At 32.4% G+C, this 461,373-nt stretch carries 453 protein-coding genes, 12 tRNA genes, 3 rRNA genes and 1 riboswitch (1 of these 469 cut by a window edge); of the genes, 186 read left to right on the forward strand and 282 right to left on the reverse strand.

The window, feature by feature from the left end:
* Window positions 1–268: 268 nt before the first annotated feature.
* The 5 genes from WN975_RS13735 to WN975_RS13755 form a co-directional block, all read right to left on the reverse strand.
* Entirely contained in the window at window positions 269–1,318 is a 1,050-nt protein-coding gene (locus WN975_RS13735; RefSeq protein WP_337967037.1) for a histidine kinase, read from the reverse strand.
* 125 nt (window positions 1,319–1,443) lie between these two features.
* Entirely contained in the window at window positions 1,444–2,043 is a 600-nt protein-coding gene (locus WN975_RS13740) for a porin family protein (RefSeq protein WP_337967038.1), read from the reverse strand.
* A 452-nt stretch (window positions 2,044–2,495) separates the two neighbouring features.
* Window positions 2,496–4,277 carry a cytochrome c peroxidase gene (locus WN975_RS13745; RefSeq protein ID WP_337967039.1) on the reverse strand — a complete coding sequence of 594 codons (1,782 nt, stop codon included), beginning with the start codon at window positions 4,275–4,277 and terminating at the stop codon, window positions 2,496–2,498.
* Between the two features lie 95 nt (window positions 4,278–4,372).
* On the reverse strand, window positions 4,373–5,824 hold the full coding sequence (locus tag WN975_RS13750; protein WP_337967040.1) for a hypothetical protein: 1,452 nt from the start codon (window positions 5,822–5,824) through the stop codon (window positions 4,373–4,375).
* 196 nt (window positions 5,825–6,020) lie between these two features.
* Complete coding sequence (locus WN975_RS13755; RefSeq protein ID WP_337967041.1) at window positions 6,021–6,902, reverse strand: polyphosphate kinase 2 family protein; 882 nt, start codon at window positions 6,900–6,902, stop codon at window positions 6,021–6,023.
* Between the two features lie 137 nt (window positions 6,903–7,039).
* Here WN975_RS13755 and WN975_RS13760 point away from each other — a divergent pair, with 137 nt between their 5' ends.
* From WN975_RS13760 to WN975_RS13815, 12 genes are all read left to right on the forward strand, one after another.
* Window positions 7,040–7,699, forward strand: a complete 660-nt coding sequence (locus WN975_RS13760; protein ID WP_337967042.1) for a hypothetical protein — start codon at window positions 7,040–7,042, stop codon at window positions 7,697–7,699.
* Between the two features lie 52 nt (window positions 7,700–7,751).
* Window positions 7,752–8,228, forward strand: a complete 477-nt coding sequence (locus WN975_RS13765) for a hypothetical protein (RefSeq protein ID WP_337967043.1) — start codon at window positions 7,752–7,754, stop codon at window positions 8,226–8,228.
* 11 nt (window positions 8,229–8,239) lie between these two features.
* Complete coding sequence (locus tag WN975_RS13770) at window positions 8,240–9,076, forward strand: hypothetical protein (RefSeq protein WP_337967044.1); 837 nt, start codon at window positions 8,240–8,242, stop codon at window positions 9,074–9,076.
* 24 nt (window positions 9,077–9,100) lie between these two features.
* The gene (locus tag WN975_RS13775) at window positions 9,101–9,454 is read left to right on the forward strand and encodes a hypothetical protein (protein WP_337967045.1); all 354 of its coding nucleotides are present in this window, start codon (window positions 9,101–9,103) and stop codon (window positions 9,452–9,454) included.
* A 119-nt stretch (window positions 9,455–9,573) separates the two neighbouring features.
* Window positions 9,574–9,873 carry a hypothetical protein gene (locus WN975_RS13780; RefSeq protein WP_337967046.1) on the forward strand — a complete coding sequence of 100 codons (300 nt, stop codon included), beginning with the start codon at window positions 9,574–9,576 and terminating at the stop codon, window positions 9,871–9,873.
* Window positions 9,874–10,017: 144 nt separating this feature from the next.
* On the forward strand, window positions 10,018–10,644 hold the full coding sequence (locus WN975_RS13785) for a hypothetical protein (protein ID WP_337967047.1): 627 nt from the start codon (window positions 10,018–10,020) through the stop codon (window positions 10,642–10,644).
* Window positions 10,645–10,882: 238 nt separating this feature from the next.
* Window positions 10,883–11,503 (forward strand): hypothetical protein, encoded by a 621-nt coding sequence (locus tag WN975_RS13790; RefSeq protein ID WP_337967048.1) that lies wholly within the window; start codon window positions 10,883–10,885, stop codon window positions 11,501–11,503.
* A gap of 115 nt (window positions 11,504–11,618) precedes the next feature.
* Window positions 11,619–12,119, forward strand: coding sequence for a sigma-70 family RNA polymerase sigma factor (locus tag WN975_RS13795; protein ID WP_337967049.1), 501 nt, complete (start codon window positions 11,619–11,621; stop codon window positions 12,117–12,119).
* Window positions 12,120–12,121: 2 nt separating this feature from the next.
* Window positions 12,122–13,093, forward strand: a complete 972-nt coding sequence (locus tag WN975_RS13800; protein ID WP_337967050.1) for a hypothetical protein — start codon at window positions 12,122–12,124, stop codon at window positions 13,091–13,093.
* A 35-nt stretch (window positions 13,094–13,128) separates the two neighbouring features.
* Entirely contained in the window at window positions 13,129–15,252 is a 2,124-nt protein-coding gene (locus WN975_RS13805) for a von Willebrand factor type A domain-containing protein (protein ID WP_337967051.1), read from the forward strand.
* Between the two features lie 127 nt (window positions 15,253–15,379).
* Entirely contained in the window at window positions 15,380–16,096 is a 717-nt protein-coding gene (locus WN975_RS13810; RefSeq protein ID WP_099709196.1) for a 3-ketoacyl-ACP reductase, read from the forward strand.
* Window positions 16,097–16,200: 104 nt separating this feature from the next.
* Window positions 16,201–16,710 carry a hypothetical protein gene (locus WN975_RS13815; RefSeq protein ID WP_099709197.1) on the forward strand — a complete coding sequence of 170 codons (510 nt, stop codon included), beginning with the start codon at window positions 16,201–16,203 and terminating at the stop codon, window positions 16,708–16,710.
* A 211-nt stretch (window positions 16,711–16,921) separates the two neighbouring features.
* Here the strand turns inward: WN975_RS13815 and mtaB are convergent, their stop codons facing one another.
* Window positions 16,922–18,256, reverse strand: coding sequence for a tRNA (N(6)-L-threonylcarbamoyladenosine(37)-C(2))-methylthiotransferase MtaB (gene mtaB, locus WN975_RS13820; RefSeq protein ID WP_337967052.1), 1,335 nt, complete (start codon window positions 18,254–18,256; stop codon window positions 16,922–16,924).
* Between the two features lie 491 nt (window positions 18,257–18,747).
* Here mtaB and WN975_RS13825 point away from each other — a divergent pair, with 491 nt between their 5' ends.
* On the forward strand, window positions 18,748–19,269 hold the full coding sequence (locus WN975_RS13825; RefSeq protein WP_099712692.1) for a hypothetical protein: 522 nt from the start codon (window positions 18,748–18,750) through the stop codon (window positions 19,267–19,269).
* Window positions 19,270–19,384: 115 nt separating this feature from the next.
* On the opposite strand, the gene WN975_RS13830 is transcribed toward WN975_RS13825, so the two are convergent.
* The 12 genes from WN975_RS13830 to hisS all read right to left on the reverse strand — a co-directional run bounded on the left by WN975_RS13830 (window position 19,385) and on the right by hisS (window position 30,489).
* Window positions 19,385–19,912, reverse strand: a complete 528-nt coding sequence (locus WN975_RS13830) for a GNAT family N-acetyltransferase (protein ID WP_337967053.1) — start codon at window positions 19,910–19,912, stop codon at window positions 19,385–19,387.
* Between the two features lie 11 nt (window positions 19,913–19,923).
* Complete coding sequence (locus WN975_RS13835; RefSeq protein WP_337967054.1) at window positions 19,924–20,727, reverse strand: Cof-type HAD-IIB family hydrolase; 804 nt, start codon at window positions 20,725–20,727, stop codon at window positions 19,924–19,926.
* A 74-nt stretch (window positions 20,728–20,801) separates the two neighbouring features.
* Complete coding sequence (locus WN975_RS13840; protein WP_099709201.1) at window positions 20,802–21,020, reverse strand: DUF2007 domain-containing protein; 219 nt, start codon at window positions 21,018–21,020, stop codon at window positions 20,802–20,804.
* 19 nt (window positions 21,021–21,039) lie between these two features.
* The gene (locus WN975_RS13845) at window positions 21,040–21,855 is read right to left on the reverse strand and encodes an alpha/beta fold hydrolase (protein ID WP_337967055.1); all 816 of its coding nucleotides are present in this window, start codon (window positions 21,853–21,855) and stop codon (window positions 21,040–21,042) included.
* 62 nt (window positions 21,856–21,917) lie between these two features.
* A complete protein-coding gene (locus tag WN975_RS13850) occupies window positions 21,918–22,583 on the reverse strand; it encodes a DEAD/DEAH box helicase (RefSeq protein ID WP_337967056.1) in 666 nt (221 codons plus the stop codon).
* Window positions 22,584–22,692: 109 nt separating this feature from the next.
* Window positions 22,693–23,856 carry a sigma-54 dependent transcriptional regulator gene (locus tag WN975_RS13855; protein ID WP_337967057.1) on the reverse strand — a complete coding sequence of 388 codons (1,164 nt, stop codon included), beginning with the start codon at window positions 23,854–23,856 and terminating at the stop codon, window positions 22,693–22,695.
* Between the two features lie 111 nt (window positions 23,857–23,967).
* Window positions 23,968–25,284, reverse strand: coding sequence for an ABC transporter permease (locus tag WN975_RS13860; RefSeq protein ID WP_337967058.1), 1,317 nt, complete (start codon window positions 25,282–25,284; stop codon window positions 23,968–23,970).
* Between the two features lie 97 nt (window positions 25,285–25,381).
* Window positions 25,382–26,302, reverse strand: coding sequence for an ATP-binding cassette domain-containing protein (locus WN975_RS13865; protein WP_337967059.1), 921 nt, complete (start codon window positions 26,300–26,302; stop codon window positions 25,382–25,384).
* Window positions 26,303–26,467: 165 nt separating this feature from the next.
* Window positions 26,468–27,577, reverse strand: a complete 1,110-nt coding sequence (dnaJ, locus tag WN975_RS13870) for a molecular chaperone DnaJ (RefSeq protein WP_099709207.1) — start codon at window positions 27,575–27,577, stop codon at window positions 26,468–26,470.
* A gap of 78 nt (window positions 27,578–27,655) precedes the next feature.
* Window positions 27,656–28,234: a nucleotide exchange factor GrpE gene (locus tag WN975_RS13875; protein ID WP_337967060.1), complete on the reverse strand. Its 579-nt coding sequence runs from the start codon at window positions 28,232–28,234 to the stop codon at window positions 27,656–27,658.
* Window positions 28,235–28,597: 363 nt separating this feature from the next.
* Window positions 28,598–28,668 (reverse strand) — tRNA-Trp (locus WN975_RS13880).
* A gap of 393 nt (window positions 28,669–29,061) precedes the next feature.
* Window positions 29,062–30,489, reverse strand: coding sequence for a histidine--tRNA ligase (gene hisS / locus WN975_RS13885; RefSeq protein ID WP_337967061.1), 1,428 nt, complete (start codon window positions 30,487–30,489; stop codon window positions 29,062–29,064).
* A 188-nt stretch (window positions 30,490–30,677) separates the two neighbouring features.
* Here hisS and WN975_RS13890 point away from each other — a divergent pair, with 188 nt between their 5' ends.
* On the forward strand, window positions 30,678–31,922 hold the full coding sequence (locus WN975_RS13890) for an ABC transporter permease (RefSeq protein WP_337967062.1): 1,245 nt from the start codon (window positions 30,678–30,680) through the stop codon (window positions 31,920–31,922).
* Between the two features lie 89 nt (window positions 31,923–32,011).
* Here the strand turns inward: WN975_RS13890 and prmC are convergent, their stop codons facing one another.
* Together prmC and WN975_RS13900 are read right to left on the reverse strand one after the other, a co-directional pair.
* Complete coding sequence (gene prmC, locus WN975_RS13895) at window positions 32,012–32,878, reverse strand: peptide chain release factor N(5)-glutamine methyltransferase (RefSeq protein WP_337967063.1); 867 nt, start codon at window positions 32,876–32,878, stop codon at window positions 32,012–32,014.
* Between the two features lie 86 nt (window positions 32,879–32,964).
* Window positions 32,965–33,450: a GNAT family N-acetyltransferase gene (locus WN975_RS13900; RefSeq protein WP_337967064.1), complete on the reverse strand. Its 486-nt coding sequence runs from the start codon at window positions 33,448–33,450 to the stop codon at window positions 32,965–32,967.
* A 107-nt stretch (window positions 33,451–33,557) separates the two neighbouring features.
* Between WN975_RS13900 and ribD the strand changes: the two genes are divergently transcribed.
* The 3 genes from ribD to WN975_RS13915 all read left to right on the forward strand — a co-directional run bounded on the left by ribD (window position 33,558) and on the right by WN975_RS13915 (window position 36,002).
* Window positions 33,558–34,607, forward strand: a complete 1,050-nt coding sequence (gene ribD, locus WN975_RS13905) for a bifunctional diaminohydroxyphosphoribosylaminopyrimidine deaminase/5-amino-6-(5-phosphoribosylamino)uracil reductase RibD (protein ID WP_337967065.1) — start codon at window positions 33,558–33,560, stop codon at window positions 34,605–34,607.
* On the forward strand, window positions 34,600–35,202 hold the full coding sequence (locus tag WN975_RS13910; RefSeq protein WP_337967066.1) for an HAD family phosphatase: 603 nt from the start codon (window positions 34,600–34,602) through the stop codon (window positions 35,200–35,202). The genes ribD and WN975_RS13910 overlap by 8 nt, the downstream gene beginning before the upstream one ends.
* 167 nt (window positions 35,203–35,369) lie before the next feature.
* A complete protein-coding gene (locus WN975_RS13915; RefSeq protein WP_337967067.1) occupies window positions 35,370–36,002 on the forward strand; it encodes a YigZ family protein in 633 nt (210 codons plus the stop codon).
* Between the two features lie 31 nt (window positions 36,003–36,033).
* On the opposite strand, the gene WN975_RS13920 is transcribed toward WN975_RS13915, so the two are convergent.
* Complete coding sequence (locus WN975_RS13920) at window positions 36,034–36,438, reverse strand: thioesterase family protein (protein ID WP_042565137.1); 405 nt, start codon at window positions 36,436–36,438, stop codon at window positions 36,034–36,036.
* Between the two features lie 186 nt (window positions 36,439–36,624).
* Between WN975_RS13920 and dnaA the strand changes: the two genes are divergently transcribed.
* From dnaA to scpA, 10 genes are all read left to right on the forward strand, one after another.
* Window positions 36,625–38,052, forward strand: coding sequence for a chromosomal replication initiator protein DnaA (dnaA, locus tag WN975_RS13925; protein WP_041517015.1), 1,428 nt, complete (start codon window positions 36,625–36,627; stop codon window positions 38,050–38,052).
* Between the two features lie 9 nt (window positions 38,053–38,061).
* On the forward strand, window positions 38,062–38,529 hold the full coding sequence (locus WN975_RS13930; protein ID WP_337967068.1) for a low molecular weight protein-tyrosine-phosphatase: 468 nt from the start codon (window positions 38,062–38,064) through the stop codon (window positions 38,527–38,529).
* Between the two features lie 91 nt (window positions 38,530–38,620).
* The gene (locus WN975_RS13935; protein ID WP_337967069.1) at window positions 38,621–39,334 is read left to right on the forward strand and encodes an SAM-dependent methyltransferase; all 714 of its coding nucleotides are present in this window, start codon (window positions 38,621–38,623) and stop codon (window positions 39,332–39,334) included.
* 37 nt (window positions 39,335–39,371) lie between these two features.
* The gene (locus WN975_RS13940) at window positions 39,372–39,797 is read left to right on the forward strand and encodes an energy transducer TonB (protein WP_337967070.1); all 426 of its coding nucleotides are present in this window, start codon (window positions 39,372–39,374) and stop codon (window positions 39,795–39,797) included.
* Window positions 39,798–39,860: 63 nt separating this feature from the next.
* Window positions 39,861–40,988 (forward strand): methionine aminotransferase, encoded by a 1,128-nt coding sequence (locus WN975_RS13945; RefSeq protein ID WP_337967071.1) that lies wholly within the window; start codon window positions 39,861–39,863, stop codon window positions 40,986–40,988.
* Window positions 40,989–41,066: 78 nt separating this feature from the next.
* On the forward strand, window positions 41,067–41,948 hold the full coding sequence (locus WN975_RS13950; RefSeq protein ID WP_055095442.1) for an SDR family oxidoreductase: 882 nt from the start codon (window positions 41,067–41,069) through the stop codon (window positions 41,946–41,948).
* A gap of 257 nt (window positions 41,949–42,205) precedes the next feature.
* A complete protein-coding gene (gene udk / locus WN975_RS13955; protein WP_337967072.1) occupies window positions 42,206–42,814 on the forward strand; it encodes a uridine kinase in 609 nt (202 codons plus the stop codon).
* Between the two features lie 152 nt (window positions 42,815–42,966).
* Window positions 42,967–43,302 carry a septum formation initiator family protein gene (locus WN975_RS13960; RefSeq protein ID WP_055095440.1) on the forward strand — a complete coding sequence of 112 codons (336 nt, stop codon included), beginning with the start codon at window positions 42,967–42,969 and terminating at the stop codon, window positions 43,300–43,302.
* 17 nt (window positions 43,303–43,319) lie between these two features.
* Window positions 43,320–44,684, forward strand: a complete 1,365-nt coding sequence (locus WN975_RS13965; RefSeq protein ID WP_337967073.1) for a methylmalonyl-CoA mutase subunit beta — start codon at window positions 43,320–43,322, stop codon at window positions 44,682–44,684.
* A 45-nt stretch (window positions 44,685–44,729) separates the two neighbouring features.
* Window positions 44,730–46,871, forward strand: coding sequence for a methylmalonyl-CoA mutase (gene scpA / locus WN975_RS13970; RefSeq protein WP_337967074.1), 2,142 nt, complete (start codon window positions 44,730–44,732; stop codon window positions 46,869–46,871).
* Window positions 46,872–46,925: 54 nt separating this feature from the next.
* Here scpA and WN975_RS13975 read toward each other — a convergent pair whose 3' ends face one another.
* The 4 genes from WN975_RS13975 to dapF form a co-directional block, all read right to left on the reverse strand.
* A complete protein-coding gene (locus WN975_RS13975) occupies window positions 46,926–47,573 on the reverse strand; it encodes a peptidoglycan-binding protein LysM (protein ID WP_337967075.1) in 648 nt (215 codons plus the stop codon).
* A 571-nt stretch (window positions 47,574–48,144) separates the two neighbouring features.
* Window positions 48,145–49,185, reverse strand: coding sequence for an endolytic transglycosylase MltG (gene mltG, locus WN975_RS13980; protein ID WP_337967076.1), 1,041 nt, complete (start codon window positions 49,183–49,185; stop codon window positions 48,145–48,147).
* 10 nt (window positions 49,186–49,195) lie between these two features.
* Complete coding sequence (locus tag WN975_RS13985; protein WP_099709223.1) at window positions 49,196–49,729, reverse strand: GNAT family protein; 534 nt, start codon at window positions 49,727–49,729, stop codon at window positions 49,196–49,198.
* A gap of 48 nt (window positions 49,730–49,777) precedes the next feature.
* On the reverse strand, window positions 49,778–50,560 hold the full coding sequence (gene dapF, locus WN975_RS13990; RefSeq protein ID WP_337967077.1) for a diaminopimelate epimerase: 783 nt from the start codon (window positions 50,558–50,560) through the stop codon (window positions 49,778–49,780).
* Between the two features lie 139 nt (window positions 50,561–50,699).
* Between dapF and WN975_RS13995 the strand changes: the two genes are divergently transcribed.
* Both WN975_RS13995 and WN975_RS14000 read left to right on the forward strand, forming a co-directional pair.
* Window positions 50,700–52,100 (forward strand): trypsin-like peptidase domain-containing protein, encoded by a 1,401-nt coding sequence (locus WN975_RS13995; RefSeq protein WP_337967078.1) that lies wholly within the window; start codon window positions 50,700–50,702, stop codon window positions 52,098–52,100.
* 229 nt (window positions 52,101–52,329) lie between these two features.
* Entirely contained in the window at window positions 52,330–53,778 is a 1,449-nt protein-coding gene (locus WN975_RS14000; RefSeq protein ID WP_337967079.1) for a glyceraldehyde-3-phosphate dehydrogenase, read from the forward strand.
* 63 nt (window positions 53,779–53,841) lie between these two features.
* On the opposite strand, the gene WN975_RS14005 is transcribed toward WN975_RS14000, so the two are convergent.
* A complete protein-coding gene (locus WN975_RS14005; RefSeq protein WP_041516998.1) occupies window positions 53,842–54,300 on the reverse strand; it encodes an Lrp/AsnC family transcriptional regulator in 459 nt (152 codons plus the stop codon).
* Between the two features lie 200 nt (window positions 54,301–54,500).
* Between WN975_RS14005 and ald the strand changes: the two genes are divergently transcribed.
* Window positions 54,501–55,619, forward strand: coding sequence for an alanine dehydrogenase (ald, locus tag WN975_RS14010; RefSeq protein ID WP_337967080.1), 1,119 nt, complete (start codon window positions 54,501–54,503; stop codon window positions 55,617–55,619).
* Window positions 55,620–55,754: 135 nt separating this feature from the next.
* Here ald and pafA read toward each other — a convergent pair whose 3' ends face one another.
* The 6 genes from pafA to WN975_RS14040 all read right to left on the reverse strand — a co-directional run bounded on the left by pafA (window position 55,755) and on the right by WN975_RS14040 (window position 62,991).
* Complete coding sequence (gene pafA / locus WN975_RS14015) at window positions 55,755–57,401, reverse strand: alkaline phosphatase family protein (RefSeq protein WP_337967081.1); 1,647 nt, start codon at window positions 57,399–57,401, stop codon at window positions 55,755–55,757.
* Window positions 57,402–57,725: 324 nt separating this feature from the next.
* Window positions 57,726–57,835: ribosomal RNA gene (rrf, locus tag WN975_RS14020) — 5S ribosomal RNA — on the reverse strand.
* Window positions 57,836–58,025: 190 nt separating this feature from the next.
* Window positions 58,026–60,907 (reverse strand): 23S ribosomal RNA (locus WN975_RS14025).
* Window positions 60,908–61,054: 147 nt separating this feature from the next.
* A tRNA-Ala gene (locus WN975_RS14030) sits at window positions 61,055–61,128 on the reverse strand.
* Between the two features lie 147 nt (window positions 61,129–61,275).
* A tRNA-Ile gene (locus WN975_RS14035) sits at window positions 61,276–61,349 on the reverse strand.
* Between the two features lie 128 nt (window positions 61,350–61,477).
* Window positions 61,478–62,991, reverse strand: a 16S ribosomal RNA gene (locus tag WN975_RS14040).
* Together the 16S, 23S and 5S rRNA genes with 2 tRNA genes alongside form the textbook arrangement of a ribosomal RNA operon.
* A 1,173-nt stretch (window positions 62,992–64,164) precedes the next feature.
* Here WN975_RS14040 and thrS point away from each other — a divergent pair.
* From thrS to WN975_RS14090, 10 genes are all read left to right on the forward strand, one after another.
* Complete coding sequence (gene thrS / locus WN975_RS14045; protein WP_337967082.1) at window positions 64,165–66,111, forward strand: threonine--tRNA ligase; 1,947 nt, start codon at window positions 64,165–64,167, stop codon at window positions 66,109–66,111.
* Window positions 66,112–66,133: 22 nt separating this feature from the next.
* Window positions 66,134–66,685, forward strand: coding sequence for a translation initiation factor IF-3 (infC, locus tag WN975_RS14050; protein ID WP_072974136.1), 552 nt, complete (start codon window positions 66,134–66,136; stop codon window positions 66,683–66,685).
* Window positions 66,686–66,800: 115 nt separating this feature from the next.
* On the forward strand, window positions 66,801–66,998 hold the full coding sequence (gene rpmI / locus WN975_RS14055; RefSeq protein ID WP_007810722.1) for a 50S ribosomal protein L35: 198 nt from the start codon (window positions 66,801–66,803) through the stop codon (window positions 66,996–66,998).
* A gap of 101 nt (window positions 66,999–67,099) precedes the next feature.
* On the forward strand, window positions 67,100–67,444 hold the full coding sequence (gene rplT, locus WN975_RS14060; protein ID WP_007810721.1) for a 50S ribosomal protein L20: 345 nt from the start codon (window positions 67,100–67,102) through the stop codon (window positions 67,442–67,444).
* Between the two features lie 148 nt (window positions 67,445–67,592).
* Complete coding sequence (locus WN975_RS14065) at window positions 67,593–68,165, forward strand: Crp/Fnr family transcriptional regulator (protein WP_337967083.1); 573 nt, start codon at window positions 67,593–67,595, stop codon at window positions 68,163–68,165.
* Between the two features lie 78 nt (window positions 68,166–68,243).
* Window positions 68,244–68,678, forward strand: a complete 435-nt coding sequence (locus tag WN975_RS14070) for a carboxymuconolactone decarboxylase family protein (protein ID WP_337967084.1) — start codon at window positions 68,244–68,246, stop codon at window positions 68,676–68,678.
* Window positions 68,679–68,841: 163 nt separating this feature from the next.
* Entirely contained in the window at window positions 68,842–70,566 is a 1,725-nt protein-coding gene (locus tag WN975_RS14075; RefSeq protein ID WP_337967085.1) for a tetratricopeptide repeat protein, read from the forward strand.
* A gap of 2 nt (window positions 70,567–70,568) precedes the next feature.
* The gene (locus WN975_RS14080) at window positions 70,569–72,344 is read left to right on the forward strand and encodes a tetratricopeptide repeat protein (protein ID WP_337967086.1); all 1,776 of its coding nucleotides are present in this window, start codon (window positions 70,569–70,571) and stop codon (window positions 72,342–72,344) included.
* A gap of 12 nt (window positions 72,345–72,356) precedes the next feature.
* The gene (locus WN975_RS14085; RefSeq protein WP_337967087.1) at window positions 72,357–73,025 is read left to right on the forward strand and encodes a response regulator; all 669 of its coding nucleotides are present in this window, start codon (window positions 72,357–72,359) and stop codon (window positions 73,023–73,025) included.
* A gap of 421 nt (window positions 73,026–73,446) precedes the next feature.
* A complete protein-coding gene (locus tag WN975_RS14090; protein WP_337967088.1) occupies window positions 73,447–74,250 on the forward strand; it encodes an endonuclease/exonuclease/phosphatase family protein in 804 nt (267 codons plus the stop codon).
* On the opposite strand, the gene WN975_RS14095 is transcribed toward WN975_RS14090, so the two are convergent.
* The 14 genes from WN975_RS14095 to tgt form a co-directional block, all read right to left on the reverse strand.
* Complete coding sequence (locus WN975_RS14095) at window positions 74,251–75,510, reverse strand: asparagine synthetase B (protein ID WP_337967089.1); 1,260 nt, start codon at window positions 75,508–75,510, stop codon at window positions 74,251–74,253.
* Window positions 75,511–75,853: 343 nt separating this feature from the next.
* Window positions 75,854–76,519: a response regulator transcription factor gene (locus WN975_RS14100; protein ID WP_337967090.1), complete on the reverse strand. Its 666-nt coding sequence runs from the start codon at window positions 76,517–76,519 to the stop codon at window positions 75,854–75,856.
* Window positions 76,520–76,629: 110 nt separating this feature from the next.
* Window positions 76,630–77,421 (reverse strand): histidine kinase, encoded by a 792-nt coding sequence (locus tag WN975_RS14105; protein ID WP_337967091.1) that lies wholly within the window; start codon window positions 77,419–77,421, stop codon window positions 76,630–76,632.
* Between the two features lie 175 nt (window positions 77,422–77,596).
* On the reverse strand, window positions 77,597–78,337 hold the full coding sequence (locus tag WN975_RS14110; RefSeq protein ID WP_337967092.1) for a hypothetical protein: 741 nt from the start codon (window positions 78,335–78,337) through the stop codon (window positions 77,597–77,599).
* A 132-nt stretch (window positions 78,338–78,469) separates the two neighbouring features.
* On the reverse strand, window positions 78,470–79,210 hold the full coding sequence (locus WN975_RS14115) for a hypothetical protein (RefSeq protein ID WP_337967093.1): 741 nt from the start codon (window positions 79,208–79,210) through the stop codon (window positions 78,470–78,472).
* 127 nt (window positions 79,211–79,337) lie between these two features.
* Entirely contained in the window at window positions 79,338–80,099 is a 762-nt protein-coding gene (locus WN975_RS14120; protein WP_337967094.1) for a hypothetical protein, read from the reverse strand.
* Window positions 80,100–80,226: 127 nt separating this feature from the next.
* Window positions 80,227–80,988 (reverse strand): hypothetical protein, encoded by a 762-nt coding sequence (locus WN975_RS14125; protein WP_337967095.1) that lies wholly within the window; start codon window positions 80,986–80,988, stop codon window positions 80,227–80,229.
* Between the two features lie 126 nt (window positions 80,989–81,114).
* Window positions 81,115–81,876: a hypothetical protein gene (locus WN975_RS14130; RefSeq protein ID WP_337967096.1), complete on the reverse strand. Its 762-nt coding sequence runs from the start codon at window positions 81,874–81,876 to the stop codon at window positions 81,115–81,117.
* A 652-nt stretch (window positions 81,877–82,528) separates the two neighbouring features.
* Window positions 82,529–82,912, reverse strand: coding sequence for a hypothetical protein (locus WN975_RS14135; RefSeq protein ID WP_337967097.1), 384 nt, complete (start codon window positions 82,910–82,912; stop codon window positions 82,529–82,531).
* 136 nt (window positions 82,913–83,048) lie between these two features.
* A complete protein-coding gene (dnaB, locus tag WN975_RS14140; RefSeq protein WP_337967098.1) occupies window positions 83,049–84,593 on the reverse strand; it encodes a replicative DNA helicase in 1,545 nt (514 codons plus the stop codon).
* A gap of 140 nt (window positions 84,594–84,733) precedes the next feature.
* Window positions 84,734–85,687, reverse strand: a complete 954-nt coding sequence (locus WN975_RS14145) for an acetyl-CoA carboxylase carboxyltransferase subunit alpha (RefSeq protein WP_337967099.1) — start codon at window positions 85,685–85,687, stop codon at window positions 84,734–84,736.
* Window positions 85,688–85,798: 111 nt separating this feature from the next.
* Window positions 85,799–86,686 (reverse strand): DMT family transporter, encoded by an 888-nt coding sequence (locus WN975_RS14150; protein WP_337967100.1) that lies wholly within the window; start codon window positions 86,684–86,686, stop codon window positions 85,799–85,801.
* Window positions 86,673–87,761 carry an LptF/LptG family permease gene (locus WN975_RS14155; protein WP_337967101.1) on the reverse strand — a complete coding sequence of 363 codons (1,089 nt, stop codon included), beginning with the start codon at window positions 87,759–87,761 and terminating at the stop codon, window positions 86,673–86,675. Before WN975_RS14155 ends, WN975_RS14150 begins: the two co-directional genes overlap by 14 nt.
* 88 nt (window positions 87,762–87,849) lie before the next feature.
* A complete protein-coding gene (tgt, locus tag WN975_RS14160; RefSeq protein WP_337967102.1) occupies window positions 87,850–88,980 on the reverse strand; it encodes a tRNA guanosine(34) transglycosylase Tgt in 1,131 nt (376 codons plus the stop codon).
* Between the two features lie 333 nt (window positions 88,981–89,313).
* Here tgt and WN975_RS14165 point away from each other — a divergent pair, with 333 nt between their 5' ends.
* From WN975_RS14165 to WN975_RS14180, 4 genes are all read left to right on the forward strand, one after another.
* Window positions 89,314–90,174: a polysaccharide deacetylase family protein gene (locus tag WN975_RS14165; RefSeq protein WP_337967103.1), complete on the forward strand. Its 861-nt coding sequence runs from the start codon at window positions 89,314–89,316 to the stop codon at window positions 90,172–90,174.
* Window positions 90,175–90,337: 163 nt separating this feature from the next.
* A complete protein-coding gene (locus tag WN975_RS14170; protein ID WP_337967104.1) occupies window positions 90,338–90,637 on the forward strand; it encodes a hypothetical protein in 300 nt (99 codons plus the stop codon).
* A 240-nt stretch (window positions 90,638–90,877) separates the two neighbouring features.
* Window positions 90,878–91,726, forward strand: coding sequence for a transketolase (locus WN975_RS14175; protein WP_099709254.1), 849 nt, complete (start codon window positions 90,878–90,880; stop codon window positions 91,724–91,726).
* Window positions 91,727–91,803: 77 nt separating this feature from the next.
* Entirely contained in the window at window positions 91,804–92,757 is a 954-nt protein-coding gene (locus WN975_RS14180; protein WP_337967105.1) for a transketolase C-terminal domain-containing protein, read from the forward strand.
* A 204-nt stretch (window positions 92,758–92,961) separates the two neighbouring features.
* Here WN975_RS14180 and WN975_RS14185 read toward each other — a convergent pair whose 3' ends face one another.
* Window positions 92,962–94,113, reverse strand: coding sequence for an FKBP-type peptidyl-prolyl cis-trans isomerase (locus WN975_RS14185; protein ID WP_337967106.1), 1,152 nt, complete (start codon window positions 94,111–94,113; stop codon window positions 92,962–92,964).
* A 79-nt stretch (window positions 94,114–94,192) separates the two neighbouring features.
* On the opposite strand from WN975_RS14185, the gene WN975_RS14190 reads away from it, so the two are divergent.
* Complete coding sequence (locus tag WN975_RS14190) at window positions 94,193–94,582, forward strand: S4 domain-containing protein (protein WP_099709257.1); 390 nt, start codon at window positions 94,193–94,195, stop codon at window positions 94,580–94,582.
* 116 nt (window positions 94,583–94,698) lie between these two features.
* The gene (locus tag WN975_RS14195) at window positions 94,699–95,199 is read left to right on the forward strand and encodes a phosphoribosyltransferase domain-containing protein (RefSeq protein WP_337967107.1); all 501 of its coding nucleotides are present in this window, start codon (window positions 94,699–94,701) and stop codon (window positions 95,197–95,199) included.
* Here the strand turns inward: WN975_RS14195 and WN975_RS14200 are convergent.
* Window positions 95,191–95,709 carry a shikimate kinase gene (locus tag WN975_RS14200; protein WP_337967108.1) on the reverse strand — a complete coding sequence of 173 codons (519 nt, stop codon included), beginning with the start codon at window positions 95,707–95,709 and terminating at the stop codon, window positions 95,191–95,193. The two genes, WN975_RS14195 and WN975_RS14200, sit on opposite strands and share 9 nt — an antisense overlap.
* 127 nt (window positions 95,710–95,836) lie before the next feature.
* On the opposite strand from WN975_RS14200, the gene WN975_RS14205 reads away from it, so the two are divergent.
* From WN975_RS14205 to WN975_RS14235, 7 genes are all read left to right on the forward strand, one after another.
* Window positions 95,837–95,909 (forward strand) — tRNA-Lys (locus WN975_RS14205).
* A 40-nt stretch (window positions 95,910–95,949) separates the two neighbouring features.
* Window positions 95,950–96,022 (forward strand) — tRNA-Lys (locus WN975_RS14210).
* 42 nt (window positions 96,023–96,064) lie between these two features.
* Window positions 96,065–96,147 (forward strand) — tRNA-Leu (locus tag WN975_RS14215).
* A gap of 271 nt (window positions 96,148–96,418) precedes the next feature.
* Window positions 96,419–97,360, forward strand: a complete 942-nt coding sequence (locus WN975_RS14220) for an AraC family transcriptional regulator (protein ID WP_337967109.1) — start codon at window positions 96,419–96,421, stop codon at window positions 97,358–97,360.
* Between the two features lie 660 nt (window positions 97,361–98,020).
* Window positions 98,021–98,839: a hypothetical protein gene (locus WN975_RS14225; protein WP_337967110.1), complete on the forward strand. Its 819-nt coding sequence runs from the start codon at window positions 98,021–98,023 to the stop codon at window positions 98,837–98,839.
* Between the two features lie 260 nt (window positions 98,840–99,099).
* A tRNA-Lys gene (locus WN975_RS14230) sits at window positions 99,100–99,172 on the forward strand.
* 43 nt (window positions 99,173–99,215) lie between these two features.
* Window positions 99,216–99,288 (forward strand) — tRNA-Lys (locus tag WN975_RS14235).
* Window positions 99,289–99,448: 160 nt separating this feature from the next.
* Here WN975_RS14235 and WN975_RS14240 read toward each other — a convergent pair.
* Window positions 99,449–99,997, reverse strand: a complete 549-nt coding sequence (locus WN975_RS14240) for a hypothetical protein (protein WP_337967111.1) — start codon at window positions 99,995–99,997, stop codon at window positions 99,449–99,451.
* Window positions 99,998–100,143: 146 nt separating this feature from the next.
* Between WN975_RS14240 and WN975_RS14245 the strand changes: the two genes are divergently transcribed.
* The 10 genes from WN975_RS14245 to WN975_RS14290 all read left to right on the forward strand — a co-directional run bounded on the left by WN975_RS14245 (window position 100,144) and on the right by WN975_RS14290 (window position 109,996).
* Window positions 100,144–101,049, forward strand: coding sequence for a LytTR family DNA-binding domain-containing protein (locus WN975_RS14245; protein WP_337967112.1), 906 nt, complete (start codon window positions 100,144–100,146; stop codon window positions 101,047–101,049).
* Between the two features lie 101 nt (window positions 101,050–101,150).
* A complete protein-coding gene (locus WN975_RS14250; protein ID WP_337967113.1) occupies window positions 101,151–102,305 on the forward strand; it encodes an acyltransferase in 1,155 nt (384 codons plus the stop codon).
* Window positions 102,306–102,480: 175 nt separating this feature from the next.
* Window positions 102,481–102,981, forward strand: a complete 501-nt coding sequence (locus tag WN975_RS14255; RefSeq protein WP_337967114.1) for a hypothetical protein — start codon at window positions 102,481–102,483, stop codon at window positions 102,979–102,981.
* Window positions 102,982–103,115: 134 nt separating this feature from the next.
* A complete protein-coding gene (locus WN975_RS14260; RefSeq protein ID WP_337967115.1) occupies window positions 103,116–104,075 on the forward strand; it encodes an ion channel in 960 nt (319 codons plus the stop codon).
* A gap of 75 nt (window positions 104,076–104,150) precedes the next feature.
* On the forward strand, window positions 104,151–105,050 hold the full coding sequence (locus WN975_RS14265; protein ID WP_099709271.1) for a MerR family transcriptional regulator: 900 nt from the start codon (window positions 104,151–104,153) through the stop codon (window positions 105,048–105,050).
* A 37-nt stretch (window positions 105,051–105,087) separates the two neighbouring features.
* The gene (gene crtI / locus WN975_RS14270; RefSeq protein WP_337968992.1) at window positions 105,088–106,554 is read left to right on the forward strand and encodes a phytoene desaturase family protein; all 1,467 of its coding nucleotides are present in this window, start codon (window positions 105,088–105,090) and stop codon (window positions 106,552–106,554) included.
* A gap of 3 nt (window positions 106,555–106,557) precedes the next feature.
* Window positions 106,558–107,397: a phytoene/squalene synthase family protein gene (locus tag WN975_RS14275; RefSeq protein WP_337967116.1), complete on the forward strand. Its 840-nt coding sequence runs from the start codon at window positions 106,558–106,560 to the stop codon at window positions 107,395–107,397.
* 85 nt (window positions 107,398–107,482) lie between these two features.
* On the forward strand, window positions 107,483–107,923 hold the full coding sequence (locus tag WN975_RS14280) for a sterol desaturase family protein (protein WP_337967117.1): 441 nt from the start codon (window positions 107,483–107,485) through the stop codon (window positions 107,921–107,923).
* A 154-nt stretch (window positions 107,924–108,077) separates the two neighbouring features.
* The gene (locus WN975_RS14285; RefSeq protein WP_337967118.1) at window positions 108,078–108,542 is read left to right on the forward strand and encodes an SRPBCC family protein; all 465 of its coding nucleotides are present in this window, start codon (window positions 108,078–108,080) and stop codon (window positions 108,540–108,542) included.
* Between the two features lie 158 nt (window positions 108,543–108,700).
* A complete protein-coding gene (locus WN975_RS14290) occupies window positions 108,701–109,996 on the forward strand; it encodes a deoxyribodipyrimidine photo-lyase (RefSeq protein WP_337967119.1) in 1,296 nt (431 codons plus the stop codon).
* A gap of 290 nt (window positions 109,997–110,286) precedes the next feature.
* Here WN975_RS14290 and WN975_RS14295 read toward each other — a convergent pair whose 3' ends face one another.
* Window positions 110,287–111,591: an AarF/UbiB family protein gene (locus WN975_RS14295; protein WP_337967120.1), complete on the reverse strand. Its 1,305-nt coding sequence runs from the start codon at window positions 111,589–111,591 to the stop codon at window positions 110,287–110,289.
* The gene (locus WN975_RS14300) at window positions 111,588–112,250 is read right to left on the reverse strand and encodes a TetR family transcriptional regulator C-terminal domain-containing protein (protein WP_337967121.1); all 663 of its coding nucleotides are present in this window, start codon (window positions 112,248–112,250) and stop codon (window positions 111,588–111,590) included. The genes WN975_RS14295 and WN975_RS14300 overlap by 4 nt, the downstream gene beginning before the upstream one ends.
* Before the next feature lie 96 nt (window positions 112,251–112,346).
* Here WN975_RS14300 and WN975_RS14305 point away from each other — a divergent pair, with 96 nt between their 5' ends.
* Window positions 112,347–113,258, forward strand: coding sequence for a TIGR01777 family oxidoreductase (locus WN975_RS14305; protein WP_337967122.1), 912 nt, complete (start codon window positions 112,347–112,349; stop codon window positions 113,256–113,258).
* A 3-nt stretch (window positions 113,259–113,261) separates the two neighbouring features.
* On the opposite strand, the gene WN975_RS14310 is transcribed toward WN975_RS14305, so the two are convergent.
* The 4 genes from WN975_RS14310 to rmuC form a co-directional block, all read right to left on the reverse strand.
* Window positions 113,262–113,831 (reverse strand): YceI family protein, encoded by a 570-nt coding sequence (locus tag WN975_RS14310; RefSeq protein WP_337967123.1) that lies wholly within the window; start codon window positions 113,829–113,831, stop codon window positions 113,262–113,264.
* A gap of 444 nt (window positions 113,832–114,275) precedes the next feature.
* On the reverse strand, window positions 114,276–114,671 hold the full coding sequence (locus WN975_RS14315) for a VOC family protein (RefSeq protein WP_337967124.1): 396 nt from the start codon (window positions 114,669–114,671) through the stop codon (window positions 114,276–114,278).
* Window positions 114,672–114,696: 25 nt separating this feature from the next.
* Window positions 114,697–115,245, reverse strand: coding sequence for an acyl-CoA thioesterase (locus WN975_RS14320; RefSeq protein ID WP_337968993.1), 549 nt, complete (start codon window positions 115,243–115,245; stop codon window positions 114,697–114,699).
* 124 nt (window positions 115,246–115,369) lie between these two features.
* Entirely contained in the window at window positions 115,370–116,743 is a 1,374-nt protein-coding gene (gene rmuC, locus WN975_RS14325) for a DNA recombination protein RmuC (protein ID WP_337968994.1), read from the reverse strand.
* A gap of 186 nt (window positions 116,744–116,929) precedes the next feature.
* Between rmuC and WN975_RS14330 the strand changes: the two genes are divergently transcribed.
* From WN975_RS14330 to WN975_RS14345, 4 genes are all read left to right on the forward strand, one after another.
* Window positions 116,930–117,814 (forward strand): protease complex subunit PrcB family protein, encoded by an 885-nt coding sequence (locus tag WN975_RS14330; protein WP_337967125.1) that lies wholly within the window; start codon window positions 116,930–116,932, stop codon window positions 117,812–117,814.
* A gap of 204 nt (window positions 117,815–118,018) precedes the next feature.
* Window positions 118,019–118,570: a sigma-70 family RNA polymerase sigma factor gene (locus WN975_RS14335; RefSeq protein ID WP_099709284.1), complete on the forward strand. Its 552-nt coding sequence runs from the start codon at window positions 118,019–118,021 to the stop codon at window positions 118,568–118,570.
* On the forward strand, window positions 118,567–120,324 hold the full coding sequence (locus WN975_RS14340) for a hypothetical protein (protein ID WP_337967126.1): 1,758 nt from the start codon (window positions 118,567–118,569) through the stop codon (window positions 120,322–120,324). Before WN975_RS14335 ends, WN975_RS14340 begins: the two co-directional genes overlap by 4 nt.
* A 36-nt stretch (window positions 120,325–120,360) precedes the next feature.
* Window positions 120,361–120,888, forward strand: a complete 528-nt coding sequence (locus tag WN975_RS14345; RefSeq protein WP_337967127.1) for a MepB family protein — start codon at window positions 120,361–120,363, stop codon at window positions 120,886–120,888.
* Between the two features lie 67 nt (window positions 120,889–120,955).
* On the opposite strand, the gene WN975_RS14350 is transcribed toward WN975_RS14345, so the two are convergent.
* Window positions 120,956–121,708: an SDR family oxidoreductase gene (locus WN975_RS14350; RefSeq protein ID WP_337967128.1), complete on the reverse strand. Its 753-nt coding sequence runs from the start codon at window positions 121,706–121,708 to the stop codon at window positions 120,956–120,958.
* A 160-nt stretch (window positions 121,709–121,868) separates the two neighbouring features.
* Window positions 121,869–122,240, reverse strand: coding sequence for a hypothetical protein (locus WN975_RS14355; protein WP_337967129.1), 372 nt, complete (start codon window positions 122,238–122,240; stop codon window positions 121,869–121,871).
* Window positions 122,241–122,435: 195 nt separating this feature from the next.
* Between WN975_RS14355 and WN975_RS14360 the strand changes: the two genes are divergently transcribed.
* The 3 genes from WN975_RS14360 to WN975_RS14370 all read left to right on the forward strand — a co-directional run bounded on the left by WN975_RS14360 (window position 122,436) and on the right by WN975_RS14370 (window position 123,802).
* Window positions 122,436–122,645 carry a hypothetical protein gene (locus WN975_RS14360; RefSeq protein WP_337967130.1) on the forward strand — a complete coding sequence of 70 codons (210 nt, stop codon included), beginning with the start codon at window positions 122,436–122,438 and terminating at the stop codon, window positions 122,643–122,645.
* A 61-nt stretch (window positions 122,646–122,706) separates the two neighbouring features.
* On the forward strand, window positions 122,707–123,291 hold the full coding sequence (locus tag WN975_RS14365; RefSeq protein WP_337967131.1) for a pseudouridine synthase: 585 nt from the start codon (window positions 122,707–122,709) through the stop codon (window positions 123,289–123,291).
* A 52-nt stretch (window positions 123,292–123,343) separates the two neighbouring features.
* Window positions 123,344–123,802 (forward strand): tRNA (cytidine(34)-2'-O)-methyltransferase, encoded by a 459-nt coding sequence (locus tag WN975_RS14370; RefSeq protein ID WP_337967132.1) that lies wholly within the window; start codon window positions 123,344–123,346, stop codon window positions 123,800–123,802.
* 160 nt (window positions 123,803–123,962) lie between these two features.
* Here WN975_RS14370 and WN975_RS14375 read toward each other — a convergent pair whose 3' ends face one another.
* The 3 genes from WN975_RS14375 to WN975_RS14385 form a co-directional block, all read right to left on the reverse strand.
* Window positions 123,963–124,739 (reverse strand): ABC transporter ATP-binding protein, encoded by a 777-nt coding sequence (locus WN975_RS14375; protein WP_337967133.1) that lies wholly within the window; start codon window positions 124,737–124,739, stop codon window positions 123,963–123,965.
* Window positions 124,740–124,854: 115 nt separating this feature from the next.
* The gene (locus tag WN975_RS14380; RefSeq protein WP_337967134.1) at window positions 124,855–125,883 is read right to left on the reverse strand and encodes an iron ABC transporter permease; all 1,029 of its coding nucleotides are present in this window, start codon (window positions 125,881–125,883) and stop codon (window positions 124,855–124,857) included.
* Between the two features lie 6 nt (window positions 125,884–125,889).
* Window positions 125,890–127,032, reverse strand: a complete 1,143-nt coding sequence (locus WN975_RS14385; RefSeq protein WP_337967135.1) for an ABC transporter substrate-binding protein — start codon at window positions 127,030–127,032, stop codon at window positions 125,890–125,892.
* A 178-nt stretch (window positions 127,033–127,210) separates the two neighbouring features.
* Between WN975_RS14385 and WN975_RS14390 the strand changes: the two genes are divergently transcribed.
* The 10 genes from WN975_RS14390 to WN975_RS14435 all read left to right on the forward strand — a co-directional run bounded on the left by WN975_RS14390 (window position 127,211) and on the right by WN975_RS14435 (window position 138,154).
* Window positions 127,211–127,573: a DUF5522 domain-containing protein gene (locus WN975_RS14390; RefSeq protein WP_337967136.1), complete on the forward strand. Its 363-nt coding sequence runs from the start codon at window positions 127,211–127,213 to the stop codon at window positions 127,571–127,573.
* Between the two features lie 38 nt (window positions 127,574–127,611).
* Entirely contained in the window at window positions 127,612–127,998 is a 387-nt protein-coding gene (locus tag WN975_RS14395) for a four helix bundle protein (RefSeq protein ID WP_337967137.1), read from the forward strand.
* 24 nt (window positions 127,999–128,022) lie between these two features.
* Window positions 128,023–128,529, forward strand: a complete 507-nt coding sequence (gene cobU / locus WN975_RS14400) for a bifunctional adenosylcobinamide kinase/adenosylcobinamide-phosphate guanylyltransferase (RefSeq protein ID WP_337967138.1) — start codon at window positions 128,023–128,025, stop codon at window positions 128,527–128,529.
* 120 nt (window positions 128,530–128,649) lie between these two features.
* Window positions 128,650–130,329 (forward strand): nicotinate-nucleotide--dimethylbenzimidazole phosphoribosyltransferase, encoded by a 1,680-nt coding sequence (gene cobT / locus WN975_RS14405; RefSeq protein ID WP_337967139.1) that lies wholly within the window; start codon window positions 128,650–128,652, stop codon window positions 130,327–130,329.
* Window positions 130,330–130,384: 55 nt separating this feature from the next.
* Window positions 130,385–131,176, forward strand: coding sequence for an adenosylcobinamide-GDP ribazoletransferase (locus WN975_RS14410; protein WP_337967140.1), 792 nt, complete (start codon window positions 130,385–130,387; stop codon window positions 131,174–131,176).
* Complete coding sequence (gene cobC, locus WN975_RS14415) at window positions 131,161–131,697, forward strand: alpha-ribazole phosphatase (RefSeq protein WP_337967141.1); 537 nt, start codon at window positions 131,161–131,163, stop codon at window positions 131,695–131,697. Before WN975_RS14410 ends, cobC begins: the two co-directional genes overlap by 16 nt.
* Window positions 131,698–131,764: 67 nt before the next feature.
* Window positions 131,765–131,968, forward strand: a riboswitch (cobalamin riboswitch).
* Between the two features lie 26 nt (window positions 131,969–131,994).
* Window positions 131,995–133,848: a TonB-dependent receptor gene (locus tag WN975_RS14420; protein ID WP_337967142.1), complete on the forward strand. Its 1,854-nt coding sequence runs from the start codon at window positions 131,995–131,997 to the stop codon at window positions 133,846–133,848.
* Window positions 133,849–133,852: 4 nt separating this feature from the next.
* Complete coding sequence (locus WN975_RS14425) at window positions 133,853–134,887, forward strand: hypothetical protein (protein WP_337967143.1); 1,035 nt, start codon at window positions 133,853–133,855, stop codon at window positions 134,885–134,887.
* A 654-nt stretch (window positions 134,888–135,541) separates the two neighbouring features.
* The gene (locus WN975_RS14430) at window positions 135,542–136,702 is read left to right on the forward strand and encodes a porin (protein ID WP_337967144.1); all 1,161 of its coding nucleotides are present in this window, start codon (window positions 135,542–135,544) and stop codon (window positions 136,700–136,702) included.
* Between the two features lie 21 nt (window positions 136,703–136,723).
* Entirely contained in the window at window positions 136,724–138,154 is a 1,431-nt protein-coding gene (locus WN975_RS14435; protein WP_337967145.1) for an anion permease, read from the forward strand.
* Here WN975_RS14435 and WN975_RS14440 read toward each other — a convergent pair.
* Entirely contained in the window at window positions 138,151–138,462 is a 312-nt protein-coding gene (locus WN975_RS14440; protein ID WP_337967146.1) for an N-acetyltransferase, read from the reverse strand. The genes WN975_RS14435 and WN975_RS14440 overlap by 4 nt on opposite strands.
* Window positions 138,463–138,749: 287 nt before the next feature.
* Between WN975_RS14440 and WN975_RS14445 the strand changes: the two genes are divergently transcribed.
* Window positions 138,750–139,409 carry an alpha/beta hydrolase gene (locus WN975_RS14445; RefSeq protein WP_099709308.1) on the forward strand — a complete coding sequence of 220 codons (660 nt, stop codon included), beginning with the start codon at window positions 138,750–138,752 and terminating at the stop codon, window positions 139,407–139,409.
* A 696-nt stretch (window positions 139,410–140,105) separates the two neighbouring features.
* Here WN975_RS14445 and WN975_RS14450 read toward each other — a convergent pair.
* Window positions 140,106–140,621: a DUF2892 domain-containing protein gene (locus tag WN975_RS14450; RefSeq protein ID WP_337967147.1), complete on the reverse strand. Its 516-nt coding sequence runs from the start codon at window positions 140,619–140,621 to the stop codon at window positions 140,106–140,108.
* A 167-nt stretch (window positions 140,622–140,788) separates the two neighbouring features.
* Here WN975_RS14450 and rpmH point away from each other — a divergent pair, with 167 nt between their 5' ends.
* Together rpmH and carB are read left to right on the forward strand one after the other, a co-directional pair.
* Complete coding sequence (gene rpmH / locus WN975_RS14455) at window positions 140,789–140,950, forward strand: 50S ribosomal protein L34 (protein WP_008464848.1); 162 nt, start codon at window positions 140,789–140,791, stop codon at window positions 140,948–140,950.
* A 147-nt stretch (window positions 140,951–141,097) separates the two neighbouring features.
* Window positions 141,098–143,953, forward strand: a complete 2,856-nt coding sequence (gene carB, locus WN975_RS14460) for a carbamoyl-phosphate synthase large subunit (RefSeq protein ID WP_099709310.1) — start codon at window positions 141,098–141,100, stop codon at window positions 143,951–143,953.
* 64 nt (window positions 143,954–144,017) lie between these two features.
* Here carB and WN975_RS14465 read toward each other — a convergent pair whose 3' ends face one another.
* The 6 genes from WN975_RS14465 to WN975_RS14490 form a co-directional block, all read right to left on the reverse strand.
* On the reverse strand, window positions 144,018–145,850 hold the full coding sequence (locus WN975_RS14465; RefSeq protein WP_337967148.1) for an AAA family ATPase: 1,833 nt from the start codon (window positions 145,848–145,850) through the stop codon (window positions 144,018–144,020).
* 169 nt (window positions 145,851–146,019) lie between these two features.
* Window positions 146,020–146,418 (reverse strand): inner membrane protein YiaA, encoded by a 399-nt coding sequence (yiaA, locus tag WN975_RS14470; RefSeq protein WP_337968995.1) that lies wholly within the window; start codon window positions 146,416–146,418, stop codon window positions 146,020–146,022.
* A 165-nt stretch (window positions 146,419–146,583) separates the two neighbouring features.
* Window positions 146,584–147,120: a DUF4252 domain-containing protein gene (locus WN975_RS14475; protein ID WP_337967149.1), complete on the reverse strand. Its 537-nt coding sequence runs from the start codon at window positions 147,118–147,120 to the stop codon at window positions 146,584–146,586.
* 5 nt (window positions 147,121–147,125) lie between these two features.
* Complete coding sequence (locus tag WN975_RS14480; RefSeq protein ID WP_337967150.1) at window positions 147,126–147,653, reverse strand: DUF4252 domain-containing protein; 528 nt, start codon at window positions 147,651–147,653, stop codon at window positions 147,126–147,128.
* A gap of 17 nt (window positions 147,654–147,670) precedes the next feature.
* Window positions 147,671–148,129 (reverse strand): hypothetical protein, encoded by a 459-nt coding sequence (locus WN975_RS14485; protein WP_337967151.1) that lies wholly within the window; start codon window positions 148,127–148,129, stop codon window positions 147,671–147,673.
* Window positions 148,116–148,625, reverse strand: a complete 510-nt coding sequence (locus WN975_RS14490) for a sigma-70 family RNA polymerase sigma factor (RefSeq protein WP_099709317.1) — start codon at window positions 148,623–148,625, stop codon at window positions 148,116–148,118. The genes WN975_RS14485 and WN975_RS14490 overlap by 14 nt, the downstream gene beginning before the upstream one ends.
* Before the next feature lie 245 nt (window positions 148,626–148,870).
* On the opposite strand from WN975_RS14490, the gene WN975_RS14495 reads away from it, so the two are divergent.
* The gene (locus WN975_RS14495; protein ID WP_337967152.1) at window positions 148,871–150,343 is read left to right on the forward strand and encodes a S41 family peptidase; all 1,473 of its coding nucleotides are present in this window, start codon (window positions 148,871–148,873) and stop codon (window positions 150,341–150,343) included.
* Between the two features lie 59 nt (window positions 150,344–150,402).
* On the opposite strand, the gene WN975_RS14500 is transcribed toward WN975_RS14495, so the two are convergent.
* Window positions 150,403–152,037, reverse strand: coding sequence for an ABC-F family ATP-binding cassette domain-containing protein (locus WN975_RS14500; protein ID WP_099709319.1), 1,635 nt, complete (start codon window positions 152,035–152,037; stop codon window positions 150,403–150,405).
* A gap of 243 nt (window positions 152,038–152,280) precedes the next feature.
* Here WN975_RS14500 and WN975_RS14505 point away from each other — a divergent pair, with 243 nt between their 5' ends.
* Window positions 152,281–152,724: a PepSY-like domain-containing protein gene (locus tag WN975_RS14505; protein WP_337967153.1), complete on the forward strand. Its 444-nt coding sequence runs from the start codon at window positions 152,281–152,283 to the stop codon at window positions 152,722–152,724.
* Between the two features lie 87 nt (window positions 152,725–152,811).
* On the opposite strand, the gene WN975_RS14510 is transcribed toward WN975_RS14505, so the two are convergent.
* The 5 genes from WN975_RS14510 to WN975_RS14530 all read right to left on the reverse strand — a co-directional run bounded on the left by WN975_RS14510 (window position 152,812) and on the right by WN975_RS14530 (window position 156,094).
* Window positions 152,812–153,987 (reverse strand): GlmU family protein, encoded by a 1,176-nt coding sequence (locus WN975_RS14510; protein WP_337967154.1) that lies wholly within the window; start codon window positions 153,985–153,987, stop codon window positions 152,812–152,814.
* A gap of 147 nt (window positions 153,988–154,134) precedes the next feature.
* On the reverse strand, window positions 154,135–154,659 hold the full coding sequence (locus tag WN975_RS14515; protein WP_337967155.1) for a nuclear transport factor 2 family protein: 525 nt from the start codon (window positions 154,657–154,659) through the stop codon (window positions 154,135–154,137).
* Window positions 154,660–154,663: 4 nt separating this feature from the next.
* Window positions 154,664–155,071 (reverse strand): hypothetical protein, encoded by a 408-nt coding sequence (locus WN975_RS14520; RefSeq protein WP_337967156.1) that lies wholly within the window; start codon window positions 155,069–155,071, stop codon window positions 154,664–154,666.
* Window positions 155,072–155,123: 52 nt separating this feature from the next.
* Window positions 155,124–155,696 carry a Crp/Fnr family transcriptional regulator gene (locus WN975_RS14525; protein WP_337967157.1) on the reverse strand — a complete coding sequence of 191 codons (573 nt, stop codon included), beginning with the start codon at window positions 155,694–155,696 and terminating at the stop codon, window positions 155,124–155,126.
* 143 nt (window positions 155,697–155,839) lie between these two features.
* Window positions 155,840–156,094 (reverse strand): type B 50S ribosomal protein L31, encoded by a 255-nt coding sequence (locus WN975_RS14530; protein WP_029272307.1) that lies wholly within the window; start codon window positions 156,092–156,094, stop codon window positions 155,840–155,842.
* A gap of 245 nt (window positions 156,095–156,339) precedes the next feature.
* Here WN975_RS14530 and WN975_RS14535 point away from each other — a divergent pair, with 245 nt between their 5' ends.
* From WN975_RS14535 to WN975_RS14555, 5 genes are all read left to right on the forward strand, one after another.
* The gene (locus tag WN975_RS14535) at window positions 156,340–156,873 is read left to right on the forward strand and encodes a DUF4199 domain-containing protein (protein WP_337967158.1); all 534 of its coding nucleotides are present in this window, start codon (window positions 156,340–156,342) and stop codon (window positions 156,871–156,873) included.
* Between the two features lie 19 nt (window positions 156,874–156,892).
* The gene (locus WN975_RS14540) at window positions 156,893–157,849 is read left to right on the forward strand and encodes a glycosyltransferase family 2 protein (protein WP_337967159.1); all 957 of its coding nucleotides are present in this window, start codon (window positions 156,893–156,895) and stop codon (window positions 157,847–157,849) included.
* A 133-nt stretch (window positions 157,850–157,982) separates the two neighbouring features.
* Complete coding sequence (locus WN975_RS14545; RefSeq protein WP_337968996.1) at window positions 157,983–159,710, forward strand: phospho-sugar mutase; 1,728 nt, start codon at window positions 157,983–157,985, stop codon at window positions 159,708–159,710.
* A gap of 263 nt (window positions 159,711–159,973) precedes the next feature.
* Window positions 159,974–161,803 carry an ABC transporter ATP-binding protein gene (locus WN975_RS14550; RefSeq protein ID WP_337967160.1) on the forward strand — a complete coding sequence of 610 codons (1,830 nt, stop codon included), beginning with the start codon at window positions 159,974–159,976 and terminating at the stop codon, window positions 161,801–161,803.
* Between the two features lie 141 nt (window positions 161,804–161,944).
* Entirely contained in the window at window positions 161,945–162,646 is a 702-nt protein-coding gene (locus tag WN975_RS14555) for a DUF2971 domain-containing protein (RefSeq protein ID WP_337967161.1), read from the forward strand.
* Between the two features lie 284 nt (window positions 162,647–162,930).
* Here the strand turns inward: WN975_RS14555 and WN975_RS14560 are convergent, their stop codons facing one another.
* The 4 genes from WN975_RS14560 to WN975_RS14575 are packed head-to-tail and all read right to left on the reverse strand — an operon-like array spanning window position 162,931 to window position 168,485.
* Entirely contained in the window at window positions 162,931–163,653 is a 723-nt protein-coding gene (locus tag WN975_RS14560) for a hypothetical protein (RefSeq protein ID WP_337967162.1), read from the reverse strand.
* 46 nt (window positions 163,654–163,699) lie between these two features.
* Window positions 163,700–164,332 carry a hypothetical protein gene (locus tag WN975_RS14565; RefSeq protein ID WP_337967163.1) on the reverse strand — a complete coding sequence of 211 codons (633 nt, stop codon included), beginning with the start codon at window positions 164,330–164,332 and terminating at the stop codon, window positions 163,700–163,702.
* The gene (locus WN975_RS14570) at window positions 164,329–166,791 is read right to left on the reverse strand and encodes a TonB-dependent receptor plug domain-containing protein (RefSeq protein WP_337967164.1); all 2,463 of its coding nucleotides are present in this window, start codon (window positions 166,789–166,791) and stop codon (window positions 164,329–164,331) included. Before WN975_RS14570 ends, WN975_RS14565 begins: the two co-directional genes overlap by 4 nt.
* A gap of 11 nt (window positions 166,792–166,802) precedes the next feature.
* On the reverse strand, window positions 166,803–168,485 hold the full coding sequence (locus WN975_RS14575; protein ID WP_337967165.1) for a M23 family metallopeptidase: 1,683 nt from the start codon (window positions 168,483–168,485) through the stop codon (window positions 166,803–166,805).
* 180 nt (window positions 168,486–168,665) lie between these two features.
* Between WN975_RS14575 and WN975_RS14580 the strand changes: the two genes are divergently transcribed.
* From WN975_RS14580 to rny, 3 genes are all read left to right on the forward strand, one after another.
* The gene (locus WN975_RS14580) at window positions 168,666–168,956 is read left to right on the forward strand and encodes a hypothetical protein (RefSeq protein ID WP_337967166.1); all 291 of its coding nucleotides are present in this window, start codon (window positions 168,666–168,668) and stop codon (window positions 168,954–168,956) included.
* A gap of 6 nt (window positions 168,957–168,962) precedes the next feature.
* Window positions 168,963–169,256 carry a cell division protein ZapA gene (locus tag WN975_RS14585; protein WP_056246511.1) on the forward strand — a complete coding sequence of 98 codons (294 nt, stop codon included), beginning with the start codon at window positions 168,963–168,965 and terminating at the stop codon, window positions 169,254–169,256.
* Window positions 169,257–169,463: 207 nt separating this feature from the next.
* Window positions 169,464–171,026, forward strand: coding sequence for a ribonuclease Y (gene rny, locus WN975_RS14590; RefSeq protein WP_337967167.1), 1,563 nt, complete (start codon window positions 169,464–169,466; stop codon window positions 171,024–171,026).
* Window positions 171,027–171,093: 67 nt separating this feature from the next.
* On the opposite strand, the gene WN975_RS14595 is transcribed toward rny, so the two are convergent.
* From WN975_RS14595 to WN975_RS14615, 5 genes are all read right to left on the reverse strand, one after another.
* Window positions 171,094–172,614, reverse strand: coding sequence for a PAS domain-containing protein (locus WN975_RS14595; RefSeq protein WP_337967168.1), 1,521 nt, complete (start codon window positions 172,612–172,614; stop codon window positions 171,094–171,096).
* A 144-nt stretch (window positions 172,615–172,758) separates the two neighbouring features.
* Entirely contained in the window at window positions 172,759–173,655 is an 897-nt protein-coding gene (gene xerD / locus WN975_RS14600; RefSeq protein WP_337968997.1) for a site-specific tyrosine recombinase XerD, read from the reverse strand.
* 81 nt (window positions 173,656–173,736) lie between these two features.
* Window positions 173,737–174,345 (reverse strand): porin family protein, encoded by a 609-nt coding sequence (locus WN975_RS14605; RefSeq protein ID WP_337967169.1) that lies wholly within the window; start codon window positions 174,343–174,345, stop codon window positions 173,737–173,739.
* A gap of 198 nt (window positions 174,346–174,543) precedes the next feature.
* Complete coding sequence (locus WN975_RS14610; protein ID WP_337967170.1) at window positions 174,544–175,122, reverse strand: porin family protein; 579 nt, start codon at window positions 175,120–175,122, stop codon at window positions 174,544–174,546.
* 193 nt (window positions 175,123–175,315) lie between these two features.
* Window positions 175,316–175,825, reverse strand: a complete 510-nt coding sequence (locus tag WN975_RS14615; protein ID WP_337967171.1) for a hypothetical protein — start codon at window positions 175,823–175,825, stop codon at window positions 175,316–175,318.
* 458 nt (window positions 175,826–176,283) lie between these two features.
* Here WN975_RS14615 and WN975_RS14620 point away from each other — a divergent pair, with 458 nt between their 5' ends.
* The 3 genes from WN975_RS14620 (at window position 176,284) to WN975_RS14630 (ending at window position 179,947) form a co-directional block, all read left to right on the forward strand.
* Window positions 176,284–176,844, forward strand: a complete 561-nt coding sequence (locus WN975_RS14620; RefSeq protein WP_337967172.1) for a porin family protein — start codon at window positions 176,284–176,286, stop codon at window positions 176,842–176,844.
* A 129-nt stretch (window positions 176,845–176,973) separates the two neighbouring features.
* On the forward strand, window positions 176,974–177,387 hold the full coding sequence (gene aroQ, locus WN975_RS14625) for a type II 3-dehydroquinate dehydratase (RefSeq protein ID WP_337967173.1): 414 nt from the start codon (window positions 176,974–176,976) through the stop codon (window positions 177,385–177,387).
* A gap of 70 nt (window positions 177,388–177,457) precedes the next feature.
* On the forward strand, window positions 177,458–179,947 hold the full coding sequence (locus WN975_RS14630) for a DUF5686 and carboxypeptidase regulatory-like domain-containing protein (protein WP_337967174.1): 2,490 nt from the start codon (window positions 177,458–177,460) through the stop codon (window positions 179,945–179,947).
* Window positions 179,948–180,133: 186 nt separating this feature from the next.
* Here WN975_RS14630 and WN975_RS14635 read toward each other — a convergent pair whose 3' ends face one another.
* From WN975_RS14635 to WN975_RS14650, 4 genes are all read right to left on the reverse strand, one after another.
* Window positions 180,134–181,009, reverse strand: coding sequence for a cation diffusion facilitator family transporter (locus tag WN975_RS14635; protein WP_337967175.1), 876 nt, complete (start codon window positions 181,007–181,009; stop codon window positions 180,134–180,136).
* A 13-nt stretch (window positions 181,010–181,022) separates the two neighbouring features.
* Window positions 181,023–182,336 (reverse strand): UDP-N-acetylglucosamine 1-carboxyvinyltransferase, encoded by a 1,314-nt coding sequence (murA, locus tag WN975_RS14640; RefSeq protein WP_337967176.1) that lies wholly within the window; start codon window positions 182,334–182,336, stop codon window positions 181,023–181,025.
* 105 nt (window positions 182,337–182,441) lie between these two features.
* A complete protein-coding gene (locus tag WN975_RS14645; RefSeq protein ID WP_121329060.1) occupies window positions 182,442–183,164 on the reverse strand; it encodes a DUF4290 domain-containing protein in 723 nt (240 codons plus the stop codon).
* Between the two features lie 3 nt (window positions 183,165–183,167).
* Window positions 183,168–183,464 (reverse strand): DUF493 family protein, encoded by a 297-nt coding sequence (locus tag WN975_RS14650; RefSeq protein ID WP_337967177.1) that lies wholly within the window; start codon window positions 183,462–183,464, stop codon window positions 183,168–183,170.
* A 217-nt stretch (window positions 183,465–183,681) separates the two neighbouring features.
* On the opposite strand from WN975_RS14650, the gene WN975_RS14655 reads away from it, so the two are divergent.
* From WN975_RS14655 to WN975_RS14680, 6 genes are all read left to right on the forward strand, one after another.
* The gene (locus tag WN975_RS14655) at window positions 183,682–184,599 is read left to right on the forward strand and encodes a carboxylesterase family protein (RefSeq protein ID WP_337967178.1); all 918 of its coding nucleotides are present in this window, start codon (window positions 183,682–183,684) and stop codon (window positions 184,597–184,599) included.
* A gap of 375 nt (window positions 184,600–184,974) precedes the next feature.
* Complete coding sequence (locus WN975_RS14660; RefSeq protein ID WP_337967179.1) at window positions 184,975–185,508, forward strand: ATP-binding protein; 534 nt, start codon at window positions 184,975–184,977, stop codon at window positions 185,506–185,508.
* Window positions 185,509–185,573: 65 nt separating this feature from the next.
* Complete coding sequence (locus WN975_RS14665) at window positions 185,574–187,469, forward strand: ATP-dependent DNA helicase RecQ (protein WP_337967180.1); 1,896 nt, start codon at window positions 185,574–185,576, stop codon at window positions 187,467–187,469.
* Window positions 187,469–188,416, forward strand: a complete 948-nt coding sequence (gene fmt / locus WN975_RS14670) for a methionyl-tRNA formyltransferase (RefSeq protein ID WP_337967181.1) — start codon at window positions 187,469–187,471, stop codon at window positions 188,414–188,416. The genes WN975_RS14665 and fmt overlap by 1 nt, the downstream gene beginning before the upstream one ends.
* A 180-nt stretch (window positions 188,417–188,596) precedes the next feature.
* Window positions 188,597–188,869: an HU family DNA-binding protein gene (locus WN975_RS14675; protein ID WP_017498096.1), complete on the forward strand. Its 273-nt coding sequence runs from the start codon at window positions 188,597–188,599 to the stop codon at window positions 188,867–188,869.
* A gap of 128 nt (window positions 188,870–188,997) precedes the next feature.
* Window positions 188,998–189,558 (forward strand): YqgE/AlgH family protein, encoded by a 561-nt coding sequence (locus WN975_RS14680; protein ID WP_099712704.1) that lies wholly within the window; start codon window positions 188,998–189,000, stop codon window positions 189,556–189,558.
* Here the strand turns inward: WN975_RS14680 and WN975_RS14685 are convergent.
* Both WN975_RS14685 and WN975_RS14690 read right to left on the reverse strand, forming a co-directional pair.
* Complete coding sequence (locus WN975_RS14685) at window positions 189,555–190,394, reverse strand: aminotransferase class IV (RefSeq protein WP_337967182.1); 840 nt, start codon at window positions 190,392–190,394, stop codon at window positions 189,555–189,557. The genes WN975_RS14680 and WN975_RS14685 overlap by 4 nt on opposite strands.
* A 54-nt stretch (window positions 190,395–190,448) precedes the next feature.
* Window positions 190,449–190,841: an START-like domain-containing protein gene (locus tag WN975_RS14690; protein WP_026984135.1), complete on the reverse strand. Its 393-nt coding sequence runs from the start codon at window positions 190,839–190,841 to the stop codon at window positions 190,449–190,451.
* 153 nt (window positions 190,842–190,994) lie between these two features.
* Between WN975_RS14690 and WN975_RS14695 the strand changes: the two genes are divergently transcribed.
* Window positions 190,995–191,068 (forward strand) — tRNA-Met (locus tag WN975_RS14695).
* Window positions 191,069–191,134: 66 nt separating this feature from the next.
* Complete coding sequence (locus tag WN975_RS14700) at window positions 191,135–192,346, forward strand: tyrosine-type recombinase/integrase (protein WP_337967183.1); 1,212 nt, start codon at window positions 191,135–191,137, stop codon at window positions 192,344–192,346.
* Between the two features lie 175 nt (window positions 192,347–192,521).
* Here WN975_RS14700 and WN975_RS14705 read toward each other — a convergent pair whose 3' ends face one another.
* From WN975_RS14705 to WN975_RS14865, 33 genes are all read right to left on the reverse strand, one after another.
* Window positions 192,522–192,758 carry a hypothetical protein gene (locus WN975_RS14705; RefSeq protein ID WP_337967184.1) on the reverse strand — a complete coding sequence of 79 codons (237 nt, stop codon included), beginning with the start codon at window positions 192,756–192,758 and terminating at the stop codon, window positions 192,522–192,524.
* Between the two features lie 202 nt (window positions 192,759–192,960).
* The gene (locus tag WN975_RS14710) at window positions 192,961–193,797 is read right to left on the reverse strand and encodes a hypothetical protein (protein WP_337967185.1); all 837 of its coding nucleotides are present in this window, start codon (window positions 193,795–193,797) and stop codon (window positions 192,961–192,963) included.
* Window positions 193,798–193,816: 19 nt separating this feature from the next.
* On the reverse strand, window positions 193,817–196,123 hold the full coding sequence (locus WN975_RS14715; RefSeq protein WP_337967186.1) for a hypothetical protein: 2,307 nt from the start codon (window positions 196,121–196,123) through the stop codon (window positions 193,817–193,819).
* 67 nt (window positions 196,124–196,190) lie between these two features.
* Window positions 196,191–196,469: a hypothetical protein gene (locus WN975_RS14720; protein ID WP_140503427.1), complete on the reverse strand. Its 279-nt coding sequence runs from the start codon at window positions 196,467–196,469 to the stop codon at window positions 196,191–196,193.
* Complete coding sequence (locus tag WN975_RS14725; RefSeq protein WP_337967187.1) at window positions 196,470–196,712, reverse strand: hypothetical protein; 243 nt, start codon at window positions 196,710–196,712, stop codon at window positions 196,470–196,472. It lies immediately after the preceding gene.
* A 108-nt stretch (window positions 196,713–196,820) separates the two neighbouring features.
* A complete protein-coding gene (locus tag WN975_RS14730; RefSeq protein ID WP_337967188.1) occupies window positions 196,821–197,942 on the reverse strand; it encodes a hypothetical protein in 1,122 nt (373 codons plus the stop codon).
* Between the two features lie 4 nt (window positions 197,943–197,946).
* On the reverse strand, window positions 197,947–198,423 hold the full coding sequence (locus tag WN975_RS14735) for a hypothetical protein (RefSeq protein ID WP_337967189.1): 477 nt from the start codon (window positions 198,421–198,423) through the stop codon (window positions 197,947–197,949).
* An 11-nt stretch (window positions 198,424–198,434) separates the two neighbouring features.
* The gene (locus tag WN975_RS14740) at window positions 198,435–198,989 is read right to left on the reverse strand and encodes a hypothetical protein (RefSeq protein WP_337967190.1); all 555 of its coding nucleotides are present in this window, start codon (window positions 198,987–198,989) and stop codon (window positions 198,435–198,437) included.
* A complete protein-coding gene (locus WN975_RS14745) occupies window positions 198,989–199,324 on the reverse strand; it encodes a hypothetical protein (protein WP_140503415.1) in 336 nt (111 codons plus the stop codon). The genes WN975_RS14740 and WN975_RS14745 overlap by 1 nt, the downstream gene beginning before the upstream one ends.
* Window positions 199,321–200,016: a glycoside hydrolase family 19 protein gene (locus WN975_RS14750; protein WP_337967191.1), complete on the reverse strand. Its 696-nt coding sequence runs from the start codon at window positions 200,014–200,016 to the stop codon at window positions 199,321–199,323. Before WN975_RS14750 ends, WN975_RS14745 begins: the two co-directional genes overlap by 4 nt.
* 102 nt (window positions 200,017–200,118) lie before the next feature.
* Entirely contained in the window at window positions 200,119–200,748 is a 630-nt protein-coding gene (locus WN975_RS14755; RefSeq protein WP_337967192.1) for an LPXTG cell wall anchor domain-containing protein, read from the reverse strand.
* A gap of 86 nt (window positions 200,749–200,834) precedes the next feature.
* Entirely contained in the window at window positions 200,835–201,263 is a 429-nt protein-coding gene (locus WN975_RS14760) for a hypothetical protein (RefSeq protein ID WP_337967193.1), read from the reverse strand.
* Window positions 201,263–201,742, reverse strand: a complete 480-nt coding sequence (locus WN975_RS14765; RefSeq protein WP_337967194.1) for a hypothetical protein — start codon at window positions 201,740–201,742, stop codon at window positions 201,263–201,265. Before WN975_RS14765 ends, WN975_RS14760 begins: the two co-directional genes overlap by 1 nt.
* A gap of 12 nt (window positions 201,743–201,754) precedes the next feature.
* The gene (locus WN975_RS14770; RefSeq protein WP_337967195.1) at window positions 201,755–201,958 is read right to left on the reverse strand and encodes a hypothetical protein; all 204 of its coding nucleotides are present in this window, start codon (window positions 201,956–201,958) and stop codon (window positions 201,755–201,757) included.
* The gene (locus tag WN975_RS14775; RefSeq protein WP_337967196.1) at window positions 201,946–202,710 is read right to left on the reverse strand and encodes a hypothetical protein; all 765 of its coding nucleotides are present in this window, start codon (window positions 202,708–202,710) and stop codon (window positions 201,946–201,948) included. Before WN975_RS14775 ends, WN975_RS14770 begins: the two co-directional genes overlap by 13 nt.
* The gene (locus WN975_RS14780; protein ID WP_337967197.1) at window positions 202,698–203,006 is read right to left on the reverse strand and encodes a hypothetical protein; all 309 of its coding nucleotides are present in this window, start codon (window positions 203,004–203,006) and stop codon (window positions 202,698–202,700) included. Before WN975_RS14780 ends, WN975_RS14775 begins: the two co-directional genes overlap by 13 nt.
* Before the next feature lie 11 nt (window positions 203,007–203,017).
* The gene (locus WN975_RS14785; protein WP_337967198.1) at window positions 203,018–203,383 is read right to left on the reverse strand and encodes a hypothetical protein; all 366 of its coding nucleotides are present in this window, start codon (window positions 203,381–203,383) and stop codon (window positions 203,018–203,020) included.
* A 75-nt stretch (window positions 203,384–203,458) separates the two neighbouring features.
* Window positions 203,459–204,019, reverse strand: coding sequence for a hypothetical protein (locus WN975_RS14790; protein WP_337967199.1), 561 nt, complete (start codon window positions 204,017–204,019; stop codon window positions 203,459–203,461).
* 61 nt (window positions 204,020–204,080) lie between these two features.
* Window positions 204,081–204,653, reverse strand: coding sequence for a hypothetical protein (locus WN975_RS14795; RefSeq protein ID WP_337967200.1), 573 nt, complete (start codon window positions 204,651–204,653; stop codon window positions 204,081–204,083).
* 18 nt (window positions 204,654–204,671) lie between these two features.
* The gene (locus WN975_RS14800) at window positions 204,672–205,181 is read right to left on the reverse strand and encodes a hypothetical protein (protein ID WP_337967201.1); all 510 of its coding nucleotides are present in this window, start codon (window positions 205,179–205,181) and stop codon (window positions 204,672–204,674) included.
* Window positions 205,159–205,425, reverse strand: a complete 267-nt coding sequence (locus WN975_RS14805) for a hypothetical protein (RefSeq protein ID WP_337967202.1) — start codon at window positions 205,423–205,425, stop codon at window positions 205,159–205,161. Before WN975_RS14805 ends, WN975_RS14800 begins: the two co-directional genes overlap by 23 nt.
* A 10-nt stretch (window positions 205,426–205,435) precedes the next feature.
* Window positions 205,436–206,131, reverse strand: coding sequence for a hypothetical protein (locus WN975_RS14810; RefSeq protein ID WP_337967203.1), 696 nt, complete (start codon window positions 206,129–206,131; stop codon window positions 205,436–205,438).
* A gap of 306 nt (window positions 206,132–206,437) precedes the next feature.
* Complete coding sequence (locus WN975_RS14815; protein WP_337967204.1) at window positions 206,438–207,211, reverse strand: helix-turn-helix domain-containing protein; 774 nt, start codon at window positions 207,209–207,211, stop codon at window positions 206,438–206,440.
* A 152-nt stretch (window positions 207,212–207,363) separates the two neighbouring features.
* Window positions 207,364–207,792: an IS3 family transposase gene (locus WN975_RS14820; protein WP_337967205.1), complete on the reverse strand. Its 429-nt coding sequence runs from the start codon at window positions 207,790–207,792 to the stop codon at window positions 207,364–207,366.
* An 83-nt stretch (window positions 207,793–207,875) separates the two neighbouring features.
* Window positions 207,876–209,051, reverse strand: a complete 1,176-nt coding sequence (locus tag WN975_RS14825) for an IS3 family transposase (RefSeq protein ID WP_337967206.1) — start codon at window positions 209,049–209,051, stop codon at window positions 207,876–207,878.
* A 307-nt stretch (window positions 209,052–209,358) separates the two neighbouring features.
* A complete protein-coding gene (locus tag WN975_RS14830) occupies window positions 209,359–209,604 on the reverse strand; it encodes a hypothetical protein (protein WP_337967207.1) in 246 nt (81 codons plus the stop codon).
* A gap of 5 nt (window positions 209,605–209,609) precedes the next feature.
* Entirely contained in the window at window positions 209,610–209,909 is a 300-nt protein-coding gene (locus WN975_RS14835) for a hypothetical protein (protein ID WP_337967208.1), read from the reverse strand.
* A gap of 63 nt (window positions 209,910–209,972) precedes the next feature.
* Complete coding sequence (locus WN975_RS14840; RefSeq protein ID WP_337967209.1) at window positions 209,973–210,251, reverse strand: hypothetical protein; 279 nt, start codon at window positions 210,249–210,251, stop codon at window positions 209,973–209,975.
* Window positions 210,252–210,328: 77 nt separating this feature from the next.
* Window positions 210,329–210,673: a hypothetical protein gene (locus WN975_RS14845; RefSeq protein WP_337967210.1), complete on the reverse strand. Its 345-nt coding sequence runs from the start codon at window positions 210,671–210,673 to the stop codon at window positions 210,329–210,331.
* Window positions 210,670–210,894, reverse strand: coding sequence for a hypothetical protein (locus tag WN975_RS14850; protein WP_337967211.1), 225 nt, complete (start codon window positions 210,892–210,894; stop codon window positions 210,670–210,672). The genes WN975_RS14845 and WN975_RS14850 overlap by 4 nt, the downstream gene beginning before the upstream one ends.
* Before the next feature lie 18 nt (window positions 210,895–210,912).
* Window positions 210,913–212,661 carry a hypothetical protein gene (locus WN975_RS14855; protein WP_337967212.1) on the reverse strand — a complete coding sequence of 583 codons (1,749 nt, stop codon included), beginning with the start codon at window positions 212,659–212,661 and terminating at the stop codon, window positions 210,913–210,915.
* A gap of 81 nt (window positions 212,662–212,742) precedes the next feature.
* On the reverse strand, window positions 212,743–212,949 hold the full coding sequence (locus WN975_RS14860) for a hypothetical protein (RefSeq protein WP_337967213.1): 207 nt from the start codon (window positions 212,947–212,949) through the stop codon (window positions 212,743–212,745).
* A 6-nt stretch (window positions 212,950–212,955) separates the two neighbouring features.
* A complete protein-coding gene (locus tag WN975_RS14865; RefSeq protein ID WP_337967214.1) occupies window positions 212,956–213,213 on the reverse strand; it encodes a hypothetical protein in 258 nt (85 codons plus the stop codon).
* Between the two features lie 368 nt (window positions 213,214–213,581).
* Between WN975_RS14865 and WN975_RS14870 the strand changes: the two genes are divergently transcribed.
* The 8 genes from WN975_RS14870 to WN975_RS14905 all read left to right on the forward strand — a co-directional run bounded on the left by WN975_RS14870 (window position 213,582) and on the right by WN975_RS14905 (window position 218,859).
* A complete protein-coding gene (locus WN975_RS14870) occupies window positions 213,582–213,995 on the forward strand; it encodes a hypothetical protein (RefSeq protein ID WP_337967215.1) in 414 nt (137 codons plus the stop codon).
* 134 nt (window positions 213,996–214,129) lie between these two features.
* The gene (locus WN975_RS14875) at window positions 214,130–214,396 is read left to right on the forward strand and encodes a hypothetical protein (protein WP_337967216.1); all 267 of its coding nucleotides are present in this window, start codon (window positions 214,130–214,132) and stop codon (window positions 214,394–214,396) included.
* 75 nt (window positions 214,397–214,471) lie between these two features.
* Complete coding sequence (locus WN975_RS14880) at window positions 214,472–215,062, forward strand: hypothetical protein (RefSeq protein ID WP_337967217.1); 591 nt, start codon at window positions 214,472–214,474, stop codon at window positions 215,060–215,062.
* A 3-nt stretch (window positions 215,063–215,065) separates the two neighbouring features.
* Window positions 215,066–215,221 (forward strand): hypothetical protein, encoded by a 156-nt coding sequence (locus WN975_RS14885; RefSeq protein WP_337967218.1) that lies wholly within the window; start codon window positions 215,066–215,068, stop codon window positions 215,219–215,221.
* A 670-nt stretch (window positions 215,222–215,891) separates the two neighbouring features.
* Window positions 215,892–217,163 (forward strand): AbiH family protein, encoded by a 1,272-nt coding sequence (locus WN975_RS14890; protein ID WP_337967219.1) that lies wholly within the window; start codon window positions 215,892–215,894, stop codon window positions 217,161–217,163.
* A gap of 64 nt (window positions 217,164–217,227) precedes the next feature.
* Entirely contained in the window at window positions 217,228–217,872 is a 645-nt protein-coding gene (locus WN975_RS14895) for an SMI1/KNR4 family protein (protein ID WP_337967220.1), read from the forward strand.
* Window positions 217,873–218,018: 146 nt separating this feature from the next.
* Window positions 218,019–218,276 (forward strand): hypothetical protein, encoded by a 258-nt coding sequence (locus tag WN975_RS14900; protein WP_121329013.1) that lies wholly within the window; start codon window positions 218,019–218,021, stop codon window positions 218,274–218,276.
* Window positions 218,277–218,442: 166 nt separating this feature from the next.
* Window positions 218,443–218,859 carry a helix-turn-helix transcriptional regulator gene (locus tag WN975_RS14905; RefSeq protein ID WP_337967221.1) on the forward strand — a complete coding sequence of 139 codons (417 nt, stop codon included), beginning with the start codon at window positions 218,443–218,445 and terminating at the stop codon, window positions 218,857–218,859.
* A 109-nt stretch (window positions 218,860–218,968) separates the two neighbouring features.
* On the opposite strand, the gene WN975_RS14910 is transcribed toward WN975_RS14905, so the two are convergent.
* From WN975_RS14910 to WN975_RS14920, 3 genes are all read right to left on the reverse strand, one after another.
* On the reverse strand, window positions 218,969–220,030 hold the full coding sequence (locus WN975_RS14910; RefSeq protein ID WP_337967222.1) for a hypothetical protein: 1,062 nt from the start codon (window positions 220,028–220,030) through the stop codon (window positions 218,969–218,971).
* A gap of 68 nt (window positions 220,031–220,098) precedes the next feature.
* Complete coding sequence (locus WN975_RS14915; protein ID WP_337967223.1) at window positions 220,099–221,235, reverse strand: helix-turn-helix domain-containing protein; 1,137 nt, start codon at window positions 221,233–221,235, stop codon at window positions 220,099–220,101.
* A gap of 208 nt (window positions 221,236–221,443) precedes the next feature.
* Window positions 221,444–221,683, reverse strand: a complete 240-nt coding sequence (locus WN975_RS14920) for a hypothetical protein (protein ID WP_337967224.1) — start codon at window positions 221,681–221,683, stop codon at window positions 221,444–221,446.
* Between the two features lie 578 nt (window positions 221,684–222,261).
* Here WN975_RS14920 and WN975_RS14925 point away from each other — a divergent pair.
* The 4 genes from WN975_RS14925 to WN975_RS14940 all read left to right on the forward strand — a co-directional run bounded on the left by WN975_RS14925 (window position 222,262) and on the right by WN975_RS14940 (window position 224,628).
* Window positions 222,262–222,825, forward strand: coding sequence for a hypothetical protein (locus tag WN975_RS14925; protein ID WP_337967225.1), 564 nt, complete (start codon window positions 222,262–222,264; stop codon window positions 222,823–222,825).
* A 3-nt stretch (window positions 222,826–222,828) separates the two neighbouring features.
* Window positions 222,829–223,743 carry a helix-turn-helix domain-containing protein gene (locus tag WN975_RS14930; RefSeq protein ID WP_337967226.1) on the forward strand — a complete coding sequence of 305 codons (915 nt, stop codon included), beginning with the start codon at window positions 222,829–222,831 and terminating at the stop codon, window positions 223,741–223,743.
* A 72-nt stretch (window positions 223,744–223,815) separates the two neighbouring features.
* On the forward strand, window positions 223,816–224,019 hold the full coding sequence (locus tag WN975_RS14935) for a hypothetical protein (RefSeq protein WP_337967227.1): 204 nt from the start codon (window positions 223,816–223,818) through the stop codon (window positions 224,017–224,019).
* 36 nt (window positions 224,020–224,055) lie between these two features.
* On the forward strand, window positions 224,056–224,628 hold the full coding sequence (locus tag WN975_RS14940) for a pentapeptide repeat-containing protein (protein ID WP_337967228.1): 573 nt from the start codon (window positions 224,056–224,058) through the stop codon (window positions 224,626–224,628).
* A gap of 354 nt (window positions 224,629–224,982) precedes the next feature.
* Here WN975_RS14940 and WN975_RS14945 read toward each other — a convergent pair whose 3' ends face one another.
* From WN975_RS14945 to WN975_RS14960, 4 genes are all read right to left on the reverse strand, one after another.
* Window positions 224,983–226,509: a DUF4957 domain-containing protein gene (locus WN975_RS14945; protein ID WP_337967229.1), complete on the reverse strand. Its 1,527-nt coding sequence runs from the start codon at window positions 226,507–226,509 to the stop codon at window positions 224,983–224,985.
* 68 nt (window positions 226,510–226,577) lie between these two features.
* Window positions 226,578–228,371 (reverse strand): RagB/SusD family nutrient uptake outer membrane protein, encoded by a 1,794-nt coding sequence (locus tag WN975_RS14950; protein ID WP_337967230.1) that lies wholly within the window; start codon window positions 228,369–228,371, stop codon window positions 226,578–226,580.
* A gap of 17 nt (window positions 228,372–228,388) precedes the next feature.
* Complete coding sequence (locus WN975_RS14955; protein ID WP_337967231.1) at window positions 228,389–231,622, reverse strand: TonB-dependent receptor; 3,234 nt, start codon at window positions 231,620–231,622, stop codon at window positions 228,389–228,391.
* Window positions 231,623–232,406: 784 nt separating this feature from the next.
* Window positions 232,407–233,573, reverse strand: a complete 1,167-nt coding sequence (locus tag WN975_RS14960; protein WP_337967232.1) for an MFS transporter — start codon at window positions 233,571–233,573, stop codon at window positions 232,407–232,409.
* 102 nt (window positions 233,574–233,675) lie between these two features.
* Here WN975_RS14960 and WN975_RS14965 point away from each other — a divergent pair, with 102 nt between their 5' ends.
* From WN975_RS14965 to WN975_RS14980, 4 genes are all read left to right on the forward strand, one after another.
* Window positions 233,676–234,509 carry an AraC family transcriptional regulator gene (locus WN975_RS14965; RefSeq protein WP_337967233.1) on the forward strand — a complete coding sequence of 278 codons (834 nt, stop codon included), beginning with the start codon at window positions 233,676–233,678 and terminating at the stop codon, window positions 234,507–234,509.
* 261 nt (window positions 234,510–234,770) lie between these two features.
* Window positions 234,771–235,157, forward strand: a complete 387-nt coding sequence (locus tag WN975_RS14970) for a hypothetical protein (protein WP_337967234.1) — start codon at window positions 234,771–234,773, stop codon at window positions 235,155–235,157.
* Between the two features lie 135 nt (window positions 235,158–235,292).
* Window positions 235,293–235,823: a DUF3347 domain-containing protein gene (locus WN975_RS14975; protein ID WP_337967235.1), complete on the forward strand. Its 531-nt coding sequence runs from the start codon at window positions 235,293–235,295 to the stop codon at window positions 235,821–235,823.
* A gap of 2 nt (window positions 235,824–235,825) precedes the next feature.
* Window positions 235,826–236,386, forward strand: a complete 561-nt coding sequence (locus tag WN975_RS14980) for an AraC family transcriptional regulator (protein WP_337967236.1) — start codon at window positions 235,826–235,828, stop codon at window positions 236,384–236,386.
* 36 nt (window positions 236,387–236,422) lie between these two features.
* Here WN975_RS14980 and WN975_RS14985 read toward each other — a convergent pair whose 3' ends face one another.
* Both WN975_RS14985 and WN975_RS14990 read right to left on the reverse strand, forming a co-directional pair.
* Window positions 236,423–236,704, reverse strand: coding sequence for a Txe/YoeB family addiction module toxin (locus WN975_RS14985; RefSeq protein ID WP_337967237.1), 282 nt, complete (start codon window positions 236,702–236,704; stop codon window positions 236,423–236,425).
* On the reverse strand, window positions 236,680–236,910 hold the full coding sequence (locus WN975_RS14990; RefSeq protein ID WP_337967238.1) for a hypothetical protein: 231 nt from the start codon (window positions 236,908–236,910) through the stop codon (window positions 236,680–236,682). Before WN975_RS14990 ends, WN975_RS14985 begins: the two co-directional genes overlap by 25 nt.
* Before the next feature lie 491 nt (window positions 236,911–237,401).
* Here WN975_RS14990 and WN975_RS14995 point away from each other — a divergent pair, with 491 nt between their 5' ends.
* From WN975_RS14995 to WN975_RS15010, 4 genes are all read left to right on the forward strand, one after another.
* Window positions 237,402–239,942: a heavy metal translocating P-type ATPase gene (locus WN975_RS14995; RefSeq protein ID WP_337967239.1), complete on the forward strand. Its 2,541-nt coding sequence runs from the start codon at window positions 237,402–237,404 to the stop codon at window positions 239,940–239,942.
* Between the two features lie 9 nt (window positions 239,943–239,951).
* Entirely contained in the window at window positions 239,952–242,204 is a 2,253-nt protein-coding gene (locus tag WN975_RS15000) for a multicopper oxidase domain-containing protein (protein ID WP_337967240.1), read from the forward strand.
* 133 nt (window positions 242,205–242,337) lie between these two features.
* A complete protein-coding gene (locus WN975_RS15005) occupies window positions 242,338–242,763 on the forward strand; it encodes a hypothetical protein (protein WP_337967241.1) in 426 nt (141 codons plus the stop codon).
* Window positions 242,764–243,068: 305 nt separating this feature from the next.
* Entirely contained in the window at window positions 243,069–243,227 is a 159-nt protein-coding gene (locus WN975_RS15010) for a hypothetical protein (RefSeq protein ID WP_337967242.1), read from the forward strand.
* Between the two features lie 193 nt (window positions 243,228–243,420).
* Here the strand turns inward: WN975_RS15010 and WN975_RS15015 are convergent, their stop codons facing one another.
* Window positions 243,421–243,873, reverse strand: coding sequence for a DUF4442 domain-containing protein (locus WN975_RS15015; RefSeq protein WP_099709373.1), 453 nt, complete (start codon window positions 243,871–243,873; stop codon window positions 243,421–243,423).
* Window positions 243,874–244,104: 231 nt separating this feature from the next.
* On the opposite strand from WN975_RS15015, the gene WN975_RS15020 reads away from it, so the two are divergent.
* From WN975_RS15020 to WN975_RS15040, 5 genes are all read left to right on the forward strand, one after another.
* The gene (locus WN975_RS15020; RefSeq protein WP_337967243.1) at window positions 244,105–244,584 is read left to right on the forward strand and encodes a DUF4870 domain-containing protein; all 480 of its coding nucleotides are present in this window, start codon (window positions 244,105–244,107) and stop codon (window positions 244,582–244,584) included.
* Between the two features lie 166 nt (window positions 244,585–244,750).
* Window positions 244,751–245,083, forward strand: coding sequence for a PadR family transcriptional regulator (locus WN975_RS15025; protein ID WP_121328994.1), 333 nt, complete (start codon window positions 244,751–244,753; stop codon window positions 245,081–245,083).
* A 3-nt stretch (window positions 245,084–245,086) separates the two neighbouring features.
* Window positions 245,087–246,841, forward strand: a complete 1,755-nt coding sequence (locus WN975_RS15030) for a PspC domain-containing protein (RefSeq protein WP_337967244.1) — start codon at window positions 245,087–245,089, stop codon at window positions 246,839–246,841.
* Window positions 246,842–246,844: 3 nt separating this feature from the next.
* Entirely contained in the window at window positions 246,845–247,579 is a 735-nt protein-coding gene (locus tag WN975_RS15035) for a head GIN domain-containing protein (RefSeq protein ID WP_337967245.1), read from the forward strand.
* Window positions 247,580–247,665: 86 nt separating this feature from the next.
* Window positions 247,666–248,499, forward strand: a complete 834-nt coding sequence (locus tag WN975_RS15040; RefSeq protein WP_337967246.1) for a DUF2807 domain-containing protein — start codon at window positions 247,666–247,668, stop codon at window positions 248,497–248,499.
* 162 nt (window positions 248,500–248,661) lie between these two features.
* On the opposite strand, the gene trxB is transcribed toward WN975_RS15040, so the two are convergent.
* On the reverse strand, window positions 248,662–249,609 hold the full coding sequence (trxB, locus tag WN975_RS15045) for a thioredoxin-disulfide reductase (protein WP_337967247.1): 948 nt from the start codon (window positions 249,607–249,609) through the stop codon (window positions 248,662–248,664).
* A 176-nt stretch (window positions 249,610–249,785) separates the two neighbouring features.
* On the opposite strand from trxB, the gene WN975_RS15050 reads away from it, so the two are divergent.
* Both WN975_RS15050 and WN975_RS15055 read left to right on the forward strand, forming a co-directional pair.
* Window positions 249,786–249,860: transfer RNA gene (locus WN975_RS15050), tRNA-Pro, on the forward strand.
* A gap of 875 nt (window positions 249,861–250,735) precedes the next feature.
* Window positions 250,736–251,140 carry a septal ring lytic transglycosylase RlpA family protein gene (locus WN975_RS15055; protein ID WP_337967248.1) on the forward strand — a complete coding sequence of 135 codons (405 nt, stop codon included), beginning with the start codon at window positions 250,736–250,738 and terminating at the stop codon, window positions 251,138–251,140.
* A 124-nt stretch (window positions 251,141–251,264) separates the two neighbouring features.
* On the opposite strand, the gene WN975_RS15060 is transcribed toward WN975_RS15055, so the two are convergent.
* The gene (locus tag WN975_RS15060) at window positions 251,265–253,433 is read right to left on the reverse strand and encodes a hypothetical protein (protein WP_337967249.1); all 2,169 of its coding nucleotides are present in this window, start codon (window positions 253,431–253,433) and stop codon (window positions 251,265–251,267) included.
* 296 nt (window positions 253,434–253,729) lie between these two features.
* Here WN975_RS15060 and WN975_RS15065 point away from each other — a divergent pair, with 296 nt between their 5' ends.
* The 8 genes from WN975_RS15065 (at window position 253,730) to WN975_RS15100 (ending at window position 263,015) form a co-directional block, all read left to right on the forward strand.
* The gene (locus tag WN975_RS15065; protein ID WP_337967250.1) at window positions 253,730–256,240 is read left to right on the forward strand and encodes a DUF2339 domain-containing protein; all 2,511 of its coding nucleotides are present in this window, start codon (window positions 253,730–253,732) and stop codon (window positions 256,238–256,240) included.
* Window positions 256,227–257,453 carry a hypothetical protein gene (locus WN975_RS15070; protein WP_337967251.1) on the forward strand — a complete coding sequence of 409 codons (1,227 nt, stop codon included), beginning with the start codon at window positions 256,227–256,229 and terminating at the stop codon, window positions 257,451–257,453. The genes WN975_RS15065 and WN975_RS15070 overlap by 14 nt, the downstream gene beginning before the upstream one ends.
* A 245-nt stretch (window positions 257,454–257,698) precedes the next feature.
* Entirely contained in the window at window positions 257,699–258,466 is a 768-nt protein-coding gene (locus tag WN975_RS15075) for an AAA family ATPase (protein WP_337967252.1), read from the forward strand.
* A gap of 5 nt (window positions 258,467–258,471) precedes the next feature.
* The gene (locus tag WN975_RS15080; protein ID WP_337967253.1) at window positions 258,472–259,374 is read left to right on the forward strand and encodes a ParB/RepB/Spo0J family partition protein; all 903 of its coding nucleotides are present in this window, start codon (window positions 258,472–258,474) and stop codon (window positions 259,372–259,374) included.
* On the forward strand, window positions 259,374–259,934 hold the full coding sequence (locus WN975_RS15085; protein ID WP_337967254.1) for a DUF5683 domain-containing protein: 561 nt from the start codon (window positions 259,374–259,376) through the stop codon (window positions 259,932–259,934). The genes WN975_RS15080 and WN975_RS15085 overlap by 1 nt, the downstream gene beginning before the upstream one ends.
* A gap of 40 nt (window positions 259,935–259,974) precedes the next feature.
* Entirely contained in the window at window positions 259,975–260,676 is a 702-nt protein-coding gene (dapB, locus tag WN975_RS15090; protein WP_337967255.1) for a 4-hydroxy-tetrahydrodipicolinate reductase, read from the forward strand.
* A gap of 68 nt (window positions 260,677–260,744) precedes the next feature.
* Window positions 260,745–262,301, forward strand: coding sequence for a signal peptidase I (lepB, locus tag WN975_RS15095; RefSeq protein ID WP_337967256.1), 1,557 nt, complete (start codon window positions 260,745–260,747; stop codon window positions 262,299–262,301).
* 96 nt (window positions 262,302–262,397) lie between these two features.
* Window positions 262,398–263,015, forward strand: a complete 618-nt coding sequence (locus WN975_RS15100; RefSeq protein ID WP_337967257.1) for a WbqC family protein — start codon at window positions 262,398–262,400, stop codon at window positions 263,013–263,015.
* A gap of 119 nt (window positions 263,016–263,134) precedes the next feature.
* Here the strand turns inward: WN975_RS15100 and WN975_RS15105 are convergent, their stop codons facing one another.
* A complete protein-coding gene (locus WN975_RS15105; protein WP_337967258.1) occupies window positions 263,135–264,433 on the reverse strand; it encodes a S28 family serine protease in 1,299 nt (432 codons plus the stop codon).
* A gap of 171 nt (window positions 264,434–264,604) precedes the next feature.
* Between WN975_RS15105 and WN975_RS15110 the strand changes: the two genes are divergently transcribed.
* Window positions 264,605–265,825, forward strand: a complete 1,221-nt coding sequence (locus WN975_RS15110) for a Xaa-Pro peptidase family protein (protein WP_337967259.1) — start codon at window positions 264,605–264,607, stop codon at window positions 265,823–265,825.
* A gap of 295 nt (window positions 265,826–266,120) precedes the next feature.
* On the opposite strand, the gene WN975_RS15115 is transcribed toward WN975_RS15110, so the two are convergent.
* From WN975_RS15115 to WN975_RS15135, 5 genes are all read right to left on the reverse strand, one after another.
* Window positions 266,121–269,972, reverse strand: coding sequence for a M43 family zinc metalloprotease (locus tag WN975_RS15115; RefSeq protein ID WP_337967260.1), 3,852 nt, complete (start codon window positions 269,970–269,972; stop codon window positions 266,121–266,123).
* Window positions 269,973–270,387: 415 nt separating this feature from the next.
* Window positions 270,388–272,550 carry a DPP IV N-terminal domain-containing protein gene (locus WN975_RS15120; protein WP_337967261.1) on the reverse strand — a complete coding sequence of 721 codons (2,163 nt, stop codon included), beginning with the start codon at window positions 272,548–272,550 and terminating at the stop codon, window positions 270,388–270,390.
* Window positions 272,551–272,552: 2 nt separating this feature from the next.
* Window positions 272,553–273,848 carry an aminopeptidase P family protein gene (locus WN975_RS15125; RefSeq protein WP_337967262.1) on the reverse strand — a complete coding sequence of 432 codons (1,296 nt, stop codon included), beginning with the start codon at window positions 273,846–273,848 and terminating at the stop codon, window positions 272,553–272,555.
* 3 nt (window positions 273,849–273,851) lie between these two features.
* Window positions 273,852–274,064, reverse strand: coding sequence for a hypothetical protein (locus WN975_RS15130; protein WP_337967263.1), 213 nt, complete (start codon window positions 274,062–274,064; stop codon window positions 273,852–273,854).
* Window positions 274,065–274,082: 18 nt separating this feature from the next.
* Complete coding sequence (locus WN975_RS15135) at window positions 274,083–274,997, reverse strand: dihydrodipicolinate synthase family protein (protein WP_337967264.1); 915 nt, start codon at window positions 274,995–274,997, stop codon at window positions 274,083–274,085.
* Between the two features lie 180 nt (window positions 274,998–275,177).
* Here WN975_RS15135 and WN975_RS15140 point away from each other — a divergent pair, with 180 nt between their 5' ends.
* The gene (locus WN975_RS15140; RefSeq protein ID WP_337967265.1) at window positions 275,178–276,023 is read left to right on the forward strand and encodes an AraC family transcriptional regulator; all 846 of its coding nucleotides are present in this window, start codon (window positions 275,178–275,180) and stop codon (window positions 276,021–276,023) included.
* A 143-nt stretch (window positions 276,024–276,166) separates the two neighbouring features.
* On the opposite strand, the gene WN975_RS15145 is transcribed toward WN975_RS15140, so the two are convergent.
* From WN975_RS15145 to WN975_RS15170, 6 genes are all read right to left on the reverse strand, one after another.
* Window positions 276,167–277,183 (reverse strand): endonuclease/exonuclease/phosphatase family protein, encoded by a 1,017-nt coding sequence (locus WN975_RS15145; protein WP_337968998.1) that lies wholly within the window; start codon window positions 277,181–277,183, stop codon window positions 276,167–276,169.
* 48 nt (window positions 277,184–277,231) lie between these two features.
* Window positions 277,232–278,092: a rhomboid family intramembrane serine protease gene (locus WN975_RS15150; RefSeq protein WP_337967266.1), complete on the reverse strand. Its 861-nt coding sequence runs from the start codon at window positions 278,090–278,092 to the stop codon at window positions 277,232–277,234.
* 44 nt (window positions 278,093–278,136) lie between these two features.
* Window positions 278,137–278,949 carry a rhomboid family intramembrane serine protease gene (locus WN975_RS15155; protein WP_337967267.1) on the reverse strand — a complete coding sequence of 271 codons (813 nt, stop codon included), beginning with the start codon at window positions 278,947–278,949 and terminating at the stop codon, window positions 278,137–278,139.
* Window positions 278,946–280,877 (reverse strand): DNA mismatch repair endonuclease MutL, encoded by a 1,932-nt coding sequence (gene mutL, locus WN975_RS15160; protein ID WP_337967268.1) that lies wholly within the window; start codon window positions 280,875–280,877, stop codon window positions 278,946–278,948. The genes WN975_RS15155 and mutL overlap by 4 nt, the downstream gene beginning before the upstream one ends.
* Before the next feature lie 222 nt (window positions 280,878–281,099).
* The gene (gene ribH, locus WN975_RS15165; RefSeq protein ID WP_337967269.1) at window positions 281,100–281,672 is read right to left on the reverse strand and encodes a 6,7-dimethyl-8-ribityllumazine synthase; all 573 of its coding nucleotides are present in this window, start codon (window positions 281,670–281,672) and stop codon (window positions 281,100–281,102) included.
* A gap of 81 nt (window positions 281,673–281,753) precedes the next feature.
* The gene (locus tag WN975_RS15170; RefSeq protein WP_099709406.1) at window positions 281,754–282,536 is read right to left on the reverse strand and encodes a tetratricopeptide repeat protein; all 783 of its coding nucleotides are present in this window, start codon (window positions 282,534–282,536) and stop codon (window positions 281,754–281,756) included.
* 390 nt (window positions 282,537–282,926) lie between these two features.
* Between WN975_RS15170 and WN975_RS15175 the strand changes: the two genes are divergently transcribed.
* The 5 genes from WN975_RS15175 to WN975_RS15195 all read left to right on the forward strand — a co-directional run bounded on the left by WN975_RS15175 (window position 282,927) and on the right by WN975_RS15195 (window position 288,469).
* Window positions 282,927–284,009 carry a DNA replication/repair protein RecF gene (locus tag WN975_RS15175; RefSeq protein ID WP_337967270.1) on the forward strand — a complete coding sequence of 361 codons (1,083 nt, stop codon included), beginning with the start codon at window positions 282,927–282,929 and terminating at the stop codon, window positions 284,007–284,009.
* Window positions 284,010–284,268: 259 nt separating this feature from the next.
* On the forward strand, window positions 284,269–284,967 hold the full coding sequence (locus WN975_RS15180) for a thioredoxin domain-containing protein (RefSeq protein ID WP_337967271.1): 699 nt from the start codon (window positions 284,269–284,271) through the stop codon (window positions 284,965–284,967).
* A gap of 10 nt (window positions 284,968–284,977) precedes the next feature.
* Window positions 284,978–285,655: a DUF2461 domain-containing protein gene (locus tag WN975_RS15185; protein ID WP_337967272.1), complete on the forward strand. Its 678-nt coding sequence runs from the start codon at window positions 284,978–284,980 to the stop codon at window positions 285,653–285,655.
* 153 nt (window positions 285,656–285,808) lie between these two features.
* A complete protein-coding gene (locus tag WN975_RS15190) occupies window positions 285,809–286,867 on the forward strand; it encodes a glycosyltransferase (RefSeq protein ID WP_337967273.1) in 1,059 nt (352 codons plus the stop codon).
* 45 nt (window positions 286,868–286,912) lie between these two features.
* Window positions 286,913–288,469, forward strand: coding sequence for a rhomboid family intramembrane serine protease (locus WN975_RS15195; protein WP_337967274.1), 1,557 nt, complete (start codon window positions 286,913–286,915; stop codon window positions 288,467–288,469).
* Between the two features lie 51 nt (window positions 288,470–288,520).
* Here the strand turns inward: WN975_RS15195 and WN975_RS15200 are convergent, their stop codons facing one another.
* Window positions 288,521–289,219 (reverse strand): hypothetical protein, encoded by a 699-nt coding sequence (locus tag WN975_RS15200; protein WP_337967275.1) that lies wholly within the window; start codon window positions 289,217–289,219, stop codon window positions 288,521–288,523.
* A 134-nt stretch (window positions 289,220–289,353) separates the two neighbouring features.
* On the opposite strand from WN975_RS15200, the gene hisC reads away from it, so the two are divergent.
* Window positions 289,354–290,454, forward strand: a complete 1,101-nt coding sequence (gene hisC, locus WN975_RS15205; RefSeq protein WP_337967276.1) for a histidinol-phosphate transaminase — start codon at window positions 289,354–289,356, stop codon at window positions 290,452–290,454.
* Between the two features lie 12 nt (window positions 290,455–290,466).
* On the opposite strand, the gene WN975_RS15210 is transcribed toward hisC, so the two are convergent.
* A complete protein-coding gene (locus WN975_RS15210) occupies window positions 290,467–291,297 on the reverse strand; it encodes a hypothetical protein (protein WP_337967277.1) in 831 nt (276 codons plus the stop codon).
* 244 nt (window positions 291,298–291,541) lie between these two features.
* Between WN975_RS15210 and murB the strand changes: the two genes are divergently transcribed.
* The 9 genes from murB to WN975_RS15255 all read left to right on the forward strand — a co-directional run bounded on the left by murB (window position 291,542) and on the right by WN975_RS15255 (window position 298,219).
* Window positions 291,542–292,555, forward strand: coding sequence for a UDP-N-acetylmuramate dehydrogenase (murB, locus tag WN975_RS15215; RefSeq protein WP_337967278.1), 1,014 nt, complete (start codon window positions 291,542–291,544; stop codon window positions 292,553–292,555).
* 29 nt (window positions 292,556–292,584) lie between these two features.
* On the forward strand, window positions 292,585–293,094 hold the full coding sequence (locus tag WN975_RS15220) for a hypothetical protein (protein WP_337967279.1): 510 nt from the start codon (window positions 292,585–292,587) through the stop codon (window positions 293,092–293,094).
* 4 nt (window positions 293,095–293,098) lie between these two features.
* Window positions 293,099–293,557, forward strand: a complete 459-nt coding sequence (locus WN975_RS15225; protein WP_337967280.1) for a GNAT family N-acetyltransferase — start codon at window positions 293,099–293,101, stop codon at window positions 293,555–293,557.
* A gap of 18 nt (window positions 293,558–293,575) precedes the next feature.
* Window positions 293,576–294,190: an FMN-binding negative transcriptional regulator gene (locus WN975_RS15230; RefSeq protein WP_337967281.1), complete on the forward strand. Its 615-nt coding sequence runs from the start codon at window positions 293,576–293,578 to the stop codon at window positions 294,188–294,190.
* A gap of 83 nt (window positions 294,191–294,273) precedes the next feature.
* Complete coding sequence (locus tag WN975_RS15235; protein ID WP_337967282.1) at window positions 294,274–295,380, forward strand: glycosyltransferase; 1,107 nt, start codon at window positions 294,274–294,276, stop codon at window positions 295,378–295,380.
* On the forward strand, window positions 295,371–295,922 hold the full coding sequence (locus tag WN975_RS15240; protein WP_099709419.1) for a sigma-70 family RNA polymerase sigma factor: 552 nt from the start codon (window positions 295,371–295,373) through the stop codon (window positions 295,920–295,922). Before WN975_RS15235 ends, WN975_RS15240 begins: the two co-directional genes overlap by 10 nt.
* A gap of 155 nt (window positions 295,923–296,077) precedes the next feature.
* Window positions 296,078–296,902 (forward strand): energy transducer TonB, encoded by an 825-nt coding sequence (locus WN975_RS15245; RefSeq protein WP_337967283.1) that lies wholly within the window; start codon window positions 296,078–296,080, stop codon window positions 296,900–296,902.
* A gap of 140 nt (window positions 296,903–297,042) precedes the next feature.
* On the forward strand, window positions 297,043–297,774 hold the full coding sequence (locus WN975_RS15250; protein WP_337967284.1) for a DUF4184 family protein: 732 nt from the start codon (window positions 297,043–297,045) through the stop codon (window positions 297,772–297,774).
* Between the two features lie 64 nt (window positions 297,775–297,838).
* Window positions 297,839–298,219: a PH domain-containing protein gene (locus WN975_RS15255; RefSeq protein WP_121328953.1), complete on the forward strand. Its 381-nt coding sequence runs from the start codon at window positions 297,839–297,841 to the stop codon at window positions 298,217–298,219.
* 67 nt (window positions 298,220–298,286) lie between these two features.
* Here WN975_RS15255 and WN975_RS15260 read toward each other — a convergent pair whose 3' ends face one another.
* Window positions 298,287–299,156, reverse strand: coding sequence for a M48 family metalloprotease (locus WN975_RS15260; RefSeq protein ID WP_337967285.1), 870 nt, complete (start codon window positions 299,154–299,156; stop codon window positions 298,287–298,289).
* A 330-nt stretch (window positions 299,157–299,486) separates the two neighbouring features.
* Here WN975_RS15260 and lipA point away from each other — a divergent pair, with 330 nt between their 5' ends.
* From lipA to WN975_RS15275, 3 genes are all read left to right on the forward strand, one after another.
* Window positions 299,487–300,353, forward strand: a complete 867-nt coding sequence (gene lipA / locus WN975_RS15265; RefSeq protein ID WP_095382922.1) for a lipoyl synthase — start codon at window positions 299,487–299,489, stop codon at window positions 300,351–300,353.
* 89 nt (window positions 300,354–300,442) lie between these two features.
* Window positions 300,443–301,441 carry a type I glyceraldehyde-3-phosphate dehydrogenase gene (gap, locus tag WN975_RS15270; RefSeq protein WP_337967286.1) on the forward strand — a complete coding sequence of 333 codons (999 nt, stop codon included), beginning with the start codon at window positions 300,443–300,445 and terminating at the stop codon, window positions 301,439–301,441.
* A gap of 26 nt (window positions 301,442–301,467) precedes the next feature.
* Entirely contained in the window at window positions 301,468–303,639 is a 2,172-nt protein-coding gene (locus WN975_RS15275; protein WP_337967287.1) for an ATP-binding protein, read from the forward strand.
* A gap of 24 nt (window positions 303,640–303,663) precedes the next feature.
* On the opposite strand, the gene lpxK is transcribed toward WN975_RS15275, so the two are convergent.
* Genes lpxK through WN975_RS15290 form a run of 3 tightly spaced genes read right to left on the reverse strand, consistent with a single transcriptional unit; the run spans window position 303,664 to window position 305,208 of the window.
* Window positions 303,664–304,692 (reverse strand): tetraacyldisaccharide 4'-kinase, encoded by a 1,029-nt coding sequence (lpxK, locus tag WN975_RS15280; RefSeq protein ID WP_337967288.1) that lies wholly within the window; start codon window positions 304,690–304,692, stop codon window positions 303,664–303,666.
* Between the two features lie 4 nt (window positions 304,693–304,696).
* Window positions 304,697–304,978: a Txe/YoeB family addiction module toxin gene (locus WN975_RS15285; RefSeq protein WP_337967289.1), complete on the reverse strand. Its 282-nt coding sequence runs from the start codon at window positions 304,976–304,978 to the stop codon at window positions 304,697–304,699.
* On the reverse strand, window positions 304,954–305,208 hold the full coding sequence (locus WN975_RS15290; RefSeq protein WP_337967290.1) for a hypothetical protein: 255 nt from the start codon (window positions 305,206–305,208) through the stop codon (window positions 304,954–304,956). The genes WN975_RS15285 and WN975_RS15290 overlap by 25 nt, the downstream gene beginning before the upstream one ends.
* 212 nt (window positions 305,209–305,420) lie before the next feature.
* On the opposite strand from WN975_RS15290, the gene WN975_RS15295 reads away from it, so the two are divergent.
* The 3 genes from WN975_RS15295 to WN975_RS15305 all read left to right on the forward strand — a co-directional run bounded on the left by WN975_RS15295 (window position 305,421) and on the right by WN975_RS15305 (window position 308,333).
* A complete protein-coding gene (locus tag WN975_RS15295) occupies window positions 305,421–306,515 on the forward strand; it encodes a Nif3-like dinuclear metal center hexameric protein (RefSeq protein WP_337967291.1) in 1,095 nt (364 codons plus the stop codon).
* Between the two features lie 3 nt (window positions 306,516–306,518).
* Window positions 306,519–307,298, forward strand: coding sequence for a C4-type zinc ribbon domain-containing protein (locus WN975_RS15300; RefSeq protein ID WP_099709429.1), 780 nt, complete (start codon window positions 306,519–306,521; stop codon window positions 307,296–307,298).
* A 183-nt stretch (window positions 307,299–307,481) separates the two neighbouring features.
* Window positions 307,482–308,333, forward strand: a complete 852-nt coding sequence (locus WN975_RS15305; RefSeq protein WP_337967292.1) for an alpha/beta fold hydrolase — start codon at window positions 307,482–307,484, stop codon at window positions 308,331–308,333.
* A gap of 293 nt (window positions 308,334–308,626) precedes the next feature.
* Here the strand turns inward: WN975_RS15305 and WN975_RS15310 are convergent, their stop codons facing one another.
* Complete coding sequence (locus WN975_RS15310; protein ID WP_337967293.1) at window positions 308,627–309,307, reverse strand: winged helix-turn-helix domain-containing protein; 681 nt, start codon at window positions 309,305–309,307, stop codon at window positions 308,627–308,629.
* Between the two features lie 73 nt (window positions 309,308–309,380).
* Here WN975_RS15310 and WN975_RS15315 point away from each other — a divergent pair, with 73 nt between their 5' ends.
* The 3 genes from WN975_RS15315 (at window position 309,381) to rluF (ending at window position 312,007) form a co-directional block, all read left to right on the forward strand.
* Window positions 309,381–310,535: a cytochrome P450 gene (locus WN975_RS15315; RefSeq protein ID WP_337967294.1), complete on the forward strand. Its 1,155-nt coding sequence runs from the start codon at window positions 309,381–309,383 to the stop codon at window positions 310,533–310,535.
* Between the two features lie 4 nt (window positions 310,536–310,539).
* Window positions 310,540–310,884, forward strand: a complete 345-nt coding sequence (locus tag WN975_RS15320) for an antibiotic biosynthesis monooxygenase (protein WP_337967295.1) — start codon at window positions 310,540–310,542, stop codon at window positions 310,882–310,884.
* Between the two features lie 289 nt (window positions 310,885–311,173).
* A complete protein-coding gene (rluF, locus tag WN975_RS15325; protein WP_337967296.1) occupies window positions 311,174–312,007 on the forward strand; it encodes a 23S rRNA pseudouridine(2604) synthase RluF in 834 nt (277 codons plus the stop codon).
* Window positions 312,008–312,083: 76 nt separating this feature from the next.
* Here the strand turns inward: rluF and WN975_RS15330 are convergent, their stop codons facing one another.
* From WN975_RS15330 to WN975_RS15385, 12 genes are all read right to left on the reverse strand, one after another.
* Window positions 312,084–313,010, reverse strand: a complete 927-nt coding sequence (locus tag WN975_RS15330) for a magnesium transporter CorA family protein (RefSeq protein ID WP_337967297.1) — start codon at window positions 313,008–313,010, stop codon at window positions 312,084–312,086.
* A gap of 193 nt (window positions 313,011–313,203) precedes the next feature.
* Complete coding sequence (locus WN975_RS15335) at window positions 313,204–314,595, reverse strand: DUF4173 domain-containing protein (RefSeq protein ID WP_337967298.1); 1,392 nt, start codon at window positions 314,593–314,595, stop codon at window positions 313,204–313,206.
* A 144-nt stretch (window positions 314,596–314,739) separates the two neighbouring features.
* Window positions 314,740–315,030 carry a transcriptional regulator gene (locus WN975_RS15340; RefSeq protein WP_065450961.1) on the reverse strand — a complete coding sequence of 97 codons (291 nt, stop codon included), beginning with the start codon at window positions 315,028–315,030 and terminating at the stop codon, window positions 314,740–314,742.
* Between the two features lie 8 nt (window positions 315,031–315,038).
* Window positions 315,039–315,656, reverse strand: a complete 618-nt coding sequence (locus tag WN975_RS15345; RefSeq protein WP_337967299.1) for a hypothetical protein — start codon at window positions 315,654–315,656, stop codon at window positions 315,039–315,041.
* Between the two features lie 654 nt (window positions 315,657–316,310).
* Window positions 316,311–317,195: a tetrahydrofolate dehydrogenase/cyclohydrolase catalytic domain-containing protein gene (locus WN975_RS15350; protein ID WP_056255237.1), complete on the reverse strand. Its 885-nt coding sequence runs from the start codon at window positions 317,193–317,195 to the stop codon at window positions 316,311–316,313.
* 157 nt (window positions 317,196–317,352) lie between these two features.
* A complete protein-coding gene (gene ffh, locus WN975_RS15355; RefSeq protein WP_099709438.1) occupies window positions 317,353–318,705 on the reverse strand; it encodes a signal recognition particle protein in 1,353 nt (450 codons plus the stop codon).
* Between the two features lie 276 nt (window positions 318,706–318,981).
* Window positions 318,982–320,667 carry an MBOAT family O-acyltransferase gene (locus WN975_RS15360; protein ID WP_337967300.1) on the reverse strand — a complete coding sequence of 562 codons (1,686 nt, stop codon included), beginning with the start codon at window positions 320,665–320,667 and terminating at the stop codon, window positions 318,982–318,984.
* A 1-nt stretch (window position 320,668) separates the two neighbouring features.
* Window positions 320,669–322,000: an SGNH/GDSL hydrolase family protein gene (locus WN975_RS15365; RefSeq protein ID WP_337967301.1), complete on the reverse strand. Its 1,332-nt coding sequence runs from the start codon at window positions 321,998–322,000 to the stop codon at window positions 320,669–320,671.
* 82 nt (window positions 322,001–322,082) lie between these two features.
* Entirely contained in the window at window positions 322,083–323,567 is a 1,485-nt protein-coding gene (locus WN975_RS15370) for an SGNH/GDSL hydrolase family protein (RefSeq protein WP_337967302.1), read from the reverse strand.
* Window positions 323,568–323,835: 268 nt separating this feature from the next.
* Window positions 323,836–325,443, reverse strand: a complete 1,608-nt coding sequence (locus WN975_RS15375; protein ID WP_337967303.1) for a hypothetical protein — start codon at window positions 325,441–325,443, stop codon at window positions 323,836–323,838.
* A 189-nt stretch (window positions 325,444–325,632) separates the two neighbouring features.
* Window positions 325,633–326,253 carry an HmuY family protein gene (locus WN975_RS15380; protein WP_337967304.1) on the reverse strand — a complete coding sequence of 207 codons (621 nt, stop codon included), beginning with the start codon at window positions 326,251–326,253 and terminating at the stop codon, window positions 325,633–325,635.
* 27 nt (window positions 326,254–326,280) lie between these two features.
* Window positions 326,281–328,347 (reverse strand): TonB-dependent receptor, encoded by a 2,067-nt coding sequence (locus tag WN975_RS15385; RefSeq protein WP_337967305.1) that lies wholly within the window; start codon window positions 328,345–328,347, stop codon window positions 326,281–326,283.
* 107 nt (window positions 328,348–328,454) lie between these two features.
* Between WN975_RS15385 and WN975_RS15390 the strand changes: the two genes are divergently transcribed.
* Window positions 328,455–329,357 (forward strand): hypothetical protein, encoded by a 903-nt coding sequence (locus WN975_RS15390; RefSeq protein WP_337967306.1) that lies wholly within the window; start codon window positions 328,455–328,457, stop codon window positions 329,355–329,357.
* A gap of 303 nt (window positions 329,358–329,660) precedes the next feature.
* Here WN975_RS15390 and argS read toward each other — a convergent pair whose 3' ends face one another.
* The gene (argS, locus tag WN975_RS15395; RefSeq protein WP_337967307.1) at window positions 329,661–331,439 is read right to left on the reverse strand and encodes an arginine--tRNA ligase; all 1,779 of its coding nucleotides are present in this window, start codon (window positions 331,437–331,439) and stop codon (window positions 329,661–329,663) included.
* A 326-nt stretch (window positions 331,440–331,765) separates the two neighbouring features.
* Here argS and WN975_RS15400 point away from each other — a divergent pair, with 326 nt between their 5' ends.
* Window positions 331,766–334,186: a TonB-dependent receptor gene (locus WN975_RS15400; RefSeq protein ID WP_337967308.1), complete on the forward strand. Its 2,421-nt coding sequence runs from the start codon at window positions 331,766–331,768 to the stop codon at window positions 334,184–334,186.
* Between the two features lie 88 nt (window positions 334,187–334,274).
* Here WN975_RS15400 and WN975_RS15405 read toward each other — a convergent pair whose 3' ends face one another.
* The 3 genes from WN975_RS15405 to WN975_RS15415 form a co-directional block, all read right to left on the reverse strand.
* Window positions 334,275–334,946, reverse strand: a complete 672-nt coding sequence (locus WN975_RS15405; RefSeq protein ID WP_337967309.1) for a copper homeostasis protein CutC — start codon at window positions 334,944–334,946, stop codon at window positions 334,275–334,277.
* Between the two features lie 187 nt (window positions 334,947–335,133).
* On the reverse strand, window positions 335,134–335,457 hold the full coding sequence (locus WN975_RS15410) for a GIY-YIG nuclease family protein (RefSeq protein ID WP_337967310.1): 324 nt from the start codon (window positions 335,455–335,457) through the stop codon (window positions 335,134–335,136).
* A 230-nt stretch (window positions 335,458–335,687) separates the two neighbouring features.
* Entirely contained in the window at window positions 335,688–336,695 is a 1,008-nt protein-coding gene (locus WN975_RS15415; RefSeq protein ID WP_041519914.1) for a beta-ketoacyl-ACP synthase III, read from the reverse strand.
* A 266-nt stretch (window positions 336,696–336,961) separates the two neighbouring features.
* Between WN975_RS15415 and WN975_RS15420 the strand changes: the two genes are divergently transcribed.
* A complete protein-coding gene (locus tag WN975_RS15420; protein WP_337967311.1) occupies window positions 336,962–339,373 on the forward strand; it encodes a prolyl oligopeptidase family serine peptidase in 2,412 nt (803 codons plus the stop codon).
* A gap of 180 nt (window positions 339,374–339,553) precedes the next feature.
* Here the strand turns inward: WN975_RS15420 and WN975_RS15425 are convergent, their stop codons facing one another.
* The 3 genes from WN975_RS15425 to WN975_RS15435 all read right to left on the reverse strand — a co-directional run bounded on the left by WN975_RS15425 (window position 339,554) and on the right by WN975_RS15435 (window position 341,826).
* Window positions 339,554–340,504: an ABC transporter ATP-binding protein gene (locus WN975_RS15425; protein WP_337967312.1), complete on the reverse strand. Its 951-nt coding sequence runs from the start codon at window positions 340,502–340,504 to the stop codon at window positions 339,554–339,556.
* A 105-nt stretch (window positions 340,505–340,609) separates the two neighbouring features.
* Window positions 340,610–341,305: an OmpA family protein gene (locus tag WN975_RS15430; protein WP_099709450.1), complete on the reverse strand. Its 696-nt coding sequence runs from the start codon at window positions 341,303–341,305 to the stop codon at window positions 340,610–340,612.
* Window positions 341,306–341,322: 17 nt separating this feature from the next.
* Window positions 341,323–341,826: a lipocalin family protein gene (locus tag WN975_RS15435; RefSeq protein ID WP_099712710.1), complete on the reverse strand. Its 504-nt coding sequence runs from the start codon at window positions 341,824–341,826 to the stop codon at window positions 341,323–341,325.
* Window positions 341,827–342,031: 205 nt separating this feature from the next.
* Here WN975_RS15435 and htpG point away from each other — a divergent pair, with 205 nt between their 5' ends.
* The 4 genes from htpG to WN975_RS15455 all read left to right on the forward strand — a co-directional run bounded on the left by htpG (window position 342,032) and on the right by WN975_RS15455 (window position 347,196).
* On the forward strand, window positions 342,032–343,915 hold the full coding sequence (gene htpG / locus WN975_RS15440; RefSeq protein ID WP_337967313.1) for a molecular chaperone HtpG: 1,884 nt from the start codon (window positions 342,032–342,034) through the stop codon (window positions 343,913–343,915).
* A 196-nt stretch (window positions 343,916–344,111) separates the two neighbouring features.
* Window positions 344,112–345,377, forward strand: coding sequence for a patatin-like phospholipase family protein (locus WN975_RS15445; protein WP_337967314.1), 1,266 nt, complete (start codon window positions 344,112–344,114; stop codon window positions 345,375–345,377).
* A 141-nt stretch (window positions 345,378–345,518) separates the two neighbouring features.
* A complete protein-coding gene (locus WN975_RS15450) occupies window positions 345,519–346,346 on the forward strand; it encodes a hypothetical protein (protein ID WP_337967315.1) in 828 nt (275 codons plus the stop codon).
* Between the two features lie 133 nt (window positions 346,347–346,479).
* Window positions 346,480–347,196, forward strand: a complete 717-nt coding sequence (locus WN975_RS15455) for a DUF4369 domain-containing protein (protein WP_337967316.1) — start codon at window positions 346,480–346,482, stop codon at window positions 347,194–347,196.
* A 387-nt stretch (window positions 347,197–347,583) separates the two neighbouring features.
* Here WN975_RS15455 and WN975_RS15460 read toward each other — a convergent pair whose 3' ends face one another.
* From WN975_RS15460 to idi, 8 genes are all read right to left on the reverse strand, one after another.
* Window positions 347,584–348,042: a DUF5362 family protein gene (locus tag WN975_RS15460; protein WP_337967317.1), complete on the reverse strand. Its 459-nt coding sequence runs from the start codon at window positions 348,040–348,042 to the stop codon at window positions 347,584–347,586.
* Window positions 348,043–348,429: 387 nt separating this feature from the next.
* A tRNA-Thr gene (locus WN975_RS15465) sits at window positions 348,430–348,503 on the reverse strand.
* 103 nt (window positions 348,504–348,606) lie between these two features.
* Window positions 348,607–348,680 (reverse strand) — tRNA-Thr (locus WN975_RS15470).
* A 78-nt stretch (window positions 348,681–348,758) separates the two neighbouring features.
* The gene (locus WN975_RS15475) at window positions 348,759–349,025 is read right to left on the reverse strand and encodes a hypothetical protein (RefSeq protein ID WP_026982865.1); all 267 of its coding nucleotides are present in this window, start codon (window positions 349,023–349,025) and stop codon (window positions 348,759–348,761) included.
* A 57-nt stretch (window positions 349,026–349,082) separates the two neighbouring features.
* Window positions 349,083–350,051, reverse strand: a complete 969-nt coding sequence (locus WN975_RS15480) for a mannose-6-phosphate isomerase (RefSeq protein WP_337967318.1) — start codon at window positions 350,049–350,051, stop codon at window positions 349,083–349,085.
* Window positions 350,052–350,114: 63 nt separating this feature from the next.
* Window positions 350,115–350,573, reverse strand: a complete 459-nt coding sequence (locus WN975_RS15485; RefSeq protein ID WP_099709458.1) for a peroxiredoxin — start codon at window positions 350,571–350,573, stop codon at window positions 350,115–350,117.
* Window positions 350,574–350,576: 3 nt separating this feature from the next.
* Window positions 350,577–350,987, reverse strand: a complete 411-nt coding sequence (locus tag WN975_RS15490) for a 6-carboxytetrahydropterin synthase (protein ID WP_065450939.1) — start codon at window positions 350,985–350,987, stop codon at window positions 350,577–350,579.
* Window positions 350,988–351,010: 23 nt separating this feature from the next.
* A complete protein-coding gene (idi, locus tag WN975_RS15495) occupies window positions 351,011–351,538 on the reverse strand; it encodes an isopentenyl-diphosphate Delta-isomerase (protein ID WP_099709459.1) in 528 nt (175 codons plus the stop codon).
* Window positions 351,539–351,833: 295 nt separating this feature from the next.
* Here idi and msrB point away from each other — a divergent pair, with 295 nt between their 5' ends.
* The 4 genes from msrB to WN975_RS15515 all read left to right on the forward strand — a co-directional run bounded on the left by msrB (window position 351,834) and on the right by WN975_RS15515 (window position 355,973).
* Entirely contained in the window at window positions 351,834–352,388 is a 555-nt protein-coding gene (gene msrB / locus WN975_RS15500) for a peptide-methionine (R)-S-oxide reductase MsrB (RefSeq protein WP_337967319.1), read from the forward strand.
* Window positions 352,389–352,395: 7 nt separating this feature from the next.
* A complete protein-coding gene (gene msrA / locus WN975_RS15505) occupies window positions 352,396–353,004 on the forward strand; it encodes a peptide-methionine (S)-S-oxide reductase MsrA (RefSeq protein ID WP_337967320.1) in 609 nt (202 codons plus the stop codon).
* Between the two features lie 230 nt (window positions 353,005–353,234).
* Complete coding sequence (locus WN975_RS15510) at window positions 353,235–354,650, forward strand: aminopeptidase P N-terminal domain-containing protein (protein ID WP_337967321.1); 1,416 nt, start codon at window positions 353,235–353,237, stop codon at window positions 354,648–354,650.
* 363 nt (window positions 354,651–355,013) lie between these two features.
* Complete coding sequence (locus tag WN975_RS15515) at window positions 355,014–355,973, forward strand: quinone oxidoreductase (RefSeq protein WP_337967322.1); 960 nt, start codon at window positions 355,014–355,016, stop codon at window positions 355,971–355,973.
* A 362-nt stretch (window positions 355,974–356,335) separates the two neighbouring features.
* Here WN975_RS15515 and WN975_RS15520 read toward each other — a convergent pair whose 3' ends face one another.
* Both WN975_RS15520 and WN975_RS15525 read right to left on the reverse strand, forming a co-directional pair.
* Window positions 356,336–357,430, reverse strand: coding sequence for a hypothetical protein (locus tag WN975_RS15520; protein WP_337967323.1), 1,095 nt, complete (start codon window positions 357,428–357,430; stop codon window positions 356,336–356,338).
* 6 nt (window positions 357,431–357,436) lie between these two features.
* Entirely contained in the window at window positions 357,437–358,996 is a 1,560-nt protein-coding gene (locus WN975_RS15525) for an FAD-dependent oxidoreductase (RefSeq protein ID WP_337967324.1), read from the reverse strand.
* A 428-nt stretch (window positions 358,997–359,424) separates the two neighbouring features.
* Between WN975_RS15525 and WN975_RS15530 the strand changes: the two genes are divergently transcribed.
* On the forward strand, window positions 359,425–359,664 hold the full coding sequence (locus tag WN975_RS15530) for a hypothetical protein (protein ID WP_099709466.1): 240 nt from the start codon (window positions 359,425–359,427) through the stop codon (window positions 359,662–359,664).
* A 97-nt stretch (window positions 359,665–359,761) separates the two neighbouring features.
* Here the strand turns inward: WN975_RS15530 and WN975_RS15535 are convergent, their stop codons facing one another.
* From WN975_RS15535 to recQ, 3 genes are read right to left on the reverse strand one after another with little or no spacing between them, the layout of a single operon-like run.
* Window positions 359,762–360,184 carry a hypothetical protein gene (locus tag WN975_RS15535; RefSeq protein ID WP_337967325.1) on the reverse strand — a complete coding sequence of 141 codons (423 nt, stop codon included), beginning with the start codon at window positions 360,182–360,184 and terminating at the stop codon, window positions 359,762–359,764.
* 5 nt (window positions 360,185–360,189) lie between these two features.
* The gene (locus tag WN975_RS15540; RefSeq protein ID WP_337967326.1) at window positions 360,190–360,954 is read right to left on the reverse strand and encodes a hypothetical protein; all 765 of its coding nucleotides are present in this window, start codon (window positions 360,952–360,954) and stop codon (window positions 360,190–360,192) included.
* A gap of 7 nt (window positions 360,955–360,961) precedes the next feature.
* On the reverse strand, window positions 360,962–363,157 hold the full coding sequence (recQ, locus tag WN975_RS15545) for a DNA helicase RecQ (protein ID WP_337967327.1): 2,196 nt from the start codon (window positions 363,155–363,157) through the stop codon (window positions 360,962–360,964).
* 87 nt (window positions 363,158–363,244) lie between these two features.
* Between recQ and WN975_RS15550 the strand changes: the two genes are divergently transcribed.
* From WN975_RS15550 to WN975_RS15570, 5 genes are all read left to right on the forward strand, one after another.
* The gene (locus WN975_RS15550) at window positions 363,245–364,210 is read left to right on the forward strand and encodes a KpsF/GutQ family sugar-phosphate isomerase (RefSeq protein WP_337967328.1); all 966 of its coding nucleotides are present in this window, start codon (window positions 363,245–363,247) and stop codon (window positions 364,208–364,210) included.
* The gene (tatC, locus tag WN975_RS15555; RefSeq protein ID WP_337967329.1) at window positions 364,210–365,025 is read left to right on the forward strand and encodes a twin-arginine translocase subunit TatC; all 816 of its coding nucleotides are present in this window, start codon (window positions 364,210–364,212) and stop codon (window positions 365,023–365,025) included. The genes WN975_RS15550 and tatC overlap by 1 nt, the downstream gene beginning before the upstream one ends.
* The gene (locus WN975_RS15560; protein ID WP_007803834.1) at window positions 365,018–365,371 is read left to right on the forward strand and encodes a carboxymuconolactone decarboxylase family protein; all 354 of its coding nucleotides are present in this window, start codon (window positions 365,018–365,020) and stop codon (window positions 365,369–365,371) included. Before tatC ends, WN975_RS15560 begins: the two co-directional genes overlap by 8 nt.
* 220 nt (window positions 365,372–365,591) lie before the next feature.
* Window positions 365,592–366,332, forward strand: a complete 741-nt coding sequence (gene lptB, locus WN975_RS15565; RefSeq protein ID WP_017494919.1) for an LPS export ABC transporter ATP-binding protein — start codon at window positions 365,592–365,594, stop codon at window positions 366,330–366,332.
* Between the two features lie 87 nt (window positions 366,333–366,419).
* Complete coding sequence (locus WN975_RS15570) at window positions 366,420–366,641, forward strand: DUF5808 domain-containing protein (RefSeq protein ID WP_337967330.1); 222 nt, start codon at window positions 366,420–366,422, stop codon at window positions 366,639–366,641.
* Window positions 366,642–366,706: 65 nt separating this feature from the next.
* On the opposite strand, the gene WN975_RS15575 is transcribed toward WN975_RS15570, so the two are convergent.
* Together WN975_RS15575 and WN975_RS15580 are read right to left on the reverse strand one after the other, a co-directional pair.
* Window positions 366,707–367,567: a glycoside hydrolase family 25 protein gene (locus WN975_RS15575; protein WP_337967331.1), complete on the reverse strand. Its 861-nt coding sequence runs from the start codon at window positions 367,565–367,567 to the stop codon at window positions 366,707–366,709.
* A 10-nt stretch (window positions 367,568–367,577) separates the two neighbouring features.
* Window positions 367,578–368,288: a CDP-alcohol phosphatidyltransferase family protein gene (locus tag WN975_RS15580; RefSeq protein WP_337967332.1), complete on the reverse strand. Its 711-nt coding sequence runs from the start codon at window positions 368,286–368,288 to the stop codon at window positions 367,578–367,580.
* Window positions 368,289–368,602: 314 nt separating this feature from the next.
* Here WN975_RS15580 and WN975_RS15585 point away from each other — a divergent pair, with 314 nt between their 5' ends.
* Together WN975_RS15585 and WN975_RS15590 are read left to right on the forward strand one after the other, a co-directional pair.
* On the forward strand, window positions 368,603–369,586 hold the full coding sequence (locus tag WN975_RS15585) for a PorV/PorQ family protein (RefSeq protein ID WP_337968999.1): 984 nt from the start codon (window positions 368,603–368,605) through the stop codon (window positions 369,584–369,586).
* 37 nt (window positions 369,587–369,623) lie between these two features.
* Window positions 369,624–370,760, forward strand: coding sequence for a DUF4105 domain-containing protein (locus WN975_RS15590; protein ID WP_337967333.1), 1,137 nt, complete (start codon window positions 369,624–369,626; stop codon window positions 370,758–370,760).
* Between the two features lies 1 nt (window position 370,761).
* Here the strand turns inward: WN975_RS15590 and WN975_RS15595 are convergent, their stop codons facing one another.
* From WN975_RS15595 to WN975_RS15925, 67 genes are all read right to left on the reverse strand, one after another.
* Window positions 370,762–372,156, reverse strand: a complete 1,395-nt coding sequence (locus tag WN975_RS15595; protein WP_337967334.1) for a sugar transferase — start codon at window positions 372,154–372,156, stop codon at window positions 370,762–370,764.
* 57 nt (window positions 372,157–372,213) lie between these two features.
* Window positions 372,214–373,563, reverse strand: coding sequence for an O-antigen ligase family protein (locus tag WN975_RS15600; protein WP_337967335.1), 1,350 nt, complete (start codon window positions 373,561–373,563; stop codon window positions 372,214–372,216).
* A 16-nt stretch (window positions 373,564–373,579) separates the two neighbouring features.
* Complete coding sequence (locus WN975_RS15605) at window positions 373,580–374,668, reverse strand: glycosyltransferase (protein WP_337967336.1); 1,089 nt, start codon at window positions 374,666–374,668, stop codon at window positions 373,580–373,582.
* Window positions 374,665–375,783: a glycosyltransferase gene (locus tag WN975_RS15610; RefSeq protein ID WP_337967337.1), complete on the reverse strand. Its 1,119-nt coding sequence runs from the start codon at window positions 375,781–375,783 to the stop codon at window positions 374,665–374,667. The genes WN975_RS15605 and WN975_RS15610 overlap by 4 nt, the downstream gene beginning before the upstream one ends.
* A gap of 89 nt (window positions 375,784–375,872) precedes the next feature.
* On the reverse strand, window positions 375,873–376,883 hold the full coding sequence (locus WN975_RS15615; RefSeq protein ID WP_337967338.1) for an ATPase: 1,011 nt from the start codon (window positions 376,881–376,883) through the stop codon (window positions 375,873–375,875).
* A 59-nt stretch (window positions 376,884–376,942) separates the two neighbouring features.
* Window positions 376,943–377,872, reverse strand: coding sequence for a class I SAM-dependent methyltransferase (locus tag WN975_RS15620; protein ID WP_337967339.1), 930 nt, complete (start codon window positions 377,870–377,872; stop codon window positions 376,943–376,945).
* Between the two features lie 2 nt (window positions 377,873–377,874).
* A complete protein-coding gene (locus WN975_RS15625; RefSeq protein WP_337967340.1) occupies window positions 377,875–378,858 on the reverse strand; it encodes a glycosyltransferase family 2 protein in 984 nt (327 codons plus the stop codon).
* Window positions 378,855–380,393 carry a glycosyltransferase family A protein gene (locus WN975_RS15630; protein ID WP_337967341.1) on the reverse strand — a complete coding sequence of 513 codons (1,539 nt, stop codon included), beginning with the start codon at window positions 380,391–380,393 and terminating at the stop codon, window positions 378,855–378,857. Before WN975_RS15630 ends, WN975_RS15625 begins: the two co-directional genes overlap by 4 nt.
* A gap of 3 nt (window positions 380,394–380,396) precedes the next feature.
* Complete coding sequence (locus WN975_RS15635; RefSeq protein ID WP_337967342.1) at window positions 380,397–381,551, reverse strand: glycosyltransferase family 4 protein; 1,155 nt, start codon at window positions 381,549–381,551, stop codon at window positions 380,397–380,399.
* Window positions 381,552–382,433, reverse strand: coding sequence for a hypothetical protein (locus WN975_RS15640; RefSeq protein ID WP_337967343.1), 882 nt, complete (start codon window positions 382,431–382,433; stop codon window positions 381,552–381,554).
* Window positions 382,433–383,866 (reverse strand): MBOAT family O-acyltransferase, encoded by a 1,434-nt coding sequence (locus WN975_RS15645; protein WP_337967344.1) that lies wholly within the window; start codon window positions 383,864–383,866, stop codon window positions 382,433–382,435. Before WN975_RS15645 ends, WN975_RS15640 begins: the two co-directional genes overlap by 1 nt.
* A gap of 46 nt (window positions 383,867–383,912) precedes the next feature.
* The gene (locus WN975_RS15650) at window positions 383,913–385,313 is read right to left on the reverse strand and encodes a UDP-glycosyltransferase (protein WP_337967345.1); all 1,401 of its coding nucleotides are present in this window, start codon (window positions 385,311–385,313) and stop codon (window positions 383,913–383,915) included.
* An 84-nt stretch (window positions 385,314–385,397) separates the two neighbouring features.
* Complete coding sequence (locus tag WN975_RS15655) at window positions 385,398–386,195, reverse strand: FkbM family methyltransferase (protein ID WP_337967346.1); 798 nt, start codon at window positions 386,193–386,195, stop codon at window positions 385,398–385,400.
* Between the two features lie 90 nt (window positions 386,196–386,285).
* Window positions 386,286–387,065 carry a glycosyltransferase gene (locus WN975_RS15660; RefSeq protein WP_337967347.1) on the reverse strand — a complete coding sequence of 260 codons (780 nt, stop codon included), beginning with the start codon at window positions 387,063–387,065 and terminating at the stop codon, window positions 386,286–386,288.
* On the reverse strand, window positions 387,062–388,795 hold the full coding sequence (gene asnB / locus WN975_RS15665; protein WP_337967348.1) for an asparagine synthase (glutamine-hydrolyzing): 1,734 nt from the start codon (window positions 388,793–388,795) through the stop codon (window positions 387,062–387,064). Before asnB ends, WN975_RS15660 begins: the two co-directional genes overlap by 4 nt.
* Window position 388,796: 1 nt before the next feature.
* Window positions 388,797–389,738, reverse strand: a complete 942-nt coding sequence (locus WN975_RS15670; protein ID WP_337967349.1) for a D-isomer specific 2-hydroxyacid dehydrogenase family protein — start codon at window positions 389,736–389,738, stop codon at window positions 388,797–388,799.
* A complete protein-coding gene (locus WN975_RS15675) occupies window positions 389,719–390,417 on the reverse strand; it encodes an acylneuraminate cytidylyltransferase family protein (protein ID WP_337967350.1) in 699 nt (232 codons plus the stop codon). The genes WN975_RS15670 and WN975_RS15675 overlap by 20 nt, the downstream gene beginning before the upstream one ends.
* Window positions 390,417–391,577 carry a UDP-N-acetylglucosamine 2-epimerase gene (gene neuC, locus WN975_RS15680; protein WP_337967351.1) on the reverse strand — a complete coding sequence of 387 codons (1,161 nt, stop codon included), beginning with the start codon at window positions 391,575–391,577 and terminating at the stop codon, window positions 390,417–390,419. Before neuC ends, WN975_RS15675 begins: the two co-directional genes overlap by 1 nt.
* A complete protein-coding gene (locus WN975_RS15685) occupies window positions 391,574–392,578 on the reverse strand; it encodes an N-acetylneuraminate synthase family protein (protein ID WP_337967352.1) in 1,005 nt (334 codons plus the stop codon). The genes neuC and WN975_RS15685 overlap by 4 nt, the downstream gene beginning before the upstream one ends.
* A 61-nt stretch (window positions 392,579–392,639) precedes the next feature.
* Window positions 392,640–393,731, reverse strand: coding sequence for a glycosyltransferase family 4 protein (locus tag WN975_RS15690; RefSeq protein WP_337967353.1), 1,092 nt, complete (start codon window positions 393,729–393,731; stop codon window positions 392,640–392,642).
* Window positions 393,732–393,742: 11 nt separating this feature from the next.
* Window positions 393,743–394,819 (reverse strand): glycosyltransferase family A protein, encoded by a 1,077-nt coding sequence (locus WN975_RS15695; protein ID WP_337967354.1) that lies wholly within the window; start codon window positions 394,817–394,819, stop codon window positions 393,743–393,745.
* Window positions 394,816–395,694, reverse strand: a complete 879-nt coding sequence (locus WN975_RS15700; protein WP_337967355.1) for a beta-1,6-N-acetylglucosaminyltransferase — start codon at window positions 395,692–395,694, stop codon at window positions 394,816–394,818. Before WN975_RS15700 ends, WN975_RS15695 begins: the two co-directional genes overlap by 4 nt.
* A gap of 9 nt (window positions 395,695–395,703) precedes the next feature.
* On the reverse strand, window positions 395,704–396,723 hold the full coding sequence (locus WN975_RS15705; protein WP_337967356.1) for a glycosyltransferase family A protein: 1,020 nt from the start codon (window positions 396,721–396,723) through the stop codon (window positions 395,704–395,706).
* A gap of 1 nt (window position 396,724) precedes the next feature.
* On the reverse strand, window positions 396,725–397,714 hold the full coding sequence (locus tag WN975_RS15710) for a glycosyltransferase family 2 protein (protein WP_337967357.1): 990 nt from the start codon (window positions 397,712–397,714) through the stop codon (window positions 396,725–396,727).
* 1 nt (window position 397,715) lies between these two features.
* Window positions 397,716–398,648 carry a glycosyltransferase family 2 protein gene (locus WN975_RS15715; RefSeq protein WP_337967358.1) on the reverse strand — a complete coding sequence of 311 codons (933 nt, stop codon included), beginning with the start codon at window positions 398,646–398,648 and terminating at the stop codon, window positions 397,716–397,718.
* Window positions 398,649–398,667: 19 nt separating this feature from the next.
* Window positions 398,668–399,543 (reverse strand): glycosyltransferase, encoded by an 876-nt coding sequence (locus WN975_RS15720; protein ID WP_337967359.1) that lies wholly within the window; start codon window positions 399,541–399,543, stop codon window positions 398,668–398,670.
* Between the two features lie 4 nt (window positions 399,544–399,547).
* A complete protein-coding gene (locus WN975_RS15725) occupies window positions 399,548–400,528 on the reverse strand; it encodes a glycosyltransferase family 2 protein (RefSeq protein WP_337967360.1) in 981 nt (326 codons plus the stop codon).
* Entirely contained in the window at window positions 400,528–401,370 is an 843-nt protein-coding gene (locus WN975_RS15730; protein ID WP_337967361.1) for a hypothetical protein, read from the reverse strand. The genes WN975_RS15725 and WN975_RS15730 overlap by 1 nt, the downstream gene beginning before the upstream one ends.
* Window positions 401,371–401,528: 158 nt before the next feature.
* The gene (locus tag WN975_RS15735) at window positions 401,529–402,779 is read right to left on the reverse strand and encodes a TDP-N-acetylfucosamine:lipid II N-acetylfucosaminyltransferase (protein ID WP_337967362.1); all 1,251 of its coding nucleotides are present in this window, start codon (window positions 402,777–402,779) and stop codon (window positions 401,529–401,531) included.
* Window positions 402,780–402,785: 6 nt separating this feature from the next.
* Window positions 402,786–403,433: an acetyltransferase gene (locus WN975_RS15740; RefSeq protein WP_337967363.1), complete on the reverse strand. Its 648-nt coding sequence runs from the start codon at window positions 403,431–403,433 to the stop codon at window positions 402,786–402,788.
* The gene (locus WN975_RS15745) at window positions 403,427–404,503 is read right to left on the reverse strand and encodes a DegT/DnrJ/EryC1/StrS family aminotransferase (RefSeq protein WP_337967364.1); all 1,077 of its coding nucleotides are present in this window, start codon (window positions 404,501–404,503) and stop codon (window positions 403,427–403,429) included. Before WN975_RS15745 ends, WN975_RS15740 begins: the two co-directional genes overlap by 7 nt.
* A gap of 5 nt (window positions 404,504–404,508) precedes the next feature.
* Complete coding sequence (locus tag WN975_RS15750; RefSeq protein ID WP_337967365.1) at window positions 404,509–405,780, reverse strand: ABC transporter ATP-binding protein; 1,272 nt, start codon at window positions 405,778–405,780, stop codon at window positions 404,509–404,511.
* Between the two features lie 35 nt (window positions 405,781–405,815).
* Window positions 405,816–406,682, reverse strand: coding sequence for an ABC transporter permease (locus WN975_RS15755; protein WP_337967366.1), 867 nt, complete (start codon window positions 406,680–406,682; stop codon window positions 405,816–405,818).
* A 216-nt stretch (window positions 406,683–406,898) separates the two neighbouring features.
* Complete coding sequence (locus tag WN975_RS15760) at window positions 406,899–408,866, reverse strand: nucleoside-diphosphate sugar epimerase/dehydratase (protein ID WP_337967367.1); 1,968 nt, start codon at window positions 408,864–408,866, stop codon at window positions 406,899–406,901.
* An 85-nt stretch (window positions 408,867–408,951) separates the two neighbouring features.
* Window positions 408,952–409,836 (reverse strand): glucose-1-phosphate thymidylyltransferase RfbA, encoded by an 885-nt coding sequence (rfbA, locus tag WN975_RS15765; protein WP_337967368.1) that lies wholly within the window; start codon window positions 409,834–409,836, stop codon window positions 408,952–408,954.
* A gap of 22 nt (window positions 409,837–409,858) precedes the next feature.
* Window positions 409,859–410,704 carry a dTDP-4-dehydrorhamnose reductase gene (gene rfbD / locus WN975_RS15770; protein WP_337967369.1) on the reverse strand — a complete coding sequence of 282 codons (846 nt, stop codon included), beginning with the start codon at window positions 410,702–410,704 and terminating at the stop codon, window positions 409,859–409,861.
* Window positions 410,704–411,252 carry a dTDP-4-dehydrorhamnose 3,5-epimerase gene (gene rfbC / locus WN975_RS15775; RefSeq protein WP_337967370.1) on the reverse strand — a complete coding sequence of 183 codons (549 nt, stop codon included), beginning with the start codon at window positions 411,250–411,252 and terminating at the stop codon, window positions 410,704–410,706. The genes rfbD and rfbC overlap by 1 nt, the downstream gene beginning before the upstream one ends.
* 16 nt (window positions 411,253–411,268) lie before the next feature.
* On the reverse strand, window positions 411,269–412,426 hold the full coding sequence (locus WN975_RS15780; protein ID WP_337967371.1) for a DegT/DnrJ/EryC1/StrS family aminotransferase: 1,158 nt from the start codon (window positions 412,424–412,426) through the stop codon (window positions 411,269–411,271).
* A 3-nt stretch (window positions 412,427–412,429) separates the two neighbouring features.
* Window positions 412,430–413,077: an acetyltransferase gene (locus tag WN975_RS15785; RefSeq protein WP_337967372.1), complete on the reverse strand. Its 648-nt coding sequence runs from the start codon at window positions 413,075–413,077 to the stop codon at window positions 412,430–412,432.
* Window positions 413,055–413,792 (reverse strand): SDR family oxidoreductase, encoded by a 738-nt coding sequence (locus WN975_RS15790; protein WP_337967373.1) that lies wholly within the window; start codon window positions 413,790–413,792, stop codon window positions 413,055–413,057. Before WN975_RS15790 ends, WN975_RS15785 begins: the two co-directional genes overlap by 23 nt.
* On the reverse strand, window positions 413,789–414,862 hold the full coding sequence (locus WN975_RS15795; RefSeq protein WP_337967374.1) for an SRPBCC family protein: 1,074 nt from the start codon (window positions 414,860–414,862) through the stop codon (window positions 413,789–413,791). Before WN975_RS15795 ends, WN975_RS15790 begins: the two co-directional genes overlap by 4 nt.
* Before the next feature lie 6 nt (window positions 414,863–414,868).
* Window positions 414,869–415,921 carry a ketoacyl-ACP synthase III gene (locus tag WN975_RS15800; protein ID WP_337967375.1) on the reverse strand — a complete coding sequence of 351 codons (1,053 nt, stop codon included), beginning with the start codon at window positions 415,919–415,921 and terminating at the stop codon, window positions 414,869–414,871.
* 2 nt (window positions 415,922–415,923) lie between these two features.
* The gene (locus tag WN975_RS15805) at window positions 415,924–416,154 is read right to left on the reverse strand and encodes an acyl carrier protein (RefSeq protein WP_337967376.1); all 231 of its coding nucleotides are present in this window, start codon (window positions 416,152–416,154) and stop codon (window positions 415,924–415,926) included.
* A 4-nt stretch (window positions 416,155–416,158) separates the two neighbouring features.
* On the reverse strand, window positions 416,159–417,166 hold the full coding sequence (locus WN975_RS15810; RefSeq protein WP_337967377.1) for a ketoacyl-ACP synthase III: 1,008 nt from the start codon (window positions 417,164–417,166) through the stop codon (window positions 416,159–416,161).
* Window positions 417,167–417,168: 2 nt separating this feature from the next.
* Window positions 417,169–417,771, reverse strand: coding sequence for a sugar transferase (locus WN975_RS15815; RefSeq protein WP_337967378.1), 603 nt, complete (start codon window positions 417,769–417,771; stop codon window positions 417,169–417,171).
* A complete protein-coding gene (locus tag WN975_RS15820) occupies window positions 417,764–418,915 on the reverse strand; it encodes a glycosyltransferase family 4 protein (RefSeq protein ID WP_337967379.1) in 1,152 nt (383 codons plus the stop codon). The genes WN975_RS15815 and WN975_RS15820 overlap by 8 nt, the downstream gene beginning before the upstream one ends.
* Window positions 418,916–419,032: 117 nt before the next feature.
* Window positions 419,033–420,118, reverse strand: coding sequence for a right-handed parallel beta-helix repeat-containing protein (locus WN975_RS15825; RefSeq protein WP_337967380.1), 1,086 nt, complete (start codon window positions 420,116–420,118; stop codon window positions 419,033–419,035).
* Between the two features lie 10 nt (window positions 420,119–420,128).
* Window positions 420,129–421,199 carry an EpsG family protein gene (locus WN975_RS15830; protein ID WP_337967381.1) on the reverse strand — a complete coding sequence of 357 codons (1,071 nt, stop codon included), beginning with the start codon at window positions 421,197–421,199 and terminating at the stop codon, window positions 420,129–420,131.
* Window positions 421,186–422,034, reverse strand: coding sequence for a glycosyltransferase (locus WN975_RS15835; protein ID WP_337967382.1), 849 nt, complete (start codon window positions 422,032–422,034; stop codon window positions 421,186–421,188). Before WN975_RS15835 ends, WN975_RS15830 begins: the two co-directional genes overlap by 14 nt.
* Before the next feature lie 40 nt (window positions 422,035–422,074).
* Window positions 422,075–423,103 carry a hypothetical protein gene (locus WN975_RS15840; protein WP_337967383.1) on the reverse strand — a complete coding sequence of 343 codons (1,029 nt, stop codon included), beginning with the start codon at window positions 423,101–423,103 and terminating at the stop codon, window positions 422,075–422,077.
* 7 nt (window positions 423,104–423,110) lie between these two features.
* On the reverse strand, window positions 423,111–424,187 hold the full coding sequence (locus WN975_RS15845) for a polysaccharide pyruvyl transferase family protein (RefSeq protein ID WP_337967384.1): 1,077 nt from the start codon (window positions 424,185–424,187) through the stop codon (window positions 423,111–423,113).
* An 8-nt stretch (window positions 424,188–424,195) separates the two neighbouring features.
* Window positions 424,196–425,860, reverse strand: coding sequence for an FAD-dependent oxidoreductase (locus WN975_RS15850; RefSeq protein ID WP_337967385.1), 1,665 nt, complete (start codon window positions 425,858–425,860; stop codon window positions 424,196–424,198).
* 113 nt (window positions 425,861–425,973) lie between these two features.
* Window positions 425,974–426,498: an acyltransferase gene (locus WN975_RS15855; protein WP_337967386.1), complete on the reverse strand. Its 525-nt coding sequence runs from the start codon at window positions 426,496–426,498 to the stop codon at window positions 425,974–425,976.
* Between the two features lie 38 nt (window positions 426,499–426,536).
* On the reverse strand, window positions 426,537–427,934 hold the full coding sequence (locus tag WN975_RS15860) for a polysaccharide biosynthesis C-terminal domain-containing protein (RefSeq protein ID WP_337967387.1): 1,398 nt from the start codon (window positions 427,932–427,934) through the stop codon (window positions 426,537–426,539).
* 1 nt (window position 427,935) lies between these two features.
* Window positions 427,936–429,057, reverse strand: coding sequence for a UDP-N-acetylglucosamine 2-epimerase (non-hydrolyzing) (gene wecB, locus WN975_RS15865; protein WP_337967388.1), 1,122 nt, complete (start codon window positions 429,055–429,057; stop codon window positions 427,936–427,938).
* Between the two features lie 50 nt (window positions 429,058–429,107).
* Window positions 429,108–430,184 (reverse strand): lipopolysaccharide biosynthesis protein, encoded by a 1,077-nt coding sequence (locus tag WN975_RS15870; protein ID WP_337967389.1) that lies wholly within the window; start codon window positions 430,182–430,184, stop codon window positions 429,108–429,110.
* Between the two features lie 8 nt (window positions 430,185–430,192).
* A complete protein-coding gene (locus WN975_RS15875; RefSeq protein ID WP_337967390.1) occupies window positions 430,193–432,628 on the reverse strand; it encodes an SLBB domain-containing protein in 2,436 nt (811 codons plus the stop codon).
* Between the two features lie 50 nt (window positions 432,629–432,678).
* Window positions 432,679–433,725, reverse strand: a complete 1,047-nt coding sequence (gene rfbB, locus WN975_RS15880; protein ID WP_337967391.1) for a dTDP-glucose 4,6-dehydratase — start codon at window positions 433,723–433,725, stop codon at window positions 432,679–432,681.
* A 5-nt stretch (window positions 433,726–433,730) separates the two neighbouring features.
* Window positions 433,731–434,738, reverse strand: a complete 1,008-nt coding sequence (locus tag WN975_RS15885; RefSeq protein ID WP_337967392.1) for a mannose-1-phosphate guanylyltransferase — start codon at window positions 434,736–434,738, stop codon at window positions 433,731–433,733.
* Window positions 434,739–434,770: 32 nt separating this feature from the next.
* The gene (locus tag WN975_RS15890; RefSeq protein ID WP_337967393.1) at window positions 434,771–436,054 is read right to left on the reverse strand and encodes a nucleotide sugar dehydrogenase; all 1,284 of its coding nucleotides are present in this window, start codon (window positions 436,052–436,054) and stop codon (window positions 434,771–434,773) included.
* A 300-nt stretch (window positions 436,055–436,354) separates the two neighbouring features.
* A complete protein-coding gene (locus WN975_RS15895; RefSeq protein ID WP_337967394.1) occupies window positions 436,355–436,819 on the reverse strand; it encodes a UpxY family transcription antiterminator in 465 nt (154 codons plus the stop codon).
* 86 nt (window positions 436,820–436,905) lie between these two features.
* The gene (locus WN975_RS15900; RefSeq protein WP_337967395.1) at window positions 436,906–438,297 is read right to left on the reverse strand and encodes a UDP-glucose 6-dehydrogenase; all 1,392 of its coding nucleotides are present in this window, start codon (window positions 438,295–438,297) and stop codon (window positions 436,906–436,908) included.
* Window positions 438,298–438,323: 26 nt separating this feature from the next.
* A complete protein-coding gene (locus WN975_RS15905; protein ID WP_337967396.1) occupies window positions 438,324–439,307 on the reverse strand; it encodes an SDR family oxidoreductase in 984 nt (327 codons plus the stop codon).
* 13 nt (window positions 439,308–439,320) lie between these two features.
* Window positions 439,321–441,765, reverse strand: a complete 2,445-nt coding sequence (locus tag WN975_RS15910; protein ID WP_337967397.1) for a polysaccharide biosynthesis tyrosine autokinase — start codon at window positions 441,763–441,765, stop codon at window positions 439,321–439,323.
* A gap of 15 nt (window positions 441,766–441,780) precedes the next feature.
* Window positions 441,781–442,575: a polysaccharide biosynthesis/export family protein gene (locus tag WN975_RS15915; RefSeq protein WP_337967398.1), complete on the reverse strand. Its 795-nt coding sequence runs from the start codon at window positions 442,573–442,575 to the stop codon at window positions 441,781–441,783.
* Between the two features lie 71 nt (window positions 442,576–442,646).
* On the reverse strand, window positions 442,647–443,267 hold the full coding sequence (gene recR, locus WN975_RS15920; RefSeq protein WP_337967399.1) for a recombination mediator RecR: 621 nt from the start codon (window positions 443,265–443,267) through the stop codon (window positions 442,647–442,649).
* Between the two features lie 121 nt (window positions 443,268–443,388).
* Complete coding sequence (locus WN975_RS15925; protein WP_099709530.1) at window positions 443,389–443,754, reverse strand: CoA-binding protein; 366 nt, start codon at window positions 443,752–443,754, stop codon at window positions 443,389–443,391.
* Between the two features lie 151 nt (window positions 443,755–443,905).
* Between WN975_RS15925 and WN975_RS15930 the strand changes: the two genes are divergently transcribed.
* On the forward strand, window positions 443,906–444,535 hold the full coding sequence (locus WN975_RS15930) for a MarC family NAAT transporter (protein ID WP_099709531.1): 630 nt from the start codon (window positions 443,906–443,908) through the stop codon (window positions 444,533–444,535).
* Between the two features lie 77 nt (window positions 444,536–444,612).
* On the opposite strand, the gene WN975_RS15935 is transcribed toward WN975_RS15930, so the two are convergent.
* The 28 genes from WN975_RS15935 to rplV form a co-directional block, all read right to left on the reverse strand.
* A complete protein-coding gene (locus WN975_RS15935; RefSeq protein WP_337967400.1) occupies window positions 444,613–445,548 on the reverse strand; it encodes an arginine deiminase-related protein in 936 nt (311 codons plus the stop codon).
* A gap of 86 nt (window positions 445,549–445,634) precedes the next feature.
* Complete coding sequence (locus tag WN975_RS15940; RefSeq protein ID WP_337967401.1) at window positions 445,635–446,549, reverse strand: arginine deiminase family protein; 915 nt, start codon at window positions 446,547–446,549, stop codon at window positions 445,635–445,637.
* A gap of 66 nt (window positions 446,550–446,615) precedes the next feature.
* Window positions 446,616–447,893: a citrate synthase gene (locus WN975_RS15945; protein ID WP_099709534.1), complete on the reverse strand. Its 1,278-nt coding sequence runs from the start codon at window positions 447,891–447,893 to the stop codon at window positions 446,616–446,618.
* 155 nt (window positions 447,894–448,048) lie between these two features.
* On the reverse strand, window positions 448,049–449,341 hold the full coding sequence (gene eno, locus WN975_RS15950) for a phosphopyruvate hydratase (protein WP_055093067.1): 1,293 nt from the start codon (window positions 449,339–449,341) through the stop codon (window positions 448,049–448,051).
* Between the two features lie 101 nt (window positions 449,342–449,442).
* The gene (carA, locus tag WN975_RS15955; protein WP_337967402.1) at window positions 449,443–450,561 is read right to left on the reverse strand and encodes a glutamine-hydrolyzing carbamoyl-phosphate synthase small subunit; all 1,119 of its coding nucleotides are present in this window, start codon (window positions 450,559–450,561) and stop codon (window positions 449,443–449,445) included.
* Window positions 450,562–450,817: 256 nt separating this feature from the next.
* Complete coding sequence (rplQ, locus tag WN975_RS15960) at window positions 450,818–451,306, reverse strand: 50S ribosomal protein L17 (RefSeq protein ID WP_007803683.1); 489 nt, start codon at window positions 451,304–451,306, stop codon at window positions 450,818–450,820.
* Between the two features lie 36 nt (window positions 451,307–451,342).
* On the reverse strand, window positions 451,343–452,335 hold the full coding sequence (locus WN975_RS15965) for a DNA-directed RNA polymerase subunit alpha (protein WP_026109818.1): 993 nt from the start codon (window positions 452,333–452,335) through the stop codon (window positions 451,343–451,345).
* 21 nt (window positions 452,336–452,356) lie between these two features.
* Window positions 452,357–452,962, reverse strand: coding sequence for a 30S ribosomal protein S4 (rpsD, locus tag WN975_RS15970; RefSeq protein ID WP_026982953.1), 606 nt, complete (start codon window positions 452,960–452,962; stop codon window positions 452,357–452,359).
* A 95-nt stretch (window positions 452,963–453,057) separates the two neighbouring features.
* The gene (rpsK, locus tag WN975_RS15975; RefSeq protein ID WP_007803677.1) at window positions 453,058–453,441 is read right to left on the reverse strand and encodes a 30S ribosomal protein S11; all 384 of its coding nucleotides are present in this window, start codon (window positions 453,439–453,441) and stop codon (window positions 453,058–453,060) included.
* 8 nt (window positions 453,442–453,449) lie between these two features.
* Window positions 453,450–453,824: a 30S ribosomal protein S13 gene (gene rpsM / locus WN975_RS15980; protein ID WP_007803675.1), complete on the reverse strand. Its 375-nt coding sequence runs from the start codon at window positions 453,822–453,824 to the stop codon at window positions 453,450–453,452.
* 2 nt (window positions 453,825–453,826) lie between these two features.
* Window positions 453,827–453,943 carry a type B 50S ribosomal protein L36 gene (ykgO, locus tag WN975_RS15985; protein ID WP_072945378.1) on the reverse strand — a complete coding sequence of 39 codons (117 nt, stop codon included), beginning with the start codon at window positions 453,941–453,943 and terminating at the stop codon, window positions 453,827–453,829.
* A 12-nt stretch (window positions 453,944–453,955) separates the two neighbouring features.
* Window positions 453,956–454,171 carry a translation initiation factor IF-1 gene (gene infA / locus WN975_RS15990; protein ID WP_007136545.1) on the reverse strand — a complete coding sequence of 72 codons (216 nt, stop codon included), beginning with the start codon at window positions 454,169–454,171 and terminating at the stop codon, window positions 453,956–453,958.
* A 7-nt stretch (window positions 454,172–454,178) separates the two neighbouring features.
* Complete coding sequence (secY, locus tag WN975_RS15995) at window positions 454,179–455,525, reverse strand: preprotein translocase subunit SecY (protein WP_089351921.1); 1,347 nt, start codon at window positions 455,523–455,525, stop codon at window positions 454,179–454,181.
* Window positions 455,526–455,538: 13 nt separating this feature from the next.
* Complete coding sequence (gene rplO, locus WN975_RS16000) at window positions 455,539–455,991, reverse strand: 50S ribosomal protein L15 (protein ID WP_017495009.1); 453 nt, start codon at window positions 455,989–455,991, stop codon at window positions 455,539–455,541.
* Window positions 455,992–456,002: 11 nt separating this feature from the next.
* A complete protein-coding gene (gene rpmD, locus WN975_RS16005) occupies window positions 456,003–456,185 on the reverse strand; it encodes a 50S ribosomal protein L30 (protein ID WP_017495010.1) in 183 nt (60 codons plus the stop codon).
* 12 nt (window positions 456,186–456,197) lie between these two features.
* Complete coding sequence (gene rpsE, locus WN975_RS16010; RefSeq protein WP_085950926.1) at window positions 456,198–456,722, reverse strand: 30S ribosomal protein S5; 525 nt, start codon at window positions 456,720–456,722, stop codon at window positions 456,198–456,200.
* 3 nt (window positions 456,723–456,725) lie between these two features.
* A complete protein-coding gene (gene rplR / locus WN975_RS16015; protein ID WP_042565878.1) occupies window positions 456,726–457,076 on the reverse strand; it encodes a 50S ribosomal protein L18 in 351 nt (116 codons plus the stop codon).
* A gap of 11 nt (window positions 457,077–457,087) precedes the next feature.
* Window positions 457,088–457,630, reverse strand: a complete 543-nt coding sequence (rplF, locus tag WN975_RS16020) for a 50S ribosomal protein L6 (RefSeq protein WP_089478372.1) — start codon at window positions 457,628–457,630, stop codon at window positions 457,088–457,090.
* 18 nt (window positions 457,631–457,648) lie between these two features.
* Window positions 457,649–458,047 (reverse strand): 30S ribosomal protein S8, encoded by a 399-nt coding sequence (gene rpsH, locus WN975_RS16025; protein ID WP_017495014.1) that lies wholly within the window; start codon window positions 458,045–458,047, stop codon window positions 457,649–457,651.
* A gap of 105 nt (window positions 458,048–458,152) precedes the next feature.
* Entirely contained in the window at window positions 458,153–458,422 is a 270-nt protein-coding gene (gene rpsN / locus WN975_RS16030) for a 30S ribosomal protein S14 (RefSeq protein WP_007803655.1), read from the reverse strand.
* Window positions 458,423–458,425: 3 nt separating this feature from the next.
* Window positions 458,426–458,977 (reverse strand): 50S ribosomal protein L5, encoded by a 552-nt coding sequence (gene rplE, locus WN975_RS16035; protein WP_007803652.1) that lies wholly within the window; start codon window positions 458,975–458,977, stop codon window positions 458,426–458,428.
* A gap of 2 nt (window positions 458,978–458,979) precedes the next feature.
* Window positions 458,980–459,294 carry a 50S ribosomal protein L24 gene (gene rplX, locus WN975_RS16040; protein ID WP_007803650.1) on the reverse strand — a complete coding sequence of 105 codons (315 nt, stop codon included), beginning with the start codon at window positions 459,292–459,294 and terminating at the stop codon, window positions 458,980–458,982.
* Between the two features lie 11 nt (window positions 459,295–459,305).
* Complete coding sequence (rplN, locus tag WN975_RS16045; RefSeq protein ID WP_007803649.1) at window positions 459,306–459,674, reverse strand: 50S ribosomal protein L14; 369 nt, start codon at window positions 459,672–459,674, stop codon at window positions 459,306–459,308.
* Between the two features lie 2 nt (window positions 459,675–459,676).
* Entirely contained in the window at window positions 459,677–459,937 is a 261-nt protein-coding gene (gene rpsQ, locus WN975_RS16050) for a 30S ribosomal protein S17 (protein WP_007803646.1), read from the reverse strand.
* A 17-nt stretch (window positions 459,938–459,954) separates the two neighbouring features.
* Window positions 459,955–460,146: a 50S ribosomal protein L29 gene (gene rpmC, locus WN975_RS16055; protein ID WP_007803639.1), complete on the reverse strand. Its 192-nt coding sequence runs from the start codon at window positions 460,144–460,146 to the stop codon at window positions 459,955–459,957.
* A 13-nt stretch (window positions 460,147–460,159) separates the two neighbouring features.
* A complete protein-coding gene (gene rplP, locus WN975_RS16060; protein WP_007803637.1) occupies window positions 460,160–460,585 on the reverse strand; it encodes a 50S ribosomal protein L16 in 426 nt (141 codons plus the stop codon).
* 19 nt (window positions 460,586–460,604) lie between these two features.
* On the reverse strand, window positions 460,605–461,366 hold the full coding sequence (gene rpsC, locus WN975_RS16065; protein ID WP_007803635.1) for a 30S ribosomal protein S3: 762 nt from the start codon (window positions 461,364–461,366) through the stop codon (window positions 460,605–460,607).
* 5 nt (window positions 461,367–461,371) lie between these two features.
* Window positions 461,372–461,373, reverse strand: a 2-nt sliver of a protein-coding gene (gene rplV, locus WN975_RS16070; protein ID WP_007803631.1) for a 50S ribosomal protein L22. It continues 412 nt past the right edge of the window; just 2 of its 414 coding nucleotides fall inside the window; its start codon lies off the right edge, out of view; only part of the stop codon is in view: it crosses the right edge, with 2 bases visible at window positions 461,372–461,373.

Consider the following 461,373-nt stretch of genomic DNA (forward strand, 5'->3'; position numbering starts at 1 on the left):
TCTCTTGCATCTTTCATCTTGACTCTTTCATCTTGACTCTTTCATCTTGACTCTTTCATCTTGACTCTTTCATCTTGCATCTTCTACAAAACCCTTCTAATCAGTGGCGAAATTTTACCGCAAAGTTTGCAAAGATTTGACTTTTGAAGGAATGCAAAGTTCCCTAAGCTTTAGCTTTATAACTAGATGAATAAATTCGTGCTAATTTGTGCAATTCGTGGCATAAAAAATCCTTATAATCTTTATAATCTGTGGGAAAAGTTTTTTTTTATTTTAAATCTAAAGTCACTTTTACGGTAAAATCCGAATCAGTCTTTTCTATATCTAATTGATGTTTTTCGGGATATTGAATCGACAATCTTTTCTTGACGTTTTCGAGTCCTAATCCTTGATTATTAGACGGAATCTTGTATTGTTCTGTATAAGAATTTTCGATTTTAAAAATCAATTGTTTATTGATTTGTTCGCATGATAAATGCACGTATCCTTTTTGGTTTGGAAGTCTTGATACGTGTTTAAAAGCATTTTCTATTAGCGGAACCAAAAGTAAAGGTACAATCTGAAGATGACCGTCTTCGATATTCCATTTGCTTTTTACTTCTAATTCATTTCCCCAACGCGTTTCTTCGACGGCAATCAAATCTTTTAAGTATTTAATTTCAAGATGTAACGGAACATATTCTTTATTACATTCGTACAATTGATATCTTAAAATATCCGAAAACTGAACTAATAAAACCGAAGCCAATTCGACATTGCTTTGCATCAAAATGTGAATATGATTCAAAATATTAAACATCAAATGCGGATTGATTTGATCTTGCAGGATTTTTATCTGAGCTTCTAAGTGAACTTGTTTTAATTCGGCATGATTTCTTTCGATTACATTATGTTCCTGATAAAATCGAAGTCCGCAAGCGGTGCCACAAATCAAAAGTGCCGCGGGAATACTTCCACAAAACCGAGCCCACAAAAACTCAATAGGAGCCATATTTGCTTCTTCGGGATATAATCGGTTACGTGTTTGCGAATCGGAGAAAGCGGCATAAACCACCGCCAGACAAAGTGACAAAAGCAGCACTACTGCAAAAGCCTGTACGGCAAATAATGTCATTTTGTTTTTACGTAATGCCTTTGGAAGCATCACATCACTAAGAAAATGCGCCAAAACAATGGAGCTTAATAATATTAAACCTGACTGGCGTATAGCCGAAATTATTCCATAATCGGCTATCAATTGCGCCCAAATCGTAATACCAAGTATGAACCAGAAAAAGATTAAAAATATCCAATGCCGGTTTTTATATTTTATAGTCATCAAAAAAAGAGTAAGTAAATTATGTGAATCTTTTGGTTCAAAAATAACCCTATATTTTCTAAACGAACAGCAAAGAACCAAAAAGATTCTTTGCTGTTTCTAGAAGTTAAAGGATAAAATAAAGGTTAGAAAATAAAATATCCAACGCTTACATTAAAGGAATTTGTTTTGGAATTAAAGTCTTTACTAATATTATTCAGTCCGCCTTGATAAACTAAATCTAAGGTAAATTTCCACATTTCGACTCCTGCTCCAACCTGATAACCAATATTAGATTTGTTGAATTTTGTGTATGAGTTTTTAAGCTGATTTAATGACGAAATATTTTCATCGAGAACATACGAATAAACTCCTCCTCCAAAAACTCTCACATTCAAAGTCGAAAGATCAATTACTTTATAACCTATTAATAATGGCATTTCGAGACTTCTCCATTTTGCATTTTTAGATGCTGATAATGAAGTTTTCTCAATTTTTGAAGACTTCTCGCTATACAAGATTTCGTTTTGAATATAGAATCTTTTAAAATCGAATCTTCCCATCGCTCCAACAAAATAACCCACTGCATATTTTGAGCTAAAGCCATCTGTAACCGGCAATTCAGAAAAATTAGAACCTCCTTTTATTCCCACATGAATTGGAAGCGGAGATTGTGCTGTAACTTTTGAAGAAATCAAACTCACTAAGAAAATAGTGGTTAGTAATAATAATTTGTAAATGTTCATGATAATAGTTTTTATTAATTTGATGCAAAGGAGCACAAACCTAAAACGCTATTAAAATTAGTTTGATGAACTGCATTTGGCTTTTGACCAATGGAATTATTTAAAGATTTTTTGCCACGAATTGCACGAATTTAATTTATGGGAATTCGTGGCGAAAAAAATTAACCGCAAAGGTTACAAAAGTTTTTCGCAAAGTTCACGAAGTTGTTAGCTGACGAAAGAAGACAAAGTTCACAAAGCGATATCTTGAGATTAGAAATTTGTGCAATTCGTGCAATTCGTGGCAAAAAAATTTTACCGCAAAGGTTGCAAAGGTTTTTCGCAAAGTTCGCGAAGTTGTTTGCTTATAGAAGAATACAAAGGTCACAAAGCTAAATTTAAAGATTTGCAGATTGTCTTGCATCTTTCTTCTTTCATCTATTCTCTATTCTCTATTCTCTATTCTCTATTCTCTATTCTCTATTCTCCACAAACTTCTTATCCGTCAACGTTCTCATAAAGGCTATAAGTTGCTTTTTTTCTTTATCTGTCAGTTTTAATTTGTCTTCGGGCAATGTTTGATTATCAAGAGCGAAACCTTTACCTAAACCTCCGCCTTCATTATAAAAATCTATTACTTCTTCCATCGTTTTATAAACTCCATTATGCATGTAAGGCGCTGTAAGTTCAATGTTTCTAATGGTTGGAGTTTTGAATGAATATTTGTGAATAGCTGCTCCCGTAATCACGAACTTTCCTAAATCGCCGTCGAGTTTATTGTTTTTATTTGGAACACCTAAAATCTCACTTTCAGATCTGTCAAAATTTGGCGGAACAGTTCCGTTTGTTAGTGGAATAAAATGGCAAGTTGCACATTTGGCTTTTCCGGCAAACAGATTAAATCCTGCTTTTTCATCGGCTGAAAAGGCTGCTTTGTTTTGCATATATCCGTCGAACTTGGAATCGTAATGACTCAACGAACGAATGTAAGATGCTAAAGCGTTTTTGATTGCAAATTCATTGATTTCTCCTTTCGGAAAAGCTTTCTCGAATTCCTTTACATAATCAGCTTTCTTTTGAATCGCCAAAGCAGATTTCTCCAGAGATCCATGCATTTCATTTTCGTTTTTAATTACGGCAACCGCCTGATCTTCGAGATAACTTACACGGGAATCTGCAAAAAATACACGCTGAAAAGCAATATTATTTAATGTTGGAGTATTACGCTGAATCATTGATTTTCCGTCTAATGAAACCGCTCTTTCCAAACCATCCGTAAAAGCCTTATCGGCGTGATGACAAGAAGCGCAGGAACGTGTATTGTTTCCGGATAAAATAGGATCATTGAATAACTTTTTGCCTAAAGCAATTTTTTCAGGCGTCGTTTTATAATCCGGGAAACCCGAAAAAGCTTCGGGATCAAAAGCGTCTTTATCAAATAAAGTTTCAGATGTTACCTTCAAACCTCTTTGCTCTTTCATTACCGAAATTCCCAATTCTGATTGTGTTTTATATAATCCGCGACTTAACGGATTTGCAATTTCTTTGATAAAATAAGCACGATCAAAAGCGTCGAAATTGGTGTTTGCTTTTAAATATTTTTTGCCTTTTTCTAAAACTGCAAGAACTTGTTTACTATTCGGAACTGATTTATCTTCAAGATAAACCTTATAATATTTTTCGATTGTTTCTAAAGAAACCAATGCTTCCGGAAGTGAATTTAAAACTACAGGCGAATCAAAACCGGTAATTCCTAAAGTAATAATTCTATAAACTTCTAATCGCATGGCATCAAAAACGTGCGCATCTGTCAATTCATTAGAACTTGAAACTTTTTCTAACCGAGTTAAATTGGCAGATAAAACACCTAATTCCTGAAGTAATTCTTTTTTGGTTGCTCTATTATATTTCGGAAAAACCAATTCCTCAATAACCTGAAAACCTTCGGCCTGAACGGTCACTTTATCATTTTCTTCGAACTCCGGAATTGCTGGTCCGTTGATCGATTTAGAAACTGCGGGCGAATAATACTCACTTATCATTTCGACCTTTTTATAATTTTGATGTGCCTCCAGAAATTGTCTCTGAATCTGCGCTTCGGTAGAATCTTCTTGTACCGAATATTTAAGTTTGGCGACTTTTTCGATCAATAAAGTAATATCTGACTGAAACAATTCATTTACTTCCTGATGTTTGTTTTTTTTCTGACAAGCAACAAATGTTACTAAGAACAACAAACAATATATTTTTTTCATGATTTAATACCGATTAAAAGAGGAATATTCAGAAAAACAGAAACCACTACCTCAAATTGAAGTAGTGGATTGCTGTTTTGTAAAGTTTTAAAAATTTATCTCGCTAAACCTTTAATTACTACGATTTGACTTGCTTGTTGCTCATTAGGACGATTTGTTCCTCCGTCAGGGCTTTTGTATTTCTCACCAGTCCAAGTATGTGGCTGAACGCTCAACATAAAAGTATCAGCGATACCAACTTGCTCAGAAACATCGATTAAAGCACCATATTCCCAATCTCCAAATTTTGAAGTTCCACCTACATTGTATTTTGCAGCATCAGTTGCAGTACGACGGTGGTCTAATTCTACTACAACTTTAAGATCTTTTGTAGCAATATTGTATTGATAGATGTAAGCATCGTGAGTTTCGTCACCGTATCCATTAGCATCTTCCTGAACATAAACGTAGTTTTTAGTCACACAAATGTTATCTGGATTTTGAAATTTACCAGCAATTCCAGAACGATTATCTCCGTCAAGAACAACTTCTAAAGTTCCTTTTAATGGATCAGCAGCATCAAGATTTAATCTGTAAACTCTACCGTATTTAGTTCTTGAAGCATCAGCATTTGTTCCAGTTGTATTTTGTCCTGTTACGTTAAAATACAATTCACGATCTGCATTGTCACCACCTTTACGGTAATCTAAATCTTCTACACGACCAAATTTAATAGCTTTCAAAGTATTTACAGAAGCATTGATTTGAGCACCAGTTAAAGTTTTGTGGTTTTCGATTTTTACAAAAGATACAGGATAAGTTTTACCTGTTTCCATATCTTTTTCTCTTTGATTGTCATCGTTTCTTTTTAGCATATACAAAGTACCATTAGTCAAATCACCAACAGTATTAGATAAATACATAAAAACCTGACCTCCGTAAGTTCCAGAATCGTCATCACCAATTACAACTACAGTTTTTCCTTTGTAAGCAGAAGTACGTAATGGCAAAGCATTCTCTGCACTTAAACGACCAAATCCAGCTAATTCTTTAGATACAGATGCACCACCAGCGCTTGCATAAGGATCCAAAGCGTGTGTACGAGACTCTTCTCCAGATTCTCCACAAGTTAAATAAAGTGGTCCAAAACCGTGTTCAGCTTGTGTAGCCATTGTTGCGCCACAAAGTCTCCAGGTTCCTCCACTAGAATTTAATAAATATTCTCCTTTTGTAGGTTTGAATGTTTTGTCTAATGTAATTCTTGAAACCGCAAAATTGTCTTCGTTGTTTACTAAGAAAGTAAAAGTTCCATCAGTATTTTTCAACAAACCTGAACCATCAGCAGAACCTCCAAAAACAAATTTTGGACTATCTGCAAAAACATCATCTGAACTAAAAAGAGAATAAATTTTTAAATCTTCAAAACCTGATTTTGCCTTCAACAAACTTGGCGTTACAGATTGGTCTTTTAATACAACACTAGTTGTTTCATTCTGATCTTTAGAGTCGTTATTACATGACGTAATCAACGTTCCAAGAACAATAAGGGGTAAAATAATTCTTTTCATCTCGCTTTAATGTTTAATTTTTATTTTTTTACAAAGTAACCCCTTACACTTTAACTAAAAATCACTTCGATATTATCAAAAAAACAAGACAATGGTCAAAAAGCATATTTTAACCCCAAAAAAATTAACATTAATTTAGTACTACAAAACATTCATAAAACACCATTAACATAAGCCAAAAAAAAAGAGCCTTACTTTAAGGCTCTTTCTTCAATTGTTCTTTATACATTTCGATATTGGCTTTAATCTTCTCGTCCAATTCCGGTTCCTTAATATCTGTATGCTTCTGCATTTCTTCCCAGATAATTTTGGCTACAATATATCGTGCCATTTCTTTATCATCGGCAGGAACAATATACCAAGGCGCATAATCTGTCGAAGTTTTATTTATCGCCTCTTCATAATATTCCTGATATTCTTTCCAGTGTTCGCGTTCTTTCAAATCTCCGGGCGAAAACTTCCAGTTGTGTTTCCCTTCTTCCAAACGGCGTAATAAACGTTGGCGTTGTTCCTCTTTACTTAAATGCAAATAGAATTTAAGTACAATAGTTCCGTTTTGCGAAATATGCTTTTCGAAATTATTGATTTGCTTAATTCGGTTTTCCCAAAATTTTGGCGTGATATCATCAACCGAATTAATTCCCGGCAAATTCTCCCCCAAAATATATTCCGGATGTACACGTGTTACCAGAACATTCTCGTAATGCGTACGATTAAAAATAGCAAATTTCCCTTTTTCCGGCAATGCAATATAATGTCTCCATAAATAATCGTGTTCCAGTTCCGTCGAATTTGGCGTTTTAAAACTATGCACCACAACACCACGCGGATTAAATTCCTTAAAAACTTCCCTGATTAAACTATCCTTTCCCGAAGTGTCCATTCCTTGCAGGCAAATCAAAACACTATATTTATTATGTGCATACATCACGTCTTGCAAATTGCTCAGTTTTGACTGCACTTTATCCAGTTTGGCTTCTTTTTCGTCACTATCGGCATCGATATCCAGCAAAGTCGGAATCTTTGATAACTTTATTTTATCTGTAACTTTAAAATCTTTCGGGTCTATTGATTTCATATCATTTTCATTTTTTTATATCATAAATATACTAATTTTACGAAGCATATTCCTGCTATTCATTACAATACTTTTTCAATATTATCAGGGCTAAGCATAAATTTTCAAAAGACCTTCCTCAAACCGAAGAACATATCATGATCCAAAGAATTTTCGTTTTCAGTATTTTATTCATAACATTGATTGCAAATGCACAAACCAATACGGAAATTAATATTGACAAATTAACCTCTGATTTCATTAAAGATCTTCAAAAACAAAAAATAGATACTATTTGCGTTTATGAAGATTACTGTATTGGGTGCAGAGAAATATATGACAGTAACTTACCTACAAACAAGAAATTGACTTTAGAAGATAATTATCCTGTTTATGTCTTTTGGAAAGAAAAAGGAGAAACATATCTAAATAAAATTAGTATCGATTTTGAATTTTCGAAAATGAGTATTTCTAAAAATGCTTTCTGGAATATCTACTTCACAAATGAAAAAAATATTAAAAATGAAGTTGTCAAAAATTACGAATATGAAACTACCGAAAATTCAAAAAAAGTAATACATCAAGTTACTGTTGATCATTCGGGCCATCGTAATTTTAAATTCATAATAAATGGAAGAATAGTCGAACAAAAAATCACCAGTTTTGATTTGATAAAAAAAGATGAATATTCCCCAAAATCAAACATGAATTATGATCATAACATCAAATTAAAAAGCAAACTAATTATGGACGATCTCGAAAAAATAGTTTCAGAAGCAGAAAAAAATAATACATTTAAAAAGATAAAATCAAGATAACAAAGAGTACAAAATACAACATTAATTATTCAATTAATATCTCTCACAAATAATGAATAAAACGATAATTATTCTTTTCTTTTTGTTTAGCATTCAGGCTTTTTCTCAAAATGAAGAAACTTCATTAGAAGATCAAATTTACATGCAGGTTTTCGGCAAATGTTTTACTCAATTAAAACCACTTCCAGAAACTCAAAAAAGAGCCAAATTAAATAAAATAACATTTTGCAGTTTATATCAATGTGTGCATTATATTGAATTTGTGGAATATGAGAAAAAAATTCAAGATGCAATTTTAAAAAGAGCAATAGAAATTACCACATTACTTTATAAAAATGGAACGCCAGTATATTTAGTAACCGGAATGAGTAGTTCTGACAATGCCTTGCAAAAAAACATAAACTTAAATGACGACAATAAATTAGTTTATATCAGCATTGCAGAATGTGTTTCATCTACTACATTACAGAAAATTAAGGAAACAGTAAATAATGAAACCACAAAACTTATAAAACAAAAAAATAAATAAAACCCATTTTCATGGAAAAATTCACATTAGAAATATTATTTCAAATCATCGGAATCGGTTCAGCATCAGGATTATTCTTCAATAACGATTCACTATATATTATTGGCGACAATAGCGGATATTTATATGAATACAACATGCAAAATCAACAATTAAACCAACATCCTTTAATTGATAATCCAACGCAAAATATTCCCAAAAACTTAAAACCCGATTTTGAATCGCTAACACATCACAACGATACCTTATATGTATTTGGTTCCGGTTCGACCGAAAACCGAAACAAAATGATTGAGTTTGATCTTAAAAACAAATCCGTTTTACAAAAGAACAATTTGGTCGATTTATACGGTTTAATGCAAAGTTTTGGCGAAATAAAACCGGAAGATTTTAATCTTGAAGGCGCAATTTTCGATGGAGAAAATTGGTATTTATTCAATCGCGGTAACGGAATTTCCAACAAAAACACCATTTTCACGATTCACGCTAAAAGTCTCGGTGAAGAATTTGCATTGGTTGCAACCAATTATAAACTTCCAAAAATAAAAGGAATCCGTTCCAGTTTTACCGACGCTATTTTGGTCGAAGACAAAATCTATTTCCTTTCAACCACCGAAGACACAAAATCAACCTACGACGATGGCGAAATCCTGGGAAGTTTCATTGGCCGAATCGATCTTAAAACCATGAAAATAGATTTCACTCAAAAAATAACTTCAACCAATAAATTTGAAGGTTTGACTTTCTACAAAAAATCAAATGACAAAATCGAGTTTTTACTTTGTGAAGATAATGACACTGAATTGTTAGAAACAAAGATTTTTAAATTGACTTTGCCTCTTAAATAGTTTAATAAAAGAAATCAAAATAGGATGGGAATATTATTATTCGATTTTTTAGAGTCGAAAAAATTAATTGACATAAATAAAGTTACGCAGTTAATCATTAATAAATATGATGTTGTCAATCCAAAAGAAATTCTACTTGAGACAGATAACAAAAATAAAATTATTGCTATTTTAAAAGAATTTAGTTTTAAAGAAAATGACAGCAAGAAATTTGTAACAATGTCAATGCCTATTTATAATTTGATTTTAAAAAGCATGGATTTAGAAGACTTTTCAATTGGAATAATCCCAGAAATTAGCACTTTAAGAATAAAAAATGAAGAATCAGATATAGAGTTTGAGCAGGATTTTTTTTCAATTTTAGAAAAACACATTTAAATTAGATGGAATTTTATTTTAATAATGAAAATATATTAAGCGGAACCGTTATAGATCTTAAGTGCTTCAATTGCAATTTAGAAACTTTATGCTTTAAGATAATCGGAAGTTCCCGGGCAATGAATTTTCTTGGAATAATTGGTGTTTTTGAAGTAGCAAAAAAAGAGTTATTTATTACCAAACTCACGTTGCATGAATTTCAGAATTACAATAATTTAAATGAAAATGAAATCAGCAATCGATTAAAACTTCTCATAAATAGAGAAAATTTGATTTTTTTGAAAAACCATAGTGATGAAAATAATAAAATTTTCAAAAAATGCCCTGAATGCAAAATGAAATTAGAAGAAATTAAAGAACAAAATCTAGCTGATTTTACTTTAAATGGAGGAAAAATTTATACAATTAATAGTTATTAGAAACCAAGATTTTTAAATTGAGTTTACCAATTAAATAAAACTTGTCCGTATTTTGTCATTCCGAGGAACGAGGAATGACAAAATTCTTAAAAAATATAATCGAAAACTTCATAAAAACCATTTTCTTAAATATTATTTTTAAAAATGAAACATATTTACAAAAGCATAATAATCTTCTTATTCTTTTTAAGCTTTCAAAGTTATTCTCAAACTCAGGATGCTATAATTTATTTTAAAGACGGAGATTCTATCGAAGGTCTTGCCTCTTTAAAAAACAACAAAATAAAATTCAAAATTTCTGCTGATGATAAAGCTGATACTTGGGATCATGAAAATGTGAGTAAGATTAAATTTATTGGATTTGATATTGTACAAACCTATGAATATGTTAAACTAAACGCTTCTGGTGACCCAAAATTACTTGAACTAATTGTAGAAGGTAATGTTTGTCTTTATAAAGAGGAAAAAACACAGCTTTTTACAGATCCCAATATTACAAAGAAAACTGCAATGTCAACTCATGGCACAAATAACATAAATAGTTACGCTTATAGAACAGAACAATATCGAGAGTTATTCTATGTAAAAAGAAAAAAAGCCCAATATCCAACATATATAAATTCCGGAATTCTTTCAAATTGGAAAAAAACGACAACAAGTTTTTTTGCTGACTGCGATTCTTTAGTCAAAAGAATAAAAGATAATAAATTTGGTTATAATCAAATTAATGAAATTGTAGAATTCTATAATGACATTTGCTTAGGAGAATAAATTGCTATAAATAAATTATAATAAAGTAAGATATATTCATTCCTATATATGTAGAGGCGCACAGCAGTGCGTCTCCCGCAAAGAATATACTCAACCAGAGACGCACTGCTGTGCGCCTCTACCACGAAACCCTTGTAACTTTGAATCTCTGTGGCTTTGATCCGTAAAAAATCATCATTGTCCCAACCTTTTTATCATTTTAGCTCTCTGTATAAATATAACTTTTACTTTTCTAAAAATGATTAAAATAAAATGTTTCATCTTTTTTATAGCGTTAAACGCATATGCACAAAAACGAAATGTTTCTTACACTTCTTTTTCCTCAGAAAACTCAAAAGAATATAGAATAAAATTTATAAATGACTCAGTAGTAAAATTTTCCAACATTCCTACTCACGGCAGCAGGATGATTTCATTTACAACAAAATGGTTCAAACAAGATGAACACATTTTTATTGATATAAAAGATTTAAACGAAAATGAAAAGAATGATCTAAAAAGCTATAAATTAGATTATTTAGAAAATAAAAAAATAATTCTACTCAAAAACAAAACAGAATTAATTGATGTAAAGAACGAAACTGTTTATGTTCAGCAGAAAGTTTTAAATCGAAAAAGAATTAAAAGAAAATCGATTACGATTATAAATGATAAAAAAATTATAGTCGATAGAGGAATTACTAATTATTATGGCTTAATTGAAAAAATGCCAAAAGGAAATGAAAAATTAAAACAGTTTTTAATTGAAAATGCAGAAAATAAAAAATATACAACTAAAATTTTAAGAGGTTTAAAAGCATATCAAAGTTATGGGATCTTAGGAATAAATGGAGTTTGTATAATTACAGAGAATAAATAAATCTATATTTTTTATTTTTTTTCATCGCCTTCCCAACCTTTTTATCTTTTCATCTCTCTATATAAGAAAGACAACAATTGTGATAAACGAAACGCTAATTTCTAACTGCAAAAAAATGAACCGCGATGCTCAGCGTCAGGTTTATGAGCATATGGCTCCAAAATTGTATCGCGTTTGCAAACGATACCTCAAAAAGGAAGAAGAAATAGAAGAAGCTATGGCTGACGCTTTCTATACCATATTTACAAAACTGGAACAACTAAAAGAAGTTCTGGCTTTTGAGGCTTGGGCAAGAAAAATAACTGTCAATCATTGTTTGGCAACGATCAAGAAAAATACAAATTTCAACATGTATCTTGATGATGTCAAATTACTCTCGCAACCTTTTACAGAAGAAGTTAACGCTTTGGAAGAAGAAGATTTACTCAATTTACTAAACCATATTCCGGACGGCTGTAAAACTGTTTTTAACCTTTTTGTTATAGAAGGTTTTGGACATAAAGAAATAGCTGCAATGCTAAACATTTCCGAAGGCACATCGAAATCACAATTGAATGCCGCAAAAACCAAGCTAAAGGATTTAGTAAATAAATTGTATTATCAAAAAGCAAAGTAGTCATGGACAATCAAGATAAAATATTCGATAAATTTAAAGATGCCGCACACAACGCGGAATCAAAAGATTTTCCAGGAATGGAAAAAGTCTGGTCGCGTCTGGAAGACAAACTGGACAAAAAAGAAGACAAAAAAGCGATTTCACTATGGAAAAAAATTGCAATTGCAGCTTCACTATTATTATTAATCTCTTTAGGCGCTCAGTTTCTAAAATCGGATAAAATCACAACAACTCAAACTTCTAAAGGTTTGGTAAATGAAGATCAAAAAGAAACAATTGAGAATCCTGCTTTAGAAAAAAATAAAGAAGTTGTTTCAGCAGATTCTCCATTAATTCCAAAAGCAGAAGCTGTAAAAATCTTAGAAACACCAATTAAAGCAGAACCACAAGTAGCTTTACAAGAAGTTCAAGTCCCTGTAGCTAATGCTATTACTGCAGAAGCAAGTGCTACTCCAGTTGCGGATCAAATTGCTGCGCCTGTATCTTCACAATCCGGTTATACTAATATTGAAGAAGAAACTACATCCGAGAATGCAAAAGATGTACAAAACTTTGGATATGGAAAAAGCGTACAAAGAGAATCTGCTAAAGTTGCCTATGCAGCAGAAAAACAAACTTCAATGGCTAAAAAAAGTGCGCCATTAATTCTCATAAACGGAAATCCAATGTCTCATAGTGACGATCAGAAAAGAGACAAAATGATGCAAAGGGAAATTCCCAATTTACAACCGGAAAATGTAGATTCCCTGGTAGTATTAGATCAGCCTTTGTATATTATCGATGGAATGTATTATTCAGAAAATGATTTATTTGGCACGAATCCAACAAGTCCTTATGCTCCTTTGAACAAACAGGAAATCAAAACCATAACTGTACTTCAAGATCTGGAAGCTACATCTAAATATGGCGAAAAAGGCAAAAAAGGAGTTGTAATTATTACTACTAAAACAGGAAAACCAGCCGCTAAAAACTAGCAAAAAAACATTTTTTTAATTTAAAAATTACTATCATGAAAAACGTAAAACTTATTTCATTAGCCCTTTCTATGCTTATATGTTTCGTAGTTGCAGCACAGGAAAAAACAATTACAGGAACGATTTCAGATAAAAGTGGTCAAGCACTTCCTGGCGTAAATGTTTATATTCAGAAAACAAAAAAAGTAGCTACTACGAATTTTGACGGAAAATATAGTATTCAGGCTCAAAAAGGCGACGTTTTATTGTTCAACTTTATTGGATATAAATCTCATACAGAAACTGTTGGTGACAAAAATATTATCGACGTTGTATTACAAGAACACAATCAATCGCTGCAAGAAGTTGTTGTTACAGCTTATGGTGGTTCCAAAAAAAAGAGATCAGTCCAAGCTTCTAGTGTAATGATTCAGGGCAGAGTTGCCGGAGTTGCTGTTTCATCCGGATATGTCCAATATGACTCAAATCAAAATGAAGCAATTAGAGGCACAGCGCCAATTTTAGCTAAAAATGAACCTTTGTATATTCTGGATGGAATTCCTGTTAATGCAGAACAATTTGCTAAAATTAATCCGAATGATGTTCAGGATGTTAAAGTTTTAAAAGATAAAGATGCTACAGCTGTTTATGGAAATAAAGCTTCAAATGGTGTTGTTATTTTAGAAACTAAAAGCGGAATCTATAAAAATCTTACGGAGAAAGAACTTGATGCCAAATTAAACATTCTACATCCTAATAAACCTGTTGTGACAAATCAGGAAGATTATGATGCTTTTGTAGAAAATGCATTCGAAAGCCCAAAAACTGCACCTCTTTCTACTTTTTCTATCGATGTTGACAATGCTTCTTATACTAATATCAGACGTTTTATCAATAACGGACAAGCAGTTCCTAAAGATGCTGTTCGTGTTGAAGAGATGGTAAATTTCTTTAAATACAATTATCCGCAGCCAAAAAATCAGCATCCTTTTTCGATCAATACTGAATTAAGCGATTCTCCTTGGAACACAAAAAATCAGATTCTTAGAATTGGTTTACAAGGAAAAAATATTGCTACAGAGAATTTACCGGCTTCAAATATGGTTTTCTTAATTGATGTTTCGGGTTCTATGGGAGACGACAATAAATTGCCATTATTGATACAATCCATGAAGATTCTGGTAAACGAATTAAGAGCAAAAGATAATGTTGCCATTGTTGTTTATGCCGGAGCAGCCGGAATGGTTTTGCCTCCAACTTCCGGAGATGAGAAAGAAACTATAATTGATGCTTTAGAAAACTTAGAAGCCGGTGGAAGTACTGCCGGAGGAGAAGGAATTGAACTGGCTTACAAAGTTGCTACCGAAAATTTTATTAAAGGCGGAAACAACAGAGTAATTCTGGCGACTGATGGTGATTTTAATGTTGGAAGTTCTTCAAATTCTGACATGGAGAAATTGATTGAACAAAAAAGAAAAACAGGCGTTTTCTTAACTTGTTTGGGTTATGGAATGGGAAATTATAAAGACAGTAAAATGGAAACTTTGGCCGATAAAGGAAACGGAAACTATGCTTATATCGATAATATTCAGGAAGCAAATCGTTTTTTAGGAAAAGAATTCAAAGGTTCAATGTTTGCTATTGCAAAAGATGTGAAAATCCAGATAGAATTTAATCCGAAACAAGTTCAGGCGTATCGTTTAATTGGATATGAAAACCGAAAATTGCGTCCGGAAGATTTTAAAAATGATGCCATTGACGCAGGAGAATTAGGAAGTAATCATACTGTGACGGCTTTGTACGAAATTATTCCGGCGGGAGTTGAAAGTGATTATCTAAACCAACAACCTGATGCTTTAAAATATACTAAAGTACAGGAAACAGGAAATAATTATAATAATGAACTTGCAACAATAAAATTCCGTTACAAAAAACTTGACGGCGATAAAAGTATCGAAATGGTAAATGTAATTGAAAACAAAGCGGTTGCTTTAAACAAAGCTTCGGATGATTTTAAATTTAGTACTGCTGTTGCGTGGTTTGGATTGAAATTGAGAGATTCAAAACTTATTTCGAATAAATCATCTGATGATATTTTAAAATTAGCCAAACAAGGATTATCAAAAGATTCAGAAGGTTATAAGGCTGAATTTATTCGTCTTGTTCAATCGGCGATATAGTTTTGAAAGAATAAAAAAGTTTGTTAAACTTAGATTAAGAAAACAACTGAAAGCATCGTTTTAGGAAGTAAAAACTGTATTTTTGTGTTACTAAAATGATGCTTTTTGCATTTCTAAAAAACAAATCATGACAGACTTAAAAAATAAAAATGCGCTAATTACCGGTGCTGGAAAAGGAATTGGAAAAGCTATCGCCATTGCTTTGGCAGAAGAAGGTGTAAACGTGATTTTGGTTGCAAGAACTCAGACTGACATTGATCAACTAGCAATTGAAACTTCTAAACTTGGTGTTAAATCATTGGCTTTAACGGCTGATGTTTCTGATATTAATTCTATAAATAGTGCTGTAGAAAAGGCTCTAGCCGAATTTGGACATATTGATATTTTAATCAATAATGCCGGAATTGGTACTTTTGGAAATTTTCTGGAATTAGAACCTTCTGCTTGGGAAAAAATCATTCAGGTTAACCTAATGGGAACTTACTATACAACTCGCGCCGTTATACCTAATATGATCGAAAGAAAAACAGGTGATATTATCAATATTTCTTCGACGGCAGGATTAAACGGAAATGCTTTGACGAGCGCTTACAGTGCGTCAAAATTCGCTGTTCTTGGATTAACTGATTCTTTGATGCACGAAATGAGAAAACACAATATTCGTGTTACGGCTTTAACGCCAAGTACGGTTGCAACTGATCTGGCTATCGAATTAAAATTGACGGATGGAAATCCTGAAAAAGTAATGCAATCTGAAGATGTAGCCGAATTGATCGTTGCGCAACTTAAATTGAACCGCAGAGTTTTTATAAAAAACAGCAGTATCTGGTCTACAAATCCTTAAGACTACAAATCTCATATTCAAAATATTGAGACTTTAAAAACTGACCGTCTTTGTCAAAGTTTTAAACTTTGACAAAGATTTTAAACGCCTTAAACAAACATCAAATGGAACAATATCTAAGACAATTAATTTCAATAGAATTCACGGATAAAAAAGAACTTTTTACCGGATTTCTTATTGATTATTCTGATGATTGGATTTTACTACGAAACAATCCCGAAGATTTTATTCTTGACGGTTTTGTGATTCTTAAAAACAAAAATATCGAAGCGGTTCATAGAGATCAGGATCTTGAATTTACTGAAAAAGTAATTCGTTTAAAAGGTTTAAAAACAAATGCAGAAGATATTATTCCGATTCGGGATTTGAGTTCAATTCTGAATTATGTAAATAATAAATATGGGATTTTTCAAATTTCGAAGAAATCAGCAAAATCAGCTTATTTAGGAAAACTAATTGAACTGAACGAAGAAGAACTTACAATTGATTTTCTGGATATAAGAGGTCAGTTTGGTGGAGAATTGAGTTTTAATCCACAAAAAATACGAGTTATTGAATTTGATACGGATTATATTAATTCTTTGAAACTGGTTATTCCTGAAGATCAGAAGTAAATATTTTGAAGTAATACGTTTATAACCTTTGTCAAAGTTTTGAACTTTGACAAAGGTCTTAAAAGCAGAAAAGCCCTTTTTACAAAGGGCTTTTCTGCTTTTATATTGTTAGTGTGGTTGCTTCGTTCCTCGCAATGACAAACTTAGCGGTCAAACTTTGTCGAGTTACTTGCGGAGATTTCTCGTTCCTCGAAATGACAAACTATATGTTTTAAGCTTCCGCCAATTTATTTATAAACTCTAAACGAACGCTTCCGTCTTCGTCGATTTTTGTCAAATTGATTTCTTGTAATGTATTTACCAATTCAGGATTCCAAGGCGTTTTTACTTTTACGTAATTTTCGGTAAAACCATGAATATATCCTTCTTTATTTTCACTTTCGAATAAAACGGTTCTGTTACATCCTAATTGACTTTCGTAAAAAGCACGACGTTTTTTAACGGATAATCCACGTAACATTTTACTACGTTTTGCTCTCACATTTGCCGGAACAACTCCGGACATATTTGCAGCTTCTGTATTATCTCGTTCTGAATAAGTGAAAACGTGCAAATAAGAAATATCCATTTCGTTAAGGAAATGATACGTTTCTAAAAAGTGTTCGTCTGTTTCACCAGGAAAACCAACAATTACATCAACACCAATACAAGCGTGCGGCATTACTTCGCGAATCTTATTTACTCTTTCTGTGTAAACTTCACGTAAGTAACGACGCTTCATTAATTTCAAAATATCATTACTTCCTGATTGTAACGGAATATGAAAATGCGGAACAAAAGTTCTGCTTTTAGAAACAAATTCAATTGTTTCATTCTTCAATAAATTTGGCTCGATAGATGAAATTCTCAAACGCTCGATTCCTTCCACTTTATCCAAAGCCTGAACTAAATCAAGAAATGTATGTTCGTGTTTTTTATTTCCGAATTCTCCTTTTCCGTAATCACCAATATTTACTCCTGTCAAAACAATTTCTTTGATGTTTTGCGCAGAAATTTCTTTGGCATTTTGCAATACATTTTCTAATGCATCACTTCTCGAAATTCCTCTCGCTAACGGAATCGTACAATAGGTACATTTATAATCACAACCGTCCTGAACTTTCAGGAAAGCACGAGTTCTGTCTCCAATAGAATAACTACCAACGTAGAAATCAGCTTCGGCAATTTCGCAGGAATGAACTTCACCCATGTCGTTTTTGCTCAAATCGTGAATATAGTCGGTAATTTTAAATTTTTCTGTAGCTCCAAGAACCAAATCAACACCATCAACATTTGCCAATTCCTCAGGTTTCAATTGTGCATAACAACCTACGGCAGCGACAAAAGCTTTATCATTAAGTTTCATTGCTTTTTTTACAACTTGCTTAAATTGCTTATCAGCATTCTCTGTAACTGAACAGGTATTGATGACATAAATATCAGCTACTTCTTCAAAATCAACGCGATCAAAACCTTCGTCATTGAAGTTTCTGGCAATTGTAGAAGTCTCTGAGAAATTCAATTTGCAACCAAGCGTATAAAAGGCAACTTTTTTTCTATTTTCCATGGGAATAAACTACATTTTAAGTAGTAAGATATTATATTTACATCTCTTTTGAAGAGTTTGCAAATTTACGTACAATATTCTTTAAAATAAAATCAATAATACACTATATATCAACATTTTGCAACAAACCAATATTTAGACGTCTATAAATTAAACCAAAATATTTGTGCATAAAATTTATCTGTAAAAAATTGACTTATCATTTCAATAAGAATAAAATGACAAAACATCGATTAAATGCAAATAATACCGATTAAATGCGTTTTTTTAAGAATTAAATTCAAATTTTCTTACATTTAACTTTGCTAAGTTAGTTTTTAGAAGTAATTTCACTTCTCTAAAAAAAGGTTAACTAAAATTATATTATTTAAATAATAATTTGCCCATAACAATTTTGATTTTCCCCCGTTATGTTGTTGCTTTGTTATTATAAAAAATGGGTAAGCCGAAAACCAGAAAGAGTAGGCAAAAATTATAAATTAAAACTCCATATGAAAGCATTTTTACCCACAATCTGCTTGATGTTCTTAACCTTATTTAGCTCTCAGGCGCAAACTGCTGCTCCAGCTCCTGCTAATCCATTTCCATCTATTAGCACATTGACAAATTGGGCGAGCTTAAACTCTCAATCACAATTTGATATTGCAATTCGTGCGGTTGGATTTAAATTTGAAGTAAAAGAACCTAGTGAAGGATCAACAGCTTATACTTATATTCGTAAAGTAACAGTAAACGAGGTAAATTATACTGATAGAATTGTTTACAGAATTACTAATAATAATTCGGCAAGTATCATTTCATTAGTCACAGCTTCTACAGATTTAGTAAGTTTGTACACTCCACAATTGGCTACTTTTAAAAATAACAATTGTAAAACTGAAATGTCTAAAGACAAAAATACTACTTGCAGCTGTTACGAAAGTGTGAACTTTGCAATCGATCTTTGCGATGAGCGTGTAAAACTTACAATGGGTGACGGAAATAAATATTTTGTTTCTGTAGCTAAAAAATAATATTTAATACTCAGGATTATATTTTAAGTATTAAAAACTTCGAGTTGTTTTCCAAATCTTTGTAAATCTTAAATGAGTTAAGTTTACAAAGATTTGGAACGCATTTCTTAGGATTCTATAAGTTTGGATTTTTCAATTCATACCAAACTTCCAATTCTTCTTCATATTCAAAAGAGTTTACATAACGTAAACCTAGTTTTTCCAGAATTCTTCTTGAGTTTTCGTTTCCTGCATCTGCGTAAGCATATAGTGCATCAACTTTCATTACATTAAAAGCATAATCTACAAAAGCTTTTCCGGCTTCAGTTGCATATCCTTTTCCCCAATGTTTTTCGATGAAACGATATCCAATCTCATAAAAATCTTTATGATTATTGATTTCATTTGTAATAAACTTAATTCCGGACCAACCTAAAAATTCATTGGTTTCTTTTAGAATAACAGCCCAACGACCAGTTCCGAAATCCTTATATTGCTTATGAATAAATTCGATATAAGCGCGACTTTGGTCAATATGAGTAATTGGTTTATTGCCAACATATAAATGTACGTTTGGATTAGATTCTAATTCAAAAATTCCATCAACATCAGACATCTGTATTTCCCTCAAAAGTAATCGTTCCGTTTCTATTGGCTCTTTCATCAAAAAATATTTTAGTTTAGAATATAGCGTTCTACAACCTCAGCAACTCCATTATTATTATTTGAAGCAACAATTACATCGGCTCTGTCACGCAACTCAGGCGTTACATTATCAACCCAAACTCCAAGTCCGGCATATTCAATCATGGTTAAATCATTTCCTGCGTTTCCTACGGCAATAATTTCACTTTGATGAATATTTAGCTTTTCAGCCAAAAGTTTTAAACTTGCTGCTTTATCAATACCCTTTTGTGCAGCTTCTAAGAAAAAAGGCTTTGACATTGCAATACTCAAATTTGGCATTGCCAATTTTAAATCTTTTTCTAATTCTTTTAAATAAGAAGGTTCTGCCAATAAAATACATTTTACCGCAGGCTTAGTAACTGCGTCTTTAAAACTTGGCACTTTATTATGCGGCAATCCTGTAATTTCTTTTTCGATTTCGATATACTCCGAATCGGTTTCACTTACAATTTCACCATCAATATAAGTGATAATATGAGTTTTCATTTTTATACTATAATCGTATAAATCATGAATTTGTTCCGGCGTTAGACTTTGTTCAAATATTACAATATCATCTTTTACAGTACTAATTATAGCGCCGTTAAACGAAATAATATAAGAATTATTCAAGTCTAATTCTAACTCTTTAGCATAAGCTGTCATTGCAGATGTTGGTCGGCCAGAAGCCAAAACAACATAAACACCTTTTGCCTGCGCTTCAAGAAGTACTTTTTTATTTAATTCCGAAATTTTATGATCGTCTGTCAACAAGGTATCATCCATGTCGAGCACTAACATTTTATATTGCATGTTTTTTATTTTTCAGTCTCAGTTTTCAGTCTCAGTAACTATTGAAAACTGAGACTGAAAACTGAAAACTTTATTTAGATACTCATTCTAAATTCTTCAATAACCGGATTTGCTTTTGCAAAATCTGTTTCCTGAATAAATACTTCAACTGCTAAATCAGATCCTCCATAACCGCCTAAACGTGCAGATTGAATGTTATCTTTTTTTACTGTTTCTACTCCCGCTTCTTCTAATCTTTCTTGTAAAGCAAGTGCTAAAACTTCACTTCCTGAATACACTTTCATTAATCCCATGACATTTTATTTTATATAGTTATTCTAATATTATTTTGAGTTGATTTTGAAAATCACTGTTTTCATTCATAAAACTATGTTCCTGATTTTTTAACGGATAAAAATGAACTTTATCTTTCAAAAGTTCTTTTAACCGAACTGAATTTTCATAAGGAATCAATTGATCCTGCATTCCGTGAAAAATATAAATTGGCGCTTTGACTTTAGGCAAATACTCATAAGTTTCTAAGCTGAATTTCTTCATGAAATTCGGAAAAAACGGCACTTTGGTACTTGACAATTCTGTAAAACTATAATATGGAGATTGCAAAATCAAAGCTTTTGGATTATTCTCAGACGCCAAAATAGTAGCAAGTCCTGAACCAATTGAATAACCCGCGATAATAACTTTATTTTCAGGATATCGCTTCGTTACTGTTTTGTATGCAATAGAAATATCTTTATTTAACTGCTCTTCGTTCTCAATTTCACCTTCACTTTTGCCAAAACTTCTGTAATCCAAGATAAAAATATCATATCCTAAATTGGTATAAACTTTTGCAATTTTACCCCAGGTTTCTAATGTTCCGGCATTTCCATGAAGATAAAAAACCAATCCTTTTGAATTTTCTGCTTTAAACAAAAGTCCGTTTAGGTTTGCGCCATCAAAAGACTTTATGTTCAATTCTTCAAATTTCTGTTGATAATCAAACTTATAGTCTTTCGGAAGTTTCGAACCTAAGAAAACCATTTCAACTTGATTGAAATAGACATAGGAAACAATAACAACATAAATCACAACGAAAAACGCCAAAAGAACAATCGTTAAAAATTTAAATGTCTTTATTATTTCCATAAACTAAAATTAAGTGTTCAATCGCAGTCACAGTTTTCAGAATGAGACTGAAAACTGCGACTTTATTCCTCTTCTTGAATTTCGTCTTCTTCTTCATCAAGTTCTTCTTCGCCTTCTTCATCCATATCAAATATATAAGGCTCGAGTAACATTTTGTCTGCCAAAATTTCGATACGTTCTGTCAATGTTTCAGCAAAAATAATACGTTGCGTTTTTGTGATACTATTCGAAATTCTCATGATTTTAGTTTCGTGACGTAATTTCAAAATAGGATCTGCATCGTCCAGAATAAACATTTTCAAGCGATTTACATTGTAACCCGCTGTAGTAAACATGTCGCTCAATTTATTTGGCGTTCCTATTAAAACATCGATTCCTGTCGAAATATAATTTTTATCATAATCCATGTCGCCTTTATCATGCACACCATAAATTTCAAGCTTAGAATACTTTCCGTATTTTTCGAAAAGCTGAACCATTTCCAAAACTTTAGCTTTGTCTTCTACAAAAATCAAAGCACGTGGCGATTCTTCTGTATGACCAGACAATTGCTGAATTACGTTCAACACAATCGTAGTCGATTTTCCACTTCCCGCAGGAGAAAGAATGATACAATCTGCACCACTTTTTATCGTCGAAAAAGTTTCTTGCTGCAAGATATTTGCTTCTGTTAAACCATTTTCAATTAAAGCGTCTTGTAACTTCTCGTTTATTTTTTTTAGTTTCATCTTTATTATGCTTTAAGCTTTTGGCTATAAGCCATAAGCAAAAATTATTTGTATTTTTTAAGAGCCTAAAGCTTAAAGCTTAAAGCTTAAAGCCTATTGCGCGAAGCATTTACTTGCTTGCAAACATTTTTACGTCATTTTCAGAAATTTCGCTTCCTCCTAAAATGATTAATCTTTCGACTACATTTCGAAGTTCACGGATATTTCCTGTCCAATCGTATTCTTGTAATAATTTAATGGCTTGCGCCGAAAATACTTTCACAGCATTTCCTTGTTCCGAAGCAATTTTCTCTGTAAAATGCGTAATCAAAGCCGGAATATCATCACGTCTTTCATTCAATGGCGGAACTTTAATCAAAATCACAGCCAAACGATGGTATAAATCTTCACGGAAACGACCTTCGGCAATTTCAACTTTTAAATCTTTATTGGTTGCAGCCACAACGCGAACATCAACTTTGATATCTTTTTCGGCTCCAACTCTGGTAATCATACTTTCTTGCAAAGCACGTAAAACTTTGGCTTGCGCCGAAAGACTCATATCACCAATTTCATCTAAGAAAATAGTTCCTTTGTCTGCTGCTTCAAACTTTCCGGCACGATCTTTAACCGCTGATGTAAAAGCACCTTTTACGTGACCAAACAATTCGCTTTCGATCAATTCACTCGGAATCGCAGCACAGTTTACTTCAATCATTGGGAAATTAGCACGTTCGCTTCTTTCATGTAATTGATGCGCTACTAATTCTTTTCCGGTTCCGTTTGGTCCCGTAATCAAAACTCTCGCTTCAGTTTGAGCTACTTTCTCAATCATCACTTTAATATGATTGATTGCTTCGCTCTCTCCTACCATTTCGTAGTTTTTACTAACTTTTTTCTTTAGGATTTTATTCTCAACGACAAGTTGTTTTTTGTCCAAAGCATTACGAACAGTATTCAATAAACGATTTAAATCTGGTGGTTTTGAGATATAATCAAAAGCTCCCAAACGCATGGTATGAATCGCTGTTTCCATATCGCCGTGACCAGAAATCATGACCATCGGAATTTCAGGTTTTATTTTCTTTACTTCCTCTAAAACCTCAACACCATCCATTTTTGGCATTTTGATATCGCACAAAACCAAATCGTAATCGTTGTTTTTTATTTTGTCAAGACCTGCAACTCCATCTTCCGCTTCATCTACCTGATACGTATCATTTTCTTCTGATAAAATTTTTACCAAAACTCTTCTGATCGATGCTTCGTCTTCTATAATTAGTATTTTACTCATTTCTTTTTGAGGTTCTAAGGTTCTGAGCTGCTAAGATTCTGAGTTTTTATTTTAAGTAGCTAAAGAAAATCTTAGCGACTTAGTTCCTCAGAACCTTAGCACCTTTAAAAATTAATATTTAAGCCATCTATACAATTCTTTCCAGGTTGGTTTTTTGCCGTACATTAAAATACCAATTCGGTAAATTTTTGCTGCGAACCACACAACAAGGAAAAAGGTAGCAAACAATAATGATACCGAAATCGCGATTTGCCACCACGGCACTCCAAACGGAAGTCGCATTAACATAACAATTGGCGAGGTCAACGGAATCATCGAAAACACTACAGCAATTGTTCCGTGTGGATCATTTACAACCGTAAAAAATCCGATATAAACACTTAAAATAAGTGGCATAATAATAGGCAAAAGAAACTGTTGTGAATCGGTTTGATTGTCAACTGCAGCTCCAATTGCGGCATAAAACGAACTGTACAAAAAGTATCCTCCGATGAAATAAATTACAAAACCAATTAAGATACTTGCAATTGGTAAATTCCATAATTCGCTAATATACATTTGTGCCGTTCCCGACATTTCGTGTTGTGCTGATTGCATTAATTCCGGTGAAATTCTTGCCGTTGGACCAACATTTACTCCAAAAAATGCCGACGCTGCAAACATTAATCCTAAACCAATTATCGCCCAAATCATAAATTGCAATAATCCTGCAAGCGAAGTTCCGACAATTTTACCAATCATCAACTGAAATGGTTTTACTGACGAAATAATGATTTCTATAATACGGTTTGTTTTTTCTTCGATTACGCTTCGCATTACCATATTTCCGTAAATGATAATGAACATCATAATTAAATATCCAAATGCTCCGCCAATACCAATTTTTATTTCATTTAATCCTTTTAAACTTTCTTCTCCCGAAGCTTTTACCAAATGAATATTAACCGCAGATTGTGCTTTTTGAATTGCAAGAGTATCTAGATTTGCCGCTTCTAAATTGATTTTGGTAATTTTCTCCGCAATAACATCTTGTGTTTTTTCGATAAAAACAATACTTGGACTATTATTCGAAATAAACTCAATTTTACTTTCTAAATCTTTTAAATTATTTGTTTTCGGAATAATAATTAAACCATCAAAACTTTCATTAGTAATACTGTCTTTTAATGCTTTTACATCAATATCAGACAAATTCAGATATTTAAATTCGGCCTCTTTTTTATTTTGTTTGATAAAATCATTTGCAAACAAACCCGTTTCATCATGAATTGCAATTTGTTTCGTTTCGGCTTTCATCGAACTCAAATAACCAATAAATCCGGCAATTGCCACAAACAATAACGGACTTAAAAAAGTCATGACAACAAAAGATTTATTGCGAACTTTTGCAATAAATTCTCTTTTTATAATTAATGAAATTATACTCATTTTTTAGATTAGTTAGATTTTTAGACTTCTTAGATTGTTAGATTTTTTGATTCTCAGATTTATTCTAAAAATCTAAGAAGTCTAACGATCTAAAGATCTATCCTGTTACTGTTTGAATAAAGATATCGTTTACACTTGGTATTTTTTCTACGAAATGTGTTACTTGTCCTCTTTGAGTCAATATATTCAACAACTCATTTGGCGTTGCGTCTCCAATTTGAATATCTAATTTCAAATCATCATTTAATGATTTAAAATTTGCTGGCGAAACAGTAAACTTTTGTGTGATATCATACATTAAACCTTCGACATTGCTTGTCAAAATTCCAACTTCAAAACTATTAGTTCTAAATTGACGCTTTACATCACTTAGTTTACCTTCAATTAATTTATTCGATTTATGAATTAAAGCAATATGATCACAAAGTTCTTCAACACTTTCCATTCGGTGTGTCGAAAATATAATTGTTGCTCCTTGTTCTTTTAATGCCAAAATTTCATCTTTTATGACATTTGCATTTACAGGATCAAATCCTGAGAAAGGCTCATCAAAAATTAGCAATTTAGGTTTATGCAATACACAAACTACAAACTGAATCTTTTGCGCCATTCCTTTTGATAGTTCCTGAATTTTCTTGTTCCACCAACCTTGAATTCCTAAACGATCAAACCAATATTCCAATTGTATTTTAGCTTCAGCTTTAGAAAGTCCTTTCATTTGTGCCAAATACAAACATTGTTCGCCTACTTTCATTGAAGTATACAATCCTCTTTCTTCCGGAAGATAACCAATAGTCTGCACATGTTTAGGCTGCAATTTTTCTCCGTCAAGAATTACATGACCACTATCTGGCAAAGTAATTTGATTTATAATTCGGATTAAGGAAGTTTTTCCAGCTCCATTCGGACCTAATAGTCCATAAATACTACCTTTTGGCACATTTAATGAAACTTCGTTAAGCGCTACATAATCACCGTATTTTTTTACGACTTTATGTACTTCGAGTAAGTTGCTCATGCTATTTTTAAGATTTTCTGCGTCAGTTTGACCTTTGTGGTATTGCGCCTGTAAAAGTAAATAATTCGTAGCGAAACTTTACATTATTAATGCAAAAAACCCATTCTATTTATACTAGAATGGGTTTTTAATTTTATTATTTAGACATTTTAGAAAAAGTTCTGTTTATGAAAACATATCTTTTACTTTTTCGAAAAATGATTTTTCTGATTTTTCAGGACTTGGCACAAAGTGTTCGTCCGTTAGAGCATTTTCAAAAAATTGTTTTTGCTCTTTATTTAGTGTTTTTGGAGTCCAAACATTTACGTGAACTAGTAAATCACCACTTCCGTATCCGTTGATACTTGGAATTCCTTTTCCTTTTAATCTTAAGATTTTTCCGGATTGAATACCTTCTTCTAACTTAATACGAACTTTTCCGTTTATTGCTTCGATGTCTTTAGAAACTCCTAAAACTGCTTCCGGAAAACTGATATATAAATCATAGTGAATGTTTTCACCTTCACGTTTCAAAAATTCGTGCTCTAATTCTTCGATAGCCACAATTAAATCACCAGGAATACTATTTCCCGGAGCATCGTTTCCTTTGTTAGAAACTTTCAATTGCATACCATCAACAACTCCAGCAGGAATTTTGATTGATACTGTTTCATCTTCCTGAACCATTCCTTGTGCATCTGCTTCAGAAGGTCTTTTATCTAAAATCTGACCTGAACCTCCACAAGTAGGACAAGTTGACGCAGATTGCATTCTTCCTAAAATAGTATTAGTTACACGCATTACCTGCCCTTGACCGTTACAAGTCGAACACGTTTTGTATGTTACACCTTTAGCCTGAACTTTACGTTTTACTTTTACTTTTTTCTCAACACCATTTGCAATTTCTTCCAAAGTCAATTTTACTTTGATACGAAGATTGCTTCCTTTTGCACGACGAGGACCTCCGCCTCCGCCTCCGAAACCACCAAATCCTCCACCAAAAATATCACCAAACTGGCTGAAAATGTCATCCATATTCATACCACCGTGGCCACCACCAAAACCACCTGAACCATCAAATGCCTGGTGTCCGTATTGGTCGTATTTAGCTTTTTTATTCGGATCGCTTAGTACTTCATAAGCTTCTGCCGCTAATTTAAAGTTTTCTTCTGCCTCTTTGTCGCCTGGATTTTTGTCCGGGTGATATTTCAAAGCACTTTTTCTGTAAGCTTTTTTAATTTCAGCAGCGTCAGCATTTTTTGAAATGCCTAGTATTTCGTAAAAATCTTTTTTCATAATTTAGGTTAAATTCCAAATCTTAAAATCCAAAATCCAATTCTTAAAAAATTGATATTCAGAATCTAATTTGCATTTTTAGTTTCCGATAACCACTTTAGGGAAACGAATAATTTTGTCTCCTAATTTGTATCCTTTTTCAATAACATCAACAATTTTCCCTTTTAATTTTTCAGACGGAGCTGGAATTTGAGTAATTGCCTCAGCAAAATCAGCATTAAAAGCATCACCTGCTCTTACTTCAACTTGCTCTAAACCTTTAGAAACCAAAGTGCTTTTTAATTTTTCGTGAATCAACTCAACACCTTTTTTCAAATTTTCGTCCTCTGATTTGTTGATCTCTACAGCAGCTCTGTCAAAATCATCTAAAACAGGCAACATTGCCAATAAAACCTCTTGGTTTGCTGTTTTAAACAAATCCATACGTTCTTTTGAAGTTCTTTTTTTGTAATTTTCAAATTCTGCAAATAATCTCAAAAACTTATCTTTTTCTTTTGCCAAGTCTTGAGCCAATTGCTCTTCAACACTTAATTCTTCAACAATCAATTGCTCTCCGTTGGCATTGTTCTCTAACGTTACTTCATCTAATTCCTGATCGAATTCTGTATTTTCCGTAGTCATATTACTTTTATTTTTAAAAATATTCTTAAACTTCATTTTTTATTCTTTCTGTTGGATTGCAAAAGTACTGCCAAATCTTTTAAAATGTCAAATTGTCACTTTATTAACAATGAGCCATTTAAAAACAAAAATCAGTACTTTAAAATTTAGTATAATTTTAAGACTATTACGTTATAGTTTATACTATATTTGATATCCTATTTAGAATCTAAATTATTACCTATCAAAATTGAATCTAAGGGTTAGCCTCGGCTTTATAAATAATTATTAATTCAAGTTTACCTTATATTAAAAAAAGCTTCGCCTATTTGAGACGAAGCTTTTTTTTATGCTTTTACCTTTAATCTTTGAAGGCCTTTTGTAAATACTTATAACTGTTGTTATTTTATATTTTTTTTGCACGGGCGGAGGGATTCGAACCCCCATCAACGGTTTTGGAGACCGCTATTCTACCCTTGAACTACGCCCGTAACTTAAGGCCGCAAATTAAACGCTTTTTTTTCTTTTCCACCAATTATTTCATGTAAATTTTATAAAGATTTAAGCTTATAAACGCTAATAAACCACTAACACAATCATCATCAAACCTTTGCGAACTTTGCATTTTTTAATCAGATTAAAACTTTGCGAACTTTGCGCAAAATCTTAGCGCCCTTTGCGGTTAACTTCGCCACGAATTCAGGAATTATTCATCAACAATAATCACAAAGCTTTGCGAACTCTGTCTTCTTTAATCAGCTAAAAACTTTGTGAACTTTGCGTAAATCTTTGTGTTCTTTGCGGTTAATTTCACCACGAATTCACGAATTTATTTTTTTTTTAATCTCTAAAATCTGTGGCTAAAAACTTTTCAATTAGACAACTTATACTAATAAAGCAGCTTTCAATCCTTCAAAATCAACAGAAACTTGTTCTCCTGAAACTAGATTTTTAAGCGAATATGAATTTGATGCAATTTCTTGTTCACCAGCAATTACTGCAAATGGAATTAATCTTTTATCTGCATATTGAAATTGTTTTCCAACTTTTACATTATCAGGATAAAGCTCCACTTTTATATTTTCTTTTCTTAATTTCTGAATCGCCTGTGAAGCATACAAAGCTTCAGCGTCTCCATAATTAATAAACAATGCTTTTGATGTTGCTGCAACAGTTTCCGGGAATAATTGTAATTCTTCCAGAACCAAATAAATTCGGTCTAAACCAAACGAAATTCCAACACCACTCATATTCTTCAAACCAAAAATACCAGTCAAGTCATCGTATCTTCCGCCACCGCCAATAGAACCCATTGAAACGGTTTTTGGAGCCGCTACTTCAAAAATAGCTCCCGTATAATAATTCAATCCACGAGCAAGAGTTACATCAAGATCTAATGTCGCAGTTGCCAAACCTAAAGTTGCCACATTGTCACAAATAAATTTCAATTCTTCCACCCCTTTCATTCCTTCTTCTGATTCAGCCAGTAAATCTGAAAGTTGATTTATCTTGTCTGAAAAAGTCCCTGTAAAACTAAAAAGCGGCTGAACTTTAACCAAAGCTTCTTCGGCAATACCTTTTTCGATCATTTCTTTTTTAACTCCGTCTTCGCCTATTTTATCCAGTTTATCAAGAGCAACCGTGAAATCAATCAATTTATCTGAAGCGCCAATTACTTCGGCAATTCCTGATAATATCTTTCTATTATTGATTTTAATTGTAACACCTTCTAATCCTAAAGACGTAAAAACAGTATCATATAATTGAACCAATTCTACTTCCTGCCACAATGATTTTGAACCAACAACATCAGCATCACATTGATAAAATTCTCTGTAACGTCCTCTTTGCGGTCTGTCAGCTCTCCAAACTGGTTGAATTTGGTATCTTTTAAAAGGAAATTCAATTTCATTTTGGTGCTGCACAACGTATCTCGCAAACGGAACTGTCAAATCGTAACGCAATGCTTTTTCAGAAATCTTTCCTGTAAACTTATTCAGCTCAATTCTTTGATCAAGACTAATTGTTTCAGCAGAATTAACTTGTAGTGATTCTATAGATTCAGGTAATTCAATTTTATTTTTATTGAAGAAAAAATTACCCGAGTTCAATATTTTAAAAATCAAACGATCACCTTCTTCACCATATTTCCCCATTAAAGTATCTGAATTTTCAAAAGATGGTGTTTCTATAGGCTGAAAACCAAACTTCTCAAAATTACTTTTTATGGTTTGAATAATATATTGACGTTTTGACACCTCTGCTGGCGAAAAATCTCTTGTTCCTTGTGGTATACTTGGTTTTGAAGCCATTTCTGTTTTATTTTAGATTTCTGATATTAGATTTTAGATTTGGCTTAAAGCCGAAAACTCAAAGCTTCCTGAGATTGTTTGGATTTCATTATCTCAAATCGTCTGCAAATATCTTATTTTTTAAAATAAATAATGCCTGTTCGAAAACAAACTTGTAACAAAAAACGTATTTTCGTGACAAATTGGTCATGATGCTAAAATTATTAAGAGAAAATATCCGAATTGCTTTTGGTTCTATCAAAACACAATTATTACGAACCATACTTACCGTACTAATTATTGCAATTGGGATTACTGCTTTGGTAGGAATCCTTACTGTTGTAACGGCACTTGAAAATACTGTTTCGACCAATTTTGCTTCAATGGGAGCTAATACATTCAACATCAATCAATACGAAAATACGGTTAGAAATCGCGGCGGAAATGAACGTGAAGTCATAAATCCAATTATTTCTTATCCCGAAGCTGTAGCTTTCAAAAACAAATACAAATATCCTTTTACCGAAACTTCTCTTTCGTTTACGGCAACTTCTACGGCAGAAGTTAAATATTTAGACCAAAAAACAGATCCGGAAATTACTATTCTTGGCGTTGACGAACATTATATTGGCAACTCAGGTTTGGAAACTACATCTGGACGTTCTTTTAATCAATTTGATATTGACAACAATACTTATTCCTGCGTTGTGGGTTCTGATTTTGAAAAAGGATTATTGAAAGACGTAAACCCAATTGACAAAGTGATCTCTATTCGTGGCGCTCGTTTTAAAGTAATTGGCGTTTTAAAAGAAAAAGGATCAACTTTTGGTCACAGTCAGGATTTACGTATTTTGATTCCTATACAAGTAGCGCGATCTTTATTTACGGCTCCAAACATTAATTATACAATGAGTGTAATGGTTTCTAAAAAAGAACTATTAGACGAAGCTGTTGATAATGCAACAAGTACAATGCGAAGAGTTCGCAAACTAAGTCCTGTTCGTGATAACAACTTTGGTATTGGCCGAAGCGACGATTTAATCAACAGAATCCTGGGAATTACCAAATATCTTGGTTGGGCTGCCTGGATTATTTCTATAATTACAATCTTAGGATCGTCAATTGCTTTGATGAATATTATGATTGTTTCGGTTACAGAACGTACTCGTGAAATTGGCGTTCGTAAAGCTTTGGGCGCAACCAGAATTACAATTTCTGTTCAGTTTTTTATCGAGACTTTATTAATTGGACAAATTGGAGGCTTAATCGGAATTGTATTTGGAATTTTGGTAGGTTTTGCCTTTGCAGGAATTATGAATTTTGCTTTTGTGATTCCGTGGATGGCAATTTTTGCCGCTTTTGCCACCAGTTTTATGGTTGCTATTTTTTCAGGATTATATCCTGCAATAAAAGCTTCGCAACTTGATCCTATTGAGGCTTTGCGTTACGAATAAATTTTAGTTTTCAGTTTCAACCTTAGCGTCTCCTGCAAGGTTTCCAAAACCTTGTAGGTACATATTATCCGACATACTAAAGAACAAACCTACAAGGTTTTGGAAACCTTGCAGGACATCATACGATCATTATCATAAATATCTTTTCGAAGTTCTATATTTTTAAAATCCATTTTTTCCAGTAAATCAGTCATTTCTTTTCCTAAATACTGATTGATTTCGAAATACAATTTTCCGTTTTCCAAAAAGTTCTTCTTTGCCAATTCAGCTATTTTTCGATAAAAAATCAAAGCGTCGTTATCATCTACAAAAAGTGCCAAATGTGGCTCATAATCCAGAACATTTTTTCTGATTTCTTCTTTTTCTAAATTTCGAACATATGGCGGATTTGAAACAATAACATCAAATTTACATCTCAATTCTTCTAATTCCAGAACATCCTGAAACATAAAAGTAACATCGACTTTATTGTTTATTGCATTTCTTTTGGCTGTTTCTATTGCTTTTTTGGAAACATCAAAACCATAAACTTCAGCATTTGGAAGATTTTTAGCCAATGAAATTGCTATACATCCGCTGCCGGTTCCGATATCAAGGATTTTTATTTTTTTAGATTTATTCTCAACAGCATTTTCATTGATAATCCATTCTACCAATTCTTCTGTTTCCGGACGGGGAATAAGAACATTCTCATTTACTTCGAAATCCAAACCATAAAAACTAGTTTTACCCAGCAAATACTGAATTGGAACTTCTTGTTTTAATTGTGCTAAAAATGAATCCCAAACCACAAAATCATTTTCAGAGAAAGTCAATTCGTGATTTAAAGCCAAGTCAATTTGTCGTAACTGATGTTTGTCTTCTAAAATCAAATAGAAAAAACTTTCGGCTTCGTATGCATCGTAAAAAGGCGCTAATTCTTTTATAAATTGAGTACGGTATTGTTTAATTTTCATCCCCGGTGTTTGAGTATTACTTTTCAGCAAAAGCTAATTTTCTTTTCAATTAAGTATTGTAAAACCTAGTTTATTATATTTTTATTTTACAACACTTTCAACATCCAAACCGGACAAGAACTATGCCCAGTATTGCCTAATGGTGCATCTAAATACTCAAAACCTGATTTTTTATATAATTTTTGAGCAGCGTGCATAAAAGGCATTGTCTCGATATAACATTTTTCGAAACCAAATTTTCTGGCTTCGTCTAGACATGTTTCCATCATTTTACTTCCAATTCCTAAACCTCGTGTTTCGGGCAAAAAATACATCTTTTGCAATTCACTAATTTTCGGATCTCCATTCTCTAAAGCTGCAATTCCTGCGCAACCCACAATTTCTCCTTCATTTTCAACTACAAAATAAGCCGATTTGGGCTTGTTATATTCTTCAAACATTAAATCTAAATACGGATCTTCGTAAGCTGTACCTACTTTTGGAATTTCCATTTCATCAAAAACTGATCGTATTAATTTTGCAACTGCTTGATTGTCTTCTTTTTTTATTAATCTAATAACCCAATTTTTCATATTTCTTTATTCATGCGACATATATACAAAAGTAAAATACTTTTTTGATAGTTCCTTAACTAGTCCAATAACTATATGGACTAAACAAAAATAACTACTTTTGTACCGTGAATATACATGAAAAATATATAAAACGCTGCATAGAATTGGCACAAAATGGCTTTGGAACTACATATCCAAATCCAATGGTTGGAAGTGTAATTGTTTATGAAGGCAAAATTATTGGCGAAGGCTGGCATAAAAAAGCCGGAGAACCTCATGCGGAAGTCAACGCAATTCGATCTGTAAAGGATAAATCGCTATTGAAAAAAGCTACTATTTATGTGAGTTTAGAACCATGCAGCCATTTTGGAAAAACTCCTCCTTGTTGCGATTTAATTATCGAACACAAAATTCCGAATGTAGTTGTGGGAACTGTTGATCCTAATGAAAAAGTGGCAGGAAACGGAATTAAAAAATTAATTGCTTCTGGAGCGAATGTTGTCCTTGGTGTTTTAGAAAAAGAATGCAATGAACTCAACAAACGTTTCTTTACTTTTCATCAGAAAAAAAGACCTTACATTATATTAAAGTGGGCCGAAAGTCAAGATGGCTTTTTATCTCCAGAAAAAGAAGCGAATCAGGATCGAAAACCTATTTGGATCACAAATCAATATTCGAGACAATTGGTTCATAAATGGCGCAGTGAAGAACAGGCAATATTAGTAGGAACAAAAACCGTTATTGATGACAATCCAAAGTTAAATGTTAGGGATTGGGCAGGAAATAATCCTGTGAGAGTTGTTTTGGACCAAAATAACAGGATTTCAAAAGATAGCTTTGTTTTTGATAACAGTGTAAAAACCATCATATTTACAAAATCAGAAATTAACTTTCCCTCAGAAAACACTACCTTTGAGAGAATTGATTTTAACGAAAATATGATACCGTCGATTTTGTCCGTTTTATACCAAAATCAAATTCAGTCTATAATTATAGAAGGCGGTTTACAGACTTTGCAATCTTTTATAGATCAAAATATTTGGGATGAAGCCCGCATTTTTGTTGGAAAAGCAATTTTCGAAAACGGAACAAAAGCACCGATTCTTCAGAAGAAAAATGTAACGAAAACTTACATTCAAAATGACGAATTAATAAATGTTAGAAATCATGATTGATACTATAATTTTTGACTTTGGAGACATTTTTATCAATTTAGATAAACAGGCAACTATTTCGGGATTACAGAAATTAGGAATGACGGAATGGAATTCAGAATTGGATCGTTTGAATCTTTTGTTTGAAACCGGAGATATTTCGCATGATGATTTTTTAGCAGGTTTTCAAAAAGAACTTCCAAATGCATCTATCGAAGAAATTCTTGAAGCGTGGAATGCGGTTTTGGCAGATTTCCCTTTATACCGATTAGAGTTTTTACAAATGCTTACTAAAAAATACCGCCTATTTTTATTAAGCAACACAGATTCGATTCATATTGAAACTTTCGAAAATAAAAGCGGAATCTCATTTTATAGTGATTTCTATCAATGTTTTGAAAAAGTCTATTTTTCTTTTGAAATTGGAATGCGAAAACCAAATGCGGATGTTTTTCAATATGTAATCAATAAACATGAATTATCTCCAAAACGAACTTTATTTGTAGATGATAAAAAAGAAAATACAGATGCTGCAGCTGCTTTAGGACTTCATGTCTGGAATTTGCAAGTTGGTCAGGAAGATGTTGTTGATTTATTTGATAAAAAAATATTGTAGCAGCTTAACCGCAAAGTTCGCAAAGAAATTACGCAAAGTTCGCCACGAACAGCTTTGCGAACTTTTTTAAGCTAATTACGAACACACCAAAAAATACACTTTGCGTGCTTTGCGGTAAAATTAATGCTGTGGCTAAAAAACATTAAACATAATTTAGAAATTTACTTTTGGAATATAACGATACGTACCAAACCATTGCTTTTGAATCTGAAGAAGTTCTTTTTAAAGAAAAAGGAAGCAAGTTCTTTGGCTATGCTTTTCCTATAGAAAGCGAGGATGAAGTAAAACCTATTATCGAAAATCTTAAAAAGCAACATCCGCACGCAGTACATTTTTGTTATGCTTATCAATTAGGCTCAGCTCCAAAAATTTCTTATCGTGCCAATGATGATGGTGAACCAAGCAATACAGCTGGCGCTCCTATTTATGGACAAATACAATCTTTTGGGCTAACTAACGTTCTTGTAGTTGTGGTTCGGATTTTTGGAGGCGTTAAATTAGGTGTTGGCGGTTTGATTGCTGCGTATAAAACAACTGCACAATTGACTCTTGAAATTTGTGAAATTGTCGAAAAAACAATTGATGTTCAGTTTTTAATCTCTTTTGATTATAAAAACATGAACAAAGTAATGCGAGTTATTAAAGAGAAAAAACTGGAAATCACGTTTCAGGAAATGGAAATCGATGAAGATTCCGGACTTCCAATTGGTAAAATATCGACAAAAACGCGCAAAAAAAATGCCGAATCTATATTCGACATTTTTGATTTAATGTTTGAAATCGACATTAAAATTATCTAAATTAACATTAAAACATACCTCGTTTTAACAATTACACAAGTGTTTTAAACAATTCTAAAATGTAATCTGGAGGTGCTGTTGGACGACCTGTTTTTAACGAAATAAATACTAAAATAAACACTGCAGTTGTTAATAACTCATTCGCCTCATTATAGATTGCGCAGTCGAATTCAATCTTAACAGATGATTGACTTTTGAAAGTAGTATGAATCGTTAAGAGCTCATCATAACGCGCCGATTTTTTATAATTTATTTGCATAGAAACAATTGGTAATCCAATTCCGCTTTCTTCCATACTTTTATACGAAATCCCTTTATTTCTAAGCCATTCCACTCGTCCAATCTCAAAATATGGGATATAATTTCCGTGATAAACGACTCCCATTTGGTCAGTTTCTGAGTAACGAACACGTACTTGCGTTTGATGATTTTTCATTATTTATCGATTAAAAAAATTAACTAAAAAAAGTTTACTTACAACTTTTTTTTATAAAATTAGAGGGCAAAATATTTTTTTTTACAGAAATTTGTTCACATATTTGTTATCCCGAAATACGGAATAAAATTGCTCCTTTTTTATTAGGAGAATCTTTATCAATAATAAAAAAATTTATTTGAATCTATGACTAAAACTGCTCAATCGGTATGGGAAAACTGTTTGTCTTTTATAAAGGACAATATTCAAGATCAAGCATACAAAACTTGGTTCGAACCAATCAAATCAGTTGAGCTAACCGACAACGCATTATATATTCAAGTACCAAGTAAATTTTTCTACGAATGGCTAGAAGAACATTACGTAAAATTATTGAAAGTTGCGCTTACCAAAGAACTGGGAAAAAACGCAAAGTTACTCTATAAAATTAAAATGGAGAACACTTATGGTAATAAACAACCGTTTACCGAACAGTTGCCAAGTGCCAACAGAGTGCCAATGAAACCGCAAGAGGTTGATGCTCCGTTTAAAAACTTAAATCCTGAACTTAAAAATCCGTTTGTAATTCCTGGAATTAGAAATCTAAAAATTGAATCGCAGTTAAATGCAAATTATAGTTTTGACAATTTCTTAGAAGGAGATTCAAACCGTTTGGCTCGCTCTGCAGGTATGGCTGTAGCTAATAAACCTGGAGGAACATCATTTAATCCGTTATTGATTTTTGGTGGAGTTGGTTTAGGAAAAACGCACTTAGCACATGCTATAGGTGTTGAAGTAAAAGATAAATATCCTGAAAAAACGGTTTTATATATTTCTGCCGAAATTTTCACACAACAATATATTGATTCGGTAAAAAAGAATAATCGTAATGATTTTATTCACTTTTACCAATTGATCGACGTTTTGATTATTGATGACGTTCAGTTTTTATCTGGAAAATCAGGAACTCAGGACGTATTTTTCCATATTTTCAATTATTTACATCAAAACGGAAAACAGGTAATTTTGACTTCGGACAAAGCTCCTGTTGACATGCAAGATATAGAACAACGTTTATTATCTCGTTTTAAATGGGGATTATCTGCTGAATTACATCAGCCGGATTATGAAACCAGAATTTCGATCTTAAAAAACATTTTATATCGTGATGGTGTTGAAATGCCGGAAGACATTATTGAATATGTTGCCCGTAACATTAAATCAAATGTTAGAGAACTTGAAGGCGCAATTATTTCATTAATCGCACAATCTTCTTTCAATAAAAAAGAAGTTACGATTGAATTAGCTAAAAGCGTTGTAGAGAAATTTGTTAAAAACGTTAAGAGAGAAATCTCTATCGATTATATTCAAAAAATTGTGTCTGATTATTTTCAGTTGGATATTGAAACACTTCAATCTAAAACCAGAAAGAGACATGTTGTTCAAGCGAGACAATTGGCAATGTTTTTTGCAAAGAAATTTACCAAAGCTTCTTTGGCAAACATTGGTTCACAAATTGGAGATCGTGATCACGCAACCGTATTACACGCTTGTAAAACTGTTGACAATCTAGTTTCTACAGACAAACAATTCAAGAAATTTGTCGAAGACATCAACAAAAAATTAACGCTATAAACGCGAATCATGCCAGTAAAAGTTTTAATGGTTTGTTTGGGCAATATTTGCAGATCGCCTTTAGCCGAAGGAATTTTAGCTTCAAAATTACCAAACAACATTTTTGTAGTTGATTCTGCAGGAACCGGATCCTGGCACGTAGGTCATTCACCAGACAAACGTTCTATTGCTGTTGCCACAAAAAACGGCATAAACATTCAAAATCAAAAAGGAAGACAATTTCAAACTTCAGATTTTGAAAATTTTGACTATATATATGTTATGGATAATTCTAATTATCGTGACGTAATTCATCTTGCAAAAACAGAAGAACACAAAAACAAAGTTCATCTTATTCTAAACGAATTGTTTCCAGATGAAAATGTAGATGTACCCGATCCATACTTTGGTGTTGCTAATGGTTTTGACAATGTATATCAAATGCTTGATGAAGTAACGGACATAATCGCAAAAAAACTCATCCAAAAACACTCATAATTAATTCTTTTCATTTTTTCTTTTAAGAGAATTATGAAAAGAAATTTCTATTTTTATAAAATTCGTTTTACAAACTATAAAAAAACGCCACATGAAACTTCTAGGAAAATTATATTTAATTCCAACTACAATGGGCGAAAGTGATCCAATGGACGTTTTACCGCAAACAGTAAAAAGAAGCATTGATTTTATAGATCATTACATTGTTGAAAACGAAAAAACTGCCAGAAAATCCATAAAAGCTGTTTCTCCTGAGAAAAAACAATCAGAACTTATACTTTTTACACTCAATAAACGTACAGAATCAAGTGAACATTTAGATTTCATAAAACCTTTATTAGAAGGAAAAAATGTTGGACTAATGAGCGAAGCCGGTTGTCCCGGTGTTGCTGATCCTGGTGCTGTTATCGTGAAATTGGCACATGAAAAAGGTATTCAGGTTGTTCCTTTAGTTGGACCTTCTTCTATATTATTAGCAATGATGGCTTCAGGAATGAATGGTCAAAGTTTTACCTTCAACGGATATTTACCTATTGATAAAGACGAGAAAAAATCAGCATTGAAACATTTTGAGAAATTATCTCAGGATAAAAATCAATCTCAAATTTTTATCGAAACTCCATATAGAAACAATAAATTGGTTGAAGATATTTTGCAAATCGTAAATCCTTCGACTCATCTTTGTATTGCAACTGACATTACACTTCCAACAGAATTTATTAAGACAATGCGTGTTTCTGACTGGAAAAAGTTGAAAGTTGATTTACATAATCGACCAACGATTTTCATTATTCATAAAATGTAAAAACTTAAGTCCGATCATTATTATGAAAAACTTTTTGATGCTAATTTTAATTTTTGCTGTTCAAAAAACATTTTCTCAAAAGGAAAACATAAAAATTTGCAAAACTCCAAAATCACAAACTGAAGCTATTAATAAGGATGGAAATGAAATTTATAATCCTCTAGATACAGAAATAAAACCAGAATTTCCCGGAGGACAGCAAGCACTTGATAAATTCATTGAAGAAAATTATAAAAAACCAAAAGATAAAACACTTAAAGGAAACGTATATCTGACTTTTATAATAGAAAAAGATGGTTCATTAAGCGATATTAAAGTATTAAGAGATATTGGTTCTGGAACTGGCGCTGAAGCTATTCGTATTTTAAAGACTTCTCCAAATTGGATTCCTGGAAAACAAAACAACAATGTGGTTAGAACTTTATATTCATTACCAATTTCTATAAATAATTTCTTAAAGTAATTATTCAAAAAAATAAAATTTGCCTTATATTGTACTCAAAAGTTTTCCCTAATCAAACTTAAGATGAGTAAATTACCGCACATAACCACTAGTATTTTTACGGTAATGTCTAAAATGGCAACCGAATATAATGCAATTAACCTTTCGCAAGGATTTCCAAATTTCCCCGTTGACGAAAGACTTACAGATATTATTGCAAGATTATCCAAAGAAAATGTTCACCAATATACGCCAATGGCTGGTTTTCCGCCTTTGATGAATCAAATTGCAAAATTAGTTCAAAGCTCTTATAATAGAACTATTAATCCAGAAACTGAAATTCTGGTTACTGCGGGTGCAACTCAGGGAATTTTTACTACGATTCTAGCTTTAGTTAAAACTGATGATGAAGTAATTATTCTGGATCCGAGTTACGATTCTTATGAATCTCCTGTTTTATTATGCAATGCAAAACCTGTTCGTGTTGCATTAAATGATGATTACACTCCTAATTGGGAAACCATCGAAAAAGCCTGTTCATCAAAAACCAAGATGATTATCATCAATAATCCGCATAATCCAACTGGAAAAATTTTAACCGAAGACGATTTTCTTCAACTGGATAAATTACTTTCAAAATATCCTGATATTTTGGTTTTATCTGATGAAGTTTATGAATACATCACTTTCGAAGAAAAACATATTTCGGCACACACTAAAAATTTTCTGTTAGATCGTTGTATTATGGTTTCTTCTTTTGGAAAATCATTTCATATTACCGGCTGGAAAATTGGCTATACCGTCGCACCAGAACATTTGATGAAAGAAATTAAAAAAGTACATCAGTTTTTGGTTTTTAGCGTAAATAGTATTTCTCAAGCTGCAATAAGTCAATATTTAGATATTGTTGATGTAAATTTACTTGGCAAATTCTATCAGGAAAAACGAGATTATTTCCAAAAATTGCTTCAAAATAGCCGATTTGAATTAAAACCATGCGAAGGAACTTATTTCCAGGTTGCTTCTTATGCTAATATTTCAGATGACGACGATGTGACTTTTTGCAAAAAACTAATTACGGATCATGGCGTTGCGGCAATTCCTATTTCTACCTTCTATTCTGACCATAAAGATCAAAAGTTAATACGTTTTTGCTTCGCTAAAGATAATTTCACTTTAGAATCTGCAGCAAAAAAATTAGGTAATATATAAAGTTTATTAAAATTTTATAACATTATTATGCGTGCATCCTATTTATTTATTTAATATTGTAATCAAAAGAAAAAAAATATGAGCTATACAGATAAAATGTTAAGAGATGACGCTTTAAAAGGTAAGGTCATTGTTGTTACAGGTGGAGGAAGTGGTTTAGGAAAAGCTATGACCAAATACTTCTTAGAATTAGGAGCTCAGGTAGCGATTACTTCTAGAGATTTAGAAAAGCTTAAAAATACTGCCACGGAACTTGAAACTGAAACCGGAGGAAAATGTTTACCGCTTCAATGTGATGTTCGTCATTATGAAGAAGTAGAAAACATGCTTCAGGAAGTTTTAAAAACTTTCGGAAAAGTAGATGTTCTTTTAAACAATGCTGCAGGAAATTTTATTTCTCCTACAGAACGTTTATCTGCAAATGCATTTGATACTGTTATAGATATTGTATTAAAAGGTTCTAAAAACTGTACACTGGCTTTTGGAAAACACTGGATTGACACTAAACAAACATCGGCGACGATTTTAAATATTGTTACAACTTATGCATGGACAGGATCTGCTTATGTAGTGCCAAGTGCTACTGCAAAAGCCGGAGTTCTTGCAATGACACGCAGTTTGGCGGTAGAATGGGCAAAATACGGAATTCGTTCTAATGCAATTGCTCCGGGACCATTCCCTACAAAAGGTGCATGGGACAGATTATTGCCCGGAGATCTTGCCGAAAAATTTGATATGGCAAAAAAAGTGCCTTTGAAACGTGTTGGTGATCATCAGGAATTGGCAAATTTAGCTGCTTATTTAGTTTCTGATTTTTCAGCTTATGTAAATGGTGATGTTATCACAATCGACGGTGGCGAATGGTTAAAAGGTGCCGGACAATTTAATTTACTTGAAGCTATTCCAGAAGAACTTTGGGATCAGCTTGAAATGATGATAAAAGCAAAAAAGAATAAATAATTTTACGTGCTTACTAAATTCAGAATATTTTATTATTAAAACTATACTGATTGCACTAAATCCCGAAGGTTTTACTTTCGGGATTTTTTTTATGTTTTTCGCCATATAAGTAATATAAGTTCAATGAACTAATAAATTGTTTAAATATATGTTTGCTTAAATTTACTTATATCACTTATATGGTTTAATTCGTTAATATTTTTATTCAATTCAGTTAAATTATTATTTTTGCCAAACAAATATCAAACAAAAAATATATGCTCATTATTGGACTTGCAGGAGGAACAGGAAGTGGAAAAACGACAGTCGTACACCAAATCATGAACGAATTACCAGATACTGAAGTAGGTGTAATTTCTCAGGATTCGTATTATAAGCAAACTGATAATTTATCATTTGACGAAAGAGCATTAATCAATTTCGATCACCCGCGTGCCATTGATTTTGAATTATTGGTTAAACATCTAAAAGCATTAAAAGCCGGAGAAACAATCGATCAGCCCGTATATTCTTTCATACAACACAACAGAACTGACGATACTGTATCGACACATCCTAGAAAAGTTATGATTGTTGAAGGGATTTTAATTTTGACTAATCCGGAGTTACGTGATCTTTGCGATATTAAAATTTATGTTCACGCAGATTCTGACGAAAGATTAATTCGTCGTTTAAAAAGAGATATTTCAGAACGCGGACGTGATATCGACGAGGTTTTAACCCGTTATCAAAACACTTTAAAACCTATGCACGAGCAATTTATCGAGCCGTCTAAAGCTTTTGCCGATATTATAATTCCAAACGACAAATACAATACCGTAGCAATTGATGTAGTTCGTGCCGTAATTAATCAACGAATTTCATAATTTTTATCGTAAATTTATTGCATTAAAATAAGGAGCTATTTCCCGCTATCCGTTTCAATCTTTTGTGCCGAACCCCGGCACAAAAGTATTTTCACTTCTATCGGGGCTAGAACACCAATCGAATTTATAAGAAGTAATCTGTTAAAGAGAAAATGAAACTAAAAAATCCATATAAAGACAAGCGCTGGTTCAAATTAATGAGCAACAAATACGTTTGGGTTTTACTCTTTTTCGTGGTCTGGATGTTATTTTTAGACAATTACTCTTATTTTGATCATCGTTTTCTGGACGGACAGATTAACGAATTACAAGACAATAAAAAATATTATCAGGACGAAATAAAAAAAGATCAGGAACAGATCAAGCAACTTAAAAATCCTGAACAAATAGAAAAATATGCTCGCGAAAAGTACTTTATGAAAAAAGACAGCGAAGATATTTACATCATCCAATTTGAAGGAGACACCATTCAAGATACTAAAGAATAATCAGAAAAAAGCACCCAATGGCTACTACCCTGTTCGACGATTTTAATCCGATTTCATCCAAACAATGGAAACAAAAAATTCAGTTTGAATTAGATGGCGCTGATTATAACGAAACCGTAATCTGGAACTCTCCAGAAGATATTCAGGTAAAACCTTTTTATCATATTGACGAATTTTCAAAATCAGCACCAGTAAAAACCAATGCTTCAAATTTCAAAATTTGTCAAAACATCTTTGTATACGATATCGAAAAATCGATTCAAAGAGCTATAAACACTATTGAAAGAGGTGCAGAAAGTTTACGTTTTACTATAGAAAACGAAAAAATCGATATTCAAAAATTATTAGAAACTCTTCCTTTAGAAAACAGAACCGTTTACTTTAATTTGAATTTTATTTCAATCGATTTCGTAAAATTATTAGACACCATTTCAATTCAGAAAAAAGCTGTTTTTTATTGTAATATTGATCCAATTGGTCATTTTGCAAGAGAAGGAAATTGGTTTACTACATCTGATAAAAATAATTTTGAAACGATTGAAAACATTTCAAAAGCAACCACAAATCTTTCGCTATTAAGCGTAGATTTAGGATTATATCAAAATTCAGGTGCCAATATTACGCAACAAATTGCGTACAGTTTGGCACATGCAAATGAATGTTTGAATCGTTTAACTACTATTTCAAAACCAATTGTTTTTCAAATTTCGGTTGGAACTAATTATTTCTTTGAAATTGCAAAACTTCGTGCTTTACGAATGCTTTTCAAATTAATAGCTTCAGAATATAATCCTGATATAGAATGTCATTTTTTGGTAACGCCAACCAAACGAAATAAAACAATTTACGATTACAACGTAAACATGCTTCGTACAACAACCGAATGCATGTCGGCAATTTTAGGCGGTGCAGACGCCGTTGCTAACTTACCTTATGATTCTTTGTACCATAAAGACAATGAATTTGGCGATCGAATTGCCCGAAATCAATTATTGGTTTTAAAACACGAAAGCTATTTTGATAAAGTAAATAATCCGGCTGACGGAAGTTATTATATCGAAACTTTGACTGCACAATTAGCCGAGAAAAGTTTGACTTTATTTAAAGATATTGAAGCCAGCGGCGGATTTTTGAAACTTCTGAACGATGGAACTATCAAAAAGAAGATTCAGGAAAGTGCGACTAAAGAACAAGACCTTTTTGATTCTAAAAAAGAGGTTCTGTTAGGAACAAATAAATATCCTAACAAAGACGACAAAATGAAACACGATTTAGAATTGTTTCCTTTTGTAAAAATAAAACCACGAAAAACATTAATTACACCAATAATAGAAAAAAGATTAGCCGAAAAACTGGAACAGGAACGTTTAGAATTAGAATAATCCTTTTTTAAAGTAATTAATAAACCTACTCAAAAGAGTATTTCAATGATAAGAAAAAACCTTAAACATATTAAGTTAGAAGTTAAAAGTGATAAGTCAGACGAACTTAAACATAGTTCTGAACCTACAACTCAAAACTTTTTTACAGCAGAAGGAATCGAACTAAAAGAAACTTATTCTGAAAAAGATATTGAGGATTTGGAGTTTCTCGAGTTTGGAGCAGGATTTGCACCAAACTTGCGCGGACCTTATGCTACAATGTACGTAAGACGTCCGTGGACAATTCGCCAATATGCAGGATTTTCAACCGCAGAAGAAAGTAATGCTTTCTACAGACGAAATTTAGCTGCGGGACAAAAAGGACTTTCAATTGCTTTTGATTTACCAACACATCGCGGTTATGACTCTGATCATGAAAGAGTTGTTGGTGATGTTGGAAAAGCTGGTGTTGCAATAGATTCTGTTGAAGACATGAAAGTATTGTTCGATCAGATTCCATTAGACGAAATGTCTGTTTCGATGACTATGAATGGTGCGGTTTTACCTATCATGGCATTTTATATTGTTGCAGCTGAAGAACAAGGTGTTGCAATTGGAAAACTTTCCGGAACAATCCAAAATGATATCCTGAAAGAGTTTATGGTTCGTAATACTTATATTTATCCTCCAACTCCTTCGATGAAAATCATTGCAGATATTTTTGAATTTACAAGCAAGAAAATGCCGAAATTCAATTCTATCTCGATTTCCGGATATCATATGCAGGAAGCCGGAGCAACTGCCGATATTGAATTGGCTTATACTTTGGCAGATGGTTTAGAATATATCAGAACCGGACTTTCTACAGGAATGACTATTGACGAGTTTGCTCCTCGCCTTTCTTTCTTTTGGGCAATTGGAATGAATCATTTTATGGAAATCGCTAAGATGCGCGCCGGACGAATGATTTGGGCAAAATTAGTACAGCAATTTAATCCTAAAAGTGATAAATCTTTAGCTTTAAGAACACATTGTCAAACTAGTGGCTGGAGTTTAACAGAACAAGATCCTTTTAACAATGTAGCCAGAACTTGTATTGAAGCAACTGCCGCAGCATTTGGAGGAACTCAATCTTTACATACTAATGCACTTGACGAAGCTATTGCTTTGCCAACAGACTTTTCGGCAAGAATTGCTCGTAATACTCAAATCTTTTTACAAGAAGAAACTAAAATCACCAAAACGGTTGATCCTTGGGGAGGAAGTTATTATGTGGAAAGTTTGACTAATGAAATTCTAAAAAGCACCTGGAAATTAATCGAAGAGGTTGAAGAGTTAGGCGGAATGACTAAAGCTATAGAAGCAGGAATTCCTAAATTAAGAATTGAAGAAGCGGCTGCAAGAAAACAAGCCCGAATTGATAGCGGTCAGGATATTATTGTTGGTGTAAATCAATTTAGATTAGAAAAAGAAGATCCTTTGCATATTTTGGATGTTGACAACCAAATGGTTCGTAAGCAACAAGTAGAAAGGCTTCAAGAAATCAAAGCAACGAGAGATACTGAAAAAGTAAATCAATCACTGGAAAAATTAATACTTTGTGCAAAAACCGGACAAGGAAACTTATTGGAAATTGCTATTGAAGCTGCTCGAAACAGAGCGACTTTAGGAGAAATTAGCGATGCTCTGGAAAGTATTTTTGGCAGATTCAAAGCGCAAATTAAATCCTTTAGCGGTGTGTATAGTGCAGCAATAAAAAATGACGAAAATTTTGAAAAGGCAAAACAATTAGCGGATGCCTTTGCAAAACAAGAAGGTAGACGTCCGAGAATCATGATTGCCAAAATGGGACAAGACGGACATGATCGTGGCGCCAAAGTAGTTGCCACAGGATATGCAGATGTAGGTTTTGATGTTGATATTGGTCCGCTTTTTCAAACTCCGGCAGAGGCTGCTAAACAAGCTGTAGAAAATGACGTACATATATTAGGTGTTTCATCTTTGGCCGCAGGACATAAAACATTAGTACCACAAGTTATCGAAGAACTTAAAAAACACGGACGCGAAGATATTATGGTAATTGTTGGCGGTGTAATTCCGGCACAAGATTATCAATTTCTATTTGATGCTGGTGCTGTAGCTGTTTTTGGTCCCGGAACTAAAATTAGTGAAGCGGCAATTAAAATTCTGGAAATTTTAATTGACTAATAAACATAAAAAAATCCCGAATTTATCGGGATTTTTTTTGCTTTTGTTTGATGTTTAATCGTGTATTGTAGCATTACTATCTGCTTCAATATAAGAAAGATCATAACCGCCAAAGGCTTTCAGATAACTTTTCAAAGAAGTTCCGTAAGCATCTCTAAAATGCCTGTTTCCTTTGTTTTTGAAAAAGTTTTTAACTGAACCTGCGCCTCCAAGATGAGCTGCAGCTAAAATTCCGGATTCGGTAATTGCAATACCATTTACAATTTTTCCTTCATACCTTTCAATTTCATTACGCAGAATCCATTTGTTTTTGGACAACAACGCAATAAATGCTTTTTCTTGTAAGGCCGGATCTTTTAAAAAGGCTTTCTTATTTTGAACACCAATCGATCTTAATGCTTGGGTTCCAAATTGATATTTTCCCATGTAACCAAGTGAATTTACCAATCGGTATTTTCCTTGTGATTCTTTAAAGGCAACGGCTTCTTTAAAACCTATAAGACGTTTTCCTGTAAATGGGACATTTAACTTGTGTAAAGTAGGATAATCATCCTCTTCGAGCGATGGAAATAAGTATTCAGATCCATCTGTTTTTTCTATTAAAAACCAAGGTTTGGTTTCTAGATTAAAGGGTTTAAAACCCAAACTTAAAAATGTAATAATAACGATCAAACTCGCATAAAAATACCATTTCTTTATCATAAATTGTTTTTCTTCAAAACGCTGTCACCCTCTTGAAATTTCTACGGTGCAAAGATAATAAATACAAAACAATACTGATAATCAATCATTTAAACAATTCAACAATTGCAAATATACTGTCTAATCCCTTTATTGATGCAGTTTTCGAGCGTTCGGGCAAGACTAATATTTTGCTTCAAAATCGTCAAAAAAGAAATTCTAAAAATGTCATTTTTATCATTTTTTTATCAATTTTGTTAAAATAGAAAGATAAAACCTACACTTTTTTAATGTTAATTATGAATACCAAATATTATTTTTATGTAAACTTTTAACAATTTACACGAAAAACAAAATTTACGTTTTTCAAATTTTAGGCTTTTACGAATAAGTCAAAAAGAGAATTTAGCTTCTCTTCATTCTTGATTATATTTTCTAAAAACAATCTCAAAAACGAGAAATCCACAAATCCATAATTCATTTTTAACATTCACTTCCATTCTATATTCTCGCGTCGAGATCAATGATTAAAACTCATAAAAAAAACCGAAGCTTTAAACTTCGGTTTTTTTTTATTTTTAGGATAAGAAAACTATCTTGTTACGCCTTGACTAGCTATCCAATCTGAATATTTCTTTGCATTAACATTATGTTCTGCTAACGTAGAAGCGAATTCATGATATCCAAAACGCTCAACACTAGCACAGAAATAAATATAATCGTTCTTTTCAGGATTTAAAACTGCTTCAAGAGCTGTAATATCCGGCATTGCAATTGGTCCAGGAGGAAGTCCAACATTCACGTAAGTGTTATATGGAGATTTCATAATTAAATCATTATAAAAAACTCTTTTTATAACCTGATCAAAATTGTTATCTCTAAGTTTTAAAGCATAAATAACGGTTGGATCTGCTTGTAATGGCATTTCTAAACGCAAACGATTCAAATAAACTCCTGCAATTCTAGGTCTTTCATCTTTCTTTACAGATTCTTTATGAACTATAGAAGCTAAAATTGTAGCCTGAACAGGCGTTAATCCTTGTTTTTTGGCTTTTTCGATTCTTTCTGCAGTCCAGAAATTATGGTATTCCTTGATCATTTTATCACGGAATTTCTCTGCAGAAGTATTCCAATAAATCTCATATGTATTTGGAATGAACATCGCAAAAACATTGTCTTCATTGAAACCATTTGTAGCCAGGAAAGTTGAATCTTTAAAAGCTTTCATTAATGATAAACTATCTGCTTCGATCTCTGAACCAACTCTTCCGGCAAAATTCTCTAAACGTTCCTGATTATTAAACGCTAATTTTACAGGAACATTTGAACGCATTGCACGAACCAAATCGATATTATTCATGTCTTTTTTAAGCAAGAAACGACCTGATTTTACATTTTCAGGATAGCTTCTTTTATTAGCAACCATTTCAAAATTTTCAAAATTCTTGATATAAGGTTCTAATATTTTTTTGACATCATTATAATTAGCTCCTGTTGGAACGTATACATACAATTCTTTTTCTTCGAATTTAGTATTAGCGCTGAAAATTTGACTAATTAAAACAAATCCGTAAATCATTAAGGCTGAAATTACGGCTACAGCAGTTATTGTGATTATTTTTTTTAGGCTCAAAGTGTAAATTTTAAATTTGTTTGTTAATTAATTGAAACATTGCTTCGTCTTGATAGTGGTTATTTAGCAAAATCCAATCTTTTTTAATTCCTATTTTCTCAAAGCCAAATTTAGTAAAAAGAGCTATACTTGCTACATTTCCTACAGCAATATTTGCATACAATTGATGTAAATTTAAATTATGAAAAGAATACTTGATTAAAAGTTCTAATGCCTCAGAACCTACATTTTGTCTTTTATTCTCTTCTTTTTGGATAACAATTCCAATTCCTGCCTTGTTATTTTTAGGATCAAACTCAAATAAATCAATCAATCCGATAGCTGGAAAATCTACATCCTGACAAATTGCCAAACGCAGTTGTTTAGCTTCATAAATATCCTGTTGTGCATTTTCCAGATATTGTCTAACTAAAAAACGGCTATAAGGTGTTTGTGTGTTACTAACTTCCCAAATACTTTCGTCGTTTTCCATTGCATAAACAAACTCTAAATCATTAGGTTCTAAAGCACGCAGGTAAATATTTTCTCCTTTGAGTGTAATCATTTTAGAATTTTAATTTGTCTTCGACTCCGCTCAGACTGACATCACTTATTATATTTCTATTGTTCCTTTAAAAACAAATTTTGCTGGTCCGGTCAAGAAAACATTAGTAAAATGATCTCCAATTTTATCAAAAGAAACTACAAGTTTTCCGCCTTCAACATTTAAATTAATTGAAGTTTTATCGGTTTCTCCAATCGCATTCATTGCAATTGCAACTGCTGTTGCGCCAGTTCCGCAAGCTAGAGTTTCGTCTTCTACGCCTCTTTCGTAAGTACGAAGCGAAAAAGTACTGTCGTCAACTTTCTTTACAAAATTAACATTGCTTCCTTTTTCTCCATATAATTCACCATAACGAATTGCAGCGCCATTGTCTTTTACATTATAATGTTCTAAATCTTCAACAATCTGAACATGATGTGGAGAACCTGTATTTAAAAATGTGTATGAATCTTCCTTTTGAACTTCATCAACATCGATCATCTGTAACGAAATTATAGCATCGTCTCCTACAGATGCATGATGCAAACCATCTGTTGCAATAAAGGTTGTTTTGTTCTCGATAACTCCCAATTGATTAGCGAAAGCTACAAGACATCGACCACCGTTTCCGCACATCGAACTTTGGTTTCCATCTGAATTATAATAGACCATTTTGAAGTCAGTTTCGGAGTCATTTTCTAACAAAATAAGTCCGTCAGCTCCAATACCAAAACGTCTGTCACACAGACGTTCAATTAATTTAATGTCTTCTTTTGGAAAGAAATTTGAACGGTTATCAATCATTACAAAATCGTTTCCGGTACCTTGATATTTATAAAATTCTATTTGCATTTTTTTCACATTAGTAACACAAAAGTACGAACAAATAATTAATGAAATGTTAATCAATGTTAAAGAGCGTTAAACCACTTTACAACAGCTTTTTTTTGATATATTTTTACTTAAAATAACCTAAACATAGATAGTAATTATGAAAAGATTTTCAACCTTATTTTTAGTTTCACTCCTAAGCGGTGCTACTACCCTTGGTGCTTACAAGTTATTATTTGAAAGTAACAATTCTTTTTTTGGAAGAGGAAATTCTGTTGTTACTCTTGCCCCCGATTCTTTTGGTAAAAATGTTGGTTTGGCTGCCGAAACCGTAGATTTTACAGCTGCCGCAGATAAGACAGTTCACACGGTTGTTCACGTAAAAAATGTTTCGCGAAGAACGGTTAGCAATCCTATGATGGAATTTTTCTATGGTTATGGAGGCGCGCAACAACAAGAGCAAGTTGGTACTGGATCAGGAGTCATCATTTCTGAAGACGGATATATTGTGACCAATAATCATGTAATTAAGGATGCAACAGAAATCGAAATTACATTAAACAATAAAAAATCATATCCTGCAAAACTTATTGGTACAGATTCTAAAATGGATATAGCGTTACTAAAAATTAATGCTGATGAAAAACTTCCTTATACTGCTTTTGCCAATTCTGATAATGTAAAAGTTGGCGAATGGGTTTTGGCGGTTGGTAATCCATATAATTTGACTTCGACAGTAACTGCGGGAATTGTTTCGGCGAAAGCCAGAAATTTAGATGCAAAAGGAATTCAGTCTTTTATTCAAACTGATGCTGCTGTAAACCCAGGAAATAGTGGTGGTGCTTTGGTAAACACAAGAGGTGAATTGATTGGTATTAATACTATGATTTCATCAATGACAGGTTCTTATGTTGGATATTCTTTTGCTGTTCCTTCTAACATTGCTCGAAAAATAATCGAGGATATTATGGAATTTGGTAATGTTCAAAGAGGAATTTTGGGTGTTGAAGGCGGCGAACTAAACAGTACTGCTTCAAAAGAATTAGGTATTGCAGAAACACAAGGTTTTTATATTAGTAAAGTTTCTAAAAATTCAGGTGCCGAAAAAGCGGGTCTTGCAAAAGGTGATATTATTGTAAAACTTGATGAACAAAATATTGCTACTTATGCTGATCTTTCGGGTTACATTAATACAAAACGTCCAAACGATGTTGTTAAAGTAACTTATATCAAAGACGGAAAAACGAAATCTGTTCCTGTAACATTAAGCAAAAATGAATTTTACAGTACGGAATTCAAAGGAATCGAATTAGAAAATATCGATGCTTCTGATAGAAAGAAATTCAGAATTGATTATGGCGTAAAAATCAAAAACATCAATAATGAAAATCTTATGCAATATCAAAACGAATTACAAGGCAATATTATTTTGAGTATTGACAATGTAAAAGCAACGAATATTGAAACCGTTTCTAAACTTTTAAGTAAAAAAGATGAAGGACAAAGTGTACGTCTTGAAATGATAAATAAAAACGGAGAAATTCTTAGAATTATCATTTAAAAATAGTCTTTGTTTTAAGTTAAGATTTTCAATTAATCTGAATCGAAATTTAAAAACTTTGGTTAAAAAAACTTCAAAATTAATAATTCAAAAAGCCATTCTGGAAAACAGGGTGGCTTTTTTATTTTCAAAAATAAATCACAAAATTGTTTACGAAATCGATTGAAATGGATACTTTTGCGCAAAATTAAAAAATATTTGTGTTTTTCTTTTTTCAATTTAATCAATTATGAGCAAAAAAACGTTGTACCAAAAAGAGGTATCATTACAAGTCGACCGAAGAAGAGCTGGTGTCGAATTAATCAAAATCATAAGCGATTTATGGTATGATAAATCCATAGAAATGGTTTTATTCAAAAATCAATTATTGGATAAAAATGTCAGCGATATTATTAATTTACATCAATACGCAGGCGAATTTGTAGGTAAACCAATTACTATTTTTGACTCGGTTGAAATTGCAAGAGTTGTTCTTTCGCTAGATCTTCCTCCTGCAAAATTAGACCTTGGAAAACTTACTTATGAATATCGTTTAGAAGATGAAAAATATCCGGATGCAAGATATTTTGTTTTGGATAAGCTAAAAAAAGCCAAATCATCTGAAGAAATTCAACCTAAAGATGTGGTTTTATATGGCTTTGGCAGAATTGGACGCATATTAGCAAGAGAGCTAATGTCTAAAACCGGAAAAGGAAATCAATTGCGTTTGAGAGCAATTGTTTTACGTGATAAAAATGATGCGTCTAGTTTAGAGAAACGAGCTTCTCTATTGCGATACGACTCTATTCACGGTGATTTTCAAGGATCTGTAATTGCTGACCCAAAAAATAATGCTTTGATCATTAACGGAACAACAGTTCATATCATTACAGCAAATTCTCCAGAAGAAATTGACTATACACAATACGGAATCAATGACGCTTTGGTTATTGATAATACTGGAGCTTTTACTACTGAAGAAGCTCTAAAAAGACATTTAACATCGCAAGGTGTTAGCAAGGTTTTATTGACTGCTCCCGGAAAAGGGATTCCTAATATTGTACATGGTGTAAATCATAACGAATATAATCCTGATGAAATTGATATTTTCTCAGCAGCTTCATGCACTACAAATGCTATTACACCGATTCTAAAAGCAATTGAAGATACTTTAGGTGTTGCCAAAGGACATTTAGAAACTATTCATGCTTATACAAATGACCAAAATTTGGTTGATAATATGCATAAAAAATATCGTCGTGGCAGAGCAGCGGCTTTAAATATGGTAATTACTGAAACTGGCGCCGGAAGCGCAGTTGCAAAGGCATTACCATCTTTAGAAGGAAAATTAACTTCGAATGCTATTCGCGTTCCGGTTCCAAATGGATCTTTAGTTGTCTTGAATTTAGAAGTTAAAAAAGCAACTTCAATTCCTGCAATTAACAAAATCATGAAAAAATATGCCCTTGAAGGCGAATTGGTAGAACAAATTAAATATTCACTGAATAATGAGTTAGTTTCCTCTGACATTGTTGGAACTTCTGCACCTTCAATTTATGATAGTAATGCTACAATTGTTTCTAAAGATGGAAAAAACATTGTGCTTTATATCTGGTATGATAACGAATATGGCTATAGTCATCAAGTAATTCGTTTAGCAAAGTATATTGCCAAAGTAAGACGTTATACTTACTATTAATATAAAACCAAAACCAACTATTCTTAAAACCATCAAGTTCTCTTGGTGGTTTTTTGTTTTTATTTAAATCGGTAAAACAGTCGTACTTTTAACTTCTGAAATAACAAAAACCGTATTTATAAGAGAGACTTCGGGCAAAATTGATAATTTCTTTTGATGAAAATGGTGGTAACTTTCCATGTCCGGAATTATAATCTTAAGCATGTAATCAAAATTTCCGGAAACATAATTGCACTCAACAACTTCTGGTAAATTCAAAATTGATTGATTAAATCCTTCCGAGGTATCGTAAGTCTGTTTTGTTAAGGTAACCTGACAATAAACAGTCAGATTATTACCTAATTTCTTCTTATTTAAAATCGAAACGTATTTCTCTATAACACCCTCTTTTTCAAGACGTTTTACACGATCATGAACAGGAGTTAACGATAGATTAATCTTGTTTGCGATGTCTTTTAAAGTGTAGTGCGCATTTTCCTGTAAAAGTCGTAAGATTTTTTTGTCTATTTCATCTAAAGCCATAACGAAAACGTTTTCTATGAGTAGTAAAATTTAGTCATTTTTTCTTTTTGAGGAAGTAAAACCGATCCTAAAAAGAATAATTTTCTGTAAAAGTATGAAATAAAATAATATTTTCTTATTTAATAAGCCAATATCAATAATATATTCTCTATCAGTAGATTTGTAAAACAATTTACAAAAAACTAAAAAAATATAACAAAATGATAATAGGTGTTCCAAAAGAAATTAAGAATAATGAGAATCGTGTAGCATTAACTCCAGCTGGTGTTTCTGAAATGAAAAAACATGGCCATACAGTTTATGTACAAGCAACTGCTGGTTTAGGAAGTGGATTTGCTGATGACGAATACGCAAATGCTGGTGCTGTAGTTCTTGAAACTATTGAAGAAGTATATGCTATTGCTGAGATGATTATTAAGGTAAAAGAGCCAATCGCTTCTGAATATCCATTAATCAAAAAAGATCAATTATTATTTACTTATTTTCACTTCGCTTCATCTGAGCCATTAACTCACGCAATGCTTGAGAAAGGTGCTGTATGTTTAGCATACGAAACTGTTGAAAAAACGGATCGTAGTTTACCATTATTAGTTCCAATGTCTGAAGTTGCTGGTCGTATGGCTATTCAACAAGGAGCAAAATATCTTGAAAAACCATTAAAAGGAAGAGGAATTCTTTTAGGAGGTGTTCCTGGTGTTCCACCAGCAAAAGTATTAGTACTAGGTGGAGGAATTGTAGGAACTCAAGCTGCAAAAATGGCTGCTGGTTTAGGTGCTCAAGTAACAATTATGGATTTAAGTTTGCCTCGTTTACGTCATTTAGATGATATCATGCCTGCAAACGTAAGTACAGAAATGTCTAATCACTACAATATCACAAAAGCAATTGCTACAGCTGATTTAATTGTTGGAGCAGTTTTGATTCCAGGAGCAAAAGCACCTCACTTAATCACTCGTGATATGCTTAAATTAATGCGTCCAGGAACTGTTGTTGTTGACGTAGCTGTTGATCAAGGTGGTTGTATTGAAACTTGTACTCCTACAACTCACGAAAATCCAACTTTTATTATTGATGATATCGTTCACTACTGTGTGGCTAATATGCCAGGTGCAGTACCTTATACATCTACATTAGCTTTAACAAATGCTACTTTACCATATGCAGTACAATTAGCTAATAAAGGATGGGAAAAAGCTTGTAATGAGAATGAAGAATTGAAAAAAGGATTAAATATTGCAAACGGAAAAATTCTTTACAAAGGAGTTGCTGAAGCTTGGAATCTTCCTTTTAACGAAGAATTAGTGTTAGCAAACGCATAGTGTTAACATTAAAATAAGTGCTTACTAAATAAACACTATTTAAAAGGCTTTTCTTAATTGAAAAGCCTTTTTTTAAAGCATAAAAAAGCCTGTCATATTTATGACAGGCTTTTATTTTATATGAAATAGAGAGAACTATTTTTTCTCACTTTTTTCGTTTTTTTCGTTTTTCTCATCCAAAACTTCTTGCAATACTTTTGCTTCGGTTCCATTAGGGAAAGTAACTTTAATTTTTTGAGCAATTGTTGGAGCGATCTCGGTAATAGCTTTCTTATCATATGATTCTCCCTTTTTAATATGCCAACCGTAGAAAATAGCCGGCACATGAGTATCATAACTATAAGGCGTTCCGTGAGATGTTCCTGTAGTTGAATATTCAATATCTCCAGGTTTATCGATAATTATCATATCACCATCCTGAGTTACATCGTATCCTTTTGCGACAAAATTTAAGTAATAATCATTTCCAGAATTTGCTAAAATTTCTTCCTCAGTATATACTCTTTTAACTTGAGGTTGTGTAATTAAAAACTCTTTAAAAGCTTGCTTAACTTTTACAAGCTCTAAACCTTTGTCCTTAATAATTTGTTTATTGAAAAAAATATTAAAATTTGAATAATTTAAAATCAAATCAACGCCAAATGTATTAACAGAGAAATCCTGCAAACTCTTTTTAACATCCTTTGATGGATAATTATCAACGTTATATTTGTGGTCTTTCAGATAAATTACATTTTCAGCACCAGCATGATCAGCTGTCAGGAATAGAAGATAATTCCCTTTACCAACTGTTGTATCTAAATAAGTCAAAAAGTCAGCAATAGTTTGATCCAATCTCAAATAAGTATCCTGAAGTTCCATAGAACGTGGTCCTAGTAAGTGCCCAACATAATCTGTCGAAGAGAAACTAACTGTTAAGAAATCAGTAATATTATCTTTACCTAACTCTTCTTTTTCAATAGCTTTTTTAGCAAATTCAGCTAATAAATCATTCCCAAAAGGAGTAGCTCTTAAAACACCAGCATCATTCTTCGCATACATACTTTTTAAATCATATGGAAAAACTGGAGCGGCACTTCCGTACAACTTTCCTTCATATGGATTGTTATCTGGTAAACTTTCGTTGTAAGTTGAAGCTGGTTTATACAAATCCCATCCTTTATTAATGTAAGCCATGTAATGCTTCTCATTATTAAACTCAGTAACCCATTCTGGTAATTTTTCTCCATAAAATGTACTAGAAATAAAAGAACCAGTTTTACTATACCAAAAAGCCCAATTCGCAAAATGACCTGCTGGCAAAATTGCTCCACGATCTTTAAGACTCATACCAATAACTTTTCCTTGAAAATTAGTAGCCATTCTTACTTCATCAGTAATAGTAGTACTTTGAAGATTTTTTGGAGACATTGCACCTTCTTCAACAGTTCCGTCTCCAACAGTTTTTACAGATGCATCATCAGTACAATACATTTCTTTACCAAGAGTTCTACTAAACCATTCATTACCTACAATTCCGTGAGTCGATGGAGTTGTACCTGTATAGATAGAAGCATGTCCGGGAGCAGTATAAGTTGGCATATAATTATAATGCATATTCTGAAAAGTATATCCATTATTCATCAATCTCTTAAATCCATTTGGAGAAAAATCATCCGAAAACCGATATAAATATTCCATTTTCATCTGATCAACTACAATACCTACAACCAACTTAGGGCGCTGTTGAGCACTTAAATTTGAGATAACAAACAATGTCAACAATACAATACTTTTTTTCATACTTAGATTATAATATTTACACAAAAATACTGATTCACATTTTAAAAGGCTAGCTCATGATAATTTAAAACACAAAATTGACTTTTATTTAACAAAAACTAGTTTTAAAAATTATTGCAATACTACTTATGGGGTTCCACTCCATGTCGGGCTGTGTGCTAAATCTTTTGTGATAGCGGTTTTTGTAGAAAACAAATAAATGTAGGTTATCACAAAAGGATATCGCTTCCATCCCTAAAAAAATCGAAGTATTCAGAAAGAAAAATCTCAAAAAGGTGTAATAACAAAAAAAACCCTATCCGAACTGGATAGGGTTTTTCAAAAGAAAGGCGACGACATACTCTCCCACATAACTGCAGTACCATCTGCGCAGGCGGGCTTAACTACTCTGTTCGGGATGGGAAGAGGTGAGCCCCGCCGCAATAACCACCTTAAGAAGTTATAATTGCTTTGGGCAATTTTTTTTTAATTAATAATTAGCTATGCTCCGTTCGGCTATTGCCTCGGGTGATAATTCACAATTCATAATTAAAATAATATCTTAACATACTGAGATAAAGAAAAGTACTTTTATTTACTATTTTAGAAAGTTTCTCCCCGCACCTTGCGGTGCGGGAAAAGGGTGTACATAAGCTTACGGATTATTAGTACTACTCGACTATGACATTACTGCCTTTACATCTATAGCCTATCAACGTGGTCATCTTCCACGATCCTTAAAAGAAATCTCATCTTGTGGTGGGTTTCGCGCTTATATGCTTTCAGCGCTTATCCCTTCCAAACGTAGCTACTCTGCGGTGCCCCTGGCGGGACAACAGATACACTAGAGGTTTGTCCAATTCGGTCCTCTCGTACTAGAATCAGATCCACTCAAATTTCTAACGCCCACAGTAGATAGAGACCGAACTGTCTCACGACGTTCTGAACCCAGCTCGCGTGCCACTTTAATGGGCGAACAGCCCAACCCTTGGGACCTTCTCCAGCCCCAGGATGTGACGAGCCGACATCGAGGTGCCAAACCCCCCCGTCGATATGAGCTCTTGGGGGAGATCAGCCTGTTATCCCCGGCGTACCTTTTATCCTTTGAGCGATGGCCCTTCCATGCGGAACCACCGGATCACTATGCTCTACTTTCGTACCTGATCGACCTGTATGTCTCTCAGTCAAGCTCCCTTATGCCATTGCACTCTACGCACGGTTACCAAGCGTACTGAGGGAACCTTTAGAAGCCTCCGTTACTCTTTTGGAGGCGACCACCCCAGTCAAACTACCCACCAAGCAATGTCCCCCGGTTTCCGGGGTTAGGCCTCAGATAAACAAAGGGTTGTATTTCAACAATGACTCCACAACGCCTGGCGACGCCACTTCACAGTCTCCAACCTATCCTACACATCATTTATCCAAGGTCAATACTAAGCTATAGTAAAGGTGCACAGGGTCTTTTCGTCCCACTGCGGGTAAACGGCATCTTCACCGTTACTACAATTTCACCGAGCTCATGGCTGAGACAGTGTCCAGATCGTTACACCATTCGTGCAGGTCGGAACTTACCCGACAAGGAATTTCGCTACCTTAGGACCGTTATAGTTACGGCCGCCGTTTACTGGGGCTTCAATTCAATGCTTCTCCGAAGATAACATCTCCTCTTAACCTTCCAGCACCGGGCAGGTGTCAGGCCCTATACTTCATCTTACGATTTTGCAGAGCCCTGTGTTTTTGATAAACAGTCGCCTGGACCTCTTCACTGCGGCCAGCTTGCGCTGGCGACCTTTCTCCCGAAGTTACAGGTCTATTTTGCCTAATTCCTTAGCCATGAATCTCTCGAGCACCTTAGGATTCTCTCCTCAACTACCTGTGTCGGTTTACGGTACTGGTACTAATTACCTGAAGTTTAGAGGTTTTTCTTGGAAGCCCTTAGGCGCACTATCTCTTTGTCCGAAGACTCCGAGTACTATCGTATTTCCCCAAAAGATGTGGATTTGCCTGCATCTCTTATAGGTAGGTACTTCAACGAACTATTCCGTCAGTTCGCGGCGCTTTCATCACTCCGTCACCCCATCACAGTAATTAGTAGTACGGGAATATTAACCCGTTAGCCATCGACTGTCCCTTTCGGGTTCGCCTTAGGACCAGACTAACCCACAGCTGATTAGCATAGCTGTGGAAACCTTAGTTTTTCGGTGTGCGGGTTTCTCGCCCGCATTATCGTTACTTATGCCTACATTTTCTTTTCTAACCAGTCCAGCATACCTTACGATACACCTTCAACCCTGTTAGAATGCTCCCCTACCACTTACAATTGCTTGTAAATCCATAGCTTCGGTAATACGCTTATGCCCGATTATTATCCATGCTCGTCCGCTCGACTAGTGAGCTGTTACGCACTCTTTAAATGAATGGCTGCTTCCAAGCCAACATCCTAGCTGTCTGGGCAGACAAACCTCGTTCTTTCAACTTAGCGTATATTTGGGGACCTTAGCTGATGGTCTGGGTTCTTTCCCTCTCGGACTTGGACCTTAGCACCCAAGCCCTCACTGTTATGAAACATTATATAGCATTCGGAGTTTGTCAGGAATTGGTAGGCGGTGAAGCCCCCGCATCCAATCAGTAGCTCTACCTCTATATAACTTTAAGCATAACGCTGCACCTAAATGCATTTCGGGGAGTACGAGCTATTTCCGAGTTTGATTGGCCTTTCACCCCTACCCACAGGTCATCCGAAGACTTTTCAACGTCAACCGGTTCGGTCCTCCACTGTGTGTTACCACAGCTTCAACCTGCCCATGGGTAGATCACACGGTTTCGCGTCTAACACTACTGACTAAAGCGCCCTATTCAGACTCGCTTTCGCTACGGATCCGTGGCTTAACCACTTAACCTTGCCAGCAACGTTAACTCGTAGGCTCATTATGCAAAAGGCACGCCGTCACCCCACGAAAGGGCTCCGACCGCTTGTAAGCGTATGGTTTCAGGATCTATTTCACTCCGTTATTCACGGTTCTTTTCACCTTTCCCTCACGGTACTGGTTCACTATCGGTCTCTCAGGAGTATTTAGCCTTAGCGGATGGTCCCGCCAAATTCAGACAGGGTTTCACGTGCCCCGCCCTACTCAGGATACCACTATCTATTATACTCGTTACCCATACGGGACTATCACCCTCTATGGTGTCACTTTCCAGTAACTTCCGGTTCCTTGTACATAAAATATCGTGGTCCTACAACCCCAACAATGCCGTAACATCATTGGTTTGGGCTAATCCGCGTTCGCTCGCCACTACTTACGGAATCACTTTTGTTTTCTTCTCCTCCGCCTACTTAGATGTTTCAGTTCAGCGGGTTTGCCCACCTATCGGTGTACTATGTCTTCAACATAGTGGGTTGCCCCATTCAGGTATCTACGGATCAATCGGTGTGTGCCCGTCCCCGTAGCTTTTCGCAGCTTATCACGCCTTTCATCGCCTCTGAGAGCCAAGGCATCCCCCATACGCCCTTATTTTGCTTATTGTACCAATCATAAAATCAATTATGACCGTTTTTTTTTGTCTTTTGTTACTTGTATTACTACTATAACAAAAAACGCTTTCTACTTTTTATTATTTTCTTATCTCAATATGTCAATGAACTTTTATTTACTATCTTCACAGTAAATCAGTGGAGAATAACGGAGTCGAACCGTTGACCTCCTGCGTGCAAGGCAGGCGCTCTAGCCAGCTGAGCTAATCCCCCATTTTTAAATGATGAGTTATAAATTATGAGTTATGAATGCTCATAAACGCTCAACTTCTAAAATTTCCTTTTTTTTAAGTATCTCAGTCTTTTTAACTTGTTTTTTATAACTTATAATTCATAATTTATAATTAACAATTTAAATAGTAGTCCCGGGCAGACTCGAACTGCCGACCCCTACATTATCAGTGTAGTACTCTAACCAGCTGAGCTACGAGACTCTGTTTTACTTAAAATTTATTATTTGAATTAACAGCAAGAGTAATTGAATCCTTAAATTCAGACTGCACCTTAATAGCATCTTTTTTCCTCAACGTGTTGATAAATCAACTAACATTTGAGGCTCTAGAAAGGAGGTGTTCCAGCCGCACCTTCCGGTACGGCTACCTTGTTACGACTTAGCCCTAGTTACCAGTTTTACCCTAGGCAGCTCCTTGCGGTCACCGACTTCAGGCACCCCCAGCTTCCATGGCTTGACGGGCGGTGTGTACAAGGCCCGGGAACGTATTCACCGGATCATGGCTGATATCCGATTACTAGCGATTCCAGCTTCACGGAGTCGAGTTGCAGACTCCGATCCGAACTGTGACCGGTTTTATAGATTCGCTCCTGGTCGCCCAGTGGCTGCTCTCTGTACCGGCCATTGTAGCACGTGTGTAGCCCAAGGCGTAAGGGCCGTGATGATTTGACGTCATCCCCACCTTCCTCACAGTTTGCACTGGCAGTCTTGTTAGAGTTCCCGACATGACTCGCTGGCAACTAACAACAGGGGTTGCGCTCGTTATAGGACTTAACCTGACACCTCACGGCACGAGCTGACGACAACCATGCAGCACCTTGTAATTTGTCTTGCGAAAGATCTGTTTCCAAATCGGTCAAACTACATTTAAGCCTTGGTAAGGTTCCTCGCGTATCATCGAATTAAACCACATGCTCCACCGCTTGTGCGGGCCCCCGTCAATTCCTTTGAGTTTCATTCTTGCGAACGTACTCCCCAGGTGGGATACTTATCACTTTCGCTTAGCCACTGAAATTGCTTCCAACAGCTAGTATCCATCGTTTACGGCGTGGACTACCAGGGTATCTAATCCTGTTCGCTACCCACGCTTTCGTCCATCAGCGTCAATCCATTAGTAGTAACCTGCCTTCGCAATTGGTATTCCATGTAATCTCTAAGCATTTCACCGCTACACTACATATTCTAGTTACTTCCTAATAATTCAAGTTTAACAGTATCAATGGCCGTTCCACCGTTGAGCGATGGGCTTTCACCACTGACTTATTAAACCGCCTACGGACCCTTTAAACCCAATGATTCCGGATAACGCTTGGATCCTCCGTATTACCGCGGCTGCTGGCACGGAGTTAGCCGATCCTTATTCTTACGATACCGTCAAGCTCCTTCACGAAGGAGTGTTTCTTCTCGTATAAAAGCAGTTTACAATCCATAGGACCGTCATCCTGCACGCGGCATGGCTGGATCAGGCTTGCGCCCATTGTCCAATATTCCTCACTGCTGCCTCCCGTAGGAGTCTGGTCCGTGTCTCAGTACCAGTGTGGGGGATCTCCCTCTCAGGACCCCTACCCATCGTAGCCTTGGTAAGCCGTTACCTTACCAACTAGCTAATGGGACGCATGCTCATCTTTTACCGTTGTGACTTTAATTATAAAATGATGCCATTTCATAATACTATGAGGTATTAATCCAAATTTCTCTGGGCTATCCCTCTGTAAAAGGTAGATTGCATACGCGTTACGCACCCGTGCGCCGGTCTCTAATTCCGAAGAACTATACCCCTCGACTTGCATGTGTTAAGCCTGCCGCTAGCGTTCATCCTGAGCCAGGATCAAACTCTTCATCGTATATTGTTTGCCTTAATTAATTAAAGCTAGTTATTATGCGACGCTATATCTAGTGGTTCTTTTCAAATCTTACGATTCTATTACTCTTATTCTTTTGTTTTAACATCTCTGTTAAAACGGCTGTCAATTCAATATGTCTACGAACGTGTTTCTTTCTTGTTTCGCTTGTCTCTCAAAGCGGGTGCAAAAGTAGAAAACTTATTTCTAACTGGCAAATGTTTTTTGAAGTTTTTTTTTAAGAAAATTTTCTTCTCTCTAACTTCTCAAACCTGCCAATCTTTCAATGAACTTTCCCTGTTTTGCGGGGTGCAAATGTAATATCCCTTTTCGAATCTCACAAGCTTTTTTAATCTTTTTTTGAAAATAAATTTTCAATTTCAATTCCTTTGCTTGTCAGTATTTCTGTGAACGTATATCGCTGTTGCGGGTGCAAAAGTACACTCTTTATTTACTTCTGCAAGCCTTTTTCTAAACTATTTTTGATATATTTTATAACTGGCTGGTTTCGCGTTTTTTACAAGCGGAAGTTTTTTTGAGGTTTTACCGTTTTCTTGTCTTTTTGCGGTTTTTCGGTGGTTTGCTGTTAAGATACTAAGGCGCGAAGGTTCTTTTTTCTGCGGTTTTACTCAGGTTTTATTAATCGCGCAAAGACGCTAAGGCACTAAGTTTTCTCTTTTGGAACGTATTTTTCTGTTTTATGCCTCAGCTTTTCTTTGAAATCCTCTGCCCTAGCCCCGATAGTAGTGGAAATCCTTTTGCTTTTTTCTTTAAAAAGCAAAAGATTGAAATGGATAGCGGGAAATAGCTCCAAATTCCAATAATGCTTCTTGCAAACCTTCGGTTCATTCAGAGGGATAAACTTACTCTTATATATTAGAGTATATCTTTCTCCTTAGTATATAGGTACCAAAAATAAACCCGACAGGTTTTAAAAACCTGTCGGGGCGTGGAACCATATTCTTCCTTATATATAGGAGCGTGATTTTCTACTTATGTATATATACTTGTCGCCAAAGCTTATTAAACTATATAATTACCTACTTATACAGTACGAATAAGTGCATCTGAAAATAATTATGAAATTTAGTCTTACATATTATAGTATAAACATGAATATATGTATTGTATGTATTTCTGTAATGCGTTATATTTGCATTCACAAAATTATAAACAATGATTAAGATTACTTTACCCGATGGGTCAATTAGAGAGTTTGCTTCGGGCGTAACTCCGATGGAGGTTGCTAAAAGCATTAGTGAAGGATTTGCAAGAAACGTGATTTCGGCATCTTTTAATGGTACAACAATAGAAACCGAAACTCCATTGACGACCGACGGTAGTCTTATTTTATATACTTGGAATGATGCGGAAGGCAAGAAAGCTTTTTGGCATTCAACTTCGCACGTAATGGCGCAAGCGCTTGAGGAATTGTATCCTGGAATTAAATTAACTCTTGGACCAGCAATCGCCAACGGTTTCTATTATGATGTTGATTTTGAAGATCAGAAGATTGTTGAAGCTGATTTTAAAAAGATCGAAGATCGTGTTCTTGAAATTTCAAGAGAAAAACATGAATTTAAAATGCGTCCGGTTAGTAAAGCTGACGCTTTGGCAATGTACAAAGACAACGTTTACAAGACTGAATTGATTTCGAATCTTGAAGACGGAACTATTACATTTTGTGATCACGCAACTTTTACTGATTTATGTAGAGGTGGTCATATTCCGAATACTGGAATTATCAAGGCTTTTAAAATCATGAGCGTTGCCGGTGCTTACTGGAGAGGTGATGAAAAAAATAAGCAATTAACTCGTGTTTACGGAACTTCTTTCCCTAAACAAAAAGATTTGACTGAATATCTTGAACTTCTTGAAGAAGCTAAACGTCGTGATCACCGTAAATTAGGTAAAGAACTTGAGTTGTTTGCTTTTTCTCAGAAAGTGGGTCAAGGTCTACCTTTATGGTTACCTAAAGGTGCTGCACTTAGAGATCGTTTGGAACAATTTTTAAAGAGAGCTCAAAAGAAAGCAGGGTACGAGCAAGTGGTTACTCCACATATTGGTCAAAAGGAACTTTATGTTACTTCTGGCCACTATGCAAAATATGGTGCTGATAGTTTCCAGCCGATACATACTCCTGCTGAAGGTGAAGAGTTCTTGTTGAAACCTATGAACTGCCCTCACCACTGTGAGATCTACAATGTAAGACCTTGGTCATATAAGGATTTACCTAAGCGTTATGCTGAATTTGGTACTGTATATAGATATGAGCAATCTGGTGAATTACACGGTTTGACTCGTGTTAGAGGGTTTACTCAAGATGACGCGCATATTTTTTGTACTCCGGAGCAATTAGATGAGGAATTTAAAAAAGTAATTGACCTTGTACTATATGTATTTGGCTCGTTAGGTTTTGAAAACTTTACTGCTCAAATTTCATTGAGAGATAAAGAGAACAGAGATAAATACATTGGTACTGATGAAAACTGGGAGAAAGCTGAAAATGCAATTATCAATGCTGCAGCTGACAAAGGACTGAATACTGTTGTTGAATATGGCGAAGCTGCTTTTTATGGCCCGAAGCTTGACTTTATGGTTAAGGATGCTTTAGGAAGACAATGGCAATTGGGAACTATTCAGGTGGATTACAACCTTCCTGAGCGTTTCGAATTGACTTATAAAGGTGCTGATAATGAATCACATCGCCCTGTTATGATTCACAGAGCTCCATTTGGATCTATGGAACGTTTTATCGCAATTCTACTAGAACACACTGCGGGAAATTTCCCACTTTGGCTAATGCCAGAACAAGCTATAATCTTGTCTTTGAGCGAGAAATACGAAATATATGCTAAAAAAGTTTTAGATTTGCTAGAAAATCACGAAATTCGCGCCCTAATTGACAACCGAAACGAAACTATTGGTAAGAAAATTAGAGATGCAGAAATGCAGAAAATACCGTTTATGCTTATTGTAGGTGAGGAAGAGGAGAAAAACGGGACTATTTCTATCCGTCGTCACGGGCAAGAAGGAAAAGGGAATATTACAGTTACAATTGATGAATTTGTCGCTATTGTAAACGAAGAAATAAAAAAGACATTAAAAGTTTTTACAGTTTAACTTAAATTATAAAGTCATAGCAATAAGAAGCAACAGAGGTTACCAACCTCGAGTAGAAAAAAAAGATGCACACAGAATAAACAATAATATTCGTGGTGTACAAGAAGTAAGATTAGTAGGCGAAAACATCGAACCAGGTGTATTTAAGCTTGCAGAAGCTTTACGTTTAGCAGATCAATTTGAATTGGATTTAGTTGAAATCTCGCCAAACGCTGAACCGCCGGTTTGTAAAATCATGGATTACAAGAAATTTGTTTACGAACAAAAGAAACGTGATAAGGTTTTAAAAGCTAAGTCTACGCAAGTTGTAGTAAAAGAAATTAGATTTGGTCCTCAGACTGATGAGCATGATTATGAATTTAAAAGGAAAAATGCTGAAAAATTCCTGAAAGAGGGTGCTAAATTAAAAGCGTTCGTTTTCTTTAAAGGTCGTTCTATCATCTATAAGGATCAAGGACAGATTTTATTACTACGTTTGGCAACAGATTTAGAAGAACATGGTAAAGTAGAAGCTATGCCAGTTTTGGAAGGTAAGAGAATGATTATGTTCATTGCTCCAAAGAAAAAGAAATAAGTCTTAAAGTTACAAGTCTTAAAGTCGAAAGTTACAAACTAACTTTTGACTTTTGATTTTTAAACTTTCAGACCAAAATATAAGTAAGTAAGAATAAATTAAAACACTAGGAAAAATGCCTAAAATGAAAACAAAATCTAGCGCCAAGAAACGTTTCAAAGTTACTGGTTCTGGAAAGATTAAAAGAAAGCATGCTTTTAAAAGTCACATCTTGACTAAAAAATCTAAAAAACGTAAATTAGCTTTGACACACTCAGCGCTAGTTCACTCTACAGATATGAAAAGCATCAAACAACAATTAAGAATTATCTAATAATTCTTTAGGTTAAAAAATTATTTATATAACCTTGGAGTATGGCCATTAAGTTCCTTTGATTTAATTCAGGACGCCTGCTACAAAAACACATTAAAATTATGCCAAGATCGGTAAATTCAGTTGCTAAAAGAGCAAGAAGAAAAAAAATAATGAAGCAAGCCAAAGGTTTCTTTGGTAGACGTAAAAACGTTTGGACAGTTGCTAAGAATGCAGTAGAGAAAGCAATGTGCTACGCTTACCGCGATAGAAAACAAAACAAAAGAAATTTCCGTGCTTTATGGATTCAACGTATCAACGCTGGAGCTAGATTAGAAGGAATGTCTTATTCTCAATTCATGGGGAAAGTAAAAGCTAATGGAATCGAATTGAACCGTAAAGTTCTTGCAGATTTAGCTATGAACCACCCTGAAGCTTTCAAAGCAATACTTAATAAAGTAAAATAAACGTTTTATAAACTCAATTTAGATTACTTACTTATCATAGAAAAGCCATTCGTTACGACGAATGGCTTTTTGCTTTTAGATCTATTCCTAAAACAGATATTTTTAGAAATTGAATTTAAAAAGTACATTTGTGTAAACGATTGTCTTCATGTTTACAGCTCTCTTTCAACATATAGAAAAATTCATAACATTAGAACCTTCAGAAATTGATACTCTGGAATCTTGCTTAAGTTTATCTTGTATCAAAAAGAAAGATCACGTACTGAAAGAAGGTCAGATTTGTGATACAATGTATTTTATTGCAAAAGGATGTATGCGCCAATATATCATTAATTCCAGAGGAAGTGAGCAAACACTTCAGTTTGGAATTGAAAACTGGTGGATTACAGATTATTTAAGCTATCATAATCATGTTCCTTCGCATTTTTATATTCAGGCTGTTGAGAATACCGAAGTTATCGCAATAGAAAAATCTGTTCTTGAATCTTTATTAGTTGAGATTCCGAAACTGGAACGTTATTTTAGAATTGTATCTCAAAAATCATTTGGAGCTGCACAAATGCGAATTAAGTTTTTGTTCACTATGTCGGCAGAAGAAAGATACCATCACTTTAATGATCTTAATCCGGAGTTTGTACAACGCGTTCCACAATACATGCTTGCCTCCTATCTAGATTTCTCTGCTGAATTTATGAGTAAAATTAGAGCTGGAAAGATATAAATTCATTTCTTGAAGTACTTCAAGTTTTTTAATGTAGAGATGCCAGACCTTTGTATCAAACTTTAAAAAATAATCAAAATGAAATCAAGAATCGTTATCCCAACAGTTGCTCCAGAAGCTTATCAAGCATTAATGAATTTAGAAAAATACATTTCTACTACTTCATTGACTCCTGTTCATAAAGAACTAATTAAAATTCGTGCGTCACAAATAAACGGTTGTGCTTACTGTATTAATATGCATACAATAGATGGCAGAAAACACGGAATCACGGAGCAAAAAATATACTTATTAAATGCATGGCGCGAAGCTGATGTTTATACTGAAGAAGAAAAAGCAATTTTAGCTTTAACAGAACAAGTGACTTTGATTACGAATCACGTTTCTGACGAAGTGTATCAAAATGCCGCAAATCTATTTGATGATAAATATCTTGCTGAAATTATCTTATTGATTATAACTATTAATTCATGGAATAGATTAGCAATAGCAACAGGAATGAGAGCTGCATAAACAATATAAGTAACATCCGTAAATCTACAAGAAAAACCCTCATAATGAAGGTTTTTCTTGTAGATACTACTAAACGAGTGCAAGAAACTAAAGAATTAGATAAAGTCACAAAATACCGTATTTATACCCTTTTTTAAGAACTAAAAATAGTTATTTTTGACGCATGATACCACAAAGATTGCGCACACCTTTATATATAATTTTTACTTTTCTATTTTTTTTATCTTGCCAAGAACAGAATTCTAAAATTACTCAACACAAAAACACAAAAGCTGAAGTTCAAAAAACAATTGCTATTGCCGATGGGCTATTTAATAACAATAAGTTAGATAGTGCTTTTTACTACTATAATAAGGCAAAATTCATTTGTAATCCAATAAGCAATGCTGACCATTATGTAGCTTCATTAAACCGTATGGCTGAAATTCAGCAAATTCATGCGGATTATGCAGGAAGCGAATCTACTATTACTGAAGTTCTTCCGTATTTGAAATATGCAAAAAAGACTCCTCAGATATGGAATTCTTATGTTATTCAAAGCATCAACTACTTGAATACATATGACTACAACAACGCAATATTATACAATCAAAAAGCTTTAGATCTAAAAACGGAGGAATCGCTCAAACTTGCTGCTAAAAATAATATAGCTGTTATATTAATGGAAGAAGGTAAATATAATGACGCTCTTTCAATTTTCTTGTCTTTAATATCCAATAAAGATGTAATTAATGATACCGTATTTCAAGGAAGAGCCTTAGATAATATTGGTTTTTGCTACTTCAAAACGGGTGATTCCGTAAAAGCTCTTGACTTTCTCAACAAAAGTCTACAGTTAAGAAAAAAGACAAATAACCCTTTTGACTTAGGAAAAAGTTATATGCATTTTGCAAAATTCTACGAAAAAAGCAATCCCACGTTGGCAAAGAAATATATGCTTCTTAGTTATGAAAAATTTAATTCTATAAATAATACTGACGAAAGACTGTCTTCATTAAAACTAATAATCACAAATAGTTCTGATAGAGAACTAAAGAAGTACTCGACAATCTATGTTAATCTTGTGGATAGCGTCTTTGAAATAAGGCAAAAAGCAAAAAACCAATTTGCTAAAATCAAATACGATTCCAAAAAAGAAAAAAACGAAAACTTAAAACTTAATACACATAAAGTAGAAAATGAATTACAATTAGAAAGACAAAAAAACAAAAATATTATCTCGTACATAATTATTATCTTAAGTCTAAGTCTAATTTTAGTACTCTATTTCTATTTAACTTCCAGAGGGAATCGTGAAAAAATTGAAGCAACGTACAAAAGTGAAACACGTATTGCAAAAAAATTACATGATGAACTCGCTAACGATATTTACCACACTATGGCTTTTGCGGAAAGTAAAAACCTTTCATTAGCAGAAAACAAAGAACAATTATTAAATAATCTGGATATTATATATTTAAGAACGAGAGATATTTCTAAGGAAAGTAGTCCAATTATAACTTCGGAAAAATATATACTCTATCTAAAAGAAATGATTTCCGGTTTTAATACTCCTCACATTAATTTAGTTTTAAATGGTCTCGAAAGTATTCCATGGAATGAAATTGAAAAAAATAAAAGAGTAACGATCTATAGAGTGTTACAGGAATTACTAGTAAACATGAAAAAATACAGTAATGCCAATTTGGTTGGTATTACTTTTAAAAAGACTTATAATAATGTTGTAATAACTTATACCGATAACGGAAAAGGTATCGATCTAAATAGAATAACATTTAAAAACGGACTTCATAACGTTGAAAACAGGATTCTGGCAATTAAAGGAATAATCGATATTGATTCCGCGCCAGATAAGGGATTTAAAGTTTTTATTAAATTCCCTATTTAATCATGAAAAAGCAATTAGGTTTCATTCCCAATAAAACAATCTTAAAATATCTTTTAATAATACAATTTCTATTATTAGGAGGTTCTTTGCTATTATATCAATCCTATAAAAATGAAACTCCTGTAAAACCAATAAAAAAAGATAATACTGCCGAAATAAAAAGACTGTCAGATATTGCAGATGTATATTTTGATACTAATAAAAAAGACAGTGCAATTTATGTTTTCACTAAAGCTAAAAAACTTTGTGATCCTAATAAAAATACTATCGACTATGTCTATGCTTTGTCTTGTATTGCTGAACTTCAATTACAGCAAGGAAATTATAATGCCAGTGAAGCAAATGCTACAGAAGCATTACCTTATTTAAAACATATCAAAAATCCCAGATACTCATGGATAGTATATAATTTATTAGGTATTAACTACACAGATAATTATGACAACGCCAATGCAATTATATATTTCAAAAAAGCTATAGACCTGAAAACTAGCGCATGGAGAAAATACATCGCTTTAAATAATTTAGCTGCTGTTTATATGAATCAAAAGAAATATAAAGAGGCAATGGATATTTTTAATATTCTGGCTTCACAAAAAAATATTTCAAAATATGACGCTATTAACCATAATAATTATTCTTTCGTAATAAATAATTTAGGCTTTTGTTACTATAAACTGGGAAATTCAAAAAAAGCACTAAATTGTTATTATGAAGCATTAAAGATCAGATTAAAACCAGAAACTCAGGAAGGATTGGTGACAACGTATAAATATCTTTCAATATATTTTGAAAAAACTAATCCAAATTTATCCACAGAATATGCCCGAAAAGCTTATAATCATGCGTTAAAATTAAACAATCCTACAGATAAAATTGAAGCTTTAGGATTACTCATCAAACGCAGCGAAGGAAATGAGTTAAAACAACATTCATTATCTTATTTAAAACTTGTTGATAGTGTTAGTCTTGCAAAACAAACTGCAAAAAATCAGTTTACAAATATCAAGTATACTTCTAAAAAAGACAAAGAAGAAAATCTAAAACTTAAAGCTCAGAAGGCTGAGAATAAACTTCAATTAGAAAGACAAAAAAAGCGAATTATCATTTCGTATATTATAATTGTATTTATTCTTGGACTTGTTACCTTTCTTTATTTTCATCTAAAAGAAAAAGTAAAAAAAGAAAAGGACGACGCAATCTTTAAAAGTGAACTGAGAATATCTAAAAAATTACATGATGAACTCGCCAATGATGTTTATCAAACGATGGCTTTTGCCGAAAACAGAGATTTGAAGCTAAGTGAAAACAAAGAACATCTCTTAAATAATTTAGAGAATATATACCTAAGAGCAAGAAACATATCGAAAGAGAACAGTAAAATAACAACAAATGAAGATTATGCCGCAGCATTAAAAGAAATGATTGGTGGTTTTAAAACACCTAAAATTAACATTTTACTAAATGGCTTTGATTCAATTTTATGGAGTAAAGTTGATAAAAATAAAAAAATCGTCTTATACCGGGTTTTACAAGAACTGTTTCTAAATATGAAGAAGCATAGCGAGGCGACTTTAGTGAGTATTACATTCAAAATAATAGAAAAAAACATAATCGTCACCTACAATGATAATGGGGTTGGAACCAACAAAAGTGGATTAATTTTAAAAAATGGACTACAAAATGTGGAAAACCGTATTAAAACTATAAATGGAACTATTATTTTTGACCCAGATTATGAAAAAGGCTTTAAGTTAAGTTTCACTTTACCCATTTAAACAAAATATAATATGTTCAAAAAAGTTTTAGTTGCCGAAGATTTAGATAGTATAAGTATAGCTGTTATACAAGTACTTGAAGACCTTAAAATCCCAACAATTCATCATGTGAAGTATTGTGACGATGGCTTATTAAAAGTAAAAAAAGCATTATTAGACAACGAACCATACGATTTACTTATAAGCGATTTGTCTTTTAAAACAGATCACAGAAAGACGACTCTTACTAATGGCGAAGATTTAATAAAAGCTGTAAACAGTGTTCAGCCCAAATTAAAAAAAATAATTTTCTCTATTGAAGATAAATCTTATCGAATAAAAACACTTTTTAATGATTTGGGGATTAATGCTTATGTGTCGAAAGGAAGAAATAGCATTGAAGAATTAAGAAATGCAATTGAAGGAACTTTTAGAAATGAAGAAAAAATACTTTCTTCTGATTTATCTTTTAGTTTTAACGATAAAGCTCTTATCGAAATTGAATCATATGACATTTCAATCTTACAACTTTTAGCACAAGGATATATTTTAGAGCATATCTCAAATGAATTTAAAGCTTCCTGTATTACTCCAAATGGAACAAGTAGTATTGAAAAAAGGATCAATAAACTAAAGATATATTTCAAAGCCAATAACAATGTTCATTTAATTGCTATTGCTAAAGACTTTGGTTTAGTTTAAATTTTCTTACTATTTACGGATTCACGTAAGGAAATGCTTTTTTATAGCTATAGATTTGTATTGAATCTATATAACTAACCAAATGAAACCACGATATAGAATTAATTTGGTATCTAGAATTAATACCACTAAAAATAAAATTATTATGAAAACTATGATTCTTTGTCTTTTACTATCAATGAGTTTTGCTTTCATTTCAGAAAAAACAGGATGGATCGAAGTAGATTGGAAGATTATATTTATTCCGGCCCTTCTTGTTTTACAGATTATAATTATCAGCACTGCCTTAAAGAACAGGTATAAAAAAGAATAAGACTATTTTCGATCTTTCTTTGTTCAATCTAAAAAAACTGAACAATTAGAATAAAAGAAACTATTGCCAAATTTTGAAATGCTTATATTTGATTCTTTAAAATTCTGCATGAAAAATACTCTTAGCTTTATTCTTTTATTTTTTTACTTCTTCTCTTTTTCACAAACTAAAATTCTTTCCTGGAATTTAGAAAATTTTGGTAAATCAAAATCTGAATCTGAATTAAATTTTATAGCCAATACTATAAACAACTATGATATTGTTGCAATTCAAGAAGTTGTTGCCGGTTATGGCGGCGCTCAGGCAGTTGCAAAACTTGTAGAAGCTCTAAACGAAAAAGGTGCTAAATGGGATTATCGCATTAGCGATCCAACTAGCAGCAGCAGTTACAAAAGAGAGCGTTATGCTTTTATCTGGAAAACTTCCAAAATAAAACTAAAAGGAAGTACGTGGCTAGAAAAAAAATATCACGTAGAAATTGATCGGGAACCTTATTTTGCGACTTTCGAAATTAATAAAAAATCAATAACACTGGTCAGTTTTCATGCTATTACAAAAAGTAAACAACCTGAAACAGAAATTAAATATTTTAAATTTTTACCCGCAGAATATCCAGATTTAAATTTAGTTTTTCTTGGAGATTTTAATTGTCCCCAATCTCATACTGTTTTTAATCCTTTAAAAAATATGGGATATAATTCTGCTTTACAAAATCAAAAGACCACTTTAAAACAAAAATGTTCTGCTGATAATTGTTTAGCTTCTGAATTTGATAATATATTCTACAAGTCTTTTTCTACAAAATATATTGATTCAGGTATAATTTCATTTCATAAAAAATTCATTTCCTTAAAAGAAGCCCGAAAAATATCGGATCATATTCCTATATGGTTTGAATTTTCTTTAAATTAATTATGTTTTTAGCTTTTTCTTTCTTGCAGCCGGAAACAAAACATTGTTAAGAATTAATCTGTAACCTGGAGAATTTGGATGTAAATCTAAAACTGTTGGCGGATCTCCAACCTGATGTTGAAAATCTTCGGGATCATGACCTCCAAAAAAAGTAAACATTCCTTTTCCTTTTTCGCCATGAATATATCTAGACTCACCATTTAGTTCGCAAGTTCCCATAACCAAAACATTAGATTTTATTAATGAAGAATCAAATGACGTTGTTTGTCCCATAAAACCTTTAACTAATTGGGTATGGTTCTGACATAACATACTTGGGATTGGATCCCATTTTGCCGAAAATTCCATTAGACTAAAATAATCTTTTTCGACAGGAATTCTTCTTTTTGTTGTCATATCAATATCAGAGAACTCATAAACTTCTGGTCTTCTTTCTAAAACAAAATCTTTGAAAGCAAACGAATTTGAATAATTTAACTTTGATTGGTAATTTGAATCACTTGCATCACCATCAAACATAGCTTCACAAATATCAACTCCGTCAGCGGCCAAGGCAATATCAAAACTATCTGTTGCAGAACACATGGCAAACATAAAACCGCCGCCTATTACAAAATCTCTAATTTTTTTTGCGACAGCACCTTTTTCTTGTGAGACTTTAGCATAACCTAATTTTGCTGCCAGAGCTTCGGCATCCTTTTTTTGATCGATATACCAAGGGGTATTTTTGTAAGCTGCATAAAATTTTCCGTATTGTCCTGTAAAATCTTCATGGTGCAAATGCAGCCAATCATAAAGTAATAATTGATCGCTTAAAACTTCTTCGTCGTAAATTGGTGTAAAAGGAATTTCAGCATATGTCAAAACTAATGTTACAGCATCATCCCAAGGTTGTTTTCCTTTGGGAGTATAAACTGCAATTTTAGGTGCTTTTTCGAGTATAACAGATTCCATATTTTGCGATGGACTTGATATTTCTTCTAAAATTGAAGCTTCTTCACTATCTGAAAGTATCTCAAAACTAACGCCTCGAATCTGACATTCTTTTCTAATTTCAGCAACATCAGGCAGTAGAAATGATCCTCCTCTATAATTGAGCAACCAACTTGCTTTATAATCTTTACTTAAACACCAATAGGTAATTCCGTATGCTTTTAAGTGATTCTGCTGAGTTGTCTCGTCCATTGGCAGTAAAATAAATGAAGCTTTTGCCGTCAATGATAATAGAAATATGAAAATATAAACTAAACTCTTATTCATTAGAAAATTATTTTAGTAAAGATATAAAGGAAGCGCCAAAAAACACAACAGAACTCTAGTTTTATAGCAAGTTCAAACGTTAAATACAAAATCAAAATAAATAACGGTCTGATTAAGTTGCAAAAACAGGTAAAAACACGTGAACTAGTGAAACTATTTCTTACTAAATTTGCTCTCCTGAATCATCAAACTAATCAATGAAAAAAAACCAAAACCATGGAGTTTAATGATCGTAACAACCAACCAAAGGGATTAAATGCAATGCAGAAAATTGGCTTATGTTTACTAGTACTGACAATTATTTTATATTATGTTTTATCAATACAATTTCTAGCCAGCTAGATTAAAGTGTGAGATCTGCAATTTCATTTTGAATTGCATATACTACTAAACCAGCTATGTTTCTAGATTCTGTTTTAAGTAATAAATTATTGCGATGTCCTTCGACCGTTCGCGGGCTTAAATAAAGATGCTCAGCAATTTCTGAAGTTGTTTTTTGCTGACAAATAAGTTGTAGAATTTCTATTTCGCGTGGCGAGAGAAAACTAGTTTCTAAATTACCTTTTGTATTTTTAGACGAAACTATTGTTTCTTGTATTGTTCTTAAAACATTTTCATTGTAATGAAATCCTTTTCTATGGACTTCATTAATCGTTTTAATTAAATCTTTGGGTGTTGTATTCTTTATTAGATATGCAACGGCGCCAACCTGAATCATATTGGCAATAAATGACTTTGTATCGTAACTGGTTAAAGCGACTATTTTAATTTCGGGATATAATTTTCTAATTATTTTTGTTGCTTCAACGCCATTTAGTACTGGCATTTTTAAATCCATTACGATTATATCCGGTTTTGTTTCGATCTCTTGTAATTGAGAAATAAGATCTTCGCCATTTGAGGCTTCAAAAACGATCTCGATATTATCTTCTCTTTGCAACAAAAAAGAAATCCCTTTACGGAACAAAACTTCGTCATCGACTAAAGCAATTTTAATAGCGGCACTCATTTTTTTTATTTTTGGTCGTTTGGTCTGCCGAAATTACAAAATATGAATCAAACAAATACGTAATCCCTCATTATATTATGTGAAAAACCTATTTATTATTGGATTTTAAGTTAAAAAGTGAAAATTACGGCTATTCCTTTACCTACTTCAGAATTTATTTTGATTGTTCCGTTTAAAAACGAAATACGGCTATCAATATTCTTCATGCCTAAACCTTTTTGATTTTCAATGCTTTTGCTATCAAAACCTACTCCATTATCTTCATAATTACAGGTATTAATTCCGTTTATATTTTTAAAAGCAATCCAAATTTCGGTTGCTTTTCCATGACGAAGTGAATTATTCATTAATTCTTGCAAAACTCTAAAAATGTGTAAATGACGATCAATGTCTTTCTCATCAAAATCAATTTCATTTTTATAATATGTTTTTATTGCTTTACTACTTTCAAATTCTTCGCATAATTCTTCGACACCTGCATTCAATCCGAATTTTTCAAAAACGGGCGGCAATAAATTATGGGCTATTTTTCTCGAATTTTCAAGTGCTTTGGTTGTCAATGCAATTATATTTCCGGTAATTTCTAATGTTTCAGCTTCGGTCAGATTTGGCGCAGTAAGTAAATGACTGTTTAGCGAAACAATATTAAGTTTAGAACTAATATCATCATGTAAATCCTGAGCGATTCTTTTACGCTCTTCTTCCTGAGTCACAATAATCGCATACAATTGATCTTTTTGATATTGGATTTCTAAGTTCTTATTTTCAATTTCTTTTTGGACAATTTTCTTTCTGGAGAAATAGAAAAACAAGACCAAAACAAGTCCCATCAATAAAAAGGAAACACAACTAAATATAACGGTTGCTACGATTTCGGATTCTGGAATTACTTTTGGACTCATATAAACAAGAAGCTTTATTTTTAATATTATTATTCAATCAATTAAAAAATCAAATATATTATATTTAATCTAATTCTTACTTTAAAAACATTCTATGATAAAAGAAATCTCTACCAAAAAATAAATTTTGATAGAGATTATTAATTGTGGTTAATTCTTAAAATATTCTAATTACTTAAAATGGTGGTGAAGGACGTGTTCCATCATATACATCACCAGCATCAGCGACTTTACTTGTTGAGGATATTTTCTTTATTGAATTGTTTTTATCAAGTCCTATCAAGAAAGTAGTTACTTTTCCAATAGGATTAAGCCCTAAAAACACACCAATATTTGCGGTGTTTTTATTTTTTAACATATCAACAATAATCGCACTTTCTATGCTGTAATGTTTAAAACGAGCGCCTTCATAAGACAATATTTCATCTAAATCAGAAACGGCAGACAATTTTTTCTGCCATGTATTAATGCCATCCAAAGCAACATCAGCTGAAATTAAATGCTCATTTAAAAGTGCAGTTCCTTTATTTGTTTTACTGCTTGATGTTTTTAATGCAGACAATTTATCTGTATCAGAAGCATCTTTAAGAATTTCAGAATCAACGCTTGCAAGTTCTTTTCCTGCTTTATCAACTCCAATAACTTTAATTTGCAAAGTATTATCGCTGTAACCTAATACAAACTGAACAAACTCTACATTTGGTGTTTCTACCAATTTAGACATTGCATCTGTTGGAAATAAATAAGCTGTAACTTGTTTTTGAGAAGCTGCGAATTTAGCATCCAACTTTGCGGTTTGCCAATTCTCCTGCTCCACTTTTGAAACTGCGGAACTATTCTCTTGCGAGTTCTCTTTTTGACAAGAGAACATTAAAAGTGCTATCAAGGCAGCACCTAATAAACTGGTTCTTTTCATGATTAGTAATTTTTGGTTAAACATAATAGACAATTCAGTTTGCACTGAAATATTCAAAAATAAATCTCCATCAAAACATTCTTTCCAATAGAAATTTATTAATTGTGGTTAATCTTAAAATATTCTAATTATTTAATATGGTGGTGAAGGACGTGCTCCGTCATAAACATCAGCAGCATCAGCTTCTTTACCTGTAATAGAAGAGTTTTTAATCGAATTGTTTTTATCTAAACCGATCAAAAAAGTAGTCACTTTTCCAACAGGATTAAGTCCTAAAAACAAACCAACATTTACGTTCTTTTTATTTTTAAGCATGTCTGCAACGATAGCAGCTTCTAAAGTATAATGTTTAAAACGGTCACCTTTATAAGAAAGTACTTCGTCTAAATCAGAAACTGTAGTCAATTTTTTCTGCCATGCATTAATACCATCCAACGCAGCATCAGGCGAAACTAAATGATCATTTAAAAGAGTTGTCTCTTTTATTGTTTTGCTTGTAGATACTTTTAATGAAGATAATTTATCTATATCAGAAATTTCGCTAAGGATTTTAGAATCAACGCTTGCAAGTTCTTTTCCTGCATTATCAACTCCAATAACTTTAATTTGTAAAGTATTATCACCATAACCTAAAACAAACTGAACAAATTCTACATTTGGTGTTTCTACCAATTTAGACATTGCATCTGTTGGAAACAAATAAGCTGTAACTTGTTTTTGGGAAGTTGCGAATTTGGCATCTAACTTTGCCGTTTGCCAATTTTCCTGTTCCACTTTCGAAACTGCGGAACTACTTTCTTGCGAATTCTCTTTTTGGCAAGAGAACATTAAAAGTGCTATCAAGGCAGCACCTAATAAACTGGTTCTTTTCATGATTAGTAATTTTTGGTTAAACATAATAGACAATTCAGTTTACACTGAAATATTCAAAATAAAAGTTCTATGAAATATTCATTCCAATAGCCATTTATTAATTGTGATTAATCTTAAGAAATTCTAATTATTCAGTTTCAGGAGGAGCTACAAAAGGAGGACTAGGACGTGCCCCATCATATACTTCATTAGAACTTGCTTCTTTACCTGTAAAAGAAACTTCTTTAATCGAATTGTTTTTATTTAACCCTATCAAAAAAGTAGTTACTTTCCCAACTGGATTAAGTCCTAAAAACAAACCAATATTTGCCGTGTTTTTGTTTTGCAACATATCAGCAATAATCGCAGCTTCTAAAGTATAATGTTTAAAACGAGCACCTTCATACGAAAGTACTTCGTCTAAATTAGAAACTGTACTCAATTTTTTCTGCCATGCATTAATACCATCCAAAGCAACATTAGGAAAAATTAAATGGTTGTTTAAAAGGGTCGATCCTTTGCTTGTTTTGCTAGTGGATACTTTTAATGCAGACAATTTATCGGTATCAGAAGTTTCGCTAAGGATTTTAGAATCAACGCTTGCAAATTCTTTTCCGGTTTTATCAACTCCAATAACTTTGATTTGCAATGTATTATCGCTGTAACCTAACACAAATTGAACATACTCTACATTTGGTGTTTCTACCAATTTAGACATTGCATCAGTTGGAAATAAATAAGCTGTAACTTGTTTTTGAGAAGCTGCGAATTTAGCATCCAACTTTGCAGTTTGCCAATTTTCCTGCTCCACTTTTGAAACTGCGGAACTACTTTCTTGAGAGTTCTCTTTTTGACAAGAGAACATTAAAAGTGCTATCAAAGCAACACCTAATAAACTGGTTCTTTTCATTATTAGTAATTATTGGTTAAACATAATAAACGATTCAGCTTGCACTGAAATATTCAAAATAAATCTCCATCAAAATATCCATTTCAATAGCGATTTATTAATTGTGGTTAATCTTAAGAAAATCTAATTATTCAGTTTCAGCAGGATCTCCATAAGGAGGACAAGGGCGAGAACCATCATATACATCTGAAGCACCTGCAGTTTTTCCAGCAAAAGAAGTTTTTTTAATCGAATTGTTTTTGTCTAATCCTATCAAATAGGTAGTCACTTTTCCTACTGGATTAAGTCCTAAAAATAAACCAATATTTGTTGTGTTTTTGTTTTGCAACATATCAGCAACAATAGCAGCTTCTAAAGTATAATGTTTGAAACGAGCACCTTCATAAGAAAGTATTTCGTCTAAATCAGAAACAGCAGACAACTTTTTTTGCCATGTATTAATGGCATCCAAAGCAACATCAGGTGAAATCAAATGCTCATTTAAAAGTACTGTTCCTTTGCTTGTTTTACCGCTTGATGTTTTTAATGCCGACAATTTATCTGTATCAGAAGCATCTTTAAGAATTTCAGAATCAACGCTTGCAAATTCTTTTCCGGTTTTATCAACTCCAATAACTTTAATTTGTAAAGTATTATCGCTGTAACCTAACACAAACTGAACATATTCTACATTTGGTATTTCTACCAATTTAGACATTGCATCTGTTGGAAATAAATAAGCTGTAACTTGTTTTTGAGAAGCTGCAAATTTAGCATCCAACTTTGCAGTTTGCCAATTTTCCTGCTCCACTTTTGAAACTGAGGAACTATTTTCTTGCGAGTTCTCTTTTTGACAAGAGAACATTAAAAGTGCTATCAAAGCAACACCTAATAAACTGGTTCTTTTCATTATTAGTAATTATTGGTTAAACATAATAGGCAATTCAGCATAGACTGAAATATTCAAAAAAAATCTCTATTAAAACATTCATTCCAATAGAGATTTATTAATTGTGGTAATCTTAAAAGATTCTAATTATTGATTCGCAGGTTCAGGATCTCCATAAGGAGGACAAGGTCGTGTCGCATCATATACTTCGGCGCTTGCCGTTTTACCTGTAAAAGAAGTTTTTTTAATCGAATTGTTTTTATCTAATCCTATCAAAATAGTAGTTACTTTTCCTATTGGATTAAGTCCTAAAAACAAACCAATGTTTGCACTGTTTTTGTCTTTTACCATATCAGCAACGATTGCAGCTTCCACAGTATAATATCTAAAACGTTGTCCTTCATAAGAAAGCACTTCGTCTAAATCTGACACAGTATTTAATTTTTTCTGCCAAGCATTGATTCCATCCAGAGCAACATCAGACGAAATTAAGTGATCATTTAAAAGAGCACTTCCTTTGCTTGTTTTACTGCTTGATGCTTTTAATGCAGACAATTTATCGATATCAGAAGTTTCGTTAAGAATTTTAGAATCAACACTGGCAAATTCTTTTCCGGTCTTATCAACTCCAATAACTTTGATTTGTAAAGTATTATCACTGTAACCTAAAACAAACTGTACATATTCTACATTTGGTGTTTCGACCAATTTAGACATTGCATCAGTTGGAAATAAGTATGCTGTAACTTGTTTTTGAGAAGCTGCGAATTTAGCATCCAGCTTTGCGGTTTGCCAATTCTCTTGTTCGGTTTTTGAAACCAAAGAACTATTTTCCTGCGAATTCTCTTTTTGACAAGAGAACATTAAAAGCACTGCCAAAGCAACGCCTAATAAACTTCTTTTTTTCATCAATAATGATTATTAGTTAAGTATTAATCGCTTTTTTATTAAAAAATATCACTTTCCATTCATACAGCACAAACAGCTGATAAACAACATATAGAATTGCGTTAAGCATCCATGTTATCATATTGAAATTGTCACTGAATTTTACCGTTAAATTTCCAACTAAAAATAAAATTGTACTTGCAAAGAGATACAATAAAACTCCCATGTTAATAAAATAAAATTCTTTTTTATCATCTAACATGTTGTAGAAATGAAACGTTGCGTATATAATCAGCAAAAACGAAGTGATAAAGATTTCGTATAAATTGAACTTAAAAAAAAGTTCGGTTTTTAGTCCATATTGAATCGCTAAAGTCAATAAAACTAACACAAAACCTATCTTTATTGCTTTCTTTTGAAATTCGTCCTTTACTAATTCCAGATAAAACAAGCTTAATAATATAAACTGTCCTATAAAGTAAATATGCGATAAAAAGAGGTTGTTACTGTAAAGCTGTTTAAAAATATAAGCGCTAAGTTGAACACCAATTATCACAAATAAATAAATAGTAAAAATTTTATAAGCTTTTCCATTCTTAAAAAAGCCAAATGCAAATAACAAGAAATTAATCAATAAAAGAAAATATCCCGCGTCTACAAAAAATGACCGCATTTATATATTCATCGGACTTTTTGGATCAGCTTTACCTGGAGGACTTGGTTCTGTAAAATCGTAAATTGCGATAGGAATTGCAGAAAGTACTTCTTCTTCACCGCTACCAGGAATCATATCTACATAAATACCTGTTTTAGCATCATATTTAGTTCCTACAATCATTAAAGTTTGTTGTCCTTTATCGTTAATTCCAACATATGCTCTTGCTGCATCAATTCCCTGAGCTAAAACAAGTGCTAAATTTTGTACCGGAATTAAGTAAGAATCTACTTTTACCCTACCTTCTTCTTCTTTTGGGGATTTCCAATTTTTCACCCATTCTTGTGCTGTTGCTAAAGGAATTTGAGTATCCCCTTCTTTCAATCTGTTTTCATCTGCCATAATATAAATTTGTTTTTGGTTACAAGTTAATAGACGACTGTTTTAAGCAATCGAATTGCTAAACTACAGAATTTAAACAAGAATTTTAACATTTACGTACAAAAAAAGCCTTACAATAAGGCTTTTTAATAATTTGTTAAAATGGAACATCACTATCGTCATCATCATCATTCAGATTACTTCCAAATGCTTCATTTGCCGATGGTAAATTTTTAGTTATAAACGGATTTTCGTCATGATTCATTTTAGATGGTAAATCATCATAACCACCTGAGAAATCATCAAGGTTATCAAATTTTCCAAGGTGTCCTATAAATTTCAATCGAATGTTTTCAATACCACCATTACGGTGTTTCGCGATCATAATTTCGGCCTGACCAGTAGTTGGCGATGCTTCATCATCATCCCATTCTTCAATTTTATAGTATTCAGGTCGATATAAAAACGATACAATATCAGCATCCTGCTCAATCGCCCCAGATTCACGAAGATCCGATAGCAACGGACGCTTACTGGATCCACGAGTCTCTACAGCACGCGATAACTGCGAAAGTGCAATTACCGGAACGTTTAGCTCTTTTGCCAAAGCCTTTAAGTTTCGGGAAATTGTCGAAATCTCCTGCTCACGATTTCCTCCTCCTTTATTATTTCCTCCGGCAGTCATCAACTGCAAATAATCGATGATAATAATTTTAATACCATGTTGTGACACCAAACGACGACATTTTGCTCTTAAATCGAAAATAGATAGTGACGGCGTATCATCAATAAACAAAGGCGCTTTTTCTAAGTTTTTTACTTTGGTACTCAACATTTCCCATTCGTGAGGTTCTAATTTACCCGTACGCAATTTCTCTGATGACAATCCTGTTTCTGACGAAATAAGCCTCGTGATTAACTGAACCGAAGCCATCTCCAGAGAGAATAAAGCTACTCCGTGCCCGTACTGAATAGCAATATTTCTTGCCATCGAAAGTACAAATGCTGTTTTTCCCATCGCAGGTCTTGCTGCGATAATAATTAAATCGCTGGGCTGCCATCCAGAAGTCAGTTTATCAAGATTATGAAAACCAGTTTCAACACCACTTAAACCTTCTTGTTTGGCAATTTCTTCAATCTTCTTTTTAGCCTGAAGTACTAAACTCTGAGCAGTTTCAGAACTACGTTTAATATTTCCTTGCGTTACTTCATATAATTTTGATTCGGCCTGATCCAGCAAATCAAATACGTCTGCAGTTTCATCATAAGACGCCTCAATAATTTCAGACGAAATTCGGATTAAACTTCTTTGAATGAATTTCTGAAGAATAATACGAGAGTGAAATTCGATATGCGCCGAAGAGGCAATTTTTTGCGTAAGCTGAATTAAATAAAAATCTCCACCGGCCAATTCCAGTTTTCCATTTTTCTTCAATTGGGTCGAAACGGTCAGTAAGTCGATTGGCTGTGTTTCGGTAAAAAGCTGGACGATTGCTTCAAAAATAAATTTATGTGAATCTTTATAAAAAGCATCAGCCTGTAAAATATCAATTACATCATCTACCCCTTTTTTATCAATCATCATCGCACCAAGAACTGCCTCCTCTAATTCAAGTACTTGCGGCGGTAACTTTCCTTTTTCTAAGCTGATAATTGTGGTTTTATCTACCTTTACAGGGTTTACATTTTTGAAATTTTCCATATAGCGAAAGTAACAAAATTTAAAAAAAAATTGCTATCGAGTTATAACTATTAATTGTTTATAAATAAGTGTTTTTTGTTCATAACCAAAAAAAAATCCGAAACTGTAAGGCTTCGGATTTTAATTAATCTTGTAAGAATTTACTCTTTATACTCGCCCATATTACTGTATTTGTCCATTCTTTGGGCAATTAAGTCGGCTGTTGATAAGTCTTTCAATTCATTATATCCTTTGGTAATGTATTCGGCAACTGTTTTAAAAGTAGTTTCGCGATCATAGTGCGCTCCTCCTAATGGTTCCGGAATAACATCATCAACTAATTTCTGTTTTTTCATATCAGATGAAGTCAATTTCAAAGCATCGGCAGCACGTTCTTTATACTCCCAGCTTTTCCATAAAATTGAAGAACAAGATTCTGGAGAAATTACAGAATACCAAGTATTCTCTAACATATAAACTTTATCTCCAACACCTATTCCCAAAGCTCCACCAGAAGCACCTTCTCCAACAATGATTGTAATAATTGGCACTTGCAAACGAACCATTTCAAAAATGTTTCTTGCAATAGCTTCTCCTTGTCCTCTTTCTTCGGCTTCAAGTCCTGGATATGCACCCGGAGTATCTACCAAAGTTAAAACCGGAATACCAAATTTCTCTGCCATTTTCATCAAACGCAAAGCTTTACGGTATCCTTCAGGATTTGCCATACCAAAGTTACGGTACTGACGTGTTTTTGTATTAAAACCTTTTTGCTGACCAACGATCATAAACGATTGTCCGTTTATTTTTCCAAGTCCGCCAACCATCGCTTTATCATCTTTAAAACTTCTGTCTCCGTGAAGTTCTAAAAACGTATCACCGCAAATTGCTCTGATATAATCTAAAGTATAAGGTCTATTTGGATGTCTTGACAATTGAACACGTTGCCAAGCCGTAAGGTTTTTGTATATTTCTTTCTTAGTTTCTACTAATTTCTTGTTGATTTCCTTGCAGGTTGGTGTTACATCAACATCAGATTCTTTTCCAATAATAACACACTTTTCTAACTGTTCTTCAAGTTCTTTGATTGGAAGCTCAAAATCTAAATATTCCATGGATTTTTGAATTTTGTTTGTAAATCGAACCGCAAATATAAAAATATTATATCATTGGCACAGTTAATTGTTAGTAAAGTATCAAATTGTGATTTAAAAATAAGTAAACTATTACAGTTCTTTCTTATTTTTATAATGTTTAAAAACGCCATTTAAGATAACTGTAATTACAATTATAAGGGCGCCAATATAAAATTCCGTGCTCATTTTTTCTTTTCCTCCAAGAATAAAATAAGCCAGAATAATTCCGTAAACAGGCTCTAAATTAGTCGTTAACATCACTGTATAAGGCGTTAATTTTTGCATCACTTTTACCGAAGCAGTAAATGCATAAGCCGTACAAATAGATGCCAAAACAAGTAATAGAATCCAGTTGTTTAATGACATTGTAAAAAAATCGGCATTAAATTTTCCCTGAACTAAAAAATAAATAGTTATAAAGAAAACTCCTGCACCAAACTCATAAAATGTAATAACAGACGGTTCATGATCTGAAATTAATTTCCCATTCATCAAGGTAAATAAAACCCCCAGAATAATAGCTGCCAATGCATAATAAACACCTGTAAGATATTTAATTTCAACTTGCAAAATCAAAGTAAGTCCGGCGATTATAATTAATCCAAAGAAAACTTCATAAAATAATATTTTTCTTCCGTAAAAAAGCGGTTCTAATAAAGAAGCAAAAAATGCTCCCAAAGAAAATATCGAAAGCGTAATTGAAACATTAGAAACATGAATTGCTTTAAAAAAGAATATCCAATGCAGGGCAATCAGCAAACCAACAAAAATCAGTTTAAAGAGTTCTTTTATCGGAACTTGAAAAGATTGTTTTTTATAGACAATAAAGGCTCCTAAAAAAATCATTGCAAGAAGCATTCTGAACCAAACCAAATTTTCGGCATCAATTGTAATTAAAGCGCCCAAAATGGCTGTAAAACCCCAGATAAAAACAATTAAATGTAGATTTAAATAACTTTTTAAATTATCGTTTCGCATTGCGTAGTAAGTAAACCGCCAGAATTCCAAAAACTATATTCGGGAACCAAACGGCAAATAAAGGTGAGAATGTAGATTTTTCGGCAAGAGTACCGAATATTTTATCGAAGAATACGAAAGAAAACGCAATTGCAATTCCAATAGCCAGATTCGTTCCCATACCACCACGACGTTTCATCGACGAAACTGCCACCGCAATAATAGTCAAAATAAAAGCGGAAACCGGCACACTATATTTCTTATAAAGTACAACTAAATAAGTATTAATATTTCCGGAACCTCTTTTTCTTTCTTTTTCAATAAAATCAATTAATTTTCCAAGCGGAAGCGTTTCTGCAATATAAACTACAGGAGTTAGATCTGCTAATTCAAATTTAAAAGACACCTTTTTTTCCGGTACCTTTTCAATTACATCATTCAAATCCCCTAACGTTCTTTTTGTATAATCGTACAGAATATATGTTTTAGCTTTCGGATCCCATTTAATACGACTTGCCGTAATTTTATACGTCAATTGATCTTTTTCAAAATGCTCTAACGAAAAATTAAAAGCAGTTTTAGACTCTTCGTTAAAACTATTTACAAAAATAAAATCGTTATCATTAATTTGTCTGTACACATTTGTATTATTCCCCATCATCTCTGCTTTTCCACCACCTTTTAGATACGTATATCTAAAATTATTAAAGCCTTCGCTGGCAGCAGGAACAATAAAAAATCCCATCAAAAGCACAAAAACTGATACGATAGAAGCACCAATAATGTACGGCCTTAAGAAACGTGTAAAAGAAATTCCAGAACTCAAAATTGCAATAATCTCCGTGTTATTTGCCAGTTTTGAGGTAAACCAAATTACTGATAAAAACAGAAAAATTGGGAATAATGAATTCGCAAAATAAATCGTAAAGTTGTAATAATAGATTGCGATTTCAGTAAACGGAATCTTATTTTCCAGCATTTTATTAACCTTCTCAGAGACATCAATTACAATCCCAATTGGAATAAATAATAATATCATTACCGAAAAAGTCGCTAAATATCTTTTTAAAATATACTTATCTATTATCGTCAGCATATATTTTTTTGTTTGTTTTGTTTCAGGTTTCAAGTTTCAGGTTCTGCAGCGAACTTGAAACTTAAAACCTCAAACTTGAAACTATATTTTAAAGTCTTTGACTCATATTTTTAACCATCATTTCTTTCCATGGTCTAAAATCTCCTGCTAAGATATGTTTTCTGGCTTCACGAACCAACCACATATAAAAACCAAGGTTATGAATCGTAGCAATTTGTTTTCCTAAATATTCATTAGCAGCAAATAAATGACGCAAATAAGCTTTTGTATATTCAGTATCTACAAAAGTATGTCCCATTTCGTCAATTGGAGAAAAATCAGCTTCCCACTTTTTATTCTTGATATTAATTGTTCCGTTTGCCGTAAACAACATACCATTTCTGGCATTACGAGTTGGCATAACACAATCGAACATATCAATACCTAACGCAATATTTTCCAAAATATTAATAGGAGTTCCAACACCCATTAAATATCTTGGTTTATCTTCCGGCAAAATTTCGCAAACAACCTCAGTCATTGCATACATTTCTTCAGCAGGTTCCCCTACAGACAAACCACCAATAGCGTTACCTTGTTGTCCTGAATTTGCAATATATTCAGCTGATTGTTGACGCAAATCTTTATAAGTACTTCCCTGAACAATCGGGAAAAACGTTTGCTCATATCCATATTTATAAGGCACTTTGTCCAAATGATTGATGCAACGATCCAACCAACGGTGAGTCATATGCATCGAGCGTTGTGCGTATCTGTAATCACAAGGATAAGGCGTACATTCATCAAAAGCCATGATAATATCAGCTCCAATCGTACGCTGAATTTCCATTACACTTTCTGGTGAAAAAAAGTGATATGAACCATCAATATGAGATTTAAACTTCACTCCTTCCTCCTTAATTTTTCTATTATTCGAAAGAGAATAAACCTGATAACCACCAGAATCAGTCAAAATATTACGATCCCAATTCATGAATTTATGCAATCCACCGGCTTTTTCAAGAATTTCAGTCTGCGGACGTAAATATAAATGGTATGTATTTCCCAGAATAATATCCGGATTAATATCTTGCTTTAGCTCACGTTGGTGAACACCTTTTACAGAAGCAACCGTTCCAACAGGCATAAAAATAGGCGTTTCGATTACGCCGTGATCTGTAGTAATACTTCCCGCTCTAGCTTTAGATTGCGGATCTTTTTGTAATAAATCAAACTTCATCTGTTTCTTTTTTCAGTCGGCAAAGATAAGCTAATTTCAGGGAAAATAAATTAGATAATTCGACAATGAGATAATTAGATAATGAAACACTATTACAGCCATAAAACTAAGGTTAGAATTTGAAATTTAATAATTTGGGCGTTTTCGCCGCGGCGAACGGGCTATCCGCTGCAAGTCCTCGCACTTCCTTCGTCAGGCTGTGGGCTATCCGCTTCTATCCCTAACGCAAAAAAAGACGTGACAGTTCCAAGAGAAATTTCTAAATTTGAATAAACGTTATTGTCAGGCTGAGCGAAGTCGAAGCCCGCGTGCCAATAACACAAACAAAATAAAATGAACTTAGCTCAAAAACTTGGATATCCAGAAAACACCAAACTATTAATCATTCATGCCGACGATGCCGGATTATCACATTCCGAAAATCAAGCTACAATAAAAGCGCTCCAAAACGGATCTGTAAACTCCTATAGTATAATGGTTCCGTGCGCATGGTTTTTTGAAATGGCAACATTCGCCAAAAACAATCCAAATTATGATTGCGGAATCCATCTAACGCTAACTTGTGAATGGGAAAATTATAAATTTGGACCAATTCTTCCAATTACCGAAGTTTCAAGTTTAGTCGACAAAAACGGTTATTTTTATAAAACCCGAGCAGATTTTAAAAACAACGCAAAACCATCCGAAATAAAAAAAGAACTTACAGCGCAAATCGAAAAAGCATTACAATTCGGAATCCAACCTACACATTTGGATTCGCATATGTGCAGCGTTGGCGTTACTCCAGAAATTTTAGAAATATACAAAGAACTCGGAAAAACCTATAATCTGCCAGTTTTCATAAACAAACAATTTGTAGAATCTATTAGTTTATCTGACGAAAAATATGATTTCGAAAACACACTTGTAGCCGACAATCTTCTAATTGGATATTTCAGCGATTTCGAAAAAGGAGAACTAAAAGATTCATACAAAAAAGCTTTAGAAAACACAAAACCAGGATTCAACGTCTTTTTGCTTCATCCCGCATTCGATGATTTTGAAACGCAGGGAATAACTATAAATCATCCAAATTTTGGTTCAGAATGGCGCCAGATTGATTTCGATTTTTTTACAAGTGAAGAATGTAAATTACAACTTCAGAAAAATAATATTCAATTAATAACATGGAGAGAAATTCAGGGAATTAGATAATTTGTCAATTAGAAAATGAGATAATGATTCAGAAAAACTGAAAATTGAAACTTCATAAATCACTTTTTTAGAATGTGAATACTAAAACTTTGTAAATTAAATCTATAACATTCTGAATTCGATAATTTCATAACTTTAATATCCAATTAAAAAAGTAGAAATCATGATAAATTCAGAAGACAACAATCCTATAAAAGAAGATCAAATCGAAAGAAATCTGGAAAATTTAGATTATCCGGCAAGCGAAGATATTTACAATCACGAAAACAAACAGGAAAACATTGATCTCGAAGAAATTTCAACTGACGAAACCATCATTCCTAAAGATCATGAATGGAAACAAAACAGCGATAAACTTGGAAATGATTTAGACATTCCGGGTTCTGAACTTGATGACGAGGAAGAAGAAATTGGTTCCGAAGACGAAGAAAATAACTTCTATAGTGAAGGCGACACAGAATAATCTTTTCAAAACAATTAAAAATCAAAGTCCCAATTGGGTCTTTTTTATTTTAAATAATCATCAAAAATAGAGTACAATAAAGATACTACGTTCAAATAATCAAAGTCAATATCCATTTTTTTTGGATATCCGAAAAAAAACCGCCGCAATTTAACAAATACGCCAAACTAAAGCGAAAAATCATTTGTCTCCCCGCAAAATAACGATTACTTTTGCGTCAGTTTAACTTTTACATATAAAATGAAGCCTAACACACAACAATTAAGCGATTTAACTATCCAAGTAAGAAGAGATATTCTTCGAATGGTACATGCTGTCAACTCAGGTCACCCAGGTGGTTCACTAGGTTGTACTGAATTTTTGGTAACTCTATACCAAAATATTATGGAGCGTAAAGAAGGTTTTGATATGAACGGAATTGGAGAAGATCTTTTCTTCCTTTCAAACGGACATATTTCTCCTGTATTTTATAGCGTATTAGCACGTAGTGGTTATTTCCCTGTTTCAGAACTTGCAACTTTCAGATTATTAAACTCACGTTTACAAGGACATCCAACAACTCATGAAGGATTACCTGGAGTTCGTATTGCTTCTGGTTCATTAGGACAAGGTTTATCTGTAGCTCTTGGAGCAGCTCAGGCTAAAAAATTAAATGGAGATAATCATATCATTTATAGTTTACACGGAGACGGTGAATTACAAGAAGGTCAAAACTGGGAAGCTATCATGTATGCTTCTGCAAAAAAAGTAGACAATATTATCTCGACTATTGACCTTAACGGAAAACAAATCGACGGTACAACTGACGAAGTTTTACCAATGGGAAGTATCCGTGCTAAATTTGAAGCTTTTGACTGGGACGTTCTTGAAATTAAAGAAGGTAACAATATCGATGCTATTCTTGCAGGTTTAAATGATGCAAAATCAAGAACAGGTAAAGGTAAACCAGTTTGTATTTTACTACATACTGAAATGGGTAATGGTGTAGATTTCATGATGCACACTCATGCTTGGCATGGTAAAGCACCAAACAACGACCAGTTGGCAAGTGCTTTAGCTCAAAACATCTCAACTTTAGCAGACTATTAAAAAGCGCTCAGTCTCAGTGTCAGTTTTCAACTTAGAAACTTAGCCACTTAGAACCTCAGCATCTCAAAAAATAAACAATGAAAAAATACGAAAATACAGGAAGTAAAGATACTCGTTCGGGTTTTGGAGCGGGAATGACTGAATTAGGTCAAAAAAATGAAAATGTAGTTGCACTTTGTGCTGATTTAATTGGATCATTAAAATTTGATGATTTCAAGAAAAATCACCCAGAGCGTTTTTTCCAAATTGGAATCGCAGAAGCTAACATGATTGGTATTGCTGCAGGTTTAACTATCGGAGGAAAAATTCCTTTTACAGGAACTTTCGCTAACTTTTCTACAGGAAGAGTTTATGATCAAATTCGTCAATCAGTTGCTTATTCTGATAAAAACGTAAAAATATGTGCTTCTCACGCTGGTTTAACACTTGGTGAAGATGGAGCTACACACCAAATCTTAGAAGATATTGGATTAATGAAAATGTTGCCGGGAATGACTGTAATCAACACTTGTGATTACAACCAAACTAAAGCTGCAACTTTAGCATTAGCAGATCACCATGGTCCTGCTTATTTACGTTTTGGACGTCCGGTTGTACCTAACTTCACTCCTGCTGACGAGCCTTTCGTAATTGGAAAAGCAATTTTATTAAACGAAGGATCTGATGTTACAATTGTAGCTACAGGTCACTTAGTTTGGGAAGCTCTTATTGCTGCTGAAGCATTAGAGGCAAAAGGAATTTCTGCTGAAGTAATCAACATTCATACTATTAAACCACTTGACGAAGAAGCTATTCTAAAATCATTGGCTAAAACTAAATGTGTTGTAACTGCAGAAGAACACAATATTCTTGGAGGTCTTGGAGAAAGCATTTCAAGAGTATTAGCTTTAAATACTCCAGCTCCTCAAGAGTTTGTTGCTGTAAACGATAGTTTTGGTGAATCTGGAACTCCAGAGCAATTAATGGATAAATACAAATTAAACAATCAAGCAATTGTTGAAGCTGTAGAAAGAGTTATCAAAAGAAAATAATTTTTAAGATTTTCTTACTTTATACAAAACCTCGAAAAGCGATTTTCGAGGTTTTTTTTATTACCACAACTGACCTTCTAAAGAATTAAAACCTCAACACAAAAGGAAACATCTTTAATCAAATAAAAAGCCGACTTTTTAATTTTTAGACATAAAAAAACCTCGAAAGTGATTTCGAGGTTTTTTCTATACTAAACGTAAGATTTATTTCTTTTGATAAGGATATGTTTTATCCAAATGAATTCTTACTCTTGGATTAACTTTATAATCATCATCTACAAATTTTCTTGGATTATCAATAGATTCTGCTTTATTAGGATCTGTAAGTTCACCTGTAGGTCTTCTAGGAATACCAAAAGTTTCAGACTCATTTACATTTGGTGTTGCCGGATTATCTAAAGTTGGATCCCAAGGATAAACTAAACTCGTTCCGGTAACTGGAGCACCAATTGGTTTTGTAATTTCAAATCTTGTTGAATATCCATCACCATCATCATCTAAATCCAAGTAATCAGGAATTCCATCACCATCTGTATCATAATCTTGTTTATAACTATCAGGAGGACTTGGAAATCTTGCTGTATCTCTCAAATCATAAAGATAACCATCATGATTAAGATCTTCTAAATAATCAGGAACACCGTCTCCAACTGTCAGCGCGCTACCATTTGAAACAGTAAATTCATGATCCAATCTTTGAAGATCAAATAATTTAAAACTAAACACTAAAGGAGAATAAGCCGGTATATTTGTTTGAGGGCTTCCAAAATATCCTAAACCTGATGGCAAAAACATAACACCAGCACCAAAATCTTTATAAGTCACCGTACCGTTATCAGAAGTCGTTGAAGTACCAGTTTTAAATTGTGGAAAAATTTCTCCCCAACCGTCTATAACAGGATTATTTACATAAACGTATAATTCAAAACTTCTTCCTATATCATAAGAAGTATCAAAAACAGTCCCATCTAACAAACTCCCCACATATGCCGCATTTACACGATCAGTATTACATGGCGATTTCCCTTTTCCCTCATTTAAAATTAAATAATAAACATTATAATTAACACCGCGACTGTAAACAGGCCTAGTTGTTAATAAATAATCCTTTTGGTCCTTAATAGAAATCTGCGTTCCATTAGCTGGAATTTTTTCAATAGTAATATCAAAATTAGCAGTGACTTCTTTAATATAATGGGTCTTTAAATACTTTTCAATAGAATCATTATCAGCTTTATACTGAGTACCATAATCTCTTAAAGGAACTGTCTCCGTATTATCATCATCTTTTTTAGAGCAAGAAACCAAAGAAATACCCGCAAGCAATAAAATAAAATAATATTTAAATTTATTCATTATTGTTAATTTTTTAAGTGCGCAAGATACAATATTGATTTATTTTTGTAAAGAATTTAACTTTGATTTTAGAAAAATTATGAGAATAGACAAATACTTATGGTGCGTGCGCTATTACAAGACTAGAAACATGGTAACTGAAGCGTGCAAAAAAAACCATATTACTGTAAATGGGCAGGTTGCCAAGCCTTCTAAAGAAGTTTTCCCAACGGATAAAATTACTTTTAGAAAAGACCAGATTACACAAATTATTACTGTACTCGATATTCCTGAAAGTCGTGTTGGAGCAAAACTTGTTGATATATATAGAAAAAATGAAACGCCTGCCGAAGCATATGCACATTTAGAACTATTAAAACTTTCTAAAGAGCATTATCGCAAAAGCGGAACCGGAAGACCTACCAAAAAAGACCGAAGAGATATTGACGAATATGGTAACGAAATTTTCGACGAGGACGAAACGGAATAATTTCTAATTTTTTAAATCCTAAAAAGAATATTACTCAAATTCCAAATTCCCACAACCTCAACATTGGAAATTGGAATTTGAAATCCTAAATTTGTACTTTAGCAAAAAAATAAATCATGAGCAAAAACATCATTTTAACCAATCAGGAAATCGAACACAAAATAAAACGTATTGCATACCAAATTTACGAAACGTTTGTAGACGAAGAAGAAATTGTGATCGCCGGAATCGCTTCTAATGGATCTGTTTTTGCCCAAAAAATTGCTACAGCATTAAGCAACATCTCAACACTTAAGGTATCACTTTGTGAAGTTAAAGTGGATAAACAAAATCCGCAATTACCAATACAAACATCTTTGACAGCTTCAGAGTATGAAAACAAAGGATTGGTTCTTGTTGATGATGTCTTAAATTCAGGCACAACCTTGATTTATGCTGTTCGTCATTTCTTAGACGTTCCGCTTAAGAAATTCAAAACAGCAGTGCTTGTTGATAGAAACCATAAAAAATACCCTGTAAAAGCCGATTTTAAGGGTATTTCATTATCTACATCTCTACTTGAGCATGTTCAGGTTGTTTTTGACGAGAATGGCGATGATTATGCCTTCTTAAGCTAAGATCTCTAAAATATCATCGACAGTTTCTTCGACAGTTTTATTATCGACTGTAACTTTATGTTGCGCATGATTGTAATAAAAGCTTCTGTCGAACAAATGTTTTGCGATAAACTCTTTCATTTCCTCTTCATTCATATCAGCAATTAGCGGACGCTTACTCTTGTTATGCACCAATCTATTATATAAAGTCTCTATCGAAGCCTTTAAATATACAGAAGTAACATCATCACTTTTTAATAATTCATGATTATTGGCATAACATGGCGTTCCTCCACCAAGACCAATTATACTATTTTCTGAAGATTGAAGTAATTCCAAAAACATTTTATGCTCTAATTTTCGAAAATATATCTCTCCATGTTGTTCGAAAATCTCATTTATTGATAAATTTTCTCTTTTTTCGATACATTTATCTAAATCCAGAAACGGAATATTTGTAGATTTTGAAAGATTTTGAGCGATGGTTGACTTTCCGCACCCCATATATCCTAATAATATAATCTTTTTCATTTTAATAAGAACCTATAAATTAAGGCGTTGTAAATTTTGATTAAAAAAACACAAATTTAAAACAAAATTGCTTGCAAATATCAAAAATAACTCCTTATATTTGCACCCGCATTCAAGGAAAGAATATGACTCGATAGCTCAGTTGGTAGAGCACATCACTTTTAATGATGGGGTCCTGGGTTCGAGCCCCAGTCGGGTCACAAATTTTGTGATTTAACAAATACTTTTCTTGATAGCAATGACTCGATAGCTCAGTCGGTAGAGCACATCACTTTTAATGATGGGGTCCTGGGTTCGAGCCCCAGTCGGGTCACTAAAGGTTGTTCGCCATGGCGAATGACCTTTTTTTATTTAAGGCCACGTGGAGAAACGGTAGACTTGCCATCTTGAGGGGGTGGTGCTCGTAAGGGCGTGTGGGTTCAAATCCCACCGTGGTCACAAAAAAGCAAAAAGCCTGAGAATCTATATTCTCAGGTTTTTTTTTATGATTCGAAAGTTTGATTACCATTTGTCTATTTTTAAAAGATCCCTATTTACAAGTAATTTTAGCTCGAATTCCATCATAGATTTTTAATTTACAGACATAAAATCTCGCTTTAAAAGACGACTTTAAAATAAGAGTTTCTATAATACATTCTTAACTTTGTCTTCAATATTAATTTGCACATTCAAATAATATTTAAACAAAAAGACGCTAGAGATCATAATCATGACAAAGGAAGAATCTATTAAAGAGTATTACTTTAGAATCAATAAAAGCATAGATTATATTAAAGAAAACCTTCATGAAGAACTTTCTTTAGAGAAACTAGCCGTTCTTTCTAATTTCTCAAAATTTCATTTCCATAGAATTTTTAAGTCCGTAACAGGAACAACAATCAATGAGTTTATTAAAAATGCAAAGATTGAAAGATCCCTATTTTTCTTAATGAACAATCCTTCAAAAACAATTAGTGAAATTGCCGCTGATTGTGGCTTCTTGAGTATTTCATCATTTTCAAGAAGTTTTCGTGAAGCAAAACAACTTACGCCAAGCGAATGGAGAAGACAATATAAAAATAGCAATATTGGTATAACAGATAGCAATATTGGAAAAATGCAGTCCGAAATCGAAAACTACCTTGCACTCAAATTAAATAATTTAAAAAAAATTGAAATGAGTGAAATAGTAAAACTTGATTTTGAAATCAAAAAACTGGAGGAATTTAATGTTATTTATATTCGAAATCTAAACATCCACAATCATGATAGCGAAACATTTAGCGAAATGTTTAAGCAGCTTTTTAGCTGGGCTACTCCCAGAAATTTAGTTAATTTTCCCGAAACTAAAGCATTAACCGTTTATAGAAGCAATGCTAATTTATCCGGAATGCTTCAAGCAGATGTATGCTTATCTGTTCCTGACAATATAATTGGAGAAGGGATAATTGGCAGCACCATAATAAGTGGTGGATTATATGCTGTTTTCCACAAAGAAGCGCCAATGTCTGAATGTTTTAAAACATGGAACTACATTTACGAAGTATGGTTTGAAGAAAACGGTTATCAGCCTGATAATAGAAATTTCTTTTTAAGTCATTTAAACGACCCCAAATTACATCCCGAAAAACATCACATTATAGACATTTATATACCCATAAAATTACTGTGATAATTCTAAAAAGTGTAACGCAAAAATAAAAACTAACTAAATTCAAATCGAATGAAACTGTCATTTATTATCTCATTTTCTTTTACAGATAATGGTTTGCAATTTAATTTTAAAATCAACTATTTCTAAAAAGATCATATAAGAGTATTCGAAACAAGATCTTACTGAAATATAATATAAGTCATTAAATAAAACATCATTTAAAATCCTTATATCTTCCAACAATTGATTCCAATTCTGCCCGTCAAGGTCACAATAAAAAAACAAAAAGCCTGAGAATACAGATTCTCGGGCTTTTTTTATGATTCAAAAATCCCCTTATCATTTACAAATTTTCACAAACCCCTTATTAGCTTCATTTTCAATTAAATTTATTCAATTTATAAAGAAAATACAAAGACAACGTTAAGAAAAAGTATCCGCTTACCTTTCATAGTTGCTTTTATTCACATATTCAATTTTCACATATAAAATCCGAGTATCTTTACCCTCGATTGCATAAGAATATGTAGGTGATTTACGATCTCTCCTCTTCAAAATTCTTACTTCAAGTCATAAAATTATAACAACAAAACTTAACAAATAAACATTATCCATTACTAATTCTATTCCTTTTAGGTTTTTATTAGTTTTCGCATTCAACCTTAATAGCTATAATATATGACATTGATATCCAAAGAAAAATTTTCTGAAGCTGCCGGACTTTCTAAAATTCCAATTCCTGGATTATCCTCTTATTTAATGAAAGTAATGAAAATTAACAATTTAAATGAGATGGTAAAAGAAGGAGGCAATCTTGAAGGTGCAGATTTTGCTAGTTATGCTTTAAAGAAAATTGGCGTAAATGTTCAATTTGATTCCGCCGAATTACTAAATATTCCTCGCGAAGGAGCTTTTATCGTTGTTGCAAACCATCCTTATGGAGGCATCGAATCATTAGCATTATTAAATACCATTGCAAAAATACGTCCTGATACAATGTACATGGGGAATTTTCTATTAAAGGAAATTCCAAATCTTGAAAAATGTATTATTGCCGTAAATCCATTCGAAAATGTGCAGAATTCTGCGAGTATTACAGGGTTAAAAATGACACTTAAAGTTTTATCAGAAGGTGTTCCTGTTGCAATATTTCCTGCCGGAGAAGTATCTTCTTTTAATTTTAAAACGAATAAAATCACAGATCCCGAATGGCATCCTGTGGTGGGGAAAATTATGTGCAAAGCAGACGTTCCTATTTTGCCAATATATTTTCATGGAAATAATGGTTTATTTTTCAGCATGTTAAAATCAATTCATCCGATATTACAAACTTCAAAACTGATCTCAGAACTCTTTAACAAACAAGGACATGATTTGAAAATGACTATCGGAAAACCCATTTTTTTAGACAGAGTCAAAGGGAAAGTTTCCGATCCTCAAATGTTAAAAAATCTTAGAATTAAACTCTACGCTCTCAAAAATCAGTTACACAATTAAAAAATGTAGATTAAATCTATTTGAAGCCTATAAAAAACCTTAAAAATTAAATATCTTTTCTTTTCAAACCTCTTTCAAGTTGTTTAAAACATGGAAAACTGCAAGCAAAAGATTCAGATTTTACATTATGAATGCTATCTCACATGCTTATAACCTCCATTTCAGCATATTAATTCATTATTAAATTAATCTTAAAATAAGGTATTGTTATATCAAAAATAACTCCCTATATTTGCACCCGCGTTCAAGGAAAGAATTATGACTCGATAGCTCAGTTGGTAGAGCACATCACTTTTAATGATGGGGTCCTGGGTTCGAGCCCCAGTCGGGTCACAAAATTTGTGATTAAACAAAAAACACTTTCCTTGATAGCAATGACTCGATAGCTCAGTTGGTAGAGCACATCACTTTTAATGATGGGGTCCTGGGTTCGAGCCCCAGTCGGGTCACACAAAAGGTTGTTCGTCAATGCGAATGACCTTTTTGCATTTTAAGCCCCACCCGAAGAACAATAGATTTACCAACTCACAGTAATACCCGTAATGGCATTTGGATTCAAATTCAATTATTATGGCTAAAACAAAAAATATTTTAAATACTTATTTTTTTTCATTCAACAAGATTCCACTTCTTGTTTTTAAATTCATAAACCGGCAACGGAAGTGTTTTAATACAAGTAAATACAGAACCATAATCAAGTACAGCTTTCTGATATGTTTTATTGAAAATTGGTTTACTAAAATAAATTATTCCATTCGGACAGGTTTTTAAAATCTCATTCCCACTATCCTTTTTTATAGATAACAGACTTTCTTGAGTAATAATTTTAATATTATTCTTCTTTAATGCCGTCAGATTTAAACTAAACCCTTTTGAAACATTAACTAAGCTATCGAGATTTGAACTATTCCTGGTTTTTAACTGTTTCATTACAGAACTTCGAATATCGTAGCGAGGATTTTCTAAAGTCATTAATTCGATCAATGATTCTTTTGGAATTTCCAGCAAACAATTACAATTATTATCTTTTAGTGTTTGAATAATAATTTCGTTTGCCTTTTGATTGTAAATTTCTTTAGATTCTCTTCGATCATTAACACATCCCATAAATAAAATACAGATTAAGAGTCGAAGAAGAGGATAATTGATTTTTTTCATTTACTCATTCAATTATTAGATGTTCGATTGCAATAACCAATATAAAACTATTTTTTAAACGAAAAATTACAATGGAATTATAAAAATTCAAACTTTGCTTAGAATCTTCAAATTTTCTTATTTTTAATCCCAAATAAGTTTTAATCATGAGATTTTACATCAACACAGCACATTTGACAAAAGAAATTGAATATCCCAAAAGATATCAATCTCAAAATCTAGTCAAAAGTTCAGTTACTGTATTTCTTATCATTTTAGCATTTCTTTTATTATTCAAGCCATTTGGAGTTTACGATCCGGAACTCAAAATGCATTACTTACTCATTTGTTTTTTTCATGCCGTAGCTCCGGCACTAATTCTATTTACTTATTTCGGAATATTAAACTACTCCAAAAAAGCAAAAGATCAAATTAAATGGACTTTACTCAAAGAATATATCCAAATTGGAATAATACTAATATTAATGGGCACAACAAGCTTTTTGATGCGGGATTTACTTTATAACAATCCAAACAATTGGTCATGGAATTATTTTTTTGAAGAAATTAGAAATTGTCTTGTTGCAGGCACTTTTTTCTACTTTTTTCTACGATTATCAAGTTTTTATTTCGAATCAAAAAACGGATCTCCATTTGTTCTTCAGTTTACTCCATTAGCAATTGAACCTACAAAAACAACCTTAGAATCTACAATTTTTATTAATACACATGTAAAGCAAGATGATTTCAGCTTAGATATTGATCAGTTACTTTTCGCAAAAGCGGATGGCAATTATATCGAGTTAACAAAATCAAACGAAAATAAAATTACTACAGAAGTAAAAAGAATTTCCTTAACGCAATTTGAAGCTCAAATAATAGACTACCCACATTTTTTTAGATGTCATAGAACTTATTTAGTAAACATGTTTAAGATTGAAAAAATGTCCGGAAACTCTCAAGGCTATCTATTATCGTTTCATGAAACAGATATAAAAATTCCGGTTTCCCGAAAACAAATCGACAGTTTCGACAGTCGTTACCAAGAACTTCAAAGTAAATATATTGCCTAAGCTTGTTGCTCGTCACAAAAGCTAGTTACCAGTAACAAGCCTTATTATTACTGCATTTTCCTGTTGTAGGTTTGCCATCAATAACAATAAACCAATTTATTATGTCAACCACAATTGCGAGCACAAATTCAGATTTTAATCCTTCAAACAAACTATCTTATATAGACAATATCAAAGTTCTATTAACAATCTTGGTAGTTCTTCATCACACTTTTATCGCTTACAGCACTTCTGAAGGTTGGTATTATACCGAACAAACTAGCTTTTTAGGGGCTCGAATTCCTATGACAATGTTTATAAGTATTAATCAATCCTTCTTTATGGGGTATTTTTTTATGCTTGCAGCCTACTTTACCAGTTCTTCTTACTCCAGAAAAGGAGCTTCAAAATTCACCAAAGATCGCCTTGTTAGACTAGGAATTCCTATTTTATTCAACTGCTTTATTCTTTCGCCATTCATCTCTTATCTTGTTTACTATTTCGCCAAAGAGCAACATATAAGTTATTTTAAATATTTAAACGGATACGACAGTTGGATTGATTTGGGAGTTACATGGTTTCTGGCTGCATTATTACTTTTTTCTTTAATCTATGTCGGAGTAAAAAAAGTTTTTAACATCAGCTTCAGAAAATCTTTGGCAATACCAAATTCAAGAACCATATTATTGTTTGCACTAATATTAGGAGTTATTAGCTTCTTGGTCAGAATACAATTTCCTGTCGGATGGGTTCTTAAACCAATTGGATTTCAACTTGGGCATTTCCCGCAATATATCGCCCTTTTTATTATTGGATTATTAGCAGCCAAAAACAATTGGTTTGAGCAGCTTTCTAATAAAACATGCCGACAACTTAAAATATCGGCATTAATCTGTTTATTATTTTTTCCAGTATTTCTTATTATTAAATTTAAACTAAACTGTGATTCATCCTGGTTTTCCGGCGGTTTTCATTGGCAAGCTTTACTATATGCCGTTTGGGAGCAATGGATTGGAATTTCTATACTAACAGCTTTATTAATTAAAGGAAAAAATAGCTGGAATACTTCCTCTAAACTACTTAGTAAATTATCCCGCTGTAGTTTTGCAGTTTACATTTTCCATCCATTAGTAATTGTCGGATTCACTTTATCAATAAGAAACTGGGCTGTTGATCCCGCAATAAAACTCCTTGTTGCAGCACCAATAATAGTTTTAGGAAGCTTTATACTTGGTTCAATTATCCTGCTAATCCCGGGAGTTAAGAAAATTATTTAGTCATAATATTTTCAAACTACGTTAAGAGTTTAATTTCGAATACCTTAATTTATCAAAGTCTATTTCGGCAAAAAAAATAATCGTTATTTCACAAAAGAACTTCTCTTACAAAATAAATCTTTCTTAAATTCGTTTCAGAATTAATCGACCTACTAACCTAATCCCAAATTGGTTTATGAAAAAATTATTACCCCTATTATTTATTCTTATCAGTTGCTCAACATGGGCACAATCTGCAACGGCTTATTTTGACAAAGCCATGAAAAAGGCCGAAGCCGGAAACACAAAAGGCGCAATCGCAGATTATACGAAAGCCATTGGCATGAATTCTAAATTTGTAGAAGCTTATCAAAATCGCGGTGTTGCAAAAGTAAAACTCAACGATCTAAAAGGTGCTCTTGCCGATTTTGACAAAACGATCGAATTAGACGACATGAATGCTGATGCTTTTACAGGTCGCGCCAATGTAAACTACAAATTACTAAATTTTAAAGAAACAATAGAAGATTGCACCGCTTCTCTTGGATTAAATCCAAAAGACTATATCGCTTATAACTTAAGAGGTTTAGCCTACAATAAAAGTGGAGACAAAAAGAATGCCTGCAAAGACTTCTCAAAAGCAATCGAATTAGGAAGCCAAAGCGCCATCAAAAACAAAGCTACTTTTTGTAGATAAAAACAAAATCGATTAAAGCATTACTAGAAAAGCAATCTGTAAAATATAATTTTTCAGATTGCTTTTTTGATTCCGGGAACATCTTAATTTCATATTAAAGATATCCTTACATTTGCTCTTTAAACCAAACCATAATGGCACTTCTAAAAAAAATAAACCATCGCGTCGAAGCAGATAAAAATTCAGGTTTTGGAACCAATGCCGGCAGTTACGGAGGACGATTTGTAAACAAAAACGGAACTCCAAATATCGAAAAAAGCGGAATGCATTTACTCCGCCGAATCAGTTGGTATCACACCATGATCGATATGCCAAACTGGAAATTCATGCTCATCTTGTTTACCTTTTATATCGCAATCAACTTTGTTTTTGCAATTATCTATTACGCAATCGGAATCCAGCATCTTGACGGAATTGCACAATCGCAAAGTATATTGACGCAATTTGGACAAGCTTATTTTTTTAGTGCACAAACCTTTACCACAGTTGGTTATGGACATATAAGTCCAACCGGATTTTTAACGAGTGCGCTTTCTGCTGCCGAAGCCTTAATTGGACTCTTAAGTTTTGCCATTGCAACAGGTTTATTCTTTGGAAGATTTAGCAAACCAACAGCATTTTTAAAATTTTCGCATCACGCCTTAATTTCACCTTACGGGAAAAACAAAGGATTAATGATTCGTGTTGTTCCTTTTAAAAACACCAATTTTACAGATGCTAAAGCAAAAGTTACTTTAGGATTAAGTTTTGAAGAAAACGATCAGAAAACAAATAAATTCTACAATTTAGAACTGGAACTTGATCAGATAAATGCTCTTTCATTAAGCTGGACTTTAGTGCATCCTATAACAGAAAACAGCCCTTTATACAATTTCACAGAAGAAGATTTCAAAAAAACACATGGAGAAATATTAGTTTTCATAACCACTTTTGATGATATGTTCAGTAATACCGTTGCAGCCCGAACTTCCTATACTTTTGAGGAAATAATTTATGGAGCAAAATTCGAAACCATGTACAACAGAAGCAGTGACAATACCAAAACCATTCTGCATTTAGATAAACTGAATCAATATGAGATGGTAAACCTCTAATAATCCATCATTTTAATCAAGTTTTAAAGTTTTTTTCAGATTTTATTCTATTTTTGTTTATCTAATAGTATTATAATGGTGAACAACATAAGAACGGTCTTCAGTATTAAAGATCTTGAAAACTTATCTGGAATAAAAGCACACACAATTCGCATCTGGGAGAAAAGATATAACATCTTAGAACCAATGCGAACGGACACTAATATTAGACTTTATAATTTACAAAATTTACAGAAGCTTCTAAACATTACATTACTACACGAATACGGTTATAAAATTTCTAAGATCGCTACGTATCCTGAAGAAAAGATTCCGCAACTTGTGCGCGAAATCATTTCTAAGAAAAACTCTCAAAACTACGCCATTACATCATTCAAAATGGCGATGATGAATTTTGATCAGGAATTATTCTTTAATACTTTTGATTGGTTGATTTCTGAAAAAAGCTTCAAAGAAGTTTTCAAAGATCATTTTTTGCCATTATTGAAAGAATTAGGATTATTATGGCAATCCGAAACTATTACTCCGGCAAATGAACACTTTATGAGTCATTTGATTAAACAAAAAATCTTAATCTACACAGAAAGCCTTCAAATACAAAAACCAACCAAAACTGATCGCATTTTTGTACTCTCGTTACCATTAAACGAAATCCACAAAATAGGTTTGTTATATCTACAATACGAAATCCTGTCTAAAGGCTACAAAGCCATATATTTAGGAGAAAGTATGCCAATCGAAAACTTACAGGATCTAACCCGTCATTTTGAGAATATTACTTTTGTATCTTTCATGACTGTTCAGCCAGATCGCAGCGTAATCAATCAATACGTAAAATCAATGGGACAAAAATTACTGCAACAAAACAACGAAATCTGGCTTATGGGTAACATGACAGAGTACATTGAGCAGAAAAATTTACCGGAAAGAATCCGTATTTTCGACACTATGGACGAAACAATTAGTATGTTATAATATTTTTGTTTAAAGTTTTCTTATATTTGTTAAACAAATTATGAAAACTATAGCAATAATAGGGTCCGGATTTTCAGCTTTAGCTGCTTCGTGTTACTTGGCAAAACAAGGAAACACAGTAACTATCTATGAAAAAAACGAAACAATCGGCGGACGTGCAAGGCAATTCAAAAAAGATGGTTTCACCTTTGACATGGGACCAAGTTGGTATTGGATGCCTGATGTGTTTGAACGTTTCTTTCAGGATTTCAACAAAAAAACATCTGATTATTACGAACTGATAAAACTAAATCCAGCTTATCGGGTTTATTTTGGTATAAATGATTTCATAAGTATTTGTGATAATTTAGAAACCATAAAAAACACTTTTGAAACCATAGAAATTGGAAGTGGCAAAAAACTTGAAGCCTTTATTAAACAAGCCAAAAGCAATTATGACATTGCGATCAAAGATCTTGTTTATCGTCCGGGAATTTCACCACTTGAATTAATCACACTTGAAACTACGCTAAAACTCAATCAGTTTTTTAGCACTGTAAGTAATGATATTCGAAAGAAATTCAAAAACGAAAGACTAATTCAAATTCTTGAATTTCCTGTTTTATTTCTGGGAGCCAAACCTTCTAAAACACCTTCGTTTTATAATTTCATGAATTATGCCGATTTTGGATTAGGAACATGGCATCCAAAAACCGGAATGTTTGATGTTGTCCGAGCAATCGAAAAACTAGCCTTAGAACTTGGAGTTTCGATACAAACAAATTCTCCAATTGAAAAAATAGTTGTCGAAAACAAAACCACTACCGGAATCATAATTAACGGAAAGCACATAAAAGCAGATATCGTTTTAAGCGGCGCCGATTATCATCATACCGAAACTTTATTAAACGAAGAACATCGCGTTTATTCTGAAAAATATTGGGAAAGTCGGGTTTTTGCGCCTTCTTCCCTATTATTTTTTGTTGGATTTGATAAGAAAATAGAAAACATTTCGCATCATTCCCTTTTTTTTGATGTTGATTTTAACCAACATGCAATTGACATTTATGATATTCCAAAATGGCCTGAAGCACCTTTATTTTATGCCAACTTTCCATCAAAAACAGATACATCTGCAGCGCCCGAAGGAATGGAATCTGGGTTTTTCCTAATTCCGCTTGCTCCGGGAATCAAAGATAGTGAAGCGCTTAGAGAAGAATATTTTGAAAAGATAATTGATCGTTTTGAAAAACTTACGCAGCAAAAAATTAAAAATAATATTATCTTTAAAAGATCATTTTGTAAGAACGATTTTATCACTGATTACAACGCATATAAAGGAAATGCCTACGGAATGGCTAATACATTGCTGCAAACGGCTTTTTTAAGACCAAAGCTAAAAAGCAAAAAAGTCAGGAATTTATATTTCACAGGACAATTGACAGTTCCCGGGCCGGGAGTTCCGCCTGCCTTAATATCGGGAAAACTAGTAGCTGAGTTAATTCAAAAATCTTTTAGATCTTAAAAAATGAAATCACTATTCGACACCGTTTCTTTCAAATGCAGTAAGCTAGTCACGCAAAGCTACAGCACCTCATTTTCATTGGCAGTCAAAATGTTGTCACCAAGTATTCGTGATGCGATTTACAGCATTTACGGATTTGTGCGCTTTGCCGACGAAATTGTTGATTCATTTCAGAATTATGACAAAGAAAACCTCATCAATGATTTTGAAAAAGAATATTACAAAGCCTTCGACGCAGGAATAAGTTTGAACCCAATTCTTAACTCATTTCAGCACACCGTAAAACAATATAATATTACAGACGATCTTGTTCAGGCATTTTTAAAAAGCATGAAACTCGATCTCATCAAGTCAAATTACAACACACAAACAGAATACGAAGATTATATCTATGGTTCTGCCGATGTTGTAGGTTTAATGTGCTTGAAAGTTTTCGTAAAGGGAAACAATCAAAAATACGAGCAACTTAAAAATGAGGCAATGCGATTAGGATCGGCCTTTCAGAAAGTAAATTTCCTGAGAGATCTTAAAGACGATAATTTGGTTTTAAACCGAAATTATTTTCCCGGCGTTAACCTAAATTCTTTCGATGAAAATACAAAAACAGCGATTGTCAACGAAATCGAAGAAGATTTTAAAATCGCGTATCAAGGAATCGTAAAATTACCTATCGAAGCTCAATTTGGTGTTTATACCGCTTTTATTTATTACAAAAAACTATTAAAAAAGCTCAAAAACACACCTTATTACGAAATAGGAAACTCAAGAATCAGAGTTTCAAATTACACAAAAGCAGGGCTTTTGGCACAATCTTTTGTAACTTACAAACTAAAATTAGTCTGATAATCTATAGCGTTAATCTTTTATGTTTTTAAGTTAAAATTTCGACCGTTTTAATTGCAACTTTAATATTTCAACAAATAAAAAAATGATTTCTTTTCTAATCTTTTTGAGTGTTTTTCTATTCATGGAATGTGTTACCTGGCTCACGCACAAGTACATTATGCACGGATTAATGTGGTATTTTCACGCAGATCATCACCAGCCAAAATACGAACATACTTTTGAGCGAAACGACATATTCTTTGTAATTTTTGCGACGCCAAGTATAATTCTCTTTTATTTTGGAGTTCAGGGCGGATTCAATTATTTGTTTTTCATTGCCAGCGGCATAACTTTATATGGTTTGTGCTACTTTTTAGTTCATGATGTATTGATACACCAACGTTTTAAATGGTTCAAAAACACAAAAAACAAATACCTCATTGGTTTAAGAAAAGCGCATAAAATACATCACAAGCATTTAGGAAAAGAAGATGGAGAATGTTTCGGAATGTTATTCGTTCCATTTAAATATTATAAAATGTAAAATAATTTGGGCGTTCCCCGCAGAAAAAGCGGGTCGGGTCTTCCGTTCCCGCTTTTTTTATCAGGCAAAAAAAGCCTGATAAAAAAGAGCTCCACTACAACCCCTAACGCAAACATCTCGTATATAAAAAGACCAGAAAGTAATAATTGATGCTATGAAATTATACAAAATAGAAACCGTACAACATGTAAATGCACCAATCGAAGAATGTTGGGATTTTTTTTCGAGTCCAAAAAATCTTCAAACCATAACGCTCGACAATATGAGTTTTGAAATTCAGGATTTCGACAACAAGCGCATGTATCCCGGACAAATTATTACTTATACCTTAAAACCGCTTTTGGGAATCAAAATTAATTGGGTAACCATAATTACAGTTTCAAAAGAAAATCAATATTTCATAGACGAACAACGCTTTGGACCATATGCTTTGTGGCATCACAAACATTTTTTTGAACCCACAGAAAACGGAACAAAAATGGTCGATATTGTACATTATGCATTACCGTTTGGTTATTTAGGCCGTTTCATGAACAAGTTAATTGTCGAAAGTAAACTAAAAACCATCTTTGATTACCGACATAACAAAATCGAAGAACTATTCAATTCAAAAACTTAATTACTTTAAAATACTTTTTTGCCACAGATTAAAATCTTATAAAAAAACAGCCACGAATTCACGAATTTAACGACATGGATATTGTTTTTAATTCGTGAATTCGTGGCGAAAAAATCCAAATCAAATTTCTAGAAAAACAAAAAGCAGAATACAATATAATGACAAAACAAAAAGCAAACTTTTTCTGGTTCCGACGCGATTTACGTCTCGATGATAATATTGGATTATTTAATGCGCTGCAATCCGATTTTCCCGTAATTCCGTTATTTATTTTTGATGAAGACATTCTTGATAATCTTCCTCAAAATGATGCACGAGTTAGCTTTATTTACGATTCTCTTCAGAAAATAAATGAAGAATTACACACTATCAACTCTTCGATCTTAATCAAAAAAGGAAAAACTTCAGAGGTTTGGCAATCACTTATCGAAGAATTCGATATTCAATCTATTTTCTTTAATAAAGATTACGAACCATTTGCGATTAAACGCGATATTGCTATTGAAAAATTATTACAACAAAATAATATTGAAGCCCTTTCTTTTAAAGATCATGTAATTTTTGAAGAAAAAGAAATCACAAAATCAGACGGACTTCCCTACACTGTTTACACACCTTATAAAAACAAATGGCTCGAGAAATATCATCTTGGCGGACAAGTTCATGAATATGATACTAAACCTATATTAAAAAACTTTGCCGAAAATCAATTTCCATTTCCTGATTTATCAGAAATTGGTTTTGAAAAAAGCACTATAAAAGTCCTTCCACATAATTTAACACAAATTGCCAATTACAAAGAAACCCGAGATTTTCCGGCTTTAGACAGCACATCTTATCTTTCGCCACATCTACGTTTCGGAACCGTTAGCATTCGGAAACTTGTGAATTGGGCAAATAAAAAGAACCAAACTTTTCTAAGTGAATTGATTTGGAGAGAGTTTTTTATCCAAATTCTGTTTAACTTTCCTAATTGTGTAAATCATAATTTCAAGTCAGCTTATGATGGAATTCAATGGCGCAATAACGAAGAAGATTTTAAACGCTGGTGTTCAGGAACTACAGGTTATCCAATGGTCGATGCAGGAATGCGCCAACTAAACGAAACCGGTTATATGCACAATCGCGTTCGAATGGTTGTTGCGAGTTTTTTATGTAAACACTTGTTGATTAACTGGCAATGGGGCGAAGCTTATTTTGCCGAAAAACTATTAGATTTCGAATTAGCATCAAACGTTGGAAACTGGCAATGGGCAGCAGGAACAGGTTGCGATGCGGCACCATATTTCAGAGTTTTTAATCCGGAAATTCAACAAAAGAAATTCGACGAAAAAGGAATCTACATCCGCAAATGGATTCCTGAATTTGACTTAGGATATAATGAACCAATGGTTGATCATGCTTTTGCAAGAGATCGCGCGATTTCGACTTACAAGGCAGGAATTTTGAAATAGTTTTTTTGTTTCAGGTTTCAGGTTTCAGGTTTCAGATTTCACGATTACTAAAAAACCTTTGTCAAAGTTTAAAACTTTGACAAAGGTCTATATGTAAAAAATCCGTGTAAATCTGCGTTTTCGCGATAGCGAATCAGTTTCATCCGCGTTACATAAAAGCATTATAAAAGGGATTATGTCATAAATAAATCTTATTATGAAACCTAAATCCCTAGCCCTGATAGAAGCGGTATCCTTTTTCTGGCTTCTTTAGCCAGGAAAAGATATAAGTGGATAGCAGGAAATAGCTCCTAATACTTTAAATAATTAGTCACAACAATCTTAGCTTTTAAATCAAACATTAAATTATACAAACCAAAGAAAGTTCTATTCATATAAATAAAATGCTTAGAACCACGATTTCCGTTCATTTTTTTGAGATTTGTATCATTAGAGAAACGTTCGCCTAATTTGGCAATACTATCAAAGAAAGTCTCATCGGCAAAATCGAAAGTTTCATCTTGAAAAGGTTTCGTGAAAAGTGATAACAAATCGTGAAACATCTCGGTAAAATATTCAATTTCAGAAGGAGAATCATCCGGACGAAGAATCTCTAATTCAAACAACTTTTCGTTAAATCTTGTTTTATCTGTGATGACATTTTTATTGATTAATTCAAAATACGGAACATAAAAATCTTCCGGAATTTTCTTCATACAACCAAAATCTAAAGCAATTAAATGATTTTGATCGTCTATCAAAAAGTTCCCAGGATGCGGATCAGCATGTACTTTTCTTAAAACATGAATTTGATACATATAAAAATCCCAAAGTGCCTGACCTATTTTATCGCCCACTTCCTGATCTGTATTTTTAGCCGTAAATTCTGAAAGATGAATTCCCGTCATCCAATCCATTGTAATGATTTTCTCTGACGAAAACTCCGGATAATAATTCGGGAACAATATATTATCGATTTTATTGCAAGCTTTAACCACTTCCTGACTTTGTTCAAGCTCCAGTAAATAGTTGGTTTCTTCGATAAGTTTGTCTTCAACTTCCTTAAAATACTTATCAGAATCCTTTCCCTGAAGGTTAAACATTCTGATCGCAATAGGTTTTACCAAAGCCAAATCTGACGAAATACTGTTGGCTACTCCCGGATATTGAATTTTTACGGCTAATTTTTTGCCGTCTTTAACAGCCAAATGAACCTGACCAATACTTGCTGCGTTTACAGAATTTGCATTGAATTCGTCAAATATTTCATAAGGCGTTTTTCCAAAATTGGTTTTGAAAGTTTTTAATACTAATGGTGCCGAAAGCGGCGGAACTGAAAACTGTGACAATGAAAATTTCTCCACATAAGCCTGAGGCAAAAAGTTCTTGTCCATGCTTAACATTTGAGCAACTTTTAGCGCACTTCCTTTTAAGCTTTTTAAACCGTCGTAAATATCCTCGGCATTGTTTTCATTTAGTTTATCACGCGTTAAATCGGGATTTACCATTTTCTCAGCATAATGCTTAACATAGTTTACGCCAATTTTTGCGCCTGTTTGCACTAATTTTCCAGCTCTTTCTATTTTTGATGTTGGTATATAATCTATCGTTTTCATTGTTTGCTGTATATTTTTTCTTTGAACAGGAATTTTCCAAAATCCAAAAGATGATTCATTGGCGCAACATTCATTAATTCGAATGACGCATTTACTGATTTTTCGATAAAAATATCGGTTTTCTCAAACGCTGCCGATTCATCGTCCATCCAGAATTTTATGGTCATCATCAATTGTAGCCAAGCGGATTCCTGAATAGCTTTTTCCTGAAATTTTTGAAATTTTTCTTGTTCAAGTCTATAATCGTCCGTTAGAATTTCAGAAACATATTCTTTAAATGCTTCTCGAAGTGATGTTAATTGTACTAAATTTCTAATTGGATTTTTATCAATCTTTAAAGCTTGTAAAACATAACTTCTGTTAGCTGTTAAAATCTCAAAAAAGGTAAAATAGAAGCTTAACATTTTATTCTTCATATCATATTCCTGATAATCGGCATTTTTATGTAACAAATCAATTGTATTAACCAAAAAGAGTCTGAATATCTCTTTTTCTAAACCTTCTAATGTTCCAAAAAAGGAATAAAACTCAGCTTCTGTAAAATCATTTTCTTTCGCAAAATGATAAACTGACTTTGGCTTTCGCCCATTTTCTAAAACCTCATCCATATATTTTGAAACGATATCATCCTTTGTAATTGCGTGCTTTTTAGTTGCCATTTCATTAAAATTTAGAATTTGCCTTAAAGGTAAGCAATGTTTAAGTACCTTTACTTATGCTTAAACTCGATGCACTGTTAAATATATTATAATATAATGGCAAAAAATGTTTTACTAACCGGAGGTACTGGATTTGTTGGCAAACATCTTACTGATGTACTTATCGACAATGGCTTTTTGGTTTCTATTTTAAGCCGTTCTGATCAAAAAAACACGCCTTCAATTACCTATTATAAATGGGATTTAAAGAAAAACTTTATTGATCAGAAAGCTATTCTTGAAGCAGATTATATTATCCATTTGGCAGGCGAAGGTATTGTAGAAAAAAGATGGACTTCAAAACGCAAGAAAGCCATACTTGAAAGTCGTATAAAACCAATTGATCTTATTTTTTCTATTTTAAAAGAACAAAATAAAAATCTGGATGCTTTTATTTCGGCGTCAGGAGTTGGGATTTACGGCGCTATTACAAGCCACAAAATATGTGATGAAACAACTCCTCCGGCAAATGATTTCCTGGGCGATACTTGTCAGCAATGGGAAAACACCGTTGACGAGATCGCAACTTTAAACATTAGAACCGTAAAAATCCGCACAGGAATTGTTTTGGGCAAAGATGAAGGTTTTCTTAAAAAAATAGTTCCAAGTTTTAAATCTGGTTTTGGAGCAATATTAAGCACGGGGAAACAATATTTACCCTGGATTCATATCGACGATTTATGTCAGATTTATTTAAAAGCAATTCAGGACGAGCAAATTCAAGGCGCTTATAATGCCTGCGTGACTGACGCTACAACTAATTCAAGATTCTCTAAAGTATTAGCAAAGTTGTTTGGATATACAATTTGGCTACCTAAAGTTCCTGCTTTTGTTTTAAAAATAGTTTTAGGCGAAATGAGTATTGCCGTTTTAAAAGGTCAAAGAGTTTCCTCTGAAAAAATTCAAAAAGCAGGTTTTGAATTTCAGTTTACAGATCTCGAAAAAACACTGGTAAATTGCTTGAATTAAAACTTATTTTAAAGTTAAATACATTGAATCATTAGTTCGCACCACACCAATTAATTCTGTGTTTGCGGTTTGCGAAATTTTAGTTGCTATTCTGCTTGGAATTTGAATATTAAAATCAGTTACCAAAATAGGAAAATCAGAAATTATCTGGATTCCATCGCCTACTTTTTTAATCAAAGCATTTACGATTACTTCCTTCGTTTTTCCGTGCATTATAAGTTTGCCTTTTATTTGATATTCTTTTTCAATTTCGGTAATATCCTTTAATTCAAATTTCTGAATTTTTCCTTTAAAAACAGCTTTAGGATATCTGTGGCTCTCCAAGTAATTTTCATTAAAATGTTCCTGCATCAGGTCTAATTTAAAACGAAAATCTTTGACAATAACAGTACAAATAAATGTACTTGTTTTAGGTTCCAATAGAATTGCAACCTGTCTGTTTACGGCTTTTACTTCTTCAAAAAACGGAACGGAAGCTTCAAAGTTTATAGTTCCAGTGTTTGTAAAGAATTTTTCCTGTGCAATAACGGAATAAGCAGTAAATAGCAAAATAAGAAAAGTAGTTTTTTTCATAATCGTTAATAATTAAACAATTATGTCATTCACATTTTTTCATTTTAAGAAGAGAAAAAAACTGGACTTAATACAAAAATAGAATGGCAGTACTCCGTGAAAAACAGTAATTAAATGGTTATACTTAAAGTTACGAAATTTTAAGGAATACGGTTGCTTATTTGTCCTAAATATTTGTGAATGTTTTTTAGGCGTGAAATATTGATTTTGAGATATAAAACGTGATAAAAATGTGTTGTCCCTACGGGACAAAATCGTTTCCGCATATTCTGTTTCTACCAACATTTAATTCCTACCGGAATATTTTTAAAGATTAGAGATTATCCTTTATAAGAACGAATATCTCGTAGAGATTAAATGTTGGTAAAAAACAATAACAAATACAAAATAATGTCCCGTAGGGATTACACAAATATTTCTTCAAAACAAATTCTAAAACAAATATTATCCTTGAACTTCTGTACAAATTTCAATTAAAAAACCATCTAAATCTCGCACATAAGCTACAATTTGTCCCCAAGGCTTCTGCTTTGGTTCTGTAACTAAAGTTGCTCCAACAGAAATTGACTTTTGTACCAGTTCTTCAACATTATCAGTTATAAAACCTATTTCGATAGCAAAAGGTTTATCAGCAATATTACTTTCCTGAAAACCTTCTTTTAAGTTTTCTTTTGCTAATGATTTCGAAGCAAAAGAAAGTGTTGTTTCGCCAGTGATTAATTCGCCGTAATCATTTCCAGGTGCTATAAATTTTCTCGAAAAACCAAATGCATTTTCATAAAAGACTATTGATTTCTCAACATCTTCTACATATAGAATTGTATATCCAAACTTTACCATTTCAATTTATTTTAATGAAACTATCCTAACTAATCTCTAATAACACATTGTATTTGTCTAAACTCGCTAAATCTTCGATTGAATTGACCTTGGCCATTTTTTCACGTTCATCAACTTCTTTCTTTAAATCAATGTGTATAATTGCTTTTCTAAAGCGTCTGACTTCTTCTAAATTAGATAAAATTAATCCGGGAACCTGAACGCTTTTTCCATCCTTGTCTTTGGCAACCATTGTAAAATACGAAGAGTTACAATGCTTAATCGCGCCAGTCTGAATATTTTCGGCTTCAACACGAATCCCTACAATCATAGAACTTCTTCCCACATAATTTACAGAAGCTTTCATCGTAACCAATTCACCAACTTCAATAGGTTTCAAAAAATTTACGGTATCAACCGAAGCTGTTACGCAATAATTACCACTAAATTTTGACGCCGATGCAAAGGCAATCTGATCCAGTAGTTGCAAAATATATCCTCCATGAATTTTACCGCTAAAATTGGTGTGCGAAGGCAGCATTAATTCTGAAATGCTAATTTTTGAGGAAGAAACGGGTTTAAAATCTGCGGTCATGTTTTTATTTTTGATATTACTTTTAATAGTCATTTCTATGTATTTTAAAGTACATAGAATTTTTAGTTTTTTATTCTTTTTCAATTACATCGTCAAGCGAAATCTATGCATTTGAATTTATCATTTAATTCAACAATTGATTTTCATCTGAATTTGATGCTCTTGCAATAATATTTTCCGGAAGTGCTTTCTTTGCCTTTGCTCCCATTTTCTTTAATTTTTCCACACTCGAAATCAGGTTTCCTCTACCATCAACCAATTTGCTCATAGCATTTTCGTATTCCGTTTTGGTGTCTTTTATTTTATTTCCAATTCTTAAAAGATCCGCAACAAAACCTTCGAATTTATCATATAAAGCTCCGGCTTGTCTGGCAATTTCAAAAGCATTTTCCTGTTGTTTTTGATTCGTCCACATACTATCAATCGTGCGTAAAGTCGCCAATAATGTTGTTGGCGTAACGATCACAATATTGCGATCAAATGCTTTATTATATAAGGTAGCGTCTTCATTTAAAGCGATGGCAAAAGCGGGCTCAATTGGTATAAAAAGTAAAACAAAATCAGGACTTTCTATTTGGTATAAATCATGATAATTTTTACTTCCAAGTTGTTCTACGTGTCTTTTTATGGAGTTTACATGTTCTTTTAGAAAATCAATTTTAAGAATTTCTGATTCCTCGTTGATCCATTTTTCGTACGCAACCAAAGAAACTTTAGAATCGACAATCATTTTTTTTCCGTCAGGCAAATTAATTACAACATCCGGAAGAACTCTACTTCCTTCATTATTTGTAAAACTTTGCTGAACCTCATATTCTCTGCCTTTTTCTAAACCTGACTTTTCTAAAACACGTTCCAGAACCAATTCTCCCCAATTTCCCTGCATTTTACTATCACCTTTCAATGCTTTTGTCAAGTTCAGGGTTTCTTTGCTCATTTGCGCATTCATCTCGCTTAAACCAACAATCTGCTGACGTAAAGCGGCGTGATAATCGATACTTTCTTTGTGTGTTTGTTCTACTTTTTTCTCAAAACCCTGAATTTTATCCTGCAATGGCAACAAGATATTCTTCATGTTTTCGCTATTTTGTTCTGTGAATTTTGCCGATTTTTCTTCTAGGATTTTATTGGCTAAATTTTCAAATTCTTTGGTGAATTTCTCCTGAAGTTCCGTGATTTCATTTTTTTGCTCTTTATGGCGTTCCCAAAGATTTTCGAAATCAACTTCTTTTTTTGAAAGCTGAATGGCTAAGCTGTCTTTTTCTGTTCTGATATTTTCTTTCTCAGCATTTGATAATTGAAATTGCTTCTGAAAGTTATTTCTTTCGTTCTCGAATTGTTCTTTTTGCAACTGCATTTGATTTGCGTTTGCATTTAATCGCTCTTCTAAACTTGCTTTTTCTGCTTTGGCTCCAGCCGAAAACAACAATTTTCCCAAATAAATTCCAAGGAATAATGCAACGACAAAGGCCAATAAAAGCGGAAGAAAATCAAACATAATTGAGTTTATTTTTAAAGTAAAAGTAAGCAATAATAAGTATCTGATAATTTTTAAAATTAAATTTTTACTCATTAGTACTGATTCTAAATCACTTGAACATTAAAAAAAATAAAGAAAAAAAATTCTTTTTAACGCAACCTTTTACGTACAACCTCATCTACGAATTATAACCTAATATTATAAATGATGAAAAAATTAATGCTGAGCTTATTTATAGCTTTTGGATTTAGCGCATGTTCTCTTAGTAACGATGACAAAATGAATATTGATTGCGGAACTTATGCTGATGTTACGTTTACAGGATATCCCCTTGCATGTAATTATAGCATGATAACAAACCAAACTACTCCTGCGGCACTTATTGCAAATTCACAGGAAAAAGTAGATAAGTATTTCAAAAAAAATGCAAGCTCATGTCCTAACGCAAGTGATCCTACAATAGATTTTACTAAATACTATCTAATTGGAGTTTTCTCTGGAATAAAACCTACAAGCGGTTATACTATTAAGATTACTAATATAGTTGAAAACAGCTGCCAAATGGTTGTTAGTTTTTACGAAAAGCAGCCGTTAACTGGCGAAACAACATCTCCAGCTTCAACTTATCCGGCAGATTATGCTTTGATTCCTAAAACTTCAAAAACAATCTTGTTTATTAAAGCTACTGAAAATCCGGACAATATTGTTATTGGAACTTATAAAGCACAATGTACCGGAGCAGATTGTCAAAACTTCTTTCAAATAAATGATTATAGCATTCTAAAGTTTGAAAATGTTGTTTCTGGAGGTTATGATTTTAACCAATACAGATATACTGCAAAATCTAAAAAAGGTGATTATTCAGCATTATTATCAAGCGTCCCTTCTGAAATTTTAAACAACCAAGGACAAACAAAAACATACGGCACTCCAGATTCAGCTGGTCAGGGCGGTGTATTTTTTGAACTTCGTAAAGGTTTAAAAACTACCAGAATTTATATCGACAATAACGACACAGACGATCAGGGAAGTGAAATTAAATTGTTCAAAAAATTAATTAAAGATAAAATCGCGGCTTTAAAACAATAAAATTACGAGGAAAGATTTTGGTGTTTTTGATCCGTCAAAATTAGGACAGGATTTGTTTCGAAAGCGAGACTTTCAAAACAGAAAATACTGACAATCAAAACCTAACAATCGTAAACTATAATCGAGACGCGCCCCGTACTATTATAAAAGATAGTTTTATATGCTTATAAAAACTATTTTTGCAAAACCAAATTTAACCACTTCTTGAAAGACGATTTAGAAAAATATATCAAGCTTTGCCTTAAAAATGACAGAGAAGGACAACTGAAAATTTATCAGTTGTTCTCTCCTGTTTTATATGGTATTTGCCTGAAATATATGAAAAACGAAGACGATGCCAAAGATGTATTTCAGGAAGCATTTGTAATTGTTTTTCAGAAAATTGGTCAATATAAATTCGAAGGAAGTTTTGAAGGCTGGCTAAAGCGAATTTTCATCAATAAACTGATTGAAACTTTAAACAAAAAGAAAAAGGAAAGTTTCTTTCTCGATGTTTTTGATCCCGATACAGATTTTGTCGAAGAGGAAGAATTAGAAGGAATCCCAATTGAACAAGAAAAACTGTTAGAATATATTAGGGATTTACCAGATCAATATCGAACGGTTTTTAACTTGTATGTTTTTGAAAAACTGAAACACAAAGAAATTGCCGAATTATTAAAGATCTCTGAAGGAACATCAAAATCAAATTTAAACAGAGCCAAGCACATTTTGCAGAAAAGAATTTTGAGCATAAAAAATTTTAAAATAGCATGAAAAAGCAAAACATAGAAGATATTTTTTCATCAATGGAAGACTTTTCAAGTGTTCCACCTCCGGAATTATGGGGACAAATTGAAGAAAAACTAGACAAACCTAAAAAGAAAAAGAGAGCTATTCTTTGGTGGTCGGCTGCGGCATGCTTATTACTAGGTTTGTTGCTTCCTTCTGTTTTACATTTTACTTCTGATTCTGGAATCAAAAATTTAAATACTGATTCTTCAGAAACCAATAAGGTTGTTATCGAAGAGAAAAATGTAGAGCATAAAAACAACTTGAATAATACCGCAATACCAACTGAGGAAAATAAAACCTTAAAAGATGGTGTTGAAAAAGAATCAAATACAAACGAAGGAGTTTCACCATCATCAAAAAAAGTAAACAATCAATCTGTTACTATTTATCCAAAATCAGAAACTGCAGTAGCTCAAGCTGATTCTGAAAATAAGACCATAAATAATAGTACATCTTCTAAATTAAATATTGAAAAATCAGTTACTGAAAAAAATTCTAAATCAAATATTGAGAAGAAAAATACGCGCCAAGCTGTAGCGGAACAAACATATGCAACAGGAAAAGGAGATTCTTTTAATTCTGTTTCTAAATACCAACTTCCAAATACTAAAAAAACTGCTACAGATAAGCTTCTTACTGAGAAAACATTTAATTCAGGGAAAACAAACGGATTTAATTCAAACTCAAAAAGTCAATTGTCAAATTCAATTTTTGAAGATAAAACAAGCTCAAAAAACAGCAATAATATTGCTTTTACATCTTCTAATTCAACATTGAAGAGCAATAATAATGTAACAAATACAAGTAAATCACTTCAAAATGGGACAACAACAATCGATTATTCTAAAAGAGATGTTCTTGCAAGTGCAGAATTGAGCAATTCGAAAGCGAATAATTCAAAAGCAAATAATTCGGAAAGTAAAATAGACTCTGTTCAATTGTTACAACTTCAAAATTTGGAAAAAGGTATTGCAATCGCAGAACCTGAAACCAAAAAAGACAAAAAGAACAAATCTCTTTCTAATGCCGAAAAATGGGCTGTAGAAGTTTTTGCCGGTATAGCAAATTCTGAAAACACCAAAAATGACAAAACATTAGGTTATGCAAACGATTCGAAACAAGGTAGTTCATACGGTGTAAAAACAAAATATAAAATTAATAATAAATGGGCTGTAGGTTCTGGTCTTAAGATTAATGAACTTGGTCAAAGCATTGCTGATATTTCTTATGTAGACTCAAAAAGTGTCGTTGCGTTAAGTCCGTCTGGTTTTTATAGCCCTGCCGAATCATCAGGTTCTTCCCGAATAACAAATAATTCGAGCTATATTTTTGTTTCAAACAGCACTTCAGATGCTTTAAAAATGAATGATATACAAGGTGATAATTTACAAAGCGGTAATTTAGATCAAAGTCTTAAATATATCGAAATGCCTCTGGAAGTTTCATATGCAGTATTTACTAAAAACAAAGCAAGTATCAGCTTGAATACAGGTGGTTTTGTTGGAAAACTGATTTCTAACGATGTCGCTCTTAATGGCAAGTCGATTGGTAATAATGTCAATGCAAATGATTTTGTTTATGGTTCTACTTTGAGTACTACGGTACAATATCGCATTTATAAAAAGACAAATGTTTTTGCTGAACCTGCGGTAAATTATTACCTTAATCCTCTGAATAATCAATCTTTCAACCAATTTCAATGGGGATTGAATTTTGGATTAAATGTTTCGTTCTAAAAAACAAAAACAAGTTTTAAAGCTAATCTTCTCAAAATGACAATTAAAAATCACTGGCCAAATCAAAAATCTATCTCTAAAGATTTAAATTTAGCCAAAGAAATGATCTATGATTGTTTTGATTTTAATTGTTCAGAACCCGAAGCAATAGCTGAAAGTGCAGATTATAATGGATATCAATTTTATCTAAATGAAAAACTCATTTGTTATCGGGAAGCAAAAATAACTCCAAAAAAAACAGGTCAGTTTGTGACTTTATGGAAACGTAATAAATCCGGAATAATTAAACCTTTTGATTTTGATGACGAAATAGATTTTGTAATTATCAGCACAAGAAAAGAAGATCTTTTTGGGCAATTTATTTTTCCGAAATCCATTTTATTAGAAAAAGGAATCTTCTCTACAAAAACAAAAGAAGGCAAACGAGCAACACGTGTTTATCCACCATGGAATGAAACCACGAGTCCGCAAGCACAAAAAACGCAACAATGGCAATTGCGATATTTTTATGAAATAACTCCTGAAACTGATCTTGAAACTTTTGCAAAACTGTTTCAATCTTAAATAAAAAAAACGGCAACCTGAACATTTCAGATTGCCGTTTTTCTCTTTGTATAAATTTGTATAAAATCTAAATTGCCGTATATCCACCATCGGCAATAATGTAACTTCCTGTTGTGAAAGAAGATTTTTCTGAACTTAAAAACACAACCAATTCGGCAACTTCTTCAGCTGTACCCAAACGATTCATTGGCGCTTTTGCAGCAATGGCATCCATTGTGCTTTTATTCATATGATCTTTTAGCAGAGCTGTTTCAATATATCCGGGACCAACAGCATTACAACGAATATTTTTGAGCGCATATTCTGCCGCAATATTTTTAGTCAATCCTACAACTCCATGTTTCGAAGCTGTATAAGCCGGACTATTTGGAGCTGCGACCTGACCGTGAATTGAAGCAATGTTTACAATACTTCCTCCTCCGTTTTTCTCCATTTGTTCCAGCTGATAACGACAAGCATAAAAAACGCCGCTTAAATTCAATGCAATTACACGATCCCAGGCTTCCGGCTCATATTCACCCGTTGGTTTTGCCGGACCGCCCATTCCTGCATTATTGCAGGCAATATCAAGTTGTCCGTATTTAGCAACGGCGGCCTCAACCATACGTTTATTATCGCTTGCGCTTGATGAATCTCCTTTTACAAAAAAAGCTTCTCCACCTTTATCCTTTATTATTTTTACGGTTTCTTCACCGTGTTCTACATTAATATCCGAAAGTACTACTTTTGCTCCTTCTCGAGCGTAAGCTTCTGCAACAGCACGTCCAATTCCTGAACCACCACCAGAGACAAAAGCTACTTTGTTTTCTAAAAGTGCCATTTTTAATATATTTAAAATTTGAACTACAATTTACGAAGATATTGATGGATAACCTTCTTAAAAAAAGGCTTTAAAATAATATTAACGCACTTTGCCAATCAAATGTTATTTCTAAAAAAAAGCGCTTAAATCAGCTAAAAATTTAGTATTTAAAGGAAAATTATTCATCGTCTAATTTCATATTTCCCCGATCTTCATGATTATCGGGATGTGAATTTGGATAACGATTTGGATTCACATCAGAATTTCTGTCTTTGTTCTCAACCGTTTTTTTTGCTTCTTCATCAGTCGAAACGCCACGATTTGCATTTGGATTATTCGAATCAATTTCTTTTGAAACTTCTTTAATATTTTCGTTTACATTTCTTGCACGATCTACAATTTCTTTATTTCCATCAGCATCTGTTACAATTTCTTTTTTGAGCTTTGATGCATCAGATTCTTTATCATGAGAAACATTTTTTCCTTTTAATTCTTCGCTATCTTTTTGCGTTCCGTTTATCTTTTTGGAACCTAAATTATCATTTTCCATAACATTATATTTTTTTCATTACTATATAATATTACGAATTTTACAAATAGAAAATAAGTTCTTTAACATAGCTTTGGGTTTCTAAACCTCTTTTGTTTTCAATATTAAAAGTCTAAAATTCAATTTATTGAAAGTAAAAAAATCTGGATTCTCATTCAAAATAGTAACTTTAATAAAATTCTAAAATCATCTGCAATGAACTTTTTCAAAATCAAAACAAGTTGGTCAAACGCTGAATTTATTTTAATAAAACTATGTATGGCATCGGCCTATATTTTAATTGGAAGCTATTTTCATGATTTTTTTAAAGAGTATTATACGCCATTATTCATTTTATTTGGCATAACCGCAATCTGGTTCTTTTTTACATGGCTAAAGAAAATGAAAGGTTCAAAACCGCAATAAATACCGCTGGGAATTATTTACTTTCTCAAACAAAACTATCTTTGCATTCTAAAAATACAGCATGCATCAACATTTTATTCTTTTTAAACCTTACGGCTATCTGAGTCAATTTATATATGAACTAAAAAGAAAGAAAAAGCTTTTGGGCGAATTATATGATTTTCCCGAAGGAACAATGGCGATTGGTCGTTTGGATGAAGATTCTGAAGGATTGCTTTTATTAACTACTGACGGAAAAGTAAGCGAACAAATAAGAAGCAAAAAAGTCGATAAAGAATATTATGTTCAGGTTGACGGAGTTATTACGCCAGAAGCGATTGAACAATTGCAAAATGGTGTAGAAATTGGTTTTGATGGCGGAAAATACAAAACCAAACCGTGTTCTGCTTTTATTGTTACCGAAATTCCAGATTTTGGTCCGAGAGCAAAAAAAATACGTGACGAACGACATGGACCAACTTCATGGGCGTCGATAACGGTAAATGAAGGAAAGTTTCGTCAGGTTCGAAAAATGACCGCTGCAGTTGGTTTTCCTACTTTGAGATTAGTTCGTGTTCGTATAGGAAATGTATATTTGCAAGACTTAAAAGCCGGAGAAGTTCTTGAAGTTTCCGACTTTTTTAAATTAGAAAATGAGTCAATTTGATAATTAGATAATTCTCAAATTAACGATTAACCGAATAAACAAATTAACGATAATGCTAAACGTAGTTCTTGTAGAACCTGAAATACCTAATAACACGGGAAATATTGGAAGATTATGTGTAGGTACAGAAAGTAGATTACACTTGATTCATCCTTTCGGATTTGTGATTAATGATAAAAACCTAAAACGTTCGGGATTGGATTATTGGGTACATCTTGACGTAACCGAATATCAAAACATTGAAGAATGGATTGCACAAATTCCGGATCAATCACGTGTTTTCTTAATGAGTTCTCACGCAGAGAAATCTTATCTTGAAACCGATTTTCAAGACGGAGATTGGTTGGTTTACGGCAAAGAAAGTGTTGGCTTAAGCAAAGAAGTTTTAGCGCGTTTTGAAAATCATTTAACGATTCCGATGTCAAAATTAATCAGAAGCTTTAATATCGCTAATTCTGTCGCTTTTGTGGTTGGTGAAGCAAAGAGACAAATTGGATTGAAAAAAGTTTAATCGTTTATTTGTTTAAATGTTGAGTTGAATTGTAAAGCTGATTTCTTCTAAGGTTCTTATGAAAACTAAATATCTAGCCCTGATGGGAACGGCATCCTTTTGTGGCGGGGTTCGCCACAAAAGATATAGTGTACAGCAGGATTAGCTCCTGAAAAAAGTTCTAAGTAATTACAAATTTCCCTTTTTCGGCATCAAAAATAATATGTTCGTCTTTGAATAAAGTAGCGAAACTTCCTTTTGAAATTAAGTAACAAGGTTCGTCCTGAACGACTAAGTCCGGTGTCATAATAATCATTTCGTCACTTAATTGTATCGCCAAATCAATATCATGTGTCGAGAATAAAATACACTTTTGAGTTTCTTGCGTTAGCTTTTTCAGCAATTTAAAAAGTGATACTTTATGCAATAAATCAAGATGTGTTGTAGGTTCATCCAGAATAATTAACGGCGTATCTTGTGCCAAAGCTCTTGCAATCAAAACCTTTTGCAATTGTCCGTCACTAATTTCGAAATGTCTTTTTTGAGCTAAATGTTCGATTTGAGTTAATTCTAAAGCTTCTTGAACTTTCTCGATATCGATTTGGGTCAAAGTACCAATCCAATTTGTATATGGCTGGCGTCCGAGCGCTACTAATTCAAAAACAGATAAATTACTTGGTGGCAATTTTTCGGTTAAAACCAAACTTAAATTTTGCGCTAGATCTAAAGGTTTATAATCACTTATATTTTTATCATTCAGAAAAACATTTCCCGCCAATGGATGTTGAATTCCTGTGATTGTTCTCAGCAAAGTAGATTTCCCAATTCCGTTTGCTCCAATTAAAGAAACGAGTTTTCCAGAACTTAGATTCAAATTTAAATCCTGAGCAATAATCACAGTTTCTTTCTTGGACTTATAGCCAATACTTAAATTTGAAGTTGATAAGATAGTTTTCATTTTTTTTAAGGTACTAAGATTCTGAGATACTAAGTTGCTAAGTTTTTTTCTTTAGATTAAAATGATTTAAAATCTGCGACAATCCGTTTAATCCGTATAATCTGTGGCCTATATTTTACTGAAAATTTCTTTTTCGCATTAGCAAATAAACTACAACCGGCGCGCCAATTATAGAAGTAATTGCATTGATTGGCAATGTGGTTTCTAATCCTGGTAATTGCGATGCCATATCACAAAACAGCATAATTATACCTCCGTAAAAAAATGTGCTCCAATATAATATTGCGTGATTACTGGTTTGAAAAGTCAGCTTTGCAATATGCGGAACTGCTAAACCTATAAATGCTATTGGTCCGGCAAAAGCAGTAATACTTCCGGCCAAAATACTGGTTGCAAAAATGATCGTAAGTCGGGCTTTTTTATAATTCAAACCCATACTTTTTGCATAATTTTCGCCTAAAAGTAATGCATTTAATGGCTTTATACTACTTGCACTCAAAAGTAAACCAAAACTCACACAAATTGTCAAAATAGAAATAGAAGTCCATGACAGATTTCCCAAACTTCCTAAAGACCAAAAAGTGAATTTCTGCAATTGTTCAGCCGAACTAAAATAGGTTAAAACTCCAACAATGGCACTTGTAAAACTTCCAAACATAAGTCCTACAATTAATATTGCCATTGTATTTCGTAAACGCTGCGCAACTAATAAAACCAGCAATAAAACCGAAATACTTCCTAATGTCGAAGCCAATACGATTACATATGGAGATAATAAAATTGAATTTAAAAATACTGGCAATAAACCGGCACCCAAAATTACAATTGCTACTGCCAAAATTGCTCCTGAACTCAATCCTAAAACATCTGGACCTGCGAGAGGATTTCGAAATAATGTCTGCATCAACAAACCACTTATAGACAACCCAACGCCAACCAAAACAGCCGTAATCGCTTTAGGCAAACGATAATTAATTATTATATATTCCCAGGTCGATTTACTTGCTTCGCCGCCTGTTAAACTAGTATAAACTTCCTTGAACGGAATCGTAACCGAACCCAGACTAATGTCCAGAAAAAACATAAACAGAAGTGCTAAACCAAGTACGGAAAACAGGATTATATTTCGCTTTTTATTGACCAATTGCTTTTAGTTTAATTTAGATGCAAATGTAAACTCATAACTTGGCAATAAATCAGGATGAAATATTTTGATGTAATCTTTTAATACTAAATCCGGGCGACTTGGTGCTAACTCATAGTAAACAGTTCCGCCAGTTGCTCCTACTTTCCCTTCAAAAGTATAAACGTTTTTGTTTTTAAAAGCATCAAACTGACTGTAATGCGGATTCGTTTTTCCAAATTCTTCTAAGCTTTTAAACGTTCCTGAAGCAATCCAGAAGTTAGCGCTTTTTGCTTTTACCAATATTTTTTCAAAAGACAAACCTTCACTTCCGGTTCCTTTTAAATCTGCCCATAAATAATTTGCGTGAGCATCTTTCATAAACTGAGCTACCCAACTATTTCCTTTGGCTACATACCAGATATCCTGATACATAGAACCGTATAAAACAGTTGAAGTCGCAGGTTTATCAGCAACTAATTTCTTTGCCTGATCGTAACTCAAAACAATTTTATCAAACAATTCTTTAGCTTGATCTTCTTTACCAAACAAAGCTCCGTAAAGCTTAATCCATTCTGCTTTTCCTAGTGGAGATTGTTCCATCCAATCAGCTTGAACGAAAACATTTAGCCCGCTTTTTTTCAAATTTTCTAATGTTGGATTGTTATTGTCTACGCCAAAAGTTACAATCAAATCCGGAGATAATTCGATTAATTGCTCAATGTTTAATTTCTCGTTTTCGCCTACATTTTTAACAGAACCTTTGTCAATTAATGCTCTTGTTTTTTCTGAAGAAATATAATCGGTATGCGGAAATGCAACCAGTTTATTTTCGACTTCCAACATTTCAAGAAATGGAATACTCGTAGTTGATGTTACTACAATTGATTCTAAAGGAATTTTAATTGTGCTATATTTTTGTAAACTATCCGGAACTTTTGCGTCTTTCTCTTTTAAGACATAAGTGAATTTTGCATTGGCATTTGGCCAAGGATCAGAAACCGTTACAACCGAGTATCCATCATGCTTTACGATTGAAAGTCCGGAAGCATATTCGATACTATTTTTTGCAATTTCAGGTTTTGCAATCTCCGTTGTCTCATTTTTTTTACATGCTACAAGAAGAAAAAAAGGTAAAATAAAAATAAATTTAGGAAGTAAATGTCTCATATATAGGTTCTATTGTTTTTTAATGGAATTTGGTATCGTTTTTTCCCTATTATGGCATGTAATTTGGATCTTTACAATTTCATAATTTAAGTTTTCGATAGTGACAAAGGTAAGGTAATTTCTATTTTTTTTGTTTACCTTTATTCTTACAAAACCCAAAAAATACCATCTTAATTATATGAATGCCACAAAAACAAAAGTTTGCTCGAGTTGTGATTCTTCTTTTAGTTGTGGAGATACATCAGCCGAAAACAAGTGTTGGTGTAATGACTTTCCTCCAATTTTCAATCTTTCAGAAGGAGGAGATTGCCTTTGTCCAAAATGCTTTAAAGAAGCTTGCGAAGACAAAATTGATGCGTATGTAGAAACAATGACTCCCCAAAAAGCGCTTAAAAATAAAGCGATATCTTTACCCAAACAAGAAAAACTAATCGAAGGAATTGACTATTATATTGAAAATGGCAATTACGTTTTTAAAACCTGGTTTCACTTAAAAAGAGGAACTTGCTGCGGAAACGATTGTCGTCATTGCCCTTATTAAATTGTTGATTGTAAATTGTTAATTATAAATTATTAATTGTGAAGAATAACGTTATTAAAGATAAAAGTTTTGATTTTGCTATTCGAATAGTTAAACTGTATCAATATCTGTCTATTGAGAAAAAAGAATTTATACTTTCAAAACAGCTCTTAAGATCGGGAACAAGTATTGGGGCAATGGTGCGAGAAGCAGAACATGCCGAAAGTAAAAATGACTTTATTCATAAATTTGCAATTGCTCAGAAGGAAGCTAACGAATCTGTTTATTGGCTTGAATTATTAAACGCAACTGATTACTTAAGCAAAAAAGAGTTTGAGAATATTAATAATGATGCAATTTCAATATTAAAATTAATAACCAGTATCATCAAAACTACTAAAAGTCAACTCATTTCTAAACAGCCTCTACTTAAAATTAACAACTAACAATTTACAATTAATAATTAAAAAATGATTTACTTAATTACTGGAGGCGAGCGATCAGGAAAAAGCAGTTATGCTCAAAACTTAGCATTGCAACTTTCAAACGCGCCAATATATGTGGCAACGGCCAGAAAATGGGATGCAGATTTTCAGAATCGAATTGACAGACATCAGCAAGAACGCGATGAACGCTGGACGAATATTGAGAAGGAAAAACATCTAAGCGAAATTGATTTTAGCGGAAAAGTCGCTTTGATTGATTGTGTAACACTTTGGTTGACGAACTTTTTTATCGATCATAAAAATGATGTTACTTTAAGTTTGGAAGAAGCAAAAAAAGAGTTTCTATCGATTGCTGCTCAGGAAAATGCAACTTTGATTATTGTGACAAATGAAATTGGAATGGGTGTTCATGCTGAAACTCATATTGGCAGAAAATTCACAGAATTACAAGGCTGGATGAATCAGTTTCTTGCATCAAATGCTGATGAAGTTGTGTTGATGATTTCTGGAATTCCGGTAAAAATTAAATAAAATTCCAAATTTTATCCCGAAACTTCGGGACCAAATTTCAAAGCTATACTTTACCTTTACATAATCTTAAATATTGATTTTTTAAATTGATATTGAACTTTGTAATTGATATTGAAAATTATGAGCTATTTAGATGATATCTTAAAATCCCGACGTGATACGCGACATTTTACGACGGATGAAGTTCCTGACGAAGTAATCCAAAAGGCTTTACAGGCTGGACATTGGGCGCCTTCAGTTGGGTTAACGGATGCTACAAGATATTATATTATAAAATCTACCGAAGTCAAAAATGCTGTAAAAAATCTATTTTTAGACTACAATAAAAAAGCAGAAGAACTTACCGATAATCCGGAACAAAAAGAACATTATAAATCGTTGAAACTTGAGGCAATCGAAGAAGCTCCAATTGGACTTATCATTGCTTATGATCGATCTGTTTTAAATCAGTTTACAATTGGAACCGTTGGAAGTAATGAAGCAGTGAAATTTAGCTCTGTTTGTGCGGCACAAAATATTTGGCTTTCGCTTACAGAACAAGGTTATGGAATGGGTTGGGTTTCGATTTTGAATTATTATCAGTTTAAAAAGATTCTTGATTTACCTGATAATATTGAGCCTTTGGGTTATTTCTGTATTGGAAAACCGGCAACTAATTACGATAATCAGCCGATGTTGCAACAATTGCATTGGAAACAAAAATCTGAAGCTCCGGATTGTAAAGAAATTAAAAACATCATTCAGAATCCTGTTTTAAATTTTGAATCAAAAACTCAAATTCAGGTTGAAAGCAAAAATGATTTCAGCACTCTTTTACAAGACAAAATAGATTCTAAAACGAAACCTATTGGCGCTTTGGGAACTCTGGAAACGTTAGCTTTTCAAATGGCAACGGTTTTTGAAACTTTAAATCCAAAAATAACAAACCCTAATATTGTCGTTTTTGCCGCTGATCACGGTATTGCAAATCATGGCGTAAGTGCATATCCACAAGATGTGACACGTCAAATGGTTGGTAATTTTCTGGATGGTGGCGCCGCTATAAATGTGTTTTGCAATCAGAATAACATTCAATTGTCGATTGTAGATGCCGGCGTTAATTATGATTTTCCAACAAATGCTAATCTGATTTCTGCTAAAATTGCTAAAGGAACTCAGTCCTTTTTGCATATTCCCGCAATGAGTGAAACCGAACTGCAATTGTGTTTCGAAAAAGGAAAATCAATCGTTACGAATATTGCAAAAACAGGTTCGAACTGCATTGGTTTTGGCGAAATGGGAATTGGAAATACTTCTACAGCTTCTGTTTTAATGAGTCTGTTAACTGGTTTTTCTATCGAAGAATGCGTAGGAAAAGGAACTGGTGTTGAAGACGAAAAATTACTTCAGAAGCAAGATTTACTTAAAAAAGCTATTGAAAATTATTCCGGTCAAGCCGAATTAAAACAGCAATTGGCTTATTTTGGTGGTTTCGAAATTCTTCAAATGGCAAGCGGAATGTTAACCGCATTTGAAAACAAAATGCTTATTTTGGTAGATGGTTTTATTTGTAGTGTGGCTTTTTTAATCGCTTCAAAAATAAATCCTGATATTCATAAAAATGCTATTTTCTGTCATTGTTCTGCTGAAAAAGCACATCAAAAACTATTAAGTTATTTAAATGCAAAACCTATTCTAAACCTCGATTTGCGTCTTGGCGAAGGAACGGGTTGTGCTGTTGCTTTCCCAATTTTAAAATCGGCTGAAGCTTTTTTGAATGAAATGGCAAGTTTTGAAAGTGCTGGAGTTAGTAGGAAATAGAAAAATACAATATCAATGGCAAATTTCAATGTCAATTAAAAAATCAATTTCTTAAATGAAAAAAGAACTACATATCTTCTTTACCTGTTTAATGTTTTACACCAGAATTCCATGTCCAAAAAACATTGATCATAATCCTGATTATTTGAATAAAGCAACCCGATATTTCCCTTTCATTGGTTGGATTGTAGGAAGTATTTCTTTTTTAACCTTCTATCTTTTTTCACTTTTTTTATCTGTCGAAACTGCTGTAATCTTAGCTATTATTGCTTCGATATTAACAACAGGAGCTTTTCATGAAGACGGATTTGCTGATGTTTGTGATGGTTTTGGCGGAGGCTGGACCAAAGAAAAAATCCTAATGATTATGAAAGACAGCGCTATTGGTGCTTATGGAGCAATTGGTTTAGTTTTACTTTTTCTACTGAAATTCAAATTGCTTTCAGAATCTATTTTGCTTTTCAATGGTGAAAACTCTTATCTTCTTATTTTCCTTTTATTTATTTCTGCTCACGCTTTGAGTCGTTTGGCGGCAATTTCAATTATTTTCACGCATGAATATTCTCGTGATGATGCTTCGAGCAAAAGCAAGCCTATTGCTAAAAAACATACTTGGAAAGAAATTTCAGGATCATTTTTCTTCGGATTACTTCCTTTGTTGGTTTTCTCCTATTTACAATATAAATTTCTTCTGGCTTTAATTCCGGTTTTTATAATGCGTTATTTTTTAGCCCGTTATTTCCAGAAATGGATTGATGGTTATACCGGAGATTGCCTTGGTGCAACACAACAGGTTTGTGAAGTTGTTTATTATTTAAGTATTCTATTGCTATGGAAATTTATCTAGTTCGTCACACTGAAACTGTTTGCGAAAAAGGCATTTGCTACGGACAATCTGATGTAGATTTGGCAGAACCTTTTGATTTAGTTTTCGAAAATATTCTTTCGCAATTACCTTCAGAAGCTATTATTTTTTCAAGTCCTTTAAAACGCTGTGTTATTCTGGCTGAATATATTGAGAAGAATATCAAAACTATTTCTTTTGAAAAAGAAGAACGTTTAATGGAAATGAATTTTGGCGATTGGGAATTGAAAAACTGGGATAATATTCCACAAGAAGAACTTAATCCATGGATGGAAGATTTTGTCAATATTAAGGTTTCAAACGGAGAATCTTTTATTGAATTACATCAAAGAGTTGAAAATTTTCTATCTGATCTGGTTTCAAAAAAAATAACAAATCCTATTATTATTGTAGCGCATGCCGGCGTTATACGAAGCATTTTATGTCATCAAACTTCATTGCCACTAAAAGATGCTTTCAACAACAAGGTAGAATTTGGTCAAGTAATAAAAATAGTACTTTAAATGCCATTTTGTTTAGAATTTGTTTTAAAAAGTGAAACAAATTTGAAAATTCGATAATTTTAACTTTATCTTTGCACGAAATTAAGGTTGTGTTCATTTTTAACACATTAAAAGGGAATCAAGTAAAAATTCTTGAGCTGTACCCGCAACTGTAAGCTTTGTTCTGAAAAGAATGCTTGTTGTAACTACAAAACCACTGCTCGCCCCGGCGAATGGGAAGGTAAACAACAAGACGCAAGCCAGGAGACCTGCCTTTGTAACGAATATCGAGCTCTCGGGAAAAAGAGTTTAGAAATTATGACTTTAGAAAAACGGTTTGCTTTTTGTTTATTCCTGTTGTGCCAAATTATTTCGGCGCAGAACGACTCTATTACCAAATTGAAAGAAGTTGTAGTTTCTGACGCAAATCTTAAAAAATACTCCAATTCACAATCGGTTTTAAAGCTTAATGATTCTGTCATTAATAAAAATGAGGCTTTATTGACGGATCTTTTAAACTTTAATTCTACTATTTATTTTAAAGAATACGGGCGTGGAATGCTTTCTACAGTCTCTTTTAGAGGAACTACAGCATCACAAACGGCGGTAATCTGGAACGGAATTAATATCAATTCTCAGATGAACGGAAGTACTGATTTCAATACTATTTCTGGTTCTGATTATAATTCGATAAGCGTAAAAGCTGGTGGAGGAAGTGTACTTTACGGAAGTGGAGCTGTTGGAGGAACTGTACATTTAAACAACGATTTGGCATTTTATAGTCGGTTTGAGACTAATTTAAAACTTGATTACGGAAGTTTCAATACTATTGGAATCAATTTTAAAACTAATATTTCGAATAAAAAATGGAGCGCACAAATTGGCTTTTCAAAAAACAGTTCGACAAATGATTACAAATACATCCATAAATACAACTGGAAAGGCGAACAACGCTGGAATCAAAACGGTCAGTATGATGTAATAACTATGAGCGCAAATGTTGGTTACAAATTTGATGCAAAAAATAGTTTGAAATTATACACTCAAACTTCTAATACTGACAGAAATACTTCTTTAATATCTGAAACGGAAACTAAAACCAGATATGTAAATGGTTTTAACCGAAACTTATTAGAATATGACGGTGATTATGGAAAATTTACCACTAATCTAAAAGCGGCATATATATTCGAAAACTATCAATATTATCCTGATAATGCGGTTAATTTTTTCACTTATGGAAAAACAGAAAGCTTTATCACAAAAGCAGATTTAGGTTATAAAATTTCGAAATCAACACAAATAAACGGAGTTCTGGATTACAACAGAACTAAAGGTTACGGAACTGGTTTTGGAGATCACGTTAGAGAAATTAGTTCGGCAGCTTTATTGGTAAAACAAGATATTTCGACAGATTGGAAAAATGAATTCGGAATTCGAAAAGAGTTTACAGACAATTATCAATCTCCTCTTCTATTCTCTTTAGGATCTTCGTATCAATTTAATGAATTGTACAATCTGAAATTGAATTTATCCCGAAATTTCAGAATCCCGACTTTTAATGATTTGTATTGGGAACAAGGCGGAAATCCAAATTTAAAACCTGAAAGTTCTTATCAGGCAGAAATTGGTAATGTTTTCACTTTCAAAAACATATCATTGACTCAAACCTTTTATTACATGAAAATAAAAGATTTATTGCAATGGATTCCGGGAAGCAACGGTATTTGGTCTCCACAAAATACAGATAAAGTAAATAGTTATGGTGCTGAAACATTATTAAGCTGGAAAAAACAGTTTGGTAAAAACATCTTCGCTGCAAATGCAACTTATGCTTATACGGCTTCAAAAAATGACGAAACCAAAAAGCAGCTTTTCTATGTTCCGTTAAATAAAGTTACCGGATCTGTTTCTTATTCCAGAAATAGAATTTCAGCTTATTATCAATTTATGTTTAATGGTTTTGTTTATACAACAGAAAATAATGACCCGAAAGATATAATAAATGATTATAATGTTTCGAATATCGGAATTGATTATGATTTTAAATTTCTTGACACTTTCAAACTTGGTTTTCAAGTATTAAATCTTTTTAATAAAGAGTATGAAAGTTTGGAATACAGACCTCAGCCAGGTCGCAATTTTAATATGTATTTAACCCTAAAATTTTAATATAATGAAGTTTAGTAAATTATTTTTAATAGCACTTAGCGTTTCGCTATTCGTTTCGTGCTCGAATGATGATAATGATAATGCTCCAAAGGGAGTTTATGACAATGGTTTTTTTATCTTGAATGAAGGAACTAAACAAGCTACTGTTTCATTCTCAAGTGATGATTTAACTTCTTTTACTAAAGACGTTTATTCTACTGTAAATGGAGGTGATTTACTTGGGAAATTTGCTCAAAATATATTTTTCAGTGGTGACAACGCTTATATTATTTCAGGTGGAGCTAACAATATTACTGTAGTTAACCGGTATACTTTTAAATTAATTACTAAAATCGAAACTGGGTTAAAAAATCCAAGATACGGAGTTGTAAAAGACGGTAAAGCGTATGTTACAAATGCAAATACGTATTCATACGAGAATGCAGCAACAGGAAATACAGATGATTATGTTGCCGTAATTAATCTTGCAACGAATACTTATGAGTCAAAAATCGACTTGAATTCAACTGCTAACAGAGTAGTTTTGAAAGACGGAAAACTGTACATCACAGATTCTTACAACGATAAATTATTGGTTGTTGATATTGCTACAAAAAAATTAGATACTCCTGTTCAAATTGGTCTTAACGCTGATTGTATCGAAGAAGAAAATGGAGTTCTTTACATCTTAAAAGGTGGTTATGGAAATAGCAGCGAACTTGTAAAAGTAAAAATAGCTGACAAAACATTTACTAAAATTGCTTTTCCTGAAAGCTTAGATGGTGCTGGATTTATGGATCTTGAAGACAGTAAAATTTACTACACTGTAGGAAGCGCTGTTTATAGCATAAACACTAATGCTACTGCTGCATCAACAACACCAATTTTAACTTCTGCGGCAACTTACATATACGGATTTGCAGTTAAAAACAATCGTATTTATGTTGCGCAAGGAAGCTTTTCAGCAGATGGTTCAGCTTACATTTATAATTTAACAGGTGTATTACAAAAAGAATTAGCTACCGGTATAGGAAGTAACGGTTTCTACTTTAACGATTAATATTTTTTAGAATTAGTTTTTGGATTTTTACCAAAAAAGGGCTTTCAGAAATGAAAGCCTTTTTTTATGTCTCGTCCTGAAATAAGTTGGCATAAAATCAACTTATTTTAGATTTTTTGGAATTATGCTTCTTTAAGAACGCTTTTCTTTTTAAAGTATAAAGCAATAAAAGACAGAATAAAACAAAATCAAATTTTGTAAGATAACACAAAATAAAAGTTTGGGATAAAAAGCTCCTTTCTACAAATTTAAGAATACAACTCTTATATTTTTTGTTTTAAAAAAGGGTAACAAATATAACCGAATTAAAACTTTTACAGTATTATCCACTTAAAAAACAGAATGTTACACAAATTACCGCCATTATATACAACTTTGTTGGTTTTTTTATATCTTAGTAATCGTAATTTTGAATTAACTATTTATTAATACGAATCGTGTATCTTTATTTTCTGTGATACTGTTAGTAATTTAAGAAATCTGGTTTTATTTTTTTTCAATAATTAAAGAAGTCTTTAAATCGGTTTTCTAACCATTCAAAATTTAATCTGACAATGGCAGCAAAATAACTCTGCTGCGCTAAAAGCCACAAATCGTAATTTTAAGATGAGATTAGAAATGCTAATGTTGGCCTAATTTTTTATTTATCAAGTTATGAGCAAAATTTTACTAGTAAGAATTGTTTTTATTCTCTTTATAATGCCATTTTTTGCAAATGCTCAGACACCTGCTGTTCTTGCTCCGGCACCGGAAACACCACCGGAAACTACTGTTAAATATCCACAATTTCAATTTAAAGGATTATTTCAGGCGCGCTATCTGCAAGCATTAGAAGATGCCGTTGATGTTATGGGAGTTCATCATTCTACAGGCGATGTTGTTCAAAGTACGTTTGATATTAAAAGAATGCGTGTTGGTGTAAATACAAAATTAAGTGAGGCTACAGAAGTTGTAATTTTAGTAAATCTTGCTGATTTTAAATCTGATCCAAAAGGAAAAGTTTTAGAGAATGCTTACGCCAAATACACTTTTAGTAAATATTTTGCAGTTACAGGAGGACAATTCCGACCAGCTTTTGGTATTGAAGAATTAGTTCCGGTAGATATTATCAAATCATTTGATTTCTCGAATCAATATTATGAGTTTGGAAAAAACGGTTGGACCAGTTTTCAAATTGGAGCTTCTGCAACTGGAGCTTTTGATCTTGGAAACATTCCTTTTAATTACGCTATTTCTATGTTAAACGGAAACGGAAAAGATCAGGAAATGGATAAGGATAACGGAAAACAATATTCTACACGACTGGTTTTTACATTATCAAAATTGCACAAAATTAATTTAGGACTGAATGGAGGTTCCGGAAAAGTCTTCAAGAAAAATGTTTTTGCTTTAGGCGCTGATATTACCAGCGATTTTAAATTAAATGACAAGTTTACTTTCGATTTACAAATAGAATATAAACAAGGAACCAATCATAATTTATATTATTCTTTACCGGTTGAATCACGAACTCCAAATGTCTCAGATTATCAAATGCGAGGAATTTATTTTCTGCCTAATTTGAGATATTTAGTTGATTATAAAAAACTAACTTCATTAGAATTATCTTGTCGATATGAACGATTTGATCCAAGTTATAAAATCGATTCTAATGTTAGACAAACCTACACACCAATGATCAGTCTTGAATTTGGTAAAGCTTATACCGGCCGAATCGAATTGGGCTTAGAAATCGATCGTTTTGATAAAAACATTCCTGATACGTCAATGTATAATGACAACCTGTTTATAATTCAGTTTCAGTGCAGACTATAATTTAATCTAATTCTTATTGTTATGAAAGAAGTAAAAATTCCTCAAACCTTAATTACGCTTGCTGTTGGAGTAGCAATTTGGTTTATTCCGGCGCCAGATGGTGTAGTAATTGAAGCGTGGCATTTGTTTGCCATTTTTGTCGCTACAATTTTAGGAATTATTTTGAAAGCTGCACCAATGGGAACAATGTGTATGATCGCAATTGCTCTTACCGCTTTCTCGCAAGTATTAGCGCCGGGTGAAGCTGGAAAATCAATCACGCTCGCTTTAAAAGGGTTTGGAGATAAAGTAATCTGGCTTATTGGAATCTCATTTTTCATCGCCAGAGGTTTTATAAAAACAGGTTTAGGAAACAGAATCGCTTTCTTATTTATTAGAATATTTGGAAAAAGCTCACTTGGATTGGCATATGGTTTAGGTTTAGCAGATTTAGTTTTAGCTCCAGCTGTACCAAGTAATACAGCACGAGGCGGAGGAATTATTTATCCTATTATGAAATCTATGTCAATGAGTTTTGGCTCAATGCCGGATCAGCCCGAAACACATCGAAAACTAGGTTCTTATCTTACTTTAAGCAGTTATAATGCTAATTTAATTGCTTCATCTATGTTTTTAACCGGAACAGCAAGTAATCCAATGTGTCAAAAATTTGCCCTTAATTTAGGCATAAAAATTAGTTGGATTTCCTGGGCAACAGCAGCTATAGTTCCAGGTTTGGTTGCGTTTTTTGTAATTCCACTTGTATTGTATAAAATTTATCCGCCAGAACTAAAGAAAACTGGTGATGCGCCTCAGATTGCAGCTCAGAAACTTAAAGAAATGGGACCAATAACACGTGACGAATGGATGATGTTATTGACTTTCTTCATCTTATTATTCCTTTGGATGACGGGCGATTTGTTTTCTATTGACGCAACTACAACCGCATTTATTGGTTTGGTTATATTACTTCTAACATCTGTTTTAACTTGGGATGATGTCAAAGCCGAAAAAGGTGCTTGGGATACTATCGTTTGGTTTTCGGTATTAGTAATGATGGCGAGTTCACTCAATGAACTTGGATTTATTAGTTGGTTTAGCGGTTTGATAAAAGCTGAAATTGGCGGATTAAGCTGGCAAATGGCTTTTCCTATTATTGTATTAGTATACTTTTTCAGTCATTATCTTTTTGCAAGTGCCACGGCTCACGTAGCAGCAATGTATGCAGCGTTATTAGGAGTTGGAGTTTCTCTTGGAGTTCCTGGATTACTATTGGCTTTTATGCTTGGGTTTGTGGGTTCAATTTACGGAACTTTAACGCATTATGGACACGGGCCTGCACCTGTTTTCTTCGGAAGCGGATACGTCGACCTGAAAAGCTGGTGGGTCAAAGGATTAATAACTGGATTGACAATGCTCTTGATCTATATGGTTATAGGAGGATTGTGGCTCCGATTAATTGGTGATTTTTAAATTCTGATTCCGGGAGGAAGTAATTCTTTGTATTCTGGATTCTTTTTAATAAACAATACAATTCTAGGATGAATAGGCATTAATTTAAATTTCTTCTCAATGACAATTTCCATGATGTTTTTAAGTAAAGTATCAATTATCGTTTGATTGTCAAAGCCTTCCGGAGAGTTGATCTTGGTTAAGAAAATTTTCTTTTCCTGAAAAGAATATTCAATAGAAAGTAATCCTTCAGGGACTATGGTTTCAAATTGTCTTGCAAAAGTGTTGTCTTTGATTTCCATAGTTTCAATAGGTTCCATATTAGTCATGTTTTTTTGGGGAGATTGGATTAAAAATAATAGAAAAGAACGATAAGTACATTACATAAAAATCCTGGAAAGAGATTTAAATAATGATTATTATAACTACAAAGGTAATCATTTGATTTTCAATATAAAATTATTTTTTAAAGGTGTAATATTGCCTTAACCTTTCTATGGTTGAAATTTTATTGGGTTTGATGAATAAATGTGGTGTAAGATTTGCTGTGCATATTACTAAAAAAAGTAATTTTAGCTTGAAATTAAATCTGTAACCATAATTCTTATTCTGCCAAATGAGTAAAATCCCTGTATACTTTATGCCCGGTCTGGCTGCTAGTCCGGCAATTTTTGAAAGAATCAAATTAGACGAATCTGTTTTTGAGACCTGTATGTTAGAATGGGAAATTCCACAACCAAAGGAATCTTTGTCTGATTATGCATTAAGAATATCTAAAAATATAAAACACGAAAATCCGGTTTTAATTGGAGTTTCGTTTGGAGGAATTTTGGTTCAGGAAATTGCAAAGCATATTCAGGCACGAAAAGTTATTATTATTTCAAGCGTTAGAAGTAATGCAGAATTCCCAAGAAGAATGAAAATCGGAAAAACTACTAAAGCCTACAAGCTGATTCCGATGAAGTTAATTTTGAATATCGAAAATCTTGCAAAATATTCTTTTGGTGAAAAAGTCAATAAACGTATTAAATTATACGAAAAATTCCTGGCGGTTCGCGATCTGAACTATTTACAATGGGCAGTCGAAAATGTTATTTTATGGGATCGAAATGAAATCAATCCAGATGTTATTCATATTCACGGCGATCAGGATGATGTTTTTCCTATAAAGTATATCAACAGCTGTATTGTCGTAAAAGGCGGAACTCATATTATGATTCTGAATAAATATAAATGGCTGAACGAGAATTTGCCTTCTATTATATTGGAAGAGTAATTGTTTGTTTCAGGTTTCTGCGCATAGCAAACCCGACAGGTTTTAAAAACCTGTCGGGTTTCGTTTTGTAATCTTTGCCGATTAACTCGTTTGATTTCTTATTCTTTGAAATGATAAATAAAAACGAAAATCAACTTTTGAAACCTAAAGCCCTAGCCCTGATAGAAGCGGTATCCTTTTTATCCGCTTTTTTTGCGGATGAAAAGATACAAGTGGATAGCAGGAAATAGCTCCAAATTCTAATATTAAAAATTCTAATATTTTACAGTTAGTAATCTTTGTCAAAGTTTTGAACTTTGATAAAGATAGTTACGCATAGTAAACCCGACAGGTTTTAAAAACCTGTCGGGTTTCGTTGTGTAATCTTTGTCGATTAACTCGTTTGATTTCTTATTCTTTGAAATGATAAATAAAACGAAAATCAACTTTTGAAACCTAAAGCCCTAGCCCTGATAGAAGCGGTATCCTTTTGTGGCGGGGTTCGCCATAAAAGATACAAGTGGATAGCAGGAAATAGCTCCAAATTTTTATTAAATCTTAAATTTTAAAATCCCAAATTCCAATTGTTTAGGATCTAGTAATCTTTGTCAAAGTTTAAAACTTTGACAAAGATTGGCGAGAATAAATTTAAACGTATAAAAAAAATCCCATTCGCCGCGGCGAATGGGATTTTGAAATATTGTAATTTAAAGAAGTTTAGATTTTCTTCATTTGTTCTTTCATCATTGTGATTTGCTCTTTTAGCATTCCTTGTTTGTCTAATTTTTTAGCTTCGTTTAATAAATTAGTCGCTTCAAGTTTTCTTCGGCGTGACATTGCAACTCCGGCAAGGTTTAATTTTGCTACTGCCAAATCCATATCCATAGACAATCCAAGTTCGATTGCTTTCTTAAAATATTTCTCGGCTTGGTTGATATTAGTCTGAGATACCATAATTCCGTGTAGGTAATTAAAATATCCTTGTTGTTTGCGTACTAAAGCAGCTTCGGGATTTTTGATATATGCGAGCCATTTTTTAGCGCCTTCAAAGTCTTGTTTTCTTAATTTAAGGAAAGCTAAAAGGATAAATTCGTTTTTAAAGTAAAGAAATATTGGAATTGCAGTAAGCAATAAAAGGAAAATACCATTCCCGATATTACTTTCGGTAAATTGCCAAACGCCAGCAACTACAAGAAGTCCGGCCAAAATAAGTTTAATATTTTTATGAAACATAATAGATGTATATTTGTGATTGCAAATATAGTAAAATGAATTAAAAATATTTTTATTAAAGTACTTGCCAGAAAAAAAAGTCTTTGTATATTTGCACTCGGTTTTTGAGTAACGATATTCAAAAAACAGAAAAGAGATATTAGACACCATTTTAAAGATACAAAGCAATGAGCAAAAGAACATTTCAACCATCGAAAAGAAAAAGAAGAAATAAGCACGGATTTATGGACAGAATGGCTTCTGCGAATGGAAGAAAAGTTCTAGCGCGTAGAAGAGCAAAAGGAAGACATAAATTAACTGTTTCTAGCGAGCCTAGACACAAAAAATAATGTTTGTATAAACATACATAAGGCGATTACTTTTTTAGTATCGCCTTTTTTTATACCTTGTCGGTAAAAAATTTGTAACATTCTAGTTTCTAAAGCACTGTGAATGTTTTTGAATACATATTATAATAACTACACAATACATACAAAATGCCTAAAGACACATCAATAAAATCAGTTTTAATAATAGGTTCAGGACCTATTGTTATTGGACAAGCTTGCGAATTTGATTATGCAGGATCTCAATCTGCACGTTCTATTCGTGAAGAAGGAATTGAAGTTATCTTGATAAACTCAAATCCAGCGACAATTATGACCGACCCAAGTATGGCCGATCACATTTACTTGAAACCATTAACTACAAAATCGATAATTGAAATTCTAAAGGAACATCCACAAATTGATGCTGTTTTACCTACAATGGGTGGACAAACGGCTTTGAACTTGTGTTTGGAAGCTGAAGAAAAAGGAATCTGGCAGGATTTTGGAGTAAAATTAATTGGAGTTGACGTTAACGCAATTAATATTACTGAAGACAGAGAGCAGTTTAAACAACTTCTTGAAAGAATTAATGTACCAACTGCGCCTGCAAAAACTGCTACTTCTTACTTAGAAGGAAAAGAAATTGCTCAGGAATTTGGTTTTCCATTAGTAATTCGTCCTTCGTTTACACTTGGAGGAACTGGAGCTGCAATTGTTTACAAAAAAGAAGATTTTGATGAGCTTTTAACTCGTGGTCTTGAAGCATCACCAATTCATGAAGTTTTGATCGACAAAGCTTTAATGGGATGGAAAGAATATGAGTTAGAACTTTTAAGAGATAAAAACGATAATGTTGTAATCATTTGTTCAATCGAAAACATGGATCCAATGGGAATTCATACCGGAGATTCGATTACAGTTGCACCAGCAATGACATTATCTGACACAACTTTCCAAAAATTACGTGATTATGCAATCTTAATGATGCGTAGTATCGGAAATTTTGCCGGAGGTTGTAACGTACAATTCGCAGTTTCACCAGACGAAAAAGAAGACATCGTAGCAATCGAGATTAATCCTCGTGTATCTCGTTCTTCTGCTTTAGCATCTAAAGCGACTGGTTATCCAATTGCTAAAATTGCTTCTAAACTTGCTTTAGGATACAATCTTGATGAATTACAAAATCAAATTACAAAATCTACTTCGGCTCTTTTCGAACCGACTTTAGACTATGTAATCGTAAAAATACCACGTTGGAACTTTGACAAATTCGAAGGTGCTGACAGAACTTTAGGTCTTCAAATGAAATCTGTTGGTGAAGTAATGGGAATTGGACGTTCGTTCCAGGAAGCTTTACACAAAGCAACTCAATCTCTTGAAATTAAGAGAAATGGTTTAGGTGCTGACGGAAAAGGATATAAAAACTACGAACAAATTATCGAGAAACTAACTTTTGCAAGTTGGGATCGTGTTTTTGTAATTTATGATGCAATCGCAATGGGAATTCCGTTGAGCCGTATTCATGAAATCACAAAAATCGATATGTGGTTCTTAAAACAATACGAAGAACTTTATACTTTAGAGAAAGAAATTTCGAACTATAAAGTATCAAATCTTCCTAAAGAACTTTTGCTTGAAGCGAAACAAAAAGGTTTTGCTGACAGACAAATTGCTCACATGGTAAATTGTCTTGAAAGCGAAGTACATACTTTACGTATGGATCAAAATATCAACCGTGTGTTTAAATTGGTTGATACTTGTGCGGCTGAGTTTAAAGCAAAAACACCTTACTACTACTCTACTTTTGAAGCTGAAATCGAAAAAGCAAACGGTGAGCGTTATGTAGACAATGAAAGTATTGTAACTGATAAAAAGAAAATCATCGTTCTTGGTTCTGGACCAAACAGAATTGGACAAGGAATTGAGTTTGATTATTCTTGTGTACACGGAGTTTTGGCCGCGAAAGAATGTGGTTACGAAACAATCATGATCAACTGTAACCCTGAAACGGTTTCAACTGATTTTGATACAGCTGATAAATTATATTTCGAGCCTGTTTTCTGGGAACATATATACGACATCATTCAGCACGAAAAACCAGAAGGTGTAATTGTTCAATTAGGTGGACAAACAGCTTTGAAATTAGCCGAGAAATTATCTAAATACGGAGTAAAAATCATCGGAACTAGTTTTGACGCACTTGATTTAGCGGAAGACAGAGGACGTTTCTCAGATTTATTGAGAGAATTACATATTCCTTTCCCACAATTCGGAATTGCTGAAACTGCTGACGAAGCTTCTGCTCTTGCAGATACCTTAGACTTCCCATTATTGATTCGTCCTTCTTATGTATTAGGCGGTCAGGGAATGAAAATTGTAATCAACAAAAAAGAACTTGAAGAACACGTTATCAACTTATTGAAAACGATTCCAGGAAACAAATTACTTTTAGATCATTATTTGGCCGGAGCAATCGAAGCTGAAGCTGATGCAATTTGTGACGCTGACGGAAATGTTTACATCATAGGAATTATGGAGCATATCGAACCTTGCGGAGTTCACTCTGGAGATAGTAACGCTACTTTACCTCCTTTTAACTTAGGAGAATTCGTAATGCAACAAATTAAAGATCATACTTTTAAAATCGCAAGAGCACTGAAAACAGTTGGTTTAATCAACATTCAGTTTGCTATAAAAGATGATACAGTTTATATTATCGAAGCAAATCCAAGAGCTTCAAGAACGGTACCGTTTATTGCAAAAGCTTACGGAGAGCCCTATGTAAACTACGCTACAAAAGTAATGTTAGGACATAATAAAGTAACTGACTTTGATTTTAATCCGCAATTAAAAGGATATGCGATCAAACAACCGGTTTTCTCTTTCAGCAAATTCCATAATGTTAACAAAGCATTAGGACCAGAAATGAAATCAACTGGAGAAAGTATCTTGTTTATTGATGACTTAAAAGACGATCAATTCTACGAATTGTACTCTAGAAGAAAAATGTATTTGAGTAAATAATCTCAAATCCTTTATATATAGAAAAAGCTCCAATTACTTGGAGCTTTTTCTATATATAAAGGATTTATTTTTTCAGAAAACCAGATAAAGTTTCTTCAATGTCTTTTAAATCATCAAAGGAGTTTTTAATTATCCATTCACAAAGCAATACTGAATGTTTGATTTTGTCGAAAGTTACAGTATTGTTTGTAATAGCAGAGAATAATACTTTTAGAAATTCAGCTCCATCAACATTATCTAGCCAATTGGTTTCATTTTTACCTTTGGAAATGTAAGATTGATTTATAAACTTTTTTTCCCATTTATTTTCTTCTATCCAATTATTGATCACTCCTAGAGTAATCTTAAGACTACTTATTTCTGGAATAGCATTTAAAACGTCAAAAATAGCATCAATATTTAGAAGATAATTTTCAAACATTTTTCTTTTAGTAAAAACTACTGAGTTTTTACTTTTTCTCGCTAAATCTTCTTTTTCAGTCTTAGTCAATTTTTCACTATCAAAAAAGAAACCAATTGCAGGAGGTAATAATCCTTTTCCAGTACTCAATTTTTCATAAGTTTTAAAAATCAAGTCGGCATTCTTTTTTTGATTAAAATCTCCTGTATTAATTACAGAAAGTACAACATTTCCCATTAAAGAAATTCCATTAATTTTTTCAATTATTTTTGGAAAACAAATTTCTTCAGTTTTTCCTTCTACCCATAAAATGCTATCTGCTCCAAAAACATCTGAAAGTTTTGCACCAATTTCAGCAAGATAATTTTGCTGATTATTAGTTTCTTGTAGGTCTACGGTTTCTATTTTGCTTTCCGCATTCTTATATTTAACAATGTGAATTGTTTGCGGATTTGATGCAGCAATTGTTGCAGGCGAATGTGTAGAAATAATAAATTGATGTTGCGAATGTTCTTTTAAGATTTCAATGAGTTTTTTTGCTGCTCCAGGATGAAGAAAACTATTTGGTTCGTCAATAATAATCACTTTAGGGATATCCGAAGTTAAAATCACATACAATATTGCTAAAACTTGTCCTATGCCGGTTCCACATTCTGATAATGGAACAACTAAATCACTTCTTTCTAATTCAGGATTTTCGTTCCAAACCACTATTTCTACACGATTACTTTGGTCATTAAATGGTCTAATTGATATTTGATAAATTTGTGGAAATATTTTGCGAACATACGAATTGTATCTTTCGAATCGAATTTTATCTCCTTGAAGTATATTTAAAACTTCAGGTAGATTTGATGCATCTGAATTTAAAATATTATTAATTCCAAAATTTGATTTACCTATATTTAGTCTCTCGGCTTTAAAACAATAAAATCGAGCGATTAGCTTATTGACTATGTGAATAGAAAAGTCATTCTGACTTGAAGTTTCTAGAGTGAATTTTATTTGTTTAGATATGTCATGATGAAATGCATTTGAGAAATTGCTTTTGACAGTAGATTCAAGATGAAAAGCTGATGATTTAAGTTGACCATTTTCTATTACACATAGTATTTTATTAATATCATTGTCGAAATAAGAATCAAAAAAGCGATCATTATTTAAATCAAATAAATTTATATCTCCATTTTTTAATTGGTTCATAAAAAACTGACCTCCTGGAATATTATGGTTTAAGAAAAAAATTTTTATTTCTTTTTTTGAAACAGATAGTTCGATATTTAACGTAGATTTTTGTGAAAATGTTGATTGAATTGTTTGTATAGTTTTGCTGCTTTTATGAGGATTTCCTCTAAAATCTAAACTTAAAGCCTGAAGTAAGGCTGTTTTTCCAGCATTATTTTGTCCAGTAATTATATTTATACCAGCATTTAATTCGACATCATTTGTACTATAGAAGCTTTTGTAATTTTGAAGATTAAATTTTGTTATATACATAATGTTTGTTTGTTTTTAAGATTAAAAGTAATGATTTTTAAATGTCGGAAAGACGATCAATTCCACGAACTATACTATAGAAGAAAATATATTTGAGAAAATAATCTTGAATTCTGATATAAAAAAAACTCCAAGTAATTGGAGCTTTTTTATTTTTGATCTTTTATGTTTATTCGCTTTTTTCGAATACCACATTATCTCTTGTGTTTTTTTGTACTGAAATTGCACCAAAAAGTGCCAGCAAAAAGGCAAATGCATAAAAACCTTTTTCACTTGGCAGAATAGTCGCGTTCCAAAGTCCAACAACTAATAACACAATAGATAACAGCGTTCCGAACCAACAAATCCCATAGTAGATATCAGTTACAGGAAGTTTTTCAAGTCTGTCTCTTACACTTTTTTGCAATGAAACAACAGCAAATAATCCAAACATTAAAACTGTAAAATAATATCCCTTTTCGTTTAATAACATTTCGGCTCTTGCAAGTCCAACGATAAAACCTACTGTTCCAGCTCCAAGAGCTACCCAAGATGCCGCTATAAAGGCATTCGATGTTTTTTGTACCATATTCTTTAATTTAATAGTCATGTTTTGGTTAGCAACAAATATAATTAAATAAGATTCTGATTATAATAAAACGAAATAAATATTATTACGTATAATCTTCTAAAATGTTAAACAAAAAAAGCTCCATTTTCATGGAGCTTTTTTCGAATTTAAAGTAAGAATGTATTATTTCATTAATTGCTGTAAAGGTTTCAATTGGTCCATATTAATATTTGATTGTTTTAAAACGCTCATTAAGGTCATAATATTATTAGGATTCATATTTTTTCCTAAAACGCGAACCACTGCAAAACCATTTTCTTTTCTGTTAGCAAAAATCACAAATTCTTCGATATTATCGTCAGTGCCAACATAACTTACAGATGCACCGTCTTTACCAGAACCAACTGTCATTAATTGTTGATATTTAGGATCTTTCAGAATTGCTTTAACCTTAGTTCTTTCTGTTTCAAACTGCACTTGATTTTTATCATTTGCTTTGAAAGCCAGAATATTCATTTTGTCGAAAGAATTCAAAGCTTCACTTTGTTCTGCAGATAATTTTGTTTTATCTAAATTCAAAATGCTAGGCGAAACATCGAGCGCAATAAAATCTTTATTATCACTGTTTTGCACAAAATACTTCTGCAATGAAGGTTCAGAATTACAACTTACTAAAGTTAGCAATACTAAAAGAGCTGTAGTAAAAACGTTTGCTTTCATAATTATTATTTTTTGCCTTTAGAAGCTTTTTTAAGATCAGAACCACCAGGAAGTTGCATTTTATCTGTTAGTACTGAAATTTCGTTTAAATCAAAATTACCGGTTAGAGAAAGCAAAACAGTTTCGTCATTTTTTGCGCCGTCAACAAACATAAGCAATTCTTTAATTTGCGTATCACTTGCGCCTGATTTTACCATTATACGAACATTTTTACCGCTGTCATTTACACGCATTAATTCTTCTAAACCTGCCGTTTTGATGTATTTATCTGCTGAAGCTTTCATGTCTGCTTCAACTTTTGCATTCTTGGTAGTAAACACTTTTAAGTAGTCTAATTTCTTGATCAGGTTAATATATTGTTGTGTTTCTTTGTCAGAAGCATCAACTTTAACTTTACTCATTAAATCAAACATTTTTTTGTTTACAATTACAGATGTTACGTCGTCCTGACCATCAAATTTGTCAAAAGCACCTTGTGCATAAAAAGCTTGTGTAACAAATGCGAAAACTAGTGTTATGATGAAATTTTTCATTTTTGATTGAATTTAAATTATTGTTTAAAAATTTTGTTTTTTGATTGTTCGTATTCTTTAACGTATTGTACACTTTCGATACCTACATTAACATTGTTTGACAATAATGCTAAAGCTTTTTGCGTTGCCGCAAGTGCTTCTTCAGGATTGTCATAGGTTCCTAATTCTGATTGCGCTACAACCGGATCTGCAGGTTTTTGGCTCACATAAAAAAAGGTCCCTATTCCTAGTAAAAGAACAGCTGAAGCCGCAATTGACAACCACGCCACATTTCGTTTTTTAGTTTGTAGTGGTATTTCCTGCGTCGATTTTTGTTCTCTTACCTGAGAAAAATAACCAAACATTGGTTTGTATTGCTCCAAATGCTGCGCAACATTTGATGACGAAAAGTATTCTTTTAATTCCTTTTCTTCTGCAATAGAAGTTTCTCCCTGAAAGTATTTTTCTAATATATTTTCTATTTTATCTAATTCCATAACTGTGTGTATTAACCATTGATTCTCTTATTTTTTTTCTCGCTCTCGAAAGTGCCACCCGAATAGCCGTTTCATTCATGTTGACAATTTTTGCGATTTCATCAAATTCATATTGTTCAACATCGCGTAACTGAATTAATATTTGAAGTTGTTCAGGCAACTGACTTATAATTTTCTCAACCCATTCCAGACTATCAGAATCTTCGAGCTTTTTATCTAATTGAGGTTCCCGATCCGTAAAATTGTTATGAACTATTTTAAGATTTCCCGCTCTTTTCGATTTTAGCTGATCCAGACAATAATTTTTAGTCATTGTCATCGCAACAGCTTCTATATTATTGTATGCATCCAAATTGTCTTTTTTATTCCATAATTTCACCATTACCTCCTGAGTAGCATCTTCAGCTTCCTCGGTACTGGTAAGCAATCGTTTTGCCAGACGAAAAACTTTGTCTTTAAAAGGATTTACTAATTCTATAAACACAATCTGGTTCATATACGATTATTTTGGTTTTTTGGTCACTTGTGTAATTCACCGGTTTTAAGAATAATTTGAACTATTTTAAGCTCTTTTCACTCTATAAACCGAAAGATTACCCGTTAGCTTATATAGTCAAGACGAGGCACAATTCTTTTTGTTACAGCCTAATTTATTTTTTTTCTTAAAAAAAATGAAATAAACTTATTATAGTTAAAACTAAAGATACTATTTTTACGTTAGTACTACATAGATACCACTATATGAAAACAATTTTAAAGAGTGTATTACTCTTATTCCTACTTGCATTTTCTTTGCAATCTTGTGAGGATCAAGATGATGTCGCAGCTCCAGCTGATTTGCAGATCAATAATTTTATCTGGAAAGGATTAAATCAATATTATTTATGGCAAGCAGATGTGCCTAATTTAGCTGATAATCGCTTTAGTAACCAAGAAGCTTTAAATTCATTTTTAAGAGGATATTCTACTCCTGAAAATTTATTTCAGGATTTACTAAACAAACCAATTAGCAAATTCCCAAAAGGTCAGGCAATTGATCGTTTTAGCTGGATTGTTGAAGATTATACTGTCTTAGAACAAGAACTTCAGGGAACTTCTAAAAATGATGGTGTAGATTTCAGACTTAGTTACAAACCAGGAAGCACAACAGAACTTGTAGGTTTTGTGCGCTATATCCTTCCAAATTCTAATGCATCAACCAAAGCTATAAAACGCGGCGATTTGTTCACTGGAGTAAACGGAACTCAATTAACAGCTTCAAATTATCAAGCACTTTTAGGAGCTGATAGTTATACGCTTAATCTTGCTACTTACGACGGAAACACTGTTACAACAAATGGTAAGACGGTTTCTTTAGCGAAAACAACTTTAGACGAAAATCCAATTTATATTAATAAAGTGATTGTTTCAGGAAGTCATAAAATTGGGTATTTGATGTACAACGGATTTTATGGCAATTATGATGCTCAACTAAATGCAGCTTTCGCCGAATTAAAAGCTCAGGGAATTACTGATTTTGTTTTGGATTTAAGATATAACGGAGGTGGCTCTATTCAAACAGCAACACGTTTGGCTAGTATGATTACCGGACAATTTAAAGATAAAATTTTCGCTAAAATAAAATGGAACCCTAAAGTAAATGCTTATTACGAAAGTGAAGATGCAGAATCTCTTAATGACAGATTTGTTGACAAAATGGACGGAGCTCCAATTAACAGTCTGAATTTGACCAAAATTTATGTTATTACAACTGGTGGAACTGCATCTGCAAGTGAATTAGTTATAAATGGTTTAGTACCATATATTACTGTAGTTAAAGTAGGTGAAACAACTGTAGGTAAAAACGTAGGTTCAATTACAGTTTATGATTCTCCAACTTTTGGAAAAACAAACAGAAATCCAAATCACAAATATGCTATGCAGCCTTTGGTTTTAAAAATCGTAAATGCTGCTGATTTTGGCGAATATACTGATGGTTTAAAACCAACTATTGAGCAAAAAGAACTTATTGGAAACTTAGGAACTTTAGGAGATCCATCTGAGCCATTATTGAATATTGCAATTTCAAACATTACTGGTTCAACTGCAAAAAGAACTCAGGAAGGAAACGAAAAAGCATTACAACCTTTTACAGATTCTAAAGCTATGAATGGCTTCAAAAATCAAATGTATCTCGAAAAAGCTCCCGAAGGACTTTTAAGAGCATTAAAATAAATCACATAAAAAAACCGAAGCTAATAACTTCGGTTTTTTTTATATTATAAAACTGTAATCTATTTTTCGATTTCTCTCATAGAATCCATTTTCTTGTGAGCAAGGAAACCGGCAACATCTTCAAAGTGTTCCTTCACACGTTTGTTTCCAAACTCAAAAACCTTAGTTGCTAATCCGTCAAGGAAATCACGGTCGTGAGAAACCAAGATTAAAGTTCCGTCAAAATCACGCAATGCATCTTTAATAATATCTTTAGTCTTCATATCAAGGTGATTCGAAGGCTCATCCAAAATCAATAAGTTAACAGGCTCCAATAATAATTTAATCATTGCCAAACGTGTTTTTTCTCCTCCAGAAAGCACTTTTACTTTCTTAGTAATATCATCACCCTGAAACATAAATGCTCCAAGAATATTTTTAATCTGAGTACGAATATCTCCAACTGCAATAGCATCAATAGTTTCAAAAATAGTAGCATTTTCGTCTAATAAAGAAGCTTGGTTTTGAGCAAAATATCCAATTTGAGAATTGTGACCAATTTCAACACTTCCTTCATCAATACCAATTTCTTTCATGATCGCTTTGATCATTGTCGATTTTCCTTCACCATTTTTACCTACGAAAGCAACTTTTTCTCCTCTTTCGATCACAATATTAGCGTCTTTAAAAACTACGTGATCTCCATATGCTTTAGAAAGTTCCTTTACCACAACAGGATATTGTCCTGAACGTGCTGCTGGTGGAAATTTCAATTTTAATGCAGAATTATCTACTTCATCAACCTGAACAATTACCAACTTCTCAAGCATTTTAACACGAGACTGAACTGCATCTGTTTTAGAGAAAGTTCCTTTAAAACGATCAATAAAAGCTCTGTTATCAGCAATCATTTTTTGTTGCTCATCGTATGCTTTTTGTTGGTGAATACGACGATCTTTTCTTAATTCTAAATAATGAGAATATTTTGCTTTATAATCGTAAATTCTTCCCATTGTAACTTCAATAGTACGATTTGTAATGTTATCTACAAACGCTCTATCGTGCGAGATTACCACAACAGCTTTCGCCGAATTAATCAAAAACTCTTCTAACCATTGAATACTTTCAATATCCATGTGATTCGTTGGCTCATCCAGTAAAATCAAGTCCGGTTTTTGCAATAAGATTTTTGCCAATTCAATACGCATTCTCCATCCTCCTGAAAACTCAGAAGTCTGACGTGTAAAATCTTCACGTTCGAATCCTAAACCAACAAGAATTTTCTCAACTTCAGCTTCGTAATTTACTTCTTCGATTGCATAAAATTTCTCACTCAAGTCAGAAACTCTTTCGATCAATTTCATGTAAGCATCACTTTCGTAATCTGTACGAACCGTTAATTGCTCATTGATTTCGTCGATTTCGGCTTTCATTTTAAAAATTTCACCAAAAGCTTTTGATGCTTCTTCCATTACAGTAGAACCATCTTTTGTCAACAAATGCTGAGGCAAATAAGCCACTACAGCATCTTTAGGAGTCGAAATACTTCCGGTTGAAGGCTTGCTTTGACCTGCAATTATTTTTAAAAGTGTCGATTTTCCCGCACCATTTTTACCCATAAGGGCAATTTTATCATTTTCATTTATAGCAAAAGAAACATCGCTAAATAATGTAGTTCCACCAAACTGAACCGAAATATCGTTAACTGTAATCATTACTTTCTGTGAATTTGTTTAATCGGTTAATCGTTTAGCTGTTAACCCATTTTTTTCGTGGTGCAAAGATAGATTTAATTAGATAATGTGCCAATTTGAAAATTAGATAATTTTGAAAATGTGTTAATTAGATAAAATCCTAATTAAATAATACCTAAATCGTGACGAACGAAACAGCAATTGTCTTTTCATATTTCAAAATTTTAATCTTATCTTGTATAAGAATTTAAAAATCAGGAAAATATGAGAACGAAATTAAACTTGACGATCTGTCTAATTGCAGGATTAATATTTGGACTTTCTGCAAATGCACAAAAAACCGTAATTAAAAAAGAAGCTTTACCGGCAAATGCTCAAACTTTCTTAAAGACTCACTTTGGATCAAAAAAACCGAGCTATATATTGGAAGACAAAGAAATCCTCTCTACAGAATACAAAGTTCAATTTGATAATAAAACCGAAATCGAATTTGATAAAAAAGGAAACTGGAAAGAAGTTGATGCTAAAGACAATAAAATGCCAAGTTCTATTATTCCAAAAAAAATTGCTTCTTATATAAAAGCAAATTTCCGTAAAGAAAAAATAACCAAAATAGAATTAGGATCTTCAGGATACGAAACAAAACTAACCAACGGCTTAGAATTGAAATTCAATCTAAAAGGAGATTTCATCAAGATCGACAAATAAAAAAACACAAAACCCGACATGTTCCTAAAAACTTGTCGGGTTTGCTAAATTATCTAATTTTCAAATTGACTAATTATCTAATTAAAATTAGTCTTTTCTCCATTTTTTAGTTTCCTCAAAAACATGTTCTAAGATTGCAGATTCTGTTTCATCAAAATCAATGTTTCGTCTTCCCATAACTAATCTTGCTGTTTCAAAAGCTTTTTTAGTTACATAAGTAGTAAAACCTGCCGCTCCACCCCAAGAAAAACTCGGAACAAAATTGCGAGGAAAACCACTTCCAAAAATATTCGCGCTCACTCCTACTACAGTTCCTGTATTAAACATTGTATTGATTCCGCATTTACTATGATCTCCCATCATTAAACCACAAAATTGAAGTCCGGTTTTTGCAAACCCTTCAGTCTCGTAGCTCCATAATTTCACTTCTTCATAGTTGTTTTTTAGGTTCGAATTGTTGCTGTCTGCTCCAATATTACACCATTCACCCAAAACAGAATCACCTAAAAATCCATCATGCCCTTTATTTGAATTAGCAAAAAGAACCGAATTTTTAACTTCTCCTCCAATTCTTGATCCCGGACCAACTGTAGTCGCGCCGTAAACTTTTGCATTCAGTTTTACCTGAGCATTTTCACATAAAGCAAAAGGGCCACGAATTACTGTTCCTTCCATGATTTCAGAATTCTTACCAATATATATTGGTCCGCTTGAAGCATTCAGAGTAACAAATTCTAATTTCGCTCCTTCTTCAATAAATATATTTTCGGGCGCTATAACATTTACGCTTTTCGGGATTTGTTGCGATTTTCTGCCTTCTGTCAGATAAATAAAATCTTCACGAATTGCAGCATCATTTTTAGAGAAAATATCCCATGTATGTTCAACCGTTAAAGAATCTTCGTTGTATTGAATTATCTCGTAAGAATCAAAATCGACTCCTTCCTGATTTTCATTTGTAAAAAAAGCAATTACATCATCGCCTTTAAATATCGCCTGATTTGTTGTTAGATTAGAAACCATTTCGGCAAGAGTATCATTTGGTAAATACGCTGCGTTAATCATTACGTTTTCTTCCAATTCTACCATCGGAAATTTCTCCGATAAATATTCCTCAGTAATAGTTGTTATGGTTGAACCTAAGCGCGCTTCCCATTTTTGACGAATCGTCATGATTCCAATTAAGATATCAGCAACAGGTCTTGTAAACGTAAAAGGTAATAGTGCATTCCGGACGGGACCGTCAAAAAGAATGTAATTCATAAATAAAAATATTTGGTACTTGTTAAAATCTGATTTGGTTATCAGGTTCAAAGTTACGAATATTTTATTTTGTGCAATTAAATGTCTTATGGTAACAAAAGAAAAACCGGCAAATACAATTTAAAACAGTAAGCTTAAGATCTACTTTTATTTATTTCTGCTTTTACGATCTGGCTGTTTAAAATATTTAACCAATTCTATAGAATATATTACACTTGTAATCTTCCATTTACCATCTCTTTTAATAAGATTTAAATACTTACTTCCCCAATTAGTCATTTTTCCATTAGCCCAAAAACTATAATCCATTGCTACTGAAGCAACGGTTCCGTCTTCTATAATTTTAATATTATCAAATTTGTCTTCGGTAGTTTTATAGCTAAATAAGCCTCTTAGAAAATCTTTGTAAGATCCTGAAAAATAATTACTCCCGAATTTTGCTTCTCCTTTTTCCTCAATTTCTCTAGTCCTAGTTCGGTCTTTATCAGCTGCACACCAAACTACATGATCATCATTAAACAAACTATAAAATGCAATAGAATCTTTTTCGATTACACTTTTTGAGTAGGAATCAATTATAGCCAAAATCTTTTTCTTATTCTCCATTTTTTGTTGTCCATAACAATGTATTACTGTTAAAAATACAAATGTCAAGATGTTGATTTTTTTCATTTAATTAAACTTTTGAAATTTTATTCTTAATGATTTTATACTCAATTGTAAGACCTTCATATCCATAAGCATCGGCTTTCATTTCTTCTATTGCGGCATAACTTACAGGATGAAGATTCGATATTATTGAAGCCAAAGAATTATGCAAAGCCTCTATAAACTTTGCTTTATCATCTTTTAAATTTGTGGAATCTGAAATTTTAATAGTCAGAAAGAAACTATTTTTCTTTAATTCGGCTAAAGATTTCGAATTGATGAACCAGAGATAATCTGGTATAAAAGACACTGTTACAACAGTAACTTCTGGTTTTTTATTTAGTATTTCTTTAGTGAGACTGCTAATAGTCTGTACTAACTCTTTTGCCAAAGCAGGATTTTCCTGACCGCTGACTTGTAGATTAATTGCTGGCATACTTCAAATATTAATTGATTATTGAAGTACAAAATTGAATCTAAATAAACAGTTATTTATTGATGTATGTTAAGAGTTTTATACGACTCAACGATTCTGGTTTAATCCCAAGATAAGAAGCAATATGGTATTGAGAAATCTGCTGTTCTATTCCCGGATGTGTTTTATAGAGTATTTCCAGTCTTTCGGCTGCAGAATTTTTCAGAAAAGAGGTTTCTCGTCTACATTTTCTAATAAAAAAATCATCCGAAATATATTTTGCCAACTTTAAAAATGCAAAATCCTCTTCAATTAATTGATTAAACTTTTTAAGAGTTATGTACATAATTTCAGTTTCAGCCAGAGCTTCAATGTTGCAGTTTGTTGGACTTTGAGTTAAATAACTTGTATAAGCGGTTACAAAATTATTTTCAAGATAAAAATCATTATTATATTCAACTCCATCATTTTGAACATACGATCGAAGTTTCCCTGAATTTACTATTCCAATAAATTCACAAACAGAACCTTCCTGAATTAAATGTTCTTTTTTCTTTAAAACTTTAAACTGGAGTTCATTATTAAACTTTTCAAAATGACACTTCTCTAATCCCAGTTTTTCAAAAACATCTCTAAGTGACTCCATTTGATTGTTTTTAAAATTATTTTATTCAAAGATAAAAATATCACGTAACATAGATTCGTCTAAACAACTATTATCTTTTAGACATTTTAAACCACAAAAAAAGCCTTCCGATTGGAAGGCTTTTGTATAAATAAAAACAGTTATTAGTTTTTAACGTGTTTTGCATATTTAGTTTTGAATTTATCAATACGTCCTGCAGTATCGATAAGTTTAGATTTACCAGTATAAAAAGGGTGAGATGTTCTAGAAATCTCCATTTTTACAACTGGATACTCAACTCCGTCAACTTCAATTGTTTCTTTTGTATCTGCAGTAGATTTAGTGATAAAAACTTCGTCATTTGACATGTCTTTAAATGCAACTAATCTGTAATTTTCTGGGTGAATTCCTTTTTTCATCTTTTTCTTTTATTTATTGTTCAGAGCATTTTATTTTGAAGCTTTTCCATGGTTAGAAAAAGGTGTAAACAAAGGTTACTCTTTTTTTGTTTAAAAATTTTAATTATTTTGAGTCTGCAAATTTACAATTCTTTTTTAATATACAAATCTTTAGCCCACTTTTTTTTAGTTAAATTCAAAAAGCTTTTTTTACCTCTCATTATATTGGGAATTGCTATATTTGTGGATTAATTAATTATAAATTTATGGATAAAAATATATCTCCTGCCAAGTCAGGAACCATGTTCGGGGTTTTGTTCGGTGTTATAATGGTTTTAGAATTTGTCATTATGTATGTAATTGGCATGAAATCATTAGTAAATTCTAGTGCTGGAGTAATTGTAAATATTGCAAATTATTTAGTTTTACCACTATTATTTATTTACTTAGGATGTAATCATTACAAAAAAGATATTAACAACGGTTTCATCTCTTTTTCTGAAAGTTTAAAAACCGGAGTTTCTATAACGGTCCTCGCAGCTTTGATATATGCAATCTTTAATGTGATTTTTAATTATATATTTCCTGATTTCATAAACGAAATGCTTGAAATTACGCGAGACGGAATGCTTGCTAAAAACCCTGAAATGACTGCAAAAGAGTTGGAAGTAGGACTTGGTATGGTAAAAAAATTCATGAATCCATTAATTGTTTTCCCAGTAACAATTGCCATGTATGCTTTCATTGGCTTAGTATACTCACTAATTGTCGGCGCAATCGTAAAAAATGACAAACCCTAAAGTTTATAATACAATATAAATGAATTTATCTATACTTATACCGCTTCTAAACGAAGAGGAATCACTACAAGAACTCTATTCGTGGATTATTAAAGTGATGCAATCTAATAATTACTCTTATGAAATCATTTTTGTAGATGATGGTAGTACGGATGATTCTTGGAATATTATTGAAGGTTTTTCTAAGGAAAATTCCAATGTAAAAGGGATTCGATTCATGAAGAACTTTGGAAAATCACAAGCGCTGCATGCTGGTTTTGCTAAAGCACAAGGTGATGTGATTATTACTATGGATGCCGATTTGCAGGATAGTCCGGATGAGATTCCGGGATTGTACGAAATGATTACAGCTCAGAAATTTGATTTGGTTTCTGGTTGGAAAAAGAAACGTTACGATTCTGTGGTGGCAAAAAATCTTCCTTCTAAATTATTTAATTGGGCTGCCAGAAAAACTTCGGGAGTTGAATTGAATGATTTTAATTGCGGATTAAAAGCGTACAAAAACACGGTTGTAAAAAACATAGAAGTTTCGGGTGAAATGCACCGATATATTCCGGTTTTGGCAAAAAATGCCGGTTTTAGTAAAATTGGCGAAAAAGTTGTTATTCACCAAGCTCGTAAATATGGTGAGACTAAATTTGGAATGGAGCGTTTTATAAACGGTTTTCTGGATTTAATTACAATTTGGTTTTTATCCCGATTTGGAAAAAGACCAATGCACTTATTTGGTGCAATGGGTTCGTTAATGTTTATTATCGGATTTTTATTGGCGGGTTATATTGGAGTTTCAAAATTATACCATATGTATAATGGAATGAAATATAGCTTAATAACCAGTAATCCATGGTTCTTTATTGCTTTGACAACTATGATTTTAGGAACTCAGTTATTCCTGGCAGGTTTTCTTGGTGAGATTATTTTGAGAACTAAAAGTAACGAAGCACGTTATAAAGTAGCCCGAGAGGTTAATTTTTAACGTAAAGCCCTAGCCCTGATAGAAGGGAAAATCCTTTTATATTGTTTTTTCTACAATATAAAAGATTGGAATGATAGCAGGAAATAGCTCCTAAAAATTATTATTATTTTAAAATATAAAAAATAGACGAATGATGAATATAGCACCTAATATTTTGAATGCTGTAAACGAATGGTTAACCCCTACATTTGACAACGAAACTCAAGCTGCGGTTAAGGAATTAATAACGACATCGCCTAAAGAACTTGAAGAAAGTTTTTATAAAAATCTGGAATTTGGAACTGGCGGAATGCGCGGTGTAATGGGCGTTGGAGATAATAGAATCAACAAATATACGCTTGGAAAAAACACGCAAGGTTTGTCTGATTACATGCATGAAGTTTTTCCAAATCAACCTTTAAAAGTTGTTATTGCTTACGATTGTCGTCATAACAGTAATACATTGGCAAAAGTTGTTGCTGATGTTTTCTCTGCAAACGGAATTCATGTTTATTTATTCTCGGATTTGCGTCCAACTCCTGAATTATCATTTGCTCTTAAATATTTAGGTTGTCAATGCGGAATCGTATTAACTGCTTCTCACAATCCACCTGAATATAATGGTTATAAAGTTTATTGGGAAGATGGCGGACAAATCGTTCCTCCTCAGGATGCTGCAATTATTAACGTAATTGAAAATCTGGGTTACGATAAAATTAAATTTAATGCTAACGAAAGCCTTATTCAATATATCGATACCGAAATTGACAAAGCTTTTGTGAAATCATCTATAGAAAACGCAAGTTTTAATACTCCGGCTGAAGCCAAAGACAACTTACAGATTGCTTTTACTTCATTGCACGGAACTTCGATAAAATCTATTCCTGACACTTTATCACAAGCTGGTTACAAAAATGTACATATTGTACCGGAACAAGCGATTCCTGATGGGAATTTCCCAACTGTAAAATCTCCAAATCCTGAAGAGCCGGAAGCTTTGACAATGGCTTTGGCTTTGGCCGATAAAACAAATTCGGATATTGTGGTTGGAACTGATCCTGATTGTGACCGTCTTGGTGTTGCTGTTAGAAATAATGATGGTAAAATGATTTTGCTTAACGGAAATCAAACCATGATTTTGATGACTTCTTTCTTATTGAAACAATGGAAAAAAGCGGGTAAAATCAACGGAAAACAATTTGTAGGTTCTACAATTGTTTCGACTCCAATGATGATGGAATTAGCAACAAGTTATGGCGTTGAATGCAAAGTTGGTTTGACCGGCTTTAAATGGATCGCCAAAATGATTAAAGATTTCCCGGAACTCGAATTTATTGGAGGTGGTGAAGAAAGCTTTGGTTTTATGGTTGGTGATGCCGTTAGAGATAAAGATGCCGTTGCTGCTACCTTATTAATATGCGAAGTTGCTGCTCAGGCAAAAGCTGCCGGAAGCAGTGTTTACAAAGAACTTTTACAACTTTATGTTGAAAATGGTTTCTACAAAGAACACTTGGTTTCATTGACCAAAAAAGGAATGGAAGGTTTACAGGAAATCAACCAAATGATGATTGATTTACGTGAAAATCCTCTAAAAGAAATCAGCGGACAACGCGTTATTATGGTTGAAGATTATCAATCGTCAATTGCATTGAATTTATTGACTGGTGAAGAATCTACAATGGATATTCCGAAATCAAATGTATTGATTTATTATACTGAAGATGGTTCTAAAATTTGCGCCAGACCAAGTGGAACTGAACCAAAAATCAAATTCTACATTAGTGTAAATGCAGAATTAGATTCAGTTGAAAATTTTGACGCTGCAGAAAGTTTCTTAGACGAAAAAATTCAAAATATCATTGCAGGAATGCAATTGAAATAATAAATAATGAGTAGATTGTCTAATCTATCATTTATCACATTATATAGATTAGACAAATCATATTAATACCGAAATAGCAATCAAATTATTATCTAGTAAAAAGTTAAAACAACATACAGATAAAAACCAAAACACTACATTTCAATACAATACAATTGTGCACACAGTGTGTGCAAAATTCAGCTATAAATCCAAATAGAGAATTATTGCTAGAAAAACTCGAAAGAGCCATTGCTATAGCAGAAAATAACATCCACAAATAAATGAGTACTTTCAAAAAAATAGTTCCTTTTATATATCCGTATAAAAAATACGCATTCTTAAACATTTTTTTTAATGTTTTGTACGCACTTTTTAGCACACTTTCTTTTGTTGCTTTAATACCAATGCTTCAGGTATTATTTGACCAAACAAAGGCAAGAAAAATAAAACCAGTATATCACGGAATTTTAAAACTCCAACAATATGGTGAAGATTACTTAAGCTATTACATCACCACTACAAAAGGCAATCATGATCCAGGCTACATTTTAGCTGTAATGGTAACAATTATCATTTCGATCTTTTTATTAAAAAACTTAGCAGATTATTTAGCCATGTTTTTCATCACCTTTTTACGAAATGGTGTTTTAAAAGATATGCGAAATGCATTGTATAAAAAAACTCTCGAACTTCCTTTAGCATTTTATTCTGAGAAAAGAAAAGGTGATGTTATTTCAAGAATTTCTGCGGATGTAAATGAAGTTCAAAACTCATTTTTAGCAATACTGGAACTTATTGTAAAAGAACCCTTAACTATAGTCTTTACCATAACAACAATGCTACTTATTAGCACTAAACTAACATTATTTGTTTTTATTTTTATTCCAATTTCAGGTTATATTATTTCATTAATTGGAAAACAACTTAAAAAACAATCAACGAGAGCACAAGAAGAACAAGGAACTTTTTTATCTACTATAGAAGAAACTATTGGTGGACTAAAAGTGGTAAAAGGATATAATTCTGAAAACTATTTTAATACTGTTTTTCAAAATTCAACTGAGCGTTTCTTTTATTTATCAAATAAAATAGGTAATCGCCAGAATTTAGCTTCTCCTGCCAGTGAGTTTATGGGAATTACCGTTATTGCCATTTTATTGTGGTACGGAGGACAAATGGTTTTGATTGACAAAACACTAAGCGGTCCTTCATTTATCGCTTACATGGGATTAGCTTATAATATCCTTACGCCTGCAAAAGCAATCTCTAAAGCTTCATACGGAGTAAAAAGAGGAAATGCTGCTGCTGAACGTGTTCTTGAAATTCTAGAACAGGAAAACACTATTGTTTCAAAAGAAAATGCAGTTGAAAAAACAACTTTTGATGATAAAATAAGCATTCAGAACATTAATTTTAAATACGAAGACCAAGCAGTTCTGAAAGACTTTTCTCTTGAAATTAAAAAAGGCCAAACTGTCGCTCTCGTTGGACAATCAGGAAGTGGAAAAAGTACTATCGCAAACTTATTGACACGTTTTTATGATGTGAATGACGGAACAATTTCGATTGACGGCACCAACATCAAAGACATGAATCTTCAGTCACTTCGCAGCTTAATGGGATTAGTAACTCAAGATAGCATCTTATTTAATGATACTATCAAGGCAAATATCGCTTTAGGAAAACTAGACGCTACAGACGACGAAATTATTGAAGCGCTGAAAATCGCCAATGCTTATGAATTTGTAAAAGATCTACCGAACGGTATTTATACAAATATTGGAGACAGCGGAAACAAAATTTCCGGTGGACAAAAACAACGTTTATCAATTGCTCGTGCTGTATTAAAGAATCCTCCTATTATGATTCTGGACGAAGCAACATCTGCATTAGATACTGAAAGCGAAAAATTTGTTCAGGAAGCTTTAGAGAATATGATGCAAAACAGAACATCAATCGTAATTGCTCACAGACTTTCAACAATTCAAAAAGCAGATGTAATTGTGGTAATGCAAAAAGGAAAAATTGTAGAGCAAGGAACTCACGATGAATTAATTGCGCATAACGGAACTTATAACAAACTCGTTACAATGCAATCTTTCGAATCATAACAGACTTAAATTCTGTTTAAAAATACTTACTTAAGTTATCTACAGGTTTAATAACCACAGAAAACTAAGTAAGTATTTTTTTTATAGTTTATTATAAAATCAATTTGTAATTTTATTAGAAATACTAAATCGCCTACTAAAATGTATTTCAAAAATCCAAACATAATACTTCCTGAGGATCCAGATACGGTTGTTTGGAAATACTTAGATCTCTCTAAGTTCCTGGATTTATTACTTTCTAAGAAACTTTTTATGTCGCGTTCTGATAAGTTTGAAGATCAGTATGAAGGCACTTTTAGCGAACCTACTTTTGAAGAAATTAAAAAGCTAGCCATTGATAATCCAGACTTTTTAAATTACTACAAAACACATCGCGAACAAGTTGCTATAAGCAGCTGGCATATTAATGAATATGAATCGTTTGCTATGTGGCAGATTTTTACCCAAAATAGCGAAGGATTAGCGATTCAGTCTACTATTGGAAGATTGCAAAAAGCATTGAAACCTGAGAATAATTTTGATCAATATATTGGCGAAGTTAATTACATCGACTATAAAAAAGAATATATTCCGTTTGATGATTTGTTTTTCCCTTTTCTGTTTAAGCGAAAAAGTTTTCAATACGAACGTGAAGTTCGCATTATAACCGACACTTCAAAAAGCAATATTAAACTTAATGACGGATTAAAAATCAACGTTGACATCAATCAATTAATTGAGAAAATATACATTCATCCAAAATCGGAAAACTGGTACAAAAAACTCGTAATTGACTTAGTAGATCGTCTGGGTTTTGGAATTGAAATCGAAAAATCTGATTTAGAAAGCGATATTTTGATTTAAGTCCATGTCATTTTTTGTCATTTCGACAAAGGAGAAATCACACGAGAAACTCGACAAAGATTGATTACAATATTTTAGTTTTTTTTATTTCTTCTTAGCTAATATTAATTATTTTTAAAACCGCTATCTAAACTGGACTAAAGTCCATCTCTACAATATTTGCCAAACCTTCGGTTCTCTTTTATCTATCTTAATAAAAAAAGCGATTTAAAAATTAATTTTTAAATCGCTTTTTTTATGATTCCGAAATCTTAGCGCCTCAGAACCTTAGTCCCTTAGAACCTTTAAATAGGTTTATAACTTTTCACTTCCCATTTTTTAGAAGCTAAATCTATATAATTATAATGTAAAACATCATTTTTATCGAATTGTCCGTTTTGATTGGTGTCTTCGATTGTTCTAAAGTATAAGCGGTTTTTAGATTCGATTAAACTCCAATCTACTAATTCCTGAAGATCTGTAGAAACTTTGGTGAAATTCTCTCCACTAATATCACTTAAATACAATGTTTTAATATCTCCTGTATCAATTTTACCGTCTTTATTAGTATCTGCATCTGTCAAAGTATAAACCATAACTTTATTCTGAGTTCTGTCAGCAACGGTTTTTAAATAAGTCGCCGTTAAAATCAAAACCGGTTTATCAGACAAAGGACGAATAGAATCTGAATCTACTTTTTGAAATTTCAAATTTTGCAAATAACCTGTAATCTCATATTCCCCTAAATTTGAAATCGTAAAACTCACATCATTCACACTTGAAGATCCATAACGCGCTTTTGTTCCTTTTTCAAACACGCGCAAATCTCCAACAGGATGAATCAAATAGTTCGTTCCTTCCATTTGAATAGGCAAATCAGCAACTTCTATCTGCGTAGAATCTGTTTTTGTGACAACACTTCCTTTACTGGCAGCATCATAAATTACTTTCGGTTTCTGAACTTCATCTTTACAACTCACTAATGTTCCGATGATTGCTAAGGCTATATATTTTAAGGAATTTTTCATGTATGCTAATTATATTAGAATATCAAATATAGTATTTTTGATTGTATTATTTATTTTTATTGAATTTTACTAAGGCGAAGATATTTAAAAGAACAAGACCTAAATAAGCCGAAAGTAGAATCCAATTCTTTTTATACAGAGCCAAATTATATTCCAACTGTCTTTTTCTTTCCCGTTCCAGAAAAAAATCTTTATTCGCTTCCCAATAACCGCATTTAAAAGGAACGATTTTTTTGAAATCATTTTTAAATTTAGGTTTTGGCATTATTAAAACAAAAAAATCATTGTCGTTTTGAATATACAAAGGCATTTGCTCAATTGCCAGAATATCTAAAACTCGAATATAAACTTCATATTGCATCTTATCACCTAAATGAATCTGAATACCATTTATAGCATCATTCTTCCGGTTTATTTTTCTTAAAGCAAGTTGAAGATCATTCAATTTTTCTTTCTCTAAATCTTCACTGCTATTTAGATTAAATACCTGATAGTTTCTTTTGATTTGTAAAAAAGCTTTTTCCTGAATAGAGTCTGGAAAACTAACATCTACACAACTTTCAACCGTAAAAGCATCAACTTTATAAAAATGATAAAAACAAAACACCGGAATCAAAATCAAGGAAATCATTCCAGGAACGTAAAAAATCTTCTTTCGCTTTTCACGTTTTTCTATCATAGTCTCGCATTCAATTTTATATTGAAAACTCTTGAAGTCATATAATTTGGAATCGCGTATTGATTTTTAGAATATACGTCACGAACCCAAGTATTGGTTATCGCATTTTGATTATTGAAAAGATTGAAAATCTCTAATCCAACAGATAATTCTTTGAAGTTTTTTAGCCAATTTGCTTTAGCAACTTTAGTACTGTTATCAACAAAAACTTTAGCAAAACCAATATCTACTCTACGATAATCGTTTAATCTGTTTTGATATAGATATGGATCTGAATATGCCGGAGCTCCTCCAGGTAAACCAGTATTATAAACTAAATTCAGATATAATTTTACACTTGGAATATTAGGCATATAATCCTGAAACAACATCGCAAATTTCAAACGTTGATCTGTTGGTCTTGCAATATATCCTTTATCTGCATAATTTTCTTCGGTTTTCAAATAACCAAAACTAATCCACGATTCTGTTCCCGGCACAAATTCTCCATTTAATCTAAAATCAAGACCTTGCGCATATGCTTTTGCATTATTATTGGCAATATAACGAATTCTAACATTGTCGATCGAATACACATTTACATCAGAAAGTGATTTATAATATAGTTCTGTAACCCATTTAAAAGGGCGATTCCACATTTTAAAATTATAATCATTCCCTAAAACAATATGAACTGATTCCTGAGCTTTTACATTTGGATTTACAACACCATCCAAATCCCGAAGTTCTCTATAAAAAGGCGGTTGGTGATATAATCCGCCCGAAAGCCTGAAAACCATATCCATATCCCAATCCGGTTTTATAGCAAATTGCGCACGCGGGCTAAAAACTACTTGATTTTTTCCTTCAACAGCTGCTCCGGAAACATTCCAACTCTGGAAACGAGCTCCTAAATGATACCAAATCTGACTAGAACCAAGTTCCGCTTTTTTATTATACTGCGCATAACCTGAAAATCTATTTATAGTATTATAATTTGTTGCACGAACATCCTGATAAGGCAACAATGGTCCGGTATAAGGTTGATACGGCTGATTATTTTGTGGCAAAATAACAATTGGAGGATTTATAGAAAATCCAGCAGAATCAATCATTTCCCATTCTACAATTCTATCTCTAATAGATTCTCTGGTATATTTAAGTCCAAATTCTAATTGACTGTCATTTAACCATTCTTTGAATCCTTTAATTTCGGCATTTGCAATTAAAGCGTCCAAATCATTTCGCGCGTGACTCAATTGCGAACCAATTCCTTTTGTAAAATCAACTTGAGACGCGTCTTGATCCTCGCCAACATTTCCAAGACGATATTGCGCCAGAATATCAAAATGTTCTTGTTCTGTAGTATGAAATAATGAACCAATAAGTTTTAACGTTAAAGTTGGAGAAACTTTATAAGTCGTTTTTAATGCACCAAAATAAGTGTCGTATTTATCTCTTTCCTGACCTTCATAATATACGGCAAGCGCCATTGGCTGGTCTATAGTTCCAAATTTTGTCTCGCGGGTTAAAGGCTGATACAAATACTTGTTTTCAGAAATGTTTCCTAAAAAACTAATCTGCCATTTTTGCGAAATATCATAATTGATGTTCGTTTGAATATCAGCAAAAGTTGGCGTATAATTCGTTTGTGTATCTTGACTATTAACCAACAAACTGTTATTTCTATAACGAACTCCAGTTACTGCAGACCATTTTTTATTTTTAGAAACCAAATCTACTGAAGCACTTCCTCCCAAAAAACTTGCTTCAAGTGAAGCGCCAAACTGAGTTGGTTTTCTATACGTAATATCTAAAACAGAAGATAATTTATCTCCAAATTTGGCCTGAAATCCTCCAGCCGAAAAGTCAACATTCTGAACCAAATCTGTATTGGTAAAACTCAATCCTTCTTGCTGACCAGAACGAATTAAAAACGGACGATAAACTTCGATTTCGTTTACATAAACTAAATTTTCATCATAGTTTCCGCCGCGAACTGCATATTGTGTACTCAATTCATTATTTGAATTTACTCCCGGCAATGTCTTTAGAATGTTTTCGATTCCGGCATTTGCTCCGGGAATTTTTTTAATCGTTGCCGCATCAATAGTTGTAATTCCCTGAACACGTTTTTTATTTTTGGAAGAAACAAAAACTTCTCCCATTTGTTCTTCAGAATTACTCATTACAGGATTAAAAACAAAAACTTCATTTGGTTTTAGATTTACTGCCAAACTCATCATTTTTAAAGAAATGTGAGTAAAAATCAAAGAAGTTTTTTTGTTCGATGGAACATCGATTTCAAAAAAACCGTTTGCATCTGATTGCGTTGTATTTCCCGAAGAAGTCACATTGACATCGACGACCGGACGTTTTTGATTATCTAAAATAATACCTTTAACATGAGCATTTTGAGCAAATGAAATACAAGAAATGCATAAAAAAAGAAAACCGAATATTACTCTGTTATTATTCAAACGTTTTGATTTTATTTTTGTTGACTTCTAAAAAAATGAGTTTCAAAGATAGCAGAATTACCCACATTATCAATTACTTCAATTTTTAAATCGTTTGCCCCTTCAGCAAGCATTGTATCATCAAAAGTATGTGTGATTTTCTTTGTTTTGTTTTCATATTCAAACAAAATCCAATTTCCGTTTAAATATCCGTTGTATGATTTAATTCCTGAAGAAGAATCGTTAATGATGAAATCTATTTTTTTGACATCACTTATCCATTTATCCTGAATTGGTTTTACAATTTTAATTGTTGGATTAATTGTATCCAAAACCAACCCAAATTGTCCCAGCGTTTTTGATTTAGCCGTAAAAACATCTCCTTTTCTAATAGTTCCGTTGTAACTATTTCCTCTTCCAATATAAAGTTTATCTCTTAATTCTTCCGGATATGAACTGTCTTTTATAGTAATCGTAAAATTCGAATGCACAGGAACTGTATCGTCGTGAATATAAATACGATTGTTTTTTACATCAAAATTTAAATTAAAATCATCGTAAAAAGTTCCCGCCGGAAAAAATACCGACATATTATCTTTTTCGAAATTAGAATCTTTATTGACTTTAATAAAATATTTTGAAGTCACAGGCTCTTCTTTTACAATTGGCGTTGCAGCATCATATTCAACTGGAACTGTAATTGTATTTAAATTTCCAAAATAATCAGAAACTTCAATTCTATACGTCGAAGCTAAATTCGGCTCGACCGGAATAATCCCTCGTAATGAATCTGTTTTTATTATGCTTAAAGCAAAAGGCGTTTTCATGAAAAGTTTTTGAACGCGCTGACCTGATTTTTTATATTTACCATAATCAATCAATGCATTTACATAACGCATTTCGTCAAACGAATAAGTATTGAATTGATAGTTATAATTTTGATTTCCGTTAAAGAAAGTAGAAACATTAAAAACTCCATTTTTATTAAAAGAAACATCATCGAAATCTACCGCTACAATTCCAAAACCAATTTTCCCGTTCGCTTTTACTTTACTTGCCAAATAGGTTCCGTCTTTTTGAAGCGCAACATTTAGCAATAAAGGTTGTTTCGATTGATTTACCGTCGAATTATTTAACGGATAAACATAAACACTCGAAACTGTTGGCTTTTTAGTGTCTTTAATATTTTTATCGAATCCAAAAAATATCGGATTAATTACAAATTCTGTTTTAGTATCGCGAATTTCAAAATGCAAATGTGGTCCTTCAGAAGAACCTGTATTTCCGGAAAGCGCAATTAATTGGCCTTTTGTAACTGGCAATTCATCAGGTTTTAGAAACATTTCGATTTCGTAAGCCTTCTCTTTGTAATGTGTTTTTTTGACATAATCCTGAATTGGACCAACAGTAGTTTGCAAATGTCCGTAAACCGAAGTGTATCCGTTTGGATGTGTAATATAGATACATTTTCCGTTTCCGAAAGTCGAAATTTTTATCCTTGAAACATATCCATCTGCAATTGCATAAACATTTAATCCTTCTCTTTGGTTTGTTTTTAAATCAAAACCGGCATGAAAGTGATTTGGTCTTAACTCCCCAAAATTCCCAGAAAGCTGCATTGGAATATCAAGCGGCGGACGAAAATAATCCTTCGGATATTGGGTTTGAGCGAAAATAAAATTTGTAAAAAACAGGGCAAGCAGTGATAATCTCATAAGGCAACATTTTTGCTAAGATAAAGAAATTAGCTACTAAAAACGAGTAAAAAGCTACAAAAATACAATTAATTGAATTTCATTTGTTTGATTATTTTTAATGTAAAAAAATCGATAAAAAATTGCATTAATAAAAAGGAATACTAACTTTGTATGATTAAGTAATGAATAGGATTTATAATGAGTGTAATTGCAGAAATAATTGATACTCTTGAATATAAAGTCGAAAAGCTTTTTGAGAAATCAAAGGCCCTAGAAAAAAACAATCAGGTTTTAAGATTAGAACTAACCAAAGCTGCGGAAATTATCCAGAAACAATCTGAAGAAATGGAGGCTTTGAAGAAGCAATATGATACACTTAAAATAGCCAATTCGTTGCTCGGCAGCGACAATAACAAGAGAGAGACAAAGCTTAAAATAAATTCATTAATTCGCGAAATTGATTACTGTATAGCACAACTATCAGATTAGAAAGACATGGACGGAAAGCTTAGAATTAAAATATCAATCGCAGACAGAGTCTATCCATTAACGGTAGAACCATCTCAGGAAGAAGGACTTAGAAGTGCTTCTAAGAAAATTGATGCTATGATCAAGCAATTCGAAGAAAGTTACGCGGTTCGTGACAAACAAGATGTTCTGGCTATGTGTGCCTTGCAATTTGCATCACAAGTAGAACAAAAACAAATTGATAATGCAATCGATGGCGAAGAAACTATCGAAAGAATTAAAAGATTAAATTCGCTATTAGATCAATATCTCGAAAATTAAACGTTCTTTACAGAAACTAAGATACTGCCTACATTAGTTCACAATTGGTAAACTCAACACTAACAATTTAGAATGAGCAAATCGTCGCTACTATAGTATGCCCTGCTTCGACTGGGAAACTTGAACAGTGAGTTAGCTCAAAACTTGTCTTTACGAGTTTATTCAAGCAATTAATGTAGGCTTTTTTATATATAAATTTTAACAAACATGGACATAATAACGATCATTATTTCAGGTATTGTAGGGATTGCAGCAGGATTTGCGATCGCTAAAATCATCGAAAAAAGCAATATTTCTAATTTAATTAAAAACGCAAAAAAAGAAGCCTCTTCCATTTTAAAAGACGCTAATTTAGAAGCAGAAAATATCAAAAAAGATAAAATCCTTCAAGCAAAAGAGCGTTTTATCGAATTAAAATCAGAACACGAACAAGTTATTTTAGCTAGAGATAAAAAAGTAGCTGAAGTAGAAAAAAGAGTGCGTGACAAAGAATCTCAGGTTTCAAACGAACTTTCGAAAGCGAAAAAAGTAAATGACGATTTTGAAGCTAAAACAAATGAATACAATAATAAAATTGAAGTTTTAGACAAAAAACAAGCTGAAGTTGACAAATTACACAAAAGTCAATTGCAACAACTTGAAGTAATTTCAGGACTTTCTGCTGAAGAAGCAAAAGAACAATTAGTTGAAGGTTTAAAAGCTGAAGCTAAAAGTAAAGCAATGTCTCATATTCAGGATACAATTGAAGAGGCAAAACTTACTGCACAACAAGAAGCTAAGAAAATTATCATCAATACGATCCAGAGAGTTGGAACTGAGGAAGCAGTTGAAAATTGCGTTTCAGTATTTAACATTGAATCTGACGATGTAAAAGGTAGAATTATTGGTCGTGAAGGTCGTAACATTAGAGCTCTTGAAGCTGCAACGGGAGTTGAAATCATTGTTGATGATACACCGGAAGCTATTATTCTTTCTTGTTTTGATCCTGTTCGTAGAGAAATTGCTCGTTTGTCATTGCACAAATTAGTAACTGACGGACGTATTCACCCAGCGAGAATTGAAGAAGTTGTTGCTAAAACAGCAAAACAAATCGACGATGAAATTATCGAAGTTGGTAAACGTACTGTAATCGACTTAGGAATTCACGGTTTACACCCAGAATTAATTAAGGTTGTTGGTAGAATGAAATACCGTTCATCTTACGGACAAAACTTATTGCAACACTCAAGAGAGGTTTCTAAACTTTGTGGTATCATGGCTGCCGAATTAGGCTTAAATGTAAAACTTGCCAAAAGAGCTGGTTTACTTCATGATATTGGTAAAGTGCCGGATACTGAAAGTGATTTACCACACGCATTATTAGGTATGCAATGGGCGGAGAAATACGGTGAAAAAGAAGAAGTTTGTAATGCAATTGGAGCTCACCACGACGAGATCGAAATGAAATCATTACTTTCTCCAATCGTTCAGGTTTGTGATGCTATTTCAGGAGCAAGACCAGGCGCAAGACGTCAGGTTCTGGATTCATACATTCAGCGTTTGAAAGATCTTGAAGAAGTTGCTTACGGATTTAGCGGTGTAAAAAATGCATACGCAATTCAGGCTGGTAGAGAACTTCGTGTAATTGTAGAAAGCGAAAAAGTTTCTGACGATAACGCTGCAAACCTATCTTTTGAGATTTCACAAAAAATCCAAACTGAAATGACTTATCCAGGTCAGGTAAAAGTTACTGTAATTAGAGAAACCAGAGCGGTTAATATTGCTAAGTAATCTCAACTATTATAAAATAAAAAAGGCTATCATAACGATAGCCTTTTTTATTTTATGTCAAATTCATTTAAAGATCATTAAAGACAATTTTAAAGCTTGTTCCCACTCCTACTTCACTTTCTACAGAAATACTTCCTTTCATCGCTTCAATTTGATTTCTGGTAATATACAAACCGATTCCTCGCGCTTCCTGATGTTTATGAAAAGTTTTATACATTCCGAATAATAATTCCCCATAAACAGCCAAATCGATTCCTAAACCATTGTCTGTAATTTTTAATGATTTATAGCCTTCAGGTTCAATCGAAAAATCAAAAACTATTATTGGATCGCGATCCGGATGTGCATACTTTATAGCGTTTGTTGTAAAGTTTAGCAAAACACTTTCCAAATAAGCAGGATTGAAATTAATCGTCAAATATTGAGGAACATTATTTACAATCGTAACCTTCGTTTGTTTATCGTAACCTTTGATTGTCGAAATTGTTTTCTCAATATATTCACAAAGTTTTAAAGGAACGACAGCAATATTAATATTACTTTGCGTTTTTACGATTTGTGTTAAATTAGAAATCGTGTCATTTAAATCATTAGAAACTGTTCGCAAGTGTTCTAACATTTCACTTACGGTTTCTTTATCACCATCAGCATCAATAAAGTCTAAAATCGACTTTATATTTCCTGCCTGCGTATTTAAATTATGTGAAACGATATGCGAAAAATTCAGCAATCTACTATTTTGATCGCTGTATAATTTCATCGTTTTTATAAGTTCCAGTTCTTTTTCTTTTTGCAGAGAAACATCCGTGTGAGTTCCGATTACGCGTAATGGTTTACCATTTTCATCTCGTTTAATAACTTTTCCACGATCTAAAATCCATTTATAATTTCCGCTCGAAGTCATTACACGATGATAGTTTTCGTAATAAGGAATCTTATTATCAAAATGTTCTTGTATATCTGAATAGTATTTGGGAAGATCGTCCGGATGCACAATTTTATCCCAACGTTCAGGATCATCAAAAATATCAGCAGAATCAAGTTCCAATATTTTTAGTGACAAAGACGAATAGAAAACATTATTGGTAACCATATCCCAATCCCAGATTCCGGCTGTAGAAGCATCAAGTGCAAATTGAAATCGTTCTTCGGAAATACGTAACTTTTCTTCTTTATCTTTTAATTCGGTAATATCCGAAACATGTCCATAGAAACTAACTCTACCATCATCTGATTGCTCTGTTTTTGCAGAAATCTTAAACCAACGTAAGCCTTTTTTTGGTAAAACAGCACGAAATTCAATATCCCAGGGTTTTATTTCTTTACGCGCTTTAACTAAAGATTGAAAAAACGCTTCACGATCCTGAAGAAAAACTCTTTCGTAAATAATAAACTTTATATCGTTGTTGAATTCACTAACTGTAAATTCAAAAATTTCATCAGCAGATTTACTAACTAGTGGAAAAGAATAATTGTTATCAGTATCAATAATAAACTGAAATAACAAATCAGGCATTTCGGCAAACAATTTTTTATAAAAATTATTCACTTCTAAGCAATCCTCATTTTCATACAAATCAAAAACCATATGCTACTTATTTTACTTAAATTGAATGATCAAAAAACATTTAAAACAATAAAAGTGCCGTTTGTCGATCTTATCTGTTTTTAATAGAAAATAATATACAATATATTAATTTTTGCTTTAAAAATCAGGACTCTGCCCAAAAAATTATTTTCTTGGATGAAAAGAATGCATCACTTCTTTTAGAAATCTCCTGTCTAAATGCACGTAGATTTCTGTAGTTGTTATCGATTCGTGTCCCAACATTAATTGGATCGATCTTAAGTCAGCTCCATTTTCAAGTAAATGTGTAGCAAATGAATGTCGCAAAGTATGCGGACTAATACTTTTATGTAAACCTATTTTTACCGCCAGATCTTTTATGATTGTAAATACCATTGCGCGAGTCAATTGATTACCTCTTCGGTTTAAAAACAAAGTGTCTTCGCAGCCTTTTTTAATATTCAAATTTACTCTGACTTCCTTTTGATAAATCTCCATATATTTTTGAGTCAATTTACCAATAGGAACAAAACGTTCTTTATTGCCTTTTCCGGTAATTTTTATGAATCCTTCGTCAAAAAACAAATCAGATATTTTAAGCGAAACCAACTCCGAAACCCGAAGTCCGCAACCGTATAAAGCTTCCAGCATCGCACGATTTCGCTCTCCTTCATTTTTACTTAAATCAATTGCGGCAATAAGCGCATCAATTTCGGCAACAGATAAAGTATCCGGTAATTTTCTGCCTGTTTTTGGAGTTTCAATTAATTCCAGCGGATTATCATTTCTGTAATCTTCAAAAACCAAATAATTAAAAAAGCTTTTCAATCCCGAAATAATACGTGCTTGCGAACGCGGATTTACTTCCTTAGAAACGGAATATATAAATTGCTGAACGGTTTCATCAGTAATTTTCAAAGGCGAAACTTCAATTTGATTTGTATCTAAAAAAAGACATAATCGCTCAATATCAAAACCATAGTTTTCAATTGTATTTTTAGACAAACCTCTTTCTATTCGCAAATACGATTGATAATCTTTTATGTATCGGTTCCAGTTCATATCTACAAAGTAAAACATTTTTTGGGCATAAAAAAACCTTCCCGATTAAGGGAAGGTTTTAAATATTTTTCAATTAAAAAACTAGAATTTATATCCTAGAGATAATGCAAAAACACTGTTTTTCGCATTAACATTATCATCAAAGTCATCTCCAACTACATTAGACAAACCCAAAGTATAACGAAGTCCAGCTGATAAATTTTCAGTAAAATCGTATCCAGCTCCCAGATTCAATCCTAAATCAATAGTTTTATAATTATCCTTAATATCTCCCTCTTCCGAGTGTCCTAAAATTGTTGCTTCACCTTTAGCACTAACTAAAAAACCAATTTGAGGACCAGCCTCCAAATTAAATTTCTCAGCTACATAATACTTTGCCATTACCGGAACATTAATATATCCTAACTTAGTATTTAATTCTGCTGGATAGACATTATTATTATATTCAAAATTACCCTTTTCTTTTACTCCTTGAGCAGAATACAAAACCTCTGGTTGAATAGAAAATTTATCCGTAATTTTTATTTCTGCAAAAGCCCCTGCCTGAAATCCTACTTTAGAAGAAGCATTTTCAACATCACCGGTTTGTGTACTAAGAGAAACTGCACCTTTTATTCCAAATTTCACTTCTTGAGCATTTGTAAAAGCAAATGCCATAACTGCTACAGCAGTCATAATAATTTTTTTCATTCTTTTGTTTTTGGTTAATTAATGGCCAAATATAAAAATATACTTATTAAATAATTAATTGTATTTTAACAAATAAAGCAGTAATTAGAGCCATTTTCACACCAATATCTTTTTATTTATTCTCAATATTAAAATCATAGATATAAAAAAACCTTCCCGATTAAGAGAAGGTTTTCTAAATATTTTTTAAAATAGAAATTAGAATTTATATCCTAATGTCAAAGCTAAAACACTATTTTTTGGGCTATCAAAATATTCATCTGCAGTATCAGTATTATAATCTGCAATATTTGATAAACCTACAGTATAACGAAGATTAACAGAAACATTATCAGTGAAGTTATATCCAGCTCCAAAATTAAATCCTGTATCTACAGATTTAAAACTGTCTTTAATATCATGACCATCTTGCTTAGCAGATACTAAAAATCCTAATTGTGGACCAGCTTCAACCGTGAATTGTTTTGTGATAAAAAATTTAGCCAAAACAGGAACATTTATGTAATTTAATTTATCATCGAAATCACCGAAAGAACCTCCATCAATTTTAGCACCTTGAGTAGAGAACAAAACCTCCGGTTGAATAGCTAATCTTTCGATAACTTTAATTTCAGCGAAACCTCCAACTTGGAAACCTACTAAAGATCCAGCATCCCAATAATTTCCTCCGGCAAAAGTTGTTAGGTTAAGACCTCCTTTTACTCCAAATCTAGTTTTTTGTGCATTAGCAAAGCCAAATACCATTACTGCCATTGCAGCTAAAATAATTCTTTTCATTACAATTTGTTTAAGGGTTATAATAGTCAAATATAAAAATATACTTAATAAAAATTAATTTTTATTTTAACAAATATAGCAGTATCTAAAGCTTTCAACATATTTAACTAAAGCTAAACTGTTAGTTTTCAAAACATCACTGAAATTATTATAGAACTTCTGTATATTTTAGATAAGGCTCAAAAATTATTTATTAATCGAATTTATAATTGAATCCCAAGTTTACAGAAGAAATAGTTCCATTGTTCGAAATTCCTTTGTACGAAGTATATACTTCAATTTTTTTAGTCTGGAAACCAAATTTTGGCTGATATAAAAATCCTCCGTCTATATCGCCGTCAACATTAATAGCATAACCTAAATCTGCGCCAACAAAAAAATTATCTGCAATTGAATATTGTGCAGTTCCGGCAACTGGAACAAAGCTTTGATTAGTACTTCTAAGCATTTCATAAGCAACATTTCCAATATAAGCAGTATAATCTTTACCTATATATGTTGTGTAACCTGTAGTTACTCCCGCGCTAAACTTATCAGCTACATTCCACAAATAAGAAACATCAGCACCTAAGTTTACAGAAAACAAATCTGCACTATTTCCTAAAGGTAGACCAACATGTGCTCCAACTTTAAAATGTCCATCTTGCGCATTGACAAAACCAAATACCATTACCGCGATTGCAGCCAAAATAATTCTTTTCATTACAATTGTTTAAGGGTTATTATAGTCAAATATAAAAATTTACTTAATAAAAAATGATCTTTATTTTTTAAATAACAAAATGATAATGGATTACAAAATCTTATTAAAGAAAAATTCGCAAATGATTCTTAAACTTAAATAGGATACAAAATCAATATTTAAACATCGTTTTCAACTATTATATATCAAATAAAAAACAAATAAACATAATAATATACTTACCAAAATCAATTTCCATAAAACCTATTTTGAAATATTATTCGTATTAAATACAAAATTTTTCTACTAAAACAAATCAATCACAACCTTCTTAAAAAGAGTGTTTTACTTAGCCTAAATCAAAAAACATGCGAAATTTAGTAATTATTTAAACCAAAATATAAAACAATAAATTCCTAATTCTGTAGTTTTGACTAATAGATAACATTTAAAAAATACCAAATTTTAAAAAAATTTTTATGAAAAAAATAATTTTAGCAGCTGTATTGTTCATCGCAACATCAGCTACAATACAAGCACAATTAGTACAATTTGGAGTTAAAGCAGGGGTTAACTTTGCAAGTCAAACCGGAGATGCAGGTCTTCAAGGTGTTGCATTTGACAAAGAAGGTATCACTAGCTATCACGTAGGTGTTCTTGCAGAAATTAAATTATTAGAAAAATTCTCTATTCAACCAGAGCTATTATATTCTACTCAAGGAGCAACATACAAAAACGCGGTTGACGAATTTAAAAACGAATTAGGATACTTATCTATTCCAGTAATGGCTAAGTTTTACTTAACAAAATCAGTGAGCTTAGAACTTGGACCACAAGCTTCATTTTTATTAAGTGAAAAAAATGATTTTGATGTAAAAGATGCTGAAACTTTCGAATTTGGTCTAAATGCAGGTTTAGGTCTTAAAATTACTAAGAACCTTTTTATTCAAGGTCGTTATGGTTTAGGATTAACAGAAGCATCTAAAAATGCAGATGTTAAAAATTCAACTTTCCAAATATCAGCTGGATTCTTGTTCTAAAAATAATATCACATACTTTTCTAAAAACCGTTCTATTAATTAGAACGGTTTTTTTATTTTTACACTTTAGTGAAATGTTTTCAATAAAATATAAAATGAATTCGCATCACTTATAATTAAAATCAAAATATGAAAATCTGCATTATCAACGGCCCCAATTTGAATCTTTTAGGAAAAAGAGAACCAGAAGTTTACGGAAGTCAAACCTTTGAAGATTACTTTGAAACGTTGAAGCAAAAATTTCCTAACATTGAACTTTCTTATTACCAAAGCAATATTGAAGGTGAATTGATAGGAAAAATTCAGGAATGTGGTTTTACTTTTGACGGTATTATTCTAAATGCCGGCGCCTACACACATACTTCTATAGGTTTAGGCGATGCTATAAAAGCGGTTACAACTCCGGTTATCGAAGTTCATATTTCGAATACTTATGCACGCGAAAGCTTCAGACATCAATCGTATTTGTCTGGAAATGCAAAAGGTGTTATACTTGGTTTTGGTTTAAAAAGTTATGATTTAGCAATTCAATCTTTCTTGTAAGTCTTTTTTTAACAAATTTTTAATAAGCTCATTTTTAACTTATTCTATTTTTGTTAGAGAAACCACTTCCATGAAAAACTTTATTTTATCAGCCTTTTTATTTTTTTCGATTTCAAACTTTGCACAGATCAAAGGAACAATAACCGACGATAAAGGAAATCCATTGCCTTTTGTTTCGGTTTTTGAAGAAAACACCTATACCGGAACAACTTCTAACGAACAGGGAAAATACCAACTGAACGTAAAAGAGATTGGTAAAAACAAAATAGTTTTTCAATACCTGGGTTTTAAAACTCAAAAATCAACCGTTTCAGCAGATTCAAAAACAGTTACATTAAACATTGTAATGCAGGAAGAAAGTTTTGCATTGAATGAAGTCGTTATTGATCCCAAAAACAATCCTGCAAATGCAATTATAAAAAGCGCAATTGCGAACAAAAAAGACAATTCTGAAAAAACGGCACGATACACCGCTGATTTTTATTCGAAAGGAATGTTCAAAATAAAAGATCTTCCAAAGAAAATAATGGGCATGAAAGTCGATATCGGCGATGATATGGCTTCAAATTTAGATTCAACCGGAACAGGTATTTTATATTTATCAGAAACAATTTCTAAGATATCTTTTGAAAAACCCGGAAAACTAAAAGAGAAAATCATTGCTTCTAAAATTTCAGGAAACAATAAAGGATTCAGTTATAATACTGCCACTTTATCTACTTATGATTTCTATGACAATACATTAGAATTCAACATCAACCTTATCTCTCCTATCGCTGATAATGCTTTCAATTACTACAAATACAAACTTGAAGGAACTTTTTTTGACGATAATAATCAGCAGATTTATAAAATAAAAGTAACACCAAAGCGTGACAAAGAACCAGTTTTTGAAGGTTACATTTATATTGTTGATGATAGTTTTGCAATTTATGCCGTCGATTTAGACATAAAAGGTTACAGAATGAAAAATGAATTTACTGAAGCAATGAATCTAAAACAGAGCTTTAGTTATAATGTCAAAAACAAAATCTGGTCAAAAAACGCCCAAACTCTTTCTTTTAATGCCGGCGCTTTTGGTGTAAAGTTCTCTGGAAAATTCAATTATGTTTATTCGAATTATGAATTTCCGGCTTCTTTCGAAAAGAAAACTTTTGGAAATGAAATTGTAGCTTTTGAAGCTGACGCAAACAAAAAAGACGATGCTTTTTGGAATCAAATACGTCCGATTCCTTTGACAATAGAGGAAAGCAATGATTATACTAAAAAAGACAGTTTACAAACTATTAGAAAATCTCAGAAATACACTGATTCAATAGATTCCAAAAACAATAAATTTAAAGTTACGGACATCATAATGGGTTATGATTATAAAAATACTTTTAAGAAACACTCTTTTGAATATAAAGGTTTATTGAATCTTTCGTCTTTAAGTTTTAATACAGTTCAGGGTTTTAATCTCGATTCTGGTTTTTCATTTAAAAAATGGAATGAAGAAAAAGGAACTTCTACTTCTATAAGTACAACTTTTAATTACGGTTTCTCTGATGAACGTTTTCGTGTTACTGGCGAAATCAGTCACAAATTCAACAATATAAATTATGCTACAATTTGGGCGTCAGGCGGAACAAAAGTCGCTCAATTTAATAGTGCTCAACCAATAAGTAACTTTGTCAATTCTATAAGTTCATTGTTTTTCAAAGACAATTATATGAAGCTTTATAATTTAGAATTTGCTCAGGTCAACTATTCGCAAGATGTTGCAAACGGAGTAAATTTGAATGCAAAAGTTGGTTATGAACAACGAAAACCACTTTTTAATACTACGGATTATTCGTTCTTTAAAAGAGACGATATATATTCTTCAAACAATCCGTTGGCTCCAAATGACTTTGTAACGCCGGCTTTTGATCCGCATCATTTGTTTAAAGCAGCTTTATCGGCGCGAATTAATTTTGGAAATAAATATATTTCTCGTCCTGACGGAAGATATAATTTTAAAAATGATAAATATCCAACGGTCTTTTTAGCTTTTGAAAAAACTTTTGCAGCCAGTGAAAAAAAGTATGAATTCGAAAGAATTGGCGCTTCTGTTCAGTATGATTTATCGTTAGGAAATAAAGGAATCCTTGGAATGAATTTTAGAGGTGGAAAATTCTTTAACGCCGAAAACATTTCTTTCATAGATTACAGACATTTCAACGGAAACCAAACTCATATTGGAACAACTGATCGTTATCTGAACGTTTTTAACCTAATGCCATATTACGCCAACAGTACAAACGACAGTTATTTTGAAATGCATTTAGAGCACAATGACACGGGATTTATTATGAATAAAATTCCGTTGTTGAATCTCTTAAAATCTACTATGAATCTAGGATTTCATTCCCTTGCGATTCCGGACAGAAAACCATATTCTGAATTTACTGTTGGTTTGGATAATCTGGGTTTTGGAAAATTCAAATTCTTCAGAGTTGATTACGTTCATTCTTATCAAGGCGGAATTCAGCAAAATGGCGTTGTGTTTGGCTTGAAGATTTTGAATGTGTTAGATTAGGGACAAAGGTTCAGAGGTACAAAGGCTCAAAGGCGAATGCTTTGAGAAGTTCTTCGCTTTGCTCGAACTACAATTATATCCAATAAAAAATCCGTTTACTCTTTTAAAGAATAAACGGATTTTAATTTTTATCGTTGCTAAAGAAAGCCTTAGTCCCTAAGAACCTTAGCAACTTAGAACCTCTCCTCAGTGATAATCATCTGGCTCGATATGAATCAGGACATTTCCTAATTGAGGTATTTTTTCTTTTAATTTATCCTGAAGTTTATGAGACAAATCGTGTCCTTCTTTTACAGATATTTCGGCTGAAACTATGGCGTGAAGATCAACATGGTATTTCATTCCTGCTTTACGAATAAAACATTTCTCAGTTCCCAGAATACCTTCAACTGTCAAGGCAACTACTCTAATTTCTTCGACTAAATCATCATTTAAATTCTCATCCATGATTTCGCCAAGCGCAGGTCTGAATATTTTATAGCTATTGTATAAGATAAAAAAAGCAGCAAAAAGCGCCGCCCAATCATCTGCAGATTCATAACCTTTGCCCATAATCAGCGCGATCGAAATTCCAATAAATGCTGCTACAGAAGTAATTGCATCACTACGATGGTGCCAGGCATCAGCGGCAAGAGAAGAACTATTAGTTTCTCTGCTACGTTTCATTACCAAACGATACGAATACTCTTTCCAGACAATTATTGCTCCTAAAACATATAAAGTCCAGGATTTTGGCAAATCGTGTGAACTCTGAATATTTGCAATACTTTCGTAACCAATAATCGTTGCCGAAGTGATTAAAAAACCAACAACCAAAAAGGTTATTAAAGGTTCTGCACGACCGTGACCATAAGGATGGTTTTCATCGGGTGGTTTATTAGAATATTTGATTCCGAATAAAACTAAACAAGACGAAAATATATCCGCTGTTGATTCTATTGCATCTGCAATTAAGGCGTATGAATTGCCAAAAAAACCTGCCAGACCTTTTATAAAGGCCAAGCAGGTGTTTCCAACTATACTGAATATAGTAGCTTTTACAGCTTTTTGTTCGTCTGTCATTTGCGAATTTTATTTACGCTCTCACGATTTTTGCACCAATTGCTCTTAAACGTTCGTCGATACGCTCGTATCCACGGTCAATTTGTTCTATATTTTGAATTGTACTTGTTCCTTTTGCTGAAAGTGCTGCAATTAATAATGAGATACCAGCGCGAATATCCGGAGATGACATTGTTGTTGCTTTTAGTTGAGATTCGAAATTATGTCCCATAACCACAGCTCGGTGCGGATCACATAACATAATTTTTGCTCCCATATCAATTAATTTATCTACGAAAAACAAACGGCTTTCGAACATTTTTTGGTGAATCAAAACATCGCCTTTTGCTTGTGTTGCCACAACCAAAACGATACTCAATAAGTCAGGTGTAAAACCTGGCCATGGTGCATCTGCAATTGTTAAGATAGAACCGTCAATATCCGTTTTTACTTCGTATCCGTCTTTGTGAGCAGGAATGTAAATATCATCTCCATGCTTTTCGATTGTAATACCTAATTTTCTAAATGTATTTGGAATCAAACCTAAGTTTTCCCAGCTTACATTTTTGATCGTGATTTCGCTTTTTGTCATAGCTGCAAGACCAATCCAAGAACCAATTTCAATCATATCAGGAAGAATTCTGTGCTCGCAACCTCCAAGGCTTTCAACACCTTCGATAGTCAATAAGTTTGAACCAACTCCGGTAATTTTAGCTCCCATAGAGTTCAACATTTTACACAATTGTTGCAAGTATGGCTCGCAAGCTGCATTGTAAACTGTTGTTGTTCCTTTTGCCAAAACTGCAGCCATAACGATGTTTGCTGTTCCGGTAACTGATGCTTCATCAAGCAACATATCTGTTCCTGTAAGTCCGCCTTCAGGAGATTCTACTCCGTAAAAGTGATCTTCTCTATTGTATCTGAATTTTGCTCCAAGGTTAATAAAACCTTCAAAGTGTGTGTCTAATCTACGACGCCCAATTTTGTCTCCTCCCGGTTTTGGAATATATCCTTTTCCGAAACGTGCCAATAATGGTCCAACAATCATAATAGAACCACGAAGCGCTCCACCTTCTTTTTTGAAAGCTTCTGTTTCTAAATATCCAACATTAACTTCATCTGCCTGAAACGTAATCGAACCCGGTTCATTGCGTTGAATTTTAACTCCTAAATTACCCAACAATGTGATTAATTTATTGATGTCAATAATATCGGGAATATTATTAATTTTCACTTTATCCCCCGTTAGAAGCACGGCGCATAAAATTTGTAACGCCTCATTTTTTGCTCCTTGCGGAGTGATTTCTCCTTTTAAAGGAGTTCCTCCTTCGATTTTAAAAATTCCCATAGATCTCTTTTAGGTTCTTTCAAAGTTTCTAAGTTTCTGAGACTCTAAGATTCTAAGCAAAAAAACTTAGCAACTTAGAAGCTTAGCACCTTAGCTCCTTTTTTTTTATTTCTGATTATTATTTTTTACAAAAGGTTTTTTTCCGCCTTTATTGTTGTTATTTTTATTGCTTTGAATCTTTGGTTGTCCCGGAGGCGTGATTTTGTTTGACATACGCTTATTGGTACGCATTAAATCAGTTGTATTTAAAAGCTCTTCTGTGCTTTGCAACAAATTGATTTTTCCTCCTGACAATTCATATAAATGTTCAAAAATAACATCGTCTTTTACCGTGTCTTTATTCCAGCTTAAATATGATTTTTTCATATGATTGGCGATTACCAATACCAATGCATTTTTCATTTCGCCTTCCTCCCATTTATTGGCAACATCAATCATATATTTGATATTATTACCATAAAATCTGTATTTTGGGAAGTTTTGCGGATATTGTAATACATCTGGTTTTAACTGCAATACATCACGAGACGGAATTGGATACGGAGATTCTACATCTAATTTAAAATCAGACATAATAAAAAGCTGATCCCATAATTTGTGTTGAAAATCCGGCACATCACGCAAATGAGGATTCAAACTTCCCATAACCTGAATGATATATTTCGCAGCTTTGTTGCGCGTTTCAGCATCTTCGATATGAGTAGCCTGATCGATCAGTTTTTGCAAATGACGACCATATTCTGGAATGATTAAACGTTGTCTTTCAGAATTATATTCTAAATTAAAAACAACATCATTCGCGACTTCTTTTTTATATTTTTCGTTCATAAGTTATAATGAAACTATACCTTCTATGGTAGAAACTTCTTTGTATTTGCTAATCACTTCGTCAGCACTATGCATGGTAACATCTACAGAAACACTGGTAAATTTACCTGTTTTCGATTTTGTAGTTTTAATAACCGCGCCCATACTGTCAAAAGCTTTTTCAACTCGCTCTACATTATCGTCTACTGTAGGCACAATGAATTTATACAAGTATTCTGCTGGCCAAGTATTTGAATTATCTAACTCAACCTTTAATCTTTCGTAAAATTCGGCGGTGTTTTTTTCTTTATCGTTCTCCATTCGTAATTAAAAATAAACGCAAATATACGGTTTTGATTTCAGATTTCAGATTTTAGATTTTAGATTTTTTTCAGGCTTAAAAGTTTGTTTTAAAGGAGCAAAGTTACAGAGGCTCAAAGGTGCAGAGAAAAAAACTTTGCAACATTATTTCTTTGTCAAATTTCATCTTATATTTGAGAAAAGAATGCAAAGAAATATCTCGCAAAGCCGCACTACAATGAAAAAAATCATCATCCTACTTTTTACTATTCTCACTTTTCACAATATTCAGGCACAGGAAATAAAAACAATGACTTATTTTCAGAATGATACTATCAAACTGGATCTTGATTTGTATTTACCACAGAAAAAAACAAATGAAAAAATTCCGTTAATCATTTTTGCTTTTGGCGGAGGATTTTCTGGTGGAGAACGCACGAGTGAAAAAGATTTTGGAATGTTTATGGCAAAAAATGGTTATGCTGTTGCCAGTATTTCGTACAGTTTATATATGAAGGGAAAAGATTTTGGCTGCAAAGGAACTTTAACCGAGAAAATAAAAGCCATCCAGATTGGCGTGAGCGATATGTGGCAAGCGACTTCGTTTTTGATTGAAAACGCGAATAAATATAATCTTGATGCTTCAAAAGTATTTATTTCCGGAATTAGCGCAGGTGCCGAAATTAGTTTTCAGGCTTCATTTTGGGATTATAAACTAATGAATTTATATGAAAACAATTTACCGGAAAACTTCAAATATGCCGGTTTTATTGGAGGTTCCGGAGCAATTCAGGATATTAATTTAATTACAAAAGAAAAAGCAATTCCGATGTTATTGGCGCACGGGAATAATGATCAAACCGTTCCGTATTCTGCGGGTTCTCACCGTTCTTGCCCAACAAATGCTTCGGGTTGGTTGATTCTTTTTGGATCTTACGCTGTTTACAATCAAATGAAGGATCTTCATAAAGATATCGAACTGATCACTTTTTGTGGCGGCGGACATGAATTCTCAGGTTATCTTTTCCATCAAGGGCAACAATATGTTCTGAATTTTGTAAATGATGTTTTGGAAGGAAAGAGATTTGAATCACATATTATAATTCCTTCGGATAAAAAAGGTGCGGGTTCTGGTAAATATTTGTTTTGTGAATGATTACAATCTTAAATTGATATTGTATAATATATCTGCATCTAAACTGGACTAAAGTCCAGCCCTACAATATTTACCGAACCTTCGGCTCTTTTCTGTTTTAGTTCCAGAGGAACGAATTATTTTGTAGAGCTGGACTTTAGTCCAGTTTAAATGAAAATTTAACACAATCTTAAAAATCATTCCAAGAACAAAACCATTTCTCCTAATTAGCCCTGATGGAAGCGGAAATCCTTTTCCTTTTTTCTTTAAAAAGCAAAAGATTGGAGTGAACAGCAGGAACTTTATTTCCTAAAATTGCGAAATCATTCGCTCAAGGCAAAATAATCTTTTTAAATACCAATAAGTTTAGGTAAATTTGCGCTTTATTTTTAGAAAGTGCAAAAACAAATCATAGTTCTCATTGGTGGCCCGGGAACGGGAAAATCTACTCTTATCAACGAATTGGTAGCTCGTGGCTACTGCTGTTACCCTGAAATTTCAAGACAAGTTACGCTCGAAGCACAACAACGTGGTATCGAACAATTGTTTTTGGAACAGCCTTTATTGTTTAGCGAAATGTTGCTTGAAGGGCGTATCAACCAATTTAAAAATGCTCTTGAAGAATCTGACGATGTTGTTTTTATAGATCGCGGTATTCCAGATGTTGTTGCTTATATGGATTATATTGGCGATGATTATCCGGAGAATTTTGTAAAGGCTTGTGAGGATTTTAAATATTCGAAAACTTTTATTTTACCGCCTTGGGAAGAAATCTACGAAAGCGATACGGAACGTTACGAGAATTTCGAACAGGCATTAACGATACAAAAACACCTTGTTGATACCTATAAAAAATACGGTTACGACTTAATTGAAGTGCCTAAAGATACGGTTGAGAACAGAATTCTTTATATCTTAGATAAAATTTAGGCATATGTTTAAAGTTGTAAAACTAGAAACTGATTTCTAAATTTTTTAACTTTAAAACATGACCAATGCCAGAAGCGCAAGAAATTCTTTTAAAATACTGGAAACACGACAGTTTTAGACCGCTGCAACAAGAGATTATCGACTCGGTTTTAAGCGGTCAGGATACTTTTGCCCTTTTACCTACTGGCGGCGGAAAATCGATTTGTTTTCAGGTTCCGGCAATGATGCAGGAAGGTATATGTTTGGTAGTTTCACCTTTGGTCGCTTTGATGAAGGATCAGGTTGCGAATTTACAGAAACGAGAAATTAAAGCCATCGCGCTTACTGGCGGAATTCATACGGAAGAAATAATTGATCTTCTGGACAATTGCCAATACGGAAATTTTAAATTTTTATATCTTTCTCCGGAACGACTTCAGTCGGATTGGATATTGGAACGCATTAAAAATCTGCCTATAAATTTAATCGCTATTGACGAAGCGCATTGTGTTTCGCAATGGGGACATGATTTTCGTCCGGCTTATTTAAAGATTTCTGAACTTAAAAAGTTTTTTCCTAAGATTCCATTTTTAGCTTTAACTGCAACTGCGACTCCGCGAGTTATAGAAGATATCAAAACCGAATTAGGATTGAAAGATCCGATTCTTTTTCAGCAATCTTTTGAAAGAAAAAATATTGCTTACATGGTTTTCGAAGTCGAAGATAAACTGTATCGCACGGAACAAATTCTGAAGAAAAATCCACAACCTTCTATTATATATGTACGAAATAGAAAATCGTGTTTGAATATGTCGACGCAATTACAATCATTAGGTTTTAAAGCGACTTATTATCACGGTGGCCTTTCGGCGAAAGAAAAAGACAAAAACATGCAATTGTGGATGTCGGAACAAGCGCAGGTTATTGTAGCCACAAATGCGTTTGGAATGGGAATCGACAAAGACAATGTAAAAACAGTCATTCATACTCAGTTACCTGAAAATATCGAAAACTATTATCAGGAATCCGGAAGAGCGGGGCGAAATGGCGAAAAAGCTTTTTCGGTTTTACTTTATAATAATTCTGATGCCAATCAAACAGAACAGCAATTTTTGAGCGTTTTGCCAGATAAAAAGTTTCTGAAGTTGATGTATGTAAAACTCTGCAATTATTTTCAGATTGCTTATGGCGAAGGTTTAGACGATTCTTTTTCTTTTAAACTGAATCATTTCTGTCATAAATACGACTTCCCTACTTTGAAAACTTATAATGCTTTGCAGTTTTTAAATCAGCAGGGAATTATAACGATGTCACAGGAATTTTCTGAGAAGATCACATTGCAGTTTTTAATCGAATCAAAAGAAGTTCTTCGTTACATGAGTTTGAATCCGAATGATGAAGAAATTATTCTGGCAATCGTGAGAACTTATCCAGGCGTTTACGAAATGAAAACACCTTTTAATCTTTCGCTGATTGCAAAAAAATCACAACATACAGAAGAACAGGTTTCGGCGGTTTTGGAAAAACTGAAAGAAAAAGAAATCATCGATTATAAATCTAAAAACAACGACGCTACTATATTATTTAATGAAGTTCGCGAAGATGATTTGACTATAAATCGAGTTGCAAAATATCTCGAGAAACAAAATCAATTAAAAGAAGAACAACTTTTATCTGTTCTACATTATATAAAGGAGAACAAAACTTGCAAAAATAGATTGGTATTAGATTATTTCGGAGAAGAAACCAATTCGAATTGCGGCGTTTGTTCTTATTGCATTACTCAAAAGGGAAAAATTACAGAAGCTGATTCTATTGCCGATAAAATTCTGCATTTATTAAAATCAGCTGCTTTGACTTCGAGAGAAATTCAAACCCAAATAAAACTGGATGCCAACGATGTTGTTGTAGTACTTCAGGAATTATTAGAAAACAATTATATTACCATTCAACCGAATAACAAATACACTTTAAAATTATAATGGAAAAATTGAAAATCATATTTATGGGAACTCCGGAATTTGCTGTTGGCATTCTGGATACCATTATCAAAAACAATTACGATGTTGTTGGCGTGATCACTGCAGCAGATAAACCGGCAGGACGTGGACAAAAAATAAAATATTCGGCTGTAAAGGAATATGCGCTGGAGAATAATCTAACTTTATTACAACCTACAAATTTAAAAGACGAAGGTTTTCTTGCCGAATTAAAAGCTCTGAATGCAAATTTGCAAATTGTGGTTGCCTTTAGAATGCTTCCTAAAGTGGTTTGGGAAATGCCAAGTTTAGGAACTTTTAATCTTCATGCTTCATTATTACCAAATTATCGTGGCGCAGCACCAATTAATTGGGCAATTATTAATGGAGAAACCAAAACCGGTGTTACAACTTTCTTCATCGATGACAAAATTGATACTGGCGCAATGATTTTAAATTCGGAAATTGCTATCGAGCCAACAGAAAATGCCGGACAATTACATGACCGATTAATGTTGTTAGGAAGTGAAACCGTAATCGAAACTTTGAAAGTTATTGAAAACGGAAATGTAACTACTACAATTCAGGAAGACAACGAGGAAATTAAAACGGCTTATAAATTAAATAAAGAAAATTGTAAGATCGACTGGACGAAATCCGGAGATGAAATCAATAATCTAATTCGAGGTTTAAGTCCATATCCTGCTTCCTGGTCTTTTTTGAAAGATAAAGACGAAGAGCAATCTATCAAAATATATGAGGCAAAATTGGTTTCTGAAGCACATTCTCATGAGATTGGAAAGTTGATTTGCAGCAAAAAAGAAATCAAAGTTGCGGTTCAAGATGGCTTTATTCAGCTTTTGAGTTTGCAATTACCGGGTAAAAAAAGAATGCAAGTGGCAGAATTACTAAATGGTATAACTTTTTCTGATACAGCAAAGGTCTATTAAAGTCAGTAAAACAGGGGTTTCTACCTGATTTTCACCGATGAACAACCCGCTTTATGAACAAAAAAACGAAGTTATTAACAATTTTTACTAAATTTAAAGAAAACACTTGCAAGGAACGGATTTCCTACTAAATTTGTGTATTAACAATTTTTTTTAACCAACAATTAATAACTAATTATTATGAACAAATCAGAATTAATCGATGCTATCGCTGCTGATGCAGGAATTACAAAAGCTGCGGCAAAATTAGCTTTAGAGTCTTTTTTAGGAAACGTAGGAGCTACTTTGAAAAAAGGTGGTAGAGTTTCATTAGTAGGTTTTGGGTCTTGGTCAGTATCTGCTAGAGCTGCTAGAGACGGTAGAAACCCACAAACTGGTAAAACTATCCAAATCGCTGCTAAAAATGTAGTGAAATTCAAAGCTGGAGCTGAATTAGAAGGTGCAGTGAACTAAGTAAGAAAGTTCTCTAAACTTATAATATAATCAAAACCCTCCTCATGGAGGGTTTTTTTGTGCGGTTTAACGATTTTATTTGGGATTTTAAAAAATTTATGATTAAATTTAGTAAAAATTGTAGCCGTATGATTTCAGAAAAATTAAAAAAAGGACACCTGCTTATTGCCGAGCCTTCGATAATTGGAGATTTATCATTTAATAGATCGGTAATTTTATTAGCAGACCATAACAAAGAAGGATCTATAGGATTTATCATTAATAAGCCACTTAAGTATACTATTAATGATCTAATCCCAGAGATCGATGCTTCTTTCAAGATATACAATGGAGGTCCTGTTGAACAGGACAATCTATATTTCATCCATAACATTCCAGACTTAATCCCGAATAGTGTCGAGATTTCTAATGGGATTTATTGGGGAGGTGATTTCGAATCGACCAAAGACTTAATAAACGACGGATCTATTAGTAAAAATAATATTCGTTTTTTCTTAGGCTATACAGGTTGGGACGAAAATCAGCTTGAAAATGAAATGCAGGGAAACTCCTGGATCATTGCTGATAATAGTTACAAAAACAAAATTATAGGAAAATCAACCACCCATTTTTGGAAAGAGCAAATTATTGAGCTCGGTGGAGATTATCTTATATGGTCTAATGCACCTGAAAATCCATATCTGAATTAATTTTCAGAGATGGATTCATTTAGTTTTTGCAATAATAAATGAGCCAGATTACTGGTAAACTCCTTCTTTCGATATTTGGTTATCGGTTGTATTCCCGTGATTACATTGGTAAGAAATAATTCATCTGCTTTTTGAAGATCAAAAGGCGAAATTATTTCTTCCAATACTTCTATGCCTTCAACTTTTTTAGCCAAAGCTAAGATTTGCTTGCGCATTACTCCATTCAAACAACCTTCGGAAATTGGCGGCGTAATTAGTTTTTTACCCATAACCATGAATAAATTACCTTGTAATCCTTCGATAACATTTTTAGTATCATTTATCAAAAGACAATTTGCCAAACCGTTTTCATGAGCAAAAATACTTCCGGTAACATTTATCAGCTTATTAGTCGTTTTAATCGACGATAATAATTGTTTGGTGACATAGAAATCTTTATACAAATCAACTTCGTATTCGCTTGAATTTAAAGCATAAAGAGTATTCTCAAGTGGTATTGCATTAATCAAATAAGAAACCTCGTTAGTTTTTGGCAAATACAATCCGCCATCGTTTCTAAAAACCGTAATTCGGGCTCTTGCCGATGCTGATAATTCGTTTTGCTGAACCAGACTTAAAACTTGCTCTTCCAGAAACTCCATTGTAAAGTTCATTGGAATTTCCATTCTAACAACACGCATCGAAGCCATTAATCGGAAATAATGATCTTCAAGAAACAAGATTTTGTTGTTGACTATTTTTAGTGTTTCAAAAACACCATCTCCATACAAAAAAGCACGATTTTGAGTTAATATATTCTCTTCTCGCTCTACTATGTTTCCGTTAAAATTGATCATAAAAAAACCCTGAATTTTGTTCAGGGCAAATATAAGGTATAAAATAGACTTTTACTAAACAGATCCTATAAGATGTTTCAGGTCTGAGATCTGATTCTCCCACAATTGTTTAGCTTCTCCTACTTCTTCTTTTTCTGCAAAATCGACAACCATTAATGATACATCTTTAGTCAATTCATCAACTAAAATATGCAATTCAAAAAAGTATTCAGTATCCTTACTGCTTTCGTCAACCCATTTAAATTTTACTTTTTCACCGGTTTTCTTAGAAGCCAAACGCGCTTTTTCCTGCGAGTCATTCCAAATGAAAGTGAAGAATTCGCCTCTTGAATTTACATTGTCTGCAAACCATTCTGACAAACCTGACGGCGTTGATATATACTGATATAATAATTGCGGCGAAGAATTTATAGGAAACTCGATTTCGTAACGTATTTTTGGATCCATGTGCTACTTTTAATTTTTTCGAAATATAAGAATATATGTCCAAAAACAATGCATTTTTAAAAATATTTTTTTTTCTTCATTTTATTCTTGCAACAATTAATATTATTTCTATCTTTGCACCCGCAATGAGGAACACGGTTCACTTGCAATCTTGGCGAGGTAGCTCAGTTGGTTAGAGCGCAGGATTCATAACCCTGAGGTCACGGGTTCAACTCCCGTCCTCGCTACAAAATGTTAAGTTTTTTAAAAACAACAAGTTAAACGGTTTTAGAGTGATTTAAAACCGTTTTTTTATGCCTAAAATTCACGAACTCTTATCTAAAGAACACGAAAGCGCACACGTTTTGAGTTATAAAAAGCAATATTCAACACCTAGTATTTATAATGCAGATGGCGATTTATCAAAACGTTGGTATGTTTATTTCTCCTTTAGAAATCCTGCAACAGGAAAATTAGAACGTCAAACTCATGTCTACGCAGGCGTAAATCAGTTCAAAACTCTCAAAGAACGTAAAGAAGCTATAAAAATTCTTCGTGATGCCGTTGAAACAATTCTTGTAAATGGCTATAATCCTTTTGAAGATTCCAATCCAGTAGATCAATCGAAAAATTATAATATTCCAGATGCCGTTACTTTCGCACTCGAATTAAACAAAAACACATTAAAAGAAAATAGCTACAGAGATTTTAGAGTGAGACTAAAATCATTTGAAAAATGGTTGTTGACAAATGGATTCGAAAATAGATATATCACAGCGGTAAATAAAAGAACTGTCATAACTTATCTAAATTCTGTATTAGCCAACACTAGTCCAAAAAACAGAAACAATACTCGATCAAACTTATCAATGTTTTTTAAAACACTTGAAGCAAACGAGATTATTGAAGATAATTTTATACCAAAAATCAACGTTTTAAAATCGACTCCTGAAAGAAATAAAACTTTTAGCAGTGACCAAGAAAACGACATATTGAATTATCTTCTAAAACATGACACTCTTCTACTTCTGTTTATACAGTTTATTTCTTATAATCATTTGCGACCAATAGAAGTGGTTCGCTTGCGTGTTTGCGATATTAACATAAAAGACAAACTTATTTATGTACGTGCCAAAAACAAAGCAGTAAAGACGAAACTAATACCTGAAATATTACTCCATGAACTACCAAACCTTCAAAAATTAGACTCAGAAAGCTATTTATTCACACCAAAAGGTATAGGTCATGAATGGACAACAAATGAAACTGACAAACGTGGTTACTTTGGAGAACGCTTTAAAAAAGTAAAAGTTAGTCTGAAATTAGGAAAAGATTACGGTCTTTACAGTTTTAGACATACTTTCATAACCAAATTATATAAAGAACTGGTTAAAAACAGCACTCCGAATGAAGCAAAAAGTAAACTGATGCTTATTACTGGTCATACAACAATGAGCGCTTTAGAAAAATATTTACGTGATATAGATGCTGTTATGCCCGAAGATTATTCTAAACACATAAAATAAATGCAGTTTTTTTCTCTCAGATATTTTCCTAAAATCTATACCGGTTGCTAAAACAGTCTACTTTTACAAAATCAATTACCACTCTGGAATATACTAAAAGAAAAAGGGCAAATAGTAATATTTACCCTTTGAGAACCAAAAAAACTGGAAGTTGGTTGTCTGGTTCTTTTTAAGATTAGTTTATCTTGTCTATATTAAAGGAACTTTCGTCAGTAACTGAATTTAAAACCACCAAGTTCATTTTATGAAGCAATATCAATGTTTCTAATACTCTTGCTTGGTTTATTCTTTCATTTGATAAATAAGAGCTAGGTGCAACAGCAATCGTCAATTCAACTAAAGTATAACTCTTATTATAATTTTGTGTGAGGATTTTAAGTGTTTCAACAAGAATATTAAAAGATGTAGTCATAAAGGAATTTTAAACTAAGGTAGTAAGAACTAATAGATTAGATCATTGAAATTGAACTTATTTACTTTAATAAAAAAATGTAGACTTTTTTTACTCAGATCTGCACCGGATCTTTTTCCAGGATCTAATAAAAATCTACTTTTTAAACAAAAAAATCGTATCACAGAAATGTGACACGATTTTCTAACTAAAAACAAAAAAACTACGTAATCTGATAAGGAGATTCAAACATTATTGTCAAATAATATTCTGATAAATTTATCTCTATTCCGTCTTTTGTGGGACTGGCTACATCTTGCTTTAATTTTGGCAGTTCAAAATTCGGGGCTTGAAGCGGAGGTAAATTAGTATGATGATGTGCGATAAAAAACTCATTGGTTCTTACATCTAAAATCAGTTCAATTGTGATCCGTTTTCCTGTGCCTACTATTGCTAAATTCGAAGGGCGTGGATTAAATCTTATATACATATCCATGAATCTGAAATAAGTATTAAAATCAAGCGTCCTAGTCTGTGGATAGCTTAAATTACCAAATGGTTGATTATTTCGATTGTCAAAAGAATCATTGTTAATTAGTTTATAAATATCCCCACTAATTGACGAATCGAAAATCATCGTGCATTTAACAACATAACGGTTGTAGTCATATGTATAATAGGTTGCATCACATAAATAAGGATTTTTATATTTATGTAAATAAGGATCAAAATTAATCACGTTTACATCTAATGGAGAAGGAATAGAACTAGAAGAACCACCAGAACTATAAAAGAATTTATCGGCTAATTCAATTAAAAATTCATTAAAATTATCAGCGTAAATTTCAGGCTCGCATAATGATTTGCTGATTTCTAAGTAACTTAAAACAAAAGGATTTTCCCCGTTTTCATTCTGAATTATAAAGAAATCTTTTTGGGATCGATCTTTAATAATATTTGAGGCAGGATTTAATGAAGCTAATAACGTATTATCCGCTATTTTGTAAACTCTAACACTTCCCTGATCGTCTTTTATAAATTTTAAAATATTTATACTCATTTTCTTTTTTTTAAATTAATTACCAAGTGGCTAAAGCACATCTTACCCATGTATTAGTTGCAGTACAGATATAAATAAAAGTTGCCGTGATTCTGATTTCGCCCAGTACCCCTGTGGCTGTTCCGCTTGCAGGAGCAGTATTCAAGGCGCTTATCTTAATTACTCCTGTAAATGTTGGATCAGCTACAGGCGCTTTAAGATTATTGGCTGTGGTAACAAATGCCGTTGTCGCCAAAGCCGTTGTGCTGTTCCCTGCTGTTTGTGTAACGCCAATTGTTCCCGTTGGTAATGTTGGCGCTCCTGTGAAAACTGGAGAAGCTAAAGGCGCTTTTAAAGCATCGTTACCGTTTAATTTATTTACAGCCTGCAAAACCGTATCGGTTGGTGCAACAACGCCCGCACCTGAAACATAGCCTGTCAGTAATTTCGAGGTAACAACTGAACTGGCGAGTGAAGTCGTATTTCCGACACTGGTAACATCACCTGTTAAGTTAGCGTTTGTAGTTACCGTTCCCGCATTTCCAGTAATCCCAATTCCCCACGTTCCTGAAGCTCCCGCACCTGTTTTTGTCGGGGCATTGTTTGCGATTTCCGTACTAACAAATGCAGTTGTAGCCAAAGCCGTTGTATTATTTCCTGCTATTTGGGTAACGCCAATTGTTCCAGTTGGCAATGTTGGCGATCCTGTGAAAACTGGAGAAGCCAAAGGCGCTTTTAAAGCATCGTTACCATTTAATTTATTTACAGCCTGCAAAATCGTATCAGTTGATGCAACAACACCCGCACCTGAAACATAGCCTGTCAGTAATTTAGATGTAACAACCGAACTGGCGAGTGAAGTCGTATTTCCAACACTGGTAATATCACCCGCTAAGTTAGCGTTTGTAGTTACCGTTCCCGAATTTCCTGTGATTCCGATCGCCCAAGTTCCTGACGCTCCCGAACCTGTTTTACTTGGTGCGTTATTTGCGATTTCCGTACTAACAAATGCAGTTGTAGCCAAAGCCGTTGTGTTATTTCCTGCTGTTTGTGTAACGCCAATTGTTCCAGTTGGCAATGTTGGCGATCCTGTGAAAGCGGGAGAAGCCAAAGGAGCTTTTAAAGCATCGTTACCGTTTAATTTATTTACAGCCTGTAAAATCGTATCGGTTGATGCAACTGCGCCCGCACCTGAAACATAGCCTGTCAGTAATTTAGATGTAACAACCGAACTGGCGAGTGAAGTCGTATTTCCGACACTGGTAACATCACCCGTTAAGTTAGCGTTTGTAGTTACCGTTCCCGAATTTCCTGTGATTCCGATCGCCCAAGTTCCTGACGCTCCCGAACCTGTTTTACTTGGTGCGTCGTTGGCTATTTCAGCATTAACAAATGCAGTTGTAGCCAAAGCCGTTGTGTTATTTCCAGTTGCTTGGGTAATGCCTGTTGTTCCCGTTGGCAATGTTGGTGATCCTGTGAAAGCGGGAGAAGCTAAAGGCGCTTTTAAGGCATCGTTACCGTTTAATTTATTTACAGCCTGCAAAATCGTATCGGTTGGTGCAACAACGCCCGCACCTGAGACATAACCCGTCAATAATTTCGAAGTAACAACCGAACTGGCGAGTGAAGTGGTATTGCCAACACTGGTAATATCACCCGTTAAGTTAGCGTTTGTAGTTACCGTTCCCGAATTTCCTGTGATTCCGATCGCCCAAGTTCCTGACGCTCCCGAACCTGTTTTACTTGGTGCGTTATTTGCGATTTCCGTACTAACAAATGCAGTTGTAGCCAAAGCCGTTGTGTTATTTCCTGCTGTTTGTGTAACGCCAATTGTTCCCGTTGGCAATGTTGGCGATCCTGTGAAAGCGGGAGAAGCTAAAGGCGCTTTCAAAGCATTATTGCCGTTTAACTTATTTATCGCCACTAAAATGGTATCGCTTGGTATTATTGTACCCGCACTTGAAAGATAACCTGTCAATAATTTTGCGGTAACATTAGCACTGGGTAATGAAACAACATTGCCAATACTGCTAACATCTCCTGTTAAGTTAGCATTTGTAGTTACTGTTTCTGCATTTCCAGTAATACTAATTGGTAAAGTTCCCGATAAATCATTTTGTCTAAGGAAAGGATTAACCGACAAATTACTATAATCGTTTAAATCACTTTTTAAAATAATTTCATGGATTGCATTAGCAATTGCGTTTCTGTCTGAAATCCACTTTGTACCATCCCAAGAGTACCATCCTTCGGGATAAAATGTACCGCCTAAAGAACTTGGCAACCAAGAAGTACCTTGCGATTGTCTAACATAGGATATGTCACCTACATTTTCACCTAAGATCAATTCAGAGAATGTTTCAACTTTTTGAAAGATAGGAACGCCCTGAAAACTTTGTTCGTTCTCGTTTATTTCAAAAAAAAAAGTTTCTTGATAGCTCTATCAAAAAATCATTAAAATTTGTTGCGACAATGGGAGGTTCACACAATAAGCAATCAACCTCTTTGTACTTTAAAACAAAAGGATTTCTGCCAAAAGAAGCGTCTGACTGAATCTTAAACGTTTCTTTATTGGATGGGTCTTTTACCACATTTTGAGCAGGGTTTATTGACCACAAAAGGGAATTGTCTTGAGTTTTATACACCAAGACATTTCCCTTTTCATCCTTTATAAATTTTACTATTGCAGACATTTATCTTTTATTAGTTTTTCTAACTATCTTTTTCTTTGCTACTGGTTTCTTTTTCGCAATTGGTTTCGGGGTTACTTTTACAATTTTTCCTCCTGCTATGTACTTGTATCCTTTTTTGAGTGTTCCATCTGTTTTTAATCCTGTGGCTTTAACAACACCGCTACATACTTTCTTTAAGCCTCTAACGCTTGGCTTTTTTGCGGTTGTTCTTTTAGTTGTCGTTTTTCTTCTTGTCGTTTTCATGTCTCTGATTGTTTTAGTTGATGATTGTTTTTGAATTGTAGATTTTTTAATGAAATTAACCTGGAGAAATGAGCATCCGGAGAAAGAAAAAATCTACTTTTTATTTTATTAATTTACCGTAAACGATAATTTTTTCTTTGTTTTTGATTCTGTGCGATTCTCAGCCTGAACAGGCACAAGTTTTTTATTGAAAATATTAAACTTTAAGGTGTCAAGGGGTTTGTTTTGGTAACGGTTTTTGTCAGCAAAAATGTAATTCTCTCTATAGTCTGATTTCTTTTCTGTAAATAAAACAACATCTGCATCAAATTGACTTTTTGAACCGCCACGCATTTTGCCGTCTGTTGTTTGCTGAAAAATGACAATGAATAACTTTCCGTTGTATTTTTTTCTTAAATCCTTATCGACTTCAAAACCCTTTTGCATTTCCTGCATTTTAGAGAAACTATCAATAATTATCACATCATTGGAAACTATAAGTTTATTCAGATCAGCAACACTTTTGATCTCTGGGGCTTCGATGTTTTGCAAAGCTTTTGCGTTTAAATATTCTTCCGCTTTATCGTAATAGACAACACTTTCGGGATGCTCTTCAATACTGGCATGACCTACTTTATAATTTTGTGCAAAGGCATTCATAAACTGAAAACACATTCTAGTTTTCATTGAACCCTGACCGCCTGTGAGAGAAATAACAATACTCTCTTTTTCCTTTTTCTCTATCTGCCCTAAAAATTCCGAAATCGCTTTTTCCTGAATTTTAAAATAAGCTACGTTTGTTGGCTTGTTAGCCATTTTGTAGGCTAATGAGTTTTTATTAAGATTTGGATTTGCAACGGCTTTTTTCTCCTTTGCAACAGGCTTTGCAACAGTTTTTAAAACTGTACTCTTTTTTATCACGGGTTTTCTAACAGCTTTAACCAAGTTCGTTTTTTTTATGATTTTCGTCCTTTTCTTGTTTGTGTTTGTATGAACCTCGTACCTATTTGTATCCGGCTTTTTACGAGGTGTTTCCTTAGTGGTTTTCTTAACTCCATTTAAGCCAAAAGGCTCAACAAGATTGTTTATTTCAATCAAAAAAGTATCATTCTTAAATGTCTGAAGTACGTTCCTTACTCTTTTTGATATGATCGTATTTTTTTCCTTTTCAGCCTTAAGGAGTAAATCTTCTAAGGTTTTGCGAGAAACGATCAAACCGTTTAAACTATTAAATTCTTGGGCTAAGGTCATGGAATTAAATTTTATGTTCAGTACCTAAAATGCTTACAACGCTTTCAATTCTGATGTCTTTTAAATTAAAACTGCTTTGAATTGCCGATATAATTGTACTGGCAACTGTTTTGAGTTCTAACTGAATTGGAATATCGAAAAGTGTTGTGCTTCCGTTAGCAGGAATTGTTATAGCATCCGTGTTTACCGTTGCAGTACCTAAAAGAATATTGTTTTTATCGTAAAATATAATTCTCTTGAGTTTAACAGCCACAATCTTTGCCGAGAAAACCTCGGCTGTTGGATTGACTAATTTGATATCCAAATTGAACGAAACAAACGGAGATCCTTCATTCCATTTGATATTGAATTTTTTTATCGAAGTCGGAAAAATTTTGACAAATTGAAATCTTTCAATGATCTTCTGTACTTTGTATTCAATAAAAAAATAACCTGCAATTGCAACTATTCCCGCTCCGATAATTATTTTTTTAACGCTCATTTTCTAATTTTTTAAATGAAAATTCTACCAATTCTCCAACCCAAAAACAGGATTGCTAAACCTCCGATAAAAGCAAATATTTTAACCCATGCAGGGATGTACTTTTCCCGTATAACAATTGGCTCTACTTCCTTTTCTTTTTCCTTTTCTACTTTGTTTACAGAGGTGATTTGCGATTTAGTCTCAGCTTGTTTAAGAAGCACTACAATTTGTTTTAGGGCTTCATCGTACCGAACACTCGCTTCGTTGCTTCCTGATTTTTTATAACTGTTGAGTTGCCTTAAAACCTGATCGAGTGTTGCCTGAGTAATGCTGTCACATTCAGGCTTTGCTGTTTTGACTTTTCCCACTTTTACAATAAGGCTGTCTAAAATTGCCTGATTTATTTCAGTAGTTTTTACACTGTCAGTTTTATGTTCTACACTACGCTCGATGGTATGCACCGGATCAGGTTTTTTTGAACTACAGCCAGAAAGCACAAACACCAGTGACCAAGAAAGTAAGAGTATGAACGGGATTCTTAAAAACCCTTTAAATGGGTCTTGATGATATAGATTTGTTTTCATTATTTTAGTTTTGTTTTGATTAAAATTTTTAGTCCGTTGAAAAAACTGCTTATTAATTGCTCGACTTCACTATGGATTAAAGTACTAAGCGAACCGCCCCACGCACAAAGTACGAAAGTCAAAAATTTGCTAAGATTCAAAAACTCACTTGTGATAACATAAACCGAAATAGCAACAAAAACACTAACAATCCCCTCGGCTAAAATGTAACTAAGTGTTGCCTTTTTTCCTTTTTGTGTGGCATTGTAGATTTTGGTAAATATCCCCATTAGGATAACTATCCCCAGTAAAATATAATCTCTCCAAATTTTCAACTCAAATAATAGTTCTCTCATGTTTGTTTTGTGTTAAAAGGTGATAGCCAATTAAAAGCGTAAGTGCGGATACTGTTAAAATTAGGTAAGGGTTTCGCTTTTTTTTTTAATAACTCAATGGTGATGTTTTGAGCTTTGTAAAATTTAAACTTGCTTATTCTGTCGGCTAATCCGTTGGTTTTGCCGTTGATTTTCTGTGTGATCTTGGTAATTAAATTGGCATCTGCCAAAGAATTAAGGTCTTTATAAACAGAAAAAAACCAAGCTGCACAATCAATGGCAATACCGACCTGCAAAAGCAGATCAGGATTAGTAACCACATCATATCCCGAGTACTTTTTGTAGGCTTCGTAATTGGCTCTTCCTGTAAGCTGAATCAAACCACGCCCTCTAAATCTCCAACCGTCACCACTGGCAACATTTCCGTTACCGTTTGAATTGGCATACCCAATATTGGCGATCATTATTTGATTGGCGGGATGCGAAGCTGTACGACCGTAAAGATTTCTTTGTACAGCAGTCATACGGCTATTAAAAGGGCTTGTACCAGCGAGTCCTTCAGGTGTGTAATTCAGGTTTTCTACAAGCCTTGTAAAATTCCCCGATTCGTGGGAAAGTTGTGCTAAATAATGCGCAATTCTCAGCGGATTATTGATGTTATATTTTAAAAATGCTTTTAAAAATACACTGCTATTATCTAAAATGAAACTCATTATAATATCACTTTTTTAGGTTCAGATTTTGGCAATAACAGTACAATTGCCAGTACTGCTAGTGCGCTTATCATTAAGGTTGATTGTGTGGTTGTTGGCATTTTAATACGCTTTTACCGCATTTGCGTTTACGAAATAGTAAACATTATCACGTTTGATTAAATATTGCCCGCCTAATTTGGAAGCTACAAAAGTTCCGATGTGCTGACCATAATTAAGGGAGTTTTTAAAAAAGGGTTTTGTACCGTCATTGAAATAAACCCCGCTTGCGGTTCTCTTGGCATTAAAAAGACTAACCTTATCCGTGTTTGCCATTAATTTCTGACCGACTTTAGGAACAACAAGCGCCGTGGGAATAGCATTGATTACTTTGTTTACAACGGGTTTAGTAGTAATGTAACTGGCTAAACTAATCTTTACAACTCCTTTTTTACTTTGCAAAGCCTTTAAGGTGTTTGCTCCAAAATCTCCGTCGATTGCCACTCCTAAAAGCCTTTGCAATTCTCTTACTTCAAGACCTTTACTACCTTTTGACAACACTTTGTTTCTGTCTAAAGATGCGCCTGCTTGCGGGGTAGGATTATCTATAACATTTGGCGGTTCGGGAATATCATCTACGAGCAGATCATCCTCTTTTTCTTTTTTCTTTTTCTTCCAGTATAGAAACCCAATTGTTCCTATTGCTAATAATCCGCCTCCTATCAATAACTTATCTTCATTTTTCAATTTCATACTTTCCTGTTTTAAATTGTAGATTTTTTTTGCTCAGATCCGCAGCTGCAGTTTTTCCAGGCACGCAATAAAATCTACATTTGAGTTTATAAATAGAGCGGGAATTTTTTTCTAAGAAGGCTGTATTCCGAGTCGTTTAATTCTTCTTTCAGCCAAGTTTTTAAAGGCAATTTTGTGCCACCGATGGTATTGTAACCTAAGATTCGATTGTAATTTTTTAGCCCGAATGCCTTATTAATAAGTCCAAATTGTGCCTGTGTTACTCCTGTGAGAGTTTCAAAAATTAAGGTTTCATCTGTACCATTGTAGCGATTCATGGCATCGTACAATAAAGCTACTTTTTGACTGGCAGAAAAGGCAGGAACTGTGTTAATGTCACCTTCATCGATATACTTTTTATTGCCACCTAAAACAGATTTTCCGTTTGAATTGGTTCTGGTCAAAAAATATACTCCCAAACCTAAAATAACCACTGAGGCGGTTACTATAACTATCTTTTTCTTTGTTGTCATCATTAGAAAAATCCTTTTATTAAAAATCTTAATTTAGCGATATCATCCTCTTTAAACTGATCCTGTAGCCATTCCACTAAATTCATTTTACTGAGTGTTGCGCTTCGACGCTCTCCAAACTCATTGTAAACCCGAATAAATCCGTTGTGATTAAGTCCTGTTAGGTTGTTTTCAACAGCGCCATAATTCGCTCCAAATCCCAGTAAAGCAGTGTAGATGGCTTCGGCTCTCGCTCTTGCTTGGGTAACATTGATGTTACTTGGTTTGTAGCGGGTGTCTTCTTTTAGCTTGGAAAATCCTTTTAAGAATTTAAAATAGATCACTGCCACTATTCCTCCTACAAGCAAAACCTTTAAAAATGTAAATCCTGTACTGATTGCTTTTTCGGTTTTTTCCTGTGATTTTTCGATCATCTTTTGCCCTTGTGGACTTGTTAAAACACTGGCAATAACTGCGGGATTTCTCAAACCTTTTTTCTTCATGGTGTCGGTTTTTTAGTTAGACAAAAAACCTTTAATCATGGGAAAATTGGTTTTTAATTGCTCGATGGCTTTTGGACTTTTGGAAAGTTCCGCCAGCTTTGCAAGCACATCATTGTCAAGCTGTGCTAAATCTGTCAAAGCTTTTGTTTTGGCTTCTTTTGCAAAAAGATTAGCCGTTTTTACTTCAATTTGAATCGGGGTGTCTACGCTTCCCATAGTTGATATTTTTTTAATAGTTGTGCTAATTCTGACGAAAATTCATTGTTGGTATTAAGCCCTTTACCTATACTGTCCAAAACGCCTACAGCAGTATCGTCAAGGTGTTGCAAAGTCATTGCAAAGTGTTGTTTTACTTCGCTTGCAAAGGTTTCAACAGGAGCAGAAAGCCCTATAGTCGGTGTACCTTTAACAAAGCTTATCAGGGTTGGTAATTGTTGAATTGCTCCCATTAACATTTCCTGAGTGCCTTTACTTTTATTTACATCGTATTTAGAAGCCAGTTGCTCTTCTCTGATGTCTTCGTACTTTTTTTTGAGATCCTTGTTTTCAGATTTCAAAAACTCGTTTTCTGTATGTAATCGGGATGCATCATTTTTGGCAACCATCAAATTCATAACATCAAGAGTTCCAAGACCGAAGGAATTAGAGAAAATATCCTGCGTCTGAACGGGTTTTGCGGGTTGAAATTCCATTGCTTGAGGTTTATTTTCAGTTGAAAAATTCACATCGAAAGGCTCACCGTCAATTTTAAAAGTGCTTCCGTTTTTACGCTTTAGAGAGAGGTTTAAATTTCGATACCCCTTTGCAAAAAGATCTTCAAAGAAATCTTCGGCACTTTCAAAATCGTCCTTAATTTCCTGATGTGATTTATTTCTAAAAAGCCATTTGTTTGCTTTTAAATCAAAAACCGAAACAGCCGAATATTTATCGGTATTTAATTTCTCTATCAGGTTGTCTAATTCTTGCATTTTAATGTCTTTTTATAAATAATATCAACTTCTTTTTTATTCCAACTTGAGTTTTGAAAATCTCCTGAATCAGTATCTCCAAAGTGAATACTTAAATCAATTTTAGATTGCGAGCCATCGGGAGTGACCAGAACAAAAGTTTCTTTACTTGCGATTTCGAAATCATTGACAAAGACACTAACAACACCGTTATTTCTAACTTGCAGAGTAGTCACATTATCGACCGATATTTCTTTATCTTCCTTTAGTTTTAAAAAAACAACTCCTGTAATTTTCGTAATAATGCCTTGTGTCATTTGATCGTGATTTAATTATTACATTCAGCTTTAATTTTATACATCAAAATCAAAGCGAAATAGGTTTCTTTTACAACTACTGATTTGGTTTTTGCTTTGAACTGAAAGGTTTTGTGTTCTGTTTCAAACAACAAGGGCTTGTAACTGTCTGCAAATCCTGAACCTTCTCGACGCTTCCAGTGACCAATTGGAGTAGGTTTTGAAAACGCTACACCACTATCGTCAAAAATTCCAAATTCAGCGTAGTTGTCTACATCTGTATGATTGGTGTGCAATTCTGCTCCGAGTATAAAACCTGAATCCAATGCGGTTGTAAAATCAACCTCTGTTTGTCCGACTGGTATTACCAAATTGATTACTTTTTCTCTTACTGACATTTTATTGATTATTTAAAAAAAGCCGTAACCTCTACGTTTTACGGCTTTTTTAGATTTAGAAAAAACTTTGTTTGATTATATTTTGGCTTGCGTTGCTCTGAATTCAAAACGAACGTTATGAGCTGTTACATTGTCAACTGGTACTCCTTTTGGATATTCAATTTCCATTTCAAACTCTAAGTTTGAACGCAAAAGCGGAGAAGTTGAAATCGCTCTGAATAAATTATGAATGTCTCCTTCTCCTGAAAGATCAGTGATAGGCATATCAATAAGAACGTTACCTTCCTGCTTTAATCTGAATTCTGCATTTAAAAATGCCGGATCAAGATTTGTTCCGTTAGCAGGAACCCATGTTGAAGTTTTAATATCTGCTTTTGAAGCTGAATCAACCAAAACTCTCACACCATCAATAACATAATCACGTCCAGAGTTTAATTTGTTACCGTCTAAATTGGTGATTCCTACCTCACGTTTTGTATTTACGTCGATAATATCGACAGTTCCGCCTTGTCCTTTGATAGCTACGTTTAAATAAAGCGTTTTATCGGTCAGGGCTACATTTCCTATTCTTGGTATTCCTGCGGTTGCTTTGGCTTTAATTGTTGCAGTTGCAGAAGCTAATTGTTGATTTCTCATTTTGATTGTTTTTTGATTGATGATTGATTTTTTTAATGCAAGTGCTTTGCCTTGCTGACTTTTATTGTTGTTGCTGATACAGTTCGTTGTAGATTTCTGTTTCAGGAGCATTTAATCCTTTTTCCTCTCCGTAGATTTCTTCCGCTCCATGTAAACCGTCTTCTAAGTAGAGTGCTTCCTCTGCTCCGTGTAAACCATCGTCGACTAATTCAAAAACATTTCCTGCTTCGTCCATAAACTGACCGTTTAAACCTTGCTCATCGAACTGATAAAGTTGACCATCAGCACCAACGAATTGACCGTTTAAACCACTTTCATCAGGACAACCCAAACCAACAGCACCTTTTGCGAATTGTGAAAATTTGCTTGTACCTGAAAGGGATGTGCCTAAACTTTTGGCTGAAACTTTTTTAACTGCCAATAAGATTTGTACAACAGCGCTTCCCATTAATGCACCTTTAAGCAGATTTGCTTTGGTTGTTGTTCCGCTTACTTTTGTTGCCCCAAACACGGAAACACCCGCTAAGGCAATATTCATAATCGGGCTGTCAGATGCAGGTAATAACGTACTTGCTCCATTTGATACCATACCGCCTAGTACCCCTCCTCCAATAATTACTACTTCTTTATTCATTTTTGATTAATTTAATTACTAACTCTTTTTTGTGGCTAAATAAATTCCTCCCAATACACCTGCAACGCCCAAGGCATATAAAGCAGTATTATCTTTTTGTGGGCTTTGCAAAAGTTCCGAAGCCATTGCAGGGGTAACGGGTGTTAAATCTCCTACGGGCTGATCGTTTTGATCTGTATTAGATGTTGGGTTTGTAACAATTGGTGCAGGTTTTAAAGCGTTAACAGATTGTATTTGTGGTCGTGCATTGCTTTTAATAGTATTTACAATTGCTTTACCTGCCGTGGTTTTTGAAAGCGTTGTTGCTTTGTTGGCAATTCGACCGACAAAACTTGCCGAACCATTTGAATTTTTTAGAACTTTAGATAAAATCCCTGATCCTGCGGGACCCACTACAGGGATAATACTTGTAGCAATTGGCAAAAGACCTTTAGTAACTTTAACCGCATTTTTCAAACTCACATCTTTGATTCTGATCTTTTTCCAAAAAGGTTTTCCAAGTCCGCTATTTACAAGTACATAATCCATTTGCCTGTCTTTTAATTGTTGTTGATTTTGCTCGGTTTAATCTCACCAAGCGTTTGTTTTTATTTTTAAGAAGCAAATGCGGTGCAAGTGCTGTCTTTGCAATTGTGCCCTGAGCTTTTTTAGAAAGAAACAAATGCGGTGCAAGTGTTGCTTTAGCTACGTTTTTTAAATTGACATCTCTGATTCTGATCTTTTTCCAAAAGGGTTTTCCTAATCCCCCATCATTTACATTGATATGTATCATACTTCATTATTTAATTAGATTTTCCAAATAGAAATAAACCCGTTAAAAATCCTCCTATTGCTAGAATTACTGGTTTATTAGAATCCTTTGCAACGGTTGTAGTTTTTGTTGCAATAGTTTTGCGCTTACCCTTTGCAGTGGGAGCATTAAGCCCATAATGCGGTAAATTAACATCGGTGTCGTGTGCCATAGTATATATTGGTTCTCGGTTATTACTTGTTGTACCGTCTATAATAAAATAGCCGTCTTTTATATCGCCTGTTTCTTGGTTAAGAAGCACAATTACGTAAACGTGAGTATATAGATCTGGACGAAAACTTGGTTGTTTAATCTGCCTGATATAATGGCGAATACCCATATTAGCAAGTAAACAACTGGCAAAAATGGAATAGGTTTTACAATCAACTCCTGATACTCTTTGCTTGAAAGCGCAAGCAGGACTTCTAAGGTTTTGCTCTATTCCATCGGCTTTGTACTGAATGTGATTGTACAAAAACCAATAAATCTTATCACACGTTTCTTTCAATGAACTTTGTTGCAAAAGTGTTGCAACTTCCTTTGTCTGATAGTTGTATTTCACAACCATTTGTTTAATCATTCTGACAGTATCAAAAGTATTACCGTTGCCCAGTTTAGTCTTATCACAGCTAACACGTGGAAACAACGGTTCGTACTCCTGACCGCCTAAGATGTTCCTTTGTAACAAGTTATCAATATCCATTTATTTCATTTTCGTTCTTGTATTAGGTTGTTAGGCTTTTCGATTACAAATATGAAACAGAAGAAAAGAAGCGTTTTAAGATTGTGGAGGATTACTCAAGAATTTCGTATGGTTTTGAAGCTTTGCAAAGGTTTTGCAAAAAAATACCCGTTTCTTTGCAGAAACGGGTAGCTAGTCATGTTTTTTAATCTAAACTGATATGATGATTGAAAATCTGTTAATGGATCTTATAAAGACAATCATTTTAGTGTACTATTTGTAATTTTATTTCTGTCCTTTAAACATCTACTCTTAGTGTAGCAATATAAAATCGAAGAGAGCAATAATTCCTAATAAAATAGGCACTATCCTAGTTAATGTTAAATATTTTGATGGAGTAATACCAATATGTTTTTTAAATGCTCGATAACAGGTTGTTCTGCATTGAAATCCTGAAGCCAAAATCATTTTTTGTAGTGTTAAATCCTTCCAATCAGGATCATTAATTTTCTCTTTAAAATATTCAATTCTCAACAAATTTATATAATCTTTGAAATGAAGATTAATTTGCGAATTAAATGCATACGAAATAGTATGAAGCGGAATTTCACTTTCGGCAGCAAATTCCTGTAAAGAAAAATCTTTTTTTAGAAATAGCTTTTTAGAGACCAAAATACTTTCAAATTTTGCTAAAAAAAATTGTTTTTCTTTTAATACGATCCTGTTTGATTTCAAATATTCTGATGGAGTAATACCAACATGCTTTAGAAATGCTCTATGACAGGTCACTCTGGACTGAAATCCTGAAGCTAAAATCATTTCTTTTAGTGGTAAATTATTCCAATCAGCATCGTTAATTTTTTCTTTAAAATATTCAATTCTCTTTAAGTTTATATAATCTGTGAAATGAAGATTAACTTCCGAATTAAGTAAATACGAAATCGTATGAAGAGGAATACCGCTTTCTATAGCAAGTTCCGGTAAAGAAAAATCCTTTTTTAGAAATAATTTTTTAGAAACCAAAATACTTTCAAATTTTGCTAAAAAAAATTGTTTTTCTTTTAATGTTAACTTTTCATACGCCATATATTTTAATCTAATATTTAATAAATATATAATCAGCTGATAAATAAAATCTTTAAAGCTATATAAACAAAAATAAAGTAATTATTATAAACTAATTACTTATTATTCTTATCATTCTTTTTGATACTAAATTAAAAACTTTTCTACAGATTTTAATTCTTTTTTACTATCCCTGACAAACCTAATTCGCTCATATATTTTCTTACTGTCCTACTTGATAATTGATATCCTGTCTTTTGAAGTTCTACGGCAATTCGTTCACTGCCATAGCGCATTTTAAAAGCAAAGAATAATGAAGTTATTTCTTTCTGTATTAAGATTTTCCTCTTTTGAGTTTCATTCAATGGTTGTTTTTTCCATCTATGATATTCTCTTCTATCTATACCCAAAGATTCTGACATTAATCTAATAGAGTATATTTTTTCGTTGCTTAATATAAAATCAAAAACTTTAGATTTTCCTTCATAAAGATGTTTCCCTGCATTTCTGAGAATTTCAAATTTCAAATCTGATTTTTTAATTTTTTGTTCAAGCTTATTAATTTTTTGTTCTTGCAAAGCTTTTTTTATGGAATGTTTCATGCTAATAATCTTAATCTATATTGTGATACATAGATGAAAAAAAAATATTATTGACAAACATATTAATAGGTACAACAATACAATTAATCTAGCTGTTTTAAATTATTGATTGTATTGAACTGTTCTATAGTTTTATTATTCAATGTCGAATGTATTCTTTTCTTATTGTACCAGTTTTCGATAAATTCAAATATTTCTGCTTTCATCTGTTTTCTTGTAAGCAAATTACTTCCTTGATCTAATAATTCTCTTTTTAGTGAACTGAAAAAACTTTCCGAAACAGCATTATCTAAGTGATCTCCTTTACGACTCATACTTCTTATACATTTATATGAATCTAATTTATTTCGAAATGCTCTATTGGCATATTGAACTCCTCTGTCAGAATGAAATATTAATCCATTTGATACCGTACGGTTAGTTATAGCCATTTCCCAAGCAGGTAATGTCGTCCTAATAGTGGAAAGCCGAGATCCCAAACTCCAACCGATTATTTTTCGGTCATACAAATCCATAATAATCGTGAGATATAAAAACCCTTTTTGGGTCTGAAGATAAGTAATATCCGAAACCCATACTTTAGAATAATCGCTTACTTTAAAATCTCGATTTAAAACATTTGGAGCGATGTAATAACCATGTTTTGAATCGGTAGTTGCTGTAAATTTTCTTTTCTTGACGTAATTTAATTCTAATTGACGCATGTAAAACCCTACCCTCTTTATGCATATTTTATACCCCATCTTATGCAGTTCTTTTGTGATTTTATATCTGCCATAATGCTTTTTAAAGCGAAAAAATAACGATGTTATATCGTCTTTTAATATATTTATCTGACGTTGTTTTTCAGAAATACCATTATTTTTCCATCGATGATATCTACCATAACCCACTTCTAAGACTTCACACATTCTCAATATTGAATATTTATGTTCGTTATCTCTGATGAATTGATAAATTGCTAAATTACCTCGGTAAAGAAAAGGCGTTGCATTCTTTAAAATCTCGTATCTGAGTTCATATTCTTTTGATTTTTTTTCCAGATCAAAAATAGGTTTCTCGTAAGGATGCACCCTATCATAGCCTGATCCTTGAAAACTCCCTTCTCCAAATTTTAGATATTCCTTTCGCCAGCGTGTTAGTAAACAGGGTAATATTCCAAGTTCTTCGGCAAGCTCTTTAAGAGTACTTCTTTTATAACTTAATTTAACAGCATTAACTTTAAAAATACGATCATATTTTTTATACTTTCCTGCCATAAGTCTTAATAGTATATCACTTAATTACCTCAAAACTAAATTAATAAATTTAGTTTAAAAAAATCTTTTGAAGTCAGATCTATTAAGTCTTATTTCATGATATAAGCTTATATTTTATGATCTTTTTATGCCATTAACTGTTTATAACTTAACCTTTCATCAGAATTAATCAACGTAAGGTTAAATTGTTCTCCATGACTTAATTTTCGCGTATTACGACAATAAGCAAATTCATCACAATATCTATGTAAATGTTTGTCACTTGTAAAGTGATATATTCCAATAATACCTCGTTTCTGTTTTTAAGTTATTTTGACTGAAAATCGATTTTAAGCCTACTTCTTATCAGGAAAGTATATTTGTCCTTACCTCCATCCAATATCTTATTAAAAAGCTTTATTTTGATTTGTTCGTCATTTATATAATTCGAAAGCTTATTTGCCGAAGTTAATTTGGTGTTTTTGACATGATTTTCCTTTGGATTTTCCAAAACTCGAATAATAAAGTTACGATTTATTAATGCATTTGTTGGGTTGTTTGATTTCTCAGCCATTAGTCCTAAAGTTGATTTTGAAATTTTCTAGTTTTAAATTCTTCTTCTCTGTGATCTTGAAGCATAATTTTTAATTCGTCTGAAAGCAGATAACCATCAGGTTTCCCATTTCTATCAATGAAAATAATTAGCTCTTTAGTGGAAATATTTTTCGCAAAAAGTATAGTTCCTTCGGTTGCATTTTTTCGAGTCTCTTTTAAAATTTCATGTATTTCTTTTCGAATATAGTCGGCTGTAAATTGGCTGATAAATAAGTCTTGTAACTGCGCTTTGTTTCTTATGTAGTTTAAAGTTTTGAGATTCATAAAACATCTAGGTTTTGAATAGTTGATAGATTTGATTTATTGCTCGTTTTTTGATTGATTATTTTATTTTTTTTCCTTTTTCAGGAACTCACTTAATTCATGTATTCTTTTTGAAGCTGATTTAAAAAAATCAATTTTTAAATTCAGCTGAAAAATTTCTTCTTTTTTCGTACTAATAACATTATTCAATTTTTCGATTTCTTTTTTCTGCTCCAAATATTTATCAAGTGCGAAAAATAATATTTCAGGAGTAGTTTTAAAATTCTGATCTTTTCCCACCTTTTCAAGTTGCTTTTGTTGGGATGCTGTAAAACTTCGGATATAAGTACTTTTCTTTATCATTGTTACTGAATTTGTAGACTTTTTTTAAACAGATCTGCGCCGGCACTTTGTCCAGGTTCTTAAAAAAATCTACTTTTTTAAAGGTTAGTTATTTGTTCGTGAATCTCAGTAAAGTACTTTCTCGTAATAAATTTTTCGAATAAATTATTAGACTCAAAGTCATTACAACATTGAAGTAGAATAATTGCTTCATGAATTTTGAGTTTAAAATTTGAAAGTGATTTCGCTTGATTTTCAATTTTCATTCTTAGCTTAAAAAAAAGAATTGTAGAAATATCTACAAATAAAACGTTCTTCATGTACTCGTTATCAACTTTGCTATTTTGGAGTTTATTAAGTGCTGTTAATCTCAATTGAGCAACAACATTTTGAAGTATTATAAAATCATGCAAATTAATTTTCTTTAGTGTTATTGTCGTCATAGCCTTTTTGTTGCAATTAAATTCCCATTTTCATAGAACTGTATTACATTAGTAATTTTAGCAAGCCCGTGTTTTTCAAAGCGCCTTAACATGCTTTTTATAACAGATTCACTATTACGCTTGTTTTGGTTAATTGGCGACCACCATACTGCATTTTTTTCTTTTGTCTTGGTAAGTATTACCATTTTAATTTTAGATTTTTCGGGAGCAAATACTGGCATAGTTAAAAATTGGTTAGATTAAAACTCAGATAAATTATATTGTAAAAAATCATCATCAAAAGCAACTTTAAGGCTCATTTTTAGTGACTTTTCTAAAATCATTTGTGGCAATTTTTCTAAAAATTCTGATGGTAAATTATTCTCTACATAATCATACAATTGTGGCAGTGTAGTTTTATCTTTAAAAAATCGATTTACTTCATTTTCGAATTTCTTAGCGTGATTAATGGTCACATTTCTACGAACCGCATCAGCTTCACGCTTTTTCTTTAAAATCTCATATTTGGCTTTAGATTTTAAATGCTCATTATATTTTACCTTGGTGTATTCAAATCCTATTTCTTTAGAAGTTTTCCTTGTCATATCAAAATAATCAGCAGGAAACAAAGGATTTACATTACTATTTTTCACAAACCATTTCCTAGCCCACTCTATCCTCCATCTGAGTTCGTGAATATCATCTACAATCGATTGTTTATTAAAAGCATCACCTGTAAAGGCTATAAATTTATTTTGCATATAAAAATTGATTGCTTTTTTCCAAGACCCCGAAAACGGCGTACTATTTCTATATATTTTAGATATGCTTTTGAAAAAATCCTGAATTATAAGTTCTCTGAAACTTTCTTTTGGCATTGTTCCGGAATAAGCTTCTTTAAACAAAATCCTAAGATCAATTGGTCTGTAGTTGTTATATTCGTGATTAGAGAGATTAACAGCCAATTCTTGCGGGTGCATTATCAGATTTTCAAGTTTTTCAGACAACGTATTTAAAACTTTAACATTTTCCGCGCCCCCACTGGTTGAAATTTCTTTATTGCAGGCTCGTGTTCTTGTAAAAAACAAATCAAAAGGCGTGACCGAAGGGAACTCCTTATCATGAGAAATGTTTTTAACATTCTCATTCATTTGATATTCATTTAAATCTGTTCCAGTATTCTCATTGTTATCAGGTAAAACATTCTCGATTTCAGAAGTAACTTGCTGATTTTCAGCAGTGGTTAATTTCGAGGTTTTGAGATCTAAAACAGTCAAAATTTCGTTATTTATATGTACTTCAACGGGTCTGTTTTGACCTGAAAAATGATAATCAACAAAAACACCGCATTCTTCTAAACGCTGTCTATGGTTACGCACAGTCTTTTTACAGAGATCTAAACTGGTTACTCCATTGCGTTGCAATGCAGTTACTAAAAACGAGTTAATTTTAAATTCTTCAATTGGTCTAATTGCTGTAACTCTCAATCTCATGTATTGGTCGTTACGTTTCATTAATTGAGAATTATATAGATGCAAAAGATTCTGAAATACCAATTCTGTAGCGTATTTTACAGTTTGAATTTTCTTTTTCTCAATAATCAAACCGTGGTCTTTCATAAAAGCATCTGCTTGCACGTTATAGGCTCTAGGTTTAAGTAATTTGCTTTTTTGTAAAAAAACTTTTGAAAATTCTCTTTGTATATCGGTTAGTGTATTTTCGATTAAAAATCTCTTAACAAAAGCATTATGTTTTTCTGTTAACTCATTTTCCGCAATCGTTTTGAAGTTATAGGCAGAAATATACTTTCGGTAGTTATCCATCGTGATACTAAATGCATCCAAACTAATTGCAGGATAAACAGCCATTATTCGCTTTTCAGGTTGCAGGGAAATTGCAACGTTTGTTGCAATGTTATTTTCTTCTGTTTTCTTTTCAGTTGTATTACCAAAACCAAAAAGGTTAGATGCTAACGAAAAAACTTTGGAATCTAAACTTTGTTTACTCATAATTACTTTTTCTAACCTTTCAGCATCGGGCATTTACGCCCGAATGCGTCTAGGGATTTTCAGCTTTTGCTGGACGTATTTTTATGTTCTCTTTTTATTGAATTGAGTTGTTAAAAGTCTTTCGGTAACACTCTCTAGTGTCCAGTTTTCTAACACCGTTTTCTTTTTAGCTTTTTTAGGTAATGGTTTTCCAAATTCATTATCAATACAAACAGCAAGTTCTTTCAGTTCCTCAGGGGAAAGAAAGATCTTTGCATTGTTGAATATTGATAATACTTTGGGATTCATTGAAGTTTATTTTTTTGAAAGCTTTTTACGTTTCAAAGCCATAGCTTTTTTAGCTTTAATCGTCTTATTTACTAGTTGCATGATTGCTAATTCTACAATCTCGTTTTCACGAAAACCATTTGTTATCATACGAATACTATCGACAGAGAAATCTTTATTCTTCTCATTTTTAATACCTATTTTTTTTAAATGAGGCATCACTTTAGGTGTATATTGATGTCCTAGTATTTCAATAATTAATTTTTTTTCCTTTTTAGAAATCATATCTCAAATTGTATTTGATAGTTATAGATTTTCTGTAATTCTTTAATATCTCTATTTTGTAAATCATCATCGTACGGTACAAAAACAGTTTTAATATTTGCGCTAAATCTCACCCCTGCTTTTCTTAGTTTTTGATGCAAGCGGTATCGTCTATTTTCTTTAGCTGTCCTTATGGATTTCCGTAAAACTTGGCACTCGTTTTGCATTACTTTTGACTATTATGATTCCTACAAAAAAATTAAAATATTTGCTATGCGATTTTTAGTATATTCGTGGTTATGTGCTTTAACAGCATTTGTAATACATCTGTTATGTTTCAACGATGTAAATATAAACATATTTCTTTACTATAAACAAATTTCTTTACTATGAATGGTAATTTTTTAAAAGAAAAATTACAACTTCTTGATATTCAATTGGTTGATTTATCTAAAAATCTAAACATAACGCCCCAAAGTCTGAATAGCAGGTTCAAAACAAAGGATGTTACGATTAGTTTTTTGATTGAATTATGCGAAGCTGTAAAGAAAAGTCCTTATTACTTTCTAAAAGGAAGCGAATACGAAAAGTATTTTGTTTTAAATGATAGTGTCCTTAAAAGTGATGTTCCAACGGAAAATAGTACTGTCATTTCAGAAAAAGTAAAATTATTAGAAGAGCAAAACCAATTATTAAAAGACAATAAAGAACAATTGCAAGAAATGATCATTCTTTATAAAGAAAAAATAAAAACTTTAGAAAGTAATATAAGCGGAAATTCAGATCGAAGTCAGATCGCCTAGCAATTTGCAAGTGGTTTGGAATATAAATTGAATAATCACTAATAATGTAGATTACTTTGGCGAACTTGAATAAAGTATGCATATTTTCAATTTTCAAAAAAACTACATTATCAAAACCAAATAAAAAAACCACTATGCCAAAAGCTTACACTTTCAAAAAAGAAAAAGACACACACGAAATCCATATATATGAAGGTAATTTTACTGATACACCTACACCATGTAATTCAGACCCACAAAGTATTTGCAAAGACCCGAACAAAGCTACTAGCTTAAACATACCTAATGCAGTATGTTTAAATGAAAATGAAGCGAGGCAAAAAGCATCTGAAATTGGACGAAATGTATGTGGCGTTTGTGTAAGCCATTTATACACAACATATAAAAAATCTTCTAAATAATATAAATTCTCTTAATTACTTAATATTAGACTTTTCCACAAACTAAAAAATCATTAGAAAAATATAGCAATATACATGTCTGAAGAAAACAAGAAAATAGCAAACGAAGAGAACACGTTAGAAGAGCAAAAAAGAATAGAACAAGAATGGAACGAATTTAGAACAGCTGTTTACGAAACTAAATCCAAGAGTCAAGATGATTTTGAAAAATACATTAATCTTATTGGATCAGGTGGGTTAGGTTTAACAATAGCGTTTTTCGATAAAATTGTACAGATAAACATAGCCATCTACCTAATTTTAATTGTTATTGGATGGTTTCTATTAGCATTTACTTTATTAATAAATCTAATTTCACATTATAAATCGATTCAATATTCTGACCGGACAATTTCAGAAATCAATGATAAAGAATATGACGAAATTTTAACTAATGTTGGAAAAAGAAATAAAACTATCAATATACTAAATGGAATATCTCTTTTTTCATTAATTAGTGGTGTATCATTAATAATACTTTTTGTAATACTTAACATATACAACATGAGCGACAATCAAAAACCAACTCCAAATCAACAACCGAAACCTTCTACTCAAGAAAAAGGTAGAACAACTCCTAGTCCTCCAAGAAACACTCCTGCCCCAGCTAACCCACAAAAAAAATAATTTATGAGCGAAGAAAATAAGGCTAAAATTAATACTCTTGGTAACAAGATTACGACATCAACAACTAAAGCTGTTGGTTTAGCAAGATCAATTCCTACACCATCAAACGCCCTTAAACCTAAAACAACGGTAGTATCAAAGCCAAATGATAAAAAGTAGATAATTTTTAAAAATCAATTCAATTAAAAAATAATTTAAAAGCTACTTTAAATTAATATACAAACAGAACACTCAAACGAACACGATTTGTGCTTTTTTAAATAAACAAGACATTGTAAACCCAAGAATTTAGTAAGAGTTAGGGTACCCTTTCAAATTCATAACCCTGAGGTCACGGGTTCAACTCCCGTCCTCGCTACAAAAAGTAAAACCCTTAAACAGAAATGTTTAAGGGTTTTTTATTTAGAATACTTTCTCATTAAATATAAATTACCCTAAAATAACACCAAGATTCTTGGTTCATTTTAGAAATATTTTTACAATTTTCCATGAAAGGTCTGTGAGAACAATCTTTTATTTTTATTAAGTTCACTAACGACAGACTCACGTTAGTAAAAATATTAGGTGGTGTTTCCAAGATAAAAAAAACATCTTTATAGAAAGACAGACAATTAAATACTATTGAGATACCTCAACAATTTTTATTAAAACATAAGAAATCTCATTTAGAAGTAATTCAAGAGAAAAATTATTCAATTAGAAAACTTGAATCTATTACTAATTTATCAAATAATAGTAGCGTCAAGATTAGAAAAATGTTATTATAAATAAATTCGAGCATTCAATATTGTAAGAAAAAATATTCTATATATTTGATTAAAACAAAATCATGAATAGAATTATACTTATCGGAAACGGATTTGATTTAGCTCATGGAATGAGAACAAGCTATAATGATTTCATCGGTTATTATTGGTTTAAAGTAATATCAGATATCAAGTTAAATGAAGAGGAATCATTTGAAAATTCAGAAATTAAGTTAACCCGATTACCAAAATCTATATATTTTTCTTCAATTATTAAATTCGAGGAATTACATAAGACTTTAAGTACACATGGAAGTGAACTAAAATTTAAAAATAAATTTCTTGAACACATCAACCATAAGAAACAAATTCAAAATTGGGTCGATATAGAAAATGAATATTATTTACTTTTAAAAGAATCATTTAAGGATGAAAACTGTACTTATAAAATTTCTCAATTAAATTCGGATTTTACTGATGTACAAAAACTATTAGAAACTTATTTAAAAGAAGTTGAAAACCATTTTAAAGAAAAATTTGACAAAAGTGAAATCGATAAAAATCTTAAAAAATCTATTGCATACAAAATTTATTCTGATTTCAAATTACGAGATTTTACTGAAGCATCTATCAACAAATTAGCTGAAATAGAATATCAAAAAATAAAAGATGACCTTAAGGGTATTAAAACTGGAAACATTACTATCGCAGATTTAAGTGAAGAAAAACAAGCATTAATTTCTCCTATAGGAAAAAATGACCCTATAGAAAGCTTAAGAAGGAGACTACTTAATGATTCTATTACAAACCATGTTAACCTACAACCAGCCGAAATTTTATTTTTGAATTTCAATTATACTTTTACAGAAAGATTATATTATACTATGAGTTGGTACGACCTTCCCAGAAACATAAATAAAAATCTAGAGAAAAATACAATTCATATTCATGGGACTACAGATAGTAGAGATAATAACGATGTCATTTTCGGCTTTGGAGATGAAATAGATGAAGACTACAAATCAATTGAAAATCTAAATGACAATACTTACCTTGAGAATATAAAATCAATTAAGTATTTAGAAACTGATAACTATAAAAAGCTATTAGAATTTTTAAATAGTGGTGACTACCAAATATTTATTTTTGGACATTCTTGTGGAAATTCTGACAGAACGCTTCTAAGTACCCTTTTCGAACATAAAAACTGTGTTTCAATAAAACCTTTCTATCACAAAAGAGAACATGATGACAACTACAGTGAAATAGTACGAAATATTACAAGAAATTTTAGTAACAAAGCTGTACTGAGAGATAAGGCAGTAAACAAAGAATACTGCGAATCATTAACTTAAATTTTTTAAGAACTAAAATATAACGATGCAAACAAAAGACTAATTCATAATTCAAAAACAAATAATGAACGATAAATTGACTATTAGATTAAGTGAAGCTTTTAAATCAAAATTAGATATTTTTGATACTTTCATGAATGATGGAGCAAATGATAAAGAAATCGTTGACTTAGAAAAATCACTAAATCAAATTTTACCAAGTTCGTATATCGATTTATTAAAGACATACAATGGCGAAAAAAAATCCGTTGGGTTTATGGGAGGATTTGGATTTTTGGGAACCCAGGAAATAGTACTACATTGGGACTTTTTCAAAATAGGAATAAACGAGAGAGAACCGGATTCTGTTTATCAAAAAGACAAAATAAAAAATGAATTATTTTCTATAAAAAGGATTCCTTTTGCTCACGATGGTTCAGGAAATTTTTTATGCATTGATTACGATCCCGGTGTTGAAGGAAAAAATGGTCAAATTTTATATTTACCAACTGGAGATCCTGAACCAGTTTCGGTTATTGCTGATAATTTTGATGAGTTTCTTTCTTTTTTAATTGATGCCGTTACTACTGAAAAATTAAAATTAACGGATGAAAGAGACGAATGGGACGAAGAAGACTGGGAAAAAGCAGATATTTATTTTGAGCATTTATGGAAAGATGACTGGACAGATATTGCCGACGAATATAATTTGAAACAAGCTAACAACTAATCGAAGGAAATTAAGTCTAATAGAAAAAAATAGTTTTATTTTTGCCCCTCTAATTGAAGAACAATATTTGCTCTGAACATTAAAAAAAACAAGACAATAAAAGTCATTAAAACAGCATTCTAGAAACTAAGTAATTTATAAGCAACATGGATATAGTTAAATTTAAAATCACATCAAAAACGATAAAAGTAGAAGTACGAAATTCGAATAACTATGTTTTTAATTTTAATACTGCTTTAGAAATTGAAAAAGAAGATAAAGATGTTTTACTAAGACTTTATCATGCTTTAGATCTTCTTTTTAAGAAAGAAACTCCACCTGAAGTAAAAAACTATATTTCGCCAAATCAAACTAATATCCTTGATCAGATTTCTGCTGTTGACGGTTTGGAAGAGGAGAAATAATCGCCTATAATTTTTTTAAACCACTATGCTACAGAAAAATCGTACTTTTGTTTAGCGTAGATTATGTAGCTTTTTTTACTGAAACCATAAAATTGTAAAGTACAGCTACAGAAATGTGTTTTACCAAACCATAAAAATTTTCAAGAATTTTAGATATCTTTGGACTATGAGCACAATAACAAAACCAAATCATATAGGGCGAAAAATTAGCCGTATTCGTGAACTAAAAGACATGAAACAAGAAGCTTTGGCGCAAGCTTTAGGAATAAGTCAACAAACTGTTTCTGCTATTGAAAACAGCGAAACTATTGATGATGAAAGGCTTTTAGAAGTTGCAAAAGCGCTTGGTGTTAGTATTGAAGCTATAAAAAACTTTAGCGAAGAAAGTATGATTAGTTATTTTAATACTTTTAATGACAATAGTATAGCTAACGGACTGGTTAATAATGCAAATAATTGCACTTTCAATCCTTTAGATAAACTTGTGGAATCTTTTGAAGAAAATAAAAAGCTTTACGAACGTTTGTTACAAGCTGAAAAAGATAAAGTCGAATTTTTAGAAAAATTATTAAAAGACAAATAATATTGTTTTCTAAATCATTCTCATAAAAAAATGCGCAAATGTTTCTGACTTTGCGCATTTTTTTATTCACTTAAGTTTCAATTTACTGAATGTCTTTCGCCAAAAACAATTATTTATTCAATTGCATTTCGAGTGTCTCGCCATTCATTTTTCCTTTTAAAAACATCTGATTATTTATTCTTATCAATTTACCTCTAAAATTATCTAATTTATCAGACGGATATCGCCAACGAATCGTGATAGAATCATTTTTTTCGTTAAGAAAATAGGTTCCAATATATCTGTATCTCCAGTCATTAAAATCGAATGCTATTTCATCTTCAAGATCCATATAAACAGTTGTCAACACGCTATCTTTAGGGCTTTTTGCTTTAAGCGCAATATTATCTATTTTTAAATTCTGAACTTGATATCTTCCTGTTAGCTGCGGATGTTTGTTTGGATAATCATAAATAAAATGAAAAAAAAGCGGCCAAATAAACAATGATATTCTGTATATGTTTTTGTAATAATTTGGGATATTTATACTTTTACTTCCCTGTAAAGGCTGAAAAATAAAATTGATTAATCTTTTTGAATCCTGAGATAAAAAATAAAATACTCCCAACAATAATATTATGCCATGTGATAATGGTCCAAATGGCATTTGATAAAAAATATCAAGACAGGTTATAAAAACCAACATAGGAACTGCCAAAATCAATCCAAAAAGTCTTGTTCTTGAAAAAAGTAAAAGTACTGCAGTCAAAATTTGCAATAAGGCTATAAAAACGGTAAAAGGATACGAATATTTAAAGAATGCCCACACCAGAGTTTCTCCGGATAAAGTACTAAATGGCGTGTCGAGTAAACCTAACGGAACGATCATTTGCAATCCTTCAATTTTATGAAAACCAAACATTATCAAATCCAGCGACATCGCATAAATAATCCGATGTTCTAATCTTGTTTTCAGATCGCTGCCATTAATGCCTTTTCCTTTTTCCATCGAATGCCAGACAAAAGGCAAAATCAATGCTGCAATCAAAAATAAAACTGATATTCCAAGTAAAAAAGGAGGCGGAATCCAAGGAGAAAAATACTTCGTAGACAATCGTAAAAAGGTTGCACCGACAACCAAACCAAAGCATAAACCTAACCAAATTTTGTTTTTTAAAGATGTTGAATACATAATCTTGCTGTTTAAATTCTCAGCAAAAAAACGTCTTCTTAAGGCTTGAGTCGTCCTGATGTACCCATTCAGACCTCTTTTAGGGTATTTTTTTTCACGTACTCACTAGGCGTAAGTCCTGTTGTTTTCTTGAAAGCATTATTAAAAGTTGACTTCGATGTAAATCCAGCTTCATAAGCGATACCAAGAATTGTTAAATGATTGTATTGCTTTTTTGTCAACATCTCTTTGACTTTTTCAATTCTGTAATTATTGATTAAGGCATAGAAATTCATATTGTAACTATTATTAATCATAAAAGACATATCATTCATCGAAATTCCGACTTTGTCTGAAAGTGAAGCCAAATTAATCTCAGAATCTGTAAACACCTCACCATGTTCTAATAGATTGTTCAAAATTGACTTGTATTTTAATAGTTCTTCTTCATTAAGTCGAGACGCAGGTTTTTCGGTTTGAAACCTAATATTGGGATATATAATATTCTCAAGTACGATGTTTTCATTTTTATCATTAAAAAAAACTTCTTTTTGCCTCAAAAGATTATAAACCATAAATAGTGTAAATACTAAGTACAAATAGGTACTGACGGAACCAAGAAAGTTAGTTTCTTTTATTTTCATGATCAAAAACAGAACAATTATAAAAAACATCCAAATTAAAATACTCTGCAGCCATTTTAAATCTCTTTCTTTTTTCTGAGATGAAAATAACAATATCCCTTTTCGATGTTTTTTTAATAATTGATAAGACAAAATCCAATAAATGATTAATTGAAGAGGCAATACCAAACGCATTAAACCTCCCACAATACGACTGGCGCGTTCACCAATTAGATCAGAAGTATTTCCCAAAGAAAGAAAATATGGCACAGATATCAAAAGAATAAAAACTAAGGCTGGTACAAAATACAGCACTTTTTTTCCAAGACTTATTTTACTCAAATGTGTATAATACCAAATGCTTAAATAAAAACTTGGTGCGACAACAAAGCGGGATAATTCAGAAACCGGAATGATATAAGGAAATTTTGAATCCAACGCTTCTTGCCAGATTATTTTACTCAACAATGCAAAACCAAGCGATACGAGAAAAACACCGAACCACAAATTTCCTTTTTTATTAAACGGTAAATAAAAAATTGCCAGCATTCCTACTAGAAAGCAAATTGCAACTGAAAATGAGTTAATAATAATCTCCGGCATCTAACTGATTTTTAATTTTATTACTCAAATGTAAAATTTTAGACCTGATTTTAATCAGATCAATTTTATAATTTCGCACTAATTATTGAATTCTTTTATTTCCACACAAAAAAAGAAACCCTTAATCACCGAATGACTAAGGGTTTGTTGTTAACTATTTTTAAAGAATATCAATAAATCATTTCTTTGCAAATATTTGTCTACTTTTTTAGCCTTTTCTAATCAAATAAATCAGGATTTCATCTTCTAGTTCTTTCGATAGATTTTCATATTCTAATTTATGCTGAAAGTGCTTTTCAAACTTTTTCTTATACTTTTCTGTTTGCAATTTACTATTACAATAATCATCGCAAATCCCTTTGAATTTGTCATCTACCAAATATAAAATCTTTAAAGATTCTATATATTCTACGAATTTCACATTATACAATTCTTTAGGGACAGCCATAGCATATAATTTTTATAAAATAAATTGAATTCAAAACCACTAAATCGTAAAAATGAAAAACAATAAATCGACCGCTTAAATTTTTGTTCATAGAAAACCAAACAATACGCTATTTTTTGTTTCTTTTATGGAATAAAACTGCATAAAAAATACTTGTATAAAATTAAGTCATATTGAAATTTAAAAAAGCAATTTGCAATTCAACTCGGTTTCATATTATAAAATGAAACCTGAAAATTATTTATTTCCTTAAATGCAACATCAAAATCATTAGAAAAAATCAGCAATGTTTAAAATTATACACAATAAATAAGATTCTCCAAAAACACAGAATAGTCTTACATTAAATTACTTTCATAAGAATATCATCTTTTTTGATACTTCTAACTTTAAAAAAAAGCTTTTCCTAATTTTAATATTGAAACGATTTGCTTCAAAAATTGACTCTTTATTCTTTAAACTAATGTCAAAAATGAGTTAAAATATTCTGCAGATTATAGTTTTCTCACAATAAAAAATACTTTTGTCAGACTAAAAAAGCCTCAACTCATTTATATCTAATCTCAATATTTGCTGATATGGATAATGAAAAATTTATTTTCTGCCTCGAAGGTGTTCCTGATGTCGATACACACGTTACAACTCTAGTCGTAAAAAACTTAGAAGAAATAGCAATCGATCAGGGGATTTCCAGTATTTATAAAACCTGCGATACTATTGAAGGTCTCGAAGAAAGCCTGAATGTATTACTCTACGAAGATCATAATTTTAAGGATTATGAAATCATATATTTAGTAATGCCAGGCGAACCAAACAATATTTGTCTTCATGATTATTATTACAGCTTACAAGAAATTGCAGAATTATTCGAAGGAAAAATGAAAGGCAAAATCATTCATTTTGCCAATTTAAAGGTTTTGGATTTAAATGATGATGAAGCTCAATATTTTCTGGATATTACCGGCGCACGAGCAATTTCAGGTTATGGTTCTTCTTATAATAAAATAGCAAGTTGCAGCACGATTGATAAAGCTTTTTTTAGTTTATATCAGGAAAATGACGACATTACCGAAGTTGTCGAAGAATTGTATCAAAAACATTATGCTTTGTGCAAATTGCTCGATTTTAGATTGTATTATTAGAACATGGAAACAAACGAAAAAATAAAAACGTATGGCGCTAAAGGATTTCGTGAAAAGTTTCTTGGTTTAGAAAATCCTATTCATAAACTTTTCAAAACAAATTCAGATCATTTTTTTTGTTTGAAAATGGAAGAAATAATGCAACTTCAATATCCTGTTCCGCCTTCGAAACATGATTGCCATACTTTGATTTTTATTACTTCGGGAACACATATTATAAAATTAGGTTTTGAGGAATGTCAGACTAATAAAAATGAAATTATTGTGGTTCCTGCTGGTCAGATTTTTTCGATTGATCATATTAATAGCAAACACAGCGGTTTTATTTGCCAGTTTCATCCGGATGTTTTAATTGGGAAATATGGAAATCGTGACATCATAAATGATTTTGGTTTTCTGAAAATCTCCGGAAATCCTAAAATTATTCTTTCTGAGAAAGATGCTCCTTTTATCAATAATATACTAAGCCGTCTCCAAGTAGAATATCTCGAAGCCGAAACGATAAATTTAGATCTTATAAGGAGCTATTTAGTGACTTTGTTTTGTGAAATGAACAGAAACGCTGTCAAAATTCCTAAGGAAGGAACTGCTGCCGAAGTTCTTTCTGCAAAATTTAAAGAGCTTATTTATCCAAATATTAAAATAAACCATCAGGTAAATTATTATGCTTCAATGCTCAATGTTACTCCGAATCATTTGAATAAATCAGTCAAGGCGACAACAGGCAAATCTGCAACGACTTGGATTGATGAGACCATTTTACTCGAGGCCAAATATTTACTATACCAAACTACACTTTCGATAAGCGAAATAGCAATGATGGTTGGACATGAGGATCAATCTTACTTTAGTCGTTTCTTTAAAAAACACGAAGCAATAAGCCCGGTTCAATATCGAAAAATGATTGATAAGTCCTAATTATTGATTATAGAATCCTACCAACTCCAAAAGCATTTATGGAAATTTGCCCTGTAAAAAAATGAGCAAATTATGATTTATGTTTTTAAAACCTCCGTTGATACAAAATCTAAATTAGAGCTAGCAACTACAGTTCTTAATGAAGTATTGACAGATAATACTATTTGGAATTTTGATCTGGAAGACTGCGATAATATTTTGAGAATCGACAGCGAGAATGAAATAACGGAAAGCATGTTAAAAAATGACATTTTTGATTGCGTCGAATTAGAATAACCCTTTTTGGTCCCAAGCCAACCTCAACCTAGTATTATGGAAACTGCATTACATCAAAACAAGACTTTTGACACCATTGATTATTCTGATCAAAAATTATCGGATAATGAATTTATAAACTGTGAGTTCATCAATTGCAATTTTTCGAAAAGCGATTTTAGCTACATTGACTTTTTAGATTGTACGTTTAAGAACTGCAATCTTTCTTTAGCGAGTTTAAAAAGTACTGGTTTAAAAAACATTAAATTCATTGGTTGCAAATTAATGGGACTTGATTTCAGCTCGAGCAATAGTTTTTTGTTTGCCATGAATTTTCAGGATTGTCTTCTTGATTATTCGACTTTCATTTATAAAAAATTAAAGAAAACAAACTTCATTGATTGTTCTTTAAAAGATGTAGATTTCTCTAATACCGATTTGTCTCTAGCAATTTTTAAAAATTGTGATCTTTCAAATGCTACTTTTATGGACTGCATTTTAGAGAAAACAGATTTCAGATCTTCCCGCAACTACGCTTTTGATCCTTCTGAAAATAAAATCAAAAGAACAAAAGTTTCTAATTCGGCGCTTGCGGGATTACTTGAAAAATTTGATTTGGATATTGAGTGAAATATGGCACGGCATGGCATGGCACGCGGATGACACGGATTCACTTCGTGAAAACGCGGATTTATACGGATTTTTTTATCCTTGTTGTTTTATGTAAAACCTTTGTCAAAGTTTAAAACTTTGACAAAGGTCTGCAAGCAATAGCTGATTTTAGTTGATTGCTCAAATTGCGGGACTTCGACTTCGCTCAGTCTGACATAAAAATGCATGTAAATCAGAAAATAAAAAATCCGAACAAATCCGCGTCTTCACGAAGTGAACCCGTTTCATCCGTGTGCAATTTATACACATCAACAAAAAAGGGATACAAAAATTGTATCCCTCTTTTTCTATAAAAACCAACTGTAGAAAAATCTATTTTATCCAACGCGGATCTCCAATTCCATTATCTTTTAGAGTTTGGTTGCCTACTTTAAAATTATCATTTGCAGGATCTTCGAATTGAGGATTTGCAGTTGTTCCTGAAGCATCAGGTTTATTATTTGTAATTGCAGCATCAATAAAACTCGGTGCCTGATAATAGTAGTTTTTACTAAATATCGGTAAATCGGTACCAGCTTGATTGGTGTAAATTGCTGTCGTTGATGCAATCAAAGTGTTTTTTACTATTGACTTATTTGATGCAAAACGAAGATATAAGATTCTTTTTAGCGCGACAGTATTTGACACATTATACAAAGTACAACTATCAATTAACACATTTGTTGTCAAACCGGTTCCAGAGAAACCTTTAGGAGAAGCCACAGCATCAACACGAACAAAATCACGCCCGATCGAGCAAGAATTAAAAGTACTGTTTTTCAAAACTATACTTGCGATGTACGTATTTCTAAAGTCGATAAAATCTGCTTGCGCATTTGTATTTACATTTTTAACAATACTGTTATCCACGGTAAATGATGTTACTTTTGATGTAGCTGCATTTCCATATACTAAGGCTCTCAAATAATCGCGAATATTGCAACCGCTTATTAAAATGTCACCATAAACTGTATTAGCATCAGATACTGTAATAAAATTACTGTCTCCAACTGTTGATCCTTCTAAATCTAAATCTATTAATGAAAGATTAGAAACGCCTGTATTTATTGTAAACTTAACATGCAATTTTGGTTTATCTCCAGTGCGAAGTCCTCTTATTGTTATCGTTTTATTCAAATCTATATCTCCTTTATATACGGTATAATCTCCCGGCATTAATACCAATATTGAATTGTCGGGAGCCGCAGCAATCACAGCGTTCAAATCATCAGTTTCTTTTACTAAAATTCCCGTTCCAATGTCAATTCCGGTTTTAAATGTTCTAACACCTCTTGTTTTAGTTCCGTTTACTAAAGTAGCTGTATAAGCTGTTTCGCCAGTTAATCCCGTTACAATTGCAACTCCCGCTGTTTTTTCTGCTGCTGTAATTGTGTGTGTAATATTTCCTGGAGCAACCGTAATTTGCGTTACAGTACTATTTGGAGTCCATCTTAAAGTAACTTTTGTAGCATCAATATCAGCATCTGCAATAGGTAATAATATTTGTTCTGTTAAAGTTTTTGCCGTAACAACTGACCATTTAGAATCTGCTAATCCTTTTGCGCTTACTCCTTTTACTCGTATTGAATATACGGTTTCTCCTTCTAAAGGAACCGTTATTGGAAGTTCTGCAGGTGCAACTTTAAGTGTTTTGTAAATCGTTTTAAAATCAGCATCGTCTGCACTAAATTCTACTGTATAATAATCTACATCGTCTTTTACGGTCCAGTTTAATTCTACCGAAGTTTGATTTCTAACGATAGCTTTAAGTTCTATTGGAGAAAATACTCTGTTTGCTCCTATATCTTCTAATACTGCTTCATTGTAACTTTCGCAACCGGCAACTATCAATAAAAACATAGCCAGCAACCCTTTCAATATATATTTTGCTTTCATAATTATAAACTATAATTTATTTTTTAATTGTATTAGTTACCAAAAACCCAGTCGTTTGCTAATTGACCATTGCTTGCATCGATAAACGTTTGCCAAATTGGCCAGAATTGTCTTTTATCCGGATTTACTCCGGCTTTGTACAATGTGGTTATTTTAGCATCTTCTAATTTATCCCAGCTTTTCGAAATATATCCTGCCGGAGCTTGTGTTTCGCCTCTGTTTAATCCATAAATATCCAGGGTAATCTGATCGTCTTTATATTTGTAATATAATGTCGAAGGAACATCCTGATATTTTCCGGTACGCGCTTTAAGATTCGCCATTTTTTCTTTGGCTTCGTCTAGTTTTTCTTTAAGCAAATTCCAACGCATTAGAGCAAACTTACGCTCCATTTCTCCTGTAAATTCATATTTATTTTCATCAACAATAGCGTTCATCATTGCAGTTTTACTTGTCAATGCGTCTACATAAGCATCTACTTGCACGGCATGATTTGCTGAAGCAAAAGCTCTACGGCGAATTTCTTTCAAATAAACTGCAGCAGATCCCGGACCTTCTAATTCATTAGCAGCTTCGGCAGCAATTAAAAGTACTTCGGCATAACGCATGTAGATTTTATTTACACCATCGTCATTTGGTGCAGTAACGATTCGGTTCATCCATTCAAAACGATATTTACCAAAATACCAAGTTTGTAAATCTGTAAGTTCTTGTTTTGATTTACCATTTACTGCAGCTCCCCATTTATAAGGAACACAAGTAACATCTCTACGAGTATCAGTTTTATCATAGTCATAAAAAACAAATGGCAATGGTCCGTTTACACCGCCTTTGTTTGCGCCCATTTGTTGAAATTGATCCATCGCATCATGTCTCACAGCAAAAGTAAATAGCACTCTGCCTCGTGTAGCCGCGAAAGGAATTTCCCAAAGAGATTCTCCTCCGGCTGCTAAATTTTCCTGATTGTATTTTCTCCACAAACCTTCAAAAGTTGGTTCTAAATGTGCAGAACCACTCGCAATAACGGAACGACATTCCGCCAATGCCAACTTATACATATTAGCTACCGAAAGTTCCGAATCTGTACTTCTTCTAACTCCATCAGAATATTGCTGATATCCGCTTGCCATCATAGCCAAACGAGCTCTAAAACTTTTTACAAAAGCTTTATTTATGCGTTCTGTACTAGTGGTTGCAGATGATTCATTTGGCCACGCTACAAGTGTTGATGCTTCGCCCAAATCAGCAATTAATTGTTTGTAAATTACATCACGGCTTGTTTTAGGAATATAAATGGTTGCCGTCGCAACTGGCTCAAAACGCGCAGGAACATCTCCCCAATTTCTAACCAAATCAGCATAATAAATAGCACGTAACGTTAATGCTTCTCCTAATAAATGCCCTAATTGATTGTCTGACTTCGGATTACCGTACATACGCAAACCTCTAATACATAAATTAGCACGCTCAATTCCTTCGTACATCATTGCCCATGCATTTTTTGGCGAGTTCATTTCTGTATTATCAGCTTTAGCATCATAAACAACCAAATCTGATTTGGCGTTATCACTCGAAGATGCCAAAAGCCATTCGCTATCTGTATTTAATCCTTGGTATGTCAAAAGCCTTCCTCTATAAGATTGTTCTTCTCCAAAAGATACTTTTATTCCATCAACGGCTCCTTGTGCCAACTCTGCATTAGAAAAAATAAGTTCATCTCCTAATGTTGATTGTGCAGGAGTATCAAAGAAGTCATCAGCAAAATCCTGACACGAAGTCAATAAACCTGAGATAATCAATCCTGCTATTATTACTTTATATTTCATTTTGATAGATTTTTAAATTAGAAATTAAGGTTTAAACCAAAAACCAATTGTCTGCTACGTGGATATGCTGAATAATCAACTCCTGGCGTTAGCGGTGATTTTCTTTTTGTTGACACCTCAGGATCCGGACCAGAATAATTTGTAATTATAAAAACATTTGTTGCTGTAAAATAGAATCTCAACTTACTTACGCCCAATTTCGAGGTAAAAGATTCGGGTGTAGTATATCCTAAAGTCAAAGTATTTAATCTAAAGAAAGAACCATCTTCTACCGCCCAATCTGTAAACATAAATTTTTGCATATAAGGCGACCACATTGTTGTATTAGCATTTAGAGCTGCTAATTCTGTAGGATCTGTCACTAATTGCCCTGACTCAGGATTTAAATTTGTCCATCTTTTGCCTTCAGCCATTTCAGAACTTAAGTTCTTGTATTGTCCGTTTCTGTTTGCTGTAGAAAATTCTGCTTTGTTTGCATTATAGATATCATTTCCGATAGTCCAGTTGAAAGCAGCCGAAAGATCAAAACCATAAGCATTTGCATTAATAATTAAACCTCCAGTACTTTTAGGATTAGCATTACCAATGATCGTTTGATCTGATGCGGTAATTTTATTATCAGCAGAACCATCTGTGTTTTTTAACTTCATCATTCCCGGTTGAACAGCGCTTCCAATAACAGAAGTCGCATCTGCAATACCAGCTTTTAAGACATACTTTCCTCCAACATAATTAAAATCAGAAACTTCATATCGTCCATCACTTTTATAACCGTACATTAATCCCATTGGAGAACCTGCATTTACTGCATAATCATTACCAATATCGGTCGATGCCCAGTTTGTATTTACTCCAAAATTATCCATTACGCCAAGCGAATTGATTTTGTTTTTGTTGATACCAACATTCACAGAAAAATTCAAACCATAATTTTTATTTTCAATTGCAATAAAATTCAAAGTAGCTTCAAAACCTGTATTTTGTGTTTCTCCCATATTTCGATACTGAGTTTTGTAACCTGTACCTCCTACCGGAAATTCTATTAATAAATCATGCGTTACGTTTTTATACAAATCAACAGTTCCGTTTAAACGATTTTTGAAAAATCCAAAATCAAGACCTACGTTTTGTGTCACAGTTGTTTCCCATTTTAAATTCGGGTTTGCCAAAACGCTCGATGGCGACCAGTAACTATCAAATCCATTGATAAAAGAGTTTGTGTTTGACATATAACTCTGAACCGTTTGTCCAACCGGAATATTATTATTACCTGCTTCACCATAACTTAGTCTTAACTTAAGAAGATTTAACCATGAAGCATTTTTCAGGAAGTTTTCTTCAGAAATCTTCCATGCTGCAGCTGCCGCAGGAAAATATCCCCAACGATTATTGCCTAAAAATCTGCTTGAACCATCTGCACGAAAAGAAGCGGTTAATAAATAACGGTCTTTAAAATCATAATTTACACGACCAAAAAAAGACAATAATTTATCATCCGGACTATAAAAATTATCTACTGAAAACGGTGTTCCCTGAGTCGTTAATTTCTTGGCATCATCCAAATCAAAGAATTTTGGATAATTCAGCATTGTTGTCGTTTCAACATTTGAAGTAGTAGTTATCATCTCTTCTCCCAAAAGTGCTGTCAAATGATGATTTTGTCCTAAAATATTTTTAAAATCATAATTTAATGTATTCGCATTTCTAAAACGTACATCTTTACGATCGGCCATTACCATTCCCGGTTTTCCTGCTCCAATTTTGGCAGTGCTCGAAAAATAAGTAGAAGATCCATAGAAACGATAATCGGAATAATTATAATTATCTAATCCTAAATCACTTTGAAATTTTAGATTTTCAATTAGCTTCCATCCAAAACTTCCTAGCAAATTATAATTCTTCTTGGTCTGTTGACGTTCATTATCTGATATTGCCAAAAATGGATTTACTAAATAACTATTAACACTTTGATCATCATTATCCGTAGTTAATCCCGGCATTGGAATTGGAGAATATCCAACACTATGACGCAAACGACTATCAAGCGATGAAACTTCATTTTGTTCATTAGCGCCTCCTCCATTTACTTCTATATCAGAATAACGAACTGTAAAAGCAAGATCAACTTTATCACTTGCCTTATTTTTTAATGCCAAAGACAAGTTATTTCTTTTAAAATCTGAACCAACCATAATGGCTTTTTCATCATAATAAGCATAATTAAAATTGTAACTAAGCTTTTCATTTCCTCCGCGAATTCCTAAATCACGGCTATTTACTTCGCCACGACGACCATAAATTTGCTTTTGCCAGTTTGTTCCTTTTACGCCATTATATAAATCACGGTCTTGCCAGTTGCCAAAATACTTGGTATAAGAATTCGGATTACTTAAAATAGTTTTATCAGTTTGATCTAGTAAAGCATATTCATATTGCCATTTTACAAAATCATCAACAGGAAGTACATCAATATCTTTAGCCATTGTTTTCATTCCGTAAAACATATTGAAACTAACAGCCATTTTTCCGTCCTTACCTGTTTTAGTCGTAATAATAATAACTCCGTTTGCTCCTCTCGATCCATAAATTGCAGTCGAAGAAGCATCTTTTAATACCGTCATCGATTCAATATTAGAAGCCGCAATATCGCTCATACTATTTACCGGAAAACCATCAACAATAATCAAAGGTGAAGCATCTTGTGTTAACGATCCGCCGCCACGAACTCTAATCTTAATATCTGCATCCGGAGAACCTTCGGTTGAGGTAACCTGAACTCCTGCAATTCTTCCTGTTAAAGCTTCGGCAACATTCGAAACGGGAACTTTCTTTAAATCATTTCCGGAAATTGAAGCAACAGCTCCAGTTAAATCTGATTTTTTTACCGTTCCATAACCCACAACAACCACTTCATTTAACGCATTTGAATCTTCGGTTAAACTAATATCCAATTTACTTTTGCCTGCAACAGCTATTTCTTTTGTTTTAAATCCGATAAATGAAAAAACTATTGTCGCTTTAGGATTCGTAAGCTTTATTTTATAATGTCCGTCAAAATCAGTCGAAGCACTATTCTTAGTTCCTTTCTCAACTATATTAACACCCGGTAAAGTCAATCCGGCAGCATCTTTAACAGTGCCTTCGAGTGTTATATTTTGTGCGCTGATACGATTGCTCGTCAGCAAACACAATAAGAAAACAACTGCAAAAGAACAATTCGCTCCTTTTTTAAATAAATCTCTAAAATTCATAGTTAATTGTTTAAATTATTAATTGGTTTTTTAGTTTAGCGCTTCGATTTCGTCTATTCTTACTAGTTTTTCTATTCAGAATAAAACTTTGTCTATCTTACAATTTCGGAGTATTTCCCTTATTTTTCGGGCTTTTCCGATTTTCAACTATAACGTTTGAAATAATATGTAATCGATTACACAAACATAGATATTTTTTTTATATAAAAAATTAATTTTCCTAAAAAATTCCTAAATAAAATTATATATCAAAAATAAAGAAGGTTTTTTCTATGACATATGTAATTTATAAGACCAATAAATAGTAAATATATTATTGTAGAATTTACACTTACTTTAGCTTTTTCATAAAAAATAATCGATTACATATTTGAATATTGCAAAATTATTAATTGTAAGAAACATGCATAATGAATTAAAAACCAAGAATTATTGTTAGAAGAAAAAACAACTTCTAAAGAGAGAAACCGAAACATCAAACCAGATTAAAACCAATCACTATTAAGCACAAAAAAGCCCTTAAACCTTATTAGGCTTAAGGGCAATTATTTATTATATGCAAAGGATATTTTGTTCCATCGGAACATCTCGTAGGTAAAAACAAATAATAGTTCGTTTTTCTTCGTTCCGTAGGAACGTTTGACCAACAATATAAATAATCATGTAATTTACCAAACATCCCTACGGGATGATAAAAAATCGTGAACTTTTTTTCTACCGATGAAATGTTCCAATGGAACAAAAACGAAATTGTTATTTCTGTTAAAGTCCTTCTTTTAAATCTTTACGCATTCTGTAGTTGTAAATTGCTTTTGTGTTTTTGCATTAAAGCAAAAGTAATAATCATACCGGTAATCGCCATTCCTACTCCAATAAGATTTGGAGAAGCATAACTATAACCAGCCGCCAAAGGCAATCCGCCTAAAAAGGCACCTAAAGCATTCCCGATATTAAAACTTCCCTGAAGTGCTGCCGAAGCAATCATCTCAGCTCCTGTTGCAGTTTTAATCATTAACATTTGAATTGGTGCAATTACTGAAAAAGAAATAGCGCCCGTTAAAAAAGTTAAGAATAAAGAAATATATTGATTGTAAGAGAATAAGTAAACCAAAATTAAATCAATTGACATTACAAATAATAAAGCTAAAACCGTCGGTGCCGGAGAAAATTTATCAGCAAGTTTACCGCCAGCAAAATTTCCAACAACCATTCCAAGTCCGGCAAGAATCAAGATATACGAAACATCTTCGGCATTAAACTTAGAAACATTGATCAATAAAGGCGCGATATAACTAATCCATGCAAATAATCCTGCAAACCCAATTGCAGTAATTCCGATAATTAACCAAGCTTCTGTTTTCTTAAAAAACAGCAATTGTGTTTTCATATTTACATTTCCGCTTTTCTCCAGATTTGGCATCCATAAAGAAATAAACAAAAACGTAAGCAAACCAACAATTGCAATAAGTATAAAAGTATAACGCCATATAAAATTATGACCAATATAAGTCCCAATTGGAACTCCTATCAAATTCGCCAACGTCAAACCTGAAAACATAATCGCGATTGCCTGAGCTTCTTTGCCTTTGTCTGCCAAACGGCTTGCGACTACAGCTCCAACTCCAAAGAAGGCTCCGTGTGGTAATCCGGAAAGGAATCTGGATGCGAATAAAAAATTATAAGATGGTGCAATAATAGAAAGTGCATTAAAAACCGTTAACATTAAAGCTAATATTAAAAGCATTTTCTTTGGAGCTAAATTTCTTCCTAAGATTACTAATAAAGGAGCTCCAATAACAACGCCCAGCGCGTAAGCCGAAATTAAATATCCGGCAACCGGAATCGAAACTTTCATATCTGAGGCAATATCCGGTAACAAACCCATCATAACAAATTCGGTAATACCAATTGTTAATCCTCCTAATGAGAGTGCAATAAGACTTTTTTTCATTTGTTTTTACAAGAAAGGAATAGAATTTCTATGACGCAAAGTTAACGCTGTTAAACACAAAAAAAGTTGTACATTTGTGATATAAACTTGTAAATTTAAGTTATGCCTATTTTAAATCAATTCAAAACTCTTGTTATTGATGAGTTCGAAGATGAGAAATTTCATCTTCCGCCGCACACGCATACTTATTATGAAATTATTTATATCAAAAAAGGAAGCGGAGTTCATCACTTGAATAACAACTTATTACCATATAAAACTGGAGATCTCTTTGTGATTTCGCCAGAAGACGAGCATTATTTTGATATTAAAAAAAGTACTCGTTTCTTTTATATTAAGTTTACGGACAATTATTTTAATTCGAAACAGAATCTTACTTGCGACGAATTCTTAATTCATACTCCGGAAAGTTTCATGCGTGATAAAACACTAAAAGAAACGGTTCTGAAATTAGACGATCCCTGCAAAACAATATTAAAGAATACGATCGAAAACATTGCCGCCTATAATTGCAAAATCGATGTTTCGACTTCACCAATTGTATTTTATCAGATTCTTTCGATTTTTGGATTAATCAAAGAAACAATGCGTGGTCAAAATCTTGTTGTCAAAGGAAATTCTATTGATAACGAACAAATCACTTCTTATATTCATCAGAACATTTACAATCCAAAATTAGTTCAGATTAAAGTAATTGCAAGTCATTTTAATATTGCCGAAACTTATTTTAGCGCTTATTTCAAGAGAACTTTCTCGATTAGTTATCGCGATTATATTCATAATTTAAGAACAACTTTAATCGAAAAACGAATTCATAACAACCAATTACCAATTAAACAAATTGCTTATGAATTTGGCTTCACCGATGAAAGTCACTTATCAAACTATTTTAAAAAGCGAAAAAACATGAAGCCAACAGATTTTAAGAAAACTTAAAATTGGAAATTCGTTGCGCGTAATTTTTTTAACACATAGAAACATAGCTTTATATGCTCAAAAAAGGCGTTTCAGTTATTAGAAATACACAGAGTTAAGCTATGAGAAAGAAATGTTTTTCTCTTTAACCTTCTTTTGAACACACAAAATCTATGTTTCTATGTGTTTGAATAAAATCGTACCCAATGTTTTATTTGAAATCTTAAATAAATAGCAACGCTTAAAAAAAATATCTAAATTTGTACTTGTAAAATAATTTCATTGGCAAAAAAGCTCCACATATTATTTCTTTTCATAACTCTTGGCTTCCTTTTGATGTCCAATTCTGGTTATGCTTGTGGAAATGCTTCTGAAAAAACTTCTTGCGAGAAAAAGACAATTTCTAAAAAAGAAACCGCTGATTCTTGTGAAAAAGATTGTTGCAAAAAAAATCATGATTCTAAAAAAGATCAACATGGCTGCAACGGAAAATGCGATCATTCTGGTTGTACAACTTCCAGTTTAGCCTTTATTTTGATAGCAACAAATGAATTTGAATTTGATACCAATCTATTCAATTTCTCTACTGAAAAAGCAACTCCTTATTATAAAAACATCAGTATTTCTGATGGTTTTACTTCTATTTGGCTTCCGCCAAAAATAAAATAATTGTATTTCTGACAGCCCTAATTGGGTTTAGTTTAACCGCGAAGTTCGCAAAGATTTACGCTAAGCCCGCAAAAGAAAAATTAAAATTATTTAACTTAGAGGATAAATTCATATTCTCTATTAAAATCGTATAAAATGAAAAACACAATATCAACTATAGCAGCAGTAATAATCGTATTATTTTCTGCAAATACAATTCAGGCAATTACAATCAAAACAGAAATAACTACAATTGAAGATGCAGATTCAAGTCAGTTACAAGCTGTTTATGACGCTTATTTTACTGTAAAAGATGCCTTGATTAAAAGTGATGCTAAATTAACTTCGGCGAAAGCCACAGATTTATTGACGGCAATTACCGCAGTAAAAATGGATAAACTAAAAAGCAACGAACATACTGTTTGGATGAAAGTCGTTAAAAAATTAACTGCTGATGCTAAAAGTATTTCTACAAGTTCAGATATTAAAAAGCAACGTGAAACTTTTAAATCCTTAACAAAAAGTACTTATGACTTAGTTAAAGTTTCAAAATCTACTGAAGTTGTCTACAAACAATATTGCCCAATGGCAGACGCTGATTGGTTAAGCAAAGAAAAAGCAGTTAAGAATCCGTATTACGGTTCTTCGATGTTGACTTGCGGAAACGTGGTAGAAACCATCAAATAAATATGACGCTCTACATCAAAAACATGGTGTGTGGTCGCTGTAAAATGGTTGTGAAGTCTGAGTTTGAAAAACTTGGACTTCATACTATTTCTGTTGAATTAGGCGAAGTCGAACTTCAAGATGACATCTCCGATTCTCAGAAAGAAATTCTGCTAAAAAATCTTCAGACTTTAGGTTTTGATTTTATTGATGACAAAAAAAGTAAAACGATCGAGAAAATAAAAAACCTCATCGTTGATTTAGTTCATCATAAAAACAATGATCTCAAAATCAATTTATCTGATTATTTAGTCGAAAACCTAAATCAGGATTACAGCACTTTGAGTAACCTTTTCTCAGAAATTGAAAATACTACTATCGAAAAATATTTTATCAGTCAGAAAATCGAGAAAGTAAAAGAGCTCCTTATATATAATGAACATTCGTTAAGCGAAATTGCCGATATGCTAAATTATAGTAATGTCGCGCATTTGAGCAATCAGTTCAAGAAAATTACGGGCTTCACTCCTACTTATTTCAAGCAATTGAAGGATAAAAAAAGAATTCAGATTGAGAATTTGTAATACAATAAAAAAACGTGCTAACTATTTAGCACGTTTTTATTTATCTGAATAATGTCCCATTGCAGAAATCACCACAACAGTTACAATTTCTTCTTCGACACTATATATTAGTCTATCTTTTTTATTTATTTCTCTTGACCAAAATCCTGAAAATTGATGTTTCAATGACTCAGGCTTCCCAACTCCTTCAAAGGGATTTTCAGCTAATTCTTCTAAAATTTTTGCAATCTTTTTTATACTCGATTGATTCCCTGATTTTAAGTGCTTTGCAATTTCAATCTTCGCTTCTGGAATTATTTCAACCCTAAACTTCCCCATATATCATTAGGATCAACTGTTATACTTTTAGATTTTCCGCTTTTATAATCAGCATACCTTTTCTCTATCATAGCAACAAATTCGGGGTTATAAGGGCTTTCTTCTTCCTCTATTTTTACACCTTTATTTGTAACAGCTAATAACCTTGCAAGCTCAAGTAAAGTCTTGCCCGCCTTAGTTCGTTCGTTTATAGTTATAGTTGTCATAATCTTAATTTTATTATTACAAAGATACAAAAATCATGTTATCTTCTTATGACACAATTTTGTAAGTAATAAGATTCTTATTTTTGTATGACACTCAGAACTAAATACATTTCTGTTTGTAATATTGAGAATTTGTAAAATTTTTTAACCGCAAAGGACGCTCTTATTTTATGTCATTTCGAGGAACGAGAAATCACACTCGTAAATTGACAAAGATTGACGCTTTTAGGAACGGAATTACTTGTGTGATTTCTCGTTCCTCGAAATGACAAACTGGACGTTCAATTATTAACTTAGAAAAAAACTTTGCGCTTTTGCGTCTTTGCGCGATTACTATAAAACGAGATCAAAAAAAACCTTAGCTCCCGATAGCTATCGGGATTACGGTTAAATCTCTTTTCATAAATATTACAAATCATTCTCAAAATTATACAAACCGAAGTAAACGTTACTTCGGAAATTTGCATTGTAATACTTAAAAAGATAAAACAATGACGCATCAATATATAATTTCAGGAATGTCGTGCGATGGATGTCGTAAAAAAGTCGAGAAAACTTTGAATACGATTGAAGGAATTCAAGCCGAAGTGACTTTAAATCCTCCATTGGCAACTATAACAATGGAAAAACATGTTACAACTGAAGAATTTCAGGAAGCTTTAACCGAAGCCGGAAAGTATACTATTGAAATGACTTCATCTAAAAATACCTCAGAAACTCCCGTTAAATCATGTTGTTCCAGTACCAAAAAAGAAAATCACGAAGGACATCATCACAAAAAAGAAACTGCTGTAATTCACAATCATAATACAACAGGAGTTTTTTATTGTCCGATGCATTGCGAAGGCGATAAAACCTATAACAAACCTGGAGATTGTCCCGTTTGCGGAATGGATTTAGTTCCGGAAGTTGCTATAAACGCAACGCAATTTACTTGTCCGATGCATCCGGAAGTTGTTTCGAATGAACCCGGCGATTGTCCAATTTGCGGAATGGATTTGGTGCCAATGCAAGCTTCTGAATCTGAAGAAAACAAAACTTATATTGACTTATTAAAGAAAATGAAGATTGCGATTTTGTTCACGCTTCCGATCTTTATTATTTCAATGTCAGAAATGATTCCTGATAATCCTCTTTATAAAATAATGTCTATAGAAAACTGGAATTGGGTTCAATTCTTATTTTCAATTCCAGTGCTTTTTTATGCGGGTTGGATGTTTTTTGTTCGTGCATACAAATCGATTATTACCTGGAATCTAAATATGTTTACCCTTATTGGGATTGGAACCGGTGTTGCTTTCTTGTTTAGTATTGCCGGAATGTTCTTTCCGGATATTTTTCCCTCTGAATTTAAATCACATCACGGAACGATTCATCTTTATTTTGAAGCTGCAACAGTTATTATAACTTTAGTTTTATTAGGACAATTATTAGAAGCCAAAGCGCACGGACAAACAAACGGAGCCATAAAAGCTTTATTGAAATTAGCGCCAACCGAAGCAACTTTAGTCGAAAACGGAACTGATAAAACAATATCAATCCATAATATTAAAAAAGGAGATTTACTTCGAGTAAAACCAGGAGAGAAAATTCCGGTTGACGGAAAAATTACCATCGGCGAAAGCAATATTGACGAAGCTATGATTACCGGAGAACCAATTCCGGTGGATAAAAAAGTAGGCGATGCTGTAATTGCAGGAACAATAAACGGAACTAAATCATTTGTTATGATTGCCGAAAAAGTAGGTTCAGAAACTTTGCTTTCTCAAATTATACAAATGGTAAATGATGCAAGTCGTTCGAGAGCGCCAATTCAGAAACTGGCAGATCGTGTTGCTAAATATTTTGTTCCAACGGTTGTTATTATTTCGATTATTACCTTTTTTGTTTGGGCAAAATTTGGTCCTGAACCAGCTTATATCTACGGATTAATTAATGCGATTGCGGTTTTGATTATTGCTTGTCCTTGTGCTTTAGGATTAGCAACTCCAATGTCTGTAATGGTTGGAGTTGGTAAGGGAGCGCAATTCGGGATTTTGATAAAGAACGCTGAAGCTCTGGAAAACATGAGCAAAATAGATGTTTTGATCACGGATAAAACCGGAACTATTACGGAAGGAAAACCTTCTGTAGAAAAAATCTATACCGTTAATAATAACGAAGATGTTTTACTTCAAAATATTGCTTCATTAAACCAACATAGCGAGCATCCTTTGGCGCAAGCCGTTGTAAATTTTGCTAAAGCTAAAAACCAGACAATTCTTGAGGTTCCGGATTTTGAAGCTGTTGCCGGAAAAGGAGTTCTAGGAACGGTGAATAACTCAAAAGTAGCTTTAGGAAATAAAAAATTAATGATTCAGGTTGGCGCTTCGATTTCTGAAGATATTGAAAATAAAATCGTTGCCGAACAAAATTTGGGTAAAACGGTTTCTTATATCGCCGTTGAAAAAGTTGTTTTGGGTTATGTAACGATTACAGATGCCATTAAAGAAAATAGTGTAAAAGCGATCAAAGATTTAATCGATCAAGGTGTCGAAGTAATTATGATGACTGGAGATAATGGCAATACTGCCAAAGCGGTAGCAAATCAACTGCACTTAAGTTCGTTTAAAGCTGATTGTCTTCCGGAAGATAAACTCAAAGAAATTCAGCGTTTGCAAGCCGAAGGTAAAATTGTTGCCATGGCGGGCGACGGAATCAACGATGCTCCGGCTTTGGCTCAAGCCAATATTGGAATCGCAATGGGAACCGGAACTGATGTTGCTATCGAAAGTGCCAAAATTACGCTGGTAAAAGGCGACTTAAACGGAATTGTAAAAGCTAAAAAACTAAGTTATTCAGTGATGAAAAACATCAAACAAAATCTATTCTTTGCCTTTATATATAACGTATTAGGAGTACCAATTGCAGCGGGAATTTTATATCCTGTATTTGGGATTTTGCTTTCGCCGATGTTGGCTGCGCTGGCAATGAGTTTGAGTTCAGTTTCGGTAATTGTAAACGCATTAAGATTGCGAAATCTAAAACTTTAATAAATCAATATGAGACTACATACTATTATAATTGCCTTTTTGATTGCCTTTAGTGCAAATGCTCAAAAAGTAGTTCGTTACGATTTATACGTTCGCGATACGATTGTTAATTTTTCGGGAAAAGAAAAACGCGCACTTACCGTGAATGGTCAAATCCCAATGCCAACTTTGACTTTTACTGAAGGTGATATTGCGGAAATTTATGTTCATAACGAATTAAAAAACGAAGATACAGCGTTGCATTGGCACGGATTATTTCTTCCAAATAAAGAAGATGGTGTTCCGTATTTAACGCAAATGCCAATTAAACCAGGAACAACACATAAATATAGTTTCCCAATTATTCAAAACGGAACTTATTGGTATCACAGCCATTCGGGATTGCAGGAACAAATAGGTTTGTATGGACTTTTTATTATTAATAAGAAGAAAGACGATCCTACTTTTAGAAAAGGAATTGATGATTTACCAACAATTCCGGTTATTCTAAGCGAATGGACAGATCTAAAACCTGAGAATGTTCAGCGAATGTTGCACAATGCCAACGATTGGTTTGCCATAAAAAAAGGAACGACTCAAAGTTATGCCGAAGCAATCAAGAAAGGACAATTCTCGACAAAAGTCACCAACGAATGGAAACGCATGAATGCCATGGATGTGAGTGATGTATATTATGAGAAGTTTTTAATTAACGGAAAAAATGAAGATCAGCTTTCGCAATTTAAAGCGGGCGATAAAGTCAGATTGCGAATTGCAAACGGTGGCGCTTCAAGTTATTTCTGGCTGACTTATGGCGGCGGAAAAATAACGGTTGTTGCCAGCGACGGAAACGATGTTGAACCTGTAGAAGTTGACAGATTGATTATTGCGGTTTCTGAAACTTATGACATTGTTGTCACAATTCCTGAAGATCATAAATCGTTTGCTTTTTTGGCTACAGCCGAAGACAGAACTGGATCTGCTTCATTATTTTTAGGCGAAGGAACGAAACAGCCAGTCAAACATCTTCCAAAATTGAAATATTTTGAAGGAATGAAAATGATGAATGATATGATGAAGATGAACGGCGAAATGAACGATATGGGGATGAAAATGTCTCTGAACAAAATGGACATGAATGCTGTGATGTATCCTGAAATTTCGGGTGAAGACGAATCTGCAAAAACCGAAGATCATTCGATGCATAATATGGAAGGCATGAAAATGGACGATATGAAAATGTCAAGTGATTCTACAGAAACTGCCGAAATTACGACTTTGAATTACGGAATGTTGAAATCTCCAACCGTGACAACTTTACCAAAAGACGCTCCTGTAAAAGAATTACGTTTTGAATTGTCCGGAAATATGAATCGTTATGTTTGGAGTTTAGACAACAAAGTAGTTTCTGAAACGGATAAAATCTTAATCAAAAAAGGCGAAAACGTTCGTATTACATTATATAATGGTTCGATGATGCGTCACCCAATGCATTTGCACGGTCACGATTTCAGGATTATTAATGAACATGGCGAATATTCTCCGCTTAAAAATGTGATCGATATTATGCCAATGGAAACCGATACAATCGAGTTTCAGGCTAATGCCGATGGCGATTGGTTTTTTCATTGTCACATATTATATCATATGATGGCGGGAATGGGACGTATTTTTACTTATGAAAATTCAGCTCCAAATCCGTTGATTCATCATCCTGAAATGGCGTACAAAATGCTAAAAATGGACGATCGAATGTTTCATTTTATGGCTGAGAATGATTTTGCTTCAAACGGAAATGACGGTGAAGCAATGTTCAGCAACACGCGTTGGAGCATTGGAACGGAATGGAGATTGGGTTATAACAATGAACACGGTTACGAAACCGAAACGCACATTGGTAGATATATTGGCAAAATGCAATGGTTTATGCCATTTATAGGTTTCGATTGGCGTTATCGAAGAATGGGAATGGACGAACAGGAACAAAATATGTTCGGACAAAAGAATACCAAAGACAATCGTTCGGTTTTTAGTGCCGGTATGGAATATACTTTGCCAATGCTTGTAAAAGCGCAAGTTGAGGTTTACACCGATGGAAATGTAAGGGTTCAATTCGAGCGAAAAGATATTCCGCTTGCCAGACGTTTACGAATGAACTTAATGTGGAATACGGATAAGGAATATATGGCGGGTCTAAAATATATCGTTGGCAGAAACTTTGGAATTACCACGCATTATGACAGTGATATGGGAGTTGGCTTTGGATTGAATCTGAATTATTAATAGTTTTTTTTACCATATAAGTGATTTAAGTTCATTTAAAAGTGTGTTTATAAAACCGATTTTAGCGTCGAATAAATTATATCTTAGCTCTTTGACTAACTTTTAAATATATTCTAAAATCAATTAATACAAAATGACTAAAAAACGTTTTTTAATACTTCTTATTTTTCCATTAATATTAATGAGTTGTGATCCCGCTCATACTATTAATTTTATAAACCAAGGAAAAAACAATGTGAAAGTTAAATTGGTTATAAATTCAAAACCACAATTTGAACGTTTGGATGATATAAAAGTCGGAGATTCAATTGTCTTTAACTTAAAACCAAATGATACTGAAGAAAATGAAGATGGAATATATTTTGGAATAGGTGTTTGGAATGAAAATTTACTAAAAACTGTCGCCGAAGACATAAAAAGAATTGAAATTGAGAATAAGGACTATAAAACCATTTACAAATCACAAAAATCAATTGAAAAAATATTGATAAAAAACCAAGAAGGCTTTTTGTGGAAAACAGCAGTAAACATCCATATTAATAATGATTTAACGAATTAAAATATGAGAAAAATATGTTTTGTACTATTTCTTATTTCTGCAATAATCTATATTAAAAAAGTAAATGATAAATGGATCGTTGATAAAATAGAAGAGGACTGGATTGCTTAATTCGGTATTATTTACAAAGATTAACAACAAAACTGTTTTAGGAAAAAGTTTAAAAAGAGTTTAGTTTTAAATTTAATACTTCTTTGATAGGCATTAACTTATCGTTGACAATTTCTAAAACTAAATCGTATTATATTTGAATCAAATCTTCAATCAAAAAAAAGAAAAGTACTAACAATTAAATTAAACAAAAAATGAAAAAATTATTTACTGTTTTAGCTATCGCTTTATTCACAGTTGGATTACAAGCACAAGACACAACACCAGCTCCTAAAAAAGAAAAAGCTAAAAAAGAATCTTGCTGCAAAAAAACTGCTGACAAAAAAGACAAAAAATGTTGCGCTAAAAAATAAGCAGAACATGTTTTAAAAGTAAAAAGCCTCAAATATTTGAGGCTTTTTTTTATGGTTTGTTTTTTGGCCACGGATTATACAGATTAAACGGATTTCTTTTAAACGATCTGAATTTAACTTTGACAAAGTTTAAAACTTTGTCAAAGTTCTTCGTCTAGAATCTTTTTAATCCTTTAATGTGTGGCAAATAATTTTATTTAATTCTTACGCTCCATTCAAAATCCATTTCTGAAACCTGAACACCTTCTTCATTTGTTCCAATAGATTTCATCCAGAAAGTTTGTCCCTCGCCTGTTGCGATTGTTCTTTGGATTGCTTCGGCGATTAAATGTCCGTCGTTACAAACGAATGTTATTCTTCCGGTAGCTTTTTTGGTGAAGTTTCCTTTATTATTGGCAACCAACATTGAGATTTTTTTTCCGCTTTGCTGAATTTGAGAAATTACTAATGCTCCAGTTGTTAATTCGGCTGCCATTGCCTGAACTGCAAAGTACATCGAATTAAAAGGATTCTGATTAATCCATCTGTGTTTTACGCTTACGACGCATCTGTCGTCGTCGATTGCTTTTACGCGTACACCGCAAATGTATGCTGAGGGTAATTTGAATAATACAAATTTATTGAGTTTGGAAACTGAAATTGCCATGATATTTATTTTTTTATGTAAAAATACAAAAAAACTATGCACGCACAATAAATTGCAATTACTTTCCTGTTTTGTCAGTAAAATCAATACTTAACAATGATTTTCAGCTGATTATAGAGCTATTTTAAATTTCAACTTTGTTAAAATTTTGTTAATAATTAGTACTATGTAAAACAAGATACTGTCTTTTAGCCATATATTTGTATAAGAAATTACTATATACTTTTAATCATGGAAACAACAACACCACTCATCATGGAAACATCATCAGAAAAGAACACTGCAACGTTCACACATTTAAGTACTTTGAGTCAATATATTATTCCGTTTGGGAATTATATTTTTCCAATATTGATCTGGACGAGTTACAAAGACAAATCGGAATTTGTAAATCACCACGGAAAACAAGCACTGAATTTTCAGTTAAGCGTATTGCTTTATACTTTGATTTTGGCTTTGATCGCAATTCCGGTTTTTATAGCTGTCATTTTTCAAAATCTTCCAATGGAAGCTGTTTTTAACGATGACGATTTCTATATCAGAAATATTAATTTTCAAGGAAACATTGGATTATTAACTATTGGAGCAACGGCTGTAGTACTTTTTGGATTATTAAAATTTGTTGAATTCTTTTTAGTGATTTATGCTTCGATAAAAGCTTCAAACGGAGAATTGTATAAATATCCGCTTACGATTCCTTTTATAAAGTAATCAATATTATGAAGCACTTCGACTTCGCTCAGTGTGACATAAAAAATTAAAAGTTATAGTCGAAACTTTACAAGCAATCAACAAGAATTGTTTCGAAATCAATCATCAATCAATCATCATCAATCAAAAAACGAATTGTTCAATCTAAAAAAAACAAAATGAAATTATGAACATTGAAAACACAAAAGCACAGATGCGCAAAGGTGTTCTTGAGTTTTGCATCTTATCAGTATTGAAAGAAAAAGACGCTTATACATCAGAGATATTAGACACTTTAAAAAACGCAAAATTACTAGTTGTTGAGGGAACAGTTTACCCGCTTTTGACTAGGCTGAAAAACGACGGTTTGCTTAATTATCGTTGGGAAGAATCGACCTCTGGGCCACCACGAAAATATTATGGATTAACCGAAATAGGACAAACATTTTTAAAAGAACTTAGCGGAACCTGGACAGAATTGTCTGACGCCGTAAATCTAATCACCAATCAAAATCAATAAGTCATGAACAAAACAGTAAATATTAACTTAGGCGGTATGTTTTTTCACATCGATGAAGACGCATATTTAAAATTGACACGCTATTTTGACGCTATAAAACGATCACTTAACAACTCGTCTGGTCAGGATGAAATTATTAAAGATATCGAAATGCGTGTTTCTGAATTATTAACAGAAAAACAAAAAAGCGAGAAACATGTTGTAGGCTTAAAAGACGTTGACGAAGTGATTACGGTTATGGGACAACCTGAGGACTACATTATTGAGGACGAAGAAAAACCAAATCAGTCTTTTAATGATTACGGTACAAGAAAACATAAAAAATTATACCGTGATAAAGAAAAAGGTATGATTGGTGGTGTTGCAACTGGTTTAGGACATTATTTTGGAATTGACGCTGTTTGGATTAAAATCCTATTCTTAGTATTTGTTTTTGCAGGTTTTGGAACAGGTATCTTAGCATATTTCGTTCTTTGGGTTGTAACTCCGGAAGCGATTACAACTTCTGAAAAACTTGAAATGACTGGAGAACCGGTTACAATTTCGAACATCGAGAAAAAAGTTCGTGAAGAGATTGAAAACTTATCTGAGAAATTCAAAAATGCAGATTATGATGCAATGGGAAACCAAGTAAAGTCGGGAGCTGAGAGAATAAGTAGTTCATTTGGAGACTTTGTTATGACGGTTTTTAAAATCTTTGCTAAATTTTTAGGAGTAATCTTAATCATGTCAGGGATTAGTGTTTTGATCGCATTATTGATTGGAGTTTTTACTTTGGGGACCAATATCTTTATTAATTTTCCTTGGCAAAATTTTGTTGAAGCCGGAAACTTTACTGATTATCCAATCTGGTCATTTGGTTTATTAATGTTCTTTGCAATTGGAATTCCGTTTTTCTTTTTGACTCTTTTAGGTTTCAAATTACTATCTCCAAACTTAAAATCAATTGGAAACATAACAAAATATACTTTGTTGGCAATCTGGATTATTGCGATTGCAATTGCAATTAGTATTGGAATCAAACAAGCAACGGAACTTTCTTATGACAACAAAACGATTGAGAAAAAAGAAATTAGCGCTGGTGTAACAGATACTCTTTATGTAAAATTCAGATACAATGATTACTACGCTAAAAGCCTTAATCAACATAGAGATTTTGAATTTGTTCAGGATTCTGCAAACAATCAATTGATTTATTCTACTGACGTTCGTTTACATGTTTTGCATACTGATAAAGCAACTGCTTATTTACAAATAGAAAAAAGTGCAAGAGGAAATTCTTTTGTGAATGCAAGACAAAGAGCTGAAAAAATTAACTATAAATACCAAATCAACGGTAATCATTTAGTTCTTGATAATTACTTTTTGACAGATGTAAAAAACAAATTTAGAGGTCAGGAAGTTGATGTATATTTGTACTTACCAGAAGGACAATTGTTTAAACCAGATGCTTCGGTTCAGGAATATGATGACTCTGACAATGATTTTTTCAACTTACACTTTAGCGGAAACTATAACTATAAAGTTGAAGGATCTAAAATTAAATGTCTAAACTGTCCTGCAGAAGAAAATGAATATAATGATGGTGACAACGATGCAGACAATGATTATGAATACGACAATGAAGGCAGAATAATCAACAACGATACTGTAAAAGAAGTATCGATTAAAATAAATGGAAAAGAAGTTTTAAACGGAAAAAAAACATCAGGAAAATTAACCACTGATAAAAACGGAGTTATAATCAAAATCAACTAAGCCATGATAAAAATAATCATTCATATTACGAAATTAATTGTTGTTACAATAACCGCATTATTATTTGCCTCATGTAATTTAAACATGAATACTATTGAAGGAAGTGGAAATGTAACAACGGAAAAAAGAATTGTTCAGGGAGATTTTAAAAATATCAGAGTGAGCAATGCGATCGATTTAGTTATCGAACAATCTGATTCTACTTCAATTACTGTAGAAGCCGATGATAACTTGCAGAAAGAAATTGAAACTAAGGTTGAAAATGGAACTTTGGTAATTAGATGTAAATTCAGTTCTTTCCGTAACATTTCTCAAAAAAAGGTAACTGTTAAAATGCCTGTTATTAATAAAATAGAAGCTTCAAGTGCTGCTTCTGTAGCGAGTAAAAATGTTATTCAGGGACAAGATATAGAATTAGAAACATCAAGTGCCGCAACAATGGATGTAAATGTAGAATCAGATAACATTTCATGTATAACAAGCAGCGGAAGTTCTATTACAATTGAAGGAAAAGCATTAAAAACAATTGCCAGAGCTTCAAGCGGATCTAGTGTAAATGCCGGAAAATTACTGGCAAATGAAATTGAGGCAGATGCATCAAGCGGTGGCGATCTTAAAGTTCACCCTATTTTGAGTCTGAAAGCTGGTGCATCAAGTGGAGGAAGTATTAATTATAATAGTATTCCGAAATCAATTGAAAAAACTGCTAGTTCAGGAGGAAGCATCAGTCAGGGCTAAACTTTATTTATCTGTTAAATATAAAAGAAATCATTCATCAAAAGTGGATGATTTTTTTATATTTGTCAAAATCAAATCTAGAATTAATGAAAAAACATGCAGCCCTAATCCTATTATTACTAGTTACAACATTAACTTTTGCTCAAAAAAGAGAAAAAATAAAAGGTTCTAAAATTGTTACTGTATCTCAAAAAGAAGTTGGTGATTTTGATGCTATCGAAGTCGATGATAATCTGGAAGTTTATTTGGAAAAAGGAGAAAAAAACGAAATTAAAATTGAAGCCGATGATAATTTACACGATATCATTGGAATGGATTTAAGAGATAAAACACTTCGCTTATATACTTCGAAAGAAAGTACAATCTTTAAAAAACTTAGCGTACGTGTAACCTACACAAGTTCATTAAAGAAAGTAATTGCCAAAAATGACGCTATAGTTTATGCTATTCAGGAAGTTATATTAGACGATATTACTTTTAATAGTGTTGATTTTTCTAAATTGTTTTTGAACGTAAATGCTAAAAAATTCTCTTTAGTAGCTGATGATAAATCAAGAACAGAATTGAATTTAAAATCTGATGATGCGAGTTTACAATTGAGTAAATATGCTGCTATCAAATCATTAGTTTCAGCAATAAAATTCAAATGTGATTTATATCAAAAATCAAATGCTGCTATTGAAGGAATTGCAGAAAAAGCAACTATACGTTTAGACAATAATTCAATTTTTACAGGAACAAAATTCACGCTGAAAGACGCAAACGTTACTGCCGAAAGTTATTCTGTTGGTAGTATTTTAGCCGAAACTACAGTTTCATTAGCAATTGGAGACAAAGCTGAACTTTCTCTTTTTGGAAATCCGGCGGTTCAATTAACCCGTTTCTCTGAAGAAGCAAAACTTTTTAAGAAGATAAAATAAAAAAGAAGTTTCAAGTTTCAGGTTTTCTTTGTTTCAAGTTATTGGAACGTTATAAAACAGAAAGTCCCATTTGTAATTACAAATGGGACTTTCTGTTTTTATTGATTTTCTACTCACATTTCAACAACTTGAAACCTGAAACAAAGAAAACCTGAAACTTTTTTACTCTTTAGAAGCCAAATATCTTTCAGCGTCAAGTGCAGCCATACATCCTGTACCCGCAGCAGTAATTGCCTGACGGTACACATGATCTGCAGCGTCACCGGCAACAAAAACACCTGGTACGTTTGTATTAGAAGTTCCCGGAGTATTGATGATATAACCAGTTTCGTCAAGCGTAATATAATCCTTGAAGATATCTGTGTTTGGTTTATGACCAATTGCAACGAAAAATCCTGTTGCAGGAATTTCAATAACTTCTCCGTTATTTTTGTTCAAAGCTTTTATGGCGTGTACAACATTCTCGTCTCCTAAAACCTCAACTGTATCGTGATTCATTAAAATCTCGATGTTTTCAGTTTTACGAACGCGTTCTTCCATGATTTTAGAAGCTCTGAATTTTTCGCTTCTTACTAACATTGTTACTTTTTTACAAAGTTTAGATAAGTAATGTGCTTCTTCACAAGCTGAATCTCCTGCTCCAACAATTACAACTTCCTGATTACGGTAGAAGAATCCGTCGCAAACAGCGCACGCAGAAACTCCACCTCCCATTTGTAAATAATGTTGTTCTGATGGTAATCCTAAATATTTTGCTGATGCTCCTGTAGAAATAATAACAGTTTCACAGTGCAATTCGATTGTATCATTAATCCAAACTTTATGAATATCACCTGAAAAATCAACTTTAGTAGCCCAACCATCACGAATATCAGCACCAAAACGTTTTGCTTGTTCTTGTAACTGAATCATCATTTCTGGTCCTGTAACTCCATCAACATAACCAGGGAAATTTTCTACTTCATTAGTTGTAGTCAACTGTCCACCAGGTTGCATTCCTTGATATAATACTGGATTCATATTTGCTCTGGCAGCATAAATAGCCGCAGTATATCCTGCAGGACCAGAACCAATAATTAGGCATTTAATTTTTTCGATTGTATCTGACATAGTATGTATAGTTTTTAGTGATGCAAATGTAAACTTTATTATAAAAATTCACACCCAAATCAAATCCTAAATAACTATCTTGAAATAAGTTTTATTTATTTTCACTTTTTTCTTTTGCAAATCAAATTTATTACTATATTTGCATCCGCTTACGGGCAGTACAACAAATACATCTTCGGGGTGTAGCGTAGCCCGGTTATCGCGCCTGCTTTGGGAGCAGGAGGCCGCAGGTTCGAATCCTGCCACCCCGACAAAAGTCTTTTCAGAAATGAAAAGACTTTTTTTTTGCACATAACTCAAAATCCAATAAAACATAAATTAATTCTGAACGACTATAGCGTCCCGATTAAAAATCGGGAAGACCAAAGGTTCGAATCCTCCCAACCCGACAAAAAAGTCTTTTCAGAAATGGAAAGACTTTTTTTTTTTGCTTTAAACTGAACAACAACAAATTATTGAACGGTGATAGCGTCCCGATTGAAAATCGGGAAGACCAAAGGCTCGAATCCTGCCACCCCGACAAAAGTCTTTTCATTTATTTGAAAAGACTTTTTTTTTGCTTTAAACTCAAGTAATGAAAAATACTGAACGATCATAGCGTCCCGATTGAAAATCGGGAAGGCCAAAAGGTTCGAATCCTCCCAACCCGACAAAAAAGTCTTTTCAGAAATGGAAAGACTTTTTTTTTTGCTTTAAACTGAACAACAACAAATTATTGAACGGTTATAACGTCCCGATTGAAAATCGGGAAGACCAAAGGCTCGAATCCTGCCACCACGACAAAAGTCTTTTCACAAATGGAAAGACTTTTTTTTGCTTTAAGCTTAAGTAATGAAAAATATTGAACAGTTATAGCGTCCCGATTGAAAATCGGGAAGACCAAAGGTTCAAATCCTGCCACCCCGACAAAAGTCTTTTCATTTATTTGAAAAGACTTTTTTTTGCTTTAAACTGAATTAACTACAAATTCTGAACGACTATAGCATCCCGATTGAAAATTGGGAAGCCCGCAGGTTCGAATCCTACTGTCTAAACAAAAGTCTTTTCCTTACATAAATAAACCCTATTACTACATATCATCCTTTTTAGAATAATCTTTTTTTGTCAAAAATTAGAAATTTTAAAAATGAAAAAAATATTACTATATCTTCTCTTCGTTATTTCGACAACTGCAATTGCTCAAAAAAATTCTGAACTTATAGATCAAAATTCAAAAACTGATACACTTCAATTATACAAGAAAGACGCACATGCCTCTTATTATCATGATAAATTCAACGGAAGAAAAACTGCAAGCGGTGCAAGATTTGACAACAGTAAATTAACTGCTGCACACAAAAAATTTCCTTTTGGAACAAAACTAAAAATCACAAACGAGAAAAATAATAAATCCGTCATTGTAGAAGTTACCGACAGAGGTCCATTTATTAAAGGAAGAGAAATCGACCTGACCAAAAAAGCTTTCATGAATATTGCTTCTAACAAACAAAGCGGATTAGAATATGTAACAATTGAAATTTTAGAGAATTAAATTCCAACTTATAATATTGAAATACCTAAGAAGCGTTTTTAGGAAATAAAAAAACTCTGAAGATCAATTGGTCTTCAGAGTTTTTTTTTATTTAAAAGATTTCTTAATACAAATTTACGTTTCCTTATTTTTCCATAATAATATACGAAGGATATGATTCCCGATTTGGTAAATCAAAGGTTTCGTCGTAAGGCTGAGTTCCTGTACCATTATTATATAATGCCACACGTTTTACTCCAGTTGCCGTGCTTCCGCCTGTGCCATTAATAACGTTTAGAATATTTCCTGAACCAGCAAAACGAGTGATGCACATTTTTTCGAGTTTCACATTTGGACTATTAGGTATTTCAAAACCATTTTTCTTGTTCACAATACCATCATTTCCAGTAAAAACTGCATAAGAACCCATTCCTATTGTATGATGTTCTTTTACCGTATTTGCAACTTTGAATGCTGCATAACCATCCACTTTTCCTTCTTGACTTCTCCAACTTGCTTGATTTGGCGCATCGTACGGAGGTTCGTTTTGAAAGAAATAAGTTCTGCCACGTTCACCTAACCATAATACCTCATATTCTTGATAATGCTCCGTAAATAATGCATAAAGCATAACATCATCTCCAGTAACAATAAGTCCATTTTTGCATCTGTCTCTTAACCAGCGGGCATTTCCGCCTTTTTGCGAACCATGATCGGCTCGCCACAACCAGAAGTGATCACCTACTACATTGTTGCTGTTTATTTGCATAGAAGCATGTATCTGAATATTTTTTGACTGAACTCCACCTACTCTACAAGTAATATCTGAAAGCAAAATTGGATCAGCAGAATGATCAGCATTTGCATCTTCGTTACCAATTCTAACCTGATATGTTGTACTATTAAATGAATCCATAAGAAGTCCGGCAATTATAATTCCGTCTTTATCATCAGCATAAATACATCCCCAAGTATTTTTCTCGCTAGGTTCTAATGTTACTGAGGCAATACCAGCACCTAAAAGTATTGCATCTTTTCTATTGACCTGAATCGGAGCATTCAATGTATAATGTCCCGGAGTAAAAAATATATTTTTACCCGCTTTTAATGCATCGTTAATTTCCAAATCAGTATCGCCTTCTTTGGTAACGTACCAATCTGTAAGCACATCTTGAATTTTTCCTTTTCCCATATCAGTTGTTGACCAGGAAACCCCTACTCTGTCTTTTTGCCATGCCGGAACAAACACTTTGTATTCGCCATCTTTGTCTATAAAAAGAAAAGGCTTTTCTCTAATAATAGGCGTAGTCGGAACCGGAGAATTAGCTTCATCTGCTTGCGGAGGATTAACACAACCTTGCCAAACCATATTATACGAACCGCCCATAGCTCCCGAACCAGAAGGAAAAATAGAATTTCTGGTATACCATTGCTGTTGTCCGCCCCAATTTGGTCGGGATGAAGTATAATGTGTATCGGCAATAAAACCACCGCTCCCCCAAAAGTTAGTATCTCCGATATCTGAAATATATTTTGAAGTACTTTCAATCAGCATTCTTCGCGCACTGGTTGATTGAGAAACTGTCCAGGCAAAATCTCGCATTACTTCTACATTTTCTATAGAACGCCAAAATGTACACGTAGCATTTGCGCCACCTGAAAGATGAGGTCTGGTGAATACCGAACCCAATTTAACATCTGACGGAACTTTCCCTAAACCTCCAATATGAGAATAAAATCCTAATTCTATTGAATTTGCTTCCGCCGATGATGCAGAACCTGATCCGCCTGAATCATACGTTTGACCGTTAACATTTCCCTTGAAATAATAAGCCTGACGTTTTGTTGTCCACTCGCCGTTTGATCCGCCAAGACCAATAGTAATAAACTGTGAGTTAATATCGTTTCGGGCAGTTTCGGCTTTTTCATATTTTCTATCATAGAAATAAATATTGCTACCGAAAATCTGATTTTCCAACGAAATTATTATTGTGATACCGTTACGAGTAATTTTATAATAGTTCTCATATTTATCTGAATTAGGTTTATTATCCGTAAATGACAATTTAGAAGTTGAACCTACAGACACAAAATCGGATGCCAAGCGACTTCCTCCTCTTGTAATTGTATAATTTCCGGATGAGCCAAATGCCGGCCATGATAATATGATATTGTGTTTTTTCTTGTTGTAAACAATTTTGCCTTTTAGATCATTCTCCTGATTTTTTCCGTCAGATGAATTGGATGTTACAAAACTGCATAGAATCAGTATAACTGCGAACACAGTAAATACTGAGATTAACTTTTTAATCATAAATAAATCTTTTTGGGTTTAATAGAAATAATAGTTTTTCGGGATTCGAAAAATAGTCATAATCTTTAACCTGTAAGTTCACTTTTAGTCTCAAAATTCTAATCAAAAACTATACAAAGCCTCGATTTCCCTCTAATAGCAATGTCAAAAGCTAAAAGCGAGATCAATAATAGATTTGTAATTGTGAAGAGATAGAAATACTTCACACTTTCAATTAACACGAAAAAACTAATTAAATCGGCTTCGTGTCAAAATGTTATTATATTTACCAATCATAACATCATACTTATTTCTTTATGGAAAGTTTTCTTTTAGTTGCGTTATTTTGTTTTTTAATCTACATCCTTAATACGATCAAAGGTCGATTTGACAATCTCGAAGACCACATTCAGAGACTTAATAAAAAAATCGATCTCTTAAAAACAGTCGAAAAACCATCTGAAACTATTCCGGTAATCAAAAAAGAAGAACTCAAAACAGCTCCCGATCAATCGAACAAAGCTACTTTTGAACCTGTTAAATCAGAAGTTACTCAAGAAAAAATTTCTGACGAGCAATTAGAGAAAATTGCATTATCGTCTAAAATTGATAATTCACCTAAACCAGTTGAGCCAAAACCAATTGAACAAAAACCAATTCCTAAACCAATTATTCCCGTTGAACCTGAAAAATCATTTTGGGAAAACTTCAAAGAGAAAAATCCGGATTTAGAGAAATTTATTGGCGAAAACTTAATCAATAAAATTGGTGTATTAATTCTTGTTCTAGGAATAAGTTATTTTGTAAAATATGCAATCGACAAAGATTGGATCAATGAACCTGCGCGCGTTGGAATCGGTGTTTTATGTGGTGCCTTAGTAATGGGAATTGCGCATAAATTGCGTAAAAACTATGCTGCATTTAGTTCGGTTATTGTTGCCGGAGCTATTGCAATTTTCTATTTCACAATCGGGATTGCTTTTCATGATTATCACTTATTCAATCAAACTGTCGCTTTTAGTATAATGGTTGTCATTACGGCTTTTAGCGCTTTAATATCATTATCTTATGACAGGATTGAATTGGCCGTACTTTCATTAATTGGTGGATTTGCCGTTCCGTTTATGGTTAGTACGGGCGAAGGCAATTATGTGGTTCTTTTTACCTACATCATCATTTTAAACATCGGAATTTTGGCTTTAGCCTATTATAAAAAATGGAATCTCGTTAACATTCTCGCTTATATATTCACCGTACTTTTATATGGAGCATGGTTGTCTAAAGATTTAACTTCTGGCAAACCACATTATCCGGGAGCATTTATTTTTGGTTTTGCTTTTTATTTTATTTTCATTTTGATGAATATCATTAATAACATAAGATCAAAAGGAGAATTTTCTAAAACTCAACTGACTATCTTAGCCAGTAACACCTTTTTATTTTATGGTGCAGGAATGGCAATTTTAACCAATTATCATCCGGAATTAAAAGGTTTATTTACGACTGTTCTTGCATTATTGAATTTGATTTATGCCTGGTTTTTATACAAAAAATTCGAACTCGACGAGAAAGCTGCATATCTTCTTATCGGATTAACATTGACTTTTATAACCTTAGCAATTCCTATTCAGTTTGAAGGTAATTATATTACTTTATTCTGGGCTGCCGAAGCTGTCTTACTATTATGGCTTTCTCAAAAATCAAAAATAATCAGTTATCGCTTTGGTTCTATTATCGTTCATGTTTTAATGATCTTTAGTCTGATTATGGATTGGAATAAATATTACCGCAATGACAATTTAGCTTTAAATATTATCATCAATCCTATATTTATAACAGGTGTTTTCGCCACAGCTTCATTGTTTGCAATTTGGTACTTATTAAAAAATGAAACGAAAAACCTAATTATTTTCGACATCACATTTAACCCTGAGAGCTATAAGAAACTTGTTCTGGAAGTTGGTTTTGTATTTACTTATTTAACGGGTTTATTCGAGGTAATTTTTCAATCGAATCATTATATAGAAAACTTATACAGTGCAATTGCATTACCTATTTTGTATCACTTAGTATTCTCAGCAATATTTACTTCGTTTTTAATAAAACAAAAATCAGAAACCGCATATCAGGGCGTTTTGTTGATAGCATCTTCTAATATTATTTTATTTGCATTTTGGTTCTCCAACTATCCATTCTTTGAACACAAAGACATTATTAGTTCCGGAATCGGGGAATCTATTGCTTTTTATCTACATTATGTCTCGTTCTTTATCACGATTTATTTTGCCTATCAATTATTCTTAATCTATAAAAAAGCTGATTTTGACCTTTTCAAACATCGTTATTTTATGTGGATTGCGGCTTTTTTAATCATATATATCGCCAGTTCAGAAGTTATGCTACATGGTCTTATTATAATGAATTCGCCCGTTACAACTCACGATTTACAAACAAGCACTATGTATGCAAGCTATAAATCTGATTTGCCGTTTTTAAGGGATTTTATAGCAGATGATTATATTGGATTAGCCAGAACTAAAATAATCAAAACAGGATTTCCGGTTCTTTGGGGAATTCTCGCTTTTGTCTTTTTAATTGTTGGAATTAAAAAACAATACAAATCCCTAAGAATTATCGCATTATCCTTACTTGGATTAACTATTTTAAAATTATTTTTATACGACATCAGCAACATTTCTGAAACTGGAAAAATTATATCATTTATCCTTTTAGGAATTTTAATTTTGATTATCTCTTTTGTGTATCAAAAAATAAAAGTCTTAGTTATTGATGAAAACAAGCCAAAAGAAAACAATGAAACTGAATAAATTTATCTTACTATTATTTCTTTCCAACCTTTCGTTTGGACAATATAATACAACTGCAAAACTAAAAAAAGCTGCAGAAAACGGCATGCATGAAATTGTTTTATCGCCAGAAATCAGATCTTTTTCAAAACAAGATTTAAGCGATATTCGAATATTTGATTCCAAAGGAAATGAGATTCCCTATTTTATACAAAACAGTAAAGATGTTTCGTCAAATTCATTTGTAGAATATAGTATCATTTCCAAAACGGTTTACCCGAAGAAAACTACTTCGATTATTATTGAGATTCCATTAAATAAAAAAAATAATCAGCTTTCACTTTTTATTGCAAATTCTAATGTCGAAAAAAAGTACTCGGTTTCAGGAAGCGATAACCAAAAAGAATGGTTTGGAATATCTGATTCCCAAATACTTTCTGATTTAAATAGCACATCAGAAACCAGCGTTGTCAAGACTATTTCATATCCTTTAAGTACGTATCGTTATTTAAAAATAGATTTTGATGATCGAAAAACGCTTCCTGTTAATATCCTGAAAGTTGGGAATTTCGACACGCAATTGCAAAAAGGTGCTTTACAGGAAATTGTTCCAAAGAAATCATTTACAACAGAAGATCATTCGAAAAAAGAAACACAAATTCATGTTCTTTTTAATGCACCACAAGTCATTAATCAGATTGCGTTTGAAATTTCAAAACCAACTTATTACAATCGTCATGCTATTCTACTTAGGAAAGTAAAACAGCAAACGAGAAGAAAATCTTCCATAATTGAAGAAGAAATTGCATCTTTTGAATTAAACTCAAACGAAAAAAACATCTTTACTATTCCTGAAATCTTCGAAAAAGAATTTTATATAAAAATAGAAAATCACGATAATCAGCCTCTATCAGTTTCAACAATAAAATACAGTCAAAAACCAATTTCTATTGTTGCGGACTTAAGCAGTAATGAAAGTTACATTCTTAAAACCGGAAACAAAACCCTGACTGAACCTGATTATGACCTTTCAAGTTTTAAAAATAATATTGCCGTTAGCTTACCAGAAATATCTATTTATGATATTCAGCAAAAAACTTCGGATAAAAATCACATCGAAAACAAATCTTTTTGGCAACAATCCTGGTTTATGTGGCTTTGTATTCTACTTGGAGGAATTACAATCTTCTTTTTTACAGCAAGCTTAGTAAAAGATTTAAAAAGAAAGAACTAAATAAAAACCAAGAATTAACCGTTTGAATAGTTTTTTCAAATTCAAACTTTGAATATGTTCATTTTTACCTTAAAAAATGATTTTAACAGAAATAGATTTCACCAATAACTTCATTAATATCAAAAAATAAAATCCGCAAAACACGCACAAAACAAAGGCTTCCCAAAGTTTTACAAATGTTAACAAAATAGATTTTCAGAAACCATAAATAATTGTATTTTTACGGTTCAAAATTCAGAAAATAAATGGGCAAAATCATTGCGATTGCTAATCAAAAAGGAGGCGTTGGAAAAACGACAACATCTGTAAATCTTGCAGCCTCATTAGGTGTTTTAGAGAAAAAAGTATTATTGATCGATGCTGATCCTCAGGCGAATGCTACATCTGGCCTTGGAATTGACGTAGAATCTGTTGAACTTGGAACTTACCAAATTCTTGAACATACAATAACTCCAAAGGAAGCCATTTTAAAATGTTCAGCTCCAAATGTTGACGTGATCCCTGCTCACATTGACCTTGTTGCGATCGAAATCGAATTGGTCGACAAAGAAAACCGTGAGTACATGCTTAAAAAAGCATTAGAAGAAGCAAAAGAAGAATATGATTTCATCATTATCGACTGTGCGCCTTCATTAGGTTTATTAACTTTAAATGCTTTAACAGCTGCTGATTCTGTAGTTATTCCAATTCAATGTGAATATTTCGCACTTGAAGGTCTTGGAAAATTATTGAACACTATAAAAAGTATTCAAAAAATACACAATCCTGATCTTGACATCGAAGGGTTATTGTTAACAATGTACGATTCAAGATTGCGTTTATCAAATCAGGTTGTTGAAGAGGTTCAAAAACACTTTAACGATATGGTTTTTGATACCGTAATTCAGCGAAATGTAAAATTGAGTGAAGCTCCAAGTTTTGGTGAAAGCATCATTAACTATGACGCAACCAGCAAAGGAGCAATTAATTACATTAATTTAGCTCAAGAAATTATAAAGAAAAACAGTAAATAGTTTTTATGACAAAAGCAATTAAAAAACAAGCCTTAGGAAGAGGATTATCAGCATTATTAAAAGATCCGGAAAACGACATTGTATCAGCAGACGATAAAAATGCTGACAAAGTTGTTGGAAATATCATAGAGCTTGAAATAAGTGCTATCGAAATAAATCCATTTCAGCCTAGAAGCAATTTTAATGAAGAATCATTACGTGAGTTAGCTACTTCTATTAAGGAACTTGGCGTAATTCAACCTATAACTGTTCGAAAATTAGAATTTAACAAATACCAATTAATTTCTGGAGAGCGTCGTTTGCGTGCTTCGACTTTAGTTGGCTTAACTCATGTTCCGGCTTACATTCGTATTGCTAATGACAATGAGTCTTTGGTTATGGCTTTGGTTGAAAACATTCAGCGTCATGACTTAGATCCAATCGAGATTGCTCTTTCGTACCAACGTTTAATTGACGAAATTCAATTAACACAGGAACAAATGAGTGAGCGCGTTGGAAAAAAACGTTCTACAATTGCTAACTATTTGCGTCTTTTAAAATTAGATCCAATTATTCAAACCGGTATTCGTGATGGTTTTATCAGCATGGGTCACGGTAGAGCGATTATCAATATTGAAGATTTAGATATTCAAACAGATATCTATCAAAAAATAGTAAGTCAAAATTTATCTGTTCGTGAGACTGAGACTTTAGTAAAAAATTATCACGAAAGTTTAAAACCAAAAGAAGAAGGAAAAGCTAAACCTGATTCTTCATTTGTAGTTAGAGAAACGCAAAAAAACTCTTTCAATGATTATTTTGGAGCGAAAGTTGATGTAAAAGTCGCTGGAAATGGAAAAGGAAAAATCACAATTCCTTTTAATTCTGAAGCTGACTTTAATAGAATTATAAAATTAATAAACGGATAGTGAATAAGATTGTCCCCATAAGTCTATTGTTCTTTCTCATAGGAACCGTCTCTCTTTTTGCTCAGGCAAAAGAAGAAACGGTTTTGGTCGCTAAAGACACTACTAAGTTAGAAGAAATAGATCCTCTTACACCAGCAAAAGCAGCGTTTTACTCTGCAATCTTACCTGGTTTAGGCCAAGCCTACAATAAAAAATACTGGAAAATCCCTCTTGTTTATGGAGCAATAGGTACCAGTTTATACTTTTATATTGATAACAACAAAAAATACCACGATTATCGTGATGCCTACAAACGAAGATTGGAAGGCTACAATGACGATGATTACAAGTTTTTAGATAATAGCCGACTTATTGCCGGACAAAAATTCTATCAAAGAAACCGTGACTTATCTGCATTATTTGTTGTTGCCTTTTATGTTTTAAACATTATTGATGCCAACGTCGATGCTGCTTTAATTCAATTCAATGTAAACGAAAGATTATCAATGCGTCCGGAAATCTATCCGGCTGATGTAACTTTTAAACCAAACGTTGGACTAACTTTTAATTATCGTTTTTAAATAACTTTTGTTTCTATTTAAAAACTAAAAAATACACAAAATGAAAATTGCGCTTTTAGGATACGGAAAAATGGGAAAAGTAATCGAAAGAATTGCTTTAGAAAGAGGTCATGAAATTGTCTTGAAAAAAGACGAACACAACACATACGACGGACTTTCTACTGCTGACGTTGCTATCGATTTTAGCGTTCCTACTGCAGCTGTTGACAACATATCAAATTGCTTTCATGCTAATATTCCTGTGGTTTCAGGTACAACGGGCTGGTTAGAACATTTTGATGAAATGGTAGCGCTTTGTAATGAAAAACAAGGAGGTTTTATCTCAAGTTCAAACTTTAGCTTAGGCGTAAATATCTTCTTCGAATTAAACGAATACTTAGCCAAAATCATGGCACAATTTGATTCTTATAAAGTTACGATGGAAGAAATTCATCATACACAAAAATTAGATGCTCCAAGCGGAACAGCTATTTCATTAGCTAAAGGTGTTATTGAAAACAGTAATTATGCTAACTGGACTTTAGAAGAAGCAAAAAACAACGAAATTCATATCGAAGCAAAAAGAATTGGTGATGTTCCGGGAACTCATACGGTAACATACGATTCAATTGTTGACAGCATCGAATTAAAACATACTGCTCACAATCGCGAAGGTTTTGCTCTTGGTGCCGTTATCGCTGCGGAATGGCTTGCCGGTAAAACTGGTATTTATAACATGAAAGACGTATTAAACTTAAAATAAACAGATTTAAGTATTAAGGTAAAATTTCAAACTAGAACCTTAATCCTGAAAACTTTAAACAAAATATCATGACTCTATATCTTTGGTTTGTTTTTTTCTTAGCAGTTCAGATTATTCACTTTATAGGAACCTGGAAATTATATGTTGCAGCAGGAAGAAAACCTTGGGAAGCAGCAATTCCGGTTTATAATTCAATTGTTTTAATGAAAATAATTGGCCGACCAACATGGTGGACAATTTTACTTTTCATTCCGATTATCAACTTGATTATGTTTCCTGTTGTTTGGGTGGAGACTTTAAGAACTTTTGGAAAAAAATCTACTTTAGATACTGTATTAGGTATTTTTACTTTAGGTTTTTATATCTACTACGTTAGCTATACTCAAAAATTAGAGTATAATGCTAATCGTACATTAACTTCAGAAAATAAAGCAGCAGACACCGTAAGTTCTTTACTTTTTGCTATTATCGTAGCAACATTAGTACATACTTATGTCGTGCAACCTTATACAATTCCTACTTCATCTTTAGAAAAATCATTATTAATTGGTGACTTTTTATTTGTTAGTAAAGTAAATTACGGTCCAAGAGTACCTATGACAACTATTGCATTGCCAATGGTTCACGACTCTATACCGTTAATGAAACGTAAATCATATTTAAGCTGGCCACAATTACCATATTTCAGATTGCCAGCTTTAGAAAAAATCAAACGCACTGACATCGTTGTTTTTAACTGGCCGGTTGATACTGTACATTATTTTTATGAGCCAAAAGGAAGACCTGGCGTTATAAAACCAATCGACAAAAGATCAAACTACGTAAAAAGATGTGTTGGTATTCCCGGAGATAGCTTGTCTATCAAAGACGGATTTGTTTTTATAAACGGAAAAAAATTAGTTTTACCAGAGCGTGCTAAACCACAATATTCTTATGCAATTGCTTTAGACGGAAAAACTCCAATCGATTTTGAATCTTTATTAAAAGAATTAGACATTACTGATGGTGCTTATTTTAAAGATGAACAAAAAAGAGATACTCTTTACTTCAGAGCTTTAACAGAAGCTAGTGCCGAGAGATTCAAAAATACTCCTGGTGTAACTGGCGTAATAAGACAAATTCAAAAAGGAAACGACAATTCAATTTTCCCTCATATCAACAAGTGGAATCAGGATAATTTTGGTCCGATTTACATTCCTGAAGCAGGAAAAACTGTTGCTTTAAACAATGAATCTTTGCCTTTTTACAAAGAAATCATTACAAATTATGAAGGAAACACGTTGCAATTGGACGGTTCAAAATTTATCATAAACGGAAAACCAACAACAACTTATACTTTCAAACAAAACTACTATTGGATGATGGGAGACAATCGTCATAACTCTGAAGATAGCCGTTATTGGGGTTACGTTCCTGAAGATCATATCGTAGGCAAACCTGTTTTTATCTGGATGAGCTGGGACACAAACGGAAAAGGAATTAATAAAGTTCGTTGGAACAGAGTATTTACAACTGTTGATGGTGAAGGACAACCACAATCTTATTTTAAATATTTCCTGATTATTCTTGCCCTTTACTTCGTTGGAGATTTCTTCTGGAGAAAAAGAAAAGAAAATAAAGCATAAAAAAATAGTCAAACGTTTAAAAGTCTAAAGTCATAAAGTCAAGCTTAAATCTTGTTTTTATGACTTTTGACTTTTGACTTTAAAACTTTAGACAAAATGAACTCTTTAATACTTCCTACCTATTTTCCTTCGATAAGCCACTTTGCAGTTATGGCTCAATCTGAAAATATTACGTTTGAAACGGAAGATAATTTTCAGAAACAGACAAACAGAAATCGTACTTATATCTATAGTCCAAATGGGATTCAGTTGTTGAATATTCCGGTGAAGCATTCTAAAACATTGCATCAAAAAACAAAAGATGTATTAATTGAAAATGAATTTGACTGGCAAAAACAACACTTCAAATCTCTGGAAGCTGCTTATAGAAGTTCTCCTTTTTTTGAATTTTTTGAAGATGATATTCGTCCAATATTCGAAAAGGAACATAAGTTTTTGATGGATTTAAACTTTGAAGTTTTAGACATCACAATCAAATGTATGCGCATGAAACTGGAGTTTAATAAAACTACAGAGTATTTTCACGAAGTAGAAAACATCTCCGACTTTAGAGTTTTGGCAAACGGAAAAAAAGACCTTAATTCATTCGAAAAATACACTCAGGTTTTTGATGATAAACACGGTTTTATAAATAATCTAAGTGTTTTAGATTTACTTTTTAATGAAGGTAAATTTGCTGTGGATTATTTGAAAACACAAAAACTATTGGTTTAAATTATTTAACTGCAAAGAGCGCAAAGGTTTCCGCAAAGTTCGCAAAGTTTATTTTAAGCTTTGCGAACTTTGCGCTTTTATAGCTTGCGTTCTTTGCGGTTAAAACTTTACACGAATTTCTAATTATCTTCTAAAGATTTTATCTCTAACCATCGGTTTAAGGTTTCCATAATTAATTTTTGATCTTTTTCAGGAAAGTTTTTAACTCTCGTAGAATGGCTTCCGGTTGGAAGAACCATTTTCAATGCATCTAATTTAGGATTTGGTGTTGGAGAACAAGAAAACCAAGTATCATAACCTCCATAGATATACAAAATCTTATTTCCTTTGTTTTCAACATATTTTCGAACTTTTTTGATGTATTTCGGGTTGTATTTTATTGCAACATCTTTGGGTGCAAATCGATCATTTGAAGAGCTTTTTACAACTTGTAGCAAATCAGCAACGGGAGTTAAATCAAATCCATAATACCCCAATTCACTCAAATGTTGATAATACGATGGTAAATAATTAAAATAGTTTTTATCGTTGTAAGTTCCCATTCCAACTATATCATTCAGATAATTAAACAATTCTTTTGAAGTCGCTGTTACTGGCGGAATATCTTCACATTTTCCTCCCCATTGCCAAAAAGAAAAAGGAAATTCTAAAACAGCATATTCCAAAGATTCATTAAATGGAACTTCATTAAATGTCATTTTTTTAGCTTCAGCATATTGAGTAAACTCTTTTAAAACGGCTTCTCTATTTTCTAAAACCGCTCTTTGAAATGCCGTGATTTTTGCTCTGCATTCTGGCGTTCCAACCGTTCTGTCGTGATTTATTGTTCTGGGATCTGCCTGTGTATTAATTAATGGCGCAACATAAGGCATCGCGACATCGACATCATTTGGATATTTTGATTTGTAAATAAGTGCCGTTTCTCCACCTTTACTAATTCCGGTTGAAATCCATTTACTAGAATATATTTGCTTCAACTTCGTCACAATAGCATGATAATCGGCAATAGCCTGATCGTTTGTCAAATATTTCCACGGAAGTGGTTCAGGACGCGATTTTCCGTAAAAACGATACTCCACTGCAATTTGATTTGCGTTTAATAATTTACTTACTTCACTTTTAATATTCCCCGTATTATAACCGTGCGTTTCGATAACCATAGGTTTATTAAAATCAAGATGAGAGAGATAAATATAATGTTTGAAGGTTCCTTTTTGAGGATTTTTATGATCTAATGGTTCATCCAAAATCAATTGATAAGATTCTGAATAACCTTCTAAGTTTTCGATAACGGTAATTTCGGCTTTTGGGAATAATTCAACAAGCTTTTGATGTAAATTTGAAGTTGTTTGCGCTGAACCAAAACAGGACATCAGAACAAAACAAAGCAATGCTAATGAATTTTGTATTTTTTGCATTTTTTGATTTTTAATTTAGCTTCTAAAAATACTGGCAATACAAATCTAAATATGATATTATATTACCCTTAATTTGTTTTATTTTATCTACTTTGAGTTAAAATAAAGCTATACAGAAATAATATCTTAATTTTGAAATGAACTTGAATCATTAACCTTAAAACAAAAAAGATGACTATTGGAGTTGGCGGATCAAACGTAAATATAGAACTGGAAAAAATACAAAACATGACACTGAATGTAAAAGCCATTCAGCCGGAAGAATATCAAACACGTATTCAGAAAGCAGTGTCTCTTATTAAAAAAGCAGGTTTTAAGGCATTATACTTAAATGCAGGAACCAATTTATATTATTTTACAGGAACTAAATGGAATGCTTCTGAAAGAATGGTTGGCGGAATCTTGTTTGAAGATGGAACTTTAGAATACATTGTTCCTAAATTTGAAGAGGGAACTTTTAAAAAATACAAACAAATAGACGGTAAACTTAATTGTTGGGAAGAACACGAATCTCCTTCTTCTTTGTTTGGAAAAATACTTCAGGATAAAAACATCACTTCAGGAAAAATTGCTTTGGACGAATCTACGGGTTATTTTTTAGTTGATGGAATAATTAAGGCTAATCCAAGTTATGAATTTGAGACTGCACAAGCCATTACTGCAGGATGTCGTATGCAAAAATCAGAAAATGAAATTGCTATTATTCAGCAAGCAAAAGAAATTACGATGGTTGTACAACGCGCCGCTGCACGTATTTTGCATCCGGGAATAAAAGCAGAAACGGTTGTTGATTTTATAAATCGTGCACACATTAAAGCGGGAATTCCGTCAGGTTCTTACTTTTGTATTGTTCTGTTTGCAGATGATTCTCAATATCCGCACGGCGTTACTATTCCGCAGGATTTAAAAGATAATGATGTTGTATTAATTGATACAGGATGCCGCTTAGAAGGTTATTTATCTGATATCACGCGAACTTATATATACGGAACTCCAACTGAAGCGCATATTAAAATTTGGAATTTAGAGAAAGCGGCTCAAAAAGCAGCTTTTGATGCAGCACAATTGGGCGCAACTTGTGGATCTGTTGATGACGCTGCCAGAAAAGTAATTGCAGCAGGAGGCTTAAGTCCTGATTATGAACTTCCGGGATTACCTCATCGTGTGGGTCACGGAACAGGATTAGACATTCATGAATTTCCATATCTTGTCAGAGGAAATTCTACAATTCTAGAAGAAGGAATGGTTGTGAGTAATGAACCTATGATTTGTATTCCGGGGCAATTTGGAATTCGTCATGAAGATCATTTTTACATGACATCAGAAGGTCCAAAATGGTTCACAACTCCTATGCGTAGCATTGAAAATCCTTTTGGCATTGATGTGAATTAATTTTTTATTCTAAATAAAACCAAAAGAAGAGTTGAAAGTTTTCAATTTGTGCCGTTAGGCACTTAATATTGGTAGCCATTAGATTTGAAATTCGTAGGCGTGCTGTAGGTACGCAATTATATCGTTTTGTTGCGTACCTACGGCACGCTGTTTATTTTGCCATCTATGTTTTTCTACCAATATTTAGTACCTAACGGCACATTTCAATTCCTGATTAGCATAATTCTGTATTTATTATAACAAAAAAGGGAAACTATAAATAGTTTCCCTTTTTCTTTTTGCAACCAATTTATAATTACTTAATCAATAACTTTTTGTTTTCTGTAAAACTTCCGTCTGTGGCTACTACTATGTAAATTCCTTTTCTAAGATGATTCACAGGATAAGAAGTTACATTGTTTTGTAAAACATCTATTAAATTTCCTGTACTATCATAAATCGTTATTTTAGTAGTTGATGTATTTAGGTTTTTGAAACTAAAATTAACCACATCTGAAGCCGGATTTGGATACATTGCAAATGACTTAGTAAAATCGATATGACCTGGTCCTGCACTTCCATTTTGCAAATCAATTGTCAATGGATTACTCCAATCGCTTGATTCTGTAGCATTTTTTGCTCTTACTCTAAATTGATAAACAGTTTGCATCCCTTGTTTTGGAATCCATAAATAATACGTTGCCGAAGTTCCAAATGTTGTCCAGCCTGTAGTTGCATTATTTAATTGTACTTCATAACTCGTAGCATTCGCAATTGTAGTCCATGAACTGTAAAATCCTGATGAATAAACTCCTGAATTACCAGCAACCGGCGTAGCCAATGTCGTTGGATTTGGATTTGTCACTGTTCCTGAAACTACCGTATAATCTTCTACTTCTCCGTCGGCAATATTACCGCAAGCAGATGGATTTGAATAATATTTCATCGCAATACGCATTCTTGTTGATCCTGTAAATGCAGTTGCAGTAAAACTTCCGGTTGCTGTTCCATTCGAAGAAATTCCGTCAATCACTTTTTCTGAAGCTTCAAAAATATTGTTTTTGTTATAATCAATCCAGATTCCCCAAAACTCTGTATAAGCATCACCAGAGAAACCAGCTGTTAAACTTACGTTTGTTGCCGCACTTGGCGATACTGTAATTGTTTTGGAAGTATAATCAGCATAACCTCCTGTATTTTTACCCGAAGTATTATTAAAACTTCCTATAGTTACAGAGTTGATATACTCATATTTATTGTCTGCTTGAGTAGTACAATAAGCCGAATTGGCTGTTATCGTTGCAGAAACTTCATTAGAATAGGCCGAATAAATAGCATTGGCTTTTGCGCGAACTCTGTATTTATAAGTGTTTCCAGCTGTTAAACCTGTATTTGTATACGTTAACGCTGTACTTGGTAATGTTGTTATTTCAGCAAAAACATTATCAGTTCCTGCTCTTTCCACTACAACATTCGTCGCATTTGTCGCATTATTAACCCAAGTCAATTGTAATTCTAAATTAGCATTATTAGCTGTAGCCGCTAAACTTGTTGGAGCCAAAACTGTTACAGGAGTTTGAGTTCCTGCCAAAATTGATTCGTTCGGTTTTGTATTATAAGCATAATCCAAAACACTGTAACCAACTCCTCCGGCTTCTACTTTAATATGCATCCAACCGTAACACGTACGACCTCTGCTTGTATATTCAAAACCAACATATCCCGTTTGATTGTCCCAAGCCGTGTAAGTTGCCGTTCTTAAATCTAATTGATCCGGATATGCTGCTCCGGGAGCTATAAAACTACTTGATGCACCAATTGAAGTTCCTTGATTAATCAAAGTAATGTTTCTTGTTCCGGTTTGGCAAACTAATCTTTTACCATAAGTTTCGATTTTTAAAGCTGCGGTGGCAAATTGCCAAGCTCCATATTCTGTATTGTCTCCAATTGCTAAATTAAAATATTGCCATGTTTGTGCTGCCGAAGCAACGTAATCAGGATTATTAACATAGAAAACTCCGTAAGGCGAATCAAATTTCAAATTAATCGTTTTTGTCGCACTATCAAGAGTCGAAATTCCACCTGTTACAGCAGCATCTTTCAAAGTAATAACTACAGAAGCGTCATTTGCCGGAAGGTGCGCAGTTGCTTTTCCTGTAAAAGATACGGCAACTTTATTATTCGCCTGAAGCGTTAATACAGCTGTTAATCCCGAAGGAACTCCGGTTATTGTATAATCAGTTCCTGCTATAAATGTTCCGGTACTTTTAGTAAATGTTCCGTTATTGGTAGACAATGTAATTGTACTGGTACTTGTAACACCTCCATCATTTGCTTCTGCTTCATACAAAATACTATCAGATAATGTTACTGCAGTTTTATTAGACATTCCGGTATAAATTGGTGCATTTGGCTGCATGTTATATGCATATTCAGAAACGGTAAAAGCATCTCCGCCTGCGGCAACATCAACTTTGAACCATCCGTAGCAAGTTTGTCCTTCTATTTGATATTCAAAACCTACGTATCCGGATTTTCCTTCCCAAGTGGTATAAGTTGGGGTTCTTAAATCTAATTGGTTAGGATATGCTCCCGGCGCTGTCATATTGCTCGTTGGTCCAACTGCTACATTTTGCGCTAATAGCGAAATGTTTCTGGTTCCTGTTTCGCATGCTAACTTCTTACCATAAGTTTCAATTTTTAATGCATTGGCAACATAACGCCAAGCTCCAAAAGAAGGATCGTCTCCTTTTGCAATATCAAAAGCTTTCCAGGTTAAACTCGACGAGATATTTATATTAGGCATATCAACAAAAAATATCCCGTACGGATCTGTAAATTTCAAATTGAAAAATAAAGATGTACAAGATAAACCTGTTGTTCCTCCGGTAAAAGCAGCGGGTAAAAATGTAATTCCAGCTGTTGTATTTTGTGCTGCGGCATGATTAACAGCTTTTCCTGTTAGCGTTACTGTTAATTGTCCGTTTGAATTTACTGTAACAACCGGAGTTATTCCTGCCGGAAAAGTGTGCGTAAAATGTGTTCCTACAATCATTGTTCCTGAGCTTAAAGCAAATGTTTTACCAGCGCTTAACATTACAATTGATGGCGTATTGAAAGCTCCATCGTTTACAACCGTTTCTTTTAATGTGGTTACACTGGCAACTAAACTACTTTCTGTTGAATTTACTCCTGTGTCTATTAAATTTTGAGGTTGCCAAAGCGTGATTCTCGCTGGATGCTGCAATGCAGCTAACATTCTGTCGATTTGCCCTTGCGTATACATTTTATAACAGCCTTGTGCACCATTATATCCCATGTAATTTTCGAAATTTACTTTGTCTCCGCTACAGTTCGTTCCGGGCGTACAAGCCAAAGTATGCAAACCATCTTCTGGAGGTGTATCTACAACTTCATCAGTTCCGGTACAGCCTCCTTCAAAAGTGTGAATTAAATTTAGAAAGTGACCAAACTCATGTGTTAAGGTTGCCGAAAATTCTTTGCTATATGAGTTGTCATAAAGATAAGCTCCATTAAAAACGACACGCGCTGTATTGCTTGCTGTCATGCCTGAATCCGGATACCAAGCAACTCCTGAATTGTTTAAAGCTCCGTCGTTATACAAATCATTCTGAATATAAACGTTCATGTACTTTTTATTATCCCATGCGTCGGCTGCAATTTGATCATCGTAACCACCGCCGTTTCCGTAACCATTTTTTGCTGTATGAAAAACTACACCGGTTGTACAACCGCCATTTGGGTCTTTTTTGGCAAGTTTAAATTCGATGTTTATTATTCCTCTTCTTGCCTGAAAAAATGGCTCAACGGTTTGAAAATCTGCATTTCTTCCGTTGAAGTCATCATTTAATTGTGCCAAATGATTTACGATCTTTTCATAAGTAATTGTTTTACCACTTTGCACATCTCCGTAAATGTGAAAAACTACTGGAATTGTATAGGTAACTGCTGCTGTTTTTGAAGTTTTACTTTTTCGCTGAAGCGTAAAATTCTTTGTAAAATTGTCAAAATCTTTTTTCTCCTGAAGTGAATTTGGGTTGGCCCGATACACTTTGGCGTTTTCTTCCATGGTCCGGCAAGGAAGTCCTTGCGCACTAATTTTCCCTGCCGAGAAAACCAGTAATAACATTAGTAATCTTATTTTCATAATAGTTTTAGGTTAAATTGTTACGACCAAAATTACCTATATATGTACTATTTTACTGATACTATCTTAATTAAAAATAATACATAATTAACATCTTTTTAACTTTATAAAAACACACTTTAAAAAAATAACCATAATAAAATAAATATACACTACATGAATCATCATTTTACCAAACATAAACAAATACCACAAACATTCAGATCTTACGAGTTTAACCGCAAAGTTCACAATGAAGCTAAACGCAAAGTTGGCAAAGCTTTGTATTGAAAAAGCTTTACCAACTTTGTGTTTTCTATGCATAAAGTAAAATTAAATCTTAGTGCACTTTGCGGTTAAATTCATCTCAAAACAAAAAAAGGGAAAACTTCTTTTTACAGAAACTCTCCCTTTTTATTAATCTAATTTGTGAATTTTATTTTGCTCCCGGAGGAGATTTCTCATATATAAATTTTATAAAAGTATCTACTAAATGTTGTGTAGTTCCTTCGCCTTCATAGATAGAATGTGAACGATTTGGATAAATCATTAAATTAAACATTCTATCGTACTTTATGAATTCATTAATCAAAACCTCTGCATTTTTGTAATGTACATTATCATCTCCAGTTCCGTGAATGTAAAGTAAATTTCCTTTTAGATTCTTCGCATATGTTACCGGTGAAGCTTTAATATAAGTCGCTTCATTTTCGCTTGGCAATCCCATATAACGTTCTGTATAGATATTATCATAAAAATGCTGATCTGTAACTGCCGAAATAGCTACACCTGTTTTGTAAATATCAGGATATTGAAACATTAAATTCAATGTCACAGCTCCACCGCCACTCCAACCGTGAACTGCAACTCTGTCTTTATCAATAAAATTCCATTTTAGAACTTCTTTTGCAGCCATCGCCTGATCACGAGTATTTATAATTCCGATGTTTTTATAAATAGACTTTCTCCATTTTGTTCCTTTCAAAGATGGAGTTCCTCTATTATCCATTGCAATTCCTATGTATCCTTCCGGAATCAATAAATCTATAAATTCATTAAGATAAGGCGTATCATTTGCAACGCAAGCCATTGGTTCACCATAAACATAAAAGAATAATGGGTATTTTTTTGCCGGATCAAAATTTAAAGGTTTTGCCATAATTCCGTCCATTTCGACACCATCAACCGTTGTTACTTTAAACTTTTCCAAAGAAAAATTACGTTGCGGTTTTGCAAAAACATCAGCCTCTTTTGGCAATATTTTTTTATGATCAGATAACGAAACTAAGCGAATATTTATAGATCGATTGATGTTCATATTGGTGTGTTTTGCATACGATCCATCAGTCGAAAATTGATATTCATTAGTTCCTTCAAATATTTCGGGAGTAATTCTTTGGGTTTTTCCCGACTTTAAATTCGTTTCGTACAAATATCTTTGCGTTGCATCTTTAGGACTTGAGATATAATAAATAGATTTTGTCTTATCATTATAAGCTTTATAATACGCATCGTAATTTCCTTTTGTAACCAATTCTTTCTTCTTTCCGTCGCTGCTTATTTTATAAACATGCATCCATCCATCAGCATCAGAACTCCATAGAAAAGCTTTTCCGTTGTCTACAAACTGACATGGAAAACCATCGTAAACTCCCGAAGAAATATCAAAAACATCAATCCATTCCGGTGACTTTTCCTGATAGATTAAATTTGCTTTTCCAGATTGCGTATTGCAATTATAGATCGAAGCCTGATTTTGATATCTATTTAACTGAATCACCATTACAGCATCTTTGGCAACCCATTCCATACGAACCAAATAATTATTATCAGGTTCACCAGGAATATCCAGCCAATTTGTTTTTAAAGAAGTAATATCGATAACACCAATTTTTACAGAAGAAGGTTTTTCTCCCGCTTTAGGATATTCTACAGGAACTACAAATGGATATAAAGCATCTGTATTATTAATCATTAAATGGAATTTTGTCTCAGAAGCATCAACACGCCAGAAAGCAATACTTTTTCCGTCAGGACTCCAACGAAATCCATCGCGCGCCGCAAGTTCTTCTTCATAAACCCAGTCAAAAGTTCCGTTGATTACCTTGTCAGTTCCATCCGTTGTTAAAGGAGTAATTTTGCCCGAAGCCAGATTCTCCAGATAAATATTGTGCTTAGAAACATAAGCAACATTTTCGTTATCATTTGAGAATTTAGCAAACATCAAAGAGGATTCTTCTAAATTACCTCCCAGTTTTCTTCCTTTTCCGGTTGCTAAATCAAAAAACCAATAATCACCTTTGGTTTTTGCTCTCCAAACCGTCTTTGAATTGGTGTACACCAGAACTTTTGTCTTATTCTGATTCCAAACCAAATCCTCCACTTCTCCGTTGAAACCTGCACTTTTTAATTGCTGATCTGTCAAAACGGTAGTACTTTGATTTAATTTATCAACATCATAAACTAAAACATTACGGTCAGAGTTCACCCAAAAAGAATGTGAATTGGGCAACCATTTTAAGTCATTAATATCAATGCCGGTTTGAGCAAAGATTCCTGAGCAAATAAAAAGTAGTAATAAAAATTGTTTTTTAATCATGTTTATTTGGTGTTAATTAGCTGTTCTATTTCTGTAATTTCGATTGGTATTTCTTCAGATAAATTGATATTTCCATTTTCGGTCAGTAAGTAATCATTTTCTAATCGGCAACCAATTCCTTCTTCTCGAATATAAATTCCGGGTTCGCAAGTCAAAACCATTCCCTTTTCGAAAGGCTTTAAATACAAACCAACATCATGAACATCAAGCCCTAAAAAATGTGCTGTTCCGTGCATGAAATATTTTTTGTAAGCCGGATTTTGAGGATCTTGAGAAGCGATATCTTCCAATGTAATCAATTTTAGTTTAACCAATTCTGCTTCGATCAGACTTGCCATTTGCAATTCGTAATCTTTCGACAAAACTCCTGTTTTCAAAAATTTCGATCCTTCTTTTAAACAATACAAAACCGATTCATAAATTTCTTTCTGACGTGGTGAAAATTTTCCGTTTACCGGAACACAACGTGTAATATCTGAATTATAATTAGCATAACAAACACCAAAATCCACCAAAACCATTTCGCCATCCTGACAAACCGAATCATTTGTATTATAATGAAGCGCACAGGCATTTTTTCCAGAAGCTACAATAGGTTTGAATGCATGGCGATTTCCTCCATTTTTAATATACTGATACGCCAGTTCAGCTTCTAATTCGTATTCTTTTATCCCAGGTTTTACAGCTTTCAAAAGTCCTTTGAAGCCTTTTACACTTATAGAAACTGCTTTTTTTATCAAGTCAATTTCTATATCTGATTTTATTGGTCGTAATTCTCGTGTAATTTTGGCAACACGCTCGTATTGATGCAATGGATATTTTTGTTTGCACCATTGAATCATTCGATCCTGACGCGTATTCATTTCCGAAGTTATTCTTTTAATGTGCTCATTATGTCCCAAATAGATTGTATCTGCTTCAAATGCAAAAAGCTGAATTGTCTTTTCGAATTCATGAATCCACTTTACATTTTTAATTCCAGAAATTGCCGAAACTTTTTCTTTGGTCAAAAAATCTCCATCCCAAATCAAAGTCATTTCGGTAACTTCTTTTACAAATAAAATGGCGCGGTTTTCTTCTTTAAAAGCATCAGGATAAAGTACTAAAATAGTTTCATCCTGTTCAATTCCTGACAAATAAAACAAATCATTATTTTGTGCAAAACCCATTACATCATCTGCATTATTAGGCATTACATCATTTGATGTTAGAATTGCCAAACTATTGTTTTGCATCTTTTCGATAAACCTTTTTCGGTTATTCTCAAACAAAGAAACTGGAATTGAATCGTATCTCATCTTTTATAATTGAAACATTTTAGTAGCAACAGAAGTAGTTTTACCCGAAATAATCTCGGTAATTACTTTTCCTGTCGCCGGCGCAAAACTTAAAACCTTCTTGGTATATCCGGTTGCGAAAGTCAAATTTACAACTTTTTCCGTTCGCGAAATAATCGGCATAACAGAAGATTTAAAAGGCCACAATCCAAACCAGATTTCTAGTTCTTCGGGCAATTAATATACTATTCTTGCTTATAAATTTTTATAATCCGGTAATTCTGGTCTTGTTTCTAATGATCTGGCAATAATTCCTAAAACGTGTTCTCTCTCAGCTCCACGAAGCGGCAATCTTGGTGCACGAACATTTTCTGTTCCAATTCCTGTTGCAACTTCAGCAAGCTTGATATTCTGAACTAAAAAAGCATTGATATCTAGTTCTAATAAAGGCAAAAACCATCTGTATATTTTTAGCGCTTCGTCAATTCGGCCCGCTTTTGCCAACTTGTAAATCGCAACAGTTTCTCTCGGGAAAGCATCTACTAAACCAGAAACCCATCCGTGAGATCCCATCAATAAACTTTCTAAAGCCAATGTATCAACTCCTGATAATATTTTCAATCTATCTCCAAAACGGTTGATCATTCTTGTTACATTCGAGATATCTCTTGTCGATTCTTTTACAGCCTGAATGTTATCGAATTTCAGGATTTCTTCGAACATATCAAGTGTCACTTCAATTTTATAATCAATTGGATTATTGTAAACCATTATTGGAAGTGAAGTGTTTTTGGCGACTTCAGAGAAAAACGTTACAGTTTCAAAATCAGAAGCTTTGTAACGCATTGGAGGCAACATCATCAACCCTTTTGCTCCGTCTTGTTCTGCAATATTAGCGGCCAAAATTGCTCCTCGAGTAGTTTGTTCAGCAATATTCATGATCACAGGAACCTGATTGTTAACCATGCTCACAGTACCTTTTACCAACTCTCTTTTTTCCTCTTCTAAAAGCGTACTTGCTTCTCCTAAAGTTCCTCCAAGTATGATTCCTTCAACACCTGCGTCTAGTTGTGCTTTTAAGTTTACTTCAAACATTCTGAAGTCTAATTTATCATCTGCAGTAAATTTTGTAGTTACCGCCGGCATAACGCCTTTCCATTGAATACTCATAATATCGATTTTAATTAGGGGCAAAATTATTTATATTGAATAAAGCAATAGCGTTAAAAATTATCACAAAATAATACTATATTACCCTATATAAGGTAGTTACGCAAAAAACTAACTAATATATTGCTATTTTTTTATCGAAATAAAATATATTTGATATAACTATCTAACCAACCAACCATGAAAGTTTTTCCATTTAAAATCCCTAAATCGGGAGAAGATCCGCTTATATATCAAGAAGATAGAGAAATTGTTTTCTATGACAAACTTCATCAACATGAAGAAATTCAAATTAGTTTTATCGAGAAAGGCGAAGGCGCCTTTTTTGCTGGAGATACTATTTCGCACTACAACCAAGGCGACATATTAGTAATTGGCAGCAACTTGCCTCATGTTTTTAGAAGTGAAGTGCACGAAAATGAAGCTTCAATAATGCTCACCTTATTTTTTACAACAAACTCATTTGGAAAGGATTTTTTCAATCTGAATACCTTCAAAAATATTCATCCTTTTCTCGAAAGCAGCAGAAACGGCTTCATCGTTCACAATGCTCCGAAGAAAATTACCAAGTCTTTTAAAAAGCTAAATAAAGCCGACAATTATCAACGTTTTATTCTGTTTTTGGAAATCCTAAAATGGCTTTCAAACAACGATAAAGAACAATTATCGAATCATTTATATGATAAAAAAATCACCGATAATGAAGGTAAAAGAATGCAAACCGTTTTTGAACATGTAATGACTAACTTTAGCAAAAACATAAATTTAGACGAAATTGCCTCGATTGCAAATATGACCAAAAATGCGTTTTGCCGGTATTTTAAAGTCCGGACGAACAAGTCTTTTTTCCAGTTTTTAATAGAAGTGAGAATTGAGCATGCTTCAAAGCTATTGGCAAATAACAGCGAACTTTCTGTTTTAGAAATTGCCGAATTATGTGGCTTTAATAACATCTCAAATTTCAACAGAAAATTTAAGGAGTTAAAACAAACCTCTCCTTTACAATATCGAAAATTAAACTTGTAATTGAGTTTTAACCGCAAAGTTTTTTTAAACCGCAAATTCGCAATGAAAGAAAAACGCAAAGTTCGCAAAGCTATATTTATAAACTTTGCGAACTTTGCGTAAACCTTTACACCTTTGCGGTAAAAAAACTTTTCGCTTAAAATTTATTCAATAGAAAGTCTCGTCATAATTGGGTAATGATCCGAGTTTTCGAAATCAGAAAAACTCTCGAATTGTTTAACTTTCATTTTACTATCTGTAAAAATGTAATCAATTCGGGCAGGATAATAACGGAATTTATAAGTCGCTCCAAAACCTTCTCCGGCTTCTTCAAAAGCATCTTTTAATTTTCCTTTTATACTTCGATATACATATGAAAACGGACTATTATTCATGTCTCCACAAATAATAATCGGGGTTTTACATTGTTTGATATTCTCCTTAAAGATTTGGGCTTGTTCTTGCTGTTGTCTAAATCCTTTACTGATTCTGGTATAAATCAATTGCGATTTTTCCTGATTTACATTGTCTATATTATTTGAAATATCACTAACATCTGGCGAAATCTTGATCGACTGCAAGTGCATATTATAAACTCTGATAATATCTTTTCCGCGTTTTATATCAGCATAAATTACGTTGTTATCTGAATTTGGAAAAATGATATTTCCTTCATATAAAATTGGAAACTTGGAGAAAATTGCCTGACCAGTTTTGATTTTATTTCCTTCGATAAAAATATAACGATGCGGATATACTTTTAAATCAATATGAGCCGAGTTCGAATATTCCTGAATACAAAGAATATCCGGGTCTTTTTCGTCAATAAAAGCTTTAATGTTTGATGGAATATCATCACGATCCAACCATTTAAAAACATTAAAAAGTCGAACATTATAACTCATTACAGAAAAATCTCTTTCATCTGCTACATATTCTTTGGTTGAGAATTTATAGAACTTACTGATAAAGGTGATTCCGGTTAACAAAACTAAACCAGACAAAATAAGTCGCTTTTTAAACTGAATTGCCCAGTAAACAAAGAACAATCCGTTTAGGACAAAAAAAGCTGGCATAAACAAGGTAAGCACCGATAAAAGCGGAAAACTTTTAGGTGCTAAAAATGGTAAAATATAGATGCTAAATGTCAGTACAGTCAGAACTATATTCAAAAAGAACATTATTTTATTAAACCACGAAAGGTTTTTCATATTTGTTTGCTAAAAGGATTATTTTCCAGCTTTAAATAAAAACTCTTTTTCTTCTTTTGTCAGACAATCATAACCGGACTGGCTAATCTTATCTAAAATTTCGTCGATTTGTTGCTGCGTTTTGTCTTTCGTAACAATTCGGGACGTCACTTTTTCTGTAGGTTTTTTGTAATTTTTATGAACTTTTGTGAATGGGGTCGATGGGGATTTTCTAAATAGATTCGCGAAGAAATCAAGCGTTTTGGAAATAATAATGCTCAAATCTGTTCCGTTTTGAAGCAACTTTATATAAATAAATCCAAAAATTGCGCCGGCCAAATGCGAAATATGTCCGCCGGTATTATCCAAACGAAACTGCATTAGATCTAAAATCAAAATTACAGCCGTAATATGCCAAAGCTTAACATTTCCAAAAAACATTAAACGTACATTCATCAAAGGCTGATAAGTTGTTGTTGCAACCAAAATTGCCATAATAGCAGCAGAAGCACCAACGATAGAACCAGCAAAATTCAGAAAGTAAAAACTTAAAGCAAAAGCAACTCCGGAGAAAATAGCACCTAAAATGTACAATCCTAAATATTGCTTTTGAGTAAAGAATGTCAAAAATAAATTACTGGCAAAATTTAAAACCAACATATTAAATAACAAATGGAAAAATCCATCATGAAAGAATGCATACGTTAAAAATGTCCAGGGTCTAAATAAGAAAACTTGAGGATCTGACGATAATGCCAACCAGTTTGGAAAAGCAAATATACCGATAGAAAATTGGTAAAACACTAACGAAATCAAGAAACAAGCAATGTTCCAGTAAATAAGACGCATTGCGATTCCTCCTAATTTATATTGTAGTTTTAAATCGTCAAGAATATTCATAAAAGCTTTTCTTTAGTTTCTATTTTTTATATTAAAGTTAAAAATTAATTCCAACGATTTTGATTAAACTGATTTTTTTTCCAGTACCACATCATGAAATACCCAACTACTGCACCTCCAATATGTGCGAAATGAGCAATCCCAGTACCTCCTCCTCCAAATATGGAATCTCCTTTTAAACCTAAAAATAAATCTACTGCGATAATACCCGGAACAAAATATTTAGCTTTGATAGGAACTGGTATAAACATTAAAGCTAATTCCGCATTTGGAAACATAAAAGCAAAAGCTACCAAAAGTCCATAAATAGCACCTGATGCTCCTACCATTGGAACCTGAGTAATTACAGAAGCATCAAACAATCCTTTAAATCCAGCCTCATCAAGATTTGTCTTTCCAGCCTTCTCTAATATTGGTTTGATTTGTTCAAAAAATAAATCAGATCTAAAACCTACGCCATCACTAAAATTCACATTTAATATTTGATGTAAAGTTGCATCCGATAAACCTAAACTTTTTACTGGTTCCAACGCTGACTGAAACTGTAAATAATTCACACCTATTTGCAATAAAGCAGCACCTAAACCACAAGAAATATAAAAGAAAATAAATTTTTTACCGCCCCAAAAATGCTCTAAAGCAGATCCAAACGAAACCATAGCTATCATATTGAAAGCAATATGCAAAATACCTCCATGCATAAACATATGCGTTAAAGGCTGCCATAATCTAAAAAAGTCGCTTTCAGGAAAAAAAAGTGCAAAAAATTGCTCTGAAACTGGTACCAATTGAGAACCAATAAAAAATATAATATTAATTATCAATAATTGTTTTACTACGGGAGTTATGTTCATCATAAGGCAAACTTTTTATCTATATCTTCAACACGCATGGTGATGAATGTAGGTTTTTGAAAAGGTGAAATATTTGGATCTTTACAGGCAAACAATCCGTTTACCAAATTATCTTGCTCTTTTTCGGTTAAATAAGATCCGGTTTTAACCGCTAAACTCTTCGCCATAGATTTTGCAATCGTATCATTCTGACTGTAACTATTAGCCGGAATTCCGTCTTGCAAATCACTTAATAATTGTTCTATTACCAATGAAACTTCGCTTTCTGTAATATTTACAGGAATTCCCGAAATCACAATATGATCTGTTTGAGCTTCATCAAAAACAAAACCTGTTGTTTCAAGCGAAGGTTTCAACTCTTCGATTAATTCCATTTCGCCTGACGAATAAAACAAATTTAGCGGAAACAATAATTGCTGACTTGATGCTTGATTAACGGTCATATTCAACAAAAATTGCTCGTATAAAATACGTTGATGCGCACGTTGCTGATCAACAATAACCATTCCTGATTTTATCGGCGAAACTATATATTTTTTATGAATTTGATACGTTCCCTGAGTTGCTTGTTCTATCTCATCATCATTAAAAAGTGACGAAGTAACTTCTTCATTTTCGAATGTAAAAGGCGAACTTTCGATACTTTCTGTTTCTAATCCTACATACAAACTTTCCCAGCTTGCCGTTGGTTCTACTCGTTTAGAATATCCTCCTGAATAGGAATTAGAATTTGATCCGGAACTATAGCTCGAACCGGAACTTGATCCAGATCCTGAACCGGAACCTGAACTTGATTTAGAATAATGCTGATTTGTTTTATCATCCGTAAACGGGTTAAAAGTGCCATCAACCTGAATTGTTGGTGTTTCGGCTTCTAAATCTTTATAATGATACGGTGTATCTAAATTTGCATCGCGATCAAAATCTAAAACCGGCGCAACATTAAACTGTCCTAAACTATGTTTTATCGAAGCTCTTAAAATAGCGTATAATGCCTGTTCATCATCAAACTTAATTTCTGTTTTAGTTGGATGAATATTGATATCAATTGTGTTTGGCGGAACTTGCAAATACAAGAAATAACTTGGCTGAGAACCGTCTTTCAAAAGTCCATCATAAGCTGCCATTACTGCGTGATGCAAATAACCGCTTTTAATAAAACGATCGTTTACAAAAAAGAATTGTTCGCCTCGGCTTTTCTTAGCAAATTCAGGTTTGCAAACAAATCCCTGAACGTTTATAATTTCTGTATCTTCATTAACTGGAACTAGTTTCTCATTGGTTTTACCCGACATTATCCCAACAATTCGTTGACGATAACCTGCTGCCGGCAAATTATACATTTCGCTTCCGTTATGATAAAATGTAAAATGAATATTTGGATGCGCCAAAGCTACTCGCTGAAATTCATCCATAACATGACGAAATTCAACTGTATCTGATTTTAAGAAGTTACGACGTGCCGGAATATTAAAAAATAAATTTTTAACCGCAAATGAGGTTCCTTTAGGTAAAACAGCAACTTCCTGCGAAACAAATTTACTTCCTTCGATTATAATATGAGTCCCAAGTTCGTCCTGATCTTGTTTGGTTTTCATTTCCATGTGCGCAATTGCGGCAATAGAAGCCAATGCTTCTCCACGAAAACCTTTGGTAGCAAGTGAAAATAAATCTTCGGCCTGACGTATTTTTGAAGTTGCGTGGCGCTCAAAACACAAACGAGCGTCGGTAACATTCATTCCCATACCATTATCGATCACCTGAACCAATGATTTTCCAGCGTCTTTAATGATCAATTTAATATCAGTTGCTTTTGCATCAACAGCATTTTCTAATAGCTCTTTTACAACTGAAGCTGGTCTTTGAACCACTTCTCCAGCAGCAATTTGATTAGCAACGTGATCAGGAAGTAATTGAATTATACTCGACATTAAAAAATTTGGGTTAAAGGTTGTTCCTGAATTTTAACAAGATTTTATCTGTAAAAATCTCAGGATAATATTATTAATTTATTCATGATTTTTAAAAACCATGGTGTACAAATTTAATGAATTTCTGTTGGGTTTTAGAATAACAGCTATCATAAAAAAAACAAAAAAACCTATACTATTTTTACACAGTATAGGTTTTAGTATTTTTAAAACATTTGTGTTTTATTCGTTCTCGATTTTTCTTGGTTTATCTTCGATTTGAAGCGCACCTGTAGACAATAATGGTTGGTGAAACGGATGTGACATTGAAGCTTGTTGACGAATATATGCCATTTTTATAGCTGCAATTGCCGCCTCGGTTCCTTTGTTTCCGTGAATTCCTCCACTTCTGTCAATAGATTGTTGCATGTTATTATCTGTTAAAACACAAAAAATAACCGGAATATCAGTTTGAACATTCAAATCTTTAATTCCTTGCGTTACACCTTCGCACACAAAATCAAAATGTTTAGTTTCTCCTTGAATTACACATCCAATTACAATAACTGCATCTACATTTTGCGTTTGCAACATTTTCTTTGCTCCGTAAATCAGCTCAAAACTTCCCGGAACATTCCAACGAATAATTTGTTGCTGTGGTACATCGCAATCAACTAAGGCATCAAAAGCGCCATTATAAAGTCCTTCTGTTATGGTTTCGTTCCACTCAGAAACAACAATCCCAAATCGAAAGTCTTTCGCATTTGGGATCGTGTTTTTATCGTATTCTGATAAGTTTTTATTTTCAGTAGCCATCAGTGATATTTTAAATTTTTGATTTTAGAATTTAGATTCTTAAATACAAATCTACAATCTTAAATCTAAAGTCTAAAATTTTTATTGTGCTAATCCAATCAATACATCAACAGAAGCTGCTTCTGGAGTTGCATCGTAGTTTTCTTTAATATCTGTTAAGTACTTGATAGCATCTTCTTTTTGACCTAAAGCCAAAGCTGTCTTACCTGCTTTTAATAAGAAACGAGGCGTTGTGAAATCATTTTTATTAGATTCAGCAGCTTTTACATAATAGTCTAAAGCTTCTTTTTGTTGGTTCTTTTGAGAATAAGCATCTCCAATTGCACCAATTGCCAAAGCTCCAACGATAGCTTCTTTTGATTTAAATTCTCCTAAGTATTTAATAGCGTCATCATATTTACCAATGTTCAAAGAAGCAATACCAGCATAGTAGTTTGCTAAATTTCCTGCATCAGTTCCAGAATATTCATCAGCAATTTTAACGAATCCGAATTTACCTTCAGAACCATTCAAAGCCAATTTGTATAATGAATCACTTGCTACACCATTTGTCGCTTTTTCAAAATTTTGTTGCGCAACAAACATTTCGCTTGCAGCTTCATTTTGTTTTGGAGCTTCAATAAATTTTTGGTAAGCCAAATATCCAATAGTTGCAACTGCAATACCAGCAACTAAACCAATAATGATTTTTTGATTTTTAGCAACCCAATCCTCAGTTTTTGAAGCGGTTTCATCTAATTTTGAGAACACACCAGCCGTTGTACTATCCTTCTCGTCAATGATTACTTGTTGTTCTTCTGTAACAACATCTTTAACTTCCTTTTCTTTTGGTGTTTTATATCCTCTTTTATTATAAGTTGCCATTTCAATTTAATTTAGTGAACGGCAAAAATAAAATTTTTATTGAAACTAAAGCAAAAAAAAGCAAATTTATATCCATTTTAAAAAAATAATTCACTAAACAGTAACTTATTTAGTATTTCAGAGGAAATAATTCATCTCGAAATGCCCGAAAAGTCTATTGTTTCGATAATTTTTATCCTAATTATTTTCAGACCAACTCAAACTCTCAAATGCTGAAAAAGTAATTTTTAAAAACAGATTTTGCAGAATCTCGCAGATTAAGCATTTATTGAATTAAATTTGCGGAACAAAATCCTTTTTAATCTTTTAATCTGTGGCAGAAAAACCTAATCTGCAGGATAAAGTCATAATCTGGAAACGTCAACTTTTATCATTACAGTTTCAAAAACAATGCATTTAAACAAAATTTCTTTATTCAATTATAAAAATTTCTCTGAAATCAGTTTTGATTTTGACCACAAGATCAATTGTTTTGTGGGCAAAAACGGAATTGGGAAAACCAATGTTCTTGATGCAATTTATCATTTGGCTTATGGAAAAAGTTATTTTAATCCGTTGGCGGTTCAAAACATCAAACACGGAGAAGAGTTTTTTGTAATCGACGCCGAATTAGAGAAAAATGAAAGAACAGAACAAATCGTTTGCAGTTTAAAAAAAGGACAAAAGAAAATTTTAAAAAGAAACGGAAAAGCTTACGATAAATTCTCCGATCATATTGGGTTTATTCCGCTTGTAATTATTTCTCCCGCAGATCGTGATTTAATTGTTGAAGGAAGTGAAACGCGACGTAAATTCATGGATAGCGTGATTTCGCAATTAGATTCCACTTATTTACATCAACTTATTCAATATCAGAAAATAATTGTACAGCGAAATGCTTTGCTTAAATATTTTGCGCTGAATCATGTTTTCGATAATGATACCTTATCTATATATAATGAACAACTAAATAGTTTTGGACAATCGATTTTCGAAAAAAGAAAAGATTTTCTGGAACAATTCATACCTATATTTAATGTACATCACCAAGCCATAACAGGATCTGAGGAAACAGTGCAATTGGTTTATGAAAGTAATTTGTTCGAAAAAGATTTATTGACATTATTAAAGGAGAACATTAATAAAGATCGCGCGCTGCAATATACAAGTGTCGGAATTCATAAAGATGATTTGTCATTTGAAATTGATTCGCATCCAATAAAGAAATTTGGATCACAAGGTCAGCAGAAATCTTTTCTGATTGCTTTGAAATTAGCACAATTCGAATTTCTAAAAAAACAAAGCGGCGTAAAACCGTTATTATTATTTGATGATATTTTTGACAAATTAGATGAAAATCGCGTTGCCAAAATTATCGAAATGGTAAATAGCGAAACTTTTGGTCAGCTTTTTATCTCAGATACACATCCGGAACGTACCGAAGCGATAGTAAAATCGACACATCAGACTTATAAGATGTTTAATTTAGGGTGATTTTTTTTTGCCACGAATTTCACTAATTTTCACTAATTGTCTTTGTCTAAAATAATAGCTAAGGATTTTAGCTTTGACAAAGTTCAAAACTTTGTCAAAGCTGAACAGCGAACAGTTATTTAAAAAATTCGTGCTAATTCGTGCAATTCGTGGCGAGAAACCTTTAATCCCAACAAACCTTTTTTTTTCACTTTCTATTATGAACTCAAAAATTGAAAAATCATTACTTTAGCAATTCTATATTTTAAAATTCAGTCTTATGAAATTTTCTAAAATTTTATTCCTAATAGTTTCCGTTGTACTGATTTCCTGTAATGAAAAGAAAGACAATTCTTTTAAGGAGATTGCTCCGAAAGATTTTGCAGAAAAAATCAAAACAACCGAGAATCCTCAAATACTTGACGTTCGAACTCCTGAAGAATTCGAATCTGAACATATTGACAATGCCGCAAATGTAAACTGGAACAGTGAAGATTTTGCCGAAAAAGCAGCTTCTTACGATAAATCGAAACCTGTTTTTGTATATTGTTTAAGTGGCGGAAGAAGTAAAAAAGCTGCCGCAAAACTAAATGAATTAGGTTTTACCAATGTTTATGAATTAGAAGGCGGAATCATGAAATGGAATGCAGAAGGATTATCAAAACCTTCGACGGCTCAAGTGGGAATGACGATGAATGATTTTAATGATTTATTAAATTCAGACAAAAAAGTTCTGGTTGATTTCTATGCAGAATGGTGTGGTCCATGCAAACAAATGGAACCGTATCTTTTGAAAATGCAAAAAGAAATGGCCGACAAAGTGGTTATCATTCGTGTTGATGTGGACAAAAACAAAACTTTGGCAACTCAACTAAAAATTGACCAACTTCCAACTATGGTTTTATACGAAAACAAAGCTGTACAATGGAAAAATATTGGTTTTATCACCGAAAAAGACTTAAAAAAACAACTGCAATAATATAACGAATATGCTAACTAAAGAATCATTGCAATTTTTAGACGATTTAAAAAAGAACAACAACAGAGATTGGTTTCAGGAGAATAAAAAACGATACGAAGTTTTCAAAAAAGATTACCATCAATTGGTTAGTGATTTTCTGGATGCAATGAAGCCTCTTGATCCGTCATTAGAATTATTGGAAGTTAAAAATTGTACTTTCAGAATCAATCGTGACATTCGTTTTTCTAAAGACAAATCTCCTTATAAAGCACATTTGGGCGTTTGGATGTCATCTGGCGCAAAAGGTCAAAATCGTTCCGGGTATTATGTACATATAGAAAAAGGCGCCAGTTTTATTGCCGGAGGATTTTACTCTCCAGATCCGGATCAATTGAAAAAAGTTCGTAAAGAAATTGCTTTTTTCCATGATGATTTAGAAGCTATTTTAGCAGATAAAAACTTCAAGAAAGAATTTGGAAATTTAGATTTTGACGAAAATAATTCACTTAAAAATCCACCAAGAGGTTACGAAAAAGAACATCCAGCAATTGAGTTTTTGAAACTAAAAAGTTTTACAGCAACTCAAAAATATGATATTTCCGAAGTGACGCAAAAAGATTTTGTTTCCAAAATAAGCAAGAAATTAATCGCCTTAAAACCATTGAACGAATTTATCAATCGTGCTTTAGATACTGACGAATTTTAAAATAGTTTTTTTCGCCACGAATTTCACGAAATAGCACGAATTAATTAGTGGAAATTTGTGAAATTTGTAAAAAAAATCTAAAAAGAATTATCGCCACGAATTCACGAATTATTTAAAATTCATTCGTGAATTCGTGGCGAAAAAAAACTATTAATGAAGAGAAAAATACTTTTTCTGGGAGAATCTTATCGTGCAGACGCGATTACGTGGATGAAGGGTTTGAAGGAATTTGGAGATTTTGAAATCTGTACTTGGGAACTTCAAACGCCAAATAATTCGAAAATCAATCGATTCAAACGTATTTTAGAATACATCTTCTCTCCTATTTCTATTCGAAAAACTATTCGGGAACATAAACCGGATATGATTATTGCAGAAAGAACCACAAGTTATGGTTTTCTTGCTGCGATTTCAGGAATGCATCCAATTGCAATTGCGCAACAAGGCCGAACTGATTTATGGCCGGACGGTTCTGTTTTACTTCCTTTTAAGAAAATCATTCAGAAATATGCTTTCAAAAAAGCCGATTTAATTCATGCTTGGGGTCCGGTTATGACGATTTCTATGAAAGAAATTGGCGTTGATATGAATAAAGTTTTGGTTATCCCGAAAGGAATTGACTTATCGCTTTTTTCTCCTTCGATAAATAATTCAAGCAAAATTGAAGCGATTGTAACTCGTTCTTTGCAACCCGAATATCGCCATGATTCTATTTTGAAAGCTTTTGCGATTCTTAACCAAAAAGGAATTGACTTTTCATTGACTATTGTTGGCGACGGAACAAGATTGCAATTTTTGAAAGATTTAGCAAAAGAATTACAAATCGAAAACAAAGTGATTTTCACAGGAAAAATCCCAAATACTGAGCTTCCTAAATTATTACAACAATCGAATATTTATATTAGTATGCCAATTACCGAAGGCGTTTCGGCTTCTTTATTTGAAGCAATGGCTTGCAATTGTTATCCTGTAGTTTCAGACATTCCTGGAAATCAAAGCTGGATTAAACATCGCAAAAACGGACAATTAATTGAAATCGATAATATCGAAATGCTTACCGAAGAACTTATTTGGTCTTTCGAAAATCCCGAATCCCGAAATAATGCTATTTTGCAAAACAGAAAGTTTGTAGAAGAAAATGCGAATTATGATATCAATATGAAGATTATTGCAGATAAATATCATGAGTTACTAAACCAATATTCTAATTAACTTCCTCAATTAAACCAATCAAAGCAACCTTTTTTATATTTTAAAATGAAAGATCTTTTAGAAAAAATCAAATTAATTTACTTGCCTTTTTTAATAATTGCAATTAGTTTTATTTCTATTTATACTTTCCTGCATTGGTTTTTATTTATCAAATTTGAATTATTTCCCGCTAAGGAAATGTTTTTAAAATTTTGGTTTCCTTGTGGTATTCCATGTATTCTTGTTTACCTTTTTTTAAGACCAAGATTAAAGAACTTAAAATTTAAAGATGATAATAAATCTTTTTTCTTTCATTTAATGGCAGTCGTAGTAATCATAATTCCAACTATGATCGCGCAAGAATATTTGATTACAGCAACTGGAAAACTGACTCCTCTTGATACTATTTCTGAGATTCCAAAACATGAAAAGACAAAATATTATACTTTACAAAAATTCTATATTGACAAAAAGAATATTGGCGTTCTAAACACTGGCGAAGCAACCGGAAAAAACAACGAACGTTTTAATATGCTTATATATGTAGCAATGCCCATTTTAGAAACATCCAAGGAAACTTCCAGACATGAATGTAAATATTGGCTAGGAAAAAGATACTCCGAAGAAATAAGCAATAGTTTATCTAATGGCGAAAAACAGATTAAATTCAAGGATTTTGCTGCAAGAACTGAAAAGGAATTTAATGATACCGATTTTAATCAATTTACTTATTTAGAACTAGTAGGAAACACCGAAGATCATGATAATTTTAATTCGGCAATCGAACAAAATACGCATTACGATCTTAATAAACCCTTTTTATTAATCGCACACGACGAACCTTTTAAAAACCGAAACGGTAAAAAACTCGAATGGGTTTTAGGTTCTTTAGGAATTGGCCTTTTATTTTGGTTTATTCTAATATTTTTCACCAAACTGAAACCACAAAGTTTCAGAAACCTTAAAATTGAAAAAAAATCAAAATTAGAAAGTCTGAAAAATACTTTTGATTTTTTAGTGCCAAGAGAAGATTTTTACATCACTCCAATTTTAATTAACCTCAACTTATTCGTTTTCATTTTAATGGTTTGTACAGGTTTTGGACTTTTTACTTTTAAAGGAAAAGATCTGCTTGATTGGGGCGCAAACTTCAGACCTTTTGTCGAAGACGGACAATGGTGGAGATTACTTACATCTGTCTTTTTGCATGGCGGTATAATGCATTTAGTCTCAAATATGTTTGGTCTTTATATTGTTGGTTTATTTTTGGAACCCGTTTTAGGAAAAACAAAATACCTTTTAATATATCTCGTTACAGGATTTTTTGCAAGTCTGGCGAGTATTTGGTGGCATGACGCAACTGTAAGCGTTGGAGCATCAGGAGCAATTTTTGGGCTTTATGGACTTTTTATTGCGTTATCGCTTCGAAAAGTTTTTTCGGCACTAGTAAACAAAGCTTATTTAGTTTTCAGTGCAATATTTGTGGGCTACAATTTATTAATGGGATTATTTGGAAATATTGATAATGCAGCGCACGTTGGAGGACTTGTAAGTGGTTTTGTTATTGGCTGTATAATAGCATCACATTTAAGAGAACAGAAGGACTTTGACGATCAATTCTAATTGGAATAAAACCCTTTTACGTTAGAACCAAAACGTAACTTTTTTTTAATTTTATCGCGGATAAGCCAAAGAAACTTTCTTTTTAAAATCATCATAAATCACAAAGTGAAATTTGCTGTTTTCTTGTACAAGAATAACATCACCGTATTTTTCCTTTTTTGAAAAGACAACTTTGCAATTAGACAAATCAATTAGTTTTTTAGGATCAATACAATCTTTTATGATTTCTTCCTGATTGTTTCCTTTTGTATTATTCCAAACAAAATCATACGATCTCCAATCAAAAGAATTCATCAGTTTATTGTATAAAACCTTATTTTCATCATCTTCTAAAATTCCATTGCTTTCGATTAATCGAATTGATTTTGAATCTTTATAAATATAAAAAATCCCTAAATCTCTATTCAAATCTGATTCTGATTTTAACTGTTCGCCACACCAACCGCTAAAATGAATATCAGCTACAATAAAACGAATATGAGCATCATCAATCATTATAAATCTTCCTGAAGAAGATGTAAAACAATCATTGCCGCAAGGAGCTGAATATCTACTTTCGAATGTTCCATCTAAATTCAACCTCACATTATTACCATACGAGAACTGCTTTTCTGCGATTAGAGCATATTTTTTACAATCTCCAACTCCAATTATCTTATTAACATTCCAAATTCCGTATATATTTGTTTGAGCATTAGAAAACACTGAAAAGAATATACTTAGAAATAAAAACACAAGATTGTTCTTCATGATTAATTTAGATATAATTACATCATTATAATTCATTCAAACTTACAAAAAGAAAATCTAAAAATACCTCGTAACTTTCCTCCTATTTCAACGACATACTATTATACTGAATTGTTTAATTTAATCTAAAAGAGATGAATAACAGAAGAAATTGGCTAAAACAAATAGGATTAGGAACTATAGGATTAGGATTTTGTCAGCTTGATGCATTTGCAAGTCCTACAGAAGAATACATTTTACCTGATTTAGACAATTCTCCAATATTACTCAGATCAAATGAAAACCCTTACGGTCCATCTCCGTTAGCACGCGCTGCAATGGCAAAAAGTATCAATACCAGTAATCGCTATGGCTGGACTCTTTGGCCTGAATTAATTACGCTAATTGCTAAGAAAAATAATGTTTCGGATAACAATATTACATTAGGCGCGGGTTCAACTGAAATTTTAGATTTAGTACTTCAATACACGGCATCCAAAAAAGAGAATTTTATAATGGCCGAAACCACTTTTGATTATTGGACCGCTCCTTATGAAAAATTAGGACTTAAGAAAATAACGGTTCCATTAACCAAAGACAAAAAACATGATTTACCTGCCATGTTGAAAGCTATTGATTCAGAAACTAAAATGATTTATATCTGCAATCCAAATAATCCAACAGGAACAATCTGCAATAGAGAAGAATTGGTTTCTTTTATAAATGAAGCTTCAAAAAAAGTAATCGTTTTTGTTGATGAAGCTTATATAGATTTCACAAAAGAACAATCTTTAACAAATCTTGTTATCGAAAATAAAAATGTGATTATCACCAAAACATTCTCAAAAATGTATGGTTTGGCAGGCGCTCGCGTTGGTTATGCTGTTGCGCATTCCGCTACAATAGATGAAATCAACAATTTTAAATCTTCACCAAATATGTCTGTCAGCGTTGTATCGGCGACAGCTGCAATTGCATCTTTAAACGATGAAAATTTCGTTAGACAAGTTTACACTTCAAATGAAGAGGTGAAAAAATATACGATAGAACAACTTACCAAACTTAATCTGGAGTGCATTCCGTCTTATTCAAATTTTGTTTATTTCTCTTTAGAAAATTATAAAAAAGATTATTTCAAACAATTAGAAAGTCATAATATAATGGGAACGAGAATCTATGAAGAAAACGGAAAATGGACCAGAATTACGATAGGAACCTTAAAAGAAATGCAACGATTTATTGCCGCTATAAACTAAAGTCTATAATAATTAACATCCTACGGTAACAAAAACTCCAACTGGTTTAATTGCTTTTCCTTTTTCGGCAGGTTTTGACAAATATAATGTTGGACTCGAAACATTGTAATGACTTGCTGTATCAATAATTAAATCTAATTTGTTGTCGTCATCAAGATCTCCGGCAAATATTATTTTAATCATTTGGTCATCAAAATTTTTCTTTGCAACCAGAAGTTCTGTAGTTTCTTTACCGTTAACAACCGTTTTTAGGTATAATTTATAATTCGAAACTACAATCCAATCTGAATCTTGTTGTTCTTTTTTCTTTTTGCCTGTAGCGAATAAAGTGTACTCAACGTTTTTGTAGCTGAATTTAAAACTCTCTTCCGGATAAATACTTTCAGGTATTTTGACGCTTGATATATTTCCGTCAATAAAATAAGGAAGTTTTTCAATTAAAATCAAACAAGAATCTTTTGCTTGAGCGCTAACTTCCCAACCGGTTTTCTCTTCGTCCGTTTCATCAAGTATTGGATCGTTTACTCGTTTAAAAGATACTGTAGTTTCGGCAAGTGAATAATTGTCCTTGTTTTTAAAAAGTCCAAACCAAACCTTCTTATTATAATTCTCCTGAATTTCATCAGAATGAAAGGTTTCCAAACGAATAATTTTAACTGGCAAAGCACTATCATTAGGAAAAGAAAACTCCTCTTTTACAGGATCATTTTCTACAATTTCTGTCTCTTTATCAGAATCTTTATAAACTTCAGTTTTTAATGCAATTTCCTTTTTGGAATTATTACAACTAATGAATTGAAAAATTATAATTATAAAAAACAATGTTTTAAAGACAGCTTTCATTTATTTGGTTTCGTTAATTTGGGGAATCAAACATACAAAAGAAAAGATTCATATCAGAAAAAGAATATAAAAATTGAATTACGAAATTGAAAAGTTTTCATTAAGTAAATCTTTTATAAAGTTCGATAAAGCGAATTAAAATTTCTACCTCATAATTTATCAAAATCTAACTCAAATAAATTATAATCCGTACTTTTGAGCCCAGAAATATCCCTGCATTTCGGGATCCAAAAGCCTTTTATTTATGGAAATCCAATCCAATTTTTCTTTAAAAAACTACAATACTTTTGGCATTGAAGCCAAAGCCAAACAATTTGTTGCAGTGCATTCAGTTGCCGAATTGAAAACAATTCTAGAGGAAAATAAAAACGAGAAGAAATTTATTTTAGGAGGCGGAAGCAATATGCTTCTTACTAAAGACATTGATGCTTTGGTGATTCATATTGATTTAAAAGGCAAAAAAATCATTAAAGAAGATGACGATTTTGTTTGGGTTGAAAGTCAAGCGGGCGAAACCTGGCACGATTTCGTATTGTGGACTATCGACAATAATTTTGGAGGTTTAGAAAACATGTCTCTAATTCCCGGAAATGTCGGTACAACGCCAGTTCAGAATATTGGCGCATACGGAACGGAGATAAAAGACACTTTTGTTTCGTGTGAAGCGATGAATATTGAATCGCAGGAAATAAAAACTTTCTCTAATGTCGAATGTAATTTTGGATATCGTGAAAGCATCTTTAAAAATGAAGTTAAAGATCAATTTATAATTACTTCTGTAGTTTATAAATTGACCAAACGCAATCATAAAATCAATACTTCTTACGGAGATATTACGGCTGAATTGGCTAAAAACAACATTACAAATCCAACTTTAAAAGATGTAAGTAATGCAGTAATCGCAATCAGACAAAGCAAATTACCGGATCCAAAAGAATTAGGAAATAGCGGAAGTTTCTTTAAAAATCCTATTTTATTGAAATCTGATTTCGAAAAAATTCATGCTAAATTCCCTGAAATGAAATATTATGAAGTTTCAGAAACTGAAGTAAAAGTTCCGGCTGGCTGGTTAATTGAACAAGCGGGATTTAAAGGAAAACGTTTTGGTGATGCGGGAGTTCACAAAAATCAAGCTTTGGTTTTGGTAAATTACGGAAACGCAACCGGACAAGAAATTTTAGCCGTTTCGAGAGATGTTCAAAAAACCGTTTTTGAAACTTTCGGAATTCATATTGAAGCAGAAGTTAATGTCATTTAAAAACAAGCATAAAATCCTTTAATTTCTAAATGAAAAAAATTAATTTCTTTGTAATTTTAATACAATTGTCTGGAATGATTTTCCTGATTCATGGCATATTACAATTACGATATTACTCCGTAGCCGAACAATATATTTGTGCTATAAAACATTTTCAAGGTCAAAAAACAGATTGCTGGAATGAATTATTCCCAACCAAAGAAATTATATTTGATTTTTGGCCAAGTATCTATATCTGGATATTCCTTGGTTTATTAATTGGGATTTTTGCAATTTCTTTCCTGAATTGGAAACATAAATTTTCGTCACTAAACTCGATTATAGTTGCTATAGTAATGTATATCATTATAAGGCTTAAGTTTTTTAGAAGAGGAGTTTTCTCTCGTTTATTTCACTCTTTTACATCTGCATTTTCTGATGATATTACCGTACAATTTATTGTTGGAGGAGTTCTTTTTACTTTAATGGGACTTGCAATTCTATGGCTCAGTGTTCATCCAAATTGGTTTAGTTCCAGAAAAGACTTAGTCTCAAATTAAAAAAATGGCACAAATACCTTCTATAAAAACAGCAAATCCAAGTGATGAAAAAGTCGCTGCAATTATCGAAGAATTGTCCATAAATCTCTATCTTCGTTTTGGAAGCGACGGAAATAATTCGTTTACAGATTGGCAATATAACAATCCCAAATTTGTCTTTGTTATAGCCGAACTTGAAGATGAAGTTATTGGTTGTGGCGCCATCAGACCAATTAATGATACAATTGGTGAAGTAAAACGAATGTATTCAAAATTTCCCGGCAAGAAAATCGGGCAAACAATTTTAGCATTTTTAGAAGAAAAAGCCAAAACAATTGGATATACTGATTTGATTCTGGAAACACGAGTAAAAAATCTGGAAGCAATTCAGTTTTACCAAAAACAAGAATATAACACAATTCCGAATTACGGAAAATATAAAGATCGACCAGAAGCTATTTGTCTTGGAAAATCTCTAAAATAAATTTCATTACCCGAAGCAATGTACACACCTAAAATATACAAAGACGAAGATCCGGAATCTATCAGAACTTTTTTGAAAGAAAATAGTTTTGGAATTCTGATCAATCAAACTCACGGAAAATTATGCGCAACACATATTCCAATTGAGCTTGAAGTGAATGCTGACGGAAAAGAAATTCTGCAAGGACATCTTTCTAAACTTAATCCGCAAGCAGAAGGTTTTACAGAAAACGATCAGGTTTTAGCAGTATTTACAGGACCGCATAGTTATATTTCTTCGTCTTGGTACGATCATGAAAATGTTCCAACATGGAATTATATAGCCGTACATGTTTATGGACGAATTAAAATTGTTGACCAGGAAACTACTATAGAACAGCTTAAAAAATTGGTTGATAAATACGAAGCCAATTCTGTAAATCCCGTTCGTGTTGAAGATTTATCAGCAAAAACAATGCGCGAAGCCAGAGGAATCTTTGGTTTTGAAATTGAAATCGACGAGATTCAAGCCACCAAAAAACTATCTCAAAACAGAGACGATCATAATTATAAAAATATAATTTCGGAGTTAGAAAAAAGCGAAAACCCTCAGGCTATTGCTGTTGCGAAAGAAATGTCGAAATGCCGAAAGTAAATCGGCTTTAGCCATTGAAATCTAGGAATTCATAAGTACATTTGCACTCGCAAGATTTAGAAATTAAAAGACATTAAAATCAGATGCTTATAACTTTACTTTACTTCTTTATTGCTATTGTTTTTATTCAGGTTTTCTATTATTTAGGAATTTTTGGAAAATTTGCCTTTGGTAAACCTCAAGAAATTACATCAAAAAATCTTCCTGTTTCAGTAATTGTATGTGCTAAAAATGAAGAAGAAAACGTTAAAAAATTCATTCCATTATTAGCAGAACAAGATTATCCTGATTTTGAAATTGTTTTAATTGACGATGCTTCAAGCGATGAAACATTAGAAGCTTTTGAAGAATTTGAACAACAATACCCGAACATTCGCTTGGTTAAAGTACAAAATAATGAAGCCTTTTGGGGAAATAAAAAATACGCCTTAACATTAGGAATTAAAGCATCAAGAAAAGAGTACTTATTATTTACTGATGCTGATTGTTATCCAACTTCAAAAAACTGGATCACTGCAATGACTTCACAATTCACAATGAACAAAACTATTGTTTTGGGTTATGGTGGTTATGAAAAAATCGAGCGTTCATTATTAAATAAAGTAATTCGTTTTGAAACTGTTTTAACAGCAGTGCAATATTTTTCGTGGGCAAAATTGGGTCTTCCATATATGGGAGTTGGACGAAATCTTGCTTATAAAAAAGAAGAATTTTTTAATGTTAATGGTTTTATAGATCACATTCAGGTTCGTTCCGGCGATGATGATTTGTTCATTAATCAGGCTGCAACCAAAGAAAACACTGCAATTTCTTATACTCCGGAAAGTTTTACTTATTCAAAACCAAAGGAAACTTATAAAGAATGGTTTACCCAAAAAAGAAGACATACTTCTACAGCAGAATATTATAAGTTTTTTGATAAAATGCAATTGGGTTTATTCTTCTGCACACAATTATTATTCTTTATATTAGTTATTGTTTTATTGGCTTTCCAATTTCAATGGATAGCTGTGTTGGCTATTTTAGCGACACGTTACACTATTGTTTGGACAGTAATTGGATTTTCTGCGGGGAAATTAAAAGAAAATGATCTTAAAATTTGGTTTCCTATTGTAGAAATCGTGCTTATATTCACGCAAATTAATATCTTTATAACTAATATCTTTTCAAAACCTGTACATTGGAAATAAATTCTAAAATAGAAAAAGCAAAAAAAGGCGACCAGATCGCCTTTACTTTTTTATTAGATTATTACTGGAATGAGGTTTATGGCTTCATGTTAAAACGTACCGAAAACGAAACTACTGCCGAAGATATTACCATTGAGACTTTCTCAAAAGCTTTTGACAAAATAGCCACATACAATTCTGAATTTCAATTCAATACCTGGTTAATTGCAATTGCAAAAAATGTGTACATTGATTTACTTCGAAAAAAGAAAACTAATCTTTTTATAGAAATCACTGACGCCGACGATCAGCAGGCTTACAATATTGCTGACCCTACTCCATCTGCTGAAGATGCTTTAATTAAAGAGCAAAACCTCTCCCGATTGCTTCTTTGCATCAAAGAATTAAAACCCCACTATCAAGAAGTAATCCAGTTACGTTACTTTCAGGAAATGACTTATCAGGAAATCGCTGTCAAGATTGACGAGCCTTTGAGCAACGTAAAAGTAAAATTACTTCGTGCCAAAAAATTATTAGCAGAAATCATTGAACGTAATAGATAATTTATTATCTTTAGGTAAATAATAAAATATAATCGTATTTATTCTTAAAAAAATAAATTATTCATATACTAAAATAACAATCCCTACGTTGTTAGCTAAAACCAAAACCCAATTGCTTATGATTTAAAGTTACTTAACCTTAAAATCCAAAAATCATGTCTAAATCAAACATCTACGAAACCACTTGGACTGACCTAGTTTTCGAAAACAAAAACAAAGAGTACGGCGCGTATCAATTACGTCAGGAAAATTCTAAAACTACCGTTACAGCACTATTTGCAGGATTGCTATTATTGGCAAGCATTGGAACTGGTTCGATGTTGATTAATAAATTAAGAGGCGGGACTATCGTAGAGACGGTACCAACCGCTCCTGATATTCCAATTCACCCAACAAAAGTTGACATTCACCCGAACGTAGTAGAACCGCCAAAACCAGTTGCGCCTCCACAAAAAACTGCACCTGTTACTGAAGTAGTTCAGTTAACACATCCTGTGGTTGCTGCACCAACTGAGGCTACACCGGAAATTGCAACTAATAAACAAAATGGTCCTACTGTTGACAATGCTACGCCAGGAAACGGAACTCCTAGTAATAATGTATTACCTGGTGGTAACGGCCCAGAAATAGTAATAACACCATCAGTGAATCCAGAGGTTCCTGTAATTGTTTCCGCATTAGACAAATTGCCGGAATTTCCTGGAGGAATTAATAAGTTCTACACTTTCGTGGGAAATAATTTCAACAGACCTGAATTAGATGCAGAAAAAACATTAAAAGTATATGTTTCTTTCGTAATTGAAAGAGACGGTTCAATGACTGACATCGAAGTAAAAAGAGATCCGGGTTACGGAATGGGTAAAGAAGCAATTAGAGTATTAAAATCATTAAAAACAAAATGGACTCCGGGAATGCTAAACGGAAAAGCAGTGAGAACCGCTTACAATCTCCCAATAACAATAAAAACTGAACTAGAATAATAAATATTAAAAAGCAGAACTTAGGTTCTGCTTTTTTTTGCTTCTATTTTAAAATTAAGAGATTAAGGAAATATGTTTTCTGCTTGATTTATTAATCTTAATTTTAACCTCATACAAAACCTTAATTCTATTTAAACTGAATGCCTTTTACTTTTTCTCATCCTGCAATAATTTTACCGTTAAGATATTTACCTAAAAATTATTTTTCATTAACTGGACTTATAATCGGAAGCTTGACACCAGATTTTGAATATTTTATTCGGATGAAAGTTCAAAGTATTTACAGCCATACACTTTACGGAATATTTTGGTTTGATCTGCCATTAGCAATATTACTTACTTTTATCTTTCACAATATTGTACGAAACGATTTATACCATAATTTACCACTGATTATTAAATCCAGAATTTCAACCTTTTCTGATTTTAACTGGAACAATTATTTTAAAACTAATTGGATTGTTGTATTAATTTCTATAATAATTGGTATTGTATCACATATTTTCTGGGATGGTTTTACACACGATCACGGTTATTTTGTGAATCATATTTCTGAACTTAGAAATTCTGTTTCTCTTTTTGATATAAAAATTCCCGTTTTAAAAATAGCACAGCATTTAAGCAGTTTAATCGGAGCAATAGTGATAGTATTTGCAATATCAAAACTTCCAAAAGATAACACTTCGACAACTTTAGCAAATAAATTATATTGGGTTTATCTTATACTTTTTACAAGCTTAATTATTACAATTCGGTTTTTAAGCGGTCTTGATTTTAAAGCATACGGAAATATTATTGTTTCGATAATTTCAGGAATTTTACTTTCACTTATTTTGACTCCACTTTTTATAAAAGGAGCTCGAAAAAATTAACAAAATCAATTACTTTTACAACTTCTAAAAAAGAAAAAATTGTAATCAAATTAAAAACTAAAAAATGGGAATATTTTCAGCTATTCTTGGAAACGCTGGTTCAGTAAGCCAAGAAGATTTACTTAAAAAATACGGACAGCTTTTAACTGATAATGAAGAAATCGAAATGGGTTTTAAATTAATCCGTGATACTTTTATCTTCACCAACAAAAGATTAATTCTTGTTGACGTACAAGGAATAACAGGAAGCAAAACGGAATACAAATCAATTGCTTACAAAAGTATTACAAGATTCAGCGTAGAAACTGCTGGAACTTTTGATCTTGATGCCGAATTAAAAATCTGGGTTGCCAGCGAATTGCAACCAAGCATCGTAAAACAATTCAACAAATCTGTAAATGTTTATGATGTGCAAAAAGTATTAGCATTTCACGTTTTAGGTTAATCTTAAAAATAAAAAACCCGACAAATTTCTGAAACTTGTCGGGTTTTATTTTTCTAATTAGAAATTATTATTTCTTTTTAGTTGTCGTCTTTTTCGTCGTAGCTTTTTTGGTTGTTGTTTTTGCCGGCGCTGTGTTTACGATTTTTTGTTGCACATAAGGCTTATATAAACCGTCTTTTTCAGCACGTTTTTTAGCATCTTCAGCTCTTTGTTTAGAATCCGGGTGAGAACTCATCATTTGATCAATAAATGAAGACTCTGTTCCTTCGCTCATTTTAGCAAGAATTCTAAAAGCAGATTCTTCAGCGTTTACATTATAACCATTCTTTTTCAAAAAGTTATAAGAAAACAAATCAGCTTCAGCTTCTTGTTTACGGCTAAATTTACTATCAATAATTGAACTTCCTATTTTCCCTAACTGACTGTCTGTAACTGTTGCAACTGTCGTAGATTGTGAAGCCGCAGCATCCATTAAAGCTTCTTTTTTATAAGCCGCTTTTATAGCATCTTGAGAATCATGATTTGCAACGTGTCCAATTTCGTGTCCAATTACAGCCAGTAATTCATTATCATCCATGATATCCATTAAACCGGTATATACACGAACACTTCCGTCAGCAGTTGCAAAAGCATTTACTTCTTTTAGCTTATAAACTTTATAGTTTAGTGTGTAACCTTCACCAGCAGTATATTTTCCAAAAACCCTGTTCAATCTTAAAGTATAAGGATCTGTTGCACTTGCAACGTCATGCTCAGCATCCATTTTATCAACTGCAGCCTTAGACAAAGCAGCTGCATCAGCATTACTGAATGTAAAACCTGTAATTCCTTTTTGAACGGCTCCTATAGCTTTATCTCCAAAATTAATTTGCGCATTCATTCTAGTGAAACCCAAAGTGGCAAATAAAACTCCAAATACAATAAATTTCTTTTTCATGTTTTTTATTATTACAATTTAACAACAAATGTAGTACAACATCAATGCCTTTTTATTTCGATAAAGGTTATTTTTTTAACAAATAAAGATATAAATTTTAAACGAGTAAAAATCAGACTTCTATCATTATTATTCGTCTTTCCTTAATTAACAAACAAAAAATAATCATTTGAGTCAACATCATGATTTAAAAACAGAAATTTAACATTATGATAAAATTATCACCAAAACAAACTCTTGCAATTCACAAGTAGATGAATACCAAATTAAATCTTAAACGAATCTCCAAATAAACTACATTGCTTATCTTTGTACTTTGAATTTTGATATATGGAAACAGTCATTGAAAATATACCAACTGGAAAACCTAAATGGTTAAAAGTAAAACTTCCAATTGGACAAAAATATACTGAACTACGTGGTTTGGTTGATAAATACAGCTTAAATACTATTTGTACCTCAGGAAGTTGTCCTAATATGGGCGAATGTTGGGGAGAAGGAACGGCAACATTTATGATTTTAGGAAATGTTTGTACGCGTTCTTGCGGATTTTGCGGGGTTAAAACCGGAAGACCTGAAACCGTAGATTGGGACGAACCGGAAAAAGTAGCTCGTTCTATAAAAATCATGAACATCAAACACGCTGTAATTACAAGTGTTGACAGAGATGATTTAAAAGATGGCGGTTCTATTATCTGGATTGAAACTGTAAAAGCAATTCGTAGAATGAACCCAAATACTACTCTTGAAACTTTAATTCCTGATTTTCAAGGAATCGAAAGAAATCTTGATCGAATTGTAGAAGCAAATCCTGAAGTAGTTTCGCATAATGTTGAAACGGTTCGTCGTTTAACTCGCGAAGTTCGTATTCAGGCAAAATATGATCGTAGCTTAGAAGTTTTACGCTATTTGAAAGAAAAAGGAATCAACAGAACTAAATCAGGAATTATGCTTGGATTAGGCGAAACTGAAGAGGAAGTTTTTCAAACTATGACAGATTTACGCAATGCAAATGTTGACGTTGTTACTATTGGTCAATACCTACAGCCAAGTAAAAAACACTTACCAGTTAAAGAATTTATCACGCCAGAACAATTTGCCAAGTATGAAAAATTTGGTCTTGAATTAGGTTTCCGTCATGTTGAAAGTGGGCCTTTAGTTCGTTCTTCATACAAAGCACAAAAACATATTTTATAAAAAGTTTATTTGTTAACTGTTTAATCGTTTAATCGTATTTACAATTAAACGATTAAACAGCTGAACGATTAAACAAATAAATAAAAAACTTGAAAACTAGAATTGCTATCAACGGTTTTGGAAGAATTGGAAGAAATCTATTCCGTCTTCTTATAAACCATCCCCAAATAGAAGTCGTTGCAATTAATGATATTGCAGATAACAGAACCATGTCGCATTTGATAAAATACGACAGTATTCACGGTGTTTTACCCTATAAAGTTAGTCATGATGACGAGGGTATTATTGTTGAAGGAAAACATTATTTGTTCTTTCATGAAAAAAGTATTTCGAATTTAGACTGGAAAAGTCATGATATTGATTTCGTGATCGAGTCTACCGGAAAATACAAAACGCATGAAGAATTAAATGCACATATCGAAGCTGGAGCTAAAAAAGTAATACTTTCTGCTCCATCAGAAGTTGATACTATAAAAACAGTAGTTCTTGGTGTAAATGAAAATATCCTCGATGGAACTGAAAATATTGTTTCGAATGCAAGTTGCACGACAAATAATGCTGCTCCAATGATAAAAATCATCGATGAATTGTGCGGAATTGAGCAAGCTTACATCACAACAATACATTCATATACAACAGACCAAAGTCTTCACGACCAGCCACATAAGGACTTGCGACGCGCAAGAGGTGCAAGTCAGTCGATTGTTCCAACAACTACGGGTGCAGCTAAGGCATTAACAAAAATTTTTCCTAAATTGCATCATAAAATCGGAGGTTGCGGAATTCGTGTTCCGGTTCCAGATGGTTCCCTGACAGACATAACATTTAATGTAAAACGCGCTGTTACGATTGAAGAAATTAATAACGCATTTGAAAAAGCCTCAAAAACAAATTTAAAAGGAATATTAGATTACACAGAAGATCCAATCGTTTCTGTTGATGTAATTGGCAATACACATTCGTGCTTATTTGACGCGCAACTAACATCTGTCATTGACAAAATGGTAAAAGTTGTGGGTTGGTACGATAATGAAATTGGCTATTCATCAAGATTAATAGATTTGATTTTACTAATAAAGAAAACGTAGAATTCATTGTAAAAGCATTGCCATACATGAAATATCATCTTTTTATTCTTGTTTGTTTTTTTAATTCATTTTTGTATTCTCAAACTAAAAAGAGTACAGATAGCATTTCCTATTATAACAAACTGGTAAACAAGAATCTTAATAAAAAAGAATATAATCAGGCGGTCTTTTACACTAAAAAATCAATCGATTTTTGCGAAACTAATCATAAAACAGAGAATTTAGCTAATCAGACTTTTAAGCTTGGTAAAATTTATTACGGTCAAAAAAAATACGAAGAAGCACTAAAAAACTTCCACAAAAGTATTTCCTATTTTGATGATGTAAATCCAACTTGTACCAAAGTATTGGCGCTTCATTATATTGGCGTAACCAATACTGCAAAAGGAGATCATAAAACTGCTGAGATTTATTATAAAAAAGCAGATGATCTTTTAAAACAGCTTAATATTACCGATCATGCAGAGGTCTTAAGTTATCAGAAAGCAATAGCACTAAAAACAAGTAAAAACTTGCCTTTGGCCGCAAAATCTTTTCAGAAAATAATTAAAAAACCAGATAATCCTTCACTTCAAAAAACAAAAATTGACGCTTATTATCAACTTGGTTTAATCGAAACACAACTAAAACGAAACGATTCTGCCATAATTTATTTTGATCGCGCTTTAGATTATAATGCCAAAACTAATAATCTGGCTCAAAAATCTAAAATCGTCTTAGGAATTAGCGAATATTATAAGCGAAATAAAAACTATGATCTCGCCTATTCTTATTTAGACGAACATTATCAAATAGAAAATTATCTGTTAAAGTTAAAAAACGCAAAGATTGATCTTAATGAATTCGAGAAATTCAAAAAAAATCAATCTTTAAATAATACGCTTAAACGCGAAAGTGAAGAAAAAATTCAGCTGAAAACATATCGTTATTCAAAACTTGTGAGTATTCTAGCTATTGCACTTATTTCGATTTTATCGCTTTTGAGTTTAGCTTTATATAAAAATAATATTATTCGAAATCAAAATAATTTACTTCTAAGAGAAAAAAACAAAGAACTTATTCTGGCAAAAAATAAAGCCGAAAAAGCATCAAAAGCCAGATCAGAATTTCTATCAACTGTAAGTCATGAACTGCGGACGCCTTTGAACGCCATAAACGGAATCACACATTTATTACTGGAAGACAATCCTAAAAAAACACAATTAAAATATCTCGAGTCTCTAAAATTCTCCGGAAATTACCTCACTACTTTTATTAATGAAATTCTTGAAATCAACAAAATCGATTCGACTAAAGTTGAAATAGAAAACATTAGCTTCAATCTTAAAGAATTATTATTCAACATTCAGAGTTCTCTGAAAGAATTAGCGACAGCCAATAAAAATTATTTTAATCTGGAAATTGACAAAACAATTCCGGATAATTTAATTGGCGATCCGACCAAGCTATCGCAAATCATATTAAACTTAATAAACAACGCTTTAAAATTTACGCAAAACGGAAACGTAAATGTTATTGCAAAATTATATGCTCAGGAAGACGATATCGCAACTGTTTATTTTGAAATCGTTGACACCGGAATTGGAATTCCTGAAGATAAATTACAAACTGTTTTTGAAAGTTTCTCTCAAGGATCAATTGAGGTTAATAGAAAATATGGCGGAACCGGATTGGGTCTTACCATTGTAAAAAAATTAATTGAACTTTTGGGCGGAGAAATAAAACTAAAAAGTGAAGTAGGAAAGGGATCTACTTTTACCTTCAAACTAAATTTTAAAATCAACAACGAACCATTGGAAGTAGTCGAAGAAACCAAACCTTATAATGACAAGCAACTAAAACACAAATCGATTTTATTGATTGAAGACAACAAAATCAATCAAATGATTACCCGAAAAATGCTTGAAAACAAAGCGATTTGTTGCGAAATTCTCGACAATGGTGAAGACGCTGTAGAACTTTTGAAAGTCAAACGTTTCGACATGATTTTAATGGATGTTCATTTACCTGGAATAAACGGAACGACAGCCACACAACAAATCAGGGAATTTGATAAAACGACTCCAATTATTGCACTGACAGCAATTTCGCTTGACGAAAACAGAGATATGCTTCTATCTTTTGGAATGAATGATGTTATAACAAAACCATTTGTTCCAGACGAATTTTACAGCACAATTGCGAAGTTTTTTGATTAATTTTTTTCTTTAAGCTCTTAGTTGCTAAGATTCTAAGCCTCTAAATTTCTTGACATACTCCAAAATTGTTGCGTCAAAATTTTGCTGATGTTTGATAAACGTACTTTTAATTGGCAGATAATACAATTGCGAAACGAGTTTAGAATCTTTTAAGCGCACATAATCTTTCTCAGTTGTAATGATTTTTTTGTTCTGCGCCTTATTCTGAATCGAATCTAAATCAGAATCTAAAAAATTATGATGATCCGGAAAAATCAGGCATTCATCTTTTTCATTTTTTAAATAATCAAAAAATGGAGTTGGTTTTGCGATTCCAGCCAAAAGCAATTTAGGTTCATTTTTAATTTCGTTTACAGCAATTTTTTCTTCTTTGCCATAAATTGCATCGTCATAATCGATAAATGTAAAATACGATTGTTGCGAACAACTAAGTTTCAGTTTTAACCTGATTTCTTCTTGCTTTTCATCCGATAAATCTTTTGGACATTTTGTTACCACGATGATATTGGCACGGTTTACTCCGCTTCTGCTTTCACGCAAATTTCCGGTTGGAAGCATAAAATCATCGGCATACAAATCACCATAAGAAGTCAGTAAAATATAAAATCCTGCTTTTACTTTTCGATGTTGATAAGCATCATCCAATAAAATTACCTGAGGTTTTTCTTGCTGCGAAAGTAATTGCGTAATCCCGTTTGTTCTGTCAGCATCAACTGCAACCTGAATATTTGGAAACTTTTGATAAAATTGAAACGGTTCATCACCCAAAATTTCGGCATTTGAAGTTGGACCAGCCAAAACAAAACCTTCAGATTTTCGTTTATAACCACGGCTTAAAGTCGCAACTTTATATTGATCAGACAATAACCGAATGAGATATTCGATTTGAGGAGTTTTACCAGTTCCGCCAACGCTCAGATTTCCAACAGCAATAACCGGAATATCAAATGAAGTTGATTTCAGAAGTCCTTTATCAAAAAGAAAATTCCTGATTGAAGTAATGAATCCGTATAAGATGGCAAACGGAAAAAGTATTTTTCGAAGTAAGTTCATAAAGTTATTTATCAGAATAATGTCCCATCGCAGAAATCACAAAAACGGTTACAATTTCGTCTTCAATACGATAAATTAATCGATCTTTTTGATTGATTCGTCTTGACCAAAGACCTGAATATTCATGTTTTAATTGTTCAGGATTTCCAAAACCCTGATCTGGATTTTCTGACAGTTCAATTAAAATTTTAGCAATATTTTTAATTGAAATTTTATTTCCTGATTTTTTATGTTTTTCAATATCTTGATTTGCGATTTTAGTTACTTCAACCCTAAACTTCCCCATATATCTTTTGGATCTAGCGTTGTAGTTTCGCCATTTTTAATATTTTCTTCTGCTTTTTTAACCTTTTCAATAAATTCTGAACTATATATGCTTTGTTCCTCGTTAACTTGTCCATAAGCATCTGTTTCAATAATTTCAATTTCCTCAAAACCTTTAAAACTATCAAACATGGCGATAAAGGCTTTCCCTATCTTAGTTCGTTCGTTTATTTTTATGGTTAGCGTTTTCATGATTCTTGATTTAAACACAAAGATACAAAATTAGTAATACGTGAAATACTTGCAATACGATAGTACCAATTTGCATAAAACAATATCTCTCAAATATTTTAAAGTTGATACCTTTATTCGTTAATTTGTTTTACGAATTTGTTTCAGATTTCAAGATTTTCTCAACAACATGAAACTTGAAACAAATAAAACCTGAAACAAAAAGCAAAAAAATGAAAATCAAAAATATAATAGAAGTTCTCGAAGAAATGGCACCTTTGGCTTACGCCGAAGATTTTGACAATGTTGGACTTTTAGCCGGTAATGCTGAAACTGAAAGTACAGGAGTTTTAGTTTGCCACGATGCTTTAGAAAATGTAATTGAAGAAGCTATTGCTAAAAATTGCAATCTTGTGGTTTGTTTTCACCCTATTTTATTCTCGGGAATTAAAAAAATTACAGGCAAAAACTATGTGGAACGTGCTATTTTGAAAGCGATCAAAAATGACATTGCCATTTATGCCGTTCATACCGCTCTGGATAATCATTCGGCTGGAGTTAATAAAATATTTTGTGATGCTTTAGGCTTAACGAATACTAAAGTTTTGATTCCAAAACAAAGCTTCATTCAAAAATTAGTTACCTATACAATTCCGGATAATTCAGAAAAAGTACGTAATGCAATGTTTGATGCAGGTGCAGGAACTATTGGAAATTATGACAATTGCAGTTTTAATACTGAAGGCTTTTTTACCTTTAAAGGAAATGAAAACAGTAATCCTGTAATTGGAGAAAAAGGAAAATTACATACCGGAACTGAAATAAAAATTGAAGTTGTTTTTGAAAAATACTTACAATCTAAAATTTTAAAGGCTCTTTTTGCAAATCATATTTATGAAGAAGTCGCTTATGAAATTTATGATCTTCAAAATTCACATCAAAATATTGGACTAGGAATGATTGGGGAATTTGAAACTGAAATGGACGAAAAAGAGTTTCTGATTTTTGTAAAAGATAAAATGATTGCCGATGGAATTCGTCATTCTTCCTTTCTGGGAAAAAAAATTAAGAAAGTAGCCGTTTTGGGCGGTTCAGGAAGTTTTGCCATAAAAAATGCAATTATGGCTGGAGCCGATGCTTTTTTGACTGCCGATTTAAAATACCATCAGTTTTATGAAGCTGAAAACCGACTACTTTTAGCCGATATTGGTCATTTTGAGAGCGAACGCTATACAAAAAACTATATTGTTGATTATCTTCGAAAAAAAATCCTTAATTTTGCAATCATTTTATCAGAAGAAAATACAAATCCAGTTAAGTACTTATAGAATATGGCGAATACGAAAGAATTAAGTGTTGAGGACAAGTTAAGAGCAATATACGATTTACAGCTTATTGACTCTAGAATTGACGAAATCAGAAACGTAAGAGGAGAACTTCCTTTAGAAGTGGAAGATTTAGAAGATGAAGTTGCAGGTTTAAGCACTCGTTCAGAGAAACTGAAAAGTGAACTTGAAGTGATTGAGGATCTTATCAAATCAAAGAAAAATGCGATTGATGAGCACAAAGAGGTTATCAAAAAATACACAAAACAACAAGAATCAGTTCGTAATAACAGAGAATTTAATTCTTTGACTAAAGAGGTTGAATTTCAAGAATTAGAAATTCAATTGGCTGAAAAGCAAATCAAAGAAATGAAAGCTTCTATCGAGCATAAAAAAGAAGTTATTTCTAATTTAAAAGAAAAACTTGATGCTAAAAGCTCTCATTTAAAACACAAAAAAAATGAATTAGATGCGATCATGGCAGAAACTCAAAAAGAAGAAATCTTCTTATCTGAGAAATCAGCTGAGTTTTCAGGTCAAATCGAAGAAAGATTATTAGCTGCTTATACTAGAATCAGAACTAGTGTTCGTAATGGTTTAGCTGTAGTATCTATCGAAAGAGGTGCTTCTGCAGGATCATTCTTCACTATTCCGCCACAAACTCAAGTAGAAATTGCTTCTAGAAAGAAAATCATTACTGATGAGCATTCTGGAAGAATTTTAGTTGACAGCGCATTAGCTGAAGAAGAAAAAGAAAAAATGGAACAATTGTTCTCTAAATTCTAAACATTTAAAATCTCGATTTAATCGGGATTTTTTTTGCTTAAAATTTTCCGCCACGAATTTCACCAATTTCACTAATTTTTATATCCTAAGAATAAAAATTCGTGCTAAATTTGTGAAATTCGTGGCGATATTTTTTAAGAACAGCTTTCGAATAATTATACTTTTATCTTTAAATTATTTATTTTGGGAATTAAAAAAGGAATTCGTTTCATTACAGTAAAATCAGTTGGACAATATATCAATTTCTTAAGTTATGTTCGTCCACAAAAAGCTGTCGAACTTTCATATGCTCTTTTTAGCCAACCCAGAATTGGCCGATTACAAAAAGAGAGTTTACCAAAAGTCCTGAAAAATACCGAAACAGAAACGTTTCATCATAACGAACATCATTTTCAGACGTATATCTGGAAAGGAAACGAAACCAAAATTCTACTTGTTCACGGATGGGAAAGTAACGCGTCTCGCTGGAAAAAAACTTTACCACATCTTCAAAAATCAGGAAGTACAATCATTGCTATTGACGCGCCTGCGCATGGACAAAGCAGTGGTAAAGAATTTAATGTTCCGCTTTATGCTGAATTCATTAATAAAGCGGTCGAAAAATATCAGCCTACAATTATTATTGGACATTCTATTGGTGGCGCGGCTTGCGTTTATCACCAATATTTATTTCCAAATACGAGCATTAACAAAATGGTTATTTTGGGAGCTCCATCAGAATTGAAAACCTTAATTAATAATTACATTTCGATGCTGAGTTTGAATACGAAGATGTTTTCACTTTTAGAAAGTAAATTCATGAGCCGTTTCAACTTTAAACTGGAAGATTTCTCGGGTCAGAGATTCGCCTCAGAATTTAATGTTGCGGGATTAATTGCACACGATACTTCTGATAAAATAGTAGCTTTTGAAGAAGGGAAGAAAATTGCCAGTAATTGGAAAAACAGTCAGTTTATCGAAACCAAAGGTTTAGGTCACGGAATGCATGACGATGAATTGTATCAGAAGGTTATTGAGTTTTTGTTTTCTTCTTAAGGTTCTGAGACACTAAGTCGCTAAGGTTCTAAGTTTTTTCCTTAAAAACGATAGTATTGTCATTTCGACGAAGGAGAAATCTTCGCAAGTAACTCCGTAAACTAAATCGGCTCGAATTTGCGCACAGTTTAAACCCGACTGGTTTTTAAAACCTGTCGGGTTTAGCGCCATATGTTCACAGAAGAAACTCCGCAAACTAAATTACCAATCTTTGTCGAGCTGCTTGCGGAGATTCCTCGTTCCTCGGAATGACAAACTTCATAGAAAATTCCGAAGGCTAAATTTTAAATTACCTAAACAACCACATTAAAATATTTCAACAATTCCTTCTCGCCTTTTCCTGTGATGATTATCGCTCTTGAATCTTTTGTTCTTCTGAGCCAATCTTCATTTATCATTTTGTTGAATAAAAGTGAACCTATCGAACCAGCAATATGGTTTCTTCTTTCACTCCAATCCAAACAAGGTTTTAAGAATATTCGTTTTTGCTTTTGAGCTTCTTCTATATTAATTCCAAAATCAGAAAACCACTTTTCGCCTTGAGAACTGATTTCAAAATCATTTTTATTTTCTATTAATATCTTTTGATTTAGCAAACTATCCGTTACAGCGACACCAATTTTTCCTGCTAAATGATCATAGCAAGTTCTGCAATATTTTATTGGAGGATAATTTTCGGTTTCTTTTTTGGATTGAATTGCTGGTTTCGGAATAAGATTCGCCATTGCTTCAACGACATATGCGACTTCTTTATTCGAAAATCTGTAATATTTATGACGTCCTTGTTTTTCAACAGAAAGTAAATTTGCATCAATAAGTTTCCCTAAATGCATACTCATATTTTGTGGAGACGTATTTACTGCAATTGATAATTCTGTGGCTGTAAATGCTCTTCCATCAAGCAATGTCCACATAATTGCTGCACGCGTTGGATCACCAATTAAAGTTGCCGTTTTTATAAATTGATCTTCCATTTGGATTTTTATAGTTAAGTACAGAATGAAGTATCTCTTTGTAAAGTTAAATAACTTTGTCAAAAAAATAAATATGAACTCTTCTTTATTCTTACAATCGGATGTTTCTGATCCTTATTTATTATATGAAAATATGCAGAATAAAAATGCCGTTTATTGGGATGAACCAAATAAAATATGGGCAATATATTCTCATAAACATTGTGTTGAAGTTTTAAAAAATCCTAAAGCACAAATTCCAACGATAAATCCTGATAATATTCAGAAGCTAAACGAATATGCTTTGGATATTTTGAATAATTTGACTCGATTATCAAATGGAGTTCAACATGAAATTGGGAGAGAAATTTCGATAATGCTTTTTTCAAAAATAAAATCTGTTGAAATCAGTCCGGTTATTACTGCTTTAATTCAAAACGATTTAATCGAAAGCAAAATAGATTGGGTCGATTCTGTATCCAAAAAACTACCAATATTAATTCTTCTAAAAAGCTTTAATTTTAATGACAACGATTCTGATTTTATTTCTAAAAATATTGAAACTATCGTCAAAATAATGCTTCCGAAGAAAACAAATGAAGAAGCCGATTCTATTAATAAAATTTCAGAGGATTTGTTTTTAAGAATCAAGAAGCATTTATTCAATATTGTTGATGAATCATTATTATTTTCCATCGGCGAAAAGCATAAAATTTCATCTGATCAGATTATAAAAATAACGGTAAGTAATTTAATCGGCTTATTTATCCAGAGTTATGATGCTGGACGCGGAATTTTAAGTAATTCGTTGTTACAAATTATTCAGAATAAAACTTTTTCGAATAAAACAGTAATAGAAAAATCAATTATAGAAACTGTTCGATTTGATCCTCCAATTCAGAATACAAGAAGAATTGCAACTGAAGATTTTCATATCGGCGAAAGCCTTATTAAGAAAAATGATTTGATTTTAATTATTCTGGCTTCGGCAAATCGTGATTCTGAAAAGTTTAAAAATCCCGCTAATTTTGATATTGAAAGAAATAACAATATCGAAAATCTAACTTTCGGAATTGGCGGTCATATGTGTCTGGCTAAATATTTCTCGATTCAATTGGCAACTGAAGCTTTATGGTTTTTATTTGATAAATATAAAACAATTACAATTTTAGAAAACAACATTCAATACGAACCAATGATCAATGCCAGATTGCCTAAAAACATTTGGCTTTCAATAATTAAAAAATAAAAAAATGATAGCAGTAATTTTTGAAGTAATTCCTAACGAAGGAAAAAAAGGAGAATATCTTGATATCGCCGCAAGTCTGCGACCGGAATTAGGCTATATAGAAGGATTTATATCTATTGAGAGATTTCAGAGTTTTAGTGATCCTGAAAAGGTTTTGTCTTTGTCTTTTTGGAGAGACGAAGAAAGTATTCAGCAATGGAGAAATCTCGAAATGCATCGACATGCGCAATCAAAAGGCAGAAATGAAGTTTTTAAGGATTATCATTTAAGAATTGCAACGGTTGTTCGTGATTACGGAATGTTTGATCGAAAAGAAACTCCTGAAGATAGTTCCTTTTATCATGAATAGAGGTTCAAAGTTGCAGAGGCTCAGAGGGACAAAGGTTTTTTTTTAGGTTCTGAGGGGCTAAGTTTTTTTTTAGTGAATAAAGTAATCACTTTGCGCGCCATGCTTCAAAGAAAAAAATCCGTTTTAATCCGCGTCTTTGCGAAGCGAATCCGCGTCATCCGCGTACTATGAAACGTTTGTGAAGATTTTGTTCCTCAGAATAACAAGATTGCATAAAATTCACAATCCAGCAATTTAAAGTCTGAAATCTAAAATTCTAAGAAGTCTAAATTTTGCTTACTTTTGCAATATGGAAGAGAATTTAAAACGTCTTAATAAATTTATTGGAGAAACAGGTTATTGTTCTCGTCGTGAAGCGGATAAACTTATTGAAGAAGGACGCGTAACAATAAATGGTGTTGTGCCTGAAATGGGAACGAAAGTTTCACCAAATGACGAAGTACGTATTGACGGAAAATTGATTGTTGAGAAACATGAAAAATTGGTTTACCTGGCTTTCAACAAACCTGTTGGAATTGAATGTACAACAAATTTAGAGGTTCGAAATAATATTGTGGATTATATTAATTATCCAAAACGTATTTTTCCGATTGGAAGATTGGATAAAGCCAGTGAAGGATTAATTTTTATGACGAATGACGGTGATATTGTAAACAAGATTTTGCGCGCCAGAAACAATCACGAAAAAGAATATACGGTAACGGTTAACAGACCGATTACGGATCGTTTTATTGAACGAATGGGAAATGGTGTTCCGATTTTGGATACGGTTACCCGAAAATGTAAAGTGGAACAGATTAGCAAATACACGTTTAAAATTATTTTAACGCAAGGTTTAAACCGTCAGATTCGTAGAATGACAGAATATCTGGGTTATGATGTAACGGCGCTTAAACGTATCCGAATTATAAATATATCGCTTGATATTCCGGTTGGTCGTTATCGCGATTTGACTGATGATGAGATTAAAGAGTTAAATCAATTGATTGAACCGTCTAGTAAAACCGAGGAAGCGAGTTTACCAAAAGTAGAAGCTCCTAAAACTTCTAAAACTCCGCCAACCAGAAGAACAGAATTTATTTCAAAATATGATCCTCGATTTAAGAAAAAAGGAGATTACTAAATTGATAAAAAGAGAAATCCCATTCGCCGCGGCGAATGGGATTTCTCTTTTTATAACTATTTTGAAAATATTTTTATTAAAACCATCTTCTTCTTTTAAACAAAAATGCTCCGCAAGAAGATAAAATAACGGATATAAAAAGAAGTATCCAAAATCCGTATTTACTCTCTTCCATACCATTTGGCACGTTCATTCCGTATAAACTGGCGATCAAAGTGGGAATCATTAGAATGATAGAAATCGAAGTCATTTGCTTCATAATATTATTCATATTATTAGAAATTACCGAAGCATAAGCGTCCATCATTCCTGTCAAAATGTTGCTATAAATATTGGCTGTATCTTGCGCCTGACCTAACTCGATATCAACATCTTCTAATAAATCAGAATCAAAATGTTCTCTGTGGGCTTTTAGATTTTTAATTCTGTGAAATAAAACATCGTTTCCTTTTAAGGAAGTAATAAAAAACACCAAACACTTTTCGATTTGCAAAAGCGCTTGTAATTCTGCGTTTTTGATCGATTTCTCCAGATTATCTTCGGCCAGTTTTATCTTTTGATTGATTTGTTTCAGATATTTTAAATACCAAACACTTGATGACAATAACAATCTTAAAACTAAATCGTAGTTGTCTTTTATATGTATATTTTTTCGTTTGGTGTATTGTACAAAATCAGAGATAATTTGTGTTTCATAAAAACTAATGGTAACACAAATATCTTTTTTAAAAATCAATCCCATCGGAATGGTTTGAAAAGGCAACTTTACGTCGTTACTTTTTATAGGAACACGCATAATAATAAGCGTCCAGCCGTCTTCTATTTCGATACGAGGTCGTTCGTCGATATCTTCAATATCATTGTAAAATGCTTCGGGAATTTGAAGCTCTTCCAGTAAATATTTTTTTTCGGTTTCTGAAGGAGATTCGATATTGATCCAGCAATTTGGAATCCATTCTTGAGTTTCGATTAATCCGTTGTTGTTTTTGTAAAAGGCTTTCATTTCAAAATTGCGGGGTTTATTATAGCAATTTGAAAAGATCAAAAAGCTATTTTAATTAAATACTAACGAATAATAATCGTCCATTGGAGAAGTCATTTTTTAAGTGCTGCAAAAGTATCTTTTATTTTTAAAATCAAAAACAATTAGGCATTAAAAAACCGTCATAAAATCATATTTAAGACGGTTTTATGAACTATTTACTATTCACAAACTCATAATAGAGCGCTTTTGACATAAATGATTTATTCTGGCGATCTTCTATTCTATCCTCTTCCAGATAACCGTATTTTTTGGCAACAATTTTTTTGGCTGAAAAGTAAGCATCACGGCTTTCATAATTAAAATTCAAACTGCTTAAAAACCATGGCCCAACTCCTTTATTTACAGATATATTATAATTTGTAATTAGATTTCCCCAATTTACAAAACTGCACAAAAGTATTGTTCCGTAGAAATACCAAACCATTTGATTGACTAAATAGGCATTCGTTTTTTGCCTTCTAATTTTTAAGAATGTAAACACTAAACCTATTATTGCTAAAATTAGAAAAGCATAAACTCCTAATCGTTTGTAGGTTAAACCAAAGTAAGAAACATATTCTGAGTTTTTAATGATTGTACTTACTATCAAAAGTCCGTTTAATACGATCCAAATTTGAGCCAGTTTTTTGAGATTTTCTGCTTTTTTATCAAAATTGAATCCGCCTTTGAAATAAAATAAGATCACACCAACCGCCATTATAATCGAAAAAATTACAGCATTTACTCTCTCGTGCGTATCTGAACTTAGTTTAGAAGCTTGAGCTGTGACAACTTCAAAAAACTGCTCGTAATTATACGTAACAATAAAAATCAAAAGCATAAAATTCAGAAGTACTAAAGTAATTTCTCCGCTCTTTCTTTCGAATTCTAAATCAAGAAACGAAAATGTATTTTGATTTTTGATTTCGTTTACATTACTGAAATCATTATCCAGCATTTCTTTTTTTTCATAGCAAATTTCAGGCACCCAATAATTCCAAAAACTGAAAGAAATATAAAATCCCAGAGTTCCTATTAGAATAACCTGAACAATATCAAGATCTAAAGTGTAATCTGTTAACAAAGACGAAAAATGAGCACTTCCGAATGAATAAGCTGCAAAAAAGACTACTAGAAAGATCGCTGGAATAACAAAGTAAGCGACTAGTTTTTTAGCAAAATTGTTGTGAATTTTTCTTTCCGGAAGCCATTGACTAAACATAAAAACACGTCCTAATGTGGCAAATGCATTTAAAAACACAAGTGGAAAAATCTGTATTATTTTAAGTTGTGAATCCTGAGTCTTGAATTGCAAAAAGAGAACTGACATTGCCAACGCCAAAAAAGATGCAAAATCTCCATACCAGGCAAATGCTAAACAAGATAAAACTGAGGTAATTACCAAAACCAAATGTGACCTGTCGACAGAGCGATCCTGAAATGAATAAGAAACCAAACAGGTTAATAATAGTCCAAAAATAGCGAGGTTTACTCCTACTGACTCGTTGTAAAAAAGCAGTGTAAAAATCAAACTGCTAGCTAAGATAATCTGGTGTTTTTTCATGATTGTTGATTTTAATTTTTTATTTATCAAATATGGAATTGCCTTTTTTAAATGATTGTTTCACATTTTCTCAGTGGCGAATTCGTGATTTTAACTTTAAAAGTACTTTGCGTTTCAAAGTATTTAGGTAAAAAAATATAGTTATTAAGATTTCATCAATTTTTCAAGATAAGAAAGGTGTTCTTTAAAGGCCGCACGTCCTCTAGGTGTAACTTGGTAAGAGGTTTTGGGCTTTTTGCCTACAAACTCCTTTTTGACTTCGATGTATTCTGACTTTTCAAGCGCTGAGGAATGACTTGCTAAATTTCCATCGGTGATATTAAGGAGATTTTTCATCTCGGTAAAATCAACCCATTCATTAACCATCAGAATGGACATAATTCCCAATCTGACACGGCTTTCAAAATCTTTATTTAGTTTATCAATAATTCCCATTGCTTGGATTATTTATATTTTTTGAACATTATTAATCCGTATAAGATATGCAAAATACCAAATCCTATGATCCAAAAAACTAAACCATATCCAATATAAAAAAGAGAAATAAATCCTAAAACTAACTCACAGAATCCTAAATATTTAACATCCGAAAAAGTATATTTCTCAGCATTTACAAGTGCCAAACCATAAAAAATTAAAGTTGTCGGCGCTACAAAACCATAAATTTGATGATGCAAAAGTGCCAAACAAAATATACCTCCTGCCAAAAGTGGAACCGCTAAATTAAACAGCATTTTTTTTGTCGCTGATGTCCAAATAGGCAAATTGTATTTTTTACTTTTTCTTAAAGTAAAAAATATTCCAAAAGTTAAAGCACAAACCAAAACTATAGCCGCAGTATATATTAACTGATTAACTAAATCAACATTTTGACTATATGATGAAGCTCCATCCGTATAACTCGTTCTATTTAACCCAAACAATTGGTATGCATACAAACCTCCAATTAAAGCTGAAAGTCCGGCAAATACTCCTGAGAGTCCGCTTAAGGATATAAATCTTGAAGAGCGCTCCATCATGGAACGAATATGTGCTAAATCTTCTTGGTGCTTCTGATTCATAATAAAAGTACTTTGTACTACAAAGTTATATTTTATTTTGAATTGACAAGTAATAATGTTGATTTTTTTTATTGATTTTTTTCGATGCGTTTAAATAAATCTGCATTATCTAAAATGTGTAATCCCTACGGGATATTTTATGGGTTCACGATATATATTTTTGCTACCGACCTGTAACTCCTAGCGGAGTATTTTTGCTGATAAATAATTTATTTTGTGACACGCAATTTTTGCTACCGACCTGTAACTCCTAGCGGAGTATTTTTATTGTTACCGATAATTTACCTTGCCTTTTGAAAATATTTATTCATCAATTTATAACTCCTTGCAGAATATCTCGGAGAGATTACATATTGGTAAAAAATAATTATCCAATAGTATTTTGTCCCGTAGGGACTACACTTCATTAATTAACAATACAAAGCTACAAGGTTTTAGAAACCTTGCAGGAATACATAGTTTATTAACGCAAAGTTGCGTGAGGGATAGGAGCTTGCTACCGAAGTAGCGTGGATAGCCCGACCGTATTTGCGAAAGGCGCGCATAAGCGGCATGTTAAATAGCGCCTTTTGCAAATACGGTCACGCCCAAAGTATATAAAACAACAAAGCCTACTCGATTGAATAGGCTTTGTTTATGATTTGATTGCAAAAATTATTTTTTCGCGCTTCTCATTTTTCTTGCTAAAAGTGTATTTTTAAGTAACATCGCAATTGTCATTGGTCCTACTCCACCAGGAACTGGCGTGATAAATGATGATTTCTTGCTTACGCCGTCAAAATCAACGTCTCCTTTGATAACGTATCCTTTTGGGTTTGATGCATCTTCTACACGAGTAATTCCAACATCTACGATTACAACTCCATCTTTAACCATATCTGCTTTTAGGAATTCAGGAACTCCTAAAGCTGTGATAATAATATCTGCATTTTTAGTGAATTCGGCTAAATTTTTAGTTCTACTGTGGGTTAAAGTTACTGTTGAATCTCCAGGATTTCCTTTACGGCTCATTAAGATACTCATTGGACGACCTACAATGTGGCTTCTACCAATAACAACGGTGTGTTTTCCGGCAGTTTCTACGTTGTAACGCTCTAATAATTGCATGATCCCGAATGGTGTTGCAGGAATGAAACTTTCCATTTCAAGAGCCATTCTACCAAAGTTTGTTGGGTGAAAACCGTCAACATCTTTATCCGGATCGATTGCCAATAAGATTTTTTGTTCGTCGATATGTTTTGGCAATGGCAACTGAACGATGAATCCATCAAGATCGTCATCTTCGTTTAGTTCTTTGATTTTTGCCAGCAAAGCTTCTTCGGTAATATCTTCCGGTAAACTTACTAAAGTTGAATCAAAGCCTATTTGCTGGCAAGATTTTACTTTACTTCCTACGTAAGTTAAACTCGCTCCGTTTGTTCCAACAATTACTGCTGCCAAATGAGGTACTTTTCCTCCGGCATCTTTTATTGATTGAACTTCGGCTGCAATTTCGTTTTTAATGTCTTCAGCTGTTTTTTTACCGTCTAGTAGTTGCATTATTGTGTAGTTAAAATGTTTTAGTTTTAATTTTTTAGTTTCAGGTTTCAAGTTTCAGGTTCTTCCTTAAAACGAAACTATAATTTATTTAATCAAAAAAGTTTCAAGTTTTAGTCTCTGAACTTGAAACTTTAAACTTGAAACTTTTTGTATTTTATTATCTCGGCATTCCGCCTGGCATTCCTTTCATGCCTCCCATCATTTTCATCAGGTTTTTTCCGCCCGGACCTTGCATCATCTTCATCATTTTGCTCATTTGGTCGAATTGCTTCATTAACTGATTTACTTGCTCGACTTTGGTTCCGGAACCTTTAGCGATTCTGGCTTTCCTTTTTACGTCGATTATGGCAGGTTTACTTCTTTCGATTGGTGTCATCGAGTGAATGATTGCTTCTATATGTTTAAAAGCATCATCTTCTATTTCTACATCTTTCATGGCTTTTGAAGCTCCCGGTATCATTCCAACCAGGTCCTTCATATTACCCATTTTCTTTACTTGCTGAATTTGAGTTAAGAAATCATCAAAACCAAATTCGTTTTTAGCAATTTTCTTTTGAAGTTTTCTTGCTTCTTCTTCGTCAAATTGTTCTTGCGCTCTTTCTACAAGAGACACAACGTCTCCCATACCTAAGATACGCTCAGCCATACGATCTGGATAGAAAACATCAATTGCTTCCATCTTCTCGCCTGTACCTACAAATTTGATTGGTTTATTTACAACCGATTTAATCGAAATTGCAGCTCCACCACGTGTATCACCATCTAATTTCGTTAAAATAACTCCATCAAAGTTTAAGATATCGTTGAAGGCTTTTGCTGTATTTACAGCATCTTGTCCTGTCATTGCATCAACAACAAACAAAGTTTCTTGTGGCTGAATTGCTTTATGAACACGAGCAATTTCATCCATCATTTCCTGATCTACTGCAAGACGTCCGGCAGTATCGACAATAACTACATTGAAACCGTTTGCTTTTGCATGTTTGATTGCGTTTTGAGCAATCTCTACAGGATTTTTATTTTCCGGCTCTGAGTAAACCTCAACACCTATTTGATCTCCAACAACATGCAACTGATTAATCGCCGCAGGACGATAAATATCACAAGCTACAAGAAGTGGTTTTTTATTTTTCTTAGTCTTTAAAAAATTGGCAAGCTTACCAGAGAAAGTTGTTTTACCAGAACCTTGCAATCCTGACATTAAGATAATGCTTGGATTTCCAGAAAGGTTGATTCCGGCAACATCTCCACCCATTAATTCTGTTAGTTCGTCTTTTACCAACTTCACCAATAATTGTCCTGGTTGAAGTGTTGTTAAAACGTCCTGACCAATCGCTTTTTCTTTTACTTTGGCAGTAAAATCTTTAGCAATTTTAAAGTTAACATCGGCATCAAGTAAGGCACGACGAACTTCTTTTAAGGTTTCGGCAACGTTTACTTCTGTAATTTTACCGTGTCCTTTTAATATATGGAACGCTTTATCTAACTTATCACTTAAATTATCAAACATAATTTTTTCTTTATTTGAAGTGCAAAGATAATCTAATTAGATATTTCAGGCAATTTTTATTTAACTACAAAGTACGTTTTGATTTTACTGCAAAGTAAGCGAAGTATTACGCAAAATTCGCTATGTTTTTTGCTCTCGCAGATTTAGCAAATATCGCTGATTTTTTTCATTCACAAAAAAAACAATCTTCCTAATCTGCTAAATCTGCGAGAGAAAAAAAAGCGCAAAGAATAAACCTTTGCGCCTTTGTAACTTTATCCCTTTGAACCTCTTCTATTAAAATTGGAAATAAATAAAAGGTTGTGAACCGGCAACTGCTGTTGCGTAAACGATCCAATATACGAAACCAAGGATAATTGCTTTTCCTAATAAAGGTGTTTTATCGAAAACAAATTTCATTTTGTCTGTAATAACTTCTGGTAAGAAATGCCAAACATATCCGAAAAGCATTAATCCAAATACATTTTTATAACCTAACACAATTGCTTTCCAATGTTCTGGTTCGAAAGTCAACTGACCAATATTATTGATTACTTGTAATGCTGTTTCGAAATCTCTGGCGCGGAAAAAGATCCAACAGAAAACTACAAAATGGAATGTAATTACGATTGAAAAGAATTTCCATAAAAAACCTGAACCTTTACCGTCTTTTTTGGAAGGGAAAAATTCCATGAAAATTTTATGTACTGCTAATGCTAATCCGTGTAATGCTCCCCAAACAATAAATTGTGCTCCTGCTCCATGCCATAATCCTCCTAAAAGCATTGTGGTAAACAAATTGAAATTGGTTACCAACGTTTGATTTTTTTTCTTCGAAAGTAAAAATGTCAAACAAAAGAGAACTAATGCTCCAATTGCAATTCCTAACGGAATATAACTCACGCTTACGTTTGAAATTCCCCAAAGCAATAATCCAAAGAAAAATAAACTTGGAAATAAATATCCTGCGAATGTTCCTTCTCTGTTTCCTCCAATAGAGATATACAAGAAATCTTTTAACCAGGTTGAAAGCGAAATATGCCATCTTCTCCAGAAATCTGTTATTGAAGTTGATTTGTATGGCGTTCTAAAGTTGGCTGGTAATTTGAATCCTAATAACAAAGCGATTCCGATTGCCATATCTGAATATCCTGAAAAGTCACAATAAATTTGAATCGCATATCCGTAAGATGCCATTAAATTTTCGAATGACGTATAATTCATTGGCGTATCAAAAACACGGTCAACGAAGTTTATAGAAATGTAATTTGAGATTACGGTTTTCTTGATTAATCCGCCAATGATTAAAAACAAAGCATTGTTAACATCTTGCTTCGTTAGATTTAATTTTTGATAAATCTGCGGCAAGAAATCTTTTGCTCTAACGATTGGTCCGGCAACTAATTGCGGGAAAAACGAAACGAAAAATAAATATTCGATATAGTTTTTTGTCGGTTTAATTTCTTCACGATAAATCTCAATAATATAACTCATCGATTGAAAGGTATAAAACGAAATTCCAACAGGAAGAAAAACATCATGAAGCTGATAATTACCATGAAACATATCATTGAATGTCACAATCATGAAATTCATGTACTTGAAATACCCAAGTAATCCTAAATTCAGGATCACACTTATTACAAGATAAATTTTCTTTGTACTGTCTTTTGTTGTTTTAAAAATAATCTGACTCAGGCCATAATCGACAACAGATGAAAGCAACAATAACAGAAAGTAAATTCCGCTTGACTTATAATAAAAGAAAAGCGAGAAGAGAATAACATACGTTAATCTCAAATAAAATGTCTTGCGTAAAAAAGCATACACAAAATAAAAAACCAAAAACAGTCCTAAGAATAAACCTGTGTTAAACAATAATTTTTCCTCGGGATTGTATATAAACCAACTTTTAGCTTGTTCTAAGGTAATTGCACCAAAATTTTGAACAAACCAATCATTTATGCTATCAATTGTAATCAACTTAATTCTTTAATTTAAAATTATTGTATGCGCTTAAAAATGCCTGTGTAAACAAATTTCCTTGTTTTTCGTATCCGTTTTTAGAATAATGAACCCAATCCGGTCCAATTAATCCTTGAGTTTTTAATTGATTAATTCCGTGCATTCCGCCAAATTCATCATATAAATCCCAAACGGCAATATTATCCGTTTCGGCAATTTGAATTATACTTCTCGCATAATCAAATATGTAAGTATTAGTTCTTCTTCCTTTAAGCAAAGAAGGCGCCGGCGTGCTAATAATTATCGGAGCGTTTATATTTTGTTCTCTGACTTTCTTTATAAACTGACGAATCTGTTCAATATAAGCCGGAGCTTCCATATGATCGTAGCTTTCATTTGTTCCTAAAGAAAGAACCAACATATCAGGATGTAAAGCTTTTAACTGCTCAAAGAACAAAGGATATTTTGTATAATCCGAAAACTTAGCGCCATTAACTCCAATACTGCTGTAAATTAAACCTGGCGAATCCTTCTCGAGAACAATTCCGTTTAGTTCATATTTCTTAGCATCTTTGTTCGGAATCAAATAAATTTTATCTAATGCTTTATCTGAATTGTAATAATGACTAAAGGAATCTGATTTTAAATCTAAAGAAACAAACGACGAATTCTTGATCTCTTTGGGTTTTGTTTCATTAGTCTGAATTTTCAAAACTCTTCCTGCACGAATATTATCTGACTTTAGGTGATTGTTTCTTTTGATTTCGGCAACTGAAACATTGTATTTATCGGCAATAGTCGATATCACTTCTCCTTTTTTGATTTTATGTGTAATTACTTTTCGCTCTGTCGACTGAATAATATTGGTTTGCGATGATGTCGCCACATCAAACATATCTTGGTTTTGCGGCGTAATAATTCGAATTGTATTAAACTTATAAGCCGCATCTTTGACATTCAGTTCAACTGCAAAACCACCAGTATCTCTCCAAAGTCCAATTCCGCTTAAACCAATGGGAACGTTTTTAAAAGGATGAATATTTCGGTAACTTTCCCAAACTCTATTCGAACGAAAACGCTCATTATAAGAACCGTTTGTTTTGGCTAATTGATAAGGAAAAACTAAACCGCGACCTGCATTTCCAAATTTCTGCTGTAGATTCTTTCTGATTTCATTGGTCATTAAATCACCCTGAATATGAGAATCTCCAATATGAACAATGTTTATCTTTTGATTGTTGTTCTTTTCATTTTTCTGTAATTTCTCAAATACACTTTCTAACACTTTCGCATTATAAATCTCATCATCAGAAAAAGGCTCAATCGTTGCTGAATCGACTTTGTGAATCATATTTTTTGTTATTGAATGTGAATCTGTCGTCTTTGGTTTTTCGTTTGTTGAGAAAAAAAGACAACAAAATAAAATTAGGAGTCTAGTCATTTACACTATCTTTTTTTACAGAAACGGAGTCTGTATTTGTTTTTTTGACTGTTTTCCGTTGATCGGGAACAGTTCCTCTATTTTCACGAAGTCCTTTATATTGTTCGTATCCTTTATTCAATTGATCATACAATAATCTACCAATTGCTTTTGCACCACGCTGATTAAAGTGTGTATAATCTTTATTTGCTCTGGCTGGAGATTCATCAACCCATTTTACCATCGATCCGTCACCGCCCATTAAAGTGTATAAATTAACAAATCCGGATTCGGTTTCTAATGCATATCTTTTTTGCGCTTTCATTAATGGAACAACAGCAGAATCTGTTTTCATTTCAAGATCATACTTAGTCGATTTGTCTGCAGTTGAAATAATCAAAATCGAAACTCCAGGGAATGATTCTTTGATTTTATTCACCGTTTTTTTCATTCCTCTTTCGTACCAGAAATAATTCTTAGTTCCGTAATTCAATACGTTGGTTCCATAATGCAAGATAATCAAATCGTATTTTAGATTAGTATTGAAAGCTTGCATTACGCCCGCATCAAAACCAGAAATTGGCAATCCTGAATTTCCTCTTTGTGAGAAGTTATCAACGTGAACTCCTTTTCCGTTATCAAAATTAAATCCGTAAATCGGAATTGAATCTGCATGGATAAAGTTTGCTTTGAAAGCTTTTATACTTCCTGAAGTCACTTTTAGAGTATTTACCAAATTATTCGGAATTAAGCTTTTTCGTAATGTATCTTTTCCGATCACAAAATTCACATTTCCTTTCTTAGAAGCTCTTCCATAAAACAATGTTGGATTATCTAATGATGTTGAGTTTTTATTTAATCCTGCTTCATATTGAACCCAAGTTGAGTTTGCTTTATCATTTGCAAAAAACACGTGTCCGTTTACACCAAAAGGACTTATTGGTCTCTTGACATTCAAATATGATTGTGTTTTCCAGTTTTTAGAATACGATGATTTTACAGAACCTCTCGAAGCCGAAGATTCTGAAGTTATAGGTACAAAACCAACTCCGTTTCCTCCAAAACGTTCCTGATAATTGGCACGAACATCCTGCACAATTAAATCTCCATCTGTCATAGAATCTCCGTAATAAGCAATTCTGACATTGCCTTGCGGATTCTTTTCAAGCTGGTATAATTTTTCATAAAAGGATATCAAATACTGATAACCTTTGTAATTATCAAAAGTCTCAGATGGAAATTCAATTCCTTCTGTAGCATCATAAATAATTTTTTCCTCGCCCAGTCTTCGCTCGCTCTCCTCGATACTATCGCTTTTTAGCGATAATGAATCTTTTGCTACTGATTCTAAAAGCATACTATCGATTAGTACATTTTTGGAATCAATTTTACTTTCTGAAAAGATTTTATCCGGCAAGATTTGCTTAAATCCAATAAAGGCTACAAACGCTAAAGCGACGATTGCAAAAGACTGAAAAAAATAAGATTTTGTATTCACTTACTAATTATAAATTTGAAGAATAGCAGTACAAGAATTAAACCATGATTTAAATCTTTATTAACTGCTTGTAAAAAAATATGCGCAAAGATAGGACTAAAAATAAATGTATTACTCATTTTATTTGAAGTAAAAATAAAAAAAGAGGTCAGACGAATCTAACCTCTTTATCAAAAAAAAATAAAAAAAACAAAGCTAATGATTAACTTAACTCTAATTCGGTTTTATTATATAACATTGGTTTCCAAAATTTAAAAACTAAAACCAATTACTGATAGATTAATTTACCCGTTTTAACTTCTGCACCGCCTGATAAAATTTTATAAAAGTAAATTCCTTTTTGATAGCTTGACGGAATTTTCCAATTCACAATCTGACTTGGGATTACTGTTCCTTTAAAAACTGTTTTTTCATTTTGCAGTTTATCTGAATATACTACAATTTCAATTTCTTTATTAGTTGAGAAATTTGTTGAGAAGTTAACTGATTCAGTTGTTGGGTTTGGATAAACTATTAAATCACCAGAAACTGTTTCTTGATAATTAGCAGTAGCCTTTTTTGCTGAACTTGCTTTAGGTAATATAGTTATTGTATTACTAGTAGAAACTCTATTTCCTGAATAAACTTTTCTATAATATTTAGTCGTTAAATATCCATGAACAACCGAATCATAATTTTGATTAAATCCAACGACACTAACTCCATCGACAATTTCACCATCCGGGAATTCATTATAGACATAATATTCATATGTAAAACTCCCTGTGCCACCGCTTGGTAAACTACCTAAAATACTATTTCCTGATAATGTTATTGTATTATTCGTGATTTCTATTGAAGGAGTAATAGTTATCGTATTACTCACTAACTGTTGTTTACCTGATACAACTACACGATTAATATATCCATTATATCCCATCGAATCAACAAACTTATACACACTATTAGGAATCGTACAGTTTATCGATTGCCCAATCAGCCAAGGATCTTCATCTTGTAAAACATATGCATACCAATAATAAACATACGTACCAGTCCCTCCACTTGGTAAACTACCTTGCAATTCAGAACCTGATCTACTTATTGTATTATTTAGTAATGGTGGAGCAGGAATTACTGTTATAGTAACTATATTACTTGATTTAGTTCCATCAGAACCGCTTACTCCATTATTATTAACTTTATATGTAACATCTCTCTTAAAATATGTAGTTACATTGAGAATCCCAGGTGAATAATCTTTACTTGTTGCCCCTACAATTGGCTGATAATTACCTGTAGAAGTAGTACTTGATTTCCATTGATTCAAAACTGAATCATACTTTTTAAAATTCTCTTTTGCATCACCTCCAACAAGCAATTCTGCAGAATTACCCTCATTAATCGTTTGATCTTTAGCAATTTTACTCCATTCTATATTTGGAACTGTTGGATTCGTGGGATTCGTTGGGTTTGTTGGGTTAGTTGGAGTTGTAGTCGATCCACTTTTATAATTCACCGTAATCTTAATCATTTTGGATTCATCCTGAAAACAATTATTGTTTGTACTAAACTTATAAATTATTTGAGTATCCTGAGTTACGGTCTTTTTAAACTTTAATGTTAATGTACTTGTTTGGTTTGCAAACAGTAAATTTCCATTTGAGTATTTAAAGGACATATAGCCGTCATTAGTTCCACATGATACTTCCGCATTAAGAGCAATCGGAGGATTACTACTGCTACTGCCTACACATGTTGCTACAACATTTACACTTCCTTCTTCTCCAGATTTAAGATTTAATGTTTGATTAAGAGGACTATAACTTACAGTATTTTGAGCAAAACCAAACTTTACAAAAAAAAGCAAAGCCAATAAAAGTAATTTTATTTTCATTTTTATAATGATTTACATAACACTAAGTAATTACCCTTATGTACATTAAAATTAATTTTAGATCTCTTTTTATAAAAAAAGACTTAAAACAAAATTTATAATAAAAAGTAACTTTCTACATGTTAAAATTAATTATAGGTTAAAAAAATAACCTCGAATAATAACTTATTCGAGGTTATTAATATTTTTTTAGAATGTTGTTGTGCTATTAGCTTGGTATGCGAAATTGAAAGTATAGTATCCTGGTAAAGAATTTGCATCCGGTGTAGCTGGTGCATCTTTGTAATAGCTTAAGATTTCAAATTTTGCATATTTACCATCATGCGTTTTTACAACAAATACTTTTCCAGCAATAGGTGAAATAATATGAGTTGTTGAATTATATGAATACCATCCTTTTCCACTTCCTGTAGGAATTGCAAGAACGTCTTTAGCATCTTGAACAAAAGTGCTAGCTGCAGGAAATGCAGTTACGTTACCAAACGTACCAGAAACAATACTTACTGATCCAGTTCCTTTTCTTTCAGGTTCTCCGTTGATACCAACTTTAACTCCTCCATTTACAACAATAGTAGTTCCACGGAAAGCAATATCCCAATTGTCAGTAGTTACAATTTTATTTTCTGAAAAACTGAATTTTGCAAAGTCTCCACCAGCTGGCTCTCCTTGACCACCTGTTTGTGGAGCAGGAACATTAGAAACTTTTGTAGTTACAACTGCTGGAATTGTATTGTCTTTATCATCACTACTACAAGATGCAGTAAAAATTACTAGTGCTAAAAGCGAAAGTTTTAAAAAATTTGTTTTCATTGTAAAGGTTTTTAAATAATTATTAAATTAGAAATTGTATTGAATTCTTGCATAAAACTGTCTTCCTGCCAGACTCGGGATTTGGCTAGGATCTGTGTAGTTAAATAAATTATTAGCCCCTGCCTGAAGCATGAATTTATCCATAATAAATTTTGAGGCTGATAAGTTTGCTATAAAATAATCCCCTATAAAATTGTCGTATTTGTCCAGAATCCCATTTCCGTTGGTATCAAATAGTCCATATTTACTTCTATAAAGAACACGTAAATTAACATCGGTTTTTATTGACGGAATAGTATAAGCAAATTTAAGATTGGCTGTATGTTTCGATCTGTTATACAGTCCAAAATAGTCAGATTTACTAATTTCAATAGTTTGTAAACTCGAATTGCGGATGTATTTATGGTCATCAAAATTATCAACAACCGATTTGTCTTTGGCTGTTAAAAATTGGTATCCAAGCGAAACTGAAAAGTCTTTAGTAAAATCATAACTTGAATTAAACTCTAAACCATAAGTAAAAACTTTGCTGTAATTGAAGTAGCTAAAAACGTTTTGACCACTTTTTTTTGTAGCAACAACGCCTGTATCAATTAAATCACTAATCGAATTGTAGAAAGCATTTAATTCTACTTTAAGTTTATTCTTTCTATAATATCCTCCAAAATTAAAATTGATCGAACTTTCCGGTTTCAACGGTTGATCAAAATTTACCCCTGCTACTCTACTACCAATAATTCCCTGACTATCAAGTTCATCAAGACGAGCTTCAGCTACATTATATCCTAAAACAGTATATCCTACTGATGGATTTGTAAAATCAAAATATAACTGACGGAAATCTGGTGCTTTATATCCATATCCTACTGAACCTTTTAAAGAAAAATTGGCATTGAATTTATAATTTACCGCTAGCTTAGGACTCAATTGCGATGCATATTTGCTATGGTTATCATATCTGAATCCTGCAAGAATATTTAATTTATCTGTTGGATTATAATCATACTGCAGGTAAATATATTGTGAATTAAACTGGACATTATTAGCAAAATAGGTACGATCTAAGGTTTCATAATTTAATCCTGCTCCTGCTGTTAATTTATCCCTATTTATAGACCAGGTGGTTCTTATTTCTGGTCGAACAAGCCACTGATTATAATATGATTTCTCAAAAAGCACATTATTGGGATCATTCAAAAAAGCATCATTCTTATAATTGGTCGCATACAATTCATATTCCCAGTATAATCTGGAATTCCATCTGTGTTCTAATTTAATTTGCGAATTCCACTCATTTTCCTTTGCATCGCCAGCGTATCTTTCAGTTTCAATTATAGCTTTGTTATCCATCTTTTGATAAAAAAAACGGTTGCTTACAGTTAATTTAAGATTTTCAGAAAAATCGTAATATATTTTTGGCTGAATTGTAGTGTTATGATATTTTTCAACATTCTGTAACCATGAATCTTTATACAAGTTAAATCCATCAGTTGAATAATAATTGGCAAATAAGTTGGCTGCAAATTTTTTCTTCTTCCAAAGTAAATTAGCATTCGCATCATTGGTATTAAATGTGCCATATCGATAAGACAGATTACCAGAAAACATATCTTTTTTAGGTCTTTTTGTAATTACATTAATCACTCCGCCCATTGCTTCTGAACCATATAAAGCAGAAGATGCTCCTTTTACAATTTCAATTCTCTCAATATTTCCAACAGAAATTCTTGATAAATCCAAAACTCCGGAACTTCTTCCAACAAGCGGAACTCCATCGATAAGAATCATTGTATATGCGGCATCAAGACCTTGAATCTGAACACCTTCAAAACCACTTTCATCAGGAATTAAAATAATCCCTGTTTGCTCATTTAGAATTTCATTTAATCTTGTAACACCCGATTTTATAATTGCTTCAGATGTTATAACGGTCATTGGCAATGGCAATGAAGAAAGCACTCTTTCTGTCCTTGTTGCCGTTGTAACCGTTACTTCTGATAATTCATTCGATTTAATACTATCTTTTTGTTTTTCTTGCCCAAAAGATATTTGGCAAAAAAGAAAAGCAGCAAAAAGGGTAAATTTTATTTTCATTATTTTTATTCAGTCTTAATAATGGCGCAAATATAGAAACTATTTTTATTTGTTCTAAATAAAAAACATATATTTGCGAAAAATTTTAAAACAAAAAAAATAAAGTTATGATTTCAAAAAGCCTCTATTTTTCAGCCATAATGGCTTTGACATGCAGCCTTGGTTTCAGTCAGGACAAAAAACAACAAGACATTAAGTCAATCAAATCAATGTGTGGTTGTTATGAAGTAAAATTTAATTTTACAGAAACTTTTAAATACCCTAAAGATTCTATTACATATAAATCTTCACCAACTAAACACGAGACTGCATTAGAATGGGTAGGTTTATTAGAAGACACTCCAAATAAAATTGTAATGCAACACTTATTAATAGTAAGTGACGATATGATCATCAAACACTGGAGACAAGATTGGTTGTACGAAAACACTGATTTATATTCATTTGACAAAGGAACTTCTTGGAAATACAAAAAATTAGACAAGAAAGCTGTTAAAGGACAATGGACTCAAAAAGTATATCAAGTAGATGATAGTCCAAGATATGAAGGATCTTCAACTTGGGTACATGTAGATGGACAAGATTACTGGTCAAATGTTGCTGATGCGCCTCTACCAAGAAGAGAGCAAACTATACGTAATGACTATAATGTTTTGAAAAGAAGAAACATCCACGAAATTACTGCTACAGGATGGAATCATGAACAAGACAACGATAAATTGGTTAGAGATGACAGTGGAAAAGATGTTTTGTTAGCACAAGAAAAAGGAATGGATGTTTATACTAAAGTTCCGGATGTTAAATGTATCGCTGCTCAAAAATGGTGGGTTGCCAACAATGCACTTTGGAAAAATGTTCGTGACAAATGGCAAACTCTTTTTGACAGACACCAAGACTTAAACTTAGAAGCTAAAGTTGATAAAAAAGCTCTTTATTCTCTTTTGTTTGATTTAAAACCAGATGCAACAAAAGCAGAAACTGATGCAATCATCAACAAGTTCGTAAAATAAAAATGTTTGTGTTAGTTGCAAAAAAGCCGATAGTGTCAAAACTATCGGCTTTTTTATATAAAAAAACCGTCTAAATCAAGTTTAGACGGTTTAATCATTTATTCCTTATTTTCTTCTAAAAGCTTACTAATTTAAAATAACTAAAAAAATATAAGGAGATGTTTTGCTAATTATTAACTAACAAAACTTGTCGTAAAAATATGCTGTCATATAGCCTAAATCTGACACTATAAGTTTTAAAAGCAATAAAAAAAGCCAATAATTTTTCAACTATTGGCTTTTTAATCTTAAGTATTAAAACTTTTACATTCTTTCCGGAACTTCGATTCCTAATAATGTAAAGGCTGATTTTATAACTTCGGCTACTTTTTGAGAAAGCTGAACTCTGAATATTTTTTTTGTCAAATCGATTTCACCTAATATATGAACGGATTGATAAAATGAATTGTACTCTTTTACTAAATCATATGTATAATTAGCAATTAAAGCAGGACTATGATTTTGAGCAGCATTTTGAATTACTTCCGGGAAAAGCTCGATTTGTTTTACCAATTCTTTTTCTTTTTCGTGTAATTCTTGTATGTCTGTTTTGGCTGAAAAATCAAAATCGGCTTTACGAATTATCGATTGAATTCTCGCGTAAGTATATTGTATAAATGGACCAGTATTTCCTGCAAAATCTACAGATTCTTCAGGGTTAAACAAGATACGTTTTTTAGGATCTATTTTTAAAATGTAATATTTCAATGCTCCTAAACCAATTGTTTTGTACAACTTAGCTTTTTCTTCTTCAGAATAACTGTCCAGTTTCCCTAAATCTTCTGAAATTTGTTTTGCTGTGTCTGTCATATCCTGCATCAAATCATCAGCATCTACAACAGTTCCTTCACGACTTTTCATTTTTCCAGAAGGTAAATCTACCATTCCGTATGACAAATGATATAGAGTTGAAGACCAATCAAAACCTAATTTTTTCAAGATTAAGAATAAAACTTTAAAGTGATGATCTTGCTCGTTTCCAACTGTGTAAACCATTCCACCAACATCCGGCATGTCTTTAACACGCTGAATTGCTGTTCCAATATCTTGCGTCATATAAACTGCAGTTCCATCTGAACGCAAAACAATTTTACGATCTAAACCTTCATCTGTCAAATCAATCCAAACTGAACCATCAGGATCTTTTTCGAAAACTCCTTTGTCAAGTCCAACCTGAACAACATCTTTTCCTAATAAATACGTATTACTTTCATAATAATATTTATCAAAATTTACTCCAAGATTAGTGTATGTTATTGCAAAACCATCATAAACCCATTGGTTCATCATTTTCCAAAGCGAAATTACTTCTTCATCTCCAGATTCCCATTTTTGCAGCATTTCCTGAGCTTCAACAATAATTGGAGCTTGTTTTTTTGCTTCTTCTTCAGTTTTACCGGCTTCTATTAATTGATTGATTTCGCCTTTGTAAGCTTTATCAAATTCAACATAATATTTACCAACCAGTTTATCTCCTTTTAAATTTGAACTTTGAGGAGTTTCACCATTTCCAAATTTCTGCCAAGCCAGCATTGATTTACAAATATGAATTCCACGATCGTTTATAATTTGAGTTTTATATACTTTTTTTCCCGATGCTTTAATAATTTCGGCCACAGAATATCCTAACAAATTGTTACGAACGTGTCCTAAATGCAAAGGTTTATTAGTATTTGGCGAAGAATATTCTACCATTATTGCTTTATCTTCCGGATTTGGAGTTACATATCCAAACTTATTATTCTCTCTGATTTCATTGAAGAAATTCAAATAATAACTGTCAGCAATTACTATATTCAAAAAACCCGAAACAACATTAAAACGTGCTACTTCAGGAAGATTTTCTACTAAATAATTCCCTATTTTATTTCCTAATTCTACTGGATTGCTTTTAATAACTTTTAGCAAAGGAAAAATCACCATTGTTATATCTCCTTCAAACTCTTTTCTAGTAGTTTGAAACTCGATTTTATCAACAGTAACATCAAATAATGCTTGTATTGCTTTTTGTATAGAAGGTGTAAGAATTTGTTGTAATGACATGTAAACTTATTTTAAAGTGAGCAAAGATACTGCTTATTCATCAATTAGAGAAAATCAAAAACATATTAAATTCAAGAAAACGATTAGAATTTCTTAAAAAGTAAATCGTTCTGAATGTTAAAATTATCAAAAAATCAAAATGCTAATCTACTATAAAACAGATCATCCATAAATAAAATATTTTTTTTATTTGATTTTCCTGTAACATATCGATGATAAAAGAGTCTTAATAGGGACTTTAAATTCGTTTGAAGAAAAAAACTAAAAAAAAACAAAATAACAATCATCATCATCAATCAATCAAAAAAATCAATCATTACCATATTATGAAACTAAAATTCTTTCTGTTTGCATTACTGGGTGTATTTGCAACAGCACAAGCCCAAAATGCCGGGGTAGTATCCGGAAAAATTACCGAAAAATCAAATAATGCACCAATTTCTTATGCTACAGTTTCTATTAAAGACAACGGAAAAGTAGTTACAGGAGTTAACACAGATGACAATGGTGATTTTACAATTAAAAATTTGGCTCTAAAAAGCTATACGATCGAAATTCAATACATTGGATTTAGAAAATATATTGGTTCTGTAATTTTAAGTGATAGCAAAAAAACAGCTACTGTTAATGTATCTCTTGAAGAAGAAGCAACACAATTAAAAGGAGTAAACATTGTAGCCGAGCGTTCTACTATTGAACAAAAAATCGATAGAAAAGTAGTAAATGTTGGAAAAGATTTAACTACTGCAGGAGCTTCTGCTTCTGATATTATGAACAATATTCCATCTGTAAATGTTGATCAGGACGGAAAGCTTTCTCTTCGTGGAAACGATAATGTGCGTGTATTAATTGACGGAAGACCTTCGAACATTGATCCTGCTCAATTGTTAAAACAAATTCCTTCGACTTCTATCAAAAAAATTGAGCTAATCACCAATCCAAGTGCGAAGTATAATCCTGAAGGAATGTCTGGAATCATCAACATTATTCTGCACAAAAATGCTAACACTGGTTTCAACGGAAGTTACAGCGGCGGAATCACTTTTGGAGAAACAGCTAAATACAATCAATCTTTAGATTTGAACTATAAAACCGGAAAAGTAAATTTCTTTGGAAACGTAGGTCAAAATTTTGGAACTTATTTCAATGATGGTCATATCGTGAGATTTGATGAAGACATTGTGCAAAATCTGGATATTAAAAACGATAATGATTCCTACTTATATAAAATTGGAATGGATTATTTAATTAATGATCATAACACATTGTCTATTTATACCAATCAAAATAAATCAACAGGAAAAGGATTTGTAGACACCAATATTGATTACAACAATGTTACTGATTCTGATATTGCAAATATTCTTCAAAAATCAAAATATTGGGGACCGGAAACAACAGGAACTTATAATTTAGCCTACAAACACATCTTTAAAAAAGAAGGTCATACTTTAGACATCGAAGGAAATTATAGTGATACAAAAGAAGTTCAAAATGCTTCATTTGATACAAAGGTTACAAATATTGATAATTCTGCCAGTAGCGTTATTTATGACGATTATATTAACGGAACTCGAAAATTAAGCACTTTGAATGTTGATTATGTTAATCCATTAAACGATAAAACAACATTAGAAGCTGGTGCAGAAGCGAGAATAACAAGAACCGACAATATTTACATTACAGGAAATCCATCTGTTCCGGTTGCTGACCGAGCTTCAGATTATACTTATGATACAGATATTTACTCTGCTTATGTGACTTTTGGTCAAAAATTCAAAAAATTTAGCTACCAATTGGGTACTCGTTTTGAAAGTTATAAAGTGGCTGCCAATTTAAATTATGGTAAAGAGAAATTTGACGATGATTATATTACATTATATCCATCAGCTTATTTTACTTATAATTTGAATGAGAAAAATACTTTACAATTTAGTTACAGCCGTCGTGTTGACCGACCAAGTTTAGAGCAGACAAAACCTATTCGTGAATTTTCTACTCCATTAGTTACTTCATTGGGAAATCCTGAATTAAGACCTCAGTTTACAAATTCTGTTGAAGTAAATTACACTAAAACACTTGAAAAAGGAAGTTTTACAGCAGGTGTTTACGTAAGAAGCATTAATGATCAAATCAGTAGAATTCTATATCCTGATGAAACTGATCCAAATCATACGAAACAAATCATGTCTTTTACTAATTATGATCATAATACAGCTTACGGATTTGAAGCTTCTTTCAATTATAAAATTACAAAATGGTGGGATATTTCGCCATCTATTGATTTCTCAAGCATTAATCAGCAAGGAGTTGTGTTTTTATATGATCCGGCAACAAAATTAAGCAATCCAATTGAACGAAAAATTACGGTTGCAGCATTCAACGGACGTATGAATTCAAACTTTAAAGCAAACAAACGTTTAAGCTTTTTATTATTCGGATTTTACAGAGGTGCAACAGATGGTCTTCAAAATAATAGCCATGAAATGTACAAAATGGACATAGGTTCACGTTATACATTATTAGACAACAAGATGAATATCAGTGTTCGTTTTAATGACGTATTCAATACAATGAAATATGCTTTTGACACAATGTATCCTTATCCTCAGGCAGGACAATTTACATGGGAAAGTCAAACAGTTTATTTAGGATTGACTTATAACTTTGGAGGTGCAAAAATCAAAAACCTTCAACGTAAACAAAGAGAAGATAACACTAATAAAGGTGGTGGCGGAATGTTTTAATCCCTCTTTTATTAGTAGATTTTAATAGTTCTTGTAGAAAAGAAAAGCTTGAAGTATGCCAACTTCAGGCTTTTTTTATTAACTATTTTTATAAAAAATTCTTTAATTCTTTTACTTCTTCCGGATTTGCAGTTTCGGTATTATCTGTAATGGCCGATGAATGATAAAAAGTTGGTTCCAGTTTATCCTGTAATAATTTAATGTTCGAAGATCGCAAACCTCCGCCAGGCATAATTTCTATTTTATCTTTGGACCATTTTTGAATCTTTTCTAAAGTAAAAATTCCTTCTTCGACATTAATTCCTTGTCCTGATGTCAAAATAGTATTAAAACCACATTCAATTACATCTTTAAGAGATTCTTTGACATCTTTTACAACATCAAAAGCACGATGAAAAGTACAAGAAAGCGGACTTGCTAAATCAACCAATTCTTTGTTGCGTTTTTTATGAACACTTCCGTTTGCTTTTAAAATTCCGAAAACAAAACCATCAACTCCCAATTTTTTAAATTGTTTAATATCTTGTTTCATTTCGACAAACTCTTCATCACTATAAACAAAATCTCCACCACGAGGTCTTATGATTACATGCATTTTTATCGAAACATTCTCCCTCACTTTTAAGGCTAAAATATAATTAGGAGTTGTTCCGCCAAGCTTCATATTATCACAAAGTTCTATTCGATCAGCTCCATTTTCTTGTGCAATTATGGCCGATTCGTAATTAAAACACGCTATTTCCAGTTGATTTTTTTTCATTTTAATTATTTTAAAAAGTATTCTTCGTCTTCGCCTGTTATATATATAATTTAATCGCAATCTACTGTCATCCTGAGCGAAGTCGAAGGCACGCCAATTGTAACGTGGGCTTCGACTCCGCTCAGCCTGACAAACGATATTGTGTATAGAACATTAATTGAGAGCAAAGTCGAAGGCTAATTTACTACTAAATCTTCTTTTTATTAAAATTTTTAAAATGACTTTCATTCAAACATTCAGAAAGTTTTTTCAAATCATCCCAATTATCATTTATAATAGCTTCTTTCTTTTTCCTACTCCAACCTTTTACTTGTTTCTCGAATGAAATAGCTTGAATTACATCATTAAATTCAGTACAAAAAACTAGTTCCAATGGTCTTTTATTATAAGTGTAACTTTCTTTATTTAAACCAAAACTATGTTCATTGAACCTTCTATCTACATCATTTGTTATTCCAGTGTAATAACTATTATCAGAACATTTTAATATATAAACGTAATATCTTTTCATTTTTTTATTTGATTGAAACACCTATAAAAGTAAGAAAAATATTTCAGTAAATATTTATCCAATGACCTGAGCGTATTTCATCCTGAGCGAAGTGGAAGGCGTACAAATTGGAACGTGGACTTCGACTTCGCTCAGCCTGACAACAATCTCGCTTAACTTGAAAAATAAGTATAAAAAAAACCTGCTCTAAAAAGAGCAGGTTTTTAAAATATGATATAAGAACACTTAAATTACCATTTGATAATCGCACTTGCCCAAGTAAATCCACTACCAAAAGCAGCCAAAACAACTGTATCTCCAGATTTGATTTTTCCTTGTTCCCAAGCTTCTGTCAAAGCAATTGGAATAGATGCTGCAGTTGTGTTTCCGTATTTCTGAATATTATTATGAACCTGATCATCGCTCAATTTGAATTTATTCTGAATGAATTGCGAGATTCTCAAGTTTGCCTGATGCGGAATCAACATATCAATATCTGAAACTTGCAAACCATTTGCTTCCAAACCTTCATTAATTACTTCCGCAAAACGAACTACTGCATTTTTAAACACAAATTGTCCATTCATGTATGGATAATAACTTTCGTCATTCGGATCATTATCTGCTAAAATATCCGTTACCCAACGCGCTCCCATTCCTGGTGCTTGCAAAGCTAACTCTTCAGCATGTTGTCCTTCTGAATGTAAATGTGTCGATAAAATACCTTTTGTCAAATCTTCTTCACGACTTAAAACTGCCGCTCCTGCTCCATCTCCAAAAATTACCGAAACTCCACGTCCGCGAGTTGTCATATCCAATCCTGTTGAATGCACTTCTGAACCAATAACCAATATGTTTTTATACATTCCGGTTTTAATATATTGATCTGCAACAGAAATAGCATAAACAAAACCAGAACATTGATTTCTAACATCTAATGCTCCAACAGTTCTTAAACCTAAATCACGTTGCACTAAAACTCCAGGTCCTGGAAAATAGTAATCTGGACTTAATGTAGCAAAAACTACAAAATCAATATCTTCTTTGGCAACGCCAGAACGTTCTATAGCAATTTTAGCTGCTTTTACTCCCATTGTTGTCGTGGTATCTTCTCCACGAATAATATGTCTACGCTCCTGAATCCCTGTTCGCTCCTGAATCCATTCATCATTGGTATCAATAATCTTAGACAAATCATCGTTGGTCACAACATTAGAAGGAACATAATATCCTAAGCCCGCTATTTTTGAATGATACATATTCTTTTATTATTTGTTAAAAAATTGGATTGCAAATTTAAGTATTGTTTAAAACATAAGAGTACAAATTACTCTTTTTTTCGTAATTAACAATTTAATATACTTTAATTATACAAGCTATTAAACTAAGTTCAATTCTAAAAAACCAGTTTTTAGTCAAAAACAATGAAAAGTATGGAAAATAACGCATAAAATGTAACAAGAGTAAACTACCTTAGACAAACATTTATGAAAGCCACTTTTTTCAAACCCATAAAATTCAAACTATGAAATTAAAGGTTACATTATTCTTATTTTTAAATATAGGTTTCTTTGCTTTTGCTCAGGAAAACTTAACCTACCAAAAACCATCTAAATCTATTCTGGATTTAGCAGATTATGAAAGAGCTCCTACAGTATCTATGGATACTAAAAAAGAAAATATGCTCTTAGTATACAGAAGTACATACAAAACATTGGACGATTTAAATCAAGAAGAACTTCGTTTAGGAGGTTTAAGGATTAATCCTGTAACCAATATTTCAAGTACCGTAACTTATATCAACAATCTGAAATTAAGAAAGATTAACGGTAAAGACGAAATTCAAGTAAAAGGTTTACCAAATAATCCTAAAATCAGTAATGTTCTTTGGTCTCCAAATGACAAAAAGATTCTGTTTTCGCACACTACAAATACTGGTGTAGAACTTTGGGTTTTGGATGTTGCTTCGGCGGAAGCCACAAAATTGACGGAAGCTACAGTAAATGCAAATCTTGGAAATCCGTTTAGCTGGTTTTTAGACAATGAAACTATTTTGGTAAAAATGCTTCCAAAAGACAGAAAACCACTTTTAGATTCTAAAAAAGATTTACCAACCGGACCAATTATTTCGAATACTTCTGGAGAAAAATCTCAAAACAGAACTTATCCGGATATGTTGAAAAACAAAAATGATGAAGTTAATTTCGAAAACATCATTACATCTGAATTATACAAAGTCAATATCAACGGAAATGCGGTTTTATTTAAAGAAGCTGCAATGTTTGCCGGAGAAAGAATCTCTCCTGATGGCAATTATATTATGTTGACAACCATTCAGAAACCATTTTCTTATGTTGTTCCTTTAAGCAGATTTCCATCGAGATCAATTGTTTATGATATTAGAGGAAAAGAAATCAAAACGGTTAACGAAGTTCCGTTGAACGAAATTATACCAAAAGGTTTTATGGCTGTTCGAAAAGGAAAAAGAGAAATGGCCTGGAGAAATGACAAACCTGCAACTTTATCTTATGTTACAGCTTTAGACGAAGGAGATCCTGCAAATAAAGTAGATTTTAGAGATGAGCTTTTTCTTTGGGATGCGCCTTTTACAAGCGATGCAACTTCATTGGTAAAAATACCTCAGCGTTATTCTGATATTGTTTGGGGTAATGAAAATACTGCTTTTGTAACTGACGAATGGTACGATACGCGTAATACCAAAACTTATTTGATTAATCCATCAAATCCAAGTCAGCAAGCAAAAGTAATTACAGACAGAAACCAACAAGACGTTTATTCAGATCCGGGTATTTTTGAAACCAAAAAGAATGAATACAATAAATATGTTCTGGCAATCGAAAAAGATAACGCTTACAGAATTGGTGACGGATATACTAAAAACGGTCAGTTTCCTTTTATTGATGAATTCAATTTAAAGACACTACAATCTAAACGTATTTATACTTCTTCTTATAAAGATAAAAAAGAAGATTTAATTGAAATTGAAGATTTTAGATCAGGAAAAGTTTTGGTTCAGATTCAGTCAAAAAGTGAATATCCGAATTATTACTTCAGAAATATTAAAAAACAGAACAGCTTAACTCCAATTACAACTTTCAAAAATCCGTTTGAAAGTATCAAAGATGTGAGTAAAGAAGTAATTAAATACAAACGTAAAGACGGATTAGAACTTTCGGGAACTTTATATCTTCCTGCTGGTTATGACAAAGCTAAAAAAGAGAAATTACCTTTATTAATCTGGGCTTATCCTGCCGAATATAAAGACAGAAATAGTGCTGGACAATCGACTCAAAATTCAAATGAGTTTACGTTTCCTTATTATGGATCTTTTGTTTATTGGGTAACCAAAGGATATGTGGTATTGGATGATGCAGCTTTTCCTATTATTGGAGAAGGAACTACAGAACCAAACGATAACTTTATCTCACAATTAGTAGATAATGCCGAAGCTGCAATTAATGCAGTTGATGCTTTAGGATATATTAATCGTAAAAAAGTTGCTATTGGCGGACATTCTTATGGCGCATTTATGACTGCAAATTTATTAACACATTCTAATTTATTTGCTTGTGGAATTGCAAGAAGCGGCGCTTACAACAGAACTTTAACTCCGTTTGGTTTTCAAAGCGAACAACGTAATTACTGGGAAGTTCCAGATGTTTACAACACAATGTCTCCTTTTATGAATGCAGATAAAATGAAAACTCCAATTTTATTAGTTCACGGTGAAGCCGATAATAATCCAGGAACTTTTACTTTGCAAACAGAAAGATATTTTCAGGCTTTAAAAGGTTTAGGAGCTCCTGCAAGAATGGTGATTTTACCTAAAGAAGCACACAGTTATGTAGCAAAAGAAAACATCTTGCATTTACTTTGGGAACAAGATCAGTTTTTAGAAAAGTATTTAAAAAACTAATTTACACAAGCAAACCCGACAGGTTTTCAAAACCTGTCGGGTTTAACTTAGATAATAAAATAAGTACTTTTAATTTTCGCATAAAAAACAAGAAACCCGATAGTTTTTAGACTATCGGGTTTCTTGTTTTATAACGTTAAAAAAGAATTATCTAATTATCAAATTGACACATTTTCTAATTTACAAATAATTTAAACCTAAGAAAATTTCCTGTTCAAGAGGCAAATCGATTTCACTTTCAAAAAACACCAATTGTCTTTTATAAACAGTTTCAATCAAATAATGATTTCCTCTAAAATAAGTTCTTCTAATTTTTACCGGTAAATTAGATTCTGTAACCATTTTAAATTGATGCGGATAAACTAAAGTTTTATGATTTTCATCTTCGTATGGAAGTAATAAATGCGTTGGAAGTTCATTTACTTCTCCAAAAAGCGATGCTACATATTTAGTTTCCGGATCTTCGTATATTTTTGTCGGATTGTCTTTAACGATAATTTCTCCGTTTCGCATTACAATCGCTTCATCTGCAAATGACAAAGCATCTGTACTATCGTGCGTTGCAATAATGCAGGTAATTCCTTTTTGTTTTAAGTATCGGAATAAATTTCGGCGTAAAGCATTTTTTCTAAAAGCATCGATTTGGCTAAAAGGTTCGTCCAATAAGATTACTTCCGGCTCTAAGGCCAAAACTCTCACTAAAGCGACTCTTTGTTGTTGTCCTCCACTTAAAAATTTTGCTTTTACATTAGAGAAAGATTCCATTTCTACCATTTCTAACAATTCCTGAACACGAAGTTTTTTCATGTTTGCGAAACCATTCGAAAGAAACTTTCCAACATTTTCGGCTACAGTTTCAAAAGGAGACAAATCAAAATCCTGAGCCAAATATTTCATATAAGGCATTCCGGGAATTAAATTATACTTTGGACCTAAAACAGGTTTTCCATCATAAAAAATCTTGCCTTCGTCGAGATCGTATAAACCGTATATTAATTTAAGAAGTGTACTTTTTCCGCAGCCACTTTCACCTATAATAGAAATATTGTCGCCTTTATTTACAGTAAAAGAAACGTTTTTTATAACAGGGTTTTCGGTGTACGAAAAAGAAATATTTTGAATGTCGAGCATGGGTTGTATTTGAAAGTCCAAATTTACAATGTTTAATTTCTAAAGTCAAAAAAAAGCTGCTTCAATTACGAAACAGCTTTTAAGAAATTTTATTGCGTCAGAAACTTATTTTCCGGCTTGAGCTTTTGCATCATTTACCATTTTGTCATTTGCAGTGATAGAAAACTCTACACGACGGTTTTGCGCTCTTCCTTCAGGAGAATCATTTGTTGCAATTGGATCAGCAATTCCTAAACCAGAAGTTTTGAAACGGCTTGATTTTAATCCTTTTGAAACTAAATAAGCTTGCACAGATGCAGCTCTTTGTCCTGAAAGTGTTAAGTTATATTCTGGTTTTCCAGTATTATCTGTATAACCAAAAATTTGAATATCTGTATCTCCGTATTCTGTAAATACAGGAATCAATTTATCTAAGTTAGCTTTTGCCTGAGATGTCAAAGTCGATTTGTTAGTATCAAAACGAACAGAGTTTTCATTCAAAGTTAAGTGAATTCCTTCCCCAACTCTTTCAACATCAGCTCCTGGTAAAGCCTGATCAATTTCACGGGCTTGTTTATCCATTTTGTTTCCAATAAGTGCTCCGGTTCCACCACCAACGGCAGCACCAATTGCAGCACCTAAAGCAGCATTACCTCCGTGACCTAAATTATTTCCTAAAATACCACCAATAATACCACCGGCAACTACTCCAATTCCAGCACCTTTTTGTGTGTTATTTGCATTTTTTACTGAATCACAACTTGTAAAAAAGCTTGCTAATACAAATAAACTACTTAGGCTTAAAACGGTTATCTTTCTCATATTTTTATCTTTTTATATTAATTAGCTCTTTGAAATTGGTAAGTTACATCCTTAACTTGTCCGCCAACATTGATATTGTCGATTAATTGGAACGAGTTATCAGTTAATCCGGCTACTTTAAGTAAATATCCTGATTTAACATTTTTAGATTTTAATCCCGGATCTACAATCTTAAGTACAAAAAGTCCCTGATTGTTGATACTCCAAACGATTGGAGAAGTAAAAGCTGTACAACTTGGCGCATTTAGAGCCATAGTACCTTTATTATTATTCGAAATAAAGTTCCATGTACTTCCAATAAAACATTTAGAATCTGCAAGATCAAACGAATTTACTTTGATATAGTCTGAACCTGGATAAGATACATTTGTAAGTACCCAATTTCCTTTAAGTGCTACTTGAGTAGGTCTGTCAAGTTTAGTCGATAGTGTAGGTGCTTCTGTAGAAGCTGTTGTAGACGAAGCTGATTTGCACGCGAAGAACATCGTGGCGATCAAGCAAATGAAAATAACTTTCTTCATTTTGTACATTTTTTTTAAGTTAATACTGACACGTTTAACAATTATTATAGTACAAAGATACAATTCATAGGAATATCTTGAGTTCCAAAATCTGATTATTTTCTTTCAAAATTAACACTTACGCCATTTTGTCACCCAAAAAACAATTGGTATTCTATTTGAAGAAATGAGTATCATCACATTAAACTAAAAAATAAAAATAAATATGACAACAGGTAAAATTAATGTTTCGGTAGAAAACATCTTTCCCTTAATCAAAAAGTTCTTGTACAGCGATCACGAAATCTTTTTACGTGAGCTGGTTTCGAACGGAACAGACGCTACTTTAAAATTAAAACACCTAATTAGTATTGGCGAAGCTAAAGTAGAATACGGAAATCCGGTAATCGAAATCAAAGTTGACAAGGAAGGAAAGAAAATCCACATCATTGACCAAGGTTTAGGAATGACAGCTGATGAAGTTGAAAAATACATCAATCAGGTTGCTTTTTCAGGAGCTGAAGAATTCCTGGACAAATACAAAGATTCTGCAAAAGATTCTGGAATTATTGGTCATTTTGGTCTTGGTTTTTATTCTGCATTTATGGTTGCAGAGAAAGTAGAAATCATTACAAAATCATACAAAGACGAACCTGCAGCACACTGGACATGTGACGGAAGCCCTGAATTTACTTTAGAACCGGCTGACAAAACTTCACGTGGTACAGAAATCATCTTACATATCGCTGAGGATTCTCTTGAATTTTTAGAAGATTCTAAAATCAGCGGATTATTGAATAAGTATAACAAGTTTATGCCTATTCCAATTAAATTTGGATCAAGAACAGAAACACTTCCAAAACCGGAAGATGCTCCTGAAGATTATATCAACGAAACAGTTGAAGTTGATAACATCATCAATAATCCAAATCCAGCATGGACAAAACAACCAAGTGAATTATCTGATGAAGATTACAAAAACTTCTACAGAGAATTGTATCCAATGCAATTTGAAGATCCGTTATTCAACATTCATTTAAATGTAGATTATCCTTTTAACTTAACCGGAATTTTATATTTCCCTAAGTTAGGTTCGGATATGCAAATTCAAAAAGATAAAATTCAATTGTACCAAAACCAAGTTTACGTTACTGATAATGTAGAAGGAATTGTACCTGAATTTTTGACAATGTTAAAAGGAGTTATTGATTCTCCGGATATTCCATTAAACGTTTCTCGTTCTGGTTTACAAGCAGATGGTGCAGTTAAGAAAATTTCGAACTATATCACTCGTAAAGTTGCTGATAAACTAAAAGCTTTATTCAACGAAAACCGTGCTGATTTTGAAGCAAAATGGAACGATATTAAAATCGTTTTAGAATACGGAATGCTTTCTGAAGATAAATTCTACGAAAAAGCTGGTGCGTTTGTTTTATATCCAACAGTTGATGATAAATATTTTACTCTTGAAGAATTAAAAGAGAACTTAAAAGAAAATCAAACTGATAAAGACGGAAAACTAGTTGTTCTTTATGCTGGAAACAAAGATGCTCAACACTCTTATATTGAAACAGCAAAAGAAAAAGGATACGAAGTTTTACTTTTGGATTCTCCAATTATTTCGCATTTGATTCAAAAAATTGAAGGAGATAATAAGGACGTAACTTTTGTACGTGTGGATTCTGATCATATTGATAATTTAATCAAGAAAGACGAAAACACTATTTCTAAGTTATCTGATGAAGAAAAAGAAACACTTAAAACTTCATTAGAAGCTTATATTCCAAAAGCATATTCTGTACAATTGGAAGCTATGGATAGTCAAGCTGCTCCATTCATTATCACGCAACCAGAATTTATGCGTAGAATGAAAGAAATGAGTCAGTCTGGTGGTGGCGGAATGTTCGGAATGGGAAATATGCCGGAAATGTACAATTTGGTTGTAAACACAAATTCTGATTTAGCAACAAGTATCTTGAATACTGAAGACAAAACACATCAGGAACATTTGGTAAAACAAGCTTTAGACTTAGCTAAATTATCGCAAAACCTATTAAAAGGAGAAGCTTTAACTGCTTTTGTAAAAAGAAGTTTCGAAATGATTAAATAAGATTTTACAAAAATCTATCCCGAAAACCTGCAAGTTATACTTGCAGGTTTTTTTACGCTTTATTTTAACACATTCAACATCAATAAATTACGTTTAAAAAAGGGTATTTCTCCCCTTTCCTGAGAAGAATGATTTCTATAATTTTATTGTCCCACAAACACAACTCACTGAAAATCAATATTTAATTCTCGAAATCATGGACAAAAGAAAATTTACTGAAAACGGAGAAGTCTTAACCATTCTAAAAGAATTAAAAGAAGAAATAAAGAATAAAAAATTCTCAGATATTATAGACAATAATAATTGCCAATATGTAGATCTAGTACAAGAAGGCGGCGGCGTATTAGGTATTGCTTTGGTTGGCTATGTTTATGTTCTTGAACAAGTAGGAATTCGTTTTCTAAGTCTTGCCGGAACTTCAGCCGGAAGTATTAATACGATGCTAATGGCCGCGGCAGGAACTTGCGACATTCAAAAATCAGAATGGATATTAGATTGTCTTTGCAATAAAAACTTATATGATTTTGTAGACGGAGATCATGATGCACGCGAATTTATCGACGCATTATTAAGCGATTCCAGTAATCTGAAATTAATTTTAAAAGGAAGTCAAGTCGTTGATAATTTCAAAGATGATCTTGGATTAAATCCCGGTAAAAATTTTCATCAATGGATGTCAAATCTTCTTTCACAAAAAGGAATAAAAAATTATGCCGATCTTAAAGCTTTAAGATTAAAAGGAGTTTCGGATGACAATCAATTGTTCAGAATAAATCAGAAAAACCAAGGCGACAAAGAAATCTACAACCGACCTGATCATTGGAGCGAAATGGCAATAATTGCAGCAGACATTACAACTGAAAGCAAGATTGTATTTCCAAAAATGATCGATTTATTTTATTCAAATCCAGATGTTCAGAATCCCGCCGATTTTGTTCGGGCTTCAATGTCGATTCCGCTTTTCTTCACGCCTTTTAAAATTCAGAATATTCCCGGAGGAATTGATGCCTGGAACAAATGGAACGAAGCTACATGTTTGAGAACTTCCGTTCCGTCTGAAATTATGTTTATGGATGGAGGAATAATTTCGAATTTCCCAATTGATATTTTCCACGAAAATCTCACCGTTCCTGCCTCTCCTACTTTTGGAATTAAACTGGGATATGATAAAAACGAAATCAATAAAAACGAAAAAATAACCAATGTCATAAGTTCCATGTTTGATACAGCAAGATATGGTTACGACTCAGAATTTTTGAGAAAGAATCCTGATTTCAAAAACCTCATTGGATATATTGATACCGGAAGCCACAATTGGCTAAACTTCAATTTGACCGAAGACGCAAAAATTGATCTCTTTATTCGCGGAGCCCAAAAAGCAGCAGAATTTTTAACCAAATTTGATTGGGAAAAATACAAAGACATCAGAAGAGCCAAAAGTGAGTATTACAAAACAGTTTAAAAAATGAATCAACTATAAAACATTATTCCATAAAATAACGTTTATAAAATCCTGTAAGTCTAGCTTATAGGATTTTTTTATTGCAATTCATTTTTTTTATTACATTTGAATGCCTTTTATCTAACTTAAACAAAAACCATTATGAAAAAAAAGATCTTTTTATTTCTGGCTGTTACCGCAACAGCACTAACTTATGTTTCTTGTTCTAACAATGACAGCGTTGTTGAGCAAACTGATGTAACCGCAATTGGAGCATCTGTTGCAATTGACGCCGCAAACGACATGGACGTTACAACGGGATTACTTGTAACAAAACCAAATCCTTCGACAGCAAAATCAACTGAAACTCCGGTAACAGGAATTTGCGCTACAATTACAGTATCACCAGCAACAGACACTTATCCAAGAGTATATACTCTAGATTATGGATCTACAGGATGTACAAACAATCAACTTACAAGAAAAGGAAAATTAAAAATTACACTTACTGGACCAATAGCTACAACTGGAAGCAAAATGACAATTGAGAGAATCGATTATTCAATCAATGCATTAAAACTAGAAGGAACTATTGAATACACAAATACTACAACGACTCCAACTGTACCACAATGGACGAGAAAAGTAACCAACGGAAAATTGACTGATTCACAAGGACATGTATTTACAACTTCAGGTTTGCACACTGTAAAACAAACTGCAGGCGTTGACACTCCTTTTGTATTAGATGATAATGTTTACGAAATTACTGAAGGAACTCACGTAGTTGGTACTGAAAAAGGAGGAACATTAACCTTAACGGTTGGAGAATCATTGGTAAAAAAATATTCTTGTTTGTTTGTTTCTAAAGGAAAACTAAAAGTTCAGGGAGGCGCCTTAAACGGAGTTATTGATTTCGGAAACAATGAATGTGATAGTGTATATACTTACACTCATGAAAACGGAACTGTATTTACTTTAGGAATGTAAAAGAATTTTCTTCCATAAATTATAAGAATCCCAATCTATTTCAAGATTGGGATTTATTTTTTAGCAAAATTTAACAACTACATCTATACATTCAAACTATTTTCTTTATTTTGCAGCCAAATCTAAAAAACCAATGAAAAAATCAATTATTGCCTTTGTTACTCTCGCTGTATTAGCATCTTGTAGCAAAAAAGAATCTACAGACAACTTACATATTACAGGAAATATAAAAGGATTAAAAAAAGGAACTTTATATATTCAAAGAATTGTTGATACTTCGCTTGTTGCTATTGACAGCATCAAAATCGACGGAAACTCAGCTTTTGAAAGTGATATAAAATTAGAATCTCCAGAAATGTTGTATTTATTCCTTGATCGCGGAGTAACTAATTCATTAGACAATAACATTTTGTTTTTTGCAGAACCAGGAAACATCAACATTGATACTAATCTTGATAATTTTATTTACAGTGCAAAAATCACAGGATCTAAAAATCAGGAATTATACGATCAGTATCAAAAAATAAATTCTCGTTTTATCGAAGAGAATCTTTCTTTGGTTGAACCAAGATTTAAAGCTATCAAAAGAAAAGATCAAAAAGCAATTGATAGTATTGATGCAAAACAATCTTCAAATATCAAAAGAAAATATCTATACGCTACAAACTTTGCGATCAACAACAAAGATCACGAAATCGCACCTTATATTGCATTAGCTGAGATTTATGATATCAATATCAAATTCCTTGATACGATTCAAAAATCAATGACTCCAAAAGTAGCTCAATCACTTTACGGAAAAAAGCTAACAAAATATGTTGCTGAAATTAAAAAACAACAGCAAAAATAGATTTTCGAAAAGCATAAAAAAAGTCCTGAATATATATTCAGGACTTTTTTTATATAGATTATTTTAAGCTTATTTTCCTTTTAAGATTTTCTCTATAAATGAAACATATATAATCTTGTCATTTCGGCGAAGGAGACCCGAGCGATAGCGAACAGACGAAGTAAATCTCTACGAGAAGCTCGACAAAGATTAGCGATTTTCTTTGTCGAGTTTCTGGCGTTTTATCTTTGTCAAAGTTTAAAACTTTGACAAAGATTTCGTCACGATAAGCTTTTTGATTTTGCATAAAGTTTATCACAAATGAAAAACAAAACAAAAATCGCATTTACACAAAAAGAGGCTGCCTTTTAAGACAACCTCTTTTATTATATAAATATTGAAAATAATTCAACCTCTCAATACAGCGCCAAGAATTGCAAATACAATTATAAGTCCGTACAATACTAAGATAGCAATTGTCAAAATACCAATAAATTTATAGTGTGATTTTAGATATCCAAAAGAATTCGTCAATGCTTCTGAATCATTATCTCTAAAAGCTCTTTTGGCATTTACTGCAAACTTATTTAGATAATAAACCGGGAAAAAGTAAATTACCGCTATAACAACATATACAACTGCCATTATTATTCCAAAAGAACCTCCCATTCCTCCCATTCCAGGCATAGTATTTCCCATTGCCGAAAAAATGCTTCCTGCAAAAACAGCAAATATTAGCATAAGTCCAATTCCAACAAAGCCTAAAATCGATAAAAAGTTGGCCCATTTTGCGGTTTCTTTCAAAAAGTCTTTTGCAGTTTCGTTTAGCTGCAATTCAAATTTTTCAAATACAGAAGTTTCTTCCATGTTTATTATTATTTTTTTGGTTAAGCAACAAACATAAGAAAAATATTATGGTATTCACTCGATCAATACAAAAACCTGTGGAGTTATAAAAACTAAGGATGAATCTAACCGCAAAGTACGCTAAGATTCTTATCTAATAGTAGCTGTAAAAAACACAAAGTTCTCATTTCGACGGAGGCGACCCGAGTCATAACCAACAGACGAAGTAAATCTTCACAAGAAGCTCGACAAAGATTGGAATCCCGTTGCGGAGTTACTTACGAAGATTTCTCGTTCCTCGAAATGAAAAACCTGATAGGTTTTAAAAGATTCTGCACCAAGATATGTGATTTACTTTAAGTATAAAGCAAAAAAAAACCACCACTAAAAAGTGATGGTTTTCCGTTGAGCCGGCGGAGGGACTCGAACCCACGACCTGCTGATTACAAATCAGCTGCTCTAGCCAACTGAGCTACGCTGGCGACTCATTACGGGTGCAAATATAAAATGGATTTTTGTAATTTCCAAAATAAATTTACTGCTTATTTTATTAAAAAACCACCACTTAAAGTGATGGTTTTGTTGAGCCGGCGGAGGGACTCGAACCCACGACCTGCTGATTACAAATCAGCTGCTCTAGCCAACTGAGCTACGCTGGCGACTCATTACGGGTGCAAATATAAAGCGGTTTTTCGTTTTACCAAAATAAATTTGCACTTTTTTATACTTTTTTTTGCTTACAATTCGTTGATTTTAGCAATCAATTGATTAGCAGTTTCTTCCAATTCAACATTGATTTGTTTGAAGTGTGCTTTTTTGTTTTCAACGTTCTTAGCATTCACTTTAGTGATCAAAGTATCAAAAGCTGCAATAGCCTGATCGATCAAAGCATTCGTTTCTGGAGTAGGATTTCCTGTTGTAGACATTTCAAATAAGTAAATTGCCTCAATAATATCTCCTAATACGAAGTTGATGTCTTTCTTTAAATTTTTAACGTTTGCCATTTTTATTTTTATTTTAATTTGCGACTGCAAAAGTACACATAATCTTTTTATTAAGTGCTATGAAATGTAAATTTCTAAAATTGAAGCATTTCCGCTTAAGAAAAATGCATTTATCTCAGCAGGAACTAAAACGGTATCTCCTTTTTGATATACATCTTTAAAACCATCATATTCGATTTCAAAACTTCCTTCGATACACATATAAACGGTAAAAGTCGCTCCGGATTTAGAAACCTCTATTTTATCTTGCAACGGAATAAAATTGGTGGTAAAATAAGGACAATCAACAACTACATTTGAAGTATCTGCTTTTGTCTCGTATTTTTTTTGTGTATCAACCTTATTATAGTTTATAGCATCAAGCGCTAAATCTACATGAAGTTCTCTTTTATTTCCATTAGCATCAACGCGATCAAAATCGTATAAACGATACGTAATATCAGAGGTTTGCTGAATTTCAGCAACCACAAGTCCGGCGCCAATAGCATGAACAGTTCCGGTTTCTAAAAAGAAAACATCACCAACTTTTGCTTTCACAGTATCTAAAATAGAAACCAATGTATTATTGTGTAAATGTTCTAAATATTCTTCTTTACTTGAATCTTCTTTAAAACCAACAATAATTCTTGCATCAGTATCAGCTTGCAGAACGTACCACATTTCGGTTTTACCAAAAGAATTGTGACGTTCTTTTGCTAATTTATCATTTGGATGAACTTGTATCGAAAGATCTTCGCGAGCATCCAGATATTTAAAAAGTAACGGAAACTGTTTTCCAAAACGCTTATAAACTTCTGTTCCCAGAATTTCGCTTGGCGTTTCATCAATAAGATCCATTAATGATTTTCCTTTCAAAGTTCCATTAGCAATAACACTTACATCGCCTTCTACGGTAGACAATTCCCAGCTTTCGCCAGTAATTTTAGAAACGATAGGTTTATTAAGGACTGTTTTTAGTTTTTCTCCTCCCCAAATTCTTTCTTTCAGAATTGGTTCAAATTGTAATGGATATAATTTTGGCTTCATAAATATATTTGTTTGGCTAATATCATTATTAATTAAACACTGATGTAATACTATTTTTTAGTTTTACGATACTAATTCTTTAATAGTCTCAAGTGCTTTCGGGATGTGTTTTGCAGCATTCATACTATCAAAAATCAAAATAACAACGCCATTTCGATCAATAACATATGTTACTCTTCCTGGCACAAGGCCAAATAAAGTGTCACGAACGCCAAAAAGGTGTCGTAATCTTTTATCCTGATCTGATAACAGTATAAAAGGCAATTGATGTTTTTTGGCAAATTTTTGATGTGATTTTATACTATCACTGCTTATACCAATAACCTCAGCTCCCAAGTCTTTGAAATCTTCGTATTGATCTCTAAAACTACAAGCTTCGGTAGTACAACCAGGCGTATTATCTTTTGGGTAAAAATAAATCACGAGTGGTTTTCGTCCCAAAACACTTTGGCTTTCAAAAACTTCACCATGACTATCTTTTGCAGTAAAATTCGGAACTATATCTCCTATTTTTAATGACATTTATTATTCTCCTTTATAAGTTACAAAATTGCGGTCCGTTTCATTCAAAACGATTTCTAAGTCAAAATCGGGCTGAATTCTTTTTCTAATTTTATTCCATATCACAACTGCGATATTCTCTGCAGTTGGATTCAAATCCTGAAATTCCGGAACATCCAGATTCAGATTTTTGTGATCAAACGGTATTTCCACTTCTTCGAGTATAATATCCGCTAATACTTTCACATCTAAAACAAAACCAGTTTCTGGGTCAATTTTTCCTGTAACACTTACTGTTAAACCATAATTATGACCATGAAAATTAGGATTGTTACATTTTCCAAAAACGGCATTATTTTTTTCAAATGTCCAGTCTTTTCTATGCAATCGATGTGCAGCATTAAAATGTGCTTTTCTTGATATGGTTACTTTCATTTAGGTTTTTGGTTGTTATGGTTTTATATTTTATGGTCTTCTAAATAATGATAAAATTCATCAAAAATTATTTTGAACCAAACGGTATAAATCTCGGGCTGTTTTTCAATATCACTTTTTACATCTTCAATCTTCATCCATTTCCAGGCTTCGACTTCTTCGAAGTTTATATCTGGATTCTCATTATAATATCCAATCATAACATGATCTAATTCATGTTCTGTAAGACCATTATCAAAAGGAGCTTTGTAAATAAAATGAAATAGTTCTTTCAATTCTGTTTTAAAACCCATTTCTTCAAACAATCGTCTGCTTCCTGCTTCAATATTCGTTTCGCCTTCACGCTGATGACTACAGCAAGTATTTGTCCAGAGTAAAGGTGAGTGGTATTTTTGATGGGCACGCTGCTGTAGCATAATCTCGTTTTTACTATTTAAAATAAAAACCGAAAAAGCGCGATGTAATAGTGCTTTTTCATGTGCTTCTAATTTTGGCATTAAGCCAATTTGCTCATCATTTTGATTAACTAGTATTACGTTTTCTTCTATCATTAGGGCGTTTTGTACAAACAAAAATACGAAAAAAGAAATGGCTTGAAAATCCTAGAAAAGATTGTGAAAAGTTTAACGAGCATTGCATTTTATACAAAACTGATTTACAATTGTTTGCAACTACTCACCTTCTTAAAAACCTTTAAAAATAAGACATAAAAACTGCAACTTGTTATTTTTCGTAAATAATAAAAAGTTAAAACATACTTAAATAAATCTGAATTGTAAAGTACACGACATTTCGAGGTAAAATCTCGTCGTATCTTTGAAATACAGAATTAAAGCACTCAAAACAATGAAAACAAAAACTCAAATCTTTAGCCTTTGCTTTTTAATTCCGCTTTTTATTCTACAAGCATGTGGACAAAGCGCAAAAAAACAAAATACAAAAACAGTGGTCATGGAAAACAAAATCTCTAAACCTGGAAATCCTTATTATTCGAATACAGATACCACGAAACTAAATGTGAGTAATGCCGAATGGAAAAAAGTACTTCCGGATGATGTGTACGCCGTAATGCGTGAAGCAGATACCGAAAGACCTTTTACAGGAAAATATTGGAAAACGGATGAAAAAGGAACTTACTATTGCGCTTCCTGCGGAAATTTACTTTTTAGATCCGGCGCCAAGTTTGCAAGCAGCTGCGGATGGCCAAGCTTTTTTGAACAAGACAACAAAAACAGCGTGGTTTACAAAAATGATAATTCTCTGGGAATGGAAAGAATCGAAGCGCTTTGTGGTCGTTGTGGCGGGCATTTAGGGCATTTATTTGATGACGGACCTGCTCCAACCGGAAAACGTTATTGCATGAATTCGATTGCATTAGATTTTATTCCTGATAACAAATAATAAAGACATGAAAAATACCATATTGATTTGCCTTTTTGCCTTATCCTTACACGGATTTGCGCAAAATAAAAAAGCCTCAAACCTTGAAACGATTACTCTTGGCGGAGGATGTTATTGGTGCGTAGAAGCTGTTTACGAAAATCTCGACGGAGTAAAATCTGTTGTTTCGGGATTCTCAGGAGGAAAAGTAGCCAACCCAACTTATGAAGAAGTTTGCACGGGAACAACCGGTCATGCCGAAGTCGTACAAATTACCTTTGACAAAAACGTAACCGATATAAACGAAATCTTTAAAGTTTTCTTCACCGTTCACGATCCAACAACTTTAAACCGACAAGGCGCAGATGTTGGAACACAATATCGTTCTGTGATTTTTTATAAAAATGAAGAACAGAAAAAAGCAGCGCAAAGTATTATCGCGGATCTTAACAAAGCAAAAGTTTACGATAGTCCGATTGTGACAAAAATAGAACCTTTTAAAGCTTTCTATAAAGCCGAAGATTATCATCAGAATTATTATGCAAACAATAAAAACCAGCCGTATTGCAAAATGGTAATTCAGCCTAAAATCGAGAAATTCGAAAAGGTTTTTAAAGACAAATTAAAAAAGAAATAAAAATACTTTATCTGGTTAATAATAGTTGCCGTCCATTTTATGGACGGTTTTTTTATGTTTTTTTTTGCCACGAATTTCACGAATTGGCACGAATTATATTTTTACGTTCAGAATATAAAAATTAGTGCCAATTCGTGAAATTCGTGGCGAACTCTTTTTCAGAAATCAATTCATATTTTTTGTATTTTGCGACAACAAATCAATCAAAAACCAAAACTAAAAACCACCAAATGAAACAATTATTCCTATTCTTTGTTTTCTTAATTACTGTTAATCAAATTCATTCACAGGAAAATCTGCCAACAGATTATCTTTCAAAAGAATTTCACAAAGGCCGAAGAGAAGCTTTCAGAAATCTTATGCCTGCCAATTCTGTAGCGGTAATTTTTTCTTATCCCGAAAGAGTTTTCTCAAAAGATATTAATTACAACTTTCATCAAAATCCTGATTTATATTACTTAACCGGATACAAAGAACCAGATGCTGTTTTGTTAATTTTCAAAGAAACTCAAGGAACTGATCAAACCTATAATGAAGTATTTTTTATAAGAGAAAGAAATGCCGGAAGAGAAATGTGGACAGGAAGACGACTTGGTGTTGATGGCGTAAAATCTCAATTGGGAATTTCCACCGTTTACAACGGAAAAGATTTTAAGGATTTCGCGATTGATTTAAAAAAATTCGATAAAATAATTTATGACAATATCCCTGTAGATATTAGAAATAATACATCAGGTTTTGACCTTTTTGGATTATTGCAAACCTTCAAGACTAAAGCCGGAATCACAAAAGAAGATGATGCTTCTTTAGAACTTTTCAGATCAATTACATCTACGCTTAGAGAAATCAAAACTCCTGAGGAAATGGAATTAATGCGTAAAACCGTTAAACTTTCCTGCATTGCACACAACGAAGTTATGAAAGCCGTTGGTCCAAATATGAGCGAAAATGAAGCTGACGGAATTCACGCTTATATTCACCGCAGATATGGTGCCGAAGGCGAAGGTTATCCACCAATTGTTGGTGCCGGAGCAAACGGATGTATTTTACATTATGGAGAAAACAACAGCACAAAAATTGACAATCAATTACTATTAATGGACGTTGGATCTGAATATCACGGTTATTCCGCGGATGTTACCAGAACAATTCCCGCAAACGGAAAATTCACCGAAGAACAAAAAGCCATTTACCAATTAGTTTATGATGCTCAGGAAGCCGTTTTCAAAATCTGTAAAGAAGGAACGCCTCTTGCAGATCTAAATAATACAGCAAAAGATGTTCTGGCAAATGGTTTAATAAAATTAGGAATCATCACAGATCCAAAAGACGTAAAACTTTATTATCCGCACGGTTGTTCTCACTTTCTCGGCTTAGATGTTCATGACAAAGGAAATTATAGCGGTCCAAAAAGTGGTCTTAAAGAAAATATGATTATCACCGTTGAACCTGGAATTTACATTCCTGCAAATAGTAAATGCGATAAAAAATGGTGGAATATTGGTGTTCGTATCGAAGATGACATTGCAATCAAAAAAGATTCATATGAAAATTTATCTGCCGAATCTCCAAGAAAATGGCAAGATATCGAAAAACTTGCGGCTCAAAAAAGCGTATTAAACGAAATAAAATTACCTAAGATATAGTACAACCTTGAAATCTTATTTACTAAACACATAGAAACTTAGAAAATAAAATCCGTTTTTATCTGCGTTTTACGAAGTAAATCTGTTTTATCCGCGTCAAAATTAGACACTGATTTTACTGATTCGCTAAAGCGAAAACGCTGATAAAAACGGATTTTTCTAATTACTTTCTTGATTAAAGTTAAGTGATTTTGTAGATTTCCACTTAACTTAACAACATTGCCCGAAGCTTCGGGACTAACTATGTAAAAGAAATGTATTTCTTTTATATTGTTTTAACCTATAAAGAAAAATCTATGTTTCTATGTGTTTAAAAAAGACAACGGATTTTTACCGTACTTTGTATTCTTAAACACATTAAAAATGAAAGCACTTACCTTCTCCTCTTTCGGAGATTCTGATGTTTTGGAATATATCGAAATTCCGAATCCGCAATTAAAAAAAGATGAAATTCTAGTCGAAATGAAAGCCATCGGATTAAATTTTGCCGATGTTTACAGACGAAAAGGAAACTATCATTTAAAAGGAAATCCACCTTTTATTGCAGGTTACGAAGGTGCCGGAATTGTTGTTGATGCTAATAATCATCCCGAATATAAAATTGGAGATCGCGTAGCTTTCGCCGATGTTCCATTTGCAAACGCTGAGTTTGTTGCCGTTAATACAAATCATGTTCTTCCTTTGCCCGAAGCTATTTCTTTTGAAACTGCTGCTTCTATTTTACTACAAGGTTTAACCGCACATTATTTAGCAACAGATAGTCATAAAACACAAAAAGGCGAAACCGTTTTAATTCATGCCGTTGCTGGCGGAGTTGGTCAGTTTCTAACACAAATCAGTAAACTTTTGGGAGCGACTGTTATTGGTTTAACCTCTTCTTCAGACAAAGCAAAAGTTGCACTTGAACAAGGCGCAGATCACGTTTTTCTATATAATGAAGATTGGAAATCAGATATTTTTAAAACGATTCCAAAAGGTGTCGATGTAGTTTACGACAGCATCGGAAGCACATTAACAGAAAGTTTTGAAGTCACAAAAGAATGCGGACAAGTTGTTTTCTTCGGAATGGCGGGCGGCGATCCTGAACCTGTAAATCCAAGAATGTTAATGGACACTTCAAAAACATTAACCGGAGGAGATTTATGGAGTTATTTGAATTCGAAAGAAGAAAGAATCAAAAGAGCCAATCAATTATTCTCTTGGATTATCGAAGGAAAAATTACACTTTCAACACCAACTTCTTTCAAATTATCAGAAGGAAAACTAGCGCACGATTATCTTGAAAGCCGAAAAAGCACAGGAAAAATAATTTTGATTCCGTAAGTAATAATCTGGGCGTGCCACCAATAAAAAAAGGGGCTGACTATGCAATCGCTTAGTCGCCCCTTTTTTTATTGATGTCGGACTTTCACTTCCGCCGCGGCGGATTAGCTCTATCCCTCACGCGTAAATAGTTTTCAGTTTTCAGTCTCAGTTTACCAAGTAATCTTGTCATTTGGACAGAGGAGAAATCACACTCGGGATTCGCGACAAAGATTGGCAAATTTCTTTATAGAGTTTCTAGTATGATTTCTCCTTCGTCGAAATGACATAAAATGAGCATAAAAAAATCCGTTTTTATCTGCGTTTTCGCATAGCGAATCCGTTTTATCCGCGTACTTTCTTTCCCTAAAACTCAACCCAATTTACAACTGATTAATTTCAATCTTAGTCAATTCAGATAATTCTAAAATTCGACCAACATCATTTTTATTCGCCACAAAAAACAAATAATTATCTCCGTGCGTATCGTAAGTCATTAATTCGAGATCACGTTTCTCTAAAGCCGATTGAATATAAGGAAACAAATCATGACTATAGGTTTCTTCCGGATATTCGAAATTAAGATCTTCACCAATCATTTCCGAAATGAAATATTCTGCATCTTCAGGATCGAATTTCCAATCACTATTCCAGCAATCTATACTTTCAAAAAAACTCCAATGATTTTCAACGATTTTGTGATACGCTTTTGATTCTTTTTCAAAATTCTTAAAAAGCTTTTTAGATTGCTTCTGAAGCAACTTTTCTTCGACATTTCCTCTTGAAACCAACCTAATAAATTCCTCAAAAGTTTCCTGAGTAATCTCAACATCTTCCGGTAATAAATTTTCTTGAGAAGGAAGTTCTATACTTTCCGGTAATTCTATTTCTAAGTATTGACAAATTCCCTGCAAAACTCTTCCGAATTCTTTAAAACCTATTTTCTGAGTGTCGTTTTTCGGATCATTTATATCAATAAATTCAGCATCTAATATTCCTTTTGTATAATCCAGAAAATAACTATTGTTATAAATCATTCTAAAATCATTTGTCTCTAAACTATTTGTACAGCAAAAGAAAATGATAAAATTATGCAAAACATGTTTGAGATACTTTTTCGTTTCTGGAGTCGGCTCTGTGTAAAACTGAACATGAATATAATCAAATTCTAATTCTGCCTGAATATCTTCTTCAGAAACAGCTCCGATATTAAGCTTTTTATAGATTTCATTTAAGACTTCATAAGCATTTTTAAAACCTGCTTTCTTAATTTCGCTTTGCGCATCTTCATTATTAAATGAATTTGGAAACGAATACAAATTCACTGAAACCGTATCATAAATCCCTTTCAATTTAATCTCTAATCTATTTTCTCCATTATATAAAGAACTATAAATAGAATCAATAACATCAAAAGAAATGATTGATTTAGGATCGTTATTTCTGCCAAAAAAATTAGAGAAGAAGTCTTTTATCAAAATATACTATTTTAAAGTTTCAGCAATCATCAAAGCGCATTTTTCGCCATCGATTGCTGCCGAAATAATTCCTCCCGCATAACCCGCTCCTTCTCCGCAAGGATACAAACCTTTTATTTGCAAATGCTCATAAGTTATTGGATCTCTTGGAATACGAACCGGAGATGAAGTTCTACTTTCCGGAGCATGCAAAATTGCTTCATTGGTCAAATAACCACGCATAGATTTTCCGAATTCTTTAAATCCTTCACGTAGAATTTGCGATAAGAAACCAGGAAAAACCTGTCCCATTTCTACAGAAGTAGTTCCGGGAACATAAGAAGTTTTAGGAATATCTGCCGAAACTTTATTTTGAGTAAAATCAACCATTCGTTGTGCTGGAACTTTTTGAGTTTCTCCAGCCAAATGCCACGCTTTTTGTTCGATACTTTTTTGGAATTCCATTCCTGCCAAAGCTCCAAATTTTGCAAAAGGTTTAAAATCTTCCAATTTCAACTCAATTACAATTCCCGAATTTGCCGTAACCTGATCACGCTTAGATGGCGACCAACCGTTTGTAACTACTTCGCCCGGACTTGTCGCACAAGGCGCAATTACACCACCCGGACACATACAAAATGAATACATTCCGCGTCCGTTTACTTGTTTAACAATAGAATATGGCGCCGGTGGCAAATGTTCGCCACGATAGTCACAGCTATATTGAATACTATCTATTAATTGTTGCGAATGTTCTGCGCGAACTCCTAAAGCAAAAGGTTTTGCTTCTATAAAAATTTTCTTTTTATCTAATAATTCAAAAATATCACGCGCCGAATGTCCGGTTGCTAAAATCAATTTATTAGCCAGAATCTTATCTCCAGTTTGCGTTACAATTCCTTCGACTTCATTATTCTTTACCAAAATATCAGTTACTTTAGTATCAAACAAAACCTGACCTCCAAATTCGATAATTTTGTTTCGGATATCTTCGATAATTTTTGGCAATTTATTAGTTCCGATATGCGGATGTGCTTCTACCAAAATATCTTCAGAAGCTCCAAAAGCAACTAAAAGTTCCAGAATTCTGGTTACGTCTCCACGCTTTTTAGAACGTGTATATAATTTTCCATCCGAATAAGTTCCTGCTCCACCTTCGCCAAAGCAGTAATTAGAATCTTCATTAACCAAATGATCAACATTTATTGCCTTTAAATCACGTCGTCTTCCACGAACATCTTTTCCACGTTCGATTAATATTGGCTTTAAGCCTAATTCGATTAATTGCAAAGCAGCAAAAAGTCCAGCCGGACCTGCGCCAACAACAATCACTTCTTGTGAAGATGAAACGTCCTTATATATAGGTAGCTCAATTTTTGTTTCCTGAAAAGGCTCTCCTTGCAGATAAATAATAACTTTCAGATTGATTTTTATCGCTTTTTGACGCGCATCAATTGATCGTTTTAGAATAGAAACATGCTGAATTTCCTTAGCAGAAACTTTTATCTGTTTAGACAAATAGTCTTTAAGCAATAATTCGTTTGCAGCAATTTCTGGAGTTACCTGAAGTAAAAGTTCTCTTGGCATTTTATTTTATTTATTCAATTAGCTTTTCTATCTATGAAAAGAACATGCAAAAATAACACTTTGAAATGACTTTATATAATTAACCGCAAAGTGCGCTAAGTTTTTTTAAAGTATGATTTTACAAAAACGCAAAGTTCACAAAGCTTTCTGTTGATATAGCTTTGCGAACTTTATGTTTTCTATTCGTAAAGAAAAATTAAATCTTAGCGCACTTTGCGGTTAATTACGCAGCAACTTTTCTCTTCTTCGTAAAATCTTTAATATTCATTTTAAGCCACAGATTACTTTGGATTAAAATGATTTCTTTTAAGAACAGTTAGACGCACTGCTGTGCGCCTCTACAGAAAAAAACTCAGATCCTCAAAACCTTTTTTTTCAAACTAACCTTTGTACCTTTGCCACTCTCAACCTTTGCACCTTTAAAAAAAATGTCTAGAAAAATAAAATTGATTTGGGATTTTCGTGGTCCGGCTTCTGCAAAAACAGCCGAACATCATGAAATTCATCTAAAAGAATATATCGCGATAGAAAAACTTCCGCTGAATATTACGGGTTTTAAAATCATAAACGAAATGCAAGCTATTGCTTTTATGGTTGTAACCGATGAAAATATGATCCAAGTACGAGATGCTTTGAAACCGCATCGTGGGGAAATATATGAAGAATAAATCCCCATTATTTGAGGAATTTCAATAAAAAAAGTCCAAACTCCAACCTTTTACAGCAATTGGAATTTGGACTTTTTTATTGAAATCTTGAATTCTGTTATTTTAAATCAAGTTTATAATCACTAAATATATAGGTATTATTATCTTTTCCTGTAAGCTTGATACTTTTAAATTCTACAGATTCTTCACCGTTTACTTTATAAGAATAAACATCTATATCTTTGGTGCTTGATGCTGCTTCATAGAACTTACCATCTTCTGTCCACCATTTTCCTTTTTCAGTAAGAGTCTGAATTTCGCAATCTTCCTTTGCTGTAAACATTATTACATATGTTCCATCTGCAAATCTTTGTTGTATCCAATGTTTTTCAACACCTTCTATTTGTGCGTCTTTTTCAAAGCCTTTCCAAATACCAACTAACTTAGCATCGTTATCTTTTTTATCGATTGAAAAACTAAAAATTGAAATTACTATTACTATTAAAGTAATTATTTTAAAAAATGGAGATACTTTTTTCATAAATATTAATTAGTTGGGATTTCTATTGTCTTCATATAATCAGATAGAAAAGCAAACATAAAAGAATCGATTTGCTTATCTGCCCTAAACTCAGCTTCTTTTTTCTTTAAAGACTGATTTTCTTTTCCAATACCAGGATTTCCAATCAGGAAACTAGAATTCGACATACCTATTTCTCCTTCACCAACTGTTTCGTCTTTAAATTGTTTAACTTGAAGTTTATATTCCTCAGTTCTTTTATAATACTTGAAATAATCAATTTTAAATTTCTGAAATTCCTTTGTCGTAAATTTTTTCGACTTAATATTGATTCCGTTTTTTATTTCTATAAGATTATAATTTTCATAAAGAGAACTATAACCCATATGAACATATTCAACTATATTTCCTGAAGCACATATCAACAACCCGGAATAAAAATTGCATTCAAAATTAGATTTCTCTCCAAAAACATCTTTATAGATAGACGTCATGAAAAAATCTGTTTCACCTTTACCATTCTCTTTATAATTTTCCTTGTATATATTTTCAACAACCAGCTTTCCATCCAGAAATTTAAAAAAGGCAATATAACCTCTCCAATTTCCAGTCGAAACGGTAGTTGTTAAATTTCCTGGCATGGGATGTATCTTAAAATATTCTTGCAAAGGATTTGACTGAATTCGTAAAGTATCTTTATCAATAATCAAATAATCCGGAACCTGAGCGGTTGCAAACGACTTGGTTGATATTAATACAAAAAAGACAACAAGAGCTTTTAAAAACTTCATAAATATTCTAGTTCGCTACTTCGCTAATAAATTTAATTCGCATTAAGCGTAATTCATCAATATCATAATCACCATCAAATTCTTTAAGTGCATCTTCGATTTTATCTGATTCTGATTCCATGAAATAATCGTGAATTTCTTCTTGCTGATCATCGTCAAGCATATCATCAACCCAATATTTAATATTCAGTTTTGTACCTGAATAAACGATTTGCTCCATTTCTTTAATTAAGGCATCCATAGACAACCCTTTTGCAGAAGCAATATCATTCAATGATAACTTTCTATCTATATTTTGAATGATATATAATTTATTGGCAGAATTTACTCCTGTAGATTTCACTACAAGATCGTCTGGACGAATAATATCATTATCTTCTACATAACGACTGATTAAAGCAACAAATTCTCCTCCGTACTTCTTAGCTTTACCTTCTCCAACTCCGTGAATATTGTATAACTCTGTTAAAGTCATTGGATATTTTAGCGCCATATCTTCAAGTGAAGGATCCTGAAAAACAACAAATGGAGGAACTCCTAGTTTTTTGGCTACTTTTTTACGAAGTTCACGCAACATTCCCATTAAAACTTCATCGGCAGTACCTGATGATTTTGATGCTGTTACGATTGCTTCATCTTCAGTTTCATTGTATTCATGGTCTTCAGACATCATGAAAGATTCTGGTTTTTTAATGAAATTCAAACCTTCTTTGGTGATTTTCACTACTCCATAAGTCTCAATATCTTTAGACAAATAACCTGCAACTAAAACTTGTCGAAGTAATGCCATCCAATATTTCTCGTCATGATCTGAACCTGATCCAAAAAAGGATTGCGTATCTGTTTTATGCGCTTTAATTACAGCGTTTATACGACCAATTAATGTAAATACAATTTCTTTTGATTTATAAATATGTTTGGTATCGCGAACGATTTCCAACAATTTAACGACTTGTTCTTTGGCTTCAATTCTTGTTTTAGGATTGCGAACGTTGTCGTCCATATCTGCACCTTCGCCAGTTTCACTATCGAATTCTTCACCAAAATAGTGCAATAAGAATTTTCTACGCGACATTGAGGTTTCGGCGTAAGCCACAACTTCCTGCAATAAAGCAAAACCAATTTCCTGTTCAGCAACTGGTTTTCCGGACATAAATTTCTCTAACTTTTCTACATCTTTATAGGAGTAGTAAGCCAGACAATGTCCTTCGCCTCCATCACGTCCGGCACGACCAGTTTCCTGATAATAACTTTCGAGTGATTTTGGAATATCATGATGAATTACAAAACGAACGTCTGGTTTGTCGATTCCCATTCCGAAAGCAATTGTTGCTACAACCACATCTACGTCTTCCATCAGGAACATATCCTGATGTTTGGCGCGGGTTTTAGCATCTAAACCTGCATGATAAGGAACGGCGCTTATTCCGTTAACTTGCAAAACTTCGGCAATCGATTCTACTTTTTTACGGCTTAAGCAGTAAATAATTCCCGATTTGCCTTTATGTTGTTTGATAAATCGAATAATATCCGACTCAATATTTTTAGTTTTTGTGCGAACTTCGTAGTATAAGTTCGGTCTGTTGAATGATGCTTTAAAAGTATTTGCATCAGACATATCAAGGTTTTTCAGAATATCTTCCTGAACTTTTGGGGTCGCAGTTGCGGTAAGTCCAATAATTGGCACTTTACCTAATTGCTTAATTATATTTTTCAGATTTCGGTATTCAGGCCTAAAATCATGGCCCCATTCTGAAATACAATGTGCTTCATCAATCGCTACAAATGAAATTGGCACGCTTTGCAAAAAGGCCACATATTCTTCTTTAGTCAAAGATTCTGGTGCAACATACAAAAGTTTAGTTAAACCAGAAGTGATGTCTTTTTTTACTTGCGCAATTTCTGTTTTGGTAAGAGAGGAATTTAGCACATGCGCAATTCCGTTTTCTGAAGAAAGGCTTCGAATAGCATCAACTTGATTTTTCATCAAAGCAATTAAAGGAGAAACAACAATAGCTGTTCCGTCCTGAATTAAAGCGGGTAATTGATAACAAAGAGACTTTCCACCGCCTGTTGGCATAATTACAAAAGTATTCTTTTTATCTAAAATACTCGTAATGACTTGCTCCTGCAAGCCCTTAAATTGGCTAAAGCCGAAATACTTCTTTAATTCCTTGTGTATTTCAATTTCGTTTGAATTCATTCTTTATATTAATGGATATTTTGTATAAATTTGCAACACATAAAGATACAACTTTCTTTTATACATACAAATTTTAAATATTCTGTTTTGATCACAAAAGAAAATATATTGGCTATCGCCAAAAAAACCATACTCTCTGAAAGTGAAGCAATTACAAAGTTAATTGATTTTTTGGACGAAAATTTTTACGAAGCAACACAACGTATTTATGAAACCAAAGGCCGATTGATCGTTACAGGCATTGGAAAAAGCGCCATTATTGCTCAAAAAATGGTTGCTACTTTTAACTCAACAGGAACACCTTCTATGTTTCTACATGCTTCAGAAGCTATTCATGGAGATTTAGGAATGATACAAAAAGAAGACATCATTATTTGTATTTCAAAAAGCGGAAATAGTCCCGAAATAAAAGTTTTAGTACCTTTATTAAAACGTTTTGGAAATATTTTAATTGCGATTACCGGAAATATTACTTCGGCTTTAGCCAAAGGTTCTGATTATGTTTTGAACACAACGGTTGAAATAGAAGCTTGCCCAATAAATTTAGCGCCAACAAACAGTACTACAGCACAACTTGTAATGGGTGACGCACTTGCAGTTTGTTTAATGGAAATGCGTGATTTTAAACCTGAAGATTTTGCAGTTTATCATCCTGGCGGCGCTTTAGGAAAAAAACTATTGCTTCGTGTAAAAGATATGATCGAGCATTCATTAAAACCTCAAGTTACTCCGGAAACTTCGGTAAAAAAGGTAATTTTTGAAATCTCAGAAAAAAGATTAGGCGTAACAGCCGTTATCGAAAATGATAAAATTATCGGAATTATTACTGACGGAGACATCCGAAGAATGCTAAATGACGTAGATACTATTGCAGACTTAACAGCAAAAGATATTATGTCGAAAAACCCTAAGTTTGTATCTTCAGAAACTATGGCGGTTGACGCCTTGAATATTTTAGAAGATTTTTCAATAACACAACTGATTGTCTCAGACAACGGCGAGTACAAAGGAGTATTACATTTACATGACATTTTAAAAGAAGGAATCGTATAATGGCAAAAAAAAACCTTGGCGAGATGTCATTTTTAGACCATCTTGAAGAATTAAGATGGTTATTAGTTAGGAGTACAATTGCAATTTGCATCATGGCATTTTTCACTTATTTTATTAGTGATTATCTATTTGATCAAATTATTTTAGGTCCAATAAGACCAACATTTTTTACTTATCGCTGGTTTTGTGATTTATCACATCAATTAGGATTTGCTGACAGTATTTGTATTACTGAACTGAATTTTATTATTCAGAATACAGAAATGGAAGGTCAGGTAAACATATTCGTCTGGATGTGTCTTTTGGCCGGATTCATTTTAAGTTTTCCTTATATTTTATGGGAAATCTGGAAATTTATCAGCCCGGCATTATATGAGAAAGAGCGTAAAAATGCAAAAGTATTTATCTTCGTTTCCTCTTTACTTTTCTTCTTAGGAGTATTATTTGGTTATTATGTTGTAATTCCAATGTCGGTAAATTTCGTTGCCACTTTCTCTGTGAGTGATGTTGTAAAAAACCAATTTACACTTGACTCTTATATGGGAATGGTAAAAACAAGTATTCTTGGAAGTGCTGTGTTTTTTGAATTACCAATTGCAATTTATTTCTTAACTAAATTAGGATTAGTAACGCCTCTTTTCTTAAGAAAATATTGGAAATATGCCGTAGTAATCATCTTGGTTATCGCTGCAATCGTAACTCCTCCAGATGTAGTAAGTCAAACTATTGTAGCAATACCAATGTTACTTATCTACGAAGTGAGTATTCTGATTTCGAAGGTTGTTTATAGAAATAAAATGAAAGAAAATGTCTGATATCATACAAGAATTTAACGACTACCGTTCTAAAATGAACGAAAAATTATTAGCTGACAATAACAAAATTGTTAAGCGAATTTTTAATCTTGACACGAATGCATATGCTCCCGGAGCGCTTGATGTAAAGACAAAAGAACTTTTAGGATTAGTAGCTTCGGCGGTTTTACGTTGTGATGATTGTGTAAAATATCACTTAGAAACCAGCCATAAAGAAGGTGTTACCAAAGAAGAAATGATGGAAGCAATGGGAATCGCAACTTTGGTTGGAGGAACAATTGTAATTCCGCATTTAAGAAGAGCTTACGAATTTTGGGAAGCTTTGGAAGAAGAAGCTGCAAATTAGAAAATGTGGTAATTTGATAATTAGATAATTTCTTGAAATGTTCTAATTGTTTAATTCTGAAGTACAAATTCTAAATTTTGAAACGCAATAATTTGTTAATTGATTTACCGAATTGATTATTTTACATTTATTTTGCTTTTCAAATAAATCATAAAATTGAATTTGAGTTAGTTTTTTAATTATCTCATTTTCTAATTATCTAATTATCTAATTGAACTAAATGAAGCTAAGAGCCGATAATTTAATCAAAACCTATAAAGGTCGTAGCGTTGTAAAAGGAATTTCTGTTGAGGTAAATCAAGGGGAAATCGTGGGACTTTTGGGTCCAAATGGTGCTGGAAAAACAACTTCATTCTACATGATTGTTGGATTGGTAAAACCTAATTCAGGAAATATTTATTTAGATGATTTAAATATTACTGATTATCCTATGTACAAACGTGCACAACAAGGAATTGGTTACTTAGCACAAGAAGCTTCTGTTTTTAGAAAATTAAGCATTGAAGATAATATTCTAAGTGTTTTGCAATTGACTAAACTTTCAAAAGAAGCACAAATTGCTAAAATGGAAAGTTTAATCGAAGAATTTAGTTTAGAACATATTCGTACCAACCGTGGAGATTTACTTTCGGGAGGTGAACGTCGTCGTACTGAAATTGCACGTGCATTAGCAACTGATCCAAAGTTCATTTTATTAGATGAACCTTTTGCGGGAGTTGACCCTGTTGCAGTTGAAGATATTCAAAGAATTGTAGCGCAGTTAAAAAACAAAAACATCGGAATTTTAATTACCGATCACAACGTTCAGGAAACTTTAGCTATTACCGATAAAACATACTTAATGTTTGAAGGAGGAATTCTGAAAGCCGGAGTTCCGGAAGAATTAGTTGAAGATGAAATGGTTCGCCGTGTTTATCTTGGACAAAACTTCGAATTACGTAAAAAGAAACTTGAATTTTAATTCGATATATGTAAATGGTAAAAAGTAAAATATTAGTTACTTTTTACCATTTTTCTTTTACAAAGTATATTTTCATAAATTTCTCAAATGATTCCACAAAAACCAACACAGGAAGATTATAATAACTGGCACAAAGATCCTAATAATTGGCATTTAGGAATGTTTTATTATAACAAGGAAGACAGAAGAATGTTTGTTCCAAAAAAAATGAAATGGGCAGGATTTACCATAAACTTCGGAAATACAAAAGCTATTTTAATAACTATTGCTTTTCTTTTCTTCATTTATACTTTGACACAAATTAAATAAAAATAATCAGTCGCAGCTTCCAGTATTTACTGATTACTGAAAACTGCGACTGAATACTGAAAACTTTATTCAACGGTTATAAATTGCAATTGCTCTAAATCTCCGTTATATATATTCACATCTACTCTGTGTTTAATTCCCGGCAAAGAAGCTTTCTCTGTAAATTGCCAAAAAAGCCAATCTGGTTCAATTTTTTCTCTGTAAAAATTATAGTTGGCAATCCAGAATAAATATTCTCCAAATTCTTCTTTCAAAAAATCATCATAATAACGTTCGCCTGTATAAATAATTGGACGCACTTGATAATGCGCTTCAACTTTATTTAACCAACGTTTTAATCCTTTTTTCAAACTGTCTAAAGGTTGATTCTTTGGCAATTTTTCAATATCTAAAACAGGCGGTAAATCTCCTTTTTGCAATTTTACTGTTTTGATAAAAAGATTTGCCTGCTCAATAGAATTTTCATTTGGACGATAATAATGATAAGCACCTCGCATAATTTTATGCTCTTTTGCTCCTTCCCAATTTTTCTTAAACTGCCTGTCAACTCGATCATTTCCTGCCGTTGCGCGAACAAAGACAAATTTTACAGGATATTTTTCGTCTAAAACCTCAACTTCATCCCATTCTACGGTTCCTTGAAATTCTGAAACATCAATACCGACTACTTTTCCTTTGTGATTCTCAAGAACCCGAATATTTCGAACATCCGAAAGGTGTTTATCAACCTCATCTTCATCTAAAACTTTGCTTGATTTAAAACCAAGATAATATTTCAATCCATCACGATAATGATAGATTGATGCAAAGAAAAGCACTATTAAAAAGCAATAAATAATGAAGCGAAGTCCTGTTGCTAAAAATGACCTTTGAGGTTTAGCTTTTCTGGAATAAGAAGTTCTACGTGTGGTCGTTTTTCTTGCCATTCAAATAAAACTACTTTTTCAAAAACAAATTATTCATCACTGATAATAACACATAAAAAATGATGATCAAAGGAATTGCAATATATTGAAGCGTCAATACCAATAGTAATGAAATCAATAAAAACACAATTTGAAGTACATTGTCTTTTACCGTAAACTTTTTGATTTTTAAAGCAAACAAAGGGATTTCAGCATTCAAAATATAAGCGCTGCATAATGTGATTGCAAGTAAAACCCATTGATTGGTAAGTATTTCTAATACCATTAAAGAATCAGAAAATTTTAAAACCAAAGGCAAACTCAATATAAAAAGAGCATTTGCCGGAGTTGGCAAACCTATGAAAGAATCAGTTTGACGTGTATCAATATTAAAATTTGCTAATCGGTAACAAGATCCTAAAGTTATGATAAATCCTAAAAACGGAATCGCAGGATTTGTTCCTAATTCGTGCGCGCTGTTTGTAAACAAACTATACATAACATAACCTGGCGCAACACCACTGGTTACCATGTCTGCCAATGAATCAAGTTGTAATCCAAGCGGACTTGAAACTTTGAATAATCTGGCGAAAAAACCATCAAAAAAATCAAAAAAGATTCCCAAACAAACCATATAAAAAGCCATTTCATAATTAGCTTCCGAAATAAAAACAACTGCAATACAGCCACAAAAAAGGTTTATTAATGTAATTAAGTTAGGAATGTGTTTTTTAATATTCATGATTTATAGTTTTAATTTCAAACGACAAATTTCGCATAAAATAAATAACATTGTTAGTATTGGTAATAAAAATTGTTACTAAATTTTGAATACGATCTCTTCTATGGTAAAAAGCTTATCCGGTAAAATGATTCTTTCGCAATATTTATCAAAAGGAATAATTTTCCTGAGTAAAATATTATATTTTTGGTAAAAATTAAAACAGACTTCGGTTTGCAAAAAAAGATCCGTTGAAGAAAATCCTTGCGTTTTTATTATTTAGCACGTGCACAGTACAATATGGGCAAACCGTTCGAAAATATTCGAATGAATTTATGAATATTGGTGTTGATGCTGCCGCATTGGCAATGTCAAGCGCTGTTGTTGCTTCTACAAATGATGTAAACTCTGTTTATTGGAATCCCGCAGGTTTAACGAATCTTGAAGACCATCAAATCTCTTTAATGCACGCCAATTATTTTGCCAATATCGCGCAATACGATTATATAGGTTATGCAAGTCCTATTGATGATAGAAGTGCCTGGGGAATTTCGATGATTCGTTTTGGTGTGGATGATATTATGGATACTACGCAATTGATCGATAATCAGGGAAACATCGATTATAACCGAATTAGCTTATTCTCAACAGCTGATTATGGTTTCACTTTTTCATATGCCAGAAAACTTCCGGTAGAAGGATTTCAATATGGTGTAAATGCAAAAGTTATCAGACGAATTATCGGGAAATTTGCTAATTCATGGGGTTTTGGTTTCGACGTTGGATTGCAGTTTGAACGAAATGACTGGAAATTTGGATTGATGCTTCGTGATATTACAACTACATACAATGTCTGGAATATTGACGAGAAAGAATATGCAAAAATTGCCAACGCTATTCCTGGTGAAAACAATGAATTACCGGAAAGTACTGAAATAACTTTGCCAAAAGCGCAATTAGGAGTTTCAAAAAGATTTGATTTCCACGATGATTACAGTCTATTAGTTGCTACAAATTTGAATATGCGTTTTGAGCGAACTAATGATATAATATCAACCAAAGCAGTAAGTATTGATCCTGCAGTTGGTTTTGAATTTGGATATACTGATCTTGTTTTTTTGAGAGCCGGAGCAGGAAATTTCCAGAATGTGACACAACTGGACAATACCGAAAAAGTAAATTTTCAACCAAATATTGGACTAGGTTTTAAATACAAAGGCATTCAGGTTGATTATGCGCTGACTGATTTGGGTAATCAAAGTACAGCTTTGTACTCAAATATTTTTTCATTAAAGGTAGATTTAGGTATCTTTAGATAATATTTACTAATCATTAAACTTCTTAAAATTTTAAATTATGAAAAATGTCATTTTCAAAAAAACACTTTTTATTTTACTATTATTACTAAGTTTTATTGGTTTTAGCCAAAATATCCCTTTATCGAAAGATGCCAAAATTAGCGTTATCACTTGTGGATTAGGCAACGAAACTTATTCTTATTTTGGTCACACTGCAATTCGTGTTGCTGATCCTGTAAACAATATTGACCTTGTTTACAATTATGGTGCTTTTGATTTTTCAACGCCAAATTTTGTAATGAAGTTTGCCAAAGGTGACTTACAATATTTTGTAGTTGTTCATCCATTTCCAGATTTCATTAATGAATATACGAATGAAAAAAGAAGTGTTTTCGAACAAGAATTAATTATTCCGCAGGATTTAAAACAAAAGCTTTTCGATAATTTAAACACGACATTACTTTCTGAAGATCGCTATTATACGTATAAATTTATTGATAAAAACTGCACTTCAATGGTTGTCGACATTATCAATAAAACTTTGGGAGGAACAGTAATTACAAAAAAAGGAGAAACGGATATTACTTATCGTTCTATTTTGTTTCCTTATTTTGATGGACATTTTTATGATCAATTAGGAACAAGTCTGATTTTTGGAACTAAAGTAGACCAATTAGGAACCAAAATATTTTTACCATTTGAATTGAAAAACAGTTTAGAAAAAACGACTTTTCAGAATCATCCTTTGGTAAACAAAAGCAAAACATTCCTTAGTTTTGAAAAAGAAACACCAAGTTCATGGTGGAATAACATTTATACTTATCTCATTATTCTTGCTTTTATTGTTTTAGCGCATAACAGAATAGTAGATAAAATCTATCTTTTGATTTTATCTTTTGTGGGAATATTTTTTGTTGTTATGGGATTTTATTCTTTTCACTTGGAACTGGCGATGAATTATAATGTACTTTTATTTAGCCCACTTTTATTGGTTTTACTTCTTTTTTCAGTTTTAAAAAACAAAAGATGGACTTATAGATTTGCCGTTTTACATTTAATGTTTCTAGCAATTTACATCATTTTATTAGTCAACAAAGCGCACTTCTTTATTACTTTACCAATGATAATTACAAGCGGATTTGTTTTGACAAGAGTTGCAATTCGAAATAAAAAACGTATTCCAATTATTATCTAAACTATTGTCCTCGATAGAATAAAACGGTTGTAATGGTTTTGAAAGTGATACTTAAATCCAGAAAAACACTTCGATGTTTGATATAGTATAAATCATATTGAAGTTTTATTAAACTTTCATCAATAGATTCTCCATAAGAATAGTTTACTTGTGCCCAACCGGTTAATCCTGGTTTTATAACATGTCTTGTTTCATAAAAAGGCATTATTTGCGCAATTTCATCAACAAAAAATGGTCTTTCGGGTCTTGGACCAATAACGGCCATATCGCCTTTTAGAATATTGATAAATTGTGGTAATTCATCTATTCTTGACTTACGCATAAACTTTCCAAATGGAGTTACGCGTTTATCATTTGAAGTTGCAAAAACAATTCCGCCTGCTTCAGAATTTTCGACCATTGTTCTAAACTTATAAATTTTAAAAACAATTCCGTTTTTTCCCACGCGTTCTTGGGTATAAAACAAGCTTCCTTTATTACCAATTATATTTCCAATAAAAATTAGAGGAATAAAAACAGCGCAAATTAACAAACCAATAAAAGATAGAGAAAATTCAAAAAGCCTAACTAGTGATAGATATAACTTATTATTATTGCTTCTGCTAAAAGGGAAAAAGCGATAGAAATCCCGAGAGATATAATGAACCGGAATACGCTGTGTTTTACTTTCATAAACTTGTGTGTATTCTCTAATTATATTTCCTGATTCTAATAAATGAAGTAATTGTTGGTATAAATCAGCAGTAATTCCATCTGTTTTTTGGGAAGCAATAACAATCTCTGAAACATTATTTTTGCTTACAAAAGATTCTAGATCGCTCTTTTTAACTTCTTTTACATAATGAAAGTTTAGATTTTCTTCGGAAATTGAATCTGAATTTACAAACCCAATAATCTTATAATGGGGATCTACGTTTTCGAGTCCTGAAACTAATCCTTCTACCTGATCCTGATCACAAATTAAAACTACGTTTTGAGAAAAACGTTGTGATGCTAAAAAAATGGCATAAAAGAAACGCCATAATAATAAGACTGTCAGTATCGAAAAATAAAAAATCAATACGATCAATCGCTGCTTAGGAAGTTCAGGAGATAAAATAGGTGTAAATAAATAAACTAAAGCTGCTGTTGTAGTGGCAAGAACAACACTTCGCAGAATTTGAAATTGATTGCTCGCAACTTGCAAATTATACATTTCGAAGATAGTTCCAAAAAAATTGATATAGCAAATAAGCAAAACCGGTCTAAAGAAGTTATCACTATCTAAAACAAAATAATGATAATCAAATATCAAACTTAACAAGTACAAAACTGACAAAACAAAAAAGCCATCACAGACACGAAGCAAAACTTTTCTTTCTGAAATTTCGAAGTGCATTTTTTTATTTGAACGCATATATTTTATTTGTTTAGGGGCATTAAACTGAGGCAAATATATTATAAAAAAGAAAACTTACTCGACCGAATTTTCTGCTTTTTCAGGAATTTTTACCTGAACAAAAAGAAGTGTCATACCATATAAAAAAGCAGGCGCCGCAATACGCATTGCAGCATGATTTATAGTTAATAGCCAAAAAATATAGAATGATAAAAAGTACAGATGTTGTTTATTATTAAGATATAGCACAAATGGCGTTACAAAAAGTATTAAAAGTCCAAAAATACCAAACAAACCATGTTCACTTAACATTCTCGTTATTTCATTATGTGATGCGACCTCTCCTCCTAAGATTTCAACCCTTTTGTATTTACTCAATCCCGCACCAACTCCTAAAATAGGGTTATCTATAAAAAGCTTGATCTCAGCATCCATAATTTCTTCTCTTCCTCCCAAACGATCCTTTTTTACTCTTCCTAAACGATCTTCATTAGCATATCGTTTATTAATTAAACCACTTGTCTGGAGTGAACTATAGGTCCAAATACCAACTGCCATTAAACCAGTCATAATAAAAACCCAGGTAAACTTACTTTTCCCTTTTTCATTTGAGAAATAATATAATAGAAACAAAAGACTTACAACCATAAAAACAGCAGTAATAACACCACCACGGGAAAAAGTCACAATACCTCTATAGCTTATGAACACAAGCAGACCACCGTTTAAAAGCATCTCGAATTTTGTCTTTGAAAACAAAACTAACTGTGTAAAAAAAATAAAAATCCCTAATCCTAAAATTGTAGAAACTTGATTTGGTCCAAATCCGCCTGAGGTTTCAAAATTAGATTGTGTTCCTGTCACCACCTCTTTAACACTGGGATTATATATAAATAAATAAATTGTAGTAGTAACAATTGGTAATCCCATTACGACCAAAATACGCTGCAAGTCCGAGAATAAAATCCGTCGCTTGAACATATACAAAGCACTAAAGACTAAACAGACCGGTCCCGATAAATTAAAAATTAAAACCTTTCTAACATCAAAATCAAATTCTAAGTTATTGGTTGTAACCAAAATGGCGGGAAGTAATAAAAGCAGAAAAAATAAATAAATAATCGCGTTTGTTGAAAAATTACTATACAACATACCCAAAAACATGAAAAATATAACAGAAATTTTTACGAACTCATTATTAAAATTACCTTCTGTCATACGCAAAAAAACCTCGACACCAACCATATAAGCCGCTACCAACAAAACTTCATGGTTTTTATTCTTACTTCTTATAACAATAAAAAAACCTACAACAGGAATCAGAAGTGCATATAATTTTGAGAAAAATGGTACCACAAAAACTGCTAAAGCAATTGCTGCATGAATTAAAAGAAGAAGATTATATGATACTTTAGAGTCTTTCATTGATTATGGGAAATATTTAAGCGACAAAAGTAATCAAAGAATTCAACCATGAAGCATAGTTTTTCATAATAGACTCTTCGCTAAAATTTAGTTTTACCGCTTTATTTAATTCTAATCCCATTTCAATTCTATAATTTTCATTCTCAATTAGTTTTTGAATCGATTGAGTAAATTGCGTCAAATCGTTAGATTCTACAAGCAATCCTTCTTTTTGAGAAGTAATAATCTTAGAAATATCTCCAACGTTTGTTGCTACAACGGGCAATTTGTGAAATCCGTATTCTAAAACGGATAATGGAAGTCCTTCTGAAGTCGAAGACAAAACGGCAATATCACATTGCTCTAAAGCAGAAGCAACATTATTTACTGCTCCATAAAAGAAAACCGTTTCCTGAAGGTTTAAATACTTGACTTTTTTATTCAACATTTCTGAATATGAATCATGAAAATCGTGACCAAATAAATGAAAACTCCAATCCTGAAATTTCTCTTTTATTGAAAGTGCTGCGTTTATGAGCAATTCATGATTTTTTTGAGGACGTAAATTAGCTACGCAAATAATCCTTTTACCTTCAATTCCTTTTAAGAGAATTTTATCGCCAGAAGGAGATTTCTCTTCAATAAAATTAGAAAGATAAATTATATTCGAGCAGTTTAAATAATTCTCTGCCCATTTCTTCAATGCTATATTAACTGAAATAATTCCGCTAAAAAGAAAAGATCCAAATTTTAACCCTAAACTTTTTCTGGCATTCAGATCTTGTGAAATACCATAATGATCATGCCAGATAATTTTTATTTTCGGAAAAGTAAATTTCACTAAAACAGTAATAAAAAAAGAAGAACTATGAGCATGTATAACATCAATCTTATTTTCTTTAAGGTATTTTCTTAATCGAAATATAGCCTGAAAATCTACTTTTTTCTTTTTATTCAAAAACAAATAAGAAACTCCTTCATTAATCTGATCTAAGAGTAAACCTTCCTTTCTTGTTGCAACTAATCCGGAGAACGAAATCTTTTTAGACAAAGCATTCGCATAATTAACGGCCATTCGCTCTGCTCCACCAGATTCCAGAGAATCAATTATTTGTACAATTCTCATTTGTTCAGTATATTTTTAATTTCGGTTTCAAAAAGGTTGGTTGTATAATTTTGCGACCATTCTGCAGACAATTTACTTTTAGAAAAGAAATTATCTTCATTTCTAATAACATTTTCTATTTGTGCCAAATCATTTTCTAAATTCATCTCGAGCAAAATTCCTCTATTTCCATTTTCTAACATAAAAGGAACGCATGAAACCGAAGTCGCAATTGGAACACATCCATAAAACATTCCTTCGGCAATCGCTTTTGGCCAACCTTCGCTTTTTGATGGCAAAATAACAAAATGACTTTTTTGATAAGCAATTTTTACTGTTTCTTTATTCTGATTTCCATTAAAAAAAACATTGTTCTGCAAATCATTTTCTATAGTATATTTTTCTAAAGAAGCTCTTTGAATCCCTTCTCCATAAAAATTCAAAATAGCTTTATTTCCTTTTTTAACCAGTTGTTCTACTAATTTTAAAGCATACATTGGATTTTTACCTTCAACCAAACTACCTACAAAAATAAATTCTATCGTTGAATCAAAATTCAATTTCTGAATACTTGTTTTCTCAATATCTGAGTAAGTTGCGGTAAAAAAAGGTTTTATATTTTTTGATTGATTTTCCCAATTTCCATAAACCAAAACCTGCATATTTTGAGTCAAAAAGGTATTACTCAAAATATATTTTTGCAATTTATAAGTCCAAGGTTGTTTACTTTTAGGATCCCAATTACCGGCATATTTAGCAGTTTTTGTTTTTCCTGGAAATAAAATCTGAACAAAGCATCCAACCAATCCTACATTACCGGGACAGCGCAAATGAATGTGATCTGCTTTTTTCATTGCTCCAAAAACTGTCCAAAAAATTCTTGGTAATTTATAAAGTGATTTCAGATTATTTTTTAAACTTGTAAAACTAAACTCAGATACATGCCTGAAATCTATTTTAGGATGTTTGTAAGCTAAATCAATCGCCGTTGGATTTCCTTTTGACAAAGGTCCTACAACAATTACTTCATCAACATATTTTAACCAAATATTCATCTCACGAACATAAGGAGCATAACCAAAATATTCATTTTCATTTTGAATATGATTTACATGTGTGATTATTGCAAACTTCATTGATTTAGTAGATATTATTTTGAGACACTTTTACAAAATATAAATCGGCATAACTCTTGGTTAATGTATTTTTTAAATAATTAACCGTTTTACTTAATGTCATTTATATTTTCGTTCAAAATTATTAATTCAGTATTTTCATTAAACGAATAATTCTCATAATACTCCTGATAGTATTTAAGAGCATTATTTGCCATCTCATTCTTTACTTCAAGAGATAATGAAAGTGCTTTGTCTATAATCGGCAAAATATCTGATATTTCTTGATATACTAAACAATTGACGCCGTTTTCTAGTGAAGGATTAAGCCAATTTGAATAATTCAAAATAGGAATTACGCCTACAGACATGGCTTCTAAAACATTATGACACATAGGCATCGTCATTCCGGGCGCGCAAAAAACAAAATGAGCAGATGATAAATAAGTTCTCCATTTATCTGCCGGAATAGCTCCGGATTGCCATTTCATTAAAATCAGATTCTCATTAAAAATTCCCGAATTTAATTTTGTTACGAGTTCATCTCCGGTAACTAAAAGTAGCTTATCGTGTTTTAAAACTTCCTGATAAATTTTCCATCTGTTCAATAATCCAAAATTATCTTCGATGGTTTTTGTATTGTAAATTTTTTCATCAAAATTTCCGCTCATCAAAATACCAATATTTTTTGGCAAAATTTGAGTTTCAGGTTGTAGATAATTAATTGGATGCATTATATAAGGCAAAACATTTTCTACATAATCATCTGAAGAATATACTTTTTTATACTTAAAATTGACCGCAAAATCAGCTTTTTTTGAATGACTGAAGGTTTTCAATTTATTTAGCTTTGAAAAAGGCTTTTCAAAATAAATATAATCAAGTTCATTAAACCACTTTGCCAGAAATAACATTCGCAAAACCGAAAATTTTAAAACAATAGGCTGATCATAAACCTCTCTAATTCTAAAAAAAAGATTTAGATATGTTCTTACTTTTGTGCGATGCTTTAAATCCAGATAAATAACTGGTTTTTGATCATTATAAAACCGAACATAGGAATAGTTCAGCTTAAATTCTTTAAGCTTTTTTTGAATCTTCTTTTTTATTACAAACATCATTGTGTTTTGGCTGATTAAACAAGCTTTCTTATTACTGAAATTTAATTTGATAACAGGTTTTACTTCTCTAAACTGTAAAACTCTTTTAGTAAATCTTTTGAACTTCTTTTAATCGTATCTTTTTTAAATCTAAAAGCATAACCTTTTGGCATAGAAACATTCCTTCTATTTGGAGTTTTTTGAAATTTGTCCAAATACTTCATCCAACCAAATAATATTCTGGTTACAAACAACCAACCGCTTCTAATTATTTTTTTTGAACTTAGATTTACAAAATAATTTGATATTGTAACTGCCATGTTCGCAGCATTTCCTTCGGTTATATCAACTTTTAATACTTCGCATTGAGCAAATAAACTTCTAAATCCGGTATAAGTAAATCTAAAAAAATCGTAAGGTTGAGCATGATATGGAAAACTCTGAGGCGCCTCTATTTGAAGTAAGCCTCCAACTTTTGTAACTCTTTGCAATTCTAAACAAAATTTCCATGGATTCATTGTATGCTCGATAACCTGAGCCGCCAAAACTACATCAAAAGAATTGTCACTAAACGGGATAAAATGACCGTCGAAAACATAATCAGGTTTAAATTGATTATGAACATCAGAAGTAATTACCTCGCAGTTAGGGAATTTATTTTTATAATAATCAATTTTCTCACCAGCTCCAACGATTAACATTTTACTATTAGCCGGAACTAATTTATAAAGTTCATCGTATCTTTTTTCTATATCAAAATCAGTACAAATTGCCGGAAGCAGTTTTCTTCTAATGTAATTTTTAAAATTAGAAGTGTCCAGATGTGAACTATCTTGTGTTGTTTTCTTTGAATTGATAATATCGTCTTGGCTAAAAATAGACTCGGCACTAAATAAAATTGGAGTACCGTCGTGAACAATTAGTTTTGATTCATCTTCAAAAATAAAAAAATCATTAGTTATCTCTTTTAATTTAGAATGAGAATCGGGATGTATTATATTTTCTATCATTATTATTTTATTAAAATCTGAAACCAACCTACAACTCTTCCTGCTGTTTCTGTAAAAGCTTGTTTTCGTTTTGAAGTCGTAAATATATTGCTAAATCTAAGAATTGTTAAAAGTGCCGTAATTGAATGCCATTTAAATCGGTCTTTTAAGACTGGATTTGGATTTTTAACGCGCCAAACATACCAACCATTTTTAACTATCATCTTACCATATAAATACTGATTTGGTCGTCCCGAAGCTTCATGATAATGATTTAATTTTGCTTTGGTGTTGAGGAACAACTTTCCTGTTTTTGCAACTCTTAAACAAAAATCGGCATCTTCGTACAAACCATATCCTTCAAAATAAGTAGAAAATTGAAACTTATCTAATATCTCTTTTTTAAACGAAGACACGCCACCCATCAATAGCTCCGCTTCATATATTTTATCACTTGGCGGTAAAAACGCAACACTTCTTGCATGAGAAAATGAAGGCGAAAATCCTGGTAAGCAATCACTATCTAATCCTATTTTTTTTCTTAAAACAAATCGGGTTCCTTCTTTTCTTTTCCAACCGTCAAAATAAAATTCATTTTTTGCAGGCTGATAATTATCTCCTACATAATCCCATTTTGTTTCGTTACAAATGTATCCTCCAACTCCTAATGCTTCTGGATAAACTTTATAAGTATTTAGTAATTGCTCAAAATAATCTTTTTCTAAAACTGTATCATCATCCAAAAAGCAAACTATTTCAGTATTTTGAGACACCTTGGAAATTCCAAAATTACGTTGTTTTGTCAAACCACGATGCTCTTTTGGAACCAGGAAATATTTTAAATTTTGAAAAGAATTATTCTGCAGAATCTCTTGTGTTTCGGTATTTGTGGAACCATCAATAATCAAAATTTCGTCAGGATAAAGGCCTTGATTATTAACAGATTCCAATAATGCGACTAATGGATTCGGTCTTAAATAAGTACAAACTATTAAGGAAAATTTCATTTCTTATTTTTTAATTCGTTTGCCCAATATAAACTCTGAACCCATTGTTTTTGAAAATTACTATAATATCTAATTGGATTTTTAATCGTTTGAACTTTATAGAATTTAAAAAACAAAGTCGTTTTATATCCATTAATTTGCTCTGGCGTTTTATGCAACAAATTGAACAACATTATTGTAGGTGATGGTTTTGGCTGAACAACATCATTTTGCCAGGCTAAAACCGGTTTAGTTCTAAATCCTCCTGTTGGCGCACTTAAATGCGTAATTTCAGGACTAGGGAAATACAAAACATCAACTCCGGAATTTCTTATTTGCATTCCAAAATCACTGTCTTCTCCATAACCAAATTCAAAACCCATTCTAAAGGAGACTTTATCAAGCAAATTACTAGTAATAAAACTATTTCCAGAACCAAAAAAATCCACTTGATTTACATGATCAACTTTTCTTTTTTCATCAATCCGAGGATAAAAATTACTTGAAACCGCTGAACCATATTTCACACAATTTTCAAGCGTTTTTTCTATTAAGTCGATTCCAAATCGATTGTCATCATCATTAAGAAAAACCCATTCGCTATCAACTTCAGCCAAAGCTAAATTTCTTGCATTACAAGCTCCAGCCTGATGTGTAAAAATATGTTTAATTGTAAATGGCCAAGTTTCATCTGAAATATAATCAAGTTCTGATGTGCTTTCGTGATTTGGATTTTGTTCCACTACAATTACTTTTTTGGGTAAATGAGTCTGTTTTGCCAAATCTTTTAATACATCATATAAGTACTTTTTTCTTCCAATTGTTGGAATTATTACATCTACAGTACCTTTTTCTAAAACTTTTTTTGAGGATTGAACTTCAATATTATTTAGAAAGTCAATATTAATTGCTCTTCTGCGATAAAACAAACTAGTAATAAATGGCAAAAAGGCGATTTTTTTCTGATATAAAAACAAATTGAGCAGTAATAAAAAAATCCAGCTTACTTTATAATGTTGTTTTACAAATCTAAATAAGACAAATAAGCTTTGTTTGTTATTCTCTTTTTTATCTGAAAAATCATTTAAAAATGCTGATTCAGAATAACACAAAAGACCTGCCGGCATTGCTAACTTTGCTAATGAATTCAAAAAATAGTCAAAGTCATCTGACTCTTTAATTTTATTTTTGAAAGACAATAAAACCGACGCATGAATACCTCCTACAGAATTGCTCATTTGCCAGGCTGGATAACATACTTCTTTATTAATTTTTACAAAAGGCGCTCCATCAACATAACCAATTGCTTCAGATAGAAAGCTACTCTCAGAAACATTATAAGATGCCATTATTTTATTATGATGAAAAATTTCCTGAAGTTTTGAAAGATTTAAATTTGCCTTCAAATCAATATGACACCAAATAATTAATTGATCAGAATAGGAATCTGCAATTTTAAATAACGCTTGAATTATATTTAGTTCTTCAAAATCAATATGCTTTCCGTCATATTGAACTTGAACAACTTTATTATTTTGATGATAAACAATTACCATTTTTTATTTATTTTGATTAATTGTTTTCTGATAAAATTCTATATTTCTTTTGACAATTTTATTGATGTCAAAATTCTCTTCTACTGTGGTTCTGGCATGTTTTCCAATTTGTAGACAAAGCGAATCATTTTGCAATAATTCAATGATTCTCTCCGCATACAAATCATGATTTTCAGGATGTACCAAAAAACCACTTTCCTGATCAATAATCAATTCTTTTGACCAGCCAATATCGCTATTTACAACTGCTTTTTGCAATGCCATCGCTTCAATTGTTACCATTCCAAAGGTTTCTGCAAAACTTGGAAAAACACAAACATTTGCGTTTCTAATATGGTTTTGTATTTCGTGATAAGGAATTTTACCCAAATAACTGACATTTTTCAAATCATCGGTCGTGAATTGATTCTGCATTAATTCCCAAGTCGAATTTGAGTTTGTTTTTATATCATAAGAATCGCCACCAATTAAAATCAATTTTGCTTGTGGCAAAACATTTCGGACTTTATGGAATATTTCTGGTAATTCCAGAACTCCTTTTTTTCTAATTAAAGTTCCTATGTATAAAATTGTTTCTTTTTCGAATATTTCAGGAGTATTATTCTGAAAATTTTCTAATTCTATGCCGTTATAAATCGTTGTGATCTCCTTGTTTCTTATTTCAAAAAGCTGCTTTGAGATTTTACCCGCATATTCTGTTGGGGCAATAAATACTTTTGCTCCTTTTATTGCCAATTTCTCAAACCAAAAATTTTTGGCTTTTTGCTTTCTATTTTCTAAATGGCAAAAATAAGCGTCACTTCCGTGAAAACGAATTACAGTTGGAACTTTAAAATTCATGAAAGCCGAAATTCCTGTCCAGTCTATAACTTCTAAAAGATCAATCTTTTCTTTCTTAATTATAGCACTACAATATTCCTCAATGTATTTTCGATAAAAAAACCAACCACAAAAACGGAACTTTTTATTTTTAATCAGGTGAATTTCAATTTCATTTTCGATCAAAATTTCCTGCGTTTTTTGTCCATAAACAAATACCGTAACCTTTATTCCTTCTTTGGCTAAAGCTTCTGCAAGATTTTTAATGCTTGTACCAATACCTGCCGCATGAAAAACTTTTTCATGAGGATACTCCGGTGTTAGAAATGATATATGCATTTATTTATTAAAAAAATCTTTTAGAATTCTCGCTGTAAATATTTTTGCGCCTTCGTCAGTCATATGTCCACAAGAAGAGAAATATTTATTTTCGACTACTACATTCTCGTAATTATGAATTTCCGGATATGCTTTTTTCACTTTATCAAAATAATTCATTCCAACAACATTTTCGCACATTGGCGTCATTACCGGAATAAAATTAATATTATTGGCTTTGCAAATGTTCTTAATCTCTTCATAGTATTTATTATGAGGAAGAGGTTTTAAATTTGCAATGTTATTTTTCATGTTGCCATTTTTGTGCTTTTCTAATGGATGATATCCCAAATTATCCAACTGATTGGTCTTTTTGTGAATCGCTGCAAAAAATGCTTCTCTAAATCCAATTTTAGTATCGTATTTAATATATCTGTAAAACGGAATATAATACAATTCATTAAAATTTTCCTCGTCGGAAAAATGTCTTTTTATGGTTTCAGAATTATGAATATAAGGTAAATACAAAGCTGAAATACCTTCAGCTTCATGTTGACTGGACAAATTTAAATCGGCCTCGAGAATGACATTTTTTATTTCATACTTTCTTTCGATCATAAGTTTTAAAAGCAATGAAGCTTCAAAAAGATGTCCGCCACTCATTCCGTAATTGAAGGACTTTAATCCTTTATCTTCAAACATTTTTGCAACAAAATGATTATTAGCTCGAGAAGATCCTAAAAATATAACATCATACTTTTTAGGTTTAGAATTAATAACATCTTCGATTTTTCCTCTATTTTTTGTCTGCAAAAAAATAGCGGTATAAATTCCGTCTAAAACAACTGCAACTAAAATTGTTACTATAAAAATTTTAGCTATATAAATTAAAAAACGCTTCATTAAAATTGAAAATATATAAATTCCTTATAATCCGAAAATGTACCAAAAGCCATGATTGCAATGATCGCCAAAGCTATTTTTAATGTACTCTTATTCCCTGAAAGTGGTTCTGTTTTTGTGCGGCTATTCCATTCAACCAAAACAAATAAACCTATCATTGCCAAAAGTTCATAATTGTAACGTTCATTATCTAAGTATTGAGAACCAAAATCATGGTTGGTAACAATTCGCTTTAGATAGAGAATTGCATCTGTAATTGTTTTTGCTCTAAAAAATACCCAGCCAATACAAGTAATTAAAAAGGTTGAAAGAATGCTTAATATCACTTTTACTGAATCGAAATTCCAGGAAACTTTTACTGAATCAATATTGTTTCGATTACTATTAGACAACAATAATGGTAAAAAATACAGTGCATTTATGAAACCCCAAGCGAGATAAGTCCAGTTTGCTCCGTGCCAAAAACCGCTTACTACAAAAATGATAAATGTATTTCTGATTTTCATCCAAAGTCCGCCTTTGCTTCCGCCAAGCGGAATATATAGATAATCTCTAAACCAGGAAGAAAGCGAAATATGCCAACGACGCCAGAACTCGGCAATGTCTCTTGAAAAATATGGATAATTGAAGTTTCTCAATAAATCTAAACCAAATAGTTTCGAAACTCCAAGCGCGATATCTGAATATCCTGAAAAGTCTCCATAAATCTGAAAGGCAAAATAAATTGCGCCCAAAATTAAAGAGAATGAATTCATACCTGTATAATGGTCAAAAATTGCATTTGCATAAGTGGCGCAAGTATCTGCAATAACGACTTTTTTGACTAATCCCCAAATGATTTGACATACGCCATCTTTAGCCATTTGTAGGTCAAATTCTCTTTTTACTTTTACCTGAGGCAATAAATGTGTCGCTCTCTCGATTGGACCGGCAACCAATAACGGAAAGTAACTTACGAACAATGAATAATCTACAAAATTGTATTCGGCTTTTATTCGTTTATAATAAATGTCGATAACATAAGATAATCCATGAAAGGTATAAAATGAAATTCCAACCGGAAGAATTACGTTCAGTAAAATTGGACTTGCTTTAAAGCCAAAATTATTTAATAGTTCAGCGAATGATGAAGCGAAAAAATTATAGTATTTGAAAACTCCAAGAAATCCTAAGTTGGTCAAAACGCTAAGCCAAAACCAAAATTTTCTATTTCGTTCTGTTTTTCCTTTTTCAATTTGAATTCCGGTATAGTAATCCAAGAAAGTAGAGAAAACCAAGAGGAATAAAAATCTCCAATCCCAACAAGAATAGAAATAATAACTGGCAACAATTAACAGCGCATTTTGAGTGCTTTTTGTTTTATTAAAAACAAACCAATACAATAAAAAAACGATTGGCAAAAAAATGGCAAAAGCCAGTGAGTTAAAAAACATAATTTATTAAAAAATTTGGAGTGCTATAAAAATGCAAATAAAGAGATTATTCTTTAGAAATAATGATTTTAATTGCTTCCCAAATGCGTTTGGATGCTTCTTGTGGAGGTTTTTGAGTTATAATCTCGAACCATTTCTTTGCACTTTCAATTACATCTGAATTTTTTACGAGACCTTTTTCTATAATTTCGGCAATACTTTCCGGACTATTTATCCATAAAACGGCATTAGAAGTTGGCATTGAACGGAAATGAACAAATTTGTAGATTTTCTTCACTGACCAATCTGCAATTTTTTTATTTGCAACATCATAATTAACATAAGCACAGGCTTTGTAATGAGCCACATAATCAAAAACCATTGAAGATCCCAGATTGACAACCATTTCCGTATTTGCAATGGTATTCATTTGCAAATCAATATCAGCTTTAGTTGGTAAAACGGTATTCCAACCTTCGCCTATTTTTTTCCAAAGCGGATCGATTGAAGTAATTATATCTTTATAATCCTCCAATACTTTATCATATCGTCCTGAAAAATCAACAGGACATCGTCTGAAGATGATTCCAAGTGAGTTTCCTTTTTTATTAAGTTCTCTAACCGCAATTGCAGTATCTTCCAGATATTTTTGATCGTCAGGACAAGTTGTAATATCGTCTCCTGAATAACAAATGTATTTTTTGTTTAGATCCAGATTATGCTGTTCAAAAAAATCTTCTCTTGAAATGAGTTTTCTTTTATCAAAATGGGCCTCAAATTGTGGAGTTCCGGTCACAAAAATCTGTGATTCCTGGATATAAGGATAATATAAGAGTAACTCTTTTTTCATTAAATCACTCCATACAAAATAATAATCTGTTTCGATTACCATTGTAGCTTTTGGCAAATTATCCCAGGAAAAAATAAGCGTTGCAGTAGGAATCCCTAAATCCTGCGCAGCTAAAACGGGAGCAATTGCCGTCATTGGTCGCTGATTGGTACAGAAAACAATAGCTGGTTTTTCTTTTTGCAGCGTTTCTAAACTTTGCTGATAGTATAATGTTTTTCGTTCCTTTTGCTGAACTTTTTTACGAATTCGCGACAAACCGTATGTTGATGTATGCGTAAAAATTAAAGTATGCATCAAAATATTTTTTACCGAACTGCGAATCGTAGTATAAGAATTAGGGAAACGATAATAGTTAAAAACGTTATCCTTCATTCTCTTATTAAAAAGAGTTAATTCAATTTGTGCTCTGGCATTTTTATAAATGCTCGTTAATGGATGCGATTTTGAATTGTTTATTTTAATTTCTTTGAACTCTAAACTTGACAAATCAAATAGTGTATTGTTCCAAAAAACCACATCAAAATCATTTTCTAAACCTAACTCATAAAAATCTGAGTAAGCAAAATTCCTCAATCCAACACCATCAGGTAATAAAACAAATATTTTTTTCTTGTCCATTTAACTCTTTCTAAACTATATTTTTATAATTATTTCTAAGACTTTTTAACCTTATCTTACGTTCAAATAATTATGTACTAATTGTTATTTTAAATTTTTGTTCACACCTATCGTTAACTCTCCTTGGTTAAAATATGAAAATCCATATTCGTCGAGAATTTTATAAATATCAGTTCTGCAATCAAAGAAATCATGAATTTCCATCACGATACATCTTGTTATTTTTAGAAAGCTTAAATCAGAAACCTTTGGATCAAAAATTACTTTTTCTGATCCTTCGATATCAATTTTTAAAATATCTATAAACTCAAAATTGTAATCTTTGATCAAACTATTAATCGAAAATGCTTTAATTCCGTCTAAATCTTCTGTTTCTTCTACTCTAAAAGCCCAATCTAATTGATCTTTAAAATCATTAACAATTTTTATATTCGTATTAGAATTCCATATAGCTCCATTGATTTTATAAAGCGTGTTATTATTGGTATTACTTAAATTATATTCTAATATCTTAAAATTCTCTTCTTCAGGTTCAATACAAACAATATTGGCTTTTTTAAAATGATCTAAAAAATATAAACTAGTCAATCCAATATTACTTCCAGCATCAATTATATTTAAAGTATAATCGTCTTTAATTGCAAAATTTTCTTTGTAAGCATTGATTGCAGGAAGATATTCTTTTGCATTGTATATCATTTTAAAAACATCTAAATCGCTTGATTTTGGCTTTTTTCTGGTTTTTATACGTTTGTAAAAATTTGATCTGATTTCTGATATAAACTCATCCTTAGTTTCTTCAACAAAATATCCATCAGAATTTAGTAATATGTTATAGTATATATAAACATTTTTCTCATTTTCGCTGGGTTTAATTCCCAAAATGGTCTTTAATAAATATTGTATAACGATACATTTATTTCTTAGGTTTAACCTTTTTAGATTTGATATTTTATTTGTCTTTGCCACTATTTATTTTTTTAATTTTTCTCTTATTTCCAGATTAGTTTTTAAAACTTCAAACTCATATCTCACAGATTTAAAATATTTCTGTGTGTTTCTCACCATAATTCGATAAAAAAAAGAGCCAATTATTCTAGTTAATTTCAAAGGCTTTTGATTCGCCATTTTTTGAGAAGCAATAGTTTCTATTTTGTATTTTTTCAAACTTGCTTTTTGATCTCGGCTTATGAAATAAATAAACGTTTCATTCAGGTCTAAAACTTCAAAACCCTTTTTCATTACTCTATCATTCCATTCTTTATCTTCAATAGCAATTAAATCTTCATCAAACTTATTGTCTTTCCAAACCTCTTTATTGATAATACAACACGCTGCCAGTAATCCTTCTTTTAATGGATTTTTGATTTTAAAATTATTTTCAATAGCACGATTGTAATTTTCGATACTATTAATATATCTCACGCCGGCAATATTATCATTTTTATGTAATTCTTCTAATGTGTTTTTGAAAAAACTTTTCCCAATTGGAATCGAATGCGAACTTAACAATAAAACATATTTAGAAACTGATGCTTCAATACCTAAATTTATTGCTCGCCCATAGCTGAAATTATCAATATTTATAATTTTGCAATTATACTTTTTCGCAATTTCGAGGCTATTATCAGTCGAATTATTGTCAACAAGAATTATTTCTTCAAAATCCTCAGAGTATAATTTTGTTAAGATTGACAACGTGCTTTCCAGCGCTTTCCCTTCATTTTTATTTCTTATTACTATCGAAATCATAATTTAAAAGAGGAATTATTAATTGACAATTCTTTTATCATTTGACTAAAACTAATGCATTGCCAAATATGAAAACTCGATTGAATGTTTCCGTCAAAATAGCTTTTTAATTCATTTTCTAAAGATTCTTTATCAAATAAATTAGAATATTCTGAACTTGATAATTCCAGAAAACATTCTCTTACCCATTCTTTCAAATCTGTTGCCAGCCATTCTCTTTGTGGCGTTTGTAAGGGTCTTTTGGGTGCAAAAACCAAATCATCTGCCAGATATTCTGAAGCAATTTTACGCAACATAAATTTTGTCTGACCATTTTTGATTTTAAAATCCAAAGGCAATGAAAAGGCAAATTCTACCAATCGGTAATCTAAGAAAGGTTCTCTCAATTCTGTGGAATACGTCATCGAAATTCGATCATTAAATCGTAATGCTCTTGGGATCTTAGTATAAAATAAATCGCGATATTGTTTGTTTAGCAATTCATCCTCAAAAGGTTTGGGATAATTAGGTTTTTCGGCTTTAGCCAAAAAAGAATCCGAAAGCATATTTTCTTTATACGGAGAATCGTGAACGCCTTGAATTGTGGCTTCGTTATTCTGTGTATAATAATCATATCCTGCCCATTGCTCGTCCATTCCCTGACCATCTAAAAGTACTAAGACTTTATCTTTTCGGGCTTGTTCAAAAATTTTGGCATACGCCAAAGTAGGAATTCCACCAAAAGGTTCATCTTCCTGCCAAGATATCTTTTCTGTCAAACTTGGAATCTCTTCGGCTTGAAGAAGTACTTCTGTCAAAGGATTATTAGTTTTGGCAATCATTTTTTCTACCCAAGGCAACTCGTCATAATCCGAATTATTGGTGTAAAAAGTATAAGCATTGATTCTTGAATTATTTTCCTGAAGATTAACCAAAGCGAGAAGTACTGAACTATCCAATCCTCCGCTAACATTGAAACCAACGGGAACATCTGCTCTAAAGCGTAAGTTTATACTATCTTTTAAAAGTTCAGTATATTTTTCTTTTGCTTGTTCAAAAGTTAAGTTTTTTGGTTGTTTAGCGATTTCGTCTTCAAAATTATACCATTTTTTTAGGCTCAGTTTTTTGTTTTCATATTCTAAAAAATGTCCTCCAGGTAATTGAGCGATTGAATTCCAAAAAGTTTCATCTGGTTTTCCATAGGAACCGTAAACAAAATAAGAAGCCCAAACTGTTTCGTTTGGTTCTTTCTTGATTCCGGCTGCATGCAAAGCTTTTATTTCTGATGAAAAATAAAAACTATTATTGAAGAGACTATAATAAAAGGGTTTTACTCCAAATCGATCTCGGGCTGCAAATAGTTTTTTCTCCTGATTATCCCAAATGGCAAAAGCAAACATTCCGTTTAATTTTTCCAAACAAGATTTTCCATAGGCTATAAATGCTGCCAATAAAACCTCAGTATCTGATTCTGTTTTAAAATTATATTGATTTTCTAAAGTTGCTTTGATTTCAATATAATTGTAAATTTCTCCATTAAAAACCAAAACATAACGTCCTGAATCATCTATAAAAGGTTGATTCGATTGTGGCGATAAATCAATTATACCCAAACGATTATGACCTAAAGCAGCAAATTCTGGATCAAAATATTTTCCTGTAGCATCCGGTCCACGATGATGTTGACTGGTAAGCATTACATCTAATTGAGATTCTTTATAATCACCAATTATTCCGGCAATTCCACACATATTAAAAAGTTATTATGCTTAAAAATTTGGCCGTCACAAACTCTTCGGTCATTGCCATTGATTCATAAGTCGCACCCGCAATATGAGGCGTAATGATACTATTATATCCTTTATTTGCTAATTGTATCAACGGATTGGTTTTTAAACTTTCGGCATTAAATTCATCTTGAAGAACATCTGTTGCAATACCTGATATTTTATTTTGCTGAAGTAATTGGCCAACAAATTTTTCGTCCCAGATATTCCCGCGCGAAGTATTAATTAACACTGCGTTTTCTTTGCAGTTTTGCAAAAGTTCTTGATTTACAAAATATTTGTTCTGTTCATCATAAGGAATATGAATTGAAATAACATCAGCCCAAGCGAACATTTCTTCTGGATTTGAAAATTTCTTATGGTCATTAATTTGAGATGTTGTATCAAAATATCCGACTTTCATTCCAAAAGCCTGAGCAAAATTAGCTACTTGCTTTCCTACTCTTCCTAAACCTAAGATTCCTATCTTTTTTCCGGAAAGATTATTTCCTTTAAAGTTATCGCGATTCCAATTTCCAAGTTTCACATCATTAAATGAAGAAGGAATTCTTTTTAGCAAAGCTAATAGTAAAGCCCAAGTGTGTTCTGCCGTAGAAGGAATTGAGTTTAAGAAATCTGTTTCGCCTTTTAATGAAATTACTTGTCCGCCACAACTTTCAAAATAGGGTACATCAATATGATCTAAACCAGTTGTTGCGGTTAAAATATATTTAAGTTTGGTAGCTTTTTGAAGAATTTCTTTGGTAAGTTTGAAACGAAGACGAACAAACAAAACCTCAACTTCTGCAATATTCTCTATTAATTTTTCAATTGATTTAAAATCATGCTGAATGACTTCAAAATGTTTTTGAAGTTCTGCAATAGCTTTTGGACTAAAATTTTCAGATTCAGTAATTAGAATTTTCATTTTTCCAGTCTTTATAAAGTATTTCGGCTATTTTAAAATCTCTTGGTGTGTCAATATTTGCTAACCAATCGGCATCCATAACATAAGCTGTTTTATTGGCTACCATAAATGATTTTTCATTAAAAAAAGTTGTTGTTCTAACGGCATAAAAGCAACCATTTCGATAATAAACCGGATCTAAATCCTGACGTCTGGCGGTTTCTCCATATTCCAGAAAAGGGATCATTTCATTATTAATTCCTAAATTATACATTCTCGCCGGATGTGTATCATCCATAGGAATGACACTGATTACACCTTGAATATTTGCATCGTTTTCAAAAAAAGAGATTACATTATCCAAATCCAGACCAGTTCTTAATGGCGAAGTTGGCTGCAATAACACGATAATATCAAACTCGTCTTTCAGTTCTTGATATACATGTTCTACAGCGGTCACAACATTACTGGTATCCGTTGCCAAATCTGTTGGTCTCAAGATAACTTCACTTCCATATTCTTTTGATACTGCAGCAATTTCTTCACAATCTGTTGAAACAATTATTCGGGTTGCTTTTTTTGAAGCTTTGGCGCAATCAATTGCATGCGCCAATAATGGTTTATCACCAAGTATTTTGATGTTCTTTTTAGGAACTCCTTTTGAACCTCCTCGCGCCGGAATGACAACCAAAACTTTCATTAATAAGTAATTGTTTTATGAAACAATAAAGGTAAGTCTTGCAGCAATTGAGCAATTTTATTTCCTGCGCCGCCATCTCCATAAACATTTGATCTGGTTCTGTTATTTTTGGCTAAAACACCAGTAATTGCATCAATAATTTCATTCTCGTCATATGTTACATCGACTACATTTTCGCCTCGATCACGTCGGTTTTGACGCGAACCAATGTTAATTGCAGGAACTCCAAGATAAGCGCATTCTCTGATTCCAACGCTTGAATTTCCAATTAAACAAAGTGAACTATGTAATAAATTCAGGAAATCATCACCTTCCATGTTTTTGAAGAAATGAACATTTTCCATTTTATATTTCTCACGAAAAGAACGGATTCCGGTAGAAGTTCCATCTGCGCCGGCATCAACGTTTGGCCAAAACCAAAGTGTTGGTTTGTCTATTTTTTGAATTGCTCTTAATGTCGCTTCGATATGTTTTCTGGAATCCTGATATTCATTGGTTACAGGATGTTGCATAACTACGATATAACCATTTTTTAAATCTGGTTCTGAACCAACTCCGCCATACTTTTCATATGGATTAAAAGTCAAGCTATCATTATTAGCCACTTTTTGTGCAATATCAATCGAAGGGCAACCTGTATTGAAAACAAATTCAGGATTTTCTCCTAATTTAATCACTCTCTCTTTTGCACTATCAGATGCCACAAAATGATAATCTGATAATTTTGTAATTGCGTGACGTACTTTTTCATCAATATTTCCGGTAACTTCTCCGCCTTGAATATGTGCCAAAGGAATATTCATATATGAAGCTGCGATTGCTGTTGCCATTGTTTCAAACCTGTCAGCAACGGTCACAACGATATCTGGTTTTAAATTATCGAAAACGGTTGATAATTCTAAAATACCAATTCCGGTAGTTTTAGCAGCAGCAGTTAAATTTTCACCTTCTAATACATTAAACACTTTTGCATCAATAACAAAACCGTCTTTTTCAATATAATTAACCGCAGAACCATATCGATCTAACAAAGCAGAAGCAGCAACTACTAATTGCAATTGAAGATCAGGATGAGTTTGAATCGCTTTTAAAACTGTTTTTACTCTACTATAGGATGGTCTTGCAGTAATTACAACTGCTATTTTTCTTTTATCGCTCATTCTAAATCACTTTCGTTTAAAAAATCCCATTTCGACATACTTCGTGTCAGTTTTTTGCCAATTACATTTTCAAATTGTGAAGCCTCTATTCCGTAACCTTTTGGTTTTTTGGCTTCTAAATCTTCAAACGTAAGAATATGGCCAGACAGCAAAGATTTATTGACCGCCAAAGATTTTTCAAATATACTTTTTATGGTTGAGAATTCAAGATTATCATTTTTATTAACTGGATTCTGAATCGCAATTTGTATCATATTAACATCCGAAACCAATTGTTTTACCTCATCAATAGTCAACGAAGATTTTGAATCCGGACCAAACATTCTACGATCAAAAATCACATGAAATTCTAAAATTTCTGCGCCTAACGCTACTGCAGCAATATTCGTAGCAATTTTAGCCGAATGATCTGAAAAACCAACTCTTGCTCCATATCTTTCTTTCATCTCCTGAATAATATTCAACCCAAATTGTTCCGGTTGAGTTGGATAAGAAGTTGTACATTGAAGTATTGAAAAATCAACTTCATTTTTTTTCAGAAATTCTACGGTAAGATCTAATTCTTTCAAGCTGCTCATTCCTGAAGAAATTATTACGGTTTTCTTGGTTTGAGCAATCTTTTTTAATAAAAGAAAGTTATTAACTTCTCCTGATCCTATTTTATAAGATGCAACTCCAATTTCTTCAAGCCAATCTACCGCCATATTGCTAAATGGAGAACAAATGAAATCTAATCCTACTTCATCGCAATGACTTTTAATTTCTTTCCATTGCTCTAATGTAAATTGCATTCTCTTCCAATAATCGTATCGGGTTTCATCTTCGTAAGAAAATTTTATTCTGAATGGTTCAAAAGCACTACTTTCAGCTTCTGCAATATGCATCTGAAATTTAACTGCATGAATACCAGTATCTGCCAATGCATCTATATAGGAATGTAAAATCCCTAAACTTCCTTCATGTGCCTGACCTATTTCGGCGATAAGATAAGGTTTATGCATAAAATTGACCTTTTAAAAAAATTAATTGATTTTGGATATATTTTAGTTTTAGAGTCGTTTATTATTCCAAACTTTTCTTCGCGTTTGAAATAATCTCGTTCATCTCTAAATTCCAATTATTGGTAGAATATAAATTCTTTGGAATAGTTTCAAATTCTATAGGATTCTCTATGAATTCAATCATCGCATTTTCCCATTCTGAAACAAAATGTGGTTTTTCTATCAGTTTACCTAATTTTCCGTATTGCAAAACTTCAGAAACTCCGCCTATTGCAGAAGCAATACAATAATTTCCGGAATGCAATGCTTCGATTAAACTTAGACCAAATCCTTCATGCCAAAGGGTTGGAAACAGATAACAATCTGCCATTTGAAGATAAGTCGCAATTTCATTATTTGGTACTTTTCCCAGATATTCAACTCCAGCCTGAGGATTTTTGGCTTCTGTTCCAATTACCCATAAAACGATATCTTGTCTGGTAGAAAAAACTCGTTTCCATGCGTCTAATATTATATGTAATCCTTTTTTAGGACGATCTTGTGAACACCAAACAAATACTTTTTTGTCACCAACTCCTTTATTTTGTTTTAAAAGTTGTTTTTCTTGTGGCAAAAGAGGGGAAAATTTTGCGGTATCGATTCCGTTATGTAAAACCGAAAATCGCGTAGGCAAAACTGTATAATAATTTTTATGTGCTAAATAGGAATCATTTGTTAAGACAACCATTTCGTCAATAGATTCGAAAAAGTTACGTCCTTGAAAATTTTCAAAATAAGGTGCAAAACCATGATAGAAAAACTGAATATAACAGTTCTTGCGTAAACCTTTTTCTTCTAAAAATTTCAATAATGGTTTTACGATTCCAAAGTTGTCTATTATCTGAATAATATATTTCTCGTCGGGAGCTATAATCTTTGTTAAAGCTTTAAAATATTCTAAATATGAATTTTTATTCCATCTCTTTTGTAACTTATTCAGTTTATCATTTAAGACAAAACTATACTTTACAGAATTCCATTTTTCTTCTGGTTCCGGGCAAACAATATAATCAATTGAATGTTCCTTCTCCAGATAATTTTTATACAAAGTAGTCCAGCTCCCAATTTTAGAAAAAGGAAGTGGCAGCTGAGAAATTAAAATTACTTTGGACATAAAAATCTGTTTTATAATTGTATTGTTAGCTTAATACTTTTTAAATCTTCTGCAACAACATACTTGTACGCTGCATCTGAATAAAAAGATATTATATGCAATATAATTGTATCATTTATCTCTTTTAACGTATAATATTCAGGAACGGTCTTTCCAAGCATTTTCTTAGCGTGATATTTTAAAGTTTTAGTATAAGAATCTTCCAATATTAGAACTTCTAAAACTTTTACATCAAATTTATGTAATACAGAAAATAAAAAATTATTTATTTCCTCTTTTTTATTCGACAACTGTAAGCAAACATCTGGTTTCGCCAAGGCTTCAAACTGATCTTTATTTATACTATTTCCCCAGTTTTCATTATTTACAATACAATTTTTAAATACCAAATTCATTCGACAATGTTCCTGATTTATTCTTGCAATTGTATCATGTTGTAAAATGGTTGTTAGTTTTTTATTCAAAGAATTTCTGTAGGTAACATGCCATTGATGGAGCATTAAAATCTTTTCGTCAAAAAAACGAACATCCAAATCAATCATTTTTAGTCGGGCATGAACATCTTCATCTTCACTTCCCCACAAATGAAAAAACTCGTCAAAACCTCTTATTTTAAGTAATGCTTCTGTTGGGAACAAAGATAATCCTTGTGCTCCGGGAGAACTTTCATGTACAATTTCGTAATCTTGAAATTGTTTATGGATTTGAGTTCCTTTTTCGCTTAAAAATCCAACTTTAAAAAAAACAGATTGTTTAGGACTTTTGATATTTTCCATGGTCTGAACAAAATCAGGTGAAAAAATCATGTCAATATCGGCAATAAAAACAAAATCAGTTTCTACCAAATGTAATCCTATATTGATTGCTTTTGCACGCGACCAGAGTTGCGAACTACAATAAGTATAATGATACGTTACAAAAGAATAATTAGAAATTAATTTTGTTATTTCAGAAGCCACTGAAGCAGAAGAACCATAATCAATAAAAACAACTTTGAACTCTTGATTATTTTGTGCAATCAATGAATCTAAAGAGCGCTTAACTCTTTCTAATTCGCGATTTCTATAAATATACAAGATGGTTATCATGATTCTGATCTTAATTGATTATCGATAATTTGCAATAAATCCTGATCGCTGTTTTTGAATTTTCGGGCAAAAAAAGCAACATTATCTCCTATCTCATTTTTTACAAATTCACTTTCAAAAACTCCAATATGTCTGTCTGAAATAAATGCCGGACCGGGATGAACTGACCAATCTACATAAGTCAAATTTCCTTTTAAATTTTTAATATCAGAGTTTCCTATAATAGTTGGTATTAATATCTCTTCTGAACAAAATGAATGTTTAAAAAATTTCTCATACTGCGGATTCGATTTTAGAAAATCTAAAATATAAACTATAGTATTATGACTCAAAATCCACCAAGTTGGTCCAAAAAACACTTTTTCGAAAGGATAGTTTTCTCTTGGAAAATACAAACTGATTTTTTTTTCCAATTTTAATATTGCTCTTTTCCAAAGCGGTTTGTTTGGTTTTCTTCTGTAAAACAAATCAAAATAAAAATTCTTTACCCAACCTCTCTTCATTTCAGAAGGAAAACCTTCTTTTATGCTTATAAATTCGCCACCTTTTTCTAAGATGTCATATAGATATTGATTGCTTTTTATAGGATAATCGCTCCCGCTTATTAATGAATAATAGTCATAATTTTGTTTTATGGCTTGAGACATTAAATTGAGAATAGCTTCTTGATGTGACCATCCTCCCCACCATACTATTTGTCTTTTAATGAAATGAACGTTTTCAAATTCATTCAAATTAGTTGGCATTGAAGAGTTTTTATCTATATGAATATAAAAAGAAACATTATTATCCTGAAGTGCAGAAATTAATCTTTTAAGGTGATCATATTCGTGATATGCGGTTATTAGATAAGCTATTTTTATTTTATTTTGCATCTTCTATCTTCACATGTAATTATTAGATTCTTCTTTTGAAAGCCCTTTCCAGATTAGAAAATGTTTCATAATTTTTTTATTCATTATAAACTTGGCAAACAATCTGTTTTTAATAAAATAAGAGAAATATGAACTTGATTTTGTTTTTGAGATTGGACAAATACTTTCGTTATTATTTTTTTGTAATTGATTTACTTCTGTAGACATCCACTCTTCTGTCACATTTCCCATATGATAGCTGTAATTATTTGAAGTAGATAATCTCCAAAAACCTTTTTTAACAACCGGTATATCTAAAAATTGCGATTCGCTATCGCCTCCAAGTTTATAATTTGTGTATCGACTTTGAAAATCATCAAAAATAGAAGCTCTATAAGTTGTTACAAAGTGTCCTGCTCCAACAACTGCCTTTTTATCTTTATTGGTTATTGTCAGATATTTTTTTAATTGTATCGAATTATAGAAATCAGTATTTCCTATACTGTGTGCAAATTTCTTTAATGCTTCTGGATTCTCAACATTTGTGAATTTTATTTTTTTAGAAAAAAACAAATCCCAATACACATTTGCTGTATGAGTTCGCAGTGATTTTGAAGAAGGCGTTGGACAAACCGCGCCTGCTTTTGAAAAATTCTCAAAAACATCATATGTAGCTTTTTGCCAATCTGTTAAAAACAAAACATCTGCATCTGAAATCGTTATTAGAGAAAAATTATTACCTGAAATACCTTTTAAAACTGCATTAAGTTTTCCGATATTGGCAGTATGAATTACTTCGTGAATTTTATTCTGTTCAAATAAATTGTTCAGGTAATTGACTATTAATTGACAACTGCCATTATTTACAATTGTAATGAATGTTTTATCATTAATTGTAGCAAAAAGTGACTCTAAACAGAGTTTCAAAATCTCAAAACTATCTTTAAAATAACCTTCTTGATTGGGTATATAAACAGGAACAATAATCTGATGAAAATAATCAGATGAAGTATGAACTTTGTCTTTATGTGGATTAAAACCTACTCGCATACTAATTTGTGATTGCTTCTCTAATATTCAAATTTCCTCTTAAAAACCCATAACCTTTACCCAGAAAAAGAAGTAACATGAATCCTGTGGCAAGTTTACATTTTTTATCTAAAGCAATGTTATTTCTAAAAATCAAATTAAATATATTTTGCTTGTACTTTTTAATAATTTCAAATCTGGAAGTCAACAAACACAACTCATATATAATGCTGGAAATTCTAAAAGTCAAATACTCATTTATTAAAAGATAATCTTCGACTTTTTGTTTCCTAATTAGTTTTTTTACTTTTAAGAAAAATACAATTTTAGATTCCAGGCTTAATCTTTTATTTTGTGCGTTTTGAGTAATACTTGTATTGCCTCTTCTTACCGAAAAAAGAAAATCATTTGTATAAATATACTTAGGATAATAAAGTAACATTCTTAAATGAAAATCTGATTCATGAGAGTCAAATAAGGTTTCATCAAATAGCTCTTTTCCTTCCAGATATTCTCTTTTCCATAATGGAGCAGCTGTTAGAAAATAATGATTTTTAACCAAATAACCCAATATTAAGCTATGCTCCAGATTTCTGTTTGCTTTGTTTTCTGTAACAATCTCAGAATTTTCATAAAAAGTCAACGAGAGACAAACACAAAAATCTAAATCCTTATCTTGTTCTAAAGTAGTAACTTGTTTTTCGAGAAAATCAGGATGCATAATATCGTCGCTATCAAACCACTTTACATACTTCCCTTTTGATAATTCGAAACCGTAGTTTCTACATGCGTTTGCGCCTTTTAATCTGTCAGCTGGTCTTTGATGATATTGAAATCTGGTATCATTTTCACAATACTTTTTTAAAACTTCATCGGTATTATCTGTAGATCCATCATCTACTACAATACATTCCCAATTCGTATAATTTTGCTTGATAATACTATCAAGTGTTTCACTAATTAAGTGCTCACGATTGTACGTTGGAATAATAATGGAGATCAAATTGTTCAATTTATAAATGATTTATATGAATCTTTTTATTCGTTGCTCTACTATTATTTATGCATTCAATTTTATTTTTGAATAAGCGAATTTGCTTTACGTATCCAAAGACTTTTGTGAAATTCAATCTAACAAAACTTCTGACTAAGAGTTTCTTGCTCTTTTTCAATTCTTTATTAATTTCCTTTTGACCAAAAGCATTGTTGATATTGGCGTAAGTAAAATAAACTCCTCTTAAATAGTTATCAAAATACTTTTCTGAAAACAATTTGTGATCCGCTTTTTTAGGTTTATGGCTATCATGTCTTATAAATGAATTTGGAACAACTCCAATATTCAGTTGATGAAATTTAACCCTTTGGCAATAATTATTATCTTCTCCGTAATGGTAAAAAATGGGATCAAATCCTCCAATTTTTTTTACTGTATCGATAGGTAAAAACCATGCAGCTGCCTGAATAAAGTCAATATCGTAAATGGACTTCATATCTTGTTTTAAAACAAAATCAGAAAAAAAAGCTCTGCTGTTATCTTCGGTCATGAACTTATAAAAATAATATTCTAAAAACTTCCCTGAATACTCTAATTGAATTGGGCTTAAAATTCCAAAGTCTGGATTTATTTGTGCGCTGTTTATTAAATTTTCAATTGTATTTTGCTCTAAAAAAGCATCCTGATTTAATAAGAAAACAAAATCAGCATTTTGTTTGAGAGCATAATTCATTCCTAAATTATTTGCTTTACCAAAACCTAAATTATGCTTTTGTTCTAATAAGATTACATCCGAAAATTTTTCTTTTATAAACAAAACCGTATCATCTGAACTGTTGTTGTCTATAACAATTATTGAGGTTGAAACAGAACTGTTTAAAACACTTTTTAAACATTCTTCTATCCATTTCATACCATTGTAGGTAACAATAATAACAAATCCCTTATTCATAAAATATACTTTTAGTACGCTATAATGTTGATTTTTTACGAATAATTAACTTAATCCATTTTTTAAAAAATTTAGAATATAATGGCGAGTACGGTTTCATACAGAATAAGTTAAACCAAATACTAATAACATTTTTCTTTATACCTAAATTTAAAGATCTATTTATAAAATTAGATCCGTTATCAAATTCTAAAATTTGCAAATCCTTATTTGTAAATTGATTATCTATTTTCAACGGTAAATATTTTCTATAAATCGAATGAATTTTAAAAGTCGAATCTATCCACTTTTCATCTAGATTTCCTATTGAAAAATGTTCAATCAAAATTTGATTCGTTACTAAAACTTTATAATCATACTTTTTATACTCAAAAGAAAAATTCAAATCGTAATTGTGAAAACCTTTTAGTTTAGTATTGAAAAATATTCTTTCGTCTTTTCTTGCTGCCATAAAAACACCATCAACAGCTATAACCTCTACTTTTTCATCATTGGTTTTAAATCCATATTCCCATTTTTCGGGATCGTTTTTAACATGCTGAATAATATTAATTACTTTCTGATCATCCGGGCAATTCCACCAACCTGAAGGCATTTTGGTTTTCACCTTAGATCCGGCAACGCCAATTAATCCAACTGTATTATTTTCTTCAAAAGTATCACTAATTATTTTTCCCCAATCATTGGTGTGGATGAAAATATCGTCATGAATGAAACATAAATATTCTCCTTTGCTTTGTTTTATTCCCAGGTTATAGGCTTCGAAAATAGAATATTTATTTTGCGAATTATTAATGATAATTAATTCAAATTTGACGCCTATTGTCTTTTCAATATTTTCTTTTAAATCAGAATCAATCAATTCATATCTTGAGCATATTATAACTGAAATCATCTAATTAATTTTTAAGCTTTAACAATATTCTTTTTTTCAAATTGTACTTCTGGATGAAAAAGCTAAAAATTGTTAAGAAAACAAAAAAAGCTTTTCCGTACTGCTTGTTTTTAAGTAAAATAAAAACTTTCTCATATTTTAAAACTTTAATAGCATTTTGATTATTAACACAAATAGTTTCAAGATTAGATGGTTTCTTTGTTTTTAGAAATTCAATCATTCCGTCTCGCATTTGAAAATCTATAGCAATAATTGAAATTCTATTTTCTAATTTAACTGCATTTGCAATTACACTTTCGGAGTGATATCTAAAATTATTAAAGCATTGTGCTACAAATCCAACTTTATTATTCACTAATACCTGGAAGTATAATTGCCAATCTCCACAATATTTTAGAATATTATCATTACCAAAAAAACCAGTTTTAGTTATTGCATTTTTTCGCATTAGAACACCGCTGGCATTTGGAATCACATTCTTATAGATCAAATACTTTTCGATAAAAAGATTTCCATTTAATACAAAATCATTCTCAAACTGATTTACATCCAGATCATCAGTATGATTTTTCCAAGTTCCGGTAATTTCACTTTTTTGATTAACGCGATTAGATTGACAATAGGATAAAGCAACATTTTCATCTTCTATTAATGGCTTAATGACGCTTTCGATAAAATTGTTGGAACAAAAATCGTCTGACTCTGCAATCCAGATAAAATCTCCTTTGGCCAGATCAATCCCTTTTTGCCATTGTTTAAAAGTATTTCCTGAGTTTTTTTCATTAAAAACACAGTGACTTACTTTATCATTTAAAGCATATTTTGATAGTATTTCCCTGCTATTATCTGTACTACAATCATCTAATAAAATAACTTCAAAATTAGAGTATGTTTGATTAAAAACACTATCTAATCGTTCTTTAAGATATTTTTCATGATTGTAATTTGGGACTAATACAGAAACTAACGGAATTACTGTAGACATTATTTATTAGGTTTAAAATATCTTATTATTATTCTCTTTTTATATCTCAGACTGGTTGTAACCTTAATGTAAAGCAGTTCAAAAAAGTCTGATTTAAATAAATACAAATCAAAAATTTGATAATGATATTTGGGAATAAGATTCCAGAAAAAAGTTTTATGAAAAATAAATCTATTAATACTTAAATTACCTATATCATTTCTACCGCCCAGATCTCCTTGATTATTTATTTGTATGTAAACTTGATTTATCCATTTTTTATTTGGGATAATTTCAGATAATGCTTTTATAAATCTATAATCCGAAACTTTCCAGCCGTCCCACCTTGCTTTATTTTTATATTTTGAATGAAATAAAAAGCAGGAGCTGTCAATATCATAAATCTCCAATTTTTCATTTCTAATTTTTTCATTACTAGGAATAACTACTCTATTTGGATATCTTGATTGCCAAAAAAAGATTGTGTCATCATCATTCTTTTTTATTTGACCTACAATTTCTTGTAAAACTTTATTATGAAAAATATTTACATCATCATCAATAAACATAATCCATCCTTCTTCAACTTGATCGAGTAATTCATTACAATACAAATTATAAAATGCAGGCGTAAATCCATCAGGATGATTTAATTTTTCTTCATTAATCCTATCAACCTTTACTTTTTTAAGATCATGTTTATTGATATAACTTAAATCATTATCATTATCGTAAGAGACAATATGATTAACATTTTTAAATGTCTGATTGGTTATAGAATATCTCAAATTATCAAATCCTATTGGTCGATTTGACGTACGCGTGAGTATGTTAATTAGTATTTTGTTATTTTTTTTCTTCATTATTTTACTATGAATACTATTTCTTAAAGCAATAAATAATAGACTATTACATATTTACTTTTCAAAATTTATTCTTGTAATTTGACTTCTAATTTTTGTTTACTTCAAGAATTAACTGGTCGGTAATAACTGCTAAAATGTAAATTGTCTTCATTTGGCTAATAATTACGTTTTTCATTTTTCACTTTATTAACAATTTTAAATAATTCTATTATTTTATTCTTAACTGCTTTTTCTGAATACAAATTAAATAGAAGTCTTTTATTTAATTCATGCTCTTCGTTATTCAAAGAAATCAAAATATTTTTATCTAATTCATCCAAATTAAATATTTTAATTCCATAAGTTTTATACGTTTCGTACACCGGACTTTTTGAATTAATAAAAATTTTGGCTCCAAAATATCCCATTGTAATAATGTTACCAACTCCTTGTTGACGAACATGATTAAAAACAACAATACCACAGCTTAATAAAATTTCGTTATATTCTTTTAAGCTCATAAAATCAGTTAATGGAATAAAATTTTCACCAAACAATTCTTTTCCTTTTAGAATTACATGTTCTTTATAAACTTCATTTCCACCATAACTTAGAGGTACATAAATTTTTCTATTATTTAAATCTATCTTTGATAACTTCTGTAAAATCTCTAAATGATTATTAGACGGATCTGCAGAATTACCTACCAAAATGTTATTTTTCCCTAAAACATTCTCATTAATTTTATCTCCTAATATGCCTTCTATACTTCCATAAGTAAATGGTGCATAAACAGCTTTTATGTCCATTTTTTTTAAAATCTTTAGTTCGCTGTAAATAACAGGAACAACAATATCCATTATTTTGGCGGCTCGATAAAAAATGGTATTATATTTTTGTTCTAAAACGTTTCTTAATCTAAGAGGAAGTATATGCTTAAAAAAAATATCCTTTTTAAAAATCCAAAACGCAAAATTGTTAAGAAGTAATTTATCCTTGACTTTTTCTTTGACTTTTTTTGTTTGTGCTTTATTTATGTATGATTTCGTGTTTTTTTCAAATATATCCTTGTGCAATAAAGGCCAATTTCCATATAAATCATGTCCCCAAATAAACCATACTTTAGTTACTTTAGGAGAAATATCTAGTGCTATTCTTTGTTTTGTATGCTCTAAAGCGTGAAAAAAAACGATCGGATAAGAATCTTCAATATTATTTATTTTTTCGATAAAACTTTTAAAACTCTCTTTATCATAAGCATCAAAAGTCTTAACTATTTTAGAAGTTACATATTGAAATGTTTCTCCTTGTTTCTTAATTATCCAATATTCTGAAATTCCAGGATAGACTGATTCAAATAATTTTATTGCAGGATCAATAAATTTATCATCATTAAAAACATGGATTATTTTACTGTTATTATCCAAGTTTATTTAGAAATTTAATGGACTTAATTCTTTTATCACCTTTGCTGGCATTCCAACTACTAAACAGTTATCAGGAACATCTTTGGTAATTACGGCTCCTGCACCAACTATCACATTTTTTCCAATAGTTATTTTAGGTAAAACTGTAGCATTTGTGCCAAGAACTGCATAGTCACCTATTTTACAATTTCCTGAAATACTTACTCCTGGGGATATTTCTACAAAATTTCCTATGTGACAATCGTGACCAATTGTACTATTTAGATTAACGATAACACCTTTACCGATAAATACATCGTTTGTAATTACGCTGCCTGTCATTATATTAATTCCCTCGTTCAATTGGTTTCCAAAACTACCAATATTTGCCTCCGGACTTATTGTTGAAGTAAAAACTCCGCCAAGTTCTATAAATTTATCTGCTAGCTTTTTTCTAAGTATTGGATTTCCGATACCAATTGTAAATCTATTATCTACATTTTTGAAAAAATCAGAAGCTTCATCAATTGTTCTTAGAATTCTAAATTTACCATATAACATTTCTGGTAAATCCTCACTTACATCATCATAAAAAACTAAGTTCTCAATTTGATTTAATTGATTAAGAATTTCTAATACTTCTTTTGCAAACCCTTTGGCTCCAACTATTAACATAATGCTTTATTTATTAAATTGGTTATGGTAATTAAATCTGTCTGAGATAGCCCAACATATAAAGGAAGACATAATATTCTGGATACAATACTCTCTGAAATTGGCATTTTATCACCTTTTGTATATTCAATCGTATTTAAAGACGGATAAAAGTATCTTCTAGGATAGATGTTATTTTGATTCAATTCTTTCTGAATCTTTAATAATATTTCTTCATTTTCAAATATTACCGGATAATAACTATAGTTCCAATCTGTATCTTTTCTAATTTTTAATGTTTGAAGCTGACTAGCATCCAAATTATCATTATAAAAGTTAACTACTTCTTTTCTTTTACTGAAGATTTCTTCCATGTAAGGTAAAACCGCTAAGCCCATCGCTGCTTGAAGCTCAGAAATTTTTCCGTTAATACCAAGTCCATAAAATTCTAATGGTCCATTATGTCCAAAATTATGTGAATAAAATAATTTATGGTGTAAGTCTTTCTGTTCTGTAAAAATAGCGCCTCCTTCTCCGGTGTGAAATAATTTTGTTGCATGAAAACTACAAGTACTTACATCGCCATAACTAAATATCGATTTATTTTTATATTTTACACCAAAACCATGTGCTGCATCATAAATTACTTTTAAGTTATGCTTACTCGCAATTGCCTCAATTGCTTCGACATTACAAGGGTTTCCAAAAACATGAGTTGCTAAAATTGCTGTTGTTTTACTTGTAATTGCAGCTTCAATCTTAGTTTCATCGATTGTTAAATAATCCGGATGAATATCCACAAATACCGGTTTACAATTTTCCCAAACTATAGCTGCTGTGGTAGCGACATAACTAAAAGGTGTTGTTATTATTTCTCCACCATTTCCAAATAATTTTAAAGCAATTTGTAATGGTATGGTTCCATTATTAGTTATAATAATATTAGTAACGCTAAGACTTTTTTTTAACTTTTCCTCTAGTTCCAGAACTAATTCTCCTCGATTTGTAATCCACTGCTTATTCCAGGCTTTTTCAAGATATTTATTATACTCCTCAATAGGAGGCAGAAAAGTTTTTGTTACATTGATCATTATTTCTAATTTTTATTCCCCCAATTAAAAGTGGGTTTAATATAACCCGGTTCTCTACCCATATAAACTCCTAACTCTCTACCGCCATCAATTACTGTAAAATGTATAATATCACTCTCTTTAAATATTGATTTCTTTTTATCTTCAACAATAAAAAATGCTAAGCTAAAAGTACCTGACTGAAAGAAATTTGCTGGAAAAGTACACGTCAAAATATTTTGCCCTTTTCTTAATACTTCTTTAGTATTATTATTTGAAAAAGAGAACAAAGATTCTCCCATATCATTATAAAGATGATATGTTATGTGATATCTTTCACAATCATCACCTTTTAAGAATATGTTAGTTATTAACTCAATTTCTTTATTTTCTACTAATGGTTCATCGAAGCTTTCTCCAACATTTTGAAGTCCGATTTCGTTTAAAGTAAATACATCAGTATCAATATCATCAAATTTTTTACTGTTTGATCTTTCAAAATCCGAACCGCCTAAATAGTAAGAGACAGCTTTATCAATCTCTTCATCTAAAACGACTTTACCATGTTCTAAAACAATTCCTCTTGTACACAAACTTTTTACTGCTGCCATATTATGGCTCACAAATAAGACTGTTCTTCCTTGTCCTTTAGAGATATCCTGCATTTTACCAATAGCTTTTTTCTGAAATTCAGCATCTCCTACAGCCAAAACCTCATCAATAACTAAAATTTCAGGTTCCAAGAAAGCGGCAACGGCAAAAGCCAAACGGACTGTCATACCGCTACTGTATCTTTTTACCGGAGTATCTATATATCGTTCGCAACCAGAGAAATCAATAATTTCATCAAGTTTTGAAGTAATTTCTTTTTTTGTCATTCCGAGAATAGCACCATTTAAAAAAATGTTTTCTCTTCCTGTCATTTCTCCATGAAATCCAGTACCAACTTCTAATAGAGATGCAATTCTTCCACGTGATTTTATACTTCCTGTAGTTGGAGCTGTTACTTTTGATAATATTTTTAAAAGTGTCGATTTTCCTGCACCATTTTTACCAATTATCCCTAGAACTTCTCCACGTTGAACTTCAAAATTAATATCCTGCAGAGCCCAAACATAATCAGAACTTCCTTTTGTAGAACGATCATTTACATCTCCAATTTTTAAGTATGGATTTTCCTTTCCACGTATTTGATACCACCATCGATTCAAATCATGACTCAAAGTTCCTGTTCCTACTTGTCCTAAACGATATTGTTTAGAAATGTTTTCGCCTTTTAAAATAATATCTTTTTCCAATTACTATAGTGTAAATTATAAATTTTGCTTGCTAACTAAACAGTGTCTATAAAACTTTTTTCTGTTTTATTAAAAACTAAAAGGCCAATAAAGAGTATTGCAATTGTTAATCCCAGAGTATAAACTAATCCCAAAATTGAAATTTGCCCAACATTCAAAAGCATATATCTGCTAGTTTCAATTATATAAGCCAAAGGGTTATAATCAACAATCCAACCGTACTTTGGCATCTTTTCTTTGATTAATTCCATAGGATACATAACTGCCGATAAATACATCAGTAGTTGTATACCAAAACTTATTAAATTACTAAAATCTCTATATTTTGTTACCATAGAAGAAATCAACATTCCAAGCCCTAAACCTAAAACTCCCATAATTATAATCAAAATAGGGAAAAATATAATGGAACTATTTATAGACAAATTTGCTCCATTAAAATAATAGTAGATATAAAAGACTATAAAAATTAGAAATTGGATTCCAAATTTGATCAAAGTAGAAATTACTACTGATAGTGGAGTTATAATTCTGGGGAAATAAACTTTACCAAATATTCCGGCATTAGATTTAAATGTATCTGAAGTACCATTAAGACAAGCTGTAAAATAATTCCAAACCGTAATCCCGGCCAAATTAAATAAAAATGGAGGTATAGATCCTGTATCAATTCCTGCAACATTATTAAATATTATAGTAAATGTTACTGAAGTAAATAAAGGCTGAATCAAGTACCACAGCGGTCCCAAAACAGTTTGTTTATATACTGTTATTACATCTCGCTTCACAAAAAGAAACAACAAGTCTCTGTATTGCCAAACTTCTTTAAGATTTAATGAGAAGAACTTGTTTTTTGGCGTTATTTCAAACAGCCATTGATTGGTATTATTTGTTGTGTTCATTTTTTATGTCTCTTCGCTATTATTGCTACAAGAGTTTTTTTATTTAATAAAATATATTTTTAAATCTATTGTATAAATAACAAAATCAATCTTTCTCTTCAAATTAACAAGATTTTTATTCGCTTAAAAATCACTAAAAAAGCAAAAAGGCGTTTTAAAAAAAACACCTTTTACTTTTTTATATTTGAATTACATATAAACTTTATCTTATAATTTTTATTTGTCTAGAACTTCAAAAGTTGAATTCATACTTTTAAATTCGGGAACAATTTTTTTCATTTTAGCAACAATGTCATCATTGTCATAAAAATCTGCAATACCTATTAATTCACCAATCTCTGTATGAAGATTTTCATATTCATCCTGAATTTCCTGTGCAATCATAATTTTATTATGATAAGTTGGCAATGTCTTAGAAGTATCATTTAATAATTCTTCATAAAGTTTTTCCCCTGGTCTTAAACCAACAATTTTTATCTTGATTTCTTTGTCTGGAATAAATCCTGCCAATTTGATCATCTTCTTGGCCAAATCAATAATACGAACGGGTTTCCCCATATCGAAAATATAAATTTCTCCTCCATTACCCATTGCTCCCGCTTCCAATACCAATTGGCAAGCTTCCGGAATAGTCATAAAGTAGCGAATAATATCCTGATGTGTTATAGTAACTGGTCCGCCTTCGGCAATTTGTTTCGTAAACAATGGAACAACTGATCCATTTGACCCCAAAACATTCCCAAAACGTGTAGTAATAAACTTTGTTACTACTTCGGTATTTTCTTTTTGATTTTTTAAATATAAAGACTGCACATATTTTTCGGCTATGCGCTTACTCGCCCCCATAACATTGCTAGGATTAACAGCTTTATCTGTTGAAACCATAACAAATTTTTTGACATGATATTTACAAGATAAATCAGCCAGATTTTTGGTTCCTTTAATATTTGTCAAGATCGCCTGTGAAGGGTTTTCTTCCATCAAAGGAACATGTTTATATGCGGCTGCATGAAAAACAACATGTGGATTGTAATTTTTAAAAACTTTCTCGATTGCCTTTTTACTTTTTACATCAGCAATTACCGCAACAATTTTTGATGCAGAACCTATTGCCAAGGTTTCTAAACATAAATTATGTAATGGTGTTTCGGCATGATCCAGAATAATAACCATTTTTGGATTAAAACCTAATACCTGTCTTACGATTTCACTACCAATTGATCCCGCAGCTCCAGTGATAAGAACAGTTTTATCTTTTAATTGTTTTGAAATTGATTTACTATCTAAAACAATAGGTTTTCTTTCTAATAAATCTTCAATTTGGATATTTTTTACTTTTTGAGAAATCTCTTTTTGATTTTCCCAATCCGAAATAAGCGGAACGGTATAAACTCTATAGTTAAATTCTAAGCATTGATCAACAATAATTAATTGTTCTTCTTTAGATAAACTTTTGTCTGCAATAATAACACCTTCTGCAGCTACAGATCGCATCAAAGCGGGTAATTTTTTTCTTAAAATCAAAATTGGCAAATCCAGCATTCGCTTAGATGCATTTTGATTATTCTTATCTACAAAACCAACAATTTTAAATCTTGAAGGAGTTTCAAATTTTAATGCATTAGCTACAGAAATTGCGTTTGCATCTGTTCCATAAATAACAGTCCTAATTAACTTAGAATTCGTTTTCTCTGAAAAATATAATTCGAAAGTTTGTTTTACAACAACACGATATAAAAACAAACCGCAAAATGAAAGTACTAAGTTAATGAAGAGCGCTGTATTTAAAAATGCTTTATGCCCGGTATATAATTCAAAAACTAAATTGAAAAATAAAAAGAACACTAAAACTGACATTTGAGAAAACAGCAATTTTATCGCGTCGATATAAGAAGAGTGTCGGATAATCCCCGAATAAGTTCTAAATAGCCAAAAGAAAAAAACATTTACGACAATTAGACTCGATACAAAGTAAAAGTGATGAGATGTAATAATATAACCTAATGCTGTACCTTCAAACAACATGTAAGTAAATGTAAATGCAAAAATTAGAACCATTATATCTATTGCGATAATGATCCATCTTGGCAAATAACTTAGGTTATTTATACTTGCTCTCAAATTTCTTGGTGAGAAAGAATTAAGCAATAAAGAGGCTATTTGGTTTGTCTTATCTGTATTCAATTTGGTTCAGTTTAATTATATAAACTTTGTATGGCTTACAAAAATACGAATTAAAGGTTTTAAAAAATTATTTATGAAGCGTAAATTATAATTTAACGCCTTTTTTCTTTTGTTTCAGGAATTCTATTAAATATGCTCCGTATCCAGATTTAACCAAAGGCAATGCTAATTCTTCTAATTGAGCATCACTAATAAATCCTTGTCTCCAGGCAATTTCTTCAATACAGCCTACTTTCAGACCTTGTCTTTCTTCAAGTACCTGAACAAATTGACCTGCTTGCATTAGACTATTAAAAGTTCCTGTATCGAGCCATGCTGTACCTCTGCTTAAAATTCCAACTTTTAAAGCTTCTTTTTCTAAATATACTTTATTTACATCGGTAATTTCATATTCTCCTCTGGCACTTGGCTTAATATTCTTAGCTATTTCTACTACTGAATTATCATAAAAATACAATCCCGGAACTGCGTAATTTGATTTTGGTTCTAATGGCTTCTCTTCTATAGAAATTGCTTTGAAGTTTTCATCAAATTCTACAACACCATATCTTTCAGGATCTGAAACATGATAAGCAAATACAACACCGCCTTTAGGTTTTGTATTTGATTTTAACAATTCTTGCATATTCGATCCAAAAAATATGTTGTCACCCAGAATTAAAGCAACATCATCATTTCCTATAAACTCTTCTCCAATTACAAAAGCCTGAGCCAAACCATTTGGTATTTCTTGTTCGGCATAACTGAATTTACATCCCAAAACAGAACCATCACCTAATAACTTCTTAAAGTTTGGCAAATCATGAGGAGTTGAAATAATCAGTATTTCATTGATCCCAGCCATCATCAAAGTAGATAATGGATAATAAATCATTGGTTTGTCATACACTGGCATCATTTGCTTACTCATCGCAAGCGTCAAAGGGTGCAAACGTGTACCAGAACCTCCAGCTAAAATAATTCCTTTCATTAACCTAAGATTTTATATTTTATTATATAAATACTTTTTTTAAGCTTTCTTTATAATCAGGAACTTCCACAGCGTAAGTATTCTTAATTTTTGTTTTATCTAATAACGAAAATTCAGGCCTTTTTGCAGGAGTTGGATAAGCTGCTGACGGAATACCCGTTACAGTGCAATTATACCCTCCAAGTTCTTTAATATCCAACGCAAAATCAAACCAACTTATTTCACCTTCATTTGAATAATTATAAATTCCCGGAATCCATTTTTCAGATTCTAAGATTATAATCATTACCTGAGCTAAATCTGCTGCATATGTAGGTGAACCAATTTGATCATTAACAACGCTAATTGCATCTCTTTCCTGCATCAATCGCTGCATTGTTTTAACGAAATTATTACCAAACTTGCTGTACACCCACGAAGTTCTTAAAATCACAGAATTCGGATTTTCCTTCAAACAAGCAATTTCTCCTGCTAACTTGCTTTCACCATATACATTTACAGGATTTGTATTTGCTTCTTCATTTAAAGCAACAGAAGAAGATCCATCAAACACATAATCAGTAGAAACGTGAATTAATTTTACATTATTCTTTGCACTATATTTTGCAATTACTTCTACTGCTAAATTATTGATTGTAAATGCTGCTTGTTTTTCTGTTTCTGCTTTATCAACTGCGGTAAAAGCTGCGCAATTTAAGATTATATCGGGTTGAATTTTGTTTAACTGAATTTCAAGTAATTCTAATTTATCTAAACTAATCTCGTTTCGATCTGCAAAAACCCATTCGTATTTTTGATGTTTTTTTGCTAAAACTGCCAATTCAGAACCAAGTTGCCCGTTTGAACCTGTAACAAGAATTCTTTTCATTAAAACAAACTATTACAATTATCAATATACGGAAGAACTTGATCTTTTTCAGAAACAATTGCTTCGTCTAAATTCATTCCCCAATCTATGTTTAAAGATGGATCATCAAACTTAATTCCACCTTCAGAAGTTTTATCATAAACCTGATCACATTTATACATTACAGATGCCGTTTCACTTATCACAGAAAATCCATGAGCAAAACCTTGTGGGACTAATAACTGCTTCTTGTTTTCGGCTGATAATAAAATACTGAACGATTTTCCATAGGTAGGAGAATCTTTTCTCAAATCTACTGCAACATCAATAATTTCGCCTTCCAGAACACGCACCAATTTTGTTTGTGCATAAGGTGGGTTTTGGTAATGCAAACCACGTATTACTCCCTTTTTTGAAAAAGATTGATTATCTTGAATAAAATTAAAAATGACACCTAAATCATCTAATTTCACTTTATTATATGACTCGAAAAAAAAGCCTCTTTCATCTTCATAAACAATCGGTTCTAAGACAATCAAATCATTTATGAATGTTTTTTCTATTTTCACGTTATATAATTCTCTGTTAGTTTTTTGATTGTTTTTTATTAAAAAAAACATCCAAAGCTTCTTTTATTCTTGACCTGTCTTCATCTGTCAAATTTGAACCTGAAGGCAGACACAGTCCATCTTGAAATAAAGTCTCTGAGATTTTTTCACCATAGTAAGGGTATTTTTCAAAAATTGGCTGTAAATGCATTGGTTTCCATAATGGACGGCTTTCAATATTATCAATTTCAAGAGCCTTTCTTAAATCTTCACGAGTTTTTCCTCCCGTTTTTTCAGGATCGATAGTTATCGCTGATAGCCAATGATTAGAATAATAATTGTTATCAATTTCTTTCAAAATAGTTACACCATCAATATTTGCGAAATAATCTGCATAAAACTGATGCATTTTTCTTCTTAACTGAATATGTGTATCTAAAACTTCCATTTGTCCTCTTCCAATACCAGCACAAATATTACTCATTCTGTAATTAAAACCAACTTCACTATGTTGATAATGTGGCGCATTATCTCTTGCTTGAGTTGAAAGAAAAACAGCTTTATCTTTTGTTTCTTTATTTTGTGTTACAATTGCTCCTCCTCCAGATGTGGTAATAATTTTATTTCCATTAAAAGAAAGTGCTGCAATTTCTCCAAATGTTCCACATTTTTTATTTTTATAATGACTTCCTAAAGCTTCCGCACTATCTTCTAAAACAGGAATATCATACTTAGCCGCAACTGCATGTATTTCTTCAACTTTATAAGGCATACCATAAAGATGAACAGCAATTATCGCTTTTGGCTTTCTTCCATTTGAAATTCTATCTACAATTGCTTTTTCTAAAGAAACTGGACACATATTCCATGTTTCTGATTCACTATCAATAAAAACAGGCGTTGCGCCTTGGTACATAATAGGATTTGCTGAAGCCGAGAATGTCATACTCTGACAAATTACTTCGTCACCAGCTTCAACTCCTAATAAAATTAATCCTAAATGAATAGCTGCTGTCCCAGAACTTAAAGCTCCTATTTGAACGCCTTCATTTAAGTATTTTTCTAAATCATCTTCAAAACCATTAACATTTGGGCCTAATGGCGCTACCCAATTTGTATCAAAAGCTTCTTGTACATATTTTTGTTCGTTTCCTCCCATATGTGGAGAAGAAAGCCATATTTTTGAATTGTTCATTATTTAAAATATTTTTTTTGCAGGATTTCCAAAATAGGTTCCTTCTTTTTTTATTGATTTTAAAACTACTGATCCCGCACCAATTCTTGTATTATCAGGAATTTTAACACCTGGAAGAATTACAGCGTTTGATCCAATAAAAACATTATTTCCTATAACAGCACCACCGCCTATATCTACATTTGCCATTATACTTGTAAAATCACCAATAGTAACATCGTGACCAATTTGAGAACCGTTATTTATGAAAACAAAATTTCCAATTTTTGAATCACAAGATATAATTGCATAAGGAAGCAAAACTAACCCTTTACCATAGTTTGTTCGTTCACCAATAAAACAAGATTGATGAACATAAGAAAAGATTGAAATATTATTTTGAACTAATTCACTATATAATTGTTCTTTAACATTTACATCTGCAATTGCACAAATAACAGATTGATTCTTCTCTATATTATTTAAGTCAATTTTCCCAAGAAGTTTTTCATTTATCTCATAACCATTTAAGGCTTCTGGATTTTCATCCATAAAACCTACAATCGTTATTTTATTTTCATCAGATGTATTAATCCAGCTTACAATTTCCCTCGCTAAACCTCCTGCACCTAAAACTATGACTTCTAAATTATTGTACTGAGTACCCACCATCAATTTTTATATTTTGTCCTGTTATCCATTTACTAAAATCTGATAATAAAAATGTTATCATTGGCACAACATCTTCTACTTCACCAATACCCAACGGATGCATTTCTTTAATTCTTTCAATATTCTCGTCTTCAATTTGCGAAAATAATTTTTGAGTCATTGGAGTGTTTACAACTCCCGGAGATATTGCATTTACTCTAAATTTTCTTTTAGCAAGTTCTAAAGCCGATGACTTTACAACTCCTAAAACAGCTGATTTAGTAGCACAATATCCTATTTTTCCCGGCTGTCCCAAATCTCCCATTACAGAAGATAAAAAAACAACACTTGATCCGTCATTTGAATATTTTTTCTTTGAAAAATGTCTCAGTAATTCAATTCCACTAAAAACATTTATTTCAAATATCTTTTTTACGTTTTCAGGATTATACATTGTCAATGGCAAAGTTTCTTCAATACCAGCGCAATGAACAAAACCATCAAATTTTTCTCCTGCTAATGTTTCATCAAATATTTTAGGATAACTTTGATAATCTGTTAAATCCAGAGATAAAAATTTTAGTGCATCATTTGAACTTGCAATAAGATTTTCAATTTTACTTTTGTCTCTACCAACAGCAAGTACAGTACATTTATTATTTAATAAAAAATTACATAGCGCCAAACCTATACCAGAAGTAGCTCCAGTAACTAATATTTTTTTATCTTGTATCATTTTACGTATTTTTTGTATTCTTGTTGAAAAGAAAGAACTCTCTCTTCTTCTTGGCTTAATTCCCCATCATAAGAAGAAAATTTCACACCTTTTTGCACTTCTTGACAAATAGCTTTGTCTTCATCAAATACTTTACGATTAAAGTCTACCAAACTATCTTCATAAATTTTTTCTAAAACACCATTATTATTGTTTTCCTTTTTTGTAATAAAAACAAAACTTTTAAATAATGTCTTATCTTCTGATATTGGAATAATTTGCGATAGATTAAACGAAATTCCATAAGTAGAAGAAATTAAAATATTTGGAAAAACAATTAAATGTCTGTATCCGTCAATTACATAATTTCTTTCTTGAAATGGTTTATGCACTTTTGCTTGTTTACCTTCATTTTCTTTCATTAAAACCTCAGCATCCCACATTGAATGATTTTTTGAAAAAGAAAAATCCAATCCATCAGCTCCTAGTTTTTGAAATGTTTCTGAATGTATTAAAGCAACATGGTAACTTTCTAATGTATTTTCGACAACAATTTTCCAATTGCAAGCAATTTCAATCTCATTTACATCAATCAGTTTTCCAAAATTATTGGACATATTTTCCACTTCACTATAAAAATCACCTAAATAATCCTGAAGTGTAATTTCATCGTTTTTTACTTTTAAAAACACTAAAGTTCCACAAATATCTACAGAATACTCTTCTAGTTTAAGGCATTCTAATTCTTCTTTTGTAAAACTGAACAAAGGTTTTTTTGGTATTCCAAATGGAATTCCTTTATCATTGTAAGCCCATCCATGATAAGGACACATTAAAGGTCTGTTTCCTTTCGCAGAAGTTTGAATAATTGAATGTCTATGTGAACAAACATTTTTAAACGCTCTAATCTTACCTTTCAAATTTTGTACAACAACAGATATTCCAGAAATATCAGACACCACAAAATCATTTACTTCTGCAAAATCCGAGGTAAAACCTATAAAATTCCAGATTTCAGAAAACAGCTCTTTTTTTTCTTGTTCAAAAATTTCTTTTTTAAAATATTCTTTTGGCTTTATTAAAGCTTTCATGGGCAATTATATTTCTATTATATCGAAAATTTTCGTTTTAGACAAGTTGATAAATAAGTTCCCCCAATTTAATCCGGAACCATATCCGCTCAATAATACATTTTGCGAATTATTTAATAACTGTTTATTAGAACATATCAAAAGTGGAATTGAAACACCGCTAGTATTCCCAAATTTACTAATATTCAAAAGCATTTTTTCCTGGTCCACTTTTAATTGTGAAGCTATTTGTTTTATAATAAATTGATTTGATTGGTGCAAAAGATAATAATCAATGTCTTCTTTTTTGACATCAATTTTTTCCAGTAAATCAATAATGCTATTGGAAATTTCTCTAAGTGTAAAATCAAAAACTTTAGGACCATCCATAGAAAGATGAAGACTATTTTTTCTATTTCCTGACTCATCACTTTCAATTTCGAGACTTTTAGCTGTAATACCATTTCGATATCCTCCATCTGGAATTTGAATTGCACTAGCATTTTGACCATCAGAAAAGAAATTAAAATATGTCTTATCTTCTTTCGATTGTTCTGAATTGATTAAAACAGCTGCTGCTCCATCTCCAAATAACATCGCAGTACTTCTATCTTCGATTGAAAGTATTTTTGAAAGAGTTTCTGCTACTATAAAAAGCACTTTCCCTTTTTGTAATGACTTTGCTATAGAAAATGCAGTACTCAATCCTTGAATAAATCCTGCGCAACCTGCATTAATATCTAAACATAAAATTTCTCTTTTTAAATTAAGTTTATGCTGTAGAATATTAGATGTAAATGGAATTTTATAGTCTGGCGTTTGACTTAAAAAAATCAAACATTCAATATCATCTTTATTAACGTTGTATTTGTCTATTAGATCTAACGCAGCAGAAAGACCTAAATCTGATGCTGTAACATCTTCTTCTGCCCAACGTCTCTCTAAGATACCTACAGTTTTTTCAAAAACTCTAAATTCTTTTGGAGAAAATAGTTCTCCAAAAGAATCATTTAGAATTTTTCTTTTAGGAACACAAGCACTAATTGCTTCAATTTCTACACCTTGAAATTCCTGAAACATAATTAATTAAATTTATCTGATCCTATTCTCTCAATCAATGATTCAATTGTAGTAATATCTTTCAAATCATCAGCATTCAAAGTAACTCCAAATTCGTTAGATACATATCCAATTAAAACCATTGCTGCCATCGAATCCCATTCGTCTAAATCTTTAAGATTTGTAGTAGTTTCCAGAGTAGTTTCGATTTCTAATTCTTCAGCTAAACCTGAAATAAAATCATTCTTTTTCATAATATTACAATTTATTTTTTATTTTAATAAGTCCTCCTGACCAAGAAAGACCAACTCCAAATCCAACAATAATTATTGTAGATTCTTTACTGATTTGTTCGCTATACTTTTTTAATGCAATTGGTATCGTACAAGAAACTGTATTTCCTCCATCTTCCAAATCAATAAAAAAATTATCGCTTGAAATCTTCAATCTTTTACGCATAAAATTTAGCATATATGCATTTGCCTGATGAAAAACAAACTGATCAATTTTGTCAATATCAAGATTATTCAATTCAAGAATTTCTTTTGTGAAATTAGGTATAACCTCATTTGTGAAATTAAATACATCGGGACCATTCATATATAGATGATTATCCGAATATGTATTATCTGTTCCGTAAATAATTTCCGGAGCATTTGAATCATATGGAAACCTACTACATCCGTTTTTAACAATTAACTTGTCAAAACCTGAACCGTCTGTACCAAATAAAAAATCTCCAATTCCATCCTCTTCTTCAGAATACGAAATTAAAGTTGCGGTTGCGGCATCTCCAAAAATTGATCTATTTGATCTATCTTGTGGATGAAGATATTTAGAGTAAGTCTCCGCAGTTACCAATAATACATTTTTTACTTGCCCGGAACTAATTAATCCTTTGGCCAGACTAACTCCATAAGTATATCCTGAACAACCAAGATTAAAGTCTAATGCTCCTATATTTTTTTTCATTCCTAATTTATCTTGTAGAATACAAGCTGTAGTAGGTAAAAAATATTCTGGACTTTGTGTACAATACAAAATATAATCTATTTCTTGTCTGTCGTAGTTCTGGAAAAGTTTCTCACATGCTTTTAATGCCAGATCAAAAGCTGTCTCATTTTCACTAACCCAATATCTATTTTTTATCCCGACTTTTTCTTCAAATTTTGAAAAATCATAATCTGGAAATGTTTCTTCTAAATCTTTATTAGTGATTTTATTTTCAGCATATACATATTCGATTGCCTTAATAATCATACCCATAATTAACTCCCTTTAAATGATTCTGTTGTTGCTGTATTATCTGCACTTATTCCTTCTGACTTAAAAACCTTGATAATAGTCAAAAATACAATTTTTAAATCCAATATAAATGTAATATTCTTCACATAATAAACATCAAAAATGAATTTATCTTCCCAACTAATAGCATTCCTCCCATTTACTTGAGCCCATCCGGTAATTCCCGGCTTGACATCATGTCTTGTTTTCTGAAAATCACTATACAAAGGTAAATATTCCGGTAAAAGTGGTCTTGGACCTATCAAGCTCATATCTCCAATTAATACATTCATTAATTGTGGAATTTCATCCAAAGAAGTTTTTCTAACAAATGAACCAACTTTTGTCAACCTTTCGGCATCAGATAGAAGGTTTCCATTTGCATCCTTCTTATCCGTCATCGTTTTAAATTTTACGATTTTGAATATTTTTCCATTTTTCCCTGGACGCCTTTGAATAAAAAAAGGTTTTCCTTGATTAGCAATAAATAAACAAATAGTAACAAATATAAAAAGCGGACTCAAGAATAACAATCCCAATAGAGCGCAAATAAAATCAATTACTCTTTTCAAATAAATACTATACATTTTTTTCTAAACTTTTATATTCTGATAAAATAGCGTCCCAAACTAACTGTTGTTCATAACGAGAAATAATACTTAATCGTGCATTAATTCTGAGACTATTACTAAATTCTTTATCGGTTAACATTTTTTCCATCGCATCATAAATAGCGACTGAATCTTTCACAGGAATAATCATTCCGTTTTCGTTTTCTATGATAATTTCGTTACAACCATTAATATCTGTAACAATACTTGGTAATCCCATAGCTCCCGCCTGCATAACAACATTAGGAAATCCTTCTCTATAACTAGGAAAAATCAATGCATCGGCCATTGCATAGTAAGGCCTAACATCAATTTGAAAACCAACGCTAATAATATTTTCAGATTCTTTTATTGTTTTTACAGTTTCGACATCCAGAGGATCTAAATCGTCCTCGAATGGACCAACTAATAATAGTTTTGCATTCTTGTAATTATATTGAAATTTAGAAAATGCATTTATTAGTTCATTAATTCCTTTGTCTTTAACTAAACGCCCTACAAAAACAAAAACAAAGTCATTTTCTGCGATACCTAACTTTTTTCTTTCCTGGGTTATATCTTCTAAGTTATACAATTCAGGATTAAAATAATTTTTATCTATTCCATTAACGTTTCCATTACCAATAACCTTCAGAGGCTTTTGCGTAATTTTATAACTTATTAAATCATCTTTAACTCCTTGTCCCTCTGGATAAATATTAGTTGCGCAGAGGCATAATAGTTTATCCATCAAAATAAGTATTTTTTGAAATAATCCCTGCTTTGAGGGAAATATCAATCCGGTAAAAGTATGGATACGAATTGGAACACCCGCAAATTTTGCTGCTGTCATACTTAATAATCCAGCTTTTGGGGTAATTGAATGTACTATGAGCGGACGTTCTTTTTTAAAATAAAAATATAATTTAACTAAAGAAACGAAATCTTTTATTGGTGAAATTTTTCTCTCCATTTCGATAGGAAAAATTTCAACACCTTCTCTACTGGCAACTTCATCTAAACTAACATCTTTTCCTGAAACAGCTATAATATTATAATGCTCATTTAAAAATTTCAACTGTCCTTTTAATAAAACATTCAGTGATATTGGAACGGTTGACAACCGGATAATTTTATTCATTTTGTAATTCAACCTTCATTAATCATTTTAACTATATTGTTTAATAACTAAACAACTTCATTTCTTCATTACTTTGTATCTATAACTATTAAATTATGAATAGCCTTAACGGAAAACCTAATTTTCTGTATTGATTAACTTGTTATTTTTATATTTCTTTATTTTATCGAAAACAATATTCACATTATATTTACTTGAATTTCTCCAATAAAAATCTTTTTTAGGATTTTTCCATACTGCATTAGTGATCGTAATTGTTCCTGCTGGATTTTGAATTGAATTATCATCATTAATGGATGTACCAAAAGAATAATTAGATCCATCATCTGTATAATTTTGCATCGTAATACTTACTTGTTTTTGTGGATTATTTTTAATCGAAAAAGCTTGTAAATTAATGCCTAATCCACCTGGATTATTAAAAGTATAAATATTACTTAAATTAACATCTTTAAGAGTTTCGTTATACAAACTAGGCTCAATTTGAATACCGTTCATAGGAAGTGTTCCGTAAGTATTGGAAATAAAAACAGAATCTATATGTAAATTATTTGCCGAAGTAATTGATATACCATCTCTTCGCGCATAATCTATCCATCCATTTTTAACAACAATATTCGAGCTTACTTTTCCATCTTCTGAACCTACAAAAACGCCATCTCCCCAAGTATCTTTTATTTGAAAATTATAAACTTCAACATTTGCACTATTAAGAATGCAAATACCGGCACTCCATTCTCCAGCTTGGTCACTTTTTTCTTTTCTGCTACCAACAATATTTGCATTGTAAATTTTAACATTGGAAGCATTATAAACTTTTATGATATCATTCAACCTACCTTTTGCCGGACCTTTGAACATAACCTTTGAATACTTATTAAAATAGATTATTCTATTTGAAGGAATCATAAGCCCACTACTATTTATTAAAACAGGAAAATTAGGCATTATAACTACAGGATATTTATTAATAGCATCTTGAAGTTTTTGTGTATAATCTACCGTTGCGTTCTTATTAGGACTCCCTGGCAGACTTTTCTCAAGGTTATAACTATCTTTTGGGAAAGTATAATTAGAATAACCTTTGTAATACATACTTACAAGTTGTTTTGGTGCAGATATATAATCGTAGCTCTGAGCATTCGACAACTGAGACACAACTAAACATAGAAATAATGTTTTAAAAAAAGCAGTAGTTTTCATAAGTTTGGAATTATCTAGTTTGGAAAAAAATAAAAATAAACACTAAAAACAGTACAGAAAAAGTGGCTTTAAAACTTTTTCTATTTTGATAAACTTTAAACATCGGTGCAAGCAAGAACGGTATAACACACCAAGACATTACGCCCCAGCGATCAGAATAAGGAATTTGGAACATCATATAAAACACTGCACTGATAAGAATGTAATACTTCAATAAATTTTCATAAAAATCATTCTTTTCAAGCTTATTCAAGTATATAAATATAATTAAAAATATCGTGTTAAATGCAACAAATTGTGGTTTGAATCCAACAGAATATGCAGAATCATTTCCTTCTAAATATCCTCCTCTTCTTTCGTCAAGCAACAAAAATCCAATAAAATAATCTTTAAACGATAAAACGCTGATACTTCCTGCCGCTAAAACAACCGAAATTAAATATAAACAATAATAATAAAACAATCGAATTTTCTTAAAGTAAGTAACCAATAAGTATAAGAAAACCGGTATAAGACTTGTAAAATGAAAACATATCGCTAGTATAAAAAATGAAATCCATCGAAATTTCTTTTTTGGCGAAACATTACGAGAAATAATCGCTAATACAAAAAAAGCAAGCGACAAACCTTGTCTTATAATATTTATCCCTAATGATTCAAAGAAAAACAGACTAATTAAGGAAAAAACAGAAAGAAAAAAGTTTGATCTGTAAAAATTTGAATATTTCTTTAAAGTGTAAAAATTTAATGTTACAAATAAAAAACTCATTACAAATAAAAAAATTTGCGGGTCTTCGCTAAAAACATTCAAAACTCTAAATACTAATCCAATGGGAGCATCTGTACCGTAAGTTATCTCTTTATAATGGGTATACTGCCAATGATACATTTCAGTATCAGTACCAATATCTACAGAGCGCATACCAAACAAAAAGACATAACCTAACAATAGGACAAATACGATACAATTAGATACGCCTTGATAATTTTTTTTCTTCAAGTCTATAGTAATTGCCATCCAAATTGCAAGCAACGATGCTGCTACATATATGACCCAATATAATAAATTAAACTCTGGCACCTATAATTGAATCTAGCTGTTTTTCAAAACTTACTTTTTCAGATAACGTTAAATACTGAAATCGCTTATTCAATAAAACATGCTCCTTTTTAATTTTTTCTAAAGCAACATAAACAAGGTATTTTAAATAAGATTCCAATATCAATTTTGCTTTTTGTGTTTTTGTTGCGCGATATGTATCAGCAAATTTGATTTTTCCTTTAATCATTTTTAAATGTTTTTGAGAATTATTATTACTGTCTTCTCTATAAAACAACAAAGGTTGATTCAAATTTTGAAAGCGATATTGTGTTATTAAGCGATACCATAATTCCATATCTTCCATTTGTATGAAGCCTTCTTTATATGGATTTTTTAACAACACTTCTCTTTTTGCCATCACTGTTGGATGTATAGGACAAATTCCTTTGAGAATATCATCCTGACTTTTTATTTCTACTGATTTTTTAAATCCTAAAATTTGGTTGTCCTTATCAATACTTACAGCATCACCAAAAACAATATCAATTTCAGAATTCTTTTTTAATACGTTCAGTTGTCTTTCTATTCTATCCGGGAACATTATATCATCAGCATCCATTCTGGCAAAATAAATACCCTCAGAAAGATGAATCATCTCATTTAGTCTAAAAATTAACCCTTTATTGACACCATCATTAATAATTTTAATTCTGGGATCATTATAAGATTTCATAATTTCTAAAGAATCATCTATAGAGCCATCATTTACTAAAAGTAACTCAAAATCTTTAAAGGATTGTTGCAATACAGAATCAATAGCTTGTTTAAGATATTGACCTGCATTATATATTGGAATTCCGATTGAAACTAGCATTTTTTATTTATAGTAAATGGGCTCAAAATGAGTTTTAGCCTTAATTTTTCTTTAGATCTTTTAATTTTTCGCTAATCAAAGTGATATATTTATCATCTGAGTAATATTTTTCAAAAATCTGTTTATAAACATTTTTTACTTCATCTACAAAAATGTTCTTTTTATCAAAAACGATAATTTTATTAGCAATTTCTTGTAAATCTTCCTCCTCTAATCTGCATTTAATTGAGTAATCTTTTAAATCAATATTTTCTTCAAAATCCTTCACAACATCAGTATATACAGGAATAATACCGGCCGCTAGATAAGAGTTCATTTTTGTTGGCGTTGCAACATTATTAATAGGATCGTCTTTTCTTAATAAAAACCCGTATTTATATTTCACTAATTCGTCTTGTAACTCTTCTAGTTTAACAAAACCAACGGATACATTTTTTAAATCATGTTTCTTTATTAACGCATCGGCTTCATTTTTTTGTCCAGTAAGCAAGGTTAATGTTGCTAATTGATTGTTTTCGTAGATTTTTTTAAAAACTATGAGACTTTCTTCAATACATTGCCAGCCATATAAAGCTCCAGCATATACGAAACTGAGTTTTTCATATTTTTTTGGGGAGAGAAAAGAAGTTTCATCTAATTTCTTATTATAACATGGTATAATAATTGATTTTTCATTGAAATTTAAAGCATATTTCTTTTCATAAAAGCGTTTCATTTCATTGGAAACAAACAGACATAAATCTGTTTTTTCTAAACATTTTTTTTCCAAATAACTTAGATAAATTTTTCCAATCTTAGACTTTAAAGTATAATTATGTAACAATTCATACTCTTCAGGTCCAATGCCTTGAAACCAATTGATATAAAAATATTTTTTCTTTTTTTCTTTATATTTTAATGCTTTTTGATCTCCTCCACGAATAGTTACAATAATATCAATATCTGCATCTACAAATGGATCTTGAGAAACAACTACTTCATAATCATGAAATGCATTTATGATTAAACTCGTATAGTATTCTGTTGCCTCATTCATGGCACTTTTAGGCAGATAAAAAAAAGCTTTCATTTTATAATTAATTTTTGGCGAATATTTTTTTAAATTCTAACAACATATTATCAGCATTTGTTCTTCTTTCTTTTAAAGAAGCTTCGTAATCAACTTCATAGTTCAATTCATTAACCAATTTAACTAAATGCTGCATATCAAAGGGTTTCTCCCAAAGTTTGATTTCTTTGACTTGCTCTGTTAAGATTCTTAATTTTGGTTCTATCTCAACACAAATAACTGGTTTGTTTAATAAGCTAGCTATAATTGCTCCGTGATAACGGGCTGTTATGAATCCGTCAAATACATTTAATTCTTCCAAAAATGATTCAATTGAATATTTTTCCGGATCCCAAACTAAAAAGTTCTCATTCTTTAGTTTTCCAATCCATTCTTTGTCTTTAGATGGTGCAAAAACAATGAATTGCAATTCTGCATCTGAATATGTTTTATAAAATTCAATTAAAATGTTGATATAATTATTTCCTGATTTTTCCCAGTCCCAATCTCTAACAATAATTCCAATTTTCTTTTTTCCGTTAAAGCCTTCAGATTTAGTACAATTAGGTTTTTCAAAATAAGACGAAAAAACAACATCTGCTCCCAAGGTTGCAGGAATATTCCAATCTGAGCAATATTGGTATGAAATCTCATCTCTCACTCCAACAAAATCAGACTTAGCAATTTTTTCTTTTGCATTAGCTATTGCTTCCTGATTTTCATAAAATGGACCAATTCCAAAACCTATAAATGCAATCTTACTAGAATTTATATTGTTTTTAGAAAAAATATTGCTTAGCTTTTTTTTAACAAGTTTGGGATTTCTAACAGCTATACCAATCTTTTGAAGTAAAGTTGTATTGTAACTACTTTGAAAAGCAAAAAACTGAGTTCCTCCTCCATAGACTTCCCAATCGGGTAGAAAATTAGGTTTTAAATAGGTACTGTTTATTAAAAGCTTATTGGCATAATTATTTTCTTCTCCTACAAAATTTAACTGTAAATTCTCAAACTCTTTTAAAAAGTAGTTTTCAAACACACACATTAACAAATCATCTCCAAAATTAGTTTCTCCGTAAGCTCCTTTTATAGTAAGTCTTGTCATCTTTTTTATTATAATACCATCTTCTTCTCCAACAATGCACTTCTTAAAACATCATAAGGCAAATCCTGCACAGTTGTTCCGTTATTTATAGCCAATACTGCTGCTGCACCGGCAGCTTGTCCCAAAGACATATACACAGGTTCCATTCTAATGGAACTATATGCAGTTCGTGATGCAGATAAACAAACAGGAACAAATAGATTTGTGCATTGTGCTTTTTTGGGTACAATTGATCGATAATCAATTGGATAAGGTTTAGGAGTTCCGGCCATAAATTGACCTTCATTCTTAATATTTCCGTTATTATCTATGTAACGTTGAACTATATGTGAATCCATTGCATAATCTCCCAATGCTACTGGTCGGTCCGCAACAATTTGACCTGTACAATTTCTCTCTGTCATAATGTATTCACTGATCATTCTACGTCCTTCTCTAATATACAATTGATTTGGCCAATTACCATTATCCACAAATTCATCTTTTGGTAATCCCCATTCTTTATAAAAATCACGAATTCTGGCGGGAACATTCGGGTGATTTGCTAAAGTCCACAAAAGTCCTATCTGATAGCGTTTATGATCAGCAATTATCATTTCTCTTTCTGCATAATTTGCATCTGGATATTTGTAATTTTTACCCACGTAATCAGTCGAAACTGGTCCAAAATTATTTGAATCCGTTTTATAATTTGGCATTGGTACTAAATCAAAAAAAGTATTTCCCTGATAGGTTTTAAGATATTCGAAAAGTATATTATAATCATCTTCATTATAATCAGCAGGTTTTTCTATTTGTATCCTATTTCGACTTTCGTTGGTTAGACACATTCTATAACAATATGCTTGTATCTTTTTATCTCCTGTTCCGTTTCCAGGCAAGTTTAACGGAAAATCTGTACCAAAATGTTTTATTCCGTCCGGCAATTGATTTCTATTGCTATTTGCAATCCTTTGAACACCACTGGTTCGTTCATTGTATTGACTATTACTTTCTCTGCCAATAGTATATGAAACACCTGCTTTTGCCATAAGATCTCCTTCATAGGTAGCATCAATAAACATTTTTCCTTTTATTTTCAGACCCGATTCCATTGTTATGGAAGTAATAGCATTCAAGTCATTTTTAGTAACTCCTTTATCTAAATCAAGTCTTTGATTATGTAAAATTGGAATAGCATTATTAACAATGAAGTCTCGCAAAACATACTGAGCTGCTTTGGGTTCAAACCAAATCATGATATCTCCATCATACGTATATCTTGCATATCCTCCTGGATTACCACCAAACCAACTATTAGAGTTACCGTAATACTCTTTTATGGATTTATAAAAATCTCTTGTTGCCCCTCCTAATATACTGTTATTTAATACATCTGTGGCACCAAGACCATTCGCAGTCATTCCACCTAATGCAGTATTTAAAGGTTTAATAAGCAAAACATTTTTTCCGGATTTTATAACCTCGGCAGCAGCCATTATACCGGAAACTGTTCCGCCATACACTACCACATCATATTCTTTAGTTACATCTATATCCTTTACTCCCGTAGTAGTATCAAAATGTAAAATGGGTTTTATATTCACCAAATCGTCATTATCTTTTGAGCAAGACGAGTGAAAAAAAGAACAAAATAATAAAACTGCAATCAAACGTAATTTTATACAATACATTTCAAAATAATAAAACGGTTAAATTTATTTAATTCTTTCTCTAAGAAAATTAGTCTATATCAGATTCATTATATTTAGTACTTTTTCTAAAGAACTAAATTAAAATGATCTGATCATTCATTATAATTAAGATTTATCTGGGGTTGAAGTTTTCTTTCCAACTTTTCTTTCAGATAAATTTTATTTTCTTTTTTAAGTCTATAATAATGCTCAGAATCTCTGCTTTTTATAACTCTACATGGATTACCAACAACTATTGAAAGCGGAGGAATTGTTCCTGAAACTACACATCCGGCACCCACAATACAACCCTCACCAATATTACTGCCTGGAGTTATTATTACATTTCCGCCTATCCAAACATTTTCTCCAATTGTTACTTTTCTAAAGTCAAAAGTTTCATCATATGGAATATACTTAGAATCCTTAAACGAATGATTTGCCGAGTGTAAAACCAAATTTGGTCCAATGATTACACCATTCATTATTTCAACTCCTCCCAATCCATTAATTTCGGCATTGGGACCGATATAAATAAAATTACCTAAAGACACACGCTCTGGATAATAAATTACGATAGAAGAGCTGATACTATTATTACTACCACTTTTGTTTAGCTTCTTTAATAATCGTTTCAATTTGATGGATTTAAAAAACATCACAACTTTCCCTATAATCATTTCTTTAAATATCTTAACATTAAATTTTTATTGAGGTATACAATTAAACCTGACACTATAAAAAATAAAATTAATTGGTATTGAAATTTTAAAATATTCATTAAAAAAATCAATGCAATTATAGCAATTAAAGCAATTATACAATAAAATATATTTATCTTAAGATTCAGCTCTTTTTTCAAATCAAAATATCTTAACAAGTATATTATAAAAAAGCCAAGAAAATAAGAAATTGATATCCCATATAAACCCCATCTATGAACTAATAAAAAACACAGACCGATAGATATGGCACCTCCAAGTATTGTTGTTAAAGTTATTTTTGCAGTTGCTCTACTTTTCTGATAAATAAGACTTATTAATGCAGCCAAAGTATTAAACCCAACTCCTAAATATAAAAAAGGCATAAATCTCCAAGACTCATAAAATTCAGAATTAACAATATACTTTGTGTAAATAGGTGCCCCGACAATAAGGATCACAATAATACTAAATTCTATTTTGAAAAAATAAACCAATAGTTTACTAAAATCTTCAAGTTTGATATCCTTTTTAAGAAACCCATCTTGAATAGGCAAAACAAATATTGAATTTACTATTACAATAATGGACGGAAATCTTGAAGAAATTGCATAGACACCGTTTGCTTCTGCTCCTAAGTAATGCAATATAATAAATTTACTTGCGGAACCTATTACCCACCAACTCATCAAATTAGGAATAAGCGGTAGTGAATAACGGCACATTTCTTTCAATAATTCTTTATTTAAAGCTTGAAAAGAAAAATACTTCAATATATTAATTTGAAATAAAATCAACAAGCATGCGACTGTGTATGCTATTACATTTGCAAGCAAAATACCTTCTACTTTTAAGTGCAATACATATATAAACAATACATTAAAAACAATTACTAAAAATGTAGTTAAAAGTCCATTAACCGCAAACTTTTTAGTATGTCCTTCTCCTCTTAAAATACTTTGTAATATTGGTAACAAGCAATTCAGAAACATTAGAGAAAAAAAATAACCTTTGTATCTAAACGTTTCCAATTCAGAGTAAATTAACAGAAATACCGAAAACAAAAAAAAGCCTGCTCCAAATGCAAGCATCGTATTAGTGATTATTTGTTTTTTTAGATACTCGTTTTCTTTATCTTTATCAATCAACCAACGATAAGCAGCGTCAGATATCTGTAAAGAAACCAGAGGAACAAATAATGTGATTGTTGTTATAAATATATCGTACTCACCTAAATCTTTTTTTGTCAAAAAAAATGTATAAAGAGGAAGAAGTAAAAAAGAAAGGACTTTCGATCCAAAACTTCCTACAGAGTAAATTAAGGTTTCTTGAAAAAGTTTATTTCCAAGACGATTAGAAGGGGTTACGCTCATTTTAATTTGTGCGTATGAATTCAACTATTCTTTTGCATGCATTACCATCTCCATATGGATTATGCAAAGCACTCATTTGCTGATAGCGATCGAGATTTAGTAATAAATCATTTGCTTCAGAAATTATTCTTTCTTTATCAGTACCAACTAAAATTACAGTACCTGCATCAACAGCTTCTGGTCTTTCTGTGGTATTTCTCATTACTAAAACAGGTTTCCCTAAACTAGGTGCCTCTTCTTGTACTCCGCCAGAATCAGTAATAATCAAATATGATTGTTTCATTAACCAAACAAACGCAGGATAAGCTAGAGGACTAATTAATTTTATATTAGAAATATTTGATAAAATCTCGTATACAGGTTTTTTTACATTTGGATTTAAATGTACTGGATAGACAATTTGAACATCCGGATGCTGCATTGCAATTTCTCTTAAAGCTTCACAAATATCTATAAATCCCTTTCCATGATTTTCACGTCGGTGACCGGTTACCAAGATTAGTTTTTTAGATGAATCGACGATTGTCTTTAGAAAATCAATTTCCTGATTATCTATTGAGTCAACAATTACTACACTTTCTAATAATGCATCAATTACAGTATTTCCTGTAACTAATATACTATCCGGACTAACATTCTCGGCCAATAAGTTTTCTTTTGAAGCATTTGTAGGCGCAAAATGAAAATCAGCAATTCGTCCAGTAACTTGTCGATTAATTTCTTCAGGAAACGGTGAACGCTTATCATATGTACGTAATCCAGCTTCTACATGGCAAACTTTTGCTCCTGAATAAAAAGCCGCAATACTTGCGGCCATAGTTGTGGTTGTATCTCCATGAACATAAACGTAATCTGGCTTAAAATCTTCTAAAACAGCTTTTAATTCAGTAATAATATCTGCTGTTAAAGAAAACAAATCCTGATTAGCTTTCATTAAATTTAAGTCATAATCAGGAACAATTTCAAAAAAATCCAACACCTGATCTAACATTTCACGATGTTGTGCTGTTACACAAACTTTTGATTCAAAATCATTTTTATTTTTTTCAAATTCTTTTACTAAAGGAGCCATTTTAATGGCTTCCGGTCTAGTTCCAAATATGATTAAATTCTTAATTTTCATATTAATAGTTATCAAACATTAAATTAAAATAAAAAGGCAAGGAAAATCAATTAACTATTCAATGCTTCTTTAATATATTTTTTCACGATAAAAAATATAGCACAAATAAATACGAAAAGAAAAGAGCCGATTACCATCCCTTTCATCTTACCTAATTGATCTTTCTTTAGCGGTAAAATGGGTCTGTCAATTACTTGAATTAATGGAGTTTCTCTACGCAAAGTAACTTTTGCCAGTTCTGCCTGTTTTACTAATTCGGTCAAAATTGCAATATTTGCCTGCACATCTACTTGTCTTTTTGCTGATGGCGTTCTTCTAACATTTAAAGCGGGATTAAGATTAAAAGTATTATCATTTGCAACTGCAACACCAGTAATAGCTCCATTAAGTTCCCCACGAATAGAGTCGGTTTGCCTCTCTAAAATATCCATATTAATACGAGCCTTTTTACTTTTAGTATCGATGTAAAATTTACCCACTTGTCTTACTAAAGCTTCGCAAAAATATTTGGCAAACAATTCATTCTTTGATGAAACCTGCATATTGATTATAGAGATTTTCTTGTCTTTTTGATCAACATTTAAATCTCCTTTGGACAAATTTTCATAAATTTTACCTAAAATACTATCATGAACTCTTGTAAAATCCTGACGTTTCATATTTGGCAGGAATTGTATACTTTTAAATCTTGGATTATTCTCCCAACTTTTTCTCCATTCATTATTTTGTATATACATTTCGGCTAATGAAATTGATTTCCCACTTACTTCAACCGGACTCATTAGTGTTTGTTCAACCATTGTCCGAGATTTAAATAATTCTGTCAAATTAGCTCCTGTAAAAATACTGCCTCCACTACCCCCAATGTCCAAACCAAGGGTACTTGCTAAACCTAATGCACCACCTAATCCTCCTCCTCCAGATTTTTCATCTTCCATTGCAAAGGACAATGTTGCTATATATGTTGGCTTTTTAACAGCAGAATATATGAAGCCCAATAAAGCTCCAGCGAACCCTGCTATTAAAATAATTTTCCAGTTTGAAAGCAAATAAGTAAACCATTCTCTTATTGTTTCAAGGAATTCTTTTAACGAAATTTCGTCATTTTCAATAGTTTTATTCTCCATTAAACGATCTATTTGAAAGCTGTTACAATTAATAATGCTAAACTAGTTAGAACACTGCCGATGCTAACCCATTCTCCTGTGCTCATTCTCTTGGTTTCCGGTTTTTCCGGTACCACAATCTGAGAACCTGGAGTTACTTTAGGATAGGCTCTAAAAAACAGAAATGACTCTGTAACAGAAGCTTTTCCATTTGGATATATAATATAAGCTTTTTTCTTCCATCCTTTATTATCGACACCACCAACAGAATTTATATAGTATTTAAATCCTTTTCCGCTTCTGTAAGGGATTTCCGAAGTAAGCAAAACATTTCCAGTTACTTTAACACCTTCATTAAAAGTTGCTACTGTAATTTCATCACCTGGAAACAAAGTAACATTCGAATAGTGATTTTTATCTTTTACAATTTTTTCCCAATTAACCGGAATCGTTGCAAATTTTAAATCATCCTTTAATTTTTTTGCTAGTTTATCGTTTGAACCTACAGTATCGGTTTTAGTTTTAGCCAAATTTAAATCTACGCTTTCAATTTCTTCAATCTGATCTTGATTAATTGGCCTTTTAATTTTGACACCATCAACATTAGCAATTGATGTTACACCACCTGCACGCATTACAATATTATAAACGCTTTCTTTTTTATTTGCCAAAACATATTTTCCCGGATATGCAACAGCTCCACTAACTGTTACCATCTCTGGTTTTTCATAAACAGCTATTCTGCGAATGTTAATCACATCAAAAGGCTTTAAAATAAAATTTTTGATTTGCTCATTATTTTCTGCAGTAATCTCAAGCTCTACCAGTTCAATACGTTTGGGATCATTCTCAACTATTACATCAGATTTTATCATTCTGGCGATTTCTACCCTTTTAGATGCTGAACCGGTTAATCCACCCACTTCAACAATTAAATCATTCAATGTAAGATTTTCATAATAATCATACACTCCTGGTTTTTTTACCTCACCGTCAATCGTTACCTTATATTCTTCTCTAAAATCTAAAATAGAATAAACAGTTACAATATCTTCTCTTTTTAACTTTACATCTGCGTTTAAATCTCCTGACATAGCAGCATTTAAATCTACATTTACAATTTCTGTTGTCAAATCAGATTTTAGACGAATGATTCTTGCTCTTTTTGTATAGGCGTCCTCTTTAAGCCCTTCTGCTCTGGTAATAAGATCTGAAACTCTCATTTCATTACTATAAGAATAGTAATCTGGTCTAAAAACGGCACCTTCAATTTTAATACGATTTTCAAATCGGTTTAAGATTTTGGTAATCTTAAAAACATCCCCTGATTTTGGATTGTAATTATTAAAATCACTTTCATTAATATCGTGAACTTTGAATTCTTTTCCTGTCTTTTGTACGACATTTACTGAGGCTGTATATGCAAATTCATTAAATCCTGAAGCAAAGCCTAATAAATCAGTAAACGTCTCGCCTTGTTTCATTTCAAAAATCCCAGGACGTTTAACTTCTCCTTCAACAGTTACCCTATCATTGTAAGCAGGAATCCTAACAACGTCGTTATCTTTTAAACTAACATTATCAGATTGATCTCCTTTTACTATAAATTTATAAATATCAATTTTTTTATAAACTTTATTATTACGAATTAACTCTATATTTCGGTAGCTTCCATTCTTCCCCGGTCCTCCAGCCAAATGCAAAGCATTATAAACTGTCGCCAATGAAGAAATCGAATAATTCCCCGGTTGTTTTCCTCCAACAATGGTAACTTTTATAGTTCTTATTTGAGTCAGACTGATACTAACCTGTGATTGTCCAGATCTCACTGTACTATAAACTTTGGCAATTGCAGCTTTAATTTTTTGAGTTGCAGCTTCGATCGACATTCCTGAAACTGAAATTTGCCCAACATTTTCAATAACAATCTTTCCTTCTACACTAACTGGTATACTTGCGCTATACTCTTGAACTCCATATACACTAACTTGCAATTCATCTCCAGGTCCTAAAGTATAATTCATTGGTGTTGCCAATTTCAAATCAGGTTCAAAATTCAAACTCGGATTATCAAAAAGTTCAGAACCAAAAATTAAGGCATTAGCTGAGTCTTTTACTTTAACATTGACAATTTTTTCCTGATTTCTTCCAAATTCAGATTTATTGTTTTTTAAAGAATTAACTTTACTATCATTTCCGGATGTACTTGATATATCTTTCAACTTAGCTCGTAACTTGTCAAACTCATCCTGACTCATGCCTTTTGAAAGCGCTATAGGTTCTGCGTCATCTATAGTCATATTATTGCTTTTTAATTGAGAAGCAATTTTAACAAGATCTTCTTGAGATAAATAATCAACTTTAATACTACTTAAATCTTTAGATTTAAACATGTCTTGTGCATGTACATTTAAAGAGAGTAATAAAATAAAAAACAGAGTAAAAACGTAAGTTGTTTTTTTCATATTGATTTATAATTTTAACCTTAGTTTGGTTTAAATAGAAATTTACTTATTTATGAGTATTGTTTTTGGTAATAATCTTTGTAAGCCCCTGAAGTAATATTTTGGAGCCACTTATTATTATTAAGATACCAATTGACCGTTTTTTCTAAACCTTCTTCAAAAGTCACAGAGGGTTTCCAACCTAATTCTTTGCTAATTTTTGAAGCATCAATGGCATAACGCAAATCATGTCCTGGTCTATCTTTTACAAAACTTATTAGTTTTTTAGAAGTTCCAATGTCTCTTCCTAGTTTTTGATCCATGATTTCGCAGAGTAGTTTGACAAGATCTATATTTTTCCATTCGTTAAAACCACCAATATTATAAGTTTCGTGATTTTTTCCTTCGTGAAAAACTAAATCTATTGCAATAGCGTGATCTTCTACAAATAACCAATCCCGTGTATAATTACCATCTCCATAAACTGGCAATGACTTATTATTTATAATATTATTTATAAAAAGTGGAATTAGTTTTTCAGGAAAATGATAAGGTCCATAATTATTCGAGCAATTAGTCAAAACATATGGCAACCCGTAAGTTTCTCCATAAGCTCTTACAAAATGATCAGAACTTGCTTTTGAAGCAGAGTAAGGTGAATTTGGGTCATAAGGTGTCGTTTCAGTAAAAAGTCCTTCAGTGCCTAATGAACCATATACTTCATCAGTACTTATATGATAAAAACGTCTACCTTCAAAATTGCTTTTCCATTGATTTTTAGCTGCATTTAATAAATTCATTGTTCCTATAACATTTGTCTTAACAAATATTAAAGGATCTTCAATAGAACGATCAACATGTGATTCAGCTGCTAAATGTAGAACACCTTCAAATTGGTGAATTGAAAAAAGATTATTTATAAAAGCTTCATCTGTGATATCTCCTTTTATAAATGTATAATTAGGATAATCTTTAATATCTTTAATATTTTCAAGATTCCCTGCATATGTTAAGGCATCTAAATTATAAATTTGATATTGAGGATATTTAGTTACAAACCGTCTAACTACATGTGATCCAATAAAACCTGCACCTCCAGTAATAAGAATCTTTTTCATCTTCATTAATTTAATAATTCTGAATTTTGTCTTTCCAGTTCGCCATATAAATCTTTTACGTCCTGCGAGTTTTCTTTCTGCAATATTAAATTTGCACTATCTGTGTAGACAAAAATAGTATTTTTTAATCCTAAAAATGTCGTATGTTTTTCCGTACCAATAACCATATTTCCATTGTTATCAATAGGATGTCCTTTTAAGACTAAATAATCATAAACTGACTCAAACGAACCCAGATCTGACCAAGAAAATGAAGCAGGAACTACCTTGATTTTTTTACTTCGCTCCATAACAGCATAATCAATACTAATTGATGGAATCTCAAAAGACAAATCTAAATCCAGAAAACCTTCTTTACTTGACTCCCAAACTGTTTTAGATTTTTCATATACATCAGGTTGAAATTGTTTTAATTCATCAAGTAAAACTCCTGCTTTAAAACAAAACATTCCGCTATTCCATAAAAAATTACCTCTTGAAATAAACTCTTTAGCCGTAGTTTTATTTGGCTTTTCACGAAATGAAACAACCTTGTCTCCTTTCGATTCAATATAACCATATCCAGTTTCGGGCTTGGTTGGAATAATCCCAAAAGTTACAATAAATCCTTCTTTTGCTTTTAAAATAGCTTCATTTATAGCTTTATCATAATCTTCCATTTTCCCAATAATATGATCCGATGGAGTTACAATTAAAATATCTTCCGGATCAGAGGCAAATGCAGCGAAAGCAATTGCAGCGGCAGTATTTCTTGGTGTCGCCTCAACAATATTCGTGTAAGACGTTTTGGTCTTATTCATCACTTTACCACTTAGATGATGATTATCTACATTACCAACTACCATAACTTTATTTGCTAAATGACTATTACGATCAACCGTCATTTCAAACAAAGATTTCCCTTCAAATATCTCTAGGTACTGTTTAGGTTGACTTTTACGCGAAAGTGGCCATAATCTGCTACCAACTCCGCCAGTCAAAATAACATGTATGATTGAATTACTTGTTTCCATTTTTTTTTAAATAAAAAAAGAACCTTTATTTACTATAATCTATTATCAGCTACAGTACCTAAAACTCCTTTTACATCATATAATAAACTGTTTTCTTTTTGTAATTCTGAAAAATCTAAGTTTAAAAATTCACTGTGAGCAACTCCAAGTACAATCGCATCAAACTTTTCTTTTGGAACAGAATTTATAGTCTCTAATTTATATTCTTTTTTGACTTCATCAATATTAGCAAGAGGATCATATAAAGTAACAGTTATTCCGTATTCTTTTAATGACCTTATAACATCGACAATTTTTGTATTTCTTACATCAGGACAGTTCTCTTTGAAAGTAATTCCGAGCATTAAAAGATTTGCTCCATTAACTGAAATTCCTTTTTTAATCATCAATTTAACTACTTGAGAAGCCACATATTCTCCCATACTGTCATTTAAACGTCGCCCTGCCAAAATTATTTCAGGATGATATCCAAATTCTTGTGCGCGTTGTGCTAAATAATAAGGATCTACACCAATACAATGTCCACCAACCAAACCAGGCTTGAAGGGTAAAAAATTCCATTTTGTAGCTGCAGCTGTTAATACTTCCTGAGTATCAATATTCATTAAATTGAATATTTTAGCCAGTTCATTAACAAATGCTATATTAATATCACGTTGTGAATTTTCGATAACTTTAGCCGCTTCGGCAACTTTTATTGACGGCGCCAAATGGGTTCCCGCAGTTATTACAGATTTATACAGAGCATCTACTTTTAATCCTATTTCAGGTGTTGATCCTGAAGTTACTTTCAGAATTTTTTCAACGGTATGTTCTTTATCTCCCGGATTTATTCTCTCAGGAGAGTATCCAGCAAAAAAGTCTTCGTTAAATTTTAATCCCGAAATTTTTTCCAGAACCGGAACACATTGTTCTTCTGTTACTCCTGGATAAACTGTTGATTCGTAGATTACAATATCTCCTTTTTTTAAAATTTTACCAACCGTCTCACTCGACTTATATAAAGGTGTCAAATCAGGTCGATTATTTTTATCTACGGGAGTCGGCACTGTAACCACAAAATAATTACAATTTGCAATATCATTTAATGACGTTGTGCAATATAATCCAGTTTCTGCATTAGGATCATCAACCAAAACTTTTTGTAAAGTTTCATCATCAACTTCTAATGTAGTATCCGTACCTGATTTTAAAGATGCTACTCGTGACTGATTTATATCAAATCCAATAACGGAATATTTCGTAGCAAACAATCTGGCTAAAGGCAAACCAACGTAACCTAAACCTATAACTGCTATTTTAATATTTTTGTCCATCTTTCATTCTTTTTTATTCAATTCAGTCATTAAAACTCACGGCTTCGCCCTTCTGAATCACAAAATTTGACACAGATACTTAAAAACCAATTTCGGCAAATATAACATATTAAGTCAATTTATTCAATACGGTTTCTCGTAATACTATAAAAACGGACTAATTAAATAAAACTAACTTTACCAACCTTCTATCAATCAGTCTGTAAAAAATTACATTATAAAAAAAACAGAAAATAAATTCTCAAATTAAAGAATTTCATCTTCTGCTTTTTAATTGAAAATAGTTAAACTATAACTACTTTATTTATATTTTATTTTAAGCACACAACCTAAAGATTCCAAAACCAATATATAATGTGTATTTGAAACTTCCTGAACTATCGCGTCCTGATTAGTAAAAGCGCCGGTTTCTATTTTTATATGATCCCCAACTCGAATAGAAGTAACTGATACATCGCTTATATTTGGTGCTTTAAGACTTGTTTTAATGCTATTAATTTCTTCATCACGAACAATTGCAGGTTTTCCTAGCCAAAATAAATAGCGAACTACTCCAGCTACTTGAAAAACAGAATTACGATCAATATCTGTCAACTGAACAAATACATAGGAATTAAAAAGAGGAACTTCAACCTTTTTCTTGCGATCTGACCATTGTTTCATCTGAATAATTAATGGACAATAACATTCAATACCTATTTGATTCAGTTTGTCTGCAACTTTTTTCTCCCATTTAGGCTTTGTATATACTACATACCAATTCATCTTTTTTCTTTATATTGAAATAAAACTTTTAACACCATTTGTTCTTTTCTTATTTTGTATCAAATTTCATTTCAATAAATCCTCTATTAAGAACCTATTCCTTTGTAGATAAATCCAATTGATTCCATTTCTTTTGAATTCAATATGTTTCTACCATCAAAAAGAAATGCCGGCTTATGCATTGAATCATAAATTTTTTGCCAATCATACGTTGCAAACTCATCCCATTCTGTTAGAATCGCCACTGCATGAGCACCTTTACATGCATCATATGCGTTATCAAAAGTTACAACTTTAGAATTATTTTCCTCAGCAGACCTTGTTGCTAAATAATCCAAATCGTTTAACATTTTATTTCTCGAAACTTTCGGATCATAAACAGCAATTTTTGCCTGTTCATTAATTAAATCATCGGCCACATAAATTGCAGCAGATTCTCTTGTATCATTCGTATCCTTTTTAAAAGCCCAACCTAAAAATGTGATCTTTTTATCTGCAACTGTATTATATAAGGTTTGAACAATCTTATTTGAAAATCTTCTTTTTTGATGATCGTTCATAATAATAACCTGTTCCCAATAATCAGCAACTTCTGTTAATCCATATGATTTTGCAATATAAACTAAGTTCAAAATGTCTTTCTGAAAACAAGAACCTCCAAATCCAACCGAAGCTTTTAAAAATTTTGATCCAATACGACTATCCATTCCTATCGCCTTAGCAACTTCATTTATATCTGCTCCTGTTTGTTCACACAATTCAGACATCGCATTTATAGACGAAATACGTTGTGCCAAAAATGCATTTGCGGTAAGCTTAGACAATTCCGAAGACCAAACATTTGTAGTAAGGATTTTATCTTTGCTAACCCAATTAGCATATACATCAACCAGTGCATTAATTGCCTCTTCTCCTTCTGGTGTTGAATCTCCTCCAATTAAGATTCTATCTGGATTTAATAAATCTGTAACTGCAGTTCCTTCAGCCAAAAATTCAGGATTTGATAAAATCTGAAACTGAACTCCGTTTCCTGTATTATCTAAAATACTTTTTATCGCTTCAGCAGTTCTAACTGGAAGGGTTGATTTCTCAACAACAATTTTATTCTGCTTAGCTACTTTGGCAATTTGCCTTGCACAAAGCTCTATATATTTCAAATCTGCAGCCATACCTTTTCCTTTACCATAAGTTTTGGTTGGCGTATTAACTGAAATAAAAATAACCTGAGCTTCATCGATTGCTTTTTCAACTTCTGTCGAAAAGAAAAGATTTCTTCCTCTTGCTTCAGCTACTATTTCTGAAAGTCCAGGTTCATAAATTGGAATATTATCTGTATTTGGATCATTCCAGTCTTTAATTCTTTGTTCATTCAAGTCAACAACAGTCACTTGAATATTTGGACATTTTTGAGCAATCACTGCCATTGTTGGACCTCCAACATAACCTGCACCAATGCAACAAATTTTTGTAATTTTCATTTAATTTACTATTATCTTGATCCTTTTTATTTCAAATTATTCCAATACCAACTCACTGCTTCTTTCAATCCTTCTTGTAAAGAATATTCAGGATTATACCCCAACATTTTTTTTGCTTTATCAATACTTGCTAATGAATGCGGAATGTCTCCTGCTCTATTTGATCCATAAACAATTTCTACATCTGCAATTTTTGAATCAAACTCAGCTAAATACTTTTTTAAATATCCAACCAAATCATTCAACGTATTTCGATCTCCAAAAGCTGTATTATAAACTGTATTAATTGCATCCGGATTTTGAGTTGTTATTGCCAACATATTCATCTGAATTACATTATCTATATATGTAAAATCACGAGAATAATTTCCATCACCATTAATCACAGGACTTTCATACTTCATCAATTGAGTAACAAATTTAGGAATCACCGCAGCATAAGCTCCATTAGGATCTTGTTTTCTTCCAAATACATTGAAATATCTCAAACCGATGGTTTCTAATCCATAAGTTCTACTAAAAATTTCAGCGTACAATTCATTTACGTATTTCGTAATTGCATATGGAGACAAAGGCTTTCCAATTACATCTTCAACTTTTGGCAATCCCACAGAATCTCCATAAGTAGATGAACTAGCTGCATATACAAAACGTTTTACTTTCGCATCTCTTGAAGCTACTAACATATTCAAAAAACCCGAAACATTTACATCATTTGTAGTAATTGGGTCGTTTATAGACCTTGGAACTGAACCTAAAGCGGCTTGATGTAAAACGTAATCTACGTTTTGAACGGCTAAATTACAGTCGTCAATATTTCGAATATCTCCCTCAATTAATCTAAAGTCCTGATTATTGATAAAATCTTTCAAATTATAATGATGACCAGTCGAAAAGTTATCTAAACAGATTACTTTGTGACCTAAGCCTAAAAAATACTCACACAAATTTGAACCAATAAAACCAGCTCCTCCGGTAATTAGAATAGTATTCTGGTTTGACGTTTTCATTTACTTCAAATTATTATTTTTTTATTTTTTGCAAAATAGATTTCCAAAATCCTGATTTTACTTCATCATCATGGTATCCGTTTGAATAAGCACCATAACCATATCCGTAACCGTATGTTGAACCATATTTTGCTTTATTCTCATAGCCATTCAAAACTATACTTGCATTATTTAATTCACCACGCTTAACTCTTGTATTTAACAACGTTATCATGTCTTTTTTAGTATAGTTTTGTCTAACGATATAGAGCGAAACATCAGCATACTGAACTAATTCTAATGCATCTGACACAAGACCAACAGGAGGTGTATCTAAAATAACATAATCATATTTTTGCTTTAGTTCATCTATCAATTCCTTCATCGCCTCGCTCAAAATTAATTCAGATGGATTTGGAGGAATCGGACCTGAAAGTATAACATCAAGATTTGGAATTTGTGTCTTATTGACAATTTCATCCAGATTATTTTGTTTAATCAGATAGTTTACTACACCCAATGGATTTGTTAAACTAAACTCAGCAGCCAATCTTGGTTTTCTTAAATCCAATCCAACTACAACTGTTTTCTTCTCACTTAAAGCAAAAACAGTAGCTATATTTATGGAACAAAATGTTTTTCCTTCTCCACTAATAGTAGAGGTAATCATAAGTGTTTTTGAGCCGCTTACTTGTTGCTTTTTATACAAAAACTGAAGTGAAGAACGAATTCCTCTAAAGGCTTCTGAAAGAGCCGATTTAGGTTTATCAAATACTGCTAAATTTATAAAATCTTTATTCATTCCAATAACTCCAATTATTGGTATACTTGTCAATTTGCTAATTTCATCCGTATTTTGAATCGAATTATTAATAAAAAACAATAGAAAAATAACCGACAAGGGCAGTAATATTCCAAGAAACAATGCCAATACATAATTCGCCGAAGTTTTTGGACCAATCAATCCTCCTCCAATATCTTTTGCCGAATCAATAAAGTGTATATCTGATAAATTAGATGCCTTTACAATTTCTGCCTCATTTCGCTTCTTAAGAAATTCAGTATAGATATTGTCGTTCAAATCATACTTCCTTTGTATTTTCAACAATTCCTGTTGCTCTTCCGGAAGTCTTTTTACTGTACTTTCTGCTTCGCCAATTTTAGCATTGACCAATGACATATCATACAATAATGAAGCCTTTGCAGTTGCAATATTTTCTAACAAAACATCTTTAACTGCACGCATTTGATTATCGAAATCTTTAAAAATCTTATCGCTTTTTACTGCATAAGCCAATTCTGATCTTTGTGTAGAAAGCGCTATAAGTCTCGAAACATTTGCTACAATATTTGGATCTTCAATTCCTGCAACGGAAGGTGCAGGTAATCTTGAATAATCAACACTATTATTTAAATATGCTTTTAATGAATTGTAATAAGCAATTTTCCTGGCAACCTGATCTCGCTCAACATCAAAATCCAAGATTTTATTAGAAACTTTTTCTCCGCCTGCTTGAATTTCATAAATATTTTTATCTTTTCTAAAGCTTTTCAATTCATTACCAGTTTGTTTCAATTGCGATTCCATTGCAACTAGAGTACTATCGATAAATCTAATTGTATTTGTAGCAAACTGATTCTTTCCGTCTAGCTGTATTTTAATCAGCATTCTTACGGTAGCATTCAAATATTCGACCATTCTGGCTTTGTTAGTACCTTGCATACTAAGTGTCAACAATGACCCTCCACCTTTTTCACTATCAACATTTATGCCTCTGTATCTAGATACTGTTCCATCAAAATCATTAAATCTTACAAAGTATTCTTTTCCTTTATAAAAACCCGGATTATCATTTATTTGCAATTTCCAATTTAAAAAAGGCAATGAAACTTGTTCTCCAACTTTATATTTTTTTGCAAAAATTCCCGGTTGAACAGAAGTATTACCATATGTATTAACGGAATAAGTAATTAATGAAACTGAATTAGCTTCAAAAGGAATTCGAATTTGATATTCATTTTCGCTCACAAATTTAATTCCAACTAAAGTATTAGCTATCTGCGGTTTTGTCTTATCTATAGCTAAATAAAAAGGAACTGCACCATAAGAATCGACTAAATTATATTTTCCCTGCTCGAGATAATCTATATAATATTGCAGTTTATCTACAACTAATTCGTTATGCGAACGTGATTGCAAAATAGTTGAAATTCCATTTACCTGATCTGAAATACCTCCCCAATTAAACACCAAACTTGTATTTGAGGTAAAAAACGGATTACTTTCTTCTTTAATAGAAATCATTGTCTGCATGGAGTAAATTTTCTCTTTGCGAATATTTACTTGGTATGCTATAGTAAAAGCAATTACTAAACTAACCAAAAACCATTTCCAATAACTGGCGATTTTCAACAAAAATCCTTTAAAATCAAAACTCGAATGATTCTCAAAAATGGAAAAATCTTTTATATCTAACATCTTTTGAATTTAGTTTTAATTTTTGATAATCAAATAAACAGTTGTCGCCAATGATAACAGAGTAATAATAGTACCTATAGATTGTATACCTGTCTGACCTGTTCCCCAAGTTTTTTGTCTCAATGGTTTTACATAAATATAGTCGTTTGGCTGCAGGTAATAATAAGGTGATTTCATGACATTTACATCCGTAAGATCTAAATTATTCATTTGTACTCCCGTTGGTGTTTGACGAATTACAGTTACCGTTTTTCTATCCCCTACAGTATTGATATCACCAGCATTTGCTATTGCTTCCATAATATTTACATGTTCCTGATATAATGTCTTTGTTCCAGTACTTCCTACTTCTCCATTAATAGTATATCTAAAACCTGCTAATTTTACCGTAACAAAAATATCTGCTTCATTTTTAAAATAGTCTTCTAGTAGCTTTTTTTCAACTTTAGTCCTAACTTCTTCCAGAGTATATCCAATTACATTGATTTCTCCTAAAATTGGCATCCTGATATTACCATGATCATCTACGGTAAATCCATCAAAATACAAACCTGATTCTGATTTACTTGTTGCTGAAGTAGCAGACCCTGTTGTACTAAAAATTGAAACTAATTTAGGATCAATTGCTTTTATAGTAATACTTAAAACATCATTTACTTGTAATCTGTATGGTTTTACTTGCACTGCAGAAACAGTGTTTTGTTCTTCAGAATTGTTTTTATCTTGCAGATACACCAAATCTTTTATTGGAATACAAGATGTAAATAGCGTACTGATTAGTAGTAATATAAAAATGGTATTTTTACTCATTATTGGGATTTTATCGCAAATATAGCTTTTACTTTAATCTTCAGGAAATCTATATTTTATTTGGGGTATATTTAGTTGTTTTTGAAAGTTTTTTCAAACGGAACTCTATGCAAAATGCTTCGTCCGAGTGTAATTTCGTCTGCATATTCTAATTCATCACCTACAGAAATACCTCTTGCAATTGTAGAAATTATAATTTCCGATTCGGCAATTTGTTTATAAATGTAAAAATTAGTGGTATCTCCTTCCATAGTTGAACTTAATGCGAAAATAATCTCAACTACTTTTCCTGCTTTTACCTTTTCAACTAAACTTGAAATATTCAATTGACTAGGACCAACTCCTTCAATTGGAGAAATTTTGCCGCCAAGAACATGATAGATCCCTTTATATTGTCCGGTATTTTCAATAGCCATAACATCTCGAATATCTTCGACTACACAAATCGTTTGATGATTTCTTGAAATGTTAGCGCAAATTTCACAAACTTTTGTGTCTGAAATATTATGACAGCTTTCGCAAAACTTAATATCGGCACGCATATTTAATAGTGCTTGCGACAAAAAACTTGTTTGTTCTTTTGGTTGTTTTAATAAATGAAGAACCAATCGCAATGCCGTTCTCTTACCAATACCAGGTAATTGCGACATTTCGTTGACTGCTTTTTCTATTAATTTTGATGAAAATTCCATGACGACAAAAGTAATATTTTTAATGGTTCTTTTTTAGCCCCGATAGAAGTGGAAATCCTTTTTATTTTTTCTTTAAAAACAAAAAGATTGGAACGAATAGCGGGATTAGCTCCTAAAAAAATTAATATTGATTTGTTGCCAATAAAACCAATGTACATGCAACTTCGGCTTTAATATTATTAAGTTCTAATAATTGATAAAATTCCGGATTTTCTGTTCCAGGATTAAAGACAACCCTTTTTGGCTGAGCTTCGATAATGTAATTATAATAATCACGTTGGCGTGCAGGATTCAAATACAAGGTAACAGTGTCTATATTTTTTACAGGAATCGCTTTAGTATGAATTTTAACACCGGCAACTTCACCTGTGTTTTGACCAATTGCTAAAACAGTATGTCCTTTTTCAACTAACATATTTACAGCTCTAAAAGCATAACGATCTGGTTTTGTGGTAGCTCCCAGAACTAAAGTTTTTTTATTTTTCATCATTTTTAAATATTCTACAAAAGTAATCAAAAAGAACGAGCTTAGTTTATGTTATTGATTTAGAAATAACAACAATAAAGACAATATCCTAACAAGTATTTGCCTTCAGATATCAAAAAATGACTATTTTTACTTCACTAACCAAAACAATATGGATTTATTCATTTATTTATTTGCCGCTCTTTTTTCAGTTTTAAACCCAATCGGAACGGTTCCTATTTTCGTTGGACTAACCCAACACGATTCTCAAGCCGAACGTTCTCGCATTTCGCTTTGGACTGCTATAAACGTTTTTATAATCTTGATAGTTTCGTTTTTTATTGGCCAATATGTTTTAACTTTTTTTGGAATAAGTATTGACGCACTTAGAATTGCGGGTGGAATTGTGATTGTAAATTCGGGATTTTCACTTCTTTCCGGAAAAATCAATAAAAAACGAGGAATCAATAAAAAAGTTGAAACTGACGCGCAACAACGAAATGACATTGCATTAACACCGCTAGCAATACCAATGTTAGCCGGACCTGGATCAATTTCTTTATTGATTGCTTTTTATCAGGAACATCATGGGATGGAAGAAATCATTATTTCATGTTTAGCAATTCTGGCAATTGCTCTTGCTATTTTTGCAATACTAAAAAGCGCTCACTATTTAGCAAGAATACTTGGTGCTTCTGGAATTGTAGCAATATCGAGAATTGTTGGCTTTATTGTAATCTCTATCGGAATTCAATATATCGTAAGTTCTATCATTAACATCGTTAAAGGGAATTTGATGTAAATTATCTTTCAACTTATATAAAAACAAAAAGGGATAAAACTTAGCGTTCTATCCCTTTTTTATATATTTAAAATAATCTAGTTTTTTGGCAAAAACACTTCAGCCATCATACATCTTGCACTTCCTCCACCACAAGCTTCTATGGTATCTAAGCTTGAACTTAAAATTTCAGCATGATTTTCTAATTGTGAAATTTGTTTCGGAGTTAAACTCTGATGCGCTGATGCACTCATCACAATATATTTTTTATCATTAGTTCCTCGAACTTCTAACATATTACCGGCAAAATTATTCACCTGAGCTTCTGTAATTAAAATAACTTCTTTCTTATCAGCTTTTAGGTTTTCAAGAACCATTTTACGTTCTTTTTTATCATCAATACAATCAGCACAGATAACAGCAAAAGTTTCACCTAAACACATCATAACATTTGTATGATAAATTAGTTTACGTTCGCCATCAACAGTTTGAAAAGCTTCGAAGATTACTGGAGCATAATCAAAATCTTCGCAGAATTCAATAAACAATTCTTCATCGGCACGAGGCGACAATGCGCAATAAGCTTTTGCATTCGCACGATCTAAAAGTAAACTTCCGGTTCCTTCCAGAAAAAAACCATCTTCTTCTGCAGATGTATAATCCATTATGTTATTAATCACAAAACCTTTATCTTCAAGAGTGTCTAAAATATCTTCACGACGTTCCTGACGACGATTCTCAGCAAACATTGGATATAATGCCACATCACCATTTTCATGGAAAGAAACCCAGTTATTTGGAAAAATACTATCAGGAGTATCCGTCTCCAAATTATCTTCAATTACCGTAACATCAACTCCTACGGCTCTAAGTTTCTCAACAAAGGTATCGAATTCTTGTTGTGCTTTAGCATTTACTGTACTTGGCAAAAGTCCGTCTAATACTTTTTGGTAATAATTATTTACAGCAGTTTGTTCATTCATTCTGAAAGCAACTGGCCGAATCATTACGATTGCATTGGTTGTTTGTTTCATGTCTTATATTTATTATTTTGTTTCAGGTTTTAAGTTTCAAGTTCCACGTTGCTGTAACCTGAAACTTAAAACCTGAAACAAAGTATTTAGTCTCTAATTAATGGTAAAGTTGAACATCTCAACAATCCTTCTTGTTTTGCAATTTCCGCATAAGGAATTTCTTCAACTGTAAATCCGTTTGCACGAAGCCAATTGTTTAGTCGAGTAAAGTTTTTTTCTGAAACGACTACATTTTCATCAATCGAAAATACGTTTGAAAACATATTATACATTTCATTTCTCTCAATGTGAAATAAATTCTCTATTCCAAAAAGATTAACTAAATACAAATAATCAGCTTCTTCACGGAAACCTCTTTTATAAATAATTCCTTTATCTTTTCCAACAGGCTGAAAACAACAATCTAAGTGCAATGCATTGTCACGAGCTTCTAGTTTAGATTTTACTAAATCAAATTCTTTGACAATTTTATTGGGAAACAATTCTTTAATATAATTTACACCGTGCATGTTTGTTCGTGCCGTGATATAATCTTTATAATCACTTCCTTTATAAGTTCCAATAAAGATATGATCATTCCAAAGCATAACATCTCCGCCTTCAATATGAACTTCTTCTGGTGGACGAACCACTTTTAGAGGATCCATTTGATCAATTACATATTGAATTGCATCTAACTCACGCTCTCTGTCAGGTAAAATATTAGATTTTACAAAAGTATCATCAATTACAAAACCAATATCTCTTGCAAAAATCTGATTGTAATTTTCAATCATTTCCGGACGATAAACAGTTACATCATATTTTTTAAAAACAGTATTAAAAGCTTCCATTTCAACAACCATATCTTCTTCGATTGGATAGGTTCCTGCTTTAATATGTTCCAATGATTTAGGATCATAAGCCTCATCTACAGATGGAGTTGGCCCATTATGAACAGCTGAACCCAAAACTACAGCCCGTAATCTTGACGTTTCGTTCTTTATATTTAATTGCAACATAACTTTATTATATTTTGGGCAAAGATAAAAAAAAGCTTCACAGTTAAGTGAAGCTTTAAAATGATTTTATTTGTTCGACTTAAAGTCTCTCAAGGGATGTCCTGTATAGATTTGTCTTGGTCTACCAATTGGCTCTTTGTTTTCACGCATTTCTTTCCATTGCGCGATCCAACCTGGTAATCTTCCAATAGCAAACATTACAGTAAACATATCTGTTGGAATTCCAAGTGCTCTGTAGATAATACCAGAGTAAAAATCAACATTTGGATATAAGTTTCTTGATTTGAAGTACTCGTCTTCTAATGCAGCTGATTCTAATTTTTTAGCAATTTCCAAAATAGGATCATCAACACCTAAAGTTTCTAATACTTCTTTAGCCGCTTTTTTGATGATTCTTGCTCTTGGATCAAAGTTTTTATATACTCTGTGACCGAATCCCATTAAACGGAAAGGATCATTTTTATCTTTTGCTTTCGCTAAAAATTTATCAGTATCTCCACCATCTTTATTTATTTCTTCAAGCATTTCAAGTACTGCTTGATTTGCACCTCCGTGAAGTGGTCCCCAAAGAGCAGAAACTCCTGCAGAAATTGAAGCAAATAAACCAGCATGAGATGAACCAACCATTCTTACAGTAGATGTAGAACAGTTTTGCTCGTGATCTGCGTGAAGAATAAACAATTTATCTAATGCATCAACAATAATTGGATTTGCTGAATAAGGTCCTGTAGGCAATTTAAACATTAATTGCATAAAGTTCTCTACATACCCTTGTGTATTGTCATAATAGTTCAATGGATAACCCATAGATTTTCTATAAGTCCAAGTTGCAATTACAAGAAATTTACCCATTGTTTTACAAATGGCTTCATACATTTCTTTTTCATTTTCAACATTAACTGCTTTTGGATTAAATGCAGTCAAAGCACTTGTTAAAGCAGATAAAACACCCATTGGATGTGCTGTCTTTGGAAAACCGTCAATGATATTTTTCATTTCTTCGTTTACCAAAGTATGTTTTTTAATACCATTCTCAAACTGCTCTAATTCCTGAGCTGTTGGCAATTCACCAAAAATCAAAAGATAAGACACTTCTAAGAAGTTTGCTTTTTCAGCTAAATCTTCAATTGAATATCCTCTGTAACGTAAAATTCCTAATTCTCCGTCTAAGAAGGTGATTTCACTTTTACAAGATCCAGAATTCTTATATCCCGGGTCAATTGTAATAAAACCAGTTAAATCACGTAATTTGTTAATATCGATAGCTGATTCATTTTCGCTTCCTGTGATTACCGGAAGTTCAATTTTTTGACCATCTACTTCTAATGTAGCTATTTTTGACATAATATATCGGAAATAATTCTTTAAAATAATAATTTATCAAATCTAAGGAATTTAAGACTAATTAAAAAAAGAATACTGCTATGAATTTGTTAAAACTCCAAAAAAAAACCACCCATTAAGAAATGGATGGTTTAAATCTATATATAACCTTACAATTATTTAATCTTGAAAGCGTTTAATCCAGGGAAATAAGCAGTACTTCCTAATTCTTCTTCAATTCTTAATAATTGATTGTATTTTGCCATACGATCTGAACGAGAAGCAGAACCTGTCTTAATTTGACCACAGTTTAAAGCTACAGCTAAATCAGCAATAGTATTATCTTCTGTTTCTCCAGAACGGTGAGACATAACTGAAGTATATCCTGCATTTTTAGCCATGTTTACAGCTGCAATAGTCTCAGTTAAAGTACCGATTTGGTTTACTTTTACTAAAATTGAATTTGCAATTCCTTTCTCAATTCCAGTTGATAGACGCTCAACATTAGTAACAAATAAATCATCACCTACTAATTGAACTTTATGTCCAATTTTTTCAGTCAAATATTTCCATCCATTCCAGTCATCTTCGTACATACCATCTTCGATAGAAATAATTGGATATTTAGCAGCAAGTTCAGCTAAATAATCTGCTTGTTCTTCAGAAGTTCTGATTTTTCCAGTTTCTCCTTCAAATTTAGTATAATCGTATTTACCGTTTACATAAAATTCAGAAGCAGCACAGTCTAGAGCAATCATGATTTCATCACCGAAAGTATATCCAGCTTTTTCAACTGCAAGTTTAATAGTATCTAAAGCATCTTCAGTACCACCTGCTAAGTTTGGAGCAAATCCACCTTCGTCACCAACAGCAGTACTTAAACCTCTGTCATGTAATACTTTTTTCAAACTGTGAAAAATCTCAGTTCCCATTTGCATAGCATGTGTAAATGAAGTTGCCTTTACAGGGAAAATCATAAACTCTTGAAAAGCAATCGGTGCATCAGAGTGAGAACCACCATTGATGATATTCATCATTGGAACAGGCAATGTGTTTGCAGAAACTCCACCAACATATCTGTATAATGGTAATCCAAGTTCGTTTGCAGCAGCTTTTGCAGCAGCCAAAGAAACTCCTAAAATAGCATTAGCTCCTAATTTAGATTTATTTGGTGTTCCGTCTAAATCAATCATTAATTGATCAATTGTGTTTTGTTCGAAAACAGAAGTTCCAACTAATTCTTCAGCAATAACAGTATTTACATTATTCACTGCATTCAAAACTCCTTTTCCTAAGAAAGCTTTTCCTCCGTCACGTAATTCAACAGCCTCATGTTCTCCAGTTGAAGCTCCAGATGGAACTGCAGCTCTTCCTAAAACTCCATTTTCAGTTACTACATCAACCTCAATAGTAGGATTACCTCTAGAATCAAAAATTTGTCTTGCGTGAACTTTAATTATAATACTCATTATTTTTGTTTTTTATTAATAAATTATATTTTTTTTTCGAAATTATAAAATTATTTAATAGTAAAAACGTATTATCACTATTAAACACCTTTATTTATTAACTACATCGTTTTAGCAGTAGCAAGTTTTATGTTCTCTACAAACTGATCAAACAAATAAGAAGAATCATGTGGCCCCGGACTAGCTTCTGGATGATATTGCACTGAAAAACAATTCTTATTTTTCATACGCATTCCCGCAACAGTACCGTCATTTAAATGTAAATGTGTTATTTCCAATTCCGGATGATTATCCAGTTGTTCTTTATTAACAGCAAATCCATGATTTTGAGAAGTAATTTCACCTATACCAGTTAATATATTTTTAACCGGATGATTTATCCCTCTGTGTCCATTGAACATTTTATAAGTTTGAACTCCATTTGCAAGAGCAATTACTTGGTGTCCCAAACAAATTCCAAATAGTGGCTTATCATTTGCTAAAATTTCTTTTGCAACTTCAATAGCTCCAAAAAGAGGGTCGGGATCACCAGGTCCATTAGACAAGAAATATCCATCAGGATTGAACTCTGCTAAATCTTTATAAGTTGAGTTATAAGGAAACACTTTGATATAACAATCTCTTTTCGCTAGATTTCTTAGGATATTCTTTTTGATTCCAAGATCTAAAGCAGATACTTTATATGTAGCGTTTTCATCACCAAAAAAATAAGGCTCAGTAGTTGATACTTTCGACGCCAACTCCAAACCTTCCATATTTGGCACATTAGCCAATTCCTTTTTTAAATCTTCAATCGAAGTTCCGTCTGTACAAATAACAGCATTCATAGCTCCATTGTCACGAATGTAACTTACCAAAGCTCTTGTATCAACATCTGAAATACAAATTAAGTTTTGCTTTGTAAAATAATCTTCTAAACTTCCGGAAGCATCTTCTCTTGAATAATTAAAACTAAAGTTTTTACAAACTAAACCAGCAATTTTAATGCTATCAGATTCTATCTCCAAATCATTAACACCATAGTTTCCAATGTGAGCATTAGTAGCTACCATTATTTGCCCAAAGTAAGATGGATCTGTAAAAATCTCTTGGTATCCAGTCATTCCAGTGTTAAAACAAACCTCTCCAAATGTTTTACCACTTATACCGATAGATTTTCCATGAAAAATGGTTCCGTCGCTTAATAGTAAAATGGCGCTTTGTCGTGTAGTGTATTTCATTCTTTAATTGTATTGTTTTTTTTTGAATTGTCTACTAAAATATTCACTAAGGAGTATTTTACTTGTAATTAGATATTTTGCAAATTTACTTTTTTAAAAGAGTGCTTCCAAGATTTTTTTAAAAATTTCATTCTTAAAAATAAAACCAAGCGAATGAAATAAGTTAAAATCTACACACTTTTAAAAAATTTCAAAAAAAAAGGATAAACTAAAAATTAGTTTATCCTTGATTTTTATAGAATCATTACTTTCATAATTATTCAGAAGCTTCAGTAGTCGTTTCTGACTCAGCAGCTGGAGCTTCAGTAGTTTCCTCAGCTTTTTTTGCTTTACCACCACGACGGCTTTTTGCTTTTTTAACTTCTTTTTTACCACCATTGTAAAGTTCATTGAAATCTACAAGTTCGATCATTGCCATATCAGCATTATCTCCCAAACGATTTCCAACTTTAATGATACGAGTGTATCCACCTGGACGGTCTCCAACTTTAGCAGCTACGTCTCTGAATAAATCAGTTACCGCATATTTACTACGTAAGTAAGCAAAAACGATACGACGATTGTGAGTAGTATCTTCTTTTGATTTTGTGATTAAAGGCTCAACGAATTGTTTAAGCGCTTTAGCCTTAGCAACAGTAGTGTTAATACGTTTGTGCTCAATAAGAGAACAAGCCATATTAGCCAACATAGCTTTTCTATGTCCAGTCTGTCTGCTTAAGTGATTGAATTTTTTTCCGTGTCTCATTGCTATTTTAAATTTAATCCCGCAAGCGGGATTGAATTATTCTTTATCTAATTTGTATTTAGCTAAGTCCATTCCGAAAGTTAAATTTTTAACAGCTACAAGTTCATCTAGCTCAGTTAAAGACTTTTTACCAAAATTACGGAATTTCATTAGGTCATTTTTATTGAACGATACTAAATCACCAAGTGTATCAACTTCAGCCGCTTTCAAGCAATTTAATGCTCTCACAGATAAATCCATATCAACAAGCTTAGTTTTAAGCAATTGTCTCATATGCAATGACTCTTCATCATACGATTCTGTTTGTGCAATTTCGTCAGCCTCGAGTGTAATTCTTTCGTCAGAAAATAACATGAAGTGGTGAATTAAAACTTTAGCAGCTTCAGTAAGAGCATCTTTTGGATTAATAGAACCATCAGTTTTAATTTCAAAAACTAATTTTTCGTAATCTGTTTTTTGCTCAACACGGAAGTTTTCAATCGCATATTTTACATTTTTTACCGGAGTAAAAATTGAATCTGTAAAAATAGTACCAATTGCAGCGTTCTGTTTTTTGTTCTCCTCAGCAGGAACATATCCTCTACCTTTTTCGATTGTTAAATCGAAGTTCAATTTGATTTTAGAATCTAAATTACAGATAACAAGGTCTGGATTCAAAACTTGGAAACCTGAAATAAATTTTTGAAAATCACCTGCTGTTAGTTGATCTTTACCAGAAACAGAAATTGTAACTGCTTCATTATCGATATCTTCAATTTGACGTTTGAAACGAACTTGTTTTAGATTAAGGATAATTTCGGTAACATCTTCAACAACACCTGAAATAGTAGAAAACTCATGATCTACACCTTCGATACGAACAGATGTAATTGCATAACCTTCTAATGCTGAAAGCAAAACTCTTCTAAGTGCATTACCAACTGTCAATCCATAACCAGGTTCTAAAGGTCTAAATTCGAATTTACCTTCAAAATCGGTTGAATCGATCATGATAACTTTATCGGGCTTTTGAAAATTAAATATTGCCATAAATTTCGACTAAGTCAATTATTATTTGTTGTACAACTCTACGATTAATTGTTCTTTAATGTTTTCTGGAATCTGAAGTCTTGCAGGTACAGAAACAAAAGTTCCTTCTTTAAGATCATTATTCCAAGTAATCCATTCATAAACATGACTTGAATTTGATAAAGAACGTTCGATAGCTTCTAAAGATTTAGATTTTTCACGAACTGCAACTTTATCACCAGGTTTAAGGTGGTAAGAAGCGATATTTACAACTTCACCATTTACAGTAACGTGTCTGTGAGAAACTAATTGTCTAGCACCTCTTCTAGAAGGAGCAATTCCCATTCTAAAAACAACGTTATCTAATCTTGCTTCGCATAATTGTAAAAGAACTTCACCAGTAACACCTTTAGTAGCTGATGCTTTTTTGAATAAATTTCTGAATTGTTTTTCTAAAATTCCGTAAGAATATTTAGCTTTTTGCTTTTCCATTAACTGAACAGCATACTCAGATTTTTTACCTCTTTTTTTAGCCATCCCGTGTTGTCCAGGTGGGTAATTTCTTTTTTCGAAAGATTTATCATCTCCGAAGATTGCTTCGCCAAATTTACGAGCAATTCTAGTTTTTGGACCAGTATATCTTGCCATTTCTAAAAAATTAAATTTAAGGTAGAGATTATGAATTCAGGTCAAATCCTTCGATAATCTATATTCTACCTTGTTTATACTATGAATAAATAAAATTAAACTCTACGTCTTTTTGGAGGACGACATCCGTTGTGAGGCATTGGAGTAACGTCGATAATCTCAGTAACTTCAATTCCACCGTTATGAATAGAACGGATAGCAGACTCACGTCCGTTTCCTGGTCCTTTTACATAAACTTTCACTTTTTTAAGTCCAGCCTCAAGAGCTACTTTACTACAATCTTCTGCTGCCATTTGGGCTGCGTATGGAGTATTCTTTTTAGAACCTCTAAAACCCATTTTACCAGCTGAAGACCAAGAAATAACTTCACCTTTTTTGTTTGTCAAAGAAATGATGATGTTATTGAAGGTAGCAGAAATATGAGCTTCTCCCGTTGATTCAACGATAACTTTACGTTTTTTTGCAGTTGCTTTAGCCATATTACTTATTATTTAGTTGCTTTTTTCTTGTTAGCAACAGTTTTTCTTTTACCTTTTCTTGTTCTAGAGTTGTTTTTAGTTCTTTGTCCTCTTAATGGAAGACCAGATCTATGACGAATACCTCTGTAACAACCAATATCCATCAAACGTTTGATGTTCAAAGAAACTTCAGAACGTAATTCTCCTTCAATTTTGTAAAATGACACAGCATCACGAATTGCTCCGATCTCGTCATCATTCCAATCTTGAACTTTTTTATCTTGGCTAACTTGAGCTTTTTCTAAAATCTCAATAGCTCTACTTCTTCCTAATCCAAAGATATAGGTAAGTGCTATAACACCTCTTTTATTTTTTGGGATATCTACCCCTGCTATTCTTGCCATAATTATCCTTGTCTTTGTTTAAATCTAGGATTCTTTTTGTTTATTACGTACAATCTCCCTTTTCTACGCACAATGATGCACTCGGGACTTCTCTTTTTTACTGATGCTCTAACTTTCATAGTGAATATCCTTTAATATCGATAAGTAATTCTTGCTTTTGACAAATCATAAGGACTCATTTCTAGTTTCACTTTATCACCAGGTAATAACTTGATGTAATGCATACGCATTTTACCAGAAATATGAGCAATTACGATATGTCCATTTTCTAACTCTACACGGAACATCGCATTTGATAATGCTTCAATGATTGATCCGTCTTGTTCTATTGCTGATTGTTTTGCCATAAATATATTAAGCTACCGCTTTTCTATTTTTACCAGTCTTCATTAAACCATCATAATGTTTGTTTAACAAGTATGAATTGATTTGTTGAATAGTATCTATTGCAACTCCAACCATAATTATTAATGAGGTACCTCCAAAAAACATTGCCCAAGATTGTTGTACATCCATAATACTTACAACAATAGCTGGGAACACAGCAATCAAAGCAAGGAATAAAGATCCTGGGAAAGTTATTAAAGACATCACTTTATCCAAGAAGTCTGAAGTTTCAGCACCTGGACGAACTCCAGGAATAAAACCACCGCTTCTTTTTAAATCATCAGCCATTTTGTTAGTAGGTACAGTGATTGCAGTATAGAAAAATGTAAATACAATAATTAATGTTGCAAATACAAAATTATACCAGAAACCAAACATATTACTAAATGCACCAACGATAGATTGTGATGTATCTGATTTAGACAATCCAGCTACAGCTGCAGGTATAAACATAATTGCCTGAGCAAAAATGATTGGCATAACTCCAGAAGCATTAAGCTTTAGAGGAATCCATTGTCTGTTACCGCCAGCTAAATCTTGCTCGTAATCTCCAGTTGTTGTACGACGAGCGTATTGAACAGGAATTTTACGTACTGCCATTGTAAGCAATACACAAGAAATGATTACCAATAACCACACAATAATTTCAATAACTAATAACATTGGACCACCATTGTTATTGGTAACTCTAGAAGAGAACTCTTGCATGAATGCTTGAGGTAATCTTGCCAAAATACCAACCATAATCAATAATGAAATTCCATTTCCAATACCTTTATCTGTAATTTTTTCTCCAAGCCACATAGCAAAAATTGTACCTGTAACTAAGATAATAACTGAAGAGAACAAAAATTCAGGAGAATTAAAACCTAACAAGAATGCACTTCCAGGCAATGTTCTATACAAATTATAGATATAAGTTGGACCTTGAACCAGTGTAATAGCTATAGTCAACCAACGAGTGATTTGATTAATCTTTTTTCTACCACTCTCTCCATCGTTTTGAAGTTTTTGCAAATAAGGAATCGCAATTCCCATTAACTGAACAACAATAGATGCAGAAATATAAGGCATAATACCTAAAGCAAAAACTGAAGCTTTAGAGAAAGCACCTCCTGTAAACATGTCTAGGATAGATCCTAAACCATTTTTAGTTTGTCCCGCTAAACCTGTTAATTGAGTTGCGTCAATTCCAGGCAGCGTTACGTGTGCACCAAAACGATATACTAAAAGCAATCCTAATGTAATTAAGATTCTGTTTTTCAGTTCTTCGATTTTCCAAACATTACTTATTGATTCAATAAATTTCTTCATCTTAGTAGATAAGTTATATAGTTACAGCTTCTCCTCCAGCAGCTTCGATAGCAGCTTTTGCAGTAGCAGTAAATTTGTGGGCAGTTACTTTTAATTTTGCTTTCAACTCTCCTCTACCTAAAATCTTAACGATTTCATTTTTGGTAGCTAGACGATTTGCTACGAAATCTGTCATAGAAACAGAATCAGTAATCACACCATTGTCTACTAATAATTGAAGCGTATCTAAATTAACACCTTCGTATTCTTTACGATTGATGTTTGTGAAACCAAACTTAGGCACACGTCTTTGAAGTGGCATTTGCCCTCCTTCAAAACCAATCTTTTTAGAATAACCAGAACGAGATTTTGCTCCTTTGTGACCTCTTGCAGAAGTACCACCTTTTCCAGAACCTTCTCCTCTACCTAATCTTTTATTTTGATTGTGTGTTGACCCTTCAGCTGGTTGTAAGTTACTTAAATTCATAACAGTATTTGTTATTTAGCTTCTTCGACAGAAACTAAGTGTTTAACTTTGTTTATCATCCCAAGGATTGCAGGATTTGAATCATGCTCTACAACTTGTCCCATTTTACGTAGACCTAAAGCTTCCAAACCTCTTTTTTGAGAAAGAGGGCAGTTGATTTTGCTTCTTACTTGTTTTACTAATAATTTAGCCATAATTTCCTTGAATTAACCTTTAAAAACTTTTTCTAAAGAAACACCTCTTTGTTTTGCAACAGTGTGAGCGCTTCTCATTTGTAATAAAGCATCAAAAGTTGCTTTCACTACGTTATGAGGATTTGATGATCCTTGAGATTTAGATAATACATCGTGAATACCTACTGATTCAAGAACTGAACGAACAGCTCCACCAGCAATAACTCCTGTACCATGAGAAGCAGGAATTAAGAATACACGCGCACCACCAAATTTACCTTTTTGTTCGTGAGGAACAGATTGTCCATTCAAAGGAATTTTTACTAAATTTTTCTTAGCATCTTCTACTGCTTTCGCAATTGCTTCAGAAACGTCTTTAGATTTTCCTAATCCGTGACCAACTACTCCATTTTCATCACCTACAACTACAATAGCAGAAAAACCAAAAGCTCTACCTCCCTTTGTAACCTTAGTAACACGATTAACACTTACCAGACGATCTTTAAGTTCAAGACCACTTGGTTTTACCAATTCTACATTTTTGTATTTAGACATAATATATTAGAATTTAAGTCCAGCCGCTCTTGCGCCTTCTGCTAATGATTTAATACGACCGTGATACAAATATCCACCTCTATCAAAAGTGATGGTATCAATCCCAGCTTTTAACGCTTTCTCTGCAACAAGTTTTCCAACAGCAGCAGCGATTTCAACGTTAGTACCTTTTCCTATTTCTTTTTCTCTTGAAGATGCAGCTAATAAAGTAACTCCATTTACATCATCAATAAGTTGAGCGTAAATTTCTTTGTTACTTCTAAATACAGATAGTCTTGGGTTAGTAGCAGTACCACTAATCGATTTTCTAATTCTGAATCTAATTCTCTGTCTTCTATCAGATTTTGTTAATGACATAATCTTATTTTTTAAGCTGATTTACCTGCTTTTCTTCTTAATACTTCACCCACAAATTTAACACCTTTTCCTTTGTACGGCTCTGGCTTACGGAAACCTCTGATTTTCGCAGCAACTTGACCTAAAAGTTGTTTATCAAATGATGTTAATTTTACAATAGGGTTTTTACCTTTTTCAGATATTGTTTCTAAAGCTACTTCTGGAGCAATTTCTAAAACAATATTGTGAGAATATCCAAGAGCTAAATCTAACTTTTGACCTTGGTTTGAAGCTCTATAACCAACTCCAACTAATTCAAGTTCTTTTGTAAAACCTTCAGATACACCAATTATCATGTTATTGATTAATGATCTGTATAATCCGTGTTTTGCTCTTTGGTCTTTATGATCAGACGATCTCTCTAATAAAATTTGATCGCCTTCAACTTTTACAGTAATGTCCGAAAACTCCTGAGTTAGTTGACCTTTTTTTCCTTTTACCGTAACGATACCATCTTTAACTTCAACAGTTACTCCAGCAGCGATTACAATTGGGCTTTTACCTATTCTTGACATCTTATTTAGTCTTTAAAATTAGTATACGTAACAAATTACTTCACCACCTACATTTAATTGTTTCGCTTGTTTTCCAGTCATAAGACCTTTTGAAGTTGAAACAATTGCAATTCCTAATCCGTTAAGGATTCTTGGTAATTTGGCAGCACCTGCGTATTTACGTAAACCAGGTTTACTAATTCTTTGGATATCTTTAATTACAGGCTCTTTAGTATCTTTATCGTACTTCAAAGCAATTTTGATTGAACCCTGAACAGAGTTGTCCTCAAATTTGTAACTCAAGATATAACCTTGATCAAATAAGATCTTAGTTATTTCTTTTTTTAGATTAGAAGCTGGAATTTCAACAACTTTGTGGTTTGCAGCCACAGCGTTACGAACTCTAGTCAAATAATCTGCAATAGGATCTGTATACATATGTATTTGATTGCGATTATGGTTTTCGGGAGGCACTCGCCTCCCGAACCTTTAATCAATTAAAATTATTTTTTTGGTTTGCAAAAGTAATAACTTATTACGAGATTACCAAGATGCCTTTTTAACTCCAGGAATTAATCCATTATTAGCCATCTCACGGAAAGTTACACGTGAAATACCGAACTGACGGATATACCCTCTTGGTCTACCTGTTAATTTACAACGATTGTGTAAACGAACTGGTGAAGCATTTTTAGGTAATTTTTGTAAACCTTCAAAATCTCCAGCTTCTTTCAAAGCTTTTCTTTTCTCAGCATACTTTGCTACCGTTTTTTCTCTCTTAACCTCGCGGGCTTTCATTGATTCTTTAGCCATGTCTTAATTCTTTTTAAAAGGTAATCCTAATTCAGCCAATAATGACTTTGCTTCCTTGTCTGTTTTTGCAGTAGTAACAAATGTAATATCCATCCCTGAAATTTTGTTTACTTTGTCAATATCAATTTCTGGGAAAATGATTTGCTCTAAAACTCCAAGGTTGTAATTACCTCTTCCGTCAAAACCAGTAGCTTTAATACCACTAAAATCTCTAACGCGTGGCAAAGCAGAAGTAACAAGTCTATCTAAAAACTCATACATTCTTTCACCACGTAAAGTAACTTTTGCTCCAATAGGCATCCCTTTTCTCAATTTGAAAGACGCAACGTCTTTCTTTGAAATTGTAGATACTGCTTTTTGTCCAGTGATCTTTGTTAACTCATCAACTGCATAGTCAATAAGTTTTTTATCAGATACAGCTGCACCAACTCCACGGCTCAAAACGATTTTTTCAAGTTTTGGAACTTGCATTACGTTTGTATATCCGAATTCCTCTTTAAGAGCAGAGATTACTCTACTCTTATATTCTTCTTTTAGTCTAGGTGTATATGCCATTACTATAGTACTTGATTAGATTTTTTTGAAAATCTTACTTTCTTATCTCCTTCTACTCTAATACCAACTCTAGTTGTTTCCTTAGTTTTAGGATCAATTAGTGAAATGTTAGATATTTGTATAGAAGCTTCTTTCTTAACGATACCACCTTGAGGGTTTTTAGCACTTGGTTTTGTATGTTTCGAAACCATGTTTACACCTTCAACTATCGCTTTATTTTTCTCACGGTAAACACGTAAAACTTTACCTTCAGCACCTTTATGGTCTCCAGCAATAACTCTTACGATATCTCCTGATTTTATTTTTAGCTTTATCATCTTAAAACGAATTAAAGCACTTCTGGTGCTAATGATACAATTTTCATGAATTGTTTTTCACGAAGTTCTCTTGCTACCGGACCAAAAACACGTGTCCCTCTCATTTCCCCTGCAGCATTCAAAAGAACACATGCATTATCATCGAAACGGATATAAGAACCATCAGCTCTTCTCACTTCTTTTTTGGTACGTACAACAACTGCAGTTGAAACAGCTCCTTTTTTAACGTTACCGTTAGGAGTTGCATCTTTAATAGATACTACAATCTTGTCACCAACAGAGGCATACCTTCTTTTGGTACCTCCTAAAACACGGATAGTTAAAACTTCTTTTGCTCCCGTGTTATCTGCTACTTTTAGTCTTGATTCCTGTTGTACCATAATTATTTAGCTCTTTCTAAGATTTCAACTAATCTCCAACATTTTGTTTTACTTAAAGGACGCGTTTCGCTAATTCTTACAGTATCTCCAATGTTACAGTCGTTTGTTTCGTCGTGTGCAACGTATTTCTTTGTTTTCAACACGAACTTACCGTATAATGGGTGCTTTACTTTTCTTACTTCAGCAATAACAATAGACTTATCCATTTTATTTGAAGTAACAACACCTATTCTTTCTTTTCTTAAATTTCTTTTTTCTTCCATCTTTCAGCAGAATACAATTATTGTAACTCTCTTTTAGTTAACTCTGTAGCCAATCTTGCAACTGTTCTTCTTACACTTCTAATTTGAAGTGGGTTCTCAATTGGAGAAATAGCGTGAGCCATTTTTAGGTCAGCATATATTTTCTTAGTTTGACTAAGTTTTTCTTGCAACTCCGCTGCAGAAAGATCTTTTATTTCTGATTGTTTCATAATATAAATTTAATTATGCTTCGAAATCTCTAGCAACGACGAATTTAGTTTTTACTGGAAGCTTTTGAGCTGCAAGACGTAACGCCTCTTTTGCAACTGATAAAGGAACTCCTCCAACTTCAAACATAATTCTTCCGGGTTTAACAACGGCAGCCCAATATTCAACGGCACCTTTACCTTTACCCATACGTACCTCAAGAGGCTTCTTAGTAATTGGTTTGTCTGGAAATATTTTGATCCATAATTGTCCTTCTCTCTTCATAAAACGAGTTGCAGCGATACGCGCAGCTTCGATTTGACGAGACGTTAAGAACATTCCATCTTCATGTACAGATTTAATACCAAACATTCCATTAGAAAGCTCATGCCCTCTTTGAGAGTTACCTTTCATTTTACCTTTTTGTACCTTACGGTATTTTGTTCTTTTAGGCTGTAACATTTTTCTTTAGTTTAAAAATTTACTTTCTTTTACGAGCGTCTGGTTTTCCACCTTTATTAAAAGGCTTTCTATCTCCTCTTGGAGAATCGCCACCTTTACCACCACCAGTTCCAGATTGTTTTTTATCCATTCCTGCAAGTGGAGAAAGATCTCTCTTTCCATAAACTTCACCTTTCATGATCCATACTTTGATACCCATTCTACCATAAGTAGTATGAGCTTCAGCCAAAGCATAATCAATGTCAGCTCTGAAAGTTGATAGAGGAATTCTACCTTCTTTGAAACCTTCTGAACGTGCCATCTCAGCACCATTCAAACGACCAGAAATCAAAACTTTGATACCTTCAGCGTTCATACGCATAGAAGCAGCAATAGCCATTTTGATTGCACGTCTGTAAGAAATACGGCTTTCGATTTGACGAGCGATGCTTGTCGCCACAAGATAAGCATCTAATTCAGGTCTTTTGATTTCAAAGATGTTGATTTGAACCTCTTTGTCAGTAACTTTCTTAAGTTCCTCTTTCAACTTGTCTACCTCTTGCCCACCTTTTCCGATAATGATACCAGGTCTAGCAGTAGTGATAGTAACGGTTACAAGTTTCAAAGTTCTCTCGATGATTACTTTAGATACACTAGCTTTTGATAAACGAGCGTGGATATACTTTCTGATTTTGTGATCTTCGGCAAGTTTGTCACCGTAATCATTTCCACCATACCAGTTTGAGTCCCACCCTCTGATGATACCAAGTCTATTTCCAATTGGATTTGTCTTTTGTCCCATGCTGCTT

The sequence above is a fragment of the uncultured Flavobacterium sp. genome, assembly GCF_951805225.1.
Classification (GTDB): Bacteria; Bacteroidota; Bacteroidia; order Flavobacteriales; family Flavobacteriaceae; genus Flavobacterium.

Bases quoted from the DNA above. Each gene is read 5' to 3' on its own strand.
- WN975_RS13900 (WP_337967064.1), bottom strand. From the start codon at position 33,450: ATGAAAAATTGGGTTATTAGATTAATAAAAAAAGAAGACAATCAAGCA.
- WN975_RS15255 (WP_121328953.1), top strand. From the start codon at position 297,839: ATGGGAATATTTTCAGCTATTCTTGGAAACGCTGGTTCAGTAAGCCAA.
- WN975_RS14730 (WP_337967188.1), bottom strand. From the start codon at position 197,942: ATGACCTTAGCCCAAGAATTTAATAGTTTAAACGGTTTGATCGTTTCT.
- WN975_RS14835 (WP_337967208.1), bottom strand. From the start codon at position 209,909: ATGAATCTCAAAACTTTAAACTACATAAGAAACAAAGCGCAGTTACAA.
- WN975_RS13845 (WP_337967055.1), bottom strand. From the start codon at position 21,855: ATGGAAATAATAAAGACATTTAAATTTTTAACGATTGTTCTTTTGGCG.
- WN975_RS15625 (WP_337967340.1), bottom strand. From the start codon at position 378,858: ATGAAATTTTCCTTAATAGTTTGTACTTATTTAAGACCGAATCCATTA.
- WN975_RS14305 (WP_337967122.1), top strand. From the start codon at position 112,347: ATGGCAAAAAATGTTTTACTAACCGGAGGTACTGGATTTGTTGGCAAA.
- WN975_RS14995 (WP_337967239.1), top strand. From the start codon at position 237,402: ATGACGCATCAATATATAATTTCAGGAATGTCGTGCGATGGATGTCGT.
- mutL (WP_337967268.1), bottom strand. From the start codon at position 280,877: ATGTCGAGTATAATTCAATTACTTCCTGATCACGTTGCTAATCAAATT.
- WN975_RS15915 (WP_337967398.1), bottom strand. From the start codon at position 442,575: ATGAGTAAAAATACCATTTTTATATTACTACTAATCAGTACGCTATTT.
- WN975_RS15080 (WP_337967253.1), top strand. From the start codon at position 258,472: ATGACAAAAGCAATTAAAAAACAAGCCTTAGGAAGAGGATTATCAGCA.
- WN975_RS15825 (WP_337967380.1), bottom strand. From the start codon at position 420,118: ATGAAAACTACTGCTTTTTTTAAAACATTATTTCTATGTTTAGTTGTG.
- idi (WP_099709459.1), bottom strand. From the start codon at position 351,538: ATGATAGAAGAAAACGTAATACTAGTTAATCAAAATGATGAGCAAATT.
- WN975_RS14585 (WP_056246511.1), top strand. From the start codon at position 168,963: ATGGACGGAAAGCTTAGAATTAAAATATCAATCGCAGACAGAGTCTAT.
- WN975_RS14085 (WP_337967087.1), top strand. From the start codon at position 72,357: ATGTTCAAAAAAGTTTTAGTTGCCGAAGATTTAGATAGTATAAGTATA.
- WN975_RS15510 (WP_337967321.1), top strand. From the start codon at position 353,235: ATGAAACAATTATTCCTATTCTTTGTTTTCTTAATTACTGTTAATCAA.
- WN975_RS13760 (WP_337967042.1), top strand. From the start codon at position 7,040: ATGATCCAAAGAATTTTCGTTTTCAGTATTTTATTCATAACATTGATT.
- rfbB (WP_337967391.1), bottom strand. From the start codon at position 433,725: ATGAAAAAGATTCTTATTACTGGAGGTGCAGGTTTTATTGGATCACAT.
- WN975_RS14790 (WP_337967199.1), bottom strand. From the start codon at position 204,019: ATGAGAAATCAACAATTAGCTTCTGCAACTGCAACAATTAAAGCCAAA.
- WN975_RS15730 (WP_337967361.1), bottom strand. From the start codon at position 401,370: ATGAAGAAAAAAAATAACAAAATACTAATTAACATACTCACGCGTACG.
- WN975_RS15535 (WP_337967325.1), bottom strand. From the start codon at position 360,184: ATGAAAAAAGTATCTCCATTTTTTAAAATAATTACTTTAATAGTAATA.
- murB (WP_337967278.1), top strand. From the start codon at position 291,542: ATGGAAATCCAATCCAATTTTTCTTTAAAAAACTACAATACTTTTGGC.
- WN975_RS14870 (WP_337967215.1), top strand. From the start codon at position 213,582: ATGAATGGTAATTTTTTAAAAGAAAAATTACAACTTCTTGATATTCAA.
- WN975_RS15390 (WP_337967306.1), top strand. From the start codon at position 328,455: ATGATTTCAAAAAGCCTCTATTTTTCAGCCATAATGGCTTTGACATGC.
- WN975_RS13785 (WP_337967047.1), top strand. From the start codon at position 10,018: ATGAAACATATTTACAAAAGCATAATAATCTTCTTATTCTTTTTAAGC.
- WN975_RS15635 (WP_337967342.1), bottom strand. From the start codon at position 381,551: ATGCATATATCATTTCTAACACCGGAGTATCCTCATGAAAAAGTTTTT.
- WN975_RS15840 (WP_337967383.1), bottom strand. From the start codon at position 423,103: ATGAAAGCTTTTTTTTATCTGCCTAAAAGTGCCATGAATGAGGCAACA.
- rluF (WP_337967296.1), top strand. From the start codon at position 311,174: ATGGAAGAGAATTTAAAACGTCTTAATAAATTTATTGGAGAAACAGGT.
- WN975_RS15125 (WP_337967262.1), bottom strand. From the start codon at position 273,848: ATGAGATACGATTCAATTCCAGTTTCTTTGTTTGAGAATAACCGAAAA.
- WN975_RS15410 (WP_337967310.1), bottom strand. From the start codon at position 335,457: ATGAAAAGATATTACGTTTATATATTAAAATGTTCTGATAATAGTTAT.
- WN975_RS14220 (WP_337967109.1), top strand. From the start codon at position 96,419: ATGACAAAGGAAGAATCTATTAAAGAGTATTACTTTAGAATCAATAAA.
- WN975_RS15645 (WP_337967344.1), bottom strand. From the start codon at position 383,866: ATGTTTTTTAACTCACTGGCTTTTGCCATTTTTTTGCCAATCGTTTTT.
- WN975_RS14680 (WP_099712704.1), top strand. From the start codon at position 188,998: ATGATTTCAGAAAAATTAAAAAAAGGACACCTGCTTATTGCCGAGCCT.
- lipA (WP_095382922.1), top strand. From the start codon at position 299,487: ATGGAAACAGTCATTGAAAATATACCAACTGGAAAACCTAAATGGTTA.
- WN975_RS15640 (WP_337967343.1), bottom strand. From the start codon at position 382,433: ATGAAGCGTTTTTTAATTTATATAGCTAAAATTTTTATAGTAACAATT.
- WN975_RS15210 (WP_337967277.1), bottom strand. From the start codon at position 291,297: ATGAAAGCTGTCTTTAAAACATTGTTTTTTATAATTATAATTTTTCAA.
- WN975_RS14480 (WP_337967150.1), bottom strand. From the start codon at position 147,653: ATGAAAAATTTCATCATAACACTAGTTTTCGCATTTGTTACACAAGCT.
- WN975_RS15285 (WP_337967289.1), bottom strand. From the start codon at position 304,978: ATGGGGAAGTTTAGGGTTGAAGTAACTAAAATCGCAAATCAAGATATT.
- WN975_RS14685 (WP_337967182.1), bottom strand. From the start codon at position 190,394: ATGATCAATTTTAACGGAAACATAGTAGAGCGAGAAGAGAATATATTA.
- WN975_RS15120 (WP_337967261.1), bottom strand. From the start codon at position 272,550: ATGATTAAAAAACAATTTTTATTACTACTTTTTATTTGCTCAGGAATC.
- WN975_RS14225 (WP_337967110.1), top strand. From the start codon at position 98,021: ATGACATTGATATCCAAAGAAAAATTTTCTGAAGCTGCCGGACTTTCT.
- WN975_RS15720 (WP_337967359.1), bottom strand. From the start codon at position 399,543: ATGATTTCAGTTATAATATGCTCAAGATATGAATTGATTGATTCTGAT.
- WN975_RS13945 (WP_337967071.1), top strand. From the start codon at position 39,861: ATGAGTAAATTACCGCACATAACCACTAGTATTTTTACGGTAATGTCT.
- murA (WP_337967176.1), bottom strand. From the start codon at position 182,336: ATGGGAATTTTTAAAATCGAAGGAGGAACTCCTTTAAAAGGAGAAATC.
- WN975_RS14285 (WP_337967118.1), top strand. From the start codon at position 108,078: ATGAAATTATACAAAATAGAAACCGTACAACATGTAAATGCACCAATC.
- WN975_RS15630 (WP_337967341.1), bottom strand. From the start codon at position 380,393: ATGGTAATTGTTTATCATCAAAATAATAAAGTTGTTCAAGTTCAATAT.
- carA (WP_337967402.1), bottom strand. From the start codon at position 450,561: ATGAAATACACTACACGACAAAGCGCCATTTTACTATTAAGCGACGGA.
- WN975_RS15450 (WP_337967315.1), top strand. From the start codon at position 345,519: ATGAAAAAAAAGATCTTTTTATTTCTGGCTGTTACCGCAACAGCACTA.
- WN975_RS14795 (WP_337967200.1), bottom strand. From the start codon at position 204,653: ATGAATAAAGAAGTAGTAATTATTGGAGGAGGGGTACTAGGCGGTATG.
- WN975_RS14565 (WP_337967163.1), bottom strand. From the start codon at position 164,332: ATGATAGAAAAACGTGAAAAGCGAAAGAAGATTTTTTACGTTCCTGGA.
- WN975_RS15570 (WP_337967330.1), top strand. From the start codon at position 366,420: ATGATTCCACAAAAACCAACACAGGAAGATTATAATAACTGGCACAAA.
- msrB (WP_337967319.1), top strand. From the start codon at position 351,834: ATGAAAACAAAAACTCAAATCTTTAGCCTTTGCTTTTTAATTCCGCTT.
- recR (WP_337967399.1), bottom strand. From the start codon at position 443,267: ATGGAATTTTCATCAAAATTAATAGAAAAAGCAGTCAACGAAATGTCG.
- WN975_RS15110 (WP_337967259.1), top strand. From the start codon at position 264,605: ATGACTATTGGAGTTGGCGGATCAAACGTAAATATAGAACTGGAAAAA.
- WN975_RS14945 (WP_337967229.1), bottom strand. From the start codon at position 226,509: ATGTTTTTATTGATAGTTGCCGGTTGCGAAAGTTACAATGAAGCAGTA.
- WN975_RS15075 (WP_337967252.1), top strand. From the start codon at position 257,699: ATGGGCAAAATCATTGCGATTGCTAATCAAAAAGGAGGCGTTGGAAAA.
- WN975_RS15170 (WP_099709406.1), bottom strand. From the start codon at position 282,536: ATGGCAACTTATAATAAAAGAGGATATAAAACACCAAAAGAAAAGGAA.
- WN975_RS15015 (WP_099709373.1), bottom strand. From the start codon at position 243,873: ATGGCAATTTCAGTTTCCAAACTCAATAAATTTGTATTATTCAAATTA.
- WN975_RS15350 (WP_056255237.1), bottom strand. From the start codon at position 317,195: ATGCAACTACTAGACGGTAAAAAAACAGCTGAAGACATTAAAAACGAA.
- WN975_RS15560 (WP_007803834.1), top strand. From the start codon at position 365,018: ATGTCTGATATCATACAAGAATTTAACGACTACCGTTCTAAAATGAAC.
- WN975_RS15225 (WP_337967280.1), top strand. From the start codon at position 293,099: ATGGCACAAATACCTTCTATAAAAACAGCAAATCCAAGTGATGAAAAA.
- WN975_RS15185 (WP_337967272.1), top strand. From the start codon at position 284,978: ATGCTAACTAAAGAATCATTGCAATTTTTAGACGATTTAAAAAAGAAC.
- rpsN (WP_007803655.1), bottom strand. From the start codon at position 458,422: ATGGCTAAAGAATCAATGAAAGCCCGCGAGGTTAAGAGAGAAAAAACG.
- WN975_RS15885 (WP_337967392.1), bottom strand. From the start codon at position 434,738: ATGGAAACAAGTAATTCAATCATACATGTTATTTTGACTGGCGGAGTT.
- WN975_RS14840 (WP_337967209.1), bottom strand. From the start codon at position 210,251: ATGATAAAGAAAAGTACTTATATCCGAAGTTTTACAGCATCCCAACAA.
- ribH (WP_337967269.1), bottom strand. From the start codon at position 281,672: ATGGCTACTGAAAATAAAAACTTATCAGAATACGATAAAAACACGATC.
- WN975_RS13920 (WP_042565137.1), bottom strand. From the start codon at position 36,438: ATGAAAAATCATCAAACGCAAGTACGTGTTCGTTACTCAGAAACTGAC.
- WN975_RS15200 (WP_337967275.1), bottom strand. From the start codon at position 289,219: ATGAAGAACAATCTTGTGTTTTTATTTCTAAGTATATTCTTTTCAGTG.
- WN975_RS15315 (WP_337967294.1), top strand. From the start codon at position 309,381: ATGAACTCTTCTTTATTCTTACAATCGGATGTTTCTGATCCTTATTTA.
- WN975_RS14675 (WP_017498096.1), top strand. From the start codon at position 188,597: ATGAACAAATCAGAATTAATCGATGCTATCGCTGCTGATGCAGGAATT.
- WN975_RS14540 (WP_337967159.1), top strand. From the start codon at position 156,893: ATGAATTTATCTATACTTATACCGCTTCTAAACGAAGAGGAATCACTA.
- WN975_RS15250 (WP_337967284.1), top strand. From the start codon at position 297,043: ATGCCTTTTACTTTTTCTCATCCTGCAATAATTTTACCGTTAAGATAT.
- WN975_RS15860 (WP_337967387.1), bottom strand. From the start codon at position 427,934: ATGAGCGTAACCCCTTCTAATCGTCTTGGAAATAAACTTTTTCAAGAA.
- WN975_RS14690 (WP_026984135.1), bottom strand. From the start codon at position 190,841: ATGGATCCAAAAATACGTTACGAAATCGAGTTTCCTATAAATTCTTCG.
- WN975_RS15690 (WP_337967353.1), bottom strand. From the start codon at position 393,731: ATGTCCAAAGTAATTTTAATTTCTCAGCTGCCACTTCCTTTTTCTAAA.
- WN975_RS14635 (WP_337967175.1), bottom strand. From the start codon at position 181,009: ATGACAGACGAACAAAAAGCTGTAAAAGCTACTATATTCAGTATAGTT.
- WN975_RS14115 (WP_337967093.1), bottom strand. From the start codon at position 79,210: ATGAAAAGAACCAGTTTATTAGGTGCTGCCTTGATAGCACTTTTAATG.
- WN975_RS15660 (WP_337967347.1), bottom strand. From the start codon at position 387,065: ATGATTTCGATAGTAATAAGAAATAAAAATGAAGGGAAAGCGCTGGAA.
- WN975_RS14295 (WP_337967120.1), bottom strand. From the start codon at position 111,591: ATGAAAACGATAGATTATATACCAACATCAAAAATAGAAAGAGCTGGA.
- WN975_RS13740 (WP_337967038.1), bottom strand. From the start codon at position 2,043: ATGAACATTTACAAATTATTATTACTAACCACTATTTTCTTAGTGAGT.
- WN975_RS14750 (WP_337967191.1), bottom strand. From the start codon at position 200,016: ATGAGTTTCATTTTAGATAATAGCAGTGTATTTTTAAAAGCATTTTTA.
- WN975_RS15575 (WP_337967331.1), bottom strand. From the start codon at position 367,567: ATGGCAAGAAAAACGACCACACGTAGAACTTCTTATTCCAGAAAAGCT.
- WN975_RS15935 (WP_337967400.1), bottom strand. From the start codon at position 445,548: ATGAAACAAACAACCAATGCAATCGTAATGATTCGGCCAGTTGCTTTC.
- WN975_RS15900 (WP_337967395.1), bottom strand. From the start codon at position 438,297: ATGAAAATTACAAAAATTTGTTGCATTGGTGCAGGTTATGTTGGAGGT.
- WN975_RS15590 (WP_337967333.1), top strand. From the start codon at position 369,624: ATGAAAAATGTCATTTTCAAAAAAACACTTTTTATTTTACTATTATTA.
- WN975_RS14440 (WP_337967146.1), bottom strand. From the start codon at position 138,462: ATGACTAATATGGAACCTATTGAAACTATGGAAATCAAAGACAACACT.
- WN975_RS14665 (WP_337967180.1), top strand. From the start codon at position 185,574: ATGCCAGAAGCGCAAGAAATTCTTTTAAAATACTGGAAACACGACAGT.
- WN975_RS15035 (WP_337967245.1), top strand. From the start codon at position 246,845: ATGATAAAAATAATCATTCATATTACGAAATTAATTGTTGTTACAATA.
- WN975_RS15585 (WP_337968999.1), top strand. From the start codon at position 368,603: ATGAATATTGGTGTTGATGCTGCCGCATTGGCAATGTCAAGCGCTGTT.
- WN975_RS15795 (WP_337967374.1), bottom strand. From the start codon at position 414,862: ATGAAAGCTTTAATAAAGCCAAAAGAATATTTTAAAAAAGAAATTTTT.
- tgt (WP_337967102.1), bottom strand. From the start codon at position 88,980: ATGAAGTTTGATTTATTACAAAAAGATCCGCAATCTAAAGCTAGAGCG.
- WN975_RS14350 (WP_337967128.1), bottom strand. From the start codon at position 121,708: ATGGCACTTTTAGAAAACAAAGTAGCTTTTGTCTCTGGTGGTGGTTCA.
- WN975_RS13765 (WP_337967043.1), top strand. From the start codon at position 7,752: ATGAATAAAACGATAATTATTCTTTTCTTTTTGTTTAGCATTCAGGCT.
- WN975_RS15155 (WP_337967267.1), bottom strand. From the start codon at position 278,949: ATGATGAACATAACTCCCGTAGTAAAACAATTATTGATAATTAATATT.
- WN975_RS15290 (WP_337967290.1), bottom strand. From the start codon at position 305,208: ATGAAAACGCTAACCATAAAAATAAACGAACGAACTAAGATAGGGAAA.
- udk (WP_337967072.1), top strand. From the start codon at position 42,206: ATGCTCATTATTGGACTTGCAGGAGGAACAGGAAGTGGAAAAACGACA.
- scpA (WP_337967074.1), top strand. From the start codon at position 44,730: ATGATAAGAAAAAACCTTAAACATATTAAGTTAGAAGTTAAAAGTGAT.
- WN975_RS14170 (WP_337967104.1), top strand. From the start codon at position 90,338: ATGATAAATTCAGAAGACAACAATCCTATAAAAGAAGATCAAATCGAA.
- WN975_RS14915 (WP_337967223.1), bottom strand. From the start codon at position 221,235: ATGCCGGAGATTATTATTAACTCATTTTCAGTTGCAATTTGCTTTCTA.
- WN975_RS14345 (WP_337967127.1), top strand. From the start codon at position 120,361: ATGACAATTAAAAATCACTGGCCAAATCAAAAATCTATCTCTAAAGAT.
- WN975_RS14885 (WP_337967218.1), top strand. From the start codon at position 215,066: ATGAGCGAAGAAAATAAGGCTAAAATTAATACTCTTGGTAACAAGATT.
- WN975_RS14875 (WP_337967216.1), top strand. From the start codon at position 214,130: ATGCCAAAAGCTTACACTTTCAAAAAAGAAAAAGACACACACGAAATC.
- WN975_RS14605 (WP_337967169.1), bottom strand. From the start codon at position 174,345: ATGAAAAAAATTATTATGACTGCTGTAGCAGTTATGGCATTTGCTTTT.
- WN975_RS13960 (WP_055095440.1), top strand. From the start codon at position 42,967: ATGAAACTAAAAAATCCATATAAAGACAAGCGCTGGTTCAAATTAATG.
- yiaA (WP_337968995.1), bottom strand. From the start codon at position 146,418: ATGGTACAAAAAACATCGAATGCCTTTATAGCGGCATCTTGGGTAGCT.
- WN975_RS14165 (WP_337967103.1), top strand. From the start codon at position 89,314: ATGAACTTAGCTCAAAAACTTGGATATCCAGAAAACACCAAACTATTA.
- WN975_RS15610 (WP_337967337.1), bottom strand. From the start codon at position 375,783: ATGAAGTTTGCAATAATCACACATGTAAATCATATTCAAAATGAAAAT.
- WN975_RS15295 (WP_337967291.1), top strand. From the start codon at position 305,421: ATGAAAATCAAAAATATAATAGAAGTTCTCGAAGAAATGGCACCTTTG.
- WN975_RS14725 (WP_337967187.1), bottom strand. From the start codon at position 196,712: ATGAAAACGACAAGAAGAAAAACGACAACTAAAAGAACAACCGCAAAA.
- WN975_RS13965 (WP_337967073.1), top strand. From the start codon at position 43,320: ATGGCTACTACCCTGTTCGACGATTTTAATCCGATTTCATCCAAACAA.
- WN975_RS14410 (WP_337967140.1), top strand. From the start codon at position 130,385: ATGAAAAAAGAACTACATATCTTCTTTACCTGTTTAATGTTTTACACC.
- WN975_RS15300 (WP_099709429.1), top strand. From the start codon at position 306,519: ATGGCGAATACGAAAGAATTAAGTGTTGAGGACAAGTTAAGAGCAATA.
- ykgO (WP_072945378.1), bottom strand. From the start codon at position 453,943: ATGAAAGTTAGAGCATCAGTAAAAAAGAGAAGTCCCGAGTGCATCATT.
- WN975_RS15460 (WP_337967317.1), bottom strand. From the start codon at position 348,042: ATGGAAGAAACTTCTGTATTTGAAAAATTTGAATTGCAGCTAAACGAA.
- WN975_RS15135 (WP_337967264.1), bottom strand. From the start codon at position 274,997: ATGAGTATTCAATGGAAAGGCGTTATGCCGGCGGTAACTACAAAATTT.
- WN975_RS14850 (WP_337967211.1), bottom strand. From the start codon at position 210,894: ATGCCAGTATTTGCTCCCGAAAAATCTAAAATTAAAATGGTAATACTT.
- WN975_RS15345 (WP_337967299.1), bottom strand. From the start codon at position 315,656: ATGAATCAGAAGCACCAAGAAGATTTAGCACATATTCGTTCCATGATG.
- WN975_RS14070 (WP_337967084.1), top strand. From the start codon at position 68,244: ATGAAATCAAGAATCGTTATCCCAACAGTTGCTCCAGAAGCTTATCAA.
- WN975_RS15675 (WP_337967350.1), bottom strand. From the start codon at position 390,417: ATGAAAGTTTTGGTTGTCATTCCGGCGCGAGGAGGTTCAAAAGGAGTT.
- WN975_RS14100 (WP_337967090.1), bottom strand. From the start codon at position 76,519: ATGAGTGCCGCTATTAAAATTGCTTTAGTCGATGACGAAGTTTTGTTC.
- WN975_RS15905 (WP_337967396.1), bottom strand. From the start codon at position 439,307: ATGAAAACGTCAAACCAGAATACTATTCTAATTACCGGAGGAGCTGGT.
- WN975_RS15650 (WP_337967345.1), bottom strand. From the start codon at position 385,313: ATGGACAAGAAAAAAATATTTGTTTTATTACCTGATGGTGTTGGATTG.
- WN975_RS13995 (WP_337967078.1), top strand. From the start codon at position 50,700: ATGAAAAGATTTTCAACCTTATTTTTAGTTTCACTCCTAAGCGGTGCT.
- WN975_RS13860 (WP_337967058.1), bottom strand. From the start codon at position 25,284: ATGAGTATAATTTCATTAATTATAAAAAGAGAATTTATTGCAAAAGTT.
- WN975_RS15940 (WP_337967401.1), bottom strand. From the start codon at position 446,549: ATGTTGCAATTAAATATAAAGAACGAAACGTCAAGATTACGGGCTGTA.
- WN975_RS14090 (WP_337967088.1), top strand. From the start codon at position 73,447: ATGAAAAATACTCTTAGCTTTATTCTTTTATTTTTTTACTTCTTCTCT.
- lepB (WP_337967256.1), top strand. From the start codon at position 260,745: ATGACTCTATATCTTTGGTTTGTTTTTTTCTTAGCAGTTCAGATTATT.
- WN975_RS15385 (WP_337967305.1), bottom strand. From the start codon at position 328,347: ATGAAAATAAAATTTACCCTTTTTGCTGCTTTTCTTTTTTGCCAAATA.
- WN975_RS14745 (WP_140503415.1), bottom strand. From the start codon at position 199,324: ATGAGAGAACTATTATTTGAGTTGAAAATTTGGAGAGATTATATTTTA.
- WN975_RS15745 (WP_337967364.1), bottom strand. From the start codon at position 404,503: ATGATCAATGTAACAAAAACTTTTCTGCCTCCTATTGAGGAGTATAAT.
- WN975_RS15420 (WP_337967311.1), top strand. From the start codon at position 336,962: ATGAAATTAAAGGTTACATTATTCTTATTTTTAAATATAGGTTTCTTT.
- infA (WP_007136545.1), bottom strand. From the start codon at position 454,171: ATGGCAAAACAATCAGCAATAGAACAAGACGGATCAATCATTGAAGCA.
- thrS (WP_337967082.1), top strand. From the start codon at position 64,165: ATGATTAAGATTACTTTACCCGATGGGTCAATTAGAGAGTTTGCTTCG.
- WN975_RS14930 (WP_337967226.1), top strand. From the start codon at position 222,829: ATGGAAACAAACGAAAAAATAAAAACGTATGGCGCTAAAGGATTTCGT.
- WN975_RS14420 (WP_337967142.1), top strand. From the start codon at position 131,995: ATGACTTTAGAAAAACGGTTTGCTTTTTGTTTATTCCTGTTGTGCCAA.
- WN975_RS15890 (WP_337967393.1), bottom strand. From the start codon at position 436,054: ATGGACAAAAATATTAAAATAGCAGTTATAGGTTTAGGTTACGTTGGT.
- WN975_RS13840 (WP_099709201.1), bottom strand. From the start codon at position 21,020: ATGGGATTAATGAAAGTGTATTCAGGAAGTGAAGTTTTAGCACTTGCT.
- carB (WP_099709310.1), top strand. From the start codon at position 141,098: ATGCCTAAAGACACATCAATAAAATCAGTTTTAATAATAGGTTCAGGA.
- WN975_RS15335 (WP_337967298.1), bottom strand. From the start codon at position 314,595: ATGAAAAAACACCAGATTATCTTAGCTAGCAGTTTGATTTTTACACTG.
- WN975_RS15895 (WP_337967394.1), bottom strand. From the start codon at position 436,819: ATGAATTGGTATGTAGTATATACAAAGCCTAAATGGGAGAAAAAAGTT.
- pafA (WP_337967081.1), bottom strand. From the start codon at position 57,401: ATGAAAAAAAGTATTGTATTGTTGACATTGTTTGTTATCTCAAATTTA.
- cobT (WP_337967139.1), top strand. From the start codon at position 128,650: ATGAGCTATTTAGATGATATCTTAAAATCCCGACGTGATACGCGACAT.
- WN975_RS14000 (WP_337967079.1), top strand. From the start codon at position 52,330: ATGAGCAAAAAAACGTTGTACCAAAAAGAGGTATCATTACAAGTCGAC.
- WN975_RS13975 (WP_337967075.1), bottom strand. From the start codon at position 47,573: ATGATAAAGAAATGGTATTTTTATGCGAGTTTGATCGTTATTATTACA.
- WN975_RS15245 (WP_337967283.1), top strand. From the start codon at position 296,078: ATGTCTAAATCAAACATCTACGAAACCACTTGGACTGACCTAGTTTTC.
- WN975_RS15785 (WP_337967372.1), bottom strand. From the start codon at position 413,077: ATGGTGGGTACTCAGTACAATAATTTAGAAGTCATAGTTTTAGGTGCA.
- WN975_RS14505 (WP_337967153.1), top strand. From the start codon at position 152,281: ATGAGAACGAAATTAAACTTGACGATCTGTCTAATTGCAGGATTAATA.
- WN975_RS15340 (WP_065450961.1), bottom strand. From the start codon at position 315,030: ATGGGAATTATTGATAAACTAAATAAAGATTTTGAAAGCCGTGTCAGA.
- prmC (WP_337967063.1), bottom strand. From the start codon at position 32,878: ATGAAAATTAAACAATACCGTACTCAATTTATAAAAGAATTAGCGCCT.
- WN975_RS13750 (WP_337967040.1), bottom strand. From the start codon at position 5,824: ATGAAAAGAATTATTTTACCCCTTATTGTTCTTGGAACGTTGATTACG.
- WN975_RS14780 (WP_337967197.1), bottom strand. From the start codon at position 203,006: ATGACACAAGGCATTATTACGAAAATTACAGGAGTTGTTTTTTTAAAA.
- WN975_RS15525 (WP_337967324.1), bottom strand. From the start codon at position 358,996: ATGCCAAGAGAACTTTTACTTCAGGTAACTCCAGAAATTGCTGCAAAC.
- WN975_RS15365 (WP_337967301.1), bottom strand. From the start codon at position 322,000: ATGATTCACAAAGTCGATTCAGCAACGATTGAGCCTTTTTCTGATGAT.
- WN975_RS15725 (WP_337967360.1), bottom strand. From the start codon at position 400,528: ATGTCTACAGTAATTCCGTTAGTTTCTGTATTAGTCCCAAATTACAAT.
- WN975_RS14245 (WP_337967112.1), top strand. From the start codon at position 100,144: ATGAGATTTTACATCAACACAGCACATTTGACAAAAGAAATTGAATAT.
- WN975_RS14125 (WP_337967095.1), bottom strand. From the start codon at position 80,988: ATGAAAAGAACCAGTTTATTAGGTGTTGCTTTGATAGCACTTTTAATG.
- WN975_RS14185 (WP_337967106.1), bottom strand. From the start codon at position 94,113: ATGAATAAATTTAAATATTATTTTATTTTATTGCTTGCGGGTATTTCT.
- WN975_RS15455 (WP_337967316.1), top strand. From the start codon at position 346,480: ATGAAAAAATCAATTATTGCCTTTGTTACTCTCGCTGTATTAGCATCT.
- WN975_RS14535 (WP_337967158.1), top strand. From the start codon at position 156,340: ATGGATAAAAATATATCTCCTGCCAAGTCAGGAACCATGTTCGGGGTT.
- WN975_RS13805 (WP_337967051.1), top strand. From the start codon at position 13,129: ATGAAAAACGTAAAACTTATTTCATTAGCCCTTTCTATGCTTATATGT.
- WN975_RS15820 (WP_337967379.1), bottom strand. From the start codon at position 418,915: ATGAATAAAATTATCCGGTTGTCAACCGTTCCAATATCACTGAATGTT.
- WN975_RS15140 (WP_337967265.1), top strand. From the start codon at position 275,178: ATGAAAGTTTTTCCATTTAAAATCCCTAAATCGGGAGAAGATCCGCTT.
- WN975_RS15105 (WP_337967258.1), bottom strand. From the start codon at position 264,433: ATGCAAAAAATACAAAATTCATTAGCATTGCTTTGTTTTGTTCTGATG.
- WN975_RS13735 (WP_337967037.1), bottom strand. From the start codon at position 1,318: ATGACTATAAAATATAAAAACCGGCATTGGATATTTTTAATCTTTTTC.
- WN975_RS14155 (WP_337967101.1), bottom strand. From the start codon at position 87,761: ATGCTGACGATAATAGATAAGTATATTTTAAAAAGATATTTAGCGACT.
- cobU (WP_337967138.1), top strand. From the start codon at position 128,023: ATGATTTACTTAATTACTGGAGGCGAGCGATCAGGAAAAAGCAGTTAT.
- WN975_RS15425 (WP_337967312.1), bottom strand. From the start codon at position 340,504: ATGCTCGACATTCAAAATATTTCTTTTTCGTACACCGAAAACCCTGTT.
- WN975_RS14490 (WP_099709317.1), bottom strand. From the start codon at position 148,625: ATGAACCAGATTGTGTTTATAGAATTAGTAAATCCTTTTAAAGACAAA.
- WN975_RS14300 (WP_337967121.1), bottom strand. From the start codon at position 112,250: ATGGCAACTAAAAAGCACGCAATTACAAAGGATGATATCGTTTCAAAA.
- WN975_RS14265 (WP_099709271.1), top strand. From the start codon at position 104,151: ATGGTGAACAACATAAGAACGGTCTTCAGTATTAAAGATCTTGAAAAC.
- WN975_RS14560 (WP_337967162.1), bottom strand. From the start codon at position 163,653: ATGAAAAATTCCTTAAAATATATAGCCTTAGCAATCATCGGAACATTA.
- WN975_RS14525 (WP_337967157.1), bottom strand. From the start codon at position 155,696: ATGGAGTCACTTAGAGATGTTTTTGAAAAACTGGGATTAGAGAAGTGT.
- WN975_RS14110 (WP_337967092.1), bottom strand. From the start codon at position 78,337: ATGAAAAGAACCAGTTTATTAGGTGCTGCCTTGATAGCACTTTTAATG.
- WN975_RS14985 (WP_337967237.1), bottom strand. From the start codon at position 236,704: ATGGGGAAGTTTAGGGTTGAAATAATTCCAGAAGCGAAGATTGAAATT.
- mtaB (WP_337967052.1), bottom strand. From the start codon at position 18,256: ATGGAAAATAGAAAAAAAGTTGCCTTTTATACGCTTGGTTGCAAATTG.
- WN975_RS13800 (WP_337967050.1), top strand. From the start codon at position 12,122: ATGGACAATCAAGATAAAATATTCGATAAATTTAAAGATGCCGCACAC.
- WN975_RS15595 (WP_337967334.1), bottom strand. From the start codon at position 372,156: ATGCGTTCAAATAAAAAAATGCACTTCGAAATTTCAGAAAGAAAAGTT.
- WN975_RS14980 (WP_337967236.1), top strand. From the start codon at position 235,826: ATGACGCTCTACATCAAAAACATGGTGTGTGGTCGCTGTAAAATGGTT.
- WN975_RS13755 (WP_337967041.1), bottom strand. From the start codon at position 6,902: ATGAAATCAATAGACCCGAAAGATTTTAAAGTTACAGATAAAATAAAG.
- WN975_RS15540 (WP_337967326.1), bottom strand. From the start codon at position 360,954: ATGAAGTTTTTAAAAGCTCTTGTTGTCTTTTTTGTATTAATATCAACC.
- neuC (WP_337967351.1), bottom strand. From the start codon at position 391,577: ATGAGCGATAAAAGAAAAATAGCAGTTGTAATTACTGCAAGACCATCC.
- WN975_RS13775 (WP_337967045.1), top strand. From the start codon at position 9,101: ATGGGAATATTATTATTCGATTTTTTAGAGTCGAAAAAATTAATTGAC.
- WN975_RS13940 (WP_337967070.1), top strand. From the start codon at position 39,372: ATGCTAATTTTAATTTTTGCTGTTCAAAAAACATTTTCTCAAAAGGAA.
- rplO (WP_017495009.1), bottom strand. From the start codon at position 455,991: ATGAATTTAAGTAACTTACAACCAGCTGAAGGGTCAACACACAATCAA.
- secY (WP_089351921.1), bottom strand. From the start codon at position 455,525: ATGAAGAAATTTATTGAATCAATAAGTAATGTTTGGAAAATCGAAGAA.
- WN975_RS14615 (WP_337967171.1), bottom strand. From the start codon at position 175,825: ATGAAAAGAATTATTTTGGCTGCAATCGCGGTAATGGTATTTGGTTTT.
- WN975_RS14940 (WP_337967228.1), top strand. From the start codon at position 224,056: ATGGAAACTGCATTACATCAAAACAAGACTTTTGACACCATTGATTAT.
- WN975_RS15930 (WP_099709531.1), top strand. From the start codon at position 443,906: ATGGATTTATTCATTTATTTATTTGCCGCTCTTTTTTCAGTTTTAAAC.
- WN975_RS14530 (WP_029272307.1), bottom strand. From the start codon at position 156,094: ATGAAAAAAGGAATTCACCCAGAAAATTACAGATTAGTTGCATTTAAA.
- WN975_RS14770 (WP_337967195.1), bottom strand. From the start codon at position 201,958: ATGGGAAGCGTAGACACCCCGATTCAAATTGAAGTAAAAACGGCTAAT.
- WN975_RS15145 (WP_337968998.1), bottom strand. From the start codon at position 277,183: ATGTTCTTTTTGAATATAGTTCTGACTGTACTGACATTTAGCATCTAT.
- WN975_RS14630 (WP_337967174.1), top strand. From the start codon at position 177,458: ATGAAAAACTTTATTTTATCAGCCTTTTTATTTTTTTCGATTTCAAAC.
- WN975_RS14755 (WP_337967192.1), bottom strand. From the start codon at position 200,748: ATGAAATTGAAAAATGAAGATAAGTTATTGATAGGAGGCGGATTATTA.
- WN975_RS13825 (WP_099712692.1), top strand. From the start codon at position 18,748: ATGAAAGCATTTTTACCCACAATCTGCTTGATGTTCTTAACCTTATTT.
- WN975_RS14450 (WP_337967147.1), bottom strand. From the start codon at position 140,621: ATGTTTCATAAAAATATTAAACTTATTTTGGCCGGACTTCTTGTAGTT.
- WN975_RS14425 (WP_337967143.1), top strand. From the start codon at position 133,853: ATGAAGTTTAGTAAATTATTTTTAATAGCACTTAGCGTTTCGCTATTC.
- WN975_RS15445 (WP_337967314.1), top strand. From the start codon at position 344,112: ATGGACAAAAGAAAATTTACTGAAAACGGAGAAGTCTTAACCATTCTA.
- WN975_RS14260 (WP_337967115.1), top strand. From the start codon at position 103,116: ATGGCACTTCTAAAAAAAATAAACCATCGCGTCGAAGCAGATAAAAAT.
- WN975_RS14990 (WP_337967238.1), bottom strand. From the start codon at position 236,910: ATGACAACTATAACTATAAACGAACGAACTAAGGCGGGCAAGACTTTA.
- rplP (WP_007803637.1), bottom strand. From the start codon at position 460,585: ATGTTACAGCCTAAAAGAACAAAATACCGTAAGGTACAAAAAGGTAAA.
- WN975_RS14200 (WP_337967108.1), bottom strand. From the start codon at position 95,709: ATGAAAAAGATTATATTATTAGGATATATGGGGTGCGGAAAGTCAACC.
- WN975_RS13795 (WP_337967049.1), top strand. From the start codon at position 11,619: ATGAACCGCGATGCTCAGCGTCAGGTTTATGAGCATATGGCTCCAAAA.
- WN975_RS15685 (WP_337967352.1), bottom strand. From the start codon at position 392,578: ATGCATAAACCTTATCTTATCGCCGAAATAGGTCAGGCACATGAAGGA.
- WN975_RS14315 (WP_337967124.1), bottom strand. From the start codon at position 114,671: ATGGTAAAGTTTGGATATACAATTCTATATGTAGAAGATGTTGAGAAA.
- WN975_RS15845 (WP_337967384.1), bottom strand. From the start codon at position 424,187: ATGACAAGACTTACTATAAAAGGAGCTTACGGAGAAACTAATTTTGGA.
- WN975_RS14510 (WP_337967154.1), bottom strand. From the start codon at position 153,987: ATGAATTACATTCTTTTTGACGGTCCCGTCCGGAATGCACTATTACCT.
- WN975_RS14320 (WP_337968993.1), bottom strand. From the start codon at position 115,245: ATGACCGCAGATTTTAAACCCGTTTCTTCCTCAAAAATTAGCATTTCA.
- WN975_RS15910 (WP_337967397.1), bottom strand. From the start codon at position 441,765: ATGTTAGATATAAAAGATTTTTCCATTTTTGAGAATCATTCGAGTTTT.
- rpmC (WP_007803639.1), bottom strand. From the start codon at position 460,146: ATGAAACAATCAGAAATAAAAGATCTTTCTGCAGCGGAGTTGCAAGAA.
- WN975_RS14925 (WP_337967225.1), top strand. From the start codon at position 222,262: ATGGATAATGAAAAATTTATTTTCTGCCTCGAAGGTGTTCCTGATGTC.
- WN975_RS14800 (WP_337967201.1), bottom strand. From the start codon at position 205,181: ATGGATTATGTACTTGTAAATAGCGGACTTGGAAAACCTTTTTGGAAA.
- WN975_RS15670 (WP_337967349.1), bottom strand. From the start codon at position 389,738: ATGAAAATTCTAATTACTGAATCTGAAAATTTTAGTCCAAAAGCTATT.
- WN975_RS15435 (WP_099712710.1), bottom strand. From the start codon at position 341,826: ATGAAGAAAGTTATTTTCATTTGCTTGATCGCCACGATGTTCTTCGCG.
- WN975_RS14815 (WP_337967204.1), bottom strand. From the start codon at position 207,211: ATGGCGTATGAAAAGTTAACATTAAAAGAAAAACAATTTTTTTTAGCA.
- rmuC (WP_337968994.1), bottom strand. From the start codon at position 116,743: ATGTTTGATTTTCTTCCGCTTTTATTGGCCTTTGTCGTTGCATTATTC.
- dnaA (WP_041517015.1), top strand. From the start codon at position 36,625: ATGACTAAAACTGCTCAATCGGTATGGGAAAACTGTTTGTCTTTTATA.
- WN975_RS15020 (WP_337967243.1), top strand. From the start codon at position 244,105: ATGGAAACAACAACACCACTCATCATGGAAACATCATCAGAAAAGAAC.
- WN975_RS14895 (WP_337967220.1), top strand. From the start codon at position 217,228: ATGAACGATAAATTGACTATTAGATTAAGTGAAGCTTTTAAATCAAAA.
- WN975_RS13935 (WP_337967069.1), top strand. From the start codon at position 38,621: ATGAAACTTCTAGGAAAATTATATTTAATTCCAACTACAATGGGCGAA.
- rpsH (WP_017495014.1), bottom strand. From the start codon at position 458,047: ATGTATACAGATCCTATTGCAGATTATTTGACTAGAGTTCGTAACGCT.
- trxB (WP_337967247.1), bottom strand. From the start codon at position 249,609: ATGTCAGATACAATCGAAAAAATTAAATGCCTAATTATTGGTTCTGGT.
- WN975_RS13770 (WP_337967044.1), top strand. From the start codon at position 8,240: ATGGAAAAATTCACATTAGAAATATTATTTCAAATCATCGGAATCGGT.
- WN975_RS15320 (WP_337967295.1), top strand. From the start codon at position 310,540: ATGATAGCAGTAATTTTTGAAGTAATTCCTAACGAAGGAAAAAAAGGA.
- WN975_RS15430 (WP_099709450.1), bottom strand. From the start codon at position 341,305: ATGAGAAAGATAACCGTTTTAAGCCTAAGTAGTTTATTTGTATTAGCA.
- asnB (WP_337967348.1), bottom strand. From the start codon at position 388,795: ATGTGTGGAATTGCCGGAATAATTGGTGATTATAAAGAATCTCAATTA.
- eno (WP_055093067.1), bottom strand. From the start codon at position 449,341: ATGAGTATTATAATTAAAGTTCACGCAAGACAAATTTTTGATTCTAGA.
- WN975_RS15405 (WP_337967309.1), bottom strand. From the start codon at position 334,946: ATGAAAAAAAATCAACTGGAAATAGCGTGTTTTAATTACGAATCGGCC.
- WN975_RS14465 (WP_337967148.1), bottom strand. From the start codon at position 145,850: ATGTATATAACAAAATTTAATCTTCAAAATTACAAAAGCTTCTATAGT.
- WN975_RS14580 (WP_337967166.1), top strand. From the start codon at position 168,666: ATGAGTGTAATTGCAGAAATAATTGATACTCTTGAATATAAAGTCGAA.
- WN975_RS14150 (WP_337967100.1), bottom strand. From the start codon at position 86,686: ATGCGAAACGATAATTTAAAAAGTTATTTAAATCTACATTTAATTGTT.
- WN975_RS14830 (WP_337967207.1), bottom strand. From the start codon at position 209,604: ATGGCTGAGAAATCAAACAACCCAACAAATGCATTAATAAATCGTAAC.
- WN975_RS14135 (WP_337967097.1), bottom strand. From the start codon at position 82,912: ATGGCAGATGAAAACAGATTGAAAGAAGGGGATACTCAAATTCCTTTA.
- WN975_RS14280 (WP_337967117.1), top strand. From the start codon at position 107,483: ATGATTTCTTTTCTAATCTTTTTGAGTGTTTTTCTATTCATGGAATGT.
- WN975_RS14145 (WP_337967099.1), bottom strand. From the start codon at position 85,687: ATGGAATATTTAGATTTTGAGCTTCCAATCAAAGAACTTGAAGAACAG.
- rpmI (WP_007810722.1), top strand. From the start codon at position 66,801: ATGCCTAAAATGAAAACAAAATCTAGCGCCAAGAAACGTTTCAAAGTT.
- aroQ (WP_337967173.1), top strand. From the start codon at position 176,974: ATGAAAATCTGCATTATCAACGGCCCCAATTTGAATCTTTTAGGAAAA.
- WN975_RS14575 (WP_337967165.1), bottom strand. From the start codon at position 168,485: ATGAGATTATCACTGCTTGCCCTGTTTTTTACAAATTTTATTTTCGCT.
- xerD (WP_337968997.1), bottom strand. From the start codon at position 173,655: ATGAACTGGAACCGATACATAAAAGATTATCAATCGTATTTGCGAATA.
- htpG (WP_337967313.1), top strand. From the start codon at position 342,032: ATGACAACAGGTAAAATTAATGTTTCGGTAGAAAACATCTTTCCCTTA.
- WN975_RS15180 (WP_337967271.1), top strand. From the start codon at position 284,269: ATGAAATTTTCTAAAATTTTATTCCTAATAGTTTCCGTTGTACTGATT.
- dnaB (WP_337967098.1), bottom strand. From the start codon at position 84,593: ATGGAAAATTTCAAAAATGTAAACCCTGTAAAGGTAGATAAAACCACA.
- WN975_RS14775 (WP_337967196.1), bottom strand. From the start codon at position 202,710: ATGCAAGAATTAGACAACCTGATAGAGAAATTAAATACCGATAAATAT.
- fmt (WP_337967181.1), top strand. From the start codon at position 187,469: ATGGAAAAATTGAAAATCATATTTATGGGAACTCCGGAATTTGCTGTT.
- hisS (WP_337967061.1), bottom strand. From the start codon at position 30,489: ATGGCTTCAAAACCAAGTATACCACAAGGAACAAGAGATTTTTCGCCA.
- WN975_RS14275 (WP_337967116.1), top strand. From the start codon at position 106,558: ATGAAATCACTATTCGACACCGTTTCTTTCAAATGCAGTAAGCTAGTC.
- WN975_RS13910 (WP_337967066.1), top strand. From the start codon at position 34,600: ATGATTGATACTATAATTTTTGACTTTGGAGACATTTTTATCAATTTA.
- rplN (WP_007803649.1), bottom strand. From the start codon at position 459,674: ATGGTACAACAGGAATCAAGACTAAAAGTAGCAGATAACACGGGAGCA.
- rfbA (WP_337967368.1), bottom strand. From the start codon at position 409,836: ATGAAAGGAATTATTTTAGCTGGAGGTTCTGGTACACGTTTGCACCCT.
- dnaJ (WP_099709207.1), bottom strand. From the start codon at position 27,577: ATGAAAAAAGATTTTTACGAAATACTAGGCATTTCAAAAAATGCTGAC.
- WN975_RS15030 (WP_337967244.1), top strand. From the start codon at position 245,087: ATGAACAAAACAGTAAATATTAACTTAGGCGGTATGTTTTTTCACATC.
- WN975_RS14860 (WP_337967213.1), bottom strand. From the start codon at position 212,949: ATGAATCCCAAAGTATTATCAATATTCAACAATGCAAAGATCTTTCTT.
- WN975_RS15375 (WP_337967303.1), bottom strand. From the start codon at position 325,443: ATGAAAATAAAATTACTTTTATTGGCTTTGCTTTTTTTTGTAAAGTTT.
- WN975_RS15000 (WP_337967240.1), top strand. From the start codon at position 239,952: ATGAGACTACATACTATTATAATTGCCTTTTTGATTGCCTTTAGTGCA.
- WN975_RS15070 (WP_337967251.1), top strand. From the start codon at position 256,227: ATGAAACTGAATAAATTTATCTTACTATTATTTCTTTCCAACCTTTCG.
- WN975_RS14865 (WP_337967214.1), bottom strand. From the start codon at position 213,213: ATGATTTCTAAAAAGGAAAAAAAATTAATTATTGAAATACTAGGACAT.
- WN975_RS14485 (WP_337967151.1), bottom strand. From the start codon at position 148,129: ATGGAATTAGATAAAATAGAAAATATATTAGAAAAATACTTTCAGGGA.
- msrA (WP_337967320.1), top strand. From the start codon at position 352,396: ATGAAAAATACCATATTGATTTGCCTTTTTGCCTTATCCTTACACGGA.
- dapF (WP_337967077.1), bottom strand. From the start codon at position 50,560: ATGCAAATAGAATTTTATAAATATCAAGGTACCGGAAACGATTTTGTA.
- WN975_RS15755 (WP_337967366.1), bottom strand. From the start codon at position 406,682: ATGAACACAACAAATAATACCAATCAATGGCTGTTTGAAATAACGCCA.
- WN975_RS13850 (WP_337967056.1), bottom strand. From the start codon at position 22,583: ATGAAACTAAAAAAAATAAACGAGAAGTTACAAGACGCTTTAATTGAA.
- WN975_RS15400 (WP_337967308.1), top strand. From the start codon at position 331,766: ATGAAACTAAAATTCTTTCTGTTTGCATTACTGGGTGTATTTGCAACA.
- WN975_RS14910 (WP_337967222.1), bottom strand. From the start codon at position 220,030: ATGTATTCAACATCTTTAAAAAACAAAATTTGGTTAGGTTTATGCTTT.
- WN975_RS14825 (WP_337967206.1), bottom strand. From the start codon at position 209,051: ATGGCAGGAAAGTATAAAAAATATGATCGTATTTTTAAAGTTAATGCT.
- WN975_RS15010 (WP_337967242.1), top strand. From the start codon at position 243,069: ATGAAAAAATTATTTACTGTTTTAGCTATCGCTTTATTCACAGTTGGA.
- WN975_RS14890 (WP_337967219.1), top strand. From the start codon at position 215,892: ATGAATAGAATTATACTTATCGGAAACGGATTTGATTTAGCTCATGGA.
- cobC (WP_337967141.1), top strand. From the start codon at position 131,161: ATGGAAATTTATCTAGTTCGTCACACTGAAACTGTTTGCGAAAAAGGC.
- WN975_RS14765 (WP_337967194.1), bottom strand. From the start codon at position 201,742: ATGAAGAAAAAAGGTTTGAGAAATCCCGCAGTTATTGCCAGTGTTTTA.
- WN975_RS14880 (WP_337967217.1), top strand. From the start codon at position 214,472: ATGTCTGAAGAAAACAAGAAAATAGCAAACGAAGAGAACACGTTAGAA.
- recQ (WP_337967327.1), bottom strand. From the start codon at position 363,157: ATGAATTCAAACGAAATTGAAATACACAAGGAATTAAAGAAGTATTTC.
- WN975_RS15780 (WP_337967371.1), bottom strand. From the start codon at position 412,426: ATGAACAATTCAAAAATATGGCTTTCTTCTCCACATATGGGAGGAAAC.
- WN975_RS14105 (WP_337967091.1), bottom strand. From the start codon at position 77,421: ATGAGTCCAAAAGTAATTCCAGAATCCGAAATCGTAGCAACCGTTATA.
- rpsC (WP_007803635.1), bottom strand. From the start codon at position 461,366: ATGGGACAAAAGACAAATCCAATTGGAAATAGACTTGGTATCATCAGA.
- WN975_RS14195 (WP_337967107.1), top strand. From the start codon at position 94,699: ATGAGCAAAAACATCATTTTAACCAATCAGGAAATCGAACACAAAATA.
- WN975_RS14855 (WP_337967212.1), bottom strand. From the start codon at position 212,661: ATGAGTAAACAAAGTTTAGATTCCAAAGTTTTTTCGTTAGCATCTAAC.
- WN975_RS13835 (WP_337967054.1), bottom strand. From the start codon at position 20,727: ATGCAATATAAAATGTTAGTGCTCGACATGGATGATACCTTGTTGACA.
- WN975_RS13790 (WP_337967048.1), top strand. From the start codon at position 10,883: ATGATTAAAATAAAATGTTTCATCTTTTTTATAGCGTTAAACGCATAT.
- WN975_RS15875 (WP_337967390.1), bottom strand. From the start codon at position 432,628: ATGAAAAAAACAACTTACGTTTTTACTCTGTTTTTTATTTTATTACTC.
- WN975_RS14075 (WP_337967085.1), top strand. From the start codon at position 68,842: ATGATACCACAAAGATTGCGCACACCTTTATATATAATTTTTACTTTT.
- WN975_RS15835 (WP_337967382.1), bottom strand. From the start codon at position 422,034: ATGCTAGTTTCAATCGGAATTCCAATATATAATGCAGGTCAATATCTT.
- WN975_RS14845 (WP_337967210.1), bottom strand. From the start codon at position 210,673: ATGACGACAATAACACTAAAGAAAATTAATTTGCATGATTTTATAATA.
- WN975_RS14960 (WP_337967232.1), bottom strand. From the start codon at position 233,573: ATGAAAAAAAGTCTTATTGCACTCTCATTAGGAGGATTAACAATTGGT.
- WN975_RS14310 (WP_337967123.1), bottom strand. From the start codon at position 113,831: ATGAAAAAAACTACTTTTCTTATTTTGCTATTTACTGCTTATTCCGTT.
- WN975_RS14610 (WP_337967170.1), bottom strand. From the start codon at position 175,122: ATGAAAAGAATTATTTTAGCTGCAATGGCAGTAATGGTATTTGGCTTT.
- WN975_RS14760 (WP_337967193.1), bottom strand. From the start codon at position 201,263: ATGATGACAACAAAGAAAAAGATAGTTATAGTAACCGCCTCAGTGGTT.
- WN975_RS15620 (WP_337967339.1), bottom strand. From the start codon at position 377,872: ATGATAGAAAATATAATACATCCCGATTCTCATTCTAAATTAAAAGAG.
- WN975_RS14175 (WP_099709254.1), top strand. From the start codon at position 90,878: ATGAAGCCTAACACACAACAATTAAGCGATTTAACTATCCAAGTAAGA.
- WN975_RS14595 (WP_337967168.1), bottom strand. From the start codon at position 172,614: ATGGTTTTTGATTTGTATGAAAATGAGGATTGCTTAGAAGTGAATAAT.
- WN975_RS14180 (WP_337967105.1), top strand. From the start codon at position 91,804: ATGAAAAAATACGAAAATACAGGAAGTAAAGATACTCGTTCGGGTTTT.
- WN975_RS14965 (WP_337967233.1), top strand. From the start codon at position 233,676: ATGCCTATTTTAAATCAATTCAAAACTCTTGTTATTGATGAGTTCGAA.
- WN975_RS14500 (WP_099709319.1), bottom strand. From the start codon at position 152,037: ATGATTACAGTTAACGATATTTCGGTTCAGTTTGGTGGAACTACATTA.
- WN975_RS13930 (WP_337967068.1), top strand. From the start codon at position 38,062: ATGCCAGTAAAAGTTTTAATGGTTTGTTTGGGCAATATTTGCAGATCG.
- WN975_RS15380 (WP_337967304.1), bottom strand. From the start codon at position 326,253: ATGAAAACAAATTTTTTAAAACTTTCGCTTTTAGCACTAGTAATTTTT.
- WN975_RS14435 (WP_337967145.1), top strand. From the start codon at position 136,724: ATGAAAGAAGTAAAAATTCCTCAAACCTTAATTACGCTTGCTGTTGGA.
- WN975_RS14955 (WP_337967231.1), bottom strand. From the start codon at position 231,622: ATGAATTTTAGAGATTTATTTAAAAAAGGAGCGAATTGTTCTTTTGCA.
- WN975_RS15100 (WP_337967257.1), top strand. From the start codon at position 262,398: ATGAACTCTTTAATACTTCCTACCTATTTTCCTTCGATAAGCCACTTT.
- wecB (WP_337967388.1), bottom strand. From the start codon at position 429,057: ATGAAAATTAAGAATTTAATCATATTTGGAACTAGACCGGAAGCCATT.
- rplR (WP_042565878.1), bottom strand. From the start codon at position 457,076: ATGTCATTAACAAAATCTGATAGAAGACAGAGAATTAGATTCAGAATT.
- WN975_RS15175 (WP_337967270.1), top strand. From the start codon at position 282,927: ATGCATTTAAACAAAATTTCTTTATTCAATTATAAAAATTTCTCTGAA.
- WN975_RS14130 (WP_337967096.1), bottom strand. From the start codon at position 81,876: ATGAAAAAAAGAAGTTTATTAGGCGTTGCTTTGGCAGTGCTTTTAATG.
- rpmD (WP_017495010.1), bottom strand. From the start codon at position 456,185: ATGGCTAAATTATTAGTAAAACAAGTAAGAAGCAAAATCAACTGCCCT.
- WN975_RS15695 (WP_337967354.1), bottom strand. From the start codon at position 394,819: ATGATAACCATCTTGTATATTTATAGAAATCGCGAATTAGAAAGAGTT.
- rny (WP_337967167.1), top strand. From the start codon at position 169,464: ATGGACATAATAACGATCATTATTTCAGGTATTGTAGGGATTGCAGCA.
- WN975_RS14385 (WP_337967135.1), bottom strand. From the start codon at position 127,032: ATGAGACATTTACTTCCTAAATTTATTTTTATTTTACCTTTTTTTCTT.
- WN975_RS14905 (WP_337967221.1), top strand. From the start codon at position 218,443: ATGAGCACAATAACAAAACCAAATCATATAGGGCGAAAAATTAGCCGT.
- WN975_RS15615 (WP_337967338.1), bottom strand. From the start codon at position 376,883: ATGATGTTTGTAATAAAAAAGAAGATTCAAAAAAAGCTTAAAGAATTT.
- rpsD (WP_026982953.1), bottom strand. From the start codon at position 452,962: ATGGCAAGATATACTGGTCCAAAAACTAGAATTGCTCGTAAATTTGGC.
- WN975_RS15815 (WP_337967378.1), bottom strand. From the start codon at position 417,771: ATGTATAGTATTTATTTGAAAAGAGTAATTGATTTTATTTGCGCTCTA.
- WN975_RS15600 (WP_337967335.1), bottom strand. From the start codon at position 373,563: ATGAAAGACTCTAAAGTATCATATAATCTTCTTCTTTTAATTCATGCA.
- rpsM (WP_007803675.1), bottom strand. From the start codon at position 453,824: ATGGCAAGAATAGCAGGGGTAGATATCCCAAAAAATAAAAGAGGTGTT.
- WN975_RS14190 (WP_099709257.1), top strand. From the start codon at position 94,193: ATGAGAATAGACAAATACTTATGGTGCGTGCGCTATTACAAGACTAGA.
- WN975_RS14375 (WP_337967133.1), bottom strand. From the start codon at position 124,739: ATGAAAACTATCTTATCAACTTCAAATTTAAGTATTGGCTATAAGTCC.
- WN975_RS15580 (WP_337967332.1), bottom strand. From the start codon at position 368,288: ATGAATATTAAAAAACACATTCCTAACTTAATTACATTAATAAACCTT.
- WN975_RS14785 (WP_337967198.1), bottom strand. From the start codon at position 203,383: ATGTCAGTAAGAGAAAAAGTAATCAATTTGGTAATACCAGTCGGACAA.
- WN975_RS14555 (WP_337967161.1), top strand. From the start codon at position 161,945: ATGTATTTCAAAAATCCAAACATAATACTTCCTGAGGATCCAGATACG.
- WN975_RS14430 (WP_337967144.1), top strand. From the start codon at position 135,542: ATGAGCAAAATTTTACTAGTAAGAATTGTTTTTATTCTCTTTATAATG.
- WN975_RS15065 (WP_337967250.1), top strand. From the start codon at position 253,730: ATGGAAAGTTTTCTTTTAGTTGCGTTATTTTGTTTTTTAATCTACATC.
- rfbD (WP_337967369.1), bottom strand. From the start codon at position 410,704: ATGAAAAGAATTCTTGTTACAGGTTCAAACGGGCAACTTGGTTCTGAA.
- WN975_RS13815 (WP_099709197.1), top strand. From the start codon at position 16,201: ATGGAACAATATCTAAGACAATTAATTTCAATAGAATTCACGGATAAA.
- WN975_RS15025 (WP_121328994.1), top strand. From the start codon at position 244,751: ATGAACATTGAAAACACAAAAGCACAGATGCGCAAAGGTGTTCTTGAG.
- WN975_RS14655 (WP_337967178.1), top strand. From the start codon at position 183,682: ATGAAAAAAATCATCATCCTACTTTTTACTATTCTCACTTTTCACAAT.
- WN975_RS14975 (WP_337967235.1), top strand. From the start codon at position 235,293: ATGAAAAACACAATATCAACTATAGCAGCAGTAATAATCGTATTATTT.
- WN975_RS14735 (WP_337967189.1), bottom strand. From the start codon at position 198,423: ATGAGCGTTAAAAAAATAATTATCGGAGCGGGAATAGTTGCAATTGCA.
- WN975_RS15190 (WP_337967273.1), top strand. From the start codon at position 285,809: ATGAAGAGAAAAATACTTTTTCTGGGAGAATCTTATCGTGCAGACGCG.
- WN975_RS15870 (WP_337967389.1), bottom strand. From the start codon at position 430,184: ATGGAGAATAAAACTATTGAAAATGACGAAATTTCGTTAAAAGAATTC.
- WN975_RS15850 (WP_337967385.1), bottom strand. From the start codon at position 425,860: ATGTATTGTATAAAATTACGTTTGATTGCAGTTTTATTATTTTGTTCT.
- WN975_RS15715 (WP_337967358.1), bottom strand. From the start codon at position 398,648: ATGAATAAGGGATTTGTTATTATTGTTACCTACAATGGTATGAAATGG.
- WN975_RS15480 (WP_337967318.1), bottom strand. From the start codon at position 350,051: ATGAAGCCAAAATTATATCCATTACAATTTGAACCAATTCTGAAAGAA.
- WN975_RS14520 (WP_337967156.1), bottom strand. From the start codon at position 155,071: ATGCCAGCAATTAATCTACAAGTCAGCGGTCAGGAAAATCCTGCTTTG.
- WN975_RS14250 (WP_337967113.1), top strand. From the start codon at position 101,151: ATGTCAACCACAATTGCGAGCACAAATTCAGATTTTAATCCTTCAAAC.
- ffh (WP_099709438.1), bottom strand. From the start codon at position 318,705: ATGTTTGATAATTTAAGTGATAAGTTAGATAAAGCGTTCCATATATTA.
- WN975_RS15515 (WP_337967322.1), top strand. From the start codon at position 355,014: ATGAAAGCACTTACCTTCTCCTCTTTCGGAGATTCTGATGTTTTGGAA.
- hisC (WP_337967276.1), top strand. From the start codon at position 289,354: ATGAATAACAGAAGAAATTGGCTAAAACAAATAGGATTAGGAACTATA.
- WN975_RS13810 (WP_099709196.1), top strand. From the start codon at position 15,380: ATGACAGACTTAAAAAATAAAAATGCGCTAATTACCGGTGCTGGAAAA.
- WN975_RS14330 (WP_337967125.1), top strand. From the start codon at position 116,930: ATGATGAAAAAATTAATGCTGAGCTTATTTATAGCTTTTGGATTTAGC.
- WN975_RS15220 (WP_337967279.1), top strand. From the start codon at position 292,585: ATGAAAAAAATTAATTTCTTTGTAATTTTAATACAATTGTCTGGAATG.
- WN975_RS14360 (WP_337967130.1), top strand. From the start codon at position 122,436: ATGAACTTTTTCAAAATCAAAACAAGTTGGTCAAACGCTGAATTTATT.
- WN975_RS13745 (WP_337967039.1), bottom strand. From the start codon at position 4,277: ATGAAAAAAATATATTGTTTGTTGTTCTTAGTAACATTTGTTGCTTGT.
- WN975_RS15235 (WP_337967282.1), top strand. From the start codon at position 294,274: ATGCTTATAACTTTACTTTACTTCTTTATTGCTATTGTTTTTATTCAG.
- WN975_RS15945 (WP_099709534.1), bottom strand. From the start codon at position 447,893: ATGTCAAAAATAGCTACATTAGAAGTAGATGGTCAAAAAATTGAACTT.
- WN975_RS15790 (WP_337967373.1), bottom strand. From the start codon at position 413,792: ATGATACAAGATAAAAAAATATTAGTTACTGGAGCTACTTCTGGTATA.
- WN975_RS14365 (WP_337967131.1), top strand. From the start codon at position 122,707: ATGCATCAACATTTTATTCTTTTTAAACCTTACGGCTATCTGAGTCAA.
- WN975_RS15705 (WP_337967356.1), bottom strand. From the start codon at position 396,723: ATGCGAGTAGGTTTTAATCCACATAAAGACAAAGTTCATACTTCATCT.
- WN975_RS14475 (WP_337967149.1), bottom strand. From the start codon at position 147,120: ATGAAAGCAAACGTTTTTACTACAGCTCTTTTAGTATTGCTAACTTTA.
- rplE (WP_007803652.1), bottom strand. From the start codon at position 458,977: ATGGCATATACACCTAGACTAAAAGAAGAATATAAGAGTAGAGTAATC.
- argS (WP_337967307.1), bottom strand. From the start codon at position 331,439: ATGTCATTACAACAAATTCTTACACCTTCTATACAAAAAGCAATACAA.
- tatC (WP_337967329.1), top strand. From the start codon at position 364,210: ATGGCAAAAAAAAACCTTGGCGAGATGTCATTTTTAGACCATCTTGAA.
- rplT (WP_007810721.1), top strand. From the start codon at position 67,100: ATGCCAAGATCGGTAAATTCAGTTGCTAAAAGAGCAAGAAGAAAAAAA.
- WN975_RS14935 (WP_337967227.1), top strand. From the start codon at position 223,816: ATGATTTATGTTTTTAAAACCTCCGTTGATACAAAATCTAAATTAGAG.
- rpmH (WP_008464848.1), top strand. From the start codon at position 140,789: ATGAGCAAAAGAACATTTCAACCATCGAAAAGAAAAAGAAGAAATAAG.
- WN975_RS15740 (WP_337967363.1), bottom strand. From the start codon at position 403,433: ATGTTAATAGTTGGAGCCAAAGGGTTTGCAAAAGAAGTATTAGAAATT.
- WN975_RS13875 (WP_337967060.1), bottom strand. From the start codon at position 28,234: ATGAAGTTTAAGAATATTTTTAAAAATAAAAGTAATATGACTACGGAA.
- WN975_RS15115 (WP_337967260.1), bottom strand. From the start codon at position 269,972: ATGAAAATAAGATTACTAATGTTATTACTGGTTTTCTCGGCAGGGAAA.
- dapB (WP_337967255.1), top strand. From the start codon at position 259,975: ATGAAAATTGCGCTTTTAGGATACGGAAAAATGGGAAAAGTAATCGAA.
- WN975_RS14950 (WP_337967230.1), bottom strand. From the start codon at position 228,371: ATGAAATATAAAGTAATAATAGCAGGATTGATTATCTCAGGTTTATTG.
- WN975_RS15805 (WP_337967376.1), bottom strand. From the start codon at position 416,154: ATGAAAAAGAATGATTTTATTTCAGGTTTAGCTGAAGAATTAGAAATC.
- WN975_RS15060 (WP_337967249.1), bottom strand. From the start codon at position 253,433: ATGATTAAAAAGTTAATCTCAGTATTTACTGTGTTCGCAGTTATACTG.
- WN975_RS15810 (WP_337967377.1), bottom strand. From the start codon at position 417,166: ATGGGTATGATTATTAAGGCAATCGAATATGTATATGCTGAAAATAAA.
- WN975_RS14495 (WP_337967152.1), top strand. From the start codon at position 148,871: ATGAAAACAATTTTAAAGAGTGTATTACTCTTATTCCTACTTGCATTT.
- WN975_RS14120 (WP_337967094.1), bottom strand. From the start codon at position 80,099: ATGAAAAGAACCAGTTTATTAGGTGTTGCTTTGATAGCACTTTTAATG.
- WN975_RS14005 (WP_041516998.1), bottom strand. From the start codon at position 54,300: ATGGCTTTAGATGAAATAGACAAAAAAATCTTACGACTTTTACAGGAA.
- WN975_RS14340 (WP_337967126.1), top strand. From the start codon at position 118,567: ATGAAAAAGCAAAACATAGAAGATATTTTTTCATCAATGGAAGACTTT.
- WN975_RS15275 (WP_337967287.1), top strand. From the start codon at position 301,468: ATGAAATATCATCTTTTTATTCTTGTTTGTTTTTTTAATTCATTTTTG.
- WN975_RS13890 (WP_337967062.1), top strand. From the start codon at position 30,678: ATGATGCTAAAATTATTAAGAGAAAATATCCGAATTGCTTTTGGTTCT.
- ald (WP_337967080.1), top strand. From the start codon at position 54,501: ATGATAATAGGTGTTCCAAAAGAAATTAAGAATAATGAGAATCGTGTA.
- WN975_RS14720 (WP_140503427.1), bottom strand. From the start codon at position 196,469: ATGTCTGCAATAGTAAAATTTATAAAGGATGAAAAGGGAAATGTCTTG.
- WN975_RS14290 (WP_337967119.1), top strand. From the start codon at position 108,701: ATGACAAAACAAAAAGCAAACTTTTTCTGGTTCCGACGCGATTTACGT.
- WN975_RS15310 (WP_337967293.1), bottom strand. From the start codon at position 309,307: ATGGAAGATCAATTTATAAAAACGGCAACTTTAATTGGTGATCCAACG.
- WN975_RS14095 (WP_337967089.1), bottom strand. From the start codon at position 75,510: ATGAATAAGAGTTTAGTTTATATTTTCATATTTCTATTATCATTGACG.
- rpsK (WP_007803677.1), bottom strand. From the start codon at position 453,441: ATGGCTAAAGCAACTGCAAAAAAACGTAAAGTTATCGTTGAATCAACG.
- WN975_RS14900 (WP_121329013.1), top strand. From the start codon at position 218,019: ATGGATATAGTTAAATTTAAAATCACATCAAAAACGATAAAAGTAGAA.
- WN975_RS14255 (WP_337967114.1), top strand. From the start codon at position 102,481: ATGAAAAAATTATTACCCCTATTATTTATTCTTATCAGTTGCTCAACA.
- WN975_RS14705 (WP_337967184.1), bottom strand. From the start codon at position 192,758: ATGACTACATCTTTTAATATTCTTGTTGAAACACTTAAAATCCTCACA.
- WN975_RS13985 (WP_099709223.1), bottom strand. From the start codon at position 49,729: ATGATTACACTCAAAGGAGAAAATATTTACCTGCGTGCTTTAGAACCT.
- WN975_RS14355 (WP_337967129.1), bottom strand. From the start codon at position 122,240: ATGGAAAATGATAATTTAGGTTCCAAAAAGATAAACGGAACGCAAAAA.
- WN975_RS13865 (WP_337967059.1), bottom strand. From the start codon at position 26,302: ATGAGCAACTTACTCGAAGTACATAAAGTCGTAAAAAAATACGGTGAT.
- WN975_RS14645 (WP_121329060.1), bottom strand. From the start codon at position 183,164: ATGAACGAAAAATATAAAAAAGAAGTCGCGAATGATGTTGTTTTTAAT.
- WN975_RS15055 (WP_337967248.1), top strand. From the start codon at position 250,736: ATGAAAAAAATATTACTATATCTTCTCTTCGTTATTTCGACAACTGCA.
- WN975_RS14920 (WP_337967224.1), bottom strand. From the start codon at position 221,683: ATGGCTGTCCCTAAAGAATTGTATAATGTGAAATTCGTAGAATATATA.
- WN975_RS15925 (WP_099709530.1), bottom strand. From the start codon at position 443,754: ATGAAAAATAAAAAAACTTTAGTTCTGGGAGCTACCACAAAACCAGAT.
- WN975_RS14370 (WP_337967132.1), top strand. From the start codon at position 123,344: ATGCTAAACGTAGTTCTTGTAGAACCTGAAATACCTAATAACACGGGA.
- WN975_RS15330 (WP_337967297.1), bottom strand. From the start codon at position 313,010: ATGAAAGCCTTTTACAAAAACAACAACGGATTAATCGAAACTCAAGAA.
- WN975_RS14620 (WP_337967172.1), top strand. From the start codon at position 176,284: ATGAAAAAAATAATTTTAGCAGCTGTATTGTTCATCGCAACATCAGCT.
- WN975_RS14390 (WP_337967136.1), top strand. From the start codon at position 127,211: ATGAATGCCACAAAAACAAAAGTTTGCTCGAGTTGTGATTCTTCTTTT.
- WN975_RS14080 (WP_337967086.1), top strand. From the start codon at position 70,569: ATGAAAAAGCAATTAGGTTTCATTCCCAATAAAACAATCTTAAAATAT.
- WN975_RS14065 (WP_337967083.1), top strand. From the start codon at position 67,593: ATGTTTACAGCTCTCTTTCAACATATAGAAAAATTCATAACATTAGAA.
- WN975_RS13780 (WP_337967046.1), top strand. From the start codon at position 9,574: ATGAATTTTCTTGGAATAATTGGTGTTTTTGAAGTAGCAAAAAAAGAG.
- WN975_RS15150 (WP_337967266.1), bottom strand. From the start codon at position 278,092: ATGAATATTCTTGACGATTTAAAACTACAATATAAATTAGGAGGAATC.
- WN975_RS14550 (WP_337967160.1), top strand. From the start codon at position 159,974: ATGAGTACTTTCAAAAAAATAGTTCCTTTTATATATCCGTATAAAAAA.
- WN975_RS14700 (WP_337967183.1), top strand. From the start codon at position 191,135: ATGCCTAAAATTCACGAACTCTTATCTAAAGAACACGAAAGCGCACAC.
- WN975_RS14650 (WP_337967177.1), bottom strand. From the start codon at position 183,464: ATGGAGAACGATAAAGAAAAAAACACCGCCGAATTTTACGAAAGATTA.
- WN975_RS15965 (WP_026109818.1), bottom strand. From the start codon at position 452,335: ATGGCAATATTTAATTTTCAAAAGCCCGATAAAGTTATCATGATCGAT.
- WN975_RS15490 (WP_065450939.1), bottom strand. From the start codon at position 350,987: ATGAAAGTAACCATATCAAGAAAAGCACATTTTAATGCTGCACATCGA.
- WN975_RS15195 (WP_337967274.1), top strand. From the start codon at position 286,913: ATGAAAGATCTTTTAGAAAAAATCAAATTAATTTACTTGCCTTTTTTA.
- WN975_RS15605 (WP_337967336.1), bottom strand. From the start codon at position 374,668: ATGAGAATTGTACAAATAATTGATTCTCTGGAATCTGGTGGAGCAGAG.
- WN975_RS14710 (WP_337967185.1), bottom strand. From the start codon at position 193,797: ATGAGTATAAATATTTTAAAATTTATAAAAGACGATCAGGGAAGTGTT.
- rplX (WP_007803650.1), bottom strand. From the start codon at position 459,294: ATGATAAAGCTAAAAATAAAATCAGGAGATATCGTAAGAGTTATTGCT.
- lptB (WP_017494919.1), top strand. From the start codon at position 365,592: ATGAAGCTAAGAGCCGATAATTTAATCAAAACCTATAAAGGTCGTAGC.
- WN975_RS15530 (WP_099709466.1), top strand. From the start codon at position 359,425: ATGTCTAGAAAAATAAAATTGATTTGGGATTTTCGTGGTCCGGCTTCT.
- lpxK (WP_337967288.1), bottom strand. From the start codon at position 304,692: ATGAACTTACTTCGAAAAATACTTTTTCCGTTTGCCATCTTATACGGA.
- WN975_RS14805 (WP_337967202.1), bottom strand. From the start codon at position 205,425: ATGATACATATCAATGTAAATGATGGGGGATTAGGAAAACCCTTTTGG.
- WN975_RS15040 (WP_337967246.1), top strand. From the start codon at position 247,666: ATGAAAAAACATGCAGCCCTAATCCTATTATTACTAGTTACAACATTA.
- WN975_RS13855 (WP_337967057.1), bottom strand. From the start codon at position 23,856: ATGAGTAAAATACTAATTATAGAAGACGAAGCATCGATCAGAAGAGTT.
- rpsQ (WP_007803646.1), bottom strand. From the start codon at position 459,937: ATGGAAGAAAAAAGAAATTTAAGAAAAGAAAGAATAGGTGTTGTTACT.
- WN975_RS14740 (WP_337967190.1), bottom strand. From the start codon at position 198,989: ATGAAAACAAATCTATATCATCAAGACCCATTTAAAGGGTTTTTAAGA.
- WN975_RS14545 (WP_337968996.1), top strand. From the start codon at position 157,983: ATGAATATAGCACCTAATATTTTGAATGCTGTAAACGAATGGTTAACC.
- WN975_RS14820 (WP_337967205.1), bottom strand. From the start codon at position 207,792: ATGAAACATTCCATAAAAAAAGCTTTGCAAGAACAAAAAATTAATAAG.
- rplQ (WP_007803683.1), bottom strand. From the start codon at position 451,306: ATGAGACACGGAAAAAAATTCAATCACTTAAGCAGACAGACTGGACAT.
- WN975_RS14445 (WP_099709308.1), top strand. From the start codon at position 138,750: ATGAGTAAAATCCCTGTATACTTTATGCCCGGTCTGGCTGCTAGTCCG.
- WN975_RS15800 (WP_337967375.1), bottom strand. From the start codon at position 415,921: ATGTTTCAGGAATTTCAAGGTGTAGAAATTGAAGCAATTAGTGCTTGT.
- WN975_RS15415 (WP_041519914.1), bottom strand. From the start codon at position 336,695: ATGTATCATTCAAAAATAGCGGGCTTAGGATATTATGTTCCTTCTAAT.
- WN975_RS15485 (WP_099709458.1), bottom strand. From the start codon at position 350,573: ATGTCATTAAAAATAGGAGATATAGTTCCGAATTTTACTGCAAAAGAT.
- WN975_RS14240 (WP_337967111.1), bottom strand. From the start codon at position 99,997: ATGAAAAAAATCAATTATCCTCTTCTTCGACTCTTAATCTGTATTTTA.
- WN975_RS13830 (WP_337967053.1), bottom strand. From the start codon at position 19,912: ATGAAAGAGCCAATAGAAACGGAACGATTACTTTTGAGGGAAATACAG.
- WN975_RS15260 (WP_337967285.1), bottom strand. From the start codon at position 299,156: ATGAAAAAGAAATTTATTGTATTTGGAGTTTTATTTGCCACTTTGGGT.
- WN975_RS13950 (WP_055095442.1), top strand. From the start codon at position 41,067: ATGAGCTATACAGATAAAATGTTAAGAGATGACGCTTTAAAAGGTAAG.
- WN975_RS15475 (WP_026982865.1), bottom strand. From the start codon at position 349,025: ATGGCAAACGTTAAAAATTTAAAGAAAGACATCAACTTCGTATTAGGA.
- WN975_RS15700 (WP_337967355.1), bottom strand. From the start codon at position 395,694: ATGCAAAATAAAATAAAAATAGCTTATCTAATAACCGCATATCACGAA.
- WN975_RS15230 (WP_337967281.1), top strand. From the start codon at position 293,576: ATGTACACACCTAAAATATACAAAGACGAAGATCCGGAATCTATCAGA.
- WN975_RS14515 (WP_337967155.1), bottom strand. From the start codon at position 154,659: ATGAAAAAAATCAACATCTTGACATTTGTATTTTTAACAGTAATACAT.
- rplF (WP_089478372.1), bottom strand. From the start codon at position 457,630: ATGTCAAGAATAGGTAAAAGCCCAATTGTAATCGCTGCTGGAGTAACT.
- WN975_RS15005 (WP_337967241.1), top strand. From the start codon at position 242,338: ATGACTAAAAAACGTTTTTTAATACTTCTTATTTTTCCATTAATATTA.